The sequence below is a fragment of the Pseudomonas sp. AB6 genome, from assembly GCF_034314105.1.
Lineage (GTDB): Bacteria > Pseudomonadota > Gammaproteobacteria > Pseudomonadales > Pseudomonadaceae > Aquipseudomonas.
Map to the genome: position 1 here is coordinate 1,117,501 of NZ_JAVIWJ010000001.1, position 461,373 is coordinate 1,578,873.

General features: G+C 54.6%; 410 protein-coding genes, 7 tRNA genes, 2 rRNA genes, 13 pseudogenes and 1 riboswitch (2 of these 433 cut by a window edge). Of the genes and pseudogenes, 226 read left to right on the forward strand and 206 right to left on the reverse strand.

Annotation, left to right across the window (positions count from 1 at the left end):
- The 4 genes from RGW60_RS05485 to RGW60_RS05500 form a co-directional block, all read left to right on the forward strand.
- A 23S ribosomal RNA gene (locus tag RGW60_RS05485) occupies positions 1 to 1,450 on the forward strand; it begins 1,441 nt to the left of the window's first position.
- A gap of 144 nt (positions 1,451 to 1,594) precedes the next feature.
- Positions 1,595 to 1,710, forward strand: a 5S ribosomal RNA gene (gene rrf / locus RGW60_RS05490).
- Between the two features lie 242 nt (positions 1,711 to 1,952).
- Positions 1,953 to 3,248: a nodulation protein NfeD gene (locus tag RGW60_RS05495; protein ID WP_322202873.1), complete on the forward strand. Its 1,296-nt coding sequence runs from the start codon at positions 1,953 to 1,955 to the stop codon at positions 3,246 to 3,248.
- 2 nt (positions 3,249 to 3,250) lie between these two features.
- Positions 3,251 to 4,009: a slipin family protein gene (locus RGW60_RS05500; protein WP_407074114.1), complete on the forward strand. Its 759-nt coding sequence runs from the start codon at positions 3,251 to 3,253 to the stop codon at positions 4,007 to 4,009.
- Positions 4,010 to 4,015: 6 nt separating this feature from the next.
- Here RGW60_RS05500 and RGW60_RS05505 read toward each other — a convergent pair whose 3' ends face one another.
- The 4 genes from RGW60_RS05505 to RGW60_RS05520 are packed head-to-tail and all read right to left on the reverse strand — an operon-like array spanning position 4,016 to position 8,809.
- Positions 4,016 to 5,491: an efflux transporter outer membrane subunit gene (locus tag RGW60_RS05505; RefSeq protein ID WP_322202875.1), complete on the reverse strand. Its 1,476-nt coding sequence runs from the start codon at positions 5,489 to 5,491 to the stop codon at positions 4,016 to 4,018.
- Between the two features lie 48 nt (positions 5,492 to 5,539).
- The gene (locus tag RGW60_RS05510; RefSeq protein ID WP_322202877.1) at positions 5,540 to 7,132 is read right to left on the reverse strand and encodes a DHA2 family efflux MFS transporter permease subunit; all 1,593 of its coding nucleotides are present in this window, start codon (positions 7,130 to 7,132) and stop codon (positions 5,540 to 5,542) included.
- Positions 7,129 to 8,268 carry an HlyD family secretion protein gene (locus tag RGW60_RS05515; protein WP_322202879.1) on the reverse strand — a complete coding sequence of 380 codons (1,140 nt, stop codon included), beginning with the start codon at positions 8,266 to 8,268 and terminating at the stop codon, positions 7,129 to 7,131. The genes RGW60_RS05510 and RGW60_RS05515 overlap by 4 nt, the downstream gene beginning before the upstream one ends.
- A 7-nt stretch (positions 8,269 to 8,275) precedes the next feature.
- On the reverse strand, positions 8,276 to 8,809 hold the full coding sequence (locus RGW60_RS05520) for a helix-turn-helix domain-containing protein (protein ID WP_322202881.1): 534 nt from the start codon (positions 8,807 to 8,809) through the stop codon (positions 8,276 to 8,278).
- Positions 8,810 to 9,179: 370 nt separating this feature from the next.
- Here RGW60_RS05520 and RGW60_RS05525 point away from each other — a divergent pair, with 370 nt between their 5' ends.
- Positions 9,180 to 9,443 carry a DUF2790 domain-containing protein gene (locus RGW60_RS05525; protein WP_322202883.1) on the forward strand — a complete coding sequence of 88 codons (264 nt, stop codon included), beginning with the start codon at positions 9,180 to 9,182 and terminating at the stop codon, positions 9,441 to 9,443.
- Positions 9,444 to 9,559: 116 nt separating this feature from the next.
- On the opposite strand, the gene RGW60_RS05530 is transcribed toward RGW60_RS05525, so the two are convergent.
- The 9 genes from RGW60_RS05530 to RGW60_RS05570 form a co-directional block, all read right to left on the reverse strand.
- The gene (locus tag RGW60_RS05530) at positions 9,560 to 9,793 is read right to left on the reverse strand and encodes a hypothetical protein (protein WP_322202885.1); all 234 of its coding nucleotides are present in this window, start codon (positions 9,791 to 9,793) and stop codon (positions 9,560 to 9,562) included.
- A gap of 460 nt (positions 9,794 to 10,253) precedes the next feature.
- Positions 10,254 to 10,991: a histidine utilization repressor gene (hutC, locus tag RGW60_RS05535; protein WP_322202887.1), complete on the reverse strand. Its 738-nt coding sequence runs from the start codon at positions 10,989 to 10,991 to the stop codon at positions 10,254 to 10,256.
- A gap of 116 nt (positions 10,992 to 11,107) precedes the next feature.
- Positions 11,108 to 11,326: a hypothetical protein gene (locus RGW60_RS05540; protein WP_322202889.1), complete on the reverse strand. Its 219-nt coding sequence runs from the start codon at positions 11,324 to 11,326 to the stop codon at positions 11,108 to 11,110.
- The gene (locus RGW60_RS05545) at positions 11,323 to 12,162 is read right to left on the reverse strand and encodes an amino acid ABC transporter ATP-binding protein (protein ID WP_322202891.1); all 840 of its coding nucleotides are present in this window, start codon (positions 12,160 to 12,162) and stop codon (positions 11,323 to 11,325) included. Before RGW60_RS05545 ends, RGW60_RS05540 begins: the two co-directional genes overlap by 4 nt.
- A gap of 59 nt (positions 12,163 to 12,221) precedes the next feature.
- Positions 12,222 to 12,893, reverse strand: a complete 672-nt coding sequence (locus tag RGW60_RS05550; RefSeq protein WP_322202893.1) for an amino acid ABC transporter permease — start codon at positions 12,891 to 12,893, stop codon at positions 12,222 to 12,224.
- Positions 12,890 to 13,549 carry an amino acid ABC transporter permease gene (locus RGW60_RS05555; RefSeq protein WP_322202895.1) on the reverse strand — a complete coding sequence of 220 codons (660 nt, stop codon included), beginning with the start codon at positions 13,547 to 13,549 and terminating at the stop codon, positions 12,890 to 12,892. The genes RGW60_RS05550 and RGW60_RS05555 overlap by 4 nt, the downstream gene beginning before the upstream one ends.
- Before the next feature lie 68 nt (positions 13,550 to 13,617).
- A complete protein-coding gene (locus RGW60_RS05560; RefSeq protein WP_322202897.1) occupies positions 13,618 to 14,454 on the reverse strand; it encodes a transporter substrate-binding domain-containing protein in 837 nt (278 codons plus the stop codon).
- 124 nt (positions 14,455 to 14,578) lie between these two features.
- Entirely contained in the window at positions 14,579 to 15,955 is a 1,377-nt protein-coding gene (locus tag RGW60_RS05565; protein WP_322202899.1) for an FAD-binding oxidoreductase, read from the reverse strand.
- Between the two features lie 34 nt (positions 15,956 to 15,989).
- A complete protein-coding gene (locus RGW60_RS05570) occupies positions 15,990 to 16,334 on the reverse strand; it encodes a hypothetical protein (RefSeq protein ID WP_322202900.1) in 345 nt (114 codons plus the stop codon).
- A gap of 280 nt (positions 16,335 to 16,614) precedes the next feature.
- Here RGW60_RS05570 and RGW60_RS05575 point away from each other — a divergent pair, with 280 nt between their 5' ends.
- The gene (locus RGW60_RS05575; RefSeq protein ID WP_322202901.1) at positions 16,615 to 17,577 is read left to right on the forward strand and encodes an isopenicillin N synthase family dioxygenase; all 963 of its coding nucleotides are present in this window, start codon (positions 16,615 to 16,617) and stop codon (positions 17,575 to 17,577) included.
- A 79-nt stretch (positions 17,578 to 17,656) separates the two neighbouring features.
- On the opposite strand, the gene RGW60_RS05580 is transcribed toward RGW60_RS05575, so the two are convergent.
- Positions 17,657 to 18,850, reverse strand: a complete 1,194-nt coding sequence (locus tag RGW60_RS05580) for an amino acid aminotransferase (protein WP_322202903.1) — start codon at positions 18,848 to 18,850, stop codon at positions 17,657 to 17,659.
- A gap of 328 nt (positions 18,851 to 19,178) precedes the next feature.
- On the opposite strand from RGW60_RS05580, the gene uvrB reads away from it, so the two are divergent.
- Entirely contained in the window at positions 19,179 to 21,194 is a 2,016-nt protein-coding gene (gene uvrB / locus RGW60_RS05585; RefSeq protein WP_322202906.1) for an excinuclease ABC subunit UvrB, read from the forward strand.
- Positions 21,195 to 21,350: 156 nt separating this feature from the next.
- On the opposite strand, the gene RGW60_RS05590 is transcribed toward uvrB, so the two are convergent.
- The gene (locus RGW60_RS05590; RefSeq protein ID WP_322202908.1) at positions 21,351 to 22,409 is read right to left on the reverse strand and encodes a patatin-like phospholipase family protein; all 1,059 of its coding nucleotides are present in this window, start codon (positions 22,407 to 22,409) and stop codon (positions 21,351 to 21,353) included.
- A gap of 151 nt (positions 22,410 to 22,560) precedes the next feature.
- Here RGW60_RS05590 and RGW60_RS05595 point away from each other — a divergent pair, with 151 nt between their 5' ends.
- The 6 genes from RGW60_RS05595 to RGW60_RS05620 all read left to right on the forward strand — a co-directional run bounded on the left by RGW60_RS05595 (position 22,561) and on the right by RGW60_RS05620 (position 28,534).
- Positions 22,561 to 22,839 (forward strand): hypothetical protein, encoded by a 279-nt coding sequence (locus RGW60_RS05595; protein ID WP_322202910.1) that lies wholly within the window; start codon positions 22,561 to 22,563, stop codon positions 22,837 to 22,839.
- Positions 22,840 to 22,999: 160 nt separating this feature from the next.
- Positions 23,000 to 23,917, forward strand: coding sequence for an AAA family ATPase (locus RGW60_RS05600; RefSeq protein WP_322202911.1), 918 nt, complete (start codon positions 23,000 to 23,002; stop codon positions 23,915 to 23,917).
- Positions 23,917 to 24,870: a DUF58 domain-containing protein gene (locus RGW60_RS05605; RefSeq protein ID WP_407074113.1), complete on the forward strand. Its 954-nt coding sequence runs from the start codon at positions 23,917 to 23,919 to the stop codon at positions 24,868 to 24,870. Before RGW60_RS05600 ends, RGW60_RS05605 begins: the two co-directional genes overlap by 1 nt.
- Positions 24,867 to 26,861: a DUF3488 and transglutaminase-like domain-containing protein gene (locus tag RGW60_RS05610; RefSeq protein WP_322202915.1), complete on the forward strand. Its 1,995-nt coding sequence runs from the start codon at positions 24,867 to 24,869 to the stop codon at positions 26,859 to 26,861. The genes RGW60_RS05605 and RGW60_RS05610 overlap by 4 nt, the downstream gene beginning before the upstream one ends.
- Positions 26,862 to 27,629, forward strand: a complete 768-nt coding sequence (locus tag RGW60_RS05615) for a CHAD domain-containing protein (protein ID WP_322202917.1) — start codon at positions 26,862 to 26,864, stop codon at positions 27,627 to 27,629.
- Between the two features lie 107 nt (positions 27,630 to 27,736).
- Positions 27,737 to 28,534, forward strand: coding sequence for a thioesterase family protein (locus tag RGW60_RS05620; RefSeq protein ID WP_322202919.1), 798 nt, complete (start codon positions 27,737 to 27,739; stop codon positions 28,532 to 28,534).
- Here RGW60_RS05620 and RGW60_RS05625 read toward each other — a convergent pair.
- From RGW60_RS05625 to RGW60_RS05640, 4 genes are all read right to left on the reverse strand, one after another.
- Positions 28,503 to 28,709 (reverse strand): hypothetical protein, encoded by a 207-nt coding sequence (locus RGW60_RS05625; protein ID WP_322202921.1) that lies wholly within the window; start codon positions 28,707 to 28,709, stop codon positions 28,503 to 28,505. The genes RGW60_RS05620 and RGW60_RS05625 overlap by 32 nt on opposite strands.
- A 182-nt stretch (positions 28,710 to 28,891) precedes the next feature.
- Entirely contained in the window at positions 28,892 to 30,370 is a 1,479-nt protein-coding gene (locus tag RGW60_RS05630; RefSeq protein ID WP_322202923.1) for a methyl-accepting chemotaxis protein, read from the reverse strand.
- Between the two features lie 120 nt (positions 30,371 to 30,490).
- Positions 30,491 to 31,978, reverse strand: coding sequence for an MDR family MFS transporter (locus RGW60_RS05635; protein WP_322206851.1), 1,488 nt, complete (start codon positions 31,976 to 31,978; stop codon positions 30,491 to 30,493).
- A 52-nt stretch (positions 31,979 to 32,030) separates the two neighbouring features.
- On the reverse strand, positions 32,031 to 33,083 hold the full coding sequence (locus RGW60_RS05640; protein ID WP_322202925.1) for an HlyD family secretion protein: 1,053 nt from the start codon (positions 33,081 to 33,083) through the stop codon (positions 32,031 to 32,033).
- Between the two features lie 185 nt (positions 33,084 to 33,268).
- Here RGW60_RS05640 and gltX point away from each other — a divergent pair, with 185 nt between their 5' ends.
- From gltX to RGW60_RS05680, 8 genes are all read left to right on the forward strand, one after another.
- A complete protein-coding gene (gltX, locus tag RGW60_RS05645) occupies positions 33,269 to 34,750 on the forward strand; it encodes a glutamate--tRNA ligase (RefSeq protein WP_322202927.1) in 1,482 nt (493 codons plus the stop codon).
- A 197-nt stretch (positions 34,751 to 34,947) separates the two neighbouring features.
- Positions 34,948 to 35,023 (forward strand) — tRNA-Ala (locus RGW60_RS05650).
- An 80-nt stretch (positions 35,024 to 35,103) separates the two neighbouring features.
- Positions 35,104 to 35,179 (forward strand) — tRNA-Glu (locus RGW60_RS05655).
- A gap of 50 nt (positions 35,180 to 35,229) precedes the next feature.
- A tRNA-Ala gene (locus tag RGW60_RS05660) sits at positions 35,230 to 35,305 on the forward strand.
- Positions 35,306 to 35,384: 79 nt separating this feature from the next.
- Positions 35,385 to 35,460: transfer RNA gene (locus RGW60_RS05665), tRNA-Glu, on the forward strand.
- A gap of 180 nt (positions 35,461 to 35,640) precedes the next feature.
- Complete coding sequence (locus tag RGW60_RS05670) at positions 35,641 to 36,180, forward strand: TetR/AcrR family transcriptional regulator (RefSeq protein ID WP_322202929.1); 540 nt, start codon at positions 35,641 to 35,643, stop codon at positions 36,178 to 36,180.
- A gap of 82 nt (positions 36,181 to 36,262) precedes the next feature.
- Positions 36,263 to 36,703 (forward strand): thioesterase family protein, encoded by a 441-nt coding sequence (locus tag RGW60_RS05675; protein ID WP_322202931.1) that lies wholly within the window; start codon positions 36,263 to 36,265, stop codon positions 36,701 to 36,703.
- Between the two features lie 73 nt (positions 36,704 to 36,776).
- A complete protein-coding gene (locus tag RGW60_RS05680; protein WP_322202933.1) occupies positions 36,777 to 37,736 on the forward strand; it encodes a tRNA dihydrouridine synthase in 960 nt (319 codons plus the stop codon).
- A 21-nt stretch (positions 37,737 to 37,757) separates the two neighbouring features.
- Here the strand turns inward: RGW60_RS05680 and RGW60_RS05685 are convergent.
- Positions 37,758 to 40,592 (reverse strand): annotated as a pseudogene (locus RGW60_RS05685) (EAL domain-containing protein); the annotation flags it as partial.
- Positions 40,593 to 40,629: 37 nt separating this feature from the next.
- Positions 40,630 to 41,586, reverse strand: a complete 957-nt coding sequence (locus RGW60_RS05690) for a LysR family transcriptional regulator (RefSeq protein WP_322202937.1) — start codon at positions 41,584 to 41,586, stop codon at positions 40,630 to 40,632.
- Positions 41,587 to 41,749: 163 nt separating this feature from the next.
- Between RGW60_RS05690 and leuC the strand changes: the two genes are divergently transcribed.
- From leuC to asd, 4 genes are all read left to right on the forward strand, one after another.
- Positions 41,750 to 43,174 (forward strand): 3-isopropylmalate dehydratase large subunit, encoded by a 1,425-nt coding sequence (gene leuC / locus RGW60_RS05695; protein WP_322202939.1) that lies wholly within the window; start codon positions 41,750 to 41,752, stop codon positions 43,172 to 43,174.
- A gap of 10 nt (positions 43,175 to 43,184) precedes the next feature.
- Positions 43,185 to 43,826, forward strand: coding sequence for a 3-isopropylmalate dehydratase small subunit (gene leuD / locus RGW60_RS05700; protein WP_322202941.1), 642 nt, complete (start codon positions 43,185 to 43,187; stop codon positions 43,824 to 43,826).
- A gap of 83 nt (positions 43,827 to 43,909) precedes the next feature.
- Positions 43,910 to 44,992: a 3-isopropylmalate dehydrogenase gene (gene leuB, locus RGW60_RS05705; protein WP_322202943.1), complete on the forward strand. Its 1,083-nt coding sequence runs from the start codon at positions 43,910 to 43,912 to the stop codon at positions 44,990 to 44,992.
- 69 nt (positions 44,993 to 45,061) lie between these two features.
- Positions 45,062 to 46,174 (forward strand): aspartate-semialdehyde dehydrogenase, encoded by a 1,113-nt coding sequence (gene asd / locus RGW60_RS05710; RefSeq protein WP_322202945.1) that lies wholly within the window; start codon positions 45,062 to 45,064, stop codon positions 46,172 to 46,174.
- Positions 46,175 to 46,222: 48 nt separating this feature from the next.
- On the opposite strand, the gene RGW60_RS05715 is transcribed toward asd, so the two are convergent.
- Entirely contained in the window at positions 46,223 to 47,368 is a 1,146-nt protein-coding gene (locus tag RGW60_RS05715) for an acyltransferase (RefSeq protein WP_322202947.1), read from the reverse strand.
- 186 nt (positions 47,369 to 47,554) lie between these two features.
- On the opposite strand from RGW60_RS05715, the gene RGW60_RS05720 reads away from it, so the two are divergent.
- The 5 genes from RGW60_RS05720 (at position 47,555) to RGW60_RS05740 (ending at position 52,707) form a co-directional block, all read left to right on the forward strand.
- Complete coding sequence (locus RGW60_RS05720; RefSeq protein ID WP_322202949.1) at positions 47,555 to 48,556, forward strand: 2-dehydro-3-deoxygalactonokinase; 1,002 nt, start codon at positions 47,555 to 47,557, stop codon at positions 48,554 to 48,556.
- A gap of 1 nt (position 48,557) precedes the next feature.
- On the forward strand, positions 48,558 to 49,178 hold the full coding sequence (locus RGW60_RS05725; RefSeq protein ID WP_322202951.1) for a 2-dehydro-3-deoxy-6-phosphogalactonate aldolase: 621 nt from the start codon (positions 48,558 to 48,560) through the stop codon (positions 49,176 to 49,178).
- A 45-nt stretch (positions 49,179 to 49,223) separates the two neighbouring features.
- On the forward strand, positions 49,224 to 50,372 hold the full coding sequence (gene dgoD / locus RGW60_RS05730) for a galactonate dehydratase (protein ID WP_322202952.1): 1,149 nt from the start codon (positions 49,224 to 49,226) through the stop codon (positions 50,370 to 50,372).
- A 142-nt stretch (positions 50,373 to 50,514) separates the two neighbouring features.
- The gene (locus tag RGW60_RS05735; protein WP_322202953.1) at positions 50,515 to 51,825 is read left to right on the forward strand and encodes an MFS transporter; all 1,311 of its coding nucleotides are present in this window, start codon (positions 50,515 to 50,517) and stop codon (positions 51,823 to 51,825) included.
- 57 nt (positions 51,826 to 51,882) lie between these two features.
- The gene (locus tag RGW60_RS05740; RefSeq protein WP_322202954.1) at positions 51,883 to 52,707 is read left to right on the forward strand and encodes an IclR family transcriptional regulator; all 825 of its coding nucleotides are present in this window, start codon (positions 51,883 to 51,885) and stop codon (positions 52,705 to 52,707) included.
- On the opposite strand, the gene RGW60_RS05745 is transcribed toward RGW60_RS05740, so the two are convergent.
- Entirely contained in the window at positions 52,708 to 53,760 is a 1,053-nt protein-coding gene (locus RGW60_RS05745; RefSeq protein WP_322202955.1) for an NAD(P)-dependent alcohol dehydrogenase, read from the reverse strand.
- Between the two features lie 180 nt (positions 53,761 to 53,940).
- On the opposite strand from RGW60_RS05745, the gene RGW60_RS05750 reads away from it, so the two are divergent.
- Entirely contained in the window at positions 53,941 to 54,840 is a 900-nt protein-coding gene (locus tag RGW60_RS05750) for an AraC family transcriptional regulator (RefSeq protein ID WP_322206852.1), read from the forward strand.
- Positions 54,841 to 54,944: 104 nt separating this feature from the next.
- Here RGW60_RS05750 and RGW60_RS05755 read toward each other — a convergent pair whose 3' ends face one another.
- Entirely contained in the window at positions 54,945 to 56,606 is a 1,662-nt protein-coding gene (locus tag RGW60_RS05755) for an electron transfer flavoprotein-ubiquinone oxidoreductase (RefSeq protein ID WP_322202956.1), read from the reverse strand.
- Between the two features lie 153 nt (positions 56,607 to 56,759).
- Positions 56,760 to 56,930 carry a hypothetical protein gene (locus tag RGW60_RS05760; RefSeq protein WP_322202957.1) on the reverse strand — a complete coding sequence of 57 codons (171 nt, stop codon included), beginning with the start codon at positions 56,928 to 56,930 and terminating at the stop codon, positions 56,760 to 56,762.
- Between RGW60_RS05760 and RGW60_RS05765 the strand changes: the two genes are divergently transcribed.
- The 9 genes from RGW60_RS05765 (at position 56,929) to RGW60_RS05805 (ending at position 64,292) form a co-directional block, all read left to right on the forward strand.
- Complete coding sequence (locus RGW60_RS05765; RefSeq protein ID WP_322202958.1) at positions 56,929 to 57,678, forward strand: electron transfer flavoprotein subunit beta/FixA family protein; 750 nt, start codon at positions 56,929 to 56,931, stop codon at positions 57,676 to 57,678. The two genes, RGW60_RS05760 and RGW60_RS05765, sit on opposite strands and share 2 nt — an antisense overlap.
- Entirely contained in the window at positions 57,679 to 58,608 is a 930-nt protein-coding gene (locus RGW60_RS05770; protein WP_322202959.1) for an electron transfer flavoprotein subunit alpha/FixB family protein, read from the forward strand. It abuts the gene before it with no gap.
- A 139-nt stretch (positions 58,609 to 58,747) separates the two neighbouring features.
- Entirely contained in the window at positions 58,748 to 59,569 is an 822-nt protein-coding gene (locus RGW60_RS05775) for a substrate-binding periplasmic protein (RefSeq protein ID WP_322202960.1), read from the forward strand.
- Positions 59,570 to 59,579: 10 nt separating this feature from the next.
- Positions 59,580 to 59,945 carry a DUF4398 domain-containing protein gene (locus tag RGW60_RS05780; RefSeq protein WP_322202961.1) on the forward strand — a complete coding sequence of 122 codons (366 nt, stop codon included), beginning with the start codon at positions 59,580 to 59,582 and terminating at the stop codon, positions 59,943 to 59,945.
- Positions 59,942 to 60,757: an OmpA family protein gene (locus tag RGW60_RS05785; RefSeq protein ID WP_322202962.1), complete on the forward strand. Its 816-nt coding sequence runs from the start codon at positions 59,942 to 59,944 to the stop codon at positions 60,755 to 60,757. Before RGW60_RS05780 ends, RGW60_RS05785 begins: the two co-directional genes overlap by 4 nt.
- A gap of 238 nt (positions 60,758 to 60,995) precedes the next feature.
- Positions 60,996 to 62,435 (forward strand): PLP-dependent aminotransferase family protein, encoded by a 1,440-nt coding sequence (locus RGW60_RS05790; protein WP_322202963.1) that lies wholly within the window; start codon positions 60,996 to 60,998, stop codon positions 62,433 to 62,435.
- A gap of 130 nt (positions 62,436 to 62,565) precedes the next feature.
- Complete coding sequence (locus RGW60_RS05795; RefSeq protein WP_322202964.1) at positions 62,566 to 63,246, forward strand: translation initiation factor 2; 681 nt, start codon at positions 62,566 to 62,568, stop codon at positions 63,244 to 63,246.
- Positions 63,247 to 63,347: 101 nt separating this feature from the next.
- A complete protein-coding gene (locus RGW60_RS05800; protein ID WP_322202966.1) occupies positions 63,348 to 63,605 on the forward strand; it encodes a YkgJ family cysteine cluster protein in 258 nt (85 codons plus the stop codon).
- Positions 63,606 to 63,686: 81 nt separating this feature from the next.
- Positions 63,687 to 64,292 (forward strand): START domain-containing protein, encoded by a 606-nt coding sequence (locus tag RGW60_RS05805; RefSeq protein ID WP_322202967.1) that lies wholly within the window; start codon positions 63,687 to 63,689, stop codon positions 64,290 to 64,292.
- A gap of 72 nt (positions 64,293 to 64,364) precedes the next feature.
- Here the strand turns inward: RGW60_RS05805 and gltA are convergent, their stop codons facing one another.
- Complete coding sequence (gltA, locus tag RGW60_RS05810; protein WP_322202968.1) at positions 64,365 to 65,654, reverse strand: citrate synthase; 1,290 nt, start codon at positions 65,652 to 65,654, stop codon at positions 64,365 to 64,367.
- A 362-nt stretch (positions 65,655 to 66,016) separates the two neighbouring features.
- Here gltA and sdhC point away from each other — a divergent pair, with 362 nt between their 5' ends.
- The 10 genes from sdhC (at position 66,017) to brnQ (ending at position 79,096) form a co-directional block, all read left to right on the forward strand.
- Positions 66,017 to 66,391 (forward strand): succinate dehydrogenase, cytochrome b556 subunit, encoded by a 375-nt coding sequence (sdhC, locus tag RGW60_RS05815; RefSeq protein ID WP_322202969.1) that lies wholly within the window; start codon positions 66,017 to 66,019, stop codon positions 66,389 to 66,391.
- On the forward strand, positions 66,385 to 66,753 hold the full coding sequence (sdhD, locus tag RGW60_RS05820) for a succinate dehydrogenase, hydrophobic membrane anchor protein (protein ID WP_322202970.1): 369 nt from the start codon (positions 66,385 to 66,387) through the stop codon (positions 66,751 to 66,753). Before sdhC ends, sdhD begins: the two co-directional genes overlap by 7 nt.
- Positions 66,754 to 66,756: 3 nt before the next feature.
- The gene (gene sdhA / locus RGW60_RS05825; RefSeq protein WP_322202971.1) at positions 66,757 to 68,529 is read left to right on the forward strand and encodes a succinate dehydrogenase flavoprotein subunit; all 1,773 of its coding nucleotides are present in this window, start codon (positions 66,757 to 66,759) and stop codon (positions 68,527 to 68,529) included.
- An 11-nt stretch (positions 68,530 to 68,540) separates the two neighbouring features.
- On the forward strand, positions 68,541 to 69,245 hold the full coding sequence (locus tag RGW60_RS05830; protein WP_322202973.1) for a succinate dehydrogenase iron-sulfur subunit: 705 nt from the start codon (positions 68,541 to 68,543) through the stop codon (positions 69,243 to 69,245).
- A gap of 261 nt (positions 69,246 to 69,506) precedes the next feature.
- Positions 69,507 to 72,338 (forward strand): 2-oxoglutarate dehydrogenase E1 component, encoded by a 2,832-nt coding sequence (locus RGW60_RS05835; protein ID WP_322202974.1) that lies wholly within the window; start codon positions 69,507 to 69,509, stop codon positions 72,336 to 72,338.
- A 42-nt stretch (positions 72,339 to 72,380) separates the two neighbouring features.
- Positions 72,381 to 73,607, forward strand: coding sequence for a 2-oxoglutarate dehydrogenase complex dihydrolipoyllysine-residue succinyltransferase (gene odhB, locus RGW60_RS05840; protein ID WP_322202975.1), 1,227 nt, complete (start codon positions 72,381 to 72,383; stop codon positions 73,605 to 73,607).
- A gap of 169 nt (positions 73,608 to 73,776) precedes the next feature.
- Positions 73,777 to 75,213 (forward strand): dihydrolipoyl dehydrogenase, encoded by a 1,437-nt coding sequence (gene lpdA / locus RGW60_RS05845; protein WP_322202976.1) that lies wholly within the window; start codon positions 73,777 to 73,779, stop codon positions 75,211 to 75,213.
- A 212-nt stretch (positions 75,214 to 75,425) separates the two neighbouring features.
- Positions 75,426 to 76,592 carry an ADP-forming succinate--CoA ligase subunit beta gene (gene sucC, locus RGW60_RS05850; RefSeq protein WP_297837759.1) on the forward strand — a complete coding sequence of 389 codons (1,167 nt, stop codon included), beginning with the start codon at positions 75,426 to 75,428 and terminating at the stop codon, positions 76,590 to 76,592.
- Positions 76,592 to 77,473, forward strand: coding sequence for a succinate--CoA ligase subunit alpha (gene sucD / locus RGW60_RS05855; protein WP_322202978.1), 882 nt, complete (start codon positions 76,592 to 76,594; stop codon positions 77,471 to 77,473). The genes sucC and sucD overlap by 1 nt, the downstream gene beginning before the upstream one ends.
- A gap of 312 nt (positions 77,474 to 77,785) precedes the next feature.
- A complete protein-coding gene (gene brnQ, locus RGW60_RS05860) occupies positions 77,786 to 79,096 on the forward strand; it encodes a branched-chain amino acid transport system II carrier protein (RefSeq protein ID WP_322202980.1) in 1,311 nt (436 codons plus the stop codon).
- Positions 79,097 to 79,145: 49 nt separating this feature from the next.
- Here brnQ and RGW60_RS05865 read toward each other — a convergent pair whose 3' ends face one another.
- A complete protein-coding gene (locus RGW60_RS05865) occupies positions 79,146 to 79,403 on the reverse strand; it encodes a hypothetical protein (RefSeq protein WP_322202982.1) in 258 nt (85 codons plus the stop codon).
- Between the two features lie 151 nt (positions 79,404 to 79,554).
- Here RGW60_RS05865 and RGW60_RS05870 point away from each other — a divergent pair, with 151 nt between their 5' ends.
- The 4 genes from RGW60_RS05870 to RGW60_RS05885 all read left to right on the forward strand — a co-directional run bounded on the left by RGW60_RS05870 (position 79,555) and on the right by RGW60_RS05885 (position 83,265).
- Positions 79,555 to 80,022: a PaaI family thioesterase gene (locus RGW60_RS05870; RefSeq protein WP_322202983.1), complete on the forward strand. Its 468-nt coding sequence runs from the start codon at positions 79,555 to 79,557 to the stop codon at positions 80,020 to 80,022.
- A 4-nt stretch (positions 80,023 to 80,026) separates the two neighbouring features.
- The gene (locus RGW60_RS05875; RefSeq protein WP_322202984.1) at positions 80,027 to 80,470 is read left to right on the forward strand and encodes a PaaI family thioesterase; all 444 of its coding nucleotides are present in this window, start codon (positions 80,027 to 80,029) and stop codon (positions 80,468 to 80,470) included.
- A gap of 103 nt (positions 80,471 to 80,573) precedes the next feature.
- Entirely contained in the window at positions 80,574 to 82,478 is a 1,905-nt protein-coding gene (gene htpG / locus RGW60_RS05880; protein ID WP_322202985.1) for a molecular chaperone HtpG, read from the forward strand.
- A gap of 58 nt (positions 82,479 to 82,536) precedes the next feature.
- Complete coding sequence (locus RGW60_RS05885) at positions 82,537 to 83,265, forward strand: dienelactone hydrolase family protein (protein WP_322202986.1); 729 nt, start codon at positions 82,537 to 82,539, stop codon at positions 83,263 to 83,265.
- 76 nt (positions 83,266 to 83,341) lie between these two features.
- On the opposite strand, the gene RGW60_RS05890 is transcribed toward RGW60_RS05885, so the two are convergent.
- From RGW60_RS05890 to RGW60_RS05910, 5 genes are all read right to left on the reverse strand, one after another.
- Positions 83,342 to 86,356: an EAL domain-containing protein gene (locus RGW60_RS05890; protein WP_322202987.1), complete on the reverse strand. Its 3,015-nt coding sequence runs from the start codon at positions 86,354 to 86,356 to the stop codon at positions 83,342 to 83,344.
- The gene (locus tag RGW60_RS05895; protein WP_322202989.1) at positions 86,344 to 87,558 is read right to left on the reverse strand and encodes a substrate-binding domain-containing protein; all 1,215 of its coding nucleotides are present in this window, start codon (positions 87,556 to 87,558) and stop codon (positions 86,344 to 86,346) included. Before RGW60_RS05895 ends, RGW60_RS05890 begins: the two co-directional genes overlap by 13 nt.
- A 265-nt stretch (positions 87,559 to 87,823) precedes the next feature.
- On the reverse strand, positions 87,824 to 89,044 hold the full coding sequence (gene fabB / locus RGW60_RS05900) for a beta-ketoacyl-ACP synthase I (RefSeq protein ID WP_322202991.1): 1,221 nt from the start codon (positions 89,042 to 89,044) through the stop codon (positions 87,824 to 87,826).
- Between the two features lie 10 nt (positions 89,045 to 89,054).
- Positions 89,055 to 89,570 carry a 3-hydroxyacyl-[acyl-carrier-protein] dehydratase FabA gene (fabA, locus tag RGW60_RS05905; protein ID WP_322202992.1) on the reverse strand — a complete coding sequence of 172 codons (516 nt, stop codon included), beginning with the start codon at positions 89,568 to 89,570 and terminating at the stop codon, positions 89,055 to 89,057.
- A gap of 223 nt (positions 89,571 to 89,793) precedes the next feature.
- On the reverse strand, positions 89,794 to 91,716 hold the full coding sequence (locus RGW60_RS05910; RefSeq protein WP_322202993.1) for a response regulator: 1,923 nt from the start codon (positions 91,714 to 91,716) through the stop codon (positions 89,794 to 89,796).
- A 267-nt stretch (positions 91,717 to 91,983) separates the two neighbouring features.
- Between RGW60_RS05910 and RGW60_RS05915 the strand changes: the two genes are divergently transcribed.
- Genes RGW60_RS05915 through sixA form a run of 3 tightly spaced genes read left to right on the forward strand, consistent with a single transcriptional unit; the run spans position 91,984 to position 93,845 of the window.
- Positions 91,984 to 93,006, forward strand: a complete 1,023-nt coding sequence (locus RGW60_RS05915) for an NAD(P)H-dependent glycerol-3-phosphate dehydrogenase (protein ID WP_322202994.1) — start codon at positions 91,984 to 91,986, stop codon at positions 93,004 to 93,006.
- A gap of 42 nt (positions 93,007 to 93,048) precedes the next feature.
- Complete coding sequence (locus tag RGW60_RS05920; RefSeq protein WP_322202996.1) at positions 93,049 to 93,393, forward strand: DUF4389 domain-containing protein; 345 nt, start codon at positions 93,049 to 93,051, stop codon at positions 93,391 to 93,393.
- The gene (sixA, locus tag RGW60_RS05925) at positions 93,390 to 93,845 is read left to right on the forward strand and encodes a phosphohistidine phosphatase SixA (RefSeq protein ID WP_322202997.1); all 456 of its coding nucleotides are present in this window, start codon (positions 93,390 to 93,392) and stop codon (positions 93,843 to 93,845) included. The genes RGW60_RS05920 and sixA overlap by 4 nt, the downstream gene beginning before the upstream one ends.
- A gap of 25 nt (positions 93,846 to 93,870) precedes the next feature.
- Here sixA and RGW60_RS05930 read toward each other — a convergent pair whose 3' ends face one another.
- The 8 genes from RGW60_RS05930 to RGW60_RS05965 form a co-directional block, all read right to left on the reverse strand.
- Positions 93,871 to 95,016 (reverse strand): M14-type cytosolic carboxypeptidase, encoded by a 1,146-nt coding sequence (locus RGW60_RS05930; protein WP_407074077.1) that lies wholly within the window; start codon positions 95,014 to 95,016, stop codon positions 93,871 to 93,873.
- Positions 95,017 to 95,275: 259 nt separating this feature from the next.
- Positions 95,276 to 97,267 (reverse strand): acetyl/propionyl/methylcrotonyl-CoA carboxylase subunit alpha, encoded by a 1,992-nt coding sequence (locus RGW60_RS05935; protein WP_322202998.1) that lies wholly within the window; start codon positions 97,265 to 97,267, stop codon positions 95,276 to 95,278.
- Positions 97,264 to 98,079: a gamma-carboxygeranoyl-CoA hydratase gene (locus RGW60_RS05940; RefSeq protein ID WP_322202999.1), complete on the reverse strand. Its 816-nt coding sequence runs from the start codon at positions 98,077 to 98,079 to the stop codon at positions 97,264 to 97,266. Before RGW60_RS05940 ends, RGW60_RS05935 begins: the two co-directional genes overlap by 4 nt.
- A 24-nt stretch (positions 98,080 to 98,103) precedes the next feature.
- On the reverse strand, positions 98,104 to 99,711 hold the full coding sequence (locus RGW60_RS05945; RefSeq protein WP_322203000.1) for a carboxyl transferase domain-containing protein: 1,608 nt from the start codon (positions 99,709 to 99,711) through the stop codon (positions 98,104 to 98,106).
- A gap of 95 nt (positions 99,712 to 99,806) precedes the next feature.
- Positions 99,807 to 100,970 (reverse strand): isovaleryl-CoA dehydrogenase, encoded by a 1,164-nt coding sequence (locus tag RGW60_RS05950; RefSeq protein ID WP_322203001.1) that lies wholly within the window; start codon positions 100,968 to 100,970, stop codon positions 99,807 to 99,809.
- Positions 100,971 to 101,620: 650 nt separating this feature from the next.
- Positions 101,621 to 102,520, reverse strand: coding sequence for a hydroxymethylglutaryl-CoA lyase (locus RGW60_RS05955; protein WP_322203002.1), 900 nt, complete (start codon positions 102,518 to 102,520; stop codon positions 101,621 to 101,623).
- 26 nt (positions 102,521 to 102,546) lie between these two features.
- Positions 102,547 to 102,948: a MerR family DNA-binding transcriptional regulator gene (locus RGW60_RS05960; protein WP_322203003.1), complete on the reverse strand. Its 402-nt coding sequence runs from the start codon at positions 102,946 to 102,948 to the stop codon at positions 102,547 to 102,549.
- A 166-nt stretch (positions 102,949 to 103,114) separates the two neighbouring features.
- Complete coding sequence (locus tag RGW60_RS05965; protein WP_322203004.1) at positions 103,115 to 104,062, reverse strand: LysR family transcriptional regulator; 948 nt, start codon at positions 104,060 to 104,062, stop codon at positions 103,115 to 103,117.
- 161 nt (positions 104,063 to 104,223) lie between these two features.
- On the opposite strand from RGW60_RS05965, the gene RGW60_RS05970 reads away from it, so the two are divergent.
- Entirely contained in the window at positions 104,224 to 105,459 is a 1,236-nt protein-coding gene (locus RGW60_RS05970) for an acyl-CoA dehydrogenase (protein ID WP_322203005.1), read from the forward strand.
- Between the two features lie 135 nt (positions 105,460 to 105,594).
- Here the strand turns inward: RGW60_RS05970 and RGW60_RS05975 are convergent, their stop codons facing one another.
- Both RGW60_RS05975 and xthA read right to left on the reverse strand, forming a co-directional pair.
- On the reverse strand, positions 105,595 to 106,968 hold the full coding sequence (locus RGW60_RS05975; protein WP_322203006.1) for a phosphate ABC transporter substrate-binding/OmpA family protein: 1,374 nt from the start codon (positions 106,966 to 106,968) through the stop codon (positions 105,595 to 105,597).
- 98 nt (positions 106,969 to 107,066) lie between these two features.
- Positions 107,067 to 107,879, reverse strand: coding sequence for an exodeoxyribonuclease III (gene xthA / locus RGW60_RS05980; RefSeq protein WP_322203007.1), 813 nt, complete (start codon positions 107,877 to 107,879; stop codon positions 107,067 to 107,069).
- 200 nt (positions 107,880 to 108,079) lie between these two features.
- Between xthA and RGW60_RS05985 the strand changes: the two genes are divergently transcribed.
- The 3 genes from RGW60_RS05985 (at position 108,080) to RGW60_RS05995 (ending at position 114,232) form a co-directional block, all read left to right on the forward strand.
- Complete coding sequence (locus RGW60_RS05985; RefSeq protein WP_322203008.1) at positions 108,080 to 108,730, forward strand: GNAT family N-acetyltransferase; 651 nt, start codon at positions 108,080 to 108,082, stop codon at positions 108,728 to 108,730.
- A 67-nt stretch (positions 108,731 to 108,797) separates the two neighbouring features.
- On the forward strand, positions 108,798 to 110,543 hold the full coding sequence (locus RGW60_RS05990) for an autotransporter assembly complex family protein (RefSeq protein ID WP_322203009.1): 1,746 nt from the start codon (positions 108,798 to 108,800) through the stop codon (positions 110,541 to 110,543).
- The gene (locus RGW60_RS05995) at positions 110,540 to 114,232 is read left to right on the forward strand and encodes a translocation/assembly module TamB domain-containing protein (RefSeq protein ID WP_322203010.1); all 3,693 of its coding nucleotides are present in this window, start codon (positions 110,540 to 110,542) and stop codon (positions 114,230 to 114,232) included. Before RGW60_RS05990 ends, RGW60_RS05995 begins: the two co-directional genes overlap by 4 nt.
- A gap of 166 nt (positions 114,233 to 114,398) precedes the next feature.
- Here RGW60_RS05995 and RGW60_RS06000 read toward each other — a convergent pair whose 3' ends face one another.
- A complete protein-coding gene (locus RGW60_RS06000) occupies positions 114,399 to 115,394 on the reverse strand; it encodes an aldo/keto reductase (RefSeq protein ID WP_322203011.1) in 996 nt (331 codons plus the stop codon).
- Positions 115,395 to 115,525: 131 nt separating this feature from the next.
- Here RGW60_RS06000 and RGW60_RS06005 point away from each other — a divergent pair, with 131 nt between their 5' ends.
- The 7 genes from RGW60_RS06005 to RGW60_RS06035 all read left to right on the forward strand — a co-directional run bounded on the left by RGW60_RS06005 (position 115,526) and on the right by RGW60_RS06035 (position 128,472).
- A complete protein-coding gene (locus RGW60_RS06005) occupies positions 115,526 to 116,449 on the forward strand; it encodes a LysR family transcriptional regulator (protein ID WP_322203012.1) in 924 nt (307 codons plus the stop codon).
- Between the two features lie 63 nt (positions 116,450 to 116,512).
- A complete protein-coding gene (gene tpx, locus RGW60_RS06010) occupies positions 116,513 to 117,013 on the forward strand; it encodes a thiol peroxidase (RefSeq protein WP_322203013.1) in 501 nt (166 codons plus the stop codon).
- Between the two features lie 176 nt (positions 117,014 to 117,189).
- Positions 117,190 to 118,521 (forward strand): MdtA/MuxA family multidrug efflux RND transporter periplasmic adaptor subunit, encoded by a 1,332-nt coding sequence (locus tag RGW60_RS06015; protein WP_322203015.1) that lies wholly within the window; start codon positions 117,190 to 117,192, stop codon positions 118,519 to 118,521.
- The gene (locus RGW60_RS06020; RefSeq protein ID WP_322203017.1) at positions 118,518 to 121,628 is read left to right on the forward strand and encodes an MdtB/MuxB family multidrug efflux RND transporter permease subunit; all 3,111 of its coding nucleotides are present in this window, start codon (positions 118,518 to 118,520) and stop codon (positions 121,626 to 121,628) included. The genes RGW60_RS06015 and RGW60_RS06020 overlap by 4 nt, the downstream gene beginning before the upstream one ends.
- Positions 121,625 to 124,732 (forward strand): efflux RND transporter permease subunit, encoded by a 3,108-nt coding sequence (locus RGW60_RS06025; protein WP_322203019.1) that lies wholly within the window; start codon positions 121,625 to 121,627, stop codon positions 124,730 to 124,732. Before RGW60_RS06020 ends, RGW60_RS06025 begins: the two co-directional genes overlap by 4 nt.
- Positions 124,729 to 126,195: an efflux transporter outer membrane subunit gene (locus RGW60_RS06030; protein WP_322203021.1), complete on the forward strand. Its 1,467-nt coding sequence runs from the start codon at positions 124,729 to 124,731 to the stop codon at positions 126,193 to 126,195. The genes RGW60_RS06025 and RGW60_RS06030 overlap by 4 nt, the downstream gene beginning before the upstream one ends.
- A 171-nt stretch (positions 126,196 to 126,366) precedes the next feature.
- Positions 126,367 to 128,472 (forward strand): putative bifunctional diguanylate cyclase/phosphodiesterase, encoded by a 2,106-nt coding sequence (locus RGW60_RS06035; protein ID WP_322203022.1) that lies wholly within the window; start codon positions 126,367 to 126,369, stop codon positions 128,470 to 128,472.
- Positions 128,473 to 128,558: 86 nt separating this feature from the next.
- Here the strand turns inward: RGW60_RS06035 and mapR are convergent, their stop codons facing one another.
- The 4 genes from mapR to RGW60_RS06055 all read right to left on the reverse strand — a co-directional run bounded on the left by mapR (position 128,559) and on the right by RGW60_RS06055 (position 132,159).
- The gene (gene mapR, locus RGW60_RS06040; RefSeq protein WP_322206854.1) at positions 128,559 to 129,968 is read right to left on the reverse strand and encodes a GntR family transcriptional regulator MpaR; all 1,410 of its coding nucleotides are present in this window, start codon (positions 129,966 to 129,968) and stop codon (positions 128,559 to 128,561) included.
- Between the two features lie 56 nt (positions 129,969 to 130,024).
- Positions 130,025 to 131,437, reverse strand: a complete 1,413-nt coding sequence (ccoG, locus tag RGW60_RS06045; protein ID WP_322203024.1) for a cytochrome c oxidase accessory protein CcoG — start codon at positions 131,435 to 131,437, stop codon at positions 130,025 to 130,027.
- A 231-nt stretch (positions 131,438 to 131,668) separates the two neighbouring features.
- Complete coding sequence (locus RGW60_RS06050; RefSeq protein WP_322203026.1) at positions 131,669 to 131,890, reverse strand: DUF3203 family protein; 222 nt, start codon at positions 131,888 to 131,890, stop codon at positions 131,669 to 131,671.
- Between the two features lie 98 nt (positions 131,891 to 131,988).
- Complete coding sequence (locus RGW60_RS06055; protein WP_322203028.1) at positions 131,989 to 132,159, reverse strand: hypothetical protein; 171 nt, start codon at positions 132,157 to 132,159, stop codon at positions 131,989 to 131,991.
- A 268-nt stretch (positions 132,160 to 132,427) separates the two neighbouring features.
- On the opposite strand from RGW60_RS06055, the gene RGW60_RS06060 reads away from it, so the two are divergent.
- The 3 genes from RGW60_RS06060 to glgB are packed head-to-tail and all read left to right on the forward strand — an operon-like array spanning position 132,428 to position 140,030.
- Complete coding sequence (locus RGW60_RS06060; protein WP_322203030.1) at positions 132,428 to 134,458, forward strand: alpha-1,4-glucan--maltose-1-phosphate maltosyltransferase; 2,031 nt, start codon at positions 132,428 to 132,430, stop codon at positions 134,456 to 134,458.
- Between the two features lie 20 nt (positions 134,459 to 134,478).
- Positions 134,479 to 137,805 carry a maltose alpha-D-glucosyltransferase gene (treS, locus tag RGW60_RS06065; protein ID WP_322203032.1) on the forward strand — a complete coding sequence of 1,109 codons (3,327 nt, stop codon included), beginning with the start codon at positions 134,479 to 134,481 and terminating at the stop codon, positions 137,803 to 137,805.
- Positions 137,802 to 140,030, forward strand: a complete 2,229-nt coding sequence (glgB, locus tag RGW60_RS06070) for a 1,4-alpha-glucan branching protein GlgB (RefSeq protein WP_322203034.1) — start codon at positions 137,802 to 137,804, stop codon at positions 140,028 to 140,030. The genes treS and glgB overlap by 4 nt, the downstream gene beginning before the upstream one ends.
- A gap of 62 nt (positions 140,031 to 140,092) precedes the next feature.
- On the opposite strand, the gene RGW60_RS06075 is transcribed toward glgB, so the two are convergent.
- Together RGW60_RS06075 and RGW60_RS06080 are read right to left on the reverse strand one after the other, a co-directional pair.
- Positions 140,093 to 141,295, reverse strand: a complete 1,203-nt coding sequence (locus RGW60_RS06075; protein WP_322206855.1) for an MFS transporter — start codon at positions 141,293 to 141,295, stop codon at positions 140,093 to 140,095.
- Positions 141,296 to 141,517: 222 nt separating this feature from the next.
- Entirely contained in the window at positions 141,518 to 143,107 is a 1,590-nt protein-coding gene (locus RGW60_RS06080; protein ID WP_322169417.1) for an ABC-F family ATPase, read from the reverse strand.
- A 365-nt stretch (positions 143,108 to 143,472) separates the two neighbouring features.
- Here RGW60_RS06080 and RGW60_RS06085 point away from each other — a divergent pair, with 365 nt between their 5' ends.
- The 14 genes from RGW60_RS06085 (at position 143,473) to RGW60_RS06150 (ending at position 157,435) form a co-directional block, all read left to right on the forward strand.
- On the forward strand, positions 143,473 to 144,174 hold the full coding sequence (locus RGW60_RS06085; protein ID WP_322203036.1) for a glutathione S-transferase family protein: 702 nt from the start codon (positions 143,473 to 143,475) through the stop codon (positions 144,172 to 144,174).
- A gap of 133 nt (positions 144,175 to 144,307) precedes the next feature.
- On the forward strand, positions 144,308 to 144,871 hold the full coding sequence (locus tag RGW60_RS06090) for a TetR/AcrR family transcriptional regulator (protein WP_322203038.1): 564 nt from the start codon (positions 144,308 to 144,310) through the stop codon (positions 144,869 to 144,871).
- 737 nt (positions 144,872 to 145,608) lie between these two features.
- Positions 145,609 to 145,935, forward strand: coding sequence for a hypothetical protein (locus tag RGW60_RS06095; RefSeq protein WP_322203040.1), 327 nt, complete (start codon positions 145,609 to 145,611; stop codon positions 145,933 to 145,935).
- A 488-nt stretch (positions 145,936 to 146,423) separates the two neighbouring features.
- Complete coding sequence (locus RGW60_RS06100) at positions 146,424 to 147,275, forward strand: transporter substrate-binding domain-containing protein (protein ID WP_322203042.1); 852 nt, start codon at positions 146,424 to 146,426, stop codon at positions 147,273 to 147,275.
- Between the two features lie 53 nt (positions 147,276 to 147,328).
- A complete protein-coding gene (locus tag RGW60_RS06105) occupies positions 147,329 to 147,991 on the forward strand; it encodes an amino acid ABC transporter permease (protein ID WP_322203044.1) in 663 nt (220 codons plus the stop codon).
- A 10-nt stretch (positions 147,992 to 148,001) separates the two neighbouring features.
- Complete coding sequence (locus RGW60_RS06110; RefSeq protein WP_322169466.1) at positions 148,002 to 148,664, forward strand: amino acid ABC transporter permease; 663 nt, start codon at positions 148,002 to 148,004, stop codon at positions 148,662 to 148,664.
- The gene (locus RGW60_RS06115) at positions 148,661 to 149,449 is read left to right on the forward strand and encodes an amino acid ABC transporter ATP-binding protein (protein ID WP_322203046.1); all 789 of its coding nucleotides are present in this window, start codon (positions 148,661 to 148,663) and stop codon (positions 149,447 to 149,449) included. The genes RGW60_RS06110 and RGW60_RS06115 overlap by 4 nt, the downstream gene beginning before the upstream one ends.
- Positions 149,450 to 149,502: 53 nt before the next feature.
- Positions 149,503 to 149,895 carry a RidA family protein gene (locus RGW60_RS06120; RefSeq protein ID WP_322203048.1) on the forward strand — a complete coding sequence of 131 codons (393 nt, stop codon included), beginning with the start codon at positions 149,503 to 149,505 and terminating at the stop codon, positions 149,893 to 149,895.
- 102 nt (positions 149,896 to 149,997) lie between these two features.
- On the forward strand, positions 149,998 to 150,762 hold the full coding sequence (locus tag RGW60_RS06125; protein ID WP_322203050.1) for an IclR family transcriptional regulator: 765 nt from the start codon (positions 149,998 to 150,000) through the stop codon (positions 150,760 to 150,762).
- A gap of 34 nt (positions 150,763 to 150,796) precedes the next feature.
- Positions 150,797 to 152,023 carry an amino acid deaminase gene (locus RGW60_RS06130; RefSeq protein WP_322203052.1) on the forward strand — a complete coding sequence of 409 codons (1,227 nt, stop codon included), beginning with the start codon at positions 150,797 to 150,799 and terminating at the stop codon, positions 152,021 to 152,023.
- A gap of 21 nt (positions 152,024 to 152,044) precedes the next feature.
- Entirely contained in the window at positions 152,045 to 153,004 is a 960-nt protein-coding gene (locus tag RGW60_RS06135) for a sugar kinase (RefSeq protein ID WP_322203054.1), read from the forward strand.
- Between the two features lie 202 nt (positions 153,005 to 153,206).
- Positions 153,207 to 154,124 (forward strand): DUF4123 domain-containing protein, encoded by a 918-nt coding sequence (locus RGW60_RS06140; protein WP_322203056.1) that lies wholly within the window; start codon positions 153,207 to 153,209, stop codon positions 154,122 to 154,124.
- Between the two features lie 308 nt (positions 154,125 to 154,432).
- Entirely contained in the window at positions 154,433 to 155,269 is an 837-nt protein-coding gene (locus RGW60_RS06145; protein WP_322203058.1) for a hypothetical protein, read from the forward strand.
- Between the two features lie 30 nt (positions 155,270 to 155,299).
- Positions 155,300 to 157,435 (forward strand): lipase family protein, encoded by a 2,136-nt coding sequence (locus tag RGW60_RS06150; protein ID WP_322203060.1) that lies wholly within the window; start codon positions 155,300 to 155,302, stop codon positions 157,433 to 157,435.
- Positions 157,436 to 157,743: 308 nt separating this feature from the next.
- Here RGW60_RS06150 and RGW60_RS06155 read toward each other — a convergent pair whose 3' ends face one another.
- Complete coding sequence (locus RGW60_RS06155; protein WP_322169494.1) at positions 157,744 to 158,019, reverse strand: peptidylprolyl isomerase; 276 nt, start codon at positions 158,017 to 158,019, stop codon at positions 157,744 to 157,746.
- A gap of 204 nt (positions 158,020 to 158,223) precedes the next feature.
- On the opposite strand from RGW60_RS06155, the gene RGW60_RS06160 reads away from it, so the two are divergent.
- On the forward strand, positions 158,224 to 159,396 hold the full coding sequence (locus RGW60_RS06160) for a PilT/PilU family type 4a pilus ATPase (RefSeq protein WP_322203062.1): 1,173 nt from the start codon (positions 158,224 to 158,226) through the stop codon (positions 159,394 to 159,396).
- 10 nt (positions 159,397 to 159,406) lie between these two features.
- Here RGW60_RS06160 and RGW60_RS06165 read toward each other — a convergent pair whose 3' ends face one another.
- From RGW60_RS06165 to RGW60_RS06215, 11 genes are all read right to left on the reverse strand, one after another.
- Positions 159,407 to 161,362 (reverse strand): acetoacetate--CoA ligase, encoded by a 1,956-nt coding sequence (locus RGW60_RS06165; protein WP_322203064.1) that lies wholly within the window; start codon positions 161,360 to 161,362, stop codon positions 159,407 to 159,409.
- 12 nt (positions 161,363 to 161,374) lie between these two features.
- The gene (locus RGW60_RS06170) at positions 161,375 to 162,157 is read right to left on the reverse strand and encodes a 3-hydroxybutyrate dehydrogenase (RefSeq protein WP_322203066.1); all 783 of its coding nucleotides are present in this window, start codon (positions 162,155 to 162,157) and stop codon (positions 161,375 to 161,377) included.
- A gap of 10 nt (positions 162,158 to 162,167) precedes the next feature.
- Positions 162,168 to 163,559: a GntP family permease gene (locus RGW60_RS06175; RefSeq protein ID WP_322203068.1), complete on the reverse strand. Its 1,392-nt coding sequence runs from the start codon at positions 163,557 to 163,559 to the stop codon at positions 162,168 to 162,170.
- 330 nt (positions 163,560 to 163,889) lie between these two features.
- Positions 163,890 to 165,302 carry a sigma-54 interaction domain-containing protein gene (locus tag RGW60_RS06180; RefSeq protein ID WP_322203070.1) on the reverse strand — a complete coding sequence of 471 codons (1,413 nt, stop codon included), beginning with the start codon at positions 165,300 to 165,302 and terminating at the stop codon, positions 163,890 to 163,892.
- Positions 165,303 to 165,380: 78 nt separating this feature from the next.
- Positions 165,381 to 166,964, reverse strand: a complete 1,584-nt coding sequence (locus tag RGW60_RS06185; RefSeq protein ID WP_322203072.1) for an ABC transporter ATP-binding protein — start codon at positions 166,962 to 166,964, stop codon at positions 165,381 to 165,383.
- Between the two features lies 1 nt (position 166,965).
- Entirely contained in the window at positions 166,966 to 167,988 is a 1,023-nt protein-coding gene (locus RGW60_RS06190) for an ABC transporter permease (protein ID WP_322203074.1), read from the reverse strand.
- Positions 167,988 to 169,058 carry a microcin C ABC transporter permease YejB gene (locus tag RGW60_RS06195; RefSeq protein ID WP_322203076.1) on the reverse strand — a complete coding sequence of 357 codons (1,071 nt, stop codon included), beginning with the start codon at positions 169,056 to 169,058 and terminating at the stop codon, positions 167,988 to 167,990. Before RGW60_RS06195 ends, RGW60_RS06190 begins: the two co-directional genes overlap by 1 nt.
- Positions 169,059 to 170,927, reverse strand: a complete 1,869-nt coding sequence (locus tag RGW60_RS06200; protein WP_322203078.1) for an extracellular solute-binding protein — start codon at positions 170,925 to 170,927, stop codon at positions 169,059 to 169,061. It lies immediately after the preceding gene.
- Between the two features lie 282 nt (positions 170,928 to 171,209).
- Positions 171,210 to 171,491, reverse strand: a complete 282-nt coding sequence (locus RGW60_RS06205; protein WP_322203080.1) for a peptidylprolyl isomerase — start codon at positions 171,489 to 171,491, stop codon at positions 171,210 to 171,212.
- Positions 171,492 to 171,600: 109 nt separating this feature from the next.
- Complete coding sequence (locus RGW60_RS06210; protein ID WP_322203082.1) at positions 171,601 to 172,689, reverse strand: 3-deoxy-7-phosphoheptulonate synthase; 1,089 nt, start codon at positions 172,687 to 172,689, stop codon at positions 171,601 to 171,603.
- A gap of 44 nt (positions 172,690 to 172,733) precedes the next feature.
- Positions 172,734 to 172,886, reverse strand: coding sequence for a hypothetical protein (locus tag RGW60_RS06215; protein ID WP_322203084.1), 153 nt, complete (start codon positions 172,884 to 172,886; stop codon positions 172,734 to 172,736).
- A 471-nt stretch (positions 172,887 to 173,357) separates the two neighbouring features.
- Between RGW60_RS06215 and RGW60_RS06220 the strand changes: the two genes are divergently transcribed.
- Positions 173,358 to 174,113, forward strand: a complete 756-nt coding sequence (locus RGW60_RS06220) for a carbon-nitrogen hydrolase family protein (protein WP_322203086.1) — start codon at positions 173,358 to 173,360, stop codon at positions 174,111 to 174,113.
- Between the two features lie 21 nt (positions 174,114 to 174,134).
- On the forward strand, positions 174,135 to 174,569 hold the full coding sequence (locus tag RGW60_RS06225; RefSeq protein WP_322203087.1) for a GNAT family N-acetyltransferase: 435 nt from the start codon (positions 174,135 to 174,137) through the stop codon (positions 174,567 to 174,569).
- A 161-nt stretch (positions 174,570 to 174,730) separates the two neighbouring features.
- On the opposite strand, the gene RGW60_RS06230 is transcribed toward RGW60_RS06225, so the two are convergent.
- Positions 174,731 to 174,964: a DNA-binding protein gene (locus RGW60_RS06230; RefSeq protein WP_322203089.1), complete on the reverse strand. Its 234-nt coding sequence runs from the start codon at positions 174,962 to 174,964 to the stop codon at positions 174,731 to 174,733.
- Positions 174,965 to 175,045: 81 nt separating this feature from the next.
- On the opposite strand from RGW60_RS06230, the gene RGW60_RS06235 reads away from it, so the two are divergent.
- The 5 genes from RGW60_RS06235 (at position 175,046) to RGW60_RS06255 (ending at position 178,798) form a co-directional block, all read left to right on the forward strand.
- Positions 175,046 to 175,399, forward strand: coding sequence for a helix-turn-helix domain-containing protein (locus RGW60_RS06235; protein ID WP_322203091.1), 354 nt, complete (start codon positions 175,046 to 175,048; stop codon positions 175,397 to 175,399).
- A 196-nt stretch (positions 175,400 to 175,595) separates the two neighbouring features.
- Complete coding sequence (gene uvrY / locus RGW60_RS06240; RefSeq protein WP_322183950.1) at positions 175,596 to 176,240, forward strand: UvrY/SirA/GacA family response regulator transcription factor; 645 nt, start codon at positions 175,596 to 175,598, stop codon at positions 176,238 to 176,240.
- Between the two features lies 1 nt (position 176,241).
- A complete protein-coding gene (gene uvrC, locus RGW60_RS06245; protein WP_322206856.1) occupies positions 176,242 to 178,065 on the forward strand; it encodes an excinuclease ABC subunit UvrC in 1,824 nt (607 codons plus the stop codon).
- Positions 178,066 to 178,097: 32 nt separating this feature from the next.
- A complete protein-coding gene (gene pgsA / locus RGW60_RS06250; protein WP_322203093.1) occupies positions 178,098 to 178,658 on the forward strand; it encodes a CDP-diacylglycerol--glycerol-3-phosphate 3-phosphatidyltransferase in 561 nt (186 codons plus the stop codon).
- Positions 178,659 to 178,722: 64 nt separating this feature from the next.
- A tRNA-Gly gene (locus tag RGW60_RS06255) sits at positions 178,723 to 178,798 on the forward strand.
- 83 nt (positions 178,799 to 178,881) lie between these two features.
- Here RGW60_RS06255 and RGW60_RS06260 read toward each other — a convergent pair.
- Both RGW60_RS06260 and RGW60_RS06265 read right to left on the reverse strand, forming a co-directional pair.
- Entirely contained in the window at positions 178,882 to 179,496 is a 615-nt protein-coding gene (locus tag RGW60_RS06260; RefSeq protein WP_322203095.1) for an MFS transporter, read from the reverse strand.
- Positions 179,493 to 180,191 carry an MFS transporter gene (locus RGW60_RS06265; RefSeq protein ID WP_322203098.1) on the reverse strand — a complete coding sequence of 233 codons (699 nt, stop codon included), beginning with the start codon at positions 180,189 to 180,191 and terminating at the stop codon, positions 179,493 to 179,495. Before RGW60_RS06265 ends, RGW60_RS06260 begins: the two co-directional genes overlap by 4 nt.
- 288 nt (positions 180,192 to 180,479) lie before the next feature.
- On the opposite strand from RGW60_RS06265, the gene RGW60_RS06270 reads away from it, so the two are divergent.
- Positions 180,480 to 181,607: an MFS transporter gene (locus RGW60_RS06270; protein ID WP_322206857.1), complete on the forward strand. Its 1,128-nt coding sequence runs from the start codon at positions 180,480 to 180,482 to the stop codon at positions 181,605 to 181,607.
- Positions 181,608 to 181,666: 59 nt separating this feature from the next.
- On the forward strand, positions 181,667 to 182,761 hold the full coding sequence (locus RGW60_RS06275; RefSeq protein WP_322203100.1) for a LacI family DNA-binding transcriptional regulator: 1,095 nt from the start codon (positions 181,667 to 181,669) through the stop codon (positions 182,759 to 182,761).
- A gap of 67 nt (positions 182,762 to 182,828) precedes the next feature.
- Here RGW60_RS06275 and RGW60_RS06280 read toward each other — a convergent pair whose 3' ends face one another.
- Genes RGW60_RS06280 through RGW60_RS06290 form a run of 3 tightly spaced genes read right to left on the reverse strand, consistent with a single transcriptional unit; the run spans position 182,829 to position 186,966 of the window.
- The gene (locus RGW60_RS06280; protein WP_322203102.1) at positions 182,829 to 184,439 is read right to left on the reverse strand and encodes a GMC family oxidoreductase; all 1,611 of its coding nucleotides are present in this window, start codon (positions 184,437 to 184,439) and stop codon (positions 182,829 to 182,831) included.
- A gap of 17 nt (positions 184,440 to 184,456) precedes the next feature.
- Positions 184,457 to 186,244 carry a thiamine pyrophosphate-binding protein gene (locus RGW60_RS06285; protein WP_322203104.1) on the reverse strand — a complete coding sequence of 596 codons (1,788 nt, stop codon included), beginning with the start codon at positions 186,242 to 186,244 and terminating at the stop codon, positions 184,457 to 184,459.
- On the reverse strand, positions 186,241 to 186,966 hold the full coding sequence (locus tag RGW60_RS06290; RefSeq protein WP_322203106.1) for a ThuA domain-containing protein: 726 nt from the start codon (positions 186,964 to 186,966) through the stop codon (positions 186,241 to 186,243). Before RGW60_RS06290 ends, RGW60_RS06285 begins: the two co-directional genes overlap by 4 nt.
- A 398-nt stretch (positions 186,967 to 187,364) precedes the next feature.
- Here RGW60_RS06290 and hisD point away from each other — a divergent pair, with 398 nt between their 5' ends.
- On the forward strand, positions 187,365 to 188,648 hold the full coding sequence (gene hisD / locus RGW60_RS06295; RefSeq protein ID WP_322203108.1) for a histidinol dehydrogenase: 1,284 nt from the start codon (positions 187,365 to 187,367) through the stop codon (positions 188,646 to 188,648).
- A 233-nt stretch (positions 188,649 to 188,881) separates the two neighbouring features.
- Positions 188,882 to 189,030, forward strand: a pseudogene (locus RGW60_RS06300) (hypothetical protein); the annotation flags it as partial.
- Positions 189,031 to 189,147: 117 nt separating this feature from the next.
- On the opposite strand, the gene RGW60_RS06305 reads toward RGW60_RS06300, so the two are convergent.
- A protein-coding gene (locus tag RGW60_RS06305) for an IS3 family transposase (RefSeq protein ID WP_416194835.1) occupies positions 189,148 to 190,514 on the reverse strand; the annotation gives its coding sequence in 2 pieces (ribosomal slippage) (positions 189,148 to 190,035 and positions 190,038 to 190,514; 1,365 coding nt in all).
- 68 nt (positions 190,515 to 190,582) lie between these two features.
- Here RGW60_RS06305 and RGW60_RS06310 point away from each other — a divergent pair.
- Entirely contained in the window at positions 190,583 to 191,467 is an 885-nt protein-coding gene (locus RGW60_RS06310; protein ID WP_322203110.1) for a sugar phosphate isomerase/epimerase family protein, read from the forward strand.
- A 67-nt stretch (positions 191,468 to 191,534) separates the two neighbouring features.
- A complete protein-coding gene (locus tag RGW60_RS06315) occupies positions 191,535 to 193,145 on the forward strand; it encodes a GMC family oxidoreductase (protein WP_322203112.1) in 1,611 nt (536 codons plus the stop codon).
- Between the two features lie 177 nt (positions 193,146 to 193,322).
- On the opposite strand, the gene RGW60_RS23715 is transcribed toward RGW60_RS06315, so the two are convergent.
- The 7 genes and pseudogenes from RGW60_RS23715 to yegQ all read right to left on the reverse strand — a co-directional run bounded on the left by RGW60_RS23715 (position 193,323) and on the right by yegQ (position 198,958).
- Positions 193,323 to 193,868, reverse strand: coding sequence for a CZB domain-containing protein (locus RGW60_RS23715; protein ID WP_407074044.1), 546 nt, complete (start codon positions 193,866 to 193,868; stop codon positions 193,323 to 193,325).
- Positions 193,848 to 194,507 (reverse strand): annotated as a pseudogene (locus RGW60_RS23720) (methyl-accepting chemotaxis protein); the annotation flags it as partial. The gene RGW60_RS23715 and the pseudogene RGW60_RS23720, both read right to left, overlap by 21 nt.
- A gap of 15 nt (positions 194,508 to 194,522) precedes the next feature.
- On the reverse strand, positions 194,523 to 194,783 hold the full coding sequence (locus RGW60_RS06325) for a hypothetical protein (RefSeq protein ID WP_322203115.1): 261 nt from the start codon (positions 194,781 to 194,783) through the stop codon (positions 194,523 to 194,525).
- A 100-nt stretch (positions 194,784 to 194,883) separates the two neighbouring features.
- The gene (locus tag RGW60_RS06330; protein WP_322203117.1) at positions 194,884 to 195,324 is read right to left on the reverse strand and encodes a cupin domain-containing protein; all 441 of its coding nucleotides are present in this window, start codon (positions 195,322 to 195,324) and stop codon (positions 194,884 to 194,886) included.
- An 11-nt stretch (positions 195,325 to 195,335) separates the two neighbouring features.
- Complete coding sequence (locus tag RGW60_RS06335; RefSeq protein WP_322203119.1) at positions 195,336 to 195,773, reverse strand: carboxymuconolactone decarboxylase family protein; 438 nt, start codon at positions 195,771 to 195,773, stop codon at positions 195,336 to 195,338.
- A gap of 188 nt (positions 195,774 to 195,961) precedes the next feature.
- Positions 195,962 to 197,380: a PLP-dependent aminotransferase family protein gene (locus tag RGW60_RS06340; RefSeq protein WP_322203121.1), complete on the reverse strand. Its 1,419-nt coding sequence runs from the start codon at positions 197,378 to 197,380 to the stop codon at positions 195,962 to 195,964.
- Between the two features lie 252 nt (positions 197,381 to 197,632).
- Positions 197,633 to 198,958 (reverse strand): tRNA 5-hydroxyuridine modification protein YegQ, encoded by a 1,326-nt coding sequence (gene yegQ, locus RGW60_RS06345; protein ID WP_322203123.1) that lies wholly within the window; start codon positions 198,956 to 198,958, stop codon positions 197,633 to 197,635.
- Between the two features lie 137 nt (positions 198,959 to 199,095).
- Here yegQ and RGW60_RS06350 point away from each other — a divergent pair, with 137 nt between their 5' ends.
- From RGW60_RS06350 to RGW60_RS06360, 3 genes are all read left to right on the forward strand, one after another.
- On the forward strand, positions 199,096 to 199,995 hold the full coding sequence (locus RGW60_RS06350; protein WP_322203125.1) for a polysaccharide deacetylase family protein: 900 nt from the start codon (positions 199,096 to 199,098) through the stop codon (positions 199,993 to 199,995).
- A 308-nt stretch (positions 199,996 to 200,303) separates the two neighbouring features.
- Positions 200,304 to 200,377 (forward strand) — tRNA-Cys (locus RGW60_RS06355).
- A gap of 139 nt (positions 200,378 to 200,516) precedes the next feature.
- A tRNA-Leu gene (locus RGW60_RS06360) sits at positions 200,517 to 200,603 on the forward strand.
- A gap of 80 nt (positions 200,604 to 200,683) precedes the next feature.
- Here RGW60_RS06360 and RGW60_RS06365 read toward each other — a convergent pair.
- The 15 genes from RGW60_RS06365 to RGW60_RS06435 form a co-directional block, all read right to left on the reverse strand.
- Positions 200,684 to 201,718 carry a site-specific integrase gene (locus RGW60_RS06365; RefSeq protein WP_322203127.1) on the reverse strand — a complete coding sequence of 345 codons (1,035 nt, stop codon included), beginning with the start codon at positions 201,716 to 201,718 and terminating at the stop codon, positions 200,684 to 200,686.
- Positions 201,719 to 201,928 (reverse strand): DUF4224 domain-containing protein, encoded by a 210-nt coding sequence (locus RGW60_RS06370; protein ID WP_322203129.1) that lies wholly within the window; start codon positions 201,926 to 201,928, stop codon positions 201,719 to 201,721.
- 239 nt (positions 201,929 to 202,167) lie between these two features.
- The gene (locus tag RGW60_RS06375) at positions 202,168 to 202,938 is read right to left on the reverse strand and encodes a hypothetical protein (RefSeq protein WP_322203131.1); all 771 of its coding nucleotides are present in this window, start codon (positions 202,936 to 202,938) and stop codon (positions 202,168 to 202,170) included.
- Complete coding sequence (locus RGW60_RS06380) at positions 202,938 to 203,183, reverse strand: hypothetical protein (RefSeq protein WP_322203133.1); 246 nt, start codon at positions 203,181 to 203,183, stop codon at positions 202,938 to 202,940. Before RGW60_RS06380 ends, RGW60_RS06375 begins: the two co-directional genes overlap by 1 nt.
- Entirely contained in the window at positions 203,173 to 203,676 is a 504-nt protein-coding gene (locus RGW60_RS06385) for an HNH endonuclease signature motif containing protein (protein WP_322203135.1), read from the reverse strand. The genes RGW60_RS06380 and RGW60_RS06385 overlap by 11 nt, the downstream gene beginning before the upstream one ends.
- Positions 203,677 to 203,717: 41 nt before the next feature.
- Complete coding sequence (locus RGW60_RS06390) at positions 203,718 to 204,305, reverse strand: hypothetical protein (RefSeq protein WP_322203137.1); 588 nt, start codon at positions 204,303 to 204,305, stop codon at positions 203,718 to 203,720.
- Positions 204,302 to 204,460, reverse strand: a complete 159-nt coding sequence (locus tag RGW60_RS06395) for a hypothetical protein (protein ID WP_322203138.1) — start codon at positions 204,458 to 204,460, stop codon at positions 204,302 to 204,304. Before RGW60_RS06395 ends, RGW60_RS06390 begins: the two co-directional genes overlap by 4 nt.
- The gene (locus RGW60_RS06400; protein WP_322203140.1) at positions 204,457 to 204,774 is read right to left on the reverse strand and encodes a hypothetical protein; all 318 of its coding nucleotides are present in this window, start codon (positions 204,772 to 204,774) and stop codon (positions 204,457 to 204,459) included. Before RGW60_RS06400 ends, RGW60_RS06395 begins: the two co-directional genes overlap by 4 nt.
- Complete coding sequence (locus tag RGW60_RS06405; protein ID WP_322203142.1) at positions 204,771 to 205,511, reverse strand: metallophosphoesterase; 741 nt, start codon at positions 205,509 to 205,511, stop codon at positions 204,771 to 204,773. The genes RGW60_RS06400 and RGW60_RS06405 overlap by 4 nt, the downstream gene beginning before the upstream one ends.
- Positions 205,508 to 206,224, reverse strand: a complete 717-nt coding sequence (locus tag RGW60_RS06410) for a hypothetical protein (RefSeq protein ID WP_322203144.1) — start codon at positions 206,222 to 206,224, stop codon at positions 205,508 to 205,510. Before RGW60_RS06410 ends, RGW60_RS06405 begins: the two co-directional genes overlap by 4 nt.
- A complete protein-coding gene (locus tag RGW60_RS06415) occupies positions 206,221 to 206,922 on the reverse strand; it encodes a hypothetical protein (protein WP_322203146.1) in 702 nt (233 codons plus the stop codon). The genes RGW60_RS06410 and RGW60_RS06415 overlap by 4 nt, the downstream gene beginning before the upstream one ends.
- Positions 206,909 to 207,103, reverse strand: a complete 195-nt coding sequence (locus tag RGW60_RS06420; protein ID WP_322203148.1) for a carbon storage regulator — start codon at positions 207,101 to 207,103, stop codon at positions 206,909 to 206,911. Before RGW60_RS06420 ends, RGW60_RS06415 begins: the two co-directional genes overlap by 14 nt.
- Positions 207,104 to 207,188: 85 nt before the next feature.
- Complete coding sequence (locus RGW60_RS06425) at positions 207,189 to 207,974, reverse strand: Bro-N domain-containing protein (RefSeq protein WP_322203150.1); 786 nt, start codon at positions 207,972 to 207,974, stop codon at positions 207,189 to 207,191.
- Between the two features lie 99 nt (positions 207,975 to 208,073).
- Positions 208,074 to 208,385 (reverse strand): helix-turn-helix domain-containing protein, encoded by a 312-nt coding sequence (locus RGW60_RS06430; RefSeq protein ID WP_322203152.1) that lies wholly within the window; start codon positions 208,383 to 208,385, stop codon positions 208,074 to 208,076.
- A 123-nt stretch (positions 208,386 to 208,508) separates the two neighbouring features.
- Positions 208,509 to 209,255 carry an XRE family transcriptional regulator gene (locus RGW60_RS06435; protein ID WP_322203153.1) on the reverse strand — a complete coding sequence of 249 codons (747 nt, stop codon included), beginning with the start codon at positions 209,253 to 209,255 and terminating at the stop codon, positions 208,509 to 208,511.
- Between the two features lie 119 nt (positions 209,256 to 209,374).
- Between RGW60_RS06435 and RGW60_RS06440 the strand changes: the two genes are divergently transcribed.
- From RGW60_RS06440 to RGW60_RS06510, 15 genes are all read left to right on the forward strand, one after another.
- The gene (locus tag RGW60_RS06440) at positions 209,375 to 209,656 is read left to right on the forward strand and encodes a transcriptional regulator (protein ID WP_322206858.1); all 282 of its coding nucleotides are present in this window, start codon (positions 209,375 to 209,377) and stop codon (positions 209,654 to 209,656) included.
- A 261-nt stretch (positions 209,657 to 209,917) separates the two neighbouring features.
- Entirely contained in the window at positions 209,918 to 210,214 is a 297-nt protein-coding gene (locus RGW60_RS06445; protein ID WP_322203156.1) for a hypothetical protein, read from the forward strand.
- A complete protein-coding gene (locus tag RGW60_RS06450; RefSeq protein WP_322203158.1) occupies positions 210,211 to 210,510 on the forward strand; it encodes a hypothetical protein in 300 nt (99 codons plus the stop codon). The genes RGW60_RS06445 and RGW60_RS06450 overlap by 4 nt, the downstream gene beginning before the upstream one ends.
- A complete protein-coding gene (locus tag RGW60_RS06455; protein WP_322203159.1) occupies positions 210,507 to 210,740 on the forward strand; it encodes a hypothetical protein in 234 nt (77 codons plus the stop codon). Before RGW60_RS06450 ends, RGW60_RS06455 begins: the two co-directional genes overlap by 4 nt.
- Positions 210,737 to 211,057 carry a hypothetical protein gene (locus tag RGW60_RS06460; protein WP_322203161.1) on the forward strand — a complete coding sequence of 107 codons (321 nt, stop codon included), beginning with the start codon at positions 210,737 to 210,739 and terminating at the stop codon, positions 211,055 to 211,057. The genes RGW60_RS06455 and RGW60_RS06460 overlap by 4 nt, the downstream gene beginning before the upstream one ends.
- On the forward strand, positions 211,054 to 211,788 hold the full coding sequence (locus RGW60_RS06465) for a Rha family transcriptional regulator (protein WP_322203162.1): 735 nt from the start codon (positions 211,054 to 211,056) through the stop codon (positions 211,786 to 211,788). Before RGW60_RS06460 ends, RGW60_RS06465 begins: the two co-directional genes overlap by 4 nt.
- Complete coding sequence (locus RGW60_RS06470) at positions 211,785 to 212,186, forward strand: hypothetical protein (protein WP_322203164.1); 402 nt, start codon at positions 211,785 to 211,787, stop codon at positions 212,184 to 212,186. The genes RGW60_RS06465 and RGW60_RS06470 overlap by 4 nt, the downstream gene beginning before the upstream one ends.
- Positions 212,183 to 212,506, forward strand: a complete 324-nt coding sequence (locus RGW60_RS06475) for a hypothetical protein (protein WP_322203166.1) — start codon at positions 212,183 to 212,185, stop codon at positions 212,504 to 212,506. Before RGW60_RS06470 ends, RGW60_RS06475 begins: the two co-directional genes overlap by 4 nt.
- Complete coding sequence (locus tag RGW60_RS06480) at positions 212,503 to 213,276, forward strand: hypothetical protein (RefSeq protein ID WP_322203168.1); 774 nt, start codon at positions 212,503 to 212,505, stop codon at positions 213,274 to 213,276. Before RGW60_RS06475 ends, RGW60_RS06480 begins: the two co-directional genes overlap by 4 nt.
- On the forward strand, positions 213,257 to 214,060 hold the full coding sequence (locus RGW60_RS06485) for an ATP-binding protein (protein ID WP_322203170.1): 804 nt from the start codon (positions 213,257 to 213,259) through the stop codon (positions 214,058 to 214,060). Before RGW60_RS06480 ends, RGW60_RS06485 begins: the two co-directional genes overlap by 20 nt.
- Positions 214,057 to 215,424, forward strand: a complete 1,368-nt coding sequence (locus tag RGW60_RS06490; RefSeq protein ID WP_322203172.1) for a replicative DNA helicase — start codon at positions 214,057 to 214,059, stop codon at positions 215,422 to 215,424. The genes RGW60_RS06485 and RGW60_RS06490 overlap by 4 nt, the downstream gene beginning before the upstream one ends.
- Positions 215,421 to 215,720 (forward strand): hypothetical protein, encoded by a 300-nt coding sequence (locus tag RGW60_RS06495; protein WP_322203174.1) that lies wholly within the window; start codon positions 215,421 to 215,423, stop codon positions 215,718 to 215,720. The genes RGW60_RS06490 and RGW60_RS06495 overlap by 4 nt, the downstream gene beginning before the upstream one ends.
- Positions 215,720 to 216,268, forward strand: coding sequence for a hypothetical protein (locus RGW60_RS06500; RefSeq protein WP_322203176.1), 549 nt, complete (start codon positions 215,720 to 215,722; stop codon positions 216,266 to 216,268). Before RGW60_RS06495 ends, RGW60_RS06500 begins: the two co-directional genes overlap by 1 nt.
- Positions 216,269 to 216,525: 257 nt before the next feature.
- Positions 216,526 to 216,933 carry a hypothetical protein gene (locus RGW60_RS06505; protein ID WP_322203178.1) on the forward strand — a complete coding sequence of 136 codons (408 nt, stop codon included), beginning with the start codon at positions 216,526 to 216,528 and terminating at the stop codon, positions 216,931 to 216,933.
- A gap of 135 nt (positions 216,934 to 217,068) precedes the next feature.
- Complete coding sequence (locus tag RGW60_RS06510) at positions 217,069 to 217,251, forward strand: hypothetical protein (protein WP_322203180.1); 183 nt, start codon at positions 217,069 to 217,071, stop codon at positions 217,249 to 217,251.
- 223 nt (positions 217,252 to 217,474) lie between these two features.
- Here the strand turns inward: RGW60_RS06510 and RGW60_RS23725 are convergent, their stop codons facing one another.
- The 3 genes from RGW60_RS23725 to RGW60_RS06525 are packed head-to-tail and all read right to left on the reverse strand — an operon-like array spanning position 217,475 to position 218,362.
- On the reverse strand, positions 217,475 to 217,663 hold the full coding sequence (locus RGW60_RS23725; RefSeq protein ID WP_416194834.1) for an ECs_2282 family putative zinc-binding protein: 189 nt from the start codon (positions 217,661 to 217,663) through the stop codon (positions 217,475 to 217,477).
- A 38-nt stretch (positions 217,664 to 217,701) separates the two neighbouring features.
- Entirely contained in the window at positions 217,702 to 218,127 is a 426-nt protein-coding gene (locus RGW60_RS06520) for a type II toxin-antitoxin system HicB family antitoxin (protein ID WP_322203184.1), read from the reverse strand.
- Between the two features lie 49 nt (positions 218,128 to 218,176).
- Positions 218,177 to 218,362 carry a type II toxin-antitoxin system HicA family toxin gene (locus tag RGW60_RS06525; RefSeq protein WP_322203186.1) on the reverse strand — a complete coding sequence of 62 codons (186 nt, stop codon included), beginning with the start codon at positions 218,360 to 218,362 and terminating at the stop codon, positions 218,177 to 218,179.
- Positions 218,363 to 218,445: 83 nt separating this feature from the next.
- Between RGW60_RS06525 and RGW60_RS06530 the strand changes: the two genes are divergently transcribed.
- The 22 genes from RGW60_RS06530 to RGW60_RS06635 all read left to right on the forward strand — a co-directional run bounded on the left by RGW60_RS06530 (position 218,446) and on the right by RGW60_RS06635 (position 235,628).
- Positions 218,446 to 218,763 carry a peptidase M48, Ste24p gene (locus tag RGW60_RS06530; protein ID WP_322203188.1) on the forward strand — a complete coding sequence of 106 codons (318 nt, stop codon included), beginning with the start codon at positions 218,446 to 218,448 and terminating at the stop codon, positions 218,761 to 218,763.
- The gene (locus RGW60_RS06535; RefSeq protein WP_322203190.1) at positions 218,760 to 219,020 is read left to right on the forward strand and encodes a hypothetical protein; all 261 of its coding nucleotides are present in this window, start codon (positions 218,760 to 218,762) and stop codon (positions 219,018 to 219,020) included. The genes RGW60_RS06530 and RGW60_RS06535 overlap by 4 nt, the downstream gene beginning before the upstream one ends.
- A gap of 62 nt (positions 219,021 to 219,082) precedes the next feature.
- Positions 219,083 to 219,382 carry a hypothetical protein gene (locus tag RGW60_RS06540; protein WP_322203192.1) on the forward strand — a complete coding sequence of 100 codons (300 nt, stop codon included), beginning with the start codon at positions 219,083 to 219,085 and terminating at the stop codon, positions 219,380 to 219,382.
- Positions 219,383 to 219,460: 78 nt separating this feature from the next.
- Positions 219,461 to 219,667, forward strand: coding sequence for a terminase gpA endonuclease subunit (locus RGW60_RS06545; RefSeq protein WP_322203194.1), 207 nt, complete (start codon positions 219,461 to 219,463; stop codon positions 219,665 to 219,667).
- 11 nt (positions 219,668 to 219,678) lie between these two features.
- Positions 219,679 to 220,332: a hypothetical protein gene (locus RGW60_RS06550; protein WP_322203196.1), complete on the forward strand. Its 654-nt coding sequence runs from the start codon at positions 219,679 to 219,681 to the stop codon at positions 220,330 to 220,332.
- A 154-nt stretch (positions 220,333 to 220,486) separates the two neighbouring features.
- A complete protein-coding gene (locus tag RGW60_RS06555; RefSeq protein WP_322203198.1) occupies positions 220,487 to 221,065 on the forward strand; it encodes a hypothetical protein in 579 nt (192 codons plus the stop codon).
- Positions 221,049 to 223,034, forward strand: a complete 1,986-nt coding sequence (locus tag RGW60_RS06560; RefSeq protein WP_322206859.1) for a phage terminase large subunit family protein — start codon at positions 221,049 to 221,051, stop codon at positions 223,032 to 223,034. The genes RGW60_RS06555 and RGW60_RS06560 overlap by 17 nt, the downstream gene beginning before the upstream one ends.
- A gap of 20 nt (positions 223,035 to 223,054) precedes the next feature.
- Positions 223,055 to 223,324 carry a gpW family head-tail joining protein gene (gpW, locus tag RGW60_RS06565; RefSeq protein ID WP_322203200.1) on the forward strand — a complete coding sequence of 90 codons (270 nt, stop codon included), beginning with the start codon at positions 223,055 to 223,057 and terminating at the stop codon, positions 223,322 to 223,324.
- The gene (locus tag RGW60_RS06570) at positions 223,324 to 224,976 is read left to right on the forward strand and encodes a phage portal protein (RefSeq protein WP_322203202.1); all 1,653 of its coding nucleotides are present in this window, start codon (positions 223,324 to 223,326) and stop codon (positions 224,974 to 224,976) included. Before gpW ends, RGW60_RS06570 begins: the two co-directional genes overlap by 1 nt.
- Entirely contained in the window at positions 224,976 to 225,854 is an 879-nt protein-coding gene (locus RGW60_RS06575; protein WP_322203204.1) for a S49 family peptidase, read from the forward strand. Before RGW60_RS06570 ends, RGW60_RS06575 begins: the two co-directional genes overlap by 1 nt.
- Before the next feature lie 24 nt (positions 225,855 to 225,878).
- A complete protein-coding gene (locus RGW60_RS06580; RefSeq protein WP_322203206.1) occupies positions 225,879 to 226,487 on the forward strand; it encodes a hypothetical protein in 609 nt (202 codons plus the stop codon).
- A 36-nt stretch (positions 226,488 to 226,523) separates the two neighbouring features.
- Positions 226,524 to 227,219, forward strand: a complete 696-nt coding sequence (locus tag RGW60_RS06585; protein ID WP_322203208.1) for a head decoration protein — start codon at positions 226,524 to 226,526, stop codon at positions 227,217 to 227,219.
- 83 nt (positions 227,220 to 227,302) lie between these two features.
- Positions 227,303 to 228,379: a major capsid protein gene (locus tag RGW60_RS06590; RefSeq protein WP_322203210.1), complete on the forward strand. Its 1,077-nt coding sequence runs from the start codon at positions 227,303 to 227,305 to the stop codon at positions 228,377 to 228,379.
- A complete protein-coding gene (locus tag RGW60_RS06595; protein ID WP_322203213.1) occupies positions 228,379 to 228,615 on the forward strand; it encodes a hypothetical protein in 237 nt (78 codons plus the stop codon). Before RGW60_RS06590 ends, RGW60_RS06595 begins: the two co-directional genes overlap by 1 nt.
- Positions 228,612 to 228,947 carry a hypothetical protein gene (locus RGW60_RS06600; protein ID WP_322203215.1) on the forward strand — a complete coding sequence of 112 codons (336 nt, stop codon included), beginning with the start codon at positions 228,612 to 228,614 and terminating at the stop codon, positions 228,945 to 228,947. Before RGW60_RS06595 ends, RGW60_RS06600 begins: the two co-directional genes overlap by 4 nt.
- Positions 228,947 to 229,633: a phage tail protein gene (locus RGW60_RS06605; protein WP_322203217.1), complete on the forward strand. Its 687-nt coding sequence runs from the start codon at positions 228,947 to 228,949 to the stop codon at positions 229,631 to 229,633. The genes RGW60_RS06600 and RGW60_RS06605 overlap by 1 nt, the downstream gene beginning before the upstream one ends.
- Positions 229,634 to 229,641: 8 nt before the next feature.
- Entirely contained in the window at positions 229,642 to 229,863 is a 222-nt protein-coding gene (locus tag RGW60_RS06610; RefSeq protein ID WP_322203219.1) for a DUF2635 domain-containing protein, read from the forward strand.
- Positions 229,863 to 231,341 carry a phage tail sheath subtilisin-like domain-containing protein gene (locus tag RGW60_RS06615; protein WP_322203221.1) on the forward strand — a complete coding sequence of 493 codons (1,479 nt, stop codon included), beginning with the start codon at positions 229,863 to 229,865 and terminating at the stop codon, positions 231,339 to 231,341. Before RGW60_RS06610 ends, RGW60_RS06615 begins: the two co-directional genes overlap by 1 nt.
- Positions 231,342 to 231,398: 57 nt before the next feature.
- Positions 231,399 to 231,764: a phage tail tube protein gene (locus RGW60_RS06620; protein WP_322203223.1), complete on the forward strand. Its 366-nt coding sequence runs from the start codon at positions 231,399 to 231,401 to the stop codon at positions 231,762 to 231,764.
- 3 nt (positions 231,765 to 231,767) lie between these two features.
- On the forward strand, positions 231,768 to 232,055 hold the full coding sequence (locus RGW60_RS06625) for a phage tail assembly protein (protein WP_322203225.1): 288 nt from the start codon (positions 231,768 to 231,770) through the stop codon (positions 232,053 to 232,055).
- A gap of 112 nt (positions 232,056 to 232,167) precedes the next feature.
- A complete protein-coding gene (locus tag RGW60_RS06630; RefSeq protein WP_322203227.1) occupies positions 232,168 to 234,201 on the forward strand; it encodes a phage tail tip lysozyme in 2,034 nt (677 codons plus the stop codon).
- Positions 234,198 to 235,628, forward strand: a complete 1,431-nt coding sequence (locus RGW60_RS06635; protein WP_322203229.1) for a DNA circularization protein — start codon at positions 234,198 to 234,200, stop codon at positions 235,626 to 235,628. The genes RGW60_RS06630 and RGW60_RS06635 overlap by 4 nt, the downstream gene beginning before the upstream one ends.
- Positions 235,629 to 235,640: 12 nt before the next feature.
- Here RGW60_RS06635 and RGW60_RS06640 read toward each other — a convergent pair whose 3' ends face one another.
- Positions 235,641 to 236,024, reverse strand: a complete 384-nt coding sequence (locus RGW60_RS06640) for a hypothetical protein (protein ID WP_322203231.1) — start codon at positions 236,022 to 236,024, stop codon at positions 235,641 to 235,643.
- A 23-nt stretch (positions 236,025 to 236,047) separates the two neighbouring features.
- Between RGW60_RS06640 and RGW60_RS06645 the strand changes: the two genes are divergently transcribed.
- The 3 genes from RGW60_RS06645 to RGW60_RS06655 are packed head-to-tail and all read left to right on the forward strand — an operon-like array spanning position 236,048 to position 238,145.
- Complete coding sequence (locus RGW60_RS06645) at positions 236,048 to 237,142, forward strand: phage baseplate assembly protein (RefSeq protein ID WP_322203233.1); 1,095 nt, start codon at positions 236,048 to 236,050, stop codon at positions 237,140 to 237,142.
- Entirely contained in the window at positions 237,139 to 237,711 is a 573-nt protein-coding gene (locus RGW60_RS06650) for a phage baseplate assembly protein V (protein WP_322203235.1), read from the forward strand. The genes RGW60_RS06645 and RGW60_RS06650 overlap by 4 nt, the downstream gene beginning before the upstream one ends.
- A complete protein-coding gene (locus RGW60_RS06655; RefSeq protein ID WP_322203237.1) occupies positions 237,708 to 238,145 on the forward strand; it encodes a phage GP46 family protein in 438 nt (145 codons plus the stop codon). Before RGW60_RS06650 ends, RGW60_RS06655 begins: the two co-directional genes overlap by 4 nt.
- Here the strand turns inward: RGW60_RS06655 and RGW60_RS06660 are convergent.
- On the reverse strand, positions 238,142 to 239,152 hold the full coding sequence (locus tag RGW60_RS06660; protein ID WP_322203238.1) for a hypothetical protein: 1,011 nt from the start codon (positions 239,150 to 239,152) through the stop codon (positions 238,142 to 238,144). The two genes, RGW60_RS06655 and RGW60_RS06660, sit on opposite strands and share 4 nt — an antisense overlap.
- Before the next feature lie 186 nt (positions 239,153 to 239,338).
- Between RGW60_RS06660 and RGW60_RS06665 the strand changes: the two genes are divergently transcribed.
- From RGW60_RS06665 to RGW60_RS06695, 7 genes are read left to right on the forward strand one after another with little or no spacing between them, the layout of a single operon-like run.
- Positions 239,339 to 240,466, forward strand: coding sequence for a baseplate J/gp47 family protein (locus tag RGW60_RS06665; protein ID WP_322203240.1), 1,128 nt, complete (start codon positions 239,339 to 239,341; stop codon positions 240,464 to 240,466).
- A 7-nt stretch (positions 240,467 to 240,473) separates the two neighbouring features.
- Positions 240,474 to 241,070, forward strand: a complete 597-nt coding sequence (locus RGW60_RS06670; RefSeq protein WP_322203242.1) for a YmfQ family protein — start codon at positions 240,474 to 240,476, stop codon at positions 241,068 to 241,070.
- 9 nt (positions 241,071 to 241,079) lie between these two features.
- Positions 241,080 to 242,429: a gp53-like domain-containing protein gene (locus RGW60_RS06675; RefSeq protein ID WP_322203244.1), complete on the forward strand. Its 1,350-nt coding sequence runs from the start codon at positions 241,080 to 241,082 to the stop codon at positions 242,427 to 242,429.
- Positions 242,430 to 242,439: 10 nt separating this feature from the next.
- Positions 242,440 to 242,964 (forward strand): DUF4376 domain-containing protein, encoded by a 525-nt coding sequence (locus RGW60_RS06680; protein WP_322203246.1) that lies wholly within the window; start codon positions 242,440 to 242,442, stop codon positions 242,962 to 242,964.
- Entirely contained in the window at positions 242,961 to 243,332 is a 372-nt protein-coding gene (locus RGW60_RS06685; RefSeq protein WP_322203248.1) for a DUF1353 domain-containing protein, read from the forward strand. Before RGW60_RS06680 ends, RGW60_RS06685 begins: the two co-directional genes overlap by 4 nt.
- A complete protein-coding gene (locus RGW60_RS06690) occupies positions 243,333 to 243,944 on the forward strand; it encodes a glycoside hydrolase family 19 protein (RefSeq protein WP_322203250.1) in 612 nt (203 codons plus the stop codon). It abuts the gene before it with no gap.
- Positions 243,941 to 244,480, forward strand: coding sequence for a DUF2514 domain-containing protein (locus tag RGW60_RS06695; RefSeq protein WP_322203252.1), 540 nt, complete (start codon positions 243,941 to 243,943; stop codon positions 244,478 to 244,480). Before RGW60_RS06690 ends, RGW60_RS06695 begins: the two co-directional genes overlap by 4 nt.
- A gap of 972 nt (positions 244,481 to 245,452) precedes the next feature.
- Here RGW60_RS06695 and RGW60_RS06700 read toward each other — a convergent pair.
- The 3 genes from RGW60_RS06700 to RGW60_RS06710 form a co-directional block, all read right to left on the reverse strand.
- Complete coding sequence (locus tag RGW60_RS06700; protein ID WP_407074045.1) at positions 245,453 to 245,701, reverse strand: helix-turn-helix domain-containing protein; 249 nt, start codon at positions 245,699 to 245,701, stop codon at positions 245,453 to 245,455.
- Between the two features lie 164 nt (positions 245,702 to 245,865).
- A complete protein-coding gene (locus RGW60_RS06705) occupies positions 245,866 to 246,294 on the reverse strand; it encodes a potassium channel family protein (protein ID WP_322203256.1) in 429 nt (142 codons plus the stop codon).
- A gap of 511 nt (positions 246,295 to 246,805) precedes the next feature.
- Positions 246,806 to 247,177: a helix-turn-helix transcriptional regulator gene (locus RGW60_RS06710; RefSeq protein ID WP_322203258.1), complete on the reverse strand. Its 372-nt coding sequence runs from the start codon at positions 247,175 to 247,177 to the stop codon at positions 246,806 to 246,808.
- A gap of 768 nt (positions 247,178 to 247,945) precedes the next feature.
- Here RGW60_RS06710 and RGW60_RS06715 point away from each other — a divergent pair.
- The gene (locus RGW60_RS06715; protein ID WP_322203260.1) at positions 247,946 to 248,161 is read left to right on the forward strand and encodes a hypothetical protein; all 216 of its coding nucleotides are present in this window, start codon (positions 247,946 to 247,948) and stop codon (positions 248,159 to 248,161) included.
- A 25-nt stretch (positions 248,162 to 248,186) separates the two neighbouring features.
- On the opposite strand, the gene RGW60_RS06720 is transcribed toward RGW60_RS06715, so the two are convergent.
- The 3 genes from RGW60_RS06720 to RGW60_RS06730 form a co-directional block, all read right to left on the reverse strand.
- A complete protein-coding gene (locus RGW60_RS06720; protein WP_322203262.1) occupies positions 248,187 to 248,426 on the reverse strand; it encodes a hypothetical protein in 240 nt (79 codons plus the stop codon).
- Positions 248,427 to 248,523: 97 nt separating this feature from the next.
- Positions 248,524 to 251,202, reverse strand: a complete 2,679-nt coding sequence (locus tag RGW60_RS06725; RefSeq protein ID WP_407074041.1) for an excinuclease ABC subunit A — start codon at positions 251,200 to 251,202, stop codon at positions 248,524 to 248,526.
- A gap of 45 nt (positions 251,203 to 251,247) precedes the next feature.
- Positions 251,248 to 251,958, reverse strand: coding sequence for a hypothetical protein (locus tag RGW60_RS06730; protein ID WP_322203264.1), 711 nt, complete (start codon positions 251,956 to 251,958; stop codon positions 251,248 to 251,250).
- Positions 251,959 to 252,257: 299 nt separating this feature from the next.
- Here RGW60_RS06730 and RGW60_RS06735 point away from each other — a divergent pair, with 299 nt between their 5' ends.
- A complete protein-coding gene (locus RGW60_RS06735; protein WP_322203266.1) occupies positions 252,258 to 252,650 on the forward strand; it encodes a helix-turn-helix transcriptional regulator in 393 nt (130 codons plus the stop codon).
- A 19-nt stretch (positions 252,651 to 252,669) separates the two neighbouring features.
- On the opposite strand, the gene RGW60_RS06740 is transcribed toward RGW60_RS06735, so the two are convergent.
- The 6 genes from RGW60_RS06740 to RGW60_RS06765 form a co-directional block, all read right to left on the reverse strand.
- Positions 252,670 to 253,722, reverse strand: a complete 1,053-nt coding sequence (locus RGW60_RS06740) for a DNA topoisomerase IB (RefSeq protein ID WP_322203268.1) — start codon at positions 253,720 to 253,722, stop codon at positions 252,670 to 252,672.
- A 72-nt stretch (positions 253,723 to 253,794) separates the two neighbouring features.
- The gene (gene modC, locus RGW60_RS06745) at positions 253,795 to 254,892 is read right to left on the reverse strand and encodes a molybdenum ABC transporter ATP-binding protein (RefSeq protein WP_322203270.1); all 1,098 of its coding nucleotides are present in this window, start codon (positions 254,890 to 254,892) and stop codon (positions 253,795 to 253,797) included.
- 3 nt (positions 254,893 to 254,895) lie between these two features.
- Positions 254,896 to 255,576: a molybdate ABC transporter permease subunit gene (gene modB, locus RGW60_RS06750; RefSeq protein WP_322203272.1), complete on the reverse strand. Its 681-nt coding sequence runs from the start codon at positions 255,574 to 255,576 to the stop codon at positions 254,896 to 254,898.
- The gene (modA, locus tag RGW60_RS06755; protein WP_322206861.1) at positions 255,576 to 256,298 is read right to left on the reverse strand and encodes a molybdate ABC transporter substrate-binding protein; all 723 of its coding nucleotides are present in this window, start codon (positions 256,296 to 256,298) and stop codon (positions 255,576 to 255,578) included. Before modA ends, modB begins: the two co-directional genes overlap by 1 nt.
- A gap of 193 nt (positions 256,299 to 256,491) precedes the next feature.
- Positions 256,492 to 257,568, reverse strand: a complete 1,077-nt coding sequence (locus RGW60_RS06760; RefSeq protein ID WP_322203274.1) for a nitronate monooxygenase — start codon at positions 257,566 to 257,568, stop codon at positions 256,492 to 256,494.
- 67 nt (positions 257,569 to 257,635) lie between these two features.
- Positions 257,636 to 258,526: an alpha/beta hydrolase gene (locus RGW60_RS06765; RefSeq protein ID WP_322203276.1), complete on the reverse strand. Its 891-nt coding sequence runs from the start codon at positions 258,524 to 258,526 to the stop codon at positions 257,636 to 257,638.
- A gap of 143 nt (positions 258,527 to 258,669) precedes the next feature.
- Between RGW60_RS06765 and RGW60_RS06770 the strand changes: the two genes are divergently transcribed.
- The 3 genes from RGW60_RS06770 to RGW60_RS06780 all read left to right on the forward strand — a co-directional run bounded on the left by RGW60_RS06770 (position 258,670) and on the right by RGW60_RS06780 (position 260,999).
- Positions 258,670 to 259,305: a TetR/AcrR family transcriptional regulator gene (locus RGW60_RS06770; RefSeq protein WP_322203278.1), complete on the forward strand. Its 636-nt coding sequence runs from the start codon at positions 258,670 to 258,672 to the stop codon at positions 259,303 to 259,305.
- A 44-nt stretch (positions 259,306 to 259,349) separates the two neighbouring features.
- A complete protein-coding gene (locus RGW60_RS06775; protein ID WP_322203280.1) occupies positions 259,350 to 260,333 on the forward strand; it encodes an MDR family oxidoreductase in 984 nt (327 codons plus the stop codon).
- 72 nt (positions 260,334 to 260,405) lie between these two features.
- On the forward strand, positions 260,406 to 260,999 hold the full coding sequence (locus RGW60_RS06780; protein ID WP_322203282.1) for a CGNR zinc finger domain-containing protein: 594 nt from the start codon (positions 260,406 to 260,408) through the stop codon (positions 260,997 to 260,999).
- Between the two features lie 18 nt (positions 261,000 to 261,017).
- Here the strand turns inward: RGW60_RS06780 and copD are convergent, their stop codons facing one another.
- From copD to RGW60_RS06795, 3 genes are all read right to left on the reverse strand, one after another.
- Positions 261,018 to 261,893: a copper homeostasis membrane protein CopD gene (gene copD / locus RGW60_RS06785; protein ID WP_322203284.1), complete on the reverse strand. Its 876-nt coding sequence runs from the start codon at positions 261,891 to 261,893 to the stop codon at positions 261,018 to 261,020.
- Positions 261,894 to 261,897: 4 nt separating this feature from the next.
- On the reverse strand, positions 261,898 to 262,275 hold the full coding sequence (gene copC / locus RGW60_RS06790; RefSeq protein ID WP_322203286.1) for a copper homeostasis periplasmic binding protein CopC: 378 nt from the start codon (positions 262,273 to 262,275) through the stop codon (positions 261,898 to 261,900).
- Between the two features lie 81 nt (positions 262,276 to 262,356).
- Positions 262,357 to 262,605 carry a hypothetical protein gene (locus RGW60_RS06795; protein WP_322203288.1) on the reverse strand — a complete coding sequence of 83 codons (249 nt, stop codon included), beginning with the start codon at positions 262,603 to 262,605 and terminating at the stop codon, positions 262,357 to 262,359.
- A 307-nt stretch (positions 262,606 to 262,912) separates the two neighbouring features.
- Between RGW60_RS06795 and RGW60_RS06800 the strand changes: the two genes are divergently transcribed.
- The gene (locus RGW60_RS06800; RefSeq protein ID WP_322203290.1) at positions 262,913 to 263,518 is read left to right on the forward strand and encodes an NADPH-dependent F420 reductase; all 606 of its coding nucleotides are present in this window, start codon (positions 262,913 to 262,915) and stop codon (positions 263,516 to 263,518) included.
- Between the two features lie 517 nt (positions 263,519 to 264,035).
- Positions 264,036 to 265,364 carry an OprD family porin gene (locus RGW60_RS06805; RefSeq protein WP_322203292.1) on the forward strand — a complete coding sequence of 443 codons (1,329 nt, stop codon included), beginning with the start codon at positions 264,036 to 264,038 and terminating at the stop codon, positions 265,362 to 265,364.
- A gap of 67 nt (positions 265,365 to 265,431) precedes the next feature.
- On the opposite strand, the gene RGW60_RS06810 is transcribed toward RGW60_RS06805, so the two are convergent.
- Complete coding sequence (locus RGW60_RS06810) at positions 265,432 to 266,256, reverse strand: AraC family transcriptional regulator (protein ID WP_322203294.1); 825 nt, start codon at positions 266,254 to 266,256, stop codon at positions 265,432 to 265,434.
- Positions 266,257 to 266,390: 134 nt separating this feature from the next.
- Here RGW60_RS06810 and RGW60_RS06815 point away from each other — a divergent pair, with 134 nt between their 5' ends.
- Positions 266,391 to 266,909, forward strand: a complete 519-nt coding sequence (locus RGW60_RS06815) for a peroxidase-related enzyme (RefSeq protein ID WP_322203296.1) — start codon at positions 266,391 to 266,393, stop codon at positions 266,907 to 266,909.
- A gap of 275 nt (positions 266,910 to 267,184) precedes the next feature.
- Positions 267,185 to 267,826, forward strand: coding sequence for a hypothetical protein (locus RGW60_RS06820; RefSeq protein WP_322203298.1), 642 nt, complete (start codon positions 267,185 to 267,187; stop codon positions 267,824 to 267,826).
- A 245-nt stretch (positions 267,827 to 268,071) separates the two neighbouring features.
- On the opposite strand, the gene RGW60_RS06825 is transcribed toward RGW60_RS06820, so the two are convergent.
- The 9 genes from RGW60_RS06825 to RGW60_RS06865 form a co-directional block, all read right to left on the reverse strand.
- Complete coding sequence (locus RGW60_RS06825; protein WP_322203300.1) at positions 268,072 to 268,578, reverse strand: DUF1993 domain-containing protein; 507 nt, start codon at positions 268,576 to 268,578, stop codon at positions 268,072 to 268,074.
- A 70-nt stretch (positions 268,579 to 268,648) separates the two neighbouring features.
- Positions 268,649 to 269,593: a carbohydrate kinase gene (locus RGW60_RS06830; RefSeq protein WP_322203302.1), complete on the reverse strand. Its 945-nt coding sequence runs from the start codon at positions 269,591 to 269,593 to the stop codon at positions 268,649 to 268,651.
- Between the two features lie 24 nt (positions 269,594 to 269,617).
- Positions 269,618 to 271,099, reverse strand: a complete 1,482-nt coding sequence (gene xylB / locus RGW60_RS06835; RefSeq protein ID WP_322203304.1) for a xylulokinase — start codon at positions 271,097 to 271,099, stop codon at positions 269,618 to 269,620.
- Positions 271,100 to 271,107: 8 nt separating this feature from the next.
- Positions 271,108 to 272,589: a mannitol dehydrogenase family protein gene (locus RGW60_RS06840; RefSeq protein ID WP_322203306.1), complete on the reverse strand. Its 1,482-nt coding sequence runs from the start codon at positions 272,587 to 272,589 to the stop codon at positions 271,108 to 271,110.
- 19 nt (positions 272,590 to 272,608) lie between these two features.
- On the reverse strand, positions 272,609 to 273,712 hold the full coding sequence (locus RGW60_RS06845; protein WP_322203308.1) for a sn-glycerol-3-phosphate ABC transporter ATP-binding protein UgpC: 1,104 nt from the start codon (positions 273,710 to 273,712) through the stop codon (positions 272,609 to 272,611).
- Positions 273,713 to 273,752: 40 nt separating this feature from the next.
- A complete protein-coding gene (locus RGW60_RS06850; RefSeq protein ID WP_322203310.1) occupies positions 273,753 to 274,586 on the reverse strand; it encodes a carbohydrate ABC transporter permease in 834 nt (277 codons plus the stop codon).
- Positions 274,587 to 274,596: 10 nt separating this feature from the next.
- The gene (locus RGW60_RS06855; protein ID WP_322203312.1) at positions 274,597 to 275,529 is read right to left on the reverse strand and encodes a sugar ABC transporter permease; all 933 of its coding nucleotides are present in this window, start codon (positions 275,527 to 275,529) and stop codon (positions 274,597 to 274,599) included.
- 77 nt (positions 275,530 to 275,606) lie between these two features.
- Complete coding sequence (locus RGW60_RS06860) at positions 275,607 to 276,917, reverse strand: sugar ABC transporter substrate-binding protein (RefSeq protein WP_322203314.1); 1,311 nt, start codon at positions 276,915 to 276,917, stop codon at positions 275,607 to 275,609.
- A gap of 241 nt (positions 276,918 to 277,158) precedes the next feature.
- A complete protein-coding gene (locus tag RGW60_RS06865; RefSeq protein ID WP_322203317.1) occupies positions 277,159 to 278,064 on the reverse strand; it encodes an AraC family transcriptional regulator in 906 nt (301 codons plus the stop codon).
- Between the two features lie 233 nt (positions 278,065 to 278,297).
- Here RGW60_RS06865 and cobF point away from each other — a divergent pair, with 233 nt between their 5' ends.
- Positions 278,298 to 279,056 carry a precorrin-6A synthase (deacetylating) gene (gene cobF, locus RGW60_RS06870; protein WP_322203319.1) on the forward strand — a complete coding sequence of 253 codons (759 nt, stop codon included), beginning with the start codon at positions 278,298 to 278,300 and terminating at the stop codon, positions 279,054 to 279,056.
- 368 nt (positions 279,057 to 279,424) lie between these two features.
- On the opposite strand, the gene RGW60_RS06875 is transcribed toward cobF, so the two are convergent.
- The 3 genes from RGW60_RS06875 to RGW60_RS06885 all read right to left on the reverse strand — a co-directional run bounded on the left by RGW60_RS06875 (position 279,425) and on the right by RGW60_RS06885 (position 282,031).
- Positions 279,425 to 280,729, reverse strand: coding sequence for a glycosyltransferase (locus RGW60_RS06875; RefSeq protein ID WP_322203320.1), 1,305 nt, complete (start codon positions 280,727 to 280,729; stop codon positions 279,425 to 279,427).
- Between the two features lie 123 nt (positions 280,730 to 280,852).
- The gene (locus RGW60_RS06880) at positions 280,853 to 281,371 is read right to left on the reverse strand and encodes an Hcp family type VI secretion system effector (protein ID WP_322203322.1); all 519 of its coding nucleotides are present in this window, start codon (positions 281,369 to 281,371) and stop codon (positions 280,853 to 280,855) included.
- Between the two features lie 291 nt (positions 281,372 to 281,662).
- Entirely contained in the window at positions 281,663 to 282,031 is a 369-nt protein-coding gene (locus RGW60_RS06885) for a response regulator (RefSeq protein WP_322203324.1), read from the reverse strand.
- A gap of 272 nt (positions 282,032 to 282,303) precedes the next feature.
- Here RGW60_RS06885 and RGW60_RS06890 point away from each other — a divergent pair, with 272 nt between their 5' ends.
- From RGW60_RS06890 to RGW60_RS06910, 5 genes are all read left to right on the forward strand, one after another.
- Positions 282,304 to 285,792 carry a response regulator gene (locus RGW60_RS06890; protein ID WP_322203326.1) on the forward strand — a complete coding sequence of 1,163 codons (3,489 nt, stop codon included), beginning with the start codon at positions 282,304 to 282,306 and terminating at the stop codon, positions 285,790 to 285,792.
- A 65-nt stretch (positions 285,793 to 285,857) separates the two neighbouring features.
- Positions 285,858 to 286,679: a protein-glutamate O-methyltransferase CheR gene (locus RGW60_RS06895; RefSeq protein ID WP_322203328.1), complete on the forward strand. Its 822-nt coding sequence runs from the start codon at positions 285,858 to 285,860 to the stop codon at positions 286,677 to 286,679.
- Positions 286,679 to 287,293: a chemotaxis protein CheB gene (locus RGW60_RS06900; protein ID WP_322206862.1), complete on the forward strand. Its 615-nt coding sequence runs from the start codon at positions 286,679 to 286,681 to the stop codon at positions 287,291 to 287,293. Before RGW60_RS06895 ends, RGW60_RS06900 begins: the two co-directional genes overlap by 1 nt.
- Positions 287,287 to 288,468: a hybrid sensor histidine kinase/response regulator gene (locus RGW60_RS06905; RefSeq protein ID WP_322203330.1), complete on the forward strand. Its 1,182-nt coding sequence runs from the start codon at positions 287,287 to 287,289 to the stop codon at positions 288,466 to 288,468. The genes RGW60_RS06900 and RGW60_RS06905 overlap by 7 nt, the downstream gene beginning before the upstream one ends.
- Positions 288,469 to 288,557: 89 nt before the next feature.
- Entirely contained in the window at positions 288,558 to 288,935 is a 378-nt protein-coding gene (locus RGW60_RS06910) for a response regulator (protein WP_322203332.1), read from the forward strand.
- A 20-nt stretch (positions 288,936 to 288,955) separates the two neighbouring features.
- On the opposite strand, the gene RGW60_RS06915 is transcribed toward RGW60_RS06910, so the two are convergent.
- On the reverse strand, positions 288,956 to 290,986 hold the full coding sequence (locus RGW60_RS06915) for a hybrid sensor histidine kinase/response regulator (protein WP_322203334.1): 2,031 nt from the start codon (positions 290,984 to 290,986) through the stop codon (positions 288,956 to 288,958).
- Between the two features lie 325 nt (positions 290,987 to 291,311).
- Here RGW60_RS06915 and RGW60_RS06920 point away from each other — a divergent pair, with 325 nt between their 5' ends.
- Together RGW60_RS06920 and nudC are read left to right on the forward strand one after the other, a co-directional pair.
- Positions 291,312 to 292,124, forward strand: coding sequence for a crotonase/enoyl-CoA hydratase family protein (locus RGW60_RS06920; RefSeq protein ID WP_322203336.1), 813 nt, complete (start codon positions 291,312 to 291,314; stop codon positions 292,122 to 292,124).
- A 60-nt stretch (positions 292,125 to 292,184) separates the two neighbouring features.
- Positions 292,185 to 293,012, forward strand: coding sequence for an NAD(+) diphosphatase (gene nudC, locus RGW60_RS06925; RefSeq protein WP_322203338.1), 828 nt, complete (start codon positions 292,185 to 292,187; stop codon positions 293,010 to 293,012).
- Here nudC and RGW60_RS06930 read toward each other — a convergent pair.
- From RGW60_RS06930 to RGW60_RS06955, 6 genes are all read right to left on the reverse strand, one after another.
- Positions 292,986 to 293,759, reverse strand: coding sequence for a TSUP family transporter (locus RGW60_RS06930; protein WP_322203340.1), 774 nt, complete (start codon positions 293,757 to 293,759; stop codon positions 292,986 to 292,988). The genes nudC and RGW60_RS06930 overlap by 27 nt on opposite strands.
- Before the next feature lie 164 nt (positions 293,760 to 293,923).
- Entirely contained in the window at positions 293,924 to 295,069 is a 1,146-nt protein-coding gene (locus tag RGW60_RS06935) for a Gfo/Idh/MocA family oxidoreductase (protein ID WP_322203342.1), read from the reverse strand.
- 124 nt (positions 295,070 to 295,193) lie between these two features.
- The gene (locus RGW60_RS06940) at positions 295,194 to 295,961 is read right to left on the reverse strand and encodes an SDR family oxidoreductase (RefSeq protein WP_322164589.1); all 768 of its coding nucleotides are present in this window, start codon (positions 295,959 to 295,961) and stop codon (positions 295,194 to 295,196) included.
- 24 nt (positions 295,962 to 295,985) lie between these two features.
- Positions 295,986 to 297,053 (reverse strand): phosphotransferase family protein, encoded by a 1,068-nt coding sequence (locus tag RGW60_RS06945; RefSeq protein WP_322203344.1) that lies wholly within the window; start codon positions 297,051 to 297,053, stop codon positions 295,986 to 295,988.
- A gap of 197 nt (positions 297,054 to 297,250) precedes the next feature.
- A complete protein-coding gene (locus tag RGW60_RS06950) occupies positions 297,251 to 297,565 on the reverse strand; it encodes an SCP2 sterol-binding domain-containing protein (RefSeq protein ID WP_322203347.1) in 315 nt (104 codons plus the stop codon).
- 77 nt (positions 297,566 to 297,642) lie between these two features.
- A complete protein-coding gene (locus tag RGW60_RS06955; protein WP_322203349.1) occupies positions 297,643 to 298,353 on the reverse strand; it encodes a histidine phosphatase family protein in 711 nt (236 codons plus the stop codon).
- 205 nt (positions 298,354 to 298,558) lie between these two features.
- Here RGW60_RS06955 and sohB point away from each other — a divergent pair, with 205 nt between their 5' ends.
- A complete protein-coding gene (sohB, locus tag RGW60_RS06960) occupies positions 298,559 to 299,581 on the forward strand; it encodes a protease SohB (protein WP_322203351.1) in 1,023 nt (340 codons plus the stop codon).
- Between the two features lie 105 nt (positions 299,582 to 299,686).
- Here sohB and RGW60_RS06965 read toward each other — a convergent pair whose 3' ends face one another.
- The 4 genes from RGW60_RS06965 to metH form a co-directional block, all read right to left on the reverse strand.
- Entirely contained in the window at positions 299,687 to 300,181 is a 495-nt protein-coding gene (locus RGW60_RS06965; RefSeq protein ID WP_322164583.1) for a DUF934 domain-containing protein, read from the reverse strand.
- Positions 300,165 to 301,823 (reverse strand): nitrite/sulfite reductase, encoded by a 1,659-nt coding sequence (locus RGW60_RS06970; protein WP_322203353.1) that lies wholly within the window; start codon positions 301,821 to 301,823, stop codon positions 300,165 to 300,167. The genes RGW60_RS06965 and RGW60_RS06970 overlap by 17 nt, the downstream gene beginning before the upstream one ends.
- A 454-nt stretch (positions 301,824 to 302,277) precedes the next feature.
- On the reverse strand, positions 302,278 to 302,505 hold the full coding sequence (locus tag RGW60_RS06975; protein WP_322203355.1) for a DUF2970 domain-containing protein: 228 nt from the start codon (positions 302,503 to 302,505) through the stop codon (positions 302,278 to 302,280).
- A 150-nt stretch (positions 302,506 to 302,655) separates the two neighbouring features.
- Positions 302,656 to 306,363, reverse strand: coding sequence for a methionine synthase (gene metH / locus RGW60_RS06980; protein WP_322203357.1), 3,708 nt, complete (start codon positions 306,361 to 306,363; stop codon positions 302,656 to 302,658).
- 372 nt (positions 306,364 to 306,735) lie between these two features.
- Here metH and RGW60_RS06985 point away from each other — a divergent pair, with 372 nt between their 5' ends.
- Positions 306,736 to 307,770: an acyltransferase gene (locus tag RGW60_RS06985; RefSeq protein WP_322203359.1), complete on the forward strand. Its 1,035-nt coding sequence runs from the start codon at positions 306,736 to 306,738 to the stop codon at positions 307,768 to 307,770.
- 58 nt (positions 307,771 to 307,828) lie between these two features.
- Positions 307,829 to 308,422, forward strand: a complete 594-nt coding sequence (gene nfuA / locus RGW60_RS06990) for a Fe-S biogenesis protein NfuA (protein ID WP_322164577.1) — start codon at positions 307,829 to 307,831, stop codon at positions 308,420 to 308,422.
- A gap of 90 nt (positions 308,423 to 308,512) precedes the next feature.
- Here the strand turns inward: nfuA and cobM are convergent, their stop codons facing one another.
- Together cobM and RGW60_RS07000 are read right to left on the reverse strand one after the other, a co-directional pair.
- Positions 308,513 to 309,259 (reverse strand): precorrin-4 C(11)-methyltransferase, encoded by a 747-nt coding sequence (cobM, locus tag RGW60_RS06995; RefSeq protein WP_322203361.1) that lies wholly within the window; start codon positions 309,257 to 309,259, stop codon positions 308,513 to 308,515.
- 48 nt (positions 309,260 to 309,307) lie between these two features.
- Positions 309,308 to 309,718, reverse strand: a complete 411-nt coding sequence (locus tag RGW60_RS07000; RefSeq protein ID WP_322203363.1) for a cobalamin biosynthesis protein — start codon at positions 309,716 to 309,718, stop codon at positions 309,308 to 309,310.
- Between the two features lie 111 nt (positions 309,719 to 309,829).
- Positions 309,830 to 310,048, forward strand: a riboswitch (cobalamin riboswitch).
- A 99-nt stretch (positions 310,049 to 310,147) separates the two neighbouring features.
- On the opposite strand from RGW60_RS07000, the gene cobW reads away from it, so the two are divergent.
- Genes cobW through RGW60_RS07020 form a run of 4 tightly spaced genes read left to right on the forward strand, consistent with a single transcriptional unit; the run spans position 310,148 to position 316,702 of the window.
- The gene (gene cobW / locus RGW60_RS07005) at positions 310,148 to 311,212 is read left to right on the forward strand and encodes a cobalamin biosynthesis protein CobW (RefSeq protein ID WP_322203365.1); all 1,065 of its coding nucleotides are present in this window, start codon (positions 310,148 to 310,150) and stop codon (positions 311,210 to 311,212) included.
- 3 nt (positions 311,213 to 311,215) lie between these two features.
- Complete coding sequence (gene cobN / locus RGW60_RS07010) at positions 311,216 to 314,980, forward strand: cobaltochelatase subunit CobN (RefSeq protein ID WP_322203367.1); 3,765 nt, start codon at positions 311,216 to 311,218, stop codon at positions 314,978 to 314,980.
- A 19-nt stretch (positions 314,981 to 314,999) separates the two neighbouring features.
- Positions 315,000 to 316,022, forward strand: a complete 1,023-nt coding sequence (locus tag RGW60_RS07015; protein ID WP_322203369.1) for an ATP-binding protein — start codon at positions 315,000 to 315,002, stop codon at positions 316,020 to 316,022.
- Positions 316,023 to 316,024: 2 nt separating this feature from the next.
- Positions 316,025 to 316,702 (forward strand): vWA domain-containing protein, encoded by a 678-nt coding sequence (locus RGW60_RS07020; protein WP_407074046.1) that lies wholly within the window; start codon positions 316,025 to 316,027, stop codon positions 316,700 to 316,702.
- A gap of 57 nt (positions 316,703 to 316,759) precedes the next feature.
- Here RGW60_RS07020 and RGW60_RS07025 read toward each other — a convergent pair whose 3' ends face one another.
- The gene (locus tag RGW60_RS07025; protein ID WP_322203373.1) at positions 316,760 to 317,026 is read right to left on the reverse strand and encodes a hypothetical protein; all 267 of its coding nucleotides are present in this window, start codon (positions 317,024 to 317,026) and stop codon (positions 316,760 to 316,762) included.
- A 347-nt stretch (positions 317,027 to 317,373) separates the two neighbouring features.
- On the opposite strand from RGW60_RS07025, the gene RGW60_RS07030 reads away from it, so the two are divergent.
- A complete protein-coding gene (locus RGW60_RS07030; RefSeq protein WP_322203375.1) occupies positions 317,374 to 318,699 on the forward strand; it encodes a sigma-54 dependent transcriptional regulator in 1,326 nt (441 codons plus the stop codon).
- Positions 318,700 to 318,756: 57 nt separating this feature from the next.
- Here RGW60_RS07030 and RGW60_RS07035 read toward each other — a convergent pair whose 3' ends face one another.
- The 10 genes and pseudogenes from RGW60_RS07035 to RGW60_RS23735 all read right to left on the reverse strand — a co-directional run.
- Positions 318,757 to 320,055, reverse strand: a complete 1,299-nt coding sequence (locus tag RGW60_RS07035) for a hypothetical protein (RefSeq protein WP_322203377.1) — start codon at positions 320,053 to 320,055, stop codon at positions 318,757 to 318,759.
- A 47-nt stretch (positions 320,056 to 320,102) separates the two neighbouring features.
- Entirely contained in the window at positions 320,103 to 320,849 is a 747-nt protein-coding gene (locus tag RGW60_RS07040; RefSeq protein WP_322203379.1) for a hypothetical protein, read from the reverse strand.
- 49 nt (positions 320,850 to 320,898) lie between these two features.
- Entirely contained in the window at positions 320,899 to 321,579 is a 681-nt protein-coding gene (locus tag RGW60_RS07045; protein WP_322203381.1) for a C39 family peptidase, read from the reverse strand.
- Positions 321,580 to 321,677: 98 nt separating this feature from the next.
- Complete coding sequence (locus tag RGW60_RS07050; protein WP_322203383.1) at positions 321,678 to 322,628, reverse strand: heme utilization protein; 951 nt, start codon at positions 322,626 to 322,628, stop codon at positions 321,678 to 321,680.
- A gap of 63 nt (positions 322,629 to 322,691) precedes the next feature.
- Positions 322,692 to 323,270: an adhesin gene (locus RGW60_RS07055; protein ID WP_322203385.1), complete on the reverse strand. Its 579-nt coding sequence runs from the start codon at positions 323,268 to 323,270 to the stop codon at positions 322,692 to 322,694.
- Positions 323,267 to 323,710, reverse strand: coding sequence for a hypothetical protein (locus RGW60_RS07060; RefSeq protein WP_322203387.1), 444 nt, complete (start codon positions 323,708 to 323,710; stop codon positions 323,267 to 323,269). Before RGW60_RS07060 ends, RGW60_RS07055 begins: the two co-directional genes overlap by 4 nt.
- 313 nt (positions 323,711 to 324,023) lie before the next feature.
- The gene (locus RGW60_RS07065; RefSeq protein ID WP_322203389.1) at positions 324,024 to 324,569 is read right to left on the reverse strand and encodes an AAA family ATPase; all 546 of its coding nucleotides are present in this window, start codon (positions 324,567 to 324,569) and stop codon (positions 324,024 to 324,026) included.
- On the reverse strand, positions 324,566 to 325,129 hold the full coding sequence (pnuC, locus tag RGW60_RS07070; RefSeq protein WP_322203391.1) for a nicotinamide riboside transporter PnuC: 564 nt from the start codon (positions 325,127 to 325,129) through the stop codon (positions 324,566 to 324,568). Before pnuC ends, RGW60_RS07065 begins: the two co-directional genes overlap by 4 nt.
- Positions 325,130 to 325,334: 205 nt before the next feature.
- The gene (locus tag RGW60_RS23730; RefSeq protein WP_407074047.1) at positions 325,335 to 326,069 is read right to left on the reverse strand and encodes a methyl-accepting chemotaxis protein; all 735 of its coding nucleotides are present in this window, start codon (positions 326,067 to 326,069) and stop codon (positions 325,335 to 325,337) included.
- Positions 326,070 to 326,195: 126 nt separating this feature from the next.
- Positions 326,196 to 326,984 (reverse strand): annotated as a pseudogene (locus RGW60_RS23735) (cache domain-containing protein); the annotation flags it as partial.
- A gap of 245 nt (positions 326,985 to 327,229) precedes the next feature.
- On the opposite strand from RGW60_RS23735, the gene RGW60_RS07080 reads away from it, so the two are divergent.
- Together RGW60_RS07080 and RGW60_RS07085 are read left to right on the forward strand one after the other, a co-directional pair.
- Positions 327,230 to 328,060: an undecaprenyl-diphosphate phosphatase gene (locus RGW60_RS07080; RefSeq protein WP_322203395.1), complete on the forward strand. Its 831-nt coding sequence runs from the start codon at positions 327,230 to 327,232 to the stop codon at positions 328,058 to 328,060.
- Between the two features lie 12 nt (positions 328,061 to 328,072).
- Positions 328,073 to 328,495, forward strand: a complete 423-nt coding sequence (locus tag RGW60_RS07085) for a DUF1294 domain-containing protein (protein ID WP_322203397.1) — start codon at positions 328,073 to 328,075, stop codon at positions 328,493 to 328,495.
- Here RGW60_RS07085 and RGW60_RS07090 read toward each other — a convergent pair.
- On the reverse strand, positions 328,489 to 328,839 hold the full coding sequence (locus RGW60_RS07090) for an MmcQ/YjbR family DNA-binding protein (protein ID WP_322203399.1): 351 nt from the start codon (positions 328,837 to 328,839) through the stop codon (positions 328,489 to 328,491). The genes RGW60_RS07085 and RGW60_RS07090 overlap by 7 nt on opposite strands.
- A complete protein-coding gene (locus tag RGW60_RS07095) occupies positions 328,839 to 329,777 on the reverse strand; it encodes a LysR substrate-binding domain-containing protein (RefSeq protein ID WP_322203401.1) in 939 nt (312 codons plus the stop codon). Before RGW60_RS07095 ends, RGW60_RS07090 begins: the two co-directional genes overlap by 1 nt.
- A 128-nt stretch (positions 329,778 to 329,905) precedes the next feature.
- On the opposite strand from RGW60_RS07095, the gene RGW60_RS07100 reads away from it, so the two are divergent.
- Entirely contained in the window at positions 329,906 to 330,517 is a 612-nt protein-coding gene (locus RGW60_RS07100; protein ID WP_322203403.1) for an FMN-dependent NADH-azoreductase, read from the forward strand.
- A gap of 364 nt (positions 330,518 to 330,881) precedes the next feature.
- Positions 330,882 to 331,916, forward strand: coding sequence for a dienelactone hydrolase (locus RGW60_RS07105; RefSeq protein WP_322203405.1), 1,035 nt, complete (start codon positions 330,882 to 330,884; stop codon positions 331,914 to 331,916).
- A 182-nt stretch (positions 331,917 to 332,098) separates the two neighbouring features.
- Here the strand turns inward: RGW60_RS07105 and RGW60_RS07110 are convergent, their stop codons facing one another.
- The 10 genes and pseudogenes from RGW60_RS07110 to glgA form a co-directional block, all read right to left on the reverse strand.
- Entirely contained in the window at positions 332,099 to 332,755 is a 657-nt protein-coding gene (locus RGW60_RS07110; protein WP_322203407.1) for a glycosyltransferase family A protein, read from the reverse strand.
- A complete protein-coding gene (locus RGW60_RS07115; RefSeq protein ID WP_322203409.1) occupies positions 332,752 to 333,351 on the reverse strand; it encodes a class I SAM-dependent methyltransferase in 600 nt (199 codons plus the stop codon). The genes RGW60_RS07110 and RGW60_RS07115 overlap by 4 nt, the downstream gene beginning before the upstream one ends.
- Positions 333,348 to 334,106: a PIG-L family deacetylase gene (locus tag RGW60_RS07120; protein WP_322203411.1), complete on the reverse strand. Its 759-nt coding sequence runs from the start codon at positions 334,104 to 334,106 to the stop codon at positions 333,348 to 333,350. Before RGW60_RS07120 ends, RGW60_RS07115 begins: the two co-directional genes overlap by 4 nt.
- Positions 334,103 to 335,179, reverse strand: coding sequence for an acyl-CoA dehydrogenase family protein (locus RGW60_RS07125; protein ID WP_322203414.1), 1,077 nt, complete (start codon positions 335,177 to 335,179; stop codon positions 334,103 to 334,105). The genes RGW60_RS07120 and RGW60_RS07125 overlap by 4 nt, the downstream gene beginning before the upstream one ends.
- Positions 335,176 to 337,374, reverse strand: coding sequence for a glycogen debranching protein GlgX (glgX, locus tag RGW60_RS07130; protein WP_322203416.1), 2,199 nt, complete (start codon positions 337,372 to 337,374; stop codon positions 335,176 to 335,178). The genes RGW60_RS07125 and glgX overlap by 4 nt, the downstream gene beginning before the upstream one ends.
- A gap of 166 nt (positions 337,375 to 337,540) precedes the next feature.
- Positions 337,541 to 337,852 (reverse strand): annotated as a pseudogene (locus RGW60_RS07135) (DUF2934 domain-containing protein); the annotation flags it as partial.
- 17 nt (positions 337,853 to 337,869) lie between these two features.
- Positions 337,870 to 340,665: a malto-oligosyltrehalose synthase gene (locus RGW60_RS07140; protein ID WP_322203420.1), complete on the reverse strand. Its 2,796-nt coding sequence runs from the start codon at positions 340,663 to 340,665 to the stop codon at positions 337,870 to 337,872.
- Complete coding sequence (gene malQ, locus RGW60_RS07145; RefSeq protein WP_322203422.1) at positions 340,662 to 342,740, reverse strand: 4-alpha-glucanotransferase; 2,079 nt, start codon at positions 342,738 to 342,740, stop codon at positions 340,662 to 340,664. Before malQ ends, RGW60_RS07140 begins: the two co-directional genes overlap by 4 nt.
- Positions 342,730 to 344,544 (reverse strand): malto-oligosyltrehalose trehalohydrolase, encoded by a 1,815-nt coding sequence (gene treZ, locus RGW60_RS07150; RefSeq protein WP_322203423.1) that lies wholly within the window; start codon positions 344,542 to 344,544, stop codon positions 342,730 to 342,732. The genes malQ and treZ overlap by 11 nt, the downstream gene beginning before the upstream one ends.
- Before the next feature lie 14 nt (positions 344,545 to 344,558).
- Complete coding sequence (glgA, locus tag RGW60_RS07155; protein WP_322203424.1) at positions 344,559 to 346,145, reverse strand: glycogen synthase GlgA; 1,587 nt, start codon at positions 346,143 to 346,145, stop codon at positions 344,559 to 344,561.
- Positions 346,146 to 346,940: 795 nt separating this feature from the next.
- On the opposite strand from glgA, the gene gnd reads away from it, so the two are divergent.
- From gnd to RGW60_RS07175, 4 genes are all read left to right on the forward strand, one after another.
- Positions 346,941 to 347,918: a phosphogluconate dehydrogenase (NAD(+)-dependent, decarboxylating) gene (gene gnd / locus RGW60_RS07160; protein ID WP_322203425.1), complete on the forward strand. Its 978-nt coding sequence runs from the start codon at positions 346,941 to 346,943 to the stop codon at positions 347,916 to 347,918.
- Positions 347,918 to 349,447, forward strand: a complete 1,530-nt coding sequence (gene zwf, locus RGW60_RS07165; RefSeq protein ID WP_322203426.1) for a glucose-6-phosphate dehydrogenase — start codon at positions 347,918 to 347,920, stop codon at positions 349,445 to 349,447. The genes gnd and zwf overlap by 1 nt, the downstream gene beginning before the upstream one ends.
- Positions 349,444 to 350,262: an HAD family hydrolase gene (locus RGW60_RS07170; protein ID WP_322203427.1), complete on the forward strand. Its 819-nt coding sequence runs from the start codon at positions 349,444 to 349,446 to the stop codon at positions 350,260 to 350,262. The genes zwf and RGW60_RS07170 overlap by 4 nt, the downstream gene beginning before the upstream one ends.
- 97 nt (positions 350,263 to 350,359) lie before the next feature.
- Positions 350,360 to 352,180, forward strand: coding sequence for a glycoside hydrolase family 15 protein (locus tag RGW60_RS07175; RefSeq protein ID WP_322203428.1), 1,821 nt, complete (start codon positions 350,360 to 350,362; stop codon positions 352,178 to 352,180).
- Positions 352,181 to 352,197: 17 nt separating this feature from the next.
- Here the strand turns inward: RGW60_RS07175 and alkB are convergent, their stop codons facing one another.
- The 3 genes from alkB to RGW60_RS07190 form a co-directional block, all read right to left on the reverse strand.
- Positions 352,198 to 352,878 (reverse strand): DNA oxidative demethylase AlkB, encoded by a 681-nt coding sequence (gene alkB / locus RGW60_RS07180; RefSeq protein ID WP_322203429.1) that lies wholly within the window; start codon positions 352,876 to 352,878, stop codon positions 352,198 to 352,200.
- 100 nt (positions 352,879 to 352,978) lie between these two features.
- The gene (locus RGW60_RS07185; protein WP_322203430.1) at positions 352,979 to 353,158 is read right to left on the reverse strand and encodes a hypothetical protein; all 180 of its coding nucleotides are present in this window, start codon (positions 353,156 to 353,158) and stop codon (positions 352,979 to 352,981) included.
- Positions 353,159 to 353,189: 31 nt separating this feature from the next.
- Positions 353,190 to 353,495 carry a DUF1883 domain-containing protein gene (locus RGW60_RS07190; protein WP_322203431.1) on the reverse strand — a complete coding sequence of 102 codons (306 nt, stop codon included), beginning with the start codon at positions 353,493 to 353,495 and terminating at the stop codon, positions 353,190 to 353,192.
- 164 nt (positions 353,496 to 353,659) lie between these two features.
- Between RGW60_RS07190 and RGW60_RS07195 the strand changes: the two genes are divergently transcribed.
- Entirely contained in the window at positions 353,660 to 354,013 is a 354-nt protein-coding gene (locus RGW60_RS07195; RefSeq protein ID WP_322203433.1) for a hypothetical protein, read from the forward strand.
- A gap of 33 nt (positions 354,014 to 354,046) precedes the next feature.
- Positions 354,047 to 354,277, forward strand: a complete 231-nt coding sequence (locus RGW60_RS07200; protein ID WP_322203435.1) for a hypothetical protein — start codon at positions 354,047 to 354,049, stop codon at positions 354,275 to 354,277.
- Positions 354,278 to 354,350: 73 nt separating this feature from the next.
- On the opposite strand, the gene RGW60_RS07205 is transcribed toward RGW60_RS07200, so the two are convergent.
- The gene (locus tag RGW60_RS07205) at positions 354,351 to 354,632 is read right to left on the reverse strand and encodes a hypothetical protein (RefSeq protein WP_322203437.1); all 282 of its coding nucleotides are present in this window, start codon (positions 354,630 to 354,632) and stop codon (positions 354,351 to 354,353) included.
- A gap of 110 nt (positions 354,633 to 354,742) precedes the next feature.
- Positions 354,743 to 354,934 (reverse strand): hypothetical protein, encoded by a 192-nt coding sequence (locus tag RGW60_RS07210; RefSeq protein WP_322203438.1) that lies wholly within the window; start codon positions 354,932 to 354,934, stop codon positions 354,743 to 354,745.
- 292 nt (positions 354,935 to 355,226) lie between these two features.
- Here RGW60_RS07210 and galU point away from each other — a divergent pair, with 292 nt between their 5' ends.
- The 3 genes from galU to RGW60_RS07225 all read left to right on the forward strand — a co-directional run bounded on the left by galU (position 355,227) and on the right by RGW60_RS07225 (position 361,250).
- A complete protein-coding gene (gene galU, locus RGW60_RS07215; RefSeq protein ID WP_322206863.1) occupies positions 355,227 to 356,066 on the forward strand; it encodes a UTP--glucose-1-phosphate uridylyltransferase GalU in 840 nt (279 codons plus the stop codon).
- A 119-nt stretch (positions 356,067 to 356,185) separates the two neighbouring features.
- Positions 356,186 to 357,544, forward strand: coding sequence for a glutathione-disulfide reductase (gene gorA / locus RGW60_RS07220; RefSeq protein WP_322203439.1), 1,359 nt, complete (start codon positions 356,186 to 356,188; stop codon positions 357,542 to 357,544).
- Positions 357,545 to 357,629: 85 nt separating this feature from the next.
- Positions 357,630 to 361,250, forward strand: coding sequence for a GAF domain-containing protein (locus RGW60_RS07225; RefSeq protein ID WP_322203441.1), 3,621 nt, complete (start codon positions 357,630 to 357,632; stop codon positions 361,248 to 361,250).
- Between the two features lie 37 nt (positions 361,251 to 361,287).
- Here RGW60_RS07225 and RGW60_RS07230 read toward each other — a convergent pair whose 3' ends face one another.
- Positions 361,288 to 362,262 carry a DNA-binding protein gene (locus RGW60_RS07230; protein WP_322203443.1) on the reverse strand — a complete coding sequence of 325 codons (975 nt, stop codon included), beginning with the start codon at positions 362,260 to 362,262 and terminating at the stop codon, positions 361,288 to 361,290.
- 175 nt (positions 362,263 to 362,437) lie between these two features.
- Between RGW60_RS07230 and RGW60_RS07235 the strand changes: the two genes are divergently transcribed.
- The 4 genes from RGW60_RS07235 (at position 362,438) to RGW60_RS07250 (ending at position 366,447) form a co-directional block, all read left to right on the forward strand.
- Entirely contained in the window at positions 362,438 to 363,397 is a 960-nt protein-coding gene (locus RGW60_RS07235) for a site-specific integrase (protein ID WP_322203445.1), read from the forward strand.
- A 100-nt stretch (positions 363,398 to 363,497) separates the two neighbouring features.
- Positions 363,498 to 364,061: an alkyl hydroperoxide reductase subunit C gene (gene ahpC, locus RGW60_RS07240; RefSeq protein ID WP_322203447.1), complete on the forward strand. Its 564-nt coding sequence runs from the start codon at positions 363,498 to 363,500 to the stop codon at positions 364,059 to 364,061.
- Between the two features lie 135 nt (positions 364,062 to 364,196).
- Positions 364,197 to 365,759 (forward strand): alkyl hydroperoxide reductase subunit F, encoded by a 1,563-nt coding sequence (gene ahpF / locus RGW60_RS07245; protein WP_322203449.1) that lies wholly within the window; start codon positions 364,197 to 364,199, stop codon positions 365,757 to 365,759.
- Between the two features lie 166 nt (positions 365,760 to 365,925).
- Positions 365,926 to 366,447: a DUF3833 domain-containing protein gene (locus RGW60_RS07250; protein WP_322203451.1), complete on the forward strand. Its 522-nt coding sequence runs from the start codon at positions 365,926 to 365,928 to the stop codon at positions 366,445 to 366,447.
- A gap of 76 nt (positions 366,448 to 366,523) precedes the next feature.
- On the opposite strand, the gene gloA is transcribed toward RGW60_RS07250, so the two are convergent.
- Positions 366,524 to 367,045, reverse strand: a complete 522-nt coding sequence (gene gloA, locus RGW60_RS07255; protein ID WP_322203453.1) for a lactoylglutathione lyase — start codon at positions 367,043 to 367,045, stop codon at positions 366,524 to 366,526.
- A gap of 166 nt (positions 367,046 to 367,211) precedes the next feature.
- Between gloA and RGW60_RS07260 the strand changes: the two genes are divergently transcribed.
- Complete coding sequence (locus tag RGW60_RS07260; RefSeq protein WP_322203455.1) at positions 367,212 to 367,763, forward strand: DUF4946 domain-containing protein; 552 nt, start codon at positions 367,212 to 367,214, stop codon at positions 367,761 to 367,763.
- A 542-nt stretch (positions 367,764 to 368,305) separates the two neighbouring features.
- On the opposite strand, the gene RGW60_RS07265 is transcribed toward RGW60_RS07260, so the two are convergent.
- From RGW60_RS07265 to RGW60_RS07290, 6 genes are all read right to left on the reverse strand, one after another.
- Positions 368,306 to 368,668, reverse strand: a complete 363-nt coding sequence (locus tag RGW60_RS07265; protein ID WP_322203457.1) for a histone-like nucleoid-structuring protein, MvaT/MvaU family — start codon at positions 368,666 to 368,668, stop codon at positions 368,306 to 368,308.
- A gap of 369 nt (positions 368,669 to 369,037) precedes the next feature.
- Complete coding sequence (locus tag RGW60_RS07270; protein WP_322203459.1) at positions 369,038 to 370,141, reverse strand: tetratricopeptide repeat protein; 1,104 nt, start codon at positions 370,139 to 370,141, stop codon at positions 369,038 to 369,040.
- A 150-nt stretch (positions 370,142 to 370,291) separates the two neighbouring features.
- A complete protein-coding gene (locus RGW60_RS07275) occupies positions 370,292 to 371,695 on the reverse strand; it encodes a TolC family protein (RefSeq protein WP_322203461.1) in 1,404 nt (467 codons plus the stop codon).
- Positions 371,692 to 374,883 carry an efflux RND transporter permease subunit gene (locus RGW60_RS07280; RefSeq protein WP_322203463.1) on the reverse strand — a complete coding sequence of 1,064 codons (3,192 nt, stop codon included), beginning with the start codon at positions 374,881 to 374,883 and terminating at the stop codon, positions 371,692 to 371,694. The genes RGW60_RS07275 and RGW60_RS07280 overlap by 4 nt, the downstream gene beginning before the upstream one ends.
- A 10-nt stretch (positions 374,884 to 374,893) precedes the next feature.
- A complete protein-coding gene (mexE, locus tag RGW60_RS07285; RefSeq protein ID WP_322203465.1) occupies positions 374,894 to 376,126 on the reverse strand; it encodes a multidrug efflux RND transporter periplasmic adaptor subunit MexE in 1,233 nt (410 codons plus the stop codon).
- A 120-nt stretch (positions 376,127 to 376,246) separates the two neighbouring features.
- Positions 376,247 to 377,164, reverse strand: a complete 918-nt coding sequence (locus RGW60_RS07290) for a LysR family transcriptional regulator (RefSeq protein WP_322203466.1) — start codon at positions 377,162 to 377,164, stop codon at positions 376,247 to 376,249.
- Positions 377,165 to 377,642: 478 nt separating this feature from the next.
- On the opposite strand from RGW60_RS07290, the gene RGW60_RS07295 reads away from it, so the two are divergent.
- From RGW60_RS07295 to pgm, 5 genes are all read left to right on the forward strand, one after another.
- On the forward strand, positions 377,643 to 378,665 hold the full coding sequence (locus RGW60_RS07295) for a zinc-dependent alcohol dehydrogenase family protein (protein WP_322203468.1): 1,023 nt from the start codon (positions 377,643 to 377,645) through the stop codon (positions 378,663 to 378,665).
- A gap of 487 nt (positions 378,666 to 379,152) precedes the next feature.
- On the forward strand, positions 379,153 to 380,649 hold the full coding sequence (locus RGW60_RS07300) for a hypothetical protein (protein WP_322203469.1): 1,497 nt from the start codon (positions 379,153 to 379,155) through the stop codon (positions 380,647 to 380,649).
- A gap of 65 nt (positions 380,650 to 380,714) precedes the next feature.
- Positions 380,715 to 382,103: a PLP-dependent aminotransferase family protein gene (locus tag RGW60_RS07305; RefSeq protein ID WP_322203470.1), complete on the forward strand. Its 1,389-nt coding sequence runs from the start codon at positions 380,715 to 380,717 to the stop codon at positions 382,101 to 382,103.
- A gap of 129 nt (positions 382,104 to 382,232) precedes the next feature.
- Positions 382,233 to 384,506 carry an ATP-dependent DNA helicase gene (locus RGW60_RS07310; protein ID WP_407074048.1) on the forward strand — a complete coding sequence of 758 codons (2,274 nt, stop codon included), beginning with the start codon at positions 382,233 to 382,235 and terminating at the stop codon, positions 384,504 to 384,506.
- 151 nt (positions 384,507 to 384,657) lie between these two features.
- Positions 384,658 to 386,301 carry a phosphoglucomutase (alpha-D-glucose-1,6-bisphosphate-dependent) gene (gene pgm, locus RGW60_RS07315; protein ID WP_322203474.1) on the forward strand — a complete coding sequence of 548 codons (1,644 nt, stop codon included), beginning with the start codon at positions 384,658 to 384,660 and terminating at the stop codon, positions 386,299 to 386,301.
- Between the two features lie 65 nt (positions 386,302 to 386,366).
- On the opposite strand, the gene RGW60_RS07320 is transcribed toward pgm, so the two are convergent.
- Positions 386,367 to 387,062, reverse strand: a complete 696-nt coding sequence (locus RGW60_RS07320) for a pirin family protein (protein ID WP_322203476.1) — start codon at positions 387,060 to 387,062, stop codon at positions 386,367 to 386,369.
- Between the two features lie 363 nt (positions 387,063 to 387,425).
- Between RGW60_RS07320 and RGW60_RS07325 the strand changes: the two genes are divergently transcribed.
- Entirely contained in the window at positions 387,426 to 389,822 is a 2,397-nt protein-coding gene (locus RGW60_RS07325) for a UvrD-helicase domain-containing protein (RefSeq protein ID WP_322206864.1), read from the forward strand.
- Positions 389,823 to 389,845: 23 nt separating this feature from the next.
- Here the strand turns inward: RGW60_RS07325 and RGW60_RS07330 are convergent, their stop codons facing one another.
- A complete protein-coding gene (locus tag RGW60_RS07330) occupies positions 389,846 to 390,103 on the reverse strand; it encodes a DUF1652 domain-containing protein (RefSeq protein ID WP_322203478.1) in 258 nt (85 codons plus the stop codon).
- Positions 390,104 to 390,772: 669 nt separating this feature from the next.
- Here RGW60_RS07330 and RGW60_RS23740 point away from each other — a divergent pair.
- The 6 genes and pseudogenes from RGW60_RS23740 to RGW60_RS07355 all read left to right on the forward strand — a co-directional run.
- Positions 390,773 to 391,252, forward strand: a pseudogene (locus tag RGW60_RS23740) (MCP four helix bundle domain-containing protein); the annotation flags it as partial.
- A 36-nt stretch (positions 391,253 to 391,288) separates the two neighbouring features.
- Complete coding sequence (locus RGW60_RS07335; protein ID WP_407074049.1) at positions 391,289 to 392,383, forward strand: methyl-accepting chemotaxis protein; 1,095 nt, start codon at positions 391,289 to 391,291, stop codon at positions 392,381 to 392,383.
- A 174-nt stretch (positions 392,384 to 392,557) separates the two neighbouring features.
- Positions 392,558 to 393,184: a transcriptional repressor LexA gene (lexA, locus tag RGW60_RS07340; protein WP_322203481.1), complete on the forward strand. Its 627-nt coding sequence runs from the start codon at positions 392,558 to 392,560 to the stop codon at positions 393,182 to 393,184.
- Positions 393,184 to 393,807: a translesion DNA synthesis-associated protein ImuA gene (imuA, locus tag RGW60_RS07345; RefSeq protein WP_322203483.1), complete on the forward strand. Its 624-nt coding sequence runs from the start codon at positions 393,184 to 393,186 to the stop codon at positions 393,805 to 393,807. The genes lexA and imuA overlap by 1 nt, the downstream gene beginning before the upstream one ends.
- A 7-nt stretch (positions 393,808 to 393,814) precedes the next feature.
- On the forward strand, positions 393,815 to 395,230 hold the full coding sequence (locus RGW60_RS07350) for a DNA polymerase Y family protein (protein ID WP_322203485.1): 1,416 nt from the start codon (positions 393,815 to 393,817) through the stop codon (positions 395,228 to 395,230).
- Positions 395,218 to 398,316, forward strand: coding sequence for an error-prone DNA polymerase (locus RGW60_RS07355; protein WP_322203486.1), 3,099 nt, complete (start codon positions 395,218 to 395,220; stop codon positions 398,314 to 398,316). Before RGW60_RS07350 ends, RGW60_RS07355 begins: the two co-directional genes overlap by 13 nt.
- Positions 398,317 to 398,474: 158 nt before the next feature.
- Here the strand turns inward: RGW60_RS07355 and RGW60_RS07360 are convergent, their stop codons facing one another.
- The 4 genes and pseudogenes from RGW60_RS07360 to RGW60_RS07375 form a co-directional block, all read right to left on the reverse strand.
- Positions 398,475 to 398,786, reverse strand: a complete 312-nt coding sequence (locus tag RGW60_RS07360; protein ID WP_322203487.1) for a pentapeptide MXKDX repeat protein — start codon at positions 398,784 to 398,786, stop codon at positions 398,475 to 398,477.
- A gap of 137 nt (positions 398,787 to 398,923) precedes the next feature.
- Positions 398,924 to 399,082 (reverse strand): annotated as a pseudogene (locus RGW60_RS07365) (hypothetical protein); the annotation flags it as partial.
- 94 nt (positions 399,083 to 399,176) lie between these two features.
- The gene (locus RGW60_RS07370) at positions 399,177 to 399,479 is read right to left on the reverse strand and encodes a hypothetical protein (protein WP_322203490.1); all 303 of its coding nucleotides are present in this window, start codon (positions 399,477 to 399,479) and stop codon (positions 399,177 to 399,179) included.
- A complete protein-coding gene (locus RGW60_RS07375; protein WP_322203492.1) occupies positions 399,470 to 399,685 on the reverse strand; it encodes a hypothetical protein in 216 nt (71 codons plus the stop codon). The genes RGW60_RS07370 and RGW60_RS07375 overlap by 10 nt, the downstream gene beginning before the upstream one ends.
- Positions 399,686 to 399,745: 60 nt before the next feature.
- On the opposite strand from RGW60_RS07375, the pseudogene RGW60_RS07380 reads away from it, so the two are divergent.
- Both RGW60_RS07380 and RGW60_RS07385 read left to right on the forward strand, forming a co-directional pair.
- A pseudogene (locus RGW60_RS07380) lies at positions 399,746 to 399,867 on the forward strand (lactoylglutathione lyase); the annotation flags it as partial.
- Between the two features lie 377 nt (positions 399,868 to 400,244).
- Positions 400,245 to 401,825, forward strand: coding sequence for a glycosyltransferase family 39 protein (locus RGW60_RS07385; protein WP_322203494.1), 1,581 nt, complete (start codon positions 400,245 to 400,247; stop codon positions 401,823 to 401,825).
- Between the two features lie 97 nt (positions 401,826 to 401,922).
- Here the strand turns inward: RGW60_RS07385 and RGW60_RS07390 are convergent, their stop codons facing one another.
- From RGW60_RS07390 to RGW60_RS07400, 3 genes are all read right to left on the reverse strand, one after another.
- On the reverse strand, positions 401,923 to 403,002 hold the full coding sequence (locus tag RGW60_RS07390; RefSeq protein WP_322203496.1) for an alkene reductase: 1,080 nt from the start codon (positions 403,000 to 403,002) through the stop codon (positions 401,923 to 401,925).
- 107 nt (positions 403,003 to 403,109) lie between these two features.
- A protein-coding gene (locus RGW60_RS07395; protein ID WP_416194835.1) for an IS3 family transposase occupies positions 403,110 to 404,476 on the reverse strand; the annotation gives its coding sequence in 2 pieces (ribosomal slippage) (positions 403,110 to 403,997 and positions 404,000 to 404,476; 1,365 coding nt in all).
- Between the two features lie 164 nt (positions 404,477 to 404,640).
- Positions 404,641 to 405,216, reverse strand: coding sequence for a GNAT family N-acetyltransferase (locus RGW60_RS07400; protein WP_322203497.1), 576 nt, complete (start codon positions 405,214 to 405,216; stop codon positions 404,641 to 404,643).
- Between the two features lie 141 nt (positions 405,217 to 405,357).
- Between RGW60_RS07400 and RGW60_RS07405 the strand changes: the two are divergent.
- The 4 genes and pseudogenes from RGW60_RS07405 to RGW60_RS07420 form a co-directional block, all read left to right on the forward strand.
- A pseudogene (locus RGW60_RS07405) lies at positions 405,358 to 405,594 on the forward strand (TonB-dependent copper receptor); the annotation flags it as partial.
- Between the two features lie 129 nt (positions 405,595 to 405,723).
- Positions 405,724 to 406,650, forward strand: a complete 927-nt coding sequence (locus RGW60_RS07410; protein ID WP_322203499.1) for a Gfo/Idh/MocA family oxidoreductase — start codon at positions 405,724 to 405,726, stop codon at positions 406,648 to 406,650.
- A gap of 650 nt (positions 406,651 to 407,300) precedes the next feature.
- A complete protein-coding gene (locus RGW60_RS07415; RefSeq protein ID WP_322203501.1) occupies positions 407,301 to 408,881 on the forward strand; it encodes a PAS domain-containing methyl-accepting chemotaxis protein in 1,581 nt (526 codons plus the stop codon).
- A gap of 45 nt (positions 408,882 to 408,926) precedes the next feature.
- Positions 408,927 to 410,543 carry a sensor domain-containing diguanylate cyclase gene (locus RGW60_RS07420; RefSeq protein WP_322203503.1) on the forward strand — a complete coding sequence of 539 codons (1,617 nt, stop codon included), beginning with the start codon at positions 408,927 to 408,929 and terminating at the stop codon, positions 410,541 to 410,543.
- Positions 410,544 to 410,615: 72 nt separating this feature from the next.
- Here the strand turns inward: RGW60_RS07420 and RGW60_RS07425 are convergent, their stop codons facing one another.
- Positions 410,616 to 411,860 (reverse strand): MFS transporter, encoded by a 1,245-nt coding sequence (locus RGW60_RS07425; RefSeq protein ID WP_322203504.1) that lies wholly within the window; start codon positions 411,858 to 411,860, stop codon positions 410,616 to 410,618.
- 139 nt (positions 411,861 to 411,999) lie between these two features.
- Here RGW60_RS07425 and RGW60_RS07430 point away from each other — a divergent pair, with 139 nt between their 5' ends.
- Positions 412,000 to 413,403 (forward strand): PLP-dependent aminotransferase family protein, encoded by a 1,404-nt coding sequence (locus RGW60_RS07430; RefSeq protein WP_322203505.1) that lies wholly within the window; start codon positions 412,000 to 412,002, stop codon positions 413,401 to 413,403.
- Between the two features lie 99 nt (positions 413,404 to 413,502).
- Here the strand turns inward: RGW60_RS07430 and RGW60_RS07435 are convergent, their stop codons facing one another.
- The 5 genes from RGW60_RS07435 to RGW60_RS07455 all read right to left on the reverse strand — a co-directional run bounded on the left by RGW60_RS07435 (position 413,503) and on the right by RGW60_RS07455 (position 417,742).
- On the reverse strand, positions 413,503 to 414,486 hold the full coding sequence (locus RGW60_RS07435; protein ID WP_322203506.1) for an aldo/keto reductase: 984 nt from the start codon (positions 414,484 to 414,486) through the stop codon (positions 413,503 to 413,505).
- A 164-nt stretch (positions 414,487 to 414,650) separates the two neighbouring features.
- The gene (locus RGW60_RS07440) at positions 414,651 to 416,192 is read right to left on the reverse strand and encodes a cryptochrome/photolyase family protein (protein ID WP_322203507.1); all 1,542 of its coding nucleotides are present in this window, start codon (positions 416,190 to 416,192) and stop codon (positions 414,651 to 414,653) included.
- Positions 416,189 to 416,494 carry a DUF6482 family protein gene (locus RGW60_RS07445; protein WP_322206865.1) on the reverse strand — a complete coding sequence of 102 codons (306 nt, stop codon included), beginning with the start codon at positions 416,492 to 416,494 and terminating at the stop codon, positions 416,189 to 416,191. The genes RGW60_RS07440 and RGW60_RS07445 overlap by 4 nt, the downstream gene beginning before the upstream one ends.
- A gap of 14 nt (positions 416,495 to 416,508) precedes the next feature.
- Positions 416,509 to 417,219 (reverse strand): SDR family NAD(P)-dependent oxidoreductase, encoded by a 711-nt coding sequence (locus RGW60_RS07450; RefSeq protein WP_322203508.1) that lies wholly within the window; start codon positions 417,217 to 417,219, stop codon positions 416,509 to 416,511.
- A gap of 58 nt (positions 417,220 to 417,277) precedes the next feature.
- Positions 417,278 to 417,742, reverse strand: a complete 465-nt coding sequence (locus RGW60_RS07455) for a DUF393 domain-containing protein (RefSeq protein WP_322203510.1) — start codon at positions 417,740 to 417,742, stop codon at positions 417,278 to 417,280.
- A 301-nt stretch (positions 417,743 to 418,043) separates the two neighbouring features.
- Here RGW60_RS07455 and RGW60_RS07460 point away from each other — a divergent pair, with 301 nt between their 5' ends.
- The gene (locus RGW60_RS07460; protein ID WP_322203512.1) at positions 418,044 to 418,370 is read left to right on the forward strand and encodes a hypothetical protein; all 327 of its coding nucleotides are present in this window, start codon (positions 418,044 to 418,046) and stop codon (positions 418,368 to 418,370) included.
- Positions 418,371 to 418,432: 62 nt separating this feature from the next.
- On the opposite strand, the gene RGW60_RS07465 is transcribed toward RGW60_RS07460, so the two are convergent.
- The 5 genes and pseudogenes from RGW60_RS07465 to RGW60_RS07485 all read right to left on the reverse strand — a co-directional run bounded on the left by RGW60_RS07465 (position 418,433) and on the right by RGW60_RS07485 (position 425,153).
- A complete protein-coding gene (locus RGW60_RS07465) occupies positions 418,433 to 419,776 on the reverse strand; it encodes an OprD family outer membrane porin (RefSeq protein WP_322203514.1) in 1,344 nt (447 codons plus the stop codon).
- Positions 419,777 to 420,993: 1,217 nt separating this feature from the next.
- Positions 420,994 to 421,173, reverse strand: a pseudogene (locus tag RGW60_RS07470) (IS4 family transposase); the annotation flags it as partial.
- 432 nt (positions 421,174 to 421,605) lie between these two features.
- On the reverse strand, positions 421,606 to 422,229 hold the full coding sequence (locus RGW60_RS07475; RefSeq protein WP_322203515.1) for a hypothetical protein: 624 nt from the start codon (positions 422,227 to 422,229) through the stop codon (positions 421,606 to 421,608).
- Positions 422,230 to 422,721: 492 nt separating this feature from the next.
- Positions 422,722 to 423,239, reverse strand: a pseudogene (locus tag RGW60_RS07480) (NYN domain-containing protein).
- Between the two features lie 1,704 nt (positions 423,240 to 424,943).
- Positions 424,944 to 425,153, reverse strand: coding sequence for a hypothetical protein (locus tag RGW60_RS07485; protein ID WP_322203516.1), 210 nt, complete (start codon positions 425,151 to 425,153; stop codon positions 424,944 to 424,946).
- Positions 425,154 to 425,635: 482 nt separating this feature from the next.
- Between RGW60_RS07485 and RGW60_RS07490 the strand changes: the two genes are divergently transcribed.
- Positions 425,636 to 426,028, forward strand: coding sequence for a DUF4280 domain-containing protein (locus RGW60_RS07490; protein WP_322203517.1), 393 nt, complete (start codon positions 425,636 to 425,638; stop codon positions 426,026 to 426,028).
- 15 nt (positions 426,029 to 426,043) lie between these two features.
- On the opposite strand, the gene RGW60_RS07495 is transcribed toward RGW60_RS07490, so the two are convergent.
- From RGW60_RS07495 to tssB, 10 genes are all read right to left on the reverse strand, one after another.
- Positions 426,044 to 426,589: a toxin-antitoxin system YwqK family antitoxin gene (locus tag RGW60_RS07495; RefSeq protein ID WP_322206866.1), complete on the reverse strand. Its 546-nt coding sequence runs from the start codon at positions 426,587 to 426,589 to the stop codon at positions 426,044 to 426,046.
- Between the two features lie 11 nt (positions 426,590 to 426,600).
- Positions 426,601 to 428,595 (reverse strand): type VI secretion system tip protein VgrG, encoded by a 1,995-nt coding sequence (tssI, locus tag RGW60_RS07500; RefSeq protein WP_322203518.1) that lies wholly within the window; start codon positions 428,593 to 428,595, stop codon positions 426,601 to 426,603.
- Between the two features lie 416 nt (positions 428,596 to 429,011).
- The gene (locus tag RGW60_RS07505) at positions 429,012 to 430,076 is read right to left on the reverse strand and encodes a nucleic acid/nucleotide deaminase domain-containing protein (RefSeq protein ID WP_322203519.1); all 1,065 of its coding nucleotides are present in this window, start codon (positions 430,074 to 430,076) and stop codon (positions 429,012 to 429,014) included.
- Between the two features lie 162 nt (positions 430,077 to 430,238).
- Positions 430,239 to 432,788 carry a type VI secretion system ATPase TssH gene (tssH, locus tag RGW60_RS07510; protein ID WP_322203521.1) on the reverse strand — a complete coding sequence of 850 codons (2,550 nt, stop codon included), beginning with the start codon at positions 432,786 to 432,788 and terminating at the stop codon, positions 430,239 to 430,241.
- Between the two features lie 2 nt (positions 432,789 to 432,790).
- Positions 432,791 to 433,810: a type VI secretion system baseplate subunit TssG gene (tssG, locus tag RGW60_RS07515; RefSeq protein ID WP_322203522.1), complete on the reverse strand. Its 1,020-nt coding sequence runs from the start codon at positions 433,808 to 433,810 to the stop codon at positions 432,791 to 432,793.
- A complete protein-coding gene (gene tssF, locus RGW60_RS07520; RefSeq protein ID WP_322203523.1) occupies positions 433,774 to 435,567 on the reverse strand; it encodes a type VI secretion system baseplate subunit TssF in 1,794 nt (597 codons plus the stop codon). The genes tssG and tssF overlap by 37 nt, the downstream gene beginning before the upstream one ends.
- Positions 435,551 to 436,000 (reverse strand): type VI secretion system baseplate subunit TssE, encoded by a 450-nt coding sequence (tssE, locus tag RGW60_RS07525; protein ID WP_322203524.1) that lies wholly within the window; start codon positions 435,998 to 436,000, stop codon positions 435,551 to 435,553. The genes tssF and tssE overlap by 17 nt, the downstream gene beginning before the upstream one ends.
- A gap of 15 nt (positions 436,001 to 436,015) precedes the next feature.
- Positions 436,016 to 436,513, reverse strand: a complete 498-nt coding sequence (locus RGW60_RS07530) for an Hcp family type VI secretion system effector (protein WP_322203525.1) — start codon at positions 436,511 to 436,513, stop codon at positions 436,016 to 436,018.
- Positions 436,514 to 436,588: 75 nt separating this feature from the next.
- Positions 436,589 to 438,076, reverse strand: a complete 1,488-nt coding sequence (gene tssC / locus RGW60_RS07535) for a type VI secretion system contractile sheath large subunit (protein ID WP_322203527.1) — start codon at positions 438,074 to 438,076, stop codon at positions 436,589 to 436,591.
- A gap of 28 nt (positions 438,077 to 438,104) precedes the next feature.
- Entirely contained in the window at positions 438,105 to 438,656 is a 552-nt protein-coding gene (gene tssB / locus RGW60_RS07540) for a type VI secretion system contractile sheath small subunit (protein ID WP_322203529.1), read from the reverse strand.
- A gap of 197 nt (positions 438,657 to 438,853) precedes the next feature.
- Here tssB and RGW60_RS07545 point away from each other — a divergent pair, with 197 nt between their 5' ends.
- The 6 genes from RGW60_RS07545 to RGW60_RS07570 all read left to right on the forward strand — a co-directional run bounded on the left by RGW60_RS07545 (position 438,854) and on the right by RGW60_RS07570 (position 448,739).
- Positions 438,854 to 439,324 (forward strand): type VI secretion protein, encoded by a 471-nt coding sequence (locus RGW60_RS07545; RefSeq protein ID WP_322203531.1) that lies wholly within the window; start codon positions 438,854 to 438,856, stop codon positions 439,322 to 439,324.
- Positions 439,325 to 439,381: 57 nt separating this feature from the next.
- Positions 439,382 to 440,716: a type VI secretion system baseplate subunit TssK gene (gene tssK / locus RGW60_RS07550; protein WP_322203532.1), complete on the forward strand. Its 1,335-nt coding sequence runs from the start codon at positions 439,382 to 439,384 to the stop codon at positions 440,714 to 440,716.
- A gap of 14 nt (positions 440,717 to 440,730) precedes the next feature.
- Positions 440,731 to 441,501: a DotU family type IV/VI secretion system protein gene (locus RGW60_RS07555; protein ID WP_322203533.1), complete on the forward strand. Its 771-nt coding sequence runs from the start codon at positions 440,731 to 440,733 to the stop codon at positions 441,499 to 441,501.
- On the forward strand, positions 441,498 to 445,319 hold the full coding sequence (locus RGW60_RS07560; protein ID WP_322203534.1) for a type VI secretion system protein: 3,822 nt from the start codon (positions 441,498 to 441,500) through the stop codon (positions 445,317 to 445,319). Before RGW60_RS07555 ends, RGW60_RS07560 begins: the two co-directional genes overlap by 4 nt.
- On the forward strand, positions 445,316 to 446,407 hold the full coding sequence (gene tssA / locus RGW60_RS07565; protein WP_322203535.1) for a type VI secretion system protein TssA: 1,092 nt from the start codon (positions 445,316 to 445,318) through the stop codon (positions 446,405 to 446,407). Before RGW60_RS07560 ends, tssA begins: the two co-directional genes overlap by 4 nt.
- 1,690 nt (positions 446,408 to 448,097) lie before the next feature.
- Entirely contained in the window at positions 448,098 to 448,739 is a 642-nt protein-coding gene (locus RGW60_RS07570) for a hypothetical protein (RefSeq protein WP_322203537.1), read from the forward strand.
- Here the strand turns inward: RGW60_RS07570 and RGW60_RS07575 are convergent.
- The 3 genes and pseudogenes from RGW60_RS07575 to RGW60_RS07585 form a co-directional block, all read right to left on the reverse strand.
- A pseudogene (locus tag RGW60_RS07575) lies at positions 448,736 to 449,015 on the reverse strand (IS630 family transposase); the annotation flags it as partial. The gene RGW60_RS07570 and the pseudogene RGW60_RS07575 sit on opposite strands and share 4 nt — an antisense overlap.
- A 539-nt stretch (positions 449,016 to 449,554) precedes the next feature.
- Positions 449,555 to 450,001: a hypothetical protein gene (locus tag RGW60_RS07580; protein WP_322203539.1), complete on the reverse strand. Its 447-nt coding sequence runs from the start codon at positions 449,999 to 450,001 to the stop codon at positions 449,555 to 449,557.
- Between the two features lie 29 nt (positions 450,002 to 450,030).
- Positions 450,031 to 451,197 (reverse strand): annotated as a pseudogene (locus RGW60_RS07585) (tyrosine-type recombinase/integrase).
- Between the two features lie 320 nt (positions 451,198 to 451,517).
- On the opposite strand from RGW60_RS07585, the gene RGW60_RS07595 reads away from it, so the two are divergent.
- The 6 genes from RGW60_RS07595 to RGW60_RS07620 all read left to right on the forward strand — a co-directional run bounded on the left by RGW60_RS07595 (position 451,518) and on the right by RGW60_RS07620 (position 459,330).
- Positions 451,518 to 452,150, forward strand: coding sequence for a hypothetical protein (locus RGW60_RS07595; RefSeq protein WP_322170344.1), 633 nt, complete (start codon positions 451,518 to 451,520; stop codon positions 452,148 to 452,150).
- 109 nt (positions 452,151 to 452,259) lie between these two features.
- On the forward strand, positions 452,260 to 454,086 hold the full coding sequence (locus RGW60_RS07600; RefSeq protein WP_322170341.1) for a Mu transposase C-terminal domain-containing protein: 1,827 nt from the start codon (positions 452,260 to 452,262) through the stop codon (positions 454,084 to 454,086).
- Between the two features lie 2 nt (positions 454,087 to 454,088).
- Positions 454,089 to 454,952 carry an ATP-binding protein gene (locus tag RGW60_RS07605; protein ID WP_322170338.1) on the forward strand — a complete coding sequence of 288 codons (864 nt, stop codon included), beginning with the start codon at positions 454,089 to 454,091 and terminating at the stop codon, positions 454,950 to 454,952.
- Positions 454,953 to 454,960: 8 nt separating this feature from the next.
- Positions 454,961 to 457,624: a TniQ family protein gene (locus RGW60_RS07610; protein WP_322170335.1), complete on the forward strand. Its 2,664-nt coding sequence runs from the start codon at positions 454,961 to 454,963 to the stop codon at positions 457,622 to 457,624.
- 910 nt (positions 457,625 to 458,534) lie between these two features.
- A complete protein-coding gene (locus tag RGW60_RS07615; RefSeq protein ID WP_322170332.1) occupies positions 458,535 to 458,822 on the forward strand; it encodes a hypothetical protein in 288 nt (95 codons plus the stop codon).
- A 124-nt stretch (positions 458,823 to 458,946) separates the two neighbouring features.
- The gene (locus tag RGW60_RS07620) at positions 458,947 to 459,330 is read left to right on the forward strand and encodes a histone-like nucleoid-structuring protein, MvaT/MvaU family (RefSeq protein WP_322170330.1); all 384 of its coding nucleotides are present in this window, start codon (positions 458,947 to 458,949) and stop codon (positions 459,328 to 459,330) included.
- A gap of 893 nt (positions 459,331 to 460,223) precedes the next feature.
- Here the strand turns inward: RGW60_RS07620 and RGW60_RS07625 are convergent.
- Entirely contained in the window at positions 460,224 to 460,487 is a 264-nt protein-coding gene (locus tag RGW60_RS07625; protein WP_322170327.1) for a type B 50S ribosomal protein L31, read from the reverse strand.
- A gap of 834 nt (positions 460,488 to 461,321) precedes the next feature.
- On the opposite strand from RGW60_RS07625, the gene RGW60_RS07630 reads away from it, so the two are divergent.
- On the forward strand, positions 461,322 to 461,373 hold the start of the coding sequence (locus RGW60_RS07630; RefSeq protein WP_322170324.1) for a hypothetical protein. 323 nt of this gene lie beyond the right edge of the window; only the first 52 of its 375 coding nucleotides appear in the window; its start codon is at positions 461,322 to 461,324; its stop codon lies beyond the right edge, outside the window.

The following is a 461,373-nucleotide window of genomic DNA, read 5'->3' on the forward strand; positions in this document are numbered from 1 at the left end:
TGGTAGTCCAAGTTTAAGGTGGTAGGCTGGAATCTTAGGTAAATCCGGGATTCTAAGGCCGAGAGCTGATGACGAGTGTGCTTAGGCACATGAAGTGGTTGATGCCATGCTTCCAAGAAAAGCTTCTAAGCTTCAGGTAACCAGGAACCGTACCCCAAACCGACACAGGTGGTTGGGTAGAGAATACCAAGGCGCTTGAGAGAACTCGGGTGAAGGAACTAGGCAAAATGGCACCGTAACTTCGGGAGAAGGTGCGCCGGTGAGGGTGAAGCATTTACTGCGTAAGCCCACGCCGGTCGAAGATACCAGGCCGCTGCGACTGTTTATTAAAAACACAGCACTCTGCAAACACGAAAGTGGACGTATAGGGTGTGACGCCTGCCCGGTGCCGGAAGGTTAATTGATGGGGTTAGCTAACGCGAAGCTCTTGATCGAAGCCCCGGTAAACGGCGGCCGTAACTATAACGGTCCTAAGGTAGCGAAATTCCTTGTCGGGTAAGTTCCGACCTGCACGAATGGCGTAACGATGGCGGCGCTGTCTCCACCCGAGACTCAGTGAAATTGAAATCGCTGTGAAGATGCAGTGTATCCGCGGCTAGACGGAAAGACCCCGTGAACCTTTACTATAGCTTTGCACTGGACTTTGAATTTGCTTGTGTAGGATAGGTGGGAGGCTTTGAAGCGTGGACGCCAGTCTGCGTGGAGCCAACCTTGAAATACCACCCTGGCAACTTTGAGGTTCTAACTCAGGTCCGTTATCCGGATCGAGGACAGTGTATGGTGGGTAGTTTGACTGGGGCGGTCTCCTCCTAAAGAGTAACGGAGGAGTACGAAGGTGCGCTCAGACCGGTCGGAAATCGGTCGTAGAGTATAAAGGCAAAAGCGCGCTTGACTGCGAGACAGACACGTCGAGCAGGTACGAAAGTAGGTCTTAGTGATCCGGTGGTTCTGTATGGAAGGGCCATCGCTCAACGGATAAAAGGTACTCCGGGGATAACAGGCTGATACCGCCCAAGAGTTCATATCGACGGCGGTGTTTGGCACCTCGATGTCGGCTCATCACATCCTGGGGCTGAAGCCGGTCCCAAGGGTATGGCTGTTCGCCATTTAAAGTGGTACGCGAGCTGGGTTTAGAACGTCGTGAGACAGTTCGGTCCCTATCTGCCGTGGACGTTTGAGATTTGAGAGGGGCTGCTCCTAGTACGAGAGGACCGGAGTGGACGAACCTCTGGTGTTCCGGTTGTCACGCCAGTGGCATTGCCGGGTAGCTATGTTCGGAATAGATAACCGCTGAAAGCATCTAAGCGGGAAACTAGCCTCAAGATGAGATCTCACTGGGACCTTGAGTCCCCTGAAGGGCCGTCGAAGACTACGACGTTGATAGGTGGGGTGTGTAAGTGCTGTGAGGCATTGAGCTAACCCATACTAATTGCCCGTGAGGCTTGACCATATAACACCCAAGCAATTTGCGATGAAGCAGATTGAGGTGTGTGAAGACGACACAACCGAAAATTGGCAAACCCACAGATCTATCACATCCCCATTCGCTGAACCGGGCGTCCTGAAAGGGATACGCGGGTCGGCTACCGAATTTCTTGACGACCATAGAGCATTGGAACCACCTGATCCCATCCCGAACTCAGTAGTGAAACGATGCATCGCCGATGGTAGTGTGGGGTTTCCCCATGTGAGAGTAGGTCATCGTCAAGATTAAATTCCAGAACCCCTGATCGCTTACGCGTTCAGGGGTTTTGTTTGTGCGCAGAAATAAACGGGGAGTCTATAAACTCTGATATGCCACGGGCTTCTGACGGGCAAATTAAAAACCGTGCAAGGCCTGACAGGCTTCGTAGATAGCTGGCGTCAGCTAAAATGTCTGGCAGCTGTCTATGAGATGTGTTTGGGAGGATCTTTTGAACGGTTGCAGATGGCGCAGATTTCTAGTTTTGATAATGCTACTTTGGTTGCCAGTGGGCGCTATCGCGGCAAACGATTCTGTAAGGGTGTTAACCCTGAACGATGCCATCGGCCCCGCCAGCGTTGAGTATGTGGTCGATGGCCTGACTCGCTCGGTGGATGAGCGCGCTCAACTGGTGGTTCTCATTATAGATACACCGGGCGGGCTTGAAAGCTCAATGCGGGTGATCGTCCAAGCGATTCTCGGCAGCCCCATTCCAGTGGTCAGCTATATCTCGCCCAGTGGTGCCCGGGCAGCGAGCGCGGGTACGTATATTCTGTACGCCAGTCATATTGCGGCCATGGCGCCAGGCACTCATCTTGGCGCCGCAACCCCGGTTCAACTGGGTACTCAACCCACGACTGCGGGCGCCGCCATCGACACCGTGGCCCGTAAGCAGGTCAGCGACGCCGCCGCTTTCATGCGCGGCTTAGCGCAGCTGCGTGGTCGCAACGCAGACTGGGCAGAACGGGCGGTCCGTGACGCTGCTAGCCTCACCGATTCCGAGGCGCTGAATTCAAAAGTCATTGAGTATCGGGCAAAGGACCTGAACGACCTGCTCGGACAACTCGACAATAAACGCATGACTATAAACGGTCACGAGGTCCAGTTGCACACGGCGAACGCCCTGATCGTCCGCGACGATCCCGACTGGCGTATTAGTCTTTTAACACTTATCACCAACCCCAACGTCACGCTGATCCTAATCGTCGTTGGGGTCTTCTGCTTATTGGTCGAGTTTTTTAATCCCGGCTCGGTGGCGGGCGGCGTGATCGGAAGTATCTGCTTGTTGTTAGCGCTGTATGCGCTGCAACTGCTCCCGGTCAACTATGCCGGGGTAAGTTTGATTATGCTCGGTGTGATGCTAATGGTGGCCGAGGCATTTTTGCCGAGTTTCGGAGCCATTGGCTTCGGTGGTGTAGCCTCGTTTATGGCCGGTGCCATGCTGTTAATGAGCACTGACGCCCCTGGATTCACGATTGGCTTGCCGCTGATCCTCAGTGTGTCGGTAATCAGTGCGGTGTGCCTGGTTGGCTTAGTAGGCGCGATGTTGAAAACGCGGCAACGCCAAGTCGTAAGCGGCGACGCGGGGTTGGTAGGTAGCAGCGTGACAATTATCGCATTGCAAACCGATAACCCACTGGGTGGCTGGGTGCAACTGCAAGGGGAACACTGGCAGGTGTTGAGTTCAGCACCGCTCAGAACCGGGCAACGGGTCCGGGTCGTGGCGCGTCGCGGAGTGATCTTAGAGGTCATGCCGGCGCCCGAAACACCTCAACGAGGAGACTGATCATGTTTGTGCAATTGGGCCTTGGCACATTGCTGCTGCTACTAATATTGGTGGCAATGTCGACGTTTCGCATCTTAAGGGAGTATGAGCGGGGGGTAGTATTCCAGCTCGGGCGGTTCTGGCAAGTGAAGGGTCCCGGCCTGATTTTGTTGATACCGGTAGTTCAACAAATGGTCCGGGTCGACCTGCGTACCATTGTTCTGGACATACCGCCGCAAGACGTGATTACCCGCGACAACGTTTCGGTGAAGGTAAACGCGGTGCTGTATTTCCGGGTGCTCGACCCTCAGCGGGCGATCATCCAGGTTGAAGATTTTTTGATGGCCACGAGCCAACTGGCCCAAACCACATTGCGGGCAGTACTGGGCAAACATGAGCTGGATGAGCTGCTTGCTGAGCGTGAAAGGCTCAACATAGACATTCAAAAGGTGCTTGATGCCCAAACCGACTCGTGGGGCATCAAGGTGGCGAACGTCGAGATCAAACACGTCGACCTCAACGAATCAATGATTCGCGCCATCGCTCGGCAAGCCGAAGCCGAGCGTGAACGTCGGGCCAAAGTGATCCACGCCGAAGGGGAATTGCAGGCGTCGCAAAAGCTGGCTGAAGCTGCTGAGATGCTCGGACGGGAACCCGGCGCCATGCAGTTGCGCTACATGCAGACGCTGGGCTCTATAGCTAACGACCGGACCTCCACCATCGTCTTTCCGATGCCCATTGAACTGCTACAGGGCATGGCAAATCTGTCACCAAAGCCTTAAGCCCATTCAGTTCTTGGCAGACAGCGTCTCCCGCGACCAACCACCGCCCAGCGCCCGGAAGGTTGCCACCGCTGCTCGTGCATCATTAGCGCGCAGCTGCGCCAGTTGATCGCGGGCGGTAAGCAGCAACCGGTCTTCGTCCAGCACTTCAACCAGGCTAATGACGCCGCCTTTGTAGGCATCCTGCGCGGCGCCCCGGGCGACTTTGTGCGCGGCGACTTCCTGATCAACTTCGACACGTTGTTGCTCCAACTCGATCAACGTCACAATGGCGTTCTCGACGTCCTCGGTGGCGCGCAACATAGATTGCCGGTATTGAGCCAGCGCTTCGGCATTGGCGCCTTTGGCTTGCGCAACTTCAGCATCGACCCGGCCGAAATCGAACAAACGCCAATGCAGACCAATCACGGCTTGCGGTTGAAACGAAGCGGCGGAGATCAGATCACCACTCTTCAAGCTTTCGAACCCGAGCAAGCCGGCCAGCGAAACTTTCGGGTAATACTCGGACACCGCTTCGCCGATGCGCGCGTTGGATGCGGCCAGATGGCGCTCGGCGGCAATCACGTCGGGACGTCTGCGCAACAGGCTTGCAGGGCTGCTGGTGTCGCTGATGGTCGGCACGCTAAATACCTGCGAACTGGCGACCAACTCTTGGGCGTAGGTCCCCGGCTGTGTCCCCATCAACACGTCCAGACGATTGAGCTGCAACGCCAGTTCGGTGCGCAATGGCGGCACCGTAGCGCGGGCTTGTAACACCAATGCCTGGGCTTGAGATTGCTCGCGGTTGGTCGCCAGGCCACTGGCCATGCGCGCCTGCACCAATGTCAAAAGGTTGTTTTCAGTGTTTATCTGGTCTTGAGCCAGTTCGATGCGTTGTTGAGCACCACGCACCCGAAAATACGCATCGGCGGCTTCGGCGGCGACTGAAATACGCACCCCGGCATGGCTCGCAGTGGCCGCCTGCGCTTGCGCAATGGCCGCTTCTTCGCCGCGTTGAAGACCGCCCGCAAGGTCGGTTTCCCAGCTGGCCCCGGCGCCAATGGTTTCGAGGGTCTGGTCGCGATCATAGTCGGGGAATACGCTGCCGATTTTGCCCAGCGCGCTGTTTGTAGATTGATGCTGACGTACCGCTTGGGCGTCAAAACTGCCTTGTGGCAAGCGATTGGCGCCGGATTCATGCGCAACGGCGCGGGCTTGATCGACCCTGGCCATGGACACCGCAAGGTCCAGATTCTGAGCCAATACCCGGTGAATAATCAGGGTCAGCTCTGGGTCATTGAAACCAGTCCACCAGGTGTCCAGCGACGGGGCTGGGGTTTCCCCGGCCCGTTGTTGCAACAGTGATGCGTTGTTGAATTCAGCGGTCAGCTCGTTCGCCGGTCTTTCATAGTCCGGGCCAACAGCACAGCCTGCCAGCGCAACAAACAGTGCGGTCAACGTAAACAACCGGCAGCCCGCAAAGCGAAACGCCAAAGCATTCATTGTCCGGTCCTCGAAGAGCAAATAGGGGAGTGCAGGTTCATGGTTGGCTCAATGGGCGTCAGGTGACGGCGCGGCTGGCGGCACCACTTTATGCATTAGCGGCACCATGGCGGCGGCGATGATGAAACACACCATGATCGCCAGAAATGCGTCGGAATAGGTCTGTGTCTGCGCTTCGCGGTAGGTCAATAGCCACAGCTGATGCAAGGCCGCCGTCGCGCCGTCGCTGCCGGTCTGACCGAGGGTGGCAAGGTTGCCGCCTACCTGCGCCAGCCATTGGTTCATGGCTTCGTTGCTGGTGTTCAGGTGTTCGGCCAAATGCGTGAAGTGCAGGTTGGTGCGGTCATTCAGAATCGTTGCGCAGGCAGCGATGCCGATCGCGCCGCCCAGGTTACGCATGAGGTTGAACAGCCCCGACGCTTGCTTTAGACGTGACATTGCCAGGCCGCCAAGGGTCAGTGTTACCGCAGGTGGCACTGCCAGTTGCTGGGCCATACCACGCAACGCTTGCGGCAGGATCAACTGGCGACCACCCCAATCGTGGGTGATCGGCGAGAAGTCCCACATCGAGAGGGCAAACAGCCCCAGGCCGAACATCATGATCCAGCGTAAATCGACGCGATTGGCCAGAAACCCATAAAGCGGAATCGCCATGATCTGAAATACACCGGTGGAAAACACGGCCAGGCCAATGTCCAGCGCGCTGTAACCGCGTACACGCCCGAGAAACAGTGGGGTCAGGTAAATCGTTGCAAACAGACCGATGCCGGTCACAAAGGAAAAGAAGCAACCCAGGGCAAAATTGCGCTCTTTAAGGGCCCGCAGGTCAACAATGGGATTGCTCACCATCAGCGTGCGGCTTATGAACACTAGCGCTGAGACCCCGGAGATCCACGCGGTGGTGAGGATGGTGCTGTCACTGAACCAATTCCAGCGTGGGCCTTCTTCCAGGGTGTATTCAAGGCAGCCGAGAAATAGCGCCATAAACACCATGCTTAGGTAATCCGCGCCTTTAAGCAGCGAGAAATCCGGCTCGTCGATCCGCACCAGCATCGGCACTGCAACGGCGACGAAAATACCCGGTATCAGGTTGATGTAGAACAGCCAGTGCCACGACGAAATATCGGTGATCCAACCGCCAATGACTGGGCCAAGTGTCGGCGCCAGCGAAGCGATTGCACCGATGGTGGAAGCTGCAATAACCTTTTGTTTACCGGTAAAGAACATGAAGGCGGAGGTGAAAACCAAGGGGATCATTGATCCACCGAGGAAGCCTTGCAGCGCACGAAAAGCAATCATGCTTTGAATGTTCCAGGCCGCACCGCACAACAGACTGGCCAAGGTGAAACCCACGGCTGAAGCGCAAAACAGCCAGCGGGTGGAGAACACTCGTGACAGCCAACCCGACAACGGGATAACCACGATCTCGGCGATCAAATAGCTGGTCTGCACCCACGCCGTTTCGTCCGTGCCGGCAGACAAACCGCCGCCGATATCCCGAAGCGAGGCCGACACAATTTGAATATCCAACAGCGCTATGAACATACCAATGCACATGCTGGCGAAGGCGAACACCTTGGTCGTGGTGGCCATAGACGCTGCGTCAAAGGGTTTGGCCGGTGCTGCGGTCGTGGCACTCATGGCGCACTGGCCTGATTCGGTGTCACTAGATGGGTAGGGTGGTTGGAATCTTCGCGTGTATCGACCTCAGCCGTTACTGACAAGCCTGGGCGCAGATGACCCAATACACCGTCGGCTTCATCAAGACGCACGCGGACCGGCACCCGTTGCACGATCTTGGTGAAATTACCGGTGGCGTTTTCCGGGGGTAAAACGCTGAATTGCGAGCCGGTTGCAGGCGCCAGGCTGTCTAAATGGCCTTGGAACTCGTGGCCGGGAAGCACGTCCGCATGAATCGTCACCACTTGCCCTGGCACCATGTGCGCCAGTTGGTCTTCCTTGAAATTCGCGTCGACCCACAAGCCGTTGGCGGGGACCACGGACAGCAACTGCGAACCGGCGGCGGCAAAGGCGCCCACCCGAGCCCGGCGGTTACCGATCATGCCGTCGACCGGAGAGCGTAATTCGGTGTAGCCCACGTTCAACTGCGCCATGTCGCGCTCGGCCTTGGCCTGCATCAGTGCGGCTCGGGCTTGTTGTTTCTGGGTAGAAATCACGGCGATTTGCCGTTGCGTTGCCAGCATCGAGGCCTGGGCCTTGGCGCCATTGGCCTGGGCGGTTTTGAACGTCGCGTCGGCACGTTGAGCGCTTTCAACCGACACCGCCTGCTGCCCCACCAGCTTTTGATAGCGCGCCTGGTCATCGCGAGAGCGAACGGTTTCGGCATTGGTCGCATCAATACTGGCTTTGGCCTGACCAATCACCGCGTATTGCAGTTGTTCGGTCGCGTCCAGGTTGGCCAGCAGCGCCTCTTGCGCAGCCACTGCGCCTTCAGTTTTGTGTAATGCCGCGACGTAATCTCGGTCATCAATCTTCACCAGCAAGTCACCGGCATGCACCTGTTGGTTGTCAGTGACCTTCAAATCAATGATGTAACCCGAGACCTTCGGTCCAATCACGGTGACATCGCCACCGATATAAGCATCATCGGTGGACTGGATAAAGCGCCCGACGGTCCACCAGCGCACACCAAAAACCACCAGCCCTATCAGCACTGCCGCCAATACCACCCACAGCAGTACCCGTTTGAGTGTCAGGCGTTTTTTCGTCGGGACGACCGCTGAGTCGATCGCACTCACGTCAGTTGAACTATTCATTACAAGGTCATCCGTTGGATGCAGGAGTAGAGGGTGGCTGGCGTTGTGCCAAGCGACGAATGCGTCCGTTTTCCAGGCGCTGGTAGACTTTTTCGCTGGCGGCTTCGCCGGCCCGAACGGCGTGTTCTTCACGATTTATTTTTTTGCCGGTGTTGGCATCAATCAGTGCCAGGTTCACCGGCTCGCCACTGGATTCGTCGGCCAAGAAAATGCTTTTGCCTTCTGGTGAAAAGTGGTTATTGCCCCATTCCATCAGCGTCAGCAGCACCGGGCGGAAGTCACGTCCGCGGGGAGTCAGCACATAGTCATAACGCGGAGGTTTTTCGCTGTAGAGGCGTCGTTCGAACAGTCCGCCTTCCACCAGATCATCGAGGCGGCGGCTCAACGTAGTCGGCGTGATGCCGAGACTTTTCTGGAATTCGTCGAAGCGGCTGAGGCCGTAATAAGCATCACGCAGAATCAGAATGTTCCACCACTCACCGACGTGCTCAAGGCTGCGAGCAATCGGACAGTGCATGGATTCAAAGCTTTTTCTCTTCATGGCCTACCTCGGTAGCAGGGTATTTCATTAAATTATAGTCATAATGTATACAAGAAACTCTCATCATGCAAGCCACCCGACAAACCCTCAGTCACATGACTAAAAAAACCGTATCAGCCTATCCCAGCATCTTGTTTAACGATCCCCGCCCTCATGCCTCCGCAGTTCCAGATATGTCCTTGACCCGCATTGTTATTAGAAAAGCAGATAGTCTTTGTCTAGAACGAGGCTATGTATATTCAGGCTGGCGTCCTATTATTCTCCTCGCCAACTAGCAAAACCCAAGCAAACAGGTGAACCACCCAAGCGTGCAAGAACCTTGTGATGAACCCGGCTGTTTGCAATTCCTGAACTAAAAAGGACTACAAAGATGAAAGCGTCACTGTTGTTGTTATTGATGTGTGCTTCTGCAGTAAGTATGGCCGATGAGAAAGCTGACGTAACCGCGCAGCAACAACCCGCCGTAGAGAAGTACACTTATTCAATGAACCTCGACGTCGCCAAAGTTATTTCTGTCAGTGAAGTGTCTTCAGGCTGTGAAGCTGCACCGGTTCGTATGAACTACCTGGATTCTGCTGGCAAACAACACGTTGTTGAATACCTGATGATGGGCACCGGTTGCTCGAATGGTTAATCGCCGCATAAGTTAGAGGTTTTAATTGCCGATACTTAAAATAGCGTCATTAAAAAGGCCCTGTCATGCAGCGCCTTTTTTTGTGTGTCTGTTAATTTTTAAAGCGACGGCAGCCGTTAAGCAGACAACTCAATCAGTCGCTGGCTGCACGCATCATCGTAAGCCACATACAGACGCTCTGCGATTTGACTCTTGATCGCTTTGCCACTTTCCAGGCCAAACACAAAACCTTCGGCTCTGCCGCCTGCACGGTTCAAGTCTTCAACCGTGTTTGCTTGAGTAATAGCGTCTAGCAGCTTCTCGGCATCTGGCCCAACGCCCTTTGGTAAAACGATCCCGTCGAGACTCATTGTCCGACCCCTTTGTGAGAATACTTGGTGCTGTCGAGGCGGTAAGACGGCATGCGGTGTTGGTCAATCATGGTCAATTCCTATAAGCGGAAGTCTCGGGCGTTGTGTAAAACCACAGGCCGCGATGATGGTAGGCCAGGCTCCGATGGTTTGCGAGCGGCAATGAGCGCCATCAAGGGTCGGTGTCAGGTCAAGCAGTGAAGGAAAAGCTTCGGGATAGAGTGCTCTTTGCGAGAGCTCGTAATCCAGAGCCAGTAACATGCGGCGCTTCGGATGAAGCTTGCAGTGTTCGGCTTTAACTCAAATGTTTGAACGGCGAGACGCGATAACAAACCGAATCGGTTAGGACGCACCGAACATAGGCAGCGGCAGCGATCCAATCAAGATTCAGAAAGTCTACGAGGATTATTGGCATGGACGTTCGATCCGTGGAGATACCGGTTGCCAGTTCTGAGGGTACCTAACTGTCACGGTGGGCGCCATTGACTGGCAGACGGCTGCCCAATCGGTAGCGCGATGACGGATGAACCAGGCGCACATAAGTAACAATTTTGGCGCCACTCCAAGTTCGACGCATCAGCACTAGACAAGGTTCGTTGGTGTCGATTTGCAGGTGTCGGCTTTCGTCGCTGCTGGGATGGCTGGCCTCGACAATGTGCTCCATTTCATCGGGGCGAATCACGTTCAACAAGTATCTGGCGGGCTGTAGCTGTTCCCCGAAAGACTGCTGCAGAAATTCCGGCACTAGCTCAGGATTAACATAACGGTCCTCCAGTTGAACCGGCACTCCCTCTTCAGAATGCACGCACAACAAATGAAATACTGACGTGCCGGTGGGCAGGGCAAGGGCTGCTGCTACCGCCATCGAAGCCGCTTCTCGACCCAGGTGCAGTACTTTGCAGGAATAACGATGACCCCGGGCGATGATTTCGTCAGCGATGGCGGTGATGCGCAGCAAATTGGACTGCGGTTTGCTCTTGGCGACGAAGGTGCCGACGCCAGACACGCGGACCAAGTGGCCTTCTTCTGTAAGTTCGCGCAACGCCCGGTTAACCGTCATGCGCGACATGCCCAACTCTTGTACCAGGCGGTTTTCCGAAGGAATGAGATCCCCCGGCGTCCATTCGCCGGAGCGAAGTTTGCTTTGGACAAAATCCTTCGCGCGCCGATATAGGGCTTGCGGTGCAGTTTTAATCATCAGGCGCTCGTTGTCTGTTGTTCGACGAGGGCATTGGCCAACGCGTTGAGAAACAGGTCGTTGTATTCACAGTTGCCCACGGACACCCGCAAATATTTGGTATACCCCGGCTCACGCTATGGCTTGAGAATCACGTCCTGGCGCTGCAGTGATTGATTCAGGGTTTCGGCGTTATACACCGTGCTGAAGAACAGAAAATTCGCCATGGACGGCACACACTCGATACCCAAAATCGTCGTGGTCGAGCGCGCCGCGTCCGAGCTGGGGCCCGCGTTGTATCTGGCCAGCTCACGTACTCCGGCACGAGCCAGCAGGTGCAGGTCGGAAATACTCATGCTGGGTCGACCTCTTTGGTGTCCTGCCAGAACGCGTTGCGGTCCAGGTAATTCTGTAAAAACTGCTGCAAACGCGGGTGTTCAGCGTTATGAAAAATCTCCCGTGGCGTACCTCGAGCCACCACTTCACCGTGATCGAGGAACACTACGCTATCCGCTACTTGTGCTGCGAAGCCCATTTCATGGGTCACCACCACCATGGTCATGCCTTCTTTGGCCAAGGTCTTCATGACTTGCAGGACCTCACCGACCAGTTCCGGGTCGAGGGCAGACGTTGGCTCATCGAACAGCATGATGTGTGGTTCCATGGCCAATGCCCGAGCAATCGCCACCCGCTGTTGTTGACCGCCAGAGAGCTGCGCCGGGTAAGAATCTCCTTTGTGCGCCAAGCCAACCTTGTCGAGCATAGCCATGGCGCGTGTGCGCGCTTCATCGCCTGATAACTTGCGCACCCGCAGCAGCGCTTCGCAAACATTGCCCATCGCCGTCATGTGCGGCCATAGATTGAACTGTTGAAACACCATGCCGACATTACGCCGCGCCAGATTGATCTGAGACTGCGCCGCGCGTTTACGACCCTTGCCTTTATCGGGCCCCCAGCCAAGCAGTTGCCCTTCAATATGAATCTCGCCCTCGTCGTACTCTTCCAGAAACGCCATGCTGCGCAGCAGGGTGCTTTTGCCTGAACCTGAAGGGCCGATCAGGCACACCACCTCGGAACGCCGCACCTGCAAATCGATACCTTTGAGCACACGCGATGTGCCGAAGCTTTTGCCAACACCCTGCAATTTCAATATCGGTTCGACGTTGCCGGAGAGTGCTTCGAGAGTCTTCATCGCTTCACCTGATTGCTTCGTTGCCGATAAATGCGCGGCAGTAGGATCTAAGAGGGTAATCATCGCGGTTGCTTGTGCATGAAACGGCCGACCCGTACTTCAAGAAACATACCCAGCCGCGAGCACATTTCCACCAACACCAAGTACCCGATGCACAGCACCAGCAGGGTCTCAACGAAGGCGAACGTTTCTGAACCGATGCCGGTGAGGACCATGGTCAGTTCGGGGATGGTGATGATCGACAGAACCGCAGTTTCCTTGCACAGCACGCTGACCATATTCACCAGCGCCGGAAGGATGATCACCAGCATTTGCGGAATCTGAATGCGCACGATGCACTGCATCTTGCTGATGCCCAGGCAGTCAGCAGCTTCCAGTTGCCCGTGCGCCACTGACTCAAAACCGCTGCGGAAGATCTCGGCGAAATACACGCTGCCGTAAATGCCCAGCCCAAGAATGCCGGCCGGGATCGGGTCAAGGTTGAGACCGAACGACGGTCCGCCGTAGTACACCAAAAACAGCTGCACCAGAAACGGTGTACTTCGAATCATTTCGATGAACACCCGCAACGGTGCACGAATCAGCTTGTTGCCAAACAATTGAGCAATCGCGATCAGCATGCCCAGCAGTACACCCAGCACGACACCGGCTGACCACGTACCAAGGGTGACCAGAAAACCGTCGCCGATCTCACTCAGGTGGTCAGTAATAATCCGGGGATCGAAAATCATGCGGTTCGCTCCTTCAGATGGCGTTCTAGCAGGCCGCCAAAGAACGCCAGCGGAATATTGATCAGGCAATAGAAGCCCGCAAGCATCAGGTAATCCTGAACAAACATGTAATCGCTGGCGGCAATGTTCTGCGCGGTGCGGGTCAAGTCAGCAAGACCGACCACCGACACCAGCGAGGACGCCTTGACCAGCAGAATCATTTCATTCACCAGGCCCGGCAGGGTCAGGCGAACCGCTTGGGGCACTTGAATCCGCACCAGCATTTGCGCCGAGCTCATGCCTAGCAGGCCTGCGGCTTCCAGTTGCCCAGCCGGAATTGCGAGAAAACCACCGCGCATAATTTCCGCGATATAGGCCCCCGCCGCCAGGGACAGGCCAATCACTGCCGCTGCGGTGGGCGACATGTTCGGCAGGCCGATACGTGGCAGGAAATAGTAGATAAACAGCAGTTGCACCAGCAGCGGAATGCCGCGGAACACGAAAATATAGGCGCCACCCAAGCGTCTTAGCAGGGGCACGGGCGAGAGTCGCAAGCTGCCGACAATCACGCCAATCACAAAACCGATGGCCAGTGCTGCCGTGGAGACTTCGAGCGTCACCAGCAAGCTGCTCAGCAACAGTGGAGCGTTTTGCAGCAGAAGCGGCCAATCGAACATCGTGTCACTCCAGCATCGTTAACCGCCGACCCATCCGGGTCAGCGATCCATCATCGTCCCTGCCCGAATTACCAGGAAGGGTTGAAATCAGCTTTCGGCACATCCATTTCAGCGCCTAGCCATTTTTTCTGCAGGGCAGCGAGGCGGCCATCGTCATGCATTTTCAGCATGGCTGCGTCGAGTGCGGCGATCAGGCTGTCAGCGTCAGCATCTTTGCGACCGAGGAACGCGAAGTAGGATTTCTTACCAAACGGAGGCATGACCACTTTGTAGAGTTTCGGTTTCTCGGCCGCGACGTAGGATACATTTGGCAACGAGTTGGCCACGGCGACGATACGTTTGGCGGCCAAGTCGGCGTAGGCCTGGTTATTGTCGACGTATTCACGAATCGTGACTTTTTCCGGCAGGGTCGCGGCGAAGGCTTTGAGTTCTTCGAGCTGAGCCGATCCTTTGCCCGCACCGACGGTTTTGCCAGCAATGTCCTCAGGCTTTTTAATGGTCTCGTCTTTAGCGCCGATCATCAGCGCGACGGTCGCTTCGGCGATAGGCATCACGAAGTGATAACGCTCTTTACGCGCCTTGGTCTCGATGATTGGGCCCGCAACCACGTCGAATTTCTTGGCTTCCAGGCCAGGCAATACGCTCGGCCATGGCAGGTCGAGGAACTTGACCTTAACCCCCAACTCCTTGCCCAGTTGCTCAAACAGCTCAGAGTTCATGCCTTTCTGCTTACCGTTCTCGGTGAAGTCAAACGGTGCGAACTGCAGTTCGGTGCCGACAACCAATTCACCGGCTTTTTTCACGTCAGCCAGTTGGTCGGCGTGGGCGGCGAGGGGAACGATGGCCAAGGCCACGGCAGCGCACAGGCGGCCAAATGTCTTGCTGAAAAGAGAATCGAGTTGCATTGGGTAACTCCTTCAGATGAACGCTGTTAGGTGTACGCGGATTCTTACTGAGCGGTAAGCATGGTGTGGCGCATTGAGACTGCAGTTAGCGTGCCATACTCGTATATACAACCAGCTATGACCTTCAGCTGAGTATTTTTCCCGGGTTGAGAATCCCACGTGGGTCGTAGCAATCCTTGAGCTGCTGCATCGCCTGGCGCACTTGGGCGTTCACCGAATGGTGAAGAAACTCGCGCTTGAGCAGGCCGATGCCATGTTCAGCCGACACCGATCCGCCCATTTCACCGACAGCGGTATAGACCAGGTCTTCAATCTCCAGAATGGGCGCCGGTTGTGGCAACGAATTACAGTCCACGGTCAGGTGCAGATTGCTGTCACCGATGTGGCCGAAATACACGCTGTGGTTACCGGGCCAGCGCTGTGCCAGCCGTTGACGACAGGTTTGGGCAAATTCGCCAATCTGGCCAATGGGCAAACTGACGTCGAAATTCAGCGGGGTCATGCGCAGTGGGAATTCGCCGGTGGCTTCGCGGATCTTCCACAACGCCCGGGCTTGAGCCTGGGAGCTCGCTAACACGGCATCGATGACCTCCCCGGCCTCAAACGCGGCTTCCAGTGTTTGCTCCAACAGCGCCAGTGGCCCGCCGGATTCGAACAACACGTACAGCGGATATTCCTGGGAAATTGGCGCCACGGGCTTTTCCAGCCATGACACGCTGAGGCGATAGAAGTCCTGCCACATTAATTCATAGGCCTGCGGGGTTCCGGCGCTGCGCTGCAAGCGACGGAGCAAATTCACCGCGCTGGCGTAATCGGGCAGGGCGCAAAGCAAGGTGGTGGTTTCACCCGGAAACGGCGCGAGCTTCAAGACGGCGCGGGTGATTACCCCAAGCGTGCCTTCGCTGCCGATAAAGCACTGTTTTAAGTCATAACCACAGTTGTTCTTGATCATCTTGTTCAGCAGGTTGAGCACCCGACCGTCGGCCAACACCACCTCCAGCCCAAGCACCAATTCCCGGGTCATGCCGTAGCGAATCACCGCATTACCCCCGGCGTTGGTCGCGATATTGCCGCCGATCTGGCATGAGCCGCGCGCGCCAAGATCCAGCGGAAACAAAAATCCTGCGTCAAGCGCTGCCTGCTGAATCTCCTGCAACCTGGTACCGGCCCATACAGTGACGGTGGCCGCCGCCGAGTCGATCTCCTCGATGCCACGCAGGCGCTCCAGCGACAGGGCGATGTCCGTTTCCCGTGGCACTGCGCCCCCGGCCAAACCGGTCATCCCACCTTGAGGCACCACCGGTTGGTGTGCCTCGTTGCAAATGCGCAGTGCATCGGCGACCTGCTGCGTACTGGTCGGTAACAACAGGGCTGCGGGGCAAGCGGGGGCGTGTCCGGTCCAGTCGCTGTAATGCCGTTGATTGATGGCCGCACCGGTAAGCACCGCCGCTTCGCCCAGTGCCTCGCGCAATTGATCAAGGGTTTGCTGCAGGTCGTTCATCGGTTCAGCTCACGGCAAAAGGGAAGAGTAGGCGTTAAGCGTAGGTCGTGACTGTCAAGTGGACGCACGTTTGACTTTTGCCCAGCAATGACAAGGCGAGACGCAATTCCTGCGCCAGTAAAGCCTGTCGATTTGCGCCGATTGACTGCGCACGGCTTGAATCCGAGGGTCGAACGGCACGTCCGAGCGCATTCAGGACATCGACGCTAAGACTGCCTGCCACCACAGCCGCACTGAACAGTTTTTCGGCGGCGAACAAGCCGCGCAAGTTCGGTGTAGGAGGAGCGGCTACGTAAGCCTGTATATACAGGTAAAGCAAGATGTAAGCCAACGCATCGGCAGGCTGCCTTGAACCGCACTCATATTGCTGTTTAGCCAATGCTTAATGCACGTATCGGCTGAGGTTTTTCCGCAATTGTCACTGAAAGTTGCACCTATTGAGGTCGCTGTGCACAGCGCTGGGCAAACAGAAGTCACACTAAGACGGGGTAAAGGCGTTCCCACCGCGGGATCGGCGAACGATTGGCTTTTGGCATGGGTTTTTTTGGCGGGGTCAGCAACAGGCGGCACAGTAAATGCTTGTACCTGTATATACCGGCTGTTTCTGATGCCGCGCTTTCTTTTATCAATTACGCCTGCGATATCTGACAGGAGAAAGTATGACCTCCAGCACTAATCTTCCTTTAATCGACATGTCCGGCGTTCGCGAGGGCGATCAAGCCAGCATCCAACGAGCCGGCGACGCGATTCGCCAGGCTTGCTGTGATACCGGGTTCTTTTACATCGTCAATCACGGCGTCCCGCAAGCAGTGATCGATCGCGCTATGGCAGCGGCTGCGCAGTTCTTCGCTTACTCTGCCGAGACCAAGCGCCAAGTGGCGGTCAACAAACGCCACCGTGGCTGGCATGCATTGGGCGGGGCGCTGATGTACGAAGCGACCAAGCCAGACCTCAAGGAGTTTTTCAGCATCGGTTTGGAGTTGCCCGAAGATGACCCGAGCGTATTAGCCGGTGAAGCCTTGCGCGGCCCCAATCAATGGCCGGCGTTCATGCCCGAACTGCAAGCAGCGCTGGGCGGGTATTACGTGGAAATCGGCAAAGCCGGAGCTGACCTGTTGGTAGCCGTGGCGGCTGGGCTGGGCATTGAAAGCGATTTTTTCAGTGGCAAATACCGCAAGCCGCTGCAACGCACACAAATGGTTTATTACCCACCGCATCCGCCCGTTGCCGAAACCGACCAATTCGGCGTTGCCCCGCACACCGATTACGGCTGCATCACGTTGCTGTATCAGGACAACAGCGGCGGTTTACAGGTGCGTGAATTGAGTAGTAATAGTTGGATCGACGCCACACCGATTCCCGGCAGCCTGGTGGTCAATGTCGGTGATTTGTTGGCGCGTTGGTCGAACAACCGCTTCAGTTCGACGCTCCACCGGGTGATCAACACATCCGGTCACGAGCGTTACTCCATCGCGACTTTTTTCGACCCGACCTACAGCGCCGTGGTCGATCCATGTGATTTGGGAATGGAGGCCGCCAGCAGTATGTATCCACCGGTCGCGGCGGGGGATTACATCCTTAAGCGCATAGATGACTCGATGGCGTATCGGAAGAAGGTTTGAACGGCAGAGGGTAATCAATTTTGGTGACGACCCGATCTGTCTGAGCAGCGCGGTGTTTCAGACACACCGCGCCACCGGCTTAAATCACCTGAACAATCGCCTTAATCACTGCATCGATGTTGTTGCGGTTCAACGCAGCCACGCAGATCCGTCCAGTGTCCAGCGCATAGATACCGAACTCGGTCCGCAAGCGGCCGACTTCGGCACTGGTCAGCCCCGAGTAGGAGAACATACCGCGTTGGCGACCGACGAAGCTGAAATCGTGGTCAGTCAATGCCGCCAGACCATCGACCATCGCTTGGCGCATGCCGCGAATTCGCAAGCGCATTTCGCCCAATTCTCTTTCCCACACCGCACGCAACTCAGGGCTGTTCAACACCGCCGCCACGATCGCTGCGCCGTGGGTCGGTGGGTTGGAGTAGTTGGTGCGGATCACTCGTTTGATCTGTGACAGCACGCGGGCTGTCTCGTCTTTCGAGTCGGTCACAATCGACAGCGCACCGACGCGTTCGCCATACAGCGAGAATGATTTCGAGAATGAGCTGGAGGCAAAGAACGTCAGGCCCGATTCCGCGAACAGGCGCACCGCCGCCGCGTCTTCATCGATACCGTCGCCGAAGCCTTGGTAGGCCATGTCCAGGAACGGTACGTGTTCCTTGGCTTTAAGCACTTCAAGGATTTTTTTCCAATCATCGGGAGCCAAATCGACGCCGGTCGGGTTGTGGCAGCAGGCGTGCAACACCACAATCGAACCGGACGGCAGGTTCTGCAAATCTTCCAGCATCCCGGAACGGTCTATGTCATGGCTGGTCGCATCATAGTAGCGATAGCTTTGTACTGGAAAAACGGCGGTTTCGAACAGTGCGCGGTGGTTTTCCCAGCTCGGGTCGCTAATGGCTACCACGGCGTCTGGTTTGAGCTGCTTGAGAAAGTCGGCACCGATTTTCAACGCCCCGGTACCGCCGACGGCCTGAACAGTAAGCACTCGACCGGCAGCCAATAATGGTGATTGAGCACCGAACAACAGTTTTTGTACCGCGAGGTCGTAAGCGGCGATGCCATCGATGGGCAAATATCCGCGCGCTGCGTGTTGAGCCACGCGAATAGCTTCAGCTTCGGCAACGGCACGCAGAAGTGGAACTCGCCCCTCTTCGTTGCAATACACGCCCACGCCAAGGTTCACTTTCTGCGCGCGGGTATCAGCATTGAATGCTTCGTTGAGGCCCAGGATTGGATCACGGGGTGCCATTTCAACAGCGGAGAACAGGCTCATTTTTGCGACGGCTCTGAATGGAGGAGTGAAGGGGTACAACGCTCCGGCCGATTGCACTAGAGCGGTGCACAAACGGGGAGCTAGTATAGAGGCCATCGTTCTGCGCGGCGACAGCTGGCAAGGCGTTTTTCGCGGTTTTTTAGTTTATTTTCAGTTTGTCGATAAAATGACAAGGACATTTGTTTAACCTCATGTGAGACCGGCCGCTTGAAAGATTAGGCTGCCGACACCATTTGTAGTGTCTTCGCGTATTCCCGGCGGCATCATCGCTCGCAGTTTCTCGTTGTTACCCGGCTGTTCCGTGCCGAAATGTACCCAGAGGTCACTTATGCCTGAGTTTCAGCTCGTAACCCGTTTCGAACCGGCCGGTGATCAGCCGCAAGCTATTCGCCTGATGGTTGAAGGGATCGAAGCCGGGCTGGCGCACCAGACACTGCTGGGCGTCACCGGCTCAGGCAAGACCTTCAGCATTGCCAACGTGATTGCGCAAGTGCAGCGCCCCACCTTGGTGTTGGCGCCGAATAAAACCTTGGCCGCCCAGTTGTACGGCGAGTTCAAAGCGTTTTTCCCAAATAATGCCGTGGAATACTTCGTTTCTTACTACGATTACTACCAGCCGGAAGCCTACGTGCCGTCGTCGGATACGTTCATCGAGAAAGATGCGTCGATCAACGACCACATCGAGCAAATGCGGCTGTCGGCGACCAAAGCGTTGCTGGAGCGCAAAGACGCAATTATTGTCACCACGGTGTCTTGCATTTACGGCCTCGGCAGCCCCGAGACCTACCTGAAAATGGTGCTGCACGTTGACCGTGGCGACAAACTCGACCAGCGCGCATTGCTTCGGCGTCTGGCGGATTTGCAGTACACCCGCAACGACATGGATTTTGCGAGGGCAACCTTTCGCGTGCGCGGTGACGTGATTGATATCTACCCGGCAGAGTCCGACCTCGAAGCAATTCGCATCGAGCTGTTCGACGATGAAGTGGAAAGCTTGTCAGCGTTCGATCCGTTGACCGGCGAGGTGATTCGCAAACTGCCGCGTTTCACGTTTTACCCAAAAAGCCACTACGTCACGCCGCGCGAAACCCTGGTTGATGCCATGGAACACATCAAAGTCGAGCTTCAGGAGCGCCTGGAGTACCTGCGCAGTAATAACAAACTGGTGGAAGCCCAGCGCCTTGAACAGCGCACCCGCTTTGATTTGGAAATGATTCTTGAACTGGGTTACTGCAACGGCATCGAAAACTATTCGCGTTATCTGTCCGGGCGTCCTTCCGGCGCGCCGCCACCGACGCTTTACGACTATTTGCCTGCCGATGCGTTGTTGGTGATCGACGAATCCCACGTCAGCGTGCCGCAAGTGGGCGCCATGTATAAAGGCGACCGATCACGTAAAGAAACCCTGGTTGAATATGGCTTTCGGTTGCCATCGGCACTGGATAATCGTCCGATGCGCTTTGACGAATGGGAGAGTGTTAGCCCGCAGACCATTTTTGTTTCCGCAACCCCCGGCAATTACGAAGCCGAACATGCCGGTCGGGTGATTGAGCAATTGGTGCGACCTACCGGTTTGGTTGACCCGCAAATCGAAATTCGTCCCGCACTGACCCAGGTGGATGATCTGCTTTCGGAAATCGGCAAGCGCGTTGCGTTGGGCGAAAGGGTTTTGGTTACAACCTTGACCAAACGGATGTCCGAAGACCTCACCGACTACCTCGCCGACCACGGCTGCCGCGTGCGCTATCTGCACTCGGACATCGACACCGTAGAGCGGGTCGAGATTATTCGTGACCTGCGCTTGGGCATATTCGACGTGTTGGTGGGGATCAACCTGCTGCGCGAGGGTTTGGACATGCCGGAGGTGTCGCTGGTGGCGATTCTCGATGCGGATAAAGAAGGCTTCCTGCGCTCAGAGCGCTCGCTGATCCAGACCATTGGCCGCGCGGCGCGTAACCTCAATGGCCGAGCGATTCTCTATGCCGACCGCATCACCGGTTCGATGGAGCGAGCGATTGGCGAAACAGATCGCCGTCGCGACAAACAGATCGCCTACAACCTCGAACATGGCATCATTCCCAAAGGCGTTATCAAGGATGTGGCCGACATCATGGAAGGCGCCACCGTGCCGGGTTCGCGCAGTAAAAAGCGCAAAGGCATGGCCAAAGCCGCCGAGGAAAACGCCAAGTACGAAGCTGAGCTGCGCACACCTGGCGAGATCACCAAGCGAATTCGTCAGTTGGAAGAGAAAATGTATCAACTGGCCCGCGACCTCGAATTCGAAGCCGCTGCGCAAATGCGCGATGAGATTGGTAAGTTGCGGGACCGGTTGTTGGTGGTTTGATCGGGGTAACGACGCGATGTGGCTGGGATATCGCGTCGTGATTCACGAATAAATTGCTCAAGCAGGGGGCTTCGTGTCATCGAAAAATCAGGGCATGCCCTCATCCGGTGAGAGCGAATTCATTGGCGAATGACTTCATGTCGCACTCAACAAAACTCAATGATTATGCTCCGCCTCATACCGGTCCAATGTGTCCCTGGCAATCTCGCGTCCCAGCGCGATCAATTCTGGCGCCTTGTAAAACTCGAAAAACCGGCACACGCGCTTGGGCACGTTTATCAATATATCCGGGGGATAACCGGCAATTTTGTACTGCGCCAGCGAGGTTTGCATCACCTCGAAGCTCTGGTTGATCAAGTCCAGCAACGACGCAGGTCCGACATTGTCGATGATGAACGAGCCGCTGGCTGAGCGCGGTGTGCCTTCACTCGAGGGGGCAGCGGACGGTTGTTGCGATTGGGGGTCTGCACCTTCGTTCAACCACGGATTGGCAATCGTTGCGCTGCTCGACTTGAGGCTGTCCTGCTCCAGACGCAATACCTCGATGTCGTTCGTGGGCTCCAATTTGCGGCGGAACGGCAGGTGGGAACCCAATGAATTGATCAAATTGTCGAAGCGTTTTTTCACCGCAGGCGCACGTTCAATCACCGGTAGCTGATAGTGCTTTTGATTGGTCGAGTTGAGGTTGACCGCAATGATCAAATCACAATGGCTGGACACCACCGGGACAATGGGAAGCGGGTTGAGTAGACCACCATCGACCAGCATTCGACTGCCTTGCATCACCGGTGTGAACAAACTTGGAATCGCCGCCGAAGCACGCATGGCCTGGTGCAAACAGCCTTCTTGAAACCAGATTTCCTGCTGATTGGTCAAGTCGGTTGCTACGGCAGTGTAAGGAATGCGCAGGTCCTCAATGTTGATTTCGCCAACAATTTCGCGGATCTGGCCGAAAACCTTTTCTCCACGAATAGCACCCAAACGGAAGCTGACATCGACCAGCCGCAGTACGTCGAGATAATCCAGGCTTTCAATCCACTCGCGGTATTCCCTGAGTTTCCCCGCTGCGTAAACGCCGCCGACCACTGCGCCCATTGAGCAGCCCGCGATGCAGGCGATGTCGTAGCCGCGACGCTCTAGCTCTTCAATAACGCCGATGTGCGCATAACCCCGCGCACCGCCTGAGCCTAGTACCAGTGCTATTCGTTTTTTCATGTTCTTTCCCTGATCGCAGTGCCCCACCATACGCGTGAAGCAGCCCCGCAGGAACTGAGTTACCCTTGACGATGCTAGGCCCATGGCACTTTTCAGTGCTGATATCGTCAAAGCCCCCGCATGACCACATTTTATTTTTGAGGGAACACCGATGAAAGCCTGGATCTGTTTGCCATTGATTGCGTTGGCTCTTGCAGGTTGCGCTGGTAAAACCGCGTACCGCGACACCTGTGCTACTGAACTTGATGCCGCTTGGCGCGAGCTGGACTTGGCAAAAGCCGAAGGCTTCACGGGCACAGTCAGCTACTCCAAAGCTCTGTCATTGTTGACCGGTGCTAAAACCCAGCAGCAGTTTGAAGCATATGAAGGGTGTTCGAGCAAGGCCGAAAAGGCTCGGTTCTACATTAAGGAATCCCGCGCAGGCCGTTAATGCACGTGTAATTTCCACGCTTTCATCCCAAGCCACCGAGCGCAGTCAGCACTCGGTGGCTTTTGTATTGATGGGGCTGGTTAAAGTCGCCGCACTGACCTTACAGTGGCTACTTATCTGGCCTCTATTGCCGTTATTCAGTCGTCTGGGGAGGCTTTTCATGAGCAGTAAACTCGACGCATGCCTTCGCGCCATTAATGACGTGGTGTTGGGAAAAGACGTGCAAGTGCGTTTGGCCTTGACGTGCCTGTTGGCGGGCGGGCATTTGCTGATCGAAGACTTGCCCGGCATGGGCAAGACCACCCTCAGCCATACCTTGGCTAAGGTTTTGGGGCTCAGCTTTCAAAGGATTCAATTCACCTCGGATCTTTTGCCCGGTGACATCTTGGGCACATCGGTGTTTGATCGAGACACCGGGCAATTCACCTTTCACCCTGGGCCGATCTTTGCCGAGCTTGTGCTTGCCGATGAGATAAACCGGGCGACGCCGAAAAGCCAAAGTGCGTTGCTTGAAGCCATGGAGGAGGGCCAAGTCACCATTGAGGGCGCCACGCGTGCACTGCCTGATCCATTTTTTGTGATTGCGACGCAAAACCCATTCAGTCAAGGCGGTACGTTTGCGTTACCCGAATCACAGCTGGACCGATTTCTAATGCGTTTGTCTCTAGGCTATCCAGCCAAAGCGGCGGAAAAGGCACTGTTGCAAGGCGAGCCCCGAAGAGATCTACTGCCGCGTGTGCAAGCCGTTCTCAACCATGCAGAATTAGCGGCATTGCGAACTTTGATCCAGCGCGTACGTGCCAGTGATGCACTGGTCGATTATGTTTTGCGCCTGGTAGATGCCACGCGTAGCCAGTCGCAGTTTGCCTGGGGACTGTCACCGCGGGCGAGCCTGGCGATCCTTGCCGCTGCCCGGGCCTGGGCATTCTTGGCGGATCGCGATTACGTGATCCCGGAAGACGTGCAAGCGGTCCTGCCTTCAGTCGTCAGCCACCGACTACGCGAACGGTCTGATCCTGTCGGACATGGCAGCGGGGTGTTAGTGCAATGGCTATTGCGCGAGGTTAGCGTGTTGTGATGGACCCGCTCAAACCGTTCTGGCAGTGCTGGCTGGCGCGGCGTATTCCGCCGGCGTCCCGCGTTGAATTGAATCACCGTCAAATTTTCATTATGCCCACCCGCATCGGTGCAACCTTCGCGTCGGTGCTAGTGCTCATGTTGTTGGTCGCGATTAACTACCAAAACAGTCTGGCGTACGGTTTGACCTTCCTGTTGATGTCGGTGGCGATCCTGACGATCCTGCACACCTTTCGCAATCTCAGTGGTTTAGTGCTCAGCGCGGGTTCCGTGCGCTCGGTTTTCGTCGGGGAGCCGCTGCTGTTGCGCCTGCGGCTGGAAAGCGCTAAACGGCCCCATCAAGCGATTGCGCTGGGCTGGGACGTGAAGCACCTGCAGGAGTTGGACGTGCCCAGCGCCGGGCTGACAGAAGTTAATATTGACTTGCCTGCGCTGGCCCGTGGTTGGCTACGGGCACCACGACTGCGGGTTGAGAGCGTTTTTCCCTTGAGTATCTTTCGAGCCTGGAGTTGGCTGGACTTGCAGCAATCGGTGCTGATCTACCCTCGACCAATAGTGGGCGCGATGCCGCTGTTGCAGGGCACGCAGCCCCATGCAGAAGATCAAGGGGCGGCGACCCCAGGTCCTGGCGTGGATGATTACCAAGGATTGAAACCCTATCAGTCGGGTGATTCTCGGCGCCGCTTGCACTGGAAGGCTTATTCCCGTGGGCAGGGCCTGCTTATCAAAGACTTTACCGATGTCAGCGGCCACGACTTGTGTTTGGATTTCATGGCGTTGGGTGGGGGCATCGAAGAGCGTTTGTCGCGGTTGTGCTATTGGGTACTTGAGCTGTCTCAGCGTCGGCAACCCTTCGCCTTGCGCCTGCCCGGTTACCTACGGGCATCGAGCAGTGGCAATGAGCACCGCGAGGCCTGCCTGCAAGCGCTGGCCCTATTCGGCGAGCAGCAATGAACTTGAGCCTGCCGATTCCCCGCGCCGGTCTGATTTGGCTTTTACTGGCGCAAGCGTTTGTTACGGTGCCTTTTCTGGCACATTTACCTTTTTGGATGATCGGCCTCTGGCTGGGCTGCACCGCTTGGCGGGTCCAAGTGCTGCGCATGCGCTCGGAATTTCCAGGCACGTTGCTCAAGACGGTGCTCTTCCTGGCAACTATCGCAGGGGTGTTTCTGTCCCGAGGCAGCTTGGTAGGGCTTGATGCCGGTGCGTCCCTGCTGCTGGGGGCTTTCATCTTGAAAACCCTGGAAATGCGCAACCGCCGCGACGCACTGGTATTGATCTTTCTTGGATTTTTCTGTGTCGCAGTGGGTTACCTCTTTGAGGACGGCTTGCTGTGGGGGTTTTACTCTTTATTGCCCGTGAGCATGCTGCTGGCGGGATTGGTAGGCATACAGCAGACGGCCTCAACACCTAAACCGTCTGTTGCATTGAAATTAGCCGCGAAACTGCTGCTGCAGGCTGTGCCCCTGATGCTGTTGTTGTTCGTGTTTTTTCCTCGATTGGAGCCGTTGTGGTCGCTGCCGCAGCCCAGCAATAGAGGTGTCACCGGACTGTCCGAGAACATGGCACCGGGTGATATTGCTGAATTGAGCCGTTCACCTGCATTGGTGTTTCGCGCCAGTTTCGACGGGCAGATACCTGCGCACAACACGCTGTATTGGCGCGCATTAACCCTTGAACAGTTCGACGGTCGGCGTTGGTCTCAATCTGGCAAAGCGATGCGTATTGAACGACCCGACTGGCAAAAACGGGGTAATGAGCAGCGTTATAGCATCATCATGGAACCCAGCGGTCGACCTTGGCTCCCGGCGCTGGATATAGCTGAAACCGCTTTAGCTGATGTGCGGCAGATGAATGACTTTCGTCTTCAGCGTCACCATCCGGTTGAGCAAACCCTTTTATACAGCGTTCACTCTTGGCCCGACGCCGTGCGCGAACCGCAGCTAAGCGAAGCGACGCAACGGCAAAACTTGCAACTGCCGGTCCATGGCAACCCCAAGGCGCGTGGGTGGGCGGCCGACCTTAATAGGCATTACCCACAGGTTGATGCGCTGGTCGGGGCCATGTTGGCGCACTTCAGCGACGAACCCTATCGCTACACACTCAAGCCCCCCGTGTTAGGCCCTGAATCCATTGACGACTTTCTCTTCAATAGCCGCAGCGGTTTCTGCGCCCACTATGCTGGCGCCATGACCTTCGTCTTGCGTGCGGCCGGGATCCCGGCCAGGGTCGTGGTGGGGTACCAAGGCGGTGAACTGAATCCGAAAGGGCACTACCTTAGCGTGCGTCAATTCGATGCTCACGCTTGGGTTGAATACTGGCGGCCTACGATCGGCTGGCAAAGCGTCGATCCCACTGCCGCCGTGGCTCCGCAGCGCATTGAACAGGGCTTGGAGCAAGCGTTGTCGCCAGACGAAGCGTTTCTTGCCGACTCGCCATTATTTGCCCTGCGATACCAAAACTTGCCCTGGCTCAATTCATTTCGCATGAGCTGGGATAACCTCAACTATGGTTGGCAGCGGTGGGTTCTCGGTTACCAAGGGCAGCAACAGGTGCAGGTGTTCAGCCGCTGGTTTGCCGGGTTTGAGGGGGCTGTGTTTTTTGGCGTAGGGGCGTTGCTCATTGGGCTGTTCTCGCTGTGGTTGTTCAAACCGTGGCAGCGAGAAAATGACCCGCAGCTGCGTGTGTTTAAGTCGTTTGAGCGGCTGCTATCGCGTCACGGCTTACAGCGTAGTGAGGCCGAGGGCGCCCAGGCATTTTCACAGCGAGCTGCGATTCGGTTTCCGGCCCATGCTGATTTGATTCTGGCATTTGCTACCGAATTTGAAGCACTGCGCTACGCTGACCAACGCCGTTCGCTGGCAGTGTTAAGGCGCCATTTGAGACGGCTTCGGCGAGGTCTGCCGTGGAGGTTTTCGACTATTAAGGTATTCGAGGAGGAATAAATGTCTGAATTGGTTGATCGTCTTGTCGGGCAACTGCTGAGTTTGGATGTGAAATTAATGGCCTGCCAGGCGCGGCTGTCCGCTGAAACGGACAGCGAAGCACTGCATGACTTGCGTATTACCGTCAGGCGACTGCGCAGCTTGCTACGACCGCTAAACGGCTTGCCCGGCGTCGAGCAGCTGGAAACGGCAGCCAAAGCAGTGGGTCAACTGACCACCCCATTGCGTGATCGCGAAGTGTTGGCCGCCTACTTGCAACAAAGGGGCATGGCCGAAGCGGCTCGTCAGCGCAATCACTCCTTAAGCGCGGCGTATAGGGGTGTTGCAACTTCAGCGCAGCTGAGACAGCTGTTCAGCGTGCTGGATGCCTTTCCACGTTTCCTTCGGGCCTCGCAGCATCAAGGCCTGTTGCACAATTTGAAAAAACGCATTGAAACGCGCCTGAGCAAGCAGTGGAAGAAACTTCACATAACGATGGAAGATCCCGCCCACGATCGTCATCGTTTGCGCCTGTTGATTAAGCGCGTACGTTACGCCGCCGAGGCTTATCCGGAGCTGGAAAAAACCAGCCAAGCTGCGCAAAAGCGGCTTAAAGATGCGCAAACGGCGCTAGGCGACTGGCATGATCATTTGCAATGGCTCACTCAAGCTAAAGAGCACACGGATCTGCTGCGCTGCGTGCCCGGCTGGGAAAAAGACATCAAGACTGCTGAAATGAATGCGGACCGGGCATTGGAACGTTTGAATAAGACGTGTTTCAAAAAATAAACCTTGTTCAGACGTCAGTTTGGCGTAAATGAACTCTGTGCATCGACCTCGTGCTGGTTAAGATTCCGGCAATGCTTTATCGCCGATTTACCAAACATGAGGTTTGCATGAGTTTTTCCGACCTGGTTAACGCTGTACGTGACAACCCTCTTTGTGTCGTTATCCCCGCTGAGTGGGCCCAAGGCCGAGCCTGTTTCGGTGGCCTCATGGCTGCGTTGCAGTTTGAAGCCATGCGCGCCAAGGTGCCAGCAGACCGGCCGGTTCGCTCGCTGGCCCTGACCTTTGTCGGTCCCGCCGCGCCGGGTGTCCCTATCAGTTTCGAGGTGGAGGTATTACGCGAGGGAAAAGCCGTCAGTCAGGTGCTGGGCCGGGCGATGCAGGGCGGTCAGGTCATGACCATTATTCAGGGCAGCTTCGGCGCGCCCAGGGTATCGGCGATTTCGGTTCAGGCCGATCCGGCGCCGACGCTGAAGCCAGTGGATGAATGTCAGGAGTTACCGTTTATCCCCGGCATCACCCCTGAATACTTGCGCTTCATGAGCATGCGTTGGGGTTTGGGGGGATTGCCGTTCAGCAATACGCCTTCAAGGGAAATCGGCGGCTACGTGCGTTTGCGTGGAGACGTCAAAAATGAGCGCCTGACCGAAGCCCACGTGCTGGCGTTGGTCGATACGTGGCCTCCAGCGCTGCTGCCACATTTGAGCAAGCCAGCGCCTGGAAGCTCGCTGACCTGGACCATTGAGTTCGTGCAACCGTTGCCGGAGTTGAATACCCATGACTGGTGCATGTACCGCGCAGTGATCGAACATGCCCGCGACGGTTACGGTCACACCGCCGCCGCGCTCTGGACCCCAAGCGGTGAATTGGTGGCGATCAGTCGTCAGACGGTAACGGTGTTTGGCTGAACGTCTTCGCTGCGACAAATGCAATGACACCAATGGCGATTGATGGAAAGCTCGACTCAAGCATTCCATCCACCAGCAGCAACCCGGCAACAATTGAGAGGATTAAGGCAAGGGCCGATGACGCGTTGTCGGCGTAAGCGCTGCAGTGTCCAAAAGTCTTTAGCAATCTGTTCATGGTGCGGGCCTCTTAAGCATTACTTCAATGCTTTAACAATAGGCCCGGGCGTGAAGGGGCGGCGAATCGATGTTGGCTATCGAGTTGATAGCGCTGGCGGATACATCAGCACGAGTGATGCTCAGCCCTGCGTGGGAACGAATTCACTTGCGAAGAAGGCCATGCAGATAAACCGCCAGTGATCACAACTTAAGCTGACCAATGGCACGACTTAGTTCACCGGCCAAGGTCGCCAGTTCACCGCTGGTGGTCGCTGATTCTACGGTTTGCTGCACGGTCTGTTCGGTGACGTCCCGGATACTGACCACGGCGCGGTTCATTTCTTCCGCGACTTGGCTTTGTTCTTGGGCGGCTTCGGCGATCAGGGTATTGCTTTCGCGCATTTGGGCCACTGCATCAGTAATCGCTGCCAGCGCTTCGCCGGCTTCTTTGGCGTGCTGCACGCAATCATCGGCCTTGAACGAGCTTTCCTGCATGAAATCCACTGCGTCTCGAGTTCCGGCTTGTAATGCCGCGACCATTTTAGTGATTTCGTCGGTGGAGCTTTGCACGCGTTTTGCCAAGTTGCGCACTTCGTCAGCTACCACGGCGAACCCGCGACCCATTTCACCGGCACGTGCCGCTTCAATGGCTGCGTTGAGCGCCAGCAGATTAGTCTGCTCGGCGATGCTGTGGATGACGTTAACCACCCCATTGATCTTTTGACTGTCTTCGGCCAATTGCCGGATCATTTCAGCCGTTTGTTGGACGCCGCTAGAGAGCCCTGCAATTGAAACCTGCACCCGCTGAACCACCTCCTTTCCAGAGCCCGCCAAGGAATCGGCCGTTTGGGATTGATCGCGGGTTGCCCCGGCGTGCTGGGCGATGTGGTAGACGGTAGAAGTCATTTCGTTGATAGCGGTGGCGACTTGGTCCGTTTCACTTTGTTGGCCTAGCATGCCGTGGCGCACTTCACTCATGCCTTGCGCCAGCTTGACCGCGCCTTCATCGAGGCGGGCAGCGGTTTTGGCAACGATGTTGACCACCCTCTGATAACCGGCCTGCATGGCATTGAACGCCTTGGCCATTTGCCCGACTTCATCGTCGCCCACCAGTGGCACACGAGCAGATAAGTCGCCGGTTTTTTCGACGTGAAGCATGACGTCCTTAAGCGTGTCGAGTTGGCTCAGCAAAAAGCGGATCAACAATTGTGACGCGGCCAGCATCACAATGGTCAGGATGCATACGGCGACGGCGTATTGCGCTAGGCGTTCGGCCAGAACCTGTATAAGGCTTGGGGCGAAGGCCAGTACAGCAACGCGTTGCCCATCAGGTCGGGCGATCACTTCGGCACCGATGAGGGTCTCGTCGCCTTGCTCCTGTGCGCTCAATCCCACCCAACCGCTGGCGTTAGCCAATTCAGTAAGCGACTGTCCATTGAGGCTGGGTGCTTGACCTTGGGCATAACTCAACAGGTTGCTCAGGGCGGGCAGGGGCTGAGTGCCCGGCCAACTGCCGAGCAAGCGCGCTTGTGCTTGCGCTGAGTCCTGCGCCGCATTGACTCGGGCGTGTTGCTCAAGCTGCAAGGCGTACAGTACAAGCGTCAAGGTGGTGAAAAAGGCGACCGCGTTGACGGCCCAGAATTTGTATTTCAGGGAAATATTGCTAAGCCAGGCGCCCATGAGAGGTCTTCTTTTGAGTAGCGAAACAGATAAAGGCAAGGTGCCATTATTGTGCCGTCAATGTTCTGAACGCCACTTGATATGGATCAAGGCAAACTGATTTTTTTGCCTTTGGCTCTGTCAATGCGCCGCGCCGCCTTTGACCCCGACCGGCAACGCCTTAGTCAACAATACCGCAACCATACTGACGGCCAACGCGATGCCGACAAAATGAAACGCGTCGTTATAAGCCATGATCGTCGCCTGCTGGTGAGCGATTTCACTAAGTTTGCCCAACGCAGCAGTTTCGTTGCCCAGCTTGTCGGTCAACAACGCAATGCGCTCGGCAACTTGGGGGTTGCTCGGCACAATGGCTTCGCGCAAATAATCAAAATATACCTTGGTTCGGGAATCGAGCAGGGTCGAAAGCAAGGCAATGCCGATCGCGCCACCGAGGTTGCGTAGGATGTTGAACAGGCTGGAGGCGGACCCCGCATCTTTCGGTTGGATGTACACGGTGGCAATCAGCGAAATGGTGACCATGATCATTGGTTGACCCAAGGCACGAATCAGTTGCACTTGATTGAATTGCGGACCTGAGAAGTCCAGGTTCAGCACCCCAGAAGCGAAGCTAGCGAAGCCGAACAACCCGAATCCCGCCGCGCAGAGCAGTTTGGGCGGCATGACTTTCATTAGTTGCGGCACCAACGGGATCAAAAAAAGCTGCGGAATCCCCATCCACATGATCACTTCGCCGATCTGCTGGGAGTTGTAGCCCTGGATCTGCGCGAGATACAGGGGCAGCAAATAAATCGAACCGTACAAGCCCACGCCCATGCCGACGCTAGAGATGCTCGACAGGCCAAAATTGCGTTCGCCCAGTATCCTCAAATTGATCAGCGGCGCCGCTTTGGACAATTGCACGATGATAAAGGTAAGCAGGCTAATCAGCGCAATGCTGCCCAGTCCCACGATTAGGTTCGATTCGAGCCAGTCTTCGCGGTGGCCTTCTTCAAGAAACACCTGCAAGCACCCCAGCCCCACGGCTAGCGTGGCAATGCCTAAGTAGTCGGTACTCTTTAACAGCTCCCAATGCGATGCTTTCTTTTCCAAACCGTAGAGCAGGCCGGCAATCATAAGCAGGCCGGGCGGAATGTTGATGTAGAAGATGTATTCCCATCCGTAGTTTTCCGTCAGCCAACCGCCCAGCGTCGGCCCGATTGACGGGGCGAAAGTTGCCGTCATCGCAAACAGCGCCATGCCTTTGGCACGATGGTGAACAGGCAGTTTGATCAGGGTCATGGTGAACGCCAGCGGAATCAACGCGCCGCCGGTGAAACCTTGAAGTGCGCGGAACACGATCATGCTGTTCAGGCTCCAAGCCATTGAGCAGAGCATCGACGCGATCAAGAAACCACACGACACCCACACCGCCAAGCGTCGTGCCGAGAGCAATTGCACCAGCCAAGCGGTGAGTGGAATCATGATGATCTCTGCCACCAGATACGAAGTGGAGATCCACGAGCCTTCTTCCAGAGTGGCCGATAGTGCGCCTTGAATGTCCTTGAGCGAAGAGTTGGTGATCTGGATGTCCAGCACCGCCATAAAAGCGCCGAGCATGACACTCATGACCGCTATCCAGTCTCGACGGCTCGGTTCGCCGACGGGACTGATCAGTTGATCACCGGCCACTGTCGGCGCCGTCGGTTTTAACTTTGACTTTAACCGTCACCGACATCCCGGGGCGGATTTTGCCATTCAGGGGATTGTCGGTGGCGAAGGTCAGCTTCACCGGAATGCGCTGTACGACTTTGGTGAAGTTGCCGGTGGCGTTATCGGGCGGCAGCAGGCTGAATTGCGCGCCGGAGGCGGCGAACAGGCTTTCGACTTTGCCTTGGATAGGCGTGTCCGGATACGCGTCAAACTTCAGTTCGGCGGGTTGACCGGGCTGCATGTGCCCGATCTGGGTTTCCTTGAAGTTGGCCTGCACCCAAATGTCGGTGTCCGGGACGATCGACAACAAATAAGCGCCGACCTGCACGTATTGTCCATTGCGCGCGCCACGTTGACCGATCATGCCGCTGAGGGGCGCGTGTATTTCACTGCGTTGCAGGTTGAGCTCGGCCTGGGCCAAGTCGGTTTTGGCGTTGGAAATTTGCGCGTCCAAGCGTTTGGTTTCCGCTCCCAAAGCGACCACTTGCTGACGCTGGCCTTGCACGTCGGCCTGGGCTTTAGTGACTTGGGAGCGAGCGATATGGCTGTCGGCGGAAAGCGTAGTCACCCGCTCTTCCGAAATATAACCGGGCTTGCGCAGGGTTTCGGCTCGGTTCAAATCAATTTGCGTGCGGCCAAAGGTCGCTTGGCTGGCGGCAACTTGAGCTTCAGCCGACGCGATCAGGCTACCTTGTTGGGTGAGTTTGCTCTGCGCTTGAATACGCTCGGCTTGGTGAGTGGCGAGCATGGCTTGCGCGCGGTCTACCGCCATGTGGAAGTCGGCGGCATCCAATCGGATCAATAACTGCCCTTTCTCGACGTGTTGGTTGTCTTGAACCAAGACCTCTTCAACCCTGGCGCCCAGTTGGCTGGAGATACGGGTTATTTCACCCTGAACATAGGCGTTATCAGTGGTTTCATAGAAGCGGCCTTTGAAGTACCACTGGGCAAAGAACCCGAGGGCAATTAGCAGGACAATCGTGAAAAACACGAGTAGGCGGCGTTTAAGTTGGGTGGGCATGGGCGTCTGAATTATTTGAAATGTAAGCGAATTTATCAGTGTTTATTTCGGGCTTACAGCCATGCGCTCAAATAATGGCTCACGTTGATGTTCAGGTATTCATTTAGTCCGTTATGCCCTGCGCTGGAGCCATGGGTGTACGCCTGTTAACATTCGCCGCTTGTTCGACCTATTCGAGATTTTCAATGACCACCGTCCGCACCCGAATCGCGCCATCGCCCACCGGCGACCCCCACGTTGGCACTGCCTACATTGCATTGTTCAACTATTGCTTTGCCAAGCAACATGGCGGCGAGTTCATCCTGCGTATTGAAGACACCGATCAACTGCGTTCGACCCGTGAGTCGGAACAGCAGATTTTCGATGCGCTGCGCTGGTTGGGCATCGAGTGGAGCGAAGGCCCGGACGTGGGCGGTCCGCATGGCCCGTATCGGCAGAGTGAGCGCGGCGAGATCTATCAGCAGTACGCCAAACAGCTGGTAGAGCTGGGTTACGCGTTCCCGTGTTTCTGCACCGCTGAAGAGCTGGATCAGATGCGCGCCGAGCAAATGGCCAAAGGCGAAACCCCGCGTTACGACGGTCGCGCACTGTTGCTTTCAAAAGAAGAAGTGCAGCGTCGTCTGGAGGCTGGCGAACCCCACGTCATTCGCATGAAAGTGCCGAGCGAAGGCATCTGCGTGGTGCCAGATATGTTGCGCGGCGATGTTGAGATTCCGTGGGATCGCATGGACATGCAAGTGCTGATGAAGACTGACGGCCTGCCGACGTACTTCCTGGCCAACGTGGTCGATGATCACTTGATGGGTATTACCCACGTGCTGCGCGGCGAAGAATGGCTGCCATCTGCACCGAAATTGATTCTGCTTTATGAATACTTCGGCTGGGAACAACCGCAACTGTGCTACATGCCGCTGCTGCGTAACCCAGACAAGAGCAAATTGTCCAAGCGCAAGAACCCGACCTCGGTGACGTTCTACGAGCGCATGGGGTTCATGCCCGAAGCGATGCTCAACTACCTGGGCCGTATGGGCTGGTCGATGCCGGACGAACGCGAGAAGTTCTCACTGCAGGAAATGGTCGATAACTTCGACCTTTCGCGTGTGTCGCTGGGCGGGCCGATTTTCGACATTGAGAAACTGTCTTGGCTTAACGGCCAATGGCTACGCGAGTTGCCAGTGGCAGAATTCGCCAGTCGCTTGCAGGCGTGGGCGCTTAACCCCGAGTACATGATGAAAATCGCGCCCCACGTTCAAGGGCGCGTTGAAACCTTCAGCCAGGTTGCGCCGTTAGCCAGTTTCTTCTTCGCGGGTGGTGTAGAACCGGACGCCAAGCTGTTTGAACACAAAAAATTGTCGCCCGATCAAGTGCGCCAGTTAATGCAATTGATCCTGTGGAAACTGGAAATCTTGCGCCAGTGGAACAAAGACGCGATCACCGCGAGCATTCAATCAGTGGTCGAACATCTAGAGCTGAAATTGCGCGATGCCATGCCGCTGATGTTTGCGTCGATTACGGGGCAGGCAAACTCGGTTTCAGTGACCGATGCTATGGAAATACTGGGTCCGGATCTGACGCGCTTTCGACTCAGACAGGCCATTGATTTGCTCGGCGGAGTTTCGAAGAAAGAAAATAAAGAGTGGGAAAAACTACTGGCAGTCATTGCTTAGCGACTCCTTTGGCGCCGACGGGGGACCGCGGATCATTGTGGCTGACTTGAGGATGGCGCACTGTGGCGAGCGTCCCTTGTGATTCCTGGGGGCAAAGTGGTAAGTGATTGTTATGCCGACGAAAACCATTAGAAATTGTTGAAAATAAATTTGACAGGGTGGTTGCTCGCGCTTAACATGCGCCCCGTCCACAACGTGGGGCTATAGCTCAGCTGGGAGAGCGCTTGCATGGCATGCAAGAGGTCAACGGTTCGATCCCGTTTAGCTCCACCAATTTGTACAGTTCAAGGTCTGGCCACACCGACCTTGAATCGATCAAGACTCAGTCGTGATCATGGTGCATAGAAGGTTAAGTCCCCTTCGTCTAGTGGCCTAGGACACCGCCCTTTCACGGCGGTAACAGGGGTTCGAGTCCCCTAGGGGACGCCAGTTTCAAGAAGCAGCTGTGAAGAGCTGCTCCGCCGCAGGGCGATAAATTCGGGGCTATAGCTCAGCTGGGAGAGCGCTTGCATGGCATGCAAGAGGTCAACGGTTCGATCCCGTTTAGCTCCACCAATTTGTACGGTTCGAGGTTTGGCCACACAAACCTTGAATCGACCAGCCTCAGGCTGGTCATGTGTATAGAAGGTTTTGCGTCCCCTTCGTCTAGTGGCCTAGGACACCGCCCTTTCACGGCGGTAACAGGGGTTCGAGTCCCCTAGGGGACGCCACGATTTTCCCGTTCTACGGGACCAAGGGTCATTCAATTATTGAATGACCCTTTTGTTTTTGTGCCGCGTTTTTTCTTCCTGGCCATTCCCTCGTTTACCGGTGTCTGATCCGCAGAGAAAAAGTCGGATTGCTACTATTATTATGTAAATAATATTCTCTACGTAGTGTCAGGAGGCCGCGTGAACGATAAGAAAGCTCACACCCGAGACCGAATTCTTCAGGCTGCCAGTTCTGCCTTGATCACCCGCGGCACGATCGAACCTAGCGTCAGCGAAGTAATGGGGGCGGCCGGTCTGACCGTCGGTGGTTTCTATGCACACTTTGAAAGCAAAGACGCCATGATGCTAGAGGTCTTTAGCCAGCTTCTGTCGCGCCGCCGTGAAGCGCTAGACGCTATCAGTGGCGATTTGCCGGGCCAACAGCGCCGGGCATTACTGGCTGCGTTCTATCTGTCTCGCCAACACCGAGACGCTTGCGAGCAGGCGTGCCCATTACCCGCCACCGTGGGCGAGCTGATGCGGTTGCCGGACGGTTTCCGTGAGGCGCTGATCGAGCACGTGGAGCTCATGACCGCGCAATTGTCCTCCAGTCCTGAAGAAGCCAACATCGCGCTTGCTGACCTGGCGTTGATGCTCGGTGGCTTGGCGCTGGCGCGTGCGCTAGGCCCCGGCGACCTGTCGGATCGGGTGCTGCGCGCCGCTAAATCTGCCGTCCTCTGACGGTCCCGCGCCCATTGACCCGACCTTCCGTTACACTGCTCGCCAGTGACTTGCCGCCAATGGTAAGCAGGAAGGAGCGAGCATGAGTTGGGATCTGGTTACGCCATTCGTCATCGACTTGAGAGTGACGTCCGACGATATCGATGGGCTGGGCCACGCCAATAACGCGGTGTACGTCACTTGGCTTGAGCGTTGCGCGTGGCGGCATTCGCAGCAACTTGGGCTGGACCTGGCCGAATACCGGCGAATCGACCGTGCAATGGCCGTGGTCCGCCACGAAATCGATTACCTGGCCAGCGCCTATGAAGATGACGAACTGCAACTGGCGACCTGGATTGTCAGCTCAGACCAGCGTCTGAAAATGACCCGCCGATTTCAGCTCAAGCGTCCCAGCGATGGCGTGACCTTGCTGCGCGCTCAGACCACGTTTGTCTGCATTGAGTTGTCCACCGGCAAGCCCAAGCGCATGCCTGCGGAGTTCATTGAGGGGTACGGGCCGGCGCTGATAAACCCTCCCGCATAAAGTCGGCAGCGCATAAACGTTTCCAATCCGGGAGCTGCCCCGTAAACTGCCGGACTTTTTTCGAGTGTGACCCATGCAAATTGCTTTGGCGCCCATGGAGGGTTTGGTCGACGACATCCTGCGCGATGTGCTGACCCAGGTCGGCGGCATCGACTGGTGCGTGACTGAGTTCATCCGCGTGTCCGAACGCTTGATGCCCGCTCACTACTTCTACAAATACGCTTCTGAGCTGCACAAGGGCGCGAAAACCGACGCTGGCGTACCGTTACGCCTGCAATTGCTCGGTTCCGACCCGGTATGCCTAGCCGAAAATGCCGCCTTCGCCTGCGAGCTTGGTGCGCCTGTCATGGACCTGAACTTTGGTTGCCCAGCCAAAACCGTCAATCGCTCCCGTGGCGGCGCCATCCTGCTTAAAGAGCCGGAGTTGCTGCACCGGATTGTCGAGCATGTAAGGCGGGCGGTGCCTGCGCACATCCCGGTGACCGCCAAAATGCGCCTCGGTTACGAAAGCCCCGAGGGTGCGCTGGATTGCGCACGGGCGTTGGCCGACGGCGGTGCCGAGCAAATCGTGGTGCATGCCCGGACCAAGGTCGACGGCTATAAACCGCCTGCTCATTGGGAATGGATCGCCCGCATTCAGGACGTGGTTAAAGTGCCAGTGGTTGCCAATGGCGAAATCTGGACCGTGGACGACTGGCGGCGTTGCCGGGAAATCTGTGGTGCCCGAGACATCATGATCGGCCGCGGGCTGGTGGCGCGCCCTGACCTGGCGCGGCAGATCGCAGCTGCCGAAGCGGGTGAAGAGGTGGTCGAGATGACGTGGTCAGAACTGCTGCCCATCGTGCACGTGTTCTGGCTGCACGCGCTGGAGAAAATGACCCCCATTCAAGCCCCCGGTCGTTTGAAGCAATGGTTAGCCCTGTTGACCAAAAGCTATCCCGAAGCCACCGAACTGTTCAATACCCTGCGCCGCGAAACCGATTGCCAGCGCATTGGGCAATTGATTGGGTTCAAGCGCCGCGAAGCGGCTTGAGCGCGTATCCGTGATCCGCGATCAAAACCCTTGATCTCCACTCAGCAACCCGACCAGTCCCTCTAGCGGCAACGGCTCGCTAAACAAGTACCCTTGATACAAATGACAGCCCAGTTGTTCCAGAAACCGCAACTGCTCGGGTTTTTCCACGCCTTCGGCAATCACGACCAAGTTCAAACTTTGCGCCATGGCGACAATGGCACGGATGATTTCGGCGTCGTTGGGGTCGGTCGTGGAGTCACGGACGAAGGACTGGTCAATCTTCAGCGCGTCTACCGGCAACCGCTTGAGGTAAGTCAGGGACGAATACCCGGTCCCGAAGTCGTCCATGGCAAAGGTGACGCCCATTTTTTTCAGGCGGCGCATCTTGGCGATAGTGTCTTCCACATTCTGGATCACGATGCCTTCGGTTATTTCCAACTTCAGCAGTCGTGCAGAAAAGTTGTGGATTCGCAAGCTGCGTTCTACGCGTTCGACGAAGTCGCTTTGACGAAACTGCCGTGGGCTGATGTTGACGCACATGCTGAAATTCGAATCGATCAGCGCTTTGTGCAATAACTCGCCGCCCACTTTACAGGCTTCGTCAAGAATCCAGCTGCCCACTTCAAGGATCATCCCGCTGTCTTCCAGCACCCGAATAAATTGCGTTGGTGACATGGAGCCCATTTGCGGGTGATGCCAGCGCAGCAATGCCTCCGCGCCAACGATGCGGTTGTCCCTGGCATCTACCTGCGGTTGATAGTGCAAGCTGAACTCACCACGAGCCAATGCTAGACGCAGGTCGTTTTCCAGGCGTAAACGTTCGCTGGCGGCTTTTTGCATGGTGCTATGAAACAGTTGCGTCGTATTACGGCCCGAGTCTTTGGCCCGATAAAGCGCAATGTCTGCACGTTTGAGCAGGTCGGCCGGTGTCGAGCCATGATCTGGGATCAGCGCAACGCCGATGCTCGGTGTGACCTGCAGGCGCTGGCCGTCGAGGAACATCGGTTCGGCGAGCAATTGGCGCAATTTATCGGCCAGACCACGCACTTGATCTGTGACCTCGGCCCGGGAGCCTTTCAAGCCGCCCAGCAGCACCACGAACTCATCGCCACCCAGTCGCGCAACGGTATCTTCCATGCGCACACTGGCTTCCAGTCGTGCGGTGATGATTTTCAATACGCTATCGCCCACGGGATGACCGAGGGAGTCGTTAATGTGCTTGAAGTGATCAAGGTCAAGAAACAGCAAGGCGCCGCGCAGATTTTGACGTTTGAGCACTTCGATTTGTTCGCTCAGGCGCTCCATCAGCAGCGCCCGATTAGGCAGGTCGGTGAGGGGGTCGTGATAAGCCAAGTGCTCAATCTGTGCTTGAGCATTCTTCAATTGACTGACGTCGCGGGTGGTCATGAGCAGGCACGGGATTTCATTGAGCGTGATCGGTTCCACCGACACCTCAACCGTCAACACCTCTCCTTTTTTATTGCGGGCGAGCATCTCCCGGTGATGCACCCGGCCGTGCTCGCGCAGATCATTGATGATTAAGCTGCGTTGCGCCTGGTCAGCCCAGATGCCAATTTCAAAGGCGGTACGGCCCACGACATAGTTACAGTCGTAGCCGGTGAGCCGATAGAAACCGTCATTAACCTCAAGGTAGCGACCTGAATCGCGCTCGGTGATGGTGATGGCGTCGGGACTTGAGTGAAATGCTTTGGCAAATTTCTCTTCGCTGGCCTTGAGGGCTGCCTCAGCTCGTTGCTGTTGGGTGACATTGCGCAAGGTGGTGACGATGCATTGTTGTTGCTCGACTACGATCAAGCGGCTAGAGATGACGCAGGTCAGCAATTCACCGTCTTTGTTTTTTAGCAATACTTCGAAGTTATCCAGGCCCTTGTCGCGCTTGATTTGATTGTTACGGTCAACGCGCTTTGATGGGTCCGCCCAGAAATGGATGTCCTCTACGTTTCGGCCAATAACTTCATTTGCGGTCCAACCGAACGTTTGAGTGAAGCTGGGGTTGATCTCAATGAACTGACCGGTATCGAATTGGGTGACACACACCGGATCGGGGCTGGCTTGAAACAGGCTGGCGAATTTTTCTTCAGAACTGATCAAGCGCTGTTCGCGCTCAACCTGCTCGGTGATATCGAGCAAGATGCCCGCCATGCGCAAAGGTTCACCTTGGGCATCGCGATGCAAGCGGGCGCGGCTTTCTAGGAAACGTGAGGAGCCGTCCTCCAACTGAATGCGGTAAGTGACCTGATAGCTGCCCGCAGGACCTTCACGTAAGCTGCGATACGCCTGACGCATGTTGTCGCGGTCTTCACCGGGAATGCCGTCAAAAAATGAGTCGAATAGTTCATGAAAGGGTTCGGCCGGCATGCCGTGCAACTCTGCTGAACGAGCCGATCCATATAGCATGCCTGAGGGGATGTGCCAGTCCCAAGTTCCCAGTTGCGCAGAGTTCAACGCCAGGTCCAGGCGCTCCTGACTTTCCTTGAGTGCCTGTTCAGCGCGCTTGTGTTCGGTAGTGTCGAGAAAGGTACTGAGGACATAAGCACAACCGTCCAGGTCGATTTTCTGGACGCAAAGCATGCCGTCGTGCACGCAGCCGTCACGAGCGTTGAATTGAACCTCAAGGCTGACAGGTTTGGGCTCGCCTTCGATCATGCGCAATATCTGCACACGCTGAGCAGGTTCGGTCCACAAACCGATGTCGACGGTGGTGCGGCCCAGAACAGACTTGATTGGCCATCCCAGCGAACTCTCGAAATAGCGATTGGCCTCGCAAATCAGGCCATCCTCCAAGCGCGTCAAAAGTACGACGTTGGGGCTGAGGTCGTATAGGGTCGCAAAGCGTCGTTCTGATCCGCTGAGCTCAGTCGATTGGTTGAGTGCAAGGAAGGGCAAGCTTTCAGCTGTCTTGGGCATCGTTCAACAAACCTTGAGGCGCTGCGAGCAAGTGGGCCCCTTCAGCCCGGTGGAGGCTGGCGGCAGGGGGAATGATTTGTGCGTCCAACAACGCCATGAATGCCCTGGCAGCGTTGGATAATGTTCGCTCGGTGTGCACGATATAGCCTAGCTGGCGCGTCAGTTGTATACCTGGTAAAGCAATACGCGCCACCTGATTGTCGAGCATGGTACGGGGCAGCACACTCCAGGCCAAACCGATGGAGACCATCATCTTGATGGTCTCCATATAGTTGGTGCTCATGGCAATATTCGGTTTCAATCCCTGAGCTTCGCACAACCGGCTGACAATGTGGTGGGTGAAGGTGTTTTCCCCCGGGAATACTGCCGGATAGCGCGCGACGTCGGTCAAACTGATAGGGCTATTGTTGACCAGCGGGTGCTCCGGGGCGGCCACGAAATCCAGTGGGTCATCCCAGACCAGTACAGCCTTTATCAACGCATGGGGCTGCGGCGCCAAGGTAATGACCGCCAGCTCAGCGCGGCCATGGAGGATTTCGTCATAGGCCACTTCCGAGTCGAGAAACTGGATGTCCAGCGCAACCTCGGGATAGCGGCGGGTGTATTCGCGCAATAGTGGCGGCAGACGGTGCAGTCCAATGTGGTGGCTGGTGGCTAATGTCAGGCGCCCGCTAACTTCACCGGTCAGGTTGGTCAACGCTCGGCGGGTATCGTCCAGCACGCTAAGAATTTGATAGGCCCTTGGCAGCAGCGCCCGGCCGGCCTCAGTCAAACTTACTTCCCGGCCTAATCGGTCGAACAGCCTGACGTTAAGTTGCTGCTCCAAGCCGGCAATGCGCTTGCTGATAGCGGGCTGGGTGAGGTGCAAGCGCTCGCCTGCCGAAGAGAAACCACCGGTCTCGGCAATCGCGATAAACGCATTAAGGTTGGCCAAATCCATGGATCTATTCCAGTAAGTTATCCAAAGCATAAAAAATATGAATTTGAGTTATTTAATCATACCTCATAGGATTCACCCCACAAGCCATAGGTCATTGTGTTGAGCGATTAAAAATCGGCGCGCGGTGATTGGCATAGATAGACCGCTGATGAGGAAACGTCTGATGGCCGGCAAAACGCTCTACGACAAGCTTTGGGAGTCGCACGTGGTTAAACAGCGCGATGATGGTTCCGCGCTGATTTATATCGACCGTCACATCATTCATGAGGTGACCTCGCCGCAAGCCTTTGAAGGGTTGCGACTGGCCAAGCGCGCACCTTGGCGGATCGACGCCAACATCGCCACCGTAGACCACAACGTGCCGACCACTCCGGACCGCTTGGGCGGGATCGAAGCCATCGTCGACCAAGTGTCGCGCCTGCAAGTCCAGACCCTGGATGACAACTGCGACGAATATGGCATTACCGAATTCAAGATGAATGATCCACGTCAGGGTATCGTTCATGTGATCGGTCCCGAGCAGGGTGCGACCTTGCCAGGCATGACCGTGGTCTGCGGCGATTCGCACACCTCCACGCACGGTGCGTTTGGAGCCTTGGCTCACGGTATTGGCACATCGGAGGTTGAGCACGTGCTCGCCACCCAATGCCTGGTCGCCAAGAAAATGAAAAATATGTTGGTCTCGGTCGAAGGCAAGCTGCCGTTTGGCGTCACGGCCAAAGACATCGTGCTGGCGATCATCGGCAAGATCGGCACCGCAGGCGGCAATGGCCATGCCATTGAATTTGCCGGTAGCGCCATCCGCGACTTGTCGGTTGAAGGCCGCATGACCATCTGCAACATGTCCATCGAAGCCGGCGCCCGGGTGGGCCTGGTCGCCGCCGATGAGAAAACGGTGGCTTACGTTAAAGGTCGTCCATTTGCCCCGAAAGGCGCGGAATGGGACATGGCGGTACATGCCTGGAAAGACTTGGTGTCCGACACGGATGCAACATTCGATACCGTGGTTAAACTTGACGCTACCCAGATCAAGCCACAAGTCAGCTGGGGCACATCCCCGGAAATGGTCTTGGCGGTGGATCAAAACGTGCCTGACCCGGCTCAAGAAGCTGATTTGGTCAAACGCGGCTCCATTGAGCGTGCTCTGAAATACATGGGTTTGAAAGCCAATCAGGCGATCACCGATATCCAATTGGATCGGGTGTTCATCGGTTCTTGCACCAACTCGCGAATCGAAGACTTGCGCGCGGCAGCCGACATCGCCAAGGGCAACAAAGTCGCCTCGACTATCAAGCAAGCGATCGTGGTGCCGGGTTCGGGTTTGGTCAAAGCGCAGGCTGAGAAAGAAGGGCTGGACAAGATCTTCATCGAAGCCGGTTTTGAGTGGCGTGAACCGGGCTGTTCCATGTGCCTGGCGATGAACCCGGACCGTTTGGAATCCGGCGAGCATTGCGCGTCCACCTCCAACCGTAACTTCGAAGGCCGTCAAGGCGCGGGCGGTCGTACTCACTTGGTCAGCCCGGCCATGGCGGCAGCGGCGGCTATTAACGGTCGATTTGTCGACGTTCGCAACTTGATCCAACACTGAGGAGCCCAGCATGAAAGCATTTACTCAGCACACCGGCCTTGTCGCTCCGCTGGATCGCGCCAACGTTGACACCGATCAGATCATTCCAAAGCAGTTTTTGAAGTCGATTAGGCGCACCGGTTTTGGCCCGAACCTGTTTGATGAATGGCGTTATCTGGACATCGGGCAGCCTTACCAAGACAACTCCAAGCGCCCGCTGAACAACGACTTCGTGCTCAACCACGAACGTTATCAAGGGGCGAGCGTATTGCTCGCCCGTGAAAATTTCGGCTGCGGCTCCAGCCGTGAGCACGCGCCGTGGGCGTTGGAAGAATATGGTTTTTGCAGCGTTATCGCGCCGAGCTATGCCGACATCTTCTTCAATAACAGCTTCAAGAATGGCTTGTTGCCCATCATCCTTAGCGATGCCGAAGTCGATGAGCTGTTCGAGCAAGTCGAAGCCAATCCGGGTTATCAGCTAAGCATTGATTTGGCAGCGCAGACGGTGACCCGTCCAGACGGTAAAGTGTTGCGCTTTGAAGTCGACGCGTTCCGCAAGCATTGCTTACTCAACGGTTTGGATGACATCGGCTTGACCTTGATGGACGCCGATGCGATTGCCAGTTTTGAAGGTAAGCACCGGGTTAGCCAGCCCTGGTTGTTTCGCGACTGAATTGACACATCCCCTGTAAGAGCTGCCTAAGGCAGCTTCTGCAGGAGGTCTGGTTCTATCTTATTTAAAGAATTGAGGAAACCATGAGCAAGCAGATTCTGATTCTTCCGGGTGATGGCATCGGTCCTGAAATAATGGCTGAAGCGGTCAAGGTGCTGGAACTGGCCAATGATAAATATCAGCTGGGATTTGAACTCAGTCACGATCTGATTGGTGGTTCGGCCATTGATAGGCATGGCGTGCCATTGGCTGATGAGACCCTGGCCCGTGCACAGGCGGCTGATGCCGTATTGCTTGGTGCTGTGGGTGGACCGAAATGGGACAAACTGGATCGTTCGATTCGCCCGGAAAAAGGCCTGTTGAAGATCCGGTCGGAACTGAAGCTGTTCGCTAACCTGCGTCCGGCCATTTTATACCCACAATTGGCTGATGCCTCGACCCTGAGGCCAGAAGTGGTGTCGGGGCTGAATATTCTCATCGTTCGCGAACTGACCGGTGGTATCTATTTCGGAGCCCCACGCGGCATCCGAACGCTCGATAATGGCGAGCGCGAAGGCTTCAACACGCTGCCATACAGCGAGAGCGAAATCCGTCGCATCGCCCGTGTCGGTTTTGACATGGCACGCTTGCGCAGTAAGAAACTGTGCTCGGTCGACAAAGCCAACGTACTTGAAGCCAGCCAGCTGTGGCGCGAAGTGGTCGAAGAGGTAGCGAAGGATTATCCGGACATAGAGTTAAGCCACATGTACGTCGATAACGCCGCCATGCAGTTGGTCAAGGCGCCGAAACAGTTTGATGTGATCGTCACCGAAAATATGTTTGGCGATATCTTGTCCGATCAGGCGTCAATGCTAACAGGCTCGATCGGCATGCTGCCCTCGGCGTCGCTGGACATCAACAATAAGGGTATGTATGAGCCATGCCACGGTTCGGCGCCAGACATCGCCGGGCAGGGCATTGCCAATCCATTGGCAACGATTTTGTCGGTATCGATGATGTTGCGATATAGCTTTAATCTGATCGAGGTGGCCGATGCCATCGAAAAGGCAGTGAGTCTGGTTTTGGATCAAGGTTTGCGTACCGGTGACATCTGGTCTGTGGGCAACGCCAAAGTCCGAACAGAGGAAATGGGCGATGCAGTAGTCGCCGCGCTGTGGAATCTGTAATCTCTCGGGCCCGCTGCCTCCGAAGTCGTTAGAGGTAGCGCCCCACTTTTTGTTAAGGGTGTAGTTGCGATGAAACGTGTAGGTCTGATCGGTTGGCGCGGTATGGTCGGTTCCGTGCTCATGCAGCGGATGCTGGAAGAGCAGGATTTTGATCTCATCGAGCCAGTGTTCTTTTCCACGTCCAACGTGGGTGGCCAAGGCCCGGCTGTAGGTAAGGATACTGCACCGCTGAAAGATGCTTACAGCATCGACGAACTCAAAACCCTTGATGTGGTTCTGACCTGTCAGGGTGGCGACTACACCAATGAAGTATTCCCCAAGCTGCGTGAAGCGGGCTGGAAGGGTTACTGGATTGATGCCGCGTCGAGCCTGCGTATGCAGGATGACGCAGTGATTGTGCTGGACCCGGTCAACCGCCGGGTTATTGATCAGCAGCTGGATGCAGGCACCAAGAATTACATCGGCGGTAATTGCACTGTCAGCTTGATGCTCATGGGCTTGGGTGGTTTGTTCGAAGCCGGTCTGGTTGAGTGGATGAACGTCATGACTTATCAGGCGGCCTCTGGGGCTGGCGCGCAGAACATGCGTGAACTGATCAAGCAAATGGGTGCTGCCCACGCCTCGGTGGCGGAAGAGCTCGCGAATCCTGCCAGCGCAATCCTCGACATCGACCGCAAGGTGGCTGAAGCCATGCGCAGCGAAGGATTCCCCACGGAAAACTTCGGTGTACCCTTGGCAGGCAGCTTAATCCCTTGGATTGACAAGGAATTGCCAAACGGTCAGAGCCGCGAAGAATGGAAAGGCCAGGCTGAGACCAACAAGATTCTGGGTCGCTTCAAGAGCCCAATTCCGGTGGATGGTATCTGCGTGCGCATCGGCGCCATGCGCTGCCACAGCCAGGCGCTAACCATCAAGCTGAACAAAGACGTACCGATTGCCGACATCGAAGGTATGATCAGCCAGCACAATCCATGGGTGAAACTGGTGCCAAACCACCGGGAGGCCAGTATTCAAGACCTGAGCCCTACGGCGGTAACCGGCACCATGAGCATTCCAGTAGGGCGTTTGCGCAAGCTGAACATGGGCTCGCAATACTTGGGCGCGTTTACTGTTGGCGATCAGTTGCTATGGGGTGCAGCCGAACCGCTGCGTCGCATGCTGCGGATTTTGCTGGAGCGTTGATTCAGAAGATTGAGCATGCCTGAAACGTCCGCGGCGGGCTTCCTGAATTCATTCGGGAAGCCGTTGGGTCACGCTGCTGTCATCGCCACCCACGCCACGCCATCGTTGTCCCAGCGCTATACCGGGCAGTTCGATATACCGATGGGTCAAGGTTGATATTCCCAACACTGCAATCAGCTCAACGACGATCATTACGTTATCCAGCAAGGCACTGCCGGTGCTGACGTACCGTGTCGTGGCGCCCGGTAGCTCAACCATTAACGCCAATCCTGTGATTTTAGCGACCATCATCACAAAGACAGTGGTCACGAAAATCACTGCAGCGTGGGTCATGTAGATCGAAAACCAGCGCTCTCCAAGCCATACCAATAGACGCCCGCGCAGCAGTAACGATATCGCACCTGCCTCAAACGCAAAGACCCCGACCGCCACACAGAACAGTATCGCCAGCGCGGCGTCCTGTGGTGTTTCGCTGCGCGTCATGACGGCATAGATGAGCCCAAGAATCATCACTTCCGACACGCTACCCGATAACAGACCCTGGCGCAGATGGCGCCAGTGCATGTAGATCCGATAAACGATCCCGCCCGCGAAGAAACAACCCACACCGCGTAACACGTTGTCCGCCAGCGGCGTATTGCCCAGATACAGGGCCGCTAAGGCCAACGCAGACAGCGCGCCAAAGGCCATGGTCGATCGTTGCCGCAGTATCAGCGCGGTCACGCCAAACAACAGATAAACGTAATACTCGACGCTGACTATCCATGAGGGATAGTTGAACGACAAGGCGTTGAACCCCGACCACCACGCTTGAATCAGCAGCAGGTTCGGCACTATCTCGCCCACGGACCGGTCCCCTGTAAAACTAAGGTTATTCAGGGTAATACCCCGGCGCTCAAGGATCAGTTTGAGGCATTCGAAACCGACAAAGACCAACAGCATAAACAGGTGGAGCGGATACACACGGCAGGTACGCGAAATCATGAACTGACGCAATTGCGGCGTCGAACCCAACGAATGGGCATAGCGCTGGTACAAGACAAAACCGCTCAACGCGAAAAAGAATTCGACGAGGTAATTGGCATGCTTGAAAAACGATTCTTCAGTGATGCTTTGCAACACATGTGAATGGTGAACAACCACGGCTAACGCAAACAGGCCACGAAGACTGTTCAATGCTTGAAATCGCTTCATTGCGCTCATCCCTGGAAGTAGCCTGACCGTTTAAGTAATGCCAGAGTAGAACAACTATCATCTTTACGTTTTTATCCCTATATATGGGATATGAATTTACATATTGAGATAGATGTTGATTCGGGCTTATAGTCAACCTCGCCACAAGAATGACTACTTCATATCCGAACAATAAAAGGTGAAGCGATGCTGGCGCAATTAATCGCGCTCGACTGGGGAACGACTTCCCTTCGTGCTTATAGACTTGGCGAATACGGCCAAGTTCTAGACCAGCGCTCTCTGAGCGCAGGCATTATGCAGTTGCCCACCACACCAAGATTGATCGCTGGCGTGATCTGTACCAATGGATTTGAATTAGCGTTCGACGAGGCGTGTGGCGACTGGCTCGACGCACAGCCGGGGATTCCGGTTATTGCCTGCGGCATGGTCGGTAGTGCTCAAGGTTGGCGCGAAGCGGTGTACCGCGAAACGCCAGCGGATCTCGCTGCCCTAAGCGCTGCACTGCAAACAGTGCGCAGCGTGCGCGGAGTTGACGTCCACATTGTCCCTGGCGTGTTGCAACGGTCGACGTTGCCCAACGTGATGCGCGGCGAAGAAACTCAAGTCCTAGGCGTTCTCGCCAGCTTGACCGCTGGCACCCCAGAGCATTCCTGGTTGATCGGCTTACCAGGCAGCCATTCCAAATGGGTTCAGGTGGCTGACGGTTGTATCGTGCACTTCGATACATTCATGACCGGTGAGGTATATGCCGCGCTCAGCGCCCACACCATCCTCGGTCGTACTATGCGTATCAGTGAAATTTTCGACGAGGCCGCATTTGATCGAGGCGTTGCGGTTGCGTTGTCAAAAGATGGCGCCGCTGGACCGCTGTCGACCATATTCAGTTGCCGAACCTTGGGGTTAACCGGTGAACTAAGTGCCGACGCTCAGCCGGACTACCTGTCCGGGCTGTTGATTGGTCATGAACTGGTCGCGCTGGCCGCCTTAAAGCAGCAACGCCAAGCTCCAGATAAACGTCTTCCCCCCATCATCCTGATCGGCAATGCCCAGCTCTGCGTGCGCTACTCTCGTGCGCTGGCTGCCTGCGGTTTCGCTCAGGTGACCTTGGCCGAACAGGCCACCGAACGCGGTTTGTGGCAGTTGGCGGTGCAGGCCAACTTGCTCAAATCCACTCTTGCAGAGGTCTGACATGCTTAAACAAGCATTGGTTAAAAACGGCTTGATCGCCATTCTTCGTGGCCTGCGTCCGGAAGAAGCAGCGGCCATTGGTGACGTCTTGTACAAGGCCGGTTTTCGGGTCATCGAAGTGCCGCTCAACTCGCCGGAACCCTACGACAGCATCCGTATATTGCGTCAATCGCTGCCTGCTGATTGCCTGATCGGCGCAGGCACGGTGTTAACCCCTGAACAAGTAGGCTTAGTCAAAGAGGCGGGCGGGCAGGTTATCGTTATGCCCCACAGCGACGCCAAGGTGCTACGTGCCGCCAAAGCTGCAGGATTGTTCCTTTCGCCGGGCGTTGCGACTCCGACAGAAGCATTTGCGGCGCTGGCTGAAGGCGCGGATGTGCTGAAACTGTTCCCGGCTGAACAAATGGGCCCGGCGGTAGTGAAGGCGTTCCTCGCGGTACTGCCCAAGGGCACCGCGTTGATTCCGGTGGGTGGCATCACGCCGGACAACATGCAGGTGTTCATCGACGCCGGTGTGTCGGGGTTTGGTCTAGGTTCCGGGTTGTTCAAACCGGGCATGAGCGCTGCTGACGTCGCTGAGCGGGCCAAGACATACGTGTCCGCCTGGAACCAATTGCATTGATCTGATCGACGCCCCGAGCGTCGAATTGAATAAGAGAGCGCACCCATGAAAATCATCAAACTCACGACGTTCATCGTCCCGCCGCGCTGGCTGTTTCTCAAGATAGAAACCGATGAAGGCGTCACTGGCTGGGGCGAGCCGGTAGTCGAAGGTCGCGCGCACACGGTGGCCGCAGCGGTAGAAGAATTGTCTGATTACTTGATTGGCAAAGACCCACGTAATATCGAAGATATCTGGACCGTGTTATATCGCGGTGGCTTCTACCGTGGCGGCGCGATCCACATGAGTGCGCTGGCCGGCATCGATCAGGCATTGTGGGACATCAAGGGCAAGGCGTTGGGTGTCTCGGTCAGTGATCTACTGGGTGGTCAGGTGCGCGACAAGATCCGCGTGTATTCATGGATCGGCGGCGATCGACCTGCAGAAACCGCGAAGGCGGCCAAAGATGCGGTGGAGCGCGGTTTTACTGCGGTGAAGATGAACGGCACCGAAGAGCTGCAATTTCTCGATTCCTTTGAAAAAGTTGAGCTGGCGCTGGCCAATGTCGCCGCTGTGCGTGATGCCGTAGGGCCTAACGTCGGCATCGGCGTTGACTTTCATGGCCGGGTGCACAAACCCATGGCCAAAGTGCTGATGAAGGAACTGGATCAGTTCAAGCTGATGTTCATCGAAGAGCCGGTGCTCAGCGAGAACTACGAAGCGCTCAAGGAACTGGCGCCGTTGACCAGCACGCCGATTGCCTTGGGTGAACGGTTGTTCTCGCGCTGGGATTTCAAGCGGATCTTGAGTGAGGGCTACGTCGACATCATTCAGCCGGATGCTTCCCACGCGGGCGGTATTACGGAAACCCGCAAAATTGCCAACATGGCCGAAGCCTACGACGTTGCGCTGGCGTTGCATTGTCCGTTGGGTCCGATTGCACTGGCAGCGTGTTTACAGCTGGATGCGGTCTGCTACAACGCATTCATCCAAGAGCAGAGCCTGGGCATCCACTACAACGAAAGCAACGACCTGCTGGATTACATCAAGAACCCGGAAGTCTTCGATTACGACAAAGGCATGGTGAAGATCCCTAACGGACCGGGCCTGGGCATCGAAATCAACGAGGAATACGTCATAGAGCGCGCAGCCATCGGCCACCGCTGGCGCAACCCGATCTGGCGCCACGCCGATGGCAGTTTTGCTGAGTGGTAAGACGGATTACGGTCCAGTGCTGTGGGAGCAGGCTTGCCTGCGAAGGCGGTTTACCTGACACACCTCGTTTCGCCTTTAGCAGCAAGCCTTCTCCCACAGGTTTTACAGCGCCCTCAAATAACCATAAAAAGAGGCACTCGCCATGCAACCTCAAGCCATCGCGGCCAAGACGTCGTTTGTAACGCCCAGCCGTAAGCGTTTCTTCATCATGGTGCTGCTGTTCATCACCGTGGTGATCAATTATCTCGACCGCAGCAATCTGTCGATTGCCGCTCCGGCCTTGACCACTGAGTTGGGCATCGATCCGATTCACGTCGGCCTGATTTTCTCCGCTTTCGGTTGGACCTACGCCGCCATGCAACTCCCCGGCGGCTGGTTGGTTGACCGCGTGCCGCCGCGAATCCTCTACACCGTCGCGCTGGTGTTGTGGTCACTGGCCACGATCTTGCTGGGATTCGCCGCCAGCTTTATCGCACTGTTCTTCCTGCGTCTGGCAGTGGGAGCGATGGAAGCACCGGCCTATCCGATCAACAGCCGGGTCGTTACCACTTGGTTTCCAGAGCGTGAACGGGCAACTGCTATCGGCTTTTATACATCCGGTCAATTCGTTGGCCTGGCCTTTCTGACCCCAGTGTTAGCGTGGCTACAAGCGCAATTCGGCTGGCACATGGTGTTCATCAGCACCGGTGTGGCCGGTATGATTTGGGCGTTGATCTGGTTTGCGGTGTATCGCGAACCGAGAGATTTCAAGGGCATCAATGAAGCGGAAATCGAGCTGATTCGCGACGGTGGCGGGTTGGTAGATATCCAGGCCACCACCGAGAAAGAGAAGCGTCGTTTCAGTTGGTTGGACTTGGGGATCGTACTGAGCAAACGCAAACTTTGGGGTATTTACCTCGGCCAGTTTTGCTTGAACTCCACGTTGTGGTTTTTTCTGACGTGGTTTCCGACTTATCTGGTGAAATACCGTGGCATGGACTTTATCAAGTCCGGGCTGCTGGCATCGCTGCCATTTCTCGCTGCGTTCGTAGGGGTGTTGTGCTCGGGATTCTTTTCCGATTGGCTAATTCGGCGGGGCACCAGTGTTGGGTTTGCCCGCAAGTTGCCGATTATCGGCGGGTTGCTGATTTCCACTTCGATCATTGGCGCTAACTACGTTGAATCGACACCGGTGGTGATTGCCTTTCTCGCTTTGGCGTTCTTCGGTAACGGCTTGGCGTCTATCACGTGGTCATTGGTGTCCACCTTGGCCCCGGCGCGGTTGCTGGGTCTGACTGGTGGTACGTTCAACTTCATAGGTAATCTGGCGGCCATCACCACGCCGATTGTGATCGGCTTTTTAGCAACCGGTGATTCCTTCGCGCCGGCCATTACCTACGTGGCTGCGTTGGCGTTGGTCGGTGCGCTGTCTTACATTTTGCTGGTGGGCAAGGTCGAACGCATTGAGTTGTAACCGCTGCAAGCGGGCGGCGATAATGTTGCCCGCTTTTTGAATGGATAAGGCGCTGATATGCAGCACGAATCAATCGTCTTGGCGAACAACGGCGCGGTCAAGGACAAGGACGCAGCACCCACCGGCACGCAAACCTTGTTGCGAGGCCTTGGCGTGGTCCAAGCGGTCGCCAATGGTGCCCGCGACCTCAAAGAGATTGCGCGCATTATCGGTACCACGCGCAGCACGACTCACCGTCTGGCCAGTTGCCTGGTAGACGAACGCTATCTGCGCGTGATGCCGCACGTGGGTTATTTGTTGGGACCGAAGCTGATCGAACTGGGTTTTCAGGCTCGCGAAGAGGTGCCGCTGGCAGTACTGGCGCGCCCGTATTTGGATGAGCTGTCTTCGTTGACCGGCGACACCGTTCATCTGGCAGTTCGCGAAAGCGATGACGTGCTATACCTGCACAAAAATCCCGGCCGTAATGGCCCGGAAATGCGTTCGCGTGTAGGCCACCGCATGCCGTTGGCGCGCACTGGAATTGGTAAGGCATTGATGATTGATTGCGGGCCGGAAGAATGGCTGCGTTTATACCGAATCAGTCTGCCAACCGATGGTAGAACCACGACATGGCCGCAGCACCAGGAGCCATCTTGGGAGCAGTTTCAGCAGCGGATGCAGGAGTATGTCGCGGGGGGCTATGCGTTTGATCTGGAAGACAACGAACCGTCGATTCGCTGTGTGGCTGCGCCAGTGCGTGATGCCAGCAACTTGATTGTTGCCGGCATCAGCATCGCCAGTACCTTGCCCTATATGCCCTTGGAGAAAATGGCCGAGTTGATTCCGCTGATCAAAAACACCGCAGCGCGACTCTCGGCCGAGTTAGGGGCAAGGCCCTGATCAGGCTTTCAACGTTTTCATGTCGATCACGAAGCGATATTTCACGTCGCCTTTGACGACACGCTCAAAGGCTTCATTGATATTTTTGATGTCGAGCATTTCGATGTCGCAGGTGATGCCGTGCTCAGCACAGAAATCCAGCACTTCCTGAGTTTCCGCTAAGCCGCCGATCATTGAGCCCGCGATGATGCGACGCTTGGCCACAAGGTTGAAGCCGTGCACAGGCGGATCAATCGGTTCGATCAAGCCGACCAGGATATGCACGCCGTCGAAACGCAGGGTTTGCAGGTACGGGTTGAGGTCGTGTTGCACCGGAATGGTGTCCAGCAAGAAGTTGAAACGCCCAGCGGCGTCTTTCATCTGGCCCTCGTTGGTGGAGACAATCACGTGATCCGCGCCCTGACGACGGCCTTCTTCGGCCTTGGCTTCCGAGCGGGTGAACAGGGTGACTTCAGCGCCCATGGCTTTGGCGAACTTAATGCCCATGTGGCCCAGACCGCCCATGCCGAGTACGCCGACCTTGTCGCCAGGCTTGACGCCAAAATGCTTCAGCGGCGAATAGGTCGTGATGCCGGCACACAGAATCGGTGCGGCGCTGGCCAGGTCCAGTTTTTCTGGGATACGCACCACGAAACGCTCACTGACTACCATGGCGTTTGAATAGCCACCCATGGTCAGGGTGCCATCGACGCGGTCGCGAGAGGCGTAAGTTTGAGTTGGGCCTTCGAGGCAATATTGCTCGAGATTAGCCTCACAGGCTTCGCACGTACGGCACGAGTCGACCAGGCAACCCACGCCAACGATGTCGCCGACTTTGTATTTGGTGACGTCTGTGCCGACAGAGGTGACTTTGCCGACAATTTCATGGCCGGGCATCAATGGGTAGCTGGCGAAGCCCCACTCGTTGCGTGCCTGGTGAATGTCGGAGTGGCACACGCCGCAGAACAGGACCTCAAGGGCCACATCATCGGCGCGTGGAGCGCGGCGTTCGAACGTCATGGGGGCTAGGGGTGCGGTCGCTGATTGAGCGGCGTAACCAATGGCTTTGAACATGTTGAACCTCGCAAAAGCGTTAACTGGAATGACACAGACCATTCTCCCCGTGCGTCGTTTTATCGGCTATGGCAATTCCTCCGCCTGTTATGCCTATTCCTCCGACATAACCTGTAATGGGTCGAATCCCGGGTTAGATCTGCGATGATGCAACCATCCACTCTTTATGAAGCATCGGCCATGTTATTGACGCGTCACCTCGAAGCTAACGCCACGCTGGTTTCCCTGCTACAGCCGCTCGCCCTGCGTACCGGCTTGGTATCGACGTTATTGCCTGAGGTAAACGTCTGGTCTGCAGACCGAAATGTCGCACGCTGCCCGCAGATCTATGAGCCTAGTCTGGTCATCATCGCCCAAGGCAGCAAAATCGCGTATTTGGGTGATCGAACCCTGGAATATGGTGCTGGCCATTACTTGATTCAGGCGTTGCCGGTGCCCTTCGAGTATGAAACCTACGCCTCGCCGGAGGCGCCTTTGCTGGGCGTCTCCATCGACATCGATCGGATAGTGCTGGGCGAGTTGGTATTGGCCATGGGGTTGATGCCGGGTTCTAGCGCTCAAGTACAAACCCCGGAGTCCATGACGTCGGTGGCGCTGGATACGGAAATGCGCGAGAGCGTTGAACGGTTATTGCGCTGTCTGCATGACCCATTGGAATGCCGGATCATGGGCCGCGCGCGGCTGCGGGAAGTGTTGTATGCCGCGTTGCGTGGGCCGCAAGCGGGCGTGTTGCGCGCCTTGGTCGAGCAACACGGGCAATTTGCCCGGGTGGCGGCTTCGTTGACTCACCTGCACACGCACTTTGCTGAGCCGCTCAGCGTTGACACCTTGGCCCGCTGCGCGAACATGAGCGCCTCGACCTTTCATGAGCATTTCAAACGCAGCACGTTGCTGTCGCCGGTTCAGTATTTGAAACGTTTGCGGCTGCTAAAGGCGCAACAGATCTTGGTCGCCGAAGGTCTTGGGGTAGCGCAAGTGGCGATGCGGGTCGGCTATCAAAGCACTTCGCAATTCAGTCGCGAATATAAGCGCTACTTTGAGCGAAACCCTGGGGAGGAGACGGTTGGCGTGCGGTTTTAAGGTCTAAAACACACACCGTCTGTAGGCGCCAACGTGTGGGCGAAGCAATTTGATGTACAGCACATCAGGACGCCTCGCCAACCAGTTGGCTTCTACCGTTGGGCTTACATATTCGGGTAAGTCGGGCCGCCGCTGCCTTCTGGCGCCACCCAGGTGATGTTCTGCGACGGGTCTTTGATGTCGCAGGTTTTACAGTGGACGCAGTTTTGCGCGTTGATCTGGAAGCGCTTCTCACCGTCTTCCTTGGTGATCACTTCGTACACGCCAGCCGGGCAGTAACGCTGCGCCGGTTCGTCATACAACGGCAGGTTGATGCTGATCGGAATGCTTGGGTCGGTCAGCTTCAGGTGGCACGGCTGCTCTTCTTCATGGTTGGTGCTGGAGAGGAAGACCGAGCTGAGCTTGTCGAAACTGAGTTTGCCGTCCGGTTTCGGGTAGGCAATCTTCGTCGAGTCGGCCGCCAGCTTCATGCACGCGTAGTCCGGCTGAGTGTCGTGCAGGGTGAACGGGATCTTGCCGCCAAACAGGTTCTGATCGACGAAGTTGAATGCGCCGCCCATGATCGGGCCGAACTTGTGCAGCGCCGGGCCGAAGTTGCGGCTGGCGAACAATTCCTCGTACAACCAACTGGCTTTGAACGCATCAACGTAGGTGGTCAGTTCATCGCCGCCTTCATTGCCAGCGAACAGCGCGTCAGCCACGGCGTCCGCTGCGAGCATGCCGGACTTCATGGCGGTGTGGCTGCCTTTGATTTTGGCGAAGTTCAGGGTGCCCAGTTCGCAACCGATCAGCGCGCCGCCGGGGAAAACCATCTTCGGCAGGGAATTCAGGCCGCCTTTGCAGATAGCCCGCGCGCCGTAACTGATGCGCTTGCCGCCTTCCAGGTATTGGCTGATGACCGGGTGGTGCTTGAGGCGCTGAAATTCGTCGAACGGCGACAAGAAGGCGTTGCTGTACGACAGATCAACGATCAATCCGACAACCACCTGATTGTTTTCCAGGTGATAAAGGAAAGAACCACCGGTGTTCTCGCTGCTCATCACGTCCAGCGGCCAGCCGGCAGTGTGAACCACCAGACCTTGTTCGTGCTTGGCTGGATCGACTTCCCAAATCTCTTTCAGGCCAATGCCGTAATGCTGGGTGTCGGCTTCGACGTCCAGGTTGAAGCGTTTGAGCAATTGTTTGCCAATGTGCCCACGGCAGCCTTCGGCGAACAGCGTGTATTTGCCGCGCAGCTCCATGCCGGGGGTGAAACTGTCTTTCGGGTGGCCTTGACGGTCGACGCCCAAATCGCCGGTAAGAATCCCGGTGACTGCGCCTTTGTCGTCGATCAGTGCTTCCTGGGCAGCAAAGCCAGGGTAGATTTCCACCCCGAGGTTTTCGGCCTGCTGAGCCAGCCAGCGGCACAGGTTACCCAGCGAGATAATGTAATTGCCTTCGTTGTGCATGGTTTTAGGCACAAGGAAGTTAGGCACTTTAGTGGCGGTGTCAGCGGTTCTAAGGACGAAAATATCGTCACGCTTGACCGGCGTATGCAGCGGGGCGCCCAGTTCTTTCCAGTTCGGAAACAGTTCGTTGAGCGCACGGGGCTCGAACACTGCCCCTGAGAGAATGTGAGCGCCCACTTCGGAGCCTTTTTCAACCACGCAGACGCTGATCTCCTTTCCGGCTTCGGTAGCCTTTTGTTTCAGGCGGCAAGCGGCGGAAAGGCCCGCGGGGCCGGCACCGACGATGACGACGTCGAATTCCATGTATTCGCGTTCCACAGGCTATCTCCTACTCAGGGCTCAACAGTATTTTTTATAAGTAATAAATGAAGTGCCGCGCACCTAACATTCTTACCGTCGCGCACGGTCAAAGGGGCGCATTATATCTACACCAACGCGCAGGTCCAATACAAACGTTTGTTTGAATTCTTTCTAACCCTGATAAATCAAAGTGGTGCGGCTTATAACTGGCCATTTTGGCGTATTGACCAGAAAAGGCGTTCCGGTCAAGATACGGGCGGTTTTGCGCTCGCCGTAGGCTGCACCCATCGCCAGGTCCGTCCAGGCGACTTTCTTTTCACCGGAGAGTAACGAGGAATCCATGAAGGTTCTTGTAGCTGTCAAACGAGTGGTCGACTACAACGTCAAGGTTCGCGTCAAAGCGGACAACTCCGGCGTTGACCTCGCTAACGTCAAAATGTCGATGAATCCTTTCTGCGAAATCGCTGTTGAAGAAGCGGTACGCCTGAAAGAAAAAGGCCTCGTCACTGAGATCGTCGTTGTTTCTGTCGGCCCGACCACCGCTCAGGAGCAACTGCGTACTGCATTGGCTCTGGGGGCTGATCGCGCAATTCTGGTTGAGTGCGTCGAAGATTTGAACTCGCTGGCAGTGGCTAAGCTTCTCAAGGCTGTCGTCGACAAAGAACAACCGCAGTTGGTGATCTTGGGTAAACAGGCCATCGACAGCGACAATAACCAGACCGGTCAGATGCTTGCTGCTTTGAGCGGTTACGCTCAAGGCACCTTTGCTTCCAAGATCGAAGTGTCTGGGGACAAAGTCAGCGTCACTCGCGAAGTCGATGCCGGCCTGCAGACTGTTTCTCTGAGTCTGCCAGTGATCGTGACCACAGACTTGCGTCTGAACGAGCCACGCTACGCGTCCTTGCCAAATATCATGAAAGCCAAGAAGAAGCCGCTTGAAGTGCTGACTCCTGAAGCTTTGGGCGTATCTACCGCCTCCACGACCAAAACCCTGAAAGTCGAAGCGCCGGCAACTCGCAGCGCAGGTATCAAGGTCAAGTCGGTGGCTGAACTGGTCGAGAAACTGAAAAACGAAGCGAAGGTAATCTAAATGACTATCTTGGTTATAGCTGAACACGAAAATGGTGTTGTTGCGCCAGCGACCTTGAATACCGTGGCTGCTGCGGTAAAAATCGGCGGTGACATTCACCTGCTGGTAGCCGGCACCAACGTCGGCGCAGTCGCTGAAACTGCTGCGAAAATTGCGGGCGTTTCGAAAGTGCTGGTCGCGGACAACGCTGCCTACGCACATCAACTGCCAGAAAACGTGGCACCGCTGATTGTCGAGCTGGCATCGGGCTACAGCCACGTTCTGGCAGCTGCTACGTCCAACGGTAAAAACATCCTGCCGCGTGTTGCTGCGCAACTGGATGTCGATCAGATCTCGGAAATCATCGCAGTTGAAAGCGCTGACACCTTCAAGCGTCCGATCTACGCCGGTAATGCCATCGCCACCGTACAATCTTCTGCGGCGATCAAAGTGATCACCGTGCGAGCGACGGGTTTTGACCCGGTTGCCGCTCAAGGCGGTTCCGCTTCAGTTGAGGCAGTTGTTGTTGTTCACGACGCTGGCACATCTTCCTTTGTCAGCGAAGAACTGGCCAAGTCGGATCGTCCAGAACTGACAGCGGCTAAAATCGTCGTTTCCGGCGGTCGCGGCATGCAGAATGGCGATAACTTCAAACACCTGTACGCCCTGGCTGATAAGCTTGGCGCCGCTGTAGGTGCATCTCGCGCCGCCGTTGATGCGGGTTTTGTGCCCAACGATATGCAGGTCGGTCAAACTGGCAAAATCGTTGCGCCACAGTTGTACATCGCCGTTGGTATCTCCGGTGCGATCCAGCATCTGGCCGGTATGAAAGACTCAAAAGTGATTGTTGCGATCAATAAAGACGAAGAAGCACCGATTTTTCAGGTAGCAGATTACGGCCTGGTTGCTGATTTGTTCGACGCAGTACCTGAGTTTGAGAAACTGGTTTAATCCAGGCTCTTCACTTATAAAGACAACCCGTTCGTTTCGGGGTTGAGTGAATAGCGGTAAGTCGGAAGTTCGACGCCCCGCACATTTCACGCAGCCCCAATGAGCGGGTTTTTTATTGGCTTTGATAAAGGGTTTACTCATGAACAAGGCTCGGCGGCTATCCTCAGCTGTTTTTTACGGCTTGTTCATGTTGCCTATGTGCGCTTTTGCTATCGGGAGATGCGAGCGCGTGATCGTAACTGGAAGCCCTGATGCCCCGCCTTACCTTTGGCGTGACTCCAAGGATCCAAAACACCTGATAGGCGCCAATGCGGATTTGTTTAAGCAGGCTGCGCAAGAAATGGGCCTGAAAGTTGAAATTTTGTATGCAGGAAAACGCCACGAGGCGCTGGACGAAGTGCGCAGCGGTCGCATGGATGCATTGATTGATGTGCCGCTGAAGATCGCTGAATTGGAAGCGTTGGATTACATTCATCCCGCCATCATCCAGAACGAAATTATGGTGTGGACTCGACGTGGTCACGCGCAACCGTTCAATGCTTTGGCCGATCTGCACGGTCGTGTCGGCGGGATGTCGGAAAAAATTCGTTTGAGCCCAGGGTTTGAAACAGCCGTCACCGAGCACCTTAGCGTTGCGCGTACGGTTAATTTGGCCCAAGCCTTTCAGAAACTATTGGATGGGCAGTTTGAATATGTTCTTGCCGGTCGTTACTCGGGGCTGGCCACGACCCAAACGCTTGGGGTTTCCTCCGATCTAATTGCCCAACCGCTACCCGTGGACAAAACCGGTCTGTATGTTGGCTTGTCATTCAACTCGGCGTGTAACGAGCCTTGGCTGCGCGGACAGTTGGCAAAAAAAATGACAGAATTGGCCGCCTCCGGCCTGTCTGCAGATGCAGTGACTCGTAATCTAGCGCTGTGGAAAGCGCAGTTACAAACGGCAAGTGTCCTCAATAAATAGGAAAGTTTTCGTGACTATTCGATCCTTATTCATCGCCGTGGCCATTGTCACTTTGGCGGGCTGTGCCAACGATCCGGCCCCTATTGCACAATTAAAGCTTACGGATCAGGCGGTTGAACAAGCCAAGGCGGTGGGTGCCACCGAGGACATACCTGAAATGCGTATGGCTCAGTCAAAACTTATTCAGGCTCACATCGACATGGGAAAAAATGCCTTCAAAGCTGCTCGAATGCAGGCTGAACAGTCAGAGCTGGATGCAAGATTGGCTGAAGCCCATGTATTGAACGAAAAAAGTGCAGAGCAGCTCGCGCAGCTCAATACCCGCCTTAATCGTTTGTACAAGCAAGTAGGGGCTGCAGAGAGAACCGCGCAATGAAACTGAATTCTCGTGGCCTGAGCGTGTTTATGGTGTTCGGCATAGCAAGCCTTTATGGGTGTGCCGGCCATCTAGGCAGCGATCAGGCGTTGCAGGAGGCCAGCGTCGATTTCCAGAAGGTCAAAGAAGACACAAACGTTCTGCGTGGCGCGCCCAAAGATGTCATCCGGGCTGGAGAGTTGTTAGCCCGTGCTGAACGACTGTCCACCTATTGGGGAAGTGGCGCGGACGTCATTCATTACGCGTATCTCAGTAGTCGCTATAGCGCAATCGCTCGCGAGCATACGCAATTGATGCTCAAGCAGGAGCAGCTCGCCATCTCTGATTTACAGCGCCAGCGTTTGCAGGTAGAACTGCGCGAAGCCAAATTGAGCAGTCTTCAGCAGCAAGGGATATGGCTGGAGTCGCAGATGGCCGCTCTGGTTACGACGCAAACGGATCGTGGTTTGATTATGACTTTAGGCGATGTGTTGTTTGATACGGGCAATACCGAGCTTAAACCTTCGGCCAACCACACGTTGCTGAAATTGGTGCAGTTTCTCCAGCTCAATCCGAAGCGAATCATTCGGATTGAGGGCTATACCGACAGTACCGGTTACGAGCAGGAAAATTTTCAGCTGTCGAAGGATCGCGCCCAGTCTGTAGCGGATGTGATTGCTGATATGGGCGTCGACGACGCTCGTATTCAGGTCGAGGGCTTCGGTGCTCAGTTTCCTGTCGATGTAAACGCATCGGAGCGGGGCAGGGCAAAGAATCGTAGGGTCGAGATCGTTTTTTCGGACGATAAAGGCGTATTAAGCGCTAAACGCTAGGCTATTTCCTTAAGAAGTCGACGCTGGACTTTTAGTAGTGTCGGATATCTTTGGGCACAAAATATTCCTTAATTTGGCGTGTATATCGTTAACTATATTTCCACAGCGCGATTAATCGCTATGGTTTATACAAACTGTTCCAGTACACTTCTGAACTGTTACGGTTGGCGACGTACTTAATGCCATATAAAAAAATGTCGTCAGCGAAATTGAGGGCCGTGAAATTGAGGGCCGTATTGTGACCAATCTTCTGCTCTATCAGCGCATTGCCCAGCAGTTGGCTGAAGATATTCGACGTGGCGTTTATCAGCCTGGGGAACGTGTACCTTCAGTTCGCAAAATGAGTTCGCAGCTCAACGTTAGTCATGCGACCGTTCTGCAGGCCTACGCAAACCTTGAAGATCAAGGTCTGATCCGTGCGCGGCCGCAATCCGGCTATTACGTGCACCAAACCCCGGCGCTAACCGCACAGACGCCTGATATCGCCCGTGTAGAGCGGCCTGGGTTGGTCACGCGCAGCAGCATTATTCAGCAGGTATTGGTCGAATCCCGGCGTGAGGGTGTATTTCCGTTAGGAGCAGCCACGCCCCATGTCGACTATTTGCCGGTGCGTGCCCTTCATCAACAAATTGCTAAAGTGACCCGCTTTCAAAGTCCACGTGCTTTCAGTTATATGTTCAGTCCTGGTTTTGAGCCATTGCGTCGGCAAGTCGCCATTCGCATGCGCGACGCTGGAGTGGTTGTAGACCCGTCCGAAGTTGTTATCACCCATGGATGTGTTGACGCGTTGCAGATGTCTTTACGCGTATTGACCCGTCCAGGTGATCTAATCGCAACCGAGTCGCCCACTTATTATGGCCTGCTGCAGTTGGCGGATCTTTTGGGGCTCAAGGTTATAGAAATTCCCAGCGACCCGGCCATCGGTATTAGCCTGGAAGCATTGCAGTTGGCGGCCAATCAATGGTCGATCAAGGCATTGGTAATGACCTCACGGCTGAGTAACCCGCTGGGCGGAACCGTTCCGGAGGAGCGCCAAAAACAGCTGTTGCGCTTAGCGTCAGACTTCGATATTCAAATTGTTGAAGATGACATTTATGGCGAATTAATGTTTGAGCTGGGGCGCACCAAGTCGCTAAAAGCGTTTGATCGGCTGGGGCATGTGATTTATTGCTCCAGTTTCTCCAAGACACTGTCCCCAGGCGTGCGTATTGGTTGGGTCATCGCCGGTAAGTACCAAGCCGAAATCCAGCGCTTGCAGACTTTTAGTACTCATTCCGCATGCAGCGTCACCCAAATGGGGGTTGCCGCTTATCTTGAAAATGGTGGTTATGACCGCCATCTACGCTTCATTCGACTTGAATATCGAAAAAATCTGAGTGCTTTCCAGCTGGCAGTGCAGCAGTACTTCCCGGAAGGGACGCAAATGAGTCGTCCAACGGGTGGATTTATCCTGTGGGTGAGTTTGCCCGGACGCGTTAATACTCAGGAACTGCATGTGCGCGCGCTTGAACAGGGGATTAGCATCGCTCCGGGCTTGATTTTCAGCAATACAGAGCAATTCAATCATTGCATTCGACTTAACTGTGGTGTTCCTTGGAACCGGGAGGCCGAGCGCGCAGTCATGACATTGGGCATGCTCGCGAAGCAATTGTGTCAGGAGGCGGCGTTGGCGTATTAGGGTTTTCAGTGTCTAAAACGATTCTTATCAACTGTTTTTTTTCTGTGGCTAGATGAGTCGGATGCTTGTCACAGATCGGCCAACAGGTGAGCATGTGTCCTCCGCCTCGGTGTTAACTTTCGCCTCTATTATGAATAATTTTTCTCGGTCTATTGGGTTACTGCTGATTACGCTGCTAAGCGCGTGTGATGCTGACAAATCGCCGACGCCTCATGCACCGACACCTAAGGTTTCGATCGAATCTCCTTCGGTTGAAACAAAAACCGCTGGGCAGTCTGACGTTAACTCGTCCCAGTCAGGGGTGAAGCCATCGGCGCCATTGATAGTTAATGCTCCCGCTAAGCCGTTTAAGCAGGTGGCGAGAGAGCCCGAGCATGTATTGGCACCTAATGTGGTGGTGGTGCCTGTGGTTGCTCATTCGTCGTCAGTTAAAAAGCCAGCTATCTTCAAAACGAACATCAGCGCAGCGTCGAGCAATTCCAAGTCTGAGGCCGCTGCCAAAGCGCGCGTACAGATCGCCGGCAAGACCAAGCCGTCCAGTAAGGTGGTACAGCAAACGCGTCTGGACAAACCGATTCTAGATTTGACACTCCCTAGCGAAATGGTCGACCAACTGCATCCTGTTGGGAAAGTTCAGCCCATCATTCATAAAGCGGTCTTGCCGCCGATGTTCAGCGAGAAGAAGTCCACTAAAGACAGTCCGTTTCAGCTAAACGGCCGTTTGCTGAGCAATCAAATGCAGTTGCAGCTTCGTGACGAGAGTCATCGGGAGGTCGAGGGTGCAGCCCTGGATTTCGAGTTCAAACAATAACGTGCGCAGGGGGCCATGAACGTCGTGTTTTCAAACGGTTGTTTTAGCGGGTACTATCACCTTCGATTAGACCACTGCTTTCCTGCGTGAGAATACCGGTTATGGACTGTCGTCCAAATTGTGGCGCGTGCTGCATCGCTCCCTCCATCAGTTCGCCTATTCCCGGCATGCCAAATGGCAAGGCCGCTGGAGAACGCTGCCTGCACCTTTCTGTCGAATCGTTGTGTGCTCTATTCGGCACGCCAGAGCGTCCGGCGGTTTGCATTTCTTTTTCGGCTGATGAGGAAGTCTGTGGCACCAGCCAGTCCGATGCGATTCGCCTGATTGACTGGTGGGAGCAAGCAACCTCGACCGCATAATCAGATGAGCATGTAGGGATAGTGGGCAACCAGATTTACCGCAACCGATTTACCAGAACTTTGCCAAAAAGGAATATAACAATGGGTTCGCTGTATCGGATGGCTGTTGTAGGTGGTTTGACTGCGTTGATGGCCGTTGCTGCTCAGGCTGATAATTGGAAGGTCGCCAAGGATGAGGGAGGTATAAAGGTCTCTCTGAGCGAGGTAGCAGGCTCGCAGTACAAGGCTTATCGCGGGGTCACCACGATCAAGGCGAGCGTGACACAGCTGCGCAAGCTACAGGAAGACGTGGTGGGCGCCTGCGCCTGGATCCATGAATGCAAGACGCAGAAAGTGCTGAAATTCGACGGTGGAAAGGTGTGGACTTACACCCAGTTCAATACGCCTTGGCCAGTGACCCCGCGTGATTCGGTGCTGATGGTTACCACGGAGGAGGGGGCTGACGGCTCGCTGACCCGCAAGCTCGAGGGCGTCCCGACCTACGTCCCGGAAGAAAAGGGATTTGTGCGGGTCGCACAAGTAGAGGGATTCTGGAAGTTCGTGCCCAAGGGCCCCGATCAGACTGAAGTGATCTATCAAGTTCACACCGAGCCAGGTGGTAGCGTGCCATCGTGGCTAGCAAACAAGTTTGTCGTCGATGCGCCGTTCAATACGTTAAAGGCGTTGAGGGAGCGGGCCGAGAAGTAATAGTCCCGCAATTTCAGCATAAAAAGGGCTGCCAATGGCAGCCCTTTTTTTCTTCGGGTTTAAGGCCGAAGCTTACTTGCGGTCTTCGAGTGGCACGATGTCGCGCGACACGTAACCGGTGTACAGCTGGCGAGGGCGGCCAATCTTGTACGGGCTTGAAAGCATTTCTTTCCAGTGCGAGATCCAGCCGACAGTCCGCGCCAAGGCGAAGATTACGGTGAACATGCTAGTCGGAATGCCAATCGCTTTGAGGATTATGCCCGAATAAAAGTCGACGTTCGGGTAAAGCGAGCGTTCGATGAAGTATGGGTCAGTCAGCGCAATTTCTTCGAGACGCATGGCCAGTTCCAGCTGTGGATCATTTGTGATGCCCAGCTCTCTCAGCACTTCGTCACAGGTTTGCTTCATCACGGTGGCGCGCGGATCGCGGTTTTTGTAAACGCGGTGACCGAAGCCCATCAGCTTGAACGGGTCGTTCTTATCCTTCGCCTTGGCAATGAAAGCGTCAATGTTTGATACATCGCCAATTTCATCCAGCATCGCTAGTACTGCTTCGTTCGCACCGCCGTGTGCCGGCCCCCAGAGTGCAGCGATACCTGCGGCAATACAGGCAAACGGATTCGCACCCGATGAGCCGGCCATGCGCACGGTTGAGGTCGATGCATTCTGCTCGTGATCCGCGTGCAGGATAAAGATCTTATCCATAGCCTTCGCCAGCACTGGGCTGATCGGCTTGATCTCGCACGGCGTGTTGAACATCATGTGTAAGAAGTTTTCAGCGTAGTTCAGGTCGTTACGCGGGTACATCATGGGTTGGCCCATGGAGTACTTGTAGACCATTGCTGCCAGGGTAGGCATCTTGGCAACCAGGCGAATCGCGGAAATTTCGCGATGCTGTGGGTTATTGATGTCCAGAGAGTCGTGATAAAACGCCGACAAGGCACCTACCACGCCGCACATCACCGCCATTGGGTGCGCGTCGCGACGGAAGCCGTTGAAGAACGTCTTCAGCTGTTCGTGCACCATCGTGTGGTTCTTGACGATGACGACGAATTGAGCTTTTTGCTCGGAAGTCGGCAGTTCGCCATTGAGCAGTAGGTAGCAGGTTTCCAGATAGTCCGATTGTTCGGCCAACTGTTCGATGGGATAGCCGCGGTGCAGCAGAATGCCGTTGTCGCCGTCGATATACGTGATCTTCGACTCGCAAGAGGCGGTCGACATGAAACCAGGGTCGAATGTGAAGCGGCCGGTGGCGGTCAGACCGCGTACGTCGATTACATCGGGACCAACGGTGCCGGTCAGAATCGGCAGCTCGACGGGGGCTGCGCCCTCGATGATCAACTGCGCTTTTTTGTCAGCCATGTGGCCTCCTATTTATGCTTCAAATCATCAGACAAACCCCCCACGCAGGGCCCGCACCACTATAGTGAGATAAATTCTAAAGTCAATTTGCCTAAAGTCTTGCAGCAGTGGGCTCTTAGCGTGACTGTTGGCTGCATTTTTCCACCGTTTACGCCTTTTATTTCATGGGCGCAATTGCCTATTAGAGGGAGGGTCTGCGCGTTGTCATTAGTGACCTAACTGTCTATACTCGACGTCCGACCGCCAGGGGCTTTTGGCCTTGTTTCAAGGGGTCGTCACTCCCTGGGCGTGGGTACCTGACCAGTGCACTTCCCAACAACTTTGCCCTGATTGTTAGGGGCTCTTCAGTGTGAAAAAAAGCCGTGAATAGCCAACGACCTGTAAACCTCGACCTAAGGACCATCAAACTCCCAGTCACTGCTTACACGTCCATTCTTCATCGTATCTCCGGAATCATCCTGTTTGTCGGCCTTGCCATCATGCTTTATGCATTAAGCAAGTCGCTCGGTTCCGAGGAAGGTTTCGGCGAAGTGAAGGCGTGTTTGACCAGCGTGCTAGCCAAGCTAGTGATTTGGGGTCTCTTGTCCGCCTTGCTGTATCACTTGGTGGCAGGTATTCGCCACTTGATCATGGACATGGGCATCGGTGAATCGCTGGAAGGCGGCAAACTGGGCTCGAAAATCGTTCTCGCCGTATCCGTGGTGTTGATCGTTCTGGCAGGAGTATGGATATGGTAACCAACGTCACTAACCTGTCGCGTTCGGGCCTCTACGACTGGATGGCGCAACGCGTATCTGCGGTCGTGCTCGCGGCTTATTTCATATTCCTGATCGGATACATCGTCGCACACCCAGGCCTGGGCTTTGCCCAATGGCATGAGCTGTTCGCGAACAGCTGGATGCGTATCTTCAGTCTGCTGGCGCTTGTCGCACTGGGCGCTCATGCCTGGGTTGGCATGTGGACCATCGCGACTGACTACCTGACGTCGATGGCGCTGGGCAAGTCTGCGACTGCAATACGTTTCCTTTTCCAAGCAGTATGCGGCATCGCCATGTTCGCTTACTTCGTCTGGGGTGTGCAGATTCTTTGGGGTATCTGATTCATGGCTAACATTAATACGCTTTCTTTTGACGCCATCATTATTGGTGGTGGCGGTGCCGGCATGCGCGCTGCGTTGCAGTTGGCCCAAGGTGGTCACAAGACTGCTGTAGTGACCAAGGTGTTTCCGACTCGCTCCCATACCGTTTCTGCACAGGGCGGCATCACTTGCGCCATCGCTTCGGCAGATCCAAACGATGACTGGCGCTGGCACATGTACGATACCGTCAAAGGCTCCGATTATATCGGTGACCAGGACGCTATCGAATACATGTGCTCCGTAGGCCCGGAAGCCGTGTTCGAACTCGAGCACATGGGTTTGCCGTTCTCCCGCACTGAGCAGGGCCGTATTTATCAGCGTCCCTTCGGTGGCCAGTCGAAAGACTTCGGCAAGGGCGGGCAGGCTGCACGTACTTGCGCAGCAGCCGACCGCACTGGTCACGCGCTGTTGCACACCTTGTACCAGGCCAACTTGAAGGCCGGTACCGTATTCCTCAACGAATACTATGGTGTTGATCTGGTGAAGAACCAGGATGGCGCTTTTGTCGGCATCATTGCCATCTGCATCGAAACCGGTGAAACCTCATATATCCGTGCGAACGCGACTGTATTGGCCACTGGCGGCGCGGGCCGTATCTATTCGTCGACTACCAATGCCTTGATCAATACCGGTGACGGTATCGGTATGGCGTTGCGAGCGGGCGTGCCGGTTCAAGATATTGAAATGTGGCAGTTCCATCCAACCGGTATCGCCGGTGCAGGTGTACTGGTTACTGAAGGCTGTCGTGGTGAAGGCGGTTACCTGATCAACAAGCATGGTGAGCGTTTCATGGAGCGTTACGCTCCGAACGCCAAAGACCTTGCGGGTCGTGATGTGGTAGCACGCTCAATGGTTAAGGAGATCATCGCCGGCAACGGTTGTGGTCCGGATGGCGACCACGTAATGCTCAAGCTTGATCACTTGGGTGAGGAAGTGCTGCACAGTCGTCTGCCAGGGATCATGGAGCTGTCCAAGACCTTCGCTCACGTCGATCCTGCGGTTGCTCCAATCCCGGTAGTGCCAACTTGCCACTATATGATGGGCGGCGTTCCGACCAACATTCATGGTCAGGCGATTACCCAGAATGCTGAAGGCGTGGATCAGATCATTCCCGGTCTGTTCGCAGTGGGCGAAGTGGCCTGCGTATCGGTCCACGGTGCTAACCGTCTGGGCGGCAACTCGTTGCTCGACCTGGTGGTCTTTGGTCGCGCTGCCGGTATCCACCTGGAACAAAGCCTGCGTGAAGGCGTTGACTACCGTCGCGCGTCTGAGACCGACATCGACTTCGCCCTCGAGCGCCTTGCTGGCTTGAACGAGCGTACCACCGGCGAAGATGTCGCTTCGCTGCGCAAAGAGCTGCAAAGCTGCATGCAGAACTACTTCGGTGTATTTCGTACCGGCGAATATATGCAGAAAGGTATTACTCAATTGGCGGATCTGCGTACGCGCATCGCCAACGTCAAGATCAACGACAAGAGCCAGGCGTTTAACACGGCCCGTATCGAAGCTCTGGAATTGCAAAACCTGCTGGAAGTGGCGGAAGCCACTGCGATCGCCGCAGAAGTGCGTAAAGAGTCACGCGGCGCTCATGCCCGTGAAGACTTTGAAGAGCGCGACGACGTGAATTGGCTATGCCACTCCCTGTTTTTCCCGAGCGACAAGCGCGTAACCAAACGTGCCGTAAACTTCTCGCCGAAAACCGTTCCGACTTTCGAACCCATGATCCGTACTTATTAAGGGTGGCCGATATGTTGCAAGTCAGTGTTTATCGCTACAACCCCGATCAGGACGCAGCTCCGTTCATGCAGGAATTTCAGGTCAATACTAACGGTAAAGACTTGATGGTTCTGGATGTGTTGGCGCTGGTCAAAGAGCAGGACGAAGGATTCTCTTATCGTCGCTCTTGCCGTGAAGGTGTATGTGGTTCCGACGGTATGAATATCAACGGCAAAAACGGCTTGGCGTGCATCACGCCACTGTCTGCCGTGGTCAAGGGCAATAAGTTGGTGGTACGTCCACTACCTGGTTTGCCGGTTATTCGTGACCTCGTCGTTGATATGAGCATCTTCTACAAGCAATACGAGAAGGTGAAACCGTACCTGCTCAACGATTCGCCGGCTCCGGCCATCGAGCGCCTGCAGACACCAGAAGAACGTGAAAAGATTGATGGCCTGTACGAGTGCATCCTGTGCGCTTGCTGCTCGACTTCCTGCCCGTCCTTCTGGTGGAACCCAGACAAGTTCCTCGGTCCAGCGGCACTGCTGCAAGCCTATCGTTTCTTGGCTGACAGCCGTGACACTCACACCCAGGAACGTCTGGCTTCGCTGGATGACCCGTTCAGCGTATTCCGCTGCCGCGGGATCATGAACTGCGTGAACGTGTGTCCGAAGGGCCTGAACCCTACCAAGGCTATCGGCCACATTCGCAGCATGCTGCTACAAAGCGGCGTTTAATTTGTAACGTTGTACCTGTAACTGCTTTACCCGTACTAGCTGCGGCGCAGGCTTCAACCGGCGCCGTAGTTTTAACCTGAGCAGTAGCTCATGAAGCTGCGGCTCTTATTTTGAAGAAATGAGACCAGCAGGGGCATCCGGGCTGGTACCCGGACTATCTGCGTGGACCTCGGTGGCTTGTTTTAGTCGCGACACATGGGCTTTTTCAAGCGGGCTGTAGTGTCTTCGCCGGTGGTGTCCCCTTACCGAGGGTGACCAAGCATGCAAGAAAGCGTGATGCAGCGCATGTGGAACAGTGCCCACCTTTCCGGTGGTAACGCTGCCTATGTGGAAGAGCTCTACGAGCTCTACCTGCACGACCCTAACGCTGTGCCAGAAGAATGGCGCACCTACTTTCAGAAGTTGCCCGCTGACGGCAGCACTGCCACCGATGTATCGCACTCGACGATTCGCGATCACTTCGTGTTGCTGGCTAAAAACCAGCGCCGCGCCCAACCGGTATCTGCCGGCAGCGTGAGCAGCGAACACGAGAAAAAGCAGGTTGAAGTGTTGCGGCTTATCCAGGCGTATCGGATGCGGGGCCATCAAGGCGCTCAGCTCGATCCGTTGGGTTTGTGGCAACGTCCAGCGCCCGCTGACCTGTCGATCAATCATTACGGTTTGACCAACGCTGATCTTGATACCACTTTCCGCGCCGGTGATTTGTACATCGGCAAAGAGGAGGCGAGCCTACGCGAAATTCTCGATGCCTTGCAGCAGACATATTGCCGCACCATCGGTTCCGAGTTTACGCACATCGTCGATTCCGAGCAGCGTAACTGGTTCATGCAGCGCCTCGAAAGCGTGCGCGGACGTCCGGTGTTTTCCGCTGACATCCAAAGCCACCTGCTTGAGCGCGTAACGGCAGCCGAAGGCCTGGAAAAATACCTGGGCACTAAGTACCCGGGCACCAAGCGATTCGGTCTGGAAGGCGGCGAAAGCCTGATTCCAATGCTCGATGAATTGATCCAGCGTTCGGGTTCATATGGCACCAAGGAAATCGTGATCGGCATGGCCCACCGTGGTCGCCTGAACGTCCTGGTCAACACCTTTGGCAAGAACCCACGCGACTTGTTCGACGAGTTCGAGGGCAAAAAGAAGGTTGAACTCGGTTCCGGTGACGTCAAGTACCACCAGGGGTTTTCGTCCAACGTGATGACCGCGGGCGGCGAAGTTCACCTTGCGATGGCGTTCAACCCATCTCACCTGGAGATCGTTTCTCCGGTGGTAGAAGGGTCGGTTCGTGCTCGTCAGGATCGTCGTAACGATCCGACCGGTGACAAGGTTCTGCCTATATCCATCCACGGTGACGCTGCGTTTGCAGGTCAAGGCGTGGTCTTGGAAACCTTCCAGATGTCGCAGACTCGCGGCTTCAAGACGGGCGGCACAATCCACATCGTCATCAACAACCAGGTTGGTTTCACCATCAGCAACCCGGAAGACGCGCGCTCCACGGAGTATGCGACCGACGTTGCCAAGATGATCCAGGCACCGATTCTCCATGTAAATGGCGATGATCCTGAAGCTGTCGTGTTCGTGACACAGTTGGCCATCGATTACCGCATGCAGTTCAAGCGTGACATTGTGATTGATCTTGTCTGCTATCGCCGTCGCGGTCACAACGAAGCGGACGAGCCAAGTGGCACTCAGCCGTTGATGTACCAGCAGATCGCCAAACAGCGGACTACGCGTGAGCTGTACGCCGAAAGCCTGACCAAGGCCGGTGTCGTCGATGACGCCCGTGTACAAGCAAAAATCGACGACTATCGCAACGCGCTGGACGCCGGTCTGCACGTGGTGAAAAGCCTGGTCAAAGAGCCGAATAAAGAGTTGTTCGTCGATTGGCGTCCGTATTTGGGTCATGCCTGGACCGCTCGTCACGACACCCGTTTCGACTTGAAGACCTTGCAAGAACTGTCTGCAAAAATGATGGAGCTGCCAGAAGGCTTCGTGGTTCAGCGTCAGGTATCGAAGATCTACGAAGACCGTCAGAAGATGCAGGCCGGTGGCTTGCCGATCAACTGGGGTTACGCTGAAACCATGGCGTACGCGACTTTGGCATTCGAAGGTCACCCCGTTCGAATCACTGGGCAGGACGTAGGTCGCGGTACTTTCTCGCACCGCCACGCAGCGCTGCATAACCAGAAAGACGGTGCTACTTACATCCCATTGCAGAATCTGTACAAAGGTCAGCCGCGTTTCGACCTGTACGATTCCTTGCTGTCGGAAGAAGCGGTATTGGCGTTTGAGTACGGTTACTCGACTACCGAGCCTAATGCGTTGGTCATCTGGGAAGCTCAGTTCGGTGATTTTGCCAACGGTGCTCAAGTAGTTATTGACCAGTTCATCACCAGCGGTGAGCACAAGTGGGGCCGTCTGTGCGGTCTGACCATGTTGCTGCCTCACGGTTATGAAGGCCAGGGTCCAGAGCACTCGTCTGCGCGTCTGGAGCGTTACCTGCAATTGTGTGCCGAGCACAACATTCAGGTTTGCGTACCAACCACGCCGGCTCAGATCTACCACCTGTTGCGTCGTCAAGTCATCCGTCCGCTGCGCAAGCCGCTGATCGTGCTGACGCCGAAGTCGCTGCTGCGCCATAAGTTGGCGGTTTCGACGCTGGAAGATCTGGCCGAAGGCTCGTTCCAGACCGTTATTCCAGAAGTGGATGCGCAGGACCCGGCCAATGTAGGTCGCGTCGTACTGTGTAGCGGCAAGGTTTACTACGACCTGCTGGAAAAACGCCGTGCCGAAGGTCGTGATGACATCGCCATCGTACGTCTTGAGCAGCTGTACCCGTTCCCGGAAGACGACTTGATCGAAGTCCTGGGTCCGTACAAAAACCTTAAGCACATCGTCTGGTGTCAGGAAGAGCCGATGAACCAGGGCGCCTGGTACGGCAGCCAGCATCACATGCGTCGCATCATCAGTGGTCACAACAAGGCATTGGTCCTTGAGTACGCTGGTCGTGACGCCTCTGCGGCTCCGGCTTGTGGTTATGCCTCGATGCATGCCGAACAGCAGGCAAAACTGCTCAAAGATGCATTCACCGTTTAACGCCTTCGTGCATCAGAAACCGAATTTAAGGAACCACAGATAATGGCTATCGAAATCAAAGCCCCCACTTTCCCGGAATCGGTTGCCGACGGTACCGTTGCTACCTGGCATAAAAAGCCTGGGGACGCCGTCAAGCGTGACGATCTGGTCGTCGACATCGAAACCGACAAGGTGGTGCTTGAAGTTCTGGCTACCGCTGACGGCGTCATGGGCTCAATCGTTAAAAACGAAGGCGACACCGTTCTGTCCGATGAACTACTAGGTACATTGGAAGCTGTTGGCGCTGCTGTTGCGTCGGCGCCTGCTGCTGCCACTCCGACCCAGGCTGCTTCTGCTCCTGCAACAGCACCTGGCGCTGGTGACGAAGATGCAATCGCAGCACCGGCCGCGCGCAAGCTGGCTGAAGAAAATGGCATCAATCTGGCCAGCGTCAAAGGTACCGGTAAAGACGGTCGCGTTACAAAGGAAGACGTCGTTGCTGCTGTAGACGCTAAGAAATCCGCGCCAGCCGCTGCTCCTGCACCAGTTAAAGCGGCTGCGGCCGCGCCTGTTTTCGCGGCTGGTGATCGCGTTGAAAAACGTGTTCCGATGACGCGTCTGCGTGCCAAGGTTGCAGAGCGCCTAGTTGAAGCTCAGTCGAACATGGCAATGCTGACCACGTTTAACGAAGTCAACATGAAGCCGATCATGGAGCTACGTTCGAAGTACAAGGATCTATTCGAGAAGTCGCATAACGGTGTACGTCTTGGCTTCATGTCGTTCTTCGTAAAAGCGGCCACCGAGGCGCTGAAACGCTATCCGGCGGTCAATGCTTCCATTGACGGTACCGATATCGTCTACCACGGCTATTCAGACGTCGGCGTTGCCGTGTCGAGTGATCGCGGTTTGGTGGTTCCGGTTCTGCGTAACGCTGAGCTGATGAGCCTGGCTGAAATCGAAGGCGGCATTGCTGCTTTCGGCAAAAAAGCCAAAGACGGCAAGCTGACCATGGATGACATGACCGGCGGTTCCTTCACCATCTCCAACGGTGGTACCTTCGGTTCGCTGTTGTCGACGCCAATCGTCAATCCGCCACAAGCGGCTATCCTGGGCATGCACAAAATCCAGGAACGTCCAATGGCGGTCAAAGGTGAAGTCGTGATACTGCCAATGATGTATCTGGCACTTTCGTACGATCACCGCTTGATCGATGGCAAAGAAGCAGTGACCTTCCTGGTTACCATCAAGGACTTGCTGGAAGACCCGGCACGTCTGTTGTTGGATATCTGACGGGGTAGCTAAAGCGGTTAGCGTCAAGCGGCTAGTAAAAGAGCTTGACGATAGTGCGTTAGCTGACGGAAATATTTAAATGAACAGGCTGCATGCTTGTCTGTAATACATCACAGATCGGCTTGCGGCTTGTAGCTTGAAGCTTGCAGCTAAAGAGGAACTCTTTTTTATGTCCCAGAAATTTGACGTAGTAGTGATTGGCGCGGGCCCTGGCGGCTATGTTGCTGCTATCAAGGCTGCGCAACTTGGTCTTAAGACGGCTTGCATCGAGAAGTATCAGGACAAGGAGGGCAAGTTAGCCCTCGGCGGTACCTGCCTGAACGTTGGCTGCATTCCATCCAAGGCACTGCTGGACAGCTCCTGGAAGTTCTACGAAGCCAAAAACGGCTTCAAAATTCACGGTATTTCGACGTCTGAAGTGACCATGGATGTTGCTGCAATGATCGGCCGCAAAGCTACCATCGTTAAGGGCCTGACAGGCGGCGTAGCCAGCCTGTTTAAAGCCAATGGTGTAACTTCCCTGCAAGGCCATGGCAAGTTGCTGGCCGGTAAGAAAGTTGAATTGACCAAGCCTGATGGTACGGTTGAAGTGATCGAAGCGGACCACGTGATTCTGGCCTCTGGCTCACGTCCGATCGACATTCCACCGGCTCCGGTTGATAACAACGTGATCGTTGATTCCACTGGCGCGCTTGAATTCCAGCAAGTTCCAAAGCGCCTCGGCGTGATCGGCGCTGGCGTGATTGGCCTGGAGTTGGGTTCGGTTTGGGCGCGTCTTGGCGCACAGGTTACGGTTCTTGAAGCACTGGAAAAATTCATTCCAGCCGCTGATGAAGCCGTTTCCAAAGAGGCGTTGAAAACGTTCACCAAGCAGGGCCTGGACATCAAGCTCGGCGCACGGGTGACCGGTTCCAAGGTCAACGGCGAAGAAGTCGTTGTGACCTACACTGATTCGACCGGCGAGCAAACCATCACGTTTGACCGTTTGATCGTTTCCGTGGGCCGTCGTCCGGTGACCACCGAACTGTTGGCTTCCGACAGTGGCGTGAACCTTGACGAACGTGGTTTCATCTACGTCAATGATCAGTGTGAAACCAGCGTTCCGGGTGTTTACGCCATTGGTGACGTGGTTCGTGGTCTGATGCTGGCGCACAAAGCCTCGGAAGAGGGCATCATGGTTGTCGAACGCATCAAGGGTCACAAAACCCAGATGAACTACGACCTGGTTCCGTCGGTTATCTACACTCACCCTGAAATCGCATGGGTCGGTAAAACCGAGCAGACCTTGAAGGCTGAAGGCGTTGAAGTTAATGTCGGCGTCTTCCCGTTCGCTGCCAGTGGCCGTGCCATGGCTGCCAACGACACCGGTGGTTTCGTCAAAGTTATCGCTGATGCCAAGACTGACCGCGTTTTAGGCGTTCACGTCATTGGTCCAGGCGCTGCAGAGCTTGTGCAGCAAGGCGCAATCGGCATGGAATTTGGCACCAGTGCCGAAGATATCGGGATGATGGTTTTCTCTCACCCGACGCTGTCCGAAGCTTTGCATGAAGCCGCATTGGCTGTGAATGGCCACGCCATCCATATCCAGAACAAGAAAAAACGTTAAAACGAAACCACGGCGGGCCGCCCGTCGTGGGTCTTGCGAGCAAGATTCACCGCGGAATGTCCGCCGGACCAGACCTCCGAGGCGAATTCAGGAACGTACAGAACTCTCACGTTCGGCACATTCCTGAGGTCACCTGGAGTCAGTCACAGGTGGTGCGTCACTTTTATAAGTGCAGCACCGAATGCGCAGTACTAACGAAGACGGTAATAAGCATGAATCTCCACGAGTATCAGGGTAAGCAGCTGTTCGCTGAATACGGCCTGCCAGTATCAAAAGGCTACGCAGTAGACACCCCGGAAGCTGCAGCAGAAGCTTGCGATAAAATTGGCGGTACCGAATGGGTCGTCAAAGCCCAGGTTCACGCCGGTGGTCGCGGTAAAGCGGGCGGCGTAAAGCTGGTTCGCAGCAAAGAAGACGCCGCAGCTTTCGCTCAACAGTGGTTGGGCAAGCGTCTTGTGACTTACCAAACCGATGCCAATGGTCAGCCAGTCACCAAGATCCTGGTTGAATCCTGCACCGACATCGCTAAAGAGCTGTACCTCGGCGCTGTAGTGGATCGTTCGAGCCGTCGTATTGTGTTCATGGCTTCCACCGAAGGTGGCGTGGACATCGAGAAAATCGCTCACGACACGCCTGAGAAAATTCTCAAAGCCACGATCGATCCATTGGTTGGCGCTCAGCCATTCCAGGGTCGCGAATTGGCTTTCCAGTTGGGTCTGGAAGGCAAGCAAGTCACTCAGTTCGCGAAGATCTTCGTTGGCCTTGCAAAACTGTTCAAGGATCACGATCTGGCTTTGCTGGAAGTGAACCCGTTGGTCATCAAAGCTGACGGCGATCTGCACTGCCTTGATGCCAAGCTGAACATCGACGCTAACGCAATGTACCGTCAGCCTAAGCTGAAAACTTTCCACGATCCGTCGCAAGATGATCCGCGCGAAGCGCACGCCGCCAAGTTCGAACTGAACTACGTAGCGCTGGAAGGCAACATCGGTTGCATGGTCAACGGTGCTGGCTTGGCCATGGGTACCATGGACATCGTCAATCTGCATGGCGGCAAACCAGCCAACTTCCTCGACGTGGGCGGCGGTGCTACCAAAGAACGCGTTACTGAAGCATTCAAAATCATTCTGTCCGACACTAACGTCGCTGCAGTATTGGTTAACATCTTCGGCGGCATTGTTCGTTGCGACATGATTGCTGAAGGCATCATCGGTGCAGTGAAAGAAGTTGGCGTGAAAATCCCGGTTGTTGTTCGCCTTGAAGGTAACAACGCTGAACTGGGCGCTAAAGTACTGGCAGAAAGCGGCTTGAACATCATCGCTGCTACCAGCCTGACCGACGCTGCTCAACAAGTTGTCAAAGCTGCGGAGGGCAAATAATGAGCGTCCTGATCAATAAAGACACCAAAGTTATCTGCCAGGGTATTACCGGTTCGCAAGGTAGCTTCCACACCCAGCAAGCGATCGAATACGGCACCAAGATGGTGGGTGGCGTAACTCCGGGCAAAGGCGGCACCGAGCACTTGGGTCTGCCAGTGTTCAACACCGTGAAAGAAGCTGTAGAGCAAACTGGCGCTACCGCCAGCGTTATCTACGTTCCAGCTCCTTTCTGCAAGGACTCGATCCTTGAAGCGGCGTTCGGCGGCATCAAGCTGATCGTGTGCATCACCGAAGGCATTCCTACACTGGACATGCTGGATGCCAAGGTCAAGTGTGACGAACTGGGCGTGATTCTGATTGGGCCTAACTGCCCAGGCGTGATCACTCCGGGCGAATGCAAGATCGGTATCATGCCTGGTCACATCCACTTGCCAGGCAAGGTCGGTATCGTGTCGCGTTCCGGCACCCTGACTTACGAAGCAGTCAAGCAGACGACTGACGCCGGTTTCGGTCAGTCGACCTGTGTAGGTATCGGCGGTGACCCGATCCCAGGCTCGAACTTCATCGACATCCTGAAACTGTTCCAGGAAGACCCTAAGACTGAAGCGATCGTTATGATCGGTGAGATCGGCGGTTCGGCTGAAGAAGAAGCGGCTGCCTATATCAAGGCGCACGTGACAAAGCCGGTTGTTTCCTACATCGCTGGTGTGACTGCCCCTGCGGGCAAGCGCATGGGCCATGCTGGCGCAATCATCTCCGGCGGCAAAGGTACTGCAGACGAGAAATTCGCTGCACTGGAAGACGCTGGCGTGAAAACCGTGCGTTCTCTGGCAGATATCGGCAAGGCCTTGGCTGAGCTGACTGGTTGGGCTGTGAAGTAAGCTTTTGCTTACCTGACGCAACAACCAACAAAGGCCACCTTCGGGTGGCCTTTGTGCGTCTGGGTTTTAACCCCACAGACTGCCGGTCCTCTGTAAGGTTTAACGTGTTGGCGATAATCGCAGAAACACCGCGCCTAATTTCAGTGTGTCTGCTTTTCCTTCATTCAATTAATTTTTGCGGAATATCCAAAATACGACACTATCTGTCGTTAATGGGACTTTACGCACCTTAATAGTGCGCTTAGTAGCCTAATTCGTTAGGCTAGCCGCCGTTTTGCGTCGCCCCGATTCAGCAATGTGGTGTTCTCCGTAATGAAAGTGTTGAAAGGTCAGGACATCCTGGCACTCGGCTTTATGACGTTCGCCCTGTTTGTCGGGGCCGGCAATATTATCTTCCCGCCTATGGTCGGACTTCAGGCCGGACCGCACGTATGGCAGGCAGCGGTAGGTTTTTTGATCACGGCAGTAGGTCTTCCGGTTATTACCGTCGTTGCGCTGGCTAAAGTCGGCGGCGCTATGGATGCTTTGAGCAGCCCAATCGGTAAAGTTGCCGGCGGTATTCTCGCGGCAGTCTGCTATTTGGCTGTAGGCCCACTTTTTGCCACGCCGCGCACTGCCAGTGTGTCGTTCGAAGTCGGTTTTGCACCGCTGACCGGGGACGGTCCGTTGGCGTTGTTTCTGTACAGTCTGGTGTATTTCATCTTGGTGTTCTGGGTATCGCTGTATCCCGGTCGGCTGCTCGACACGGTGGGTCGTTTTCTGGCGCCGATGAAAATTTTTGCACTGGCAATGTTGGGTATTGCGGCCTTTGCTTTGCCGGCGGGAGATGTGGGTATTGCAGAGCCCGCGTATGTGGTCGCCCCGTTTTCTCAGGGCTTCATCAACGGTTACCTGACCATGGACACCTTGGGCGCCCTGGTATTTGGCATTGTCATCGTCAATGCCATTCGCTCGCGCGGGGTCACTTCGCCACAGTTGATCACTCGCTACGCCATTATTGCCGGTCTGATTGCCGGGGTAGGGCTGGCACTGGTCTACATAAGCTTGTTTCGTCTGGGCTCCGGCAGTCACGTCATTGCTGCGGGGGCGGGCAATGGCGCGGTGGTGCTTCACGCCTACGTGCAACACACCTTTGGCTCATTGGGCAGCGGCTTCCTTGCGGTGCTGATTTCACTGGCGTGTTTGGTCACCGCAGTCGGTCTGACCTGCGCATGTGCCGAATACTTCAGCGCAATATTACCGTTGTCTTATAAAAACCTCGTGCTCATGCTGGCAGTATTTTCGTTGTTAGTATCAAACTTGGGCCTGACCAAGTTGATTCAGTTTTCAATTCCGGTACTGACTGCGATCTACCCGCCTTGCATCGTGCTTGTGGGGCTGAGCTTTTGTAAAAATTTCTGGTATTCGCAGCGTCTGATTGTGGCACCGGTGATGTTGGTGTCGCTTGTGTTTGGCATTATTGATGCCCTAAAAGGTGCCGGGCTTAGCGATGGACTACCTAGCCAATTGATCCATTTGCCGTTGAGTGACCAAGGGCTGGCATGGCTAGTGCCGACGATGATCACATTGATAGGCGCAGTTGCGTTCGACCGTCTACTGGGAAAGCGCCCTGCGCTAGCCTAACGAATAAAGCCCGCACATGGCGGGCTTTAAGATGTTAAGAACGACTGATTTATTTAGTGGTAGTGGGAGCCGGAGTTTGGGAGTTGGCTTCTTTAGCGCGCTCTTGGGCGGCTTCGGCATTTTTCTGAGCGGCCATTTGACTCTCTTTGGCGGCATCGTTGACTTTATCTTGGGCTTTGCTCATCGAATCTTGAGACTGCTGAGCGGCTTTATTGGCCTCTTGTTGTTTGTTCTCGCTGGATTTATCGCAAGCGGCCAAACCAAGGGTGGCAGAGAGCATCAGGACAACGAATAAAGATTTACGCATGGGTTGTTTCTCCTTATTGAACATATCTACTGGCCTTTCGAGCGTGACTCAGTGAGTTAAGTTCAACATCCCTATAGATATCTATGAGTTGCTGTGTCAACCGCTTTGCGCTGCGGCTATGCTGGGCCTACCAAAAACAAGAGTTTAACTGATGAGCGAAAATTCGATTTTCGACATTGCAGTGCAATTTGTTTCGGTGCTTAGGCATTGTCAGGTACTGGGAATGCGCGTCCATACCGCGAACGCCGACGGTATGACCCTAATCCTTCCCTACAGTGAACAAATCGTCGGAAACCCCGAAACGGGAGCCATTCACGGCGGTGCGTTAACGTCGCTGATGGACAGTACCTGCGCAATAGCCATCCTTTGCGTATTGCCCAAGTTTGAAGTCTGTCCAACCCTCGACCTGCGCATCGACTACATGCATTCGGCGCAACCGCACAAAGACGTTTACGGATTCGCCCAGTGTTATCGAGTTACCAGTGATGTAATTTTCACCCGTGGATTTGCCTATCAGGACGACCCCCAACGCCCCATTGCCCATGTAGTCGGAACCTTTATGCGCATGGGCAAAAGCGTCAATGGCGCCATCCAGTTAAGCGATCCACAGAGGGCTTAGCGCTATGACCATCGATTTTAAGGCGCAAGTTCGTTTGGCTCATCAGCACAATAGCTATGAATCCTTATTCGAAATGATTCCCTACGCCCGCCTGATCGGTATCGAATGTACCCGGCGGGGCGGCGTTTTGATTTTTCGTCTGCCCGCTAACGGCGACAACATTGGTAACCCGCTGTTGCCGGCCATTCACGGCGGTGTCATCGCGGGCTTCATGGAGCTTGCCGCGGCCATGCACTTACTGATCGCTACTGATTCGGGAGCGGTGCCGAAAATCATCGATTTTTCGGTTGACTACCTTCGCGCCGGATATTTTCGCGATACTTACGCGCAATGTCAGGTTTGGCGTCAAGGGCGGCGGGTTGCAAACGTTGCTGTTACTGCCTGGCAAACTCTTTCTACCGAACCGATTGCCACTGCGCGGGCTCATTTCAAAATTGAAGAATCGTAGATCAAACAACTCAAGCTCTTGAAATCTGATACCCAGCCCCCACCTTGATGACATCCCGCCGCTGTGTACGCGGCTTTTGCCATCTGATTGGAGTTTGATGACCATGAGTGTGGAAACTCAAAAGGAAACCCTGGGCTTCCAGACCGAGGTGAAGCAGCTGCTGCACCTCATGATCCATTCGCTGTATTCCAACAAGGAAATTTTCCTTCGCGAATTGATCTCGAACGCCTCTGACGCCGTTGATAAATTACGCTTCGAGGCCTTGTCCAAACCGGACCTGCTCGAAGGCGGTGCTGAGTTAAAAATCCGTGTGAGCTTCGACAAAGACGCGAAAACCGTCACCCTCGAAGACAACGGCATCGGCATGAGCCGTGAAGACGCGATTACTCACTTGGGCACCATCGCCAAGTCGGGCACTGCGGACTTCATGAAGAATCTGTCTGGTGACCAGAAAAAAGATTCACACCTTATCGGCCAGTTTGGTGTTGGCTTCTACTCGGCGTTCATTGTTGCCGACAAGGTTGAAGTGTTCAGCCGTCGTGCTGGCATTCCTGCAAGCGAAGGCGTGCATTGGTCTTCAAAAGGCGAGGGCGAATTTGAAATCGCTACCGTCGAAAAGGCTGATCGTGGTACGCGCATCGTTTTGCACCTGAAAAGCGCTGAAGATGAATTCGCCGACGGTTACCGTCTGCGCAACATCATCAAGAAATATTCTGACCACATCGCGTTGCCCATTGAGCTGCCAAAAGAACAGGCCGCTGCCGAAGGTGAAGCCACGCCTGAAGTGGAGTGGGAAACCGTTAACCGCGCCAGTGCGCTCTGGACCCGTCCTCGCACCGAGGTGAAGGACGAGGAATACCAGGAGTTTTACAAGCACATAGCCCATGACTTCGAAAACCCGCTGAGCTGGAGCCATAACAAGGTTGAAGGCAAGCTGGAATACAGCTCGTTGCTCTATGTGCCAGCCCGTGCTCCGTTCGATCTTTATCAGCGTGAAGCACCCCGCGGTCTGAAACTGTACGTGCAGCGCGTTTTCGTGATGGATCAAGCTGAGTCGTTCTTGCCGCTGTACCTGCGCTTCATCAAGGGCGTGGTCGATTCCAATGACCTGTCGTTGAACGTCTCGCGGGAAATTCTGCAGAAAGACCCGATCATCGATTCGATGAAATCGGCGCTGACCAAGCGTGTCTTGGACATGCTGGAAAAACTGGCGAAAAACGAGCCTGATCAATACAAAGGCTTCTGGAAAAACTTCGGCCAGGTCATGAAGGAAGGCCCGGCAGAAGATTTCTCCAACAAGGAAAAAATCGCTGGCTTGCTGCGTTTCGCATCGACCCACGAAGACGGTGGCGAACAAGTCGTCGCACTGACCGAGTACTTGGCCCGCGCCAAGGAAGGTCAGGACAAGATCTATTACCTGACCGGCGAAACCTACGCTCAGGTTAAAAACAGCCCGCATCTGGAAGTCTTCCGCAAGAAAGGCATTGAAGTGCTGCTGTTGACTGACCGCATCGACGAATGGTTGATGAGCTACCTCAGCGATTTCGACGGCAAAGGGTTTGTCGACGTAGCGCGTGGTGACTTGGATCTTGGCAAATTGGACTCCGAAGAGGACAAGAAAGCCCAAGAAGAAGTCGCCAAGGATAAAGAAGGTCTGATCGAGCGTCTGAAAGCCGCGCTAGGCGAGGCTGTCAGCGAAGTGCGGGTTTCCCACCGTTTGACCGACTCGCCGGCGATTCTGGCAATCGGCGAACAAGATCTGGGCCTGCAAATGCGCCAGATCCTTGAAGCCAGCGGTCAGAAGGTTCCGGATTCCAAGCCGATCTTTGAATTCAACCCCGCTCACCCGCTGATTGCCAAGCTCGATGCTGAGCAAAGTGAAGAGCGATTTGATGACCTATCACATATTTTGTTCGACCAAGCGGCATTGGCTGCAGGCGATAGCCTGAAGGACCCCGCCGCTTATGTTCGTCGACTAAACAAGTTACTGGTAGAGTTGTCGGTTTAAACACCAGCGAAAAGCCCGCTTCGGCGGGTTTTTTTATTGTTTTTTTTGAGGGCTGCAAATGAGTAACGTCACCGTTCATTCCGTGGTTTACCAAGTTGACGGCCAATCCTACGAAAGCCGTCTGGCGTTTGATTCCAGTGATACATCCTCACGTCCGGGCCTGGTCATGGCTCCGAACTGGATGGGCGTCAGCGAAGGTGCAGAGAAGATTGCGCAATCGGTAGCCGAACAAGGTTACGTAGTTCTACTTGCTGATCTCTATGGACAGGGAATACGTCCGCAGAACGGCGATGAAGCAGGCGCTGCCATGATGCCGTTGAAGAATGATCGGGCGTTGGTACGTAAGCGTATGTTGGCGGCTCTCGATGCACTTAAATCGCACGCGAATGCCCCAGTCGACAACAACAAGCTGGGAACTTTTGGTTTTTGCTTCGGTGGTTGCTGCTCCTTGGAGCTGGCGCGCAGCGGTGCTGATCTGAAAGCCACCGTCACGTTCCACGCGACATTGGATACGCCTAATCCGGCCGATGCTAACAACATCAAAGGCTCGGTATTGGTTTTGCACGGCGCTTCTGACCCCTTGGTGGCGAAAGAACAGCTCCCAGCGTTTGAAGAAGAAATGAATGCGGCGGGCGTGGATTGGCAATTGCTGAGTTACGGCGGCGCAGTACATTCGTTTACTGACCCGCATGCTAACGTAGCGGGCAAGATGATGTACGACGCCAAGACTGCAAAACGCGCCTTTGCGTCAATGCATAATTTGCTAGATGAAGTGTTCAAAGGATGATATTGGCGGCTCTTGTGTAGAGGCCGTCTTGACCTTCATCGCTCCTCAAGGCTTAAGTTCGAAGTACATATCGTGGTTAGCCACGGTGGGCTTCGGCGCTTAGGTTTTTCGGTTTGAACAGCTGCTCGATTTCTCGAGCAAGAACAGGTTTGCTGAATAAATATCCTTGCATTTCATCGCAACCGTTCTCCCGTAGAAACACCTGCTGTGCCTCGGTTTCGACCCCTTCGGCGATGACTTTGAGGTTAAGCTTATGCCCCAGTGATATGACTGCCGTTGCGATAGCCTTGTCATTTTCGTTATCGGGAAGGTCTCGGATGAATGATTGATCGATTTTCAAGCGCACGATAGGGAAGCTTTTCAGCGCTGCAAGGCTCGAATAGCCAGTGCCGAAGTCATCTATAGAAAGCCGCACCCCCATAGCCTGTAGCTTCTCCATTTTGCTGATGGCTTGCTGCAGATCTTGCATGATCAAGCTTTCTGTCAGTTCTAGCTCCAAGTACATTGGCTCCAAATTGCTCTCCAGCAAGGCGTGCTCGACTCGGTGGATCAAATCCCTTTCGATAAACTGACGGGCGGAGATATTGACTGACATGGTAATAGGAGGCAGCCCAGCATCTTGCCAAGCTTTAGCCTGAAGGCACGCACTGTGGATCACCCAGTCACCAATAGGAACAATCAACCCTGTCTCTTCGGCTTGAGAGATGAACTTGATGGGAGAAACAATTCCCAGGTCCGGGTGTTGCCAGCGAATCAACGCTTCCACACCAATAATTTGACCAGTATGCAAGTCTATTTGAGGCTGATAGAGCAACAAGAACTCTTCGTTTTCGATAGCGTTACGCAGCCCGTCTTGCAGGGCAAGTTTGCCTTGGTGTCTGGTGTTCATCTCGTGGGTGTAAAACTGGTAGCCGTTGCGTCCCATCTCTTTTGAACGATACATGGCGGCGTCTGCGTTCCTAAGCAGCGTGTCGGTGTCGATACCATCAGCGGGGTAGGTTGCCAAGCCCATACTGCACGTGACGTGGAGCGTGTGCCCGCTGAGGTGAATCGGTTGCAGGATGGATTCTTGAATATTCTGCAGGACTGACGTGATGTCCTCGGCGTCCGAAGGCTGGTCAAACAGGATAATAACGAATTCATCTCCCCCCAGCCTGACAACGGTGTCGGTGCGTCTTACTGACTTGACCATCCGGCTGGCTACGGTTTTCAAGAGCTCGTCGCCAGCGCTATGGCCCAGGCTGTCGTTTACCAGTTTGAATTTGTCCAGATCAATAAACGCCACGGTGACTAAACGGCCGAAACGCTGAGCATAAATGATGGCTTGTTTAAGCCGGTCTTCCAGCAGTAGGCGGTTTGGCAGACCGGTTAACGCGTCATGATCGCCCATGTAGCGGATACGATTTTCCGTGTGCTTGCGTTCGATGGCGATGCCAGCGAGCTGCGTGGCGCCGTCTAGCAATTGTATTTCGGTTGCCAATGGGCTGCGCACGGTCTTTGAGTATAAGGCGAACGTGCCAAGCACCTCGCGCTCGCGGGATAAAATCGGCGTTGACCAGCACGCTCTGATACCGTGCGTAATAGCAAGTTCGCGATAGTCGGTCCACAAGGGATCTTGTTCGATGTCCGAGACAATGACGGGTTCCCTTCGATACACGGCGGTGCCACACGAACCCACGCGGGGGCCAATGGCGACGCCATTGATTGCCTGAACATAGTCATGCGGCAAGCTGGGGGCTGCACCGTGTAGCAGGTGCTCGCCATCTTCGTCCAATAGCAGAATGGACACCATCATTCCCTCCAGCTGGGATTCAATCACCCGAGCCAGAGAGTCCAAAACTGCCTCTAATTCAGTGCTGGTTGCTATCAGCTCAAGCACATGGCTTTGCCCGGTACGGGTGACGACCTCTTGTTGCAACTGAGTATTCTGTAGGGCGAGCCGCTCTTGAGCAGCGCTCAGCTGTGCAGTGCGGTTCTCCAATTGCTGACGGTCGCTGAGAAACTGACTCACGGCACCGGCCATGGCGCCGATTTCATCCCTTTCATTCACGCCCAGGGAATACTGGTGTTCGTCAATCCGGCCTTGACGTAATTGGCGGCTAATTTCATTCAAACGCACCAATACCCGTCTACCCATGAAGACACGTGCTACAAACCCTGCAATTAACAAACTGCCCGCCAGGATGACCAGAATCCAGCGTTGGCTGCGAGTGGACGCGTCGACCAATTGCTGAACGGCGAGGCGATATTCCTGGGTAAATACGCCAGATTGCACCTGTGCTGCATGCACCAATGCGCGCGCTTGATTTTGCAGTTCGTCACGAAACCGTTGCAGGGCCTGACGTTGGTTGATCAATTTCAGACGCAAAGAAAATAGATCGTGCGCGCCAGCATCAACGTTACCCGGTGGTTGCAAGTCCAGGGCGATCAGGTCGTCACGGATCAGTTCAGGCAATGATCCAGTGGTTTCACCTTTTTTGATGAACGACGCGCGCAAGTCGCGCACGACGTCTGGATCATTTGCTGACGGCAGGCTGTAGAGCAGCACTGCCAGCTCCAGGCTATTGGCGGTGCGGGTGTGCTTAAGAAGTGCGGTTCGATCGTCGAGCGCCATATCGAAAGCTACTTCAGTCTGCAGCACGCCCTCGCGCAATTGCGCAACGATGTTGGCGGTATTGCGAAACAGCTGGCTGGACTGGTGCAGATCAAGCACCGCGAGCCCGTTGCTAGTGTCTGACAGTTGCAGCATTGAGTAGTCGACGGCCTCAAGCTGTTCAATCATTTTTGCGTAGGTCGAACGTAAGGTTTCAAACGAAGTGGTGGTCAACAACTGGTCGGTCTGGCGCTCGATCAGTAATGTGTTTTGCAGCATGTCCTGCCCTGCCTGCATGTGCATTAGCCGTTCTTGCGTCAATTGGTGGGTTGCATTGTTTGCACTGCGCAGGGCATAGACCGCCGTTGCGCCACCCGCCAGGATTAGCAGCGCCAGCGCCAGCAGGGCAAGGGAAAACTGGGCGCGCAGTGATTGCGGTATCAACCGCTGATAAGCAGTGTTAACTCGCAGCGCCGGTGCCATTGTCAGGGATTCCATATTTTTCGGTACCTGTCCCTGTAGCCATTTTCGGGGTCATATTGAAAATTTCTGCTACCGGCTGCGCCAGTGCTATCGACATTCACCAGATGGATCGGCGCCACGAAACCGCTGACTACTTGACCGACAATCAAGCGGTTCAACTCATCCATCACCTGCCAGCCCTGTTGGTTCAGCGGCTCTGCGACCGTGGCGGTTTGGTAGGTCTTTGCTTGAATGCGTAGAAAGGCGGACGCGCTACCATCGCCAGCTGAAATCAAGCTGAGTCCGTCGGCAGGTATCCCCGCAGCGGTCAACGCAGTGATGGCGTAGTCGAAGTACAGGTCGTTGATTGCTAGGGTATGTGTCCAGCGTTTGCCATATTGCCGCAGTAACTGATTAGTTATGGCAGGCATACGTTCGCTGCTGTCCGCGAGCGCTACGTCACGCACTTCCAGCAACGTGCAGTCTTTGCAAGCGCGTATGATTTCTTCCATGGCCTTGGCCTTGGCCGTCGCGATACTGTATTTACTGTCCGTCAGGATCACCACGCCTGCGTGTCCGTCGGATTGAGCCACTGCCGCGAGAGCTGCGAGTTGGGCGACTTTTATGGGTTCGCTGGTGACGTTCATTGCCAATGGCGTGCCGGCGACAGGGCCGGATTGCGCAGCGGTGTGCCAGCCAACAACCGGGCTGCCCAACCCCGCAAAAGCAGCCAATGCCGAGTTGTTTTCAACGGCGTCAGAACCGCATAGCACGAGGCCGTCTGGTTTAATCGCCAGTGCATCACCTAGCGCTTTGGTACGTCCGCTTGACGTCCCTCCGCCGTCGAATACCTTTAGCGTCCACCCCATTGCAATCGCTGCTTCGCGTGCGCCTTGGGCAACGCCAATAATCCCGCCGTTGCGAAGGTCTTCCGTCACCAAAGCAATGACCTTGCCCTTGGGTGCTGGCGGACCTGTCGAAGGGCCATTCCATTGAACTGTTTCCCGGGTAGCCTTTGCAACGATCTGTTTGGCTTCGACGACAAAGGCGTGGTTGTCTTCGGCGTCTACCCGTGAAGATGATCTCGGTAACTCCTGGGCATAACTCGGAAATGAAGAGAGAAAAAAAACCGCTGAAATTAACAATAACCTAGGCGTGCTTGACCGTATTAATCGACCCACGCGTTTATTGCGCATGACGTGGGCGATCAAGTCGCCATTAAGGTTGGTTGCTTCCATGACATCCCTTTTAGATGAAAAGCCAGTGCCACTGGAATCCGCTAGGATGCACCAGAGTTCTGTCATCAGGCCCCCGAAGGGACAGAGTGCAGGTGTTTCGTTTCCTTTATCTGGGTTCTTGCACTGTAAGCAGAGCAGGGTGCCATAGGATCGAAGTTCGTTTATATCCTTTACTACAATTCACGCTTTTACAAGGCGACCAACGTGTACAAATCACCGGCAGAAAAACGGCACCCGAAGGTGCCGTGTTCAATGCAGGAGAATGTTACTTGCCCTGCCAGCGTTTCAGTACCAGCGTCGCGTTTGTGCCACCAAAACCGAAGCTGTTGCTCATAACCTGGTCGATCTTTGCGTTCTCCCGGGTCTTGGTTAGGATCGGCATGTCGGCTACTACCGGGTCCAGCTCGTCGATGTTGGCGGAGCCGGCAATGAAGTTGCCTTCCATCATGAGTAGGCAGTAGATTGCTTCGTGCACGCCAGCGGCGCCCAGCGAGTGACCCGACAGGCTTTTGGTCGAGCTGATCGCGGGTGCGTTGGTACCGAAGACTTCACGCACGCCTTCCATTTCTTTAGCGTCGCCTACCGGGGTAGAGGTACCGTGGGTATTGATGTAATCAATCGGTCCTTCAATGGTAGACATCGCCATCTGCATGCAGCGGATCGCGCCTTCACCGCTCGGTGCGACCATGTCGTAGCCATCGGACGTAGCGCCGTAGCCAACGATCTCGGCGTAAATTTTCGCGCCTCGCGCAAGAGCGTGCTCCAGCTCTTCAACTACAACCATGCCGCCGCCACCTGCAATGACGAAACCATCACGCTTGGCGTCGTATGCACGGGAGGCTTTTTCTGGGGTTTCGTTGTATTGAGTAGACAACGCGCCCATGGCGTCGAACAGGAACGATTGGCTCCAATGTTCTTCTTCACCTCCGCCGGCGAAAACGATGTCTTGCTTACCCATCTGAATCTGCTCCATGGCTGTGCCGATGCAGTGAGCACTGGTTGCACAGGCGGAAGAGATTGAGTAGTTCAGACCCTTGATCTTGAACGGGGTTGCCAGACAGGCAGAAACGGTGCTGCCCATGGTCCGAGTGACGCGGTATGGACCAACGCGCTTGACGCCTTTTTCGCGCAATATATCTAGCGCTTCCATCTGGTTCAGCGTCGAAGCACCGCCACTGCCTGCAACGAGGCCGGTACGCGGGTTGGATACTTGATCTTCGCTTAGGCCTGAATCAGCGATGGCATCTTTCATGGCCAGATAGGCGTAAGCCGCAGCATGGCCGACGAAGCGATAGATTTTGCGATCAATCATCTCTTCAAGGTTAAGGTCGATGGAGCCGGAAACTTGGCTGCGCAGACCCATTTCGGCATATTCCGGATTAAAACGGATGCCAGGGCGGCTTGCACGCAAGTTGGCGGAAACGGTGTCTTTGTCATTGCCCAAGCAGGAAACAATGCCCAGACCAGTGATAACGACGCGGCGCATGCGGATACCCTTAAAAGTTGTCAGTGGAAGTGAACAGGCCGACACGTAGGCTTTCGGCGCTGTAAATTTCGCGGCCATCGACGCTCACGGTGCCATCGGCAATCGCCAGGACCAGTTTGCCGCGCATGGTGCGTTTGATTTGAATGTTGTAAGTGATTTTTTTTGCAGTCGGTAGCACTTGGCCGAAAAACTTGACTTCGCCTGAACCCAAGGCGCGTCCGCGGCCAGGGTTGCCTTGCCAGCCAAGGTAAAAGCCAACCAGTTGCCACATGGCATCAAGGCCCAGGCAACCTGGCATTACAGGGTCGCCTTCAAAGTGACAGGCAAAAAACCACAGGTCGGGATTAATATCCAACTCGGCGACCAATTCACCTTTGCCATACTTGCCACCCTCTTTGTTGATGAGGGTGATGCGGTCCACCATCAGCATGTTAGGGGCGGGCAGTTGCGCATTACCTGGGCCAAACAGCTCGCCGCGACTGCAGCGCAGCAGGTCTTCCCGGGTATAGGCGTTTTGTTGGGTCATGCGAGCTCCTCAATAATCTTGTGCGGCAGGTGGGGGCATAAAGTGCCCCAATAACAAGTCCTGGCCGGATGACGCGCCAGATCTCAGCCGTCAGCCTACTCATAGACTATTGCGTTGTAGTGAAAGTCACAGCACAAGCGGAATGAAAGCACACTTGTGCACTGAACTCATAATCCAACCAGCTTTTACTCGCTGAATTGGCGAACAAGACTGCCGCAATTTATCATTTATCGCCAGTCGCAGATGCTGGAAAGGGTAGCCAATGCTGAAGAATATGCTGGAGATCAGCTCGTTTGAATGGCTTAGCCAAATAATCGTTCATCCCCGCCTGTAAACAGAGCTCGCGGTCGCCGTGAAGGGCATTAGCGGTCAGGGCGATGATCGGCACGTCGGCGCCCCTCGGCAATTGCCGGATCTGTCGTGTGGCTTCGTAGCCATCGATCACGGGTAAGCGGCAATCCATCAAAATCACGGCAAAATAGTTTGACTCGACAATCTTCACTGCTTGCGCGCCGTCATTTGCCACGCTGACCTTGAAGCCCAGACTGCGCAGCATTGCCTCAATGACTGTCTGATTAACAGGGTTGTCTTCGACTAGCAGAACCTGTTGATTATTACCGTCATCCTTACCAATAAAGGCCGGGATGATTTTTTCGATTTTTTGATGGTGGTACAACGTTAGCGGAATCTCTAGGGTAAAGACCGACCCCATTCCTTCTTCACTCTTCGCGCGTAATGTTCCGCCCATGCGTTCGGCCAGTGTCCGAGCGATCGGCAGACCCAATCCGGTGCCTCCATAGCGCCGGGAAATGGAACTGTCTGCTTGCTGGAAGGCGTTAAACATTAGCTCAAGACGTTCGGCAGAAATACCGATGCCACTGTCGCGGACGATGCAGGTAAACCATATCAATTCGTGGTCTAGCAGCTCCCAATGGGTTTCCACTTGAACGCTGCCCAACTCGGTGAACTTCATCGCATTGCCGATCAGGTTAACCAGAATTTGGCGAATCCGCGTCGGATCGCCCAAGACTTCCAGCACGTCCAAGCCTGGCGGCGTTTTTAATTCCAGGGACAGGCCGCGTTGGTGAGCGTTGTGATGGAATGCCTGGGCTGAAGTGCTGATCAAATCTGCCAGGTTGAACGGGATACGCTCCAGCTCAAGGGCGTCACGCTCGAAGCGCGAGAAGTCAAGAATGTCGTTGATAACCCTTAGTAAATGCTCGGTGGACTCGGTGGCTAGCGCAGAGTATTCGGCTTGTTCTTCGGTCATCCGAGTGGTCTCCATTAGCTGCAACATCCCCAGCACGCCGTTCATGGGAGTGCGAATCTCATGACTCATCATCGCCAGAAAATCGGATTTGGCGCTGTTGGCGCGCTCCGCTTCTTCTCGGGTCTGGATCAACTGCGCGATGGCTCGCTGCTGTTCGCCGCTTGCCTCCTCAAGGCCGAAAGCCAAATGGTTGATGTGGCGTGCTAAATCGCCCAGCTCTCCGTCGTCGGGTACGGGCAGCGGCGTACTGTAGTCGCCTTGTTGAATAGCTTTTACCGCTTCGACCATGTCACTAATCGGTTGCGACAAGCTCAGTGCCAAACGTCGTGCCAGAATATAGGTGAACAGCAGGGCAAAAAGGGCAAGGATCGCCGCTTTAAGCAAAATCTCCTGCTGGCGCTGGCTGAATGCATCGTTGGACATGCCCACCAGTACTCGGCCGATATAATCTTCAGGATGGGACCGGGGTGTAGAGCCGCGCTGGGAGTCCGCTTCCAGTCTGATACTTTGCAAGCGGATTGGCGCTTGAAACATTTCAACCTGAGTCGGTCGCGCACCGTTTAGGTCCGGTTGTTCGACGTACACCAGCACGTGATTGGCGTTGTCCTGAACTTCCACAAAGCGCACATGGGGTGTAGCCAGGGTTGCCCGCATCAGGCCCTGCAGAACTTCATAGTTACCAACGATAACGCCGTATTCCGAAGCCGGTGCCAGTTGGTTGGCAATGAGTTGGCCGGTGTAGTTCAGCTCCTGGCGTAAATCCTGAATGCGCACGAAGGTAAAAAAACTGATCAACAATAGCGTCAGCAGCAGCGCCGGGCCCAAGCTGATGATCTGCGTGCGAGTATTGATGCCCCAGCTATTTCGGAACGTCATTGGCCTATTTCCCTCTCAGGCGGCGCTTATTGGCTGGGTTTCCCGTAAAGGGTCTGCATTGTCGGGAGATCGTTATCATCGAAAAACAAATTTTCGGCATCTGATGAGCACTGTCTGCGCGAGCATGGTAACCGAGGTGGAAGCAAACTCCATGTAACTTGCTCGGTATTGATCCTGCTCAATTGAACTGTCGTCAGGGCTGGTCGCGCCAGCACGGCCCCGTATAATATCGAGACCGCCAAACTTATGGCTCTAGATGGATTGGTTATGACTCAACAGCGACCTATCGCGGTTCTTGGAGGCGGCAGCTTCGGTACTGCAGTGGCGAACCTGCTGGCAGAGAACGGCTATCCAGTCAGGCAGTGGATGCGCGATCCCGCCCAGGCCGATGCCATAAGGGTGAACCGCGAAAATCCGCGTTATCTAAAAGGTATCAAAGTGCACCCGACGGTGGAGCCGTTGACGGACTTGGTGACTACGCTGAACGACAGCGAACTCATTTTTGTAGCTTTGCCTTCAAGTGCGCTGCGTGCAGTGTTGGCGGAACACGCGCCACGTTTGAGCGGGAAGATGCTGGTCAGCCTGACCAAGGGCATTGAGGCGCACACGTTCAAGCTGATGAGTGAGATCCTGGAAGAAATCGCTCCGCAGGCACGCATCGGTGTGCTATCGGGGCCGAATCTGGCGCGTGAAATTGCTGAACATGCGCTGACCGCCACCGTAGTCGCCAGTGCAGACGAGGACCTTTGCCAGCAAGTTCAGGAAGTCCTACATGGGCGGACCTTTCGGGTCTACGCCAGTTCTGACCGGTTTGGTGTGGAATTAGGCGGCGCTTTGAAAAATGTCTACGCGATCATTGCCGGGATGGCCGTCGCGCTGGGCATGGGTGAAAACACCAAAAGCATGTTGATAACTCGTGCCTTGGCCGAGATGACTCGCTTCGCCGTGAGTCAGGGCGCCAACCCGATGACTTTTCTCGGCCTGGCCGGTGTGGGCGATCTTATCGTGACGTGCTCATCGCCCAAAAGCCGCAACTATCAGGTGGGTTTTGCTCTTGGTCAGGGGTTAAACCTAGAAGAGGCCGTAACTCGTTTGGGCGAAGTAGCGGAAGGGGTGAACACTCTGAAGGTGCTTAAGGTCAAATCTGATGAGCTACAGGTCTATATGCCGCTAGTGGCAGGCTTGCATGCAATTCTCTTCGAGGGCCGTACGCTCAATCAGGTTATTGAGGTATTAATGCGTGCCGAACCAAAAACCGATGTCGATTTCATTTCGACCAGTGGGTTTTAAATGTGCCACTGATTACTGAACCCACAGAAAGCAGGTGAAGTTTTGAACGAGTCCAAACTCAAGCAGCATGAATCAGTTTTGCTGCGCGTTATGTGGATGCTGCTATTCGTGCTCATTTGGCAACTGGCCGAAGTAGTGCTCGGTTGCGTAGTCCTGGTGCAACTGGGCTATCGATTGGCTTATGGCGCACCGAGCGGCAGTCTGATGAATTTCGGTGACAGCGTCAGTCAATACCTAGCTCAAATTGGACGGTTCGGGACCTTTCACAGCGATGAAAAACCGTGGCCTTTCACTGACTGGCCAGCGGCTCGCTCCCCGGCAGGTGAAGTGCCACATCGCGTACCGCCCGCAGCACATCCGGCCCGTGATGAGGAACCGAAGCTATGAAGTTGTGGATATTGCGCCATGGCGAAGCTCATTCTCAGGCGCGCAGTGATGCCGAGCGGGAGTTAACGCCCCATGGCAGAGGCCAAGTACTGAGCAGTGCGGCGCACCTGTTAGGTAAACCGCTTACCCGAATCATCGCCAGCCCTTATGTAAGGGCGCAACAGAGCGCTGAGTTAGTGCATCAGGTCTTGGGTTTCAGCGAACCAATCCTGACGGTACCTTGGCTGACACCAGACAGCGACTCGCGAATGGTACTCAACCAGTTGGATAAATACTCGACCGAAGACGTGCTGTTGGTCAGCCACCAACCGTTGGTGGGCTCGTTGGTAGGCGTGTTGGTTCACGGCCATTACCGCCAGGCACAACCTATGAATACTGCAAGCCTAGCCGAGTTAGAAGGAGATTTCCCTTTGGCGGGCCTCATGGAGTTGCGCACCGTTCGTCACGTTTGACCACTAGCGATCTTCGGTCACTGTTTCAACGCAAGACTGGAATCATCTCTGCAATTGTCGTCAACACATCCTTGGCCAGTTGTTTGGAGCGCCTACCCGACCAACCTGTCACCGCATCCGGTGCATCGTCGTTGTCTTTGAACGGCATTTCCAAGGTCAGTGCCAAGCACTTATAGCGCTCGCCGGTGCTGTTGCAAGCCAAGTTCATGTTGGCTTGGCCAGGCCGCGCACGGGGATAGCCATAACGCGATTGGAAGTCCCGTGTGATTTCGCTCAAGCGGCGGCGGAAATGCTCTTCCAGTTGCTGCTGATGTGGCGTGTAGCCAGGGTTGCCCTCGCAGGCGGCGGTGAATATGTAAGGAATCTCCTCATCACCGTGTACATCAAGGAACAGATCGACACCGTACTGCTCCATCTGCTGACGAACGAAAAACACTTCCGGGCTCAGCGCCTCGGTGGAATCTTGCCACGCACGGTTAAGGTCTTTACCCATGGCGTTGGTGCGCAAATGGCCATGGAATGAGCCGTCCGGATTCATGTGCGGCACCAGATATAGATTGGCCATCGACAGCAATTGCGCCATTACCGGGTCAGCGGCGTCCTGCAACCGCTCGATCAATCCCTCCATGAACCATTCGGCCATGTGCTCGCCGGGGTGCTGCTGGGCAATGATCCAGATATTGCGCTTGCCCACCGAACCATCACCTTTGCGCAGCAACTGAACGTCACGGCCTTCGATGCTCTTGCCGGTCGCGATCAGTTCTAGGCCGGCTTTATTGATGGCCTGCTCGATCAACCCGTCGTGACGCACCCGGCTATAAGGTTCGAAGTAGGCGAAATAGATCTGCGAATCACTTGGATCGATGCTGAAATCAAGGGAGGAGCCGTCATAGGTGGTCGGTACGCGGAACCAGTTTTCATGGTCATAAGACGCCACGACGTTGTAGCCGCTCCAGGCGCGGCTATAGCTGGATTTACCCGCATTGCCGAGGCTAAATGCATGCGTATGACCTATTTGCAGGTTCTCAACTTTGAAGTGAAACCACTGAAAGTGCGGGCTAAGCGTGTCTGGGCGAATTGCCAGTAAGGTGTGCGATGGGTTGCTGGCGTCGATCACTTCGATGTTGCCGCTGTCGAAATCAGCGCTGATTTTGAGAGAGGTCTGAGTCACGATTGTTTCCTGAGTACGGCAGTGCCAAATAAGCCCGGTACTCTACACCATAGAAACGAATGCAAAAAAAAGACCCGGCAAAAAATGCCGGGTCAAACCGTGATTAGCCTGATGAGGAGATAACCCGAGAGCCGACCTAAGGCTCTTGAATTACCAGACTGATCTTGCGATCAGTTGCCGCAATACTAATCGTTATCATTCGTAAGTAAAGGCTTTTTTCTCTCTACTTAAGAAATATTCTCAATGGCGAGCGGCGGGCTTATAGCGTCAACGGGCTTTCCAGCTCCACCAACGTCGCCCCTTCACTGACCATCTCGCCCTCAACGCAATAAATCGCTTTGACCACACCGGCATGGGGGGCCCGAATGCTGTGTTCCATTTTCATGGCTTCCAATACCACCAGCTGGGTGCCGATATCGACGCTTTGCCCGACCTCAATCATCACCCGCACGATGCTGCCGTTCATGGGCGCGGTCAGGCCACCCTGTTGAGTATGACGGGCCTCAACCTCGGCAATTGGATCAAGGCGTTTGATCGTATGCAGTTCACCGCGCCAATTGAGATACAAGGTGTCGCCACGACGGATTGCAAGATATTGCCGTCGCACGCCGTCGAGCTCGATGACCAGTTGTTCGCCAAGCAATCGCGCTCTACTTGGGCTGCTGTAGCGTAGTTGAATCACCTGCTTCTGGTTGTTACAGCTCAAATGCAGATCGATCTCGGCCGGTACGCCAGCGCGTAAGCCTTGGTTACTGGACCAGGGCGAATGCAGATCATCCTGACGGACAGGGTTCGCTTGGCTTTGGCTGAAGGCTTCGCCAGCTGCCTGCCAAAACTCAGCCGACAGTTCACCGGCTGGCTGCAGCAATTGCGCCTGATAATGCGGAATGAAATCGGTATCCAGCTCCGCCGCAGCAAACGCCGGGTGGGCAATGATACGCCGCAGAAACGCCAGGTTCGTTTTCAGGCCGCCAATGACAAATTCGTCCAGCATCGCCAGCAAGCGCAACCGCGCTTGTTCGCGGGTTTCACCCCAGGCAATCAGTTTGCCGAGCATCGGGTCATAGAAGGACGAAACGCTGTCGCCTTCAGCCACGCCGCTGTCCACCCGGCGACCAGGGCCGGCCGCAGATTCACGGTAGAGCGCCAATGTGCCGGTGGCTGGCAGGAAGTCGTTGGACGGGTCTTCCGCGTAAAGCCGAACTTCGATGGCATGCCCGATCAGCGGCACTTGCGCTTGAGTAATGGGTAGCGGCTCGCCTTGCGCCACGCGAATCTGCCACGCCACCAGATCAAGCCCGGTGATGGCTTCAGTGACCGGGTGCTCGACCTGCAGGCGCGTGTTCATCTCCATAAAGAAAAACTCGCCGCGTGAGTCGAGCAAAAACTCTACGGTACCAGCCCCTACATAGCCGATGGTCTGGGCCGCACGCACGGCGGCTTCGCCCATGGCTTGACGCAGTTTAGGGCTAAGACCGGGAGCCGGAGCCTCCTCAACGACTTTTTGATGGCGACGCTGAATCGAGCAGTCGCGCTCGTTGAGGTACAAACAGTTGCCATGTTGATCGGCAAACACCTGGATTTCCACGTGGCGCGGCTTGAGCAGGTATTTCTCTACCAACATCCGCGATTCACCGAACGACGACTGTGCTTCCCGCTGAGCCGAAGCCAGCGCTTCGGCCAGATCACTGACCTGTTCGACAACCTTCATGCCTTTGCCGCCGCCGCCCGCGGTGGCTTTGAGTAATACGGGGTAACCGATGCGCTCAGCGGCTTCGCTAAAGGTTTCAAGATCTTGTGCGGCACCGTGATAACCCGGCACCAAGGGTACGCCAGCGTCTTCCATCAACGCTTTGGCGGCGGACTTGCTGCCCATGGCGTCAATGGCCGAGGCGGGCGGGCCTAGAAAGATCAGCCCGGCACTTTCGATGGCTCGGGCGAATCCGGCGTTTTCCGATAAAAAGCCATAACCGGGATGGATTGCCTGGGCGCCGCTGGCGTTAGCGGCAGCGATCAATTTGTCGATCAGTAAATAGCTGTCCGCTGCTTTTGTGCCACCCAAGTCGACACAGATATCGGCCTCACGAACATGCCGCGCCTCGCGATCTGTGGCGCTGTGCACGGCAACGGTGGTCAGCCCCAGCGCTTTAGCGGTGCGCATGATACGGCAGGCAATTTCGCCCCGATTGGCCACCAGAATCCGCGTCAGCAGCGGGGCAGCGTTCAAGGGAGGCTTTGGCGATGCGCTCATGGGCGCGGTTCCTTGCTGAGTTCAGGTTGCCACGTGGGTGGGCGCTTTTCCAGGAAGGCGCGCAAGCCTTCCTGGCCTTCCGGGCTGACGCGAATCCGCGCGATGGCATTTTCGCAGTAACGGCGCAGGGCAGGGGTCAACGCACCGTTACCCACTTCTCGTAATAAGTCTTTGCTGGCTCGCATTGCTTGCGGACTGTTAAGCAGCAGGTTGTCGATCCATTGATCGACCCGCTGTTCAAATCCGGCGACTGGATAGCTCTCGGCCAGCAAGCCGATCTCCCGAGCGCGAACCCCACTGAAACGCTCGGCGGTCAAGGCATAGCGTCGGGCGGCGCGTTCGCCAATCGCTTGCACCACAAACGGACTGATAACGGCCGGGGCCAAGCCGATGCGTACTTCCGACAGGCAAAATTGCGCATCGTCGGTGCCTATGGCTATGTCACAACAACTGATTAGTCCCAGCGCACCGCCGTAAGCTGCACCCTGGACGATAGCTACGGTAGGGATTTTCACTTTGGCCAAGTTGTACATCAGCTCAGCCAATTCCCGGGCGTCGTCCAGATTGGTGTTGTAATCCAGCTTCGCCGATTCCTGCATCCAGGCCAAATCGGCGCCGGCGCTGAAGTGCTTGCCGCGGCCTCGAATTAACATGAAGCGCAGGCTGGCATCACTTTGAACGTCATCAAGCGCCAAGATCAGCTCGCGGATCATCTGCGCGTTAAAGGCGTTGTTCTTGTCCGGGCGGTTCAACCACAGGGTGGCAAAACCTCGTGGGTCGGTGTGCAGTTCCAAGGTATGGAAGTCGTTCATGTTCACTCCTTTGGCGAGGCCCGGTTACATCCGGAACACGCCGAATGTGCTCGGCTCTATGGGTGCGTTCAGCGACGCGGACAGTGCCAGCGCGAGAATGTCGCGGGTTTGCGCGGGGTCAATTACACCGTCGTCCCACAAGCGGGCACTGGAATAATACGGATGGCCCTGATGTTCGTATTGATCGAGAATCGGTCGTTTAATCTCGGCTTCTTGCTCGGCACTGAATACCTGACCGCTGCGCTCGGCCTGTTCGCGCTTGACCTGCACGAGAACGCCGGCCGCCTGTTCGCCGCCCATCACGGCGATCCTTGCGTTGGGCCACATCCACAGGAATCGTGGGTCGTAAGCGCGGCCACACATGCCGTAATTACCGGCGCCAAAGCTGCCGCCAATGATGACTGTGAATTTCGGCACCTTGGCGCAGGCCACTGCGGTGACCAGCTTGGCACCGTGTTTGGCAATGCCTCCTGCTTCGTATTTCTGACCGACCATAAAACCGGTGATGTTTTGCAGGAATAGCAACGGGATGCCGCGTTGGCAGGCCAACTCAATGAAATGCGCGCCTTTCTGCGCGGATTCGGCAAACAGCACGCCGTTATTGGCCAGGATCGCAATCGGGTAGCCGTGCAAATGGCCAAAACCGCACACCAGCGTGGTGCCAAACAAGGCTTTGAACTCATCGAATACTGAACCGTCCACCAACCGCGTGATCACCTCACGCACATCGAACGGCTGCTTGGCGTCAGCTGGGACTACCCCATACAGTTCTTCGCTGTCGTATAACGGAGCAATCGGGGCGAGGGTGTTCAGCGCACCTTGTTTGCGCCAGTTAAGGTTGGCTATGCTGCGGCGCGCGATGGCCAGAGCGTGCTCATCGCTGTCGGCGTAGTGGTCGGCGACGCCGGAAATCTTGCAGTGCACATCGGCACCGCCAAGGTCTTCGGCGCTGACGACTTCACCGGTGGCGGCTTTTACCAAAGGTGGGCCTGCGAGAAATATCGTTGCCTGTTGCCGGACCATAATTGCTTCGTCGGCCATGGCTGGGACGTAGGCACCGCCAGCGGTGCACGACCCCATGACCACCGCGATCTGCGGGATGCCCACTGCGCTCATATTGGCTTGGTTAAAGAAAATTCGACCGAAATGTTCCCGGTCTGGAAAAACCTCGTCCTGCCGGGGCAGGTTGGCACCTCCGGAGTCCACCAAGTAGATGCACGGCAAACGGTTTTCCCGGGCAATGGTTTGCGCCCGCAGGTGCTTTTTCACCGTTAGGGGGTAATACGAGCCGCCTTTTACCGTCGCGTCATTGGCGACGATCATGCATTCGACTCCTTCAACGCGGCCGATGCCGACAATCAACCCGGCCGCAGGGACGTCCTCCCCATACACCTCATACGCCGTTAGTTGTCCGATTTCGAGGAAGGGCGAGCCGATATCGAGCAAACGATTGATGCGCTCACGAGGCAGTAATTTGCCGCGGGAAGTGTGACGTTCCTGAGCCTTCGGCCCACCGCCTTGATGAACTTTAGTGAGCAACTGACGCAAACTTTTAACGTTTTTCAGCATTGCGGCGCCATTGAGTGCGAACTCAGGCGAGCGGGTATTGATCTGAGTGTGCAGGATGGTCATGGGCAACTCCGTATAAGTTGCAAGCTTGAAGCTGCAAGCTGCAAGGATCGACCGGAGCCACCTGCTGCTTGTTGCTTATAGCTTGCCGCTATCCGTTATTTTGTTTCATTGAACAGTTCGCGACCGATCAACATGCGGCGAATCTCGCTGGTGCCAGCGCCGATTTCGTACAGCTTGGCGTCACGCAGCAGCCGACCGGCCGGAAATTCATTGATGTAGCCGTTTCCACCCAAAATCTGGATAGCGTCCAGCGCCATCTGCGTGGCGCGTTCGGCGCTGTACAGAATCACCCCGGCGGCGTCTTTACGTGTGGTTTCGCCGCGTTCGCAGGCTTGGGCCACGGCATACAGGTAGGCGCGGCTGGCGTTGAGCTGGGTGTACATGTCGGCGACTTTGCCCTGAATCAGTTGAAACTCACCAATGCTTTGTCCGAACTGCTTGCGATCGTGGATGTACGGCACCACCACGTCCATGCAAGCTTGCATGATCCCGGTCGGACCGCCGGAGAGCACAACGCGCTCGTAATCAAGGCCGCTCATCAGCACCTTGACGCCGCTATTGAGTACGCCGAGCAGGTTTTCTTCTGGCACTTCAACGTCATCGAAGAACAGTTCGCAAGTATTGGAGCCGCGCATTCCGAGCTTGTCGAACTTGGGGCCGCGGGAAAAGCCCTTCCAGTCGCGCTCGACAATGAAAGCACTGATACCGTGAGCACCTTTTTCCAAGTCGGTCTTGGCATAAATCACGTATGTGCTGGCGTCGGGACCGTTGGTGATCCACGTTTTGCCGCCGTTAAGCACATAGCAATCGCCGCGTTTGTCGGCGCGAAGTTTCATCGACACCACGTCGGAACCGGCATTCGGTTCGCTCATGGCCAGTGCCCCGACATGCTCGCCACTGATCAGCTTGGGCAAGTACTTGGCTTTCTGTGCGGGGGTACCGTTGCGGTTGATCTGGTTCACGCACAGGTTTGAATGCGCGCCATAGGAAAGGGCGACCGACGCCGAACCACGGCTGATTTCTTCCATGGCGACCACGTGGGCCAGGTAACCCATGCCTGCGCCGCCGTATTCTTCGTCGACGGTAATGCCCAGCAGACCCATGTCACCGAACTTGCGCCACAGGTCAGCCGGGAACAAGTTGTCTTTGTCGATCTGCGCGGCGCGGGGGGAGATTTCAGCGGCGACGAAGGATTGAACTTGATCGCGCAACATGTCGATGGTTTCGCCCAAGGCGAAGTTAAGGCTCGGGTAGCTCATGGATGTGCCTTTTCTATTATTGTTTGAAGTGTGATGTTCACCTTTACGTTAACGTAAGCCCGAGAGGGTTTGTGTGTCAACGGGAGACTGGAGGGAGTGAGGTTTTTCAACGGATGGGCATAAGCCAGACAGCACGAAGGGGAGCCCAGGCTCCCCTTCAAGGTTTTTTGTATGCTCTTTTTATTATTCGAGGGCGGCCTGTTTTTGTTTTTGGCGACCAGTCCCTTTCACTGCTTTTTTAATCGATCCCCATTCAGGATCAAGAGCAAACGTATTTTTTTGAGCGCTGATACTGCTTTTATCAATATCGATCCAACCAGTGCTGGAGCTACCTGAAGTAGTTTTATTATTCTCTGTCCGGTTGCGGGACCGAAATCCCTGAAAAACCATCCACTCCAAAAAGATCTGTTAGCTGCGTCTCTGTCCGTGTTGTTTTTGTTATGTCAGAGCCGATACGTATTGTTTTTATTGGGTACTGCTTCGTTTTCTTATTTTTGTTGTACAAGAGACATAGCAGGAGCCGTGCCAATTTTGTAAATACTTAAAAATCAATGGCTTAAATGAATACCGTTTATTCGGCTCTTGAGGTGTGAATAGAATATGTTTCCGTGTTACCCGTTTCCGGTAACCGCTCATCGTTGGGGTAACACTCAGATTGCCAGTCGTGCCTTTGCCACTCTTGAGCCGCTAGGACGCCCTAACACGTCGCATATCCGTTGGCCGGCATCGATCAATAGGTCGAGATCCACTCCGGTGTCGATGTCCAAGCCGTTGAGCATGTACAGCACATCCTCGGTGGCGACATTGCCGCTAGCGCCCTTGGCGTAAGGACAACCACCCAGCCCGGCGACAGAGCTGTCGAACACTTGAATGCCTTCAAGCAGGCTGGCGTAGATATTGGCCAGCGCCTGTCCATAGGTATCGTGGAAATGCCCCGCCAGTTTTCCCCTGGGAATTTTCCCGGCCACGGTATCGAACAGTGTGCGTGTTGCGCTTGGCGTGCCGGTGCCAATGGTGTCGCCCAAGGAAATCTCATAGCAGCCCATGGCGAACAGCTCATTGGCAACAGACGCCACTTGTTCCGGGGTTATTTTGCCTTCGTATGGACAACCCAGTACGCACGAAACGTAACCACGTACCGGCATGCCATGCAGGCGTGCGGCTTCCATGACCGAAGCAAATCGCTCCAGGCTTTCGCTGATTGAGCAATTGATATTGCGTTGTGAGAAAGACTCGGACGCGGCGGCGAATATCGCTATCTCAGTCGCGCCTGCAGCCAAAGCGTCTTCGAATCCTCTCAGATTCGGCGCGAGTGCCGCGTAGGCGACGCCATCCTTGCGCTGGATTTGAGCAAAAACGTCCGCGGAGCCCGCCATCTGCGGCACCCATTTGGGCGAGACAAAACTGCCTACTTCGATGTAACTCAAACCTGCGGCGCTGAGGTCATCGACCAAACGTACTTTCGCGGCCACGCTGACTGGCTGAGCTTCATTCTGCAAACCGTCACGAGGGCCGACCTCTACAAGGCGTACACGTTGAGGCAGGGGCATGGCATCACCTTATAAGTATTTGAGATTTACTCAGTAACATTATGATTTTTAATGGAACGCTCCAGCGCAGACAAGCAGCGCTCTTCGGCGGTATCCAGTTCAAGCTGCATTTGCTGAATGTCGAGCAACTGCTGTTCCAACTGAGTACGGCGTTCACCGATCTTGCCTAGCATGGTGTGCAGTTGCTTTTGATTGTCCCCGCGAGGATCGTACAACTGGATCAATTCGCGGCATTCGGCTAGAGAAAAGCCAATGCGTTTTCCGCGCAGGATGAGTTTCAAACTGACTTTGTCGCGGGTCGAGTAAATCCGCTCAAGGCCACGCCGCTCGGGGGCGAGCAGACCTTGTTCTTCGTAGAATCGAATTGCGCGGGTGGTGATGTCGAGCTCGCGGGCGAGGTCGGAAATGCTGTAAGTCTGGCTGCTCATGGACGCGCTCGGGGTTAACGTGGGGTTAACCTAAAGTGTGCTTGACGTATACGTCAAGCACTGAGCTGCGCAGTCATCTGCCTTACTCAGTAGTAATCGCTAAAACGCGCGCACTTATTGGGTTAGAAACGACATTAACTTGCAGATAAAAATTATTATTAATTAATCAGTTAGCAGAAGTATCTAAAGCTTTATCGAGTTTTTTATCGTGCGCCGTCACTTGCTGGCACAGTTCGATCATTTGTTCACGCATCCAGCGGTTGGCCGGATCCTGATCGGTGCTTTCGTGCCAATAAAGGTGAGTTTCCACCTGTGGCACGTCGTTGACTGGCAAGTTGAAATAATGAAGTTCATGTCGTCGAGCGAAGCGCTCCGGGACCGTCATCACCATGTCAGTCTGTTGTAGCACTTGCGACGCCATCAGATAGTGCTGCGAACGCAACGCGATCTTGCGTTGAATACCCATTTTGCCCAATGCCAGGTCGACATGGCCCAAGCCACTGCGGCGGCTGGAAATATGGATGTGCGTGAGGGACAGGTAGTCGTCGAGTACAAACTTTTCTTTGGTTGCCAGCGGATGGCCTTTGCGCATGGCGCACACATATTTGTCACCCATTAGCTTGACATGACGCACCTGGGGATCGGTATTGAGCGGTGCGTCTACGGCGAAATCCAACCGTCCAGCAGCGAGTTCTTTAGTGGTTTCCCGGCGCTTGGACAAGAAGCTTTCGATGATCACCGCAGGGGCCAGCCGACGCAGGCGTTGAAACAGTGCTGGCAAGATCACCGCTTCAGTCAAGTCGGTCATGCTGATGCGATAGGTCTTGTTGGCCTGTAGCGGGTTGAAAATACGGCTTTCTTGCACCGACACTCGTAGCAGTGATAACGCATTGCGTACCGGCCCGATAATGTTCTGCGCCATTGGCGTAGGGACCATGCCCTGAGCCGTGCGCACGAACAACGGGTCGTTGAAGGTCTCGCGCAAACGAGCCAGGGCGTTAGACACCGCAGGCTGAGTGATGCCGACTATTTGCCCTGCGCGAGTCAGATTTGCTTCGGTATAGATAGCATCAAACACAATAAAGAGGTTTAGGTCGACTTTGCTCAGATTCATTCCATTGTGCTCTCATGTTGTTTTTGTTGTGACTTGCCTAGCTCGATCATATATCGGTTATGAATGTTTATACACGCTGAGAATAGGTTAGATAAATGCTCCTTGCTGATCTAGCATCGAATTCATGTTTTCACTCACCTCATTTCAGAAGGTAGTTGCCCATGGATTTCGCTTATTCCCCTAAGGTTCAGGAGCTGCGTGAGCGTGTTATTGCGTTCATGGACGCCTATGTTTATCCGGCTGAACCCGTGTTTGAACGTCAGGTTTCTGAGGGTGATCGCTGGCTGCCCACTGCGATCATGGAAGAACTCAAGCTCAAGGCCAAAGCTGAGGGGTTGTGGAATTTGTTCTTGCCTGAATCGGAGCGGGGGGCCGGCCTGACCAATCTGGAATACGCGCCACTTGCTGAAATCATGGGTCGTTCGTTGCTCGGGCCAGAACCATTCAACTGCTCGGCACCCGACACCGGCAACATGGAGGTGCTGGTGCGCTACGCCAACGAAGCACAAAAGGTGCAATGGCTAGAGCCGCTGTTGCGCGGCGAAATTCGTTCTGCGTTCGCTATGACCGAGCCAGATGTAGCGTCCTCCGACGCGACTAACATGTCCGCTCGTGCGGAGCGGGTCGGTGACGAGTGGATAATTAACGGCCGTAAATGGTGGACCTCGGGTGCTTGTGACCCGCGCTGCAAAATCATGGTGTTCATGGGTTTGAGCAATCCTGATGGCCCACGTCACCAGCAACATTCGATGATTCTAGTTCCCACCGACACGCCGGGCGTGACCATCGTCCGTTCGTTACCGGTATTCGGATATGACGACGCGCCCCATGGCCACGCCGAAGTGCTGTTCGAAAACGTCCGGGTGCCCTACGAGAACGTATTGCTGGGTGAAGGTCGCGGTTTTGAAATCGCTCAAGGTCGCCTCGGGCCTGGCCGAATTCACCACTGCATGCGCTCCATTGGTATGGCAGAGCGGGCGTTGGAATTGATGTGCAAACGAGCAATCAACCGTACGGCATTTGGTAAACCGTTGGCGCGGCTGGGTGGCAACATCGACCTCATCGCCGACTCGCGAATGGAAATCGACATGGCGAGGCTGCTGACGCTGAAGGCCGCATACATGATGGACACCGTGGGCAATAAAGTGGCAAAAAGTGAAATTGCCCAGATCAAAGTGGTCGCGCCAAACGTAGCGCTGCGAGTTATTGATCGTGCAATCCAGATCCATGGGGGCGCCGGGGTTTCCAACGATTTCCCGCTGGCCTACATGTACGCCATGCAGCGCACACTACGCTTGGCTGACGGTCCTGACGAAGTACACCGCGCCGCCATCGGTAAGTTTGAGATTGGTAAATACGTACCCAAAGACATGTTGCGTGGTGAACGTCAGGGATAAATAACCCGTTTACGTCCGGTGTAGGACCAATGTGGAGAACCTGTGGGTGCGAAGAAATAACGCGGTGGTCCAGGCACACCGCGTAGCCTTCTTCGACAATCACAATTCGCGCCTACAAAACCTTACCCTAGCGCGTCAGTACACCCACACCTCCACCCTGCGATTCTTGATCCGACCTTCGTCGACATTGTTAGCCGCTACGGGCATTTCATCTCCGAAACCACGGATGTCGCGAAAATTCACACCACTCTTGACCAGTTCTCTACGTACGGCCATGGCGCGGAGCTTGGACAATAATGCTGCACGAGTAGGGTCACTCTTTGGGTCGCCAAAACCCACAAGCGTAACCTCGCCGCTTAGCTTGTCGTGGGCCTTCAAGTAAGCCAGAACCCGCCTCAGATCGCGCTGCGCTTTGTTGTCCAGGAGTGCGCTGCCTTGAGCGAAACGAAAATTTACTGACAATCGTTGCGCTTTTTTAACGATGGCTTGGTAATCAGCGGGCATTTCGGCGGAGACCTGTACCTTAACGGCCTGCACAGTCTGAGAAACAAATCCGCTGTTGGCGACGATCGCCTGACCTTTCGTGCTTTGCGCGAACTGCACCAGCGCTTTAGCCCAGGGCTGGTCGCTTAAAGGCGGCAAGTAGAAGTAAAGCCGCCTCGACAGCGGGTAGTCTTCGGTCGCTATCAGACTGATCGTTGGCAGCATCGGTTTAGAACCGCCGTCGACAATCGCAACTGCCTGTGACTTTCGTACGTAAGGCAGCCCAATAAAACCGATACCGCCCCGGTCTTGGCTGACCTCATCGGATAATTGCTCGCTGGACTCGAAACGCTTCGCGTTACGCGCAAGAATTTTACCGTTCTTGACCAATACCAATTCGTTGAACGTATCGAAAGTGCCGGACTGATCATCGCGAGCGTACAGGTGGATTGCACCGCCCGTTCCCCCCAATTCTTCCCAACTGTGAACCTCGCCCGAAAAAATGCGCGCCAATTGTTCAGTGTTCAACTGATGCAGGGGATTAGCTGGATGCAAAATGACGGCTACGCCGTCGATGGCGATAACTTGTTCAGCATTTGAGCTTTTCAGATCGCCCAGCAGTGCCAAATCACTTAGCTCACTTTGTTTAATAGAACGAGAAGAAGCCGCCAAGTCTGCGGATCCAGTCTTCAGCGCGCTAAAGCCGGTGCTGGAACCGTGGGCTGCAACCTCAATCAACACCCGATGGCCGTCGACTGTTAGCCCCGTCACCCGCTGTTCATTTTCATGCGTCCCGGGTTCGATATGTACATCATGAATACCTTGCGCCTGATAAAGACCCTCAACCAATGCCGGACCCAACTTGGCGCCAATGGTGTTTGAGCCTTGAATACGCAAAGCGGCTAGACCATCAGCAGGCAAAGGCAGTGCAGCAAAGACCGGACCGGGCAGGGCAACGCTCAGCAGACCGAGGAGTATTTTCGTAGCGCGTTTGCGAGATTGACTGGCGAACAGAGCGCACTGCATGTGCGGCACCTTATTTAAACAGAAAGTGTCGGCAGATTAAGTCTGAATGATTGCTAAAATATGACAATACGGCTGCATTGTCATATTTCGTTGCCTGTTTAATTCAATTCCAGCCAGATGGGAGCGTGGTCTGACGGTTTCTCCATAGCTCGAAGGTCATAATCAACTCCGGCATTCTTAATTCTTGACCGCAAACCTTGAGAAGTCATGATCAAGTCAATACGCAATCCGCGTTTAGGCTGGTCTTCAAACCCACGACTGCGGTAGTCGAACCAACTGAAACGGTCAGTTACGTCCGGGTTCAAGTGCCGAAAGCTGTCCACTAGTCCCCAGTTTTTCAAGCGCATCAACCATTCACGCTCTTCGGGCAAGAAGCTGCACTTGCCGGTTTTCAACCAGCGCTTGACGTTGTCTGGACCGATACCGATGTCGCTGTCTTCCGGGGAAATATTAATATCACCCATCACTACCACCGGCTGATGATTTTGAAACTGAGTTTCCAACAGCAGCTGTAAATCATTGTAAAAGCGGGCTTTGGCCGGAAATTTAGTCGGGTGGTCACGACTTTCGCCTTGCGGAAAGTAGCCGTTCATAATGGTCACAGGTTCACCTTTGGCGTCGGCGAACGTACCCCAGATAAAACGTTTCTGAGCCTCATCATCATCGGAATGGAAACCCTTGTGCAGGGTCAACGGCGCTTGACGCGAGAGCAAAGCGACACCGTAGTGACCTTTCTGTCCATGGAAGTGCACGTGATAGCCCAACGCCTCAATCTCGGCGTGAGGGAATTGCTCATCAGATACTTTGGTTTCCTGCAAACCGATGACATCTGGCTGATGTTTTTCAATCAGTGCCGCCAACTGATGAGGCCTCGCGCGCAGGCCGTTAATATTGAATGAAACGATTTTCATGGGCGGGCAATCCTGACAAAACAAAAAAACGATGCTAGCCGACCTATCGGGTCTCGGCCAGCGTGGCGGTTTATCGGATCGACTGCTAGGGTCCGATAATGGAATGAAAATATTGTATGAACGGCTATCCAGTGGTTTACCCCAAATCTGTGTATAGAACGCTGCCGTTCCAATTGCGCTGTATCTACGAGGTTTATTAAATGCCTGACACCTTAACGGCTGTGGCCGAGGTACGTTCGCTAGACAGCGGTTATTCACGCGAAGCGCGTTCACTGCTTTATCACGCCTATCGGCACGAACCAAGCTTTGGCTATCTGTTTGAATCAGAGCGCCCAGGCTATGAGCACCGAGTTAGGGCTACCGTTCGGGAATTGGTTAAACAGCATTTCTTCCAAGAGTTGCCCGCGCTCGGATTGTTTGTCGAGGATCGGCTGATCGGCATTGCCCTAATTGCACCTCCGCAACGACGTTTGGGCATCACCGAGAGCTGGGCATGGCGCCTGCGTATGGTGCTTAGTACCGGTTTTCGTTGCACTCAGCGTTATTTGGCGTATCACCAGGCTGTTTTAGCGTGTTTGCCTTCCGAAGCAGTCCACGTACTACCGTTGCTCGGTATTCACCCACAATTTCAAGGCCGGCATTTCGGCGAGCAGTTGCTTGAGGCACTGCACCAGTGGTGCGCTGTGGATGAAACGTCTGAAGGGGTCGTCCTCGACACCGGAAATCCTCGTTATTTAGAGTTCTATAAGCGACAGGGTTATGAGGAAATCGGAGAGATTGCAGTAGGACCGATCCGCGAGCATGTTTTTTTTCACCCTAGCCCACATACTTTGCTCAATGCTCCGGCGTAACAGCTTGAAACTTGTTTGGTCCGGCGCGTTCTAGTGGCTTTCGCAGCTCGTGATAGCATTCGCACCTATGAAGTTTCACGGAAGATTTACTCGCGGCTTATTTCTGTTATGTACTGTCCAGCTCAGCAGTTTTGCGGCGCTCGCCCAAACGCAATTGGATGTCAGGATCAAGCCCTCCAATGCCGAACTCAAAGCCAACGTCGAAGGGTATGTGGGCAGCCTCGGCGAGCGCGATATAGAAGCGCTAAGGCGTTTTAGCGTAGGTGCCGAGGAGCAGGCACTGAAAGCCGCACAAGCCTTGGGTTATTACCAAGCTCACATCGACAGTGAAGTAGAACCCGGGAAAGACAAAGACCTGCGGCTTGTTATCAACATTGAGTCCGGTGAGCCTGTGCGTTTGCGCACGGTTACGGTACGCGTAGACGGCCCGGCGTCAACGCTTAAAGAGTTTCGCATCCCATCAAGCGACGTTCTGAAACCCGGCGCAGTGCTCAACCACGGCCATTATGAAGACGCCAAGCGACTGATTCAAAATCAGGCCTCGCGTTATGGGTTTTTCAGTGGGCATTTCACCCAACAGCGTTTGGCCATCGACCCAAAAGCAGGGATTGCTGATATCGAATTGGTTTTCGACAGCGGGCCACGCTATGACTTGGGTAAGGTTAGCTTCACCGGCGATGCACCGTTCGACGACGATTTGATGCAACGGATGGTGCCCTTTAAAGCCGACAGCCCTTATGACTCAGAACTAATCGCCGAACTTAACCAAAACCTGCAGTCCAGCGGATACTTTGAAGGCGTGCGCGTCGACGCCGCACCCACGGCCGCGGTGGCCCAAGTGATTCCGGTTTCGGTCCAGTTGGAGACACGCAAACCCCGCACGGTGGGCTTGGGTATTGGTTACTCCACCGATGTCGGTGTGCGTGGCAAGGCTAATTGGACAAGGCATTGGGTTAACTCCCAAGGTGACAGCTACGGTGCCGACATGGAACTGTCTGCGCCCAAGCAAAACGTCGGTCTGTGGTACGACATCCCCCTAGACCCGCCACTGACGGACAAGCTTCGTTTTGCTGGCGGGTATCAGTATGAGGAGATCGCTGGCAGCGACAGCCTCAGTAAGCTGCTCACAATCGGGCCGGAATGGCACAGTAAATTGCCCAGCGGTTGGGAGCGGGTGCTTTCATTGAAGTGGCAGCGCGAGGATTACCGTCTGGGCGACGACGCGGGCCTAAGCACGTTACTCATGCCCGGTGTTAGTTATTCATTTTTGCGCAGCGATAACCGGATTGATCCTCACAATGGCTATCGTCTGCAATTAGATGCTCAAGTTGCTAAAGAAGGGCTCGGGTCCGATACCAACCTGTTTCATGGCAACGTTTTACTTAAGGGCCTTACCACTGTGTTTCAAAATCATCGCTTTTTAGGCCGTATTCAATTGGGCGGTAATGTCACCAACGGTTATAAGTCGATTCCGCCGTCCCTAAGGTTCTTCGCCGGTGGCGATCAAAGCGTGCGGGGTTACGATTATCAGACCCTTTCGCCTACCAACTCCAACGGCGATCGGGTAGGGGGCCGGTACATGGTGGCAGGCAGCGTTGAGTACCAGTATTCCATTGCTGAAAAGTGGCGAATTGCGACGTTTATCGATCAGGGTAATGCGATCAACTCTTTGCAACTTCCCAGCTTGAAAACGGGTATTGGCGTTGGCATTCGGTGGGTGTCCCCGGTAGGGCCTTTGCGCCTTGATCTCGCCCACGCTCTGGATGATAACGGCGGGATTCGTTTGCACTTTTCCATGGGGCCCGAGCTGTGAAACGGGCAACGAAGATTGCCGTTATCAGCCTGACCGGTTTTTTTACTGTATTAGCCATTCTGGTTCTCGGGCTGTATGCGATTCTCGCTACCGATGCTGGCAGTCGTTGGGCGCTTGGGCAGGTTCCCGGATTGCAGGTCGACAACTTCAATGGGCGCCTGGCTGGAGAATGGCGGGCTGATCGGCTGCGCTGGGTTCAGGGTGATAACCAGGTTGAAGTCGACTCTGCGGTATTTGTTTGGTCGCCGTCGTGCCTAATGACCATGACCCTCTGTCTCGATCAAGTGTGGGCTCATCGAATCAGTTTGCAGTTTCCGCCTGTGCCTGAACAGAACAGTGGTCCAATAACGCTACCTACCATAAAACTACCGTTGGCGATTCGGTTGGGCGATGTGCGAATTGATAGCCTGTCGCTCAACGGCAGCGAGCAATTGAAAGACCTGCAATTGACGGCGCAATGGACATCCCTGGGCGTGCAGATCGGTACTGCGCATTTGCAACGAGACGATCTTGTTCTGGATCTTTCTGGTGTGTTGCAACCGAACGGCGACTGGCCATTGACCGCCCTAGGTCAATTGAAATTGCCGGCTCCTGGCAATGTGCCGTGGACCCTGGCCTTGAACATTCAGGGCGATTTACTGAAGACTCTCCACTTTAACGCCGACAGTGCAGGCTATCTCCAAGGTGAATTGGCCGGGCGACTGCAACCGTTGGTAGAAAACCTGCCCGCACAGGTGAAGATTACTGCTGAAAGTTTCAAGGCGGCTGCCGATCTGCCCGACACGCTGCAACTCAACCAGCTTGTGCTAATTGCCGGAGGTAATCTGAAAGACGGTTATCAAGTCACTGGCAATGCCAGCCTGCCTGCGGAAAAAAGCCCGGTCGCGCTGATGGTTAAAGGGCGCGTCGACGCTCAGGGTGCTGATATTGCGGCTATCGACCTGACGGCCGGCTCCGATCAATCAATGAGGCTCAGTGGCAGGCTCGCCTGGCAGCAAGGTTTAAGCGCCGATGCGAAAATCGAATGGCTGAGTTTCCCCTGGCACCGTCTTTACCCAGCCGTTGCTGAACCTCAAGTGTCGGTGCGTACCTTTGCAGGTGAAGTGTCTTACAGTGATGGCAGGTACTTGGGGAATTTCAACTCGACGCTCGACGGTCCAGCGGGGGCCTTCACCTTGAGCAGTCCGTTCAGTGGTGATCTCAAACAGGTGTTTTTGCCGCAGCTTGAATTGAGTGCAGGTCAGGGTAAGGCCAGCGGTCATTTGACTCTGCAATTCGCAGACGGTATTGGCTGGGACACTGCGTTGGACTTAAGCGCAATCAACCCGGCGTATTGGTTGGCAGAGCTTCCAGGCAACCTGGCCGGACCTCTGCGCAGTGAAGGCGAGTTCAGAAACCAAAAACTGACCCTAACTGCCGACCTGGATTTGAAAGGTAAGCTAAGAGGCCAGCCGGCTGTTCTTCAAGCCAAAGCAGACGGCGCAGGAGATAAGTGGACCGTCAGCGCGTTGGATATCCGCCTCGGTGATAATCGAGTTCAGGGTAACGGCAGCGTGCAACAGAAGTTGCTCGGTCACCTAAACATTAATCTGCCGCATCTGTCCCAACTTTGGCCGCAATTGCAGGGGCAACTCAAGGGGAGTGTGAATCTGGCTGGCAGCTTGCAATCACCCCAAGGCCAGATATCGTTGACGGGTGGGCAGTTGGTGATGGGCAATAACCACTTAAAAACATTGACCCTTGACGCGAAACTGGACAGCACACAGCGCGGGTTTCTAGATTCGAATGTCGCCGGAATTCGGTTTGGCGATACCCAGCTGGGGACCTTGATCGTCACTGGCCAGGGCGATATCAAGCGTCAAAATATGCAGGTCAGCCTGAAAGGTCCGTTGCTGAAATTGGCCTTGGTTAGCGATGGTAGCCTGGATAAAGGTAACTGGCGCGGCCGCTTGGCCAGTGGCGAGGTTCAGACCGGTGGCCAGGACTGGCGCTTGCAGCAACCCGCCAAGCTTGAACGTCTGGCGGACGGCAAAATCAATTTCGGTGCACATTGCTGGATATCAGGTGCTGCGAGCCTGTGCGGTGAAGATCAGCGGTTGATGCCGGAGCCACGGCTTCGTTATCACCTCAAGCAGTTTCCTCTCGACAGCCTGGCCCAATGGTTTCCCAAGGATTTTGCCTGGGAAGGCTCGTTGAACGCCGACGTGCAAATTGATTTGCCTGCGTCCGGTCCTAACGGAAAAATCTCGGTGGACGCCAACGGCGGTAGGCTACGTCTCCTGGAAAAAGACCAATGGCTGGATTTTCCCTATGAAAGTCTCAAGCTCTCAAGCACTTTAACTCCCAAGCGCATCGACTCACGGTTGGACTTTCGTGGCGGCAAATTGGGTACGTTATCGATGACGGCACAGATTGATCCGCTGGCGAAAAGCAGACCCATAACGGGCAACTTCGACCTCCGTGGGCTTGATATTTCTATCGCCCGCCCGTTCGTGCCAATGGTCGAAAAGCTAACCGGTCGTCTTAACGGAAGCGGGCATGTATCGGGTAGTCTATTGGCGCCCCAGGTGAGCGGCGAGATCACCCTTAGCGACGGCCAAGCCTCAGGCCCGGAGTTGCCGCTTACTGTGCAGGACTTAAAAATCCAAGCGTTGATCTCAGGAGAAAGTGTGCGCTTGAACGGCAGTTGGAGCAGCGGCAACACTGGGCGGGGCAGCTTGAACGGACAGGTCGCATGGGGCGAGGCGCTGGCGGTGGACGTCAATCTCAAGGGCACGCACTTGCCAGTAACGGTAGAGCCGTATGCCGAACTTGACGTGGCGCCGGACCTGCATATTTCAATGAAGGGGGACAAGCTAGCGATCTCCGGCAAAGTGCTGATTCCCAAAGGCTCGATCACTGTCCGGGAATTACCACCATCGACGGTCAAACTTTCGGGTGATGTGGTCATCATAGGCCAACAAGCGATTGATTCCACTCAGCCGAAGCAGCCATCTTTGGCGATGGCTATGGATATCGACGTAACAGTCGGCGAGGAAATGCTCAGCTTTACCGGATTCGGGCTAACCGCCAATCTGGCAGGGCATGTCCACATAGGCGACAACCTCGACACCCGTGGTGAACTCAATCTCAACGATGGCCGTTATCGGGCTTATGGGCAGCGCTTGATTATTCGTAAGGCCCGGCTGTTGTTCGCTGGGCCTATCGATCAGCCTTATCTGGACATCGAAGCGGTCCGTCAGATCGATGACGTGATTGCGGGCATTCGCTTGACGGGGAGTGCAGAACAGCCGACTACCGTGGTTTTCTCAGAACCGGCCATGACTCAAGAACAGGCTCTTTCTTACCTGGTTCTGGGTCACCCGCTTACCACCACTGGTGCAGACAGCAATATGATGGCCCAGGCAGCGCTGGCATTGGGGTTGGCGGGAAGTTCTTCCACAACCGGCGCATTGGCTAAAAATTTGGGCATCAAGAATTTTGAACTGGACACTGCCGGCAGTGGTACCACTACCAGCGTGGTCGCCAGCGGCAAAATCACTGACAAAATAAGCCTGCGTTATGGGGTTGGCGTATTCGATCCGGCCAACACTATTGCGCTACGTTATACATTAAGTAAGAAGGTATACCTTGAAGCCGCCAGTGGCATTGCCAGTTCGCTGGATATCTTCTACAAGCGTGATTTCTAGGCGGCGTTGCACCGAGTGGTTGCATTCGCTGGCAAGCCTGCTCCCAAAGGATCTTTGTCAATGGGGAGTTGGCTTGCCAACGAAATAGTGGGGACTAGCAGCATAAATTTCAGATCAACCACGACCCGGAAGCGCCAAATTCATTCGCGAAGCGATGCACGCAATATCACTGATTCACCAGCTTCAAGGACGTATCTGTGTACCGTTTGCCGGCAATGGCCTCGACCGGAAACAAATCCTTGAGCGCTTGCAGCTCCCCTGAACTTAGTTTGATGTCCAGCGCCGCGACATTTTCTTCCAGGTATCGTCGTTGCTTGGTGCCCGGAATCGGGATTACATCATTGCCCTGCGCCAGCACCCACGCCAACGCCAGTTGTCCCGCTGTCACGCCCTTGTCTGACGCCAACTTCTGAACCTTCTCGACTAATAGCAGATTTTTGCCGAAGTTTTCGCCTAAAAAGCGAGGGCTGGAACGACGGTAGTCATCGGCTGCGAAGTCGTTCGGACTTTTCAATGTGCCTGTCAGAAAACCACGTCCTAACGGGCTGTAGGGTACAAAGGCAATACCCAGACGGCGGCAGGCTTCGAGGCTGCCGTTTTCTTCAGGGTCGCGGCTCCACAACGAATACTCAGTCTGTAACGCGCTGATTGGATGCAACTTGTGCGCGCGCTCCAGGGTACTGGCGCTGGCTTCACTCAACCCTAGGAAACGCACCTTGCCGGCTTTGACCAAATCGGCCATGGCACCAACGGATTCTTCAACCGAGATTTGTGGGTCGATTCGATGTTGGTAGTACAAATCCAGTGTTTCGATGCCCAAGCGCTTTAGCGTCCCATCGATAGCGCTACGGATGTATTCAGGGCTACCGTTCACGCCCCTGGCAGTAGGGTCCCCTAAGTCTCGAACAAAACCGAACTTGCTGGCGATGAACACTTGGTCGCGTTTGCCACGTATCGCTTTACCGATCAGCTCTTCATTGGTGAACGGACCATACATGTCCGCCGTGTCCAGCAGATTAATTCCTAACTCCAGGGCCCTGTGTAGTGTCGCCAGGGCTTCTTTAGAATCGGTGCCGGTGGTGTAAAAATCGGTCATGCCCATGCAGCCGAGGCCGATGGCAGAAACGTGAGGACCGTTTGTTCCGAGTTGACGAGTTTGCATTGATCACTCCTGCTCGTTAAAAGATAGCCCTATTGTTACCCTCGACAGAGCAGGGATAAACCGGCTAAAAATGCTTTCACTGTTTAGAAAAACTAAATAATGAATCATCAATCAATCAGTAGGCTGTACGAATGGACCGATTTAACGCGATGCGCGTTTTTACCCGTATCGTCGAGCTAGGCGGTTTTGCCAAGGCGGCCGACAGCTTGCATATACCCCGCGCGTCGGCAACGATTTTGGTCAAGCAGCTGGAAGCGCATTTGGGCGTTCAATTGCTCCAACGCACGACACGCCAAGTCAAACCGACCCTGGACGGAGAGGCTTATTACCAGCGCTGCACGAGTTTGCTCACAGATCTTGAGGACACCGAAGCGATATTTGCGTCCAATCAGGTCGAGCCTAAAGGCACGCTACGTATTGATATCCCGGTAGGCTTCGGCCGCTTGATTATTTTGCCCGCACTGCCCAAATTTACTGCCCGCTACCCTCAACTTGAGCTGGAAATCGGAATGAGTGACCGTCCGGTCAAGCTAATTAGGGAAGGGGTGGATTGTGTGGTGCGTATCGGACCATCCCTTGACGACTCATTGGTTGCTCGATTGTTGGCCCATATTCCGCAAATCACTTGCGCCAGTCGGGAGTATTTAGCGCGCGTGGGCATGCCAAAAAGCTTGGAAGATCTTCAGGGGCATCAAGTCATCGAGTACTTTTCTGCCAATTCCGGCAAACGCTACGGACTGGAATTTCAACTGGGGAGTGAGGTCCATGAAGTAAGCCTGCCCCGGGCACTTTCAATCAACAGTGCGGACGGCTACCTTGCTGCCTGCGAAGCCGGATACGGTTTAATGCAGACGCCGCACTATCACATTGTTGAGCAACTGCGCAGTGGGGCATTGCTGGAGGTGCTTGGCGCATATCGGCCTCCCACCATGGCGCTGATGGCCTTGTACCCGCCGCATCAGCAAATGTCACGGCGGGTGCGCGTGTTCATTGACTGGCTGGTGGAGCTTTGTGCTCAGCATAATCTGTCAAACAAAAAGCATTCATCCCAATAGGTCGCTAAGCACTTTCGTGTTTAACTTCTGGCTCTTCCAAAACCGTTCAAAAGGACTCAGTTCATGGCTCAAGTGACTCATAGAGGCAACCCTATCCAGGTCAGAGGCGAACTACCAGCCGTCGGAAGCGCAGCTCCTGCGTTCTCGCTGGTTGCGGGTAACCTGGCTGACGTGACCTTGGCTACCTTCGCCGGCAAGCGCAAAATACTGAATATTTTTCCAAGCATCGACACTCCGACCTGCGCCACTTCCGTACGCAAATTCAACGCGCAAGCCAATGAGCTGACTAACGCTGTTGTCCTGTGTATTTCTGCCGACCTGCCGTTCGCTCAAGCCCGTTTCTGTGGCGCTGAGGGTCTCGAAAATGTGCAAAATCTTTCGACTATGCGCGGTCGTGAATTCATCGAGAACTACGGTGTGGCGATAGCCGAAGGTCCCTTGTCCGGTCTGACGGCACGGGCAGTGGTCGTACTCGACGAAAATGACAAAGTGCTGCACAGCGAGCTGGTCCCGGAAATTGGCCAAGAGCCGAATTACGATGCCGCCTTAGCTGTACTGAAGTAACAAGTTGTAAAACATTAACGGCCTGGACTAGTTCGGGCCGTTTTTTATTTATGCTTCAGGGCCTTATAGAAAGTAAGTGCTAAGTAAATAGCCGGTAAAGGCCCTTTGCTTCTCATCCCACAATGCTTATTGTTCTGCCTCTCAATGAAGCCGCCGCGCACAATGGTTGATTATTCATGCAATCGTCTGGCCCCCGCAGTTCCCGTCGTTGGCTGATTAGCCTGTTAGTCCTATTGGTCATCATCGGCCTGTGCTGGAAATTCTGGCCGTCTAACGGATTGCAGCGAGGTGGCGATGATAAAGGTACTTCTACTGCAACCCGCCAAAAAGGCGGAGGCGGTGGGACTAAGAGCGGGGCGCCGAGGCCGGGTTTTGGTGGAGCAACCGGACCGGTTCCTGTCCGGGTGGCAGCGGCAACTTATGGCGATTTCCCTATCCTCTATAAAGCATTGGGCACCGTGACGGCAATGAACACCGTCAACGTGCGTAGTCGCGTGGCAGGAGCATTGGTCAAGATCAACTTTCAAGAAGGACAGATGGTCAAGGCCGGAGACTTGTTGGCTGAAATAGACCCCCGCAGTTATCAAATCCTTTTGGAGCAGGCTCAAGGCACGTTACTGACCAACCAGGCGTTGTTAAAAAATGCGCAGGTTGATCTTGAGCGCTATCGAGACCTGTACGCCGAAGACAGCATTGCCAAGCAGACGCTGGATACTGCTGCATCTCTTGTCAATCAATATGTGGGCACGATAAAGACGAATCAGGCCGCTGTAGGCGACGCTAAACTCAATCTTGAATTCACCAGAATCCGAGCGCCAATCAACGGCCGGGTGGGCTTGAAGCAATTAGACGTCGGCAACCTTGTTGCTGCCAACGACACCACGGCGTTGCTGATTATTACCCAGACCAAACCGATCACGGTGGTTTTTACCCTGCCGGAGAAAGACCTTTCAGCGGTAATCAGCCGCTATCACAGTGGTGACAAATTGCCTGTAGAGGCGTGGGATCGGGGCGACGTGAAGCTGCAAGCCAGCGGTGTATTGGCCAGCCTGGACAACCAGATCGACGTCGCCACTGGCACGCTGAAATTCAAGGCGCGCTTTGAAAACCAGGACGAGGCGCTGTTCCCGAATCAATTCGTTAATGTGCGTTTGCATGCCGACACGCTTAAACATGCGGTCCTGGTGCCTTCAGCAGCCGTTCAATTTGGCACGAATGGCACCTTCGTCTACGTGATGGACGGCGACAAAAAGGTCAAGGTTCGTCAGCTTGTAGCTGGCGCCAGCGATGAGTCTTCCACAGTTATCACCAGCGGTTTGGTCGCAGGCGAGCGTGTAGTGCTGGAGGGCACTGACCGCTTGCGTGATGGTAGTGACGTTGAAGTGGTGAACGATAGCAAAGACGTGCCCGCCACTACAGACCAGAATCTACGGGGCAAACCGCCCCAGGACTCCAGTGAGTCTACCAAGGCTGGCGAGGCTGCCAAGGCGGGCAAAGGCAGCGTATGAACATCTCACGGTTGTTCATCCTGCGTCCGGTAACAACCACCCTGAGCATGTTGGCTATTGTGTTAGCCGGTTTGATTGCTTATACCCTGATGCCGGTCTCAGCATTGCCACAAGTGGATTACCCGACGATTCGGGTCTTGACGCTATATCCCGGCGCGAGCCCTGAAGTCATGACCAGTGCCGTCACTGCACCGTTGGAGCGGCAGTTCGGACAAATGCCCGGCCTCACGCAGATGGCCTCCACCAGTTCGGGGGGAGCTTCGGTTATAACTCTACGGTTTAGCCTGGACCTGAACATGGACGTCGCCGAGCAGGAAGTGCAGGCAGCCATCAACGGCGCCACCAACTTACTGCCAACTGATTTGCCCGCTCCTCCTGTTTACAACAAGGTAAACCCGGCCGATACGCCAGTGCTAACGTTGGCCATTACTTCGAAAACAATGCCCCTGCCCAAGCTTAACGATCTTGTTGATACACGCATGGCGCAAAAAATCTCGCAGATCAGTGGCGTGGGTCTGGTCAGCATCGCTGGCGGCCAACGTCAGGCAGTACGAATCAAGGTCAATCCCGACGCGTTGGCCGCTAATGGATTGAACTTGGCCGATGTGCGCACGCTGATCACTGCGTCTAACGTCAACCAGCCTAAAGGAAGCTTCGACGGCCCGACTCGGGTTTCTACACTTGATGCCAACGACCAGTTGAAGTCAGCTCAGGAATACGCTGACCTGATTCTGGCCTACAAAAACGGCGCACCCTTGCGTCTCAAGGATGTAGCCGAAATCGTCGACGGTGCGGAAAATGATCGGCTGGCTGCGTGGGCCAACGAAAACCAGGCGGTGCTGCTGAATATTCAACGCCAGCCCGGTGCGAACGTGATTCAGGTGGTTGATCGGATTAAGGCGCTGCTGCCGAGCATCACCGATAATTTGCCTGCCGGATTAGACGTTACCGTACTTACCGACCGCACCCAGACGATTCGCGCCTCGGTAAACGATGTGCAGCATGAATTGCTGATCTCAATCATCCTTGTGGTACTGGTAACCTTCCTTTTCCTGCGCAGACTCAGCGCCACGATTATCCCGTCGATTGCAGTCCCACTCTCGCTGGTTGGGACCTTTGGTGTGATGTACCTAGCAGGTTTCTCGGTCAACAACCTGACATTGATGGCGATGACCATCGCCACTGGTTTTGTGGTGGATGATGCCATTGTTATGTTGGAGAACATCTCGCGGCATATTGAAGAGGGCGATACACCGTTTCAAGCGGCGCTCAAAGGTGCGCGGCAAATTGGTTTTACTCTGGTGTCGCTGACCATTTCGCTAATAGCAGTGTTAATTCCATTGCTGTTCATGGCTGATGTGGTTGGGCGATTGTTCCGTGAGTTTGCGATCACCTTGGCCGTCGCGATTCTGATTTCGCTGTTCGTTTCGCTGACGCTGACACCAATGATGTGCGCGCGATTGCTCAAGCGTGAACCAAAATTAGAGGATCAGGGGCGTTTCTACCGGGCCAGCGGTGTCTGGATCGATTGGCTGATAGCTGCGTATGGACGCAAGTTGCGCTGGGTACTAAAACATCAACCACTGACATTACTGGTGGCCGTCGCCACATTAGGGCTAACAGTGTTTCTGTACATGATCGTGCCCAAGGGCTTCTTTCCAGTGCAGGACACCGGGGTCATTCAGGGTATTTCTGAAGCGCCGCAGTCGGTATCGTTTGCTGCCATGAGTGAGCGTCAACAGTCGCTGGCGACCATCGTTTTGCAAGATCCGGCGGTGGAGAGCCTCTCGTCTTACATCGGTGTCGACGGCGACAACGCCACCTTAAACAGCGGGCGCATGCTGATCAATTTAAAGCCGCATAGCGAACGCAGCGTGAGCGCGACGCAAATCATTCGGCGTTTACAACCCGAGCTTGAAAAAATATCTGATATCCGACTGTTCCTTCAGCCGGTGCAAGACTTGACGGTTGAAGACCGGGTCAGTCGCACACAATATCAATTCAGCATGTCGTCACCTGACGCGGCCCTGTTATCGCTGTGGAGCGGCAAGCTGGTGGATGCCTTGATTCAACGTCCGGAATTAAAGGATGTCGCCAGTGACTTGCAGGATAAAGGGTTGCAGGTATATCTGGTCATCGATCGCGATGCAGCCAGTCGAGTCGGTGTCAGCGTAGCCAACATCACCGATGCGCTGTACGACGCGTTCGGTCAGCGACAGATTTCTACCATCTACACTCAGGCCAGCCAGTACCGTGTGGTACTGCAGGCGGCAGTAGGGGTTGACCTTGGTCCTCTGGCGCTGGAGCAGGTTCATGTCAAAACCGCGGCGGGTACTCAGATCAAACTATCGAGTCTGGCGCGGATTGAGCAGCGGCAGGGGCAGCTGGCTATCGCCCACATTGGTCAGTTTCCGGCCGTCATGATGTCTTTCAATTTGGCGCCGGGGGTAGCGCTGGGCAAAGCGGTTGAAGTGATCAACCAGGTCCAGAAGGACATTGGCATGCCGATAGGTGTGCAAACCGAATTCCAAGGCGCAGCACAGGCGTTTGAGGCCTCACTGTCGAGTACGTTGCTGCTGATATTGGCGGCGGTGGTGACCATGTACATCGTACTGGGCGTGCTATACGAAAGTTATATCCACCCGATTACCATTCTTTCAACCTTGCCGTCTGCGGCGGTCGGTGCGTTGTTGGCCTTGTTGATCAGCGGCAATGATTTAGGGATGATCGCGATCATCGGGATTATTCTATTGATTGGCATCGTAAAGAAAAACGCCATCATGATGATTGACTTTGCGCTCGACGCTGAACGTAATCGTGGCATTGCTCCGGAAACCGCGATATACGAAGCGGCGCTGTTGCGTTTTCGGCCCATTTTGATGACGACATTGGCGGCGTTGTTCGGTGCGGTGCCATTGATGCTGGCGAGCGGCTCTGGCGCAGAGCTGCGTCAGCCGTTGGGTCTGGTGATGGTCGGCGGGTTGATGGTGAGTCAAGTATTGACGCTGTTTACGACGCCAGTTATTTATCTATACTTCGACCGGTTAGGTCGGCGCTGGAACCATAAACCGGACACCGCGGCCGACTTGGAACAAGCCAAGGTATGAACCTGTCGGGGCCGTTCATTCGTCGACCGGTGGCGACCATGCTACTGAGCTTGGCGATCATCCTGCTGGGCAGCGTTGCGTTTAATCTACTGCCTGTGTCGTCATTGCCGAACATGGACTTCCCGGTAATCGTCGTCTCGGCCAACTTGCCGGGTGCCAGCCCAGAAGTCATGGCCTCGACCGTGGCCACGCCGTTAGAACGTTCGCTGGGTACTATCCCCGGCATCGCCACCATGAGCAGTCGTTCAAGTCTAGGCTCCACACGGGTGATTTTGCAGTTTGACTTGGACCGCGACATCAATGGCGCGGCGCGGGAAGTTCAAGCCGCTATCAACGCAGCGCGCAACCTGCTGCCCAGCGGTATGCGCAGTATGCCGACCTATAAAAAGATCAATCCTTCCCAAGCGCCGGTCATGGTCTTGTCGTTGACGTCGGATGTGCTGGAAAAGGGCGAACTGTACGATTTGGCGTCGACCATCCTCTCGCAGAGCCTGTCGCAAGTGACCGGCGTCGGTGAGGTGCAAATTGGTGGCAGTTCTTTGCCAGCGGTTCGCATTGAGTTAGAGCCACAGTTACTCAGTCAATATGGCGTGTCGCTGGACGATGTACGCACCACCATCGCCGCTGCCAATGTCCGTAAACCCAAAGGATCAATAGAAGACGCCGACCACAATTGGCAGATTCAGGCCAATGATCAACTAGAGAAAGCCAAAGATTACGCACCGCTTATCATCCGCTACCAGAACGGTGCGGCGTTGCGTCTGAGCCATGTCGCTAAAGTCACCGACGCAGTGGAGGACCGTTACAACAGTGGGTTTTTCAATGACAAACAAGCGGTTTTGCTGGTCATCAATCGCCAGGCGGGCGCCAACATCATCGAGACTGTAGCGCGAATAAAGGCGCAGCTTCCGGCTTTGCAAGCGGTGCTTCCGGCCAGCGTCAAACTGGACTTGGCCATGGATCGCTCGCCCGTGATCAAGGCAACGCTGCATGAAGCCGAAACCACGCTATTGATCGCGGTAGTATTAGTGATTCTAGTGGTGTTCTTTTTTCTCGGAAACTTCCGCGCTTCACTCATTCCAACCTTGGCGGTACCGGTGTCCTTGGTGGGTACCTTCGCCATCATGTATTTGTATGGTTTCTCGCTAAACAACCTGTCGCTGATGGCGCTGATTCTCGCCACAGGGCTGGTGGTGGATGACGCTATTGTGGTGTTGGAAAACATCTCCCGGCACATCGACCGAGGCATACGGCCGATGGAGGCAGCGTACCTCGGCGCCAAAGAGGTCGGTTTTACATTGCTGTCGATGAACGTGTCGTTGGTGGCGGTTTTCCTTTCCATCCTGTTCATGGGTGGAATCATTGCCAGCCTGTTCCGCGAATTTTCCATCACCTTGGCGGCGTCAATCATCGTTTCGCTGTTGGTGTCTTTAACCCTGACGCCGATGCTGTGCGCACGCTGGCTAAAGCCGCACAACCCGGCAACAGAAAACGCCTTGCAGCGCTGGAGTCGTGGGCTAAATGACCGGATGATCGTGGGTTACGATCGCTCCCTTGGCTGGGTATTACGGCATCCCCGGCTGACGCTGTTGAGCTTGTTTGTCACTATCGGTGTCAACTTCGCGCTCTACGTCGTGGTGCCCAAAACCTTCATGCCTCAACAGGACACGGGTCAATTGATCGGTTTCATACGAGGCGATGACGGCCTGTCGTTCGCGGTGATGCAGCCGAAAATGGAAATTTTCCGGCGCGCCGTGCTCGCTGATCCAGCTGTCGACAGCGTAGCGGGGTTTGTCGGTGGCAACGGAGGCACCAGCAACGCCACGATTATCGTGCGCCTCAAGCCAATCGCGGAGCGCAAGTTGGCCGCTGATAAGGTCATCGATCGTTTGCGCAAGAATATGCCGCTGGTGCCTGGAGGAAGGTTATTCCTTCAAGCCGACCAGGATCTGCAGTTTGGTGGCGGCCGTGAGCAAACTACCTCGCAATATCAATACCTCCTGCAGAGCGGTGACCTGGCTAGCCTGCGCTTGTGGTATCCGAAGGTGCTCGAAGCACTCAAGTCGGTGCCAGAACTTACCGCGATCGACGGTCGCGAAGGCCGGGGGGCGCAACAAGTAACGCTGCAGATTGACCGCGACACTGCCAAGCGCTTGGGCATTGATATGAAGATGGTGACGGCGGTGTTGAATAACGCTTACAGCCAGCGGCAAATCTCCACTATTTACGACAGCCTCAACCAGTACGAAGTGGTCATGGAGGTCAACCCTAAATTCGCTCAAGACCCAATAACGCTAGATCAAGTGCAGGTGATTACCGCCTCGGGCGCCCGAGTTCCGTTGTCGAGCATTGCTCACTACGAACGCAGCTTGGCGGACTCCCGAGTGACGCACGACGGGCAGTTCGCTTCTGAGGATATATCCTTTGATCTGGCAGACGGTGCCACCCTTACCCAAGCCTCCGCAGCCGTTGAGCGGGCCGTGGCCAAAATTGGCTTGCCGACCGACGTTATCGCGAAAATGGCGGGTACCGCAGACGCTTTCGCCGCTGCCCAAAAAACTCAACCGTTCATGATTCTGGGCGCGTTAGCGGTGGTGTATCTGGTGCTGGGCATTCTCTATGAAAGCTATATTCACCCCCTGACTATTCTTTCGACCCTGCCGTCAGCCGGAGTGGGTGCCTTGCTTACCATCTACATGGTGGGCGGCCAATTCAGCCTGATCTCGTTGCTGGGCCTGTTTTTGTTGATCGGCGTGGTGAAGAAAAACGCCATTCTGATGATCGATTTGGCGCTGCAACTGGAGCGTGACCAAGGCATGAGCCCGATGGACTCGATCCGCAGCGCTTGCTTGCAACGGCTGCGACCGATATTGATGACTACGTTAGCGGCGATTCTCGGGGCAGTGCCTTTATTGCTGAGCAGCGCTGAAGGAGCAGAAATGCGTCATCCATTGGGCCTGACCATTATCGGTGGCCTGATCTTCAGTCAGATACTGACCCTCTACACCACCCCGGTGGTTTACCTTTATCTCGACCGTCTTCGCCATCGCGTCAATAAATGGCGTGGCGTGCGTACTGATGCCGCATTGGAAACTCCGTTATGAACGACCGCCTGCACATCTCTTCCGTTTTTCAGCGGCCCGTGCACTGGCTCGGTACCGGCCTTTGCGTGCTGCTGCTTAGTGCCTGCGCGGTCGGGCCGGACTATAAAAAACCGACTGTGACCACGCCCGTCCAATTCAAGCAGGCGCTGGGCTGGCGTCAAGCAACGCCTAACGACGCGTTGAAGCGGGGTGCATGGTGGGAGGTTTATGGCGATGAGCAACTCAACGGGTTGGTGGAAAAGCTCAATACTTCCAACCAGACTGTCGCGCAATATGACGCTCAATATCGACAAGCCCAAGCGTTGGTCCGTAGCGCCCGCGGTGCTTTTTTTCCGACACTTGGTCTGACCACTACTAAAAACCGCTCTAGTCAGGGAATTGGCAGCAGCAGCTCAAGCCTGAGCAGTTCGAGCAGTGGCATCCGGGACACTTATAACGCTCAGTTGAATGTCAGTTGGGAAGCCGATATCTGGGGAAAATTACGCCGCATAAGGGAAGCCGACCAGGCCAGTGCTCAGGCCAGTCTGGCTGATCTGGCATCTATGCGTCTGAGCCTGCAATCGCAACTGGTGCAGAATTATTTGCAGTTACGGGTAATCGATGAGCAGAAACGCTTGCTTGAGGCCACGGTAGAGGCTTACCAGCGTTCATTGACGACTACGCAAAACCAATACCGTCATGGTGTTTCTGGGAAGGATGCGGTCGCGCAGGCGCAGACCCAGCTTAAAAGTACCCAAGCAGACTTGATTGACCTGATTTGGCAGCGCGCGCAGTTCGAGAATGCCATTGCGGTATTGATGGGACAAGCTCCGGCAGACTTCAGCCTGGCCGCCATCACCTCAGTTCCGGCACTGCCGGAGATACCGCTGCAAGTGCCTTCCCGGTTGCTTGAACGACGCCCCGACATCGCGGCGGCGGAACGGTCAGTGATGGCCGCTAACGCTAATATTGGCGTAGCAATAGCTGCTTACTATCCCGACTTGAGCTTGAGCATGAACGGCGGTTATAGCAGCTCCACATTCGCCAACTGGATCAGTCTGCCGAACCGCTTCTGGTCGGTCGGACCCCAGCTGGCGACCACATTGTTTGACGGTGGGCAACGTTCGGCTGAAGTCGATCGCACTGAGGCAGTCTACGATCAGACCGTGGCTCAATACCGACAAACCGTGCTGAACGGTTTTCAGGAAGTCGAAAACTATCTGGTCAAGCTCAAGGTCTATCAAGACGAAGCGGTGGTGCGCGCCGAAGCGTTAGACGCGGCGCGTGAGTCACTTCGCTTGACCAATAACCAGTACAAGGCTGGGTTGATCGCCTACCTGGACGTGGTAACGGTGCAAACCACGGCGTTAAGTAATGAAAGAAGCGTGCTGACCCTCCTGCAAAGTCGACTTATTGCTAGTGTTCAATTAATCGCCGCGTTGGGCGGTGGCTGGGATGCGGAAAATGGATTGACCCTCCGATAATCAATCTTACGGTCAGGAATATTGCCCTTGCGGCTGGTATGCCTTAGTTATTTACTGAATCAACGCTTCGGATTCAACTAAACAGTCCGCGACTTCTTGTACAAGTTGAGTACACTATTAAGCTTTTATTTGGGCAAAATATTGTTATCCGCCCGGATCACGAGAAGCCGCATGCTCATTGGTAACTACACACCATCGTTGGTCTTGATCTCCGTATTTGTGGCGATATTGGCCTCTTATACCGCGCTGGATCTGACCGGTCGGATTGCAACGGCAAAAGGGCGTGCCGCCTACATGTGGATAGGCGGTGGTGCATTGGCTATGGGCACCGGCGTGTGGTCGATGCATTTCATCGGGATGCTCGCGTTTCACCTGCCCATCGAATTAGGTTTTGATATACCAATTACCCTGTTGTCGTTGTTAATTGCCATTCTCGCTTCCGGGTTCGCCCTTTGGCTGGTCAGTCAACCGCAGCTACCCTTACTGCAACTGGGTTTTGGCGCATTGATTATGGGTGCCGGGATCAGTGGCATGCATTATTGCGGGATGGCCGCATTGCGCATGCAGCCCGGTATTGATTACGACCCTTTTCGTGTAACCCTTTCACTGCTTATTGCTTTTAGTGCGTCGGCGGCGGCGCTGTGGACCGCTTTTCGTCTGCGTCAGCAGGCTCCCTATGTGCGCTTGATCCGCGCCGGAGCGGCAGTGTTTATGGGGGCGGCGATTGTCGGCATGCATTACACCGGCATGGCTGCGGCCACCTTTGCAGAGGGTAGTTTCTGTGGCGCAGTGGGCACCGGCTTACGCTTCAACGGGCTGGACATGTTAGTCCTGATCACCAGCCTGGCGGTGCTGAGCATCGCCCTGCTTACGTCGGTTCTCGATGCGCGGCTGGAAGCGCGCACCACTGTATTGTCCGATTCGCTCAGCATGGCCAATCAAGAGCTGACGCATTTGGCGTTGCATGACACGCTGACTGGTTTGCCAAATCGCGTTTTGCTGGCCGAACGTGTTGAACAGGCCATGCGCAAAGCTGATGAACATGGCGGCAGCTTCGCACTCATGTTTATGGACCTTGATGGCTTCAAACCTATAAATGATGCCTTTGGCCACTATCTTGGTGACCAGCTGTTGCGCCAGGTCGCATTACGGCTGCGCAAGGAACTCACTAGCCAAAATACCTTAGCGCGTATCGGCGGTGATGAGTTCGTGTTGCTGGTCGACTTAGGCGAGCGCGCTGACGTCACGGCATTCGCTTCCCGCCAGGTTGCCTTGATGAGCCAACCGTTTATTGTTGCCGAAAACACAGTGCAAATTTCTGCGAGCATTGGCATTGCTTTATATACCGGGAGCGGTGAGACGCAGCATGAGTTGCTGATGAATGCCGATGCCGCGATGTACCACGCTAAAGCGGCAGGAAAAAACGGCTTCAGCTATTTCGACGTTTCAATGAACACCAACGCGCGCAATCAATTGCAGTTGCTGCAGGACTTGCGTACCGGACTTAAAGAGCAACAGTTTTGCCTGTATTACCAGCCTAAATTCGATGCGCTGACGGGCCTGCCGATAGGGGCTGAAGCGCTATTGCGCTGGCAACATCCACAACAAGGGTTACTGTTGCCTGACAAGTTTATTGGCTTGGCAGAAAAAACCGGTTTGATCATCCCTATCGGCGACTGGGTACTTAACGAAGCCTGTCGCCAGATGCGTGTCTGGTACCAGCAGGGCTACACCCATTGGCGGATCGCGGTCAACCTCTCTGCGCTGCAGTTTTGCCATGCAGGTTTAGTCAGTAGCGTTGCCACGGCGCTAGAACTGCATCAGTTGCCCGCCAATAGCCTGACATTGGAAATCACTGAAAGCACGGCCATGAGTGACGCCGATGCGAGCATGACGGTGCTTCGACAGTTGGCGGGAATGGGCGTTGACTTGTCCATTGATGACTTCGGCACCGGCTATTCCAGCTTGATGTATCTTAAGCGTCTGCCAGCCAATGAAATCAAGATCGACCGTGGCTTCGTTCGTGATTTGGAACATGACAGCGATGACGCCGCTATTGTCTCGGCCATCGTCTCCGTGGGTCAGGCGCTGGGCCTTCGCATCGTTGCCGAGGGGGTTGAAACCAACGTCCAGCAAAATTTTTTGACTCGTCTAGGCTGCGATTCACTGCAAGGTTTTCTGCTGGGGCATCCGCTTCCCGCCGAAGAATTCATGGCGGATATCCATGCCGCAGAAGCGCAGTCAGGTGAGCAGTCGCAAGTTATACCTGAGATGTGAAGTTCGTGGTTTTTCTTCGAAAATACCTGGATAGGTGGCAAAAAAACTGCGGTTAGGCTCCGCCAGGGGATACGTTATCTTTTCGCTCAGAACGAACGAATAATTCGCCCCAGGGTTTCCATGGCTTTCTCTGCTGTCTCGTTCCAAGGACTGCCGTAGTTAAGGCGGATACAGTTATTAAAGCGTTGGGTCGGTGAAAATATCGGCCCGGGGGCAATGCTGATGCCTTGGGCCAGGGCCATCTGAAACAACTTCAACGAATCCATTTGCTCGGGCAGTTCCAGCCACAGAAAGTAGCCGCCTGCGGGCTGGCTGACCCGGGTTTGTGCCGGGAAGTAGCGGACGATGGCGCTGAGCATGGCGGCTTGTTGCTCCTCCAGCGCGTAGCGCAGTTTACGCAGATGGCGGTCATAGCCGCCGTGTTGCAGGTAGTCGGCAATGGCTGCTTGGGCGGGCATTGACGCGCAGAGCGAGGTCATCAATTTGAGCCGCTCGACTTTTTGCGCGTAGCGTCCTGCGGCGACCCAGCCAATCCGATAGCCAGGCGCTAGGCTTTTGGCAAACGAGCCGCAGTGCATCACCAAACCATCGGTGTCGAACGCTTTAGCAGGTTTTGGCGCTTGGGAGCTGTAATACAATTCGGCATACACATCGTCTTCGATCAGGGGCACTTGATGTTGACGCAACAACTCCATCAATTGCCGCTTCTTGGCTTCGGGCATGGTTGCCCCCATAGGGTTCTGAAAACTGGTCATGCACCAACAGGCTTTGATCGGGTGGCGATCCAAGGTCTGGGCCAGTACCTCAAGATCGATACCATCACGAGGGTGAACCGGAATTTCAATCGCTTTGAGCTTGAGGCGCTCTAATACCTGCAAGCAGGCGTAAAACGCAGGGGCTTCGATGGCGACCAGATCGCCGGGCTCAGTCACAGCTTGTAGGCACAAGTTCAGCGCTTCAAGCGCGCCATTAGTGATGATTAATTCTTCCATGGGTAGCATCAAGCCGCAGACCATGTAGCGCAGAGCGATTTGCCGCCGTAGCTGGGGATGGCCGGGCGACATGTCAGTGACAACCATGCGCGGGTCCATGTCGCGCGCTGCACTGGCCAGCGAACGGGCCAACCGCTGCAAGGGAAACAACATAGGACTCGGAAATGCTGAACCAAACGGCACGGTTTGCGGGTCTTTAATTGAATCAAGCACCGAGAACACCAACTCGCTGACATCCACCTCGGTGGACTCGCTGACCTGATGACTGATCACTGGTTCAGAAAACTGCCTAGGCGCGTTGTTAGTGACGAAATAGCCGGAGCGAGGCCTTGCCCTGATCAGCCCGCGACGCTCCAGCAAATAGTAAGCCTGGAACACCGTCGAAGGGCTGACGCCGTAAGACTGGCTTGCGTAACGCACCGAAGGTACTCGCTCGCCGGGCCCCAGCACCCCAGAGCGGATCAGTTCAGCGATGTCTTCGGCAAACTTTTCATAGCGTTTCATCGGTGCTCGCTGGCTGACAATCGGTGGAAAATAGTGCATGAACCGTTCCGAGATAATCACCGATTGAGCGGCGCAACAAACCGGCTTTGTGCCAAGCTGCGGACACTGGAATCAGCATCGTCTACCACCTCAAAACTGATGCTCTGGGAACTGCTGGTCGGGTGGTCGGCGATCATCGCCACCGATACCGGAATGTCGATGATTTCCCCCGCCGCGAGACTGATTTGAGCCTTGCCGTGATACTCCAAGCCTGCACCCTCGACCAGCGCCAGATGATACTGCTGTGGCTGCTGAGTTTTGTTGATGATTTTCAGGCTATAGATATTTTCGATCTGGCCTTGGCTATTTTCGCGGAACATACCTCGGTCCTTGCTGACGTCCAACGAGACCATCGGCCGCTCGACCAGCGACAACACCAGCGCGCCGATCATCAATGCCAACACCGCGCAATAGCCGATCAAGCGTGGCCGAAGCAGGTGGGTATGACCGCCTTCGAGGGTGCGTTCGGAGGTATATCTGACCAAGCCGCGTTCATAGCCCATTTTGTCCATGATCGAGTCGCAGGCGTCGATGCACGCTGCGCAGCCGATGCATTCCATCTGCAAACCGTCGCGGATGTCGATGCCGGTGGGGCAGACCTGCACGCACACTTGGCAATCTATGCAATCACCTAGCCCGACCGAGGAGGGCTCGACGTCACGTTTACGCGGGCCGCGATTTTCGCCACGTGCCGCGTCATAGGAAACGGTGAGGGTGTCTTTGTCGAACATCACGCTTTGAAACCGCGCATATGGGCACATGTGCATGCATACCGCTTCGCGCAGCCAGCCGGCATTGATATACGTCGCCGCCGCGAAGAACAGCACCCAGAACAAGCTGACACCGCTTAATTGCAGGGTCAGCATTTCTATGGCCAGTGGCCGAATCGGGGTGAAGTAGCCCACAAAGGTCAGGCCGGTCAAAACGCTGATCACCAGCCATAAGCCGTGCTTGGCGGATCGTCTCAGTAGTTTATTCACTCCCCACGGCGCGGCTTGTAGCTTGATCCGCTGATTGCGTTCGCCTTCGGTAAGTTTTTCGCACCACATGAAGATCCAGGTCCAGGAACTTTGTGGGCAGGTATAACCGCACCACACGCGCCCGGCGAATACCGTGATAGCGAACAAACCAAAGGCGCAGATGATCAGCAGCGCAGACAACAGAATGAAATCCTGCGGCCAAAACGTCGCGCCAAAGATATGGAATTTGCTATCAGCCAGATCCCAGAGCACCGCTTGGCGGCCGCTCCAGTCCAACCATACCGTGCCGAAAAAAAGCAGGAACAGAAGTCCCGTCCCGCTCAAGCGCACAGTGCGGAACAGGCCGGTGAAACTGCGGGTGTGGATCAGTGTGTCGTTGGACCTGGCCTTTGATCTTGCACGGGAAGGTTCAACCAATTCAATGATCTGGACGGGGATGCGCTCGCTCATAGTAAGTACTCATCAGCCTCGATCAGGCCAATGAACTATGGGCGCGCAACTGGTTGCATAACAGACTCAGGTATTTGAATAAAAAGCAGATCAGATAGGCCATTTGTCCTAGGGATTTGCTAGGTTTTAAAGCATTTAGATGCCGGTAGGTCCGAACCTTTTGGTGAGAATTGCCGCTGGGTACGCCTGACACACCGCCTCCGTCGGCAAGCCAATTGCAACAGAACTCCTTCAATCCACCACGGTATGGTGCCGTTTATCCAGAGCGCCTAACACCGTCAATGAATCCGCCTCGTCTTCGGTAATGGACACGCTTTGGCCGTCGATTTGGGCTTCAGACATGTGCGTGGCGTCATTGGTAATGATCACTACCTCGATAATGGGGCTTTCATAGCGCACCTCTTCAATGACGGCGGAGCAGTGCTCGCGGGTGTTGTCAAATTGCAATGGCATGGTTGTTTTCCTCTCAGTGCTTCACTAGCGTCTGCCCTCGCTATACGACAAACCTCGCGACTGAAGGCCTAAGGTTTGGTCGCACTTAAGGGCATTAGTCATAAAAACGCTTTGCCAAGAATTGCCGGCGATTGCTCGGGAGGTGGATCACCTTTGGGCGGCTCCATCACGGGTGGCATTGTCGGGGGTTCCTTCCCGGGCGGTGGCGTCGGCAAAGCAGGGTCGTCGATCATTGGGTCAGGCGTTTCGGGCGGGATAGGGATGTTCATTGGGCTACCTCCTCATTGCTATGTGTCAAGGTTTAACAGGTGAACGGTTCGACCACATCCAATGGGTAAATGATGCTCGCATCCGACGAAGAGCCGTCTACGCTCACCCTCGCACCCAAACCCTTTTGAACTTTTTCCGCCCGTCCACGTTCGGAAACTATGCGGCCCCGTGAGGTGGAACAGCGCAGGATGGGCTCGCTCTTTCTTTTTAATTGTGTGATTTTTTGCCGGAGAGCGTCTTTTATAAGGGCGTGAGGAGTGATGCTCGATGAATGTGACCGCAGATCAGCCCTACGGCCCGGATTCTTTGGCCCGCGATGTACCGCATCAAACTCAACCGTTGACCCTGACCCAAGCGCTGCAATTGCCGCGCATCGTAATTGAAGACACGATGCCGGCGATCGAGGGCGGGCTGTTTGCGGTCAAGGCGATCGTCGGCCAGCCGATTGTGGTGACCAGTAAGGTATTCGCTGACGGTCACGACAAGCTGGCGGTGGTGATTCGTTGGCGGGCTGCCGATGAGGAACAGTGGCACAGCGCGCCGATGCAGGAACTGGTTAACGACAGTTGGGTCGGTGAGTTCGTCCCGTCGTCAGTTAGCCGCAACGTGTTTCGTCTTGAAGCCTGGATTGATCAATTCGCCAGTTACCGCTATGAGTTGCAGAAAAAACATGCGGCCGGCGTGCCTATTGATTTGGAGTTGGAAGAGGGCCGTATTCATCTTAGCCAGGCGATGGAGCGCAATGAAGGCGAACTACACGATCGCCTGGCCGCTGTGATTGAGCAGTTTGCGAGCTGCGATCTGGAAGGCAAAGTCGCACTGTTGCAGAACCGTGAAACGACTTCGCTGATGGCTAAAGCTGAAAATCATGCGTATTTGAGCCGCAGCGTCGAGTTTCCGGTGGACGTAGAGCGGGAGCTGGCCCAGTTCGCCAGTTGGTATGAGCTGTTTCCGCGCTCGATCACTGACGACCCTGCACGGCATGGCACCTTCAATGATGTGCTTGGTCGGTTGCCGATGATTCACGACATGGGTTTTGACGTGTTGTATTTCCCGCCGATCCATCCCATTGGCCGTGCGCATCGCAAGGGCCCGAACAATTCGCTAGAAGCCGGACCCGACGATCCGGGCAGCCCTTATGCCATTGGCAGTGTCGAAGGCGGCCACGACGCGATTCACCCGCAATTGGGTACCCGTGTTGATTTTCGCAATCTGGTCAAAGCTGCTGCTGAACACGGCCTGGAAATCGCTCTCGATTTTGCTATTCAGTGCTCCCAGGATCACCCGTGGCTCAAGGAGCATCCGGGTTGGTTTTCGTGGCGTCCCGATGGTTCGATTCGGTATGCGGAAAACCCGCCGAAAAAATATCAGGATATCGTCAACGTCGACTTCTACGCGCCGGATTCGATTCCCAGTTTGTGGCTGGAGCTGCGGGACGTGGTGTCGGGTTGGGTCGAAGAGGGCGTGAAGATTTTTCGGGTCGATAATCCGCACACCAAACCGCTACCGTTCTGGCAATGGATGATTGCCGACATTCGCCATGAACACCCGGACGTGATGTTCCTCGCAGAAGCATTTACCAAGCCGGCGATGATGGCGCGTCTGGGTAAAGTCGGGTACTCCCAGAGCTACACCTATTTCACTTGGCGCAACAGCAAGGCCGAGCTGTCGGAATACTTTGCTCAACTCAATGAATCGCCATGGCGCGACTGTTATCGACCCAATTTTTTCGTTAACACGCCAGACATAAACCCAGGCTTTCTGCATGAGTCGGGGCGTGCCGGGTTTCTGATTCGGGCGGCGCTGGCGACGATGGGGTCGGGCTTGTGGGGCATGTATTCAGGGTTCGAGCTGTGCGAGTCGGCGCCGATACCCGGCAAGGAAGAGTACCTGGACTCAGAGAAATATCAGCTGCGGCCGCGGGATTACACCGCACCGGGCAATATCATCGCCGAAATTGCTCAACTCAACCGCATTCGTCGCCAGAACCCTGCGTTGCAGACCCATTTGGGCCTGAAGCTCTATAACGCGTGGAACGACAATATTTTGTATTTTGGCAAACGCAGTGCCGACGGCAGCAACTTTATTTTGATCGCGGTCAGCCTTGATCCGGTTAACGCTCAGGAGGCGAGCTTTGAATTGCCGTTGTGGGAAATGGGCCTGCCCGACGATGCCGCAACATCGGGTGAGGACTTGATGACCGGCCACCGCTGGACCTGGTACGGCAAGTACCAATGGATGCGCATCGACCCTACTTATCAGCCATTTGGCATTTGGCGTATCCAGACCACGAATTAAGCATTAACAAGGAACTAAAGATGGCGAAGAAACCGAGGAGTGCGGCCTTCATCGATGACCCTCTGTGGTACAAGGACGCGGTCATTTATCAGGTTCATGTGAAATCTTTTTTTGATTCGAATAACGATGGGATAGGTGACTTCCCCGGCCTTATCGCCAAGCTCGATTACATCGCCGATCTGGGGGTTAATACGATCTGGCTGCTGCCGTTTTATCCTTCTCCACGCCGCGATGACGGCTATGACATTGCTGACTATCGTGGCGTCCACAGCGACTACGGCACCATGGCCGATGCCAAGAAGTTCATCGCTGAGGCCCATGGGCGCGGGTTACGGGTTATCACTGAACTGGTCATTAACCACACCTCTGACCAGCACCCCTGGTTTCAGAAAGCTCGTGCTTCCAAGCGTGGCTCCAAAGCGCGGGATTTTTATGTGTGGTCAGACAGCGACCAGAAATACGACGGGACGCGAATCATTTTTCTCGACACCGAAAAATCCAACTGGACGTGGGACCCGGTTGCAGATCAGTACTTCTGGCACCGTTTTTATTCACACCAGCCGGACTTAAACTTCGATAACCCGGCAGTGATGGACGCTGTACTGGAAGTGATGCGTTATTGGCTAGACATGGGCATCGACGGTCTGCGTCTCGACGCAATCCCATATTTGATTGAGCGCGACGGGACCAATAACGAAAACCTGCCTGAAACACATCAGGTGTTGAAGAAGATTCGTGCCGAGATCGACGCCAATTACCCTGATCGCATGCTGTTGGCCGAGGCTAATCAATGGCCTGAAGACACGCAGATGTACTTCGGCGACACCAAAGGCAAAGACGGTGACGAGTGCCATATGGCGTTCCACTTTCCGCTGATGCCGCGCATGTACATGGCGGTGGCGCAGGAAGACCGTTTTCCGATCACCGATATTTTGCGTCAGACCCCGGAAATTCCGGAAAACTGTCAGTGGGCGATTTTCCTGCGCAACCACGATGAATTGACCTTGGAAATGGTCACCGATCGTGAGCGCGACTACTTGTGGAATTACTACGCCGCTGACCGCCGTGCTCGGATCAACCTGGGTATTCGTCGTCGGTTGGCGCCGTTGGTCCAGCGTGATCGGCGGCGTGTTGAACTGCTCATCAGCATGTTGCTGTCGATGCCCGGTACGCCGACGTTGTACTACGGCGACGAGATCGGCATGGGCGACAACATTTACCTCGGTGACCGCGACGGGGTACGAACGCCGATGCAATGGTCCATCGACCGCAATGGCGGTTTTTCCCGTGCCGACCCGGCGAGCCTGGTGCTTCCACCGATCATGGACCCGCTTTACGGCTACCAATCGGTGAACGTCGAAACTCAGAATAATGATCCGCATTCCTTACTGAATTGGAATCGTCGGATGTTATCGGTGCGTAAACAGCAGAAAGCTTTCGGGCGTGGCACGTTGAAAATGCTCTCGCCGACCAACCGCCGAATTTTGGCCTATACCCGGGAATACACCGGTCCCGACGGCAAGACTGAAATCATTCTGTGTGTGGCCAACGTGTCCGCTGCCGCTCAGGCGGCGGAGCTGGAGCTGTCACCGTTTACCGGGATGGTGCCGGTGGAAATGCTCGGCGGCAGTGCGTTTCCGCCTATCGGTCAACTGACGTACCTGCTGACGTTGCCACCTTATGGTTATTACTGGTTCTTGCTGGCGGCGGAAAATCAAATGCCCAGTTGGCATGTCGAGCCGGCGCAGAGCATGCCGGACTTCCCGACGATGGTGTTGAAAAAGCGTCTCGAAGAACTGCTCGACGAGCCGTTACGTAGCGTGATGGAGAAGACCTCTCTGGCGGTGTATCTGCCCAAGCGCCGTTGGTTTGCAGGCAAGGACAAAGCCATTGATCAAGTCAAAATTGCCTATGCCGTGCGTTTTGGCGATGTTCAGCATCCGGTGCTGTTGAGCGAGCTGGAAGTGACGGCCGGCGACCATCAAGGTCGCTACCAATTGCCGTTCGGTCTATTGGCGGAGGATGAAGTCAGCAGCGCGTTGCCACAGCAATTGGCGTTGGCGCGGGTTCGACGCGGGCGTCAGGTTGGCTTCATCACCGATGCGTTTACCCTGGAAACCTTCATCCGCGCTGTGGTTCAGGGTATGCAAGCTGAAACCGTACTGCCCTGCAGCGAAGGCGAAATACGGTTTGAGCAGACGCCGGAAATGACCCATCTGGGCCTGACCAACGAATCCGAAGTGCGTTACTTATCGGCGGAGCAGTCCAACAGCTCGGTAGTAGTGGGCGGCAGTCTGGTGCTGAAAATGATTCGTCGCGTCAGTGCCGGTACTCACCCGGAATTGGAAATGGGCGCATACCTGACAGCGGCGGGATTCAAATACATTTCACCGTTACTGGGTTCAGTGGTGCGGGTCGACAATGATGGGCAGGACAATTTGTTAATGATCGCTCAGGGCTACTTGAGCAATCAGGGCGATGCGTGGGAATGGACTCAAAACAACCTTGAACGCGCTGTGCGTGACGAGTTGGCTCGCGGGCGCTCGGACTTGGATCAGCACTTCAATGCGCTGCTGGAACTTTCGGACTTCTCTGCCTTGTTGGGGCAGCGACTGGGCGAGATGCACCAAATATTGGCAGCGCCGACCGACGATCCCGACTTTGTTGCGCAGCTTACCAGCGCAAAAGACAGTGAAGCGTCGGGCCAAAGTGTCGTGGCGCAAATGGAGCATGCGCTGGAGTTGCTTGAGCTACACCGCAGCAAGTTGGAAGCTGACGACCAAGCCTTGGTCTCGGAGTTATTGAGTCAACGCAAACAGGTGCTGGCCCATATCAAAGACCTGGCCAAGCGTTCAGTGGGCGGGTTGCGGCTGAGGGTGCATGGTGATTTACACCTTGGCCAGGTGTTGGTGGTCAAGGGTGACGCTTACCTGATCGACTTTGAAGGTGAGCCAGCACGTGCGCTTATCGAACGCAGGGCCAAGTACAGTCCGTTTAAAGACGTCAGTGGCGTATTGCGTTCGTTCGACTATGCAGCAGCGATGGCCGTGCGCAATGCCCAAGCCGTCGATAGCTCCGTAGAAGCTAAAACCGCACGTCAAACGGTGGCCGATACGTACTTGTCCCAAGCCCGCCAAGCGTTTATTGAAAGTTATCGAACGGCTACCACGGGCATGGCCCACGCCTGGAAAGACAGTAATGGCGAAGCTGCGGCGTTGGAATTGTTTACCTTGGAAAAAACCGCATATGAAGTTGTTTACGAAGCTGAGCATCGTCCCAACTGGTTGGCCGTGCCCTTGCAAGGCTTACGTGGACTGCTGACTTTGTCTGATGGAGAACGAACATGAGTGCACATAAGGAACACGGCAGAGGCACAGTGCAAATGCTGCCCGGTGCGGCCGACATGGACGCGTTGATTCGCGCCGAACACCATGACCCGTTTTCGATGCTTGGCCCTCATGACGATGGCAAGGGCGGTCAGTACGTCCGCGCTTACCTGCCTGACGCACTGAGCGTAAAGGTTCTGGCGCGAGACGGTGAGCACGAACTGATCACCCTGGAAATGAGTTCGACGCCGGGTTTTTTTGCAGGGCACCTCGCACATTCCCAACCCTATTTGTTGAAAGTCAGTTGGGCGGGTGGTGAGCAAATTACTGAAGACCCTTATAGCTTCGGTCAGCTACTGGGCGAAATGGATCTGTACCTGTTTGCGGAAGGTAATCACCGGGACCTGAGCAGTTGCCTGGGCGCACAGGTGATGAATGTCGATGGTGTTGACGGGGTTCGCTTCGCGGTTTGGGCGCCTAACGCTAAACGCGTCTCGGTGGTGGGCTCGTTCAACAATTGGGACGGACGTCGTCACCCGATGCGGGCACGGTATCCGTCTGGCGTATGGGAGGTGTTCATTCCTCGTCTGAAGCCAGGTGAAGCCTATAAATATGAAATTCTTGGGGCCGACGGGATTCTCCCGCTCAAGGCGGACCCGGTGGCGCTCGCGACCCAGATGCCACCAGAAACAGCGTCGGTGGTTGCAACGCCGTTGAATCACGACTGGCAAGACAGCAATTGGATGCAATCGCGTGGTGGACGTCATTCACCGAAAGCGCCGCTGTCGATTTACGAGTTGCACGCCGGCTCGTGGCAGCTTGATCACAGCGACGAGTTCGTGGTGCGCCAGTACAACTGGCAAGAACTGGGCGATCGCTTGATTCCCTACATCAAGGAATTGGGCTTTACCCATATCGAACTCATGCCGATCATGGAGCATCCGTTTGGTGGTTCATGGGGGTATCAGCCGCTGTCACAATTCGCCCCGACGGCTCGCTACGGTTCGCCGCAAGACTTTGCCGAATTCGTCGATGCCTGTCACCGTGCAGAAATTGGCGTGATCCTCGATTGGGTGCCGGCGCATTTTCCGACCGATACCCACGGTTTGGCCCAGTTCGATGGCACCGCGTTGTACGAATACGGCAATCCTCAAGAAGGTTTCCACCAGGATTGGGACACGCTGATCTATAACTTGGGCCGCACTGAGGTCCACGGTTTCATGCTGGCGTCGGCGTTGCATTGGCTCAAGCATTTCCACATCGACGGCTTGCGGGTCGATGCCGTTGCCTCAATGCTCTACCGCGATTATTCGCGCAAAGCCGGGGAGTGGGTGCCCAATCGCCACGGTGGTCGGGAGAACCTCGAAGCCATCGATTTCCTGCGCCACCTCAACGACGTTGTCGCGTTGGAAGCACCGGGTTCGATGGTGATTGCCGAAGAATCCACGGCGTGGCCCGGCGTTAGCCAATCGACGCAACAGGGCGGATTGGGCTTCCAGTACAAATGGAATATGGGATGGATGCACGACACCCTGCACTACATGGAGCAGGACCCGATCCATCGCGCTCACCACCACAGTGAGTTGAGTTTCGGTCTGGTGTATGCCTGGTCGGAGAAATTTGTTTTGCCGATCTCCCACGACGAAGTGGTTCACGGTAAACACTCACTGATCGACAAGATGCCGGGTGATCGCTGGCAGAAGTTCGCTAACTTGCGTGCCTACTTGACCTTCATGTGGACCCATCCCGGCAAAAAACTTCTATTCATGGGTTGCGAGTTCGGCCAGTGGCGCGAGTGGAACCATGACGAGCAGCTGGATTGGTATTTGCTGCAATACGCCGAGCACATCGGTGTTAAGACGCTGGTCAGTGACCTTAACCGCCTCTATCGCCAGGAACCTGCGTTGCATGATCGCGATTGCGAGCCGATGGGCTTTCAGTGGGTGATTGGCGATGATGCCACCAACAGCGTGTTCGCTTACATGCGCTGGAGCGCCGAGGGCGAACCGGTGCTGATCGTGGCGAACCTAACCCCAGTGCCGCGCGAGGCTTACCGTGTTGGCGTACCGTTCGAAGGGCCGTGGATTGAACTGCTAAACAGTGACGCTGACACCTACGCCGGTTCTAACGTCGGTAATGGTGGGGAAGTCAAGTCGGTGGAAAGTAAAAGCCATGGTCAGCCGTTTTCTCTGCAATTGAACTTGCCGCCGTTGGCTGTCTTGATTTTGAAGCCCAAACCCGAGTGACAGTACCTGCGCCGCGGCTTATGGCTGCGGCGCATTAAGCGGGTTTTTCGCGCCCAGACCGATCAATACCGGGGGCGGCGGGACAAACCGATGGTTAGCGCCAACCCGGCCACCGAGAGCAGTGCTGCAGCGAAAAATATCATTGAATATCCAAACCCCAGGGCGATGCTGCCCATCACTGGGCCGGCAATGGCCAGCGCCAGATCGAAAAACACCGCATAGGCACTCAAACCTGCGCCACGACTGGAGTTTGGCACCTGTTTAATCGCCTCGACGCCCAATGCCGGATACACCAGCGATAGGCCGAAACCGGTCATGCCTGCGCCAATCAATGCGAACTCGGTGCTGGGCGAGACCCACAACATGACCAATCCAGCGGTTTCGATGAGCATGCAGGCGATGGCTGCGTTGAAGCCGCCAAAGCGCTTGATGGCGTTGATGAAAATCAACCGCGACAGGATAAAGCAGATGCCGAAGACCGTCAGGCAGTAAGCAGCGCCTTGCCAGCCTCTGCTCAGATAAAACAGGGTGATGAAGGTGGTCAGGGTGCCGTAGCCGATGGACGCCAGGGTCAGGCTCACGCCAAACGGAGCGACGCGGCCGAACACCGCCCAAAACGGCATCCGTTCGCCTCTGATAACGGGCACTGAAGGCTTGTTACGAATCAACACCAACGCCAGTAACGAGATAATCAGCAGCGCAACGCCGAGGCTGACGAAGCCCAGTATGCCGACCATGACCACCCCGATCGGGGCGCCAATGGCGATGGCACCATAGGACGCAATGCCGTTCCAGGAAATCGCTCGGGCAGTGTGCTCGGTGCCGACTTGGCCAATGCACCAACTGATGGTGCCAACGCCGATCAATCCTTGGGCTACACCGAGAAACACGCGCGCGATGATAAGAATCGTCAGGCTTAGGTCGGGCAGGCTTTCAAGCAGCATGGCAGCCAGGGTCATTACGCCGCTGATGACGATCCCGATCAGGCCATAAATGATCGCGCGCTTGGTGCCAATGCTGTCTGCCACACGACCCGCAAGCGGGCGACTTAGCAACGTCGCCAAATATTGCGAGCCCACGGCCAGGCCCGCAATGACTGCACTGAAACCCAGCTGGTCGTGAACGTACCCCGGAATCACGGCAATCGGTAAGCCGATGCACAGAAAGGCAACGAAGGTATAAAACACAATGGAGACGATCTGCAGGGTGATCGCCACGGAACTTGGGGGTGTGACCGAGGAGGGTGCAGGTTGTGCAGCAGACATGTGGCTCATTCGCTGGCAGGCGGTTGGAGTCGGCATGATGGCGTGCGCCGAGGATAAAAGGAAGCTGGCTAACGATTGTTTTGCTTGCCCACTTCCTGCAGGAGGACCGCCACGTAGAGACCCTCCGGCAGCTCCTAAAGAGCACTATCAGATCAAAAAACCCCAAAAAGTCAGGACGGGTGTCCAACTTTTGGGGTGCAGTTCATTCACGCGGGCTTTAAATCAGAACACAACGCCTTGGCTACGCAGGTAGTCATCGTAAGTGCCGCTGAAGTCGACTACGCCGCTTGGGCTTAGCTCGATGATGCGGGTGGCCAGTGACGAGACAAACTCGCGGTCATGGCTGACGAAAATCAACGTGCCTGGATAGTTTTCCAATGCGAGGTTTAACGCCTCGATGGATTCCATGTCCAAGTGATTGGTTGGCTCGTCCATGATCAACACGTTCGGCCGTTGCAAAATCAGCTTGCCGAACAGCATGCGACCTTGTTCACCGCCGGAGATCACTTTGACCGATTTGAGGATTTCGTCGTTGGAGAACAGCATACGGCCCAAGGTGCCACGAACGATCTGCTCGCCGCCCTGAGTCCAACGGCCCATCCAGTCAAACAGGTTGGATTCGTCTTCGAAATCAGATGCGTGATCCTGAGCGTAGTAGCCCAGTTCAGCCGCGTCGGTCCACTTCACTGTGCCGGCGTCCGGCGACAGCTCGTTGACCAGGGTGCGCAACAGTGTTGTTTTACCGATACCGTTCGGGCCGATAATTGCTACGCGTTCGCCTGCTTCAACCACGAAGCTGAAATCCTTGAACAATGGCTTGCCATCGAAACCTTTAGCCATACGCTCGACGATGACCGCCTGGCGGTGCAGCTTTTTATTTTGCTCAAAGCGAATGAATGGGCTGACTCGACTTGACGGCTTGACCTCGGCCAAGTGGATCTTGTCGATTTGCTTGGCGCGGGAGCTGGCCTGCTTGGATTTCGAAGCGTTGGCCGAGAAGCGGCTGACGAACGATTGCAGTTCGTTGATCTGCGCTTTCTTCTTGGCGTTGTCCGATAGCAATTGCTCGCGGGACTGCGTCGCCACGGTCATGTATTCGTCGTAGTTGCCAGGGAACAGGCGCAATTCGCCGTAATCAAGGTCAGCCATGTGCGTACAAACGCTGTTCAGGAAGTGCCTATCGTGGGAAATGATGACCATGGTGCTGTTGCGCTGGGTCAGGATGTTTTCCAGCCAGCGAATGGTGTTGATGTCCAAGTGGTTGGTCGGTTCGTCGAGCAACAGCACTTCTGGATTGGAGAACAACGCCTGCGCCAGCAATACGCGCAGCTTCCAACCCGGCGAGACTTCGCTCATCGGGCCGAAGTGTTGGTCGATGCCAATACCCAAGCCCAACAGCAGTTCACCGGCTCGGGATTCGGCGGTGTAGCCGTCCATTTCGGCGAACTCGGTTTCGAGCTCGGCAACGGCCATGCCGTCAGCTTCGGTCATGTCCGGCAGCGAATAAATGCGATCGCGCTCGGCCTTGACCTTCCACAGTTCTTCGTGACCCATGATCACAGTATCGATCACGGTGAATTCTTCGTAAGCGAACTGGTCCTGGCGCAATTTACCCAGACGTACGTTCGGCTCCAGCATCACCTGCCCGCCCGAAGGCTCCAGGTCGCCACCCATGATTTTCATGAAAGTGGACTTGCCGCAGCCATTAGCGCCGATAAGGCCATAACGGTTGCCGCCGCCAAACTTGACCGAGACGTTCTCGAACAAGGGTTTAGCGCCGAATTGCATGGTGATGTTAGCTGTGGAGATCAAAAGTGTGTCCTGCAAGGAAGCAAAGGCGTAAAGGCTCGAGGGCCCGGCACAATGGCGTTGGGGGCGAACCCAAAACAGCCAAAAAGCGCACGGCCAAAGCAGGTTGAACGCAGAACGCGCAACCCAAAATCAGTCAGTGCGGCTTTAAAGGGGCGTAATAGTAACACTTGGCGCACGGAAGGGCAGCCGGAGACTACGGATCTGAATTTGGGCGTGGCTGCGCGACGTGGTGAAGCAAACACTGCATTCTGATAGAACTGTATCTAACAAACGTTAGATAGGGATTGACTCGAAACTATCTGCTCGTTAATGTCTGGCTACCTAACGGTCGTTAGATAGCCAGCCCTCCAACTCCAGGATCGACCATGACTTCTAAACTTCAACTCTTTACCTCCCCTTCAGCCTTTCCCAACCCGCAGCGTTTGCGGCTATTCATGCATGAAAAGGGCATCGCTGATCAGTTTGACGAGACTGTTTATGATATGGCCCCAGGGGGCGAGCAGCGTGGGTGGCGTCACTTAAACATGAATCCATGGGGCGAGACGCCCACGCTCCAACTGGCGGATGGAAGTTTCATTTCCGAAACGGCTGCCATCGTTCGTTACCTCGACCAGTCCTATCCCGGTCGCAAGATCATGGGGGAGACCGCGCTGGAACAGGGGCTTGATAACATGTGGGATAACCGGGTATGGGTGCACATCCTGTACCGGATCGTGACGTCGTTTCATGTGCTACACACCGGGCTCGGATTCAAACTTGAACTTACCAAGAATGAGGCGTGGGGCGAGCACTGCCGTAAAGAGGCATTGGCCCATGCGGCACTGGTCGATCGCCATCTGTCCGACGGTCGCGAATGGCTGCTGGGCGGCAATGCTCCGACCTTCGCGGACATAACGCTGGCAACCGCCATCGCGTTCTCTAAGTTCCCGGTCAACGCTACGCCGCTGGACGAACGTTTTGAGTTCTTGGCCGCCTACTGGATGCGTTGGCAGAAGCGCCCTAGCTTCCGTGCTGCTTACGCCGATCGCAGCAGTGGCATTCCTGAGCTGGACTCTCTAGCCGAATAACGGTTCTGGCGGGCAGCCCCGGAACCGTCGGGGTCGCCCATTCCGCTTCGGGAAATCGACCTAACAAGCGATAGGTTTCTGATATAGGATGCCGCGCACCTCTGCTACTTCATCCTTTGGACACAGCATCATAATGATTACCAACGCCCGAGAGGCCATCCTGTTGGCCGCCACGAAAATTGCCCAATCACGGGGCTACAATGGATTAAATTTTCGCGACCTTGCCCAAGAGGTAGGGATCAAAGCGGCGAGCATTTACTACCACTTTCCTAGCAAAGCCGATCTTGGCGTTGCTGTTGCCAAGCGATACTGGGAGGACGGCGTAGCAGCGCTTGAAACAATCTACGAACAAAACCCGAACCCGATTGAAGCTCTGCGTCGCTTTCCGGAAATTTTCCGTCGATCACTTGAAGCTGATAATCGCCTTTGCCTGGGCAGTTTCGTGGGTGCCGAAACAGATAGTTTGCCAAGCGAAATGACCAAGGAGATCCAAGCTTTTGCTGATGTGAACATTGCGTGGTTAAGCAAGCTTCTTTTGGCCGCAAAAGTTTGCACGCCGCAGGACAGTGAGGTACGGGCCAGCGCGATTTTTGCAGCTGTTGCTGGCGCTCAGCTCCTCGCAAGAAGCCGGTCGGATATCTCACTTTTCGACGCGTTGATTGATGCTTACCGCGCCTTCGGTCCTCTGCCCGTGTAGATAAAATGAAGGCGGTTTTCTGGGGCGAGAGTGCAGCGGCGTCTGAGATTGACCTATCCAAAATGCGGTTGGAGCTGACGACGGGATGGGCCAGTGACAATAGGCGACAGGTTTTTCAAATTGTCTACGTAAAATCAGAGGACGAAATTTTCACGTCAGCCTGACGTATTGTGAACATTTGGCCCTCTAGTCTATTTTCCATCCAATCCATGCCTCGGGGCGTTTTTGAGATCCTGTCGCATTCCCGTAATAAGGAGCAACAGATGGCAATCGGCGTTATTTCATCATCAATTCCTGTGAACGTTGGCGTAACCGCCGAACATCAAGCCAAATTCAGAGTGACGACCCATTCAGCGTCATCACCCTCGGACCACGCCGTAGCATCAGATTTGAAGAGTATCGCTGGAGCCGCTGCTGATACTGAACAAGAGGGTGGCCCTGACGATCTCCGTGCTCAGGCCATAAATGTCAAGGTTTAGCCATTGCCCTCTTTCCTGTAGTAGTCCCCGGCGTCGGGGACTGGCTGCATTTTTTTAACGTGGTCTGCACTTACTCATTTATTTCGCGCTAACGCTCTTGAACCTGTCTGATTTATTTTCTGACTCTTAAATACGACGGAATTTTCACTTATTACCGACGCAAACAAAACGCTTGCGGCCCTACGCTCTGATTTCGTTCAATCCCTCGCGCTAGGGCCTTTGATGCCTTTGCGTATTTAGCAAAATCAGGAGTTACCGATGTCCATTGGCGCAATCTCAGCTTCTATCTCTGTAAACGGTGGGGTTACTAGCCCCGTTACTGACAAAACGAAAGCGACTGCCGTTACGACTGGAACTTCAGCCACCAGCACCACCGTCAGCGTCGCTGCGGCGGCTTTGAAGGAAGCAACTGAAACATCTGCCGAAACTGCAAAAGAGGCGGGTCTTGGCGATCGTGTGGCTCAACGTCTGATCGACAAGCAGCACTTGGCTTCCGCATCGAACTCTCCAGTGCAAACGCCAGCCAAAGGTACTGTGAACGGTTCAGGACAGATTACGGGCGAGACCATTAATACCAAGGCCTGATTATTACATCAGATGAAACTAGCGACAGTCCTCATGCGCTGAGGACTGTTTATAGTTTCTGAACACGCGAATGTTTCTTCGCTAAACCATTTCAAACCAAGATCCTCTCAGGTAGATAACCTACGTTGACTTCGCCCCGTCACCCTCTGCGTTGGCTCAAACGGGTTCTTACCTGCAAAGCTTCGCTGCTTTAGTTCACTGCCCCCCAAATACGGTGTTGACGAACGCAACTACGCATAAATCGGTCGGACTTAGCGCGTTTGCCCCACTTTGGGGTCTGGCTACACACGTTGTAGCAAACGGTAGCGAGTCATCACATCAAAACCGTCACGTACCCAACGCGTTTACTTGAGTTAGCGCATTGATCTAAAAGCCTTTTTTTACGCGTTTTTTTTGGCCCTGTTCTGTGGCACACTTTCTGCTGTCTATTCCGTTGTTACATACCTTGTTCCGCTATAGCGGAATTTAACCACGGCGGAGTTCATCACATGCATCGCGGACCTTCCTTTTTGAAAGCTTGTGCGTTTGTTCTTGCGGCCACGGCCACGCTTATCAGTTCGGTGCAGGCGGCGGACGCCAGCAAACTCGACAGCGTATTGCAGCGCGGCCATCTGGTGGTGGGTACCGGCAGCACCAACGCGCCTTGGCATTTCCAGGGTGCGGACGGCAAGCTCCAAGGCTTCGATATCGACATCGCGCGGATGATCGCCAAAGGGCTGTTCAACGACCCCAGCAAAGTCGAGTTCGTGGTGCAGTCGTCCGACGCACGGATCCCCAACTTGCTGACTGACAAAGTCGACATTAGCTGCCAGTTCATTACCGTCACTGCCAGCCGCGCCCAACAAGTTGCGTTTACCCTGCCTTACTACCGTGAGGGTGTGGCGCTGTTGCTGCCGATCCAGAGTAAGTACAAGCAAATCGATGACCTGAAAGCTGCCGGTGACGGCGTAACCGTGGCCGTGCTGCAGAACGTCTACGCCGAAGAGTTGGTGCACCAGGCCCTGCCCAAAGCCAAAGTCGATCAGTACGACAGCGTTGACCTGATGTATCAGGCCGTCAATTCCGGCCGTGCCGATGCAGCTGCTACCGATCAGTCCTCGGTGAAATACCTGATCGTGCAGAACCCAGGCCGCTATCGCACCCCCAACTTCGCCTGGAGCCCACAGACCTACGCCTGCGCTGTCAAACGTGGTGATCAGGACTGGCTGAACTTCGTTAACACTGCGTTGCACGAAGCGATGACCGGAGTTGAATTTCCGGCCTATGCGGCCTCTTTCAAACAGTGGTTCGGTGTCGATCTACCGACTCCGGAAATCGGTTTCCCTGTCGAATTCAAATGACTCGGTGAGAACAGGGCAACGCGTCGATTGCCCCGTTCCAGGTACTGCTGACCATGAACTATCAGTTGAATTTTGCCGCCGTCTGGCGTGATTTTCCCAGCTTGCTGTCCGGCCTGGGATTGGGGTTGGAACTGGCGTTGATCTCAATTGCCATTGGCTGCGTCATTGGCCTGATGGCGGCGTTCGCACTGCTGTCGAAGCACCGGATTTTGCGCATCATCTCCTCGGTGTACGTTACGGTGATCCGTAATACGCCGATTTTGGTACTGATCCTGCTGATCTACTTTGCGCTGCCGAGTTTGGGCATCCGCATGGACAAGCTGCCGTCGTTCATCGTCACCCTGTCGCTGTACGCCGGGGCGTATTTGACCGAAGTGTTTCGTGCGGGGCTGTTGAGTATTCACAAGGGCCAGCGCGAAGCCGGGCTGGCAATTGGCCTGAGCGAATGGCAAGTGCGCGCCTATGTGATCATCCCGGTGATGCTGCGCAACGTGTTGCCGGCGCTGTCGAACAACTTCATCTCGTTGTTCAAGGACACCTCGTTGGCGGCGGCGATTGCCGTGCCGGAGCTGACCTACTACGCCCGCAAGATCAACGTTGAAAGCTATCGGGTCATCGAAACCTGGATGGTGACCACAGCGTTGTACGTGGCGGCCTGTTACCTCATCGCCATGGTCTTGCGCTACTTAGAGCAACGCTTGGCGATCCGTCGCTAGGAGGTCTGGTATGTACGAAGCTCATAGTTGGCTGCAAGAACTGTGGATCGCCCGGGAAGCGTTGTTGGCGGGTTTTTTGACCACCATTCAATGTTCAGTCATTGCGATTATCTGCGGCACGGTGATCGGCCTGTTTGCCGGGTTGGTGCTGACCTACGGCAAGCTCTGGAGTCGCCTACCGTTTCGGCTCTATGTCGATCTGATTCGCGGCACTCCGGTGTTTGTGCTGGTGTTAGCCTGCTTCTATATGGCCCCAGCGTTGGGCTGGCAGGTCAGCGCATTTCAAGCCGGTGCGCTGGGACTGACGCTATTTTGTGGTTCCCACGTCGCGGAAATCGTGCGCGGCGCCTTGCAAGCGATTCCTCGTGGACAGCTTGAAGCGGGGAAGGCCATTGGCCTGACCTTTAAGCAGTCACTGGCTTATGTGTTGCTGCCCCAGGCGCTGCGGCAAATCTTGCCGACGTGGGTGAATTCCTCCACCGAGATCGTCAAGGCCTCGACCCTGTTGTCGGTGATTGGCGTTGCTGAATTACTCCTCAGCACCCAACAGGTCATCGCCCGAACGTTCATGACCCTGGAGTTTTACCTGTTCGCCGGATTTCTCTTTTTCATCATCAACTACGCCATCGAGCTTCTTGGACGGCAAATCGAAAAAAGGGTGGCCTTGCCATGACACCGACACACACCGCTACCACCCCAGCGTTGCTGAGCATCGAAGGGCTGCACAAATCCTACGGGCCGGTTGAGGTGCTCAAAGGCGTTGACCTGCACATGCAGCGCGGCAACGTCGTGACCCTGATTGGCTCCAGCGGTTCGGGCAAGACCACCTTGCTGCGCTGCGTCAATTTGCTCGAAGAATTTCAAGGTGGCCATATCCGTCTGGATGGCCAGGACATCGGCTATAGCGATGTCGATGGAAAACGCGTCCGTCATCCTGAAAAAGTCATTGCTCAGCACCGGTCCATGACTGGCATGGCGTTCCAGCAATTTAATCTGTTCCCGCACCTCAGCGCCCTGCAGAACGTTACCTTGGGCTTGCTCAAAGTCAAAAAACTGCCCAAGGACGAAGCCGTGGCGTTGGCTGAAAAATGGCTGGAGCGGGTGGGTCTGCTGGATCGTCGCAATCACTTTCCGGGGCAACTCTCCGGTGGGCAGCAACAGCGCGTGGCAATTGCCCGAGCAATTGCGATGAACCCGAGCCTGATGCTGTTTGATGAGGTCACCTCGGCACTCGATCCAGAGCTGGTCGGCGAAGTGCTAAGCGTGATCAAAGGCCTGGCCGAGGAGGGCATGACCATGTTGCTGGTCACCCATGAGATGCGTTTTGCCTACGAAGTGTCGGACCACATCGTCTTCATGAATCAAGGCCGCATCGAGGAGCAGGGGCCGCCCAAGGCGTTATTCGAACAACCCAAGTCGGCGCGCTTGAGTGAGTTCCTCAAGAACATCCGTTTTTAATCGGCCAGCCGATTGAGCATTAACCCTTTTAGATAAAACAGCAGGAGACGTTCATGAGCATTACTCGTTATGGCACCGGCAGTACCGCCGGCGGTGGCCAACCCCGTCCTTTCGCCCGTGCCGTTGAAGCCGATGGTTGGCTGTACGTGTCCGGCCAAGTGCCTGCGCAAAACGGCGAGATCATCAATGGAGGGATCGTTGAACAGACTCACCAAACCATGAAGAACCTGATCGCCATCCTTGCCGAAGCCGGGTATGGCCTGGAAGACGTGGTGCGCACCGGCGTCTGGCTCGAAGACCCACGGGACTTCTGGAGCTTCAACAAGGTGTTTTCCGAATATTTCACCAGCGAACATGCACCGGCCCGGGCCTGTGTTCAGGCCAATATGATGGTGGATTGCAAAGTCGAGATTGACTGCGTGGCGTACAAGAAGCCAAAGGTCTGACACCCTGCGCACTGATTGTTCCTGCCTGAGCGTGGGAACCTTCAGTGGGCAGCGTTAAACTGCTCGGCATTCTTACCGACCGCTTAATGGGTAGTGCGCACAATGACCGAAGACACCATCAAACGCCGGGCCAGAGGGCTGGATCGGGCGTTCGATATCCTCGACTTTCTCAAAGAGAAAGGCACGCCGCTACGCCCGAATGAAATCGCGACCGGTATTGGCAGTCCAAAATCTACAGTCTATGAACTGGTCAGCTCGCTGCTTGAGCGGCGGATTCTGGAGACCGTGGGCAGAGACGGGCATGTCTACCTGGGGCGTCAGTTGTACTTTCTCGGGCAAGCGCATTTGCGGCATTTCGACTTCACCCGTGAGGCGGAGGTGTCATTGGCCGAAATCGTCAGCCAAACCCGTGAAACCGCTCAGATGTGTTTGCTCAATGGGCGCAAATACACGGTTGCATTGATGAAGGAAGGTGAGCGGCATTTTCGCATCTCGTCAGACATCGGCGAAAACGCGCCGATTCCCTGGACCGCTTCCGGGCGCTTGCTGCTCAGTCATTTAAGCGATCAGGAAATCAACGACCTCATCGACCCCGAAGACTACGTACTGCCCAGCGGCGAGCTGCTGCCCATTGAAACCTTTCTGCGGGAGATTCGTAAGGCAGGTGAAGACGGGTTTTTTTCCTTCGACAGCGTGGCCGATACCTTCACCCATTGCTTCGCCGCGCCGGTCAAGGACGAACGGGGCGTTTGCGTCGCCACCTTGTGCATCGTCGCCCCCCGTGCGGATGCCAAAAACAATTACAGCGATTACCGTCGGGTGCTGATCGACAGCGCCAACGGTCTTGCGCGCCGAGTCAACGAATAGCGCGGCTCGCGTCGCGCTGATCAGGAGAACAGTCATGAGTTTTGCAACGGCCGACTTGAACGCTACCGCAGTAGAAAAGGGCGCTGCCGCGCCGGGCGACAGCCTGGTTCGCGACGTCAGCCTGCCCGCGTTGGTGATTCATCAGCAGGCGCTGGAACATAACATTCGCTGGATGCAGGCCTTCGTCAGCAACAGCGGTGCCGAGTTGGCACCCCATGGCAAAACCAGCATGGTCCCGGCGCTGTTTCGCCGCCAACTGGAAGAGGGCGCCTGGGGCATAACCCTGGCCACCGCCGTGCAGACCCGCGCCGCCTATGCCCATGGCGTGCGTCGGGTGTTGATGGCCAATCAACTGGTCGGGACGCCGAACATGGCGTTGATCGCGGATTTGCTCGATGACTCGATGTTTGATTTTCACTGCATGGTCGATCACCCAGACAATGTTGCAGCGTTGGGCGAATACTTCGGCGGACGCGGCCTGCGCCTGAACGTAATGATCGAATACGGCGTGCATGGCGGCCGTTGTGGCTGCCGCACCGAGCAAGAAGTGTTGGCGCTGGCTGAATCCATCGCCGTCCAACCGGCGCTGGCGTTGACCGGAATCGAAGGCTACGAAGGCGTGATTCATGGTGACCAGGCCATTGCCGGCATCAAAGCCTTTGCCGCCTCATTAGTGCGGTTGGCGGTAGAGCTGCAAGACAAAGGCGCCTTTGCCTTGACCCGGCCCATCGTCACTGCCTCCGGTTCGGCCTGGTATGACCTGATCGCCGAAGCCTTCGACGCCCAAGCGGTTCGCGAGCGTTTTCTCAGCGTGCTGCGTCCCGGCAGCTATGTGGTGCATGACCACGGCATTTATAAAGACGCGCAATGCTGCGTGCTGGACCGTCGCAGCGAACTGAGCGAGGCATTACGCCCCGCGCTGGAAGTCTGGGCCCACGTGCAATCAATGCCGGAACCGGGTTTTGCGGTGATCGCCATGGGCAAGCGCGACGTGGCCTTCGACGCTGGGTTGCCAAACCCTTTGCTGCGCTACCGCCCCGGCGTATTACCTGCAAAAGGGGATGATGTCAGCGCCTGCACCGTGACAGCGGTCATGGACCAGCATGCATTCATGACCATCGCGCCCGGTTGCGAACTGAAGATTGGCGACATCATTTCCTTTGGCACCTCCCATCCTTGCCTGACCTTTGATAAATGGCGCTCAGGCTGCCTGGTGGATGAAAACCTGAACGTAATCGAAACGCTGAACACCTGTTTCTAGACCGAGGAGCTTGCACGTCCGATGAGCGCATTGATCAGTCACCATCACCCGCGCATCGCCTTGATCGGCGAATGCATGATCGAGCTGCAACAGCACGCCAACGGCACCCTGCAACAGAGTTTTGGTGGCGACACCTTAAACACAGCGGTGTACGTGGCGCGCATGCTCGGCGGCACGTCCCAAGTGGATTACGTCACCGCATTGGGCGACGACAGCTTCAGCGATGCCATGTGCCAAGTCTGGGCTGACGAACAAATCGGCCTGAGCCGGGTTCAACGTCTACCGGGGCGATTGCCAGGGCTCTATTGCATCCAAACCGATGCCAATGGCGAGCGGCGGTTTTTGTATTGGCGCAACGAAGCCGCAGTGCGCGATTGTTTTACCACGCCAGCAGCCGAGCCGATTCTGGCGGCGCTGGTGGAGTATGACGTGCTGTATTTCAGCGGCATCACCCTGGCGGTACTGGGCGAGCAGGGTCGGGCGCGATTGTTGTCGGTGTTGATCGACGCCCGAGCCCGCGGCGCCCGCGTAGCTTTCGACAACAACTACCGCCCGCGACTCTGGGCCAGCGTCGAACAGGCGCGCGAGGCCTATCGGGCGGTATTGCCGCAGGTGGATTTGGCATTGTTGACCGAAGACGACGAGCAGGCCTTGTTTGGCTATACCGACTCGGAACAACTGCTGGCGGTGTATCGGGACTTAGGCATCAGCGAAGTAGTGGTCAAGCGCGGGGCCAACAGCTGCTTGGTGGAATCCCAAGGCGAACGCTTCGAGATCCCTGCGCACGCAGTGACTCGGGTAGTAGACACCACCGCAGCCGGCGACTCATTCAGCGCCGCGTATTTGGCCCAACGGCTCAAAGGCGGCAGCCCGGAACAAGCCGCGCACGCGGGGCATCGGCTGGCGAGTTTAGTAATTCAACATCCGGGGGCACTGATCCCCAAAAGCGTGATGCCGGTGCCATTACGTATTGAGTCGTAAGGGTAGGAGTGAACGCGTTCGCGATGGAGCGCGAAGCGGTCCCAATCGCTGGCAAGCGGGCTATTACAATGGATCGGTGGTCCTGAATCTAGGTTTTCGCTGAATTTAAAGAAGTTTCCTACACGCAACATTGAATTGGATGGCATTTTTTTTTGGCGTCATCGCCCAGAGTCAGTCCTTACGTTGAAACAAGGAGTGACGAATGTCTTATCTGGCAGATACCCAAAAAAACGCCACAAATTTAACGGGGGACCAACAAAATAATCTTTTAAAACTCTCGTTCCCCAATCAATGGATCTCCGAGCAGACTCGACTCGCGCGCCCGACGTATTTGATTCTTAACTCAGATGGTGAACAGGAAAATCTCCAAGCGCTACTGACCCAGCAACCCACACCAGAGCACATTAATGTCTACAGTCAAACACCCATAAGCAGCATGGCGGCAGGACCGTTCATCTTCAAAATCAGCAGCACCATTAGGCCGCTGCTCACTTCATTGCTCGCAACCCCCGAGTGCAACTGGGGCTGGCTGGTCAGCTGCAAAGGCGACCAGATTGCGGCCATGGCCGACCATTGGCGCGCACGCATTATCATCGGCCAACGGCCTGAGCAATCGCTGTACCGATTCCACGACAACCGCGTGATCGCGCGGGCATTGAACCATCTTGAACTTGAATCACTGCCCCAATACCTCGGACCAATCGCTGGCCTTTGCTATTGGAATGGACAGGACTGGGCTGCGGCGGAAAATCCGAGTCCTGGTATCTACCCGGTGCCGGCAAATCCGGCTTGGCTGACGGTTCCGGTGCCGGCAAAGAGTTTGAGGGCAGTCCTGCGTCACAATATTGAACTCTATCTTCGTGGGAAACATGCTCTAGAGACATACGAACTGGAACAAAGTATGCCTGTCAGTGATTGGTTAGATATACAACTAGACATGGCAGAGCAGTGGGGGTGGGTTGCGCCGGAGAAGTTGCTGTTTTTAATAACGCAACGCCTCAAAGAAGAGAAAGGAAAGATTATTCAAGACTGGCTCCCACTACAGGGCGAGGCGCCGCAGTTACATTTCGATCGGCTTTATAAAGAAGCGGAATATTGGTCCGATGAGAAATTGCAGTAATGCTAGTCAGGATTAATGACGGCGAATGGAGTGGTTTAGTTTAACGAAAATACAGACGTTTATCGTGGCGCTGTGTATATTTCTGAATCCGGTGACCTTGAGTATTGGCGGGCTAGCTTGGTTTGGAAATGCTTTAAGTAATAGACCATGTCCCTATGGTGGCTCGCAGGTTATATTGAAGTACATCATCCAACCGAAAAGCCTGCTGGACTCCTATGGTTTGAGCATTCCGTTGGAATAAGCGCACTTCCGACGGTGATTATTTTGGATATGTTAACGCTTCCAAAAGACTCTCACGGCTGCGCTCCATGGCACGAGGCTATATTTTGAAAAAGCGTGGAAGTTTTATAACTGTAGATAAAGCTAAAAATTGCTTCAAGCACGTTGCAGGTGTTTGTACTCTCCTGCTTGTAAGCGGTTGTAGCGACACGGGTAAGGATCAGTTTACGTTAAAAACGGAAATGCCTGCCAATTTTAAACTTCAAGCGGATGCCCACTATGTGCCGGCTACTGGGGAGGTGTGTACTGCGCGGCGTCGAAAAAATGGACGTCTCATAGACAAGAAACGCTTCATAAGCGAAGTGCAGGATTCTCAATATACGGCGGTTTTCAATATTCCTTTGGCGATAGTGGAGAATAATTGTCCGTTGGTATTGGATGGGTTGAAGCTGGATGTTGAGGGTCGATGGGGGCCAGGCCGGTGGGACCTCGATGGAGATATCGCAGGCATCTCATTTCGTGACGGAGCCCCTGTCGATAACGTGAAATCTGGCAGTATAGAAAACACACTTTATAATGGCGAATGTCAGTGGTTTTTTAGGACTGCGGGACCTGAGCGCTACATTATAAAAGTTCTGAGATGCCGAGCTATTGATAGTAACGGTGAGGTCCTAAAGCATTCTGCGGGGGGTATTCTTCGTCGCGATACATTAGGTGGAAAAACAATAAGCATGGGTTTTAAAGTGGCCGATAGTGAAAAGCCTTATTTTAATAAATATTGGTTTAAAACTGTGGCCGGCTGGAAGCCCTGCGACGGACATTGGGGCCGTGCTATGGAGGAGGTGTGCTTATCCCCACCTCAATTTAAAAACTTCAAGATGCCTGATGGCCGTGATTGCAGCGTGTATCCAAATTGCACTGAATAAGGAGTATTAATGTGAACGGTCGAGATCAATATGTTCCGTTTTTTGAAAGTAAAAAGACTTGCCTGTCCATTGCGTGGGCAGCGAATAAGCTTTCAGCTGGTGGACGAAGTTGGAAGCGGGAAAACCTACGGCGGACTAGCTTATAAGATAATCGACAGCGTAGGTCAGAACTACGATGGTATTTTAGATGCGCAAGGATCTGCTGTTCTGGATGGTTGCTATCTAGGAATGGTTATTTTAACGCTAAATGAGGTCTGCACGGAAGTTGAAGGTTATTATAAAGATCTGACGGCCCGTGAATATTATCCACTTCCTATTACTGAGCTCCAAGTGCGGGCTGAAGAATCCCGGTTCATTAATAACGACGGTTCACGTGTCGAAAATAATCCAGCGCAAGTAAACGCTGATGAGTTTTTTCACGTTGAGGTCAGAGATTTAGTCGAGCAAGCAGCTCACCTACCGCCTTTGGTAACGCGTGCCCGCGTTCCGCGGTTAGCTCATTTGAGATGGCCGGAAGCGGCCAACGGGAAAGAACAAGAGCGATGGGGCGTTATTCTGATGCCTAACAAACATACGGTTCTGGAGGTTCGACCATTGCGGGCTTTGCGGCCAATCCTTTCAACCGATAACGAATTCTGCGCCCTGAATCTCTACCAACTGGCACTGATGTCCACCTTGACTTACGTCGGCTTTGGGCAGAATCCTTCGGAGAAACCCGTAGAACGGGTTAGCTTCCCGTTTAGTCCGACTCCGGGCAATTTTTTCGGAGACGCCCTCGCCAGTTACAAAGAAATCTGGCGTGTAAACGACGATCAAACGGACGCGTATTATCCGTTGTACGAAGACGTGCCTTACTCAAAACGGTTTGAAGTCTTGCCGTTCAATCCAAGGCTCTATGAGCAAAATCTTCCCGAGAAAGGGGATAAGCAAGAGCACCCGGCTAACCAGCATTTTTTTGATGACACTGACCTTGAAGAAGATACCGATACTCAGGCCTATATAACCCATCACGATGAAATTATCGTTATCGCAGTGAGGGGTACTCAGGAGGCAGCTGACATGTTCAGGGATGCCGATGCGTTGCAAGTTCCATTTGAAGGTGGCGATGAGCGAGTACACCGGGGGTTTTATGGTGCTTACCTTGCGCTCCGCAATTTTGTAAACCGTTATCTGTCTCGATTTCACTTCGGACAGAAAGTGATTATCTGTGGACACAGCTTGGGTGGTGCAATTGCTACTTTGTTGGCGGAAGCGTTACGCCGTTCAAAAAAATACGACGTTCTCCTCTACACCTACGGCGCACCTCGAGTCGGAGACACCGCATTTGTCGATAGCGCCTCAGAGCTCGTCCATCACCGCATCGTCAACCACAACGACCCTGTTCCAAGCGTGCCTTTGCCATGGATGAATGTAAGAACGGAGGAATTAATAGGCTTGGCGGTTATACCGTCCGGCTGGGTGGGGATACCTACTGCGATGGTGCGAACCAGCGGTGACCCTTATGAGCACCATGGCAAGCAGCAGCATTTCATGCCGATAAAGCTAAATGACGGTGAGAAGTCGTCGGTGCTATGGGATCCCGGCTGTGACTCCATTGAGGGCGCAGCGATTTGCACGTATTTGCAGAGCCAGCAAACCCGTCAGTACGACGGTGGTGATATGCCAAAGCGAGACGGGCTTATCCAGCAATTACTAGAGAGTAGCGATCACCGGATGGTCGTGAGCTATATACCGTTTACCTGGGCTACTTTACGTCGCTGGCAAGAGACGCAGTTGGCCGGTCAAACGGTTGTCACCGACAGAGAATACCGCGTAATCGAAAAGGCTATAACGCAGCTGGGAGATGCGCTCAAACAAAAAGAAACTCATTCCTATGACTTGCCTCGCGGTTTGCGCTCAATGGCAGAAATTGCCAGCCTGAGGGACGAGATTTACCGTTTGAACACGACCCTTGAGCGTTTGAAAAAATTGAATGCGTCCAAGCTCAAACTAGCCGATGTGTACGGAAGTGCGGCGCAGTCGGAAAATATTGAAGGCAGTTTAAAGCGCTGGACTGCTCATAAAGAAAACGTCGCACGCGTGCAGTTGGCAATGATCCCTTCACGACCTGACGATGTATATATCGCCGGGGTTTATCAGGATCGTGATTTAGATTCGAGGGGGTAGGGTCATCTGTGAAAGACAATTCATAAACAGCCTGTAGAAGCTGCCGAAGGCTGCGAAGCCGCTACGACTCTAAGATTCAATTGACAGGGATGATAGCAAGCAGCCGTAGATGCCGTGGGAGCAGGCTTGCCTGCGAAGAGGCCGGTCATCGCGCCGCTGATGTCGACCCAAAATGTGGGTCGCCTGCATTGGCACTTTCGTTGGCAAGCCAACTCCCACAGAGACTTCGGTAGACACGACAGGGTCGGTGCCGAAGACGTGGCGGACCCTCCTACAAAACCGCGTGTTTGCTGCGCCACAGACGACGTTCAATCCCGATAAAACACTTGAACCAAGTGATACCCGAACTTGCTCTTAATCGGCCCATGTATCACCCGAACCGGTTTTTTGAATATCACCGAATCAATCGCGCCGACCAGTTGCCCTGGCCGAACTTCGCCCAGGTCGCCGCCGCGTTTGCCTGAGGGGCAGGTGGAGTATTTTTTGGCTAATACGTCGAACGCCTCGCCCTTGGCAATACGTTGCTTGAGCTGTTCGGCCTCTTCGGCGGTTTTCACCAGGATGTGGCGGGCGAGTGCTTTCATGGTGCGGACGGTCCTGAAAAAAACGGTGGCTATTATGCCTGTGCTCGGGACGGATTGATTGTTTCTGCCGACAGGTGTGCAAGAACTGCAATATCGGTTTGCGCCCGGCCCTTTATCCATCCAAGCTACAGGCTTTCGTCGGCGATCTAATCCTCATCTACTGCTGACGCTTTATTATTTTTCTTTTTCGTGTGGATGTTGCTCATGGATTTCCAAGCGCTGTTGAAAATTCTGGCCAACCAGGACGGATCGGACCTTTTCCTGTCTACCGGTGCGCCACCCTGCGCCAAGTTTAATGGCGTACTTAAGCCGCTGAGTACCGAGGCCTTGAAGCCTGGCGACGTGGCCAGCGTTGCCGACAGCATCATGGATGCCGAGCAGCGGCTTGAGTTTGAGCGCGAGTTGGAGATGAACCTTGCGGTGTCACTGGCGGGCATCGGTCGATTTCGGATCAATATTTTTAAGCAGCGCAACGAAGTGTCGATCGTGGCGCGCAACATCAAGCTGGAGATTCCGCATTTCGAAGATTTGAAATTACCGCCAGTGTTGCTCGAAGTGGTCATGGAAAAACGCGGGCTGGTGCTGGTCATAGGCGCCACCGGTTCGGGTAAGTCGACGTCGCTGGCGGCGATGATTGATTATCGAAATCGCAACAGTGGCGGCCATATCATCACCATTGAAGACCCGGTGGAGTATATCCATCGGCACAAGAAGTCGATCATTAATCAACGTGAAGTGGGCGTAGACACCCGCAGTTTTCACGCGGCGTTGAAGAACACGTTGCGGCAGGCGCCGGACGTTATTTTGATTGGCGAGATCCGTGACCGCGAAACCATGGAGCATGCGCTGGCGTTTGCCGACACCGGCCACTTGGCTATCTCAACGTTGCACGCGAACAACGCCAACCAGGCACTGGACCGTATCATCAATTTTTTCCCGGAAGATCGTCGCCAGCAGTTGCTGCATGATTTGGGCAATAACCTGAAGGCATTCGTGTCCCAGCGACTGGTCAAAACCCTGGACGGCAAACGCCGTGCGGCGGTGGAAGTCATGCTGGGCACGCCAACCATTCTTGATTTTATTCAGCGCAATGAACTGACTGAACTCAAGGGCATCATGGAGAAGTCCACCAACCTGGGGATGCAGACGTTTGACGGTGCGCTGTTTGACTTGGTGGCCGAGGGCGCGATCAGTGAGGAAGAAGCACTGAAAAACGCCGACTCCAAAAACAACGTACGTCTGCGTCTTAAACTGTTCCGTGAGAAAGGTGCGCCCACCCAGATCACCTCGGCACCCGCCGCCCCCGAGCCCGCCTTAGAATCGACCATGGCGAACTGGGGGCTGGTGGATGAAGAAGGCGGTGCGTTCAAGCCGTAAGTACAGTGGCTTAGTTCGCCAGTTCTTCCCGGTCACGAAACTGCTCTAAGGCAACCGGATTGGCCAGGGCGTCGGTATTTTTTACCGGTTGCCCGTGGACCACATTACGTACAGCCAGCTCTACAATTTTTCCGCTGATGGTGCGAGGAATGTCCGAAACCACGACAATCTTGGCCGGCACATGCCGTGGCGTGGTATTGGCGCGAATCACGTCACGAATGCGCTGCTCCAGCTGCGGGGTCAGTGTCAGCTCATCCTGTAAGCGAACGAAGAGCACCACGCGCACGTCATCTTTCCAGTGTTGGCCAATGGCGACGCTTTCCATCACTTCGGCAACCTTGTCCACTTGGCGATAGATCTCCGCCGTGCCGATTCGCACGCCACCAGGGTTAAGCACTGCGTCTGATCGGCCGTGGATGATCAGGCTGCCACGGGCGGTTTCTTCGGCGTAGTCACCCTGAGCCCAAACTCCCGGAAACTGCGTGAAATACGCAGCCTTGAGCCGTTTTTGTTGGGGGTCATTCCAGAAACCGATGGGAATCGCCGGAAAGTGCCGAGTACAGACCAGTTCTCCTTTTTCTGCAATTACCGGTTGGCCTTGGTCGTTCCAGACTTCGACAGCCATGCCCAGGCCCTTGGACTGCATTTCGCCTCGGTACACCGGCAATAACGGGTTGCCGACGGCAAAGCAGGACACGATGTCGGTGCCCCCGGAAATCGACGACAGGCACAGCTCGCTCTTGATCTCGCGGTACACGTAGTCATAGCTGCTTTGTGCCAGCGGCGAGCCGGTGGACAGCATGGCCTTGAGGCGAGTGAAGTGGTGATTCAGCCGAGGTTTGATCGAATGTCTTTCCAGTTCGGCGAGGTATTTGGCGCTGGTGCCAAACACACTGATACCTTCCTCGTCGATCATGTCCATCAAGCGCTGAGTATGTGGAAAGAAAGGGGAGCCGTCGTACAACACCACGGTCGCGCCGAGCGCCAGCCCTGATACTAGCCAATTCCACATCATCCAACCGCAGGTGGTGTAGTAGAACAGACAATCCTCAGGCCCCAGATCAGAATGCAGACCCAGTTCTTTGACGTGTTGCAGCAACACGCCGCCGGTGCTGTGAATGATGCATTTCGGCACGCCGGTGGTGCCGCTGGAATACAGGATGTACAGCGGATGGGCGAACGGCACGGCGACAAAGGTCGGTTCGCCGCCTGCGGTATAAAAATCGTCCCACAACGTGACCTTGGCCGAGGTCTGAAAGTCTTCGGCACGGGCTTGTGGCCGGGAGAAGGGAACAATGATCAGTTGCTGCAAACCTGGCAAGCGTTCAAGAATCTCGTTGACCTTGGCAGTCTTGTCGATGAGTTTTCCGGCGTAACGGTAACCGGCACAGGTCAGCAGTATTTTGGGTTCGATTTGGCCAAAACGGTCGATGACGCCTTGGGTGCCGAAGTCCGGTGACGAGCAGGACCAAATTGCCCCGAGACTGGTGGTGGCGAGCATGGCCACCAGTGTTTGCCAGGTATTGGGCATGCACGCCGCGACGCGATCACCCACGCCGATCCCTGCGTTGCGCAAGCTTTGCTGCAAGCCGGCCACCTGCTCGGCTAGCTCGGCGTAGGTCAATTGGGTGCGCTGGCGATCTTCGCTGATGGAAATAATCGCTGGGTAATCGTCGCGACGGCGCAACAGGTGTTCGGCAAAATTCACTGTCGCGCCCGGAAACCATTGGGCGCTGGGCATCTGTGGACCTTCGATGAGCACGCTGTCGGGTGGCGCATGGAACCTGATATCGAAGGTGTCAACGATGGCCTGCCAGAAATCCTCGCGTTGGTCGATGCTCCACTGATGCAGTGACGGGTAGTCGGTCAGCTGCAGGCCATGGCGTTGATTGACCCGACGCCGAAAGTCGTCCATACGACTCGCTTTTATGCGTTGCGCGCTGGGGGTCCAAAGTATTGCAGTCATGACCCACTCCGTTTATTGCGCCAACCAACCGCCATCGATATTCCAAGCAGCTCCGCGTACCTGGCTGCCGGCTTCGCTGCACAGAAACAGCACCAACTCGCCCAACTGCGGGGGGGTGACGAACTCCAGCGAGGGCTGTTTCTCGGCCAGCAAGTCGTGCTTGGCTTTTTCCAGGTTGCCATCTGCCGCGCCTCGGGTGTCGATCTGTTGCTGCACCAGCGGGGTCAGCACCCAGCCGGGGCAAATGGCGTTACACGTGACATTGCTGGTGGCGGTTTCCAGTCCCACCACTTTGGTCAACCCGATCACGCCGTGCTTGGCTGCGACATACGCGGCCTTGCCGGTAGAACCAACCAGGCCGTGGACCGAAGCGATGTTGACGATTCGGCCCCAGCCCTTGGTGCGCATGCCAGGCAGGCACAGGCGAGTGCTGTGAAAGACCGAGGACAGGTTGATGGCGATGATCGAATCCCAGCGCTCCACCGGGAATTCCTCTACTGGCGAGACGTGCTGAATGCCCGCGTTGTTGACTAGAATGTCGATGCCGCCGAATTCGCGATCGCCGTAGGCGACCATGTCGGCGATCTGTATCGGGTCACTGACATCGGCGGGGTGGTGGCCGACTTTACCGCCGTCCTTGCCTGCTGCCGCAACCACATCAGCCATTACCGCCGAAGCGTCGCCGAAGCCATTGAGAATCACGTTGGCGCCAGACTTGGCCAGGCTCAGGGCAATACCCAGGCCGATGCCACTGGTGGAACCCGTAACCAGTGCGGTTTTACCTTGCAGACTCATACCCAACTCCTCAAACGATGCCGGTGGCGTAGAACGTGCCGATCACAACAAAGACCGCCAGCGTTTTGATAATGGTGATGCTGAATATATCCTTGTAGGCCTCTCGGTGGGTCAAACCGGTGACGGCCAACAACGTGATCACAGCGCCGTTGTGCGGAAGGGTGTCCATGCCGCCGCTGGCCATGGCGGCGACTCGGTGCAGCACTTCCATTGGAATGTTGGCCGCATGGGCCGCCGCGATGAAGCTGTCAGACATGGCTGCCAGCGCAATGCTCATGCCGCCTGACGCCGAACCGGTGATACCAGCAAGCAAGGTGACGGTGATGGATTCATTGACCAACGGATTGGGAATGGTTTTTAGCGCATCGGCCAACACCAGAAATCCCGGCAGCGAGGCGATCACCGCACCGAAGCCGTACTCCGATGCCGTATTCATTGCCGCCAGCAATGCGCCGCTCACCGCGCTTTTGCTGCCTTCGGCCAGCTTGCCACGCACCGCACTGAAGCCGAACACCAGCACCGTCAAAATGCCGATCAGCAGTGCTGCTTCCACGGCCCAGATAGCCGTTAACTTGGCGATTTCAGTTTGTACCGGGGTTGCCATGCCTGGCAGGCTCAAGATGTTGGTCTTGCCGTACCACTGCGGAATCCAATGGGTGAACAGCAAGTTCATGATGCCAACCAGCAGCAGCGGTGACAGGGCAATCCAGGCGTTGGGCAGTTTGATATTTTCGGCGGTTTCAGGTTCGTTGCGCAGCTCTGTGCCGTAACCTTCGCCGGCCCGCTGGGCTTTATTGCGTTGACGTTGCAGGTACAGCATGCCGGTGCAAAACACGAATAAAGTACCGATCAACCCCAACCATGGCGCTGCCCATGCGGTGGTGTTGAAGAATGTCGCGGGAATGATGTTCTGGATTTGCGGAGTGCCGGGTAGCGCGTCCATGGTGAAGGAAAACGCACCCAGGGCAATGGTGGCTGGAATCAGTCGCTTGGGGATATCGCTCTGGCGGAACATCTCGGCGGCGAACGGGTAAACCGCGAACACCACCACAAACAGTGAAACCCCGCCGTAGGTGAGCACGGCACATACCAACACGATCACCAGCATTGCCTGACGCGTGCCGAGCAGACGAATGGCTGCCGCAACGATGGCGCGGGAGAAACCGGACAGCTCGATCAGCTTGCCAAATACGGCGCCGAGCAGAAATACGGGGAAGTAGAGTTTGACGAAGCCGACCATCTTTTCCATGAACACGCCGCTAAACGCAGGGGCGACGGCTGAAGGGTCGGTCAACAATACCGCGCCGAGGGCGGCAATGGGGGCGAACAGAATGACGCTATAGCCACGGTACGCAGCGAGCATCAGTAGCCCAAGGGCCGCTAACGCGATGATTACACTCATGGAGTGTCTCCTGGATAGTTATTATTTTTTTTGCGGTCGGGCCGCGTGTGAAACATTGCGGGTTTCGTGCCATTTACTTAACTTGTTGAATTTAATGATTATTTATAAAAAACGGATACGAGGGCTGTCTCTATTTAGAGATTTTCCTAGCCATGACACCACTCGGTCACGCAGCAAGCGCCGGATGTGTACTATCTGCCGAAGGCTGTCAGAAGGGCGGTAGGACCTTCGGCGGATGAAGAGTGCGACCGGTTTTTGATCGAATTCCAGCCTGCGGTAGCTCCTGAAAAGGTCAATGAGGAAAGTCTTGTAATTGAGATTTGAGTCTCTTTAATGAGACTCAGCTATGCCCAGTGCCGCCATTTTTTTGTACAGCGTAGAGCGTCCCAACCCAAGGTGCTTGGCCGTTTCGATAACGTTTCCGTTACAGCTGGCTAAGGTTGACTCAATTAGTTGCCTATCAAATCGCGCACGCGCGGCGCTGAAGGTTTCGGTTTTGGTCGTTGGCAGAGCTATCGCCGATGTGCTGAACGGAATCAGCGTACCGATGGCTGAGCGAATCTCCCCGGTATCCAGCAGCAGATTGTCACTGAGCAATGCGGCGCGCTCCAGCACATTACGCAGTTCCCGGATGTTGCCCGGCCAGGCGTGTTGGCCCAGTAAGGCAAGGGCGCCGTGGTCCAGTTCGTGCTGGCTGCATAGCTCTTCAAGAATGGCGTCGCACAAGGCAGGTAGATCGTCCAATCGCTCTCGTAACGGCGGCACCTGGATTGGCAGCACGTTGAGGCGGTAATACAGGTCGGCGCGAAATTCGCCGCGCTTAATCGCTGCCTCAAGGTCGGTGGACGTAGCGGCGATCAGGCGGACATCGCTTTGAATCACTTCGTTGGAGCCGACCGGTTCGTACTCTTTCTCCTGCAACACCCGAAGCAATTTGCTTTGCAACGGCAGCGGCATGTCACCGATTTCGTCCAGAAACAGTGTGCCACCTTGGGCAATCTTCAGTTTGCCGGGGCGGCCCTTGCGGTCGGCGCCGGTGAATGCACCCGGCGCCGTGCCAAAAAACTCGGCTTCGAGCAGCGCTTCCGGGATCGCCGCACTGTTGATGCTGACAAAAGCTTTGTGCGCCCGTGGCGAGGCGTTGTGGATGGCATGGGCCAGTAACTCTTTGCCGGTGCCGGTTTCCCCGAGCAATAGTACCGGGGAGTCGGCACCCGCGCTGCGCCGCGCGCGGCGTTTAACCTCAAGGCTTGCAAAGCTGGTGCCGATAAAGTGCGCGAAGCTGTATTTGGCTTGACGAGCGCGCAGCAGAGATCGAGTCGAGGCCAGCTCTTCTTGCATACTCAGGTAGCGTTTAAGCAACGGCGACAGTGCGTGCAGCTCATCGAATAAAGCGAAACCGATAGCGCCGATCACGGAGCCAGCGTCGTCGTTGATCGGCAACCGCATGACCACCAATGGGTCTTTAGCGGTGTCCATCATGTCCAGCAAAATCGGTCGACCGCTGTTCACCACGTCCCGCAGCAAACTGCCGGGAATCACGCTTTCACAGGGTTGCCCTACGGCCACACTAGCGTCGTCCAACCCGAAGCGGCGCGCGTAACGCTCGTTAATCCAAACAATGCGAGCGTCTTTGTCGACGATCACCGTGCCTTCGCTGGACTGCTCGATGATTTCGAACAACGAGCGGATCGCCAGGCGCCGGACGCGCCGATAATCCTTGAGGCTGTCGCTGTCTTTCATGATGGCCTCAATATGTTCACAAACCGGGGCAACGCCCACATTGTTCGTCCATCCGTTATTCAGATGCCTACAACCGAATCAAGCAAACCCCGGATGCGCCGCCGCCAGGAGTTCTTTGGTATATGGATGCTGCGGAGAATCGAACACATCGTGGCTGGCGCCGCGTTCAACCACTTTCCCGTCCTTGACCACGATCAGGTCATGGGCCAATGCCTTGACCACGGCCAGGTCATGGCTGATAAACAGATAGGTCAGACCGTGTTTTTCCTGAAGCTGGCGGAGGAGGGCAACCACTTGCTTTTGCACGGTACGGTCTAGCGCCGAGGTCGGTTCATCGAGCAGTATTAGCGCTGGCTTAAGCACCAGCGCTCGGGCAATGGCGATACGTTGGCGCTGTCCTCCGGAAAATTCATGGGGGTAACGATGCCGACTGGCCGGGTCTAGGCCAACCTCTTGCAGCACGCGAATCACTTCGATTTCACACTGTGCGGGTGTGAGATCACTGTGGACCTCCAAGCCCTCGCTGATGATTTGCTCCACTGACATTCGCGGGCTGAGGCTGCCATAAGGGTCTTGAAAAACCACTTGCATTTGTTTACGCCACGGCCGCATTTCTTTCTGACTCAAGCAATCCAGTGGCTGGCCTTGAAATTTAATGCTGCCGCGAGACTCTACCAAGCGCAGGATCGCCTGACCCAAGGTTGACTTGCCTGAACCCGACTCACCGACGATGCCTAACGTCTTGCCACGCTCGATGCTTAGGCTGATGTCGTCCACGGCCTTGAGGTATTCGTGATGCTGACGAAAAATTCCGCCGCCCATGGAAAACCACACGTGCAGGTTTTCAACTTCCAACACCTTTTCGCGGCTGTCACGGGGCAGCGGTTCTCCCACAGGTTCAGCGTCCAGCAGCAAGCGGCTGTAGGGGTGCTGGGGGTGCTTGAATAGCAGGTGACAATTGGACTGCTCGACGATTTCACCGGCGCGCATCACGCACACTCGTTGAGCGATGCTGTGCACCAGATTCAGGTCATGACTGATCAACAACAGCGACATATTCAAGCGTTGTTGCAGCTCTTTGAGCAGCAGCAGAATCTTGCGTTGTACGGTGACGTCAAGCGCTGTGGTGGGTTCGTCGGCGATCAACAAGTCGGGTTCGCAGGCCAAGGCCATAGCGATCATCACCCGTTGCCGCTGACCACCAGACAGTTGATGCGGATATGCCTTGAGACGCTTGTGCGGGTTATGAATGCCCACCAGTTCCAGCAATTCGACAATCCGCTTTTGCGCGGCTTTGCCACTTAAGCCGCGATGCACCAGCAAGGTCTCGCCGATTTGTTTGGCCAAGGTGTGCAACGGGTTGAGCGAGGTCATCGGTTCCTGAAAGATCATCGCGATACGGTTGCCGCGAATCTCGCGCAGTGTCGAGCCTCGGGCGTCGACCAATTGCTGGCCTCGGTAACGAATACTGCCGGTGGTCAGCGTGCCTGCCTTGGGCAGCAGTTGCAGGATCGAATGCGCGGTCACCGATTTGCCGGAGCCGGATTCGCCGACTAACGCCAAGCATTCGCCAGCCGGTATGTCAAAGCTCACGCTGTTGACTACCTTGTGCCCGCTGAAGGCAACCGACAGGTCGCGAATTTCAATCAGGTTTTCGGACATATCAAGACCTCGGGTCGAAAGCATCGCGCAGCGCCTCACCAATGAATACCAGCAGCGACAGGATCAGTGCCAAGGTAAAAAACGCAGTCAGGCCCAGCCAGGGTGCCTGTAGGTTCTGCTTGCCTTGGCCGATCAGTTCACCCAGCGAGGCGCTGCCTGCGGGCATACCGAAACCAAGAAAGTCCAAGGCTGTCAGGGTAGAAATGGCGCCAGTCAAAATGAACGGCAAGTAACTCAAGGTTGCGTTCATGGCGTTGGGCAAAATGTGCCGCATGATCACCTTGCGGTCACTGAGGCCCAATGCTCGGGCGGCTTTGACGTATTCCAGGTTACGCCCGCGCAGGAACTCGGCGCGTACCACGTCTACCAGCGCGAGCCATGAAAACAGCGCCATGATCCCCAATAGCCACCAAAAATTAGGCTCGACAAACCCCGACAGGATTATCAGCAAATACAGCACCGGCAACCCGGACCAAACTTCCAGCACACGCTGGCCGATCAGGTCGACCCATCCTCCGTAATAGCCTTGCAGCGCGCCCGCTGCGATACCGATCAAAGCACTAATGAGCGTGAGGGCCAACGCAAATAAAATCGATACTCGCGCGCCAAAAATTACCCGTGCCAGCACATCGCGGGCCTGGTCATCGGTGCCGAGCCAGTTGGTCGTGGTGGGAGGGCTTGGTGAGGGCTTTGCCAAATCATAGTTAGGTGTGTCGTCGCTGAACGGAATCGGTGGAAATAGCATCCAGCCGCCGTCATTGCTAATCAACTGACGTACGTAATCGCTGCGGTAGTCGGGCTGAAAAGGGAGTTGTCCGCCGAACTCCTGCTCGGTATAGCGCTTGAACGCCGGAAAATACAACGAATGCTGATAACTCAGGATCAACGGTTTGTCGTTAGCAATCAGCTCGCCGCCCAAGCTTAACGAAAACAGGGCACAAAACAGCCACAGCGACCACCAACCACGACGGTTATCACGGAAGCGCTCGAAACGCCGACGACCTAACGGAGAAAGTCTGAACATCAGGCGTTCCTCGCGCTGAAATCAATTCGCGGATCAACCAGGGTGTAGCACACATCCCCGACCAGCTTCATCAACAAGCCAAACAGCGTGAAGATGAACAGCGAACCAAAGACCACAGGATAGTCGCGTGAAACTGCCGCTTCGTAGCTCATTCGACCCAGGCCATCAAGGGAAAAAATCACTTCGATCAGCAGCGAGCCGGCAAAGAACACGCTGATAAACGCCTGTGGAATCCCCGCTACAACCAGCAACATGGCATTTCGAAACACATGGCCGTATAGCACGCGTTTTTCGCTGACGCCTTTAGCTCTGGCCGTCACCACATACTGGCGGGTGATTTCATTGAGAAATGAGTTTTTTGTCAGGATGGTCAAAGTCGCGAAGCCACCGATCACCAATGACAGTACGGGCAGTACCAAGTGCCAGAAGTAGTCGGTAATTTTGCCGACGGTCGACAGTTGTTCAAAGTTCTCTGACACCAGCCCGCGCACCGGAAACCAGTTCAACGACGTGCCGCCAGCAAACACCACCACCAGCAACATCGCGAACAGAAAGGCCGGCATGGCATAACCGATGATGATCGCCGTGCTGCTCCAGATATCGAAATGGCTGCCATGTTTGACGGCTTTGCGAATCCCCAACGGAATTGACACCAGGTAGGTGATCAGTGTCGCCCACAGGCCTAGGGAGATGGAAACCGGCATTTTTTGCAGAATCAAATCGGTGACTTTTGCACCGCGAAAGAAGCTTTTTCCGAAATCCAGTCGCGCATAATTTTTCAGCATCAGCCAGAGGCGCTCATGCAGCGGTTTATCGAAGCCATATTGGTGTTCGATTTCCTTGATGAGCTTTGGGTCGAGGCCGCGGCTGGCGCGCGAAACGGTGCTGCCGCTGTGCGATTCAGTGGGCGATCCGCCGACGGTATTGGCTGAACCGACGCCCTGCAGACGGGCGATCGCTTGTTCAACCGGTCCACCTGGCGCGGCTTGCACGATAAAGAAGTTAACTAACAGGATGCAAATCAGCGTGGGAATAATCAGCAGCAGTCTTCGCAGTAAATAGCCGAGCATTTAATGGACCTCTGCGGGATTGGCCGATGCACCGCGTTTTTTCGCGAATTGCTCATTAGTCAATGGGGTTGGGCTTATCTCCCACCAGGTTTCAATGGCGTCACCATTAGCTGCCTGAAGCTTCGGAATACCGAAGCGATTCCACCAAACCGTGGACGAACCAGGTGGGTAAAAATTTGGAATCCAGTAGTAGCCCCATTGCAAGACCCGGTCTAGCGCGTGGGCGTAGTTAACCATGGTCGCCTTATCGCCGGCTTTGACCAACCCAGTGATCAGGCTATCGACGGCGGGATTTTGCAACACCATGTAGTTGTTCGAGCCGGGGTCTTTGGCGCTTTTAGCACCAAAGCAGTTGTAAAGCTCCAAGCCCGGCGACGTTGAAACGGGGTAGCCGGCGACAATCATGTCGTAATCGCGCGCCATCACCCGATTAAGGTATTGGGCGGCATCTATCCGACGAATGTCGAACGTGATACCGATCTGCGCCAGGTTACGTTTGTACGGCAACAACAAACGCTCAATGCCTGCTTGAGCATTGAGGAACGTGAAGGTGAACGGTTCACCTGCTGCGTTAACCAAATGATCGCCTTTGGGCATCCAACCGGCTTCTTCAAGCAAGTGCAGAGCCTTGAGTTGCTTATCGCGAATGAATCCGGAGCCATCGGTTTTGGGTGTATGGAACACTTGGGTGAACACCTGCGGCGGAACTTGCCCGCGCAGCGGTTCGAGAATTTCCAGCTCGTCTTCGGTGGGCATGTGGTCGGCAGCCAGTGCGCTATTGGAGAAATAACTGTTTTGGCGCACATATACGTTGTGCATCATCTGCCGGTTGCTCCACTCGAAGTCCCAGAGCATCGCCAGCGCTTCACGGACGCGCCGGTCCCGGAACATCGGGCGATCAAGGTTAAATATGTAGCCTTGCGAACTCTGAACAGCGCCCTGGGCCAGTTGCGCTTTCTGCAAGCGTCCGTCGGTCAGGGCCGGGCTTTCATAGCCAATGGAGTAGCTGGTTGCGGAGAACTCCCGGTTGTAGTCATACGCACCACCGCGCAGGACCTGGCGAGCGACGTCGGTGTCACCAAAATACTCGACGCTGAAGTGATCGAAATTGTAGAACCCTCGACTCACTGGGAGGTCTTTTCCCCACCAATCGGGATCGCGCTCGAACGTGATGCTGCGTCCGGCATCGACCTTACTCACTTTGTAGGGGCCGCTGCCCAATGGAATCTCGAATCCACCGCCGTTAGCAAAGTCGCGGGTTTTCCACCAATGCTCAGGAAATACCGGCAGCGATGCCAGGTCTAGCGCAAGGGTGCGATTCTCGTTATTTTTGAAATCAAAGCGAATCTGAGTCGGCGACTCAACCTCAACATGGGTCACGTCTTCGAATTCCGTTCGATATTGCAAGCTGCCCTGGGTCATCAATAGGTCATAGGTGTATCGCACATCCTCGGCGGTGATGGGTACGCCGTCGGCAAACCGTGCTTTAGGGTTTAGAAAAAAACGCAGCGACAGCCCGTCTTTGCTGCGCTCCATGGTTTGTGCGACCAGACCGTAAACCGTGAACGGCTCATCCAGCGAGCGAACGGCGAGGGGTGAATACAAGAGGCCGTTGAGTTGTGCGACACCCGTGCCTTTGTCGATGTACGGCAGCATATGATCGAACTGGCCAATCTCCAACGCCGAGCGCCGCAGGCTGCCACCTTTGGGGGCATCGGGATTGACGTAATCGAAGTGGGTAAAGTTGGCAGGGTATTTAGGTGCCTCACCGTAAACAGTCAGAGCATGTCCTGGGGCGGCGGACAAGGGCTGAAAGCTAGAAACCAAGGCTAGCGTTGCGACAATCAACGATGAAAAAACGAAACGCATTGCTCGAATCCTGACTGACGTCCGCGAGCGAATATCAGGGTTAAGGGTAAAAAACCAAGACTGTGCAGAAGCCTGCCGGATCATAAGCTGCTTCGTGGCGATATAACGAGCGCGTAAGCAACGGGCCTAACCATGCATCGACACATGCAGTTGCACAATCGGTTTTTGTGTTCAGAGGCATGAATGGCCTTAATGCCACGACTCAGGAGGGCTTTACGAGTGAACAGCACAAACGAAAACGGCTCGTCAGAGAGACGGGCCGTTTGGCAGTCCGCGTGACAGTTAGTCTTGGCGGCTGGTCACTTCCAGCAAGTGATAACCGAACTGAGTTTTTACCGGGCCTTGCACCGCGTTAATCGGTGCGCTGAAGACTACGCTGTCAAACTCCTTGACCATTTGGCCTGGGCCAAAGGAACCCAGGTCACCGCCCTGACGGCTAGATGGGCAGCTAGAGTTCGCTTTGGCGATTTCTGCGAAATCAGCGCCGCCTTCAATTTGGATTTTCAGTTTGATGCATTTCTCTTCGCTGGCCACAAGGATGTGGCGCGCAGTGGCTTTAGCCATGGTCATTACTCCTGTCAAAAAAGGGAAAGCCTACCGGATTAAGGGCGGCTATTCTCGCGAAAGTTCCGAATGAAGCCCAGATTGCCGCCCAAGGGCAGAGGGCTGGCGATCATTGTCGCAGGCGCAATGTGCTTGCGGCCTCTTGCAACAACTGTTCGCTGGCATCCCAGCCCAGGCAACCGTCTGTCACTGAAACGCCGTATTCAAGCGTATTGCTCAGGGTCTGACAGCCTTCAAACAGGTGGCTTTCAAGCATCATGCCTACCAGCGAGTGATCGCCCCGCAAACGTTGCTCAAGCACGTCGTTAAACACGACGGGCTGACGTAAAGGATCCTTACCACTGTTGGCATGGCTGCAATCGACCATGATCCGTGGGGTGATGCCTACTTTTTGCAGCCCAGAGCGGACAGCAGCCACGCTCTGGCGGTCATAGTTCGGACCGCCGTGGCCGCCGCGCAGCACAACGTGAGTGTCCGGGTTGCCTTGGGTTTCGATGATTGCCGGATGGCCGTGTCGGTCAATACCGAAGTGTCGATGAGGGTGGGCCGCCGAGCGCATTGCATCGGTCGCAACAGAGACGCCGCCGTCAGTGCCGTTCTTGAAACCGACCGGTATGCCCAAACCGCTGGCCATTTCCCGATGAATCTGCGACTCAGTGGTTCTAGCGCCTATCGCCACCCAGCTCAGCACATCATCGAAATAGCCTGCTGCTATGGGTTGCAAGATCTCGGTGGCAATGGGTAAACCCATGCAGAGCATTTCGCGCATCAGTTCGCGGGACAGGGTCAGACCGCCAGCCATGTCGTCGCTGCCGTCGAGCTGTGGGTCGTATGCCAGGCCTTTCCAGCCGATTGTCGTGCGGGGTTTTTCGACATAGGCACGCATTACCAACAATAACTGGTCGCTGACATCTGCAGCGAGCGCCGCCAAGCGTTCGGCGTATTCGAGGGCGGAGCGTGGGTCGTGAATTGAGCAAGGGCCAACGACGATCAGCAAGCGGGAGTCTTCACCGTTGAGAATGGCGCGTACTGCGTGGCGGTGGTCGGCAACTTGTTTGCTGAGCGCTGTGTCGAGTGGCACGAGCTGTTTGAGCTGCAGGCTACTGGGTAGGCGCTGTAGGACTGGGGCGCTGTCGGTCAACGTCACCGCGTGTGCCATCATTTCGGACAGGTTTTTTACCGCAACGGATGAGTTCATGTGCTGGCTTCCTGGGCGGGCGCGGGTTTATCGCGCTCGACGCCCTATTGGGGTGTTCGACAATTGGCCGTGTCGGCCTTCAGTGTTGGCGTGCCACCCGAAAACGACCGGTCGGAGGCGGCAAGCTGTCCCGAGCGCAGGTTGCTAAATCGCCAGGCGAGGTGAATGTCGTTGCGGTAACCAGTGGCGTAGTTCATGTCGGTGTTCCTCGAGTCAATTCAGTGCAATTCAAAAGTTGTCGGGCCTGAAAAACAAAACCCCCGATCAGGTTGCCGACCGGGGGTAGAGAATTCTCTGGTTGGCGTCCCTGTGAGTGTGGGCGCCGTTTGGGTATCAGGCGCGCCAGCGGCTAAACCAATACCCAAAATAAAAGTAAGTCGCGGCTGTGACCACATTCATTTCGTTCAACGCAGTCAAGACCTCTACCAAGCGGCGAGCGCTGGAAGTTTGGTGTGATTGTGATGGCGATGAATGCAACATGGTCTATCTCCGTTTGATGGACCCGAGCTTACTGCAGGTGCAAGCCGCTGTTCAATTAGAAAATTACATGGTTGCGATTGAGGGTGTTGGATGCTGGTCGCACTGGCGAATTGCACCACAGCGTTCGTCGTGGTGTCATCCAGCACAGGTCTTTACAAACCCGAAGACGTTAATCAAGGAACGGCATTGTGGGAGTGCGTGTCATTGCGGCAGCTCAATCAGTCTCTGTACCAGGGGATATCGACGCCAACATCCAGCGTCATTTGGTTTTTATGCGGGCTGCGATAGAGCAGGGGGTGGAATTTCTGTTGTTTCCCGAATTGTCGCTGACCGGTTATGAGCGCGGCTTGGCCTGTGAACTGGCCATCGATCCCGCTGATGCGCGCTTGCAGCCTCTGCATGAACTCGCACACAGCGGTGGAATGGTAACGGTGATCGGTGCGCCGATTCGCCGCGCGGGGAGTGTTGATGTGTTGATAGCGGCGCTGGTGCTGGGCGTGGCGGTTGAAGTGGGTGTTTACAGCAAGCAGCATCTGCACGCAGGCGAGGAGTTGGTGTTTAAGCCTGGAGAGGGCGGTGACGGTGTGCAGATCGACACTGACTACCTCGTCTTGGCAGTGTGTGCAGACTTCACCCACGCCAGCCATGCGAATGCGGCTGCGCAGTCGGGTGCCACGGTGTATGCCGCCAGCGTGTTGATCTCCGCCGACGGCTACGTTGCGGATACTCGGCTGCTGGCTAGTTATGCTGCCGAACACGGTATGGCTGTGCTGATGGCTAACCATGGTAGCGCGACGGGCGGCTGGATATCGGCGGGCCGAAGTGCCTTTTGGTCAGGGGACGGGATAGGGTTTGGTGCCGCCGACGGTTCGGGTGATCTGCTGTTGATCGCGAGCCGTGACGGAGATAGATGGGTAACCAGAATTGTTCCGATAATGGTTTGATGACCTGAGGTTTACGCAGATATGGACCTGAGGCTGCGCCCGGCGACTCTTGCCGACCTGGATTTCGCCAGCGAATTGACCCGCGTGAATATGCGCCGCTATTACGCGGAGTATGGGCGCGTGTGGCAGGGACAATTGTTCAGTGCTGAGTGGGCGTTACGGCACAGCTTCGTTATCGTCAAGGCGGACAAGCAAATTGGGTTTTTTAGCATCAGTCCCGAGGCTGGCTATTTGTATTTGCGGGATGTGCAGCTGTTAGAGCCCTATCGAGGCGAGGGGGTGGGCACTTGGGTTATGGATCAGATTGAATCGATGGCCGAGGAACAAGGCTACAGAAGCATCCGATTGAAGGTGTTTAAAAGTAATCCGGCGATGCAGTTATACCTACGACACGGATTCGCGGTGATTTGTGAAGGGGATGCGTTGTTCGGGATGGAGCACGTTATCGAGCACTGACTCTGTATTGGTAAGAACCAGCGACACGGGTCAGTGGCGATTGCCTGAGGACTTACGAAATCACCGTTTCTGATTATCGATTCCGCTGCACACCTTGACGCAACCCAGCGATAGCTATTTAGACAGAGCGTCCGTTGCACGACCAGCCCACGCGAAAAACTTCATTCCGCTGACGGTGCAATGTCCGAGCCTTTCTCGGCCGGAATGCTGCCAATTTTCATCCCCAGTAAAACGGCCACTTTGTGTGATTCGCCACGTTTTCCTTTTTTGCGTCCTGCCAGGACTTGATAGGTCGTTGCCGGGTCGATGCTGTGTTCCCTGGCAAACTCTTGGACCGATTTTCCTTGTTGTTCCAACCAAGCCTTAGCTTGTGCAGCAGTACGTATTCCGGGCATAGTTCAAAACCGTTCAAATCAGTTTAATTTTCATGGATTCTACCCCTCGTACAGATAGGATCAACAGGATTATGCATTCAAATGAATGGAATTGGTTCAAGATTGCGAAAAGAACGAGAGCGCCTAGGTCTCTCGCAGCGAGCATTTGGTGAAATTGGTGGTGTAGAAGCTAATGCTCAGGGGAAATACGAAAGCGGCGATCGTGCCCCAAAAGCAGATTATCTTGCAGCTGTTGCAGCTAGGGGCGTGGACGTCTTATTTGTACTCACAGGCACTGCTACGCCGATTCCTGTCGATAATCTCAGTCATTCTGAGGAGAAAGTGCTCGGCAGTTTCCGGACGTTGCATAAAGAGGATCAAGACGCGATCAGACGCTTGACGACGACTATGGCTGAATTATCAGCCTCGTATTTGACTAATAACAAACCGACGTGAACGGCACGTTTAGGTAACTATCCTGTCTTTGGACTGCACAAAAAAATCCCAAATATATGAAGACGTTAGTGGTAGCGTGTCACTAACGCCGTTTTTGCATCGGCTTCGCACCAATATCGAGCTTGTAGCTAGGTCTGGCTCGCTGTTTTTGCTAAGGTGGGCCGCATTCGTCATGACCGCTTTGTGAGGTGTCTGCTTGATTAGGGTGCTAGTTGTTGATGACCATGATCTTGTTCGAACAGGCATTACACGGATGTTGGCCGATATCGATGGTCTCCAGGTTGTAGGTCAGGCTGAATCAGGTGAAGAGTCCCTGAAGAAAGCCCGCGAGCTCAAACCCGATGTGGTATTGATGGACGTCAAGATGCCTGGCATCGGCGGTTTGGAAGCGACTCGCAAATTGATACGCAGTCATCCAGACATCAAGGTCGTGGCGGTGACAGTGTGCGAAGAAGATCCATTTCCGACGCGTCTTCTGCAAGCAGGTGCCGCCGGCTATTTGACCAAGGGCGCTGGTCTGCCTGAGATGGTACAAGCCATTCGTCTGGTATTTGCCGGGCAACGTTACATCAGTCCGCAGATCGCTCAACAATTGGCGCTAAAATCTTTCCAGCCGCAGAGCAGTAACTCACCATTTGATTTGTTGTCTGAGCGTGAAATTCAGATTGCGCTGATGATCGTCGGCTGCCAAAAAGTTCAGACCATCTCTGACAAATTGTGCTTGTCGCCCAAAACCGTTAACACCTACCGTTATCGTATTTTTGAAAAGCTTTCGATCGGCAGTGATGTCGAGTTAGCGTTATTGGCCGTTCGCCACGGCATGGTTGATGCCAGTCTCTGAAATGACCCAAACGTTCGATCCAAGCGCCTTCCTTTCCACCTGCAGTGGCCGCCCCGGTGTGTATCGGATGTTCGATACCGAGTCGCGGCTGTTGTACGTGGGTAAAGCAAAAAATCTCAAGAGTCGACTGGCCAGTTATTTTCGCAAGACTGGACATGCGCCAAAGACCAGCGCCCTGGTTGCACGTATTGCACATATTGAAACCACCATCACCGCCAACGAGACCGAGGCCCTGCTGCTGGAGCAGACGCTCATCAAAGAGTGGCGGCCGCCTTACAATATTTTGTTGCGCGATGATAAGTCCTACCCTTACGTGTACCTTTCGGACGGTGATTATCCCCGTCTCAGCATCCATCGTGGCGCCAAAAAAGGTAAAGGTCGTTATTTTGGGCCTTACCCAAGCGCTGGTGCGATTCGTGAAAGTTTGAGTCTGCTGCAAAAAGCATTTCTAGTGCGGCAGTGCGAAGACAGCTATTTCAAGAACCGTGCGCGGCCGTGCCTGCAATACCAGATCAAGCGGTGCAAAGGTCCCTGTGTCGGCTTGGTCGAGCCCGAGGTCTATGCCCAAGACGTCCGACATTCCGTCATGTTCCTTGAAGGCCGCAGCAATGCGTTATCGAACGAGTTGAATGCGGCGATGGAAGAGGCTTCAGTGAACCTTGAGTTCGAGCGCGCGGCGGAGTTGCGCGACCAGATTGCCTTGTTGCGACGGGTTCAAGATCAGCAAAGTATGGACGGCGGTACCGGCGACGTAGATGTGGTGGCTGCGTTCATCAACCCGGGCGGCGCCTGCGTTCACTTGATCAGTGTGCGTGGCGGGCGCGTATTGGGCAGCAAGAGTTTCTTCCCTCAGGTGGGTATCGAGGAGGAAGTGGGTGAGGTGATGTCGGCCTTCCTTTCACAGTATTTCCTTAGCGATCACGACCGCGAATTGCCCAGCGAAGTCATCGTCAACGTCGTCCATGAAGACTTCCCGACGCTGATTGATGCGATTGAAGAAATTCGTGGCCATGAAATGACTATCAGCCACCGGGTGCGTGGTACCCGGGCGCGCTGGCAGCAGTTGGCGGTGACCAACGCTGAGCAAGCGCTCTCTGCGCGTTTGGCTAATCGCCAACACGTTACGGCGCGTTTTGAAGCGTTGGCTAAAGTGTTGAATCTTGACGAGCCACCGCAGCGATTGGAATGCTACGACATCAGCCACTCCAGCGGCGAAGCCACCGTGGCATCCTGCGTAGTCTTTGGTCCCGAGGGGCCGATCAAGTCGGATTACCGGCGTTACAACATCGAAGGCATTACGGGTGGCGATGATTACGCAGCCATGCACCAGGCCTTGATGCGGCGTTTCAGCAAGATCAAGGACGGCGAGGGCAAATTGCCCGATATCTTGCTGGTCGACGGGGGTAAGGGCCAGCTGTCTATGGCCCGCGATGTGATGAACGAACTGGCCATACCAGACATTATTTTGTTGGGCGTGGCAAAAGGTGCAACCCGCAAAGCGGGGTTTGAAACGTTGTACCTGAACGACGCCGCCCACGAATTTACGTTGAAAGGCGACGATCCGGCGTTGCACCTGATTCAGCAAATTCGCGACGAGGCCCACCGTTTTGCCATCACCGGACACCGAGCGCGACGGGGTAAAACCCGTCGTACATCGACGTTGGAAGGGGTCGCAGGAGTAGGGCCGACCCGTCGCCGAGACCTGCTTAAACACTTTGGTGGATTGCAGGAATTGTCTCGCGCCAGCATCGAAGAAATCGCTAAAGCGCCGGGAATTAGTAAAAAGCTCGCAGAGTCGATTTATGCCAGCCTGCACAGCGAGTAGAATGCCCGCTCACCTCGTAGCCAGTTGTGCCGATGAATATCCCTAATCTGATCACCGTAATACGTGTCCTGCTGATACCAATCTTCATTCTGCTGTTTTATTTGCCCTATTACTGGAGCTATACCGCAGCCAGTACGGTCTTCGCCATTGCGGCAGCAACGGATTGGCTTGATGGTTACCTGGCGCGTCGGCTTGAACAAAGCACACCGTTTGGTGCGTTTCTCGATCCGGTGGCCGACAAATTGATGGTCGCAGTAGCCTTGGTGTTATTGGTACAGGCACACGCTAATCTGTGGCTGACATTGCCAGCAGCGGTGATCATCGGCCGTGAGATTGTTATTTCGGCATTGCGCGAGTGGATGGCTGAAATTGGCGCTCGGGCTCACGTTGCCGTATCCAGCCTGGGTAAATGGAAAACTGCCGCGCAGATGATCGCACTGATTATTTTGCTCGCGAACCCGCCTGGGTTTACGTTCTGGGTGGTGCTGGGTTACGTGCTGTTGTTGGTCGCTGCAGGTCTGACATTGTGGTCAATGGTTCAATACTTGCGTGCCGCCTGGCCGCACCTCAGAACTACCACTGAGAAAAAATAAGTTTTTGAATCAATGGCTTGACTAAGCTAGTTGAATCTATACAATAGCGCCTCGTTACCAAAGTGCGGGAATAGCTCAGTTGGTAGAGCACGACCTTGCCAAGGTCGGGGTCGCGAGTTCGAGTCTCGTTTCCCGCTCCAAATATTGCGCCACAGAGTTCCATTGAACTCTGTAAGCGATTTGAAATCAGGACCTTCGGGTCCTTTTTTCGTTCCGGCGGATACTACCGAAGTTCAGCACTATCCAGTCTCTGGACAGCGGCGTCGGTTCTGCACATATCAGGTTGTTTTTCGGTCGTAACGATTTTAGGTGTGCGCATTAGCAATGGGCCGAATGTCGCCAGAAAGCCGAGCATGATCAATGGGAAAAACATCAGCTTGCTCAAGCCGAAATTGCTGACGATCACGGTGATAGCGATGGGCCCTACGAGCATTCCGGAGAAGCCGATGCAGTTGACGATGCCGATGTTACGACCTGCATGCTTGGGGTCTCTGCGTCCCGCAGCGGAAATCATCAGGGGGGCAATGCAGGACAGGCCAAGGCCGAACAGTGCAAAGCCGACGGTGCCGGTCACCGCCGAGCCACCGACGATGGTGATGGTCATGCCGAGGACGCACAAGGTACCGCATCCGAAAACCACGTGTGCATTGCCAAACGCCGCAGCCAGTCGGTCACCGAAAAGCCGCCCGACGAAGGCTGCGCCGACAAAGATGGAAACTGCCATGCCGGCCATCGAGGTCGTCGTCGAGAACTCGCGGTGAATGTATTCCTGACCCCAGTCGGCAATCGCATTTTCCCCCATCATGCTCCCCAGCAGCAGCACGCCCAGCGCAATCATGACCAGCGTTTTTGCTGATGGATTTTTTCCGACTTCATCAGGCGCCTGCGCGCCTGCGCGCCTGTTTGCCAGTCGCTGGAAGACGGCTGCGGAACATCATGTTTACCCAGCAACCATCGGCTGAAAAAACATCCCACGATAAACAGCGCCACACCAAGCACGGTGTATGGCACTTGCACACTGTCGGTGTAGAAGCCGGTCAGCCAGCTACACACCATCCCCAAAAGAAAGCCGCCCAGTGAATAGAACGCGTGGAAGCCAGACATGATCGAACGCTGATAGAAGCGTTCGACTTGAACGCCATGGGCATTCAATGCGGTGTCTAGCGCCCCTCGCAGGAGTCCGAGCACAACGCCGAAGCTCAGCGCGAACCAGAAACCGCTGACCAGCCCCAGCGCAATGATTGACAGCGGATAGGCGAGTGCACACACGGTAATGACCGGCTTTGCCCCGAAGTTATCCAGCAGACGGCCTACCCAAAGCGCACCGGTCGCGGAACCCACACCAACCCCGAGTGCAATCAAGCCGAAGTTTGCATCCCCCGACTCACCGGTAAAACCCAGTTGCGCTCGGAAGACACTCACGCCGGTCGACCAGATATACATCATGGCGCCGATCATCATGAAACCCAGGAAAGTCGCGATACGCGCTTTGCGAATGCGGGCAGGTACTTGCGGTTGTTGAAGAGTGTTCATTGCGCTGCATCGTCTCTTTTGTTGTTTTTGGGGTGTTAATGCAATTGGAAGGTGAAGCGTTATCAGTTATACGTATAACTTATTAAAACTTACATTATTAATGAGTTGGCTATCAGCTTATTTCAGGTTCTCGGCTTTTACCGCTTTCTTGCTCTGTAAAGCCGTCCTGATTTCGAAGACACATTGGCCTAAAAAATTATTTTAAGTTATACGTATAACTTTAATGGTTCGAATTTAGAGGTTTTCGTGTCTTCTCAAGAATCGGTATTGCCGTGGGCCGCCCCGGATATGGTGGCTTATCGGCTGACGTTCCTCATGTCAGGCCTGTGCATGGGCGCATGGGCTCCGCTGGTTCCCTATGCGCGCAGTCGGGCGGGGGTCGACGACGGAGCGTTGGGCCTGCTTTTACTTTGCCTTGGCCTAGGCTCGCTGGTGATGATGCCGCTCGCAGGCATCCTGAACGCAAGGAAGGGTTGCCGATTTACCATGCATATCGGTATCGCGCTGGTATTGCTGACCTTACCGATGCTCGCGACGGCTCGTTCATTCGCCGGTTTGTTGATCGCCCTGAGCATATTCGGCGCAGGGTGTGGGGCGGTGGACGTGACGATGAACGTACAGGGGGTGATGGTTGAGCGTGCGACCAGTCGGTCGCTCATGTCGGGTTTCCACGGCTTGTTCAGCCTGGGGACGATTGTCAGTGCCGCAGGTATGACCGCACTGTTATGGCTCGGCGCCTCGCCTTTGTGGGCAAGCAGTGGGGTGATCGCGGTACTGATGGCTTTTGTCTTGACCTACGGACAGCAGATGCTTGGGCGTAGCGGTGATGAGGGCAGTCCGATATTTGTCAAACCGACTCGAAAGGTTCTGCTGCTGGGCTTGCTCTGTCTGTTTGCCTTTCTCTCTGAAGGCGCCATTCTCGATTGGAGCGCGGTGTTTCTTGCTGACGTACGAGGCGTTCAGCATTCCATTGCCGGCCTGGGCTACGCAGCCTTTGCCGTGATGATGGCGTTGGGACGATTGAGTGGTGACCGGATTCTGCTGAAGCTGGGCGCGCGTAGAGTGCTCATCGGCGGTGGGCTTATCGTCATAGTGGGCTTCGTGCTGGTGGTGTTTGCCAAGGACTGGCTGTTGAACCTGGTCGGCTTCGCGGTGATTGGCACAGGCTTGGCGAACATTGCGCCGGTTTACCTATCGCTGGCTGGGTCTCAAAAGACCATGCCAGGCGAGTTGGCCATTGCGGCGGCAACTAGTCTCGGTTACCTCGGGATCTTGATGGGCCCGGCGGCTATCGGCTTGGTTGCCCAGGCGACCAATCTGTCGTCAGCGCTGCTTGCGGTTGCCGCGCTGATGATCGCAATCATTTTTAGCGCCACCCGACTGGTTCCGAACGTTTCGCCTCAGCGGTTACACTGAGGCATGGTTTTTATTTAACAGACCTCCTGTGAGGTTTCAAAAAGATCGGGAAGCAAGCGATGGCATCCGTTTCAATGAAAGATGTAGCACTGGCAGCCGGGGTGTCTCAGCCTGCGGTGTCCTACGCTTACAATCGCCCCACCAAGCTGTCCCAAGCCCAGCGCGAGCATATCCTTAAAATCGCCGCGTCGTTGGGCTATCCGGGGCCGAATGTCCTTGGGCGAAGCTTGCGTTCGGGCAAGATCGGGGCGATCGGCTTGATGATGATGGACAAATTGTCCCTGGCGTTCGCCGACCCTTGCACGATTGCCTTGTTACGCGGGATCAGCGAAGTGGGTGAGCTGGAGAACGTCGCGTTGACGTTGTTCCCGCTCAATAACAACCGGCTCGTCGGTCGTACGCAAGCGGCCGATCACGGCAGTCTGGCGCTGCGTGGATTGGTGGATGGCTTGATTATCTCGACCCTGCCCGACGACCATCCGGCCGTATTGGCAGTGGTGAAACAGAACATTCCGTTTGTGGTTATCGATTCGCCATTGGTGGAAAACTCTTTCTTTGTCGGCATCGATGATCGAGGCGCCGCCCGCACGCAGATGGAGCACCTGCTTGGCCTTGGGCATCGCAAGATTGGGATCATCATTGACCGCCTCAACCCTGACGGTTATCGCGGCCCGATTGATCAGCCGCGTTTCAGAAGCGCCAGTGAGCGCATTGTCAGGGAGCGGCTTACCGGATACGTGGAGGCTGCGAACGCAGCCGGTTTGGCATTCGAGGACCTGAGTATTATCGAAGCCGGTGGGCTTGATTCTACCTCTGGGCAAACGGCAGCTTTCACGCTGCTGACGTCCAGCGATGTCACCGCCGTGGTGGCCTGCTCGGACGTCATGGCGATCGCTTGCATGAAGACGGCTCACGCGCTCAATCGCAACGTCCCACAAGCGCTATCGGTGATTGGTTTCGACGATATACCTGAAGCGGTGCAGCTTGGCTTGACCACTATTGGGCAGCCGATGGTGGAGAAAGGCGTGTACGCCGCACGGCTGCTGACCGAGCAGTTGAATGCACCGGTCGGCACTCGGCTAGAACCTGAGCAGAAAATTTTCGCCACGAAACTTATCGTGCGGACTTCGACGCTCAAACTGCAGGACGTTTAACGGTGTTCATGGCTCAAGGCTGCGGAGTAAGAACTACTCTGCAGCCTTGAGGTTCACCTTGTACCGTTCAAGGCACTGGACGCATGAAATTCGCCGCAACCCGCAGGGCATTGGCAGCGATGGTGAGGGCCGGATTGACCGCGGCCGAAGACGGAAAGAATGAGCTGTCGACCACCCAGACGTTATCCAGGTCGTGCATCTTGCAGTTCAGGTCCAGCACGCTTGAGGCTCGGTCCGTGCCCATGACGGCAGTGCCACATTGATGCGAATTCGTGGCAATCCCCATGCGTGCTTTCAGGATCACGGGGTAGCCAGCCTCGCGCATAACTTTACTGGTCTTGCCCACCAAACCTTCATGGGCCTTCAGGTTGTTTGGTGTCCAGTAAACCTTGATCGCGCCACGTTGCTTGTCATACGTGACCCGATTGTCTTGCGTGGGTAAATCCTCTGAGGTCAGGTACAAGTCGACGCTGTGGTCGGTGATGTATCGCGACGCAAACTTTGGAAGCCAGGGGCGCATGGCACTGATCATCGGTTCGCGGATTTTTCCCAGCATCTGCACGTTACCCAGGGGGAATGAATTATGCGGGCCGGCGCGGTACCAGTCGTTGATGGCGAGGGTCTTCTGGAAGATCACCTTGTTCTTGCGCCGCGGGTCTACAGCGAGCATGAACGTGCTGTTGTGGACCATGTAGTTGCGGCCCACTTGCCCCGAGCTGTTGCCCAAGCCTTCAGGGTGATGTTCGTTCGCTGACTTGAACAGCAGGGCTGCGCTGTTCACCGCGCCGCATGCCAGGACGAATCGTTTCGCTCGAAGTGTCACGTTGCGACCATCAATGAGGCCATGGGCCTCGGTCACCGTCTTGCCGTCCGTGCCGGTCTTCAGTTGTTTGATCGTGGTGCGGGTCAACAGCCTGATATTGGCGCTGCGCAGGGCCGGTCTCAAGGCGCTGACTTCAGCATCAGCCTTGGCGTCGACGAGACAAGGATAACCATCGCAGGTGGAACACAATACGCAGTCACCGCCGTCGCCATAATCCACCGCAGCAGGCATCACGAAGGGCTTGAGCCCGGAGCGGCGCATGCTCTGTTCCAGCGGTGCCAACGCGGGGTCATGTTTGAGCGCCGGCTGCGGAAAAGGCCCCGAGCGCCAAGGCTCGCTGGGATCAATGCCCGCCAGGCCATGCACCCGGTAAAGCTTCTCGGCTTCGGCGTACCAGGGCTCCAGGTCTGCGTAGCTAATAGGCCATGCGGGGGAGATGCCCTCGGCGTGTTTGATTTCGGCAAAGTCCTCTTCGCGAAACCGTGGAAGCATTGCGCCGTAGAACTTGGTGTTGCCGCCGACGTAATAGAAAACCCCCGGCGAAAACGGTTTATTGGATTCATCCAGCCACTGCTCGGCATTTCGATAGCGGCCTTCGGCGAACACCGATTCGGCGCTCCAGTTCTGTATTTCACGGGGCAGAAAATCCCCCCGTTCGACGATCACGATGTCCAGCCCGCTATCGCGTAACGCATGGGCAAAGGTCGAACCGCCCATGCCCGAGCCGATAATCACGACATCACAGTTGATATTGCCATCTGCATCAGGTGTCACCACGTCGAGGGCGCGCTGCTCGCGCGGCACCCCCGGTTGTGGATTCAGCTCTGCATGATGCGAAATCAATGCATCACTCATTTGAGCCGCTCCAATTCTTATAGGTGCTGTTCGGAATTGCGCAGTTCTTGGTATTCGTCCTGACGTTCATCCGTGATGTAGGCAGGAATCGGGAAGTCCCACCAGCCCGGCACCCAAGGGCCCGCAGCGTCGCGATCGGTCGGGATTTCGATCAGTACCGAGACGTTCAGGTCCAGGGCTTCCTGCAGGATGGGCTCGAGGTCTTCCGGGCGCTCCACACGGTAAGATTTCAGGCCGAAGGCTTCGCCGACCGCTTTGAAGTCCGGGCTGTAGGGCGTGCCGTCCGGATGGTTGAACTCGGTGCCGATATGGCGGCTGGTTTGCTTGCGCTGGCCACCGCGAATCGACATGTACCCGGCGTTGTTCTGAATCATGAACACAACCGGAATGTTGTTGGTTACGCAGATTGCAATTTCCTGGGAAGTCATCAGGAAATCGCCATCGCCAAGGATGCACACCACCGGTTGGTTCGGCGCCGCCAGTTTGGCACCGATGGCTGCTGGCACAGCCCAACCCATTGAGGAGAATCCGCCAGACGTCAGGTGCGTACGGGGGGTGTAAACCGGGAAGGTCTGTTTGACCGCACCTTGGGTGTTGCCAGACCCGACCACCACGATGGTGTCACGCGGAAAAATCTTGCGCAGCGCACCTAGCGGACGTTGCGAGGTAAACGGGAAGCGATCGGAGTCACGACGGCCGGCCAGTTTGGTTTCCCACTCGTCCTGATAGCCGCGCAGGTCGCTCATGTATTCTTCGCGATCAACCGTCTGGCCTTTCAAGCCTTCGACGATATGGGCCAGTGCGTACTTGGCATCGGCACAAATACCCACGGTCACCGGGTAATTCTTGCCGATCTCGTGCGGGTCGATGTCGATATGGATCAGCTTCGACGGCGGAATGGCAAAGGTCACCCCCTTGGCATAACTGGACGATGACCAGTCGGTGAAGCGACAGCCCACGGCGATAATCACATCGGCGGTGGAGGCCACTTTATTGCCGCACATCGTGCCGGTTTGACCGACACTGCCAGCGAACAGTGGGTGGTCTTCCGGGAAGCCGCTTTTGCCGTTCCAGGTAGTAACTACTGGAATTTTCCAGGCCTCGGCCAGGGCGAGCACTTCGGCGCTTGCCTCACCGGTAATGACGCCGCCGCCGATCACCAGCACCGGGCGTTTGCAACCTTTAAGCTCTTCAACCGCACGGGCGGTAGCCGCAGGGTCCGGGAAGCATTTGCCGATGGGGGTGCGTTCTTCCAAGGCATGAAGGGTGACTTCAGCCGCTTCAGCCTGAACGTCCATCGGGATTTCAATGTGGACCGGGCCTGGGCGGCCAGTGACCATCGCGCTCCACGCTCGATGCATCATGAACGGCAGTTCTTCAACGCGGGTGGCGACCCAGTGACGCTTGGTGACGGCTTCGGCGATTTTAGGGAAGTCGTTGTCGGTGTAGCGTTCGAGTTCCTGCAGCAAGCCGTGGCCGCGCATGTGCGTGGGTGGCCCGCCGGTGATCAGCATCAGGCTGGTAGAGTCGGTGAAGGCCGTGGCCATGCCGATCACCGTGTTGGTTGCACCGGCACCGATAGAGGTGACGGCGGCCATCGGCTTGCCGGACACCCGGTAGTAACCATCCGCCAAGTGAACCGCACTCTGCTCATGAAAAACCTGAATGAATTTGAGTTTCGAGTCTTCTTCGAGGAAGGCGTCGGTGAGTGTCCAGATCCCGTGACCGGGGATGCCGGCGACATATTCAACGCCGTAGTTTTTCAGGGTTTGAGCCACGATCTGGCTGCCGGTCAATTTAGTCATGACAGGATTCCTTGGGTTGATGAAAGTGCGGTGGATACGGCGGACTTCCCGGTGCTTGCTGCGCGCCCGCGGGTCGCCCAGTTCAAACCCTGCTTGGTCAAGCGCCGGATGTTCGGGTCGGCCAGGTTGCTGGTGTCGTGGCCGATCGAGTGATAGAACACTCGTCCCTCGCCCCATTGCCGAACCCAAGCGACCGGGCTGCGATGGCCTTTGATCCACGGGAACGGGTTGCCATCGAAAGTGGTTTCGGCCAGCACATGAATGTTCGGGTCAACCTGCATGTAGTACTGCTCGGACCGAACATCGAAATCCTCGACGCCTTGAGTGACTTCATGGGTGTGATCGATAACGTTGACCTGGTAAGGATGGGGAAAGCCTTCCCCCGTTGGGTGCTCAAGAAATGAGCCGCCCAGTACCCAGTGATACTTGAGGCTGGCGCGAAACGCTGCGCCCGCACCGTGCCAACCCACCAGCCCGGTGCCGCTTTCTATGGCTTCCAGCAGGCGGTTTTCCTGTGAGGCTGTCAGCGTTTCAGTGGTGACCGCATTGTTCCAGCCGATCACGATCAGGTCGTAACCGGTCAAGTCCCTGTCCAATGTGAAGATGTCGGTTGACTCTTCAACGTCGAAATCCAGTTCCTGAAAAACGGTCCGAGCCCATGCAGCAATTTCATAGGGGTAATGGCCGGGCCAGCCACCGTACAGATACAAGACTTGACTCACGGTTGGTCACCTCTTTAAGTTGGGTGTGATCATTAAGTTATACGTATAACCGTTTATTTAAGCTATCACTCCAAACCAGAGTGTCAATGCCTATATCGTGTTTTTAATGATTACGACCAATGGTCTATGAGTGTTTGCGGGCGAGAAAGAGATTTAAAAGGTACGCGAACAGATTCGGTCGATTCAGCATTTTATAACTTAAGGTTATACGAATAACACGATTGCTCGTGCTAGAGCGGTCAGCGCTGCCGCAACTGCTTCAGCATTGCGTCTGTGCTGCGTCAGATCGCGTCATCAATAAGGAAGCTGCGAAGTTGCCTGGGGTAGGGGCGTGAGAAAAGATGGTTGCCAGTGCTGAGCGCATGCCGCGTGCACCAAGAACCGTCTGGAGCCATTTGATGATCCGTTATCTGAAAAAAACTAAGCCCGTCGAAGCTCAAGCCGAGATCGCCGCCCAAGTCCGCGATACGGTTGAGCAAATCATCGCCAATGTTGCCAAGAACGGGGACGCCGCCGTTCGGGAATACTCGAAGAAATTTGATAAATGGGAACCCGCATCCTTCCGTCTGACCGACGAAGAAATTGCCGCGTGTGTCGCCAGTCTGTCGGAGCAGGAAATCGGCGATATCACTTTTGCCCAAGCGCAAGTACGCCGCTTCGCCGAAGTGCAAAAAGCCTCAATGCACGATGTCGAAGTCGAAACCCTGCCGGGGGTGATCCTGGGGCATCGCAACATTCCGGTGAACTCCGTGGCCTGCTACATCCCCGGTGGGAAATATCCGTTGCTGGCTTCAGCCCACATGAGCGTGCTCACCGCTAAAGTGGCCGGAGTGAAACGCGTGGTCGCGGCGGCGCCACCGTTTGATGGCAAGCCTCATCCGGCCATCGTGACCGCCATGTTCCTGGCCGGTGCTGACGAGATCTATTGCGTCGGCGGCGTACAAGCGATTGCCGCTTTCGCGCTGGGGACAGAGGAATTCAAACCGGTCGACATGATCGTCGGGCCAGGCAATGCATTTGTTGCCGAAGCCAAACGCCAACTGTTCGGCAAGATCGGCATCGATTTGATCGCCGGGCCGACCGAAACCCTAGTGATCGCCGATGACAGCTCCGATGTGGAAATCATCGCCGCCGACTTGCTCGGCCAAGCTGAACATGGCGTCAACTCACCTGCGGTGTTTTTGACCAACAGCGCGGAACTGGCAGAAACCTTGCCGGCGGAAATTGAGCGCCAGTTGGCCATTCTGTCGACCGCGGCAGTCGCTTCGGTCGCTTGGCGTGACTACGGCGAAATCATCCTCTGCGACACCGTGGACGAACTGGTCCAGGAAGCCGACCGGATCGCTTCCGAACACGTGCAAGTCATGACCTGTGACCCGCTCTATTTCCTTGAGCACATGACCAACTACGGTGCGCTGTTCCTCGGCGAGCGGACCAACGTCTCCTACGGCGACAAGGTGATCGGCACCAACCATACGCTGCCGACCACTGGCACGGCGCGTTACACCGGAGGCCTCTGGGTCGGCAAGTTCATCAAGACGTGCACCTATCAACGCATTCTTACGGATGAAGCGTCTGTGCTGGTCGGTGAGTACTGCTCACGCTTGTGCGGCATGGAAGGTTTTGCCGGGCACAAGGAACAGGCCGATATCCGGATTCGCCGGTATAAGAAGCCAGTCTGATTGCTGCTGTTTATAGAGTCGGCTAGCGTCGGTGCCAAGCGTCCTCTGTCGAACTCCGAACTAGCGGATCTCACCAGGGCCGTTGGTTAGTTGCTGCACTTGGCAAGCGAGTAGCGAGAGAAAGAGTCGTTTCTCGGTACTGCTAGTCACTCTACCGTTCAGCCAAGTGCATTCAGGCTCCCCATTTTGGGGAGCTTTTTTTTGAACGGTCGAAAAAACTTGTTGTTCCAGGCTTGTCCGAAGAGGTGAACCGTAACGTTTCGGCGATCAGGGATGAGACCGGTGCATTGGTCGAGCAGGCCGACCAATCCGCCCGGATCAGCCAATCCTTGAATGACCTTGCGAACAGCAACAGCTGCTGATGAACAACTTCAAGGTCTAACCCTTGTGGGAGCGAACCAGCCCACTCCCACGGGGGACTTGAGTCGCACACGAATATTGCGCCTGGCAAAGATCCAAACTGAACTGCGCCCCAAATGTTGGACAGTGATTGAATAAGCTACGCGGCCTGAGTTCTGTATGCCACTGGACTCAAGCCGTTGAGCTTCATTTTGATACGTTCGTGGTTGTAGTAATGGATGTATTCATCCAGTCCAGCCTCTAACTGAGCAACGCTGTCGAAGCGCTCCCGGTAGAAAAACTCTGATTTCAGTGTGCCGAAAAAGCTCTCCATCGTGGCATTGTCATGGCAGTTACCCTTGCGCGACATACTCTGTTCCAAGCTCATTTCTTCCAGACGATTTCGGTAGATGTGGTAGCGGTACTGCCAGCCCTGATCCGAGTGCACCATCGGTTTGGCGCCCTCTGGCAAGCGCTTCAACGCCTTTTCCAGCATGTTGCCCACCAAGGCGTAGCGAGGGCTGGTGTCTGTCTGGTACGCCACGATCTCTCCGTTGTACAAGTCCAGTATCGGCGACAGGTAGAGCTTTTCACCGGCTACCTTGAACTCGGTAACGTCGGTCACCCATTTCTCATTCGGCTGGTCGGCCTCGAATTGCCGAGCCAACGTGTTAGGTGCTACCTGCCCCTCAGGGCCTTTGTACGATTTATACTTCTTGGCTCGCACCGTGCACTTGAGGTTTAGTTCGGCCATCAGCCTGCGTACCGTTTTGCTGTTCACTATCCACCCGCCCTTGAGCAGCGTGGCGGTCATCCGGCGATAGCCATAGCGGCCCTTATGCTGGTCCTGGATAGTCTGAATAGAGGCTTTCAGCGGAGCAAATTTATCCCCGGCAGCCAGTACCTTGACCTGATAGTAGTAAGTACTGCGTGCCAAGCCGACCAGCTTGAGCAGGGCGTCGATTGGAAAATCGCTCCTCAGCTCAGTGACTACCCAGGCTTTTTCTTCGCTTCTTTGTCCCGCCTCATCGCCTCCTCGCCTAACACCTTTAACTTTTTTAGGTAGGCGTTCTCCATGCGCAGGTACTGAAGTTCGTCGAGCAACTCTTTGTGGGCGCGCTCTTCGTCGGTGAGCACTGCCGGTTTGCGGGGCTTGGCGGGGGGCTTTGGCATAACGTTACGTGGGCCTTTTTTCCCTGACGTCAGGGCTTCGATGCCGCCACTGTAATATTGCTGCTGCCATCTGCCTATCTGCGTTGAATTGCCCAGATTGAAAATCGCAGCCGTTTGCCGAAATGACAACTTCTCACGCTCCATGTGCTGGACAACGGACAGTTTGAACTCGGGACCATGTTCCTTCATACGCCCCTGCAGGCTGGCTTCCCCGTGCAGCTCGTAGGCCGCCACCCAACGACGGAGCAACGTAGGGTCCATCTGAAATTGAGCGGCTATGTGACGAAAACCTTGACCGCGCTCAAGGAAAGCATTGATGGCGGACCGCTTGAACTGCGTTGAATATTTACCCATGAAAAACACCCCGGTAGTTGGATGGGTGTCCAACATTTGGGGCGCAGTTCAAACGGTGGGAGCCTGATATGAACACTCAAAACAACATCCTGGCCTTGCATTCCACAGTCGCGAAACATTCGACGCTGGCGATGGATATCGACATTGCGAAGTCTGTAGGTTTCGACGCACTGGAAATTTACAGCGGCAAACTTGAAGATTATTTGCGGGCCGGTTATTCCGAGCCGGACCTGAAAGCGTTATTGAAGAATGTTCATGTCACCGGGATCGGTTACTTGAGGGACATCGAGCGCCAAGGCACTGAACGCGCTGATCTGCTGAACGAAGCGGAGCGGCTTTTTCAACTGGCCAATGTGGCAGGTGCCAAGGGTGTTCAAGTGCTCACCGGGCCGATCAACGTTCAAGCGGTAATCGATTATCAAAAGTGCGGCAAGAGTGCGCATTACTCCGGTTTGTTGGGGCTGGATGAAGCCGCGCAATATGCGCTGACCGCAAAAAACCTTGCATTGCTGGCTGACCTGGCCAAGCAATACGACATTCTTCTGTACCTGGAAGCGTTGTCATGGACACCGTTAAATACACTGGAGCACCAACTGCAGCTTATTGATCGCACCGAACGCGACAACGTGAAAATGGTAATTGACTACTGGCATTGTTTTACCTCCGGCGTTAAGCCCGAAGACATTGCGCGCATGAACAAGAACGTTATCTACGGTGTGCATGTGTGTGACTCACTGCCGTTCGAAGGCGGTATTCCCAATGAGGAAATACTCCGCGATGTACCTACTGGGAGGGGGATATTGAACCTTGCCGAGTGGACGGCTGCGGTGAAGGCAACCGGTTACGACGGATGGTGGAGCTGTGAGTTGTTTTGTAAAAAACAGCAGCAACAAAACAGCTATGAGGTCGCGAAAGATCTGAAGACGCTTCTAAGCAGCCTCGTTGGACGTTGAAGCGCCTTTCACCCGGATTAAGACGTCCGTTTCTACAATGCGATCTCATAAAAGGTATTAAGTCGTCATGGTGGATTTCATCGTAATTGGAGGCGGCTCGACAGGCTGCACGGTCGCATCAAGGCTTAGCGAAGATACTTCTGCATCCGTTGTCCTTTTTGAAGAGGGACCGCGCGACCGCAACCCCTACATCCATATTCCCGGCGCCTACTACAAGACCGCGCAAGGCCCTCTACTCAAACGTTATGCGTGGGAGCCGACCGAGGACCAGCACAGGAAGGAAACGCCAACCATGGTTCAGGCCAGCGTTCTGGGTGGCGGCAGTTCGGTCAATGCAATGATTTACATCCGCGGCGTACCCGCCGACTACGATGGTTGGGAGCAGCAGGGGGCAATCGGCTGGTCCTACAACGATGTATTGCCCTACTTCAAAAAAGCGGAAGACAATGAGCGCTTTTGTAACGACGTTCATGGCGTGGGCGGGCCGCTGGGAGTTTCGGATCCGATCAATGTTCATCCGCTGACCAAAGTTTGGCTGCGTGCTTGCCAGCAGTACGGCTTGCCGTACAACGAGGATTTCAACTCGGGCAAACCTGAAGGCTGTGGGCTGTATCAAATCACCGCTAAAAATGGCTTTCGAAGCAGTGCGGCAGTTGCCTATCTGGCGCCCGCCAAGTCACGCAAGAACTTGAAGGTGAAGACTGGTTGTCGCGTCCTCCGTATTTTGACCCAAGGCAACAAAGCCATTGGCGTTGAATACATCGAGAACGGCGTCCGCCGCATCATGCACGCCGAAAAAGAAATTGTTTTATCCGCTGGCGCCATCAATTCACCCCGATTGTTGATGTTGTCGGGTATTGGTCCTGCCGCGCAGCTTGAGAAACATGGCATCAAAGTAATCAAGGATTTGCCAGGAGTGGGGCAGAATCTTCAAGACCATATTGAAGTGTCGCTGGTTTATGAGCTGACCGGGCCCTATAGCTACGACAAGTATAAAAAGTGGCATTGGAAAATTATGGCTTGCTTGCAATACGGCCTCTTCAGACAGGGCCCGGCGGCGTCCAACTTGATTGAAGGCGGTGCTTTCTGGTGGGGAGACAAAGCTGCAACCAATCCTGATATCCAGTATTTCATGGTCGTGGGCGCGGGCATCGAAGAGGGCGTGGATTCTGTTCCAGGGGGCAATGGTTGTACTTTGAATCTGGGCCAGATCAGTCCTAGGTCCAAGGGGTACGTCGAACTGTATTCAGCAGATCCTATGTCGCCTCCGCGTATTGTGCCCAACTATTTTTCTGACCCTTATGACATTGAAAGCCTGGTTGATGGTTGCTTGGTGGGTGAGGAGATCATGTCCCAGGCGGCTTTCAAACCCTACCTCGCAAGGCGTCACGTGCCGGATGCAACTGTAAAGTCTAGGGAAGCCATGAAAAAATTCTGCCGCGAAAAGGCCCACGCGGCGCTGCATCCATCCGGTACCTGCCGCATGGGTTTGGATGAGCAATCGGTTGTTGCTCCGGATCTCAAGGTGCATGGCATAGACGGGCTGCGTGTTGCCGACGCATCGATCATGCCTACCCTGATTTCAGGTAACCCTAACTCGGTGTGCATCATGATCGGAGAGAAGGCCTCCGACATGATCAAACGTGGTCAGACAGCGCTGGCCACCCAGATCGTATAGTGGGCGTGTCTCGCATTCGCCAACGTGCCAATCTTCCGCTCACTACCGGGGTGCAGTTTGCTCCGGTGCATAAGCGATGCCCAACCCACGAGCAGCGGCGGCGGCCATGATTTCTACGTGATATCTCACCTGCAACCCGCTGAAGGTGGCAAAAACGATGTTGGAGGTTGCTAACGTTCACCCAGCGCCGAAACCTTTGTGCTTGACCTGTTGGCCGACTTCAAAGTGCGTAGCGGGTGAGCGTACGGTGCTTAAACACAAACGATCTCCCACGGCGCTGGCAGAACTCAACAACTGTTGCAGCCCGAGCATTACTTGCATGTTGGCGTCCTCCATACGCGCCGCTGCGACGAATGCTTCATCAAGTCGACCCTTGTGATACAGCTCCACCGCCAGCGCTGCGAACTCATGCACCTGGCTGTGCGGTTCATCCAGTTCTGCATAACCAGACACCCGCGAAAAACGTTGGCGAATTTCATCCGTGGCATACCACTGACCAAGGGCGCAAGTGTGGTGATCGGGTAGCTCTGCTGCGGTCATTTTCGAGATGCCCATCAACACTTTGTACACCTCGAGTTTGAGCGTGATCTCTTCCATATTGGCCATCTCGACGCGTCCAAGTCCGGCCGACTCAATCAGGCCAGAGTTCATATGGCCTATTGACGCCAATATAAGGTCCATCCCCTGGGTTGCTGCGACGGATCGTTCGAGGGTCAGGCTCATTAGGCGGGCGTTGGTGGATACGTTTTGCCAAGCATCGTCGGTATCTAGACGTACCTCATCCATCACTGCATTGATCTGGGCAGTGGCCGTAGAGGTACGCTCGGCCAGTTTGCGTACCTCGTCGGCTACGACAGCAAAACCACGGCCAGCTGTGCCGGCGCGTGCGGCCTCGATGGCAGCATTTAGCGCCAGGAGATCAGTTTGCTTAGCGATAGCGCTAATTAATTGCACCATCTGGCCAATGCGGTCGCTGTGATTGTTAAGCCGGCCAATGGCAGCACCAGTTTCGGCACTCTTGGCACTAACATCGTTCAGCGTGTCGGTCATCTGTAAAAAGTGTTCACGATAGTCGAGGGACAAGTGGGTTAGTTGCTTCGCCTCCTCGCGTTCGCTGGCGAGTATATTGGCCAGCCGACGTTGTGACTGCCCGGTGGTGCTGAGCGAATCGCCAAAGCGGGCCAGGCCGCTAAACAATCGGGGCATACGAGATAGCTGCAATTTCAGTCGGTCAATCTGCGCTTGTTGCTCCGAAAACTGCTGGTTCCGTTGATCAAGTTGAGCTTGTAACACCAGAATATGCGCATCGCGCGCTTTGGTTTCAGTCACTGCGGCAATGTAACGGCGAGTAGAAGTCAGCATGGCAGCTCTCTTGGTTCAGGATTTGGGCGAGCCGACCGGAATGACAAACACCGGCGGCTGCCTAACGGCGTAAAACAACCAGATAAGCGTGCGTATAAACAACCAGCCAATGAACAGGTTGGCAATCACAAACAGAGGTAACGTCAATAGCCGCGCCGGGCCAATGTTTAGTAGGCTCAGCTTGATGCTGGCCGTAGTGACCGAAGCCAAACCAAAGGTCCAACTCCACCAAGTGGGTGCAAAGCGCTCATTTAGCGACCATCTAGCAGTGCGCACGCCACGCCGAACCCAACCCGCATAGCCCCAATACAACACTAAAAAAGGAAGCTGAAATCAAGACGCGTTCATAGCGGCGTTTCCAGATGGACGCTCAAGCTTAGTGGGCTGGCATAGGCTGTTTAATAGGGTTCGCGCCATCCACAATTGCAAACACCAACAGTTTGGCGCTCTCAGTGTCGCTGGCATTTCGCGATACCGTATGATGCGTTCCAGGCGCCTCATACCAACTCTCGCCGGGGCCGTAGGTTTTGAGCGGACCGTCGCCTAGTTGCGAGGTAACACGTCCTACTAGCACATAGGCAAATATCGGCCCGATGTGCAAATGGGCTTTTGATGTCTGACCCGGTGCGTAATTCACCGTGGCCAGTAATATATGATCACCCGCGTTTTTAGGGATATCCTGTTTCATCACCGGAGTAACCGTTTCCTCGCCTGTGTCGTGCGCATATGCAACAGGCAGGACGAACGTCAGAGTGACTGCGAATGTCGCAGCCAATAATCGACTTAGAGATAACGTTGCGTGTTTGACATTGAGCATGATCATGCTCCTCAAGCTGGGATCTTACGGAAACCGATGGCCATGCGATTCCAACCATTGATCGCAATTACCAGCAACGTGAGATCCACTATTTCTTCATCACTGAAGTAGGGGCGCACGGCCGTCCATACGGAGTCTGGTACATGGTCTACAGACACCAGAGTCAAGGCCTCTGTCCATTCAAGCGCAGCGCGCTCGCGGTCAGTAAAAAATGGAGTTTCACGCCAAACCACAGTGGTGGCTAGGCGGCGTTCGGTTTCGCCACCTTTGCGGGCATCGCTAGAGTGCATATCAACGCAAAATGCGCAGCCATTGATTTGCGAAGCGCGCAGACGCACCAGCTCTACCAAGGATTTTTCCAACGCGGATTTTCCAATGCGCTCTTCCAGGCCAAGCATGGCTTTGATGGCGTGGCCATTGGCTTTGTAGAAGTCGAGACGTTGCTCCATGATCTTGCTCCAGTCAGGGTAAGGCGCACTAAAACTGCGCTGACAGAAGCAAGGTTAGTCTCGGAACCAGTAGACAGAAATGGCCATTTCTACGTATTTTCAGGTAACCACTAGTGCTACTTTAAAATGTGAACTGCGCAAAAAAAACCTCCGCAGTGGTCAGTTACCGCTCTAGGTAATGACACACCCTAACGCAGGGCTAGCAGCAACTTTCCTAACGCGATGTCAATTTCTTCTGCACTGATCCCGCCATAGCCAAACAGCAAACCTGGCCGAGGCGTTGTATCGGCATAAAAATTAGAAATACCGTATAGGCCCACCCCAACATCACGGGCGGCATTCACTACATCCGCTTCATTAAAACCAGCCTTCAACAACGCAGTGAGGTGAATACCTGCAGCTGGCACAATCGGCTCAAACCACGGAGCGAGCGGTCCACGCAAATGCCGCAGCAGCGCTTCGCGCCGGGCTTCGTACTGTTTGTGGATCCGTCGCAAATGCTTGGCGAAATCGCCGTCGAGCATAAAGCGCGCCAACGCTGCCTGAGTGAGCGTTGCAGTGTGCCAGTCTACAATTTGTTTGGCCTTGAGCAGGGCCGCTACCAATGTAGAAGGCGGCACCATATAGCCTACACGCAGCTCAGGGAAAATGGTTTTTGAAAAGGTGCCGACATAGGCCACAAGCCCGGTGCGGTCCAAGCTCTTGAGTGAATCTAGCGGACGGCCTTCAAAGCGAAACTCACCGTCGTAGTCGTCTTCGACGATTACTGCGCCAGCACTTTGTGCCCATTCAAGCAAAGCAACGCGGCGATCCAGACTTAATGGCATGCCCAGTGGAAACTGGTGCGATGGCGTTACATAAATAAGCCGAGCACCCTGTGGTAGCTCGCTTATTAGCATGCCCTCGGCATCGACCGGCACGCTTACTACCTTAGCGCCCATAGCGGTGAAGCAAGCCCGGGCCGGGGGGTAACCTGGTTCTTCCATGGCCACAATATCGCCAGGGTTCAACAACACTCGCGCCAGTAAATCCAGAGCTTGCTGTGCCCCATGAGTAACGATTATGTCTTGCCAGTTGCTCACCACGGCGCGACTAAATGCTAAATAGCGCGAGATACCCAAGCGCAGTTCTTGTTCACCGGCCGGATCATGGTAGGCACCACGCTCGCGGGCTTGCAGTCGCATGGCGTGGTTTAGACAACGTCGCCATGGCTCAAACGGAAACCGCGTTTTGTCGGTTACCCCGCCCATGAAATCAAGCGGCTGAGTGATGCCGGGGCGGGGCATGGACAGCGCCGCGGGCAACGCTTCCCACCGAGCCGTTGGGCGCGCTTGCTGGATGATAGGGTGACTGACTGGTACGCGTTGCAAGCCGTCTGCCACAAACGTGCCATTGCCGAGCCGGGATTGCAAAAGGCCCTCCGACAGTAGTCGTTCAAATACATCCAGCGTGGTTTTGCGCGATACGCCCAGCTGCCCGGCCAAATCGCGGGTGGAGGGCAAGCGCTCGCCCGCAGCCAGGCGGCCGTCGATAACGCCAGCACGCAATTGGCGATAAATTTGGCCAGATAAATCGGTCTGGCCTTGCAAGGTAATGTGTATTTCCATAACACGGCATTCTGCCATAAACGGGCGCAAGTTTTGGCTTGCTCCCGTTCATATGCGTCTCAGTACTCACACCGCAGCCATCCTGCAGCTTCGGCCGCTACCAACGGTCCAACGATATTTATCGGATTACTTTCTGGATTGCGCATAACCTTCCAAGCAAGTTCAGCACAATTCAACTACAACCGAACTACGGCGCGTTGGCTAAAAATAACCATCTCTAATTTGAAAGGTGGCGGTTCCAGTGGATGATGCTCAGCCGCCAGTGACATCTCTCATCAACAACCCAAACCTCAAGTCCACATTATCCGGTATCGGCAAATACACCGTATGCCCGTCCCCTGGTGCGACGCTGATGTGTTCGCCTTTGATGTTCTGCAATTGGTCCAGATCAAAGTGGAAATTTCCGTCGGGGGTCATCAGTTCCATGTGATCACCTCGACCGAAGCGGTTCTTGACTTTGACTTCAGCCAACCGATCACGCCGCTCCCCGGTCAATTCACCAACGAACTGCTGACGCTCCGAAACTGAACTGCCGTTCAGGTAGTTTTGGTACTCATCATGCACATGCCGACGTAGGAAACCTTCGGTGTAGCCGCGCTGCGCAAGGGATTCCAGATTTGTCATCAAGTCGCGGTCAAACGCGCGACCGGCCACGGCATCGTCGATGGCTTGGCGGTAAACCTGAGTGGTCCGTGCGCAATAGAAGTGGGATTTGGTCCGACCTTCGATCTTCAACGAGTGCACGCCCATGTTGGTCAGGCGCTCGACATGCTGCACAGCGCGCAAATCCTTGGCATTCATGATGTAGGTGCCGTGCTCGTCCTCGAAGGCCGGCATCAGCTCATTCGGCCGATTGGCTTCCTGTAGCAGGAACACCTGATCGATCGGCGCACCGATGCCCAAAGTGGGTTCGGGCTGGAAGGTCTGCACGATCTCGCCAAGTTGATTTTCAGTGGCTTCTTGGGCCGAGTATTTCCAGCGGCAGGCATTGGTGCAACTGCCTTGGTTGGCGTCGCGCTTATTCATGTAGCCCGACAGCAAGCAGCGGCCGGAATAAGCCATGCATAGCGCGCCATGGACGAACACCTCCAGCTCCATGTCAGGCACGTGCTCACGGATCTGCTCAATTTCCTCCAGAGAAAGTTCCCGGGACAGGATGATCCGGCTCACGCCTTGTTGTTGCCAGAACTCGACGCTGGCCCAGTTCACTGTATTGGCCTGCACCGACAGGTGAATTGGCATCTCGGGGAAATGCCTACGTACTAGCATGATCAGGCCAGGGTCAGACATTATCAGCGCATCCGGGCCCATGACAATCACCGGCTCCAGGTCTTTGAGGAATGTCTTGAGCTTGGCGTTGTGCGGCGCGATGTTCACTACCACATAGAACAGCTTGCCCTGAGCATGGGCCTCGGCAATCCCAACGGCCAGGTTGGCATGATCGAATTCGTTGTTGCGCACCCGCAAGCTGTAGCGCGGCTGGCCGGCGTACACCGCATCGGCGCCATAGGCGAAGGCATACCGCATGTTTTTTAAGGTGCCCGCGGGGGCGAGCAATTCTGGGGCAGGGAGGGTCATGGCAGTGTCAGTCGCAAAACCGCCGAGGGTAGACGGCTTACTCGCAGCGTTTATTGATTTGGATCTACGCTGCATGGATGAGCGGCCGCTGAATCAAACCTTTATGATGCCGAGCACCTTTGAACTCAGGCATTTACATGAAGCTGTCTGCAACCGTTTTATTTGCGCTGGTTATAGCCGTTAGCCTGAGTGGCTGTATCGGCCCACCAATCGAAATAACCCCGCAAACGGCACAGCGCCTGCAAGCGCAAGCCCCTATCCGTTTTCTCCTGACATTTGACGATGGCCCAAGCGCTTCTAGCTTTTTTAACCCGACGCTCATGGTGCTGGATAGCCTCGCTCATAACTCACTGGAACCTGGGATAAAAGCTGTGTTTTTCGTGCAGACTCGTGCGCCGCGCTCAGGCGGTAGCGAAATCGGCCACACGGTCATGCAGCGAGAGCATGCTGAAGGTCATGTGCTGGGCTTTCATACCGCTACGCCATGGCACACCAATCATCGCTCTTTAAACCCACAAGAACTGGAGCAATCGCTAAGCAACGGCAGCGCGGACATCGAATTGATCACCGGCGGCCCGCCGAATTTAGTAAGGCCACCGTTTTGGAATTACGATAAGCGTACCTTCGCCGGGTATCAGCGGCATGGCATGCACATTTTGCTGACGGACCTTAGCGCCAATGACGGCAAGATCTGGGGCTACAACCTGAGCCTGCGCAGACGCGCTCACATGCTTCGAGCCTTGTCCGAACTGCGTGAGAAAATCGCCGCTGGAGAATTGCCGACCGCCGACGGTGTAATTCCTGTGGTGGTGACCTTTCACGACATCAATCGCTACACCGCCCGACATGCAGATGAATACTTACAAATTCTCATCGACAGTGCGCGTCAAACGGGCATGAAAACTGCCGCTAAGCCGTTTTACGACAACCAAGCCGAGTTACAGCGGGCAGCAATGGCGCGCACCATTAATACCAATACTGAACCGGTCACCTTGCCCGGTTTTTGGAACTGGTGGTGGGACAGTGACTCGCATTAATCGTAGGCTGCGCATACCGCGGTTTGGGTTGACAGCAAATATGCCGGGCTTTCGTTCGGGGGCTTGGTCAAATAACCATCAGGTCATGGGAATAGATCTTCCCAAATTAGGCTACCCGGTCACGATAGGAATTATTTGCCCCCAGTTATTGACATGCCAGCTAAACAAGTCCAGAATTGCGTCCATTCCTGATGTAGGAATGTAGAAAAACCTTTAGAATTCAACGGGTTGGCAGATAGATTAATGTCTGTTTATCAACTCAAAGTTGTATGCGTTCGGTGTCGGTAGTATTGATGCTTGACGTTTGGGGCCGAGTAGCAAAATGGTTATGCAGCGGATTGCAAATCCGCCTACGCCGGTTCGATTCCGACCTCGGCCTCCATCATAAATAAGCTCCGTAGATCCATGATTTACGGAGCTTTTTATTAGGCTACATCAGCAAGACTTTGTCGCATCTTGCTGACCCGGTAAGCTTGCTTCACCGAGAAGGGATGTATATATTCCCTGCTCTTGGCGCTACCGCCCGAATGGCGAAATTGGTAGACGCAAGGGACTTAAAATCCCTCGTTCGTAAGGACGTGCCGGTTCGACCCCGGCTTCGGGCACCATATAAATCAAGGGCTTACGTGCGTTTTCGCAGGTAGGCCCTTGTTGGTTTGCACCGCAATATTTTAGGCTGCACCGCAATTCACTTTGTCGGCGTTACTTTTTTACCGATCCTTTTGCGGATGTACTGCTCTGTCATCACGACAGTTGTATGTCCGAGCTGATCTCTCGCTTGCAGAATATCCCCGCTCGATTCCGCCTTGTCAGTACCGGCCTTTGCCCGAAGGTCGCGCATCTGGAAGTCTGCCTTTTCAACTCCGGCCAACTCGCGCGCCGCATCAAACCTCCCTCTGAGCATGCTGCTGGTCATCGGCTGACCGGTAGTCATCACGATGAGCCTGGTAGATCGGATGTTGTATCCCTCTTTCCTGGCGCTTATTCGGTCCATCACCAGCTTCAACTCCCCAACAATCTCAATCCTACGTTTTGCTTTCGTCTTGTTTTGCTGGACGGTCAGCTGTCCGTCTCTAATATCGCGCTCATCCATTTTTAAAGTGTCGGTGATCCGCTGGCCCGTCAGGTAGAAGAGGTCAAGCGCATCCTTGAGCGGCTGATCTGCAAAAGAGTACACGCGGGCCAGCAGGTCATCTTCGATGTACGTGTCGCGACCGCTTTCTTTGTGTCCCTTCACGCCCGCGCAGGGGTTGGCCAGTGCGGTATATCCGGACTGCCTGGCGAAATTCCAGATTGCGCTGAGCAACGATTTCTCTCGATTCGCTCTTACTGGCGCTGTCTTTCCACGCTTGCGCAAATACTGAACAACATGATGCGGTTCGATTGCCTCAAGCGGCGCAGGCGGGTCGTTGAAGAAAAGCAGTAGTTGTTTAAGTTCGCGAATGTTGTCTTTCTGTGAAGCTGGCGCTTTAGTCGGTACTACTTCATCCATATATAGTTCGGCAACGTAGGCAAACGTTAGAACAGACTGGGCAATTGCTGATGACGCACGGCTCTTTTCAAGCTTCGCGTATTCAACTATTGCCAGACCGTAGTCACCCCCAAGTGCTATTTCCTTTCTTGGACTTCCGCCTAGGTCGTAATAGTAAAAAAGTTTTCCGCTGCGTTGTTTCCGTTTTCGAAGTCTGACTACGCTGTCAGGATTCGTCGGTCGGCGCCCCATCTATACTGCCTTGCGTGGTTGCCACGTTGGCTTCTGGATTGGAGAGACGGGCTCACCGGTCAAGGCGGAAGCGATTACGCACGGCCAGCCGCTGCGCTTAATGGTGTGACGGATGCCGTTACGCTTTAGGATCATTATCTGGCCAGCCTTTGTCCCGGCCCCAGTCAGCGTCTTTACTTCTTCCATGCTTAAAAAATAAATATCGTTCATGGGATTCCTCTCCATATCTTTGCCAGCTCGCTTGCTACTAGATGGCTACATTGCGGGCTTGTCGATAGTGCTCGCGTACCGGGGCGTACCTGGTGAGCGTCCAGCACGTCACCCTTTCGTAGTTCCCACGTTGTGTTCATGTATCCAACTATTCAGTCGTGACTAGGTGGCGTGACATGACCCGGTTTTGGGGTATCTGTTGCCGACACGTTTTCGTTATTCGCAAAACGTGGCGCGGACTAACCGATCAGGTTGCGGCAAATCTTTACGAGTTCGTCATGATCAACGCCCTCGGCAACCTCTGCATAAGCAAGAGTTCGCAATGATTCCTCGCGGCTTCGCGGTTTAATTTTGGCCAGCAAACCTTCCACGAACCACTCGCGCACAATTGCCTCATTCTGTCCGTCGCCGCATTCCCCGGTAGCGCTTCTGAGGCCTGATAACTCACGCCAGTAGGCTATTTCATGAAGGCAGTCATCGAGTGTGAGAGGCATCAGATCGGCATGCTTGCGGAAACGCTTGTGGGCGGCTTCCTTGTCACAGTCAATGTAGTTCTTGAACCCTTTACAGCGCTTTAACGCCATTTCACAGAACTGCTCTGCCGGCGTGTCATCCCAGATCGTTTCGCCACCGAAGCGCGCTTCCGCCTCGACGATCAGGCGAAGCGTCTCAATTGATCTGGTAGCCAACCCTTCGAGATTGCCAAACCCAATAGACGCAAAGGTCGCGAAGAAGTGGCCCGGTTGTGCGGCGCGCAAATAGTCGCTATACCGCTCCTCTAGAGCCTTCATCGGTGTGGCGATCTTCTTTGCTGCCTCCAAGGCCACCGCGATAGGTCCGGGCTGGCCGGTGCTGATTACATCGCGGAGCCAAAGCACGGCGTCGACCTCTTTGTCGCCCGTGACGATCTGCTGTGACGGCAATGTTTGAACCGACGGCATTGTCTCGGTACTGATTCGGATCGGCGGAAGGGTGAACAATGCACGGTGTGCCAGGTTGTCGTTATTCATCAACGACGATCCTTTGCTGGCGGGAGTTCTGGCTTCGATTCAATGAAGCCGCTCGCGCTGTTCTCGCCACCGATGTGACGGAAGTATTCGATCTCCACCTTGGCGCTCTCGATCAGCACGCGACTGATGTTCGATACCGACTGAGCCCGCTGCACTTCCTTGGGTAAATCGTCTTCACTTGCGTCGCGCACAGCTTCAAGCTGGGCAAACAAATGGTCTCGCAAATCCGAAAGTTTATTTTTCATGTTTAGTTCTCTTCTTGATGGTTTTCTTGATTTCGTTTTGTAAATGCAGGATGTCGACAATTTCTTCGGGAAGATGGCGGTAGTTCGGGCAGCATCGAATAACGTGCTCACTAAAAGTACGCAAGCAAAGGTTCTTTATATCTGCGTTCTTTCGATTTCCATCCTTGGCGACTACGATAAAGCCTTCGGGAATAGGGCCGTTCGCTTGTTCCCATATGTAGGTGTGTAACGGCTTCCAAACATCCGGGCGTCCAACTTTTATAAGTGTTCTCGATCCGGTGTTGCGAGTTGATCCTATCGGCTTTTCCCAGTGCTCCTGTCCGAAACGGTTAAAACCAATCTCCATATTGGCGCAGCCTAAATCGTGCATGTACTGCTTACTTTTTTTAACGCCAAGTAGAAACGCACGGGTAGCGATTGAGTTATAAGATCGGTCAGGTAGAAGTTCCGCCATACGGCTTGGGGCGCTTTCCGCGTAGAGCTGCTGGATCAAGACATCCTCAGCGGCAGTCCAACGCCTGTTGCGCCTGGCCATTAGGTTTTGGCCTCATGGATGACCACAGACAGAGCGTAATCAATCAAGTCACCCGGCACGCCTGGCAGAAGCTCCCTCATCCGCCATCGGGCAGCCTCCTTGTCGATTACTGTGCGCGCACGCAATCCTTCGCACTCAGCTTTAAGTGCCGAAAAATCATCAACCACCGTCTTTACACATGGCGGCAGGTCGTGAAAGCTGTGGCTCGAAAGTTGTTTAGCTGGTCCTTTGACGGCCAATGCAACACCGCGCAGTAACGCAGCCAGCCGGTCGCAAAGATCAGTAGCCTCCTGCTCATCGATCTTCAGCCGTTCAATCTCGGCGGTCAGCATCAACACTGCCTTCGGATTTGCTCCAGCGATGAACGCGGCATTGGCCTGGCACTGCTCATCAGTCTTGACCAGGCAATTAGCGAAGGTGTTGGCGATGCGACCGCCAGTCTTGCGCCCGCTGGCGATATAGCTGTACAGCACGTAGCCGTGCTCATTGACGTAATCACCATCGATGACCCATGGGCCGGGCGTTGCGGCCTTGGCCAAACTTGCGAGTTCGGCGGCGAGCTTCTGTGCTGCGCTTTGCTTGCTCATGACCGCGCTCCAAAGTGATCAGCCAGCAACCGGCGCGGATCGATCCCGCACGCCGAGGCCATTTCCTCGATCCGGACGAATGTGGTCTCCCTGATCTGCAGGGCGTTGAACAACTCAATTAGGCGCTGGCCAACCGGTCCGTTACGGAATTTCATAGCTGAAACCTCGTTTCGAGGGTGGTGGGTAATTGCCCTTTTTTGCGCACCAAACTGGATGGAGAAGCCCGCGCCGCCTCGCTTGAGGGGGTGGCGGTGGTGGTGTGCTTGAGCGAATTATCTGGCAAGCAACTAATCGCCCGGTAGTTGAGAATCCAGCAAGTCGCCCCGTGGACGCTGTCGTGCTGAATGTCGATGATCTGCTGGGGCTGATCGGCATAGGCGAGGCTGTCCAAGGCGAGCAATGCAAGGGTCACAACAAGGGTTGGCGCAATCTTCACGGCCTTTGCGAGTAGAGAAACTGCCTTGCTCATGGCCGATCCTCCCAGTCCCAACTTAGCTTCGGATTGATCGGCGGGAAGCATTGCAACGTGGCCAAGTCGATCAGCGTGAAGTGCCTGCCCATCCATCCACCGGTATCGATGTGATAGACGTTGCCCAGCACTGCCGGCTGTTGCACGACTGAGTGCCCAACTATCACAGCGCGAATATCGCTAACACCTGCTTGGTTTTCGGATGAAATGCGGTTTCGGGACCACTGACATGCGGCCTCAACATTGCGGAAGCCGATACCTATGTCGGTCAGCGCTTCTCGCAAGTTGTCCCAGCTTGAGAATGGACAGTCCGCGTGGACGATTCCGACAAGGCCGGCCAATGTCATCACTTCAATAGCCATGGGCAGGCTGGCCAGCAGGTCAACTAGGTGATTGATTTCAGTCGTTAACCGTCCGTAGAGCCACGAGCCGCCGTTCTCCATGTGCAGCATCTGGATATTACCGTTGCTCTTCAGATCCGATCCGTGAGCCTCAATCGCCATCTGCTCATGGTTACCACGAACGGAGTGAAACCAAGGCTTGGCCAGCCACGTATCGACATGATCAGACTCAGGCCCGCGGTCAATTAGATCGCCAACACTGAACAGGCGGTCGACGGCAGGATCGAAATTAACTGCGTCCAGCGCGGCTTGCAGTTTGGTGAAGTGTCCATGGATATCGCCGACGGCAAAGTCTCGACCGGTAGTGTTAATTTCAAAGCGCTTGAGCTGGTTCATGCCTGGCTCCCGAGCGTAGCCAATGCGGCTATGAGCTCGTCTGTGCGTCCGTAAAAACGGCCGGTGTCTTCGTTCACGAACCGCTCCAGTACTTCGGCCAAGGCCACGCTTGAGGCGAGCCCTGACAGGTCCAGCGCGGGCGGCGCATCTGAATACGGCTGGTGAATGAATGTGGCTTCCTTGATGACCAGCGTCTTGACTGGGCGAACTGTTTTGATGTCCTTCCCCCAGTTCGTGCGTGGTGTGCACCACGGATGCATGGTTAGGTTCCAAGCAGATCCGCAGTTATTCGCGGTGCTGGACCAGAAACCGTGCGTATCGGCGAAAGATTGTTCCGCCTGGCTCCGATGGCGGCTGTCCCATGCATCCAGCTGCAGAAGGGTGGAGCGCATCGCCTCGAGCTGGCGAATAGATGGGATGTGCCAGCACCCGGTACCACGAATCACCATCCGGAGAACCTTTTGCGCGATTGCGCTACCCGCCTCAGCCATTGCGTGCGTGTTCATCAGGCCATCTTCAAATGACATCGCAGCCTTGATGCTTGGGCGCGGGCCTAAGCGGTCCCACCACTGGGCATCACACTGAAATTCGCGGCCAGCATCAATTAGGGCGTGCTCGCGACCATCAAAGAAAACACGACCAGCGTAGAAGCCACCGTCGAGCGGGTGTCCAATGGCGGGAAGGGCGGCAGCGGAAATTGAGCGGCGCTTCATACTGGCTCACCGTTAATTTCCAGCAGGCGAGCCAGACGTAAACCATTGTCGACTTCTGCATCCAGCTCGGTGCCGAAGTAACATTGCTCTTCGCGTGCTACGCAAAGGTCGGTGTCCATGTCATCGATGCGGCCTTTATCGCGCAGCCACTCATAGCGCTGGGCGTTCTTCAATGTCTTGAGCCATTCGTCAATGTTGGTGACGCGCACCTGGGCGTATGGCGTTTCAGCAACTATGGGATTTTCCGTAATTAAACTACCCGGGTTTTGGGTAGCTAACAGATCGGGCTCCAGCAGCTTTTCCAGCTTTTGCTTAAAGATAACCAACGCTCGCAGCGCCTGGCCGGCTTTGTCTTCGGCTTCCGACTCGTCGTCACCTTCGTTTAGTGCCTGCTGCTTAATCTCGTCAGCGACTTGAAGGTACAGCGTCGGAACGTGTTCGATGACCCGGCGAAGGGCGGGGTGGTGGTCGTCACCGGTAGGGGTGGTTGCTCGCTTCAGCGCTGCTTCGGCCAGCACTAGCTGACAGCGCAACAAATCAGCTTGCTCGATCTGATCGCCAGCATAGTGAGCGGTAACCAGTGCGCCGAAGCGGCCCACCTGAACCGTTGCGCCAATTGAAAGGAATGGCGCCAAGCCGGCCAAGCTCTCGCCTTTGCGAGCTTTCAGCGCAATGGTGATGTGATTAGCCGTGTACATGCATCACCTCGGCGCGCGGGTTGGAGATCTTGCGTTCGCGGATCTCGGAGCGGTCAACGGCGACATTGGCTGGCGCTTCGATGCCGAGCCGGACCTGCCCATCACGGGCACTGATAACCGTGACTTTGATGCCGTCACCGATAACAATCGATTCGCCGAAGCGGCGGGATAAACAAAGCATGGACGTACTCCTTGTTGAATTTCAGGCAAACCATTGGCGTGCTGATTAACTTGGCAATCTTTAAAATGGGCTAGTTGTTTGTTGCTTAATTCAGCTCTGGCATATTCAGAACTTCAAGCAGCGCATCGAGCTTGCTCTCGTAAATGTGCGGCTGAACTTCCAACTGATTCGCTGGATTAGTTGCGTTCTTGCCATAGGTTTTGCCGGTGTCTGTCAGCGCCCAATACTCTTTGACGCCCCTGCTCTTGCTGGGCCGCTGCTTGCGCTCAACCAGTCCAGCAGCTTGCATCGCCAAGTAAACTTTGCGGGACGTTGTCGGCAGTTTAAACTTCGTGATGAGCGTACCAATAGCAGCAGTCGTGTGGCTGCTGTCGTCACCGTCCGGTGCATCAATTGCGTAAACCGGTAGCAAGTCAGCTTGGCCGATCTTCGCTGCATATTTTTGATACATTCCCAAAGTTGCGGACGGCGGTAAATTCAGGGTGCGGGACATTGACTCAATCAGGATAGTTGCATCGTTAGCGCTGGGTGTTGGCGCTTGAATAACGGTGTAAGTCCCGGTGCGACGAAGCGTCGGCAGCAGATCGTCGAACACCCACGATTCAAACTCTTGCGCGGCAGGCAGGGTGCTGTTAATGATCAGCCTCAGCGTGTCGCCCTCCGAAAGAACTCGTGCCTCTTGGCTGCGACCTATGCTGTCGAGGATGGGGTAGCGTTTCGCGACCCCACGACAATGACGACCCATCGCGTCACTTTGGTTTGCATAACCAAGAACATCGCAAACATCTTTACCAACAAACCATGGCGTGCCGTCGTCTTCAGTGACGACGCGCACCTGGGCCTTACGAAAATTGAAAAGCGATACGTTCATTCATTTACTCCGCTGATGGAATCGTGATGTTCGCGACTCCATGTCGCTTGCTGGGCGTAAGCACCGGACAGTCCAACCACCGAATGGACTCGCCGCTGATCACGCAACGAAAACACCGTCGTGTTGATCTTGCTGGTGTTGCGGGTCTGGAGATGCTGGGTTGGCGAACTGGATCAGGCCGAGCGCGAATGCTTTGGCAACGAGTGCCGCACGGCGAGTGACGCCGAGTTTTGTGCTTAGGCAAAACAGGCGCTTTTTCACGGAGTCTTCGGTGATACCAAGTGAACGAGCGGCCTCTTTGCCGGTCGCGCCATTAGCCACAGCCAGCAAACATTCCAATTCGCGAGCAGCTGCGCCGCGACCTAGGACGCCGACAAGTCCGTGAGCCGTAATTGAGGTGGTCATGTTCATCAGAGAAGCTCCGTAGTGATTTCGATGAGCCCAAATTACAGTCTGAAAACTTCAATTGCAAATATAATTTGTAATTATGTGCAAAAAAAAGACCGGCCACCCGATCAAGATCACCAGAGGAGATCACCAGAACAATGATGACCAGAACACCTTTCCTAAAATTTTGATCTTCTGCTCGCTGACCTCTCCCTGATCAAATTCCTCATCCAAAAAATCTTCACGATTGAAGCACCTTAGGCGTAAACCACCTCCAGGGAGACGGAAAACAATCCGGAGACGTAGCTGCCCTGCGTGATCTAAGGCATAAACCAGCCCATCCGCTACCGCTACATCCTTCGTATCTATACAAGCAACGCTACCATCCTGCAGCAGTGGTTTCATGCTATTGCCTTTAACGTCGATGCATCGAGCATAACGCGGTAGAACCCCGGCTTTATCGAGGGCTGCCCTGCTGAAGGTGAAGGTTCTCCAATCAATATCTTCTACCGATGTTTCTCCTGTGGTCTCGTTTTTGACTACTTCTTGGAGATACCTCAATGCCACAGCGTCACGATCAAAAGTCTGCTTTCCGATGGTTTCATTGTACCTGTCGAGTTCTGCAAGTTCATCGACCGGGACGTTGCTAGACGGCGTCAGAAAACCTGTGTCCCCGAACGGTTCAAGCAAAACTGAATCTATAAGGAAGCGAGAGTCAATCTGAAGAACTTCCGCTATTTTCTGGAAGATCTTCGGCCTGGGCTTAGCGCGCCCCGATTCCCAAGCCTGAACCGATTGAGGTGTGATGCCCAGCTGGCGCGCCAACTCCGATTGGTTGAATCCAGCAGCTCGCCTGCTTTGCGAAATTATTTCAGCGATAGTTTTCATAGCCATAGATTACAGCCTCTTATTGTAATCAACATTGCAAAATACATTTGTAAAATGAAGTCTTCGACTGTAGCCTAGCTTTCAATGTCATCAATCCGCAGGTTTCCACCATGAGCACTGAAGCTATGGCGTCGGTCGTTAAAGTAATGGGTAGTCAGACTGCTATATCTAAGGTTTTGGGTTGCACACCTCAAAATGTTCAGAAAATGTGCGCTACGGGCCACGTCCCAGCTAAGCACGTATTACGGATTGAGGCGGCTTCCGGAGTTTCTAGAACTGAAATTAGGCCAGACCTATACCCGGCAGCTCCGCCGACCTTGAACACAAATCTACGCTCAATCTCAACCACTCATCAGTCCACTGATGGTGCTGGTTTTTTGTCCAGTACCGCTCAGGCGTCTCAATGAAGTCGGTAGTAATTACATCTACTTCGGGTGCGCCTAGTCGTCTAGTTCCCCATCGTCTTCAAAAGCAGGGCCTGAGCCTGGCCTTCCGAACGTTGGCGTTTGCCGATTTGATGAGCATCGAAAATGAATAAGCGCCAATCCCAGTTTTTGTTGTCCGGCTAAACCGCAGGCAACAAAAAGGCCCGCAGTCGCGAGCCTTCTTTAACCACTCCCTTGCAGGGGAGCTTTTTAAAACTTCTTCGTTCTGTGGAGGACGAATCAATGCACCCGAAAAATACCACCGGACATAACCGGATGCAACATTTAAGCGAAACGCAACCCATAAACTTCAATGATGCATTTATGGACTGTAAGCCACCGTGTGTATCTCGAGCGCTTACTGAGTCGAGCACTTTGCTCTCATCCGGCATTGCGCTGATCACCCAGCTTAGTGCCGTGGGACCAGTTGATGAAGACGCGGCGTTCGGCATTATCTTCATAATAACTGGAGCCAAAGCCCTGCTTGATTCCACCGAAGTTGCTATCCGGCAGGCCAGCGAGCAAGGCGGTGCCCAATGACTCGCGCAACTAGTACTAATGCCTGCTTGGGCAATGCTGCCGCAACGATGGAAGCGACGGGGCAGTTTGTGTGGGCTGTCGGCAGCTTGCTTCAGCGTTTGGCCGACTCCGGCGACGAGGAGGGAATCATGTCCCAGTCTGTAATCGCTGGCTTGGGGCATGGCCTCAGACTCGTTAGCGTTCGCCTTCAGGAAGATGCAGAGCATTACCTTGAGCGCGCTCAAAGCGCCGCCAAACCCGCGACACAAAACGCTGAATCCGAAAACGTGTCGGCAAACGCGGCGGTGGCGAAATGAATCGTGCCCGAGAACTGTGCAATAAAATTGAAGCACGTCTTCGTGTAATTCGCGGACTCGCTGACATCCTGATGGAAAACGATGTTTTCAAAACTGGCGCCGCTGGTGATGGCCCTGCTCAGCTTGAGGCTGATCATGAGCTGATCGTCCACGGAGCGGTTCACCTCTTATCGGATCAAGCGCAAGACGAGATGATCGAGCTGATGGACGCGATGGAGGTGCCGGTATGAAGGCTTCAATCCCCAAATCGAAGCGTCCGGTTCCAAGCTCACCTTTGCGCCTGTATGGCTCGTTTAACACGGGCGCGCAGAATAAATACGGGCTTGATGTGGTTGAAGAATTTCTGCGGCGTGCAGAGCTAACTGTCGACCCTCAGCAGAAACTAATGCAGGCGCAGCGGGTAATTGGTGCGCTGATGGCGCTGCATGCATTCGACGCCCCCAAAATCAGCGACACGGAACTTCACCGCGCAGTGTTTGCTCGTCTTTCGGTCCTTACCGGCGAGACGCCTGACGCGCTCGTCATCATGGCAGGGGTGGCGATATGAACCTGATCACCTCCAACGCCTTGACCATGTCGTCGCAGGAAATCGCCGACCTTGTCGAGGCTCGCCACGACAGCGTGAAGCGAACTATCGAGCGGCTGGCAGAGAAGGGCACTATTCAACTCCCACCATTGGTGGAAGTTAAGAATCACCTCGGGCAGACCGTTGAGCAATACGTGTTTTCTGATGAGAAGGGGAAGCGCGACTCAATTGTGGTCGTCGCCCAGCTCTCTCCGGAGTTCACGGCAGCACTCGTTGATCGTTGGCAGGCACTCGAAGACAAAGCGTCTCGGCCAATGACCCAAGCCGAAATCACTGCCGCCAACGCAAACCACCTGGTGTCCGTCGAACGGCAACAGTTGCAGCAGCAGGCGGCAATCGAGCGCATCGAGCGCAGGGTTGAAATCATCGCAGAGCAGCGAGTTTGGGATCACTGTCCGCAAAACTGCGCCCCTCTTGGCCGCATCAAACAATCCATGAGCAAGCGTTTCGGCCTTTCCGGGCCGACGGTAGCGTTCGTACTGCAACAGTGGCCACACCTCCCGAAACAGGCGGGCATGGTCCGCAATGGACATGAAGAGGCGAAGGGAAGTCAATACGTCGTGTGGCACAAAACCGACGTGCTGGCAGCGTTCAATCGCTTTGTAAGCGAGTCGCAAATGGTTACGGCCACCCAGGCAACCAACCCCTATTTCGAGGGCCGGTTTCGTCTGGTCCAGCAGGCACAGTCATGAAGCGTAAATACACAAAGAACGAACTCAAGGCACTGATCGTCGAGCTGTCGATTGACCATCACCGCGCACAACTCGCCGTGAGTCGCCGCCGCGTTGAGCTGAACGACCAGTACCGGCACTACTTCCATGTCTATGGCGATCCAGAGCCAAACCATAGAGGAATTCGTTGGGATGATCCGCGTTACGACGGCGTTATCAAATACACCAACGACGCTTACGACGTCTTGCGGAAAGCCAAGCAGAGTCGGTACAGCGCCAAGCGTCGTCTGGACATCGCTATTCGCCGTTTAATGCTGCTTACGAATGTGTCGTTCGCTGTGCCGGCTGGCGTGCCGGTTAAGCGTCAGGCGTTGACGCTGGTGCGACGCGCGACCCTTTCAGGGGAGTCAGTCCATTGAGCATTCGAAGAAGTGCATCTGTTCAACGGGCATCCGGCCTCGGTAGTGCTGTCCTTGACGCTGGTCTGAGCTTTCGAGCTATTGGCCTGCTGGCATACATCCTTTCTAAACCGGTCGACTGGGAATGCTCTGTCGTTGATTTGGTTGATTTCTCTGCGAAGAGCGCCCGCCCAGAAGGCCGCGACAGCGTGTATGCGACGATCAAGGAGCTCACCAAAGCTGGATATATCGTTCGTCGTCAGCTGCGTGATGAGGAGGGGCAAATGGACGGCGTCGAACACGAAGTCTACGCATTGCCTCAACGCGGGGTGCAGGTATGAGCCTCCTATTCAACTTCCGTCCCTTGGTGATCAACCCTCAGCTCGCCGAGCGTATCGGCTTGAACGAGGCGATCGTTCTTCAGCAGCTCAAGTATTGGCTGAACGAAACAGAGTCTGGCGTCGAGCATGACGGCCGTCGCTGGGTTTATAACACCGTCGAGCAGTGGCAGAAACAGTTCCCATTCTGGTCACCGGACACTGTAAAGCGAGCGCTCAAGTCGTTGCAAAGTCAGGGTTTGGTATCGGCTGAGCAGTTGGCCAAGGCCAAGCACGATCACACCAATCATTACTCCATCAATTACCGTTCGGGTGCCCTGATCGATCAGGGCAATTTGCCCCAATCAGAAGAGGGCAATTTGCCCCAATCGAACGGTTCAGATTGCCCCGATCTTCTTACAGAGATTACAACAAAGACTACTACAGAGAATTCTTCGTCCAATTTGACTGACCCAATGGAAGGGTTTGATCAGTTCTACAAGTTGTACCCGAAGAAAGTCGGACACAAAGCCGCTAGAACTGCATGGCTGAAATTGAGCCCCGGCGCGGACCTGCGTGCAACCTTGATGACCTCTCTTGGCAAGCAATGCGTCTCGGAAGAATGGATCAAGGAGAAGGCTCGCTACGCGCCAAACCCTGCTACTTGGCTGAATGGGGAGCGCTGGACCGACGTCCTTCCCGCAGCCATCAAATCCGCGTCCAACTACCGCGACCTTCCAGACCACACCGACGCTATGTATTCGGGGGTTGCCAATGGCAAACCAGCATTCTAATTTCCGCCGTCAACCAGCCTCTCGCCCTATCATCGGTCATTGCCATCTGCACGACGGCTTTGAAAGTGCCGAGGTTGAGCAGTTCGATGGCCCCGCTCTGGTACGCACCTGCCAGTTCTGCCGCTGGGAAGCGCTGAACAAGGCGCCACTCGACAGCAAGGAGCGAAACACGGCATTGGCTCAGGTCAGAGCTGAACGCCTCAACAGCGCGCTCGTAGGGTCTGGTATCACGCCACGTTTCGTTGACAGTTCATTCGATAACTATCGCGTCGATGACAACTCAATGGCTGCCAAAGCTCTGGAGACCTGCCAGTCCTACGTCAACCAGTTCGAAGAAAACTACCGACTGGGGCGCTCACTGATTCTGGCGGGCAAAGTCGGCTGCGGGAAATCCCACTTGGCCAGCAGCATCGTTCAGGGCGTGATTCGATCCCATTGTGCACAGGCGCTTATCGTCTCGGTTGCCGAGATCATCCGCATTTCAAAAGGCGTCATGGTCAAAGGCGCGGACTACACCGACATCGATGTGATTCGGGAACTGGCTGAAGTCGACTTGCTGGTCATCGATGAGCTTGGCGCGCAAAAGGGTTCGGATTACGAGCTGGGTGTTCTGCATGAAGTCCTCGACCGGCGCTATCAACTGGTCCGGCCCACGGTGGTGGTCAGTAATTTGCTCATTGCCGACCTACCAACTTTCCTCGGCCACCGGGCATTGGATCGCCTGCGGCAGAACGGCGGACTCATTGCTGGCTTCACTTGGGAATCGGCGAGGGCAACCGTATGAGCCGCGATCTATTCAGCATTCCGTCCGAACACGGCCTATTGGGCGCCATCTTTGTTGATCCAACGTTGCTTGATGAGATCAGCGGTAAGGTCAATATCGCCGACTTCCACGAACTGGAGAACGCTGCGCTGTATCGGGCCATTCTTGACTGTCATGCCGCTGGCGATCCCGTGGACATCATCACGGTCAGCAATCACCACCCAACACTGCCATGCGGATCAAGCATGCTGGCCCATGCCGCCGAGGTCCATTCGAAGGCGCAGGGCACGTCGAGCTGGAAGACCTACGCACGGGTAATCAGAGAGCGGTCGGTGTTGCGCCAAGTGGTTTTGGTGGCCGAGTCCATTACCGAGTCAGCCAGCGAAGACAAGTCGGTTGCCGAAATCATTGCCCTTGGCCAGCAGGCGCTCGTAGACCTGCGCGACCTTGATGACGGCGAGCAGGATTACTACCGGGCGAACGAGATTCTGCCGGGAGTGATCGATACGATCGATGCCAAGTACAACAAGACCGCCCCCAAGGGCCTGACGACCGGGTTGCCGGACCTCGACAAGCTCATCAGAGGATTGCGAGCGGGGAACCTGATTACCATTGGCGGGCTCACGGGTTCAGGGAAAACAATCCTTGGCGTGCAGATCGCTCAGCACGTTACTTGCTCACTTGGCCATTCCGGTCTCATTTTCAGCATGGAAATGACTCGGGAGGAACTGATCACTCGGGGCATCGCCTCAATGGGGGGCGTTAGCCTGACGCGCCTAGATGAAGGTGAAAGTCTTGATGATGACGATTGGCCGCGCATCACTGGAGCGGTCAGAAAGCTCGACGAGGCGCGACTTTACGTCAACGATCAGGCTGGAATGACTGTGGCGCGCATCCGCTCCATTGCTCGCCAATGTCAAAGACGGGAAGGGCTGGACGTGCTCGTCGTCGACTACATCCAACTGATCGCCACGGCGGGCAACGGGCAAAACCGCACGCTTGAAATCGGCAAGATATCCATAGCGCTGAAGAACCTGGCCAAGGAACTGAAGGTGCCCGTCATTGTGCTGGCACAGCTCAACCGCGGCCCAACCAATCGTCCTGACAAACGACCGCGACCAAGCGACATACGCGACTCAGGGCAGATTGAGCAAGACTCCGATGTTGTGATCCTGGTTCACAAGGACATGGAAACCGAAGCCGGCCGTAACGGCATCACCGAGTTAATCGTGGGCAAGTGCCGCCATGCTCAGGTTGGTTCATGCAATGTTCAGCAGGAAGGCAAGTTCGTTCGATTCGTCAGCTTTGGGGGTAAGCCTCCGAGTAACGAAGAGGTTGAAATGGGCCGCTCGTATGCCAGCAGATCTAAGGGGAGAAATTCATGAGCAGGGTATCTGCGGCACTGCCGCGCAAAAGCATGAATGAACTTGAGCGAAAGTTCCTCAAGATCGCTGGCGAAGAGTTGGCCAAGGTAAAAATCGGCGGACCAACTGCCTTGGCTTACCTGCTTGACATGATCGCCAGTTGGCATGGGCTACGGCTGGAAATCGGCTTTCACGATTACGGACAACGCTGGCTGATTGAAGGTAACGCGCGTCAGAAGGCTGCGGACCAGTTACTGCGGTCACTGTTCGGCATCGACGATGAGCCAGCACCACGTCGCATTCGGAGGGCAGCCTAATGAGTGTCTATCGTGATGCTGAGCACGCCATTACGCGGGCAATGAACGTCGACTCGATATCCCTTCACAAGGGTGCTGGCTGGCAGAACAAGTACCAACCCGAAGGGTGGGTAGCGCCGAAGGCAGATAACCCTTGTCCGCTGGATAAGTTCGATCAACTGACGCAGGACAGCATGACTCGGGCGATCCTGCATCGGGTTTTATCGCCTCTTCACTGGGCGGTGCTGGTAGCGCATTTTATGGTCGACCTTGACGGCTCGACTGAGCAGCAACGCACCCTCGCAATATCGCACCTGACACGGACGGCACCGGGAAAGGCTCACTACCTCTTCCGACTCAGATGTGCGACGGCCTGGGCTTCTCCTCGCGTTACCGAAGCTTTCATGGTGCTGCACACATGGGATAACGCGGAGCCAAAAACGCCAGAGAAAACACTGTATCGGTGGCGCGCAGATATGCGCAAGTGGATGGAGAAGGAACGTGACGAAGCAGTGGCGTCAGCGTGGGTTGTTCTCGACGAGGCGAGGCTGATAGCAGAAGCTGCTTGATGCTTTGAGAAAATGAGAATATAGTTTTCCACATTGCGGTTCTGCGTTTTTAAGATGCGCCGCACAGAGACAAATTTAAGCTCGGCCGCAGAGATGCGATGTCCGGGCTTTTTTGTGGGCGCCATATGTCTGGTGTTGAAGCAGGCAACGATATTGGGTCATGTCTCGCGCCATTCGACGTTAGTGATGCCTAAAGCCTCTGCCTGTGGCTTAGAAAGCTTAGGTCCTCTAGATCCCTTACATTTAGGGATAATTTGATGGAAAAAAATTCAGTTTTTGGCGGATTTCAGCAACAGTTAGTGAAAAATGCAGTCAAAGGCTACTTTCTTTCGTCCACCGGTCAAGTTCTCGGCACTCATCGCGCATTGTTGTCTCTCAGGTTGTGCATGGATAACCCGTGCGTGAAGAGGAGATCCGTCATGGACATCAATGAGAAAGCGCCTGGGAATGTATCCCAAGGTGGCGTATCGAGTGGAACAGACAACGAAACTGGCTTTGATCTGCGGGATAAAGCCCAACGGGCGCTGGACGACGAAGACACCGCTGACGATGATGTCGGCGAAGGACTGACGGATGATGAAAGGGTCAGCCGAGAAGACGATGACGCAGAAGGTGGCGCACGTGTAACGCCAGGCCCGGCAGATGAAGAGCGGCTGCCTAAGTGACTTCGGAAATATCACTGCGCGCCGTCAAGTTCGACTTGTCCCATGCCCGCTCATCAGCTTATTGGCACTTCAGAATACTGCCGTCTATCTCAACTCCATGTGCAGGTGTTCTGCACCACAGACCGGAGACAGAACATGGTAATCGACGACAACGGGCCGGAAAGCGCTTATCCCGGGCCAGCTGAACCCGGTAGCGGGGAGGATGTTTACCCCGAAGACGAACAGGATCAGGAAGGCAATCAAAGTGATGTTCCTGATATATCGGAGAGTCTTCCGGTTGACGAAGCTGAAGAGCCGTCGGCAGTTAATAGCATCTGATTGTAGAGGATAAATATACCCCGCCACGTGCGGGGTTTTTTGCGTCTCCGTTTTCCCCAATCCCTCGGAACCTCTGATCGTCACGTTCAGCGAGGGCCCTATTCAAAACTCATGCCTCAAGGCAAGAGTTTGAAGCTCTGGAGCGCGCATGGACAATTTCATCATGGAGGCGGGCGGGCACGAACTTGACGAGTCGTTTCGCCCCCTGATTGAGATCATGCAGTCACTTAAAGAGCTTCCCGAATTCCCGTTTGATGTCTTCTACAGCCTTATCACCGACGGCCTTGATGACCTTGCCATAAGTCTCGACAGCACCGCACTTTCTACAGGTGATCTTCGAGCTGTCGTTAGGCCTGGCCGGCGCATCGAACTGATCACTACCGCACTTCTTGCACTTAAGCTTTACCTGCATCGTTGATGCTCCACGGTTAAATTATGCAAAACGGCGAGTTACGCCGCTTCGACCGATACAGCCAGGCGCTTGCCAAGCAAAGCTAATGCCGCCTCGACCTGTTCCATCTTCGAGGTGTGCAGGAAATCGACAAGTCGATCACCTTGCACCTGGTGCACGCCAAGAAGACGGCACAGATCAGCTTTACGCATATCTCGCTCCATCATGGTGTTCCACAGAACAATCTTCGCCACGGTCACGGCCGGCAGGCGAACAACGTACTGTCCCGGATCTGGCTTCGACGCCTGAGGAATTGGTCGGCGCTGATCAACGTAGATGGATAGGGCAGTTTCGATACCGTCCACAGACTCACGCATTGCATCGGCAATGTCATCGCCAGCACTGTTGAACTCAGGCAGGTCCGGCGCCATAACCGCGACCCCAGGGTTTTCGTCTTCGAGAATGATCACAGGGTAATCGTACATTTTGCAGCCCTCTATTTCGGGAAGGTGATGGAAGCGAGTGAGCTGGGGCTCAGTCCTTGAGCCCCAGCTGTTTGATGATTGCTTTGCTGGTCGGCTCTTTCATTTCCTTGGAGCCGTGGTCCGCAAAGACCGTTTGCTTATCCTCGTAGTAGACCTTGAAGTGGCTTGTTCCTTTGCCCGCTTCGAACCTGACTCCTTTGGACTTAAGCCATCGTCTGAACTCGCTGTACTTCATCACCTCCCCTCGTTGTGTTGATGAGCCTATTCTACAACACTTTTGTGTTATTACAACATATTTGTTTTATATGGAGTTGACCGATGGCCGAGCCCGCAAGCACCGCCGTAGCGGGGGTTCTTCTGGTGAAGTACGGCGTTGCAATCGCTGGGTTCGCCGGTGCAATCCTCTCGTTGACATTCCTGCGCGGACTGACTCGCGGCCAAGCGGCCTCGGCATTCTTCACCGGATTTGCTTCTGCAATCTTCACTACTCCACTTGCCGTCAGTTTTTTCCACATCACTCCAGATGGCGGACCGCAATACGGGGTGGCGTTTCTGATCGGCCTACTGGCAATGAACATTATCCCCGGCCTAAAAGCCTTGGCGGCTAAGTTCGGCGCCCAAGGAAGTATCGGATGAATATCTTTCTTCGACCCCTCGACGTCGCGCTGTGCGTGCTTGTCATGTTCGCCGCTGCCGAGTATCTGCGACGCGTAAGGCCGATTGAGCAACCGCTGCTGAGCGCTTCCTTCTACTTGGTCGCCATCGCTGCGTTCGGCGGGTTCGTGATGGAATTGCAGGGCGATCCCGTGAGCCCGTTCACCGTAGCGTTGCACCTGGGTGTCGTGTTGTATGCCTGGGCTCGACGCGGGTACTTATTCGAGATGGCGCACTAATGGGCCTCTTCAAATCCTTCATCGCATGGATTGCGAAACCCCTATCTGCCGAGGCAAAGAACATGACTGACGTGATCATTCAATCCGGTGCATCTGATACTTCTGCTCTTGCGTCTTTAGTAGACGCCTCGACCGTACAGCCATTACCGGCTGACACTATGGATCAGGGCAAGACAGCCGGTGCTGTAACGCTGCTGACCGGTAATGTAATGGCTGGCATGGCTTATAGCGGTGACCCGTTGGAATCCGCGATTCATAGCGTTGCGCACTTGATTAGCGATCTCCCTGCCTTGGCTGATCGCCTAACCGATCACCTGGAAAAGCTGCTCGCCGGCCAATTGGCCAAACTCGGCGTTGCCTGATTGCCACTCCGCCTTTCGATACGTCAGAGATCGCCATGCTCTCTGTTACAGCAGCAGTCGCAGAATAGGATGTAAGAGATGACAGCGCCCACCTCGCTTGCCTCGGAAATCAGTCGTGCCGTGGCAGCTCTTCCAGCAAATGTGTGCGACGGTGGTGAAGTTCTGACGGTTGGTGTTGATATCGCGCAAAACCGTGTTGAGTTTGAGATTTTCGCATGGGGTCTTGAAAGCCGATTGGCGTTCAAGTCTCCATCTGTTCGAGTGGCCTGTGGCGATAAGTCGTAATGGCGAGCCCAATGGATATTTCCGTTCGCGCCAATGTGAAGGATCTTCAGAAGACGCTCACGGCGCTGGCAAATAAACAGATCAAGTTCGCAACAGCACTGGCACTGACCACTATTGCCAAGGAAGTCCAGGCGGATGAGATCCACAACATCTCTCTGGTGTTCAAAAAGCCTAAGCCGTTCACGCAGAAGTCTGTAGGTGTGAAGGGCGCCCGCAAAGACAACCTCACAGCTATCGTATTCGTTCGGCCCATTGCAGCGAAGTACTTGGAGCCATACGAAGTCGGTGGACTGCACGTGCTGTCCGGTCGAGCACTGCTCAACCCCAAAGACATCAAGCTCAACGCTTACGGTCAGTTGCCACGCAATGTGCTGGAACGACTCAAGGCTCGCAAAGACATCTTCATTGGCCCAGTTAAAACCAAGTCTGGATCGGTGAATGGAGTCTGGCAACGGATACCACCGAAGGAAGGACAGAAGGCAAGGCGTGGACGAGCAGCATCAGTCGCACAGCCAGGCCATTTGAAACTAATCATTCGCTTCGGTGACCCGATCATTGTGAACAAGCGGTTGAACTACCGAAGTCGCGCTCAGGCTATCGTCAATCGTCGCTTCAATGCGGTGTTCGGTGACGCCATGGCCAAGGCTCTGGCGACCGCGAAATGACAGGGTTTCGCACTAAGATGGTGCCGGCGGGAGGAGGGTACCCCCCCCATACCTGGGTCCTTCCTCGCCCTTCTGACATCAAGGGCATTGCGCGCCTCGGTGCACAACGAGCTACGAATTTTTTCAATTTGGGTAACAGGTAACAAAATATCCCATGAATCAAAGCGAATTTGCGGCACTCCACGGCGTCAGTCGAAAGACCGTGACTAAGTGGAAGGACCGTGGCTGGCTTGTGTTTGAGGGCAAAGAGCTTAACGTTGATGCTTCAAATTTGCTGATTGCAAAGTATCGTCGCGACGGCATTGAAGTTGTTACCCAAGCTGATTTGGGTAACAACTCAAACACCGGTCCGGCGCCTGTTACCCGCGCATCCGCCAGGGTAACAGTCAAGGAAGGCGAAACGGTCGAGCAGGCTACGACGCGCATCTTGATTGCGATTGGCGCGGATATGAATGTCGACGAGGCAAAGCGGGTTAAGGAAAACTATCTAGCTCTGCGTGAGCAACTGGAATATGACCGCGAAGCTCGCTTAGTTGTCGCTGTCGAGGACGTGATCCGGGCGGTGGGTGTGGAATACGCCAGGGTGCGCAGTCGCCTGTTGTCTATTCCATCGGAGCACGCTCCTCGTATCCACCGCCTGAAGACCGTATTGGAGATACAAGACGCGCTGCACGGAATTATTGTCGAAGCGCTTGAGGAGTTGACCCGTGATCGAGATGGGATCAGCACCTGAAGGACGTCGGTACGCCGAGGGCTACACTGCTCTGCAAGCTGGTTTGTTTGATGCGCGTCGTCGAAATATTCAGCCGCCGCCTAAGTTAAGCCTCAGTCAGTGGGCTGATCGCCACGCGATGCTTTCCCCGGAAACAAGCGCGCAGACCGGACGTTTCCATGCGTTCCCTTATCAAAACGGGATCATGGATGCAATCACAGACCCAACCGTAGAAATGGTTTCTGTTCAGAAGTCGGCACGGGTTGGATACACCAAAATCATGGACCACGTCGCCGGGTTTCACATTCACCAGGATCCGGCCCCTATCCTTGTGGTTCAGCCACGGGTAGAGGATGCCGAGGACTATAGCGTTACCGAAATTGAGCCGATGTTGCGCGACACGCCTGTGCTTGCCGAAATCACAGGCGACCTGAAACGGAAGGACTCGCGGCAAAAGATCGCCAAGCGAATCTTCCGTAACGGCGCCTCGATTTCATTCGTGGGCGCAAACAGCCCAGGCGGGTTTCGTCGGATAACTGCTCGCGTGGTGCTGTTCGATGAAGTCGACGGCTATCCGATAATGGGCGCCGGTAAGGAAGGCGACCAAATCAAGCTGGGCATCAAGCGCACCGAGTCGTTCTGGAATCGAAAGATCATCTTGGGCAGTACGCCCACGGTGAAGGGCGAGAGCCGAATTGAAAAAAGCTACGCCAACAGTGACCAGCGAAGATATTACGTGCCCTGCCCACATTGCGGCGAGTACCAGGTTCTTGAGTGGGGCGGTCCTGACACGCCTTACGGGATGAAGTGGGATAAAGACGAAAACGGGATTGGCATTCCGGAAAGCGTGTTCTACGTGTGCCGGGCTACCGCCTGCATGATCTTCGAAACCGATAAAGAAGAAATGATTGGTCGCGGAGAGTGGCGAGCCGCCAAGCCGTTCAAGGGGCATGCGGGATTTCACATTTGGGCGGCTTATAGCCTGTTTGTGAACGCTGCCTGGCGAAACCTGGTTGCCGAGTGGCTAGAGGTCAAAGACGACCCACTCATGCGCCAGACCTTCGTCAACCTGGTGCTTGGCGAAACCTATGAGGATCGGGGTGATCGCGCCTTACAGGAAAGCAAGCTCACCGAGCGATGCGAGGTGTGGGGCTCAGAGGTACCCGACGGAGTCGCAGTGATAACGGTGGGAGTAGATACCCAGGATGATCGCTTTGAATGCGAAGTGGTCGGCTGGGGCACCAACGAGGAAAGCTGGTCCATAGATTTCGAGGTTATCCATGGCGACATGGAAACCCCTGATATCTGGAATCGGCTGGATGCTTACCTGAAAAGAATCTGGTACCGGGCAGATGGTCGCGGCTTTGAAATCATGGCGGTGTGTCATGACTCTGGCGGCCACCACTCGCAAAAAGTCTATGACTTTTCCAAAGCGCGAATCGGTCGTCGGATATGGGCGATCAGGGGTGAGTCGGCGGTGGGCGGTAAGCGCTCACCGGTATGGCCAACCAAGACACCCAGCCGCCGTAATAAATCAGCGTTCAGGCCCGTGATAATTGGCGTGAACGCCGCGAAAGATTCGGTTAGGTCGCGGCTCCACCAGGTCGAACACGGTCCGGGCTATATGCACTTCCCGACCGAAAGAGACATTAACTATTTCGCGCAACTTACCTCTGAGCGGTCCGTACGCAAGACGTCTGGCGGACAGACCTACCGAGTGTGGGAATTGCCACCGGGCCGGGCAAACGAGGCGCTCGACTGTCGCGTTTATGCCTATGCAGCGCTTTGCGGTCTTTTGCACGCGGGCCTGAAGCTGAACAAGCGTGCCGAAGAAGTTAACGCCTCGATTGGTATCCCCGTCTTCCGGCCGCCACTGACTGATGAGGTCGATGCGCAACCTGTTGCGGCTCAAAAACCCGAAAAGACCGGACCATCGATCACACAGCCCGACGCGCCTGTACGCAACAAGCCTAAACGCCGCCTGGCTTAACCCATTCACGGAGTACGACCATGGCCCGATTCAATCCATCCAGTAGTTTGCTGGCGGGCATGCCTCGCAACCAATTGCAGGTATCGCTGCAAAACGCTCAACAGGCCTATCTACAACTCTCATCTGGCGGGAAGGTTGAAAGCGCGTCTTACACGCAAGGCGATGGCGCTAAAAGTGTGACCTACCGCCAGTCCAACATTGCCGAACTTGCCAATGTTATTCAGATGCTCCAACAACAGTTGGGTCTTGTCGCTCGGCCGCGTCGTCCAATCACGTTCAGGTTCCAATAATGAATAAGCCCGTATCGATTGTTGGGCTGGACGGTTTACCAATACAGCCGTTACGCGCAGGCCGGTCGAAAATGCTGGCGCCGGGCGGTAATGCGCCCTATGACGCCGCCGATATCCACGGTGAGCACGTCGTAGGATGGCGCCCGTACCTGGGTTCGCCAGATGGCGAAATCAACATGTACCGGGACCGCATCGTGTCCCGCGTCCGGGATCTGGTCCGCAACGATGGCTGGGCCTCGGGCGCAGTTACACGAATTCTCGACAATGCAATTGGTGGCCACTTCCGTCCACTGATCAAGCCGGACTGGCGCGCACTTGCGGCGTACACCGGTAAAAAAGCATTCGACGCGACCTGGGCGCATGAGTTTGCCCAGGTCGCCAGCGCAAACTATCGCTCTTGGTCACTTGATCAAGGCCGCTACTGCGATGCTCAGCGTGCGCTGACGATCACCCAGATGATGCGCCTGGCCTTTCGGCACAAGCTGATCGATGGCGACTCGTTGATGCAGGTCTGTTACATCCCCGAGCGCATTGGTCACGGGCGCGCCAGGTATGCAACAGCTATTCAGCTGATTGATCCGGACCGATTGAGCAACCCACAGCAACAGTTCGATTCGAACTCGTCACGCGGTGGCGTAGTTGTTGATGAGTTTGGGGCGGCCCAGGCGTACTGGATTCGCAAGGCCCACCAAGGGGATTGGTGGGCGGCTGCCGACAGCCTTACTTGGGAGAAAATCCCACGGGAAACGGAGTGGGGGCGGCCGATGATCATTCACGACTACGACCATGATCGCGCCTCTCAGCACCGCGGCGGTACCGGTATTTTCGCGCCGATTCTGCAGCGAATGAAGATGCTGGCCAAATACGACGCGGTTGAGTTGGATGCCGCAGTAATCAACTCGATATTCGGTGCTTATATCGAAAGCCCGTTTGACCACGGATTGGTATCTGAAGCGCTTGGCGATAGTGCCGATTTTTCTGGGTATCAGGATCAGCGAGCGGATTTTCACGATGAGCGCAAAACTATGCTCGGCGAATCTCGGTTGCCGATTCTGTTCCCTGGCGAAAAGATCAATGCCGTAACCGCGACTCGCCCTAACGCGAACTTCGCCGGTTTCGAGAAATCGTTTTTGCGCAACTTTGCCGCCCAGACCGGTCTGTCCGCGCAGCAGATGTCGCACGACTGGTCGGATACAAACTACAGCTCTGCACGTGGTGCCTTGCTTGAGGCTTTCAAAACCCTGAACCGTCGGCGCGGAGATTTCTCCGCGAACACTGCCCAGCCGGTGCTTGGCTGTTTCATGGAGGAATCCATGGAGGTCGACGATTACCCGATGCCGCTTGGTGCGCCTCCTTTCATGGAGTGCCGGGCGATGTATTCCCGCGCCGAATGGATGGGACCGGCGCGCGGCTGGATTGATCCGGTGGCAGAAAAGCAAGGCGCGGTTCTCGGTATGGATGCCGGGCTCTCCACTTTGCAGATGGAATGCATGGAGCAGGGGCTCGACTACGAAGAAGTGCTCGAGCAGCGCAAGCGCGAAATCGACAAGTTCGCGGAGCTGGGCATCCCGGCGCCGACGTGGGCCGGCATGCAAATACCTGGCGGATACACAACGGCAGATGAGTCCATTCAAAAACCGAGGCCTGAATAATGCATTTTGGACATCTTGCTCAGCGGCTCTTTAATGTGCCCGTGGCCATCCGCCCTGAAAAGGCCGAAGTCATCATGGCCGCGCTTGCCGAGCGCATGGGCATCGGTCGAATGATGAGGGTCGGCGGTGACGCCATCGATATGACCCCGATGGCCATGGAAGGCGAGGGCTACAGCTACGCGGATCGCGAGTCCCGAGACACTGGTTACGACCTGGTGGGAAATATCGCAATTATTCCGATCCACGGCACGCTAGTGCAGAAAACCGGATGTCTTCGCCCGTGGAGCGGGATGACCGGTTACGACGGTATCCGCCAGGCATTCTTGACCGCGATGTACGACCCAAACGTCGCCGCCGTCGTGCTGGATGTTGATTCGCCTGGTGGCGAGGTCTCCGGCTGCTTCGACCTGGTTGACATGATTTACGAAGCTCGAGGCAGTAAGCCGATCTGGTCAATTCTCAACGAGTCAGCCTATTCAGCCGCTTACGCAATCGCCAGTGCTGCGGATCGCATCTACGTACCTCGCACGGGCGGTACAGGCTCTATTGGTGTTATCTGCATGCATGTGGATTTCTCCAAAGCGCTGACCGAGGCGGGTATCCAGGTGACGTTTATCACCTATGGCGACCGCAAGGCTGATGGTCACTCAGAGATTGCGTTGAGCTCTGAGGCGCTGGGTCGCTTCCAGACCGACATCAACACCATGGGTGAGCTGTTCGTTGAAACAGTTGCCCGCAACCGAAACATCGCAACCAGCAAGGTGCGCGATACGCAAGCCGGTACTTATCTCGGCGCCGCCGGGGTGTCCGCCGGTCTTGCCGATGCTGTCGCGGCGCCTGATGCCGCTTTCCGGGCGCTGCTTTCTAAGCTGGCCTAGCACCTACCTTTCGAGGAAACACCGATGAACATGCGTACCAAATTGAGTGCGGCGATGCCGTTTGCCCATTTTTTCGGACTGACGTCGAGCGCCGAAGAAAAGGACGATGATGAGGACAAAAAAGCCAAACGCGCCAAGCGCGCCGATGCAGATGAAAAGGACGATGAGAAGGACAAGGAAGGCAATGCGCGAGGGGCTAAGGCCGAAGACGACGATGACGACGAACTTGAGGACGATGACGACGATAAAAAGGCTCGCAAAGCCAAGCGCCGTGGCGCTGACGGCGATGACGACATGGAGGACGGCGATGACGACGACAAGCCGAAGGGCAATCGCGCCACCGTTGCGGGCGAACGTGCTCGCTGTGCCCAGATCGTTGCTCATGGCATCAAGTCCGGCAATGTCGAGCAAGCATGCGTGTTCGCTTTCGACACAAGCATGTCCGCCGCTTCTGCAGTTAATGCGTTAACTGCCGCCGGCGCCTTGAGCGGTCAACGTGGCGGGTTGCGTGATCGCATGGCTACGGTCACCACGACTCATGTGGGCGCCGAAGGCGGTGGTCAGGCTCCAGCTGGCATGTCGCCAATGGCACAAAAAATCATTGCGGCGGCTGAGCGAGCTCAGGCCCGCTAATTCCCGTCAGTCGATCAAATTACGGAGATTTCCGGCATGTCGCTCACCCCCAGCTCTATTCGTGACAACCCTCAACAGCCCGGCGTTCAGGCTCAGGTGTATATCCCTGATCAACTGATCGCCGATGCTCGAAACCTGGTAACTCAGCCGATCTTGCTCGGCGCCGGCGTCTTGCAGCGCGGTACCGTGCTGGGCCAGCAGACCGTTAACCCCTTCCAAGCTACCGCGTCCTCGAGCAACACTGGCAACGGTACGCTGGGTGGTATCAGCGTCGGTACGGCTGTAGAGATCGGCGGCTACGTGTTGCTAGCCACCAGTGCAACGACCTTCAGTGTCACGGACCCTGAAGGCGTATTGGTCGGAAACGCAACAGTTGGTACCGCGTTCACCAATATTGAAATCAACTTCACGCTGACGGCGGGTGGCACCGCATTCGCGGTGGGCGATACCTTCACCATCAACGTGTTTGATGTCGTCGGTACCTACATCCAGTGTGTCCGCACTGCATCTGATGGCAGCCAGCTACCGGTGGCTGTGTTGGTCGACTATGCCGATGCATCTGCTGGCGCGGTCACTACCGGCGCTTACCTGGCTGGCGAACTTAATGTCGCTGCGCTGATTTACGACGCAAGTTGGAGTCTGCCTGGACTGGTTTCAGCAATGCGTCCATACGGCCTGTTCGCCAAGACTTCGGTCTCGGCAGCACCGCCGTCGAACAACCCGGCGCCGTAATCGGGCCAATCCCAGATATCCCATAGCCCGCTAATCGCGGGTTTTTTTATGGTTGAATTTGTAATTCCTTTTTGGAGAGGCTAATGACCGCCGCCAGTTCTTTTCCCTATAGCACTACCGACCTGATCCAGGTCGTGCCCACGCTCAAGCGTTCGCAAAAATTTCTGCTCGATAAGTTTTTCCCGAACATTCAGGCTTCAGAAACCGAGTTCGTGGCGATTGATATCGACGTCGGCCTACGCCGCATGGCTCCGTTCGTCAGCCCGCTGGTACAAGGCAAGCTGGTTGAGCAACGTCGCTACCAAACCAACACGTACAAACCGGCCTACATCAAGGACAAGCGTGCGCCAGATCTGCGCAAGCCGATCATGCGCCAAATTGGTGAGCGCATCGGTGGCGGCGAGATGTCCGGCGCTGACCGTGAAATGGCAAACATCGCTTTCGAAATGGCCGACCAGATCGACATGCTCGACCGTCGCCTGGAATGGATGGCCGCATCTGCACTGCGCACCGGCAAAGTGATCATTGCAGGTGAAGGCTTCCCCACCGAGGTCGTAGACTTCGGGCGTGATGGGAAATTGACTGTCGCCCTGACCGGCAACAATCAGTGGGGCATCAAAGGGAACTTCAACGCTGCTGGCCGCGATACTGTGCCAGCTGACACGATCGAAACCTGGCAAACCCTGGTCCTGCAGTTGTCCGGGGCTCAGGTGACCGACATTGTGTTCACCACTTCGGCCTGGAAGGCTTTTTCCAACGACGAAAAAGTGTTCGGTGCTGTGTTCTTTCCGAAAGAATCAAGCGCTGGCGAAGTCAAAATTGCCCCAGAAATCGCACCGGGTGCGGTATCGAAAGGTCGCTGGGGTCAGTACAGCTTATGGCTGTACAACGATTGGTACATCGATGACAACGGCGTTGAGCAGCCGATGTTGCCCGACGGCACCATCTTGATGTCCGGCCCTGCGCTGATGGGCACCCGCGCATTCGGTTCGATTCTGGACCCGGCGTTTAATTACAAGGCCATGCCCTACGCGCCGAAGACTTGGGTCGAGAACGATCCTGCTCAGCGAATCATGCTGATGCAGAGCTCGCCAATTGTTATCCCGAGCCGCGTTAACGCCTCCTTTTGCGCGACCGTCTGCGCTCCGGCGGCCAGCTAATGGCCGCGCCACAGGCGGGACAGGGTGGAACGGTCGACGCTGTGGTGGCGCACGGACGGACCGTCGTCGATGTGACAGGGAAGCACATCGCGGCGGGCGAGACCGCGAAGGTGCTTAGCAAGGATGTCGAACGCCTTAAAGAGCTCGGCTTTCTTAGCGACGGCGTAGTCCAGGATGTGCGCCGCGAAGGTCCGCACATCTCGGTTACGGAAGGCCCGACCGTGAGGCTGGCGTGATTGATTGGGATTCGCTGGTGCTGGCGCCATTGGCGGATATCTTCGGCGAGGGCAACCTGCCTGATAGCCAAATCATGTTCTACCCCGACGGCGGTACGGCTTACGCAATCGATGGCGTCTTTGATGCTGCTTATCGGGACATCCATCTGATTGACACCATGGTCGATGCGAACACCGTCCAGCCCGTGCTGGGCGTCCGTCTCGCCATCTTCGCCGCTCCGCCAATTCCCGATGATCAGGTATTTATCCCGAGTACCGGGAACACGTACCTGATCAAAGAGGTGCGGCCCGATAGTCATGGCTGGGCAAAACTGATGCTGGGGAAAATGTAATGACGACTACCTCAGATTTGCGGCTGTTGTCTGCGGAGGGGCTTAAGGGCAAGACCCTCGCCGGAAACAATGTGTTTTTGGCAAGGACTTGGGCCACCTGGGACGGTAGCTACCCGATTCTGTACCTGCATTCGCCCGGCGAGGATATGCAATCACTCGGGGACGTCAGCGCGCCACAGTTCACCGTCACGGCAACCATTCGGGTCAGCGCTCGCGTCGAGGTGAGGAATTTGCCGAGGAATGGCGGTGCGGCAGCAGCACTGGCGGAGCTGGAAGTGATCCAGCAGCAAATAAAAATGGCACTGATCAACTTTCCGCCACTGATGAAAAGGCTGCAACAGTACCCGTTCGTTCGATCTGAAATCCGTGAGAGCGGCGAAGGTGATTCCGAACTGGCGGAACTGGTGATGGATATCGGTATGGAGTTCTACCAAGGCCCTGAAGATTTCTACCCCTTGGCAGCGGAGATTCCCGGACCGCCTCTTGATCCAGCAGCAGAAGTGGCCGCAATAAAGCCGATCATGCCGCTGGAACAGGTTTACATCACCAACGACCTCACCAACGTCGTCGATATGTTGGGCACCTACGACAACCCGCCATTTCCACTCGCTGTCAATCCAGCGCCCCGTTCAGTCGGCCCAGACGGTCGCTCTGAGGGCACGCTAGATATCCACCTCACGCAATAGGAGCACCCATGTACGTTTATGCCTCTCAAGGGTTGCTAGTTCGCGACCCTGTGAAACAAGATTTTTTGCCCGTCGAAGGCCGCGAGGTTCCCGACAGCGCTTTTTACTGGATTCGGCGCCTGGGTTGCGGTGATGTAACGCTGACCCCGCCCGCAACCTCGGCACCCGCCGCGATTGTGCTCGATTCGCGCGTCACGAAAACCACCCCAACTGATGGGAGCGATAGCTAATGCCCGTTCCATTCAATAACATCCCGACGAACAACCGGGTTCCGCTTTTTTATGCGGAGGTCGATAACTCCCAGGCCAACAGCGGGGCGCAGACTCAGAAAACGTTGATCATTGGTCAGATAACCGCAGCCGGTAACGGCATAGTCAACGTTCCAGTGCTTGGGCAGGGCGTTACTGACGCCCAAGCTAAAGGTGGACAGGGTTCCATGCTTGCGCTGATGACTGCGACCTACGTTGCCAATGACAGTTTCGGCGAGATCTGGTTTTTGCCTCTGGCAGACGCAGCGGGTGGGGTCGCAGCTACCGGCACGCTGCTTGTTGCCGGACTGCCCACTGCCACAGGCGTTATTTCGCTGTACATCGCCGGGCAACTCGTCAGCCTGGTCGTAACGGCAGCCGAAGCCCCGAGTGCTATCGCCACAGCTTTGGCGGCACTCGTCAATGCGACTCCAGATTTGCCGGTTACTGCGACTGCGACCACGGCAACAGTGACGTTCACCGCCAAGAACAAGGGTATGACGGGTAACGACATCGATATCCGGTTGAATTATCTCGGAACGGTGAATGGGCAGGCGATCCCTGTTGGCTTGACGCTGACAATTACCGCAATGACGGCTGGCGCAACCAACCCCGTGCTGGACACGGCGCTCAGCAACCTGGCCGACCAGGCATTTGACTTCATCGTTAGCCCCTACACCGATACAGCTTCGCTGGATTCGCTCAAAGCGTTGCTCAACGACAAAACGGGGCGGTGGGGTTATATCTCGCAGATCTATGGCCACGTGTTCTCGTCGTTGCGCGGCACGCTATCAACGTTGGCGACTGCGGGCAACGCCCGTAACAACCAGCATGAAACTGTACTGGGTGTTTATGATTCCCCGTCTCCACCCTGGTCATGGGCGGCAGGTTCGGCTGGCGCAGCGGCAGTTGCATTGCGTGCCGATCCGGGCCGCCCGCTGCAAACTTTGGTCGTGAGCGGCGTACTCGCACCACCGCTTATTTCGCAATTTGACGTGGGCGAGCGCAATACCTTGCTTTGGGATGGTATTTCCACGTTCACCGTTGCGAATGACGGCACGGTCGCGATTGAAAACATGATTACGACTTACCAAAAGAACAGTTTTGGTTCCCCCGATGACAGTTATCTGCAAGTCGAAACGCTGTTTCTGCTGATGTTCGTGCTGCGCGCTCAGCGGGCCTTGGTAACTTCGAAGTACGCACGGGTCAAGTTAGCGGCTAACGGCACTCGCTTCGCGCCTGGCAGTGCAATCGTTACTCCGAACATCATTCGGGCCGATCTAATTGCTCAGTACCTGACGATGGAATTCAACGGGTACGTCCAGGATTCGGCTGCCTTTGCCAAAGCCTTGATTGTCGAAAAGAACAGCCTAAATCCGAACCGGGTCGATGTTCTCTCGCCAGCCACGCTGATCAACCAGTTGCGCATTTTTGCGCTGCTCGAACAATTCCGCCTGTAGTCCAGGCACCACGTCAACGGCCGCCATTGAGCGGTTTTTTTATGCCTGGAGAAACATATGGCTAATCCCAACCGCCTCGCCGGGGTCTGCTACCTGTCCGTCGATGGCGTCAGTTACATGATGTCCGGGGATTTCTCTTACAAGGTTTCTGGGGTATCCCGTGAAACCTTGAAGGGCCCCGACGGCGTTCATGGCTACGCCGAAAAGATCGAACAAGGCTATATCGGCGCCACACTCCGTGACTCCGCGAGCCTGAGCCTGTCCGACCTCAACGCCATGAGCAATGTCACGGTTGTGGCCGAGCTCGCCAATGGCAAAACCGTAATCGGTAGCGCCATGTGGACTACCGATTTGCCCGAATCCAAAGCAGCTGACGCCACTATCGAAATGAAGTGGGAAAGCGCATCCGTCACGGAGAGTTGATCCATGTTTGAAGAAGAAACCACCATTGAGCTTTCAAAACCGGTAGTCATCGGCACTGGCGACACTGCGCAGACCTACACCGAACTCAAGCTTCGAGAGCCCACCGCTGGCGAAATCGAGAAAGCTTCACGGGCAGATACGGGCCCCGGCTCGGCCATCACCCTGATCAGTTTGATTACTAAAATCCCACGCGGGGCAATCGAAAAAATCAGCAAGCGTGACCTGATGGCTGCGGACAAGTACCTCCAGGGTTTTTCGGACGCTGGGCCCTCGGCGGCTGGCCAGAGCTGATTGCTCAGCTGACGAAGTTCTACAGTTGGGGGCCGCATGACGCGCGATCACTGACTTTGGGCGAGCTGATCCAGTGGAACGAGCAAGCCATTAAAATGAAGGAGTAGTCACTGTGGCCAACAGCTTCACGATCACGATCAACGCCGTGGATAAAGCTACGGCGACCGTGCGCAAGGTCAACGACGCTATCGGCCGCATGACCCGCCCATTCGAAAACGTGGGCAACTCCTTTAAGAGTCTGGGTCGCGAACTGGGTTTTGAGAAGATCGGCAAGAACCTGGGCAACATTGGTATGCAAGCGGGCAGTGCCGCTCGCAGCATCGGCAACATCGTTGCTCCCATGGCCGCCATTACGGGCCTAGGGTCGGTGGCGGGCGTTGCTGCACTTGCCGACAGCTGGGCCCACCTCGGCCGATCCATCGACAACAGCTCTCGCGGTATCGGCGTCTCGGCGGGACAGCTTCAGGGTTTCCAGGGGGCGGCAAAGCTTCTTGGCATAGATGCCTCGACGACGACCTCGAGCCTCGACGGTTTGGCGACCACGATGCAGGATGCTCAGTGGGGCCGAAATCAAGGCGCGATGGTTATGTTTAGCCAGCTCGGCATAGGTTTAAAGAAAACCAAGGATGGTGCAAAAGACGTGATTGGCGAATTCAAGGCGATTGCTGACGCCATTTCCAAGAAAACCGACCCCCAAGTGCAGGCGCTTATTGCGAACACTTTAGGATTAGGTGCGATGTTGCCGTTTCTGCGGGAGGGATCGGCAGGGATCGAACGCTACGAAGGCATGGTTAAAAGTCTTGGCTATGTGATGGGCGATGACGCGGTAAAGCGCGGCAAAGAATTCTCAATGAGTCTTGCGGGGCTGGGCATCGCTGTCGACGGGGTTAAAAATTCCATCGGCGATGCGTTGATTCCCGCGATGAAGCCGCTGATCGACCAGTTCAGCGTTTGGCTGGCGACCAATCGCGAGTTGATCGCGACCGACGTTGGTGAGTGGGCGAAAGGATTTGCGACTTGGATCAACAGTATCAACTGGACGAAGGTCGGCGAGGGCATCGTTAAGTTTGGCGAAGGCATCGGCAAGGTCGTTGACTGGATGGGTGGGTGGCAGAACGCCGCTCTCCTGGTAGCTGGCGTAATGAACGCTGGACTGATTGTCAGCGTAGCTTCACTCGGTGGAAGCTTGTTGACGGCGGGCATCGGAATTGTGGCTTTCACCGGTCTTTTGAGCGGCTGGAAGGTCGCCGCTCTTGAGGCGGGCGCCGCTACCGACGCTGCCGCAGTATCAGGCGGCGGCCTGCTGGGCGCCATCGGTGCGGGTATTTCTACTATCGCAGCCGGACTCTTATCGCTGCTTTACTCCCCCTCGCTGAACACGGGGGAGGATAAAGAAATTGCGCGTATTCGACAGGCTCAAGGTTTGCCGCCAGCGGTCCCACAAACAGCTGACCAAGCTTCCCACGAAACAGCTGTATCCGGTGCTTGGAAAAAGCTGCAGGGCACTGACAAAGATCAATCGACCCTTGCGATGGATTATTTCAAGTCTGTAGGGTGGACGCCGCAACAAGCGGCGGGAATCGTCGGCAACGGCATAGCCGAAAGCAACCTTGATCCAAAAGCAACGGGTGATTGGAAAGTAACCGGGCCAGAGGCCAGAGGCATCTTTCAGTTGCACGCCGATCGGCAAAAGGATTTTAAGGACTGGGCCGGTTTCAAAATCACTGATGATCGAGCAGATAGTCTGAAGCAGTATGAGTTTGCCAACTACGAGTTAACCAAAGGTAAGGAAGCTAAGGCGGGGAGGGCCCTGAGAAGAACTGCCGACGCAGAATCGGCAGGCGAAGTAGGTTCGCGAAAATGGTTGAGGCCGGGGCTTTTAGAAGAAGATAAGGCCCGCGAGGCTATTTCACGCGGGGCGCTGGCCAATCAGTTAGATTTACCGCCGCTCTCGGCCGCGCCAGCCGGGCCATATACCAAGCCTGCCGATGCTGGTGAGCAAGGTAGCGGCGGCAGCAACGGCACCGTGAAAGTCGAAATTGAACACAAGAACATGCCGGAAGGAACAAAGGTCAACGTTAAAACTGAAGGCAACGTTCAGGCGTCTAGCCGTATTGCATATTCTGGAGTGGGGTCTATCGCATGAGTTTGTTATCGGATCTTATTCAAATTGCCGGTGACTCCAATCGCACTTGGGCCCAATCACTAAATCAGGCGTCGTTCCGTGGTGTTCCATTTGCGGTGTATGGCGGCGAGGCCCGATTCGGGCGCCGCCAGGCCGTGCATGAATACCCTGGAGCGGACAAGCCCTATATAGAAGACATGGGCCGCTCGACGCGCCGCATTCGTATGACCGGGTTTCTGGTAACAGACAGTGCTATCTACGGGGGCGGCAATGTGCTGGCGCAACGTGACGCATTAGTTGCGGCAGCGGAAAAACAGGGGCCTGGCGCTTTAATGCACCCGACGCTTGGCGCACTTAAAGTCAGCCTCATGGACCAGGGGCTGTCAGTAATCGAGCGCTGGGACATGGGGCGCTACTTCGAAATCAGTTTCATATTCATTGAATCGGGCAATCGTTATTTCCCCAGCATCAAAACGTCTACCGGCAGCCTGCTAGATAAGTTGGCTGCTGCCCTGGGCCTGTCCTCGGTATTGGACTTCGCACGCAAGGTGATTGGAGGCGTAACGGCCGTACTGAATGTTGTCGAGGGCGTCATAAAGTTCGGCAAAGCTATTGTTAGCATGGTGTTTGGCGTGATTGGTGCTTTCAAAGCGCTGGTTGGCCGTATCACCCGCGACGTACGCAGCATCACCAGCTTGGGCGGTCTTTTAACTGGGAATTACGGTCGATATGCGAATGGAAACGTAAGCAGCGCGCTAATAGCGAGTAAAACAGCACGGAACAGCAGCGCAACTATGGCTGACTTGATCGCGAAGAACACAGCTAATCGCGCCGCCGTCGATAGCGCGATGAGCACTCTGGTTAATGCCGCATCAAATCTCGATGTGAGTAGCGCGGCGACTTTTACCAGTGCGGTCCAAGCGGTTATGAGTGCACTCGCTGCGGGTATCGCTGACCCTGGTGACGCCATTGTTTTACTCGGCCCCTTGGCGACTTTTTCTCCGGCAGCATTTACCGGGGGCGGGGCTATTGGCGCAGCGTCAGCAATCGCTCAAAACGCAACGGCAGCATTACTGCGCAGAACAGCATTAGCGGAAATTGGAAAAGTAGTGGCTGCCTATGTACCCACCTCATACGACCAAGCTATCAGCACAATGACGGCCGTTACGGCTTTCATTGATGCCGAGATATTGGTTGCGGGCGATGCCGGTGATGACGATAGCTACAGTGCGTTGATTGCATTGCGACAAGGCATTGTAAGCGCCCTGACCACAACCGGCGCCACGCTGCCAAATCTTGAAACGTTCACCTTCAATGCGCCGATATCGGCGCTGGTGATGGCGAACAGGCTTTACCAAGACCCAAGTCGAGCAGATGAGTTAATTCAGCAGGCAAACCCGGTTCATCCAGCATTTATGCCGACTTCGTTGAAGGCCTTGGCAACTTAATACTCGCCAAGGTCATTTGGCCGGCACAACGTCTGACTGCATCATCCATTCAATATCGTGAGGCATGGACGGGTTGTTGATCATCGGGATTGACACCTGAACAAGTTGTTGGGGACCTGCTGGAATTTGCCAAGTGTACCGCTTGATAACATCAAACTTCACGGTCGGAGAAATTGGCGAGCAACCACCCTGAGTCATGATTTTTAACAGATTGGGGTTGGCGGGGTCGTGGAGTATGTAGTCGGACGCTTCGGGCACTGCCGCCATATCTGAACAAGCAAGCGCCTCGCTACTTTTGGAATGATACAGCCCCGTTTCTTGCCCGCTATTGGCGTGGGCGCTCACAGCTACGGCAAATAAAATCCCTGCACAGCTAAAAGATATTAATAATTTCATCTTTATCCTCGGTGGTGTGGTGTATGTCTGAAGATCTAACCGTAACTATTGGAACAACGGCGATTACGGGCTGGACAGATATTCGTGTCACTCGCGGAATTGAGCGAGTGCCAAGTGATTTTAGTATTGGCATGACAGAATTACATCCTGGTGAGCTAGCAGAAATCGGTATCGAGCCAGGATCTGCGTGCGCAGTTAAGCTCGGGGATAATCTGGTTGTCACGGGTTATATAGATCACTTCATCCCAAGCTTTGGTCCCAGCGATCATTCCATTCGGTTGTCGGGTCGCTCAAAGTGTGCAGATCTGGTGGATTGTGCTGCGGAGTGGCCGGGCGGCCAGATCAGCAACTCCAATGTTCTCGGAATCGCCCAGAAACTAGCCTCGGTTTATGGCCCTCTTGTCGATGGAAAGGCAGACGGGATTCAAGTCACTGCCAGCTTGAGCTACGACAAGTTGCCGATACTCCCGCAGATCAACGTCATGCTCGGAGAATCTGCTTTCGAGATTATTGACCGCGTAGCCAGGAGCTCAGCCGTCTTAGCGTATGACTTGCCAGATGGCGGTCTATTTTTATCTGAGGTGGGCGTCGAAACCGCAGCCAGTGGCTTCGCCGAGGGCGTGAACGTTCAAAGTGCTTATATTGATTACTCGGCAAATCTTAGATATTCGGAATACGACGCCTATATTCAATCCGTACAAGCTTTTATGGATTTGGGCGACGGCGGCAATCTTATTGCTTCGGTATCCGACCCTAACTGTAAGCGGCACCGGAAAATGGTGATTATTTCCGAGGGCGGAGGCATGGGGAACGAAACCGCTGCTCTGCGCGCACACTGGGAAGCCGCCCGCAGAGCGGGAAGATCGTTGGTAGTGCGGCTCGTTACAGACGGTTGGCGAGATCAGTCGGACGCCTTATGGGAGCCCAACACATTGGTTCCGGTCTCATTGCCGAGACTTAACCTGAATAGTGTGCACTTGCTGATCACGGAAGTTACATTTTTGCGGTCTCCGGGAAGGGGTACTACAGCGGAAATAACACTGATGCCGCCCGAGGCGTTCAAACCACAACCTATAAATTTGACGCCGTTTTTTGGCGACGTCCAAGGGCATCCATGAATGACGCTCAAGGAATTATGGAACGGCTATGGCGACGTGTTCAGTTAATGTCTAGCTGGGGTCGAGTGACATTTAGTGACGACTCTAAGTCGGCACAAATACTCCAGATAAAACTAAATAATTCTGAAACCCGCGACGACACGCCGCGCATCGCTGAGTTCGGCCTTACTTCGGTGCCGCCGAACGGCTCCGATGTACTAGTGGCATTTCTCGGTGGCGATCGATCAAAAGGTGTCGTGATCGCAACCGGGCATCAGGCAAGCCGTCCGCTGGGATTAGCCGCTGGCGAAACCATGCTGTATGACCTTCAAGGTAAAAGCGTCTACCTCACCGCAGCTCATGGCATTGTCATTGAGGCGAGGGGCGCACCGGTCACGGTCAACAATGCGACCACTGTAACCATCAATGCTGCTAATTCGGTGGTGATGAATACCCCGCTGCTTCATGTCACCGGCGACATCCATGCCGATGGCAATGTCAGCGACAACGTTCGCAGCATGGCTGGCGACCGAACGATTTATAACGGCCATATCCACGGGAGCGGCCCAGTGCCGACACAACAACAATGAGCGATATCAGTACCGTTTGGAACGTCGATACCGGGATGGGCGACTGGTCCGTTAGCGGTGGCGCGCTTGCAAGCGGCGATGATCTGGAGACGGCCGTGTTGATCAGCGTATTTTCTGATCGATTAGCCGGTGACGATGATGTCCTGCCAGACGGCAGCACAGATCGACGCGGTTTCTGGGGCGATGACGATGTTCCGCTCGGGTCGAAGCTCTGGTTGCTTGATCGCTCTCGCCTCACTACAGATGTCGCCAACACTGCCAAAATTTATATTGAAGAATCTTTGAAGTGGATTATTGACGACGGAGTTGCCAGCAGCGTGAAAGTAACCATGTCCATAGCGCCGCCCAGGACTTTGGGGGCGCTGGTCGTCATTACGCGCGGTGATGGAACTGTAGTCAGTCTCAGCTTTAGCAGGCTATGGCAGCAAAGTTAACTTGCTTTATAGCTTGTCAAGTCGGTCTCCATAATGTGGAAGTATCCAGAAAGTATATAATCTGACCCATCTTCTGCCTTTACGTGTATTTCTAATAAGGCTTCTTGTTGCTGCCCGGCAGGGACGACAAATGATTCATGGCCAACGACTACTATGCTACTCGCCTGTTTTTTATCTAAAATGTCAATGCATTCATTCTCTAGTGATAATTTAAAGGCGTAATCTGGGTAATGCCTGATGGAATCATTTATTTCCGCTGTTACAAGCCTGTCCGTGCATGCCCACTTTCCTGATAGTGCGCGCTTTTCAATGTCGCTTTTTGTAGAGGTCGATTTTATTTTAGTAGATGGGTCGGTTATTAAATTGCTCTGATCAAATGCATCAGAGTCGCTAGAAGCCACCGGGGAGTACATTGCTGCAACTGGTGGGCTTTTACTATTAGGCTCATACATTTGAGAGAGATGTATTCCATAGGTTGGGCCATAGAGAGACCCATACTTGGATACGCTGCCCTCTTGATACAGTGGGCCGCCTAAGCCCTTTAATATTTTTGAAAACTCGCCGCTAAAATAAACCGGATCACCTTCCTTGAAATTCGCCACCTCTTTAAAAATTACAGAGGTCGAAGGGATGTTATCTTGCTTGTAAGTAACGCCTTTAGTTGATTCTAATTCGATACTTACGAAGTCGCCACTTGATGAGGCCATGATACGCACGACTTTCCCGTGCCAGCCATCAATCTTGAAACCGAATGATTTCCAAAATGAACTCTGCTGCTCGTTAGCATCGTTGAATATCTTGTTTTGAATTAATTCATTCTTTGCGTTTTTGTATTCATCTGATTTACCAGATCGAATTGATTCGAATTGGTATTGATTTGCTGGCTCGTCGATTACTACCTGATCCGCTTCTGATCCGTGATGGAAAAAAGCATAAATGGTTAATGCTACGACAATTGCTATTAGCCCCTGAACAGAACCTTTTCCTGTTTGCGTATCGCGCTTCATTTCTTCTTCCTGAAAAAACCGCCAGTGTAGATGAGCTGGTGGTTTGAGTGCTAAAGCTATTTCACTGCTTGCGTCTCGATTGGACAGGGCGGCTATTTAGATCAGGTCCGCTACATAGATGCGCCGCTAAAAACTCAACCAGACCTCGCGTTTGCGGGGTTTTTTATTGTTCGGAGTTTACCCACCATGCCATTTCCAAGGCCCAAGCTCTCGGACCTGCGGGCACAGGTCGCCGCTGATATCACCTCGGGGCTGCCATCTGCCGACGGGCTCCTTCGGTTTTCCAACCTGCAAATCACGGGTAAAGCTGTGGCCGGAATGGCCCACCTAAATTTCGGATATCTAGACTGGATCGCGAAACAAGGGGTGCCATTCACGTCGTCCGGTGAGTTTTTGTTTGCGTGGGCAGCGATGAAAAAGATTTTTCAAAATCCCGCTCAGGCTGCGGTCTTGACGGTGTCTCTCCCTGGCACCCCAGGCACCCCGCTCAATATCAACACCTCGCTTTCACGTAGCGATTCGACCACTTACACCGTTCTTGCAACAGTGACGGTTGGCGTAAGCGGATTCGCAGTCGTCCAGGCGCGAGCAGATGTGCCGGGTACTGCGGGAAATGCGGCCCCAGGTACGTTGATGAGCTTGGGAATATCAATTCCAGGCATTCAATCGAGCGGTACTGTAACCGGAACTGTCACCACCGGTGATGATCAGGAGACCGAGAAATCTGTTTTCAACCGAATGATGGCGGCTTATCAAAGCACGCCGAACGGCGGATCGTTCAACGACTATGTGAACTGGGCGCTTGCGGTTCCGGGCGTTACGCGGGCGTGGTGCACACCCAATGGATTCGGCACGGGCACGGTCGTGGTGTTCGTGATGCTCGACAATGCCAATGCGCCCTATCAGGGATTTCCGCAAGGGACGAACGGAATTTCAGTAAGCGACAACCGCGCCACATCCGGAAATCTCGCGACCGGTGATCAGCTTGTAGTGGCCAACAGTATTTTTCCACTGCAGCCCGTGACCGCTATGGTCTATATCTGCGCAGCACTGCCTAATCCGACTAATTTCACCATTACCGGGCTCACTAACGCATCTACGATAACGCGGGCAGCCATCGCCGCTGCAATCACCGAGATTTTTGTAGAGCAGGGCGTGCCGAAATCGGACGGCTCGATTTCCGCGCTATCCGATATAGATTCCGCAATTGCAGCAATCGCGTCGACTAGCGGATTTGTAATCACCTCCCCGGTGGCAAACATCCCCAACATAGCTGGCTACTTACCCACACTGGGCGTGATTACTTTCCCGTGAGGTTGCAATGTCGAAATATGCATTTTCTAGTGCTGACTTTGCCTCGGCGCTGCTGGGCTTGTTGCCTCGCGGCCGCGCATGGTCAAAAGAACTAACGAGCGTTCAAGCTCAAGCTGTTTCCTGCTACGCGCCAACGTTTCAAAGGCTTAGCACGGCCGCAGTAAGTCTGCTCACGGATATGTTTCCCTTAACTACCGTTAACTTTCTGACTGAGTGGGAAACGACACTTGGTTTGCCAGATCCCTGCGCAGGGGTCGCCCCCACATTTCAGGGTCGACGCAACCAGGTAGTAGCGCGATTCACTAACTCGGGAGGGCAGTCTATTGCCTTCTTCTTGGCCTACGCGCTTGGCCTGGGCTACGCCGTGACTGTCACGCAGTACGCGCCTTTCCGGTGCGGGCAAAGTGCTTGCGGCCAACAGCTGGGCAATGTCGACTGGTTTTTCACCTGGGCAATTAACTGCCGACTTAACACCGTTAATTATTTTCGCGCCGGGCAATCGGCCGCCGGCGAGCCTCTGTCGTCGTGGGGGAACAAGGTGCTCGAGTGCGAATTATCTGAAGCCAAACCGGCACACACCATTTTGCAGTTCCATTATTCGTGAGGCTTTTAGATGTATCAAATTGATAATACGTCGGCTATACCGACAATCCCTGCGAGTACTGCGGCGGGCACTGCCGGATTCTTCACGGACGGTAATCCGGCCACGGGAATTCTTGCGACCATTGTTCCTGCCGAATACATGAACATGCTGATGCTCGAAATGCTCGGCGTGCTCAGTGCGGCTGGCATGACCCCGTCGAAAACGAACTTCACTCAGCTTGCTACTGCAATTCGCGCTGTAAACAAGCAGGCAACAATCCTGACTGATACTGGCACGGCCGGCGCGTATTCGGCGATCAACACGCCCGCACTTACCGCTCCTCCATCAACTGGCTATGTCCAGTGGATAAACATTGCCCACCTCAATCCCGGCGCCTCGACGTATTCGCCGGACGGCTTGGCCCCGAAGCCTATTTATGGCGTCGGACTTCAAGCGCTTCAAGGTAACGAGTTGCCCGTAGGCTTGGCCTGTCTTCGCTATCTGGTGCAGGCAAGCGTCAATGGCGGCAACGGCGCCTGGATTGTGACCGAGGCGTTCGGTGGCGGTCTTCAAATCGCACCGGGTGTCAATTCGGCGCATGCGGCGACCGTGGCCCAGCTGCAAGCGGGCTATGGCTCGTTTGCACTGGATACCGGTGTGGCAAATGCCTATGTCTGCAATTTTTTGCCGGCGCTGACGGCACGCCTCGAAGGTGTTCCGCTGCGCTTCAAGGCCAAGACCACTAACACCACGGCCTGTACCGTCAATGACGGTATTGGTGTGACGCCGCTGGTAGGAGGCGCTCACGTCGGGCTTCAAGGCGGAGAAATTGTTGCCAATGGCGACGGCTGGATGGCGTGGAATTCATCGGTTGGGGGCGGCTCCTACGTTCTCCTGCTTTGCACTGGCGCTCCGGAGCAAGTAGCAAATGGGACAAAAAGCCAGCAGGCCGTCGCTGTTGGCCAGGTTCCTACGGAAACAATCGGCGGTGCCGCGCTGATCGCAACGCAGGCACTGACCAATGCTGGCGTTGATGATGCAACCGTGGTTACCCCGAAAAAGCTTCGTGCCGGGTTTTCTATGTTGCTCGCCGTAAATGGCTACATCGCACTTCCAAGCTGGATGGGCGGTGTTATTTTCCAATGGGGACTTTCCGCCGCTATCGGAGAAACAAGCCTCGCGATCACATTGCCCCTAACGTTTCCGAACGCCCACCTCGCTGCGATCTGCTCAATCAACAGCACGACCGTTACTGCTCAGGGCAGCTATTCGGCTTACTGCCAGCCAACCTCGACTTCGGTTATTACCGTAGCAAACGACATAAACGTGACATCTGGCGCAGTCAGTCAAACGATTCGCTGGTTCTCTGTGGGATATTGAAGGGAAAAATATGAGCATCAAATATTTATTGTTCGGGTCGGACGGTCAGATCGCTCAGCGCCTGGTCGACTCAATCAACGAAATCCCGAAAGGCGCCATCAAGGTTACGGATGACGTGTGGCTGGCAACGGCAAATGAAACAGATGGCATTTGGATGCTTGGTGCTGATGGCACGATCTCGAAGTCTCCTCGCCCGGTGGACGCTCCCGACTATCCAGCGCTGTTCGCCTCCGAGCGATTTACGCACGAAACAGCAGGTATAACCGTCAACGGCATGGCGGTCTACACCGACCGCACTACTCAAAACAAGCTGACAGGCGCTGCGGTGCGTGCGGGCCGGGAGGCAAACTACACTGTTAACTGGAAGCTTTCGGACAATACCTTCGTGAACCTGACGTCCACCCAGTTGATTGCGATTGCTAATGCTGTCGGTGATCACGTTCAAGCCTGTTACGACCGTGAGGCTGCTTTGCTCGCCGCCGTGGCCGACAAGTCGTACACCGAAGCGATGCTTCAAGAAGGCTGGCCGACATGAGCAAGTTCCTTACTACGCTCAAGACTGAGCAGGTGGGCAAGTGGAATCACACTCTGCTCGCCGATTTAACGCTGATGGACGACGTGGAAGGACCAATTCTCGCGGAGACCGGCTTCTCGACAAACTTCGCCAGTATCGCTGTTCTGCACAACGTCTTCCTGTTCGTGTTCTTCGCGCTAGTCGCGGGATACGGCAACTACTCGGCAACGATTCACGACAAGCTCTACACGGATGCAAAGCTGTCCCGCAAGCGTTGCGATGACGTGCTGTACCGGGCACTGCGTGCTGAAGGCGTAGCGAAGTGGCGGGCATGGTTGTTCTGGGCTGGCGTACGTCTTGGCGGTGCCAGCCATTACGGAGTCAAATAGATGCCGATTACACAGCAGCAGTTGCTGCATATCCTCCCGAACGCCGGCCCAGTTGCCGGCGTTTTTGTATCTGCATTAAACACGGCGATGGGTAAGTACCAGATCATCACGCCGTTACGGATCGCGGCGTTTCTCGCGCAGGCCGGGCATGAGTCGGGACAGCTTCTCCATCTAGTGGAAAACCTGAACTACGGGGCGCCGGGGTTGGTTGCGACGTGGCCAACGCGGTTCACCCCTTCGCTTGCTGCTCAAGTCGAGCGTCAGCCGGAGCAGATCGCGAACATCGTGTATGCGTCGCGCATGGGTAATGGCCCGACCGCAAGCGGTGATGGTTGGCGATTTAAGGGTCGAGGGCTGTTCCAGGTAACCGGCTGGACGAATTACCAATCGTGCGGCTCGGCGCTGGCGCTGGACCTGCTTACTCACCCCGAGTTGCTTGAACAGCCAATCTATGCGGCGCTATCGGCGGCGTGGTACTGGGCGAGCAATGGCCTGAACACGCTGGCAGATGCCGAACAGTTCACGCAGATTACGCAAAAAATCAACGGCGGCCAGGTCGGTGCCGCTGACCGGGTTGCTCTCTATAACACTGCGATGGGGGTTCTTGCATGACATCAATCTACGCAAAGATTGGCGGCTACGTGCTGGCCATCATTTTGGTGTTTGGTGCGCTGTATGGCGCCTATCGCCACGGCGAAACCCTCGCAAACTCTGAATGGCAGGCTAAGTGGGATGCCGAGGTCGCCACGCAGGCGCTGGCCAAGGCGAAAGCCGAAGAAGACGCTCGCGCTATCGAGCTCAGTCGAATCAACAATAACCAGCAGGTGCAAGCTCATGCGATTCAATCAAACGTTGCTGAAAAAACTGATCATGCTGCCAATGTTAGCGTTGTTGGCAGCGTGCAGCTCGCAACCACAAAACTGGCAGCCGACCCAAGTAGCTGCACCGGCCATCCCGCCGCTGCCGCTAGAAGCCCGACAACCAATCATGCCGCAATGGTGCTCTCCGACCTGCTCACGCGCGCTGACAAGCGAGCAGCAGAGTTGGCTTCCTTTGCTGACCGTTCCCGAATAGCGGGTCTGGCTTGCGAGGCGTCTTATGAAGGGCTGACGGTGAATCAGGGCTCACCTCAAAAAGCACAAAATTGAGGTGAAAATCCGTTTAACGAATAATGGCGCCGACAGCGCCTACATTCGTGGTCGTAAAAATTAACATGCCCTCGTTTTATGTAGAAAAAACAGAATAGGCACGCTACTCGGAGCGTTCTCCGCAATCTGGATTTCGCGGCGAATCTCTCCGTTATTGCTGATTCGGGTTGCCGGTTGACAAATCTGGTGAAAATAGGAATTTGGTTGACATGACCTTTGTCAACCAGTTGCTGCTAATCCAAGGATTTGTCAACCAAAGGTCGCTGCTGATTCGCCGATCTGTCAACCTGCCAAAACTGTCAACCTGCGCAAAATCGCAGGTTTGTGGTCTGACGACAAAATCGGCGCGGAATATTCCGGAAATTATTCCGGGCGCTACTGAGGGATTATGTTCGTTCGGCAGACGCTGGGAAGGGCTTTTTCTGCACCGCAATCGATCTGGACCCCTTATAAACAAAGGGCTGCAAGCTAGGTGGATTTAATCGATTGGGTTGCAGAAAAAAGCATAAGCTATTGATACGCAAGATAAAGTTAACGGACTTAAAATCCCTCGTTCGTAAGGACGTGCCGGTTCGACCCCGGCTTCGGGCACCATATAAATCAAGGGCTTGCATGAATAATCTCATGCAGGCCCTTGTTGTTTTTGTTCCGCAATTATTGAAAGTGCCGCAATCGTTCATTTCGTCGGAGCGACTTTCGGTCCTCTTGCGCGAATGCCTAGTTGCCTGCGGCTTTATAGCGAGCCAGCAAAAGTCTGATTTGAGCATGGATATTCTTTGCCATGTTCGAAGAGGAGTTGGTCACAGGCCGATACTAACTCCAGCACCCATTACCAATGGTTAGGCGGGTAAAAGAATGTTGGCTAGCGCATAACACCCCTGATTAAATTGAACCCGCTTATCAACCAAACACCCGCGGAAAACGCATGGTGATGTTAGCTGTTGAGGGAAAGCATTGCTAATAGACTGCAAGTCATGGCACATAGCGGAACACATCAGGACGCAAGGATGCGATGTGCAGCAAAGACCTGGCAGCACCAGAAGGGGAGCGACGGCCTTGTTCCCATTCCTGAAGTGTCCGCACAGAGACGCCCAAAAGCTCAGCAAACCTAGGCTGTGAAAGCCCTGTCTTGCTACGAGTTTCAGCAGCCTCGGTAACCGTCACCCAGTGAACCTGTTGATTCATTTTTTTCACGATTTTGCGCAGGATACGCGCTGGGATGTTTTCGGTAGCACGCTCTCTTCGGGTAAATAGGCAGGGCACAGCTTCTTAAAAATGGTGACTCAATAATCGTATGCATGTGCCCGGATGTACGTCTTTAAGGTATCGCCTACAAAGCTAGTACGTAGAAGATAAAGCTCGCAGCCTTTATCATTCCGACCCATTCAGCGCTCCGGCTTCCAATATTTTTGCATCTCCAGAAACAAAAATGACGCTGTCCAAGTAATCAACATGAGCCCCGTCAAAGCTTCCAGCCCGGTGAGAAATTTCATATGACCCACGGGATGAATGTCGCCGAAGCCAATGGTGGTGAACGTGGTGAAAGAAAAGTATGCACAATCGAGTAGGCTGCCGTCGAATTGACCCTGCAGACCACCCCAATCGCCAAATTGAATGATCAGATAATAAGTTAGTGCAAAGCACCAAACTTCCAGGGCATGGGCCATCATAGCGCCGAGAACACCCAATACGATTCGAAAACGATGGCGTCCGGTGAGCGTCGATAACAGTAAGTTCATCCGCAACAGGCATTCATAATGGATCATCACAGCCGTGATGATTACAACCAAATTGACCAGGGTTACCGCAATCATACAGTGCACATCCTCAGCTAACTGCGCGCTGGCCCCCAGCCACATAGGGCTCACACGCTTTCTATAAATAAACGCTCGGTGTTGCCAATAATTGAACAGCTGCAGCAAAAACTGAGGCAATGGATACGAACAACGAGCCAGTGTAGGTGTAATCATACTTTATGCATGGGGGCCCGCCCACTAAGGGTCGATGTATAAGCTACCGCGGCCAACCCAATGAAATGCTGCTAAAAAGCCTAATCCCAAGATGCCGGGAATACCAAGGGTGATGAATTTGCAAGATTCGGCGGCAGAGAGGGTATCGGGCTTTTTCCTTGATCAGCACCCCGCATATAGGCACCTCGCCAAGAGTCAGCATAGTTCGAACCGTCTTCTGTTCAAGTCAAACCAACGCCAATTTGTCTGACTCAGCTGATACAAACCTGCGTTGCGTTTGCCTGGTAATCAATCAGTACCCAAGCAAGTGTCGGTTCCTTTCTTGGCGGAGCCTGTCAGGCGAACTAATAGGTAATCACTCCCTCACACTCGGTTGTGATTTAGGAGATGATGTCAAAAATCCCGCGATGGTGGTTGTTAAATGACTGAGAGCGTCTTGATCTTGGCGCTGAAGCAATCTAAAACCAATGAGTACTGACTCTTCTTCCTGGCTCAGATCATAGGAGCAGGGCGGGGTGACTTTGCCCGTTAGAACGAACAGTATGTCGACACCCGTCCCGGCAACCGCTACGAAATACTCGGATTTTGGATAGCGAGTCTCGTTTTCGTAGTTACTTTGTGCGTTAGTCGCGACGCCTCCGAGCTTCCCGAATACTTTTTGTGAAAACCCTAAACGCACACGCTCATTTCTAAGCCGCAGGCCAATCCCCCTTTTCTCGCTATTCATTAGGCATCCCCGGCTCTTTCTGTTCCCGAAGCACATTTTTCTTCTGGGGTGGGTGGGCAGTCCATATTTCTATGTGTCTATTAACTGTAGTCATCCCAAGCAAGCCTGTTATCAGATATTACGCATATCCTCTACATGGATCTGGTTCATGTACAGCTTTTTATTGTTTATGTATAAGTTTTAAATATGTGCATCCGTATGGGTGTTTTATCTTAATAAAATCATCTGTATGGATATTGTTCCGCCTCGAAAATTGTTGCCGGTACATGATCTAAAGCAATACGCTCACCGAGATTCAAGGCATCGCAACTCATCAAAAGAAAGAAAACTGCAATAAAATATATAGATGAATATCGAATCAAATAGGAGTCGTTGCAAACGAATTCGTCTGAGTAGAAATGGCATGTGATTACATTGTTTGGGAAGGCTATAGTATCAACGGACCTCTGGATCACGTGTGTAGTTTTAAGGGTAGCGATCAATTATTTGTTGACGATTTAAAATCGGAACGCGTACCTCAAATATGGTCGCATTCACGGAATATCGCTCAGGAAGACGGTGTCATAAATTGAGTTATAGGCGCCGAGGAGTACTGGGATTTCGAGCCCACTGCAGCGGATGCAGTAGAGCTCCAGTGGCAGGTTGCAATATTTATGTTTGCCTAAGCGCGGAATCGCCCGGTAAGCGTTGCGCGCTGAATCGAACCAACAGATCATTAGCCCTCTAAGTTCCAGGATATTTACTTCAATAATCCTTTGTGAGGTGTATATGGATATCGGTCCGAAATCCAAAGATAAGGCTCCGTCTCACGCGCCGTCAGTTTCGGCGCCAGACCCGGATGTAGTTGATGCGATTATCGATAAACCAGATCGGGCGATCGATACTTTTATTGATGATGAAACTCCTCCCCCGCAGGACTGGAAACATCCCGATGATGGCAAAAGCCTTTCTGATCAGGATGTCGAGTGGCCACTTAAGCCCTGAGGCAAGCCCTGAGGCGTAGTTCCTGCTATTTCTTCCGGGCGGCGGCTTCTGCGGCCAAACATTCCAAGGCGAATTGCTCGGGGTAAGTCATCTCGATTGGAGTAGTCACGCCTTTCACAGTGCGCGAGCCGTCAAGGATATAGCGAATTCGACGATCGGTAACGCCGATGCGTTTTGCGATCCAGCCGGGTGTCTGACCGATGCGCGTGACGAGCTTGTCGGCGTAGTCGGTTGAAGGGTTATAAAGCTCTGCGTTAGGGGTCATAGGACTACCAGATAAAAGTTAAGCTGAGTTGCAGTGAAGAACGGGCGACACAGTGCGGGAATCATCGAACAGTGTCGCCTAATTTTTTAAAGCAGCATTACTGCCCCGACAATACCTTGGCTAAAAACGGTGCGGTGCGGCTGGCTTTGACGTCTGCAACTGTTTCTGGTGTACCACAGGCAACCAATTTGCCACCTTGATCGCCCGCTCCGGGGCCGATGTCGATGACCCAGTCGCTTTGCGCAACGACCCGCATCTCATGCTCGACAACAATGACCGTATGGCCCAAATCAACCAGACTGTTGAGTTGGCTGAGCAAGCGGTCAACGTCGCACGGGTGCAGGCCAGTGGTCGGTTCATCGAGAACATAAAGCGTGGCCCCACGTGGAACTCGTTGCAGTTCGGTCGCCAGTTTAATCCGTTGCGCTTCGCCGCCGGAAAGTTCTGTGGCCGGTTGGCCGAGCCTCAAATAGCCCAGGCCAATGTCACGCAGTGCCGTCAGCGAACGCAGTACGCTCTGGTGTTTGGCAAAAACCGTCACCGCTTCCTCCACGGTTAACTGCAGCACTTGCGCGATATTCAATCCCTGCCATGTAATTTGCAGGGTGTCCTGGTTGTAGCGGGCGCCATGACAGGTCGGGCAGGGCGCATAGACGCTTGCCATAAACAACAATTCCACACTGACAAGCCCTTCCCCCTCGCACGCTGGGCAGCGCCCTTTGGCGACGTTAAAAGAAAACTGTCCCGCGTCGTAGTGTTTGTCTTTTGCTTCGGGTGTTGCCGCGTACAGCTTGCGGACACTATCAAACAGCCCGGTATAGGTCGCCAGGTTCGAGCGTGGGGTGCGGCCGATTGGTTTTTGATCGACCTGAACCAGTCGCCGGATGTTTTGCGCCCCGGCCGTCACCTGGCCGCTGCAGATTTGCGCAGTGTCGTCTTCCAGGCTGGGTTCCTCCTGTTCTACATCGGCTATGGTGCGGCCCAGATGAGTGCCCATCAATTCAAGCAATGCGAGACTGACCAAACTCGATTTGCCAGAACCGGAAATCCCGGTGACGGCGGTGAAGCAACCCAAGGGAAACGCTGCCGAGAGATGGCTCAAGTTATTTCGAGTTATGCCCTCAAGTCGAAGCCAGCCTTTGGCTTGGCGGCGGAGCTGATGCAGGGGCGCATGTTTTGCAAACACGTGTGGACGCGTCTGCGATGCTTGGACATGGGCCAGCCCGGCGGGCGGTCCACTGTAGAGTACTTGGCCTCCGTGTTCTCCTGCTGCGGGGCCGACGTCCACCAGCCAGTCGGCGCGGCGCATGGTCTCGATGTCATGTTCGACCACAAACAACGAGTTGCCGGCTGCTTTTAGCCGCTGTAACGCGCCGAATAAAGCTTCACCGTCAGCCGGGTGCAAACCGGCTGAGGGTTCATCCAGCACGTAGATGACCCCAAACAGCTGAGAGCTTAGCTGTGTCGCCAAGCGTAAACGTTGAAGCTCGCCGGACGAAAGGGTTGGGGTACTACGCTCCAGCGCCAGATAGCCAAGGCCCAGGTCGGTCAGGGTGCCAACCCTTATGAGTAAGTCTTGGGCGATACGCTGTGCTGCCAAGCGCTTTTCCACGGAAAGATTGGGTGTGTGCCGAACATCTGGCGCGGCCTCGTGCGCCGAACCGCCGCTGCCCACACGTTGTTTGCGTGCAGCCTGGGTCTGAGCTTTGCTCAATATATTGTTGTCAAAATGATCTTGAGCGAAGGTGTTAGCCGCCACCGGGCGTAAGATATCGGCCAAGCGCAGCAAGGGCATCTGCGACAGTTCGCCTATGTCATAGCCTGCAAACGTGACCGACAACGCTTCGCGGGTCAGGCGCTTGCCGGAACACAGCAGGCATTGGCTGCCGATCATGAAACGCGCCACCCGTTTTTTCATCAGCGCACTTTGTGAGTGGCTAAACGTGTGTAGCACGTGGCGCCGAGCACCGGTGAACGTCCCTTGATAACTCGGTTCGAGTTTGCGTTTCAAGGCCTGTTGGGTCGCTGATGGCGAGAGCCCGGCATACACCGGAACGGTGGGGGTCTGCTCGGTAAATAAAATCCAGTCGCGCTGCTTTTTCGGCAAGTCGCGCCAAGGGACATCAACGTCATAACCAAGCGTGACCAAGATGTCGCGCAAGTTTTGCCCTTGCCATGCAGTCGGCCAGGCCGCTACCGCGCGCTGGCGAATGGTCAGCGTATCGTCCGGCACCATGGTCTGCTCAGTGACCTCATACACCCGGCCCAAACCATGGCATTCGGGACAGGCGCCTTGGGGCGTGTTCGGCGAAAAGTCTTCGGCGTAGAGCATCGGCTGCCCATTCGGATAACTGCCAGCTCGGGAATAAAGCATCCGTACCAAACTCGACAGGGTAGTCACGCTGCCCACCGACGAGCGTGTGCTGGGCGTACCCCGTTGTTGTTGAAGTGCGACAGCAGGGGGCAAGCCTTCGATAGAATCCACATCGGGTACGCCAACTTGATCAATCAAGCGTCGCGCATAAGGTGCCACCGACTCGAAATAACGCCGCTGGGCCTCGGCATATAAAGTGGAAAACGCCAGGGATGATTTGCCTGAGCCCGAGACCCCGGTAAATACCACCAGCGCATTGCGCGGGATATCCACATCCACGTTCTTTAGGTTATGTTCCCGCGCACCACGTACCCGGACGAAGCCTGAGTTATTGAGTGACGCACTGTCTAAAGCCATGGCTGAGAAGGTTTGATCGTCAGTGGGGTCACGCTGAGAAGTCATGATCGAGCCTTAAACAAATGATGTAAGTACTTAAAGGCGACGAATCTATGACGTTATGCGCCGAAAGCCAACTACCCAGACCCATGGATTCTCCTCCCAGGACTCCGCTCCGTTAAGGCTCTGCCAAAAAACCGCAAACGCGATCACAGGAGTCGTACTAATTCCTGCATTGGGCGGCGGTAAATGATTGGCGAAGTAACCATGCGTGCCGTTGTGCAGCGCCGTAAAACCTTCAGCGATAGCCTGTTCGTCGGTAATGTCCCGCAGCCGCTCCTTGTGCACATAAGTGATCTCAAGTGATATACGCGAGGCCCGGCGCGGCATGAACACGTTGGATCGCCGCCACCAACCCGGACGCGGGTCGGATCTCGACGTTTTGAGGTAATCAGCAGGTTGGGCGTATTGGTAGTTCATCCCGCTGCTCAAAGTAGTGTCGAGAAAACGCCATTCTTCCCGATTAACACCTCGATTAAACCTAGCCTCCCATCGACCGTACGCGTAAAACGTTTCCTTTAACCAAAGCACATCGCCTTGCCGCCCGTAGGGGCACCTTTCTGTGGAATGTAAAAGGCGTGCAGGCAACGACTCGATAGTTGCTTCGGCCATTTCAGCGCCTAGGCTAAGTGTCGGCTGGGTAGAGCGCGGTGATACTGATGAGGCCGACTCAACTTGTTTGACGATTCGGCGCGTTACTGTCTTTTTGCCGTGAAGTATCGCAGTCACCATAGGGGCGCTGAAAATAATGGGTCGTTCCATCGATGGAGTTCCTCAACAGTTATTAAGTGTTCCTGATGCACGGTCGATTGATCCCCTCATTGAAGAAATGTTCAATAAGTCTGATGGCCGTAGTTGAAAGTGTGGGCGGGCGCGGCATGTTCGAATTGGATTCATTTTGCAAATATGTCAACCATCAAATGAATAGAGGTGGCGCATATCGTCGGTGAAAAGAGCCCGCGCTCCGACCAACAGTCGATTTTATGAAGCTGAGGACGTTTAAATTGTGAGTTTTTTTTGAGAGACTTTGGCGGTCAATGACCGTTTAGGTAGTCAGAGAAATGAACGAGATAGGTGCAAGACTCAGGCAGGAGCGCAAGCGGCTGGGGTATTCACAACGAGAAATGGGTTTTCTTGGTGGTGTTGCGGCTAACGCGCAGGGCAAATATGAAAGCGGTGAGCGGGTTCCGAAGGCGGATTACCTGGCAGCGCTGGCGAGCGAAGGATTGGATGTTCTTTATGTATTAACCGATCAGCGAAGTGCCGTGAGTACTGTTGATAACCTGCTGAAACAGGTGGCCCGAGTTGATGAGCCCGATGCAGTATTTAAAGAAGTTAAACATGCGGTGCGTCATCTACTGCTGCGGATCGAAGAACTCTCTAGTACCTACGTTCAGCCTGAAGCACCTGTCCGTGCGTTGCATGATCGTGCGGTTGAGAGGGTGAGTGAGTAGTTACGCTTTGCCCCTGTATTTAATCAGCATCTTTAGCCACTGCGGCCGCCTTCGTGGCTAGCGCCTGGAGGAAAGTTGCCAGTGCGACTTCTTCCTGTCGCAGACCTTTGCGTTGTCGAGAGCGAGGCAGTTTCGCCAGATCACCTAGCAGGAAACCTTCAAGTACTGCGGGATGGATGTAGCAACGCCGACAAACCGCCGGGGTGTTGCCCAACTGCCGTGCAACTTCCTTGACCATGTCGACTATGTGTTTTTTCGCATTCGCTTCTGACTCCCATTTCAGCTTACGCAACGTGGTCAGTGCCAAGGCGCTACCGGCCCAGGTTCGGTAATCCTTAGCGGTAAAATCGGCACCTGTGAGGCTTTGCAGATAAGTATTAATGTCCGATGAGCTCACCGAATGGCGTTCGCCGTCGTCATCAAGGTACTGAAACAAATTCTGCCCTGGCAATTCCATACAGCGTTTAATGATGCGCGCCAAACGCCGATCCCTGATGCTGATTTGGTGCTCGACACCACTTTTGCCGCGAAATTGAAAAAGAATTGCACTGCCTTTGATTTCCACATGCTTATTACGCAGCGTCGTTAAACCGTAAGACCGATTGTCTCGAGCGTACTGGCTATTGCCAATGCGAATCAGCGTAGCGTCAAGTAATGAAATAACAGTCGCCATTACCTTGTCTCGGCCCATACCTGGGGCATTGAGTTGCGCTTCCAGCTGCTTGCGGACCTTGGGCAGAGCCATTCCGAACTCGATCATCCTAGAGTATTTGTTCTCGTCGCGGATCTCTCGCCAGCGCGGATGATAGCGGTACTGTTTCCGGCCCCGTGCGTCACGTCCGGTTGCTTGCAAGTGTCCTTGGGGATCGGCGCAAATCCATACATCGGTGTAGGCCGGAGGGATCACCAGCGCATTGATCCGTTTGATTTCTGATTCATTCCGGATGCGCTCACCGCCGGTGTCGAAGTATGTAAATTTTCCGCGCAAAATTTTTCGACTGAACCCGACTTGAGTATCGTCGACATAGTGCAAGTCACAAGGCAGTTGGGTGATGTCGGTCGAGGCAGGCATGGCGAACTCCTTCGAACAGGTATCACCATTGACCACTGAAGTACGCAGGGGTGCCTTTTGTGTTATCTCGGTTTATGCCAGCACGGCCACTGACTTGATTTGTGCCCACAATTGTCGGCCGGGATAGAGTTGCAGCCGGTCGCGGGAGTATCGAGTGATACGTGCTAGCAGCGGTACTCCCGCAGCATCGAGACGGATCAACACGTGGGCCGTGTTGTCGGCGGGGACTTCACCGGCCACGGTCACTGGCAAGCGGTTTAGGATGCTGCTCTGATCGTCGGGCTGCAGAGTCAGACTTACATCCCTGGCCTGTACGGTAAAACGTAAGCGTTTGCCCATGTCCATGGCCGCATGGGTTACGCGTACGGTTAAATCGCTGCCTGGCAGTCGCAGTGTCAGTAACTGGTACTTGAGGTCGTATGCGCTGACGATGCCCTCAATCACCACTCCGCCGCCCTCACTGGTTGCCATCGGCAAGTCGAGCCGAGCCAGGGTCTCACTGATAGGACCGCTGGCCAATGCTTTGCCATCACTCAACAGCACAATGTGGTCAGCCAGCCGTGCGACTTCATCTTGGGAATGACTGACGTACAGCATCGGAATATCCAGCTCCTCGTGCAGGCGTTCGAGATATGGCAGGATCTCGCTTTTGCGTTTGGCGTCTAGTGCCGCCAACGGTTCGTCCAGTAACAGCAAGCGCGGGCTGGTCAACAAGGCGCGTGCTATCCCGACGCGTTGACGCTCGCCGCCGGACAATTTGTCTGGGCGTCGATCAAGCAGGTGATCGATACCGAGCAACGCAGTGGCTTGCGTTAGCTGGACTTTGCGCTGATGACGTGCAATGCGCTGCAACCCGAACTCCAGGTTGCCGCGTACCGAAAGATGCGGGAAAAGGCTGGCTTCCTGAAAAACGTAGCCCAACGCACGTTTATGCGGGGCAAGGAAAATGTCGTTGTCGCTGTCTTGCCAGACTTCGCCGTTGACCTGGATGAGCCCTTGCTGAGCTTTTTCCAGCCCGGCAATACACCTCAGGCAAGTAGTTTTGCCCGAGCCGGAGTCGCCGTAGAGGGCTGTTACTCCGCGTCCGGGAAGCCTGAGGTCGACGTCCATGGCAAAACTTGGGTAGGCCAGTTGCAGCTGAACTTGAATCTGAGCGAGCGGCACCGTCATGGTTTAACTCCAGCCCGCTTTGGTTTTTCCGCTGGAATACAGCACCAACAGCACCAGAAAAGAAAACACCACCATGGCCCCGGCCAGCCAATGCGCTTGCAAGTATTCCATGGACTCAACGTGGTCATAGAGTTGCACCGATACCACGCGGGTCTTGCCGGGTATATTGCCGCCAATCATTAGTACCACGCCAAATTCGCCAACGGTGTGGGCAAAACCAAGGATTGCACCGGTAATGAAACCAGGCTTGGCCAGCGGTAGGACGACGCTGAAAAACGTGTCCCACGGATTTGCCCTCAGTGTGGCAGCAACCTCCAGTGGGCGGATACCAATTGCAGTAAAGGCATTCTGCAAGGGTTGCACGACGAAGGGCATTGAATAGAGAACCGAGCCGATGACCAAGCCAGTGAAGCTAAACGTCAGCGTCCCTAGCCCAATGCTTTGGGTAAAGTGACCGACAAAACCGTTTGGCCCCATGATTAGCAGCAGGTAAAAGCCGATCACAGTGGGCGGCAGCACCAGAGGCAGCGCAACCACCGCACCCACCGGGCCTTTAAGCCACGACCGAGTGTGTGCCAGCCATAACGCGATGGGCGTACCGATCAGCAGCAGAATGATGGTGGTCAATGACGCCAGTTTCAGCGTCAGCCAAATCGCTTCCAGGTCTTCGCCATCTAGTGGCATTAGAGCTCATAGCCGTAGGATTTGATGATCGCAGCGACCTTTGGCCCTCTCAAATACTCCATTAGCGCTTTAGCCGCGGGGTTTCCCTTGCCCTTGGACAAGATGACCGCGTCCTGTTTGATCGATGTATGCAGATTGGCTGGAACTAGCCATGCCGAGCCACTGATGATTTTGCCATCCTTATAAATTTGCGACAGCGCAACGAAGCCTAGTTCAGCGTTACCGGTGGAGACGAATTGATAGGCTTGGGTGATGTTTTGGCCGGTGACAATTTTATCTTTTGTCACGTCGGTCAGACCAAGGTGGGCCAAGACTTGAGTTGCCGCCAAGCCGTATGGCGCCGCTTTTGGGTCGGCGATAGACAGGTGCTGATAGTGGTTAGCCTTTAGTACGGCGCCTTTATCATCTACGTAACCTTCTTTGGCCGACCACAACGCCAATTTACCAACGGCGTAAGTGAAGCGCGAATCTGGAACAGTTTCACCTTCTTTTTCCAGCTTGGCAGGGGTGGTGTCATCGGCGGACAGGAACACATCAAACGGTGCACCGTTTTTGATCTGCGTATAGAACTGCCCGGTGGCGCCATACGCTGCAATCAGTTTATGCCCGGTGTCTATCTCAAACTCTTTAGCAATGGCTTGGATCGGCGCGGCGAAGTTGGCGGCGACGGCCACTTGTACGTCATCGGCGAATGCGGTGCTCATTCCAAGCGAAACCAACATGACAACAAAGGCGTTAAGAGTGATGAGTGATGGACCCATTTGCATGAAGACTTTCCATAAATGTGTGGAAGATATCGGGTTGGCCAGACCGCCGTAAGCAACCGTCATATAGCGAAATATATAGGGGCAAATGCGCACGTGGAAGCAATGGCCCCATATATGTCGGTGATCAATATTACCCGACGACGTTATTTCAATGGCTAAGGCATTTTTCCAGCGCTTGGACACCCAGTTGCCGTGTCAGCGCTTCAGCGGACATTTCGTGCTTCAGGCCTACCGCCTGACCAGCCCACAAGTTAAGGAAGTCACCGCTGCCGTTGGGCTCGGACAACGCGCGTAACGGAATCAGCGCGCCACCGGCCAGAGGAAACGCCGGCGTGATGGCGCTGATCGGGCCTTGCTCGCGCATTACCCGGTTAACGATGCCGCGTGCGGGCCTGCCGGTGAAGAGGTTGGTCAGCGCGGTGTCACTGCCTCTGGCGTTACGCAGTGCTTGGTAATGGGGTGCGCTGACCTTGGCTTCAGGACAAAACAAATAAGCCGTGCCCAGTTGTACCGCCGAAGCGCCCAGCGCGAACGCAGCAACGATGCCCCGGGCATCGCCAATTCCGCCTGCGGCAATTACTGGAACACGAACGGCATCTACCACTTGTGGCACTAACGCTAACGTGCCGATTTGGGAGGAAAGTTCATCACTTAGAAACAGGCCGCGATGGCCACCGGCTTCGTAACCCATGGCAATAATCGCGTCACAACCGTGATGCTCCAGCCAGATCGCTTCGTCAACCGTGGTGGCCGACGAAATGACCTTTGCACCTGTGGCTTTTACCCTATGTAACAGCGCGGGGGCAGGCAGGCCAAAATGAAAGCTGACCACCTCAGGCTTTAACTCTTCCACCAAGGTGCATGTTGCGTCATCGAACGGTGCGCGAGCAGACACCGGGGTCGGCGCCTCGAAATCAGCACCCAGTTCGATGTAATAGTCTTTGAGCGATTCTTTCCAACGCGCCTCGCGCGCCGGGTCCGCAGCAGGCGGTTGGTGGCAGAAAAAATTTAAATTCAACGGGCCGCGACTCTGGCTGCGAATCTGGGCTACCTCTTTACGAATCTGCTCCAGACTCAGCGCGGCGCAGGGCAAAGACCCGAGACCGCCCGCAGTCGCAACCCCAATTGCCATGGCTGAACCGCTGGAACCGGCCATGGGTGCTTGTAAAATCGGCAGTTCAATACCGAAAAGATCGAGTATGCGGCGGTCGGACCATGTACTCACGGTGGAATTCTCCTAGATAGAGCCAAACAGTTAGGTCACCGTTGAGCGGGCAAAGTAGCCTGGGATTTCAGCGAATAGCGTTTCCCAACACCTCAAAGATGCGTTGGGCAATGTAGTCCACATGCGTTTCCAGTGCAAAGTGACCGGTGTCGAGCATCTCGACCACGGCGTTGGCGTTATCGCGTTTATACGCTTGGGCGCCGGGGGGAATGAAAAACGGATCGTGTTTGCCCCAAATCACCAGCGTGGGCACTTGAGTCCGTTTAAAAAATGCCTGAAATACAGGGTATCGCGTGAGGTTGTTGGCGTAGTCGAGGAAAAGGTCTAACTGAATATCTTCATTACCCGGACGCTGCATCAGCAGCACATCAAGGGTGTACGACTCCGGCGCGATCAATTCCGGGTGAGTGACACCGTGCACGTATTGATAGCGTATCCCGTCGAGATTAAGCACCGCCTCGCGAATGATTTGTCGGTTGGTCGCGCTCGGATTTCGCCAGTAGTTACGAATCGGCTCCCACGCATCGCCCAGGCCTTCCAGGTAGGCGTTGCCATTCTGAGAAATCAGTGCGGTGACACGTTCAGGGTGTGCAACAGCCAGGCGCAGTCCGACCGGTGCGCCGTAATCGAACACATACAATGCGTAGCGGCTCAAGCCCAGCACTTGAACAAAGCCCTCGAGCGTTTTCGCCAGGTTGTCGAAGTTGTAATGGTAGTTCCGCTCAGCGGGCACTTGAGTGAAGCCGAAACCAGGCAGGTCCGGCGCTATCACGCGATAGCGAGTGGCCAGGTGCGGAATCAAGTCGCGGTACATATGCGACGAGCTCGGGAAACCGTGCAGGAGTAAAATCACCGGGGCGTCAGCTTCGCCCGCTTCGCGGTAGAAAATCTTTACGCCGTCGGCATCGACATGTTGATAGCGCACAGTGCTGGAGGAGTGGGCGGGATATGTGGCCATGGCAAGGGTTCTCAATAAGCGACTAGTGAAGGGGTCGATTATTCTTTCTTCGTTTTTGTAACCTGTCAAATACTATTATGGAGGTTACATTTTCTATTTGTCAGCCGATTGACATTAAAATCTATCGGTCTAATATTCAGCGCATGACAATACTCAGCGCTAAACCCCGTCGTCCAGGCCGTCCACCCAAGGTTGATAGAGACAACCTGGAAACCCGCGACGCATTAATTCGTTGCGGTACTGAGGTGCTGACCGAGCAAGGCTTCACGGCGACCGGCATTGACAGCATCCTCAAGCTGATCGGCGTGCCAAAGGGTTCGTTCTACCATTACTTCGATAGCAAAGAAGCTTTTGGCCGAGCGGTGCTGGACAATTACGCGGCGTTTTTCGCCCGCAAGCTGGATCGCTGGCTGCTGGACGAATCACTTTCACCGTTGGAGCGTCTGGCAGGTTTTGCCCAAGACGCTAACCTTGGGATGGCCCGTTATGACTACCGGCGCGGGTGTATGGTCGGCAATATGGGTCAAGAAGTCTGCGTGCTGCCGGAAGGGTTTCGGGCCGCGCTTGAAAGCATATTTCTCGATTGGCAAGCGCGGCTGACGTTATGTTTAAAGGCGGCTCAATCGGCGGGGGAGTTGTCGGTCAATGCCGACTGTGCAGAGTTGGCTGCGTTCTTTTGGATCGGCTGGGAGGGCGCAGTGCTGCGGGCACGACTGGTTCAAAGTGGCACTCCATTGAATACGTTCATTGCTGGCTTCCTGCGGGGTTTGCCACAGTGATTTTCGATCTATTTCTAGACGATCGGTCTATATCGGAGGCATGCATGTTTAAGGGCATTTTGATTGAGAAAGACGAGTCGGGTTATCGCGCAGGCTTGAGCGATATTAGCGAAGACCGGCTTCCACCCGGCGACGTCACGCTGCGGGTGTCTTACAGCACGCTGAACTACAAAGACGGTTTGGCGATTACCGGTAGTGGCCCTGTGGTGCGTAAGTTTCCGATGATTCCGGGCGTTGATTTGGTCGGAACGGTAGAGCACAGCAGTGACGCCGAATTCAAAGTCGGAGACGAGGTATTACTGAACGGTTGGGGGGTGGGCGAATCCCATTGGGGTGGCCTGGCTGAAAAAGCCCGGGTTGAGGGCAAATGGCTGATTCCACTGCCCAAGGGGTTTACAGCAGCACAGGCCATGGCTATCGGAACGGCCGGATACACCGCAATGCTAGCGGTGATTGCCCTGGAAGAGCACGGTCTACGTCCGGATAAGGGCGACGTGCTGGTAACCGGAGCCAACGGCGGCGTCGGCAGCTTCGCGGTGGCTATTTTGGCGAAGCTTGGTTATCGAGTCGTGGCGTCCACTGGTCGCGTGGCTGAAAGTGCTTATCTAGAGCAACTGGGTGCCGCCGAAATCATTGATCGTGGCACCTTGTCTGAGCCGGGTAAACCGTTAGCCAAAGAGCGTTGGGCGGCTGCCATTGACTCCGTCGGCAGCCATACATTGGCGAACGTGTGCGCCGGCATCAAATATCGAGGAACCGTGGCGGCCTGCGGCCTGGCACAGGGCATGGAATTTCCGGGAACGGTGATGCCGTTTATTCTGCGCGGCGTGACGTTGGCGGGCATCGACAGCGTCAATCGGCCACGGGCTGACCGGATCGTCGCCTGGGAACGTCTAGCCAAAGACTTCGATGTGTCGTTGCTTCCGCTGATCAGTCACGAGATTGCGCTCAGTGACGTGGTGGAGGTTTCGGCTCAGTTGATTGCCGGGAAAGTGCGCGGCCGAGTGGTAGTGGACGTCAACCGCTAAGCGCTCGATAGTTGGTAACTGTTCATGTCGTTTTATAGGGGTTACGATGGCCGTCTAATTCAAGGAGGCACCATGGCTATCGTCACCCCTGATGTGCTATCGAATGAACCGGTTCTCGTGGCCGATGATCCGATTCTGGATATGCTCAACACCCGAGCCAGCATTAATGGAATCTTGGTTGATTTCTGGCACCACGACGCCGATGTGGCGCGCTGGCTGGAGCGCGCTGGCTGGTTTGACGCCGAGGAAGTTCCAATATTTACCGGAGGCACCTTACTGACGGCTGCCCTTGAGCTGCGCGAGATTATTCGTGTGGGAATTGAGCAACGTAAAACAGGGGTTCAGAGCAATTTAACGGCGTTAAATGCCTACTTGCGCAAAGCGCTGAGCCATCCCCAGCTTATCTGGGTAGCTCCGGACACGCTGCGTCTTGAACGGGTCCGCGAACAGCAAACCGCTGAACAGTTTCTTGCACCGTTGGCTGAAGCTGGCGCCCAATTGCTGGTGGACGGTGACTTTGCGCTGATTCGCACCTGCGAACATGCGGACTGCGTGTTGTGGTTCTATGACCGAACCAAGTCGCACAAACGCCGTTGGTGCAGCATGGCGCAGTGCGGCAATCGCCACAAAGTGGCTGAGTTTCGCAAGCGCAAACTCCACGTCTGAATCGTTTTCGCCGTATTGTCAGATCGCCAGCATGGGGGGCAACGTACCCAGCAACGAGACAGCCGCCACGGCCAGCACACCGAATAAGCACTCTAGCGCAACGCTCGTGCGTAGAACGTTGAATCGATGAGCGTGATGATTGAGTAACACGCGATTGAACAGCGCCAGCAACAGCATGCACAGCACCAGACAAACCTTGATCAGCAATATCAACCCAAATCCGGACAAGGCGGGTTCAGGCCATAACGCGCCGCTCATCACCCGGACGTTAATCAGGCCGGTTGTGACAATCAGCCCCACCAGGCTATAGCCGATGCCGCTGAACCGTAGTAATAGTGGTACAGCGTTGGCCGGCGCTTGGGTTGCCATCAGTAATGACAGCAACAACAATCCGCCCAACCACGCACCTACGCCGCTTAAGTGAACTAGTTGATTGAACATCATCAACCCGCCGAGCAAGCCATCGAACATCGCGCCATGACCCACCGGCGCGAGTGTTGCCAGCAGCAGTGTCGTCAGAATCATGCGCAGAGTAGGGCAGGGACGTCGATCTGAAACCACGTTGGTTAACAGCGCGACGTTCAGCAGCAGATGAGCGCACCAGACCTTGCCAAAAAAGGTTTGATCCACGACAAGTGACAGGGTGTTTAGATCTAACCCGTCTTGCCAACTGCCTGCCATGCTCGCGGCGGTAAACATCAGCACCAACACGCCGCTGACAAGGGCCAAAAGGATCAATGCGCGTGATATCCACGTCAGACTGACGTCCAGCGTTGCAGTGTCCGCGCGCTCCAGCCGTGCGCGAAATAACCAGGTTCGGAACAGGTCGCTACCAAACAGAAACAGCACCGCAGCAAAGTGTACGAATCGACATAGGATAAGCGCATTTTGCATGAAATTAAGGGCTTACTTTGAATGCGTATGAGCCATCGCTTTTATGGGTATCAACTGAAACAGCGTGCCATTCGACATGGTACTGGCCAGCAACGAGCGGCGTGGCAGGAGTTACAACCAGGGTTTTCTTATCGCCTACTGCAGTAGCAATACTTTTCACGCTAACGGTTTTACCGGTGTTGGTTGTGAGAACGACTTTGGTGAATTTTTCCTCAATGCCTTCAGAAAAGTTTAGGCGCAGTTCTGTAGGAGGGGTCACGGTGCTGTCGGCTGCGGGCGTCTGGCTTTGCAAGTGAGCATGGGCGATCACCAATGTGGAGGTAGCGAACGATACGAGCAGGACGAGCGAGCTTATGACTTTTTTACAACGCTGGGCAGACATTCAATTACCTCAATAGGGTGGCGGTTCAGGGTGCAGTCTTTAAACGACGTGCGGCCGCATCAACTTCGTTTCGATTGCGTTTTACAATAGGTAAGCATAATACGTTTCGTTAACGTAGCGATTTAGGCTGCTTTGCTGAATTGTGCAGGACTTGGTTTTGGGGTTGTAGACCTTGCCCTTAGGGCAATTAAGTTTTATTGAATTATCCGATTCATTGGCCCCGTCGCCCGAGGCCTGAACCTGTGCGCTTAAAAGGGTAGCGGCCAAGCAGCCCGCGAGGAGCCAAACGGAAGGACGACGAACAGGCTTTGCGGTGAGGTCGATGTTCATGAGCTGCTCCGATTAATAAAAGTTTTCAAATATTTTATAGGCGTGAGTGTATTGGCCATGTCTGCGTACCTGATTCAACGTGTAAAGACCCTCGCTGCAAAGGTATTCCTGCACTCTGTGAGGTAATGTGAAGTAAACACCTAAGAAGGCAGGTTTACTCAGCCGCCTTACATTTATTTTTTAAACCTTGGTTCATCGGGTCGCTCCCTCGGCTTACTCATTCGCCCGTCCAGAAGCACGGCTATAATTTTTTGAGCTTGGATCAGTAGGTCATGCCCATTTCTTCGTATAGCAATGAGGGGGAACCATGAATATTGGAATTATCGGTGCGGCGGCTGTCGGCGAAACCCTGGCGGCAGAATGCATACGCGCTGGCCATGAGCTGTTGATCAGTAGTCGTAGGGGACCAGCCAGCTTGACGTCGCTGATTCATAGGTTAGGCCACAAAGCTAAAGCGGGCACCCTAGAGCAGGCTGCCGCGTGCGAACTGGTGATATTGGCGATTCCGTGGATAAGCGTGGCGCAAGCATTGCCTGCTTTACCCAAGTGGGAAGGGCGCATCCTGATCGATGCGACCAATACTTTCCTCAATTATTTGCCCGATTACAAAGTAGCCGACTTGGGTGAGGACAGTGGCAGTGAAATAGTTGCCCGACTTGCACCGGACGCTAGAGTGATCAAGGCGTTCAACACCTTGCCCATCGCAGGTTTCTTTAATCTTGCGCCTGACGGCTTCAAACGCGTGGCGTTTCTAGCTGGAGACGATGCCGGCGCCAAAGCAGCGGTTACCGATTTGATCAAGTCCATAGGTCTGGCGCCCATAGATCTGGGCCCCTTGGCCACTGGCGGACGGTTGATGCAGCTGGGTGGAGTGTTCAACGGGGCAGAGCTACTGAAGGCTAACGAACGCTGAGGGAAACAATTCTTTTTGGGTCAACCGAGACCGGTTTTAGCCTAGGTGACGGCGTTTCACCTTAACGATTATCCCTTCATAAAAAAAGCCACCGCACAGAGGTGAGGTGGCTAAAAATTTGTAACCAAAGGAATGATGAAGTGGAGCAGCCAAATCGGTGCTTCCTGATGCGGAGTCAGGACGCGGTCGAGGCGTGGTCGGTCATCGAAGCGAACTCTAACATCGTCATGAATATAGAACTATTACGTTAGTCGATAATGACTATCATGAAAATAGACATAAACGTTGGGAACTTCGATGTTAAAAGTTGTACGGCATGGGGAGCAACCCTGCGCTTTGACGATAAGAAAAGGGTTGAATGGCCCGTAGTTCACCGTGATTTCATTACACGGTCTTTATGTTTCAACCATCTGCCAACACTTTACTATCGTTATATTATGCGCCTGAATACTGGGGAGGATTCCCGTTTCCAGGTGTTTGATGGCGATGGCGTATCAGGATTAGGGGATCGTCAAAAATGATGTCTGTTAAGTGGAATCTGGTGACCCTTGCGGTCTCTATTGGCATCAGCCAGTTAGCAACGGCTGCTGTCGTTAGCGATCAAGCCGACGCGAAAGGGTTTGTTGAAGACAGTAGTCTTAACGTCCACCTTAAAAACTATTATTTCAATCGCGATTCAAAAAACGGCAGCGCCGACCGTAAGGATTGGACGCAAGGTGTTCTGACGAACTACAGCTCAGGTTTTACCCAAGGCACTGTCGGATTTGGTGTAGAAGCTTTCGGCAACTGGGCTTTTAAGCTTGATGGCGGCGCGGGCACTACGGGGACAGGTAACTTGCCGGTGCAAAGTAACGGTGAACCGGTAGATGAATACAGTCGAGCGGGTGGTGCGCTGAAAATGCGGATATCTAAAACCGAACTGCTTTGGGGCAATCTGCAGCCAATTGCGCCGGTATTTGCTGCTGGCGGATCGCGGCTTTTCCCACAAACGGGTACCGGTTTCAATTTGTTGAGCAGCGAGATTAAAGGCCTTGAATTGGATGCTGGACATTTTACCGGCGGTAACGGTCCGGTCACGACCAATAGCGAGCACGACTTGTTTGCCTCCTACGCTAATGTTACTGCTAATAGCATTAGCTATGCGGGCGGTAAATACGCGGTGTCCGATGCTCTTTCGCTTAGTGTTTATGGGTCAAAGCTCGAAGATGTATGGCGTCAATACTATGCCAACGCTAACTACACGTTGCCAATCTCTGAACTGCAATCGTTAAACTTAGATTTCAATATTTACCGCACCAACGACGACGGTTCCGCGAAGGCAGGCGCCATTAGTAACACTGCGTACTCCCTGGCGGCCGCTTATACTTTCCTGACGGCACACACGGTCACCTTCGCCTATCAGAAAGTTCACGGCGATACTCCGTTCGACTACGTGGCGTTTGGCAAAAATGGTCCGGGTGATATTTCAGACTCGATAAACTTGGCTAACTCTATTCAGTACTCGGACTTCAACGGTCCTGGAGAGAAGTCGCTGCAAGCGCGTTATGATCTGAATTTGGCAAGTCTTGGTATTCCTGGTCTGGCTTTCATGGTTCGTTATATTCACGGTGATAATATCGACGGGACTCGTATGGCAGCCAATAGTCCTTATCGTGCCTACGGTTATGGCGAAAACGGTAAACACCACGAAACCAACCTTGAAGCTAAATACACAGTGCAAAGCGGACCGGTCAAGGACTTATCCTTGCGTATGCGTCAAGCGTGGCATCGTGGCAATGCCGATCAAGCCGAAGGCAATGTCAACGAGTTTCGTTTAATCGCGGATTACCCTATCTCGATTTTCTGATGCACCGGTTTTAGCTCGCAGCCAAAAGAACTCCGACGACGCCCCAGGCGATGTCGGACTTTTTTATTTATGACATCTGACTTCGCAGCCAGTCGCGCGGACTGGTTCCGGTCTTGCGTCGAAAGGCGCGGGCGAGGGCAGAAGGACTTTCATAGCCCACTTCATCGGCAATAAGTGCAATGGGTTTGCCGTCTCGTAAGCGTTTTTGCGCCAGACTGATGCGCCAGCTCATTAAATAATCCGCGGGCGGTTGCCCTAGCACCGTATGGAAATGCGCAGCGAAACTCGCCCGAGACATGTTGGCTGCAGTGGCGAGTTCCGCCACCGTCCAAGCTTGTTGAGGATTGGCATGCATCTGATTCAACGCGCGCGACAAACGCGGGTCAGCAAGTCCCGCCATCATTCCGCTTTCCATCCCATGTGTTGTAAGCAAATACCGTAACAGCTGAATAACCAAAAGCTCGAACAAGCGGTCCATCGTAGCGTCACGCCCGCAGTCGTCGCCGCAGGCTTCGCGAAACAGCCACTCCAGCGTAATCCCAAGCATTGCCACGTCTGCCAGCGGTAACAGCAAATAGTCAGGCAGTGCGGACGATAGTGGGTTGTTCACTCCGCCGTTAAAGCTCAGCGATGCACAGACCAGCTGTGCACCATCCGCCTCGGTGGAGCTGAGCCTGTGCTGGTAAGGCCGAGGAAAAAAAATCAGAGTGGGTTCAGTAATCAAATGCTCGCGGCTGTCGCTTAAGCGGAGTTTGACTTGCCCCGCTTTTAGCAAATGGATATGGCCGCGTGGCTCTTGGTCGTCGAAAGCCGCTATCCCGCAAAAGTCACCGCTGTGGAACGTTCCGGCACTTACACCAAAGTGCGTCAAGAGGGCAGATAAACGATCCATAGTGACTTCCGTGGTAACTATTTTTTAGACGATATGTCGCATAATGGCGACGATTTGAATCCGACGGTACAGGAATTATCCATAGCATAGCCTTCATCGGCCCGCACAGTGTCCGAACTTTCTGGAGAACCACCATGTCACGCATCCCTGCTCTCAGCCTCGAACACGCACCTGCGGCATCGCTGCCCCTTTTGGAAGGGGTGAAAAAAAGTTTCGGCATCGTGCCAAACGTTTTCAAAACCTTGGCTCATTCGCCTGCTGCGCTGGGGGCCTATTTGCAATTTTCCTATGCCTTCGGCAAAAACTCGCTAAGCGGAGTCGAGCGTGAATCAATCGCACTGGCCACTTCCCAAGTCAATGGCTGCGAATATTGCCTGGCCGCGCATACTTTATTTGGTGGCAAGGCGGGGTTGTCAGCCGAAGCGATCCGCAGCGCCCGTGATGGTGTTCTCAGCCCTTACACAGTGTTTGCCCGTGAAGTGGTGACCACCAAAGGACGCGTGAGCGATGAGTCCCTCGCTGCTGTCCGTGCTGCGGGCCTGACCGACGCTAAAATCATCGAAGTTGTCACTCAGGTCGCGCTGTTAACTCTGACTAACTACCTTAACAATGTGGCGGCCACCGAAGTCGATTTTCCGGCAGTGGAGTTCTAACAGGGCCTCAACTAAGTTGTAAGCGTGGACTCGCTCGCGATGGATCGCGCAGCGGTCCCCCATAATCTGACTTGATTCCAACCGAAGATCGAGTCGCGGCGCGGCAACCGTTTGCCGACGGCGGCCATCTGCTGCCCTTATTGAGTAAGCGTCTAAACACGACTGGCTGCTGATTGGGTAAAGCGCCTCAGTATCAGAGCGGTTGCCTATTTGGCACGTGCTTTGCTGCGACACTGAAGGTGTGTTTTTAAACTGTACTTATTGGAGTAACTGAAATGAGTTTTATCAGTGGCCTCGGTAGGACGGACTATTCAATTCCGGTAGTACGCTCCTCCACTCAGTCGCCCGAAGCCGATTTTCTCAGTCTAAGCGACTCGACAGTTCAACCGATTGCTTTAGGTAGCAGTAGCAGCGCGTCGGCTCAGTCAAGCGCGTCGAGTCAGCAAGAACAAAACCGTCAAGAAGCGTTTGCAAAAATGATGGTTACCTTGCAGAACTCGATAGGCCAAGTGAATACGACAAACAGCAGCGGCAGCAGCAACGATCTTGCACAGGTTTCCACAGCGGGCGGTGTGACCGGCACCACGGGTACGAAAAGCGCGGCTGATGACTTCAAGGACTACATGGCGATGACGCCTGCGCAGAAAATGCGTTACGGCGCGTTGAAAAGCATGGGGCTGACTGAGGCTGACCTTAAGGCCTTGTCCCCTGATGCAGCGGCGAAAGTAGAAACAAAACTCGCCGGCATCATCAAGAAACAAACGGAAATGCAGGTTGCTGCTGCCTCAGGCAGTGGTGCCTTAGGCTCTGCCACTAGCGCAAGCATCGGCGATAAAGGCAATTCATTTCTGAATAGCGCGTTGGTGAAATTGACCCAGGCAGCGAATGAAACCACTACCAAACTGAGTATCGCTTAAGCCGTAAACTGAAGCTCCGGCATTTGCGCGGGCTATTCGTTTGCTTCGGTGAACCGAGCGCAGTTGACTAAGGTGCGCAGTCGGAGCCTAAGCGGCCAGGCTGTACCTTATCGCCCAACCCTCCAGACGGCGGTGAGCCGGTATAGCTAGTTACCAAATCAGGGCCGGGCAGCCCGTTACGCTATCTGGATATCGCCCGGCTATCGCCTGATTGGGTTACGTTTCATATTACCGTCATCACCGCACTAAATCCCGCCAAGGAAATCCATCTTGCCGATAGGCACGCCTTTATGGCGCAGAATGCCGAAGGCGGTGGTTAGGTGGAAGTAGAAGTTCGCCAGGGCAAAGTTCAATAGGTAATCCTGCTGGCTAAAGGTTATTTCTTGGCTTGGGGTTTTCAGCGTTACGGTATTACCTTCGTTGGCTTCGTATTGCTCGGGCGTTACGCTGCGGATAAATGCTTGAGTGTTGGTGATGCGCTCACGTAACTGCTCAAGAGTGGTTTCGGTATCTGGAAAGCTTGGTGGGGTCACACCGGCCAGGCGGGCAGAGCAGAGTTTAGAGGCGTCGCTCGCAGATTGGATTTGGCCCGTCAGGGTATACATGTCCGGTGCAAGACGCGATTCCAATAGTTCGTCGATAGGCATGCCATTGGCTGCAGCGTGTTCAACGGCTTTATCCAGCCATTTGGATAAGTTATCTAGCCCGCGCAGGAATACCGGCACAGACAGTTGGTAGTAAGACAGGCTCATGTTGATTCCTCAAACAATCGATCAGCGAGTGGATGGTGCTTCAGGTTTGATTTTTTTTCGAGCACTCGGCTTATATCCCCGTCAGCTGATCCCGATACGGCAAGTCTGGTCCTAGCTTTGTGCAGGTCAATGCTGCTGCTGCCACTGCAAACTGCATCATCTCGGTGATCTGTTGGCGGGTCAGTGTCTCTAGGCCCAATGGGCTGTCCAGCTGATGCTCGGTGAGGTAGGTGATCAACGCCGCCTGGAAAGTATCGCCTGCACCGACGGTATCGGCGGTGACGACTTTGCGAGCCGCAATCGACCAGGTTCCATGTTGGCGGGTGAACACGCTGACGCCTTGGGCGCCACGGGTCAAGAATACCAACTGGCAGCGTTGGCTGAGCCAGCCTTCGGCAACGGTCTGTGGGTCCAGGTCCGGGTACAGCAAAGATAGGTCTTCGTCGCTGACTTTTATCAGGTGCGCGTGCTCAGCGAAGGCGTTGATCTGCTCACGCCAACGTTGAATGTCTGGCTCGGGGTTAAGACGAACATTTGGGTCCAGGCTGATCAACCGTTGCGTGCTCTCACGCCTGACCAACGCCAGCAACGTATCGGCAACTGGGCGTACCACCAATGAAAAAGAGCCAACGTGAATCCCCCGCACGTGCGCGCCTAGTACTGGCAAATGCTCAAGCTCCAACTGACGGTCGGCGCAGCCTTCACCGCGAAAACTGTAGTGCGGCGAGCCGTCAGCACCCACGGCGACCATTGCCAGTGTGGTCGGGGCATCGAAATCAATCAGGTAATCGGGGCGCACGCCTTCTTCGTCAAGTACCGTTCGCAGACGTCGGCCCAAATAATCATTTGAAACGCCGGCAAACAACGCCGTAGTGATACCAAGTCGGCTAAGCCCGACTGAAACATTGAATGGTGAGCCGCCAGCAACGGCTTGAAATCCGATTCTACTGCTGTGCCCGCCGCTGTCCGGTTGGCTGAAAAAATCGAACAGTGCTTCGCCACACACTAAAAACATAAACGCTCCAAAACATAAATGACTTCAAAGTTCCTGTAAGCACGCCCGGTAACGGTCATAAACCTGCTGATAAGCCGCGACATTTGCCGCCAGTGGTTGAGTTTCGCTGCTTGCATCAAGGCTGACGCAACGACGACACAAAGAGTCTAGCCCGAGATTTTGCCCTTGCTCTTCGTACCAGCACCACGCGGCCTGAATCGCCGCGCCTAACGCTGCCGCTTCGCTGTGCTGGGTACCGATGACGGGGGTGTCCATGATGTCAGCGACAATCTGCCGCCAAATGGCGCTTTTAGCGCCGCCGCCGATCAGCCGGATCGCCTGGCTTTTGATGCCGCTGGCCCGCAACAAGTCCAAGCCGTAGCGCAAGCCAAAGGTCGTGCCCTCGACCACGGCTCGGCACAGATTCGCCTGGTTCAGGTTGGTACTGTCGAGACCCAAAATACTACCGGTGGCATTGGGCAGGGCAGGGACGCGTTCGCCGTTGAGAAACGGCAGCATCAACACGCCGTGCGCACCGATGGGCGCCTCGGCAATGGCTCGATTGAATTGCTCGATGTCCAGCGCAAACAATTCGCGGACAGCGCTGGTGGCGTTGGTCAGGTTCATGGTGCAAATCAATGGCAGCCAACCGCCGGAAGACGAACAGAACGTTGCCACCGACGCTTGATCGCTGACCTGCGCTTCGTCTGCGTACGCGTAAACCGTGCCTGACGAACCCAGGCTCATGGTGATTGAGCCCGGTTCGATATTGCCAGTGCCGATGGCGCCCATCATGTTGTCGCCGCCGCCACTGGAAACAATCGCCTCAGGGTTGAGCCCCAACCGTTGAGCAATTTCGGGAAGAATCGTGCCCACGCATTGCTGGGCGTCGAGCAACTGCGGCAAGGCCCGGTGTAACCGACCGCTGGGGTCGATGTGTTCCAGAATGGCCGAGTCCCAATGGCGGGTGCGGACGTTGAAATAGCCGGTGCCAGAGGCATCACCAAACTCGCTGCAGCAGCGGCCGGTGAGCCAATAATTCAAATAATCGTGAGGCAAAAGAATCTTATCGATGCGTTCGAACACATCCGGGTGCTGCTCCTTGGTCCACAGCAGCTTGGACACGGTGTAACCCGGCGCGATGGCAACACCCAAGCGCGCCAATGAACCCGCCTCACCGCCGAGGTACTCCAAGAGCCGATCATTTTCCGGTGTGGTTTCGGTGTCGCACCACAGCTTGGCCGGGCGTAACACGTCGCCCTGTTGATCGAGCAACACCAATCCGTGTTGTTGACCTGAGACGCCAATGGCCTGAATCAGCGAACCGCTGATGCCCGCTTGCGCCAGCGCTTGGCGGGTCGCTTGCTCGAAAGCGGTCAGCCACTGCGAGACCTCTTGCTCGCGCCGGCCATTGGCTGCGCTGATCAAGGTGTGCGGCGCGGAGCCTTGGCCGAGCACCTTACCGCTCTTGGCCTCGAGCACAATCGCTTTGGTGCCTTGGGTACCGCAGTCAATACCGAGAAACATGGTTCACCTCAGACGCTTTTGGCCAACAGATTTTCCAGGGTTTTCTTCACGCCCAGCTCGCGCAGACTGTTGAAATTGTGCTCGAATGACGCAATGAACTCAGCCGATTGCGCAATGGCTGCGCCAAAAATCTCCTCCACTGCAAGCAGCCGCTGGGTAACCAACACATCATCGGCTACCAGCGCCTGACAGAACTCGGCGCGCGGGTCGGGAATCTGGAACGTCACGCCGTTCTCGTCTTTGCCCTTCAGGTACACCGCCCAGGCTGCGACCACCAGCGATGCACGGTCCAGGTTGCCCTTATCGAGAATCAGCCGATTGATGGTGGGCACCGTAAACTTGGGAAACTTTGAAGAACCGTCCGAGCACACCCGCTCCAGTTGGTCGGCGATGGCCTGGTTGGAGAAGCGCTGAATCAGCGTGTCTTTGTAGGTTTCCAGATCAATGCCGGGCACCGAGGCCAATTGCGGCGTCACGTCCAGGTCCATGTAGGTGCGGATGTAGCGCACGAACAGTGGATCGTTCATGGTTTCGTGGACGAAGCGGTAGCCCTGCAAAAAGCCCAAATACGTTAATGCCAAATGGCTGCCATTAAGTAACTTGATTTTCATATCTTCGTAAGGCGTTACATCGTCAGTGAACTGCACACCGACTTTTTCCCAGGCCGGACGTCCGTTGACGAACTTGTCTTCCAACACCCATTGCACGAAAGGTTCACAGACCACCGGCCAGGCATCGTCGATACCTTTTTCGTCATGCAACTGCAAGCGGTGAGCGGTGCTGGTCATGGGGGTGATGCGATCAACCATGGCGTTCGGAAAGCTGACGTTGGAGGCGATCCAGTCGTGCAGATCGGCGTCGCGCAAGGTGGCGAACGCCAGCAACGCTTTGCGGGCCACGGCACCGTTATGCGGCAGGTTATCGCAAGACATCAGGGTAAATGCTGGCGTGCCGTTCAGGCGGCGCTTGGCCAAGGCTGCGCACAGCAAACCAAACACAGTGGTAGGTGCTGCCGGGTGCGCGAGGTCGTGCTGAATCTGTGGCAGGTGCGCCATGAATTCGCCGTTGCTGTCGTCGATGCAATAGCCGCCTTCGGTGATGGTCAGCGAAACAATGCGAATCTGCGGGCTGGCGAGCTTGTCGATCAGCGCCTGGATACCGTCGACAGCCAGCAGCATGCCGCTGATGGAGCCTATGATGCGAGTCTCGGTGTCGTCGGTGTCACCCAGTTCGTACAGCGTGTACAGATAGTCCTGACCTTGTAACGCATCGCGCACGCCGAGATCTTCCGGTCGTAAGCCGATGCCGCAGATGCTCCAGTCATGGCCTTCGCCGGTGTTCATCAGTGCATCGGTGTAAAACGCCTGATGTGCACGGTGGAAACCACCGACGCCAATGTGTGCGATGCCTTGACGGATTTCACTCGGCGCGTAGGCTGGGCGGGCAACATGCGGATCCAATTGCGACAGGTTTTGCTTGTTGAGCTTCATGTTCAGAACTCTCGAATGCTTAAGCGGCGACCTGTAAGGCGTGGGTGATGACCAAACCTTGGGCGTCGAACAAATGGCAGTGGGCGCTATCCAGATGCAAGTTCAGCGTTTCGCCGTACTTACTGGCAAGATCGCCGCGGATGCGCATGGTCAAGGCTTCGCCGGACGCGGTACGCACGTGGCAAAACGTGTCGCTGCCCAGTCGCTCGCTGACATCAGCGATCACTTGTATCTGACAGTCGCCGACGTTGGCGATGTTCAAGTGTTCTGGACGAATGCCCAAGGTTACCGAACTGCCAACCGTCAGGCTGGTGCCGCTCAACGGCAGGCTGACAATGGCACCGGCATCAAGGGACACATCACAGCCCGTGCTGTCGCTGCGGGTGATCTTGCCTTTGAGGAAGCCCATTTTTGGCGTGCCGAGAAAGCCGGCGACAAACAGATTGGCCGGGTGGTGATAGAGCTCCAAGGGCGTACCGACCTGTTCGACTTTACCGCCATTTAGGACCACCACTTTGTCGGCCAGGGTCATGGCTTCGACCTGGTCGTGGGTCACATAGATCATGGTTGCTTTCAGTTCTTTGTGCAGCCGCGACAGTTCTAGCCGGGTCTGTACTCGCAGGGCGGCGTCGAGGTTGGATAACGGTTCGTCGAACAGGAAGACTTTTGGATTACGCACGATGGCACGCCCGATGGCGACCCGCTGGCGCTGGCCGCCGGACAGCTGTTTCGGTTTGCGCTCCAGCAGCGGTTCCAGTTGCAAAATACGCGCGGCTTCGGCGACTTTGCGGTCGACCTCGGCTTTATCACCGCCTGCCAGGTCGAGGGCGAAGGACATGTTTTTACGCACCGTCATGTGGGGGTACAGCGCATAGGTTTGAAACACCATGGCCAGGTCACGCTTGGCCGGGGACACTTCGGTAATGTCACGTCCATCAAGCTCGATGGTGCCGCCACTGACGTCTTCAAGCCCGGCGATACACCGCAGCAGGGTTGATTTGCCACAGCCCGAGGGTCCTACAAAGACCACGAACTCACGGTCGCGAACGTCCAGGTCAATACCTTTGAGAATCTCGTGGCCGTCGAAGCCTTTTTGTAAATTTCTAATGCTCAGGTTAGCCATATGGCCTCCGTTCTGCTCTCGTTAAAGAGGCTGAAACTATCTATTTGACGGCGCCGAAAGACAGGCCGCGAACCAGTTGTTTTTGGCTGATCCAGCCGAAGATCAAGATTGGCGCACAGGCTAGGGTCGAGACCGCAGAAAGCTTGGCCCAGAACAGCCCTTCAGGGCTGGAGTAGGAGGCGATCAGGGCCGTCAACGGCGCCGCGTTTGATGAGGTCAGGTTCAATGACCAGAACGCTTCGTTCCAACATAGAATCAATGACAGCAGCGCCGTGGACGCCAGTCCGCCTTTGCAGATAGGAACGAGAACGCGGAATATTTCTTGGGCGGTGGTAGCACCATCCAAGCGCGCAGCCTCAAGAATATCCGGCGGAATATCCTTGAAATAGGTGTAAATCATCCAAACCACAATCGGCAGGTTGATCAGGGTGTAGATGGCGATCAGCGCAAAGCGTGTGTCCAGCAGGCCGAAGGTCTTGGCCAGTAAGTAGATCGGCATCAGCACACCCACGGGCGGCAGCATTTTGGTCGAGAGCATCCACAGCAGCGTGCCTTTAGTGCGCTTGGTCTCAAAAAAAGCCATGGAATAAGCCGCTGGAACAGCAACCAGCAAACAAATGAGGGTGGCGCTGAAAGAAATGACGATCGAATTCCAGGCGAAGTGGAAGTAATCACTGCGTTCCTGGATATGGATGTAGTTTTCCAGCGTCGGGGTGAAGAAGAACTGCGGCGGCGTGGCGAAAGCATCAATCTCGGTTTTGAAACTGGTCAATACCATCCAAAAAATCGGGAAAAAGATCAGTGCTGCAATCGCCCAGGACAGGGCGCCCAGCAGCACGCTTTGCAGGCGGCGGGATTGTTTGAGCGTCATCATGGCAGGGCCCTCATGACTTGTCGGTGAGGTTTTTACCGATCATCCGAATCAGGATAATCGCGGCAATGTTGGCGATGACTACGGCAATCAAGCCGCCGGCCGAAGCCATACCGACGTCGAACTGCAGCAGAGCCTGGTTGTAGATCAGATAGGCAAGGTTAGTCGACGCATAGCCCGGCCCGCCGTTGGTGGTGGTGAAGATTTCGGCAAATACCGAGAGCAGGAAGATCGTCTCGATCATGATTACAACGGCAATCGGTCGCGCCAGATGCGGCAACGTCAGGTGCCAAAAGATCGCGATAGGACCGGCGCCATCCAAGCGCGCAGCTTCTTTCTGCTCCTGATCCAGCGATTGCATCGCGGTCATCAGGATCAAAATGGCGAACGGCAGCCATTGCCAAGACACAATGATGATGATCGACAGCAGCGGGAAGTGAGCCAGCCAGTCCACCGGCTGCGCGCCCAAGACCCTCCAGAGCGCTGCGAGAATTCCCGACACGGGGTGGAAAATCAGATTTTTCCAGATCAGGGCGCTGACCGTCGGCATGATGAAAAACGGCGAAATCAACATCACACGTACGATGCCGCGACCGAAAAATTCGCTGGCCTCCAATAAAGCGGAAATCAATACGCCGAGAACGACACTGATCGCCAGCACGCTGCCCACCAGCAACAAGGTGTTGGTGGCGCCAGGGATAAACCCGCTGTCGGTAATGAAATACGTAAAGTTTTCCAGCCCGACAAATTCATGGTCGCCAGGCGACAATAAGTTGTACCGAATTGTGGAGAAATAAACGGTCATGCCCAATGGCACGATCATCCACACCAACAACATCAACACAGAGGGGCTGACCAGATACCAGCCCGGTTTAGTCAGACGGCGTTTTGCTTTGGGGGGCGGGCTGGATGTATCCAGACGAGGATTGATGGCAGAAGTATTCATGGTGACTCCGAAACTCGGTGCAGCCTGGACAAGGTGCCGAGCAGCGCAACGCTGCTCGGCACTGGCAACATTTGTGACTATTTCTTCGGATAGCCCGCGCGCTTCATGTCTCGCTCGGTAGTGGTCTGTGCCGAAGCCAGAGCAGCATCCACCGTGCTGGAGCCGACTAACGCTGCCGAGAACTGTTGCCCAACGGAGGTACCGATCGCCTGAAACTCTGGGATGGTCACCAACTGAATGCCAACGTAAGGCACCGGCTTAAGCGTCGGTGTTTTTGGTGTGACCGCTTTCAGCGATTCCAGGGTTATTTTGGCGAAGGGTGCCGCTGCCATGTACGCATCGCTATAGGTCGATGCACGAGTGCCAGGTGGAACGTTGGCGACGCCGTCAGTCTTGGCCACTAACGCTGCGTATTCCTTGGAGGTTGCCCACTCGCTGAAGGCTTTGGCGTCCGTCTGGTTTTTTGCGCTGGTCGGGATCGCCAGTGCCCAGGAGTACAACCACGCCGATCCTTTGTCGGTGACCTCGTGCGGTGCGTAGGTGAAACCTACATTGTCAGCGACTTTGCTTTGGGTCTTGTCGGTCACGAACGAACCGGCAACGGTGGCATCAACCCAAATAGCGCACTTGCCGCTGTTGAACAGCGCCAGGTTTTCGTTGAAACCGTTGCTGGAAGCGCCTGGAGGGCCCGAATCCTTCATGGTTTTAACATAGAAATTCAGCGCATTTTTCCACTCAGGTTGGTCGAACTGCGGTTTCCATTGCTCGTCGAACCAGCGTGCGCCATACGAGTTGGCAATGGTGCTGATCAGCGCCATGTTTTCGCCCCAGCCTGCTTTACCTCTCAAACATATGCCGTACTGCTCTTTGGTTTTATCCGTAAGCTTGGCTGCGAACCCGGCAATTTGAGTCCAGGTTGGGCGCTCAGGCATGGTCAAACCTGCAGCCTTGAACAAATCGGTGCGGTAATAAGTCATCGAGCTTTCAGCGTAAAACGGCAGGGCAAAAAGTTTGCCATCGACCGACAGACCATCACGTACTGATGGGAACACATCATCCAGCGCGTAACTGGCTGGCAAGTCTTTCATTTCTTCGAGCCAACCTTTTTGGCCCCAGAGTGAGGCTTCGTACATGCCGATAGTCAGCACGTCGAATTGTCCGCCCTTGGTAGCGATGTCAGTTGTAAGTCGCTGGCGTAGAACGTTTTCTTCCAGCACAACCCAATTTAATTTAATGTCTGGGTGTTCTTGCTCGAAGGTTTTCGAGAGGCGCTGCATACGAATCATGTCACTGTTGTTGACCGTAGCGATGGTCACAGTGCCAGCAGAAGCGATGCCGCTGAGTGCCAGGCAGGTGCTTGCAAGTAATAGCTTTGCGGGGGTTTTCATCGATTAATCCTCATCCGCGCCCAGTAGGCTACAGAGGGTCAGTTATTGTTTTTGTAGCCTCCAGAGGTAAGGAAGGCTGTCTACTAATTACAACGGTCTCGGCGTGCAATGACAAATCCTGCGCAGCACTCAAACTAATACTATTTTGCACTGAGTGTGTAACTGTAAAAGCACCGAAGTCCCGTCGCTGCATAGCATAGAGCGGTTTTGAAATTTTTGACGAGAGATGAAGAGGGGTGATTCAGTATCGGTTTTGTTCCGTTAGGCGTTGCACGGCTAATCGACGATAGTGCGAGGGAGTCATGCCTTTGAGCTGCTGGAAGCGGCGATTGAAGTTCGAAATATTATTAAATCCAGACTCGAAACAGACGTCGGTCACGGGCTTGTCGCCTACTGCCAGCAGCTCGCAGGATTTGCTGATACGCAACCGGTTTACGAATTCCACAAAGCAACGGCCTGTGGCTTGCTTGAACACTCGTGAAAAATACGTTGGTTTCATACCTAGGTATTCGGCCACTTCTTCAAGTGGTAACTCGCGTGCGTAATGGGCAAATATATAGTCGACGGCCCGGTTAGTTCGGTCGACGCTGTGTTCATCTGGCAATTGTGGCGATTTGGTGCCCGACAGCAATTGAATATCATCGCTGGCCGCCAGCAACTCCAATAAAATGAAAAAATGCCCCAAGCGGCTGATACCTTTGCTGTCGGCAATTTTTTGCATCAGCTTCATGGCCAGACGGATGGTTCGCTTACAGCGGAATTCGATCCCATACTGGGCCCGCTCCAGCAGAGGAGCCAGGGTTTTGAGTTCGGCAAATACCAGGTTGCCGCTTTCAAATAATTCATCGGTAAAATTCACCAGCATGTCGCGCTTGGGTACGACTTCGTCCTCGTCGACCTGGCTGATCCAGTTATGCGGCAGGTTAGGACCTGTCAAAAACAAGCTTTCAGGGTAGAAATTGCCTATGTAATCGCCCACAAAAACTTTCCCTGAGCTGGCGACGATCAGATGCAGCTCATATTCCTTGTGAAAATGCCAACGCACCAGCGGGCATGGGAAACCATGTTCGCGATAGATGATCGACAGGCCGTTATGGTCGTCCATGAGCTCATAGGATGGGTCGGTAATTCTTGTTGTTCTTATCATGTGTAGTTCGTCGCAGTGATGTATCCGTCAGGCAAGTATTACTTCAGCCCGTCCCTCGCGCCAGGAATGCGGTGCGACTTTGACGACAATTTGTACGTCTTGACCCAAACGTGCAAGGCAGTCGATCATTTTTGATTCGTCAATGCCGCAAAATTTGCCCCTGTTTGCTTGCCCCGCAACGGGTGTTCACTGTCTATAGGCTTAAAGCACGCGTCATTTGGAGTGGTTACTTAATGAAAAAAATCCTGCTGATTGGTATTGGTGCCGGGCACCCGGAACAGATCACGATTCAGGCGGTGAACGCGATGAACCAGACGAATGTGTTCTTCGTGCTCGATAAGGGTTATGAAAATGACGATCTTTTGCGTTTGAGGATGGATATATGCGAGCGCTACATCGCTCACGATAATTACAGGATTGTGCAAGTGCAGGACCCAGTGCGGCTGGAAAATCTGGGGTCTTATGAAGCGGGCATTGAAGTCTGGCATGAGCAGCGAGCGGTGCTGTTCGGGCAACTCATCGCCGATGAAGTGGGCGAGGGTGAGGTGGGTGGTTTTTTGGTGTGGGGCGATCCATCACTCTACGACAGCACCCTGCGAATCCTTGACCGGGTCTTGGCACGCGGTGCTCAGCCATTCGATTATCAAGTCATTCCCGGGATTACCAGTGTGCAGGCACTGGTTGCTCAGCATCGTGTGCCGCTGAATCGTATTGGCGAGCCAATTCACATCACCACCGGACGCCGATTAACGCAGCAAGACGCCCACAGCATCGAAAATGTGGTGGTGATGCTCGACGCCCATTGTGCCTTTGATCGCCTGACCGACAGCAATTTGCACATTTATTGGGGGGCGTACCTGGGCACGCCGGATGAAATCCTGATCTCGGGACCGCTTAATGACGTCAGCGCTGACATCAAACGCGTCCGTGAAACGGCCAGACGCGAAAAAGGCTGGATCATGGATACGTATTTACTGCGCAAACCTTGCTGAGCGCGCTCCTGGCCGTGATGGCAGTACCTGTGGCACCGTAATTGAAATTTCCAAAATCTTCGTAGCTTCGGGATATCTGCTTGTAATCCCATGGCCCCCGATTCGGACCTGTGTAGAACCAAGAGTATAAAAAAGCTGCTCCATTAGGAAAATAGCTTCTCTGGCGAGCGGCTGTGTAAATATCGGAGTCCACTGATTCGGTTGGAGGGGAAGCTGGCATCGGCATGGGTATCTATCCTTGGATTGAAAACCTCAAAACTTTATCAAGCCAAGATATTCGAGACTGCACTTCACCTGAGTTTAGGAATACTCCTACATTTGAAGCTGCGATTTCGCACGTAAGTCAGCCTCAAACACCGCCATCAAATTCAATGAGCGTTCCGATTCTTCGCCTCAATCCACTGCGCCATGTACTGGGTACTTTTGTGAAGGTGATGACGGAGCATGGCGCCGGTAAAGTTCTCTGAGCGCTGTTGTTGCAGGTTTTTTCGACACTCTTCGATGCGGGTTATCAAACTAGCGCAGTGTTGCTGATGGCGATAACGCGCAGCCACCAATGCCCAACCTTTTGCCTGCGCTACGTTCCATAGAGTTTCATCGCGATACAGTTCGACGGCGGCAGCGGCAATCTCGTTGGCGCTGCTGGCGACTGCGCCGGGCCATGGCAGTTCGCCGTGCATGGCCTCGGCGCCAATGGGCGTGGTGACGCTAGGCGTGCCGCAGAGCATGGCGTCGAGGAGTTTGCCCTTGATGCCGGCGCCAAAGCGCAGGGGTGCCAGGCAGATGCGGGCGCCGGACATGACTTCCAGCGCATCCTCGGCCCAGTTCATCACATGAAAACCCTGCGCAGCATTGTGCAGGGCGGTGGCTTTGGGTGGGGTGTAGGCGCCGTAGATATGCAGTTGCGCAGACGGCAGCTGTTGGCGAATCAATGGCCAAATTGCAGTTTTCAGCCACAGCACCGCGTCCCAGTTAGGCGCATGCCGGAAGTTGCCGATAGTGAGGAAGTGCGCACGTTCATCGAACGCTGGCCCTTGGCTGGGAATGTCAGCCAGCATGAACGGGCACCAGTGCAGCAATGATTGTGGAACATTTAAGTGATCTGTAAGCAGGTCGATTTCTACGTCGGAGATGATCAGGTTGAGGTCAGAGCGATAAAGCGAGGCGATTTCCCGTTTAGCGACGTCACTGTCCGCCATCGGTTGCAGAATGCCGTGGGAAAGAGATCCGAAAAATTCAGTTAAATCATCAGGCTCTGAGTTGTTCTTGAGGTGATCTTTGAGCAGCTGATGACGTGCGTCGCGTAGGCATTGCAAGTCGGCGGTCTCTAAAATCCGCAGTGCATTCGGACAGTGCTTCTCAACGCGCCAGCCGAATTGCTCCTCCATCATGAAGCGATCAAACAATACGATGTCAGGATTAAGCTCGGTGATAAATGTATCGAAGCTGCTGTTGTTGAGCTCGATCGTGATTTCACAAATGCCCAGCGCCGAAAGATCAGCTTTGTGCTCACCTGCAGCAGCAGGACTGGTGAAGGTGATCTGCCAGCCTTGCTCCAAAAAACAGTCGATGATTTGCATCATGTGCCCACTGGCTGCCGAGGAACGCGGTTCGGGCCAGACATAACCGATGATGAGCACGTGCGTGGGAGTGCTCGGCTGGTACAGGCTCATGTGGAAGACTTCTTTTGATCAGAAGGGGCAATTAAACCACAGGGCGCCAGGCGCATAGGAAGAACCGCGTGACAGTAAACAACGGCCAGGGAAGCCTGCCCGTTGTTTATTACGCTAGAGAGGTTAGCCCGCGACGGGGATGCGCCAATCATCTGAACCTGAAGTGCCGCTGACTTCGTGTGTCCAGATAATTTTGCGGTAGGTGAAGTAAACGTCTTCAAGGTGGGTGAAATGCGACTGGCTTGGGTCTTGGCAGTTCGGCATCCGCGAGTTGACGTCAACAATCAGAGCGTCTTCCAGCTCGATAGTGAAGTAGTGCTCCTGGGCGCCGGACGCTGAGGTGCGAAACCACTCCAGACGGCATTTGGTCAGCATTTCGCCAGTAGTCAATGCAGTAAAAATCAAAGGCGAGGATTTGTCGAATACCTTGGTGATCATCAGCGGTTTATGTACACGCTGGCCAGTGGGTTGGCCGGACTGAGGGTCGCGCGGGATAATAATTTGATGGGCGAAGGCTTGTACCAGGATTTGGTCTTCATGACCTTCTTGGTAGATGTTGCCAACCGAGGGGGCCGTGAAAGTACCTTCGGTGATCAGACCTTGCTTGGTGCCTACGATGGTTAAATAAGCGGGTGTTGGCATGAAACTCTCCTGGTTTATAAATATGCAGTTCACATCGACACATACACATGCGTCGCGGAACTGGTCTTCATCAAGAGTCATGCCATAAATAAAATATCGAACAAAAACAATAGGCTATGCGATTTAACTCATGTGTATTCAAAATAAATAGCGGTTAGTGCTTACCTGCTGTGCAGGTCATTGCGCACTTGAGCGCTTGATTTTGCGCAGCATCCCAAGGTCTTGGTCAGCTGGAAACAACTCATTTTTAATGAATGGGGCGCAATCCCGCGTTGTGCAACACGTTGCGCATCAATGGGTAGGGCTCAGAATTTTCCTGACCTTATCGCGCAGTTGGTCAATCGAAAAAGGTTTGCCGATCATGTGCATGCCTTTGGGCACGTCAATGTTCTCCGAATAACCACTGGCGAACAAGACCGGCAACGCCGGGCGCAATGCCAAAGCAGCGTTGGCAAGGTCAACGCCCTTCATGTCTGGCAGACCCTGATCGGTCATAAGTAAATCAAAGGTTTTTTCAGGATCACTCAGCTGCTCAAGAGCAGATTCAGCGTCAGCTGCTTCGAATACGGTGTATTTCAGCTCCTCCAGCACATCTACAATCAACATGCGCACAATGTGATCGTCTTCCACTACAAGGATGGTGCTGGCGCCTGTGGACATGAAGTACTCCTTGGAATGAAAGCGGGAAAGATGGCTGATTGTCTCTGTACAGCCTGATCATCAGTGAGTAAAAAGTGACGACAAGTTCAATATTTGCCAAAAATCTATTCAAACGAGTGTTTTTTTGAGCCTATTCTAATCACAACGGCGAATCAACACTGCATGTGCCCGCTATGTACCTGAATTTTTTTATTTTTTATCTAAGATATCGGGTCTTTTCGTGATGTTTGCGGCAGAATCTGCGGTTTCGATGAATTCGCCCGGGCCTCCTGATGAACCATCCGTCTTCGATTGACGAGCAACACTTTCGCAAAATGTTAACCCGAAATATCAGTTTACCTTTAGGCGTAGGGGTCCTGAGCGCCGTATTTTTTATCGTTTTAATTACGTATTTATTGTCAACAATTCAATGGGTTGAACATACCGATAGGGTTATCAACAACGCTAACCGCTCTTTAAAGCTGTCGGTGGACATGGAGACCGGGATGCGCGGTTTCCTGTTGACCGGCGATGAGCATTTTCTAGATCCCTATGAGGTCGCTAAGCCTGCAATAAGCAATGAGCTTAAAGGGCTTGAGGAACTTGTCGCCGATAACCCTCCTCAAGTTGATCGTTTCAGGCGCCTGTCTGCTCTGCAGAACGACTGGAATGATTTTGCCCAGGAAATGATCAATCTACGCCGCCAAAACGGAGACTATCAAAGCGCCATCCGAGCTGGGCGCGGCAAGCGGTTGTCCGACGAAATTCGTACTGAATATGAAGTTGCGGTGCAGATGGAGCAACAGTTACGTACGTCTCGCAATGAAGATGTCACTCGCACGACGATCCTGACTGTCAGCCTTTACCTGATATTTGTCTTGTCCATCAGCGGACTCGTAGCCTTCGTCGGTCGACGCGACATGCTTATGTTATCGGGGAGTTATAGCGATAATTTGAAACTGCAAGAAGACCACGCCTTACGTTTGCAGCATGTTGCTTGGTTGCGCAACGGTCAGAGCGAGTTGGCTGAGCAGGTGCTCGGCCAACTAACGCTAAATCTTTTGGGTCGAAACGTGCTGCAGTTTTTCGCTCAGTTTCTGGGAACAGCCGTCGCAGCGATGTATGTTCGTCAGGAGAACGGAGGGTTTCGACGCATCGCTTCTTATGGTTTTTCCCGCGAACAAGAACAGCATGAACAGTCTATCTACAGCGGCGAAGGTGTGATCGGTCAAGCGGCCCAGCAGGATAAGATCATCACGCTGGACGAGGTACCACAAGACTACTTTAAGGTCAGTTCCGGGTTGGGCGAAGGTTCGCCACGTAGCGTCATTGTTGTTCCGACCAGCAACGATGATGAGGTCAATGGGGTAATAGAACTCGGTTTCTTGCGTCCGCTAACCGAGCGTGACGTCGAATTTATGCAGGTGATTTCCGATAATATTGGCACCTCTATTGAAGCTGCGAGGTATCGGCAGCGGTTGCAGGAAGTGCTCGCGCAAACCCAGCAGTTGAATGAAGAATTGCAAGTGCAGCAAGAAGAGCTGAAAACCGCCAATGAAGAACTTGAAGAGCAGTCAAGGATTCTTAAGGAGTCCCAAGTTCATTTAGAGACCCAACAGGCAGAGCTGGAGCAAACCAACGAACAGTTGGCCGAGCAAGCCCAAGCCATGGCGGATCAGCGCGATGCGCTAGATCGCAATAACGAAAAACTGAACAATGCTCAAGTTGAACTCGAAGCACGTGCCCATGAGCTGCAACGTTCCAGCAAATACAAATCAGAATTTCTCGCCAACATGTCCCACGAGTTGCGTACGCCGCTGAACAGTTCGTTGATTTTGGCAAAGTTGCTGGCGGAAAACCCCACGGAAAACTTGACTGCGGAGCAGGTTAAATTCGCCGAGTCTATCTATTCGGCTGGCAACGATTTGCTGAATTTGATTAACGATATTCTCGATATTTCAAAAGTCGAAGCCGGCAAGCTGGACATGCGTCCGGAAAACACTAGCGTGGCGCGTTTGGTTGAAGGTCTGCGGGGGATGTTTCAGCCTCTGGCTAATGACAAAAAGCTCGATTTCCAGGTTGAATTGCAGGCGGGGGCGCCAACGATGCTATTCACCGACCGCCAGCGCCTGGAGCAAGTTCTGAAAAACTTGTTATCGAACGCGGTCAAATTCACCGAACGCGGAAGCGTCAGCTTGATCGTTTCGCGCCAGCCTGGTGAGGGCATTACGTTTACGGTGCGCGATTCGGGGATCGGTATTGCTGAGGAGCATCAAGAGAGTATTTTCGAGGCCTTCCGTCAGGCTGACGGCACCACGAATCGACGTTATGGCGGCACGGGCCTGGGGCTATCGATTTCGCGCGACCTTGCCGGTCTATTGGGTGGATCAATTACTGTCACCAGCGCTCCCGAGCAAGGCAGCATTTTCACATTGGTGCTGCCAGAGCAGTATGTCGAGCAGGTCCAGCTACAATACGGCGAGCAGCCAGCGGTGATTCCAGTGCCCCCCTTGCTGCCGGTGATCGTTCCGGCGACCGCTCTCGTTCAAGAGCCGGTAGCGCTGTTTGCCGATGATCGACATAACGCCCCTTTCAAATCTCGATGCATTTTGGTCATCGAGGACGAGGTCCGTTTTGCGCAGATCCTGTTCGACTTAGCGCACGAACTGGGATACCAGTGCCTAGTGGCTCATGCCGCCGATGACGGTTTTAACTTGGCGGTGCAATTTGTCCCCGATGCGATTTTGCTGGATATGCGCTTGCCCGATCACTCAGGTCTCACGGTCTTGCAGCGTTTGAAAGAGCTGGCGCCTACCCGACACATACCGGTGCACGTGATATCGGTCGAAGATCGGCAAGAGGCGGCCATGCACATGGGGGCGATCGGGTATGCGGTTAAACCGACAACCCGCGAGGAGCTTAAAGACGTTTTTGCCAAGCTCGAAGCCAAGTTAACCCAGAAGGTCAAACGTATCCTGTTGGTTGAAGACGATGCCTTGCAGCGAGACAGTATTGCCCGCCTGATTGGGGATGATGACATCGAAATAACGGCCGTTGGCTTTGCTCAGGATGCGTTGTCACTGCTTCGCGACAACATCTACGACTGTATGATCATCGACCTCAAGCTCCCGGACATGCTGGGCAATGATTTGCTCAAGCGTATGTCAACCGAAGACATCTGCGCATTTCCACCCGTCATCGTCTATACCGGCCGAAACCTGACCCGAGATGAAGAAGCCGAGCTGCTCAAGTATTCACGCTCAATCATTATCAAGGGCGCTCGTTCGCCCGAACGCTTGCTGGATGAAGTGACGTTGTTTCTGCACAAAGTGGAATCTAAACTCTCCAACGAACGCCAGAAGATGCTCAAGACCGCGCGCAGCCGCGACAAGGTGTTCGAGGGGCGAAAAATTTTGGTCGTCGACGACGACGTGCGCAATATCTTCGCACTGACCAGCGCCTTGGAGCATAAAGGCGCCGTGGTTGAAATGGCGCGTAACGGTTTCGAGGCCATCAAAAAACTGGGCGAAGTGGACGATATCGACTTAGTGCTGATGGACGTGATGATGCCGGAAATGGATGGCTACGAAGCCACGATTGAAATTCGCAAAAACCCACGCTGGCGAAAACTGCCAATCATTGCGGTCACCGCCAAGGCGATGAAAGACGATCAGGAGCGCTGCCTGCAGGCCGGTTCCAATGATTATCTGGCCAAGCCTATCGACCTTGATCGACTCTTTTCGTTAATTAGGGTGTGGCTGCCGAAAATGGAACGTTTCTGAACGGAACGTCTGCGATTTTGAGACCACTAAGTTGACTCTCAGACTTGAGTATCCGGATTTGCGCCATGCCTCATGAACGGAATGCTGAAATTGAATTGCGTCTACTGATTGAGGCCATTTACCTCAAATATAGCTATGACTTTCGCGATTATTCCGGTGCTTCAGTCAAGCGACGGGTCAACCATGCATTGATCCAGTTCGGCTGCAAAACCATTTCGGCGTTACAAGAAAGGGTGCTGCATGATCCGACCGCATTTCTGCAATTGCTGCAGTATCTGACGATTCCTGTTAGCGAAATGTTTCGCGACCCGGCGCATTTTTTAGCCATTCGCCAGGAAGTCGTGCCGCTACTAAAAACCTATCCGTCTATTAAAATCTGGATTGCGGGCTGCAGCACTGGCGAAGAGGTTTACTCCATGGCCATTTTGCTGCGTGAGGAAGGCTTGCTTGAACGAACCATAATCTATGCCACTGACATTAATCCCCGCTCGTTGGAAAAGGCCAAACAAGGCATTTTCGCTTTAGAAAATATTCGGGCGTACACCGAGAACTATCGAAAGGCCGGCGGCGAGCAGATGTTTTCCGATTACTACACGGCGGCGTATGATTACGCGATTTTCGACAAGACCTTGCGGGAGAACGTGACGTTTGCTGACCACAGCTTGGCCACTGACAGCGTATTTTCAGAAACTCAGTTGATTTCCTGTCGGAACGTACTGATCTATTTCAATAAAAAATTGCAGGACCGGGCGTTCGGGTTGTTCCATGATTCGCTGTGTCATCGCGGGTTTCTAGTGCTGGGAAGTAAAGAGACGCTCGACTTTTCGGGGTATAGCAAAAGCTTCGAGGCCTTAGTCAAACAGGAACGGATCTACCGTAAATCATGATGATCCATGAGAACGCTCTATCGGTTTCAGGCGGACCGCTGCCCATTGTTGATGCGATTGTCATCGGTGCATCGGCAGGTGGAGTTGAAGCCTTGCTAAAAATTTTTTCTGCGTTGGCACCCGGTTATGGTTTGCCGATCATCGTGGTATTACACCTACCCGATGAGCGCCGTAGCCGCCTGGTTGCGGTGTTTCAACAGCACCTAGAGATGGAGGTTAAAGAGGTCGCTGATAAGGAACTTATCGCGTCCGGCACGCTGTATTTCGCCACTCCCGGTTATCACGTGTCAGTGGAACGTGATCTCAGTTTTTCGCTGAGCCTTGAAGATCGTGTCCATTATTCTCGCCCCAGTATCGACATTCTTTTTGAGTCAGCCGCCGACGCGTATGGACAACGCCTGGCCGGGATGTTGCTCACCGGGGCTAACGCTGATGGGGCTCGCGGGCTGGCACAGATTAAACAAAGAGGGGGTTTTACGGTGGTTCAAGACCCTAAAACCGCGCAGGCGTCCGTTATGCCCAATTCCGCCCTGGCGCTGAGCGTGCCGGATCGCATTCTCTGTTTGAGTGATATCGGTCAACTGTTGGTCGAGCTGGAAAGAATCGCATGCTAAGTGAAGTACAAGCCAAACTGCTGATCGTTGATGATCTGCCAGAAAACCTGTTGGCCCTTGAAGCGCTGATCAAGCGCGAAGACCGAGCGGTCTATAAAGCCTTGTCTGCCGATGAGGCGCTGTCATTGCTGCTACAACATGAATTTGCGTTAGCCATTCTTGATGTCCAAATGCCGGGAATGAACGGTTTTGAACTGGCAGAACTGATGCGTGGCACCGAAAAAACGAAAAACATTCCGATCGTCTTCGTTAGCGCCGCCGGCCGTGAGCTGAACTATGCATTCAAAGGCTACGAAAGTGGAGCTGTAGATTTTTTGCACAAGCCGCTGGATATTCACGCAGTGAAAAGCAAGGTCAATGTATTCGTTGACCTCTTTCGGCAACGTAAAGCCATGAAACAACAGGTCGACGCTCTAGAACAAAGCCGCCAGGAACAAGAGGCTTTGCTCACAGAACTCCAGACCACGCAGAATGAGTTGAAGCATGCTGTACGAATGCGCGATGACTTCATGTCGATTGTTTCTCATGAGGTGCGTACGCCGCTGAACGGATTGATTCTGGAAACCCAGCTGCGCAAGTTGCACTTGGCTAAAGACAACACTGCAGCGTTTACCCTGGATAAGCTGCGGGCGATGGTCGACCGGGATGAGCGGCAGATTCAAAGCCTGATCAGGCTCATTGAAGACATGCTTGATGTCTCGCGTATCCGTACCGGAAAACTATCGATTCGTCCTAGTCGATTTGATCTGGTGCAACTGGTCACCAAACTGCTTGAGAATTTTTCTGCCCAAATTGCCGCTGCTGAATCCATCGTGTCACTGACGGCGGGTTCACCCGTCGTAGGTACATGGGATGAATTTCGTATCGAGCAAGTGGTTGCTAACCTGCTGACTAACGCATTGCGCTACGGAGCGAGAAAACCCATCAGCGTTAGCGTTTATAGCCAGGACGGGCAAGCGAGGGTAGAGGTTCTGGATCAGGGTATTGGGGTCAGTGCAGAAAATCAGAAGCGGATTTTTCAGCAATTCGAACGCGTATCGGCTAAACACGCTATAGCCGGTTTGGGTTTGGGGTTGTTCATCTCAGAACAGATTGTCACCGCACACGCGGGCACAATTACTGTTGAGAGTGAGGAGGGCGCTGGAGCTTTGTTTCGGGTCAGTCTACCGCTGTGATCAACGGTGAGAATTGTCCGACGGACAACGCAACCTCTGTCGTACTCTAGGGTCGTAATGGCAGCTAACCAAAGGCTTAAGGCATACCCATGAGTTCTGATGCAGAAAATGTCGTACTTATTGTCGAAGACGAGCCGCTGATTTTAATGCTGCTCGCCGACTACCTATCTGGGGAAGGTTATAAAGTTTTGCAAGCTGAAAATGGGGAGCAAGCGTTCGAAATTCTGGCGACTAAACCTCATTTGGACTTGATGATTACCGATTACCGCTTACCGGGCGGTATATCCGGTGTGATGATCGCCGAACCTGCGGTCAAGCTGCGACCTGAACTCAAAGTTATATTCATCAGTGGTTACCCTGCTGAGATTACTGAGTCTGGAAGCCCCATTGCTTTACGAGCACCGATCCTGACCAAGCCCTTTACTATGGAACGGCTGCATAGCCAGATTAAAAGTTTGTTGATTTAAGTTGAGCGATTTCCGGGCATTTACGCTTCGATCATCTCCCTTACCTTTGCTGTTAGGTGATCGAAGGCAAATGGCTTGGTAATCATCTGCATTCCTGAATCAAGAAATCCGGCACGCACGACGGCGCTTTCGGCGTAACCGCTGATGAACAGAACTTTTAAGGAAGGACGTAATTGGCGACCCACGTTGGCCAGTTGTCTTCCATTCATGCCTGGTAGGCCGACATCGCTGATCATTAAATCAATACGCTGGCCCGACTCAAGGATGGGCATTGCCGCGTCGGCACTTCCCGCGCATACATAGGCGTAACCTAAATCGCTGAGCACTTCGCCCACCAGTACTCGTACAGCGGGATCGTCCTCGACGATAAGAATGGTTTCACCGGCCTTGGCGTACGGTAAATTACTTTGGTAAATGATTTCATCATTTTCATCTTCGCCACGAAAACGCGGCAGGTAGAGGCGTACCGTAGTGCCTTCACCCACTTCGCTCTCAATAGCGACGTGGCCACGAGACTGTTTGCTGAACCCATAAATCATCGAAAGGCCTAAGCCAGTTCCTTGGCCAATAGGCTTAGTGGTGAAGAACGGATCAAATGCCCGGTTGATAATACTTTGTGGCATACCGCAGCCTGTGTCGCTGACACTTAATACTACATATTCCCCTGGTTGCAAATTTTGATGGGCATAGGTAAAGGCTGCGTCCAGACGCTGATTATAGGTGCTGACGATAAGCTGTCCGCCCTCAGGCATCGCATCGCGAGCATTCAAAACAAGGTTCAGCAGGGCGTTTTCCAATTGGTTTGGGTCGACCTCGGCGGTCCATAAGTGTGCGTCCAGCTGCATGTTCAGACAGATTGTCTTGCCCGAACTGCGGTGTATCAACTCGCTCATGGAGTTAACCAACTGATTTATGTGCACCGGCTTTGAATCAAGATACTGCCGACGGGAAAAGGCCAATAGGCGATGTGTCAACGCCGCAGCCCGGTTGGCGGAGGTCACCCCTAAGTCAATCAAGCTGTCCAAGTCTTGGGTCTGACCACGAGAAAGTCTTCTGCGCAGAAGTTCCAAGCTGCCAATGATTCCAGTAAGCATATTGTTGAAGTCGTGGGCAATACCGCCTGTAAGTTGGCCCACGGCTTCCATCTTTTGGGATTGACGCAGGGCTTCTTCATTGTGCCGAAGTTGTGCTGTGCGCTCCTCAACTTGCTGTTCAAGGGATTCATTAAGGCGGCGCAGTTGCTCCTCGGCACGTTTGCGCTCGCTGATATCCGACGTCACGCCAACAAACGAGTATATTTTGCCATCCTCTCGGCGAATCGCTCTGGCCCGGGCATCCACCCAATTCACCGAGCCGTCGGGCCAGACATTGCGGTATTGCGCAATGTAATCGTCCCCCGATCGCAGGCTGCTGTGCAGGGCCATCTGCATCGTCGACTGGTCTTCGACCAGCACCGAGCTTAGCCAGTCGTCAAATGTGAAGGCATCGTCCTCGTTTCGACCATGATGTGATTTGCTAATTTGCGAACAGTGAAATGTAAGGTCGTTAAGGTCCAATTGCCAGGAGCCCAAACGCCCCGCCTCAAGTGCATTTTGGAGACGCTGTTCACTGTCCAAAAGATCATCTATACGTGCTCGCGCTTGGTATTGCCGACGACGACCACGCAATGCGGTGCTCACCAGGCTTACTAGAGTGGCTGGGTAGAAAGGACGTTCAAGAAAAGTGACATTGCCCAAATGAGCACCGAGTAGGATCGAAGGATTGTGCTCCGGCCCGCCAGCGTGAGTCAGCAGCACAATAGGCAGGTCGGACCAAGACGGTTGTTGGTCCATCAGTGCGAGCAGCGCGTGTATGTTGACTCCGTAGAGCGCCTCATCTGCAATAATCGCTACACCGGCGCCAGCTGCTAATTCGCCAATCAAATTTGCCAGGTCAGCGGCAATGGTTACAGTAAAACCTGCCTGTTCAAGTAGCGTCAGCGCGAAATCGCTTTCCTGGTCTGTAGGAGCCAAAATGATCGCGCGCTCGGATAACGGCCCCTGACTAGTCACTCGCTGTCATCCTGTATTGATGCATTTAACGTATTCAAATCGCCCTCTCACGCCTTTGAAAAGATGCGCTCAGCTGGACTGAGCTTTCTTGGCTAGTTGCAATAGATGACATGGCATCCGAAGCTTTCACACGCTGGCTTAACTCTGGACCTCCCCCAAACACTGCCGTTCCAGCGTATGGACGATTTTTCATAAAAATACATTCAACTGGGTGTGTTCTGTCGTCTTGCAAATGGCGTAATCGCAACCTTACGATGGGTGGGGAAGGCTTGTTATAGTCAGACCACTGTTTAACTTCACATTGCTGTTTCCAAGGAGGACTGCCGTGTCCGATTACCAAGCGTTTCACGTCGAACTGATCGATAACATTGCTCATGTGCAAATCAATCGGCCGGAAAAAATCAATGCGATGAACGCTGCGTTTTGGGCAGAGATTATTGAAATTTTTCAATGGGTCGATGACACGGATGAGGTGCGCGTGGTGGTACTCAGCGGCGCAGGTAAACATTTCTCGTCCGGTATTGATCTGATGCTGCTGGCATCGGTGGCTTCAGAACTGGGCAAAGACGTTGGCCGTAATGCGCGCATGCTGCGGCGCAAAATTCTGCAAATGCAGGCCTCGTTTACCGCCGTTGATAACTGCCGTAAGCCAGTGCTGGCAGCTGTTCAAGGCTATTGCATCGGTGGAGCTATCGATTTGATTTCGGCCTGCGACATGCGTTACGCCGCCGAGGACGCGCAGTTCTCGATCAAGGAAATTGACATGGGCATGGCTGCTGATGTTGGCACCTTGCAGCGACTGCCGCGAATCATCGGCGACGGTATGTTGCGCGAATTGGCCTACACCGGGCGTATTATTGGCGCAGCAGAAGCGTGCCGCATCGGCTTGGTCAACCGTACCTTCGTTGACACGCCGAGCTTACTTGAGGGTGTACTGTCCATCGCTACGGAGATTGCCGGAAAATCACCAATCGCTGTCGCTGGTACCAAGGAGATGATTAGCTATATGCGTGACCATCGGATTGATGACGGTCTTGAGTACGTCGCGACGTGGAACGCCGCCATGCTGCAATCAGCAGACCTGCGCGTGGCGCTGGCGGCACACATGAGTAAGCAAAAAGCAGCCTTCGATAATTAGCCTTGATATATAGCCCTTGATAAGTTGCCTTCGATGAATAGTAAGGGCCTGGAGATTTTCATGACACGTTGGACAACTGCCGTCCTGGATACCCAACTCAGTGGCGGTTGGGCCGTGGTCCACAGCCCAGAAGGTTTCCTGCGCGATGATAACGGCGCGATGTTTCCTCGGGAATGGCTCAAGCGGCAGGATCTTGCGGTGCTAAGTGAACATGGTATTGGTCATTTTGACGGTGAGCCGGTGTACCTGCTGGTGCTAAAAAGCTCCAACGACATTGTCGGCTGCACGTGGCTTGGGCTTCGTCAATTCATGCTCGAAGGTGACGTAGACGTTTATAAAAAACTGGGTTATGCAGCCCAGATCAGCACGTGGGCGCGGGAACACCGTTTTTGCGGCGGCTGCGGGTTGCCCATGCAGCAGGTGCAGGGTGAGCGCGCAATGTATTGCGAGCACTGTAACTTGCGCCATTATCCGCGCATCTCACCGAGCATGATCGTGTTGATCACCCGGGGTGATGAGATACTGCTAGCACGCTCACCGCGCTTTGTGACGGGGGTCTATAGCACGCTGGCAGGGTTTGCCGAGCCGGGTGAGTCGGTCGAGGATTGTGTGCGTCGCGAGGTCATGGAAGAAGTGCAACTTAAGATCAAGAACATCCAGTACATGGGCAGCCAATGCTGGCCGTTCCCGCATTCGATGATGCTTGGCTTCCATGCCGAATACGCCAGTGGCGACATCGTCGCGCAGGTCGATGAGATTGAGGATGCGCGCTGGTTTCACATTAACGATTTGCCACCGTTGCCGGCCAACCGCTCCATCGCGCGATACCTGATCGACTTATATCTTGCGCGTCGCACAGGTTCAGCTGAACCAGTGTTGCCAGGCTAGGCGCACGGTCAGTCCGAGTACTACAACTATGAACACTGGGCGGATAAATTTTGCACCGCCCTGAATCGCGGTTCGCGCACCGAAGAAGGCTCCGACCATCAATGACGAGCCCATGCACAGGCCGATCAACCAATCCACCTGACCTGAAAACATGAACACTGACAGGGCTGCGGCGTTGCTGACGAAATTCATACTCCTCGCTACACCGCTGGCTTTTACCAGGTCCAGCGGATAGAGCAGCAAGGAGCTGACGGTCCAGAATGCACCGGTCCCCGGCCCAGCAACACCGTCATAAAAGCCAAGACCCAAGCCTTGAGGCAGTTGCCATTTCTTTTTGATGGGTGCGTTGCTGTCCAGTGGCGCATTGGGAACTCCCCCGAACAACAGGTATAGGCCACAGCCAAAGACGATCACCGGCAGCATCTGATTGATCCATTCGGCTGGTAGGTAATGCGCGACGCCAGCGCCGATCAATGCCCCGACCGCCGTGCCCACCAGCGCGTGAATCCATTGTTTTGGATCAAACAGTTTGCGGCGAAAAAAAGTGTAGCTGGCCATGGCTGAGCCAAAGGTCGAGCTGAGCTTGTTAGTGCCTAACACTAAATGTGGTGGCAAGCCTGCGGTCATCAGTGCGGGCGTGGTCAGCAGACCGCCACCGCCTGCGATGGCATCAATGAAGCCTGCAACAAATGCAACGGCGGTAAGAACAGCGAGGGTGGTCAGGTCAACACTGAGAGCAAAAGGCATGGGAGTTCGGCTTATACGGCAGTTGGGCAGAATGGCTGCGCCAGAAGGCAGCCATCTTACCCTGAGAGTGAAGCGCGTTGGTGAGGCAAACCTACAGATGAATGCTTTTGAGGCGGTTTGCTACCGGATTTCGAATCGCAACACATTCTCCGGACCTGATCAGCCTACACCTCAGCAATCCTGACCCAACGCTCCTCCCGCGCTGCCAATCGAATTGCCGCTGCCAAACGCTCCACTTGCCAGGCTTCTTCAAAGTCCGGGCCTTCAGTGCCTCCATTGCAAACCGCTTGTATCAGTGCATGTACTTCGAGAGTTTTAAGTTCGTTGTAACCCAGTTGATGCCCAGGCGCGGGAGAAAACGCGGCGTAGCCAGGTAGCGAAGGTCCGGCAAGCACCCGTTGAAATCCGTCACTGCCTGAGCGACATACTTGCAATTCATTAAGTCGCTCCTGATCGAACGCGAGGGTGCCGCGGGTGCCGCTGATTTCGAACGCCAAATGGTTTTTGTAGCCATGCTTGAGCCAACTGCTGCTGAACGTACCACGTGCACCGTTGGCAAAGCGCAGCAACGCGTGAGTTTGATCATCTACCGCAATGAGACGTTTTTCTTGGCTACCGCTAGCCGCCGGGCGCTGGGTATGAACGGTCTGCGCGTCGGCGCACACCGCGTCGATATCGCCCAACAAATGGCGAGCCAATGCGAGCAGATGACTGCCCAAGTCGGCCAGTGCACCGCCTGCGTGAGCTGCTTCACAACGCCAAGACCAGGGGTTTACCGAATCGCCCATGAAGTCTTCGCTAAACTCGCCCTGGAAGCTGATGATGTCCCCCAGCTCGCCACTCTCAATCATCTGCCGGGCCAAGCCAATAATAGGATTGTGTTGGTAGTTGTAACCGACCCGCGTGACAACCCCAGCTTTCTTGGCTGCACGGCGCATGTCGTCAGCTTGGGTGAGGCTGATCGCCAGTGGCTTTTCGCAGTACACCGTTTTACCCGCCTCAAGCGCTGCCATCGCCATGGGGTAGTGCAGATGATTGGGCGTAGTAATCGCGACAAGGTGTACGTCAGGGTCATTGATTAGCTGTTGCCAGTCATTGTGCGCTTGGTAGAAGCCCCAATCATCGGCGCACTGTCCGGCACGTACGGCATCGGCATCAGCCAGTGCCGCCAAGCGAATTTTAACGGGCAGCGAGAATGCGGCGCTAACGTTACGGAAAGCCATGGCATGGGCGCGCCCCATAAACCCGGTGCCGATCAATCCGATACCCAACACCGGCAGCGCTATTGGAGGTTGAGAAAGCTGACGCATGGCGATGGCCTCTGAGTTATTATGCGGAAAATATATTCTTTAATAACTAAATATGGAATATATATTCGTTATCTGGCTCAAAAAAAACAGCCCGAAGGCTGTTTTTTCCGCTCTGACGAGCACCTCAGGAAAGGAAACCACCGTCCACGTTCAGTGAAACGCCGGTGGTGTAGCTGGACGCATCGCTGGCCAGGTAAAGCACTGCGCCCGCCATCTCACTGGGAGCCGCGACACGCTTGAGTGGGATCTGGGCCAAGGCCATGTTGAGGATGGCGTCGTTTTTTACCAGCGCCGATGCAAACTTGGTGTCGGTCAGTCCCGGCAGCAGTGCGTTGCAACGGATACCGAAGGCCGCGCATTCTTTTGCGAACACCTTGGTCATGTTGATCACTGCGGCCTTGGTCACCGAATAGATGCCTTGGAACACGCCGGGAGAAATACCATTGATGGAGGCCACGTTGATGATGCTGCCACCACCGTTTTCTCGCATCAATTTGCCGGCTTCCACTGACATGAAAAAGTAGCCGCGAATGTTCACGTCCACGGTTTTCTGGAAGGCGCTAAGGTCGGTGTCCAAGACGTTGCAGAATTGCGGGTTGGTGGCAGCGTTGTTGACCAAAATGTCCAAGCGCCCGAACTGTTCACGGATCTGCGCAAACACGCTCTGGATCTGTTCCATCTCGCCAATGTGGCAGGCAATCGCCGTCGCCTTGCCGCCGTCTGCAATAATCGCGTCGGCCACGTGCTGGCAACCGTCGATTTTGCGGCTGGAGACGATCACGTGGGCACCTTGCTGGGCCAATAGTTTGGCGATGGCTTCACCAATGCCACGGCTGGCACCGGAAACGAAAGCGATCTTGCCATCGAGGTCGAACAAGTGGGTCTTGGACATGTTTTCTTCCTTATTGTATCGCTATCAAAGGCTGGATTTATCGATGACTTGCAGGCTCATGTGCTCCAACAGCGTGTTCGTATGAATGAACTGGGCGAAGCGTTTGTCTTGGGTCTGCCCATGAAAAAAGCGGTAGTAAATCTGCTGCACAATGCCCGCCAGACGAAACAGGCCATAGGTGTAGTAGAAGTCGAAATTATCGATCTGGATGCCTGATCGCTCGGCGTAATAATCGACAAACTCCCGTCGGGTCAACATCCCCGGCGCGTGGCTCGGCTGACGGCGCATTAACTGCACGGGCGCAGGGTCATTGGCTTCGATCCAATAGGCGAGGGTATTGCCCAAGTCCATAAGCGGATCACCGATGGTGGTCAGTTCCCAATCCAGTACGCCGATGATCTGCATCGGCTGGTCCGGATCTAGAATCACGTTATCGAAGCGATAGTCGTTGTGGACGATGCTGGAGACTGGGCTATTGGCCGGCATTTTTTCCTTGAGCCAGCTTCTGACGCTTTCCCAGCTCGGCGCATCGGGGGTCCGCGCTTTCTCATAGCGATCACTCCAACCGCTGATTTGCCGCTCGACATAACCCTGCGGCTTGCCAAGATCCGCCAGCCCGCATGCGGCGTAATCGACCTGATGCAATTCGACCAATTTATCGATGAAGTTTTTGCACAGCGCAGTGGTTTGCTGGGTATCGAAATTCAATTCCGGCGGCAGCTCGGAGCGAAGAATGATGCCCTTGACCCGCTCCATGACATAGAACTCCGAACCAATCAGCGTCTCGTCGGTGCAGTGGGCATAAGCCTTGGGGCAATACGGAAAGCCATCACTAAGCTGATTCAGGATGCGGTATTCGCGACCCATGTCGTGGGCTGATTTCGCCTTGCTGCCAAAGGGCGGGCGGCGCAGCACGAATTCCTGTTCCGGGTAGCGAATCAGGTAGGTCAGGTTTGAAGCGCCACCGGGAAACTGGCTGATTTCAGGCGAACCACTCAAGCCGGGGATATGGGCTTTGAGGTAAGGGTCGATGAGGCTGGCGTCGAGTTCTTCGCCAACGCGAATCTTGGTGGACTGATCAGTGAGCGCCATGCTTATCCCTTCTGCTTATTATTAGGGGCAGAGATTATTGACTAATCTAATGCGCCGTCCATTTGCTCACAAGGCTAAAACGGCCTTATAGGCCAGCGTGTTGCAGGCAAATCATTGGCTTTGATTACCGAGAAACGACATCTATCAGGCGAAAAAAAACCGAAGCCCGCAAGCTTCGGTTTTTCCGAAAAGAACCCTTACGAAGGGAACAGTTCGCTGAGCTTCATCGCCAACATCATGTCGCCTTCAGCGCGCAGCTTACCGCCCATGAACGCTTGCATGCCGTCGGTTTCGCCACTGACGATGCCGTCTAACGTTTCGCCGTCCATGACCAAGGTCACTTGCGCGTCAGGGTTTACGCCTTCTTTCAGTTCGCAGGTGCCGTCTTTGACAACCAATGAGAAATTCTTGTCTTCGTCGATACGAAAGCCAAAAACCAGGTCCAGGCCCGCAGCGGCACTTGGGTTGAACTTGGCTTTCATTGCTTGAACGGCGTCGGCTACGGAGGTCATTGTGTTTATCCTTTTTTGTGGGTCTGGCGAAACTTGGGGTTTGGGCCCAGCGAACTCAAGCTTTTGATTGCGCTGGGTTAGCGGTAGGTGATGAGCTCCGGGTTCTTCGACAACTGCAAATGCGTGTGGCTGTTGAACGACGCCAGAGCGACCTCACGACCACGAAACTTAAGCTGGTTGAGCGAGGTGTTGACGATTTGCCAATTGAGTTCAAAGGCCTGATGGACAGGTATTTGGGTGATCAAGTGGAGCAGGGCGGTAATAGTGCCGCCTGAAGTGAAAATCGCAATGCTGTCTTTGTTACCCGCGTTGTCCAGGACCCGGTTCAGACCCGACCGAGCCTGCTCAGCGAAACCGAGCCAGCTCTGCAGTCCTGGCGTGTCGTAGTTGCCGCTGTGCCAGCGACCCATGATCAAGGCAAATAAACGTTGGAATTCTGCGCGGTTTTGCGCAGCGTTTCGCAACACGTGCAGGGCTTCCGGTTCATCAGGCAACATGGCCGGTAACAAGGCGCGTATCACCGCATCGGCATCGAACTCATTAAAGGCCGAATCAATCTCCAGCGTTGGCGGGTTTTGCCCAGCCGCAGCCATTTGCGCCACGGCTGTTTGAGCTGTGTGTTGCTGTCGACGCAAGTCTCCGGACAGACAACGGTCAAAGCGCACGCCAAGCTGAGCCAGATGCGCGCCGAGGATTTCTGCCTGGTGAATACCGGTGGACGAAAGAACGTCGTAGTCGTCCGCACCAAAGGAGGCCTGGCCATGTCGAATAAGATAGATGCTGCCCACGTCCGCGTCTTCCCGGTGCGCTGAGGTTTGGCGAGGTTAGGAGGATGCTCAAAGACTGTCAATAAAAAAACATACGCTTGTTTGAATGAGATTCACGAGCCGCTGTTTGCCCCCTCAGAGACTGGTCGTCTGCGAAGCGCGCCGGTATGCTTGGACAATTGGTAGCCTCTGATTTTAAGGGGCGCAACGTTCTTGAGGAGAAACTGTGGATTTTCTAGCTGAATACGCGAGCTTTTTAGCGAAGACGGTGACCTTGGTGGTCGCCATTTTGATCGTGTTGGCGGCATTCGCCTCAGTGCGGAGCAAAGGCCGTCGTAAATCGGCTGGTCAGTTGCAGGTCAGTAAGCTCAATGACTTCTATAAAGCCTTGCGCGAGCGGCTCGAGCAGTCGCTTCTAGACAAGGACCGGCTCAAGGTTTTGCGCAAGGAGCAGGCCAAGGGCCTGAAGAAGCAGAAGAAGGTCGTTGAACCGAAACCACGGGTATACGTGCTGGACTTCGACGGAGACATCAAGGCCTCCGCTACTGAAAGTATGCGCCATGAAATCACCGCACTGCTGACCCTAGCCACCCCTAAGGATGAAGTGGTACTGCGCTTGGAAAGTGGCGGCGGCATGGTCCACAGCTACGGCTTGGCGTCGTCGCAGTTGGCGCGTATTCGTCAGGCGGGGATTCCGCTGACGATTTGCATCGATAAAGTGGCGGCCAGTGGCGGTTACATGATGGCGTGCATTGGCGACAAGATCATCAGCGCGCCCTTTGCCATCCTTGGATCGATTGGTGTTGTCGCGCAGTTGCCTAACGTCAATCGTCTGTTGAAGAAGCACGATATCGACTTCGAAGTGCTGACCGCCGGTGAATACAAGCGCACGCTGACAGTGTTTGGCGAAAACACCGAGAAGGGCCGTGAGAAGTTTCAAGAAGAGCTGGACATCACCCACGAGCTGTTCAAGAACTTTGTTGCCCGCTACCGCCCGCAGTTGGCCATTGATGATGTGGCAACGGGAGAAGTCTGGCTCGGGATGGCTGCTATTGAGAAACAATTGGTGGACGAACTGAAGACCAGCGATGAGTACCTGTCAGAGCGCGCCAAAATCGCTGACGTGTTTCATCTTCATTATTCCGAGCGTAAGAGTCTTCAAGAACGGGTAGGGCTGGCGGCCAGTGCTTCAGTGGATCGTGTATTGACAACGTGGTGGAGCCGATTGACCCAGCAACGCTTCTGGTAACCATTGCCTGTGCCGACTCTGTGGGACCGAATTTATTCGGGAAGGCGTCGTATCAGACGCCGACGCGGTTGGATTTGAAATCCCATAGAGTGCCGCTATGATCGATCAGCGGCGCCGAAACAACGGCAATGGCTCATCAGTTGCCGCTTGGTAAGTCACCGAGAAATCCTTCAAACCCTCAAGGGCTTCGTACGGGTCTTTATCCGGGCGAATGGCAAAGGCATCAAAACCACAGCGGCGCATGTAGAACAACTGGTCGCGCAGCACGTCGCCAATGGCCCTCAACTCACCCTTGTAACCATAACGGTCACGCAGCAGACGGGCGTTGGAGAAGCTACGGCCGTCGGTAAACGCCGGGAAGTTCAGGGCAATGACCTGGAACTGATTGACGTCGTCACCTATGTGTTCGGCTTCTTCGTCGCTGTCCAGCCATACGCCAAGACCACCGTCGCGCGCTTTTAGGGCGTGACCGTGATCGAGCCATAAAGCCAAGGGCACGATCAGGTCGTCGCAATTGGACAACTCGTCCAACGTCGCGTCCTTGGGCAGCAGGTGCCAGGTCTCGTCGATGACTTCGTTGTTCTTAATGATTCGCTGCATAGACGCGCTCCTTGAAAGGGTCAATGCCAATACGCTGGAAGGTGTCGATGAAGCGCTCATCTTCGGTGCGTTTCTCAATGTAGACATCGATTAACTTCTCGATCACATCAGGCATGACTTCCTGAGCGAACGACGGGCCGAGGATCTTGCCCAGGTTCGCGTCACGGTTGCTGCTGCCACCGAGGGATACCTGGTAGAACTCTGCGCCTTTCTTGTCGACACCCAGGATGCCGATATGGCCGACATGGTGGTGACCACAGGCGTTCATGCAGCCTGAAATGTTCAGGTCCAACTCGCCGATGTCGAACAGGTAATCCAGATCGTCGAAACGGCGCTGGATGGATTCGGCAATCGGGATCGATTTGGCATTGGCCAGGGAGCAGAAATCGCCACCCGGGCAGCAAATGATGTCGGTCAGCAAGCCGATGTTCGGCGTCGCGAAACCTTGCTCGCGCAACTCACCCCACATGGCGAACAGTTGGCTTTGCTCAACGTCCGCCAGAATGATGTTTTGCTCATGGGACGTGCGCAGTTCACCGAAGCTGTAACGGTCAGCCAGGTCGGCAATGCCGTCGAGCTGTTTGTCGGTGATATCGCCTGGCGCGACGCCGGTAGGCTTAAGTGACAAGGTCACCGCAGCGTAGCCGGGCTTTTTATGCGCCTGAATGTTGCGTGAGCGCCAGCGTGCAAAACCTGGGTGATCAAGATCAAGCTGTGCCAGTTCGGCGGTTTGATCACTCAGCGCCTTGTACTCGGGGTCGATAAAATGTTTGGCGACGCGTTGCACTTCAGCTTCTGTCAGCGTGGTTTGGCCACCCTTAAGGTGGACCATCTCGGCGTCGACTCTTTCAGCGAAAACTTCCGGGGTCAGGGCTTTGACCAGGATCTTGATCCGCGCCTTGTATTTGTTATCACGACGACCATAGCGGTTGTACACCCGCAAGATAGCGTCGAGGTAGCTCAACAGGTCTTGCCATGGCAGGAACTCATTGATGAATGCACCCACCACTGGGGTACGGCCAAGGCCGCCGCCGACGAGAACTCGGAAACCCAATTCGCCTTCAGCGTTAAGCAACGGCTCAAGGCCAATGTCATGCACTTCAATCGCTACGCGATCACTGCGCGAGCCATTTAGGGCAATCTTGAATTTACGCGGCAGATAAGCGAATTCGGGGTGGAATGTAGTCCATTGCCTAATGATCTCGCACCAAGGGCGCGGATCCACCAGTTCATCGGCGGCGACACCCGCGAACTGGTCGGTGGTGACGTTTCGCAGGCAGTTGCCACTGGTCTGAATCGCGTGCATTTGCACGGTCGCGAGTTCAGCCAGAATTTCTGGCACGTCTTCCAGAGCTGGCCAGTTGAACTGAATGTTCTGCCGGGTACTGACGTGGGCATAACCCTTGTCATAGTCACGGGCAATTTTTGCCATCATTCGCATCTGGCGCGAAGTCAGCTGGCCATAAGGCACAGCGACCCGCAGCATCGGCGCGAAACGTTGAACGTAGAGGCCGTTCTGTAGGCGTAGCGGGCGAAACTCTTCTTCGCTCAGCTCTCCGGCCAGGTAGCGTCGGGTCTGATCCCGGAACTGCTTGACGCGGTCCTCGATGATCCGCTGATCGTACTCGTCATATACGTACATATAGGTCCTGTTCTCAGCTGCTTGCAGCAAATCCGCGCGCACGGCCGCGCACTCCAAACGGAGCCGGGGAAAGATAACAGTTTGCAGTTATGCGCAAAAGTGAAGTTTGAGTATATGCAAAGAACTAAACGAACTAATGAGCGATATATGTTTGGATAACCCTACTTGAGCGATCGCCAATGCTCGGCTTTACTGTGGGGGTGATCCCCGCGTTCTGATGGCAGAGTGCAGGTCACGCTTCATGCAATCACCCATAAAATTGAAAAGAGGCGATGCAATGAGCAACCGTGTCCGAATCGCAAAACCAGATAGCAAAGTAGATGCTTGGGCCATTCTCTTCATTATCATCCTGGTCGTTTCGACGGCCGTGTTTTGGGTGAGCCACCAGTAACTGCCAACCTGCGGCTGTCCGGCACGGGTGCCGGACAGTGCGTCATTTAGGCGTCGCAGACGTCTATCCCACTGCGAAGTGCAACACCAACTGCACGATGCCAAACAGCGTCAGCGCAAACACCCCTGTAAACAAAATCCCCAGCAGGACAAAATGGCTCGGCTTTCCATGGGTAAAGTCCCGTTCGCGATTTTTGCCACTTTGTACGCCAAAGGCGGCTGCCGTGACGCTCTGCAGCATTTGCCAGAGCGTCGGTGGTTTGCCCTTGGAGTGGTCTGGTGAGTCGTTCATACGTCCTCGCAGATTTGCTTGTCTAACCCAGTCCCTGTAGGCGCCAACACGTTGGCTCCTACGGTCGATTAAAGGGTAGGTAAGTGATGAGCGTAGGCCACAAATGAAAAACGACCCCGAAGGGCCGTTTTTATTCAGGCAAAAATACAATCAATTGTCATAACCCAGGTTCGGCGAAAGCCAGCGCTCAGTCATGCTCAAGTCCTGGCCTTTGCGCGCGGTATAGCTTTCGATCTGGTCCTTGTCGATTTTGCCGACCGCGAAGTATTGCGCTTGAGGGTGGGCGAAATACCAGCCGCTGACTGAAGCCGCAGGGAACATCGCGTAGCTTTCGGTCAGGAACACGCCGCTCAGCCCGGTCCGGCCATCGTCGCCACGGTCGAGCAAATCAAACAGCGTGCCTTTTTCAGTGTGGTCCGGGCACGCGGGGTAGCCTGGTGCGGGGCGAATGCCGACGTATTGCTCTTTGATGAGGTCTTCATTGGCCAGTTGCTCGTCCTTGGCGTAACCCCAATGGTTTTTCCGCACCTGCTGGTGCAGCCACTCGGCGCAGGCTTCGGCCAACCGGTCGGCCAAGGCCTTGACCATGATCGCGTTGTAGTCGTCGCCGGCATCCTGGTAAGCCTTGGAGACCTCTTCAGCGCCGATGCCGGCGGTGGTGATAAACCCACCGACATAATCGGTCACACCGCTGTCCTTGGGCGCGACAAAGTCGGCCAGGGAGAAGTTAGGCTTGCCGTCGGTCTTGATGATCTGTTGCCGCAGATGGTGCAGCTTGACCCGAGGCACGCCGTCATCGCCGTACAGCTCCAAATCATCGTCATCCACCTGATTAGCAGGCCAGAAGCCAAACACGGCCCGGGCGCTGATCAGCTTTTCGTCGATCAGTTTGCTCAGTAACTCTTTAGCATCGGCAAACAATGACGTCGCGGCTTCACCCACCACTTCGTCAGTGAGGATGCGCGGGTATTTGCCCGCAAGGTCCCATGAGATGAAGAACGGCGTCCAGTCGATGTACTCAGCCAGCACGTTGAGGTCTATATTTTCCAGTACCTTGATACCGGTGAACGTTGGTTTCACTGGTTGATAGGTTGACCAATCAAACTTCGGCTTCTTCGCCAGCGCTGCGCCATAGCTCAAGCGCTCAGTGCGCGAGCTGCGGGCGGCGGTGCGTTCCCGAACGTCAATGTACTCAAGCCGGGTTTTCTCGATGAAGGCTGGTTTCAGCTCCTTGGACAGCAACTGCGTGGCCACACCCACGGCGCGGGAGGCGTCGGTGACGTAGATCACGGCGTCGTTGCTGTATTTGGGCTCGATCTTCACCGCTGTGTGCGCTTTGGAGGTGGTCGCGCCGCCGATCATCAGTGGCAGGAAGAAGTTCTGCCGCTGCATTTCCCGCGCAACGTGAACCATTTCATCCAAGGACGGGGTGATCAGGCCTGACAAGCCGATGATGTCGCACTTGTGTTCTTTGGCGGCCAACAGAATTTTTTCGGCAGGCACCATTACCCCGAGGTCGACGATGTCGTAGCCATTGCAACCGAGGACCACGCCGACAATATTCTTGCCGATGTCATGTACGTCGCCCTTGACCGTGGCCATAAGAATTTTGCCCTTGGCCACCGGTTTGTCGCCTTTTTCCAGTTCAATAAACGGGATCAAGTGCGCAACGGCTTGTTTCATTACCCGCGCCGATTTCACCACCTGTGGCAGAAACATCTTCCCCGAGCCAAACAGATCGCCAACGATGTTCATTCCGGACATCAACGGGCCTTCGATCACTTCGATCGGGCGCTTGAACGACTGCCGCGACTCTTCTGTGTCTTCAACGATGTGCGTGGTGATGCCCTTGACCAGCGCATGCTCCAGGCGTTTGTTCACCGGCCAGCTGCGCCACTCTTCGGTTTCCGCTTCCTTGACACTGCCGTCGCCCCGGTACTTGTCGGCAATCGCGACCAGCGCGTCGGTGCCGTGAGGGGTGCGGTTGAGGACGACGTCTTCGACGATATCGCGCAGTTCGGTAGGGATCTGGTCGTAAATTTCCAGCTGCCCGGCGTTGACGATGCCCATGCTCAAGCCGTTGCGGATCGCGTACAGCAGGAACACCGAGTGAATCGCCTCACGCACTGGGTTGTTGCCCCGGAACGAGAATGACACGTTGGACACGCCGCCCGAGGTCAGGGCGTGGGGCAGGTGGTCGCGAATGTAAGCACAGGCGTTGATGAAATCGACGGCGTAGTTGTTGTGCTCTTCAATGCCGGTCGCGATGGCAAAGATGTTCGGGTCGAAAATAATGTCTTCCGGCGGGAAGCCCACGTCGTTGACCAGAATGTCGTAAGAACGCTTACAGATTTCTTTTTTGCGTTTCTCGGTATCGGCCTGGCCGTTCTCATCGAACGCCATGACGACCACGGCGGCGCCATAACGCTTGCACAGCTTGGCATGATGAATGAACTGCTCGACGCCTTCCTTCATGCTGATGGAGTTGACGATGCCCTTGCCCTGAATGCATTTCAGGCCGGCTTCGATCACTTCCCATTTTGAGGAGTCGATCATGATCGGGACGCGGGAGATGTCTGGCTCCCCGGCAATCAGATTGAGGAAGGTCACCATGGCCTTCTTCGAGTCGAGCATGCCCTCGTCCATGTTGATGTCGATCACCTGAGCGCCGGACTCAACCTGTTGCAACGCCACTTCCAGGGCTTCGGTGTAGTTATCTTCACGAATCAGTCGGGCAAAACGTGCGGAACCGGTGATATTGGTGCGTTCCCCGACGTTGATGAACAACGAGCTGCGATCAATGGTGAACGGTTCGAGCCCTGACAATCGACACGCTTTTGGGATGTCGGGAATAGGGCGTGGCGGATAATTGCTCACCGCATTGGCGATGGCCTTGATATGCGCGGGGGTAGTACCGCAACAGCCGCCAACAATGTTGAGAAAACCGCTCTGGGCAAACTCTTCGATAATCGCAGCGGTCTGGTTCGGCTCTTCATCGTACTCACCAAATGCATTAGGCAAACCTGCGTTTGGGTGAGCAGACACATACGTACCAGCCTTGTTCGATAGTTCTTCCAGATAGGGCCGCAAATCAGCGGCACCCAGCGCGCAGTTCAAGCCCACGGAGATGGGTTTGGCGTGGGCCACGGAGTTCCAGAATGCTTCAGTCGTTTGCCCGGACAAGGTACGGCCCGAGGCGTCGGTGATGGTTCCGGAAATCATGATCGGTAATTCAAAGCCGACGTCCTCGAACACACCCTGTACCGCGAAAATCGCCGCTTTGGCGTTCAGCGTGTCGAAAATCGTCTCGATCAAAATCAGGTCGGCGCCGCCTTCGATCAGCCCGAGGGTGGCTTCGGTGTAGTTTTCCACCAGTTCATCGAAGGTAACGTTGCGATAGCCTGGGTTATTGACGTCTGGCGACAGCGAGCAGGTGCGACTGGTCGGGCCTAGAACGCCGGCGACGAAACGAGGTTTATCCGGCGTCTCCAGGGTTTTTGCGTCAGCCACCTTGCGGGCGAGGCGGGCGCCTTCTACGTTCAACTCATAGACCAGCGCTTCCATGCCGTAGTCGGCTTGGGACACTTGGGTCGCGTTAAACGTGTTGGTTTCAAGGATGTCCGCCCCTGCGTCAAGGTACGCTTTTTCAATAGCGCCAATCACGTCCGGACGACTGAGAATTAACAGGTCGTTGTTGCCTTTTACATCGCTCGGCCAATCGGCAAAGCGCTTGCCGCGGTAGTCTTCTTCTTCAAGCCGATAGCTTTGAATCATGGTGCCCATGCCGCCGTCGAGAATCAGAATGCGCTCTTTGAGGGCTTTTTGGAGAGCTGAAAGGCGAACGCTGCGATCGGACATAGGACTACCTGAAATAGGCTGATACAGAAGGTCGGGGATAATAGCAAACTTGCGCGCTTTTAGTGAGAGTCGCGGTTTTGCATGAATATTTCTCATGTTGAAATCGCCGGTTTGCAGAAAATAGTCCAATGAAATGCTTCAGTGACTCATACGGCGCCGGTGAAGTGCTGGTCACTAGGTGGCTGTACGATCCCTTGTTTCTCACATGCCAAGCGACCGGCCGATCTATCGGTCAATACTCGCCGCCCCACCTACCGGTCATCAAACCGTCGCAACCTTTTCGACTATTACGCGGTCGGAACTACGAACACGACCTGGGGCAGCCGCTGTTCCAGGTTCTTGGTCGCGATTGAAAAACAGGGTGAGTTGCAGATGTTGATTTCGGTTCAAGCCTTGCGGGCACTCGCCGCGTGGGTCGTTGTATGCCACCACTTCATGCAGATTTTCTTTGATTTTCATGCGTCTGGTCCGATAGGGCGATTCTTCACTGATCGGGGGGCGGTTGGGGTCGATATCTTTTTTGTGATCAGCGGCTTGGTGATTTACCTTTCAACGCAAAGCAAAGACATGCCGGTCGGTCGTTTCATGGTCAATCGCATCATCCGCATTGTGCCTGCCTATTGGGTTTATACCGCCGCCATGGGCTTGTTAATCGTGTTCGCCAGGCCGTTACTGCCGCATGCAGTTGTCGATTGGCAGCATTTCATGCTGTCGCTGCTATTTATTCCCTCGGAAAACCCTGGCGGCTACGGCATGTACCCAACGCTCAATGTGGGCTGGACGCTGAATTACGAGATGCTCTTCTATTTATTGTTCTCGACGGTATTCTTGGTTCAGCAACGCCATCGGCCCCTGTTAGTAGCGACAGCATTATTTGCCGTGAGTGGCGTACTGGCGCGCTATGGCTTGATTAGCCATTTTTATGGCAATGACATCGTTTACGAATTTCTCCTCGGGATCGGAATCGGTGTGATCTACCGTCGCGGTTGGGTCGGCAACGGTTTGTGGCTGCCCTTGTTAGCGATTACGGGCGCGTTGATGACTATTTATCACTTGCCTGCAGATGATCGATTTATCAACTGGGGCCTGCCGAGCGCTTTGATTGTTATCGCCTGCATCTCAATGGAACCCTATTTTGAGGGCAACCAATTGCTCAAGGCGCTGGGGGATTGCTCTTACTCGGTCTATTTGCTGCATGTGTTGGTGCTCTATAGCGGGTGGTTAGTTGCCGAGCGTTTTGGGCTGAATCCATACGCGGTGTTTGCGGTTTGCGTGCCGGTAATAGGACTGGGTGCCTGGGGCAGTTACCAATGGATTGAGAAAGGACTGTACCGCCGCCTTAAGGGCTGGTTGGACCAGCACCGAATCGAAAAGACCAAAACGGCCCTTTCCCGACAAAATTACTAGGACTTTGTGCGGCGCGTTTGATTGGCGTAAACTCTGCCTACGTCTGCGAGGAATTTTCATGACCGCTATTACTATTACCGATGCTGCCCACGATTATCTGGCCGATCTGCTTGAAAAGCAGAACACTCCGGGCATCGGCATCCGCGTGTTTATTACCCAGCCTGGCACCCAATATGCTGAAACCTGCATTGCTTATTGCAAGCCGGGCGAAGAAAAACCTGAAGACAACGCCATTGGCCTGAAAAGCTTCACTGCCTGGATTGATAATTTCAGCGAAGCCTTTCTTGACGATGCCGTTGTCGACTACGCCACTGATCGCATGGGCGGCCAACTGACCATCAAGGCGCCAAACGCCAAAGTACCTATGGTCAATGCCGACAGCCCAATCAACGAGCGCATCAATTACTACTTGCAAACCGAAATCAACCCTGGTCTGGCCAGTCATGGCGGCCAGGTGACGTTGATTGATGTGGTCGAAGAAAACGACGAAAACATCGCGGTCCTGCAATTCGGCGGCGGCTGCCAAGGCTGTGGCCAAGCTGACGTTACCTTGAGAGAAGGGATAGAGCGTACGTTGCTCGAACGCATTCCCGAACTCAAAGGCGTCCGCGATGTGACCGATCACTCGCAAAAAGAGCACGCTTACTACTAAGGCTGCTGTTTGACCTGAACAAAAAAAACACCCCGCGGGTTCGGGGTGTTTTTTTGTCGCCGATTTGAGTCGTGCAAAAAGTCACAAAAATTAACGCCGATACACATGGGCATGCCCGGCACGGTATAGCGATGAGTCGGCAAAACTGTTGTTGCCCAGCACCCGGCCAACCAATATCAAAGCCGTACGGCGAAAGCCTTTGGCCCGCACTTTTTCTTCTATATCTGTCAAGTTTCCTACTACCCAATCCTGATCCGGCCAGCTGGCACGATGGACCACTGCAATCGGGCAATCAGCGCCGTAGTGCGGCATTAGTTCGGCCACTATCTTGTGCAGATTGTTCACCCCTAGATGAATGGCCATGGTCGCCCGATGTTGCGCCAGGCTCGCCAGCTCCTCGCCTGCCGGCATCGAGGTTTTGTCCGCGTAACGGGTCAGAATCACGCTCTGGGAAATGTCCGGCAGGGTCAGTTCCACGCCTAACAGCGCTGCGCACGCGGCGGTGGCGGTGACGCCCGGGATGATCTCAAAAGCTATATTCAGTTCGCGCAAGTGACGAATTTGCTCACCAATGGCGCCATAAAGGCTCGGATCGCCGGAATGAACCCTGGCGACGTCTTGGCCTTGTTCATGAGCAGACTTCATCAGCTCAATGATCTGCTCCAAGTGCAACTCTGCGCTATTGATCACCTGCAAAGCGTTATGGCCTGCCAGGACCGCCGTCGGCACCAACGATCCAGCGTAGATAATCACCGGGCAACTGCGAATCAAGCGTTGACCTTTGACCGTGATCAGCTCCGGGTCGCCGGGGCCTGCGCCGATGAAAAAGACGGTCATGGAATCTCCTGAAGCTACAAAGGGCTGGATGAGTGAGCGGAGTGCGGATTATCGAGGATTCGGTACATCACCTGCCAAGGCAAATGTCGCGTGTCGATTTTTGCTGCGGTTGATCAGCAATACGCTGGGGCGTCCGCTGAGCTGTTCCGCCAAGGCCAGGGCTGCGCTTTCTGCCACGCCATGGCAACCGGTATGGGCAAAGGCCAGCGCCGATCGATAGCTCAGCTGTGCGTCGAAGCTTGCCAATTGCGCGGCACTGAAAAACGCCACCGGCAGATCAAGCAGCGCAGCCAGCGCTAGCAGGCCCGGTTCAGTGCTTTTCTGATCAATGGACGCCAAGGCGGTAATCGCGTCGATCCGCAGGCCATGGGCGGCCAGGCTTTGTTCGATCAGTTCGAGCAGCAGGCTTGCAGGGCAGCCGCGCTGGCAGCCAAGCCCCACCACCAGCGTCGTCGACATCCGCTTGCTCCGCTATCGGTAAAGCGTGGCAGGAAACCATGACCGGGCGCGAAACGTCAATCGCGCGACCTGTCGCGAGGCGCTGGTGATTGACCTGCCCAAGGTCACTGCGTAGCCTTGCATCCTTGAGGTTCTCCGGCGCAGGCCGGGGCTAAGAAGGGAACGCGGTCAATGCCGCGGCTGCCCCCGCAACTGTAAACGGTTATGTTCATTGCACAGCCACTGCGCCTGACGCGGGAAGGCGCAATGAACGCGTGCTCGGCGTCTCGCGATGAGGCAGTCGACATGCCACCGTAAGCCAGGAGACCTGCCTCGACATCAGAATTCTCACTACAACCGGGCGGGGTGATCCGGTGGCGAATTGATCCGCGTGCATATGCTGCGCGGTTCTCGTCCTGTTTTGCCCGCCGCTTTGCCAAAGGGCACCCAATGAAAACGCTGGCCAAACTTCCTGTCACCATCGTCACCGGCTTCCTCGGTTCGGGCAAAACCACTTTGCTACGGCACATGCTCGACAACGCTGACGGTCGGCGAATTGCAGTGATCGTCAATGAGTTCGGCGAACTGGGGATTGACGGCGACCTGCTCAAACAATGCAGCATTGGCTGCACCGAAGAAGAAGCCAACGGCCGGGTTTATGAGCTGGCCAACGGCTGCTTGTGCTGCACCGTTCAGGAAGAGTTTTTCCCGGTCATGCGCGAGCTGGTCGCCCGCCGTGGCGATCTGGACCACATCCTGATTGAAACCTCGGGCCTGGCGTTACCCAAACCTTTGGTCCAAGCCTTTCAGTGGCCGGAAATTCGCAACGCCTGTACGGTTGACGCGGTGATCACCGTCGTCGATAGCCCTGCGGTGCTGGCCGGCACCTTCGCGGCGTTCCCGGATCAAGTCGATGCCCAGCGTAAGATGGATCCGAACCTGGACCACGAATCACCGCTGCACGAGTTGTTCGCCGATCAGCTGTCCAGCGCTGATCTGGTAATCCTCAACAAGGCTGACAAGATGGACGCTGCCGGCCTCGCCGCAGTCCGTGCTGAAGTCTCGGAGGAGCTGCCGCCAGCGGTCAAAGTGATTGAGGCCAGCAATGGTCGCTTGCCGATCAGCGTGTTGTTAGGCCTGGGCGCCGAGTCCGAACTGCATATCGACGGTCGCCATAGCCATCACGATTCCCATGAAGGCGCAGACCCTGCTGATCATGACCATGATGCGTTTGACTCAATTTCAATCACCTTGCCGCAGGCTGACGAAAGCTTGTTATTCGATGCCTTGAACCAATTGGTGGTGCAGCACGGTATTTTGCGGGTCAAAGGCTTTGCCGCGATTCCGGGCAAACCGATGCGTTTGCTGATTCAGGGTGTCGGTACCCGTTTCGACAAACATTTCGACCGCGCGTGGCGTGCCGACGAAGAGCGAGTAACCCATTTGGTGTTGATCGGTCAGAAGCTCGACGCCGGGGTGCTTGAAGCCCAGTTGCACGCAGCGGTTGCTGGCTGACCCATGCATTTACTGAGAACCCAGCCCGGCGGATTCGTCCCCGACGACAGCATCGCCGATTTGGGGCAAACCCCGGCCGAGCTGGTGATTCTCTGTAGCGGCGATTCCCACTTGGCGCTGCTCGCGGAAGCGGCGCAACAGTTGCCCGACGATTACCCCAGCGTGCGCCTGGCCAATCCGATGCAGGTGCAGAATCATGCATCGGTGGACCTCTACGTCGATCAAGTGCTGCAACACGCCAAGGTCATTCTTATTTCCCTGCACGGCGGTATCGGTTATTGGCGCTATGGTGTTGAGCGCCTGGTGCAGCTGGCTGAGCGTGGTGTGAAGCTGATTCTGGTGCCCGGCGATGACCGGCCTGACCCGGAGCTTAGCGGCTTAAGCAACGTGACGGCGGAAGAGGGCGAGCGGCTTTGGCATTTTTTGCGTCAGGGTGGCATGCACAATGCGCTGGAGTTGTACCGGTGCTTGGCCAGTCGTTTTCTAGCGCGGGATTATCCGTGGGCTGAACCCGAAACCCTGCCACGCACCGCGATTTATCACCCGCACAAAGCCAACGCTAGCCTGAGCGATTGGCAAGCCCAATGGCAGCCGTCGCAACCGGTGGTAGGGCTGCTGTTTTATCGCTCCCATCTGCAAGCGGCCAACACCGGATTTATCGACGTGTTTTGCGCCCGTTTGCAGGCTCAGGGCCTGAATCCACTGCCCATTGCAGTCGCCAGCTTGAAAGAAGCGGGTTGTCTGGCGGTGGTGGAGGACCTGTTCGATCAGGTCCGGGCTGAGCTGATCCTCAATACCACCGGCTTTGCCCAATCCAGCCCCGAAGCCCCTCATCTGCGACCGTTTCGGCGCAACGTGCCGGTCATTCAAGCTATTTGTGCGCAGGACAACGAGCCCGCTTGGCAGGCCAGTGAACAAGGCTTGGGCGCGCGGGACTTGGCAATGCACATCGCGTTGCCGGAGCTGGACGGGCGGATTATCAGTCGGCCGATCAGTTTCAAGGACTTGGCGTGGCACAGCGAGCGCAGCCAGTCGGACGTGGTGTGTTATCGCGCCCAGCCCGAGCGCATGGATTTTGTCGCGCAGTTGGCGCGGCGCTGGATTGATCTGGCACGGCTACCGAACGAGCAAAAGCACATCGCGTTGATATTGGCCAATTACCCGACCCGAGATGGTCGGATCGGCAACGGGGTGGGGTTGGACACGCCAGCGGCGGCGCTGAATATTTTGCGCGCTATGCAGGCGCAAGGTTATCCGATGGCGCCGTTGCCTGAGAGCGGCACGGCCCTGATTCATGCACTGCTCGGCGGCGTGACCAATGATCTGGACACGATCGACCAGCGTCCCTGTCAGCAAAGCATGGCGCTTGATGACTACCTTGCCGCGTTCAGCCAATTGCCACTGGCCAATCAGCATGCGGTGACTGCACGCTGGGGCGCGCCGCAGGCCGATCCCATGTTTCGCGCTGAGCGAATGATGGTCGCCGGGCTGCGTTTTGGAATGACCTTCGTTGGTATTCAGCCGGCACGGGGTTATCAAGTAGATGCCAGTGCGGTCTATCACGACCCGGATTTGGTGCCGCCCCACGGATACCTCGCGTTCTATTTCTGGTTGCGCAAGGCCTATGGCGCCCATGCGGTGATCCATGTTGGCAAACACGGCAATCTTGAATGGTTGCCGGGCAAAGGCGTGGGGTTGTCGCAGACCTGCTGGCCGGACGCGGTATTGGGCGCGATGCCGAACATCTATCCGTTCATCGTCAACGATCCGGGCGAGGGGGCTCAAGCAAAACGCCGTACCCAAGCCGTGATCATCGACCACTTGATGCCGCCGTTGACCCGAGCCGAAACCTACGGCCCGTTGCGTGACCTGGAAGTGCTGGCCGACGAGTTCTACGAAGCGCAATTGCTCGACCCGCGCCGGGCACGGGAACTGCAACGCGACATTCTTAAGCTGGTCCGGGAAACCCACATCGACCGCGAGCTGCAACTGGGCGAGCAGCTCGACAGCGACGCCGATGCGGGGGTCTGGCTGCCGCGTCTGGACACCTATTTGTGCGACCTCAAGGAATCGCAGATTCGCGACGGTTTGCACATCTTCGGCGAATCGCCCAGCGGTCGGTTGCGCATCGACACCTTGCTGGCCCTATTACGCATCCCCCGAGGCGACGGCCGTGGCGCTCAATCGAGCTTGCTACGGGCCCTGAGCAAAGCTTTCGAGTTGGGTTTTGACCCGTTGAACTGTGAGTTATCCGAGCCTTGGAACGGCCCTCGGCCCGATGTGTTGCTCAGCGTCAGCCAAGACCCTTGGCGAACGGCTGGCGACGTTCGAGAGCGGTTGGAATTGTATGCGGCGCAGCTGATTGAGCAAGTGCTGCACGGGTTACCAATCGACGAATTATCTGAAAACAATGACTTAAAACTTATTCTTCATTCATTGCGCGAAGTGGTTGCGCCGCGCCTTGATGCCTGTGGCCTGGCTGAAATGCAAGGGTTGCTCGATGCACTGAGCGGTCGATTTGTCCCGGCAGGCCCCAGCGGCGCACCGAGCCGTGGTCGCCTCGACGTACTGCCCACCGGGCGCAATTTTTTCTCAGTAGACGTGCGAAATCTGCCGACCACTACCGCTTGGCGAATTGGATTCCAATCGGCCAACCTGCTGCTTGAGCGTCATTTGCAGGACCATGGTGATCACTTGCGTCAGTTGGGTTTGTCGGTGTGGGGCACCGCAACCATGCGCACCGGTGGCGACGACATCGCTCAGGCTATGGCGCTGATGGGCGTGCGTCCGGTCTGGGCTACTGGCAGTCAGCGGGTCGATGATTTTGAAATATTGCCATTGAGCTTGCTGGATCGTCCTCGGGTCGACGTGACACTGCGGGTTTCCGGGTTTTTTCGCGATGCGTTCTCCAACCTGATCCGGCTTTTCGATGCGGCAGTGCAGGCGGTCGCCGCGCTGGATGAACCGGATGAGCTAAACCCGCTGGCGGCCAAGGTCCGTGAAGAGCGGCTTAGGTTTGAAAGCGAGGGATTGCCTGTCGAGGACGCAGCGCGCCAAGCGGGCTGGCGTATTTTTGGTGCTAAACCCGGCGCTTACGGCGCAGGCGTGCAAGGCGCTATCGATGGGCGCCTCTGGCAAACCCGCCAGGATCTTGCGGAGGTTTACCTCAATTGGGGCGGTTATGCGTACGGCGTGGCTGATGAAGGCACGCCCGCACGAGAGCGTTTCGCGCAACGCTTGGGCCAAGTGCAAGCGGTTCTGCAAAATCAGGACAACCGCGAACACGATTTGCTCGATTCCAATGACTATTACCAGTTCCAAGGCGGCATGCTGGCTGCGGTGGAAAGTCTCAGTGGCCAAGCTGCCGCCAGCTATCACGGCGACCACAGTCAGCCGGATTTACCGAAAATTCGAACCCTTAAAGAAGAGCTGAATCGGGTGGTGCGATCGCGGGCGGCCAATCCAAAATGGATCGAAGGGGTCAAACGCCACGGCTACAAAGGCGCGTTTGAAATGGCAGCAACCGTAGACTTCTTATTCGCCTTCGACGCCACGACTCAGTTGATCGACGATCATCAATACGCACTGTTGGCTGATGCTTATCTACTTGATCCTTCGACCCGGGAGTTTATTCAGCAGCACAATCCCGATGCGTTGCGCGACATGACCGAACGCCTGCTCGAAGCTCAGCAACGTGGGTTGTGGCAAGAGCCCGGCGAATACCGCGAGGCGTTGGAAAACCTGCTGCTGGACATTGAAGAAAATTAATCACTTTTGAGAGTTGCACATGAGCGATATCCCGCATTTTCCCTTGGCCGCAGTGGTTGGCGCCGACGAACTCAAGTTAGCCCTGTGCCTCACGGCCATTGACCCGAAGATCGGCGGTGTGCTGATCGAAGGCCCTCGCGGCATGGCCAAGTCAACCCTCGCCCGCGGGTTGGCCGATTTGCTGGCCAGCGGACAGTTCGTCACGTTACCGCTGGGTGCGACGGAGGAACGATTGGTCGGCACATTGGACCTGGACGCGGCACTGAGTGAAGGTCGGGCGCAGTTTTCACCAGGGGTACTGGCCAAGGCGGACGGCGGGGTGTTGTACGTCGACGAAGTCAATCTGCTGCCTGACCCGCTGGTTGACCTGCTGCTGGACGTCGCGGCGAGTGGCGTTAACGTCGTGGAGCGGGACGGGATCTCCCACCGTCATTCGGCGCGGTTCGTGTTGATCGGCACTATGAACCCGGAAGAAGGCGAATTACGCCCACAATTACTGGATCGCTTTGGCTTGAACGTGGCACTCAGTGGGCACACTGCACCGGCTGAGCGCGGGCAGATTATTCGTCGTCGACTGGATTTCGATAACGATCCTCTGGCCTTTTGTGCTGCGTGGTCGATCCAGCAAGAAGCGCTGAAACAGCAGTGCGAGCAGGCGCGGGCGCTGCTGCCGACTATTGCGCTGGATGACCTTTCCTTGGCAAAAATTACTGAGCGGTGTTTCGAGGCGGGTGTCGATGGTTTGCGGGCCGACCTGGTCTGGTTGAGGTCAGCACGAGCCCACGCGGCGTGGCGTGGCGCATGGAAAATTGCCGACGAAGATATCGATGCGGTAGCGGAATTTGCTCTGCGTCACCGCCGTCGTAACCCACCACTATCGCCACCGCCGAGCGAGGCCGCTGTGCCGCCCATTGCGGGCCAGTCTCCCAATGAGCAGCCTGACGATGCGGCTGATGGGCAGGGCAATTGGGGCGCGTTACCTGCGCAAGCCGTTCCAATTGGCCAGCGCCGCGACATACCGAGCTGGCCAAAAAAGTCCTAGGCATCCGCCCTCGATTACACGCGGGGGCGGATGCCACCCCCCGGCCCGGCAGGCTTCATGGCGGCAACCGAGGCGCTGCGCGGAAGGGCGCCGACGGCGCAGTTCGATGGGTGTCTACACTGTTACGGGGTCGCCCGCGCACCCGAAAAGACCTGATTCGCATGCCGCGTAGCAGTGAGCCTCAGGAGTTATGGCTGGTGATCGTCGACGCCTCGGCTTCGACTCGCCGTCATCATTCGCTGAGTCGTGCCAAAGGCTTACTAAGCCAACTGTTTGATGACGCTTACAGACGTCGCGTGCGCTTGGCGTTGTTGACCGCTAGTGGTCACTCTCCCAGCTGGAAGCATCAAGGTCTTAAAGCCTGCGCCAGTTTGAACCCTTGGCTTGACCAGTTGGGGGCCGGTGGCGGAACGCCGCTCTTTGCTGCGCTGCAATTGGCTATTCACTGGCTGGCCATACGGGAACAACAACGCCCCAACGAGCAACAGCGGGTTCTAATGCTGACCGATGGCCGTGTAAAAGATATGCCAATAATGGCCAAACTCCAATGCCCTAGTGTGTTGATTGATATTGAGTCCGGGCCAATACGCTTGGGAAGGGCGATGCAATTAGCATCCGTTTTAGGCGCGGATTACTGCCATATTGATGCATTCTCGATAAACAGCGAACTCGCGCTGTAATCGTCAATGGCCTCTCCCTCTCGCCAACTTGTTGGCGAGGCGTGGACCTGAAGCGCATCAAATAGGCATCGTCCACGGTTTCAAGCTGTATCCACCTTGACTGATTTCTGCTCGCACCTGTTCCAGCAGGTGTTCCAGTTGTGCAGGGTCGCAATAAGCGCTGCTGGGAATTCGCTTTCGGCCAATGCTGTTATTCGTGCGATCAATGACCGTCAAATTAAGTTCGCCGTTGCCATCTTGCGGGGCCCAAGCAACGCATTGAAAAGGCTCGAATGCATGACCCGCGATCAAAAGTGCTTCATTAAAGCGCAGTGGGGTGTTCATGGGGTATTCCTCTGTGTGCCGCATAAGTTCTAGCGCTGTTGGTAGGCTTACCGTTCAGCTGGTTCCTTTACTGATGACCACAGGGTCGTGTTAAGTCACAACGGCCTGTTAAAAACCTAATAACTCTGTGTTTCACCGGTAAGCGCCTGAAGCAGTAGATCTGCGGGCGGTGCGCGATATAAAACAGACCGCCTATTGGCACTGCAGTCCTTAACCGTTAGTTGTTTTTCGTAGTCATATATAGCCAATCGGTATATGTAAGCGTCAATGTTTTGCTAATGTTACAACCGGCCTAGCCAACTTACTGTTTATAAAAGAGTTATAAAATTTGGCGTCAAGGAATCTCTATGCATGAATCGGCTCCACTGCGTCGCCTGTTGGTTGTTGATCCCTGCGACGACTGTCATCGATTGATCCCAGCACTACGGGATGCTGGTTGGGGTGTAGACAGCAGCACTTTGGAATTGGCGGTCGACCGTACCTGTGATCTGGGTTTGCTTCGGCTTCTGCCTTATCACGTTGAACACCCCGAGGCGGTTAAGGATTTAATCACCCGCAGTCATACCGAGTGGATCGCCGTGGTCAGTCCTGAAGACCTACGTCGACAACAGTTTGGTGATTTTGTCTGTGAGTGGTTTTTTGATTTTCATACCCTGCCGTTTGACGTTTCTAGAGTCTTGGTAACCCTTGGGCGTGCTTACGGCATGGCACGTTTGCGTGGCCAAGGAGCGGTTCAAGTTCGGGAGCTGGAACATGAGCTTTTGGGGGAAAGCCGGCCCATTCGTGAATTGCGTAAGTTACTGGGCAAACTGGCGCCCACTGAATCGCCAGTATTGATCCGTGGAGAAAGTGGCACCGGCAAGGAGTTGGTGGCGCGTACTTTGCACCAAAAGTCCCACCGAAAAGGTAAGCCTTTTGTGGCTATCAATTGCGGGGCAATTCCTGAACACCTTATTCAGTCCGAGTTGTTCGGTCACGAAAAAGGTGCATTCACCGGGGCCCACCAACGCAAGATAGGACGTATAGAAGCAGCCAATGGAGGTACGTTGTTTCTCGATGAGATTGGTGACTTGCCGTTGGAGTTACAAGCCAACCTGTTGCGATTCCTTCAGGAAAAACATATTGAACGGGTGGGCGGCCGCGAACCTATTCCAGTTGACGTCCGCGTGTTGGCAGCGACCCATGTCGACCTTGAAGCGGCCATTGCTCTAGGCCGATTTCGCGAGGATTTGTACTACCGGTTGAACGTCCTGCAAGTAAGCACTGCACCGTTGCGTGAACGCCACGGCGATCTAGCGATGCTAGCCAATCATTTTGCACATTTCTATAGTCAGGAAACGGGACGTCGCCCTCGTAATTTCAGTCAAGACGCACTGGTGTCCATGGGTAAACATGCCTGGCCGGGTAACGTTCGGGAATTGGCAAATCGAGTCCGACGTGGTCTGGTATTAGCGGAAGGGCGGCAAATCGAAGCAGTGGATTTGGGGTTGGTGGGGCAGCATGAAGTAATTAGCACCATGGGCACGCTAGACGATTATAAGTCGCGGGCCGAGCGCCAAGCACTGTGTGACGTGCTGACTCGGCATAGCGATAACCTCAGCGTGGCCGCTAAAGTATTGGGGGTGTCGAGGCCGACGTTTTATCGGTTGCTGCATAAACATCAAATTCGCTGAAGGCGCTAGGTTAGTCATTAAACCCGCGATGTTCGCGGGCTTTTAATGTAAGCCTTCTCAGAAGTAATAAGGGAGTTTAACGCTAAAGGTAAAATCCGGTGCATCGGCCGTCAGTCCGATCGAGAGATTAGGAACAATGGTCAGTTTATCCGATACCGCCAAGGTCATGCCAACGTTGAAATACCCAGCATTGGCGTCGCTGTTACTAATGGTTTGCCAGCCTGCACCCTCTTGATTGACCTTACTTTTCATAGCGATCAAGTCAGATACCGAGAACGACATGCTCATTTTTTCGTTCAAGGCGAACGCGATACCGGCGCCGATCTGGAAGGTATCGCCAAGTTTCACTCTGCCCGGCACTTTGATGCCTTCGGTAGGGCTGATATCGCTGAACGAATCCTGCATGTTGTAAGTGTAAGCGATGCTGCCAAACAGTACCGCCGGGTCGATGGTTTTAACCAGCGAGAGGCCCGGCGTCACCGACCATACGCCATTACCGGTCGGCAGACTTTCAGGTGTAGAAAGATTATCGTTTTGGCTGGAGCGTTGTAGTTTGATGCCATAAGGGTTTTTGCCTGTCGGTGCTTTGATGCGGAAGGTAAAGATCGCATCGGGCCGGTTGGCAGTTTCATCAAGAAATTTATAAGCGACCCCAAAGTTGATATCTCCTACCGTCGGGTCGCGCTTGACGTCGACCTCGGAAATCCCGGTGCTGGAGTTGCCTGCCCCCGCCGAAGAGTAGGCGGTGTCTCGATAAATAACGGGTACGTTCAGGTCGAATTGCCAACGTTGGTCAAAGTTATAGCGCCCGGTCAAATCCAGTGTCCAGTTATCGGCCTTGACGTGGTCGACACCGATACTGCCGAGAAATATTGAATCAAGCGCCAGAAAGCCATTGAGGATTAGCTGGTGAGTGTCGTAGTGAGTATAGGTAAGGCCGGTCTCCAAACTGAAAGTGCCGCCTCCAAAAAATCCGCTGGCCTCGTTATACAAGTTGGTCACGCTCTGCGCTGGCTCGGAATCATCTTTTAGCGATTGGCCGTAAGAGCTGCTGGAGGTTGATGAACCCGAAGCATGGCCGCCGATGCTGGCGGAGGACGCGGTGCTGCCGTTGACAGAACTGGCGGGTGAACGTACCAGCCTTTTGGGTTGAGGGATCGCCGGTTGGTCCTCAACCTGGCGCACGCGTTGTTCAAGCACCATTAACGATTTTTGCTGAACATCGTAACGTTGTTTCAGTTCTAGAAGTTCCTGTTTCAGTGTCTCGACATCTGCGTCGCTTGCCGCCTGAACAAAGGCCGTTGGCAACAACGCACTTAAACAAATAACCGCGTGAAACGAGAACGATCGGTGCATAATTTTCTTGCCTTCCGTTATTGTATTTTTTATAGGCACAGCGTAGTTCAATAACCGAGGGACCGAAGCCCCTTTAACTGCTCCAGGCTATTATTTAACGAACCCGCGGAAGGGAGTTCGTTTCTTAGCACAATATTGAGTTGTGTCAAGTTTTGAACTTGGTTGCCAGAGCCAATCAGGTTGACCGCCTGTGACACTCCGCCGGCCGCAATGCGCTGTAAGGCGTCTCCTTGATTATTACTGCCTTGAATGGCTAATTGCACGCCGCCATTGACTGCTGATACCGACAACGCCCCTGCGCCATTGGCGGTGCTGATGGTTGCGCCGCTGTTCAAAAGTTGGCCCTGATTGGTTACAGTCGGGGGAACTTGTCCGTTTTGCTGAATGCTTATATCGACATTATTGCTGGAATTGTTGCTGTCACCGGCCGTGCGAGTGCTTTGTGCTACGCCCTGAATCGTGTTCAAGCCAGCACCACCGGTGATAGAACCAGTGCCATTAATCGGCGTAGCCCCGTTACCCTTTTGATTAACAAGCGATACATAAAATTGTGGTTTAATAATGTTTTGTTGAACGTCCAATGTCGTTTTTGCTCCCAAGACTTCACCGGCAGCATTTTGCCACGTGCTGGTCATAGTCAATCCGAAATAAACGATACGGTCGGGCATGACATAACGACCGCGAAGTTGAGCCAATTCCTGATCTTTGAGTTCAATTGGTTGAAATGATGTAGAAGCGTGCGTGGAAAAACTAACGGCCAGGCCAGCAGCAGCTAACCACTGATAACTGTTCATGTGCGGCTCCGTGTGCCCTTGTTATTATTAGGTAATTACTAAATAACCCTTAGAAAAAATCGCTTTTCATAAAGCCGAATTCCAACAACTCAGCATCTCGGACAGGTTTGAAGGCATCCACTCCACCCTTGGCAGTAACGGGCAGCGGCGGGTCCAATAGGGCATTGCTCTTGTCATACCCTGGGCCAATAACAGCAAAAATGATGCCGTTCCAACCTTTTGCGAAGTCTTCACGCGTATAACGTTTATGACCCAATACCGGATCACCGATGTACACCCAGTCCTTCTGTGCTTTTTGCATCACTACAAAATGCTTGTAACCGCGAATATCCATCAGCACTACCACTGGAATAGTGAGGCGGTCCAGGTTGTCTGCTGGGATGCGATAGCCTCTGGCGCGCATTCCGATGCTTTCTACGTAGCGTTTCATGTCGAGCATGGAAAAACCCTGAGTGCGAACCATGCTCGGATCTGCGGTGACGAGCATCCCCTCGATCAATTGATTTTCCGTGACATCCAGCCAGTAGGCTTGGCGCAATACAGTGGCCAGTGCGGCAGCGCCACAGCTGAAGTCAGTTTTCTGTTCTACTAAATCGCTGAACCGGCGCTCGCGAATACTTTGAATATGCTTATATACCAAGTTCGAACCTGGTAACCCTGGCACCGCCATTTGGCCAGCCTGAGTCAGCCCTGCGAGTAACAACAAGCAGAAAAGAGCTGTACTGCGCATGGTTAAACCCTCTGCGATTACGGCGACATCAGATCACTAATCTTCAAGTTTGACTTGAAGAAAGGGGCTCTCTAGGAGAACCCCATTTACCATTTGCTTTACATGCAGGCTTTGCAGCCAGCCGCAATGGACAGCGAGTTGCTTTGTTGGTTGCCAATGCCCGCAGATACGTTAGCGCCGACGTTGCCGGAGACGTTGTTCAACGAATTGCTCAATGATGCGCTGTTGGTTACAGGGTTTGCCCAACCGCTTGGAGTCAATACCTGATAAGTCGCAACGCCGCTCAGCTCAACGGTCCCACTTTCGGTGAAGGACAGCTTGTCTTTATTGCTGCGTTCGCTACCCCAGCCACGGTTTTCGTTATTCGCCACGGTGCCTTCGCCTGTGCCCTTATAAGAACCTTTAACATCGACAGTATCTTTAAGAGTTACTTTGTCGTAGGTCTGAGTAGCGTAGTTGCCGACGGAGGAGCCGCTGGACGTCTGGTTGGCGGAGGCTGATGCGGAGGCGACACGACCGCCAGACACGGCAATAGCCAAGTTGTTTTTCTGTTGGTTGAAGTCGCCAGAAGCCACGTTTACCCCTACGTTGCCTGAGCTGCCATTGGCCGAGTTGCTGAGCGAGGCGTTGTTGCGTGAAGAGTAGTTACCCACTGTGTTATTGGTATTGGTTTGGGTCGCACTGGTGGCCGATATAGCGCTGCCGAAAATGAAGCTTTCGTCAGCGGTGGCGATGGCTGCAGCATTGTCCTGTTGGTTCGCGTCGCCGCCCGCGACGTTGATTCCCAAGTTGCCATTGGCATTAGAGCCAGAACCTTCGACAGTCGCGTTGTTTTGCGTGCCTTGGTTGAGAATCTTGTTGTTATGGCTGCTTTGTGAATCCATGACAGTGGCTGCGGAACCGGCATTGATTAAAAGGCTCAGCAGAGGGCTGGAATCATCATTGTTCCCGCGATGGTCGTTGCTGCCATGTTCAGCCGCTTGAGCGGCTACAGCCATGATTGCGGCGAGTGCCAAGACCAAAGGCTTGATTGCAATTGTAGGTTTCATGGTGTTTCTCCATTCTTATTAGGTAGGTAAGTGTTGGAACATTTGTTGCTGTCTACCGCCGGGTCAGTTCGATACCCGGACGCTTAGGGTGTTCACCGATTGGTTTCCCACCCCAGCGCTCTGATTCAACTGAACAACTCCACGACTACCGGTGAAGGCCTGATCGCTAGTAGCGACCTGGCGGTTGCCGGGAGAATGTTCGGGTGAACCGGACCCTTGCAACAGCGCCACGTTTTGCTGTGACAGAGCGCTGTCGTCGATGCTTTGCGGCTGAACACTGACGCTCAGGCGCACAGCGTTAATTTGTTGGTTGTTGGCGCCTGATGACTGGTTTACGCCAAGAATTCCGTCGCCGTTGCTGAAGGCATTGCCTTCGATGGTCGATCGCGCGTCCCGTGCGGGGTCGGCACGAGTGCTGAGTTGCTGACGATATTGGCCGCTTGTCCGCGCTTGGGTGCCAATAGCGATAACGCGTCCATTGACTTGTTGCGTTTGATCGCCTGCGGCTTGGTTAACTGAGAAGTTACCCTGATAACTCTGCCCACTACTGTTGAGCAGGGCTTGATCTAATACCGAACTGGTTGAGTCGGCGTGCGCTACGCAGGAACAGAGCATTGCCACCAGCAATACCGAGCGGCTCACTTCATATCTCCTGTCATCATTCGCAGCGGTGCCAGGCCTTGTTGAACGGCGCTGGTTACTTGTCCGGCGACTCCATTGGTGCTTGCGCCCGAATGGCCCGAGCTTAACCCTGGCAACCCGCGGTCAATCGCGTTGATGCCGCGCAAACTGCCGCCCTGCATCAATACATGGCTGATCGTTGCACCACTGCTGACGCTAGCAAAATCACGGTCAGACAATTCGGAGCTGCGAACGGCCCCAAGAATTTGACCCGACGGGTTGGAATTGACAGTGGTGGGATGTGGATCGGGGCGCATTAATGGGCTAGTCGCCACGTGCGGTTGAACCGTACGTTCAAGAACAATTACACCATCACCCGCAAACGCTGGTAAGTGTATGAACATACTGCCGGCGCAACTGAACGTTAGCAGGCTAAACAATCCTTTTTTGAAACGCCCCATGACACTCCTCCTTTTTAGATGCGCTGGCCCTAATCAGCGATGCAGGAAAGAGAGCAGGAGATGTGCCACTTCAAAAATCTTATATAAAATCAATATATTGCGAACGAACGCAGGTATATTTAATTGAGGTCGTAACTTATTTGATACACATCCAATTGGATAGACCCGAGTTTGTGCCGCGTTGTACCCCCAATGAGTGCAGCAATTGGAGTGTGTCATTTATGTAACACATGAAGGCGTTTTGATGGCGATGTGTCTAATGCAGCGGCTGGAACGCTTCAGCTGTATCAAAAACGGACAGTAGTCTGATTTTTTAGCAATCAGAGCGTGTTTGTACCTTCGTTAAAAGTTGGTTGACGGTAATGGATGCTTGTTTCTCTCTGGAGTTCCAATCGCCGCCGATTACTTGGTACGGTCGTGAATGGGTCTTCAGCCACTGCTGACCAGCATTGAAAAATGCTTGGCGATCGCTTAAGTAAAGCTGGCAGCGTTGGCCGTCACCGACCCATCCGACACCTTCTGGAGCCAGCAATAGGTGCAGGTCGTAGTGCCGATTCAATAATTGCAGCTCGAGCCAAGCTGGACATTTGCCAAATAGTGTTTGGCTCCACAGTATGTTGCTCAACAGGTGGGTATCGAGAATCAACAATTCCGGCATTTCAGCTCGTGCGGCATCTTCCCAGGCCAGTTGACCTTGGGCGATAGCGTTAATGTCTTCATAACAGGTGTCGCGCGAATGTTTTTCAATGAAATGGCGCACGTATTCGCCGACCAACAGGCCACCGAAACGCGCTTGAATACGGGAAGCCAACTCACTTTTACCGCTGGACTCAGGACCGGCCAACACCAGTACTTTCATCGTAAAAGCACCAGATCGTTGCGCCATTCGCGCCAGCCCTCAACAGCAATCAAGGTAAACAGCGCGTACAGACCGGCAGTGAGGTAAAGGTCTTTGTAGATGAACAGTCCGACAAAAATGACATCCAGCAGAATCCATAACGGCCAGCACTGCACACGCTTTTGCGCCATCCACACTTGAGCAACCAGGCTGAATCCCGTCAACGTTGCATCCAGCCAAGGTTGAGCGGCATCGGTGAAGTGCGCCATGACGGTGCCCAAGGCTAGGCTGACTAACGCGCCCATAGCCAAACTCATCAGCAGTGAGCTCATATCCAGATAACTGACCTGCCGCGCCGGGTGTGCCGGGTTGCGACGTGTCCATTGCCACCAACCGTACACTTGCAACAGGGCGTACACCACTTGCAGCAGCATGTCGGAATACAGCTTCACGTCGAAAAATACCCACGTATACATCAGCACCATGACCAGGCCTATGGGCCAACACCAGCGGTTCTGTTTCACCGTCAGCCACACAGCAGTGACGCCCAGTGCGGCAGCGAATAGTTCAAGCCCGGACATGACAACTCCTTGCACTGCGGGGAAAAATCCGCGTGGGATTGTAAGCGGGTTAAGAATGGCGGGGAAGTTGGGGTGTATGAGAAAGGGGCGTTTTAGATATCGGACTTGTTGGCGAGGTTTTCTCCGCGGGTGCGCCAGGTGAGTGGCTCGCCAACAAGTGGTTTTCTACAGCGGATCGGGTTTTGCCTTTGGATTAGCTGCAAGCCTATACCCGAAACTGCCCCAACAACGTGTTCAACCGATCACTCAGCGTACGCAGTTGCACGCTGGCGGTGCTGGAGTGTTCTGCGGCGTAGGCAGCATCTTGTGACAGGCTTGCCGCGTGGGTGACGTTTTGATTGATGTCTTCGACCACATGCGCCTGCTCCAAGGTGGCGCTGGCAATCGAGGCATTCAAACCGTTGAGGTTGCGCAAGGCTTGGGTGATTAAGGTCAGGCTTGCACCGGCTTGATTGGCTTGGTCTATAGTCAATTGCGACGCGTGGCTGCTGTCGCCGATTACTTTGACTGCCGCATTGGAATGGCCCTGAAGACGTTCAATCATTGTCTGGATTTCAGCCGTTGATTTTTGTGTGCGTTGTGCCAACAGGCGGACTTCATCCGCCACCACTGCAAAGCCGCGACCTTGCTCTCCAGCCCGGGCTGCTTCAATAGCCGCGTTTAACGCCAGCAAGTTGGTTTGATCAGCGATGGAGCGAATGACCTCCAGCACGCTGCCAATCTGCGTGCTTTCAGCCGCCAGGGTCTGGATGACGGCTACTGCCTGGGTAATGGTATTGGACAACAGATCGATCTGTCGCAAGCTGCTGTCGATGTTGACCTGACCTTGTTTGGCCTGATTTTCCGCATCGCGCATTTCACTGGCCGCCTGCTCGGCGTTCTTGGCGACGTCTTGAACGCCGTAAGTCACTTCATTGATGGCGGTCGCCACAAGTTCCATTTGCTGCGATTGTTGTTGGCTATGGACCTGCGCTTGGGTGGCGCTACTTCCCAGCTCGGTTGACGCCAACCCGAGCGCCGCCGCCGCGTCCAGCAGTTGCTCCACGACCAGCTTCAACTTGGTGGTGAACGCGTTGAAATGAGTCGCAAGTTGCGTCACCTCGTCTCGTCCATGGGTATCCAGGCTTAAAGTCAAGTCACTTTCGCCGCTAGAGATATTAGCCATAGCATCAACGGCGTCCTGTAATGGCCGCACGATACTTCTGGAAATCATTACCACCAGCAACGCCATAAGCAACGCAATGCTGAATCCTGCAAAAGATGCTTTCCAGACCTGCGCATAAAATTCTTCCTGCAGGTCGTTGATGTAAACCCCCGAACCGACTACCCAGCCCCACGGTTCGAATAATTGAACGAAGGAAGTCTTTTCTACCGCAGTGCTAGCGCCCGGTTTGGGCCAGCGGTAATTCAGCGCGCCCGAGCCTTTAGTTTTTGCGATAGCGACCATTTCATTGAAGATAAATATGCCATCGGCGTCTTTGATCGCTGACAGGTCTTGGCCTTCGAGTTTTTGGTTGGCCGGATGCATGATCATCACAGGGCGCAAATCGTTTATCCAGAAGTACTCGTTCTGGTTGTAGCGAAGCCCGCGTACAATTGCCTGCGCTTGTTGTTGCGCTTGATCGCGACTGAGTTTGCCCGCGACTTCCTGATCATGAAAGTAAGTCAGGATGCCGCTGACGGTTTCTACAAGATGGTGGGTTTTTTCGGCTTTTCCGGCGTACAGGTCAGCGTGAATTTGCTTGAGCATCAATACGCCAAGCATAAACAGCATAACTGCCGAGACCACTAGAATCAGCCAAAGACGGCGGCTGATCGACATACTGCGCAAACTGTTCATGAGGTTCCACTCCATAACGTTTTATTCTTTTTTTACTGTCATGCAACCGCATAGAGCAGGCACCACACTGTTCACTGTACAACGTTAATAACGTGTGTCTGTCAGCATTTCGGCGCGTTATGCATAAACATGAGGGTCTCACACCTTTTTCACGTATCAATGGCCACACTGTCACCCCGATAGATATCGGACGTCGCGAACGCACTTCAATTAGACATACTAATAAGGCATGCCGAGAGCAGCGCCTCATGGGGGGAATGATGGATCTTTGGACCGCCGCACAAGCGACGATACTTGGGGTTGTTGAAGGGTTGACGGAGTTTTTGCCGATTTCCAGCACGGGACATCAGATCATCGTCGCTGATTTGATTGGCTTCGGCGGCGAACGGGCAATGGCGTTTAATATCATCATCCAGCTCGGGGCAATTCTGGCGGTGGTTTGGGAGTTTCGGCGCAAGATTTTCGACGTTATCGTCGGGCTGCCCAAACAGCGCGAAGCTCAGCGTTTTACGTTGAACCTGATCATTGCTGTTTTACCAGCGGTGGTTTTGGGGATCATGTTTGCCGACTTGATTCACCAATACCTGTTCAACCCAATCACAGTCGCCACCGCGTTAGTAATCGGTGGGGTAGTCATGTTGTGGGCTGAGCGTCGCCAGCATGTGGTACATGCCGAAACGGTGGAAGAGATGACCTGGGGCGACGCCTTGAAGGTCGGTTGCGCGCAGTGCCTTGCGATGATACCCGGCACCTCGCGTTCGGGTGCAACGATTATCAGCGGTTTGTTGTTCGGTCTGTCACGCAAGACCGCAACCGAATTTTCGTTCTTCTTAGCCATGCCGACAATGGTCGGTGCCGCCATTTATTCGGGCTTTAAATATCGCCATCTGTTCCAGCCGGACGACTTTCCAGTCATTGCGATTGGTTTTGTAGTGTCGTTCATTTTTGCCATGATCGCGGTACGCGCGCTGTTGAAGTTCATCTCCAGCCACAGCTATGCAGCATTTGCCTGGTATCGCATTGTCTTTGGCTTGCTGATTCTTGCCACCTGGAAGTTCGGGTGGATCGACTGGTCGTCGGTAACGGCGTAAGAGACCTGACCAATGGACCAGAGCGCTCACTCTCGTGTGAGGAAACAGACTGTGCAGCATCTTCGGCTCAAGCTGTTTCTTCTGTTGGGGCTGTGGGCGTTGCCGGTTTTCGGCGCATTGTCGATGCTGATCGGCCATGTCTCAGCGGTTCCGGCATTGTTATATAGCGTAATGAGCGTGCTCACCTTCTTTCTTTACTGGCGAGATAAGTTCCAGGCGCAAAATGCGCAGTGGCGCATGCCGGAGAAAGTCCTGCACGGTGCCGAACTGTTGGGTGGTTGGCCGGGAGGTTTAATCGCGCAGCAAATTTTTCGACATAAAACGCGGAAACTGTCTTACCAAATCATCTTTTGGCTCATCGTTTTATTGCATCAGCTGTTTTGGTTTGATCGTTTGCTGCTAGGCGGGCGTTTTCTAGCGCGGCATCTTTACTGATCGAGCCTTAACCCAATCTGACGAATCTTTGGCAACTTACTTACTACCTGCTGATGCGAGCGGGTGAGTAATTCACATAGCTCATTGTCGCTGAGCGGGTAAGGCGGGGCGATGCTGACCCAAAAAGCTCGAGCCAAATAAGGCGCCGGACGGATGCCAGCGCGGTCGACATAGCCAAGAAATAGCTCAGGCCCAATCTTGAACGACAAACCCATTCCTGCCAAATCAAGCACGGCAAACATTTTGTTTTGCACCACTGAAAATACTCGGGTACCCCCCCATTTGTAATCTTCTCTGGCGCCCGGAAGCGTCAGGCAAAACTGTGCAACCTGTTCTGGGGTCATCATGGGATCCTTGCTAATTGCCGTTGAAAGCAGCCGTGATCCCCTGTGTCGTGGGTAAAGGCTGCACTGATGTGATCAATCCAAGCACGCACCGCCGGCAGTGTACCGCGTCGTTGGGTATAGGCCGCTTGCAGATGGCCACCGGGCAATGACCAGTCGGGTAGCAGTTGTACCAGGCGCCCATCGGCCAGTTCTTCACGACAGTTCATCAGGGGCAGCATGCTAAAACCCAAGCCTCTTAACGCGGCGGTTTTTCGGATGGGGAAGTCGTCAATGGCCAGCCGTGCGTCCATGGACATCTCGCAACGCGTACCGTTGCGGTGAACCAATTGATAATGAACCTTGCGATCCGCCTCGATGGCGCCCAATACCGGGAGGCTGGCCAGGTCTTGGGGCGTGCTAATGATCCGGTCGAGCAGCAACACGGGCGCCGCAACCAGTACGGCCATTGTTGGAGCCAAGTTCCGCACAATCAGGCTTGGGTCTTCGTCCCCGATATCTCGCACCCGTAACGCGACGTCGATGCCTTCGTTAACCAAGTCCACTCGGCGGTTGACCAGCAGCATTTCCAGCTGAACCTGGGGAAAGTTGGCGACAAAATCACTGACCACATTAGACAGTTCCCAATGGATCAACCCGACCGGACAGGACACTCTAAGCCGACCCCGAGGTTCGGCCGACAGCGAAGCCACGGCTTCATCTGCCATGTCCGCCTCAAGCAGCATGGCCTGGCAATGTTGAAGGTAACGCTCGCCCACGGCGGTCAGCGCCAATTTACGCGTGGTGCGTTGCAGTAAGCTGGCATTGAGCCGGGTTTCCAACTCAGCAATTCGCCGTGACAGGCGAGACTTGGGAATCCCCAATACACGTCCGGCCGCAGCGAAACCGCCTGCTTCTACCACTTTTGCGAAGTAATACAGATCGTTAAGATCCTGCATGGGAAAACCTGACTGTTCTATGTGTGGGACGAACTATCGCATTTATGCTGACTAATCAGCTATTAGTTTGCACTGTAGGATGATCCGTACTTGATTGCCCTTGCGGCAATTCCTACTTGGAGAGCTTCATGAAACTTCTGCATCTCGATTCCAGCATTCTTGGCGATCACTCTGCCTCCCGTCAGCTCAGCAGCAGCGTTGTTCAGGCATGGAAAGCGGTCGAGACCGGCGGCCAAGTGACTTACCGTGACTTGGCTCAAAGCCCGCTGGACCATTTCTCAGCTGCCACGCTCGCCGCAGGTGGCACGCCTAGTGAGGCACGCAGCCCGGCGCAACAGGCCGAAGTCGATACCAATGAAGCGATTCTGCAAGAGTTTCTATTGGCAGACTTGGTGGTGATTGGCGCGCCGATGTATAACTTCACCTTGCCGACTCAACTGAAAGCCTGGATCGACCGTATCTCCGTAACCGGTCGAACCTTTGCCTACGATGAGAATGGTCCAAAAGGCCTATGCGCCGGCAAAAAAATCATTATCGTCTCCACCTCTGGCGGGCTGCATGTTGGCCAACCGTCTAGCGTTGGTCACGAAGACTATCTTAGGCTCCTGTTTGGCTTTCTCGGCATCACCGATATCCAATTCGTCTTCGCTCACGGTTTAGCCTACGGTGATGAACCTCGCGCCAACGCGATGATTGCCGCACAAAAGCAGATCAGTGAAACGTTGTTTGCCGCTGCTTAAGCGTTTCATTACCTGACAACACTGTTGTTATCAAACTCCGTAGCCCCGCATTGTCATGCCAGGGCTATGGAGTTTTTTCGTTTAGCGTCATTTATCGCTCTTTTTACGACCGATCATCAATCTTGACGGAGAACTGACAGGTAACCCAATGTCGTTAGCAGTAATATTGATGCATCAACGCTGACGCTAAAAATGCTTGGTGACTTTAAACAGATATTTGAGGGCTTGGCCCGGCTTATGCACTGTTCGTCGGGTAGCTACTCTTATTTCATCAGCGCTGTCAGCGTTAGATGGTGCAGAGCGCGGAAACTCGCAGTGAGCTGCACACCTAAATTATATGGATCTACAAAGGTGGGGCCTGACGATGGTACGTCTTTGTGCGGTGTTAGTGATTTGCTTGTTCACAAGCCTGATTTCGGTGCAAGTCGAAGCAGCGGGACGCTGGAGTGCGGGCTATCATCGCCTGACCTTCCTTGATCCCCTAGATCTTCAGCCTATGCACGCGATTGCCTTTTATCCGTCCATCGGCGAAAAAAAGACCAGCCGGGTCGATGGGTACTTGATAGAGGCCAGTGAAGACGCTGACATTGCAATGGGTCGATTCCCATTACTAATGCTGTCTCACGGGAATACGGGGACGCCACTGGCCCTGCATGATCTTGCTACCTCCCTTGCCCGAAAAGGTTTTGTTGTAGTTGCAGTGATCCATCCCGGGGATAACTACCTTGATCACAGCCGGTTGGGCAGTCTTAGCAATCTCTATGGGCGACCGTTGCAGATTTCAGAAGCAATCAGCGCTGCGCTTGCCGATCCAATGTTGTCGCCTTACGTCGATGCTCAGCAAGTGGGCGTGATTGGTTATTCAGCCGGTGGCGAGACTGCATTAATTTTGGCCGGGGCTCAGCCTGATCTCCAGCGCCTGCGCAAATATTGCGTGGAGCGCCCTGAAGACAAAGATGCGTGCAAGACTCAAGGCGAATTACTTGCCGACCGGGACGACCTTCGGCCAGAAGCCGATCCAAGGGTGGGTGCTTTAATGTTGATGGCACCCCTGACTTTGATGTTCGGCCGCCACGCGCTGGCGGATGTGCATGTGCCGGTTTTGATGTACAGCGGCGACGGCGACCAGTTGCTAGCACTGGACAAAAACGCCCAAGCACTGGCGCGCAAGCTACCCCAGGCACCGGAGTTCAAATTGTTGCCAGGCGCTGGGCACTTTGTGTTTCTTGCACCCTGCTCTGACGAACAGCAAGCGACCCAGGCGATTTTGTGTACCGATGCCGAGGGCGTAAACAGGGTAGACATTCATCGCAATTTGACTGCCGACGCTGCGCGATTTTTTAGTGAAACCATAGGTCAGTCGAGCCGGTCAGGAATGCAGACGGCGCATCAAGAATAGACGGCAAACGTTCGTTTAACGTGGTTGATGCCGGGAGGACAGATTTCCCGGGCAGCCAACTATTAGACGCTATTGAGTTTGTAACGAGTCGGCTACCGACCAAGGCGGGGAGGCGGACACAGCGTAATTGTGGACTTGGCGAATGAGTTTTATCTCGAAGAGAATCTAGTTTTCACTTCGGTTCAAGCATTTACCAGCGATCTCAGATAATCCCCAAACCCACCCGCGGCGCGACAATCAAGTCGGGTGCTGGTCGTTACTCTGGGGCCGCAACTCCACGCGATTCGCGCGCCGCATAACTCTAGTTGTTGAACAAGTGTTACGTCTTCATGGCAGGCCAAGGGCGGAAATCCTCCGGCACGGACGTAAGCAGTCGCGCTAACGCCAAGGTTGGCTCCATGGATATGACGATGCCCGTCGCCATTTTGATATGCCTGCAAGTAGCGAGTTTGTACTTCAAGCGGAATCTCTGCGTGCCATTGACCGGGTATTACTGTGCCGCATACCGCATCGGCTTCTAGCGCTAACTGCTGCACCAACCAATCTTCGGCGACAGTGCTGTCGGCATCGGTGCAGGCGATCCAGCGCACTCCTTGCTCTAGCAACACTCTGGCGCCGGCAGCGCGGGCCAAACCAACGTTACGCACGGTCAACTCCAAGGTTAATACTCCGAGGCCCTGCGCGATATTCGCCGAACTGTCGGTACAACTGTCTAGCACTACCAGCACCAACACTGCTTCGCTATTCAGCGCTGGGTGCTGAGCGGCTATTAGGACGGTCTGAAGGCACAAGCTCAATAGCTGCTCTTCGTTATGAACGGGAATCAGTATTCCGATCATCGCAACCCCTCCCTTTGAGCCACAGACATCGGATCTCTGCTCCAGAGGTCCAGCAAAAAATCCTCCTCCTGATGGGCAAATAATCGGCGCATTGAGAGTCGCTCTCGCAGGCGCTTATGGACTTGGTCTGCGGTTTGCGGACAGCCCTCAATGGTCGAGCGCCAATGGCAGGCGAGTATCTCGCCGTTTGATGCCAACGAGGCGAGAGCTCGGTCGATCCATTGGTCCAGATCAAGCGGGTCTAGGTAGTAACCCAATTCACTGAAAACGATCAGATCAAAGGTTTCGTCGGGCCAATCATTCGGTAAACGGGCGTGAAGCACCCTAACGTGATCAAACCCTCGTAGTCGCTGCTTGGCGAGATCGACTGCAATTTTAGACGTGTCGCAGCACAGCAACCGATCACCACGAAGCGCTAACTCCGCGCTTAGCTCTCCGTTGGCGCAGCCCGGTTCGAAAATTGCGGTGTAATGGTCACGTGTCAGAGCCGCTAAAGTCAGGGCTCTTTTACGTCGTTCATACCATCGCTGTTTAAACGCCCAAGGGTCGTCGCAGTGTTCAAAAAGCTGCTGGAAGTAATGGTCGCCGACGCTCATAGGAACACCACTTCAAACGGTTGCAGCAGTCGCTCTAGTACATGGGCGGTCAGCACCGGTGGCAGGCCTATTTCGGGATCACCTTGCAGCTGGCTGGCAAAGGCGTGGGCCGCATAACGTTTGCGTGCGATGGTCATGGGATCAAGCAGAATTTTTCGCGCGCGTGGCCAAGGAATCACTGGATCTTCGGGCTGCGCCCAATGCCATGCCCATATAGGCACCTGATGACACTGCGCACCCACGTTTTCGGCGGCACGCAGGGTCGCTCTTCCGGCGGCATCGTGGTCGCTATGACCGTCATGATCCCAAGTAACGAAAACGACGTCGGTGGCGCGCAGGTAGCGTTCTATGAATCCGCACAGACCATGTTCATCTTGGGCGACGGCACTGTCTCGGAAACCGCCACGAATCCATTGCAAACGATGCAAAGGCAAGTCAAGACGGCGCAACGCTTCTGCGGATTCCTGGGGCCGAATAACTGCCAGCCTTTCGATCGGCCATGTGCTCGAGCCCGGATGGCTGGCGCTGCCGTCAGTCACCGAAATTAGCTGCATGGCCCGACCCAGCTGTGCCAGCTGTTGCATTAGGCCGCCGAAGCCCAGCACCTCATCATCGGGGTGAGGTGCCACAATCACCGCCCGAGAACCAACGGGTACGAGTAGTTCAGCGCTCATGACGGGAAGTTGCGCCAAGCTTTTGGAGTGATTCCAGGTTTGTAGCGACGTGCCCTCGCCAACTATCAAATTTACGCTCATAGCCCCCACATCCTTGTCGGCTGACGGCCAACGTCTGGCTCACTGTCGAGTGAGTGGTTGGTAAATGAATTACTGGTGAGTTGCCCAAGCGCGGCGAGGTCTCGTTCGGCATGGCTTTGGCGCAGAAAAACAGGCAAATCAGCGCTCAGACGTGCGAAGTGCGAATCCTTGCAATAGGGTCCGGCGCCCAATGCTCGGCCGACGTGCTGGATCACGAGTTCGACAGAGGCTTCAACCACCGCTCGACTGCGCCGCGCTATGTGCTCGGCATTGATAGTCGGTTGATCATCAATGTATTGAGCGCTGCTGCGCAATACGCTTGCTGCGCTGTGCAACGCGGTATCGACCGCCCCTAAATGCGCCAGCGCATGGGGTTCTCCGTGTTTGTTAGCCTGCACTAACAAGCGGCTTGCGAGGGAATTAGCCGCCCCATACCAGCAGGCGGCAATACCGATTCCGCCATGCCAAAACCCGAACCGCGACAGGTATTGTTCTGGGAAGCCGACTTGATAGCCCTGCGCCCGTTCAAAGTGCACTTCCACGCTCCCAGTGGCGGCCATGCCCACCGCACGCCATCCCTGCGTGGTGACCCTAACGCCAGGTTGATTTAGGGAAACCGCCACCAATTGCTGCTGATTTTCATCGTCCCACGCGGTTACTAATGCGTGACTGAGGACGGCCGCGCCTGAGCACCAAGCCTTGCGGCCATCTAAACGAACAGCTTGTGCATCGCCGTTTTTAGTCACGCCACCATCTATGCTGATAGAAACTCTGGCATGGGGCGGTTCAGCTGCCCACATACCCCAGGTGCTGCCGACTGGGGGAGGCGGGGCGACCAATTCGGCCATGATCGCTAGTGCGTCGGTGTGCCCTTCATACAACTTGCACAGTCCCAAATCATGACCGGCTATACAAGCTAAGCCCCGCCAGCGGGCGAGGGTCTGACCATTGGCGGGTAGGGGAAGCTGATCAAGCCCCTCATATACAAGTGCTTGCAAGCATTCGCCCAGCGCTTTCGTATCGGCATAACCGTGCTTGCGCCAACCCAGAAATTCGCCGAGCGCCTGACTCATGCCTGTTCTTCGTGATGCAGTTCGAACAGCAGCAGGGATCGCGGTGTGACGGCGTATTGCGTTTCAAAAGGCAGCTGATCATTACCTCGGATATCCGGCTCGTTGGTATCGACCAAACGGGTCCAATAAACGCCTTCCGGAACTTCGGGCAACGTGAAGCTGACCACCTCGTGGTGTGAATTAACTACTAACATCAACGTTGCGTCTGCACCGGGGCGTCGGATCCCGGTTACTTGCGCACGGCCATCCATCAACATGCCCAAGCAGCGGCCATTAGTGTCTTCCCACTGCTCAATGGTCATTTCACTGCCGGTTGGCGCGAGCCACGTCACGTCCTTGACACCGATTTCTTCGTTGTAGTCGCCCACCAGAAAACGCCCACGTCGCAGGATCGGATAGCTTTGGCGCAGCTTGATCAAACGGCGGACAAATTTAAGTAACGATTTGCCGTCTTCGTCCAGGTTCCAATTGACCCAGCCAATCTCGCTGTCTTGGCAGTAGGCGTTGTTATTGCCGTGTTGAGTGCGGGCAAATTCATCACCTGCTACCACCATGGGTGTGCCTTGCGCGAACAGCAGCGTGGCGAAAAAATTGCGCATCTGCCGTAAACGCAGGGCATTTATTTCAGGGTCATCCGAGGGGCCCTCTACACCATGGTTCCAAGAGAGGTTGTTGTTGCTGCCGTCTTGGTTGTTTTCATCATTATCTTCGTTGTGCTTGTCGTTGTAGGACACCAGGTCGTGCAACGTAAATCCGTCATGGGCGGTTATGAAGTTGACCGAGGCAAAAGTACTGCGCCCTCGTTGATTGAACATCTGCCCAGATGCGGTCATGCGCGCAGCAAAGTCCGACAATTGAGCTTCGTCGCCTTTCCAAAAGGCGCGCACTGTGTCCCGAAACTTGTCGTTCCATTCCATCCAGCCCGGTGGAAATCCGCCGACCTGATAGCCGCCAGGGCCGCAATCCCAGGGTTCGGCAATCATTTTCATTTGGCGCAGCACCGGGTCTTGACGGCAGGCCACCAAGAAGCTGTGGCGTTCGTCAAACCCGTCGTGATAACGGCCAAGAATGGTAGCGAGGTCGAAACGAAAACCGTCGACGTGCATTTCTGTGGCCCAATAGCGCAGCGAGTCTGTGACCATCTGCAATACGCATGGATGGCTGAGGTCCAGCGTGTTTCCAGTGCCGGAGTCGTTAATATAGAAACGCTTGTCGTCCGGCATTAGGCGGTAATACGAGGCGTTATCAATCCCGCGCATGGACAACGTCGGGCCTAGCTCATTGCCCTCGGCGGTGTGGTTGTAAACCACGTCAAGTATCACCTCCAGACCCGCATCGTGAAGGTGCGCAATCATCTCCTTGAACTCGGCGATCTTACCGTGAGCAAGGTAGCGGGGGTCCGGGGCAAAAAAGGCGATGCTGTTATAGCCCCAGTAGTTGGTCATGCCTTTTTGCAACAAATGCTGGTCATTGACAAACGCATGGATCGGTAGCAATTCGACCGAGGTGACTCCCAGCTTACGGATGTGCTCGATGACCTCGTCGTTCCTTAATCCGGAGAAGGTGCCACGCAGGTCTTCAGGGACAGCCGGATGCCGCATGGTGAAACCGCGCACATGAGTTTCATAAATGATGGTTTTATCCCACGGCACATTGACTCGTTGATCGCGGCCCCATGTATAGGCGGGGTCAATGACTTTGCTTTTAGGGACAAAAGGCGCGCTATCGCGCTCATCGAAACTTAAGTCACCGTCTTCATGGCCAATGGTATAGCCGAACAAGGCCTCAGACCATTTGAGCTGGCCGACCAGTTGTTTCGCATAGGGATCGATCAGCAATTTGTTGTGATTGAAACGATGGCCTTTTTGCGGATCGTAAGGACCGTACACCCGATAGCCGTAGATCAAGCCCGGGTGGGCATCGGGCAAGTAGCCATGAAAAATCTCATCGGTGTATTCAGGCAACTCAATACGTTCCAACTCCACTTCACCACTGGAGTCGAACAGGCAAAGCTCAACTTTGGTGGCGTGGGCGGAGAACAGCGCGAAGTTGACGCCCAGGCCGTCCCAATTGGCACCCAGCGGAAAGGGAAGCCCCTCACGGATTCGTGAAGTTACTTGCTCACTACTGTCTTTTGATGAAGGTGTTTGTTCCTCACCCAGATCCTTTGATGCTTTAGTGTGTGACGTACTCATAAACATTCCCTGCGGTTTGATGCTTTCTGGTACGCGGCCGAAGTCTTCACCGCGGGCGTCAGAAGCCCTAATGTGGGTGGTTAGTTCAATCGGAACTGCCGCAGGTATCGGAGGTTAAACCCATCCCTACGGCCTTACACTTCGCGAGATTATTAGGTCAGGTCGCGGAGGGTTTACGGGGTGTGCCTGGCTTCTTTGCAGACGCTGCTACCGGAGCCGCTGCCGCTCTGGAAGTCGGTTTGGAGGCCGCTTTTGCGACGGGCTTGGACGCTACCGGCTGAGTGTCAGCTACGCCGTCAACCTTGGGCAGCTTGGGCTTGGCCGTCTTGCGCACATCCTTTTTATCGGGTGCCAACGCTTCAGCTTCGGCCAGTTTGCGGGCCATTTCCCAATGGCGCTCACCCTGGCCTTCAGGTTGCCCTTCTGACTCCCAGATTTGGTACGCAAATTCCCGAATACGTTTCTCGTCGGCACTCATCTTGGCACTCCCAGGTATTACACAGTTTGGATAATCAGGTTTACAGGAAACATTCCGAGTGCCGCACTAAGCAGCAGCTCCTCGCCCATCGAAACTGCCGCCTCGGAAAAGAGCCCCTTCCAACGATGGCTGGTCTCAGCAAATGGCAACACCACTCGTGTGTCGCCCCAACTATCTGCATTGACTAATGGAGTTTGCGCGGTGCCCAATAGTTCAGTGATTAATCGCGGCACGATTACGACCGCATGGTGTCCGTCGCTCTCTCGCGCAAACGCCAGAACGTGATCGGCATATGTACCCAGCACGCGCAAGGGAATGTAACGACCTCGGCTGAACAACCGAGAATGTTGAGCACGCAGGTTAAGTGCACGATAGATCAACGCCTGCTTGATCCTGCCATCCTGCCAGTGCTCAATCAGCGCCTCAGGGCTCAGCGCTTGCGTGAGTGCCTCGACTCTAGCGGGATAGTCCACTGGACGACGGTTGTCTGGATCTACAAGACTAAAATCCCAAAATTCGGTGCCCTGATACAGATCAGGAACCCCTGGGGCGGTGATTCGCAACAATGCTTGAGTAAGGCTGTTTAGAGCACCAGCGACGGCAATACGATTCGCCGTAGCACCCAATGATTGGCGTAAGGCCAGGCCCTCAGGCGCCAACAGCAGCCCATTGAGGAAGTCTCGGCAAGCGTGTTCATACGGCTCATTCGGCGTGCTCCAGCTGCTTAATAACTTGGCCTCCCGAAGGGCTTTTTCTTGCCACTTAACTACCCGGTCTGCGAACGACTCGAACGCAGCCTCACCATCCATATTCAGCGGCCAACTACCGAGTAACGCCTGATAAAGCATGAGTTCGTCACCGGCGCTGATGCTGACCTCGCCTACTTTTAACGGGCCTGCCAATTGTCGCCAGTGCTCGACTTGCTCGGCATACCAACCCGCGTATTCACTTAATACTGCCAGCCGTGTGCGGGAGTCTTCGCCGCGCTTGTGATCATGGGTTGCGGTGGCCAATAGGTTGTCCGGAAAAAACTCGGCGCGACGTTGGCAGGCTGCATGAAAATGTTCGGGTGTTGCGCTGAAATGCTGAGGGTGAAAGCCAACGTCATTGCGCGAGAGCAGCACTGCTGAGCGGTAAAACGAGGTGTCCTCAACGGATTTGGCGGCGACCGGTGACGTTAGTTGCTGGAAGCGCACGCAAGCATTGCGGTGGAGCTTACGCAAGCGACCCAGTGGCAATTCACGCCAAGGTTGTCCGCCGAGCCAGCGCTGCAAATACTCCAGCACTGGCCAGTCAGCTTCGCTGAGGCTAAGTCGAGCGCCTTCGAGGGCCTGTTGAAAAAAACGGTCATCTTCGGCCGAGCGCCCACCTGCACTGATGTAGGTTCGGTAGATTGGAAAGTTAACCACAAGCGCCAGAAGCGCCCGGCGAATTGCGCCAAAGGTCAAATCACGGCTCATGAGATCGCTGCGGGCTACTTGCAATAACGCCTGAGCGACGCTTTCAAAGTCACCGGCCAACGTGCCGTGCAACACCAAATTCCGAGCTTCCAGCACCTCCTGGTTGAAATCGGCGGTACGCCCGCTAAGCCGGCTCCATAGTTCGCCAAGGGGTGCTTCGCCGTTAGGGTCGTGCTGCAGCAACGACACCTGATTCATGAATTCATAACCGGTGGTGCCATCGACACCCCAGTTCAACGGCAATTGTTCGTCAGGCCCGAGGATTTTTTCGACAAAAATGGGTATGTGACTGATTTGACTCGCAACGGGGCGTTGCCAGAGCAGCCCCTGAACTCGTCGGCGCAGCTTTCGGCAGTAAGCACGTGGGTCCGCGAGGCCATCGATGTGATCAACGCGTAAGCCGTCCACTAGGCCCTCGCTGATCATTTCGAAAATTTTACCGTGGGTCGCTTCGAACACTATCGGTCGTTCGACCCGCAAACCGCCAAGTTCATTGATATCGAAAAATCGTCGCCAATTGATGTCATCGCCCGCGGTACGCCAACTGGCCAAACGATAATGCTGCCGTTCCAGAAGTTGATGAAGTCGCTCAAAGCCTTGGGTTTCACTGGCGTCAAATTGCTTCAGACCACGCTCAATAGCCTTGAAGACATCCGGCTGCTGCGAGAGCTCAACCAATTCAGCACGGGCCTGTCGGGCGCGCTCATAGGCTTGCGGATAGTGTTCAAGTGCGGCAAAACGTTGGCTCAACCCAATGAGCTTCGGGTGTTGTGCCGCATCGAGCAGCGGGGCGTAGGTGCCGGGGTTGATGGGGAAGCGGTGCTGATAATGCTCAATGTAAAACCCACCAACAGTTGCATCGAATCGCAACGGAATTTCTCCCGCTTGCAGTACGGTGCCGTAGTCACTGCTCAGGAACGGCAGCAGTAATTGACCTTCAAGCAATGGATCAGGCGAGTGCCATTGAATGTCGAAAAAGTCGGCGTATGGGCTGCGACGGCCCCACTCCAGCAGGTCCAACCACCATGGATTGTCCGAACCACCAACCGCCATGTGATTTGAAACGATGTCGAGGATCAGGCCCATGCCGTGTTTGCGCAACGCACTGACCAGCCGACGCAACGCAGGTTCGCCACCCAGTTCAGGATTGATCACCCGCGGATCGACCACGTCATAGCCATGCATTGACCCGGCCCGGGCCTTGAGCAACGGCGAGGCGTACACGTGGCTGATTCCCAAGCGGGCGAAGTAGGGCACCAGCGGCACGGCGTCGTCTAGGGTAAACCCCTTATGAAATTGCAGCCGCTGAGTGGCGCGTAAAGGTTGTAACGATGGGTTAGGAGGGATATTCATTGATCACGCTCCGCAGCTTGTAGCCGTGCTTGCGATAGCAATTCAAGACGGCGGGCAGCAGTTTCATCATCAAGCAACGTTGCACTGTCCCCAGGAAGTCGTCGGCGCCAGTTGGGATGGCTATCGATGGTGCCTGGCAAATTTGATTGCTCTTCAACGCCAAGTGCGTCCTCCATTGGCAGCAGCACCAGCGGCGCACGGGTATGACCTAGATAGCGGACACTGGCATCCACAATCTGCGCGGTTTCATTGAGAGAGTCGCGAAAGTTTGCCCAGTCTTGGCTCAATGCTTGACGCAGTCCTTCGCGCTCGCGCTGTCGGTTATCTCGCGCTTGGCACTCAGTGTCTTCATCGATCAGGCCCAGGCCCCGACTCCAATCGATATCCAGTTCATTCCACCAACCGGTAAGCGTTGGCAAATCGTGGGTGCTGGTGGTGGCCAACGCTTCGCCGGACCATTTCAGAATCGGTTTGAAATGGGCGTTGTCTTGTTCAAACAATAGGACGCGCATGCCGAGAATTGCTCTGGCTGACAGCTTGTCGTGCATGCCTTCGGGAACGGTGCCGAGGTCTTCGCCGAGCACCACTGCTTCGTGACGCAAGGATTCCAGGGCGAGCAAACGTAGCATGTCGTCCAACGGGTAGTTGAGATAGGCGCCCTCGCTGGGCGACGAGCCAACCGGCACCACCCACAGGCGTTGCAAGCCCATGACATGGTCAATACGCAAGCCGCCGGCGTGAGCAAAATTAGCTCGGAGCATCTCGATAAACGCCCGGAAACCGTTTCGTTTCAAGCCATTGGGTGAAAACGCTGAAATTCCCCAACTCTGCCCTGAGCGATTGAGGATGTCTGGCGGGGCGCCCACGGTCAGTGCTGACAGCAACTCATCCTGCCGGCTCCAGGCCTGGCTGCCCGCGCCGTCTGCGCCGACGGCCAGGTCGGCAATCAGGCCCACGCGCATGCCGCTGCTGCGTGCTGCGACTTGCGCACGCTGCAGCCCTTGTGCAATCAACCATTGGGCGAAGGCATGGAAACGAATTTCGTCGCGGTATTCGTCCGCGAAGTCAGCTACAGCTGTGCTTTGCGGGTTTTTAAATTCTTCTGGCCATTCACGCCAATCCTGGCTCATGCCACGGGAAAGGCATTGCGCCTGCAGCGCTTCAAAGCGGCAGTGATTTTCTAGCGCTTCGCCGCCCTTACTACAAAAGCTGACAAAATCTTCATTCAGCGGATGCGTGCCATTGCTGAAGCTCGCATACAGAGCGTGTAGCAGCTTCCATTTGGCCGCCGCTGCTGCTGGCCAATCGATCAGCGGCAGCCCTTCAAGACGCTCGAATTCATCGTCTAGCTCGGTATTTTCAAGCGCCACGCGCAAGTCGCGCTCACCGAGGATGGTGCCTGGGGAGGCATACAAGCTATTAAGGAATAAACGGCTAGAGGGTGAGTAGGGGCTGTAACGATGGGGGTCGCTGGCAAACATTGCGTGCATCGGGCTGATCGCAACTGCGTCGGCGCCGCGTTCTCCGGCAGCGCGAACGAAAGACTCTAAGGCCTGGATGTCACCAAATCCACCGTCACCTTGGCGCCGCAAGGAATACAGCTGCACGGTCAAACCCCATACCCGTGGGGTGGGTGTCTCGATTGCCATGGCCATGCTGAAGCAGGTTTTCGGTGCTACCGCTATCGTCAGGGACTGGCCGTCGATCAGCAACCGGTGGTAGCCGACAACCCCCGGCGTCGGCAGCTGCACGGTTTCAGTCAGTTCGCCGTTGAGGGTGACGCCTTCTTCAAGCTCCAGCACAAAAGGAGTATGGGGTGCGAACCAGCTCGAAAGATCCAGCGTATGACCGTCATCCACCGTCAGCAGGGGCGGCGCGCTGTGTTGTATATCCGACTCGCTCAAACGTTGCAGGCTGATTTCAATATCGTGAGTGCTATAGGCGGGGTATCCGAGGCCTTCCAGCACTCTGCACAATACGTCTGGGGCGACGGTTTGTGGCCGTCCGTTAGCGTCGACCCAGTGGACCGACAGCCCCGCGCGAATTGCCAATCCATGGAGTTGCTCATTGCTCATCCTGTTCCTCCAAAACATCGATCGCTGTCAGGCTGACAATTGCCGTGTAGGGGTTGAGGGTGCCGTGCCGAGAAAGTTCTGCTGCATGCGGCGGAGTTTCAAAAAGTACGGTGCCGCGTTCACAGGGGAATACATCAACCGCACGTTCGCCCAAGTTCAAGTCCATGCGTAAAACGCTACCATCGCCCATGCGCCAGCGTGCAATCAGGGCTCCGCGGCCCAGCACATTGGCCTCCAGAGGTTCGGCTCCAACAAGGCGCGGCATGATGTATTGGTGACGCAAAGAAAGCAGTTGCTTGTACAGTGCGAGCCACTGCTGGTGATCGGTCCCTTGATCGGTTTCTAAAAACACTACGTCAAAGGCCGGACGCGACTTCTCGAAGGTGCTTCGGGCATTTGGGTCAGGAATACTCTCGCGTGTTTTCTCGTCGGAGAACGCCGGAAAATCAGCAAATTCGCTACGACGACCTTCACGTACTGCTTTGGCCAACTCGCCGTGGTGACTGGTGAAAAACAGAAACGGTTCGCTAGCAGCCCAGTCATCACCCATGAACATCAATGGGATCATCGGCGACAGCAGCAACAACACGGTGGCGGTGCGCAGAGCGGCACCTGGGGTTAACAGCGGAAGACGTTCGCCGTACGCCCGATTACCTATCTGGTCGTGATTTTGCAAAAACAACACGAATGAACTAGGCGGCAAATGCCCACTCGGTTCGCCCCGTTGGTGGCCATGACGATTGTCTTCGCCCTGGAAAACGAAGCCTTCGCTTAGGCAACGGGCCAGTTTTTGTGTGGGGTCGTTGGCAAAGTCAGCGTAGTAAGCGTCGCTTTCGTCGGTTAGCAATACGTGCAGCGCGTTGTGCCCGTCGTCGTTCCACTGAGCATCAAAGCCTTCTTCCAGCAAACTGGCCGCGTTGTGCTCATTTTCCAAATTCAGCCAAACCACTCTGGGCGCATCAATGCGCTGACGTACTTGCGCTGCAAATTCTTTAAGAAACGTAGGGTCTTTGATCTGGTGCACTGCATCCAGTCGCAAACCATCGAAGCGATAGTCCAATAACCACATCAGTGCATTGTCGATAAAAAAATCGCGGACTTCGCGGCGACGAAAATCGATAGCAGCGCCCCAAGGCGTTTTAATATCTTCGCGGAAAAACCCCTTGGCGTAATTGCCCAAGTAGTTGCCGTCTGGCCCAAAATGGTTGTAGACCACGTCCAAAATAACCATCAAGCCGTGCCCGTGAGCGGCGTCGATCAAGGCTTTTAGCTGGTCGGGGGTACCGTAGGAAGATTGTGGCGCATAGGGCAGGACTCCGTCATAGCCCCAGTTGCGATCACCGGGAAATTGCGCCAAAGGCATTAGCTCGATGGCGGTGATGCCTAGTCCTGCAAGGCGCGGCAGCAGTTTTTCGACCTCGGCAAAACCGCCAAGCACACCAACATGCAGCTCATAGATAACCGCTTCATGCCACGGACGTCCTGCCCATTCAGGGTGTTTCCACGGATAAGTAGAGTGATTGATTACTCGGCTTGAAGAATGCACATCGCCAGATTGAGCCCGTGAGGCTGGATCGGGCACTTCCAGATCATCGTCGATCTTATAGCGATACAAAGTTCCGGCAGGGCAATAGGTCTCCAGCACGAACCAGCCATTGGTCTGCGACAACATCATTGCTGACGGCTGGTCGTCAAACTCGACACTTACGGATTGGGCGTCCGGCGCCCATAGGGCAAACCGGGTATGTTCTACATCCAACATGACAGCGCCGTGGCGCCAGTTTTTATCCGTGCGCATAGGCATTCGTTCAACCCCTTTTAATTGTGGACAGTTGCACCCACATTCTTTTTCAGAAGCTCCTGGTACAGCTCTGCGTAAGGTTCAACCGCTTGATGCCAGTTGAAGGGTGCGGCCATTGCGCGGCAACGCATTGCATTGAGAAGCTCGGGATTTGCGAACACTTTGATCGCCCTGGTTAGTGCCTCCGCGTAGCTTTCTATGGTGGCGTCTTCAAACAAGAAACCGGTGACACCATCCTCAATGGTGTCAGCCAGGCCACCGGTATTACGCGCTACCGGCAATGAACCGAAACGCTGAGCGTACATTTGGCTCAAGCCGCAGGGTTCGTAGCGCGAAGGCATCAATAGAAAGTCGCTGCCTGCGAACATTCGGCGGGCATCGGTTTCATTGAACCCGACGCGAACGCTGACCTGACCGGGAAAGCGCAGCGCTAAAGCACGCATCGCGTCTTCTTCCTCTGGTTCGCCGCGGCCGATAATCGCGATTTGACCGCCCGAATTGACTATGTGCTCAGCTACACCAATGGTCAGGTCCAGCCCTTTTTGGAACACCAACCGTGAAACAACTGCAAAGAGCGGCCCCTTCGACGGTTTAAGCTCAAACAGTTCACGCACATAGTCGGCGTTGATTTCCTTGCGCTGCCATTCATTGGGCTCAAACCGGCAAATCAAGTGTTCATCCGTAGCGGCATCCCAACTGGCATCGATGCCGTTTGGAATGCCGCTCAGTAGGCCTTGCTCGGCTTTGCTTTGTAAAAACCCCTCAAGCCCGCAACCGAACGCCGGGGTGGTGATTTCCTTGGCGTAGGTCGCGCTGACGGTGGTGATGTGACTGGCGTACGCCATGCCAGCCTTGATAAACGAAAGCTTGCCGTAGAACTCCATGCCTTCGGCACCAAGGGCCTGATCGGGAATACCCAACTCACGATTACAACCGGTACTGACCGTCCCTTGATACGCAAGATTATGAATCGTAAAAATGCTCGGGGTACTCTGCCCACGCCACTTCATGTAGGCAGGTGCCAGGCCGGCAGGCCAGTCGTGGGCATGAACCAACTCGGGGCACCATTGGGTTTTTACCGCACCTGCAGCAAAATCAGCGGCGGCAAGGCCCAATCGAGCAAAGCGAATATGGTTGTCCGACCAGTCACGGCCGTTGTTGTCACCATAAGGCGTACCTTCGCGCTCGTATAACTCGGGGCAGATCAGGACATAAATGACCAGACCGTCTTTCATATCCATCCGGCCAATTTTGCACGGCGGTAGAGCGGCATAACCGCTTAACTCACTAATAACGTGAATCGGATTTCCGCTATTTAATACTTGTGGATAGCCAGGAATCAGCACTCGGACATCGTGCAGGTGACGCATGGCTCGCGGCAGTGCAGCAGATACATCGCCAAGCCCTCCGGTTTTCACCAGATCAGCTAACTCCGACGTCACGAATAGGATCTTTCTTCTATTCGTCAGGGTCGTAACCGTCGGCTGTGAGGTCGGCAGCATCAGTGGAGCGCTCGTCGATGCGAAGACCGGCAGATGGGTCGGCTCGCTGGCCGGCTGATGAAAACTCTCTCCCTTCTGGGTTTTGACAGCGGCGCTAATCATCTTTTTCTCCCGTTATAAATACAGTGTTGGTGCAGCTCTCGACTTGTTATTAGCCATTCCATACGGCTGAGCACACAAGCGCTACGCAAGAACGGTACCCATTTACCGGATGCGTGATAGCAGAAAAGGGGGCAGAGCCCTAACTCGGGTTACGCCAATAGCTTAGGCTCTCTTTCATGATGACCCACCGATGTATCAGAAAGTTTCGATTATTTTTTCAAAGTGGCGTGGCGTGGGGGTCTGGGTCCAATAGGCCGGGTTCCAATGAAATATTACAAGCCATTTATTAGCTGAAACGCACTTTTTTGAGGTATGTCAAGTAGAGCGCTGAGACCAAGACCATTGGTCGGATTGTTCGACAATGACCTGTAACGTCGGCCTTCTGAAATAAATCCGCTTAATAACTCGCCTGCAATCACTAGTGAACCTTAAGCAGCGCCATTTTCCAGTGCGTACTTTTCGTATTTAAGGAAAAATTTGGCTAATTTGTGTGCACAAAAAAAACGCCTCGTACTGACTCGGTTGGATTGGGGTAAAAAGAGGGCAACATTGATAGCCGGAGCGGCAAGATGCAGCGCATCAGGGACCAGACCCACAGCGGAACGTTAACAGGCGTATCTGGTCCGAACACTCGTGACCCACGCCTGCGCACCTTCTGAAAAATATTGAAACAGGCAGGCTCACCCAGGCCCCCTGCCTTCGACATATTCTGGTACGAATGCTGCGCACTACTGGTTACGTACCGCTGGGCTATAAGGTGAGGCACCCCTTTCTTCGTATTAAGGAGCACGCCACATGCAACTTGGGATTATTGGACTGGGCCGCATGGGCGGCAATATCGCAAGACGGTTGATGCTTAATGGCCATACAACGGTTGTGTTTGATCGCGATGAAAGCGCTCGCGTCGTGCTAGCTAAAGAGGGCGCTACCGCTGCGGTTGACCTCAATGAACTGGTTGCCCGGTTAGAAAAACCGCGTGCGGTGTGGGTCATGCTTCCGGCGGGCGCTCCTACCGAAGACACGATTAATACCCTAAGTGAAATGTTGGAACCCGGCGATGTAATCATCGACGGGGGCAACAGCTTCTACAAAGACGATATGCGTCGTGCCCAGATGCTGACTAAGAAGCAACTGCATTATGTTGATGTCGGTACGTCAGGAGGAGTGTGGGGTCTGGAACGCGGCTACTGCATGATGATCGGTGGGGACTCCGCCGTAGTTGAGCATCTGGATCCGCTATTCGATAGCCTTGCTCCCGGTTACGGTTCTATTGAGCGAACCAAGGATCGTAACGCCACCGATGACCGTGCCGAGCGCGGTTATATTCATGCTGGCCCGGCTGGTTCCGGACATTTCGTAAAAATGATTCACAACGGCATCGAGTACGGAATGATGCAGGCGTTCGCCGAAGGGTTCGACATTCTCAAGATGAAGAACTCGGAAAACTTGCCGTCTGAGCAACGCTTCGATCTCAATGTTGCCGATATCGCTGAAGTTTGGCGTCGGGGCAGCGTGGTTTCTTCTTGGCTGCTGGACCTAACCGCTGATGCGCTGGCCACTGATCCTCAGCTCAATGCTTACTCCGGCAATGTGGCCGACAGTGGCGAAGGTCGCTGGACCATTGATGCGGCGATGGAGCAATCAGTGCCAGTGCCAGTGCTCTCCAGCGCATTGTTTGCTCGATTCCGCTCGCGGCAGGAAAGCACCTATGGCGATAAAATGCTCTCAGCCATGCGGTTCGGTTTTGGCGGCCATAAAGAAGGACCAAAATAATGGGACTGTCGCGTACAAAGTCCAATCAAGCGCCTAACGTTGCCCCGCCAGCCACACTGTTTCTGTTCGGTGCTCACGGTGATTTGGTCAAGCGGTTGCTGATGCCGGCGCTGTACAACCTCAGTCGTGATGGTCTGCTGGGCCACGGCGTCCACATTGTTGGCGTTGACCATAATGCGATCAGCGATGCCGATTTCGCGAAGAAGCTCGAAGATTTTATTCGCCAAGAGGCGGCAAACAAAGTCGCCGAAGGCGCAGCCGAGCCGCTGGACCCCGAATTGTGGAGCGATCTGGCTAGCCGCATCAGCTATGTGCAGGGTGACTTCCTAGACGATTCGACCTACAGCGACATCGGCGAGAAAATTAAAGCTACCGGCACCGGCAGTGCTATTTTTTATCTGGCCACCGCACCGCGTTTTTTCAGCGAAGTCGCCAAGCGATTGGGTTCGTCGGGATTGCTGGTCGAGACCGATGACTGCTTCCGACGCGTAGTGATCGAGAAGCCGTTTGGTTCCGATTTACCCAGCGCGGTGGCCCTTAATGCCTGTCTGCTAAAGGTGATGGCCGAGAAACAGATCTACCGGATCGACCATTACCTAGGCAAAGAAACCGTCCAGAATATTATGGTCAGCCGTTTCTCCAACGGATTGTTCGAATCGTTCTGGAATAACCATTACATCGACCACATTCAAATCACCGCCGCCGAAACCGTAGGTGTTGAGACTCGAGGCAGCTTTTACGAGCATACCGGTGCGTTGCGCGACATGGTGCCCAACCACTTGTTCCAGCTGCTGGCGATGGTTGCTATGGAGCCACCAGCCGCTTTCGGTGCCGATGCGGTACGCGGCGAAAAAGCCAAGGTCATTGGCGCTATTCGCCCTTGGAATGAGGAAGAGGCGCTGGCCAACTCGGTACGCGGACAGTACGCAGAAAGCACGGTGGACGACAACAGCATTGCCGGTTATCGGGAAGAGCCCAATGTAGCTTCGGACAGCACCACTGAGACATACGTAGCACTGAAGGTGATGATCGACAACTGGCGCTGGGTGGGTGTGCCGTTTTACCTGCGCACCGGCAAGCGCTTGAGTGCCCGCGACACTGAAATTGCGATCTGCTTCAAACCCGCGCCGTATGCTCAATTTCGCGATACCGACGTTGAGCAGCCAAAGCCCAACTACCTGAAGATTCAGATTCAGCCTAACGAGGGCATGTCGTTCGACCTACAGGCAAAGCGCCCAGGGCCAACGCTGGACATCGTAGACATCGAATTAGGGTTCGCTTACAAGGACTTCTTCGAGATGTTGCCGTCAACCGGCTATGAAACCTTGATTTACGACTGCTTGGCTGGCGATCAAACCTTGTTCCAACGCGCGGATAACATTGAAAACGGTTGGCGCGCCGTGCAGCCATTCCTGGATGCCTGGGCCAAGCATCCTCAAGTCGAGCAGTACAAAGCGGGTGAAGAGGGGCCTGCTGCTGCCGATGAGCTGTTGAAACGTGACGGCTTCGAATGGCGCTGCATCGGATGAGTGCCCCCGCGCAACCCCTCATCCAGTTTTTGCTTTCCGACATCGACGGCACGTTGTTAGGTCCTGACCACAGTCTGAGCCAGACCAATGTCGACGCGATCAATCAACTGCGTGCTGCCGGGATCCACTTTACGTTGGCTAGCAGTCGACCCCCCAGGGCCATGCTCCAGCAGATCGAAGCGTTGGGCATCGATCTGCCTACTGTGGCATTCAATGGTGGCCTGATCACCCACCCCGATGGCCGAGTGTTGTCCGCCCACCGTATTCCAAGTGCGGCGGCCAGAGCAAGCCTGGCGATGTTTACCGGCCAGGATTGCTCGGTGTGGGTCTTCGCCGATGATCAATGGCTATTGCGCGATCTCAACGGCGCGTTAGTTGATCATGAACGCAAGACATTGGGTTACGACCCAGTGCTGGTCTCCAGTTTTGAGCCGTATCTGGATCGAATCGACAAAATCGTTGCCGCCAGCGCCGATCATCAACTTTTGAAAAATCTGGAAGCACGGCTCAATCCGCAGATCGACGGCCTGGCGTTTGCATCAAGGTCGCAGCTGTATTACTTGGACGTGAATGCTGTTGAGGCTAACAAAGGCAACGCCTTGGTGACCCTTGCCGAATTTTTGGGAGTGCCGCTGACCCAGACTGCCGCCATTGGTGACGGCAGCAATGACGTGGCGATGTTCCATGTGGCCGGGCTGTCAATTGCCATGGGCCAAGGCGAGGAGAGTGTTCGCAGTCAGGCAGATCACGTCACTGGCAGTAATCTGGAGGACGGTGTGGCGACAGCCATACGGCGTTACATTTTGCCCGGCTAAACGACTTGATTGCTCAAAACAAGGCTTCATCCTGCAGGCCCCATGGGAGCGGGGGCCTGTCGAAAAATCACTCACTGACCTTTTCGGATATCTATCTATGGCCGCATTGATTGAAGACTATGCATTGCTAGGCAATTGCAAAACTGCCGCGCTAGTCGCCAAGGATGGTTCACTGGATTGGTTATGCTTCCCCCGATTTGATTCCCCTGCGTGTTTCGCAGCGTTGCTGGGCGATAGCAACAATGGTCGCTGGAAAATCGCTCCCTCAGATCCCATCACGTGCACTGAAAGGCATTACCGCGAAGGTACGTTGATTCTCGAAACTCTGTTTGAGACTGACAGCGGGCGCGCCATGCTGGTTGATTTCATGCCCACCGAAACGGGCAGTAGCGTGGTTCGAATCGTGGTCGGTCTGGAGGGCCACGTCGAGTTCGACATGGACCTGGCCATACGTTTCGATTACGGAAGCAGCGTACCGTGGGTTGAAATGAAAGATCCGCGCACACTCACAGCCATTGCCGGTCCGGAAATGCTAATTCTGCATACACCGGTTGAACTCTATGCTCTCGACCATCACACCGGCAGTCACTTTGCTGTCGAGACCGGCCAGCGTCAGGTGTTCGTGCTTAGCCATCAGGTGTCGAATCATCCCGTGCATTCCGGAATCGACGGCGAAGTGGCGCTGAAGAAAACCGAGCACTTTTGGCTGAAATTTTCCAGCCGCTGTCCAGAAGTGGGGCAGTGGTCAGCACAGGTCAAACGTTCGCTGATTACCCTCAAAGCGCTGACCTATGAGCCCACTGGCGGGATCGTTGCGGCGGTCACCACATCGCTGCCGGAACAGCTGGGCGGTGAGCGCAACTGGGATTACCGATTCTGTTGGCTGCGTGACGCTACCATGACCTTATTGGCGCTCATGAACCTTGGTTACTACGAAGAGGCCGATGCCTGGCGCAGCTGGCTGTTACGCGCAGTGGCGGGCAACCCAGAGCAGATCCAGATCATGTACGGCCTGGGTGGTGAACGACGACTGCCAGAGTACGAGCTGCCATGGCTGGCGGGCTACGAAAACTCGGCTCCAGTACGTATCGGCAATGCGGCGGCCACACAAGTGCAGCTGGATGTCTTTGGCGAAGTGGCCGACGCCATGGTCCAGGCCTCGAAAGGTGGTCTGCCCAGGCCGCCGCGCAGCGCTGCGATCATCAAGGTGATCATGCCGTTTCTGGAGACTGTCTGGCACCGTCCGGATAAAGGGATTTGGGAGATGCGTGCTGAGCCTCGGCATTTTACCCACTCCAAAGTCATGGCCTGGGTCGCCTTCGACCGAAATTCACACCTTGCTGAACAGTCTGCTGAAAACGATGAAGACCGTGCCCTGGCAGTCCATTACCGGGCCATCGCTGACGAGATTCATGCTGATGTGTGCCTTAACGGTTTCGATACCCAGCTAGGCAGCTTCGTGCAAACCTATGGTTCAACGTCATTGGACGCGAGCCTGTTGCAGATTGCCTTGACGGGTTTTTTGCCCGCCAACGATCCCAGAGTCTTGGGTACAGTGGCCGCCATCGAGAAGGCCCTGTTGCAGGAGGGTTTATTGCTGCGCTATGACGCTGATCGCACCGTGGATGGAGTGTCGGGCCACGAAGGGACATTCCTCGTGTGTTCGTTCTGGCTGGCCGACGTTTATGTACTTCTGGGCCGCTACGAAGACGCTGTTGCGTTGTTCGAGCGGCTATGCGGACTATGCAACGATGTGGGCCTGCTCGCCGAGCAATATGATCCGCGAGGAAAACGGATGCTGGGCAATTTTCCCCAAGCGTTCAGCCATATTGGCATCATCAATACCGCGCTGAATTTGCATCGCTCAGCGTGTCCGGCGGTGTCGAGGGCCAATGGTCGTAGCGAAACTGCAGCCTGATAGCCAGTAGCGATTAATTACTCGGCTTTACGAAAGGTAAAGTTGATGCGTTGATCGCCTAGCAAGGGGTGGTGGGCTAATTTAAGCGGTAGCACACCGTGATAGCGCAGCCGGTCTTCGCCCCCCCACACAACAACGTCGCCATGGAATAGAGAAATTCGCTGGGCTTTGGCGCTCCGCTCCGGTCCACCGAATAGAAAGGTCGCTGCAATACCCAATGAAACCGAAACGACTGGCCACTGGTAGCTGCGTTCGTTTTTATCTTGATGCAAAGACATTTTCGCGCCGGGCACATAGCGATTGACTAAACAAGCATCGGGGGTGAATCCGGCAAAGCCACATTCCGTCGCTGCAGCCTGAGCCAATTGCATGAATACTTCAGGTAGTGCTGGCCAAGGATTGCCAGTTTCTGGATCGGTTCGGGTATACCGATAACCGTTGCGATCGGTGACCCAGCCAACGTCGCCGCAGTTGCTCAACGCGACCGACATGGTAAAACCACCGGGGGTCGTCATGTGCCTAAAAGGGCATTGCTCGACAACGTGCTGCAACGCCGTTAGCAGTTGGTCTATCAACGGAAGCGCAAAGCCTCTCAGCACAAATGACCGTGGACCAATAGGCTCCGTGCGGGGAGATTGAGCGACATCTTCGGCAAACAGACTTAATGTATGGGGTTCTGAATCGATGCGCTTGAGCATTTCTATCCCCCCCCTGCGAAGCATCCAATACACAGCCCTGATGGCCGCATGTGTCGACAGTGATCGATAAACGCCCCAAGCCTGTGATCGAATCCAGCGCCTAAAGCGCTTTGCTGACTTTTACATCGGTAACCTTATCGTCGCTACCGCTGTGCATCTTTTCAAGGGTGGCGGTGGCTTCTTGCGCAGAAGCTGATTGCAATTGGGCAAACTCAAAACGGCGTTCACCGTTGAGTTTGTAGCTGATGGCATATTTAGTGGTAGGCGTAGGTTTGCTCACTAGCAGTTCCTTTCAGACGGCATTTAACCTGTCAACTCAACCGCGTAGCCGAGCGACGAACGATTTTGATGGTGTGAGTAAACTCGGGCTTGCGTCCGCCACCGGAGTCGGCTTTGCGGCCAGCAGTGTCAATTGTGATATTCCAAAAGCCGGTGCTCGGTGCTGCTATTTTTGCTGGAAATCGGTCAAAAGCGCCGCCGTGATAGGTGTGACGACCGCCGTTTTTAAAACTGCGAAAATTGGCGTCGTTCATTAAGCGGATGTTACAGAGCTGGGAGCACTCGATAACGACAATGTCGTCTTCGTTCAAGTGCTCGCGCTGATGTACAAATTTCATGGTGTCTCCGAAAAGGCTTTTTCTACAAAATCAAAAAGATAGCATGGGAGCGGCGGCATTTATCGGTCGTGAGTGGTTTTATTACGGTTATACCCGATAAAAGTGCCTAAATAGGGATCTATTCGGTCATAAGCGTGTCGTAGATCTTTTAGTGGAGTGATTTTATGAAAATAGCGGTGGCGATTTTGGCACTTGCAATGACAGGCTGCGCAACGGTTGCAGACCTTGAGCATTCCCTCCCGACCTTGAGTGTTATTTCCGGCAAAAGCCCCCAGGCTTATGCCGACTGCGTAGCTCACAAGCTAATCGACAGCCGTAAACCGCCTTTGGTTGAACCTCATCATGACGGTTTGCGTATGATTATCGCGCAGAAGTTCAGCTCTGACCCTGCTGCGGTGTTATTGATTGAGAGCCGCAGCAACAATGGCAGCTCCATCAAGCTCTATGAGCACTTTTCTAACGTGCCAATACGGCCAAAAGATGTCCAAAACGCCGCTACTGCCTGCATTTCCGGTTGATGGTCAGCAAACACCCAAATTGATGGAGCGGTAATGAAGCGCGAAGAAGTAAAGCAGCACCATACCGAAGGCCATATTTCGGCTACACACATCATTCAAAACCCAGCAGTAGTCGGCGAGTGGATCGTTTTTTTCAAGAAGAGCGAAGGCAGAAGTTTTTTTTTGGTGGATGACAGTGATGAGGTCGAATCTTTCAGCCAGTTGGACGACCTGGTATTAATCGTTCGTGGATTGGGAATCAAGTTTGCAGAGATCCACCTCTAGCAGTGTGTGCCACTACACAACGCGGCTTGTGAACTTCATAAGCTCGCCCTATTCAGCGCGCCGCCAGTATTAGTTATTTACACAGCACCACCAAGCTACGGCTTTTATAGTTGCCGACGTCTACCCAAAGGGTCTTATCGCTTTCTTTGGGTTGTGGGGTGCCGTCAGTTGCAACAATGTTATAGCCTTTGTCAGGGCAAGAAATGTCGGCTTTTTGGTAGCAACTGTCCCATGACATCGCTTCACCCGAGCAGTCAATACTGACGCCTTGTTGGCCGTTATTTAGGTAGGTATTTGAGGCTGTAGCGCAACCGGCGATTCCCAATACTGCGACAACCCACAAAATTTTATTCATGATTTCTGTGCTTCGCAGTTAAGATGCCGGTGAGTGAGAGGAAACTCAGTAGGGATGGTTCGATCATCCAATGATGTGATCGTTGTTCCTCGCCACAGAGGGTTTTGTCTTTAGGATTTCGGACCTGAGCGACGACGAGTGTGAGCCTTGGGCTGGTCTTGCAATACAGCCGCCACTTCGATTGCAGCGCTTTCAGAATCGAACGGCCCGGCGATTGCTTCGCCGGTGGCGTCCGATACCCACCACTGACCATCTTGAAGTTTATTGATCAGGTACCCGTTTACATTCTTGACTTCAGACATCGTTAAATCCCGCTCATTGGTTCAAACGGCACATAATAGGGCGCATGCCGATACGCTGCACATAATTCCCACGGAGTCGTTGGTGCTCAGCTAGGCTTGGCCGAGCTAATACCATCCATCCGGGCTGCTGTCGGTCAAGGGCTGTCTACCGCGCAATGGAACTATCGTGCCCTAAATCTCTCTATCTACGCAGAGGACGGCCAGTAAGGCATTGTAAGGTGCTCTGTGCCTGATTAGACTGCGCCGCAATCAGCTACAGCCTTTTTTATTAGGGAATTATATGAGCCAGAATGTGATCAAGAAATGCTTGTTCCCAGCAGCCGGATACGGCACGCGCTTTTTGCCAGCGACAAAAGCCATGCCCAAGGAAATGCTGCCAGTGGTTAACAAGCCGCTGATCCAGTACGGCGTTGAAGAGGCACTTGATGCTGGCTTGAAAGAGATATCCATCGTTACCGGTCGTGGCAAGCGTGCTTTAGAAGACCACTTCGATATTAGCTATGAGCTTGAGCATCAGATCAAAGGTACCGACAAAGAAAAATATTTAGTCGGTATTCGTCGAATTTTAGATGAGTGCAGTTTTTCCTACACTCGCCAAACCGAAATGAAAGGTCTTGGCCACGCGATCCTCAGCGGTCGCCCTTTGATTGGTGACGAACCGTTCGCCGTAGTATTGGCAGATGACCTTTGTGTAAACCTTAACGGTGATGGTGTTTTGACCCAAATGGTCAAGCTCTACAACAAATACCGTTGCTGCATCGTTGCCATCCAAGAAGTACCGGCTGATGAAACTCAGAAGTACGGAGTTATCGCGGGGGAAGAAATTCACCCGGGCCTTTACCGTGTCAGCCACATGGTTGAAAAACCAAAGCCTGAAGACGCTCCTTCAAATCTGGCCATTATCGGGCGTTACATCCTGACTCCTGACATCTTCAAAATGATCGAAGACACCCCGCCTGGTAAAGGCGGCGAAATCCAGATCACTGACGCGCTGATGAAGATGGCGGAAGAGGGCAACGTACTGGCTTACAAATTCAAAGGTCAGCGTTTTGACTGTGGCGGCGCCGAAGGCTATATCGACGCGACTAATTTCTGTTTTGAAAATTTCTACAAAACCGGCAAAGCCTACTGAGTTTTTGCCTTATTTTTTGTAGGACAAAGCCACCGCTAGGTGGCTTTGTCGTTTATGGCTGTTGGCGCTGACCCAACTCGCCGAAGCGGTTATGCTGTGTGCCTGATAAGGAGACAGCAATGGCCTACGACTTCGACCTTTTTGTAATTGGTGCCGGTTCCGGCGGTGTAAGGGCTGCACGTTTTGCTGCGGGTTATGGTGCACGAGTGGCGATTGCTGAGAGCCGCTACTTGGGAGGCACGTGTGTCAACGTCGGTTGCGTGCCGAAAAAATTTCTAGTTTACGGGGCGCATTTCTCCGAGGACTTCGAACACGCCAAAAGTTACGGCTGGTCTGCCGGTGAGGCTGAATTCGATTGGTCAACCCTGATCAGCAACAAAGATCGTGAGATTCACCGTCTCAATGAAATTTATCGAAGTCTGTTGACCAACAGCGGCGTTACCTTGTACGAAGGACACGCCAAACTAGTCGATCCACACCGGGTCGAGATCAACGGTCAAACGTATAGTGCTGAACATATTTTGATTGCGACCGGCGGCTGGCCGCAGGTGCCGGAATTTCCTGGTAGCGATTTGGCAATTACATCCCAGGATGCGTTTTTTCTCAACAAACTCCCTAAACGTATTGTGGTCGTCGGTGGCGGCTACATTGCTGTGGAGTTTGCGTCGATCTTCCATGGCTTGGGGGCTGACGTGACCCAGTTGTATCGCGGCGAACTGTTCTTGCGCGGTTTTGATGGCGCTGTTCGCGTTCATCTGAAAGAGGAGCTGGTGAAGCGCGGTATTGATCTGCAATTCAATTCTGATATTGAGCGTATCGACCAAAATGAAGATGGCGCTTTGCGCGTCACGCTTAAAGACGGACGCCTGCTGACTACCGACTGCGTGTTCTACGCGACAGGTCGTCGTCCGATGCTGGATAACCTTGGCCTCGAAAACGTCAAGGTAAAACTGAACAAAGCTGGGTACATCGAGGTTGATGAGCTTTATCAGACCAGCGAACCCTCTATCTTGGCGCTTGGTGACATCATCGGCGGTGTGCAACTGACTCCCGTGGCACTGGCTGAAGGCACCGCGTTGGCGCGTCGACTGTTTAAGCCTGAGCAGTATCGCCCGGTAGACTACCGTCATATCCCAACGGCAGTTTTCAGCCTGCCGAACATAGGTACTGTGGGGTTGACCGAAGAAGACGCTAAGAAAGCTGGTCACACGGTGGTGGTATTCGAAAGCCGCTTCCGCCCCATGAAGTTGTCGCTTACCCAGGATCAAGAGCGCACGCTGATGAAGTTGGTGGTCGATGCTGATACAGATCGGGTGCTCGGTTGTCACATGGTCGGGCCCGAGGCGGGGGAAATCATCCAAGGATTGGCCATTGCGTTGAAAGCGGGTGCAACCAAGCAGATTTTCGACGACACCATTGGCGTGCACCCAACTGCAGCCGAGGAATTTGTCACGCTACGTACACCTGTAGGCGGCTGACCTTCAGTGACCAGCAGGGCGTCACTTGATCGCCAGGGAAGGGGTCGAGGTATATCCAGAAATTTTCAGGACGCGGACACATTTCTTGAACAATCACAACGTTTCGACGTCAACGCCCTGGTGCGAGCAGGATCGGCTTGCCGCCCTTGCTCGACTGGACATACTTGACACTCCCCCAGAGCTGACGTTTGAAGAGCTTGCCAGCCTCGCCGCGTATCTATGTGACGCACCTATGGCGCAAATCAACCTGATCGACATTGATCGGCAATGGTCCCTTGCGCAGTTTGGTTTGGCCGAGGGTGATCAACCCCTTGAATATTCGTTGTGTGCCCATGCCATACGGCAGCCTGATGGGATGATCATTGATGATTTGGCGGCCGACCCACGGTTCGCCACTCATCCGCAGGTTGTTGGAGGTGCTCGGTTACGATTTTATGCCAGCGCGTTGTTGATGTCGCTCGACGGTCCTTTGGGCGCGTTGTGCGTGCTTGATGTGCATCCTCGGCACCTGTCCAAGCGCCAGGTAGCCGCATTGGCAACTTTAGCGAACCAGGTCGTCAGTCAGCTAGAGTTGCGTCGTGCATTGGTGGCTCAGCGCGAAAGCGAGGCTCGGCACCGCCAGCAACAGGCGCGTCAGGCGTTTTTACTGCAACTTAGCGACCGACTGCACGACGCAGTTCGCGCTGAGGACGTCGTATTTAATCTTGGGGATAGTCTGGGGTCTACTCTTGAAATTCAGCGCATAGGCCATGGCCGTTTCGACGCACATGGCGTGTTGACCATCCAAAGCGAGTGGTTGGGAAGCCCTGCACGCAGCAGTCGTGGCGTTCATCAAATCGACGAATATGGCAAAGATTTGTTGGGGCGCTTGACTCAAGGTGAGTTGATCGCTGTCGAGGACGTGACTACTGATCCCCATACATCCGGCTCCTCTCAGCGATACGCCGACTATAACGTACGCAGTATTTTGATTGCGCCCCTGAGCGACGATCAGGGTTTCAATGCACTGCTGTATATAAGCTCCGAGGCACCTAGACGGTGGTCAAGCGAAGACATCGCGCTGGTTCGCGAGGTGGTGGAGCGCACTCAGGCGGCGGATGAAAGCGCTAAAGCGCGTAACGCACTTCTAGAGGCCGAACAGCGCGTCAAGTTAGCCAACTCCATCGCTGCCGTAGGTGTCTGGGAGTACACCATTAGCCGTAATCAATTGCATTTTGATAGCCAGACACGATTGATTGCCGAGATGTCGCCCGAGCAACTTAATCCAACCGTCGAGGATTTTCTTGTCGCCGTCCAGGCCGAAGATAGAAGCGTATTGGTTCAGGCGGTAGCGCAAGCGTTGAGCGATCGCTCAACCGGTGAGATCAGCCTGGACTTTCGGGTCCGTCCACGTGTCAGCGGCCTACCAAGCTGGCTAACCATACGGGGGCGCCGGATGCAGGAGCGCGATGGTACGGTCCGTTTGATTGGCACTGCACGGGACATAACGCTTGAACGCAACGGTGAAGAGAATCTGCGTCGAATCAACGCGGTGCTGGAAAGCCAGATCGTTGAGCGCGCACGTGCCGAGCGCTTCCAGGCAGCTTTATTGATCTTGGGTGATCAGCTGCGAGAAAAAACCGGCTGTACAGAGATTAGACAAGCAGCCGCCAGAGTTCTAGGTATGACTTTGGGAATTGAACGAGTTGCATTTGCCACTGTGAGCCTTGAGCAAGAAAGCATCGTAATCAAGCGCGATTGGGTACTGGATGAAATTCCAAGCCTCGTTGGCGTATACAGCCTCAACAATTTTGGTCCGCTATTTCAGACGCTGCGCCGGGGTGAAGGCCTGGTCATCAACGATACTTTACTTGATGCGCGCACGGCCCTGGGCGGTAGCGAGTTGCAGGCCAGAGGCATGCGAACGCTGATCAATATTCCGCTACTCGAACAGGGCGTAATCACCACTCTGTTGATGCTGCAGGGTCTAAAACCAAGGATATGGAGCGACGAAGAAGTCAGCTTTGTTCGCGATGTCGCTGAGCGAAGTTGGATCGCCATGGAACGATCACGTGCCGAGCGGGCGCTGCGCGAAAGCGAGCTACAATTTCGTACCTTGGCCGACAATATGAGCCAGCTGGCCTGGACAGCTGAGCCTTGCGGAAAAATATATTGGTACAACAAACGTTGGTATGACTACACCGGCATGTCGCTGGAAGCCATGCTGGCTTTGGGATGGCGTTCGGTTCTTGATCCTGCACACTTCGACCGAATTACTGCACGGGCCAAGCATTGTTTCGCGACCGGTTCGGTTTGGGACGATACGTTTTCATTGCGTGGTAAAGACGGAAACTACAGCTGGTTTCTATCCCGTGCCTTACCCATCCGCGATGGCTTGGGTAACGTCACCCATTGGCTGGGCACTCACACTGACATCACCGCACAGGTCAATGCTGAAGAGGCTCTGCGTGAGCTGAACGACAGCCTTGAGCGACGGGTAGCAGAGCGAACCCGCGAAATGGTTACGATCAACGAGCTGCTGCAAGTGGAAATGTCCGAGCGTGAAAGCGCGGAGGAGGCGTTGCGTCATGCGCAAAAAATGGACGCCATCGGCCAGCTCACGGGCGGAATTGCGCATGACTTCAATAACATGCTCACCGGTGTGCTCGGCGCGCTGGATTTGATTCAGCGGCGCGTCGCAGCAGGGCGCGTCGCAGAGGTGGACCGATATATCAATGCCGCGATGACCTCAGCTAATCGCGCCGCCTCATTGACACACCGCTTGCTCGCCTTTGCCAGGCGCCAGTCGCTTAACCCTCAAGCGGTGGACGTGAACGAGATGGTGATGTCCATGGAGGAGTTGTTGCGCCGCACGTTAGGCGAGAGCATCGAGTTGTGCATTGATCTTCAGCCGCGCTTGTGGCAAGCCAATACTGATGAGCATCAGTTGGAAAGCGCGTTGTTGAACCTGGTGATCAATGCCCGTGACGCTATGCCCGAGGGAGGCCGTCTGATGGTCAGCTCTGCGGTCGTTCACGTTGACACTCAACGAGAAGCCATGGCTCCAGGTGAGTATGTACTGCTCAGCGTCGAAGACAGCGGTTTTGGCATGTCGGCAGAGGTGATCCGGCGTGCGTTTGATCCTTTCTTCACCACCAAGCCGATTGGGCAAGGCACGGGCCTGGGGCTTTCAATGGTCTACGGATTCGTTAAGCAGACCGGCGGCCATGTCCAGATCGATAGCGTGGTTCAGCAGGGTACTCGGATTCAGCTGTATCTTCCGCGCCACCATGAGCAGGCAGCGGATCCTATCGCTGAGCCCGAGAGTCTCGGCGCTCCTAGGGCAGTGAAGGGGGAGCAGGTGCTGGTAGTGGAAGACGAGGTTGCGGTGCGCCTGCTTGTGATCGACGTGCTGCGCGAGCTCGGCTATTCGACATTAGAAGCTGGTGACAGCAAGACTGCGCTGCCAGTGCTACAAAGCTCAGAGCGTATCGATCTGCTCATTAGCGATGTAGGCTTACCCGGGTTAAACGGTCGTCAATTGGCAGAGATCGCCCGGCAATTCCGTCCAGATCTGCCAGTGCTGTTCATGACTGGTTACGCGCGAAACGCTGAAGTGAGAGCTGAGTTTCTCGACCCCGGAATGGATATGCTGACCAAACCTTTTAACGTTGATGAACTGGCGCTGAAGGTGCGCTTGATGATCGGAGATGGACAACCGGAGTGACCTTGTGGGCGCCGGCTCAGGCCGATTTCAGTCTTTTCTATGTTTTTATGGTTGACGAGGCCTCAAAGGCCAGCTGGGTTTTGATCAACTCCAGGCGCAGTATTTGCTGACTCTGTGCATGTTCCTCCAGCGTTTGCTTAAGGGCAGCGCTTTCGCTCTGCGCCGAACTCAAGCGCTCTTGCAGCAACGCGCACTGGGTGTGGGCGAGTTGATATCTTTCGTCGAGTCCAATCGCGTCGTGAGTCATTTTTTTTAGCTGTTGCTGGTGCGTTTTCAGCTCACGCAAGCTGCTGCGGCTTTCGCTCAATAAGCGCTCATTGTCTCGATTGAGCTGAGTAAGTTCTTCCTGCCGTACGATCGCGACCTGCTGTGCTTGGCGTAACTCCATCTGCACTTGCTGCAGCTGTCCTTCGTGGCGCCGCTGCTCCTGTTCGCGCTGTTCCTTTATTGAATTGCGGTAGTGCTCAAGTGCATCGCGGGCATGGATATGCTTGTCTTCTAACGAGCGAATTTGTCCGTCTTTGTCTTGCAAACGTACATTTAGATCTTGCTGCGCCTGCTCCAAGCGAGCGTTTGATGTTTGCTGGGCCTGCAAAGCACCGCGAGTGGCGTCTACCACAAGTTTTTTTGCCGCCAGATCAGTATTCAGCACGTCGAGTTGTTGCTGCTGTGCGCTTGCATGCAACTGAGTCCTTGCCAATTCCTCTGACAAGGTTTGCAATTTTTCGTCAAAGGCCGTCTGCGCGAGATCGATACGATCCTGAGCGTGTTCCTGAAGTCGCTGAGCGAGGCGGCTCACCAGTTCCGTCAATTCAGTGCCAATCTCGGCAGCGGGTACAGCATTTCTGAATTCGTGCTCCTCCAATTCCTTTAAGCACCGGTGAATCGTGGTTTTCGAGCCGGTGTTGCCCATCTCGATACGCACGGCGTCGATGCTCGGATTTTCCCCGCGAGCCAGTAACGCTAGGCGCGCCGTTTGAACTAGCGCTTTATTGACCCCACCCCTTGCCATGCCGTACTCCTACTATTTCATACCGTGGTACGTACACTGTAATTACATACTAAAATATTAACAATGGTTTCCATTAATAAGAGGAAATACACATGGGATATTGGGGTATTATCCCGTGTCATTAATTAAAATAGTGTTTCAGCTTGGGTTCAGTACACAAAAGGGTGAGTTCGGCATGAATGAACTGGATCGCTACTTAGCCGCTGCCACACGCGACAACACACGGCGTAGCTACCGAGCGGCTGTTGAGCATTTTGAAGTGACCTGGGGAGGGTTTCTGCCTGCGACCAGCGACAGCGTTGCTCGTTACTTGGTCGCCTTCGCGGGAGTGCTTTCGATCAATACGTTGAAACTGCGCTTGTCAGCGCTCGCGCAATGGCACAGCAGTCAAGGATTTCCGGACCCGACCAAAGCGCCAATGGTGCGCAAAGTATTGAAAGGCATCCGGGCCCTGCATCCCGCACAGGAAAAACAAGCTGAGCCTTTGCAGTTGCAGCATTTAGAGCAAGTGATCGCCAGACTTGATCTGGAGGGTGTGCAGGCGGAGTCAAAGGGCGATCAGCCTACGTCATTGCGCTGCCGTCGTGATGCGGCATTAATTCTGTTGGGTTTTTGGCGGGGCTTTCGCAGTGATGAGCTGTGCCGCCTAGACATCGACAACGTTCAAGCTATCGCAGGGTCGGGCATTACCCTGTACTTGCCTCGCAGTAAAAGTGATCGCGAAAACCTCGGTAAAACCTATCAAACGCCTGCGCTCCTGCGCCTCTGTCCGGTTCAAGCGTATATCGAATGGATAAAATGCTCGGCGCTGGTGCATGGGCCTGTGTTCAGAGCTGTTGATCGCTGGGGTAATCTTGGAAGAGAAGGCTTGCACGCGAATAGCATTATCCCGCTGCTGCGTCAGGCGCTGGAGCGAGCAGGACTTCCTGCCGAACAATTTACCAGTCATTCACTGCGCAGGGGCTTCGCCACTTGGGCCCACCAAAGCGGCTGGGACTTAAAATCGTTGATGGCGTATGTCGGTTGGAAGGATATGAAATCAGCATTGCGCTACATCGAAGCCGCCCCGTTTTCGGCAATGAATGAAACCCTACATCTGTCACAGATTTCTTCTATTAATACAGATCTCTTATAGTGAAAGGTAATCAGCAGCATGAGCTTTGCCAATGAGCTCATCTCGCTGTTTAGCGTAAGATCCGCCCATTAGTTTTTCCCAACCCTCCGGAGATTTATCGATGCCTATCATCAACAGCCACGTCAAACCATTTAAAGCCACGGCGTTCGCAAACAACGAGTTCGTTGAAGTCTCGGAAGCCAACCTCAAAGGCAAATGGTCTGTCGTTTTCTTCTACCCGGCTGACTTCACCTTCGTTTGCCCTACCGAACTGGGCGACCTGGCTGACAACTACGCTGAGTTCAAGAAATTGGGCGTTGAAATTTATGGTGTGTCTACCGACACCCACTTTGCTCACAAAGCCTGGCACGACACCTCCGACGTGATCGGTAAAGTTAAGTTTCCACTGATTGGTGACCCGACTCACGTGATTTCCCGCAACTTCGACGTGTTGATTGAAGAAGCAGGTCTAGCTGACCGTGGCACTTTCGTAATCAACCCAGAAGGTCAGATTAAAATTGTTGAATTGAATGATGGCGGCGTTGGCCGTGACGCTTCTGAGCTTTTGCGTAAAGTTAAAGCCGCTCAATACGTCGCTGCCCACCCAGGCGAAGTGTGCCCAGCTAAATGGAAAGAAGGCGAAGCCACTCTGGCCCCGTCTCTGGACCTGGTTGGCAAGATCTAAGTCGATATGCGTCGGCTGGGGGCCATGGGCTCTGCTTCCAAGCATTAAGTAATCCGCATCGCCCCCAAAAAACGCCCGGGCGACCATCGCTCGGGCGTTGTTTTTTCTACCGAATGAAGAAAAGGAAATCGCGCCATGTTGGACGCCAATCTTAATACCCAGTTGAAATCGTACCTGGAGCGGGTGACCCGTCCAATCGAGATCGTTGCGTCCCTTGATGACGGCGCGAAATCCCAAGAAATGCTGGAGCTACTTAAAGAAGTAGCCAGCCTTTCGAGCTTTATTACGCTTAAAGACGACGGCTCTGATGTGCGCACCCCATCGTTCTCGTTAGACAGCCCGGGACAAAATATCAGCCTGCGTTTCGCCGGCATCCCCATGGGTCACGAATTTACATCTTTGGTGCTGGCGCTACTGCAAGTGGGTGGCTACCCCTCTAAGGCCAGCGCGGACGCCATTGAACAGGCGAAATTGCTTAAGGGTGATTTCACCTTTGAAACTTACTTTTCTCAGTCCTGCCAGAACTGCCCAGACGTCGTTCAGGCAATAAACCTGATGGCAGTGCTCAACCCGGGCATCAAGCATGTCGCCATCGACGGCGCGCTATTTCAGGCTGAAGTGACTGACCGTCAGATCATGTCAGTGCCTAGCGTCTACCTCAACGGCGAGCTGTTCGGCCAAGGCCGCATGGGTCTGGAAGAAATTCTGGCCAAAATAGACACCAGTGCCGGTGATCGCCAGGCAGAAAAGCTCAACGCTAAAGAAGCATTTGATGTGCTGGTAGTCGGCGGCGGCCCGGCAGGTTCGGCCGCTGCGATTTACGCGGCACGTAAAGGTATTCGCACCGGCGTCGCGGCAGAGCGTTTTGGTGGTCAAGTGCTCGACACCATGGCCATCGAAAACTTCATCTCTGTTCAGCACACCGAAGGCCCTCAACTGGCCGTAGCACTTGAAGAACACGTCAAACAATACGAAGTCGATATCATGAATCTGCAGCGCGCAGACCAATTGATTCCAGGCAAGGCGGGCGAGCTACACGAAGTGAAATTCGCCAACGGAGCCTCACTCAAAGCCCGTACAGTGATCATTGCCACCGGTGCACGATGGCGCGAAATGAACGTGCCGGGCGAGCAGCAATACCGGAACAAGGGTGTTGCGTATTGCCCGCATTGCGACGGTCCGTTGTTCAAGGGCAAGCGCGTTGCTGTCATCGGTGGCGGCAACTCTGGCGTTGAAGCAGCGATCGACTTGGCCGGTATCGTCAAACACGTAACCTTGCTGGAATTCGACGTGCAACTGCGCGCCGATGCGGTATTGCAGCGTAAATTGTTGAGCCTGCCCAACGTGACGGTAATCACCAATGCGCTAACTACTGAAGCGCTGGGCGATGGCCAGAAAATTAACGGCTTGCGTTACAAGAATCGCTTGAACGACGAAGAAGTTTCCGTCGATCTGGAAGGCATCTTTGTGCAAATCGGCTTGCTACCCAATACCGATTGGCTCAAAGGCACCATTGAGTTATCACCGCGAGGCGAAATTATTGTGGATTCCCGTGGCGAGACCTCGATCCCCGGCATCTTCGCCGCTGGTGACGCCACCACCGTTCCGTTCAAGCAGATCATTATTGCCTTGGGCGAGGGTGCAAAAGCGTCCCTTAGTGCGTTTGATCACCTGATCCGTACGTCAGCGCCAGCGTAAGCCAGGGTTACAACTGAGAGACATAAAAGCCGGGATCTGATTCAGATTCCGGCTTTTTTTGGTCTCTTGTAACTATCAGAGCATCGATTTGCTAAACCTGAGGTCGAAATTTGGTTGCACCCGAAACCTTGTGCGTTTAACGGGGCAGCTTTCACGAGGAAATCACATGTTGAAATCAATTGTATTGGCGTTGTCTCTTGGGCTGGCCGGTTGTGGTGGCGTTCAAGTGTCTCAATATAGCCAGCAGACGCCGAAGCTCGACTTGCGCGATTATTTTTCGGGGCAGGTGCTAGCGTCAGGTATTTTTCAAAAACGCTCCGGTGAGGTGATCAAGCGCTTTCATGTGGTAATAGATAGCCACAGCGAAGGTGACGCGCTCATCATGCATGAGACTTTCAATTACAGCGACGGCACAAAACAGACCCGTGTCTGGACCTTGCGCCCGGATGGTCCAGGACACTGGCGTGGCACCGCAAGTGATGTGGTCGGCGAAGCATTCGGTGAGGTTTCGGGCAATACGTTCCATTGGAACTACGTGCTAAACCTGCCAGTGGACGGCAAAACCTATGAAGTTCGTTTCGATGATTGGATGTACATGCTCGATAATAAAACCTTGGCCAACCGTTCCTACATGAGCAAGCTGGGTGTCGAGCTGGGGCAGGTGACGCTGTTCTTTACCAAGCAATAACGACTCGAACAGCGCTTCTACAATTTAAATACCTATGAGTCGGTAGGCGCTGTGCTGCTGGACGCGGGGAGGCCTATCACAGCGGCGTGGGTTGAATGATTTCAACCCAGTAGCCGTCTGGGTCTTTGATGAATGCGAGGCTGTTCATACGTCCGTCGGCCAGACGTTTTTGAAAAGGCACACCAAGGTTTTCAAAACGTTCGCAGGCTACGTGGACATCGGGGACCGAGATGCAGATGTGCCCAAAGCCGCGTGGATCGGCGTTACCGTTGTGATAGACGACGGCCGGATCGCTCTCGGTCCCGTGGTTATGGGTCAGTTCCAGAATCCCGGGGATAGATTTCATCCACTGGTTACGCACGGTGCTGTCGGCGGGAATCAATGCTTTATCGACCAATGCCAGAAAGTACAAGCTGAATTCGGCTTCTAGAAAATCTCGCTTTTCCACCAGGCTAAAACCTAGCACTCGAGTATAGAAGTCCAATGAGGCGGTGATGTCCTTGACCCTCAGCATGGTGTGGTTGAACACAAAACCTTGTGTCACGGCTTCCGGTACGGCGGTAACGCCGGCAAAGGTGTTCAATTCGTGCAAGCTCATGGGAATCTCCGATTTAAATGGTCGTGCAACTACTAAAGAATAATGGTCAGAACAATCAGCGCCAACCCTAAAGGCGAGAAGCGTTGATTAAATCGGAACCAAAGCCTTGTTCCGAAAGGAGGACAGGCTCAAACTTTCCGGTTCAATCGTTCTGGTGATACCAATCATGATCTACCCGCAATGCAAGTCATCGTTGATAAGCCTGAGCCTGCTGCTAGCCGTCAGCAGCGCTCACGCGGCAGATGCGATGGTGACTTGGCCTGCTGACTGGAAAGTTGAGCCACTGCCCGCGACAACCGCAGCCGAAGGACAGCCATCGGTTCAAATGAGACAGCGAGCGGTGAAGAATGATCAAAATGGAAATCCGATCATGGTTATGGAGCTCACCCAAACTCGACTTCAGCCTGGACATGAAGTGAATATTCAGAGCGTATTGATGGAAATGCGTAAAGCGATACAGATTAACTTCGCTCGTGATGGCTTCCAAAGCGTGTGCAGCAAAGTCCATGAAGGCACCCTTAGCGCACTGCCTACGCTAGAGACTACCTGCAGCATTACCCAGAACGGCGGTCATGTCATGACTCAGACATTGGTCGCGACGGCAACCAGGGACACCGCGTGGTCGTTATCATATGCGGGGTCTGCCGACGGCTATGCGTCTACCAAAGAGGAGGTGCAGCACATTCGTGACAGCCTTCGATTAGTAGTTAAGCAATAAGCTTGTAGTGATGAGGGCGGGGTAAGTGTTTAAGGGCTACGCCAAACAATAGGCAAAAATACGCCCGCCGAAGCGGGCATTGGGGCGCTAATCCTTTAGCAGCCTTTATCCTGAAAGAATCGATGTGAAAAATATGTGAAGAAATAGTGTTCCCGACTAATGGAAACGCTGCGAGTAGAGACTGCATTCATATGAGTTGAAAAATCCCGTATCTGCCTTCCGGCAAATTATACTGAATGCAACCTGCTAACATTGAAACGCCACTAGTTTGGCTCAGATTGAGTATCTAAGCAGCCCATTCATCTGAAGCCACTGTTTTACCTTCTTGATCGTGGAAACATGATGAGATGTTAACTATTATAATTACGGAATAGTCTCGATTGCCTGTAAGAAATTTCACCCTTGCAAGATCATGACTGTTTTTTTAATCTAGCGATTCTTTTCTGTCAGAACGCTGAACGGATTAGTTAATAGTGCGCGAGTAACATTGACAGGCATTAAAAAGCCCTGCCAGGCAGGGCTTTTTAAGTACCGCTGATTGATCAGGCTCGAAGCCATGAATCTACAGCGTCAACGCCGTATTGCTCTTTCCAGGACTTCAAGCCGCGGTGATTACCACCTTTAGTTTCGATCAGTTCACCGGTGTGCGGGTTCTGATAAACCTTTACGACTCGAGCCCTGCGGCGTTTGATTCCCGCTGGAGCGGCCTGTGGAAGCGAGCTCTTCGGGTCGAGAATGGCGACGATGTCGCGCAGGCTCTTGCTGTAGGTGCTCATCAAACCCTGAAGCTTTTGTTCGAATTCAATCTCCTTCTTTAGTCCGGCGTCATTCTTCAAAGTCTCCAGCTGAGCAAGCTGTTCTTGAAGGGCTTTTTCTGCTGCGCGAAACTCGGCAAGTCTGGACAAATATGTTTACTCCGGCAGTGTAGTTGGCTGATTTTAGCCTGACAAAGCGATAAGAAAAAACGTCTAGCCGATTCGATCCTTCAGTTCTCTACCCACCCCCCAAAGCGTTTTTGTCGGGGGACGAAACTAACGATTTGCTGTCAATTACGTTTGGTGAAAGGGGAAGTTGGTACCAGCGACGGACAAATGATGCACTTTTTTTTCGAGTTAGAAAATAGTCTTATGCAATTGATTAGAGTAAAGGGAAATTTACATTAAACCGGCGGTCGCGATTTCTGTGATATTTGGAGAAGCAGGTTGTAAGTAATTTCCGCGATTAGACTTTCAGTAGAAACCATAAGTGCCCCCTGCAGGCACCTATTTAGAGCTTTAGAGGCCTTGCTGCAAGACGGGGTCGTCGGGATTCTGTTGCTCAAGTTCTGCGAGCAACACCTGGACCTTTTGCAGTTGACCGCTTTCTTGCCAGTAATGAATCAGGAGCACTCGGCTGCGCCGGTTGGCAGGCTGACGTTGCAAAATGTCCTCAAGTTGCTTCTGCGCAGGCTCCAATTGTTCCAAGCCGTGCAGTGCAACTGCCAAGTCATATCGAAAATCATTGTTTTCTGGGTCAAGCTCAATCGCCTTTGTCAGGCTCAGCAGTGCATATTCGCTTTGCCCATGATCGAGCAACCACATGCCCAACGCGTGTTGCAGCATCGACGACGCGGGATTGTGTTCTAGCAGTTGTCCCAGTAGATGCCTGGCCTTTTCCGCTTGCCCATGCTTGTCAAAAAAACCGATCTGAGCCAGCGCGGCGTCGAGGTTATTGGAATCTAGCGCCAGGGACTGCTCCAATGCCTTGCCTGCCAGCGCTTGATCATCGGTGTGAAGGTACAGCTTGGCCAGCTGCAACTGGTCTTGACTGGTCGTCGGCGTTTCGGCGTTAAGCGCCGTTTTATATTCTTCGACTACCTGTTCCAGCGGGGTGAAGTACAATCCTACTTCGTCCGGTGTGAGACCAAGTAACGCTTTCGCCGCTCTGAATCTGGCCTCCGGTGTTTTTTCATCGAGCAAAGGGCCCAGCAATACGCTGCGCTGGCTTCCAGATACGAGCTTGACGATTGCGTCTATTGCCGCTTGCTGAACGATGGTTTCCTCGCTGTACAACGATGCGTCCACCCACTTCAGTGCCTGTGGGCCAGGAAAATTTGACAGTTCAACTAGCAATCTGGCGCGCCGAACTCCTGATAAATCGGTTCGGGCGAATTGTTGATAGAGCACGCGGGCGGCACCGGGTTTACCGTTGTGAGCCTGCGCCAACGCGCGACCGTAGCTAATAGTGTGGACAGCCGGGGGCGGTACCGAGGGACTACTTTGGAACCAAAGTAAACCCATACCTAAAGCGATAGCCATTGCTGCAATGAAATAGCCAAGAGGCCATCGATGACGCGGTTTCGGCTCGGCGGACGAGCCGCTCAAAGGTGGTTTTGGCATACCAGTTTCCATTTCATAACGGCCTGCAGCTTCTGCGAGTGATTGGCAGCTGTCAAACGGCGATCGCGCAGCTTGGTCTTTAACGTGCCCATATTGTGTTCAAAAAAACGCCTCCTATTAAGGAGGCGGTTTAATGGCGTGATCGAGGCCTTAAGACTGGGGTTGCCAGCCGCCGCCCAATGCCTTGTAAATGGCAACAATCCCACGATAGGTATCGATCTCGCCCAAGGCCTGAGAATCTTCGGCCGCCAGGCGCTCACGTTCGGCATCCAGTAGCACGAGGAAGTCAGCAGTGCCTTCGCGGTACTGAATTGAGGCCAACTCCGCTGCTTTGCGGCTCGATTCACTTTGACGAATTAACGAGATCAGGCGCTCTTGACGCTTGTTGTAGTCGCTGAAAGCATTCTCCGATTCTTCCAACGCCAGCAGCACGTGCTGCTCGTAGTTGGCCAGCGCACCTTCAGCATCGGCGTTAGCGCCTCGAATTCTTGCCTGTACGGTGCGCAAGTCCAGCGCTGGCCAAGTGATACTTGGACCCAGCGACCATGCGCTGGCAGCGGATGAGCCAATCTGCGAACCTCGAGCGGCGGTATAACCGAGAAAGCCGGTTAGGCTGACCCGTGGAAACAGGTCCGCGGTGTTCACGCCGATCTGCGCCGTGGCCGAGGCCAATTGACGCTCAGCTGCACGTACGTCGGGGCGATTGCGCAGTAGTTCGGTGGGGTCACCAATCGGTAAAGCCTTGGCAATCGCTGGCAACTTCGCCGGACTCAAATCGACAGTCATTGACTCCGGGCGCTCCCCGAGCAAGGTGGCAATGCGGTTTTTCTCTCGCACTTGCTCGGCTTGTAGCTGCGGCACCGTTGCTTCAACCGCCGCCAGACGTGCATCGGCGCGCACGACGTCGAGCTCGTTGCCGACCCCGGCGTCACGCAGGCTGACTGTCACAGCACGTGACTCTTGCTGGTTTTTAAGGTTGTCCCGGGCAATCCGCTCACGCAGTTGCGCGCCGCGCAATTGGCCGTAGGCATCCACCAGTTCAGCAGTGATGCTGACCTGAAGCTGGAACAGGTCGGCTTCGCTGGCTTGCTGATCGGCATTAGCCGACTCTATCTGACGCTGAATATGACCAAACAGGTCAATCTCCCAGGCCATATCCAGGCCAGCATCATAGCGCTCTGTGTTGACCCGCTGGGTAGTGGTGCCAGGCCGTTGGCCTTTACCTAATTGGCTACTGACGCCGCTAGTGATAATTGGCATCTGGGCATACGCGACTTGATCACGGATCGCACGGGAAGCTTGCAAGCGAGCAAACGACACGCGCAAATCCCGGTTACCGGTCATTGACTGACTGACCAGTTGATTAAGGATTGGGTCTTCGAACTGCGCCCACCAGACCGACTCAGTGTGAGCCCGGTCATAGTTGCCTTGCGCTACCGAAAGAACTTTGGCAGCAGGCGTCACCGGTGCCTTGTAGTCAGGGCCGACGGCGCACGCCGCCAGCGCGATAACTAAAAGGCTTGGGATAAAAAACTTCACTGTCTTGACGCTCATTGTTGCGTCTCCAACTTCAGGGCTTTGTCAGCTTCGCGAGCCTGTTTACGGGCTGCTTTACGACCTACATAGTTACGAATCAGCACGTAGAACACCGGCGTCAGTAACAAACCAAAGAAGGTCACCCCAAGCATCCCGGAGAACACCGCCACGCCCATGGCATGACGCATTTCAGCACCGGCACCGCTGGAAAGAACCAATGGCACAACACCCATAATGAAAGCGAAAGACGTCATCAGGATCGGGCGCAGACGCAAGCGGCAGGCCTCCAGAACAGCCTCCAACGGCGTTTTGCCTTTCTCTTGCTCGTCTTTGGCGAACTCGACGATAAGGATCGCGTTCTTACACGCCAAGCCCACCAGCACGATCAAACCGATCTGGGTGAAGATGTTGTTGTCGCTACCGGCAATAATTACCCCGGCAATGGCTGAGAGCAGGGTCATCGGTACGATCAGGATTACCGCCAGTGGCAGGCTCCAGCTTTCGTACAAGGCAGCCAACACCAGGAACGCCAGCAGTACGCAGAGTGGGAAGACCAACAGCGCAGTGTTACCCGATAAAATCTGCTGATAGGTCAGGTCGGTCCACTCATAGGTCATGCCGTTAGGCAGTTCTTCTTTCAACAGTTTCTCAATGGCTTCTTGGGCTTGGCCTGAGCTATAGCCCGGTGCAGCGGCGCCGTTGATTTCTGCGGTGATGAAACCGTTGTAGTGTTGAACGCGGTCGGGGCCCGAGGTGTTGCTGACCTTGATAAAGGTCGACAGCGGGATCATTTCACCAAGGTTGTTACGCACTTTCAATTGACCGATCTGCTCACCTTCCTGACGGAACTGTTGCTCGGCCTGGACGTTGACCTGATAAGTACGGCCGAAGCGGTTGAAGTCGTTGGCGTATAGCGAACCCAAGTAGATCTGTAAGGTGTCAAAAATGTCATTGATGGCAACGCCATGGGTCTTGGCTTTTTCACGGTCGATGGCAGCATCGACCTGTGGCACGTTTACCGTGTAGCTGGTAAACAGGGCAGCCAATCCTGGCGTCGTGCGGCTCTTGGTGATGATGTTCTGAGTTTCTTTGTAGAGCGCGTCATAACCCAGATTGCCACGGTCTTCGATCTGCACCCGGAAGCCGCCGATGGTGCCCAAGCCTTGTACCGGTGGTGGTGGGAAGATCGCCATGTAGGCTTCTTGGATCGAACCAAACTTGGCGTTCAGCGCACCGGCAATCGCGCCGGCCGATTCGCTGGCGTCCTTACGTTCGTCAAACGGCTTGAGTGTTACGAACACGATGCCAGCGTTCGGGCTGTTGGTGAAACCGTTGATCGACAGGCCGGGGAACGCCACTGCACTGTCCACGCCTGGCTGCTTGAGCGCAATGTCCGACATGCGTTTAATCACGTCTTCAGTACGGTCAAGACTGGAAGCATCCGGCAATTGCGCGAAGGCCACCAGGTACTGCTTATCCTGGGTAGGTACGAAACCGGTCGGGGTGTTGGCGAAACCGAACCAAGTCAGCACGATCAGGCCGGCATACAGAAACAACGCGATGCCGCTGCTGCGGATGACTCTGCCAACGGTGCCCACATAACCATGGCTGGCTTTGTCGAAGAAGCGGTTGAATGGACGGAACAACCAACTGCCCAACAGCTTGTCGAGCAAGCGAGAGAAGCCATCTTTCGGTGCGTCATGCGCTCTGAGCAATACCGCCGACAGGGCAGGGGATAACGTCAGGGAGTTGAACGCCGAAATCACGGTGGAGATAGCGATGGTCAGGGCGAACTGCTTATAAAACTGACCTGTCAGGCCTGAGATAAAGGCTGCCGGGATAAACACCGCACACAATACCAGCGCGGTGGCGATGATCGGGCCAGTGACTTCACTCATGGCTTTTTTGGTGGCTTCGATCGGACTGAGTCCTAACTCGATATTTCGCTCGACGTTCTCCACCACCACAATCGCGTCATCCACCACGATCCCGATGGCTAGCACCAATCCAAACAGTGACAGTGCGTTGAGCGAGAAGCCAAACAGGTGCATCACGGCAAACGTACCGATCAATGACACCGGTACCGCCACCAATGGAATGATCGACGCACGCCAGGTTTGCAAGAATAGGATAACGACCAGTACCACCAGAATCAGGGCTTCAAACAGGGTATGAACCACTGCTTCGATGGAACCACGGACGAAAATGGTTGGGTCGTAGACGATGGAGAAGTCCATGCCTTCGGGAAAGCTCTTCTTCAGTTCAGCCATTTTTGCCCGAACTTCGTTAGAGATTTCGATGGCGTTGGAGCCAGGGCGCTGAAAGATTGGAATCGCTACTGCGGGTTGATTATTCAGCAGCGAGCGCAGTGCGTATTGGCTGGAGCCGAGTTCTATTCGCGCGATGTCCTTGAGTCGCGTGATTTCACCATTAGGGCCCGCACGGACGATGATGTTCTCGAACTCTTCCTCGGTGACCAAACGGCCTTGGGTGTTAACCGACATCTGGAAGCTGGTGGCATCCGGCGAAGGCGGTGAGCCCAGAGAACCGGCTGCAACTTGACGGTTCTGTTCGCGAATCGCGTTTACTACATCGATGGCAGTCAGATTGCGTGAAGCCGTCTTGTTTGGATCAAGCCATACCCGCAGCGAGTAATCACCCATGCCGAACAGTTGTACGTCACCGACGCCACCCAGTCGCGCCAGTTCATCCTTGATATTGAGGATGGCGTAGTTGGACAGGTAGAGCATGTCGTAACGTTTGTCCGGGGAGGTCAAGTGGACCACCATCGTCAAATCGGGTGAGGCCTTGTCTACGGTGATACCTATGCGCGTCACTTCTACTGGAAGCTTGGGCTCGGTGCGGGTCACACGGTTTTGAACTTGTACCTGTGCGTTATCCAGGTTAGTGCCCAGCGCAAAGGTGATCGTCAACGTGATCTTGCCATCAGCGGTGGACTGCGAGGACATGTACAGCATGTTCTCGACCCCGGTAATAGCTTGTTCCAGAGGAGCAGCAACGGTTTCGCCGATCACTTTGGGGTTAGCGCCAGGGAAGTTGGCACGTACAACCACGGTTGGCGGTACAACTTCCGGATATTCACTGATCGGTAGCTGAAACAGTGAAATGGCCCCTGCGATCAGGATCATCAGCGACAGCACCGCAGCGAAGATCGGTCGCGATATGAAGAATTGAGAGAAATTCATGAGTTATCCCTTAACCGCGTGGGGAAGCGTTGCTTGCCAGTTTGGCTGCTGCTTGCTGGACATTGCTGGCTTCAAGCGCCTCGCGCTGTTTAGCAAGAGCAGCAAGGGTCTCGGCGCTGGCCATCTGAGTGACTTCAGGGTCTACCAGGGTGCCCGGGCGAACGCGCTGCAAGCCCTTGACTACGATGGTGTCGTCTTTGGTCAATCCGCTACGAACGATACGTAAACCTTCGAGTTTTGGACCCAGTTCGACGCTGCGATAAGCCGGCTTGTTATCAGCACCCACCACCAGTACGAATTTTTTACCCAAATCAGTACCAACAGCTTCATCGCTGATCAGCACAGCCGAGTAAGTACCGCTTCCCACTAGTTTGAGGCGGGCGTAGAGCCCCGGCGTAAACTGGCCATCGGCGTTATCAAACACTGCGCGGCCACGGATGGTGCCGGTTTTCGGATTAACCTGGTTGTCGACGAAATTCATCGTGCCTTGGTGGGTGTTGCCTTCCTCATTGGACAGACCAAGGAATACTGGGGTGGCCTGACCGCGCTTACCTTTGCGTGCCAGCTCTTTGTATTTCAGAAAAACACGCTCGTCCGCGTCGAAGTAGGCGTATACCTTGTCGGTGGAAACCACACTGGTCAGCGCTGTTACGTCGGCGGTCACAATGTTGCCGGCGGTTATCTCCGCACGGCTGACGCGGCCACTGATCGGCGACGTCACGCGGGTGAAGCTCAGGTTGAGGCGAGCCAGATCCAGTTGAGCCTGGATGGCATCGACACCGGCTTTAGCTTCTTGAGCGGAGGTATTACGAGTGTCGGCCAGTTCTGCAGAGATAGCGTTACTGCTCAACAGGCGCTGGCCACGTTGCGCTTCATTTCCGGTACGGATCAACGTAGCGCGTGCTTGCGCCAATTGGGCTTCTAGACGATGAACTTCGGAGAGGAATGGGCGAGGATCGATCTGATACAACGTCTCGCCTTTCTTAACCAAAGCACCGTCAGTGAACGAGACCTGATCAATCTGGCCAGAAACCCGTGGGCGGATTTCAACGGTTTCCGGTGCCTCCAAGCGGCCGGTAAATTCGTCCCATTCGTTGACGGGTTGTTCCAGTACCTTGGCAACGGTCACTTTCGCGGCAGCGGGTGCCGCCGCTGCTGCGGGACCGTGTTGACCACACGCGCTGATCATGACCAAGGCCAGTGCAGCAATGGGGTAGCGCAAGTGATTGAATGACTGTGCCATGGGAAAAATCCGCCAATATTCGTTAAGTTGGCGGATTCTGTTCTGGCAGCTGGTATTGCACGAATCGAATGAACCGAAGGTTAATATCATTGAGAATGATGTATAAGTCCCTCCCAGGCTCTAGATCAAGCTATCAGGGTCACCGAAGAACATTTGTATGCGAGAACGTAACCAGCGTTCACCGGGGTCGTTGTCCTGGGAACCACGCCACGCCATGTGCAGCTCAAAAGTACGGGTTTCGATAGGAACATCTTCAGAGCGCACGCCTCCCGCAGCTGTTAGCACTTCAGCCGCATAGTCGGGAACCGTTGCGACGATATCGGTGCCCGCGATCAATGTCGCAAGGCCATTGAATTGCGGCACAGCTAAAACGACATGGCGCTTACGGCCCACTTTCTCCAAATATTCATCGATAAACCCACCCAAGTCGCCGGCAAACGATACCAAAGCATGGGGACGTGCACAGAAATCATCCAGACTCAAGGGTCCGGGTACGGTGTCAGCCCGTAATAACTTGGCTTTACTGCGGCGCAGTACCTTGCGTTTGGCGTTGGCGGGTAGGTCAGTGGTGTAGCTGACTCCGATGGAAATTTCACCTGATGCCAACAGCGCCGGCATCAGAATGTAGTTCACACGACGCACCACTACCACGATACCGGGCGCCTCAGAACGTAAACGTTTGAGCAGTGAGGGCAGTAATGCAAACTCCGCGTCATCGGACAATCCAATGCGAAACACCGTAGTGCTGGTCGCCGGATCAAATTCCGAGGCCCGACTGACAGCCGTCGAGATGGAATCAAGTGCCGGGGAAAGCAGCGCAAATATCTCAACCGCGCGTGCAGTAGGTTCCATGCTGCGGCCGGTGCGCACAAAAAGCGGATCATCGAATAACCCACGCAACCGAGACAGCGCGGCGCTGATTGCCGGTTGTCCGAGGAAAAGCTTTTCTGCGGCACGAGTGACACTTCGCTCATGCATGAGGGTTTCAAACACAATTAGCAAGTTGAGGTCGACGCGACGCAGGTCGTTGCGATTCATAAACAGATGATCTCGGGCCGTTTGTCGATGCGATGGTCTATGCCAACACGGGGCTTGCGATCTTTCTGCTCAGGCCCGCGGCCTGGGTGAGAAATCGCCGAACTGAATAATACGAGGAATCCGTTACTGGGGCATCGAAAAGTTGAACACTGCCGGATTTATCATCATCACCAGTGATAGTTGCCTATAAAAACCCTACCGTTAGGCGTTTGCCCGGAACGCTCTGCGCTGGATATACACCAATCAGAAATGCCGCTGGCTGAGCGAATTTTGCAGGCGGGTTGCATTGTCGCGCCGACATGCTATTCAATGCCCTCAGAAATGGCAGGATTCCAGCGGTTATTTGCCGATGGTTTTGTTGACCTAAAAAAGCTCCAGAATCAATGACAGACATGTCGACTATTAACATCCACTTGTAGTCTTCCCGGATAACCCCGGATAAAGTCATGGCATTAAGGTTCATTAGACGAGGTTCGAAATGTCCCGCACGATCCGTTTTCATCAGTTTGGTCCGGCAGAGGTTCTCAAAATTGAGGAGCACCCTGTCGAGCAACCGGCATCCGGTGAGGTGCAAGTGCGCGTGGAAGCGATCGGCATAAGTTGGTATGACGTTCTATGGCGACAGAATCTAGCGCCCTCGCAGGCTTGTTTGCCCGCCGGGCTTGGTCAGGAAATGGCCGGGGTTGTTTGCGCACTAGGCGACGGCGTCACTGACTTGGCAGTGGGTGACAAAGTGGCGAGTTTTCCAGCAGCCACCGCCAACAAACACCCGGTTTATGGCGAATTGATCGTACTGCCTCGATCAGCGCTGACTCGCTACCCAGAACTGTTGACACCGGTTGAAGCCTGCGTCCATTACACACCGTTCTTGATTGCCTATTTTGCATACGTTGATCTGGCGCGCGTAAAACCGGGACAAACTGCACTTATCACTGATGCAAGCCATTGTGCTGGCCCTGCTTTCGTTCAATTGGGCAAGGCATTAGGTGTCAAAGTAATCGCAGCAGCCAAGACTTCCGCGCAACGTGAATACTTACTGGCCCTTGGGGCTGACAAAGTGATTGTTACTGAAGAACAAGATTTGCTGATCGCCATTAACAAATACACGGATAACCGTGGTGTAGATGTGGTTTTTGATGGTTTGGGCGGTCCGCAGATGTCGATTTTAGGTGATGTTTTGGCTCCACGCGGCAGTTTGATTCTGTATGGATTGCAGGGGGGTAATCAAACCCCCTTTCCGGCCTGCGCTGCATTTCAAAAAAACATCCAGTTTTTTGTCCATTGTCTGGGCAACTTCACCGGAAAACCAGAATTGGGTATTACTCAAGACGAAGCTGCTTTGCAACGTGCGTTGCGTGAAATAAATCAACTGACGGCTGATAGGGTATTACTTCCTCAGGTAACACGATCTTTTGCATTTGATGATGTTATTGCGGCCCACCGCTACATGGACCAATGCCCAACCACCGGGCGAGCGGTATTAGTGATTGGTCCAGCTTAATATTGTGATTTGTGCGGCACCGTCGTTCAGGTGCCGCCAATGACCAAGCCATTACGCTGCAATGCAGCTTTATCTAATTGAAATCTTGTCGTCATTCGACAGAATTCTTTTAGTCTCTACGGTGTAAGAAAATCTGGAAATCACCCCATCCTGTTTGCGCAAGGAGCAGGGGTTATAAAAATAAACAAAAACAGCGGCGCTCCGATTAATAAACGCTTTCCGTATAAACAATAAACACGGGGCGAATAATCGAAAGTTTAATAGTCACTGACCTGCTTTTTCTGAGTTTTCTGTACCTTGTAATCTTTGTGCAAATACCGATAATACTCCGGTAATTATTGCTCAAGGAATGAGTCATGGTCCAACAACAATACCCTTCCAGTCCGTCATCCCGCCCCCAACTTCTCTCCTCTAACATGCGCCGTGGGTGCAGGACGGGCACTCTCTATAGCTTGAAAACTGGTTATTATTGCAACGGTATTGCGCTATGAGTTCTATTCATGAACAGGCAATGAATTACGTTTATCAACAAGTATTGCAGCGGTTGACCAGTTACTTCTCCCGCGCCGAGCGAACAGCTCTGCAATTGTTTATCCAACGTTTAATCGTGTCCGCTGGCGGTGTTGAACGTATCGGCACTTATAAAGTAATGGTTGCATTCAGCGGTGGAAAGGACAGCGCCTACACCGTGGCATTTTTACGTGCCGCTCAATTGAGTATCGCCAACCGGTCGCCAACTACCTTCTCCCTTCGGGTTGCAACCCTGCGCCACGCTGGCATGACGTCGGCGGTGATTGAAAATATTCACCGCAGTTATTCGGCCCTGTTTCTTTATGACGACCCACGTGTCGAAGTGCTGATGGTGGACCAACAACTCGTCAGGCCCTTTAATGTCGAGACCTCATTTTCTGCAGCGGGCCGCGAGCGTAACCGTGCGGATATGTTACTAACCGGCCACATGACGGCTGGCGATGGCCGCGCAACCTTCTGCAATAGTTGTTACCTGGGGCTGGCGGATTTTTTTGGGCGCGCTGCCTGCTGGGGAACCGGCATCGATTCGTTGGTCAGCGGCGATTCTCGCAAGGAGCAAAAACAATACATGGCCTGGGTCATGCGCTTGGCTGAGGGGCTTGAACTTCCTGCCTCGGATTGGCGCAACCAAAGTTTCAACGGCGTGCTTAAAACCGTTAGCGCAGTAGGGCAAGCTTATTATCAAGAGCTCTACGGCGAGGGCGATGAGGCCGGTAGTCGAACTTGGGCTTACCCCAATAAGGCCATTGTTCCCGCGTTCCTCACCCTGTTTGATCTGGTGAGCTGTAATGCCGAGGATCACTGGCCGTTATTGACTGAGTTTCTGAACTTCCGGTTTGACGATCTCTCATTTAATTTCAGTGAGTCAGATTGCGCTAACCCGATGCTGATGGCGCATATGCGCGGCCTGCAGGCCCAGTATGTGAGTGATCTCACTTACCAAGAAGGCGTCAAGCAATACCTGATAATTGCGAAAGCCATGATGCGCAGCAAAAGAATGCCCGAGCAGTTAATTGACCAAGCGATGGCCGCTTATGACAACTCTGCAAAAATTGAGGCGCGGCGGGTGCTTTCAGCGTCCCATGCTTTAGATGCATTTGGCCTGAACGAAGCTCAGCTGGTATGCCTGCTATTCGCCCCCTTTGTCGATTCGGGTTTTTCCCTTGAAGCCTTTCTACGTCGTTGCCATCCCGGGATGCTTGTTGCTTTGCCCGACCTGCACAAAGCCCTCATGGGGTTGCCTGTACCGGAGCACGTTACTCAATGGCTGATCGACATCAGCGGCTTGAGCAAGGTCGGCTTGCAATCGCTGTATGGCAAATCGCGGGTGAATTTTAGTGATTCATCCTCGTTGATTGCGAGGGTTCGTGCAGGCGATCCGGACAAGCGTCGACTCATTACGGTGGATGCCGAAACGGGTGAGCTACTGGCTGAAACAGTGTCCGGGCGCTGAGTGGAATTGATTTCCATAAAGGCCACCCGCCCCCGGTCACCCGCTATCGAGGAGATCTTTTGATCGTGAAAACCGTGCCTCACTTTGCGTATCAGGCGGTGTACCAATACCTCAATCGCCTGATCGACAATGTGCAGTGCGGCACTACGGCCAAATTGCCCTCGTTGCGGCACCTTTCCGGACGCCTGAAAGTTTCAGTTTCCACGGTTCAGTATGCTTACTGCCTGCTAGAAAAGGAGGGCCGGGTGTGCTCGGTACCCAAATCCGGGTATTTCACGCTGCCGCGCGTTGATCGTCACGTCCTCCACAATGGCGGGGATCTGCTGGAGACGTTGTATGCCTATTCCCGGAGCCCTGGCATGCTTGTGCTGAGCCATGACGCCCCGACAGTGCTGTCGTCATTGGAGAATCCGCTGCTGATGGTTGAGCGTGAGTTGATTCGGCATTACCCACGCCGCACCAATCCGTTGTTTCAGCCTTTTGGTGAAATTGAGCTGCGTACTGCGCTGGCGGACCGTTACACCAACTGCGCGGCGCATTTCTGGTGCTCAGAAGATGTCTATGTTGGTGCGGATATGAGCGCGATACTAAAAATGGTCCTCAGCGTATTGGCACTTCGCGGCGGGGTGGTGTTGGTGGAATCACCATGCTCATGGACTATTTTGCGCGTGCTGCAGTCATTCAACATCCGCGTAATCGAGATGCCTCTTGACCGTAACAGCTGCGTCGATCTGGACTGGTTTAAGACCCTTCTCAGTAACAATACTATTGGTTTGGCATTGCTGCCATCACGTGTCAGCACGCTAACCGGGCTGACTGCGGTGGAGAATCGTCGACAACTGGCCGACCTATTGAATCAGTACGGCATATGGGTGCTGGAGAATGATAGTCATGGCGAACTCTGCTTCGATCCATCAGCGAGCCGATTGCGCGATTGGATCAATCCCCAAAAATTGATGGTGTTTTCAGCCTTCGAAAAGATCATCGGGCCGGAAGCACCCTATGGATATTTATTATGTAAATACCTTGGAGCTGAATTACAGCGGCACTTTCTTATTCGCTCATTTCGGCTGTCGCCTATTCGTCAAAAGGCCATCGCCCGACTGTACAGTACCGGTCGTATTGACCCGCACATTACGGGGCTGAAGCGCCTATTGGAGGATCGGATGATGATGATGGCAACGCTACTCAAAGAGCACGTTGGTGGCAACTTGCGATTTAACTTGCCCGCAGGTGGGGCAGGTATCTGGGCCGAAAGCGTTCAGCCGGTGGATATGCGCCAAGTGTTTGATCGTCTTCTCAAACAGCGGATCTCTATTGCGCCCGGCGAAATCTTCAGTCTCCAAGGGTTGCATCAACAAAACCTAAGAATAAGCTTCGCCTTCGACTGGACCGAAGACATCGCTATGGCGTTGGATACGTTAAATCATGCGCTGCGTGTTGAGCGTCTATAGAAAGCAGGTCAAACGAGTCGGGGCATGCCTACGGCCGCCATCGATCCAAATTTATTTGCCAGCATCGGGCGTTAACTGTTATCTGTACGCCTATCCAGTATTGGCAGCAATGGCCGTCTTTCTCCAGTGATCATCAATCCTACCGACGACACTCGCTATACAGTCGCTGTTCGTACCTTGTGCGAGTTCACGGCTAAGGTAGGCGACCTCGACTTGCGCTTTACACCAGCGCCGACGGCTCTGGAAGGTATGGCTGGCCACCGTACGGTCGTGGCGAGACGCGGCGATGGTTATGAATCGGAAATTGCTCTCAGTGGCGAGTACCTGCACCTCAAGGTCCGGGGTAGGGCAGACGGCTATAACCCCGCGTTGAATCAGCTTGAAGAAATCAAGACTTACCGCGGTGACTTGAGTGCCATGCGCGCTAACCATCGGCAATTGCATTGGGCCCAGGCAAAGATGTATGGCTGGCTGCTCTGCCAACAGCTTGAGCTCAATGAAGTCCGCGTCGCACTGGTTTACTTCAACGTCGTCAGCGAGGAAGAAACCACATTTCGCGAACAGCACACGGCGCTTTCACTGCAAACGTTTTTCAACGAGCAGTGCGCAGTGTTTCTGCGTTGGGCGCGTCAGGAAATGGCGCACACTCAGGCGCGCAATGAGTTACTGGGAACGATGGCGTTTCCTCATCCGACGTTTCGGACTGGGCAACGGGCATTGGCCGAATCGGTTTACAAGGCCGTCAGCACCGGGCGCTGCCTGATGGCGCAAGCGCCGACGGGCATTGGTAAGACCGTAGGCACGTTGTTCCCGATGCTCAAAGCTGCCCCCGGACAGAAGCTCGACAAAATATTCTTCCTCACCGCCAAAACCCCAGGCCGCAAGTTGGCGCTGGACGCCTTGAAAGTCATTCGCCACAGCGCACCAGAACTGACCTTGCGCGTGCTGGAAATGGTGGCGCGTGACAAAGCGTGTGAGCACCCGGACAAAGCGTGCAATGGCGATTCCTGCCCGTTGGCCAAAGGTTTTTACGATCGATTACCGGCAGCTCGAAGCGCGGCGTTGACTAACCCTTGGCTCGATCAGGCCGGATTACGTGACGTTGCGCTACAGCATCAAGTCTGCCCGTATTACCTGAGTCAGGAGATGGCACGTTGGGCCGACGTGGTCATCGCCGACTACAACTATTATTTCGACCTCAGCGCCTTGTTGTTCGGGCTCTGCCAGCTCAATCAATGGCAAGTGGCAGTGCTGGTCGACGAAGCGCACAACATGGTTGAACGCTCAAGGCAGATGTACAGCGCCAGCCTCGACCAGCAGAGCCTGAACGCCATTCGACCCAGCGCCCCCACATCGGTGGGAAAAACTCTGGAGCGACTCGACCGCGATTGGAGTGCCCTACATAAAGAGCAGGACTCAGGCTATCAAGCCTACCCGGACACGCCGGGCAGATTTCTGCAAAGCCTAAGCCTGTGCATCGCAGCCATCGGCGATTACTTCAATGAGCACCCGCATGCGGTCGACGGGGTTTTACAGAGCTTCTACTTCGAAGCGATCCAGTTTTCGCGAATCGCCGAGCTGTTTGATGACCACTTCGTCTTCGACATCAATAAACGTGAGCTGAAGGACACCCGCAGCCTGTCGCAATTGAACTTGCGTAACGTAGTGCCGGCGGCGTTTATCCGTCCTCGTCTCACCACCGCGCGCAGTACGGTGTTGTTCTCGGCAACCTTGAGTCCGCGGCATTACTACGCCGACCTGTTAGGGCTGCCACCGAGTACCGCGTGGGTCGATGTCGAGTCACCGTTCTCCCGTGAGCAGTTGGACGTGCGCATCATCAATCAAATTTCAACCCGTTTTGTCCATCGCAAGGCGTCCCTCGCGCCCATCGTCGAATTGATCGCCGAGCAGTTTCTCAAACAACCTGGAAATTACCTGGCGTTCTTCAGCAGCTTCGAATATTTGCAGCAAGTTGCCGACTTAATGCGCGAACGCCATCCACACCTGACCCTATGGCTGCAATCGCGAGGCATGGCGGAAGCTGAACGACAGGCCTTTCTCGATAAATTCACCGTGAGCAGCCAAGGCATTGGTTTCGCCGTATTGGGCGGGGCCTTTGGTGAAGGCATTGACCTGCCGGGCACTCGCTTGATTGGGGCGTTTATCGCGACCTTGGGTCTGGCCCAACTGAACCCGGTCAATGAACAACTTAAGCAGCGCATGTCGGTGCTATTCGGCGCGGGTTACGATTACACCTACCTTTATCCCGGTCTGCAAAAAGTTGTGCAGGCCGCCGGCCGAGTAATTCGAGGGATAGAGGATCGCGGCGTCGTGATGCTAATAGATGACCGATTTGCCGAGCGCAAGGTGCAGAAACTACTCCCCGCATGGTGGCAGTTGTAAATCCCCTCAAGAGCTTGCGGATAGATAGCTAAGCATTGCGGTCAAACTGCCAGTAAACTGCCGCGCCACGACCTGTTTCGTCATTTGTTTATGCGGATTGCGTTTAGCAGGCCCACTCATTTTGTAATGGTTTCATCCATGGAGGTTTCGTATGAGTCTCAGTCCATTTGCCGGCAAACCAGCGCCCGCAGAACTGTTGGTCGATCTTCCACGATTGGTGACGGCCTATTACACCGGCCAGCCTGACGCATCGGTTTCCACCCAGCGCGTTTCTTTCGGTACGTCTGGCCATCGCGGCAGCTCGTTTGAATTGAGCTTCAACGAATGGCATGTGTTGGCAATCAGTCAGGCGATCTGTCTGTACCGACAGGCAAACGGCATTGACGGTCCATTGTTCCTCGGCTTCGACACCCACGCGTTGTCGACCCCGGCCAGCGTCACGGCACTAGAGGTGTTGGCTGCCAATGGCGTGCAGGTCATGATCGCCGAAAACGACGAATACACTCCCACACCAGCGATATCCCACGCCATCATTTGCTACAACCGTGGCCGCACCCATGGGCTTGCGGACGGCATCGTGATCACTCCTTCACACAACCCGCCTGAAAGTGGCGGTTTTAAGTACAACCCGCCCAATGGCGGCCCGGCTGACACTCACATCACTAAGTGGATCGAGGCCAAGGCTAACGAGCTGTTGGCTGAGAAAGTGCTGGGCGTTACGCGGATGACCTATGAAAAAGCCCTCCTCGCTGACACCACTCACCGCCACGATTACCTGAATACCTACGTCGCTGACTTGAAAAATGTGATCGACATGGACGCTATTCGCGGTGCCAACCTGCGTTTGGGTGTTGACCCTCTGGGCGGCGCCGGCGTGCATTACTGGTCGGCCATCGGCGAGCACTACAACCTGAACCTGGAAGTGGTGAATAAAGAAGTCGATCCGACGTTCCGCTTTATGTGTGTCGATTGGGACGGTCGTATTCGGATGGACCCGTCGTCGAGTTTTGCCATGCAAGGCTTGATCGGTCTTAAAGATCGTTTCCAGGTGGCTTTCGCCTGCGACCCGGACCATGACCGCCACGGCATCGTGACTCCGACCGGGGGCTTGCTGGCGCCGAACAACTACCTGGCTGTCAGCATCGATTACCTGTTTCAGAACCGTCCGCAATGGCGCGCCGATGCAGCCATCGGCAAAACCGTGGTCAGCAGCGGCATGATTGATCGCGTGGCCAAACGTTTAGGCCGCCGCTTGTATGAAGTGCCGGTGGGCTTTAAATGGTTTGCTGACGGTTTGTTCGATGGCTCTCTCGGCTTTGGCGGAGAAGAAAGTGCCGGAGCATCGTTCTTGCGCAAAGACGGCAGTGTTTGGACGACGGATAAAGATGGCCTGATCCCAGCGCTGTTGGCCGCAGAAATAACCGCGCGCAAAGGCCGTGACCCGAGCGAAATTTACCATGCGTTGACTGAAGAGCTGGGCGACCCGTTTTCGACCCGGGTCGAAGCCAAGGCTAGTCCGGAGCAAAAAGCATTGCTGGGTAAACTGTCTCCTGGTCAGGTGAAATCTACGGAGCTGGCTGGTGAAACCATTCAGAGCATCCTCAGCCACGCACCAGGGAACGATCAAGCTATTGGCGGTTTGAAAGTTATGACCGAAAACGGCTGGTTTGCGGCACGCCCCTCGGGCACCGAAGATATTTACAAAATCTACGCGGAAAGCTTTCTCGGTGAAGACCACCTCAAACGCTTGGTGGCCGAAGCTCAAGTGCTGGTGGACGCAGCCATCGCGGTTTAAGCGACACGAGCTAGCGCGGATGAAAAGGGACGGCGGATGCCGTCCCTTTTTGCGTTTACACACGATTACGCCACATCCACCAGGATCACTTCGCTGTCCTCAATGGCCGTTACGGTCAAAATACGTTCATGTTCTACCGCCACGCCGTCCCGTGCCACCGCCCGCAGTCCATTGACTTCAACAACACCGGTCGCTGGCACCAAATACGCACGACGGCCTGCATCCAAGCTGTATTCAGCGGTCTCACCCGCCTTCAGGTTGGCCGCTACCAATCGAGCGTCAGCACGAATACGCAAGCTTTGGTCATCGCCAACCTTACCGCTGGCCAGCGTCACGAAACCTTCACGGTCGCCCTTGGGAAAAGGTTTGGCACCCCAGGACGGCGCTGAGCCGGTCTCGTCGGGCACGATCCATATCTGAAAGATCCGGGTCTCTGTGGACTCCTTGTTGTACTCGCTGTGGGCAATTCCGGTGCCTGCGCTCATCACCTGAACATCGCCGGCTTCGGTGCGGCCTTTATTACCAAGGCTGTCTTCGTGGGTGATCGCACCTTCACGCACATAAGTGATGATCTCCATGTCGCGGTGCGGGTGTTTTGGAAACCCGGTGCCTGCCGCAATCACGTCATCATTCCACACCCGCAATTGACCCCAGTTCATGCGTTTAGGGTCGTAATACTCAGCAAACGAGAAATGGTGATGGGCGTTCAGCCAGCCGTGGTCGGCGCCGCCCAAAGTGTTGAAAGGTCTTAATTCGAGCATGGTTATGGCCTCCACAGCAGAACCGGGCTATTGGCATCAGTGCTGCTGAACGTTGGTGTGGATGATGGCAAGCATCATCTATCAACTTACGGTCGTTAAACAGCGTGAATTTCGCACCAAAACAATCTATTAATTCGATTAAATGAATAGGGACTATTGACCTCATCTCTCGACTTTACCTATGGTTGATCCGCTAACGCGCTGATCACAAAGCATTTCACTAGAAGTCGCCGCTAAATGGGACCACCATAGCCGCTCATTAGCTCACAACTGACACCTGGAGCCCGCGTGCCGCATCAATTGCCTGCTGATCTTTCTCCTCCCGATAAACTTCCCTGGACCAAACGCCTGCTGGCGCGACTCATGGGCCGCAGCCTGAGTCAGCTGAGCGCGCAACACGTGCCGTCCTGGTCACAAGGGCATGCCGATGGCTACCTCAACGGCCATGCTCAAGGCATGACTGAAGGTTACGCGGAGGGCCGGCTGGATGGCGAGGAAGAAGGGCGGCAGGTTTTGCTGATCCGCGACACTCGGCCCACCGAACACCGTGGGCCGCGCATTGATGATCACCTGTTTTATGACTGGCGCCTGGCCCTGACGCCGGAGCTGAAAAAACGCATCAAAGCCGATGTGGTGCTGAAGCTTCCACATCAAGTTCAGCCCAGTGCCGCGCAATGGAAGATGATCTTCAGCGATACGCCGTCCACCTATGTAATTGCCGGTGCCGGCGCGGGGAAATCAACGTCGTTGGTATTGCGCATCCTGCTATTGAGCCACTACCTGGGCTTTGAACTCAGTTCGATGACGGTGGTGACCTTCACCCGTGAGTCGCGCAAAGACTTCATTAATAAGCTGATCGAGATTATGGGACTCTGGGGTCACACCCTCAGCGTGAAAGAAGGCCGGGACCTGGTGCGGACTTTTCACTCCCGGATTTTGCCGCTGGTGCGCAGCATGCCGGGTTTCAGTCAATTGCGGGCTTTCGAGAATCTCAGTAACCAAGCGGTGTCGGCAGGCCAGGAAGAAGGCGCAGACAGCAACCCCTTCGATTTGCGAATCAATGACGCCCAACGCCAGCAATTGAACCTGTGCTATCGAGATCTGTACGCGATTAACGAACGGTTTCGGGAGGTCATGGCACAGCTGCTTCGCCACGCCCTGCAACTCAAGGAACTCGACCGTGAGCATCCCGACGTGCAAAAACGCGTCGTTGTGACCGAACTCTCCGCGAAGCGCGACGAAGCGCTGTGCGACACCATTGAAGACCTGTGGATCCACGCCAACGCATGGCCTATAAACGGCATTGAGCCTATGCGTCAAACCGTTGAAATAAATGGCTTTTCGTTTCATTTCCATGGCTACATTGCCGAACTTGACGCCTGGGTGGTGCTCGGGTTTGACCCGTCTGAAAACCAGCAGATGAAGCGGTCGTCGGCAAAGTTGCCGATCTGGGCTGAATGGCTGATCAAGCGCACACTGTTTCAAGCTTTCTGTCGCAAGCCTGTGATATGGCTAGAGAATTACGATGCCGCCACACGCGTTTTACAGTCATTGGCGGGGGCGGCAGTGGCCGGCCCGGGTTTCGACTACAAGGTGAAAGGTGAATTGAGCGCGGCCCCCGTGCTGGATGGATTTGTCGCCGCTGCCAGCTTTATTGAGAACCTGGGCCTGGATGTACCCGCCGCCGTGGCACAGATGAGCTTTGCCGCCAATGACCCGGATCGGTATTTCTTTGAAGCCCTGAGTCTGTTTTGGAAAGCATTCGAAGGGCACCTGCTGGCGCAAACACCACCGGTCATGACCTACAACAGAATGTTTGCCTTGTTCGGCGAGACGTCACCGGAGAATCTCAAACAGATTAGCGATGAGCTGCTGCGGCCGCTGTCGCACTTAATGATCGATGAGTTCCAAGACGTTTCGCCACAAATCGTTTCCTGGATTCGTGCCAGCCTGCGGGAGATACGCAGTCGTGGTCCGGCGCTGCACGTGGGCCGGGTGGCGCAACGTTCGTCGTTACTCTGTGTAGGCGATGATTGGCAGTCGATTTACGGATGGCGCGGCAGTTCTCCAAAATACTTCATGGAGTTCGCCAAGGAGTTCGCATCGCCTGCCACGACAAAGGTGATGCTCATTGATAACTTCCGCAGTCATCAGCACATTATTGACGCCGCTGAGCACATCGTCCGTAGCGCTCCAGCAATTGCCGGCAAAAAAGCCAAGGCGGGTGGCGTGGTTCAAGAACTGTTGCCAGTCACAGTGCTGGACCGTGATGACGACGAACTTACCGAACGTTTGATCCAACATTACAACGACGGGGACTCTATTTTGTTGCTGTACCGGAAAAGTAATGAAAAAGCCAAGTTCTCCGACGCCTTACAGTCGCTGGTTAATTACGATTCTGGGTTACCGGCTGCGTCGCGACGCTTCAAACAATTGACCTATCACAGCTCCAAAGGCTTGCAGGCTGACGCTGTATTTTTACTCGGAGATTGCCAGCATTTGACGCAATCACCGTTCAAAAACCAAGCCTATCGCTTGGCGGGATTGGGTAAGGAGGGCGATGCAGATCCTTTCGATTCCGCCCAGAAGGACGAAATACTGCGACTTGCATACGTTGCCATTACCCGCGCCGTGAGACATTGCTATTGGTATATCGAAAAGAACAGCAGCGCGGGCGCCGCAGACAAAGCGATGATTCCCAAAGCGTCCGACAAAATTACGGGTAACAAGCCTTTTTTCGACGACAGGAGAGAAGGTTAATCTTCAGAAAGCGTGAAGCCGCTTCAGGACACTTTTAACGTCTGAGGGGGTACGAAGAATTCAAGTTCGTACTCAATGGCCTCGATCATGCGCTCGACCTCAGTAACGTCCATGACGGTTGCGCAGGGAATGGCAGCGATCGCAATGATCGTTTCACCTGTGGCGCGATGAAATAGGCGGGCGACCATGCTGCTGGGTGAGTCCATGCTGGCTTCAAACCCGACGGGGTGAAAGTGCCAGCGCATCAGTTGACAGGCATTAGGGAACGTTACTTTGTTCATACGGCCCACCTATTCAATCGAGCAAGTCTCTAGCCCAATGCAAAGGCTACGCATCCGCTGCGCCGATCCGTCAGGTCACTAAAAATAGCACTCCGATAAGCTGGCCGAAACGATTTTTTTGCAGGACTGAAATTACTTTTTCGATTCTATGACGCGGGTCAAATCTCTGACGTTTTCTCATGAGTATTCTTCACTGCAAGCGTCAATAAAAACATTGGCTGTCATTCATATGGGTTGAATTATATTTCTAAGGTTTGTTTTGGCATTCAAATGACTGCTTCTGGCCGCTGGATATTCGTTATGAAAGCACTCCCAATCGATTCGCTCTCCCGGTTAGACCCTTGCGCGGGGTGGCTTAGAACACCTCGGGACGCTCAGGTTTAAGGGCGGAATATAAATCGGTGGCGCGACTCGATAAAAGTCGCTACAAGTAATGTTGTTGGAAAGCTTGAAGTCCGCCGCTCACTGCTTTTTCGTTGTATTTATATCAGCGTGCGCAACACTCATCACGCGATAAACCGTTAGGTTTATGCGGATACATTCAAACGAATAGTCCGCAAGCAATAGAGAGTTAAAAACAACTAGAACGGAACGGGCTCATTAATGACCCGTGCATAAAACGTTTCTGATTTCTTACCTTATCGAGAACTGCCCGTGACAATAAGAAATATGAACATCGCACCACGCGCGTTTCTCGGATTTGCTTTTATAGCTGTATTGCTCATAGGTCTCGGAGTGTTTGCGCTGAACCGCATGACCGTGATTCGCCAGGCGGCCACCGAAATGCAATTCAACATTCTGCCCAGCGTTACGTTGCTCGGTGATGTGACGGAGAACGTACTCCGCCTGCGCGTTACTTCCTTTCGAATGCTGCTCAATCGCGAACCGGCTATGTTACAAGAAAGCACCGGTCGCATTGACGATCTGGTGCGTAAACTGCAACGGTCTAAAACCGACTACGCCGCCTTGCCGATGACTTCCGAGGAGGCTGCTTTATATAAAGCTTTTAGCGCCACGTTAGACAGCTATCTCCATGCCCAAACTCAAATGATAGAACTGTCGCGTGCTGAAAAACTTGAAGAAGCGCGCAGCGTTATCAACTCGCGGATGAAAGCCGATTCAGATTTAATTGGCGATCAACTCAAACAGTTGATCGGCATGAATAAAAACTCGTCGAAGCAAACTATGGAAACCGCAACGGCTGAGTACAATAATGCGAATATCATGGTGATTGTCGTAGCGGTCGGCGCCGCGCTGTTAACCGTTTTACTGGCGTTGTTGTTGACCCGTAGCATTGTCGTCCCGTTGACGCGGGCATTGCAGGTGGCTGAAGACATTGCGGGCGGTAACCTGACCAAGACCGTACTCATCGACGGCCACGACGAACCAGCCCGTCTACTGACTGCATTGCAAGTCATGCAGCAGAACCTGCGTAAAACCATTCAGCACATTTCCGGCTCTGCGACCCAACTAGCTTCGGCTGCCGAGGAACTAAGTGTGGTCACGGACGAGGCCTCCCGTGGCTTGCAACAGCAGAACAACGAAATCGAGCAGGCGGCCACTGCGGTTAATGAAATGACTGCCGCAGTTGAAGAGGTTGCACGCAACGCAGTCTCCACGTCTGAAGCCTCGCAGCAATCCAATCAGACCGCTTGCGTAGGCCGCGATCGTGTAGTGGAAACGGTCTCGGCGATACAAGCTATGACCCAGGACGTGCAAACCACGACGTTGTTGGTCGAAGGCTTGGCGGTGCAAGGGCGCGATATTGGCAAGGTGCTTGACGTCATTCGTTCAATTGCCGAGCAAACCAATTTACTGGCTTTGAACGCGGCCATCGAAGCGGCGCGTGCTGGTGAAGCGGGTAGGGGATTTGCGGTGGTGGCTGACGAAGTACGCGCATTGGCTCATCGGACTGCGCAGTCGACCCAGGAAATTGAGCAGATGGTCGCCGGGATTCAAAACGGTACCACTGAAGCCGTGCAATCGATGCTGGTAAATACCGATCGCACCCAGTCAACGTTAGAGCTGGCTCGTGCTGCTGGCGTGGCGCTGGAACAGATTACGGTTGCAATATCGCACATTAATGAACGCAACCTTGTTATCGCCAGCGCCTCCGAAGAACAGGCTCAAGTCTCGCGTGAAGTTGACCGCAATTTGGTGAACATCCGTGATCTCGCCACCCAATCCGCTGCCGGTGCTCACCAGACCAGCGCAGCCAGCAACGAATTGTCCCGATTGGCGCTTGACCTGAACGGGATGGTGGCGAAGTTTGTGATTTGATGCCGTCGTTAAACTCTGTGTGTATCGGGCATGTGGGGTTGCTGATTTGCGCCATGCTGCAATGGATTGGAGTAAATTTTGGCTAAGGCTTGAACAACAGGTCGCCGATTTGCCCGGTCTGAATGGTCGTCACCGATAAGAGGTGCTAGCAAGAAAATCACGAAAGGAGTACAAATGTACTCCATGAACTTATCCCCCCGACGCACCGCCATTCTGACCTTTATCCGCGAGCGTATCGTGCAGCAAGGTCAGTCCCCGAGCCTGGCTGAAATCGCCGAAGCCTTTGGCTTTGCCTCACGTAGCGTAGCGCGCAAACATATTGTGGCCCTGACTGAAGCCGGTTTGATTGAGGTTGCCCCTAATCAAGCTCGCGGTATTCGGCTGGTCTTACATCACGCGGGCACTCGCCAACGCCCCGAGATGATCGAAATTCCAGTGTTGGGCCGGGTGGCGGCGGGTGCGCCAATAGGGCCGGACATCGGCCTGCATGACACGTTGGTGCTGGAGCGCGGGACATTTCAGCGGGTGCCGGACTATCTGTTGCGGGTGCAGGGTGATTCGATGATCGAAGACGGCATTCTCGACGGTGATCTGGTGGGTGTTCTACGCAGTGCTGAGGCCAAGGATGGGCAAATCGTCGTTGCTCGGCTGGACGGAGAAGTGACCATCAAGCGCCTGGAAACCCGTGCCGGGACGTTTCGTTTGCTACCGCGCAACCCCGCATATCAACCCATTGTGGTTTCGCCGACCCAGGACTTCGCCATCGAAGGCGTTTACTGCGGTCTGGTCAGGCGCGAATGATGGGCGCAGTGGTCAGTCTCGATGCGCTGCTGGACGACCGTCGGGTCTGGAAAGGCCGGTCCATCACGCCTCCCATCAGCTCACAACCCACCGGGCACGCTGCACTGGATGCAGCGCTTCCAACTGGCGGCTGGCCAGCTTCGGCCCTGAGCGAAATTCTGGTAGTCGCCGACGGCAGCGGCGAATTGCAACTACTGTGGCCAACCCTCAAGCGGTTGGCGGACAAAGGCGAACGCATTGTGTTGATAGCGCCGCCCTATGTGCCATATCCCCATGCCTGGCAAGCGGCGGGTATTGATTTGCGTTGGCTGACGATGGTCGATACCAGTCCTCGCGATGCGTTGTGGGCGACCGAGCAATGTTTGCGTTCCGGCAGCTGTGGCGCTGTGGTGTGCTGGCCGCCGCAAAAGCAGGCGGATGATCGTGCATTGCGTCGACTGCAAGTCGCTGCTGAAACCGGCCAGACACTGGCTTTCGCATGTCGACCTGCTCACGCAGCATTAAACCCGTCCCCGGCGGCGTTACGAGTTGCCATAGATGTGCGACCTCGGCAGTTGCGCGTTCTCAAATGCCGGGGCGGACTAACGCCAACGTCACCCATCCCGTTCTCCATCGATTATTGAGGTTCATATGCTCTGGGCCTGTGTCTTGCTGCCACAGTTGGCGCTCGACGGCGTGATGCGCCGTCGCGCCGATCCTGACCAACCGTTGGCGCTGCTGACCGGTAGCCCCCAACGTCGCATGTTGCAGACCGTCAATCCGTCTGCGCGGGCGTTGGGCCTGCGTGCCGGACAATCGTTGGCGGCCGCGCAGGCATTGGTCCGCGATTTTGCGACGGTGGAATATGAGCCGGCCGATATCGACCGTTGGCAACGGTTATTGGCGGCCTGGGCCTACCGGTTCAGTTCCCAGGTCAGCTTGAAATACCCTCGGGTATTGATGATGGAAATCGAATCCAGTCTGGGCCTGTTTGGACCGTGGACGGTGTTCGAAAAGCGTCTGCGGGACGAGTTGAATGCCCTGGGTTTTCATCATCGAATCGTGGTCGCACCCAACCCAGCGGCGGCGCGGATGTTGACCAATGTGCATGATGGTCTTGCCGTGACCACCCGCGAATCGCTGTACGAAGCCTTGGCGCCGATGCCGATCGACCGCGTTGGCCTCAGTCGGGAAGTGTCCACCGCTTTTTCGCGCATGGGTTTGCGCACACTGCAGAGCGTGCTGGCCTTGCCTCGTAATACCTTGGCGCGGCGCTTCCCGGTTCAGGTGTTACAGCATCTGGACACTCTGCTGGGCGAGCGAGCCTTGACGCTGGAGTGTTACCGGCCACCCGATTTTTTTGATACCCGTATCGAGCTGAATTTCGATGTCGAATCCCATCAGGCACTGTTGTTCCCGCTAAAGCGTCTGATTTCTGATCTTGCGGTGTTCCTTGCCGGACGTGACAGCGGCGTTCAGCGCTTTGCGATTCATCTTGAGCACGTTGAGGGTCAAGACACGGTGGTGCCGGTCGGGTTGCTCAGCGCCGAGCGTGATACCGCAATGCTGTTTGAGTTGGCCCGGGAGCGGCTAGAGCGAATACAAGTCCCATCACCCGTACGTGCGGTGCGTTTACTGGCCCGTGATCTACCGGGCTTTATACCGGCACGCCGTGAGCTATTCGATGAGCGTGCTCAGCAGGCAATGCCTTGGGAGCAACTGCGCGAACGGTTGCGAGCGCGATTGGGTGATGAAGCGGTCAACGGTTTGCGTGCCCATGCCGATCACCGTCCCGAATGCGCTTGGCAACCGAGCATTGAAACCAAATCCTCTGGACCGCTGCTGATGGCTCTGCGTCCGGGTTGGTTATTGCGTGAGCCGGTGCCGCTGAGCGAGTCGGACGTGCGTATTCTCGCGGGCCCCGAGCGTATCGAGTCCGGTTGGTGGGATGGTGGCGATGTACGGCGCGATTATTTTCTGGTGGAAACCCGCTCCGGTCAGCGTGCCTGGGTCTATCAAACGGTAGGGGAAAACGGCACCTTGCAATTACAGGGATGGTTTGCATGACGACCGTGACCACTGAATATGTCGAGCTGCATTGCCTGAGTAACTTCAGTTTTCAACGTGGAGCTTCCAGCGCCAAGGAATTGTTCGAACGTGCCCAGCGCCACAGTTACCAAGCGCTGGCGATTACCGACGAATGCACGTTGGCCGGTATTGTCCGCGCCTGGCAAGCGTCGCGGAAAACCGGTTTGCCAATGATCATCGGTAGCGAAATGCGCGTCGAAAATGGCCCCGCAGTGGTGCTGCTGGTAGAAAACCTCAGCGGCTATCAGGCCCTTTGCCGGTTGATCACTGTCGGTCGGCGTCGCGCCAAGAAGGGCGAGTATCGCCTGTTGCGTGAAGATTTCTACGAGCCGTTAAAGGGCTTATTGGCGCTCTGGCTACCGGATTTACTCAGTGAAACCTGTCTAGAGCATGGTCATTGGCTGAACAGCGTGTTTCCCGAGCGGTTATGGCTCGCCGTTGAATTGCATCGCGGCCCTGATGATGCTCAGCGCCTGAACGATCTCTTGGCATTAGCCGAGTTAATGAACATTCCAGCTGTGGCCAGTGGCGATGTCCACATGCACGCTCGTGGTCGACGCGCCCTGCAAGACACCATGACGGCGATTCGTCATCACACCACCGTGGCTGAAGCCGGGCATCGCTTATTTCCCAACGGCGAACGGCATTTACGTTCACTACCGCAATTGGCAGAGCTGTACCCGGCGCAATTGTTGGCAGAAACAACGCGCATTGCCCAGCGCTGCAACTTCGATCTGGGCCAGCTGCATTATGAATACCCTCATGAACTAGTGCCCAAAGACCATACTGCGGCCACTTGGCTACGGCAGATGACAGAAGAGGGTGTGCTTCGCCGCTGGCCCGGCGGTATGCCCGAAAAAGCGCGCACGCTCATCGAGCGCGAATTGAGCCTGATCAGTGAAATGGGTTACGAAAGCTACTTCCTGACCGTGCACGATATCGTCCGCTTCGCCCGTAGCCAATCCATTCTGTGTCAGGGCCGGGGTTCAGCCGCTAATTCAGCCGTGTGTTTTGCCTTAGGCATCACCGAGTTAAACCCATCGGTGAGCCACATGCTGTTCGAGCGCTTTATGTCCAAAGAGCGCAACGAACCGCCGGATATCGATGTCGATTTTGAGCACGAGCGTCGCGAAGAAGTCTTGCAGTATGTGTTTCAACGCTATGGCCGAGGCAGAGCAGCGCTGACTGCCGTGGCCAGCACCTATCACGGTTCCGGGGCAGTTCGAGATGTAGCCAAAGTACTGGGTTTGCCACCCGACCAGATTAATGCACTGGCTGATTGTTTTGGCCGTTGGAGCGATAACCTGCCGCCGCCCGAACGCCTGCGTGAATGTGGTTTCGAGCCCGACAGCCCGATCCTGCGCCGGGTCTTGGCTCTGACCGGAGAATTGATCGGTTTTCCTCGGCATTTGTCCCAGCATCCGGGCGGTTTCGTCATTTCCGAACACCCGTTAGAAACCCTGGTGCCCGTGGAAAACGCAGCCATGGCTGACCGCACTATTATTCAGTGGGACAAGGATGATCTGGATTTGGTTGGGCTACTAAAAATCGACATTTTGGCACTGGGCATGCTCAGCGCCTTGCGACGAACGTTCGATCTAGTGCGCCGCTACCGGGGTTATGACTTGACATTGGCGACCATTGAACAAGACGACGTCGCCACCTACGACATGATCAGCCGTGCTGACACGGTGGGCGTGTTCCAGATCGAATCTCGGGCGCAAATGGCCATGCTGCCACGCTTGAAACCCAAAAAATTCTACGATTTGGTTATCGAAGTGGCCATCGTTCGACCGGGACCGATTCAGGGAAACATGGTGCATCCGTACTTGCGGCGGCGTAATAAAGAAGAACCAATCACCTATCCCTCTGAACAACTGAAAGCGGTGTTCGAACGCACCCTTGGCGTGCCGCTGTTTCAGGAGCAGGTGATGGAATTGGCGGTGGTCGCTGCCGATTACACGCCGGGGGAGGCGGACCAATTGCGCCGTTCCATGGCTGCCTGGAAACGCCACGGCGGGCTTGAACCGCATCAAAAGCGCTTGACCGAAGGCATGCTCAAGAATGGCTACACCCTGGAATTCGCCAACCATATCTTCGAGCAGATCAAAGGCTTTGGCAGCTATGGTTTTCCGGAGTCCCATGCCGCTAGTTTTGCCTTGCTGACGTACGCCAGTTGCTGGCTCAAGTGCCATGAACCAGCGGCCTTTGCCTGCGCCCTGATCAACAGTTGGCCCATGGGTTTCTACAGCCCCGATCAAATATTGCAGGACGCACGTCGTCATCAAATTGAAATACGGCCGGTGGATGTGCGTTACAGCGAATGGGATTGTTCACTTGAACCCTGCACAGGGGACTTGGCAATTCGCCTTGGCCTGCGCATGGTTCGAGGATTTCGTGAGGAAGACGCGCAGCGTATCCAACACACTCGAACACAGCGGGCGTTTGTCGATGCCAGCGACCTGTGCGGACGCGCCCGTTTAGACCTTCATGCCCGAGAATTATTGGCCGACTCCGGGGCGTTACGCGGTTTGCTCGGTCATCGGCATCGGGCGCGCTGGGAGGTGGCTGGTGTGGAAGCGCAACGACCACTGTTCGCCGAGCAAGCGGCCACCGAAGAACCTCAGGTGCTGTTGCCGTTACCCACCGTGGGCGAAGACCTTTACGCCGATTACAATACGCTCGGAACCACACTCGGCCCGCATCCATTGGCTTTGCTGCGGATTCAACTCACTACTAGACGATGCCGCAGCTCAAGAGAGCTGATCAGTATTGAGCACGGCTGCAGCATCAATGCCGCAGGACTGGTGACGGGTCGACAGCGTCCTCAAACCGCCAGCGGGGTGATTTTTGTCACTCTTGAAGATGAACACGGGATGATCAACGTGGTGGTCTGGCACGACCTTGCCGAACGCCAACGTCGTGTGTTGGTGAACTCACGCTTGTTGCAGGTCTATGGTCGCCTGGAAACCAAAGACGGTGTTCGTCACTTGATCGCCCAACGCTTGCAGGATCTGACACCGCTATTAACTGGGCTGGAGGTGCGTAGTCGGGATTTCAAATAACGCTAAATTCTAATACTGAGTACCGTGTTGCCCTGTACAAAAAGGAGTTGATGTCCACTGTGCAATCACATTTATTTGCAGGAACCAACTTAATCTAGGGGAGGCTCACTGAACCTGATTAAGCCTGCTCCCCAACACGTTGGCTCCTGCATAACAAATCAGTGGGACATTGGGTCTTTGGCTTCGTCCTTGCTCATGTTGTCTTTCTTCATGGCGTCTTTGGACATGCTGTCTTTGCTCATGTTGTCTTTTTTCATAGCGTCTTTGGACATGCTGTCCTTGCTCATGTTGTCTTTTTTCATAGCGTCTTTGGACATGCTGTCCTTGCTCATGTTGTCTTTTTTCATGGCGTCTTTGGACATACTGTCCTTGCTCATCGCATCGCCGCTGGTGGTATCGGCTGCGAAGGCGCTACCAACAGCACCTAAAGCCATGCACATGGACAATACGACTACGGATAATTTTTTCATGAGAACTTCCTTTCGAACGTTGGGTTTGAGCAGCGTACAACGTGGGTTGCACGCCGTTAGTTATTCGCTAACTGGTCTCCATTGTTGAGCGCTCGCCGTAACGAAGTCCTCACGCATTCTTAAATTAAACGTGATAACTAAGTACGCCCCAACGCCATTAGATCCGCCGCCTTGTATACCGCTTCGCCGTGGGTGAACGCATGCTCGCGCATGGCCAGATCATTCGGGTGATCGTCGTAATGGACATTGGCCACCGGCATGCCGAACTGGTCTTTGGATTGGTCATTAACGGTGACACGGTTGCTGGCATGGCATTACCTGCCACTGCAACCACCCGTGCTTTTTGCCGATGCAGTTGACCTTTGGCGTCGGCGTAGACCACCGCGCTGGCTAAGCCCTTGTCGTCTTGCTCAATGCGTAGCACTTGGGCCTGGGTACGCATTCAAGTTTGTCGGTGGCTTCAGCGGCGGGGATTTCGGTGTAAAGCGTTGACCACTTCGCGCCCATTTTGCAGCCCTGGAAGCAGAAGCCCAACTGCTGGCATGAGGCTCGACCGGCCCGAGGTGCGTTGTTGATCGCCATGTGCCCAGTGGAACATTCGGTGTAGCAGAGTTTTTTCGCACCGTTGTACAGCACTTTGAAATTGTTGTTGCCAGGCAAACCCGGAACGTCGTTGGTGCGTGTCACGCCCATCTTGTCTTCGGCGCGGCGTAATAGGATTCAAGCTCGGCCAACGTGACAGGCCAATCCAGCAGGTCGGCATCTTTGACAGCGCCATAAGTCTGCAAAGCGGGGAATTCATAGTCACGAAAACGCAAACTGGCCCCGGCCCAATGTGTCGTGGTGCCACCTACGGTCTTACAGATCCAGGCCGGCAGGTTCGGGAAGTCTTTCGCCACCCGCCAAGTACCGGAAGTGGTGCGTTTAGCTGACCATGCGAGTTGAGCGAACGAGGGCCATTCGTTAAACGTCTGGACAAAGGCATGAAAAACATGTGGCTTTCATCAGCGATCCTGATAATTACTGGATCGAGATAGTTCAGGCGGATTTGCTCAACAATCTCGGTAAAAGCTCAAAGTAGACCAAGCGTTTCACTTCCTGGTAGCGAACCGGACATTTCTGCGCTACCTCACGTTAGGCGGACCGGCTCGATAAAGGTACCTACGCTTAGTCGGACTGGAAATAAGCTTGTTTACGTATGGGATCGCGCATGTTCGATGGATTTGCTCGGAACTTGTTCCGAAATTAAGCCTCAATAGCGCATTACGTGTGACCTGGACGGGTTAAATCTATTCTCAGTTGGACGTTGGAATAACTGCGCAGGTACCATCGCGGCAAAGCCAGCAGAGACGTTGTCGGTGACGATTACCTGCGCATTTGCTATGCGCAGCGCCGTGCCTTGAATCCTTGATATGGCGAGTATGGCAGTACCATTTTGATGGCTTGGGTGGAGGGCGGATGAAGCTACAACGAAATTATGAGCTAGGGGAGGCCCTCTATAGCCATCAGCTAGAAGGAACCAGACGCTCGTCACTATCGACCCATAGCCTGTGGATACATGCGTTATGGCTCGTCCCGATTTTGGCATTGGCATCTATCGCGCGCTTTTACGGTTTAATCCAGACGGCTATCTGGTGTGACGAAGGCTCCAGCCTGCTAATGAGTCAGTACTCACCTGCGCAGACTTGGTATCACAGCGCGCACGACGTTCACCCTCCTTTGTATTACTTGATACTCCATGCCTGGATGAATATCTTCGGCAACGGTATTTTTTCGATTCGCGCCATGAGCGCTTTACCCGGTATCGCCACCGTAGGACTCGCGGTCTGGTTGATGCGCTTAATCACAACCCCCAGGGCGGCGGTGCTAGGTGGAATGTTATTGGCCTTGATGCCCATTGCCGTGCGCTACAGCCAAGAAGTGCGGATGTACTCTCTGATGGGTTTCTGGTTGATGGGCGCGACCGTGGCCTTGGTTTATTGGGTCAAAAATCCCAATCGGCACCGTTATTTGGTCATCTATGCGCTGCTGATGACTGCCAGCTTCTATACGCATTACTTTACCTGCCTATGCGTACTGGCCCACTGGTTCTATCTGTTAGCACTGCGCTGTAAGTCTGAGGACAAACTCAAGTTGATCTCGCGGCCAGCATGGTGGGTGACAAACATCGCAATTGTGGTGTTGTATGCGCCGTGGATTCCTAGTTTGCTCGGGCAGTTGACTCACCTCGATCAGTTGCGCGTAGGCGGCGATGTAGGCTGGATTCCGCCTGTCACCTTGGACTCTTTACCGTCTGCAATCTGGCAATTTCTGACGTTAAAGGACGGTACTGACGTTTGGTTTGCGCTTTATGTATTAGTGCCGCTGGCAATCGCGGCAATCGCCATCATGGTTGTCGTGCAAGACCGCAGTCACTACCGGTTTAACGGGTTACTGGTGGCGTATACCTTTCTACCGCTGCTAGTGATTTTTGCGGTGTCTTTCGTTACACCACTGCTGGTCGAGCGCTACTTAATGTTTTCTGCTATTGGCTTACCTTTGGTGCTGGCGGTTGCTATTGATCAGCTCGAACGACGCTTTCGCTTTCTGGCGATTGGCCTGTTGGTCGCGGTATTGGGCATTGAAATGGTCGGCCTAAAGAACGATTACAGCGTAGACAACGATCAGTTCGACGTTCTGGTCAGCTATGTCAATCAAAACTTCGTTGCGGGGGACCGCATTGTGGTTAGCGATCTGTTCTGGTATTTCGGCTACGTTTATTACAACAAGACCGGCGTACAGCCCTTGCTCTATACGCCTTCGCTGCCGGACGGTACTTCAGGACGTCCAAATGCCTACGGCTTCGGTACATTGGTCGACGAGCACGCGGATAAAATCTACGTTGATCGCCTGCAGGTTATGCCCAAGGGTACGGGGCGAGTATGGCTGGTCAGTGGAAGCTACCAACCCGATGAATTTCGCTCGATCCCAAGCGACTGGAGCAAAGAACAAGAATTAAAGGTAGGTGATACCGAGGTTCGCTTGTACTCGATTCAATGAGTTCTATCGACGGCGTGTGGGGTGCAATACAAAATTCACAGGCAAAAAAGCGAGCGGTTTAAGACAGCACGGCTCGCTTTTTCTTACTGCGACTGGCTCAATCTTCGGCTGTAGGATAGTCGACGTAGCCTTCAGGCCCTTGGCTATACCAGGTCTGCATGACGTCAGCATTCAGTGGCAAGCCGTTGGCGAACCGATACGGCAAGTCAGGGTTGGCAAGAAACGGACGTCCGAAAGCAATGCCATCGGCTTCGCCTGCTGCCAGCGCAGCCTGGGCGCGTTCAAAGCTGTAATCAGAGTTCAAAAACAGCGCGCGGCTAAAGGCTTTGCGAATCACCGGATGAATAGGTGGTTGATCAGCTTTGCCAAAGGTGCCATTGAATGGCGGCTCGCGCAGCTCTAGATAAGCGATACCAATTTTGTCGAGGGCAGACGCTGCGGCACCAAACAGGGCTTGCGGATTGCTGTCATTGACACCCTGGGAGTCCCCGTTGGGCGACAACCGCACTCCAGTGCGCTCGGCGCCAATTGTGTCGGCGACTCGCTGAGTAACTTCAACCAAAAGACGAATGCGGTTCTCTATCGACCCGCCGTATTCATCCTCTCGAAAATTAGTGTTATCACGTAGAAATTGGTCAATCAGGTAGCCATTAGCAGCGTGCACTTGCACACCATCAAACCCTGCCGCCATAGCATTTTTAGCAGCCTGGGCGTAGTCATCAAGTAAGCGGTTGATTTCCTCAATACTCAACGGCCGGGCCAATGCGTAGGGTTGTTTGCCGTTATAGGTATGTGCGCTGCCCGGCGCCGTTGTAGCCGACGATGAAACTGGCTGAGCACCGTCGAGAAAGCTTGGATGGACGATGCGACCCATGTGCCACAATTGCAGATCAATATGCCCGCCCGCCTGATGAACAGCGTCTGTAACTTGCTTCCAAGCATGAACCTGCTCGTCGTTCCAGATTCCTGGCGCATACGGCCAGCCTAAACCTTCCTGACTGATGCCAGTTGCTTCGGTGATGATTAAACCGGCGCTGGCTCGCTGGGAGTAATACTCAATCATCAATTCGGTGGGTACGTGCTCACGGGTCGCACGACCACGAGTTAGCGGTGCCATCAATATGCGATTTGGCGCGCAGACGGTGCCGATGTTTAACGGATCAAAAAGAGATGGCATTGGATTTCCTTATAAAAAAATTTTAGAAGGCGGTCGTCGAGACAAGAATGGGGCAACTGAATAGGACTCTGAACTGCGCCCCAAATGTTGGACAGTGATTGAATAAGCTACGCGGCCTGAGTTCTGTATGCCACTGGACTCAAGCCGTTGAGCTTCATTTTGATACGTTCGTGGTTGTAGTAATGGATGTATTCATCCAGTCCAGCCTCTAACTGAGCAACGCTGTCGAAGCGCTCCCGGTAGAAAAACTCTGATTTCAGTGTGCCGAAAAAGCTCTCCATCGTGGCATTGTCATGGCAGTTACCCTTGCGCGACATACTCTGTTCCAAGCTCATTTCTTCCAGACGATTTCGGTAGATGTGGTAGCGGTACTGCCAGCCCTGATCCGAGTGCACCATCGGTTTGGCGCCCTCTGGCAAGCGCTTCAACGCCTTTTCCAGCATGTTGCCCACCAAGGCGTAGCGAGGGCTGGTGTCTGTCTGGTACGCCACGATCTCTCCGTTGTACAAGTCCAGTATCGGCGACAGGTAGAGCTTTTCACCGGCTACCTTGAACTCGGTAACGTCGGTCACCCATTTCTCATTCGGCTGGTCGGCCTCGAATTGCCGAGCCAACGTGTTAGGTGCTACCTGCCCCTCAGGGCCTTTGTACGATTTATACTTCTTGGCTCGCACCGTGCACTTGAGGTTTAGTTCGGCCATCAGCCTGCGTACCGTTTTGCTGTTCACTATCCACCCGCCCTTGAGCAGCGTGGCGGTCATCCGGCGATAGCCATAGCGGCCCTTATGCTGGTCCTGGATAGTCTGAATAGAGGCTTTCAGCGGAGCAAATTTATCCCCGGCAGCCAGTACCTTGACCTGATAGTAGTAAGTACTGCGTGCCAAGCCGACCAGCTTGAGCAGGGCGTCGATTGGAAAATCGCTCCTCAGCTCAGTGACTACCCAGGCTTTTTCTTCGCTTCTTTGTCCCGCCTCATCGCCTCCTCGCCTAACACCTTTAACTTTTTTAGGTAGGCGTTCTCCATGCGCAGGTACTGAAGTTCGTCGAGCAACTCTTTGTGGGCGCGCTCTTCGTCGGTGAGCACTGCCGGTTTGCGGGGCTTGGCGGGGGGCTTTGGCATAACGTTACGTGGGCCTTTTTTCCCTGACGTCAGGGCTTCGATGCCGCCACTGTAATATTGCTGCTGCCATCTGCCTATCTGCGTTGAATTGCCCAGATTGAAAATCGCAGCCGTTTGCCGAAATGACAACTTCTCACGCTCCATGTGCTGGACAACGGACAGTTTGAACTCGGGACCATGTTCCTTCATACGCCCCTGCAGGCTGGCTTCCCCGTGCAGCTCGTAGGCCGCCACCCAACGACGGAGCAACGTAGGGTCCATCTGAAATTGAGCGGCTATGTGACGAAAACCTTGACCGCGCTCAAGGAAAGCATTGATGGCGGACCGCTTGAACTGCGTTGAATATTTACCCATGAAAAACACCCCGGTAGTTGGATGGGTGTCCAACATTTGGGGCGCAGTTCACTCTGTGGGAGCCGACTTGTTCGCTAAGAAATACGTCTGGGTATCTTAAGCTAAACCGCTCGGCCTTTTAGCCAACACATACTCGACTACCGATCGCGGATCAGCCATTGCAACTAACCCCGGCGCGGGCGCGAAACGACGGATTCAATGTTCTTGCGACCGATTAACCTGGCCTGTTCCGGGAAAGATTTTTTTACAGGGTTCGCGAGCCATTTGAACATCACCAGACAATCTACCAGCCCCAACTGCTTATGCCGATAGGCGCGGGGTATGCGTCCGACTGTCTCAAATCCAAGCGAGTGCCATAGCGCAACGGCCACTTCGTTGCTGACCACCACCGAGTTGAATTGCATGGCCGAAAAGCCGCTTTCACGCGCCAATTGCTGTGAGTGTTCGCACATCTGTCGAGCGACTCCACGCCCACGGGCTACCTCGCTGACCATATAGCCGCAATTGCTGACATGACTGCCCGGGCCTGCAGCGTTGGCTTTGAGGTAATAACTGCCGAGCAATACACCGTCCTCTTCGGCTACTAAAGTGTGTAGCGGGGTGTGAAACCACAACTGTAGTGCCTGCTCTTGGGTTGTCGCAGGTTCATAGGCATAGGTCTGCTGGGCAGAGACGATTGCTTGAAAGGTCGGCCAAAAGCCCTCGAAGTCGGAGGCGGTCATGGGGCGGATATGAATCATGGGATGCTCTGTACGTTTAACGAAAAGGCTGGCGGCTAATCAGTCTGGCAGCCTTCCTGCCTTCCCGGCAAACTTAAAAAATACGCTGAATGCCAAGGCATGCGCCGTTATGTCGCATATGGCTGAATACCCCTTCATACAGGCAATGTGGTGGGGCAGGATTTTGGCAAGAGCGCAGGATTTGGCGTGGTCTCACTTAACAGCAGCTATCGGCTCAGTAACCAGCTGAAGATCAGCACCAGCGTCGATAACGTGCTGGGCAAAGATTACACCGAGCATCTGAACCTTGCGGGCAACGCGGGCTTTGGTTATCCGGGTGGCAAGGCTGTCAACGAGCCAGGCCGAACCCTGTGGACCAAAGTCGACTTTAGCTTCTGAGCGTTTCAGGTCGAAAAAGGCGATATCTACTGGCATTGGAATGAATATCGTCACGTCCGCCAGTTGTTTAGCCGATGATTTGCGTCTAGGTTGCTGCATCGACCATAAATACAAAAACAGGAGTCAACGATGCAACCGATTCGTCTCGGTTTGGTGGGCTACGGCAAGATTGCTCAGGATCGACACGTACCAGCGATTCTCGCTAACTCTGCATTTCAACTGCTTGCAGTCGCAACCCTGGGGCAAGCATGCCCAGGAGTTGCGAACTTCAGTTCGTTGGAGGAAATGCTCAAGCAATTGCCATCGCTAGATGCCATCGCTTTTTGTACGCCGCCTCAAGGCCGTTACGCGCTAGTGCGTGCCGCCTTGGCTGCGGGAAAACACGTTTTGGTTGAAAAACCGCCCTGTGCCACCCTGGGGGAGGCAATGGCATTGGTGGAACAAGTTCGTGACCTGGGCGTAAGCGGTTTGTTTGCTTGGCACTCGCGTTTTGCCCCGGGCGTTGAAGCGGCACGCGAATGGCTATCGAGCCGTACTCTCCAGTCTGTACAAATCGATTGGAAAGAAGATGTGCGCAAATGGCACCCCGGCCAAGCATGGATCTGGCAACCAGGCGGCTTGGGTGTGTTTGATCCGGGTATTAATGCGTTATCCATTGTTACTCATTTATTACCATTGCCCCTGTTCGTTGAGTCGGCAGAGTTGAGAGTGCCCAGCAACTGCCAGTCGCCAATTGCTGCGTTGTTGCGTTTGTCAGACTCAAATCATCTGGACATTAAGGCCGAGTTTGATTTCGACCACGGGCATGGTGAGCTCTGGAGTATTGAGATTCGCTGTATCGAAGGCACACTGCGGCTGTACAACGGCGGGGCGTCTCTGACCATTGATGGAGTGGCTCAATCGGTAGCTGACGAAGGAGAGTACGAGGCCGTGTACAGACACTTCGAGCAATTGATTCAACGGAAAACCAGCGACCTTGACCTTCAGCCTTTACGACTGGTGGCCGACAGCTTTTTTATAGGCAGTCGAAAATCGGTGGAGCCGTTTTATGATTAACCCGTCGAAAACCCCTCTAATTCGTCGATCAACATACAGTTGATGTAGATTCTGTGAAAGCGAACGTGTTCGCGGGGCGCAGTGCCTCGCGCAAGATAGGGGCCATGGCTTACACGTTAGCTCACTTGGATTTCTAAGCCGGGCCACAGCAGGTCAGGTGAGCCAGATTAAAAAAACTTTTTCCTAACGATAATCGCGCATGGTCCCGGCTGATATTTGCAAATTTTTTTGCCTCCAGTAATTTACACCTTGTACATAGTTACACGTTATTGTACGGTCTCGTCCAAGCATCGACGTATTGGCTATGGGTTCCCTTGGTTGCCCGATACTTTAAAACTTTATACTAATCACTCTGCCCTCATGACAGGCAGCTACGTCATAGCGACTTTTTAGGTGAGGCCATAGTTATATAGTTAGCTAAGCAATTAACTGCCGACCCGCCATATTTATACGACAACGTTCTGACGGCAGTAATAAGTCAGTAAACAAAAATCTATAAAATCATGCGTTGCGGTGCCTTACTAAAGAGCACTACAAAATTATATTTGCTGTCTGACAATGGAACACTGCATTGCTAATTATCAGCAGTATCTTTGCTACGCATTCACTGCCCTGCGGTCGCTACGCGGCATTGATGACAAGGGTTTTTCATGAGAAATAATTTACCAGTAACTGGCCGTGCAATTAAACTTCCAGACGATGCAAATATTCTCTCAACCACCGATGGCGCCAGCCTAATCACGTATGTGAACCCCGACTTTATTAAGTTTAGTGGCTACAGCGAAGCGGAACTGCTAGGCCAACCCCATAATATCGTTAGGCATCCGGACATGCCCACGTTAGCGTTTAAGCACATGTGGGCGACATTGAATGCTGGACACTCCTGGATGGGACTGGTTAAGAATCGTTGTAAGAACGGCGATCATTACTGGGTCAGTGCATACGTCACACCTATTCGAAAGAATGGCAAAACGGTTGAATTCCAATCAGTGCGCACAGCACCTACCACGGCGCAAATCGAAGCAGCAGAAAAACTTTATGTACGTTTGCGTAATGGCCGAGGCTCGATCAGCCGTTGGTTGCGTTTAGGATTGGGCGCAAAAATCTCTTTGCTGGTATGTAGCTTGATTGCCCTTGGCACCTTTGGTCTCGACAGCATGTTGTCCATTCCGCCGTATGTTTCATTCATGCAAGCCGCGCTCAATTGTGCATTGAGCTATATCGCAATAGCCTTCGTACTCGGTCCCCTCCGGAGTTTGGCGCGCCAGACACGGGAGTTGGCGGATAACCCGGTGAGCCAGATTCTTTACACGGGACGAACGGACGAGATCGGTCAGATTCAGTTTGCGTTGTTGACCGCTCAGGCGGAAACCGGTGCTGTTATCGGTCGTATTGCCGACGCCTCTGATCGGTTGGGAGGTTGTGCAAAAAACCTGCTTGACGAGATCCATGCAAGTAACCGATTGACTGTCGAGCAGCAGGTCGAAACTGATCAAATCGCCACCGCGATCACTCAAATGGCGGCCAGCATCCAAGACGTCGCGCGCAATGCTCAGAGTGCTGCCAGCGCGGCGGAAAAAGCCGGCAATGAGACTCGCTTCGGACAGCAATTGGTAAGCGATACGAGCCGCATGATTACCGCTCTGGAAATTGAAATCCATCAGGCCACTCACGTGATTTATGCGCTTGAAAACCACAGCAATGATATTTCCCATGTCTTGGACGTGATTGGGGATATCACTGCGCAAATAAATATGTTGGCTCTCAATGCCGCCATCGAGGCTGCACGTGCAGGGGATCAAGGACGCGGTTTTGCAGTGGTCGCCGATGAGGTGCGCAGTTTGGCTGCGCGGACCCAGCAGTCAACCGCCGATATTCAGCAAATGATCAGCGCGCTGCAAGATGGCACACGCGCTGCGGTAAGTGTCATGGAGCAAAGCCGTGACCACGCACAATTAAGCGTTAGCCAAGCCCGCCAGGCAAGGGAGTCCCTTGGGGGCATCGGCCGTGGTGTCCATGAAATTACGGAAATGAACATGCAGATTGCGGCGGCGGTAGAAGAGCAGGGTGCAGTGAGCGAAGGTATTAACCGCAGTGTTTCTAACATTAGAGACGCTGCTGATCTGAGCGTCAGCACCAGCCAAAATAATCATGACAACGCAAGTGAAGCTTTACGGTTGACATCTGCACTGCATGAATTGACCAAGCAGTTTTGGGCGAAGTTGCATTAGCGACTTGATCCTGACGACATAGAAAAAACCGTCGCAAGATCAAGGATGACTCACCGGATAGCCTGCATACCACCCCAACATTTATTTAGCATCAATTTGCGCCGCCTTATTATTACTCTGGCACTTTTAAGTGCGGCGCTTACCTTGGTCAACAGCCTTTACGCCAGTTACCGTGTCCAACGTCAATTATTGATCGACAACACATTGGAGGCAAACCGTACCTACGCCACCAAGTTGGCTAACAGCACAGACGTATTTCTCATCGCGGCCAGGCAGCAACTGGCCTACAGTGCGGCGCTGTTAAGTGACCAGCTTGAAAACAAACAGCTAGTGCAATCGGAAGTACGGCGATTGCAATTACAGACGAACAGCTTTAATTCAGTCGTGATCGTGAATGAGCAGGGCTGGATAGTGGCGCTCTCGCCTGATTTATTTGCTGGAAAGCAAAAAATGACGAAGACACCCGGCGCTGCTGAAGCATTGGCCAAACAGCTACCCCTCATCAGTCAGCCCTACATCTCGGTCGCAGGAAATTTACTGGTATTTATTTCTCATCCCATTGTCGATCAGACGGGCCACTATTTCGGCTATATCGGCGGTACGCTGTACCTCAAGAAAAAAAGCATTCTCAACGATCTTTTAGGCGAACAGTATTACCACGATGGTTCTTACCTGTACGTGGTGGATCAGAACCGCCGCCTGTTGTATCACCCGGACCCTTCAAGGGTGGGTCAGATAGTGCACGGTAACCCCGTGGTCGACGCGGTGATTCGCGGCGAGAACGGCAAGAAGCGGCTGATTAACAGTCAGGGCATCAGTATGTTGGCTGGCTATGCCAATGTGCCGTCAGCGCATTGGGGAATTGTGGCGCAAAAGCAAACTCAAGCGACGCTGGCAGCACTCAATAATCTGATGCTTGATGTGCTGCGTAACACGCTCCCGTTGGGAATTCTCGGTTTTATCATTGTGTGGTGGCTAGCACGCCTAATTTCACGTCCACTGCTTCAATTAGCTGAAAGCGCTCAAGAAATGCAAATGCCCGGAGCGGCAGGGCGGATTGAACGCGTAAAGCCTTGGTACTACGAGGCGGCGCAACTTAAGCGCGTTATGCTGGTGGGGGTTCGTTTACTGCATGCAAAAATTGGTCTACTCACAAGCGAAGCCCAAACGGACTCCCTCACCGGTTTATACAATCGTCGTGTTTTGGAAAGCTCTTTAGAGCGACTGGAAACTGAAAAGACTCCATTTGCGGCGGTGGCTGTAGACATAGATCACTTCAAGCGAGTGAACGATAACTTCGGGCACGGTGTGGGCGATCAAGTGCTCAAGCGGCTTGGCGAGTTGATGCGGGTCAATACACGAGACAACGATGTTTTATGCCGAGTTGGGGGTGAAGAGTTTTTAATTCTTTTACCTAATAGTTCACCGGAGGTGGCCCTACGAGTTTCTGAACGTTTGCGTCAACACGTAGAGAGCTCGATGTTCGTGAGCGCGGGTCACATCACTATTTCGTTGGGAATCGCTCATTGGCCGCACAGTTCATCCAATGTCAATGAAGTCCTGAAGCTGGCAGACATTATGCTCTATACCGCTAAGCAATCCGGCCGAAATCAAGTCGTTTCAGCTCCTGCAAATCCGAGTAATAGAAACCTGGTTTCTTAGCTGGGTAACGAATCACACAATGAATCTCGTCGGCCAGGTTATTGGACTCTTGACCGGTCGGTATTTAGGCGGTCATTTCGGTATGCGAAGGGTGTTTATCGGCACGTTTGTCATGATGGCGGCCTGCGCGGCGGTCATGGCGGTACTTCGTCCGTTACCACAGCCTTTGGCGACATAGGCTTTATCTCGAATAATGATGATTCCTACCGTGGTCGCGCCCAGTAATAGAAACAGCCCAAACACCAGCAGCGCAATGTGGGCACCGAAGTAATCGGCCATTAAACCGGTGAGAATGACTGGAATACTGAATCCCACATACGCCAATAGAAAAAAACCGGCATTGGCGCGAACTTTGTTTGCACCGGCCATCGTCGTGACCGCCGAGAGGCCGCCCAAGTATATAAATCCGTAACACGAGCTGCTGGCGGCCAATGCGCCAATCAATACCGCGACCAAAGAGCCGCTGAGAGCGCCCCATGCCAACAATGCGTAGCTCAAGGGTAATACCAAAAGTCCCAACCCCGTGGCGTTAGCAGGTTGCATGCGCCTGACCAAGGGCTGAAAAAGTATCCCCCCGCTAATCACCGTGAAAGTAGACAGGCCCGACCAGCGCTCCAGATCATGGGTTGCAAGCACCGAAGGCAATAGGGCGATAACCACCCCTACTGTCGCCCACGCCAACAAAATAGAGAAACCGTAGGGGAGACTACCGGCGGGAAATGTAGGCAGGCGCAATAACGGTGTTTTTTTGATCTTCACAATAGAGTCCGGCAGTCGCACAACCACGACGATCGCCAAGCAGGCTAAAGCCAACTGCAGCCAAAAACTACCCGGCCTGACGCTATCGTGCGAGAGCAGAAACAGGCTGGTCAACGCCGCCCCCAATCCGAAGCCTAAGGACGTACTGGCCGTGACCCAGTGGGCTGGCGCGCGCGCGTCCCCGGTTGCCATTAATTCTGTCATGTAGGCAGTGCCGGTAGCCGAGGCGAGCCCTGTTCCTACGCCCAGCAACAGTCGCGCCAAACTCAGTGCCATCAAGTTTGGCCATAGCAACATGATGATTGTCGCCGTTATTGATAAACTCAGTGCCGTTAGTATTAACGGTTTGCGTCCCACCCGGTCAGCCAGCCCTCCGAGGGCAAGTAAAACCGGCAACACTCCCAGCACATAACCAGAAAAAGCCACCGCAGTAGCGCCCGCCCCATAGCCAGACAACTGCGCGTAGGTCGTATACAGGGGTGCCTGAAGGTTTACCGCGAGGGTTATCAAGCAAAGAGCAAAAGCCAGGCCCCACGTATGTCGATGCTGTAAGTTCAAGGGTGTTCCTCAATAGCAGGGGTTTTCAGTGTCCTTATAAAGCCCACTGACTATCCGTTCCAGGCATGACGCAAACAAGGAACAGACCGCTACCTTTTATGCTTAACTGTTTGCTCAAAAGTTGAGAACAGTACTCGCCGTGGACTTGAACATTGATCGTAACGCTGCATCGGGTGTCGCTCAGCAGCTCGTGAATAATGTTGTTAATTGGATAGGCCTACATCGCATTCGCCCCGGCGCTCGATTGCCGTCAATCCGACAACTGGCGCAGGAAAATGGCGTAAGCCTTTCCAGCGTTATAAACGCCTATGATCAACTGGTGGCCATCGGCGTACTGGAGTCTCGTCACGGATCGGGCTTCTTCGTGGCGCAGACGCGGCCTCAGTCCATAGGGACTAAACTTGAGGAGGACAACGGGGCATGGGAGCTGTTCGACAGTGAGTCAACGGAGCTAAAACTGGGTTGTGGCTGGCTGCCCGAGTCGTGGCGAGAGGGCGCTGACCTAGGTTTGGCAATCCGTCAGGTGGTGCGCAGCGACCCCCGATCGTTATTCAACTACAGCTCCCCGCTGGGCTCTGCTCACTTACGGCAGCATATTCAGAAACGTCTAAGCCTGATCGATCTTCACGTTGAACCGAACCAGATTATTACCACTCAGGGTGCCAGCCATGGCCTCGATTTATTGGTGCGTACCTTGCTCAAGCCGGGTGACTTGGTGTTGGTGGAAAGTCCTGGCTATTACAATCTATTCAACCTGTTGAAGTTCCACGGGATCAAAACCCTGGCTGTACCTAGAACCCAGCAGGGGCCGGATATCGCCAGTCTTGAGGCAATCCTCTGCCAATATTTCCCTTCTTATTTTTTCATCAATAGCATGTACCAAAACCCCACCGGCACCAGCCTCGCCCCGAGTGTTGCTTACCGATTATTGCAATTGGCAACGCAACATAATTTACGAATCATCGAAGACGATATCTACGCTGACTTTCAGAACGGCGCGACATCTCGTCTAGCAACCCTGGATGCCTTGGATCGTGTAATTTACCTCGCCAGTTTTTCCAAAACGCTGACCAGTTCATTACGAGTAGGCTATGTCGTTGCCCAGCCAGACCTCATCAATCAGTTAGCCGAGGTCAAGATGATTACCGGTTTAGGTTGTCCACTATTCGCTGAAAACGTGGTTGCCACATTGCTGGCCAATGGGTCTTATCGCAAAGTGGTTCAGCGCTTGCGCCAACGTCTAAACAAGCAAATGGCGAGTACACTTCGGCAACTTCACGAGGTTCATTGGGAGGTATTTTGCGAGCCCACTGGAGGTATGTTCGTATGGGTGCGCCCCCGGCATTTAAACACCCGCAAGGTCAATCAAATTGCCAAGGAGCTGCATGTTCAACTGTCGCTGGGGTCAGCGTTTATGCCAGAGGGTGAGGCGTACGGCTGGCTACGTCTGAATGTGGCCTACACCCAGGACATTCGCGCGCAGACATTCTTTCAGCGGATAGAGAAAGAATCGAAAGCGGCGGCAATACGAATCACGTCGTAATCGCAAAAAAAATAAATTATCAAAGGTCGCTATCTTCCTTTAATACAGATGAACCGCCCATGCTCGTATACGAGCGTAGGCGGTTCAACGGGAACGACATCAGCGGTCGACGCGCTGTTGCAAGTGGGCAGGGTAGCGATCTCCCGCCACCTTAATAAGCGCCAGTGCCGATTCGATGGTGGCCAAGTCAGTCGGGCTTAACTCGATGGTCGCAGCCCCCATATTTTCCTCAAGACGTTGTAGTTTAGTGGTGCCCGGAATAGGCACTATCCAAGGTTTTTGACTCAGCAGCCAAGCAAGTGCGATTTGAGCGCGCGTTGCGCCTTTTCCGTCGGCTATATGGCCTAGCGCCTCGACCAATTGCGCATTGGCCCTGCGGTTTTCCTCGTTAAAGCGCGGAACCGTATTACGGAAGTCGTCTTTTGCGAATGTGGTGGTGGCGTCGATGGCTCCGGTCAAGAACCCTCTGCCCAAAGGGCTGAACGGCACGAAGCCAATGCCTAGCTCCTCCAACACGGGAAAAATATCTTTTTCCGGCTCTCGCCACCACATCGAATACTCGCTTTGCAGCGCGGCGACCGGTTGCACTGCATGGGCTCGCCGGATTGATTGTACGCCGGCTTCCGACAGGCCGAAGTGTTTAACTTTGCCTTGCTCAATCAACTGTTTAACCGCGCCCGCGACATCTTCGATGGGAACATTTGTATCGACGCGATGCTGATATAAAAGATCGATACGGTCCGTTTTCAGACGCTTGAGGGAGGCTTCGACCACTGCTCGAATGGTTTCAGGACGGCTGTCTAGACCTTGGGCGACATCTGCATTTTTGAAGCCGAATTTTGTAGCGATTACGACTTCTTCGCGAAATGGGGCTAACGCCTCGCCCAGCAAGGCTTCGTTTACGTACGGTCCATAAACCTCAGCGGTGTCAAAAAGCGTGACACCTGCGTCAAAGGCACTCCGAATCAGCGATATAGCAGCTGACTTCTCCATCGCTGGACCATAGGCGAAACTCAAGCCCATACATCCCAAGCCTATGGCTGAGACTTCAAGGCGGCTGTTACCTAATGTGCGCTTGTGCATCATTCATCTCCTATTGAATAACTCATTGGAATTGAAATTATCGGTAGGTGCGAACGTGTTATTTAACAGACGAGCCCTGACGAAGTTTTTGGAGTTCTTCGCCAGTAAGTCGGCTTCCAATACAGCCTGAAAAAATCGGTTGATCAGCAGGGCCTCAATTATTTTCACAGAGATTCGCCAAGGTCTAATTTTGTAAGCAGCTCTTCGCCTTTCAACCAGATCGCCTCTCGTCGAGCTTGATCCATGCCCTGCAAATTGTGATACACCATAGCCAATCGGGGGTTACTCTCCAACAGGTCTTTATGGCGTATCAGAAAGTGCCAGTACAGCGAATTGAATGGGCAAGCCTGGGGGCCGACTGATTCGTCCACCCGGTATACGCATCCACCGCAATAGTCAGACATCCGTTGAATATAGCGACCGCTGGCACAATAAGGCTTGGAGCCAAGATAGCCTCCGTCCGCGTGCATCACCATGCCTAGGGTGTTGGGTAGCTCAACCCAATCGAATGCGTCCAAGTAAACAGCCAAATACCAGTCACATATTGCCTTGGGCAAGATGCCGGCAAGCAGTGCGAAATTACCAGTGATCATCAGCCGCTGTATGTGATGTGCGTAGCCAAACTCCATGGTTTGCCCGATCACCTGAGACATACAGCGCATATTGGTGGAGCCGGTCCAATAAAACTCGGGTAGCACCCGGCTGTTGCCGAAAGTGTTTAGACCAGCATATTCCGGCATGCGTAGCCAATAGATGCCGCGAACATATTCTCGCCAGCCGATCAGTTGTCTGATAAACCCTTCAGCAGCATTAAGCGGCACCCGACCTTGGCGATATTCGCTCTCCACTTCGGCGCAGAGTTGGCGTACATCGAGCAAGCCAATGTTGAGGGCTGCGCTGATTCGCGCATGGAACAGAAAAGGCTCTCCCTCAGCCATTGCATCCTGGTAGTTGCCAAAAGCCGCTAAAGAAAAATCGAGGAAATGCCGCCACAGCTCTTGGGCTTCTGCGTGGGTCACCGGGTAATCGAAACGATCCAGGCTGCCGTAATGATCCTTGAAGCGGTCGCGAACCGTTTCCATTACTTCGCGGGTAATGTCATCTGCCGCGAAACGCGCATGGAAAGGACCGCGCAAACCCTTCGGCAGTTTTTTTCGATTTTCCGTGTCAAGGTTCCAGACACCACCCACTGGGCTGCCATCTGGTTCGAGAAGCAGTTGAGTACGCTTGCGCATCCGACGGTAGAACACTTCCATTCGCAAATGAGCACGTGCCCCTGACCACTGTGCAAAATCTTCTCGGGAGCAGAGAAAGCGCCGGTCGGCATGCCAGATGATTGGCAGACTACACCCTCGTAATTCCTGTTCCAAACGCCATTCCCCGCATTCAGTCATGTGAACCTGATCTGCGGTCAACTCTTCAGCCCAACGACGTAATTCTCCAGCCAAAGTGCCGCAATTGCCGACATCATTGATTTGGACATAAATGACGTTCCACCCCCGCTCGCGCAAGGCCTGCGCAAAATGACGCATGGCGCTGAAGATAAGAACGATCTTCTGAGGATGGTGGGGGACGTAGTTGGCCTCGGCGATAACCTCTGCCATCAGTATGGTGTCGTGATCTGCATCCAATACGTCGAACAGACTTAGATCGAAAGACAGCTGATCACCCAGCACCAGTCCCAGATTTCGACCCTGCGATCTCAACGAGGCGTCGCCAGCGAAAAGGGAATTCTCATCGACTCGATGGGGCCTTCACGTCGGCCGCACATTTCATCGTGAACACACTGCTGCACAAGCACGCACGGAAATGGCGGAACCTGTTGCAGCAGATCGCGCAGATGAGTGATGGAGCGAAGGTGCATAGGCTTTGCCAAATCGTTCAGCAAGGTAAGATGGCCGCTATCCAGTCGGACGCTCGCTATATAGAAACCTCCCTCCAGCGAGAGCAGTTCCAGCTCACGTATTTCGCCGTTCGCGGCCAGTTCAGTCAACTTTTTCAGATTCAACATTCACTCCCTGCCTACCACGGTAGGCGCTCTCCGTCGTAAGCAAAGAAATTACCGCTGTCGGCAGGCTCCAAGCGGTCAATCAGCGATAGAAGCTCTTGCGCAGCGAGACTTGCCGGTCTTGCCGCTGCGGCGCCACGAAAGGGTTGGGACAGGTCCGAAATAACCGTACCAGGATGGAGACTGAGCAAGCGCGACTGGGGGCGGGTTCGTGCCAGTTCGATTGCGGCCGTTTTAATCAGCATATTCAACGCCGCCTTTGACGCGCGATAGGCGTACCAACCGCCCAAGCGGTTATCGCTGATGCTCCCGACCTTTGCAGACAGCAGCGCCATTGCTCCATGAGGGTCAAGCAATGGCAAGAAGTGGCGTAACACCAGAGCGGGGCCAAACGTATTCACTTGAAATACGGCCTTGAACGCATCGTCTTCAATAGCGCCATAACTTTTCTCAGGTTTGATTTCCCCACGATGGAGCAAACCTGCGGCATGCAAGATCAACTGATACGGCGCCTCTTTGGCCAATTCAGCTGCAGCCTTGGCGATACTCTCAGGTTCCTCCAGGTCCAACCGCGGAGAACTTTTGCGTCCCAACTCTCGAACCCCTGAGCAACGTGGATCCTGATTGAGCAATTCACAAAAGGCCGAACCAAGTGCTCCGCTGGCGCCTATCACCAAGACTCGATAGTCATCGCCAAGGGAATTCATCCGCAAGAATTCTGTCATTTTTTCTGTCTCTCCCGCAGACCGACGCTGGAAAGCAACGTCACCTGTAACATCTGGACTAGGTCTGTTTTCGTTTTACATCAGATGGGGCGCTTGGCGCGGAATTTAGCTCCGGTATCGTGCACCGGGCGTCGAGACAGCGACGGCCGCCATCAGGGTGAGGCAGCCATGCCAAATGAGGGCGTAGGCGGCAGAACAGGCTGTAGCCGAGTTCAAACAACGGTCGCAACGCAAGCCATGTCAGTGGGGTGGCCCAGATGCCCAACCCGGCTGCTCGCCAGCTCCATAGGGTAGCGTCCAGACCCGTAACCCATCTGCCATCGGCAAAGCTGGCATGAAGTGAGGACTGCATTTGCTCGAAAGTGAACCCCAGCGCGCTGGCATTGAAGTCCTCGCTGCTGATGTCAATCAACAGCAGTCGAGCCTCTATGGCACGTCGGCGCAGGAGCTTTATTTCTCGAGCGCAGAGCGGGCATTCACCATCAAAGTAGAGTGTCAGTGGCCATTGCTCGGCGTTATACATTGATACATACCTTGTATAGGTTTTGTACAAGGTATGCCGAATAAAACCGACTTGCAATGGCTGCTCTGTTTTCGTGTGATGTCCGCCATCGTGCCCGTACAGCATCGATGCGCGCGGGTGTGGCAGCGGCACGCTCCTTGATGTCATTGGCGGCAAATGAGCGCCGAGCCATTTCTACCTTCATGGGTGCCGCGCCGTGGGTGCTAGCTTGAGCAACGGACCTGAGATCAGGTTGGAGAAAGGGATTATCAACGTTAAGCTTCGTAGTCTTCAGCTCTCCGATAGATGACAGGTTCTTAGATTGGACGATGGTCTGATCGTTGCACCGGATCAGGTCCAGCGTCCTCAACAACTGGAAATTGGCGCTGAATCCTATATCCATATTTTCGCATCGACGTGCTCCGAAAGGCGCATTAGTCAGGAGTTAACCTTGAGCACCCTCGCGGAAATGGCAGCCGACTTCTTTAAATTTAAACTGCGGGCTGAAACACCTCTTTTGAACACGGTCAAGCAAAATTTATTGGCGGGGGAGGAGCGACGAGCATTTTTGAACGTGGCTGAAGGCCAGGACCCTCAGCCACACTTGATTTCGAATGATTTAATAGATCGGGTCGGAGAAAAGGCGTGATGCCAAAAACTTGACCATAACGTTTTGGTGAGTTGCCTGCTAATGGTTGACCCTGTGTTGAATCAGAAGAAATTGTACGTGTAGTTGAAGAACAATCGGGTCTGATCCAGGTTAGCAGCCCCAGTGGTTCCTGCATGGTAAGTACCGTGGCGCAGGGTAGTGCCAAAGCCTTTCAAAGGGCCGTTTTGCACAACATAGTCGACGCGCGTGTCGATTTCCGACTCGTGTTGATCGGTCCCCTGGCCGTCGACTGCTTTGATATTTTCGCCTCGCAGATAGCTGATTGACGCCTTCAGGCCGGAGATGCCAAGACTGGCAAAGTTATAGCTGTACTGGCCGAAGTTGGTGTGCTCACCCGCTCGGACGAAACTACCGACGGTAGCGTCGTTGAACAGATAAAAACTATAGCCGCCTTCACCTTCGTTATTACCGTACTTGTTAGTCTCGGTGGCGTCGTTGTTCCAGACGAAACCGCCGTTGTCAGAGACCTGAGTTCGACCCAGCATCAGCGATTGGTTGCCCAAGGAGTAGGTGAACATCGTGCTCCAGGTGTTGTTGTCCACCTTGCCATTGTTCTTCGCGTAGCCACCGTTGTTATTGAACTTGTAGCCTGCGTCACCGTTGAGTCCGTCCGAGGTGCTTTTGAAGTAGCGCAGATCAGTCTTGAACGAAGAGTCGTCGGTGATGGGTAGCACATGCACCAGTCCCAAGAAGTTCTGCGAGTAGAAGTTCTCCATATTGGCGAAGTAATACTGCAGGGTCAGGTCACTGCTGACCTTCCAGTCGCCTCCGGCAAAACGGAATTTATTACTGCCGTGGGTTGCGCCGGACACTGATAAACCGGTGGTGTTGGTCGAGGCGCGGCCTTTGACGCCTTCGATCTGGCCACCGGTCAGCGTCAGGTTATCGATTTCCTTGGAGGTGATCATGCCCCCCTCGAAGGTCTGCAACTGCAGGCGCCCATCGTTGGCCATCAGGATCGGCAGGGCCGGGGTCAGCGTGTTGCCATAGCGAATTTCAGTCTTGGAGACGCGCGCCTTGGCCGTAGCACCAGCACTGGCCCAGGTGGATTGCGCCGAACCGTCACTTTTACTCGGAGTAAAGGTATTTATCGCCGGGTGCATGCCTTTGCCGCCATCAAGGTGCAGACCGAGCATACCTTCAACGTCCAAGCCAAAACCGACAGTGCCTTCAGTAAACCCTGAGATATAGTCGAGCTTGAACCCCTGCGCCCATTCTTTTTGATCTGCACCACCGGAGTGGTTATCAGAGTTGAAAAAAAAGTTACGCATACCCAGCGATAATTTACTGTCTTGGACAAAATCTGCACGTGCGGTTGCGGTTAATCCAAGACCCACGATTAAGCTTGTCAGCACCAACGTGGCTGACAGTGATTTGCTGTGCATAGTTGCCCCAAAGCGTATTTATTATGAATGATTAACAAGCGTGACGCGCCAACGTTACCTGTCGGTAGTTATCGATTGGAGTTTGGTCTGGAAGTTACAGCCGCCTTTGCAAGGGCTCGGATCTTAAGGAAGTGATGTAACACTGAGTAGGCAGATTTGCGATAAACACTGTTTCCTGAACATGGGGTAATTGGTTTTTTTGAGGCGCTGGTGGCACATGGCTAATCCCTCAGGGTCGACGTACTCCGCTGGCCTGATTTCCCCATTCGATCGCACCCTTCAGAATTGAACCAACGTGGTATCGAGCGCGGTCGTTCTGCTTAGGGACGATGGCGAAACTGTTAGTGGGGCCGCAGCACGAGTGACGTTTGGTTCGCACGCCACCGTAAGCGGCGCCACCAAGCTATTCAAATCAATTCGGGACTGGCCATTTTTAGGCAAGTCGCCCGGGCAACGTGTCTTCGACCGAGCAGGTACAAAATCCCGCCAGTTGACAGCGCACGCCCGCAACGTGAACGAAGGCAGAGGAGGGCGTTAATTTCTCTAATCTCTATGGCTTCGAGTTAAGATTGTCACCGTTGACTAGTTAATGTTTCTAAACCCAACAATTTTACCGGCAGCAGTCAACGCTAAATAGTCTTTAGGTGGCAAAGTCTCGATTGTGTAATTCTTGATTGGAATGACCTTAGCTTTGGTATTTACGTACACACGCCGATCAAGGTAAACCTGCCTGTAAACCAGTCCGGTAAGGTAGAACGCTGCATAGCAAATCGATGCGAGAATCGGGACCGCAACGAGAGAGCCAATGCGGGCCGCTAATGCAACGATAGGCTTTTCGATAACCAATGGTTTTTCTTAGACAACGTCCATGTGAGTCTCTTTAGGCAACGTGGATTGAGAAGCTATATGGCTTATAAGAATGGCCAAATGGCCGGGAAGCATAAGCACCGTCGAATCCACAAGCAACAGCATTTACTACGTTATTTAACAAGGGGGCGATGCTCGTTGTTCACATATATTCCTGTGCATGAGGATGGATTGGAGGCAGCAAGAAGAGACGGTTGAACTTGTCCAATTTCTTGACCCAGGCATCTGAGGGTAGCGCCGTCCGCTCGATCTGCTCAAGCATCCAGCGATCCTCAACAGCGATACGCAATTTCCGATGCAGACTGGGAGTTGGTCTCGGAGATCCTCAACGCGACCGGGCGCCCGGGAGCCATGGACAGCGTTTCAGTCGGAGGAAACAGGCGCTCCCGATATTCTGGCAGTGCAGACTCGACGCGCTGTAGCAGCTCGGGAGCAGTGAGAAGATTGAAAAAAGCATAGGCATCACAGTTCGAAGCGTGCCGATGAAGGCGTTGCTGTTGATGCTGGAGAGTTTGACGTCTACGATTCATTGGGGCTGTGTCCTTGGTCGTCGGCGTGTGTTCGCAACTATCACCGCAGGCCAAGACCAGTCCCTCTTCGTTTTTCGCTTTCAGCTCAAGGGGTTAGCTGTTAAGTAAGTGCCATTCATGTCTGGGCCCATTTATATCGTTACGCTGTCCTTTTGACGACAACGGTTGGCTCGCCTTTGTATACCGTCGATTCAACGTTGCTGATTAGAGCGAGACCTATCATGACCTCTGCGAAGCTGGTTATCTGGGTCGCGGCACGGTAAAGCTTCGAAATCAGGCATTAACATGGGGCACTTCCCGAGGGTGATCGCATAGCAGCGTAACAACGCAAGACTCTCAAGCCAATGTCTTTCCATGGCCAAGGGGCTCTTGCAGCGGGTTGCTCTGCCATGCGATCCAAGTGCGCATCCGGTTGATATGTGAGTTGGCCGGTCAGGCACCTACAGGACAGGGGTTAAAACCCTCCCATATTTCTTCCTGAAAGTGCCAAGCAATGGATGTACCAGCCACTATCCCTCCCACTGTCCGCTTCCTGTCTGTATTGCGAACGAATGCACCGTCTGCGCCCTTGAATTCGGGTTGTCCTCGACTCATCAGATAGTTGAAGAACTTGATTTTTGCGGGGACGTTCAATCGACCACCGGGGGTGATAGGTGCAAGGGTGACTCCAAAATTTTGAGTAAACACCGTGAATAGTTCTTCAGCATCACCACCAAGCACGGTTTTCGCGCAATTGACCTGTTCAGTAGTGACGCGTCCTATCTCTTTGTAGGTTTTATTCTTATAGACGCTCAAAATTAGTCCTTTATTGGTCAAAACTCCTAAGCCTTGCGTCATTTTGCACACGGGCTCGGTACCGTAGCCTAGCGCGCACCAATTGGTCTCTGACACGGCTTGAATATCACCTGGATTCAGCTTCAAATCTCGCTGAATATTATTTCTAGCCTCGGGTGTTTCATAGGGAATCATCACACATCCAGCCGTAACGAAGAGGGTGACAGAGCAAAGAAGTGCAGCGACTCTTTGCAAAATGACAGTCGGGGTATAACGCATCATTGGAGCTACATTCCGTGTTGTTTTTAAATGAAGTGAATAATTGGGGACTAAACAAACTTGCCCGAAATCAGTATCGGCGCGTCTGAGTAGGACTTGATCCTCATCATGTGAAATCAAAATCAAGATGGGCTATTTTATATCTGTCCTATCGAGAGGTCGGGCAGAGCTCCGGCATGGGTCTCATCTACAATCACTTGGCATACCTTCGCTGGCGATCTACTTGTGCTCTCATGAGTAGACCAGAGGGAGGCCATTAATGCGTGCCGGGTACTATAGAACCATCGTTCAATCGTGGTCGTCTTATCCACGACCGGAGGTGCGTTGGACACTGTGCGTCGTTTCACATAGAGGCACGCTTTGCCCCACAGAGACTCTGTCCACTGCCTCACCTCGGCCATGTCTGCCGCACGAATCAAGTGTTCAGCGAGTTCAGTGTTTCCAAGCAAGTGTGCATCTACCGCCGCATCCAGGTATTTAGCCGCTGCGAAAACCTCAGCAACAGGGGCTCGAAAACAAAGTTGAGGCGGATCCGACGATTCCTTGGTCAATGACGTTTTCTCCATTGTTTTTAATGGCAACTTTGATCAAGTCGCTGAGCTTTTTGTAGCCATGAGTTCGGGGGTAAACCCGGGGTTCAGTTTTGTGATGTGGGTACCTAACGCACTTAGGTGAGCCCAGCCATCCTCGTCGGCGATATCGTCCATGACCTTAGCAATAAAACTCACAGGAGCTTTGGGTTTTTTCTTGGCTCTACGGGTTGGCCAGGCTTAACTGCTTCGCTCGTCACGGTGTCGTGAGGAGGTTCCCCATTTATAGCTACGGAGACATCTTCGCGCAGCAGTTCGATATAGACGAATTTGTCGCATGCAGCAACAAACGGTCTGGGCGTTTTTTCTTCGCCACTTGGCGATTTCCTCGAACAGTCCTTCTACGATTGCAGCAGAAGCGTTGTCGGCATCGATTAGCACAGCGAGGTGCGTTTGCGTGAGAGTAGGTGTGTGCCTCGCCATGATCATCCTTAAGATAAAAAGACAACCATACTCGTTTACGAAATAACTATGTAGGGATGTCGCAACGTATCGTATGGCAAAAATATATTTCTCCCCACCCCTTGAAATCAAAAATTGAAAACGGAGTTGTTATATTTGAGAACAAAAGAAAAAGCAGGGATCTCCACAGGTTTACTCCTTACTGATTTTTTTGCATGCTTTTGAGCAATCGACTCGATTGCATGGATTTAAAGCTTCGTCTTTTTCGGTTTTCGGAAGTGGTTCTGATGCGTTATTTCGGTGGGGTTGGGCCACCGCCGCGCTTCAAGTCCGCAGGGCTTAGAAAGGCCGTTTATTTGCACCGCAGGCGAAGCTAGTTTTTGATTCCAACAAAAGTAAAAACAGATCAAAAATTGAACGGGATCACTCTTTTTTTGGATAGACCTAGACGGATTGTGCATGAAGTCATGGGATGCGCTATTGAGCGATAATTGGGGGACGCATCTTCAGCTCTAGACGGCTAGCGATCTAGATGGATAGGTTCTCTACCTCTGACCCGCCAAATATACTTTCAGATGCTTTCCTTATTCCGGCAATCATCCGTGAAAATACTGATAAGGTTCGTCGTGACGCACGACTTGAAGTGGCTCTGATTACGCGAACTTGAACACGTCAACTAGTTGTTTGAACGGTCAAGGGCTGCTCACAGCAGGCGCTCTGCATTTGATCTAGTTGCAAGGGATGGATCAGCAATTGCAGCAGCGGGTCAGCACATTGCTTCTTATGTGTTTGATAAACACACCTTCCGGAGCCCGAAGCCCAAAGCGAAGGTGTTTACCTAAACTGTGATTGCACCAAAGGTGCACATGTGCATGGGGGCCCACAAACGAATAGATGTGTGAGGTTTGGAAGTAAATGCAGCCTGAGGCGTACAGAGGGGGAAAAGACGTCGGGAATTTGAAGCAAACGGCGTTTAAGGCGTACTTCGTCCAGATTCGGCGGTTGGGAGGGAATCTATGGTTATTTTTACTTCAGAGCACTTTATGGTTTACGAGTACCGGTGACATTATGAACATTTCTAACATAGCATTTAATTTAACAAGTGGGCGATGTCAGATGTTCATGAGCAGCTACAGGACTGAGATTACTGCCTTAATGCTCTCGATATTAACGTAACTGTTCATAAATTGACGTTCATAGGCCTAGTTTTTCCCGCCGTCCTTAGCCTCGCCGCCCCAACCTGTAACGGTCCTAACTCAGGGGATCAGTGATGCTGGTTTTCAGAAAACACGCTTTGGAATCTGGATCGGAAATCGATGACGACGGGTTACTGAATGCAGCGTGTCCGCAGGCAATCCATCGATTGATTCGCTCCGCGCAGTGTAACCTTGGAGCGTGATACGCTCTGGCAACAGGAGTTTCGGTCGATGATTCGATGGCCTTTCCCTAGACTCGCATAGCCACCATTCAAGGCGATGTATTTCTTTTCTATTGTCCGGATCATACAATCGGAGGTCGCGGTAGGGACGGCAGTTACCTGCCGCCCCCGCACAGATCCGTATTCGCGGAACTACCGCATACGGCACCTGCCTTGGGTACGTGACGCGGAGCGACCCTCCGCTACGGGTGTGCATTTCTGGGTCTAGGTATGTAGAGGTCGGCAAGAGGTAAGTATCTTGGCCACTGAAGCCGTTTACGCTGGCTCTGTCGCTTGAGACCCTGGCGTCATAGAAGGCACACCGCTAAACGAAAACCGCCAAGACGTATCAAGCTTCCCGGCACCGCGTGGTAATTGAAATACCCGCTGACCACTTGGTTAAGCCATTGCGCTTGAACCCGGATGGATTCATGACTTCGGCGTTTCAGCTCGTCACGAATGACCGGCAGCGTTGCACGCATTCGATTCTTGACCGTCAGACGCAGTTTGAAAGTCACCGTTTCTGTTGGTCCGACAACAGTGTGTGAAGCCTAGGAACTCAAACGTCTCCGGTTTAACTAAGCCTCGATCGCTACGATTTCTCCCAGCAAAACGACCAAACTCAATCAGCCGTGTCTTCCAAGCATTGAGCGATAAACCGACTCTGGCCAGTCGTTCTCGTAATTGCTGCAAGAATTTCTGGGCCTGCGATTTCAAACTGTGTGATGGAGGTCTTTCAACAGATTTGGAACCCTTTTCAGAACTCCTTAGATTAGCCCCGGTGGCCAGACAGCGATCTGGTGACTCGTTACAACAAGATATATTTTGAAGCGCTAGTCGCCAATGTTGCTGAATGAACAGGGAACGAAAGCTGGATTAGCAGCCGCAGTTATACAATTTCGATGGTTTCAGTCACCCATAGGGTGCGAGAACCTTGATCAGGTCAAGTCAGTGAGTCTAAATTAACGCACTCCCATATCGTCATGCTCGAGACAACACAATGTCATGCCCCCAAGTCTGTTCAGGCGCCATCTTGCAATGCAGCTTCGGCGCCGCCCCGGCAGCGCTTAACGTGCTGCCGATCAACCGCGTTATAACCAGTAGCATGCCGGCGGCGAACATCATGGATCACATTCCCATGCTTAATATCCCGACCTTTGGCATGTGCATGAGCGCCGCCAATCCGATGGTTATTGCTGCAACCGCTGCGGCGTTGGGTGTTCTCACACCGATGCCGTGCATCCCCGTGACAGCCGCACCCTGGGTTCCGGGTGCGCCCACAGTGATGCTGGGGAAAATGCCGGCACTGGATGCCAACAGCATGTTGATGTGCACCTGGGCCGGGGTGATCAAGGTGGTGATGCCTGGGCAGGTGCAGATGCTCATCCCTTGAATTTCACATGACGCCTTAACCTTCTGCGGGCGAGGCCGTGTTCATCCACCACCAGCGCAGCCGTGAGATGGGCTTGCCTTTGCTATCAAGCGGTCGACCGTCTTGCGCGAATTGTTGCCCTAAGTCGAGCAGCAGGCCGTTAAAGTAACGCGCTTTTAACGCGATCGCGCCGTTGTTATGGAAACGTTCATACAAGCCATCCTTTACCCCGTCCCGATATTGTTCGCGCTCAGCCATTTGCCCGTCCGGGTAATGAATACTGGCCTCGCCATGCAGCAACCCCTTGCGATAACCTGCCTTACGCTGCAATTGCCCCTCGGCTGAATAATAGGTGGCCACGCCGTGTAGCTTGTCTGCCACATAAGGTAACTGCGCAGACACTCGGCCGTTGGGGTGATAGGTCTGGCTCATGCCCTGTAACTGCCCCTCGCTGTAACTGAGGTTTGCCAGCGGGCGGTTGTGTTCGTCGATACGCAACAGACCTTGCAACTGCCCCTCGCATAATTGACCCGTCAAGTGCGCATCGCCGCTGACCACGTCAACAACCTGGGTTTTCGCCACATTTATTGGCTTCAATTGACCATCACCATTCCGCCTTTGATGGTCAGCACGCCCCCGCCGTCCACCGTCTGCGAGGCGCCGCCTTTGTTGGTTAGGCTGATTCCGGCATCGTTGGTCATGCTAGTGCCTGCCTTGTTTTCCAGTGAAGTACCGGCCTGATTGCTCAATGAAGTCCCGGCTTTCTGGCTGATAGACGTGCTGGCCACGGAGGCCAGATCGGCACCACTTTTGATGCTAAAACTGCCGCCGCTCTGCAGGGTGAGGGTGCCGCTGACTTTGATGGTCAGGTTCCCGTCCACCGTCAGGCTGTAATTGCCCGTGACTTTGTCCGTGTAATTGCCGCCAGTGCTGTGGGTCTGGTCGCCTCCGACCGTGAGAGTACGGGTGTCTTTCACATCCAGCGTGTCGCTGCCGGTCTGAATCGTGACGCTGCGCTTGCCCTTTTCCAGGGTGACGGTTTCATCACCTTCTTTCACCGTGCGGGTGCGGGCGTTCTGTACCGTCAGTGTTTCATCGTGGCCGACGGTGACCGTGGTGTCGTTGAGTACGTTGGTTTTGAAGTCCTTCTGCGCTTGGATGAACAATTCCTCGGCGTCTTTTTTGTCCTCAAATCGCAACTCGTTGAAACCACCACCGCCCTTGGACGATTGAGTTTTGATCCCGGATTGGGTCTGATTCGCGGGCAGGGCATAGGGCAGGGCGTTGTCGCCGTTGTACACGCAGCCGGTCACCAGCGGTCGATCTGGATCGCCGTCGATAAAGGTCACGATTACTTCCTGGCCAATACGCGGCACGAACTGCATGCCGAAACCTTTACCGCTCCACGGCAGTACCACGCGGACCCAGCAGGAGCTGGTTTCGTCGTTCTTGCCGTCCCGATCCCAAGGGAATTGGATCTTGATCCGACCGTACTGGTCGGTCCATATTTCTTCGCCGGCCTTGCCGACCACAACCGCGGTTTGGGTGTGCATGCGCGGTTTCGGCGTCACACGTCCCGGTCGATATGTCGTGGCCTTGGGAATAGCTTCGAAGCGATTACGATAGTGGTCATGGCTGACTTCATAGGAAATCGAAGTAACCACCCAGTCGATGTTCAGCGTCGTATCGTCATGTCCCGCCAGAGTAAAATAGTGGCCCGGCACCAACCAGCGGCAATCGCTTTCACCTACGAAACGTTTCTCCTGACTGCGCAAGCCATCGACCCGTAGCTTGGTCAACGCATCACCTGTCGCCTTGACGATGTAACCGCCCGGATGCTCATACATCGACAACGGCCCAGCCATGGCGGCGGCCTGGCTGTAGAGCGAAGTGGCCGGCGTGGCAAACGCATAATCCGTCGCCGAGTACACTCCGGAAACGGCCTGTAACACCACCTGCCCGGAACGAATCCCGTGCAACTCCCGCTCACCGATTTTTTGGCCGAGGTACTTCACTGCCGGGCCGTTGGGGATCGCCGGAAATGCGTCGTTGCTGTCTGCCAGCACCAGCGTGTGTTTACCGTCCTCGTGGGTAAAAAACCAGAAAATCCCTTCTTCTTCCAGCAACCGCGAGACGAAGGAAAAATCGCTTTCGCCGTACTGCACGCAATATTCGCGGGGCGTGTAAGTGCCAGTGAGTGACAGCTTGTAATCACTAAAACCGTGCGCGATGAAAATTTTCGTGACGATGTCTGAGGTGACGAGGTTTTGGAAAACCCGGTTGTTGCTGGCGAGCGTTAACCACCACAGCCAAGGACGGAGCAGAACTTGATAGCGGTCGGCGGGCAGTTGGCGAATTTCGGCGACCAGGGTGTCGATAGGGCGGCGTTGGGCGTCGTTGTGTAGGGCCGTGGTGACGTGGGTGGCGATGGCAGTTGTCAGCGTCAACGAGGCGTCACACTGGCCGTGCAGAAGGTGATGGCTCAGCGCGTTGAGCGCTTCTTCCCCCGACAGTGACGTGGCGTGAAGCACCGAAAGCGAGGTCGCTGTGAGAGAGAGGTGCGTGTTGCGATCAGTGGTGCGGGGCATCTATTGCACTCAACTCTGAAATTGAAATATAGAATAATTATGGGAGCGGGAAAAAGAAATTCTTGCTCTATTATTTGGATGCTATTTGTTCTCGTTTGAGTTTACGGTCTGCCTATTTTAATAGTGCGTCGCTTGTATTTCTAATAAAAAATAAGGTTAGAGAGCTAACGTTTAACAGCGGAAGATGTATAAGGCAAGTGGCTGTCTCATATTATAACCGGTTATAAGGTTAAGAAAGCTTAAGACTGCGTGTGTTTATGGTCGGACCATTCAGTATCTACCTGTTGCGTTCGCAGTGACCAGAAAAAAAATAGTCAATTAGTCTCGGTAGTGGTAACTATCCATTAAATTTTGCACGCCCGTCAAAAGGTTAATTATATAATAGCGACCAAGGGTTAGATTACCAAAAGATACCGTCAATCATCTTCGGTGTCTGAAGCATCATGGGTCATTTGCGACTTTCCCGATTCTTGTGAAGTCCGTTCAAAAAACTTTAAAGCTATACCTAGGGTTCCGGTGAGTTCGCTAAGAGTATCTGGTAGCTCCCAGCCGCTGAGATCAAAAACGCCGTGACTGCCTCTGACAAATGGAAGATATTTACCATTCTTGCTCACTCGGTACTTAGCAATAAACGCAGAACATTTTCCGCAGCAACGAAGAGATACACCGATGTTAATGGGGGTCTTTTGAGGATTGCGCGCCTCGTTTTCTTTTTTTTCTTCTTCTTCTTCTAATCTTGGTGGGAGAACTTCATTGTTGGACTCCATCCACTCCAGAAGTCTCAACTCCGCATGCACGTTAGGTGAATCACCCTTAACGAGAAATATGTTGCTTGATGATTTTAGCTTGTTGTGTATCGCGCTACCATAAAAATTATCGATGTCATATATATAGCGCCAGTAACGTACTTCAGGATCCAGATCTGTCTCGCGTTTATTATATATTTTTCGATTTACATTATTTTCTTCCACTGATGGTTTTTCATCATTCAAAAGATTCGCCATGACGACAGAGATATTTTGCTCTGTAAATTTATATTCCACACGGTTAAAGGTGCTTGGATTGGATGTAACAAGTATTTTTAAAGGGTCGTGAGGAGATGCACAAACAGCGATACATTTTTCTTCAGGAAACTTTTTTAACAGAATTCTGGCTGCACGATCAAGGTCAGACAGCTCCCGGGGTGAATTTTTGTTGTCCCCCCACCGAGAAATACTAGATAAGTACAACTTGTTATAGTCGTTACTAAAGCTGTTAGTGGTTTCGTCAAAAACTTTTATCAGCTCAACACCTATTAGCTTAATCCTTTCATTACTGGGTTTTGGGTCCTTCCACGGGTTATTGCTCAAATTGTTGATTTTGGCCCAATATTCTGATGCTTGTACCACTTTCAAGTTGTTTATAATCATCCTCAATTCTACTGGTGCGGTGTTGTTAATCACTTCTCTAACGTTTGATTTATCTTCTTCTGTTAAGGCCATTTTATGCTCTCGATGAATGACAAATGTTATTATTAAAATATAGCAAGTATCTATACTATGACTTAGATTTTGCTAGCGTGAGTTCGCGGCAAGCCTGGTCAGTTTTGTTTATATTTGGAGGCCGTGTATGGTGTCCTCGTCGGCTAACAACCTCGATTAGTCTCACTCCAACACCCACTCAGCCAACTTCCCTGTCACCTGTTTCATTAACACACTCTCAATATCCCTAGCCCCAGCCCCGCTGCATTTAGCCAATACTGCCTTCACAACCCCATTATCAAAATCAAACTGCTTGCCAGTCGCAGCCTTATATCTACCGCGCAACGTCTCTAGCTTGGCCAATACAATCCCTTCCAGCGTCGCCTCATCCAGCGGGTGGTACGGGACCACGGTCATGCGTGCAAGGAAGGCGGGGCGAAACGCCTGTAACAGCGCTTTATGCAACGCCTCATTAAAAGCATCACCGTCCAATTCCGAAGCAGGTGTGTCGAGGATCAGTTCGGCCCCAACGTTGCTGGTGGCCAACATCACGGTGTTTTTAAAATCCACCACCAACCCTGTGCCATCTTCCATCACGCCTTTGTCGAATACGTTATAGAAAGCTTCCAGCACATCCGGATGCGCCTTTTCGATTTCATCCAGCAGCACCACCGAATACGGTTTGCGCCGCACCGCTTCCGTTAGTACGCCGCCGCTGCCGTAGCCGACATAGCCGGGTGGGGCGCCTTTAAGTTGGCTGACGGTGTGGGCTTCCTGGTATTCGGAAAGGTTGATGCTGATCAGGTTGCGTTCGCCGCCGTATAAGGCATCGGCCAATGCATAAGCGGTTTCGGTTTTGCCGACGCCGGTAGGGCCGAGCAGCAGGAACACGCCGACCGGTTTCTGTGGGTCGGTTAGGCCTGCGCGGTAGGCTTGCAGGCGCTGTGCGATGGTGCCCAATGCGGTTTTCTGGCCCATCACCCGCTGGCCCATGCGCTGACCGAGGGTGCGCACGGCGTGGGCTTCGTCGGCGAGCATTTTGCCGACGGGGATACCGGTCCAGCCGGCGATGACGGCAGCGACAGTTTTCGAGTCGACTTGCTCCGGCACCAACGGATCGTCTTGGCGAATGGCATCCAGTCCAGCTTCCAGACGCACCAGTTCAGAGGCCAAGTAGTCGATGCGGCTGTCGGTGCCTTCGTCCGGTTTGCCGCTGTCGGCGCTTTCGCTCAAAGCCAGCAGTTCGCGACGGGTATCCAGCAGTTCTCGCACGGCGACCCGCTCTTCGTTCCAGCGAATTTCCAGCTCGCGAATCGCCTGCACATTGGTGACGGATTCGCTTTCCAAGGTGGTGATGCGTTCGCGGTGATCAAGGCCGGTAGCCTGTTCCCGGCGCAGGCGTTCGACTTCTTCTTTGAGGCTTTGCTCACGATGACGCAGGCTTTCCAGTGGCGGCGGTACGTCGTGTTGGCCGAGGGCGACTCGGGCGCACGCGGTATCAAGAACGCTGATGGCCTTGTCCGGCAGTTGCCGACCGGAGATGTAACGATGAGAGAGTTTCACCGCGTCGTGAATAGCCGCATCGAGCACCTGCACACCGTGGTGCTGTTCAAGTTTGGTCGCCACGCCGCGAAGCATTTCCACGGCGGTGGCTTCGTCCGGTTCTTCAACCTGTACCAACTGGAAACGCCGGGCCAGGGCCGGGTCTTTCTCGAAGTATTTTTTGTATTCCATCCAGGTGGTGGCGGCCAAGGTTCGCAGCTCGCCACGGGCAAGGGCCGGCTTAAGCAGATTGGCCGCGTCGCTGCCGCCTTCCGCGCCGCCAGCACCGATCAGCGTGTGTGCCTCGTCGATGAACAAAATGATCGGTTTTTCCGCGCCGCGCACTGCATCGATTACGCCTTTAAGACGCTGTTCGAATTCGCCTTTGACTCCGGCACCGGCTTGCAACAAGCCAAGGTCTAGCACCCGCAAGCTGACGTCTTGCAATGACGGCGGTACGTCACCGGCAGCAATGCGTAACGCCAGACCTTCAACCACAGCAGTTTTACCGACGCCCGGTGCGCCCACCAGAATCGGGTTGTTCTGCCGACGACGCAGCAGGATGTCGATGCATTGGCGGATTTCGCCGTCACGCCCAACAATCGGATCGATGCGACCGGCATGGGCGTCGGCGGTGAGGTCTTGGGTGTACTGATCAAGGAATGCGTTAGGCGTCGTTTTCGCAGCCACTTTATCCGGCTGATTAGGGACCGCAATGGCAGCGTGCTCCCGCGAGGGTACCGTCCATTCCTGCAGATTGCTGCGCAAGGTGTCGCGAGGGATGCGCAATAGCGAAGAAGCGCTGTTGAGCAGCAGACTGCGGCGTTCATCGCGGTCCAGCAGGGCCAGCAGTAGCAAGCCGGAACGAATGCTTGGCAGTCCGAGCACGCTGGCTTGCACCACAGTGTCTTCCAATAAACTAATGGTGTGCGCAGACAGCGCCGGAGTGCGGGTGCTGCCGGACTTGAACAGCTCCAGCGCTCGGTTGATCTCCGCCGCCAGTGCATCGCGTTCCAGGCCGAAACGTGGCAACAAGCAGGCGAAGTCGCCGTCTTCGATGTCTAGCAGCTCAAGTAGCAAGTGCTCGATTTCAACGTAGTGGTGGCCGCGTTGCAGGCAGCGTTGTGCGGCACGTTCCAGCGCGCGGCGGCTTTCAGCATTGAGGCGGGCGATCAGGCTACCGAGCTCCATGTTCAAGCCATCTCCGTTTGGCGCAGCTGCGTGTCGATGCGCTGCACATCTTGATTGGGTTGAAACAGCAGGCCGCCGTTCCAATTCAACGTCGGCGGGTTGTCACGGTCGAGGACCATCGGTTCCGCGCCGGACACCAGCAAGGTCAAAGCACAGTCCAGGTCGGGACCGAAGTACAACGCGGCGAGACTGGCCAAAGACAAGTGCGCTTCGCCTTCAGGCAGCAGGCTTTTGGCTTGCTCCGCTTGCAACGGTCCGATGGTCAGGCGAATGCCTGCGTGTTCATCCCAGACCCAGGCGCCAGCGATGGCGCTGCTGCCCAATTTCAAGTTGCGCCCACCGCGTTTGAGAACACTGCAACTGGCGGCGGGAATACTACGCCAGGCGCCTTCGTACGCGCTGATCTGCACTGGCAGGCTGAAATGCTGGCGGACGATAGAGGCGAAACCGGCGATGGAGCGTCGGCTCCCAGCAAACAAAGCGCTACGGGCCAGGACAGCGGCATCCGGCATGGCTTGACGTTCTTGCAGGGCCTTGGGCAGCAGGCCGGTCAGCGCCCGCAGTTGTGCGTGCACCGGCGTTGCGGCGGGTGCTGCAAATCCAACCGCGACCCGGTGTTTGCGGAGCACCCGGTACAGCAAGCTGAGCAAACGGTGCTGGAACAGGTCGAGGAATTCAGCCGGCGCATGGTCTTTGGCCCGAGCGCGTTGTTGCAGCCATTCCTGGAATGCATAGGGTAACGGGCCATCGGGACCGCCGAGGCCGAACACCGGCGTGGTCAACACTGGTTTTTCCCCGTCCTCCTGGGTCAGGCTTTCGATCTGACTGGACGAGAACACAGGTGTCAGCGGTCCGCGCAGGCGAATGGCTTCGGCTTGCGGCGCAGTGCCGCTGCCCAATGGAATGGCTTGCGGGTGTTCGCGCTCAAGCACCAGCAGTGCTTGGAGTAACTCAAACGCCTGCGGGTTGCGCCGCAGGCGGTCGCTCAGAGGGACAGGGGCATGCCGGCTTGGGGTTTCCACGTCTTGACCTCCTTGTCTGAGTGAACCAGCACCGTGCGCACGAAGCGGTTGGCTGTGGCGTAGAGTGAGAAAAACTGCGCCAGTACGGCGCAAAAGAGTACCGCGCTGTTGCCGACAAAATGTTCAGGGTCCAGTTGCAGGCTGACCTCAAGCCCATTACGCCAGCCGCGCCAGGCGTCTTCGCCGATCTGCGCGACCACCCGCTCACAGTCCAATTGCAGTAAGCCGTCTATTTGCCGACGGGCGCTGGCCTCGTCGCGTAGGTTGTGCAGGCTGAGAATTTCCTTGAGCGCTTCGAGTGCCTTGGGACCTTCCACCAACGAGAGGTGGTTTAGGGTCAGTTGCGACACTAACTGCCAGCGCGATTCGCCCCCCAATTTGGGTGAGCTTTGTGAGCTAGGCGGGTTGATCAATGTGGCTCGGGCAATCGGTCCTGGCCGTTCGAAACTGAGCGCGGTTCCGGCACTCAAGCTCTGGGCCAAATGACGGTTGGTGCACAACAGTTCTGCGGTCAGGCTGTAATTCGGCGCGTCGGCCAGTGGGTTGAAACGGGTGTCCACCACACTGAGCAACATATCGCTGCCGAGGCGGTTGGGTGTTAGTCCGTTGATGCGCCGAGCATGCCAATACAGGTGGTTATCGCCAGCGTTGTGCTGACTGCCGTAATACGCGGGCACTTGTCGTACGCCTTGAGCGGAGGTGGCGCGCATCCCGCAGATACTATGAATCTCGACGCTGTTTTCCCGATGGCTGTCAGCGATCAGGCGGTATTCGCTCTGAGTGCCATCCGGGCGCAACGGCTCGGACGTACGCGGGAACAGGTTGATCGCTGGGGTGCAGCCCAAAGCGATGTCGCTGGCCTGAAGGTGCAGACGGCTCTGCGGGGCTTGGTCGAAAACGATGTACAAGTACAGCGCGTTACCGTCGATGTCCTCTGGGCTCAAGGCGATATCAAAGAAGCTGAATTTTTCCGGGAAGGCAAAATATTCAGCGATTAAACGCAGGCCCGGATGGACACCATCTTCCTCGGGAAGCAACGCTTCGTTGGCGGCAAAACCGACGATTTTCGGCACGTGCTGCTGAACCAGCGGCAAGCTGCCTGGCGCTCCAATCAAGACCTTTATGGCATGTGCGCCCAGCAGGTCGTAGAGCGCGGCATTCACCACTGGCGAGGCGTTCAAGTGCAGGCGTAGCTGGGCGATGCTCAGTTCGGACCACCGTGTTTCACCCAGACAATCCAAACGCAACCGCAGGGCCGAACGTGCCTGTGCGACGCCGGTCAAGGCTTGTGCTTCTTCAGCGTTTAGCACCAGGGCTTCGCTGATCTGAATCGGCCACAGGGTTACTTCGGCGCTGGTGCGAAAGTGAATGCTCTCGCCCTTGGTCGTGGTCACGAACAGCGGGGTATCACGCGGCAGTTGATAGCCAGCGGCAAGGTTGCCCTTGCTCGGGTCTGGTTCGAACTGAACAATGGAGCACGAGGGCAGCGGCCTGATGGCCAGTGGGTACAGCTGTTCAAGTAGGGCGTCGCTGAATTCGGCGTAATCGTCATCGAGACGGCGTTGCAAGCGTGCTGCAAGCAAGGCGAAACCTTCGAGCAGGCGTTCGACATGCGGGTCTTGGCTTTCTCCCGGAGAGAGTTCCAGGCGGCGGGCAACTTTAGGGTAGCGGTCGGCGAACACACTGCCGGCGTGGCGCAGCCAGGTCAGTTCGCGCTGGTAATAGTCGAGCAGTTGCGGATCAATCGAGTCGCTCATGATTCACCTCCACGCCTGCTGCGGATTTATCAAGAATGAACGCCACGGGCCATTGCTGCTTGTCATGGCGAATCGTACCGCTGAGCCGAATGCTCAGCCGTTGTGGTTGGTCAGGTACGCGCTGGACGTCAACATCCAGCAGGTGCAAGCGTGGTTCAAAATGAGTGACCGCCGCGCGGATTTCTCTGGTCATCCGGCGACGGTCATCACTGTTTTGTGCCTGCATGGCGGTCCAATCAGCGATGCCGTAATCCAGCAGCGTCGGCGGCGACGTCATGGGGCTCGCCGCGCGGCGGGTATTAAGCAATCGCAGCAATTCGTTGCGGACCGATTCTGCCAGTGCATATCGGTCGAGAAACCTTGGGCGCTGCGATTCCTCCTCGCTGAAAGCTAGGCGTTCGAACAACGGCGGACGAATGCCTGTACCGGGCATGATGGATTACCGGGCTTAAGCTGGAACTTTGTTGGCAGCCAAGTCCCAACTGGTGCCTGCAACGCCTTCTTTGGTGCCATCGTCTTTTTGCGCAGTCAGCTCCCATTTGATCTTGGTGAAGTTCAAGGAAATGGTCTCCACCGGTTTGCCGCCCGAACCGCCGCTGACGCTGACGTTTGACAGCACTACGTTGCTCAGGGTGTAGACAATGAACGGCATGATCTGGCCACTGCCTTCGGAGGCGTTACGGCCGATGGTGATCGTGGCTGTCGCGATGGGTTTACCGGCGCAGCAGTAGCTGTTCAGGTTGGGCGTGGAGCTGTCCACGAACTTGGTCAGGGTGAACTCGCCGATGTGCGGCTTGCCGGAGGTACGCTCGGAGTTGCTGACGTCGTTGGTAACTTGCATAGCGACGTTGTGGCTGTAAGACATGATCTCGATTTTATCGGTGAAGCCTTCCAGCATGCTGTCGCCTTTGATGTCATCGCCCAGATCAAGAATGATTGCATCCATCGCGTAGAACTCCTGCCATTAGAAAAAAGAAAGATTCACAAGAAGCCCCCGCAGGCCAGGCCTGCGGGGGATATATCAGGCTGCTGCCGGTGGCGGCAGATTAGCTACCAAGCGAATCGAGGCGGTCAGTTCTTCAAGCTGGAAGTGAGGACGCAGGAAGACCGTGGCCCGATAGGCGCCCGGCTTGCCAGCCACTTCGGTGATATCGACCCGTGCTTCACGCAAGGGGTACTGGGCCTTGATGTCTTGCGGGGCGTTGTCGTTGATCAGCACGTAATCCGCGATCCAGTTGTTCAGATAGGTCTGAACGTTGTCACGGGTCATGAAACTGCCGATCTTGTCGCGCATGATCACTTTCAGGTAATGCGCGAAACGCGATGCGGCCAGCACGTACGGCAGCATTGCCGAAATTCGAGCGTTGGCGTTGGCTTCGTTGGTGTTGTACGTCTTGGGCTTGTTGGTGGTCTGCCCGCCAAAGAACACCGCGACATCGGTATTTTTCTTGTGGCAAAGGGAGATGAAGCCCAAGTCGTTCAGTTCTTTCTCACGACGGTCAGTGATCGCCACTTCGGTCGGGCACTTGAGCGACAAATCACCCGAGCTGGTGCGGAATGTATGCGCGGGCAAACCTTCCACCGCGCCACCACCTTCAGCACCCCGAATCGCCGCGCACCAGCCGAACTTGGCGTAGGCCTCGGTGATGCGTTGGGACAGGGCCCAGGCTGCGTTGCCCCACAGGTATTTGCTGTGGTCGGTGCCGTTGACGTCTTCTACGAAGTTCATGCCTTCAACAGGATTGGTATCCGGGCCGTAGGGCAGCCGAAGCAGGTAGTTGGGCAGAACCAGTGACACGTAGCGCGAGTCTTCGCTTTCACGGAACGAACGCCACTTGATCAATTCCTGGCTCTCGAAAATCTTCGCCAAATCACGCGGCACGGCCATTTCCATGTAGCTGCTCATGTCGAACAGACGCGGGCTGGCAGCAGCAATGAATGGCGCATGAGCGGCGGCCGCGACGTTGGACAGTTTCTCCAGCAGACCGATGTCCTGCGGATGGCGGCCGAACGTATAGTCGCCCACCAGCACGCTGAACGGATGACCGCCGAAGGTGCCGTACTCTTCTTCGTAGATTTTCTTGAACAGCGCGCTCTGGTCGAATTCGACGGCCTTTTCAAGGTCACTCTGCAGATCTTTCTGCGACACATTGAGCAAACGCAGTTTCAATCGGGTACTGGTTTCGGTGTTCTGAACCAGTTGATGCAGGCCACGCCACGAAGCTTCGAGCTTTTGCAGGTCCGGGTGATGAAGGATCTGGTTGAGCTGGTTGCTGATCAATGAATCGATCTGGCTGATGCGGTCGTTGATCATGGCAACGGTGTCTTTATTGACCACCATGCCTTCATCGAGCACCTGAGTGGCGAACTCGGCCAGCATGTCCCGTGCGTAATCTTGCTGACTGTCATCATGGGCCATGCGCCCTTCGGCGATGATCCGGTCGAGCAGTGTCAACGTTTGAGTGGTGGTTGTGCTGGTTTGACTCTCAGCACTGGATGACTCAGGCATGGTTAATCCTCCGCGAATGGGTTGGCTATCAGGCTTGCGGTTCGGCCGGTGCCAAAGCATCGGCGTCGGGGGCCGCTACCGGTGCGCTTTCCGGATGTGCTGATTTGATCTCTTGCAAGCCTTCGGTGTTAGCCACGACATCGCGCAGAAGCTTGTCCAAATCGTCGTTGCCATCGAGCTTGGTGAGCAGGTCGCGAAGGTGTTGGCGGGCTTTGAACAGTCGACTCAGAGGCGCCACATGCTTGACCACATTGATGGGGTCGAAGTCGTCGATGTGCTCAAATTTCAATTCAACGTTGAGCTTGCTGCCGTCACCAGTGAGGGTGTTATCGACCTGAAGCGTGGTGCGCGGACCGATTGATTTGAGGACGTCGTTGAAGTTGTCACGATCGATCTCGATAAAGCGCCGATCAATCAACTTAGGCAGGGGGCTTACAGGGTTCCCAGACAGATCGGCGAGGATACCGACCACTAAAGGCAACTCTTTTTTCTCGATGGCGTTACCGATTTCTACGTCGTATGTGATCTGAACACGAGGAGGGCGAACCCTGTCTAGCTTGTGCTGAGTACTCTCGGCCATGGTGGCTGACTCCGTTGCAGAAGGCGGGCGCTAGGCAACGGTTTCCCACTGATCGCATTCCCTTGCCAGAGCGTAGGAACCGCCAACCCGAGGGCGGCTTTTTCTACGATCCATTCAATTCCTCGTGGTGGCGAATTGCCTTGGATGCTATAACAGGATCGCTGAAAAGCAAGATAAAAAATTTGCCTTGGATAAATATGAACGAAAAACAGTTCAATTTTTTTAAATGCTCTGCAGTGCTGCTGACAATAATCGTGATCTCGGGGTGCTCCTTTTTTGCGCCCAAAGTAAACGTTGATGGCCTTGTTCTGGACGTGGCGTTGCAGGCCAACGACGACTCGCCTGTCGCTGTGGATTTTATCGCGGTCAACGATGTGGAGTTGCTCAAGCAGTTGTCAGGTTTGACTGCAAAACAATGGTTTGCTGAGCGCAATCAGTTCCAGCGCGACTTCCGTCAGCACATCTCCGTATGGGGCCTGGAGTTGGTGCCAGGGCAGTTGATCGAGTCAGGAATTTTTCCTCTGGACGGCAAACCGGCCGTGGGCCTTTTGGTGTTTGCCAACTACAACAATCCCGGTCCTCATCGGCTGCGATTGGAAGGAGAACGCAAGATTTGGCTGAAGTTCGATAGCCGGGACATGACACTACTCGACGAAAACGCGCACTGAATTTTAGGTCTCAATTCAGAGACCAGACAGGCGCATCACCGGATGTGAAGGGAATCTATGAGATTGCTACCTGATGCGGTTTGCTGGCACGAAGGCATGCAGTTGCTGCCCCAGCATTTTCAGTTGCAGGGTTTGCGCGCCGAGGCCATGGCCGCTCATCTCGCCCTCGCGGCCAACCCTTGGTATTGGGGCGTTTCGTCCGTTGAATTTGATCCCTCGGCGTTATTTACCGGGCAGGTTCGGGTTCTCGCGTTGGACGCTACATTGCCCGATGGCCTGGTATTGAATATTCGTGCGGGTGTCGGGCCAATGGTCGAGCTGGATATTGTGGAGGATGTCGCAGTCTCACCAACGTTGACCGTGACGGTGTACCTGGCGATCAGTCCTTTATGGCGGGCCGGGCAATTGCTGCCGCTCAAAGGCCGGTTGCAATCGGCGCTTGGCGATGCGATCCCCGACCTTGCCAGTGGCGAACATCCTGAATCGATCAGTGTATGGCGTCCCAATCCGCGGCTGGTTACTGAAGCCAACCGCGCTGACTCTATCTGCTTGCCGTTACTGCGGTTGCGCAAAGAAGGCGGCGGTTTCGTTCAGTTGCCTTTTGTGGCGCCAACGCCGCGCATTCTGCCTGAATCCCTATTGGGTCGCAGAGTCGCAGCCCTGTGTGTGCAAACCAGGGAAAAATGCATGTTTCTTGCCGGTCGCTTGCGGCAGGCGCAACAGGCGGGCAACCAGGACGATGCGGCAGAAGTTCGCCGTCAGTCGGCCGCGCTGTGGGCCAGGTTACCGGAGGTGGAAGGTGCGCTCAACAGTCGTATCGCGGTGCCTCAAGCGCTGCACGGTCTGTTGCTTGGCATGGCTGGCTGCTGGTCGGCGCTGGACCCGATTGCGGGTGTCCCGGCCTACGCGCCACTGGACTTTCTCGATCTGAATCGCGGTTATGACGAAGTACTGACATGGCTGGAACGCACGCTGGAGCAGGTGCGGGTCGGCTTTCGCAGCCTGCCTTTCGAACAGGCAGAGCAGGTTTTTTCCATTCAACTGCCGGATCTGCAACCTCGCCAGCGCCTGGTCATCGGCCTGCGCATGCCGGCCGGTGTTCTGGAACAGGCTGCGGTTGAGTGGCTGGGGAGGGCAATTATCGCGTCTGGTGTGCATATCCCGGTGTTGGCGCGTCAACGCATGAGTGGCCTGGCGCATCAGGCCATGAGCCGCCAAGAACAAGTGGCTTACAGCGTCGGCGACGACACCCGGTTATTTGTCATTCAGGCAATCGGCCAATGGTTCGATCCGGCGCAGCCGTTGCACATCGTTTCGCCGGTCGCCGGTGGTGCGGTTAGCCCTTGGCAAGTTGTTCTGTTAATCGACAATACCCATCAAGTCGCTGAGTAGGATAAGGAAGTTGTATGCCTGAAGGGAATGCCGTCTCGCGGTTACGCGCGATGCAGGAAGCACCATTGAGTAGCGCTTTTCGTCAGGCTTGGCAGGAGTGGTTGAACGCCTGGAAAGAGCTGGACAAAACCGTTGAAGACACCGCAAAACTGGTGGACAGCGTCGTCGAACTCTCGACGCGGATCACCCGTCGATTGTGGCGCAACGCATTTGCCAGCGTCGGTGATTCCGCCACGTTGCAACTTAAGGCGATGGTCTACGCTTTTGTCGCGCTGGTGGATGAAACCCTGCTGTACGCTGACTGGCCCGGGCAGACGGTCTGGCAAGAAAAACCGCTCGAATCGCGGCTGTATTCCAGCCGACAGGCCGGGCAGCGGCTGCCGCTGGAAATCAAGCGCTTGCTCGACGAGCAGGCGCCGACTAGCCGCGATCTGGGTAACGTCTATTTGCTGTGCCTGATCATGGGATTTCATGGGCGCTTGCGCGACGAGCGCGGTCAGGCGCTGCATGAAAAATGGCGTCACGCGCTGTTCATCTTCACCCGTCATCGTGACCCCGGCTATGCCAACGTCAGCCGGCTGTTGTCTGAGCCCGCCGACGTCACGCCACGCCAATTGGCGGTGCGCAGATCTTTGCCGGATGGCTGGCGGCTTGGCTTGGTGATTCTGGCATTTTCGTTGTTGCTGGTCGGCGTCGGTCATCTGTTTTGGCGTGACATCAACCAAGAACTGGAGCCAGTGCTCGACCTGGCGATTCCGTTCGTGGCCGAGGATCAGGGCGTATGACGGTCTCCATGCTGGGCTGGGTGGTCGGCGTCATTCTGGTGTTGCTGATATTGCTGTTGTGCATCTGGTGGCTGCGCAATCGCAGCGGTGCGGCGATTCGCAGTTTTTATTTTGCCGTGCGCCAAATGGAGCAGGAGCAGGGTGTGCGCGACCACTATCAGACCCCTTGGCTGATGATGGTCGGCGATGAGCCTCAAGGCTCGCAGTTGTGCACCAGTTGGAGTCTTTCACCGGCGGGCAAGCCCGCCTGGTTCGGCCGTTGGTGGTCGGATCCTGAAGGCGCGGTGTTGGTTGTGCCGCAGTCAGTGTTCTTGCCCGACGAAGGCATGAAGCTACAGGGTAGCGGCTGGTGGAGTCTGCTCGGCCTGTTCCTGCGTATACGTTCGCGCCGACCGTTGGATGCGGTGATTTGGAATGTGTCTGCCGCCGATCTGCTGGACACGGATCGGGCTGCGGCATTGGGATTATCCGCACGGCGGCGCTTCGTTGATCTTTTGCAGCGTCTGGGCTTAAGCCTGCCGGTGTATGTGGTGGTCAACGGCATGAACGAAGTCCCTGGGTTTCAGGACTTGGTCGCTGCGTTACCTGAGGATGCCCAGCAACAGATGCTCGGTTGGTCCTCGCCATATTCTCCTGATGCTGTGTGGGAATCGCAGTGGAGCGATATCGCCCTTGATCAGGTGATTCAAGCTCTGTCGGAGGCCTCGATTCAGATCGGCGCACTGTCGGGACATTTGACGGATGACCTGAGTTTCCTGCCGGAGGGTTTCGAGGGCCTGCGGCGCAATCTGCAAATGCTGTTGGAACCGGTTTTTCAGGGCAACTCCCAAGGTGAGGCCGCCGTATTTCGCGGGCTGTATTTCACCGGTACCTCAGGCCAGACGGCAGCGGGGGATGATGCACTTTCGGCCTTCGATGCACCCGCTATGCACAGCGTGTTTACGCAGCAACTTTGGCGCCTCCGGATAAACGCCGAGCGCGGCCTGGGACGACCTGTTCCGCGCCTGCTGCAACTGCGCCAGCGCTGGCAGCGTATTGCCGGCGTGGTAGTGGTGATCGTTGGCGTGCTATGGACGTTAGTCATGCTGTGGGTATGGCGCCATTCGGTGGCGGACGCCGATCAGCTGTCCCGGTTGCTACAGGATTCCCAGCGAGATTATGGCGTGGTCAGCGATGAGACCGACCGCCTTGATGTGACCCGACGCAATGTGCAGAGCTTTTGGTCCGTCCTGGAAAACGCCCCGCGCTGGCATTTCACAGCTGTGGTCTATCCGACGTCGTGGTTTTCATCGTTGGACGATCGTCTGGATCTGGTCTTGCAACACACTTTTATGAGCCACATGCGACAACCGCTGCATGATTTGCTAAAGGCTGAACTGAGGGACCTGCTGGCGATTACCGAAGCCCGGCGGCTTTCCGGTAAAGATGGTGACGATCCCGCTCAATGGCACAGCTACCTGCGGGCAGAGGAGATAGTGGCACGGTCGATACATCTGGAACACCTAAGCCAGCTATACACTCAGGCGATGACCAACCAGAGGACGCCGTTGGACGATTTAGTGCCGTTAAGCAACAGCGCGCTAGGCTTGAACCTCAATGTGGGCACCTTGCATCGTGTGGCATTTTATAACCGTCTGTTAGTCGAAAAAAGTTTGTCGCCGTTAGAACCAATGGGCACCCCCGCCGACCGCAAACTGATTGCCATGCATTTCACCAAACTCTTGGAAAGGTGGTTGGGGCATTACTTCCGAGTGGATAACTTCGAAAAGTCGGCCGAGTCTCTCAAGCTGAATTTGCAACACTTGGAGTCGAATTCGGAAAACAGCCTTCAAGAGCTGGAAAGCCTAAATACGCTGATTGACGATTTACAGGCAGCGGTCGACCTGACCAACTCGACGTGGAGTCGCGGCAAGGGTCAGGAATTGGTGCCGGGATATGTTGAGTTGATAGAACGCGCCAAGCAAAGCAAACTTCTTGGCCCGCTGGTGGCGGAAGAAATAGAAAGCCAGGCTGCGGAGATGCAGCACAGCTTCAAAGTTCAGTTTATCGCGCAGGGGGCAGCCGGCAGCAACCTCTTGGTGCAGGGCGGCGGGGGGCAGTTGGCGTTGCAGGATCGCATTACCGAACTGCACACCGCGGTCGCTCTACTGCTTAAACGCAACTTCGTGGCGCGGGCCTTACGCAGACGGGGCCCTGCTGAATCCGAGCAGATCCAGCAAGTGGATAACGAAAGCTTGAGCGTCGCCTTAGGCTATTACGACAGCTACAAGCTTTATGCTCACGAAGCCTTGTCGAGCATTCCGCCCATTTACCGACAGGCAATGCTCGGCGCCGCCGAGCAGACGGCAGCCGAGTCCATGGTGCTTAGCCTGCGAAGTCGTGTGGTCCAGCCCGACCAGGAAAACGTTCCGGTGTTCGATGTCAGAACCGATCAGGCGCTGGCGCTGCACGCAGCATTCATTGAGCTACGTCGTCCTGATCTTGCCATCAGCCTGCAGAATTACCTTAACCGGGTTGCGCTTGCGGATGTGACGATGGCGGATAATTCGATCATGGAGCAGCCGTTATTCAGCAACCGGGCCGATATCAGTGAGTGGGACGGGTCGAAGAATTTTGGTCTGCTATTGTTCCGCGCCACCGACGCTCAGGATCTCAAGCGCAGTCTGGATCAACAGTTCACGGTTATCTCTGCCATTACCGAACAGCACGGACCGGCACTGCAATGGCTTCAGACTCAGACGCACAACCTCCCGTTAGGAGAGGTTGAAATGGTCAATCACTTTGGTTCCATGAACGAAGAAATGATCAAATACAAGGCGCAGAACCCAACCAGTTCTCCGGCGCTAATTACCCAGTTGCTCAGCCGCGACTTCAATGACATGGATGACAGCAGCTGTATGAGCATCTTGTTGTCGGCGTCTGCGCCGACGGCGGCAGGGCAATTGACCCAGCGCTGGCTTGGCCTGCAACAAGGCGCCCTCCAACGCTGCAAAGCGTTGCAGCAACAACAAGCCTCGGCTGCCTGGAACGCCTTGGCCGGTTACTTCAATCAATACCTTGCGGGACGCTTTCCGTTCTCCACCGACCTGCGGGCCAAAGACGCCGATCCCGCTCGGGTTCAGCATTTCCTGAGCTTGATCGACGCCCATTTATCGCAGGCACAGGACGGACTCAAAAGCAGTGCTCCTCATGATCGACTGGCGGCCAACGAGTTTCTCGAACGCCTGAAGCAGGCTCGTCCGTGGCTGGGAGCGATGTTGCTGCGTGACAAGGCTGGCCTGGTGGGGATAGATATGGAGGTCCGCTGGCGCACCGATCGAGACAGTGAACATGGCGCCGACCAAGTGATTGCCTGGACTTTGGGCGCCGGCAATCAGGGTATTGGCTACCCCGGCGAAGAGCAGCAAGTGTTGCATTGGAACGTGGGTCAGCCGATCAGCCTGATGCTGCGTTGGGCTAAAAGCGGGACCCAACAACCGGTTAACGATCCGCTTCAGGCTGACCTTCGTGTAAGCGGACTCGAAGCTGAATGGCAATACCAGGGGCCATGGTCTTTGTTGCGCTTAATGGGGGCGCACGTATCGACACAACGCCAACCGAATATGGACTACACCGATTTCCCGCTGAGTTTGGAAGTGCCCGTGCATGCGCCGCAGAATGAAGAGAACCAGACGTTGATGTTCGTGCGCCTATCGCTCATGAGCCAGGGAGGCAAAGCCCCACTGTCTATCCAGCCGTTACCGGTTCAAGCTCCGCGTTCGCCCTACGGGTACGCTCCGCGGGCCATTGTTGATGCTGGTACAGGGAGCAATCCATGAGCAGTATTTTGCTGCCTTGCACCGATCGGGTCAGCGAACTGCTCGAACCGTTGACTGCGGATTTACCCTGTGGCAAGAGCCTGCGTTATGAACCCGACTTGGACCGGCTGCGGGATCTGCGACGTGAGGACGACACCAGTTTGCCGACGGGGGTGTGGAAGTCGGATATCAAGCGCGCGGACTGGAGTGGCGTAGAAGCACTCGCCACCACGTTGTTGCTGGAGCGCAGCAAAGACTTGATGGTCGCTGTATGGCTGGGCGAGGCTTGGCTGCATAAGGACGCACTGCTGGGGATCACCGATGCACTCGCGTTGGTCAGCCAGCTATGCGCGCGTTATCCGCAAGATTTGCACCCTCAAGCGGAGGACGGCGACCAGTCATGGCGCGTCACTCCGCTGGACTGGTTGGCTCGACGTTACGGGGAGTTGCTGCACACTCAACTTCCGTTGCTCGGTGACAGAGAAGGTGATTTCGCCGGGTTCAGCCTCTTCGATTGGCAGCAGATGCAGCGCAAGCAAGTGGCTGTGAACGATACCAAGGCAGCCAAGGTTGCCGCTGGGCTCGCGTTAAGCCAACAAAACAAATTTAACGAGCAAGTGCGCAGCACGCCACTTGTGTGGTGGTTACGCAGCCTAGCCGCGATACAACTGGCGACTAAACAATTGGCGGTGCTGGAAAGCTGGAGCGACCTTCAACTACAGGAACTTGCACCTACTTATGTCTTGCTGCAGAAAATTCTGCAGTCGTTGACGGTACTTTTCAAGGAGTTCATTGCAATGCACCCGCCTCAGATCGTGGTGGCTGACCTTCCAGACTCAGCATCGCAGGCAATCGTGAATAACACCAGTGAGCAAACGGTTGTGGAAACTACCGCAGTCTTCACTGAACCACGCAGTCGTGAGGAAGCCTATCGCCAATTACTGCTTATAGCCGATTATCTGGGCAGAACGGAGCCTCACAGCCCGGTGCCATACTTGATCAAACGGGGAGTGGAGTGGGGTAACAAACCCCTAAAGGAATTACTTTCGGAATTGATCTCGGCGGATCCAGAAGCTAGGCGGTTATGGACTTTACTCGGGGTTTTGTAATTGCTTCGATGCCCTTTACTGGCTATATCGGTCTATTTGGGGGTGATATTAATTAACCGCAGTTCGATGCGGAGCGCTGGTGTCCAAGCGATTGTGTGTTTTTTGACGGGTTAGATCTCATCGAGGTAGGGGCAAGCCAGTTTTGCTCACGACTCATTTTTTATGCAGAGCCAGCGCTACGACTATGAGGCTCGATCGGTCAAAAATGCAGCAAAATATTCAGAGCTTGATCACAACGTAGCCGGTGCATCCGTCCAGCCAATTCAAATCAAATCAAACGCGGACACGATTGGGCCAATGAAGAAACCAACCACAAAAATGGGACGAAGCCACAATTAGAAACATAGTACTAGGACACTGGAAAGTTCAGCATTTCGGAAAAGGATTCCGCGATTCTAAAGTGATCAGGATTGAACCGTACTATTGCGGCCCTGAAATGGCAGACCTAGTGTTTAAACCGCACGTGGTCAAATAAACGTTGTCTGCTGCCGATGCTTTGGATATGTCGCCTTGGGATTGGGGTGATTTGCAGCCGAGCCAGACAGATCATTTCACTTTGCGTCGTACAGTGTATATCGCGCACCGCGGACGCCGACTTCAACTAAGTTCGACAGTTTCTATTACTTGCCGCATGACAAAAGGGAAGCATTACGCGTGTAGTGACAGTTTTAGATTCCCGTTGGACATGTCAAGAGGCACACGCTGTGACAATATCTACTCGTTAGAATCGTGAATTGGATTTAGATAGTATAACAGTCGCTGCGGAAGCAAGGATAACTCGGCTCCGAGCCAGCGTTGGAAGAACTGCATTCGTCGTTACCTACATGCCTCGTTCTTTTCATGTGTGCTAAGCGGTGCAACTCTATTGTTTTCGGCTGAGTCACCATTTGTAGTGGGTAATCCGACCATTCGGTGAATCGCTCAAATACCATAGAACGGAGAGGATTGTTGATCGCAGTGAGTGGGCGAAGCATATCCATTATACCGGCCTGTTCGGTTTTTCTCTTGGCTGGGGTCAACGTCAGAAAGTAACTCGTCCTTGCAATGGATTTTTCATTAACGCTATTTCCACATAATTAAGCGAGCATGAGCACTGACTGGTAAATTTGCTCGCTCGCAGGGGCAGCATCGCATTGAGGCCATCCAGCACTGTACTTTACCAACTGGTAAATTACCGCTTTGTCATTTCTCGTCACGGTCAGGATGAAGGCAAGACCTTCTCCTAATAAGCCCATCTGGACAATCATGTTGGTCAAATGTAGTCGAATCCATAGATAGGGGTTGGGTCGTCTGCGTACCACTTCCTGGTGCCTTTGTGTCGCATGCCGTCGAATGTGTGCCGAACTTAATAGGCTAGGCCTGACAGTAGTGGGTCTTCAATCTTGAGTAGGGTGCTTTCATCAATGACACAGTGGGTGAACGTTCATAGCGCTTTGGGTTCGTAAGTGTCTCGACAGAGCACAAGCCCTAGGTTATTTTTCCTATGGCATGCTGCATCATGATCGACCCTGATGATTGGCATTGCTACAGAAAAGGCGGACAGAGGCAACATGTCGCGCTCCCAGATTGGGCCGCTGGTGGTGTGGGCGCGTAGACGGTCAACTATTCTGCCTGCTTTGACGGCCACCTAATTCGGTGCTAGTTTGTGCTTCACTCGGAATCTAGTTGATTTAACATGGAGATTACCTAATTGAACGTCCCGCAAGATTGGGTAAAAGCTTTAGAGGCATTGGGCTCTACCAAGACTGGTGGAGCAATGTTGGCTGACCCTGTTTTGGCAGCAGTTGTAGTGCGTGAAGATTTGACTTTGAAGGCTTATGGGCAGGCGATTAGTGGCAACCTCCTCTTGGTCGGCGCGCATGGGCTATCTGTCCCTCAAAAGGCGTGTGTACTGGCACACGAATTAACTCACTGCCATGACTTGGCGACAGCCAACATGAGTTCCGTGGAATACGCGAACGAACATAAAATAGCGCGCACTGAATTAAACGCTCATACAAATCAAGGCGCAGTACTTCGTGAGCTTATGGAAAATGAAGCATACAAGGCTGACATCGATCTTTTCATTAACGGGACTACGACTTTTGCAAGTTCTATCAGATGGACTAATCGAGATGCTGTTAAACAGGACCTAATAAGTAACCCTCAGTATTCATCCGCAATGCACGCCCACACATTGGATTACAGCTCCTTCTTTGAATACGAGCCATTCTTTTGTTCTCCCACCAGAAACTTTCAATGCGACGCAAATTGGCTGGTGAAGATGAGATGGCAGGAAGTTAGACGCTATGTTTTTGGCAGGAAGAGCGTTGCTCACCCCAGAAATAGCTAGTCTGCCGTTCTCGAAATAATGTATTTGTTGGATGCAGCTTCAAGTGCCTCACGCGCGCGTTGGATTTTGTTCAAAATCTCCTCTCCCTTTGCGATCCAAACGTACCGGGTCGGCTGAGCATTGCGTAATGCCATGAACGTTGTAATGGGCTTTCTAACTTGCGCACCGAGGGAAGGTGCCGTCGCGCAAGTACACCGTGATGTCTCGATAGAAGCGCTCAACCATGTTCATCCATGAGCTGGAGGTTAACGTGAAATGAATATGAAAGCGCGGATGCTACATTTATTCTGACCATGTCGGCCTTTCATCGGCCGTCGCAACCGCCGGGACCGGCGGGATTGTGGTTCATCGAAAAACTCAAGGCGCTGTGGCACGGGGAGTTGGCACCGGGCGGACTATCCTCTTGACCGGGCAGGCTAGCAATGTGGTGTCATACCTAAGGTTGTCAGTAAGGCCCTTTTTTGTTCCAATGAACACTCATTTTGTGTGGGTTCTGTATACATGCGTCAGTAAGGGAGGGCTGCAGCGGGTACTTTGACCAGTACATGGAAAGATCCTGTCAGATAGACAAAACGTTTAGATGGGCGGGTCAGGTCATTTCGCTTGCTTAAAGGCTTTGAGAAGTTTATCCGGAACAAAATAGAGCGAGCCTCGCGCGCGCGAACACGCGACATAAGAGTTAGATAAAACCTCTCGTTCGATGCGTTTGAGCAACCGAACTTGCTCATCAAGGTCTAAACCAGACTGCGAGAGAAAAATTCGCGCATACGGGTCAATCCGTACTGACTTTGTATCTTTGATCGTTAGGTAAGTATTTAGATCAAAACCTTTAATCCCTCTATCAACTCCCCAGGGATAAAGCCTGCGGAACCAATGAGATTATGCCGGGAGCGTTTGAACCCTTCTAATTGGGCGATTAAATCTTGACGATCCCAAGGAAAGCGGCGGGCGAGACTGGCACTTGATAAATAAACAAAAGTTCTTGCAAACATGAACGCTGTATGGGGAGCATACTTCTCTAATGCATATGCCATAAAGCCTTTGGCGATTTCATTAAACTCTGGAGTTAAGTCAAGTTCGGCCCAATCAATTTTCAGTGCAACTCCACCGTCGTACCATGTCCACACATTCAATCGAGTATCGACGTACCTTGGCTGGTCATTAGTGCGAGTTCGAATAGCAACCTGAGCCGGACCCTTGAATACGTAAGCCGGCAAAGAGGAGGAGGGTGACGCGTGTTCTTGATCGGCTGATTTGGTCACGGCGAACCTCCTTAACTTTAAAGTCGGCTCTAGGCTGCCGAGGCACCCTGGGCATTGTGGAGGTTGGCCGACTTGGCTAGATAACGACTTGCATAACAGCGTGGCATCGTCGAAGTGTCAGACCAGCCGCAGACTCGTCGGAGTTCGTCCGTGGCCCGCTCCAGGTCACGCCCACGCTTCTCCACCAGGTAAGCCAAAAAGCGGTCGGCAAAAGTGTGGCGAAAGTCATGAGCAAAAAGTGTAGGCAATAGTCTCGGATGAGCCAGTTCAATGGTCAGAAACAGCCGATCAAGGACGTTAGACAACGCGCGGATCGACAGCGGACGGCCTCGGTCAGAGATGAACAAATAGCGGTACAGCATTTTCATTGGTCTGCCGTTACGTATGGGGCGCCGATCGCACTGGATATAGCGCTCATAGACCTCATACAACTGCGCGGAAATACCTACCGTCCGCCCGTGTGTTTTCAACGCGGGCTCTTCAGCGCGCGGGTCGCCTGGGTCATGTTCGCGATCATTGATGCTGACATAGGCATGCTGAGAACCCTGGTTGATATCCGTGGTGTAGAGCTTCAGAAGCTCTCCGCGACGGATACCGGTCTCCAGCAGCAATTCAATCATTAGCCAATTGCGCAACTGCAGTCGTTCCGGAAACGGATTCTCTGCGTCGCCCGGGCGAATCAGTGTGTGAATGATCTGGAGTTGCGTATCTGTCAGGCTGCGGTAACGACTGCGGTCCGGCCGAGCATTGATGATATGGCTCTCAAAGCGCCGTTCAGTGACGTCGGCGACATCTGTAAATATAACCTCGATGTTAGCCAAGTTAGTTGAGTTCTGACGGACGCGCGGGATGTAACAGGTGACACATCAGGACAGGTACTGCTTCAGCAGCCGCAGGTACTGGTCACGGGTGCGCGGATCGATCTGCGGAAAAGGTGCGGTTTCAGCTTTGCCGATTCGGGCGACTAGGTTGTCGGCTCGACGGCCGCTTTGGAGCCAAATGGCGTAACCGTCCAGTAAAGCCAGAATCGATTCGAATTGGCAGGCCAAGATGGCGTCATCAATATTGAGGTCACGGCTTTTGGCATAAGTGTAGAAAGCCTGGATCGCACGCAAATTTGCCGCAGCAGTATTGTAAGCGCTGTGACCAGCCGCTAAAAACCGATCCCCTCGCAACCCTCGCGTTTCCTCCCTCACGCCCTCTGCAGGGTTAAAAAAAATAAAATCCACCCTGGATTTTCTTCATTTCAGTTTTTTGACAGCGTAAAGATTTTACATTCAACCTATTGAACTAATTGAACTAATTAAAAAAACAAATTTATAGAATTTGACGTAGTCGGTTTGCCTGCTAGACCTCAAACAAGGCAGTGTTGTTTTGAAAATTTATGGCTTAACGCCATTAATGGTCATGCATACACAACCTACTCAGGAAGTGTTGCCTAAGTCGAAAAGTGTCGGATGCCAAGTAGGCAGAACCTTCTTCACGTGCTAGCAGAACTTACTAAGCGAGGCTCTTCATGGCTCATGCTAAATCACCCAAGTTAAGGCTCATCAAAACCGGTGCTATCCCGACCACGTACAGCCCTCGCACTTTGATTCAAGGCAATGGGTTTTTCCCGGCAATACCGGGATCGTGTCAGTTGCTGCCTAAGCTCCGATTCATGAGAGCCGATGCTTCACTGATGCTTTGCGTTCAGCATCCAGGAAAGCATGAGTTCAAACCGGTGTCGTTCACTCACCTTCCTGCGAAGGTGATTATCGCGCCTGCGGCAGTGAAACTTCCTATGGGTGCTGATGAGTTTAAGGCCAGCGAAAGTTGGCCTCATAAAAGTCCGTTCGACCCTCAGTCCCTTGACGCCCGGTCGCTGCGCGGAATCGCAGAACTGGCGCAAGAGCCGTCAGCGCTTCCTGCGAGAACTGCAGAGATCGTCGAGCATGCTATCCGAGCCGGGTGGCTCGACGCATGCAGCACTAAGCGAGCTGTGTGGAACGACGTCAGGGCCAGGTGCCAAGAAGCGGGCATCAAGTCGCCATCCTACAAGACGGTGGCTACAGAAATTGATCGACTGTTTTCTCATGAGGTGCTGCGCTTCCACCCGCTGAATCGCGAGGCGTTTACGGAAAAGCCAGGGGGCTACCCTTCGGAATAGCCCAAAACTTATATCCTTGGAAGCGCCGGTATCATCGGTGTCTCAAGGACTATTGACCAGCGCGGTGCTTGCGCCTCAGCGGCGCCGGCTGGTCGCGTGGAGGTGTGCCATGGGCACATACACCAATCCAGACGGCAGCAAACAGCTTGTAAATTTTGAAGGGGATATCTGGGTCGTCGAGGGCATCGACGAGACCACCCGAAAGCTGCATCTTAAAAGCATCCGTAACGACACACTGCGTCTTGTGAGCTCCGCCCAGGTAGAGTCCGTCGATCACGAGACGTTACTTCAGGCGGCTGTTGCGAAGATTGCAGACAAAACCGCGAAGCGAGCCTTAATCCTGGGTGATGATTTCACACCAGAGCAGAAAGAGCAGGCGCGCCATCGCTTTGAAATCATAGAAAAGCAGTTTGCCGATAACTTGTCAGTCGATGAAGCCGCCAAGGAATGCGGTTTGAGTGTCCAGCGCTACTACGAAGTGCGTAAGCGTTTTAATATTGAAGTAGGCCCTATCAGCTTGCTCGGTAAAAAGCGCGGGCGCAAGAAAGGAACTAAGGCCATCTCCCCTGAAGTCGAAAAGATCATCGCTGAGCATGTATGGCTTTTTCGGGGGGAGGGTGCATCTTATCGGACAGTTTGGAAGGGCGTCCAAGCAGCCTGCTTTGAATTGAAAATCGACAACGTGCCCTCGTATGAAACTGTATGCGATCGGATGAATAACCTGCCTGAGCACATGAAAGATCGTCAGGTAAACGGGAAGAATCATGCTGACGACGCTTTCAAGCTTCGGGACGGCTTCCGCGAGCTCAGTCGCGCGCTCGAACAGGTACAAATGGATCACACCATAGCCGACGTTTTCCTCGCGAGTCGGTATGACCGAAAAGACCCTGTTGGGCGCCCCTGGATCACAATAGCCGTTTGCGCGAAAACGAAAGTCATCCTCGGCTTCTATATCAGCTTTCGGTATCCCAGCTTGGCCAGTGTTGCTCACACCTTGAAGCATGCAGTGATGAGTAAAGAAACGTTCATGAAGAGCGTTGGCCTGAAGGATCATGAGTACGAGTTCTACGGCGTGTTCGATGAACTGTTAACCGACAATGCTCGTGAGTTCCGTTCGGGCAACCTCGTCGCTGCCTGCGCCTTGGAGGGGATCAAGCTACGACATCGCCACCAGAAGCAAGACGGGGGTATCTGCGAGCGCGTCCTCGGTACCTTGAACGTTGGGTTTGTCCATATGCTTCCCGGAGGAACAGGATCGCGGCCGCGCAAGGATCGCGATTTCAATCCGCAAAAGCACGCTGTAATGACGCTGGAAGAGTTCACCCGGTACTTCACCTTGGCCGTGTGTGAATACCACGACACCGCTGGAGAGGATGGCAAGACTCCACGTGATCGCTGGCGGGAAGCGCTTCGGGATGCGAAAGGCCGTCCTTTGGCGCCTCGTCGCGTGCACGATGTGAAGAATTTCATCATCGAGGTGCTGCCAGAGAAGCACCCTAAGATGTCGAAAACCGGCCTCAAGGTGAACGGCTTCCGCTACTCAAACGATGTGCTTCGCCACATGATCGGGAAGCCAATTCGAGTGAAATATGATTCGGCCAACCTGTCGATGGTGTTGGCTCGGTTCGAAGGGCAGTGGATTGAAGTACCTTGCTGCGAGAAAACCACCGGTACGCTCACCGCGAAGGCGATCCTGCAGAAGTACCTCAAACGCGCTGGCAAGCTGGGTGAGCGCGCCGTAAAGGCGTTCCTCGCCCGCGCAGATCAGCTTCGCCAGTCGATCCTGCTTGATACTCCCGCCATGCGTAAGCAGCTTGAGATCAATGACGCTGATAAGGAAGTTGGGCTGGTGACCCATCACCAGCGGCCTGGCAAAAAAAGCAAGCAGGCTACCCGCAACTTTGCTCTTGATGTCGAACCTTTCGAGGGGGAATAGCTATGGACTTTCCGCATCTCGCTCAGAAGCTTCAGCAGGTAGCAATGCTCGATGGCCCTGAGCGCATCATGTATTGCGATAACCCGCTCTGGATCAAGACTAACACTAGCGAAACATTCATCACGGGGATCGAGCGAATGATCCACGCGACGCGAATTGGTAGCCGATCCTGTATGGGGCTCATAGGCATCAGTGGTATCGGAAAGACGAAAATGATTGAGCATGCTGTAACGCGGCTCAATACTCCCGACGCCACATCGATTCTCACCATCGATCTGTCTGACTACGGCCGGCACATTGACTTGCAGCAGGTTTTCCTCAGCCATCTGGGGTTCACGCAGTCGGTAAAATCCCTTTGCACCGCGTCCGGCATCAAACGCATTTCCGAGCGTATCAAAGAGATGAAGCTGGCTGTCTGCATTCTCGATGAAGGCAATGCGCTCGCTGGCGTGAAAAGCATGCTGATCCAGCCCAATTACACATACCTGCGTGCGATGGCGAATCGTGATTTTGGGGTCAGCTTAGTGGTTGCGGGTACAGAAGATTTGAAGGTCTTCTTGGGCATTGATTCTCAACTGCGATCGCGTTTCGGCGTGTGGGAAATCCGCCAGTGGCATGCAGCTGGGGAAGACTTGTCTCGCTTCCTGAAGGCGTTCGTTCGGTTCATGCCGTTGCGCAAGCCATCAACCCTGGATACCTGTGAAATCCAAGAAAGCCTGGTATCGAACTGCCGTGGTAGCACTCGCGATATCGTTTGGGTCTTGATCACCTCCGCCAAGCTGGCCATCGAGACCGGGCATGAATGCATCGACGAAGCGCTGCTGGATGCCTGTTTTGAGGCCCGGCTTCCAGCTTTCCTGGAGTAGCCTTCAACATGGGGCGGCGCTGGATTGGGAGCTCTGCAAACCAAGCGCCGCTTGAAAGCGTACTTGAGTCGATCGGCGAGTATGGAGGGAATACTCATGGCAAGCTGATTATCGTTAGAGGAGAGGCTGGAGCGGGAGCTAGCGCTTTCGCTTCACGTCTCCATTCAATGCTGTTGCGCAAAAACATCCGAGCCGTTTTCGTCCCCCGAGCCCCCTTTAACGCAGACTTTGTTTTTTCTTCCCACTTCTTGAAGTCACTGGGCTTACCCAGCTCTTCTGTTGACATGATCTCAGGCCAGAAAGTCAGGCTGCATTACGAGGCAGCAATCCATCTGCGTCGTTATCAGGCTGTTATCTGCGAAGATGCTCACGATTTTTTTCATAAGCGCCAGATGAAAGTCCAAAACATCTATGGATCCATCCAGCAACTGACCCAACCACCTTACGGCCACTGCGTTGTGCTTTGTGGACTACGCGATCCATTGACTGAAGTGGGGCACGTTGCGCAAGCGATGAAGATTGATGTCGAGTACGTCGATCTGGAGCCAATGCCTTGCGACCCGCACTACCTGGACTTCGTCCGTGACATTGCGACGGTCATGCGGATGGGCAATCCCGGCAACCGTGTTAACACATTCCTACTCTCTCTCAGAGCGAAGGGACGGGCGCTCTTACCGCTACCAGCCAGCGAGCCACGGGAGGTGCTGGTTCGACAATCTACGCTGGCCTCCGTCGGAGCAGATTCCGATCTCGCGACTGAGCAGACTCACCTGGGTGCGTCATCCTTTCTAGCGCTTTATCCTTGCCCCTTGACCTTCTGTGGGCTCGACGTTGGCATTCTGCACGCACACACAAAGGGGTTGGTCGGGAACACCGTGACGGTGGTCAGGGGGCTTATGGCAGCCTCAGTGGCAACTAAGGCTTCCACCTACTTTGACACGTTTGACTCCTACCCGCTGCCACCAAATGATGCGTTTCCGAGCTCACCTGCCCGCTTTGAACGAGCGAAACAGCAGAAGGTGGCACAGGAAACAAAAGGAGCAGAAGGCACTGAAGAAACCAAACAAGCTAAAGAAGCAGAGGCCGCCATTTCATCAATCGGCTCAATCGCCGACGAACTCAGTCACTCAAGCGACGCAGCACTTGATCAACCAGCAGGATCAGAAGATCTTTTAAGCCCTGAAAGCGAACTTGGGTGCGATGACTTATTTAGGCGCCAACCCGACGCATCTGACACTCTACGCGGCATGCAAATCCTACTGCCTTTCGTATTGGGCGAGGATCGGCAGATAGAGGTACAGTTGGAGCTTAACCTTGTCATCCCTATCACACGGACAGATCGGCCAGTCGCTGCGCCGTTTGTCGCTCCTGGAGGAGCTACAGAAAAAGGTCTTTCATTGAGTACTGTGTCGGGCAGCTCAAGCTGTCTTTATAACCAGCGCTCAGCTTCAATCGATTCGCTTACTAGCGGCAGCCGCAAGCAACGCGGGGCATTCTCAGGTTACTTGACGCCACTTCATGACGAAACCTTGGGCTCATGGTTATCACGGAATGCGGCGTCGAGCGCGGTCACTGTCATTCACGATGGATTTCTGGAATGGTGCACCGCGCTGCTGCAGCCTACGGCCACCCCGTTTGCGCTAGCTACCGCTCACGATCTCAGTCAGCTCTCCAGCACCAAGAATGCTGCGGAGCAGGTCGACTATGCAGATGAACACAAACCCTGGAATCCGGAGGTGCTGCTTGGCAGCCCTCGCTCCCAAGATCATGGCCAGGATGCGAGAGACCTTGAGTGCGATGACCTCTACAGGTCTGAGGTCTTCCTGAAGGCGTTCCCTGACCCGACAAGCACCCATGTGACGGAGCGCTTTCGTCTGCCGATCAATGCAGTGGATCAAAATGATAACCGCCGCTTCTGCGCCCAATGCCTAGAGGAAGATGTGGCCGCGATGAGAGCTCCTGCGTTGCGGCGTGCATGGCGTAACAGAGGCTCAGCTCTCTGTGCCGCACATCGCCAGCCAGTATTGCTACAGCAGTTGGAAAAAGGGCACCTGAGCAACTTCACGGGAGGCTGGCAAGCGTATATGCAGCAAACAACGCGAGGGTACTTCGATCATGGGGTAGGGCTGGTTTCTCGCGACCGTTGGGGATACCAAACTGCATCAGCCGAAACTAGAATTTGTCGAATAGTTTTGCGGATTCAGGTTTGGGTGGAATATGCGCCTGTGGTACCTGCGTATATGCGCCCATCCAAATATTCGCTGTACTTCTTGCTTGGCATCTTCTTGTACCAGGGTAACCTTGTTAGCGATGGCGGCGCCGCCCGTTGGTTCCTGGTAGCTGCCCGAGGTTCGAAGTTAAATTCGCATGAGTATGACAAACCAACCGTTGCGCAGATGGTTAAAAATATCGAGTCGGCCCCGCCACGCTCGTTAGCGATTGCTTACTTACTTCTGGGTTCGGCATTTGATCTTATCTCCAAAGAAGAGGTGTGGTTTATACGCCAAACTTTAATATTCACTGCCAGTTCTTTTCCGGTGACGCGCGACGAGCTTAAATTACTAACACGGTGCTTCCAGTCTTATCACCTCGATGCCATCTGGAGCAGCGCACTTCAGAATCTACCCATCGACGATCTCGTTCGACTGGCTTGGTTGCTAAGGGATCGTTAATGACTCTAAATATGAACAAGCGGCGGAGAAAATCTGTTACCTTCAAAAATTATGGAACATCGAAGTGCAGCAGTGGCTCGTTAGAAAGGTAGATCTTCTGATAGTGGTCAAGGTACCCAAGTTGGTACTACTTAGAATCCAAAAACAAACAGCTACCTGACCATGCAAGCGCGTTCAATCCTCACGGAGGCAGTGTAGGCGTGAGGAGCTAGGCGATGGGATACACCCATAGGTTGCACCGTTCCCACGGAGACATGGAAGCACGGAGGGTTAAAGGACGCCGAGCGCCGATCGGGTTGAGTCGCTATTTCCCTCTTTGTCACCGTAAAATTTAGCGTGATCGTGCACATCCGCCGTCCAAGAATGCACGACCCAACTGTCAATATATGAGAAAATGTCTATATTCGAGAAGCTCTGACACCACCGAGATAGAGCATTTATGCTTCGGGGAGCGACGGAACAGGGGGCTAGGCGCTGCTATCGAAAAAAACCGCAAGGCCGATATTCTCAAAAATGTTAAATTTAGCGCTCGCTTTAAGCGTCTTTAAGCATAAATTGATAATATGCCATTCACGCATAGCTGGCCCGGCTATGATGGCACTGTATTTCTCATCGGAAAACGGTTCGATCGATTGTTACGGTTTGGTGATGCAATCGCTTTAACTATCTGTTTTAGAAAGATAAATTTAGATGGGCGTCTATGATCATCTGTTGTGGGATGGCCAATGAATAGCAAAACGTCCGTCCGTCGCGTCAGGAAGTCTTTGGTCTTTCCACGGGAAAAGTTAATTACTTGATTATACAGGCTTTTATGTTTTGCGACACGCATGCTAAACGCTACTGTCGGCTTTGAGCGGTGCATTTCATGCGCTACACTCAAGTCAAGTCAAGTCCGAGCGGGCAGGCAGCTATGAATCGACCCCATACGTTTGTAAGGCACCTACAAATTAAGAGTTTGCTGGCACGAATTGACAGCGACATGCATGCGCTTGAGACCAGCGATGTCAACTATCAACTGGATCGGGCATTCAGTGCCGAGCTTGATGAGCTAATAAGCCGATACGGGTACACGGATCAGGAAGTAGTGGAGCTGGTAGAGCTCGTTGAGGCTCATGAAACTCACGGCAGTGATGGTATAAAAGTGCTGATAGATCGCATCTCTCCGGGCATTGACACTAGCGCAGGTGATGAGGCGTGAGGTATGTAACTCTCAATGGCACGCCTGCCGTCCTGTCAGGTTTCGCAGTTGCCACTTGTGGGCTATACGATCGCGCGGGCGAGGATAATCAACGAGTCGGTGTTTATTATAGGGGGGATAGGTGATGACTGCGATCATGGATTACTTAGCGCTTATGGGGAAGCTAAAGAAAATCGAAGATGACACTTCTCTAGATAGGGACGCCCGATTCTATCAGGAATTTGTAGCGTTGAAAGCCCGATACAGTTTTAGTGCTACAGATGTTCTCAGATTATTGAGGCCAGCGGCGTCGGTCTCTGCGCCCTCACTGGTTGAAGATCTGTTCGAAGCACTCTTATCAGAAGAGAAGTTGAAGGCCGCTGCGAATTCAACTACAAAACCGTTGCGCCGGTATCGAAACCCTCACACCGGAGAAGTCGTGGAAACCCGGGGCTCAAATCATGGCCGCCTTAAAGAGTGGAAAACGCAATATGGTGCAGATGTGCTGCCTAGTTGGAGAGAGTTATAATTGTCCAAGTAGAGTCTCCTCTAGTCACCCTTCGCGTCATAGCACCCCGGCTGGGCTTCTCCTATGGTTCATATTTGCTGATCTTTAAACCAGCTTTATGGCCCGAAGCGCCGCTGAGGCTCTACATAACGTCACGTATTGCCTTCTCGACGTTCTCCTCAATACGGGCCCCTCTACCGAGGGGGCGGCCTACCTACACGGCTAATAAGATGGCCCGGCGGTCAGGGCGGGCTTTTTGCAACGGCTAGAATCTTCCCTGTGTAGATGGGATGCGAAGCAGTTTTCGACATCTGGCATTACTCCCCGATAGGTTCTACGTGCCAGAGTCGGAAGCTGATGCGGATGCGGATGCCGCACAGTTCGGCATCGACCATAAGACAACGAGGGAGGGCTCCAAGACTGCATTGCTGTTTAACCAGAAGCTCCGCCAATCACGGCTGACGATCTTCGAACTCAACCAGCCCAAACCCGGCATGGCTCTTTTGAAAGCAAAAATATTCAGATGTGTTTCTGGACACTGGAGCACGGTTACGTGACCGCAGTCGTAGAGCGAAGCGAGTTGGATAGATATGGGCGCGATTGACCGGCAATATAACGGCGGAAGGAACCGGTTGAATGATGGCTCGTACAGCATTCTGGCAGGGGCTGATGAAGGGGGCGATGGCGTAGACGATAAGACGGACGAGAGTAGGGCAGGCGTCGCCTCACTTATGTTTCCTGGAATCAATCACAAAACCCAAAGCAATTTGGATCTGTCCAGGCACGGCCCGCACCTCTGTGATGCAACAACGAATCTAGACCACTTGTTTGCGACCAAACGAAAGCAGCCCCTTGGGTTAAGGGGCTGCTCGGGGTCGCTGGTTTGGGAAGCGGATGAGCTAGTAGATAATGAATCACAGCTGGTCGCGCGAGCTAAATCCAGCGAAGCGTTGGTTGAAACCAGCAATGCGGCCTTCATGGGTAGCCGTACGCTGCTGACCTGTGTAGATGGGATGCGAGGCGCTCGATACATCCAACGCAACGTAGGGGTAGGTATTCCCGTCACTGTGCTTTTGCACCCTGTTGGTGTTGGCGGTAGAGCCGATAAGAAAGAAGGCATCGGCAGCAGTATCGTGAAACAGCACTTCTCGATAATTCGAATTCGTATTGGATTTCATGATGCTCTCCGTTTTCCAGATAACTATGTCAATTCGATGCCGGTATCAGCGCCGCAATTGAAAGCGTCCGTTGACTGCTTGATTCAAATCATCGTGCATCTCTGGCGTCATGTAGAATCGATTCAGATGATGGAGATAATCTCAAGGGGCAATATGCGGGTTAGCTCAAAGTCTTAATAAGGGACAGTTCGGCTTGCTTGAGTAAAGAAGGCCAAAGCTGGTGACTAATTTATCTAGGGGCGCCGGCGGATGGCCTCCTGTGCATGATGGATTGGTGTCTAGCAGACGGAACGCCGCTGGAGCTAGGCAAGTTGCCTGGCCATACATTCGGCAAGTCGTGAGATAAAATGGATTTTGAGCAGCTTCAGGATCTAGCACGCGGTTTGTTTTGGCAACGTGTCGAGCCTGCGGCGCAATCACGTTTTTTAAAAATCGACAGTAGAGGCCTAAGCTTGCTGCCGCAGCCAATCTGTTGGTGGCGATGCGGGGCGAATCAGCCCTGTGGCTGTCGCGGTATCGATCAGAGCTGCGCCGGGTTGGCCGGGCGATTAGAGTGCGGGTCTTCGGGGGAGCGGGCACGACACTGGCCTAGGTGATGGAAAAATCAGGGAGGCCAGCATTGGTTCGAGTGGTCGATTTTTGGCTATTTGAAGATCAGCGGATCATTCTGCCTTGCTCAACAACGGTGCTGTTGGTGCGGCTCCACATTGCTTTCCATGGATCCCGTCATATTTTTTGACCAGATCCAAGCTGGCGTTGTATGCCGACGTCATCAAGTCAGCGTTGGTTGCGGCTTCGGCGTCATAGCAGTACAGGTATCGATCGCACTGACGAATGCAAGCCGTGCATGTCTGTATTTATCCCGGTGAGGTACGTCAACCCCTGG

Coding starts and splice junctions, on each gene's coding strand:
- malQ (WP_322203422.1), bottom strand. CDS start 342,740: ATGAGCAATGAGCAACTCCATGGATTGGCAATTCGCGCGGGGCTGTCG.
- RGW60_RS06125 (WP_322203050.1), top strand. CDS start 149,998: ATGACCGAAGACACCATCAAACGCCGGGCCAGAGGGCTGGATCGGGCG.
- RGW60_RS06265 (WP_322203098.1), bottom strand. CDS start 180,191: ATGAACACTCTTCAACAACCGCAAGTACCTGCCCGCATTCGCAAAGCG.
- RGW60_RS06950 (WP_322203347.1), bottom strand. CDS start 297,565: ATGACCTCCGTAGCCGACGCCGTTCAAGCAATGAAAGCCAAGTTCAAC.
- RGW60_RS07325 (WP_322206864.1), top strand. CDS start 387,426: ATGGGCCGCAGCCTGAGTCAGCTGAGCGCGCAACACGTGCCGTCCTGG.
- RGW60_RS06160 (WP_322203062.1), top strand. CDS start 158,224: ATGGATTTCCAAGCGCTGTTGAAAATTCTGGCCAACCAGGACGGATCG.
- RGW60_RS06730 (WP_322203264.1), bottom strand. CDS start 251,958: ATGGAACGACCCATTATTTTCAGCGCCCCTATGGTGACTGCGATACTT.
- RGW60_RS05610 (WP_322202915.1), top strand. CDS start 24,867: ATGAACTTGAGCCTGCCGATTCCCCGCGCCGGTCTGATTTGGCTTTTA.
- RGW60_RS06410 (WP_322203144.1), bottom strand. CDS start 206,224: ATGAAGCGCCGCTCAATTTCCGCTGCCGCCCTTCCCGCCATTGGACAC.
- RGW60_RS07355 (WP_322203486.1), top strand. CDS start 395,218: ATGGTTTGCATGACGACCGTGACCACTGAATATGTCGAGCTGCATTGC.
- RGW60_RS07000 (WP_322203363.1), bottom strand. CDS start 309,718: ATGTCGACGACGCTGGTGGTGGGGCTTGGCTGCCAGCGCGGCTGCCCT.
- htpG (WP_322202985.1), top strand. CDS start 80,574: ATGAGTGTGGAAACTCAAAAGGAAACCCTGGGCTTCCAGACCGAGGTG.
- RGW60_RS06210 (WP_322203082.1), bottom strand. CDS start 172,689: ATGAACTCATCCGTTGCGGTAAAAAACCTGTCCGAAATGATGGCACAC.
- RGW60_RS05770 (WP_322202959.1), top strand. CDS start 57,679: ATGACTATCTTGGTTATAGCTGAACACGAAAATGGTGTTGTTGCGCCA.
- RGW60_RS06120 (WP_322203048.1), top strand. CDS start 149,503: ATGAGCATTACTCGTTATGGCACCGGCAGTACCGCCGGCGGTGGCCAA.
- RGW60_RS06270 (WP_322206857.1), top strand. CDS start 180,480: ATGGTGGCTTATCGGCTGACGTTCCTCATGTCAGGCCTGTGCATGGGC.
- RGW60_RS06180 (WP_322203070.1), bottom strand. CDS start 165,302: ATGAAAGACAGCGACAGCCTCAAGGATTATCGGCGCGTCCGGCGCCTG.
- RGW60_RS05495 (WP_322202873.1), top strand. CDS start 1,953: ATGCTACTTTGGTTGCCAGTGGGCGCTATCGCGGCAAACGATTCTGTA.
- RGW60_RS07210 (WP_322203438.1), bottom strand. CDS start 354,934: ATGTCTGAAGTCAAGAATGTAAACGGGTACCTGATCAATAAACTTCAA.
- RGW60_RS06460 (WP_322203161.1), top strand. CDS start 210,737: ATGAAGGCTTCAATCCCCAAATCGAAGCGTCCGGTTCCAAGCTCACCT.
- RGW60_RS06570 (WP_322203202.1), top strand. CDS start 223,324: ATGAATAAGCCCGTATCGATTGTTGGGCTGGACGGTTTACCAATACAG.
- RGW60_RS06795 (WP_322203288.1), bottom strand. CDS start 262,605: ATGAACATCGACCTCACCGCAAAGCCTGTTCGTCGTCCTTCCGTTTGG.
- RGW60_RS05680 (WP_322202933.1), top strand. CDS start 36,777: ATGCAAATTGCTTTGGCGCCCATGGAGGGTTTGGTCGACGACATCCTG.
- RGW60_RS06230 (WP_322203089.1), bottom strand. CDS start 174,964: ATGCCCGGAATACGTACTGCTGCACAAGCTAAGGCTTGGTTGGAACAA.
- RGW60_RS07390 (WP_322203496.1), bottom strand. CDS start 403,002: ATGCCATCTCTTTTTGATCCGTTAAACATCGGCACCGTCTGCGCGCCA.
- RGW60_RS06680 (WP_322203246.1), top strand. CDS start 242,440: ATGAGCATCAAATATTTATTGTTCGGGTCGGACGGTCAGATCGCTCAG.
- treZ (WP_322203423.1), bottom strand. CDS start 344,544: ATGCCTATGCGCACGGATAAAAACTGGCGCCACGGCGCTGTCATGTTG.
- RGW60_RS05500 (WP_407074114.1), top strand. CDS start 3,251: ATGTTTGTGCAATTGGGCCTTGGCACATTGCTGCTGCTACTAATATTG.
- RGW60_RS06150 (WP_322203060.1), top strand. CDS start 155,300: ATGTTCCGTTTTTTGAAAGTAAAAAGACTTGCCTGTCCATTGCGTGGG.
- tssB (WP_322203529.1), bottom strand. CDS start 438,656: ATGGCCGAGAGTACTCAGCACAAGCTAGACAGGGTTCGCCCTCCTCGT.
- nudC (WP_322203338.1), top strand. CDS start 292,185: ATGACACGTTGGACAACTGCCGTCCTGGATACCCAACTCAGTGGCGGT.
- RGW60_RS06685 (WP_322203248.1), top strand. CDS start 242,961: ATGAGCAAGTTCCTTACTACGCTCAAGACTGAGCAGGTGGGCAAGTGG.
- RGW60_RS07360 (WP_322203487.1), bottom strand. CDS start 398,786: ATGAAAAAATTATCCGTAGTCGTATTGTCCATGTGCATGGCTTTAGGT.
- RGW60_RS06720 (WP_322203262.1), bottom strand. CDS start 248,426: ATGACCCCTAACGCAGAGCTTTATAACCCTTCAACCGACTACGCCGAC.
- tssF (WP_322203523.1), bottom strand. CDS start 435,567: ATGAGCGACTCGATTGATCCGCAACTGCTCGACTATTACCAGCGCGAA.
- RGW60_RS05915 (WP_322202994.1), top strand. CDS start 91,984: ATGACTCAACAGCGACCTATCGCGGTTCTTGGAGGCGGCAGCTTCGGT.
- fabA (WP_322202992.1), bottom strand. CDS start 89,570: ATGACCCAACAAAACGCCTATACCCGGGAAGACCTGCTGCGCTGCAGT.
- RGW60_RS07115 (WP_322203409.1), bottom strand. CDS start 333,351: ATGAGCGTCGGCGACCATTACTTCCAGCAGCTTTTTGAACACTGCGAC.
- RGW60_RS23730 (WP_407074047.1), bottom strand. CDS start 326,069: ATGGAACTTGTGGCGACCGCCATCAATGAAGTGACTTACGGCGTTCAA.
- RGW60_RS06655 (WP_322203237.1), top strand. CDS start 237,708: ATGAGCGATATCAGTACCGTTTGGAACGTCGATACCGGGATGGGCGAC.
- RGW60_RS07080 (WP_322203395.1), top strand. CDS start 327,230: ATGGATCTTTGGACCGCCGCACAAGCGACGATACTTGGGGTTGTTGAA.
- RGW60_RS06000 (WP_322203011.1), bottom strand. CDS start 115,394: ATGCAAACTCGTCAACTCGGAACAAACGGTCCTCACGTTTCTGCCATC.
- RGW60_RS07050 (WP_322203383.1), bottom strand. CDS start 322,628: ATGAAACCTACAATTGCAATCAAGCCTTTGGTCTTGGCACTCGCCGCA.
- RGW60_RS06735 (WP_322203266.1), top strand. CDS start 252,258: ATGAACGAGATAGGTGCAAGACTCAGGCAGGAGCGCAAGCGGCTGGGG.
- RGW60_RS07435 (WP_322203506.1), bottom strand. CDS start 414,486: ATGCACAAGCGCACATTAGGTAACAGCCGCCTTGAAGTCTCAGCCATA.
- RGW60_RS06540 (WP_322203192.1), top strand. CDS start 219,083: ATGACTGACGTGATCATTCAATCCGGTGCATCTGATACTTCTGCTCTT.
- gpW (WP_322203200.1), top strand. CDS start 223,055: ATGGCCCGATTCAATCCATCCAGTAGTTTGCTGGCGGGCATGCCTCGC.
- RGW60_RS07620 (WP_322170330.1), top strand. CDS start 458,947: ATGACTGCGATCATGGATTACTTAGCGCTTATGGGGAAGCTAAAGAAA.
- sdhA (WP_322202971.1), top strand. CDS start 66,757: ATGGCTAACATTAATACGCTTTCTTTTGACGCCATCATTATTGGTGGT.
- RGW60_RS07125 (WP_322203414.1), bottom strand. CDS start 335,179: ATGAGTCAGGCGCTCGGCGAATTTCTGGGTTGGCGCAAGCACGGTTAT.
- RGW60_RS05630 (WP_322202923.1), bottom strand. CDS start 30,370: ATGGGCGCCTGGCTTAGCAATATTTCCCTGAAATACAAATTCTGGGCC.
- RGW60_RS06020 (WP_322203017.1), top strand. CDS start 118,518: ATGAACATCTCACGGTTGTTCATCCTGCGTCCGGTAACAACCACCCTG.
- RGW60_RS07555 (WP_322203533.1), top strand. CDS start 440,731: ATGCCTGAAGGGAATGCCGTCTCGCGGTTACGCGCGATGCAGGAAGCA.
- RGW60_RS06315 (WP_322203112.1), top strand. CDS start 191,535: ATGGTGGATTTCATCGTAATTGGAGGCGGCTCGACAGGCTGCACGGTC.
- RGW60_RS06890 (WP_322203326.1), top strand. CDS start 282,304: ATGAACCATCCGTCTTCGATTGACGAGCAACACTTTCGCAAAATGTTA.
- RGW60_RS05545 (WP_322202891.1), bottom strand. CDS start 12,162: ATGAAGACTCTCGAAGCACTCTCCGGCAACGTCGAACCGATATTGAAA.
- RGW60_RS06710 (WP_322203258.1), bottom strand. CDS start 247,177: ATGAATAGCGAGAAAAGGGGGATTGGCCTGCGGCTTAGAAATGAGCGT.
- RGW60_RS06660 (WP_322203238.1), bottom strand. CDS start 239,152: ATGAAGCGCGATACGCAAACAGGAAAAGGTTCTGTTCAGGGGCTAATA.
- RGW60_RS06805 (WP_322203292.1), top strand. CDS start 264,036: ATGATGTCTGTTAAGTGGAATCTGGTGACCCTTGCGGTCTCTATTGGC.
- RGW60_RS06965 (WP_322164583.1), bottom strand. CDS start 300,181: ATGCAGCGAATCATTAAGAACAACGAAGTCATCGACGAGACCTGGCAC.
- gorA (WP_322203439.1), top strand. CDS start 356,186: ATGGCCTACGACTTCGACCTTTTTGTAATTGGTGCCGGTTCCGGCGGT.
- uvrC (WP_322206856.1), top strand. CDS start 176,242: ATGACCCAAACGTTCGATCCAAGCGCCTTCCTTTCCACCTGCAGTGGC.
- RGW60_RS06450 (WP_322203158.1), top strand. CDS start 210,211: ATGACTCGCGCAACTAGTACTAATGCCTGCTTGGGCAATGCTGCCGCA.
- RGW60_RS06510 (WP_322203180.1), top strand. CDS start 217,069: ATGGTAATCGACGACAACGGGCCGGAAAGCGCTTATCCCGGGCCAGCT.
- RGW60_RS06095 (WP_322203040.1), top strand. CDS start 145,609: ATGTCCATTGGCGCAATCTCAGCTTCTATCTCTGTAAACGGTGGGGTT.
- RGW60_RS05945 (WP_322203000.1), bottom strand. CDS start 99,711: ATGACCATCCTGCACACTCAGATCAATACCCGCTCGCCTGAGTTCGCA.
- RGW60_RS07530 (WP_322203525.1), bottom strand. CDS start 436,513: ATGGATGCAATCATTCTTGATCTGGGCGATGACATCAAAGGCGACAGC.
- xthA (WP_322203007.1), bottom strand. CDS start 107,879: ATGAAAATCGTTTCATTCAATATTAACGGCCTGCGCGCGAGGCCTCAT.
- RGW60_RS05575 (WP_322202901.1), top strand. CDS start 16,615: ATGACCTCCAGCACTAATCTTCCTTTAATCGACATGTCCGGCGTTCGC.
- RGW60_RS06440 (WP_322206858.1), top strand. CDS start 209,375: ATGGCGTCGGTCGTTAAAGTAATGGGTAGTCAGACTGCTATATCTAAG.
- RGW60_RS06375 (WP_322203131.1), bottom strand. CDS start 202,938: ATGAATAACGACAACCTGGCACACCGTGCATTGTTCACCCTTCCGCCG.
- RGW60_RS07465 (WP_322203514.1), bottom strand. CDS start 419,776: ATGCACAGCAAATCACTGTCAGCCACGTTGGTGCTGACAAGCTTAATC.
- RGW60_RS06815 (WP_322203296.1), top strand. CDS start 266,391: ATGTCACGCATCCCTGCTCTCAGCCTCGAACACGCACCTGCGGCATCG.
- leuD (WP_322202941.1), top strand. CDS start 43,185: ATGAAAGCATTTACTCAGCACACCGGCCTTGTCGCTCCGCTGGATCGC.
- RGW60_RS06435 (WP_322203153.1), bottom strand. CDS start 209,255: ATGGCTATGAAAACTATCGCTGAAATAATTTCGCAAAGCAGGCGAGCT.
- leuC (WP_322202939.1), top strand. CDS start 41,750: ATGGCCGGCAAAACGCTCTACGACAAGCTTTGGGAGTCGCACGTGGTT.
- leuB (WP_322202943.1), top strand. CDS start 43,910: ATGAGCAAGCAGATTCTGATTCTTCCGGGTGATGGCATCGGTCCTGAA.
- RGW60_RS06640 (WP_322203231.1), bottom strand. CDS start 236,024: ATGAAATTATTAATATCTTTTAGCTGTGCAGGGATTTTATTTGCCGTA.
- RGW60_RS07235 (WP_322203445.1), top strand. CDS start 362,438: ATGAATGAACTGGATCGCTACTTAGCCGCTGCCACACGCGACAACACA.
- RGW60_RS06165 (WP_322203064.1), bottom strand. CDS start 161,362: ATGACTGCAATACTTTGGACCCCCAGCGCGCAACGCATAAAAGCGAGT.
- RGW60_RS23725 (WP_416194834.1), bottom strand. CDS start 217,663: ATGCAGGTAAAGCTTAAGTGCAAGAAGTGCGGTAGTGATCAGTTCGAT.
- RGW60_RS07175 (WP_322203428.1), top strand. CDS start 350,360: ATGGCCGCATTGATTGAAGACTATGCATTGCTAGGCAATTGCAAAACT.
- RGW60_RS06340 (WP_322203121.1), bottom strand. CDS start 197,380: ATGGAAATACACATTACCTTGCAAGGCCAGACCGATTTATCTGGCCAA.
- cobM (WP_322203361.1), bottom strand. CDS start 309,259: ATGACCGTCTTTTTCATCGGCGCAGGCCCCGGCGACCCGGAGCTGATC.
- RGW60_RS05565 (WP_322202899.1), bottom strand. CDS start 15,955: ATGAACGACCTGCAGCAAACCCTTGATCAATTGCGCGAGGCACTGGGC.
- RGW60_RS06060 (WP_322203030.1), top strand. CDS start 132,428: ATGAATGTGACCGCAGATCAGCCCTACGGCCCGGATTCTTTGGCCCGC.
- alkB (WP_322203429.1), bottom strand. CDS start 352,878: ATGCTCAAGCGCATCGATTCAGAACCCCATACATTAAGTCTGTTTGCC.
- RGW60_RS06855 (WP_322203312.1), bottom strand. CDS start 275,529: ATGAATACTTCTGCCATCAATCCTCGTCTGGATACATCCAGCCCGCCC.
- RGW60_RS05890 (WP_322202987.1), bottom strand. CDS start 86,356: ATGGAATCCCTGACAATGGCACCGGCGCTGCGAGTTAACACTGCTTAT.
- RGW60_RS05895 (WP_322202989.1), bottom strand. CDS start 87,558: ATGGAAGCAACCAACCTTAATGGCGACTTGATCGCCCACGTCATGCGC.
- RGW60_RS05765 (WP_322202958.1), top strand. CDS start 56,929: ATGAAGGTTCTTGTAGCTGTCAAACGAGTGGTCGACTACAACGTCAAG.
- RGW60_RS06090 (WP_322203038.1), top strand. CDS start 144,308: ATGATTACCAACGCCCGAGAGGCCATCCTGTTGGCCGCCACGAAAATT.
- RGW60_RS05955 (WP_322203002.1), bottom strand. CDS start 102,520: ATGCCCCTGCCTCAACGTGTACGCCTTGTAGAGGTCGGCCCTCGTGAC.
- RGW60_RS07350 (WP_322203485.1), top strand. CDS start 393,815: ATGCTCTGGGCCTGTGTCTTGCTGCCACAGTTGGCGCTCGACGGCGTG.
- RGW60_RS07200 (WP_322203435.1), top strand. CDS start 354,047: ATGAAGCGCGAAGAAGTAAAGCAGCACCATACCGAAGGCCATATTTCG.
- RGW60_RS05635 (WP_322206851.1), bottom strand. CDS start 31,978: ATGAGTGTCATGCTCGGCGCTTTTATGGCGGTGCTGGACATCCAGATC.
- RGW60_RS06620 (WP_322203223.1), top strand. CDS start 231,399: ATGGCTAATCCCAACCGCCTCGCCGGGGTCTGCTACCTGTCCGTCGAT.
- RGW60_RS05745 (WP_322202955.1), bottom strand. CDS start 53,760: ATGTTCAAAGCCATTGGTTACGCCGCTCAATCAGCGACCGCACCCCTA.
- RGW60_RS06865 (WP_322203317.1), bottom strand. CDS start 278,064: ATGATAAGAACAACAAGAATTACCGACCCATCCTATGAGCTCATGGAC.
- RGW60_RS06905 (WP_322203330.1), top strand. CDS start 287,287: ATGCTAAGTGAAGTACAAGCCAAACTGCTGATCGTTGATGATCTGCCA.
- RGW60_RS06650 (WP_322203235.1), top strand. CDS start 237,139: ATGAATGACGCTCAAGGAATTATGGAACGGCTATGGCGACGTGTTCAG.
- RGW60_RS06975 (WP_322203355.1), bottom strand. CDS start 302,505: ATGAACGACTCACCAGACCACTCCAAGGGCAAACCACCGACGCTCTGG.
- treS (WP_322203032.1), top strand. CDS start 134,479: ATGGCGAAGAAACCGAGGAGTGCGGCCTTCATCGATGACCCTCTGTGG.
- RGW60_RS06820 (WP_322203298.1), top strand. CDS start 267,185: ATGAGTTTTATCAGTGGCCTCGGTAGGACGGACTATTCAATTCCGGTA.
- RGW60_RS06705 (WP_322203256.1), bottom strand. CDS start 246,294: ATGATTGCGGTAACCCTGGTCAATTTGGTTGTAATCATCACGGCTGTG.
- RGW60_RS06860 (WP_322203314.1), bottom strand. CDS start 276,917: ATGAAAACCCCCGCAAAGCTATTACTTGCAAGCACCTGCCTGGCACTC.
- RGW60_RS06035 (WP_322203022.1), top strand. CDS start 126,367: ATGCTCATTGGTAACTACACACCATCGTTGGTCTTGATCTCCGTATTT.
- RGW60_RS06625 (WP_322203225.1), top strand. CDS start 231,768: ATGTTTGAAGAAGAAACCACCATTGAGCTTTCAAAACCGGTAGTCATC.
- RGW60_RS06895 (WP_322203328.1), top strand. CDS start 285,858: ATGCCTCATGAACGGAATGCTGAAATTGAATTGCGTCTACTGATTGAG.
- RGW60_RS07600 (WP_322170341.1), top strand. CDS start 452,260: ATGGGCACATACACCAATCCAGACGGCAGCAAACAGCTTGTAAATTTT.
- RGW60_RS05505 (WP_322202875.1), bottom strand. CDS start 5,491: ATGAATGCTTTGGCGTTTCGCTTTGCGGGCTGCCGGTTGTTTACGTTG.
- RGW60_RS06155 (WP_322169494.1), bottom strand. CDS start 158,019: ATGAAAGCACTCGCCCGCCACATCCTGGTGAAAACCGCCGAAGAGGCC.
- tssC (WP_322203527.1), bottom strand. CDS start 438,076: ATGCCTGAGTCATCCAGTGCTGAGAGTCAAACCAGCACAACCACCACT.
- RGW60_RS07035 (WP_322203377.1), bottom strand. CDS start 320,055: ATGCACCGATCGTTCTCGTTTCACGCGGTTATTTGTTTAAGTGCGTTG.
- RGW60_RS06195 (WP_322203076.1), bottom strand. CDS start 169,058: ATGCTCGGCTATTTACTGCGAAGACTGCTGCTGATTATTCCCACGCTG.
- RGW60_RS07060 (WP_322203387.1), bottom strand. CDS start 323,710: ATGGGGCGTTTCAAAAAAGGATTGTTTAGCCTGCTAACGTTCAGTTGC.
- RGW60_RS06875 (WP_322203320.1), bottom strand. CDS start 280,729: ATGAGCCTGTACCAGCCGAGCACTCCCACGCACGTGCTCATCATCGGT.
- RGW60_RS06610 (WP_322203219.1), top strand. CDS start 229,642: ATGTACGTTTATGCCTCTCAAGGGTTGCTAGTTCGCGACCCTGTGAAA.
- RGW60_RS06400 (WP_322203140.1), bottom strand. CDS start 204,774: ATGAGCAAGGCAGTTTCTCTACTCGCAAAGGCCGTGAAGATTGCGCCA.
- RGW60_RS06130 (WP_322203052.1), top strand. CDS start 150,797: ATGAGTTTTGCAACGGCCGACTTGAACGCTACCGCAGTAGAAAAGGGC.
- RGW60_RS06310 (WP_322203110.1), top strand. CDS start 190,583: ATGAACACTCAAAACAACATCCTGGCCTTGCATTCCACAGTCGCGAAA.
- RGW60_RS07300 (WP_322203469.1), top strand. CDS start 379,153: ATGAGTTCTATTCATGAACAGGCAATGAATTACGTTTATCAACAAGTA.
- RGW60_RS06715 (WP_322203260.1), top strand. CDS start 247,946: ATGGATATCGGTCCGAAATCCAAAGATAAGGCTCCGTCTCACGCGCCG.
- pgm (WP_322203474.1), top strand. CDS start 384,658: ATGAGTCTCAGTCCATTTGCCGGCAAACCAGCGCCCGCAGAACTGTTG.
- RGW60_RS06370 (WP_322203129.1), bottom strand. CDS start 201,928: ATGAACGATATTTATTTTTTAAGCATGGAAGAAGTAAAGACGCTGACT.
- RGW60_RS05600 (WP_322202911.1), top strand. CDS start 23,000: ATGAGCAGTAAACTCGACGCATGCCTTCGCGCCATTAATGACGTGGTG.
- RGW60_RS07110 (WP_322203407.1), bottom strand. CDS start 332,755: ATGATCGGAATACTGATTCCCGTTCATAACGAAGAGCAGCTATTGAGC.
- RGW60_RS07615 (WP_322170332.1), top strand. CDS start 458,535: ATGAATCGACCCCATACGTTTGTAAGGCACCTACAAATTAAGAGTTTG.
- modA (WP_322206861.1), bottom strand. CDS start 256,298: ATGTTGGTTTCGCTTGGAATGAGCACCGCATTCGCCGATGACGTACAA.
- RGW60_RS07100 (WP_322203403.1), top strand. CDS start 329,906: ATGAAACTTCTGCATCTCGATTCCAGCATTCTTGGCGATCACTCTGCC.
- RGW60_RS05675 (WP_322202931.1), top strand. CDS start 36,263: ATGAGTTGGGATCTGGTTACGCCATTCGTCATCGACTTGAGAGTGACG.
- yegQ (WP_322203123.1), bottom strand. CDS start 198,958: ATGACCCTCCCTGCCCCAGAATTGCTCGCCCCCGCGGGCACCTTAAAA.
- RGW60_RS06350 (WP_322203125.1), top strand. CDS start 199,096: ATGAAGCTGTCTGCAACCGTTTTATTTGCGCTGGTTATAGCCGTTAGC.
- RGW60_RS07205 (WP_322203437.1), bottom strand. CDS start 354,632: ATGAATAAAATTTTGTGGGTTGTCGCAGTATTGGGAATCGCCGGTTGC.
- RGW60_RS07560 (WP_322203534.1), top strand. CDS start 441,498: ATGACGGTCTCCATGCTGGGCTGGGTGGTCGGCGTCATTCTGGTGTTG.
- RGW60_RS05940 (WP_322202999.1), bottom strand. CDS start 98,079: ATGAACGACTTCCATACCTTGGAACTGCACACCGACCCACGAGGTTTT.
- RGW60_RS05555 (WP_322202895.1), bottom strand. CDS start 13,549: ATGTTCGATTGGCCGCTTCTGCTGCAAAACGCTCCACTGTTGCTGAGC.
- RGW60_RS07275 (WP_322203461.1), bottom strand. CDS start 371,695: ATGAGCGTCAAGACAGTGAAGTTTTTTATCCCAAGCCTTTTAGTTATC.
- RGW60_RS07400 (WP_322203497.1), bottom strand. CDS start 405,216: ATGATTCATATCCGCCCCATGACCGCCTCCGACTTCGAGGGCTTTTGG.
- RGW60_RS05990 (WP_322203009.1), top strand. CDS start 108,798: ATGAAGTTTCACGGAAGATTTACTCGCGGCTTATTTCTGTTATGTACT.
- RGW60_RS06940 (WP_322164589.1), bottom strand. CDS start 295,961: ATGTCCAAGACCCACTTGTTCGACCTCGATGGCAAGATCGCTTTCGTT.
- RGW60_RS07335 (WP_407074049.1), top strand. CDS start 391,289: ATGGAAACCGCAACGGCTGAGTACAATAATGCGAATATCATGGTGATT.
- RGW60_RS07140 (WP_322203420.1), bottom strand. CDS start 340,665: ATGAATATCCCTCCTAACCCATCGTTACAACCTTTACGCGCCACTCAG.
- sixA (WP_322202997.1), top strand. CDS start 93,390: ATGAAGTTGTGGATATTGCGCCATGGCGAAGCTCATTCTCAGGCGCGC.
- gnd (WP_322203425.1), top strand. CDS start 346,941: ATGCAACTTGGGATTATTGGACTGGGCCGCATGGGCGGCAATATCGCA.
- ccoG (WP_322203024.1), bottom strand. CDS start 131,437: ATGAGCGAGCGCATCCCCGTCCAGATCATTGAATTGGTTGAACCTTCC.
- RGW60_RS06470 (WP_322203164.1), top strand. CDS start 211,785: ATGAAGCGTAAATACACAAAGAACGAACTCAAGGCACTGATCGTCGAG.
- RGW60_RS05970 (WP_322203005.1), top strand. CDS start 104,224: ATGGATTTCGCTTATTCCCCTAAGGTTCAGGAGCTGCGTGAGCGTGTT.
- RGW60_RS07280 (WP_322203463.1), bottom strand. CDS start 374,883: ATGAATTTCTCTCAATTCTTCATATCGCGACCGATCTTCGCTGCGGTG.
- imuA (WP_322203483.1), top strand. CDS start 393,184: ATGGGCGCAGTGGTCAGTCTCGATGCGCTGCTGGACGACCGTCGGGTC.
- modB (WP_322203272.1), bottom strand. CDS start 255,576: ATGCCACTAGATGGCGAAGACCTGGAAGCGATTTGGCTGACGCTGAAA.
- modC (WP_322203270.1), bottom strand. CDS start 254,892: ATGACGGTGCCGCTCGCTCAGATTCAAGTTCAGCTGCAACTGGCCTAC.
- RGW60_RS05950 (WP_322203001.1), bottom strand. CDS start 100,970: ATGAGCTACCCGAGCCTTAACTTCGCCTTGGGCGAAACCATCGACATG.
- mapR (WP_322206854.1), bottom strand. CDS start 129,968: ATGAAACGCTATGAAAAGTTTGCCGAAGACATCGCTGAACTGATCCGC.
- tssA (WP_322203535.1), top strand. CDS start 445,316: ATGAGCAGTATTTTGCTGCCTTGCACCGATCGGGTCAGCGAACTGCTC.
- RGW60_RS06670 (WP_322203242.1), top strand. CDS start 240,474: ATGTCGAAATATGCATTTTCTAGTGCTGACTTTGCCTCGGCGCTGCTG.
- RGW60_RS06810 (WP_322203294.1), bottom strand. CDS start 266,256: ATGGATCGTTTATCTGCCCTCTTGACGCACTTTGGTGTAAGTGCCGGA.
- RGW60_RS05715 (WP_322202947.1), bottom strand. CDS start 47,368: ATGAAGCGATTTCAAGCATTGAACAGTCTTCGTGGCCTGTTTGCGTTA.
- RGW60_RS06695 (WP_322203252.1), top strand. CDS start 243,941: ATGACATCAATCTACGCAAAGATTGGCGGCTACGTGCTGGCCATCATT.
- RGW60_RS07295 (WP_322203468.1), top strand. CDS start 377,643: ATGTCCCGCACGATCCGTTTTCATCAGTTTGGTCCGGCAGAGGTTCTC.
- glgB (WP_322203034.1), top strand. CDS start 137,802: ATGAGTGCACATAAGGAACACGGCAGAGGCACAGTGCAAATGCTGCCC.
- RGW60_RS06935 (WP_322203342.1), bottom strand. CDS start 295,069: ATGCGTCAGCTTTCTCAACCTCCAATAGCGCTGCCGGTGTTGGGTATC.
- RGW60_RS07040 (WP_322203379.1), bottom strand. CDS start 320,849: ATGAACAGTTATCAGTGGTTAGCTGCTGCTGGCCTGGCCGTTAGTTTT.
- RGW60_RS05560 (WP_322202897.1), bottom strand. CDS start 14,454: ATGCAACTCGATTCTCTTTTCAGCAAGACATTTGGCCGCCTGTGCGCT.
- RGW60_RS06225 (WP_322203087.1), top strand. CDS start 174,135: ATGGACCTGAGGCTGCGCCCGGCGACTCTTGCCGACCTGGATTTCGCC.
- RGW60_RS06910 (WP_322203332.1), top strand. CDS start 288,558: ATGAGTTCTGATGCAGAAAATGTCGTACTTATTGTCGAAGACGAGCCG.
- RGW60_RS05935 (WP_322202998.1), bottom strand. CDS start 97,267: ATGAGCGCATCGCCAAAGCCTCCCTTGAACGCTGCCCCGCTGCTGACG.
- sdhD (WP_322202970.1), top strand. CDS start 66,385: ATGGTAACCAACGTCACTAACCTGTCGCGTTCGGGCCTCTACGACTGG.
- RGW60_RS06445 (WP_322203156.1), top strand. CDS start 209,918: ATGCACCCGAAAAATACCACCGGACATAACCGGATGCAACATTTAAGC.
- RGW60_RS06390 (WP_322203137.1), bottom strand. CDS start 204,305: ATGAGCAAGCAAAGCGCAGCACAGAAGCTCGCCGCCGAACTCGCAAGT.
- RGW60_RS06030 (WP_322203021.1), top strand. CDS start 124,729: ATGAACGACCGCCTGCACATCTCTTCCGTTTTTCAGCGGCCCGTGCAC.
- fabB (WP_322202991.1), bottom strand. CDS start 89,044: ATGCGCCGCGTCGTTATCACTGGTCTGGGCATTGTTTCCTGCTTGGGC.
- RGW60_RS07095 (WP_322203401.1), bottom strand. CDS start 329,777: ATGCAGGATCTTAACGATCTGTATTACTTCGCAAAAGTGGTAGAAGCA.
- RGW60_RS05800 (WP_322202966.1), top strand. CDS start 63,348: ATGGACTGTCGTCCAAATTGTGGCGCGTGCTGCATCGCTCCCTCCATC.
- RGW60_RS06335 (WP_322203119.1), bottom strand. CDS start 195,773: ATGGAGCAACGTCTCGACTTCTACAAAGCCAATGGCCACGCCATCAAA.
- RGW60_RS06280 (WP_322203102.1), bottom strand. CDS start 184,439: ATGAGTGATGCATTGATTTCGCATCATGCAGAGCTGAATCCACAACCG.
- RGW60_RS07330 (WP_322203478.1), bottom strand. CDS start 390,103: ATGAACAAAGTAACGTTCCCTAATGCCTGTCAACTGATGCGCTGGCAC.
- RGW60_RS06900 (WP_322206862.1), top strand. CDS start 286,679: ATGATCCATGAGAACGCTCTATCGGTTTCAGGCGGACCGCTGCCCATT.
- RGW60_RS05960 (WP_322203003.1), bottom strand. CDS start 102,948: ATGAGCAGCCAGACTTACAGCATTTCCGACCTCGCCCGCGAGCTCGAC.
- RGW60_RS06535 (WP_322203190.1), top strand. CDS start 218,760: ATGAATATCTTTCTTCGACCCCTCGACGTCGCGCTGTGCGTGCTTGTC.
- RGW60_RS07385 (WP_322203494.1), top strand. CDS start 400,245: ATGAAGCTACAACGAAATTATGAGCTAGGGGAGGCCCTCTATAGCCAT.
- RGW60_RS07610 (WP_322170335.1), top strand. CDS start 454,961: ATGGGGCGGCGCTGGATTGGGAGCTCTGCAAACCAAGCGCCGCTTGAA.
- glgA (WP_322203424.1), bottom strand. CDS start 346,145: ATGATTAGCGCCGCTGTCAAAACCCAGAAGGGAGAGAGTTTTCATCAG.
- nfuA (WP_322164577.1), top strand. CDS start 307,829: ATGACCGCTATTACTATTACCGATGCTGCCCACGATTATCTGGCCGAT.
- RGW60_RS06985 (WP_322203359.1), top strand. CDS start 306,736: ATGTTGATTTCGGTTCAAGCCTTGCGGGCACTCGCCGCGTGGGTCGTT.
- RGW60_RS05615 (WP_322202917.1), top strand. CDS start 26,862: ATGTCTGAATTGGTTGATCGTCTTGTCGGGCAACTGCTGAGTTTGGAT.
- RGW60_RS06005 (WP_322203012.1), top strand. CDS start 115,526: ATGGACCGATTTAACGCGATGCGCGTTTTTACCCGTATCGTCGAGCTA.
- RGW60_RS06135 (WP_322203054.1), top strand. CDS start 152,045: ATGAGCGCATTGATCAGTCACCATCACCCGCGCATCGCCTTGATCGGC.
- RGW60_RS06105 (WP_322203044.1), top strand. CDS start 147,329: ATGAACTATCAGTTGAATTTTGCCGCCGTCTGGCGTGATTTTCCCAGC.
- RGW60_RS05725 (WP_322202951.1), top strand. CDS start 48,558: ATGCTTAAACAAGCATTGGTTAAAAACGGCTTGATCGCCATTCTTCGT.
- RGW60_RS05805 (WP_322202967.1), top strand. CDS start 63,687: ATGGGTTCGCTGTATCGGATGGCTGTTGTAGGTGGTTTGACTGCGTTG.
- RGW60_RS06845 (WP_322203308.1), bottom strand. CDS start 273,712: ATGGCTAACCTGAGCATTAGAAATTTACAAAAAGGCTTCGACGGCCAC.
- RGW60_RS05775 (WP_322202960.1), top strand. CDS start 58,748: ATGAACAAGGCTCGGCGGCTATCCTCAGCTGTTTTTTACGGCTTGTTC.
- RGW60_RS07595 (WP_322170344.1), top strand. CDS start 451,518: ATGGCTCATGCTAAATCACCCAAGTTAAGGCTCATCAAAACCGGTGCT.
- RGW60_RS05975 (WP_322203006.1), bottom strand. CDS start 106,968: ATGCAGTGCGCTCTGTTCGCCAGTCAATCTCGCAAACGCGCTACGAAA.
- RGW60_RS06055 (WP_322203028.1), bottom strand. CDS start 132,159: ATGAACATCCCTATCCCGCCCGAAACGCCTGACCCAATGATCGACGAC.
- tssE (WP_322203524.1), bottom strand. CDS start 436,000: ATGCCCGGTACAGGCATTCGTCCGCCGTTGTTCGAACGCCTAGCTTTC.
- RGW60_RS06520 (WP_322203184.1), bottom strand. CDS start 218,127: ATGTACGATTACCCTGTGATCATTCTCGAAGACGAAAACCCTGGGGTC.
- brnQ (WP_322202980.1), top strand. CDS start 77,786: ATGAAAGTGTTGAAAGGTCAGGACATCCTGGCACTCGGCTTTATGACG.
- RGW60_RS05595 (WP_322202910.1), top strand. CDS start 22,561: ATGAAAGCCTGGATCTGTTTGCCATTGATTGCGTTGGCTCTTGCAGGT.
- RGW60_RS07025 (WP_322203373.1), bottom strand. CDS start 317,026: ATGAACACCCCACTGCGCTTTAATGAAGCACTTTTGATCGCGGGTCAT.
- cobW (WP_322203365.1), top strand. CDS start 310,148: ATGAAAACGCTGGCCAAACTTCCTGTCACCATCGTCACCGGCTTCCTC.
- RGW60_RS07090 (WP_322203399.1), bottom strand. CDS start 328,839: ATGACCCCAGAACAGGTTGCACAGTTTTGCCTGACGCTTCCGGGCGCC.
- RGW60_RS06550 (WP_322203196.1), top strand. CDS start 219,679: ATGGATATTTCCGTTCGCGCCAATGTGAAGGATCTTCAGAAGACGCTC.
- RGW60_RS06480 (WP_322203168.1), top strand. CDS start 212,503: ATGAGCCTCCTATTCAACTTCCGTCCCTTGGTGATCAACCCTCAGCTC.
- RGW60_RS06200 (WP_322203078.1), bottom strand. CDS start 170,927: ATGCGTTTCGTTTTTTCATCGTTGATTGTCGCAACGCTAGCCTTGGTT.
- RGW60_RS06525 (WP_322203186.1), bottom strand. CDS start 218,362: ATGAAGTACAGCGAGTTCAGACGATGGCTTAAGTCCAAAGGAGTCAGG.
- RGW60_RS05785 (WP_322202962.1), top strand. CDS start 59,942: ATGAAACTGAATTCTCGTGGCCTGAGCGTGTTTATGGTGTTCGGCATA.
- gltA (WP_322202968.1), bottom strand. CDS start 65,654: ATGGCTGACAAAAAAGCGCAGTTGATCATCGAGGGCGCAGCCCCCGTC.
- RGW60_RS07545 (WP_322203531.1), top strand. CDS start 438,854: ATGAACGAAAAACAGTTCAATTTTTTTAAATGCTCTGCAGTGCTGCTG.
- cobF (WP_322203319.1), top strand. CDS start 278,298: ATGAAAAAAATCCTGCTGATTGGTATTGGTGCCGGGCACCCGGAACAG.
- RGW60_RS07045 (WP_322203381.1), bottom strand. CDS start 321,579: ATGCGCAGTACAGCTCTTTTCTGCTTGTTGTTACTCGCAGGGCTGACT.
- RGW60_RS05965 (WP_322203004.1), bottom strand. CDS start 104,062: ATGAATCTGAGCAAAGTCGACCTAAACCTCTTTATTGTGTTTGATGCT.
- RGW60_RS07370 (WP_322203490.1), bottom strand. CDS start 399,479: ATGGGCGTGACACGCACCAACGACGTTCCGGGTTTGCCTGGCAACAAC.
- ahpC (WP_322203447.1), top strand. CDS start 363,498: ATGCCTATCATCAACAGCCACGTCAAACCATTTAAAGCCACGGCGTTC.
- RGW60_RS06595 (WP_322203213.1), top strand. CDS start 228,379: ATGGCCGCGCCACAGGCGGGACAGGGTGGAACGGTCGACGCTGTGGTG.
- RGW60_RS05620 (WP_322202919.1), top strand. CDS start 27,737: ATGAGTTTTTCCGACCTGGTTAACGCTGTACGTGACAACCCTCTTTGT.
- sucD (WP_322202978.1), top strand. CDS start 76,592: ATGAGCGTCCTGATCAATAAAGACACCAAAGTTATCTGCCAGGGTATT.
- hutC (WP_322202887.1), bottom strand. CDS start 10,991: ATGATTAAAACTGCACCGCAAGCCCTATATCGGCGCGCGAAGGATTTT.
- RGW60_RS06635 (WP_322203229.1), top strand. CDS start 234,198: ATGAGTTTGTTATCGGATCTTATTCAAATTGCCGGTGACTCCAATCGC.
- RGW60_RS05870 (WP_322202983.1), top strand. CDS start 79,555: ATGAGCGAAAATTCGATTTTCGACATTGCAGTGCAATTTGTTTCGGTG.
- pnuC (WP_322203391.1), bottom strand. CDS start 325,129: ATGTCCGGGCTTGAACTATTCGCTGCCGCACTGGGCGTCACTGCTGTG.
- RGW60_RS07420 (WP_322203503.1), top strand. CDS start 408,927: ATGACTCACCGGATAGCCTGCATACCACCCCAACATTTATTTAGCATC.
- copD (WP_322203284.1), bottom strand. CDS start 261,893: ATGCAAAATGCGCTTATCCTATGTCGATTCGTACACTTTGCTGCGGTG.
- RGW60_RS06365 (WP_322203127.1), bottom strand. CDS start 201,718: ATGGGGCGCCGACCGACGAATCCTGACAGCGTAGTCAGACTTCGAAAA.
- RGW60_RS06405 (WP_322203142.1), bottom strand. CDS start 205,511: ATGAACCAGCTCAAGCGCTTTGAAATTAACACTACCGGTCGAGACTTT.
- metH (WP_322203357.1), bottom strand. CDS start 306,363: ATGTCCGATCGCAGCGTTCGCCTTTCAGCTCTCCAAAAAGCCCTCAAA.
- RGW60_RS06740 (WP_322203268.1), bottom strand. CDS start 253,722: ATGCCTGCCTCGACCGACATCACCCAACTGCCTTGTGACTTGCACTAT.
- RGW60_RS06330 (WP_322203117.1), bottom strand. CDS start 195,324: ATGCTCAATGTCAAACACGCAACGTTATCTCTAAGTCGATTATTGGCT.
- RGW60_RS07250 (WP_322203451.1), top strand. CDS start 365,926: ATGTTGAAATCAATTGTATTGGCGTTGTCTCTTGGGCTGGCCGGTTGT.
- RGW60_RS06850 (WP_322203310.1), bottom strand. CDS start 274,586: ATGATGACGCTCAAACAATCCCGCCGCCTGCAAAGCGTGCTGCTGGGC.
- RGW60_RS06775 (WP_322203280.1), top strand. CDS start 259,350: ATGTTTAAGGGCATTTTGATTGAGAAAGACGAGTCGGGTTATCGCGCA.
- RGW60_RS06380 (WP_322203133.1), bottom strand. CDS start 203,183: ATGAAAAATAAACTTTCGGATTTGCGAGACCATTTGTTTGCCCAGCTT.
- RGW60_RS07120 (WP_322203411.1), bottom strand. CDS start 334,106: ATGAGCGTAAATTTGATAGTTGGCGAGGGCACGTCGCTACAAACCTGG.
- RGW60_RS07290 (WP_322203466.1), bottom strand. CDS start 377,164: ATGAATCGCAACGACCTGCGTCGCGTCGACCTCAACTTGCTAATTGTG.
- RGW60_RS06215 (WP_322203084.1), bottom strand. CDS start 172,886: ATGAACTACGCCACTGGTTACCGCAACGACATTCACCTCGCCTGGCGA.
- RGW60_RS06425 (WP_322203150.1), bottom strand. CDS start 207,974: ATGAACGTATCGCTTTTCAATTTTCGTAAGGCCCAGGTGCGCGTCGTC.
- tssI (WP_322203518.1), bottom strand. CDS start 428,595: ATGCCCCGCACCACTGATCGCAACACGCACCTCTCTCTCACAGCGACC.
- RGW60_RS05875 (WP_322202984.1), top strand. CDS start 80,027: ATGACCATCGATTTTAAGGCGCAAGTTCGTTTGGCTCATCAGCACAAT.
- RGW60_RS06430 (WP_322203152.1), bottom strand. CDS start 208,385: ATGAACATGACCACCTCAATTACGGCTCACGGACTTGTCGGCGTCCTA.
- RGW60_RS06590 (WP_322203210.1), top strand. CDS start 227,303: ATGACCGCCGCCAGTTCTTTTCCCTATAGCACTACCGACCTGATCCAG.
- RGW60_RS06110 (WP_322169466.1), top strand. CDS start 148,002: ATGTACGAAGCTCATAGTTGGCTGCAAGAACTGTGGATCGCCCGGGAA.
- RGW60_RS07190 (WP_322203431.1), bottom strand. CDS start 353,495: ATGAAATTTGTACATCAGCGCGAGCACTTGAACGAAGACGACATTGTC.
- RGW60_RS07320 (WP_322203476.1), bottom strand. CDS start 387,062: ATGCTCGAATTAAGACCTTTCAACACTTTGGGCGGCGCCGACCACGGC.
- RGW60_RS06260 (WP_322203095.1), bottom strand. CDS start 179,496: ATGATTGCGCTGGGCGTGCTGCTGCTGGGGAGCATGATGGGGGAAAAT.
- RGW60_RS07450 (WP_322203508.1), bottom strand. CDS start 417,219: ATGACAGAATTCTTGCGGATGAATTCCCTTGGCGATGACTATCGAGTC.
- RGW60_RS07475 (WP_322203515.1), bottom strand. CDS start 422,229: ATGATGCGTTATACCCCGACTGTCATTTTGCAAAGAGTCGCTGCACTT.
- RGW60_RS06465 (WP_322203162.1), top strand. CDS start 211,054: ATGAACCTGATCACCTCCAACGCCTTGACCATGTCGTCGCAGGAAATC.
- RGW60_RS06015 (WP_322203015.1), top strand. CDS start 117,190: ATGCAATCGTCTGGCCCCCGCAGTTCCCGTCGTTGGCTGATTAGCCTG.
- tpx (WP_322203013.1), top strand. CDS start 116,513: ATGGCTCAAGTGACTCATAGAGGCAACCCTATCCAGGTCAGAGGCGAA.
- pgsA (WP_322203093.1), top strand. CDS start 178,098: ATGAATATCCCTAATCTGATCACCGTAATACGTGTCCTGCTGATACCA.
- copC (WP_322203286.1), bottom strand. CDS start 262,275: ATGTCTGCCCAGCGTTGTAAAAAAGTCATAAGCTCGCTCGTCCTGCTC.
- RGW60_RS07030 (WP_322203375.1), top strand. CDS start 317,374: ATGCATGAATCGGCTCCACTGCGTCGCCTGTTGGTTGTTGATCCCTGC.
- RGW60_RS06495 (WP_322203174.1), top strand. CDS start 215,421: ATGAGCAGGGTATCTGCGGCACTGCCGCGCAAAAGCATGAATGAACTT.
- RGW60_RS06170 (WP_322203066.1), bottom strand. CDS start 162,157: ATGAGTCTGCAAGGTAAAACCGCACTGGTTACGGGTTCCACCAGTGGC.
- RGW60_RS05865 (WP_322202982.1), bottom strand. CDS start 79,403: ATGCGTAAATCTTTATTCGTTGTCCTGATGCTCTCTGCCACCCTTGGT.
- RGW60_RS06725 (WP_407074041.1), bottom strand. CDS start 251,202: ATGACTTCTCAGCGTGACCCCACTGACGATCAAACCTTCTCAGCCATG.
- RGW60_RS07230 (WP_322203443.1), bottom strand. CDS start 362,262: ATGGCAAGGGGTGGGGTCAATAAAGCGCTAGTTCAAACGGCGCGCCTA.
- dgoD (WP_322202952.1), top strand. CDS start 49,224: ATGAAAATCATCAAACTCACGACGTTCATCGTCCCGCCGCGCTGGCTG.
- RGW60_RS05885 (WP_322202986.1), top strand. CDS start 82,537: ATGAGTAACGTCACCGTTCATTCCGTGGTTTACCAAGTTGACGGCCAA.
- RGW60_RS06580 (WP_322203206.1), top strand. CDS start 225,879: ATGAACATGCGTACCAAATTGAGTGCGGCGATGCCGTTTGCCCATTTT.
- lpdA (WP_322202976.1), top strand. CDS start 73,777: ATGTCCCAGAAATTTGACGTAGTAGTGATTGGCGCGGGCCCTGGCGGC.
- RGW60_RS06185 (WP_322203072.1), bottom strand. CDS start 166,964: ATGTCCGAAAACCTGATTGAAATTCGCGACCTGTCGGTTGCCTTCAGC.
- RGW60_RS07260 (WP_322203455.1), top strand. CDS start 367,212: ATGATCTACCCGCAATGCAAGTCATCGTTGATAAGCCTGAGCCTGCTG.
- RGW60_RS05910 (WP_322202993.1), bottom strand. CDS start 91,716: ATGACGTTCCGAAATAGCTGGGGCATCAATACTCGCACGCAGATCATC.
- lexA (WP_322203481.1), top strand. CDS start 392,558: ATGTACTCCATGAACTTATCCCCCCGACGCACCGCCATTCTGACCTTT.
- RGW60_RS07455 (WP_322203510.1), bottom strand. CDS start 417,742: ATGTATAACGCCGAGCAATGGCCACTGACACTCTACTTTGATGGTGAA.
- RGW60_RS06830 (WP_322203302.1), bottom strand. CDS start 269,593: ATGTTTTTAGTGTGTGGCGAAGCACTGTTCGATTTTTTCAGCCAACCG.
- RGW60_RS06615 (WP_322203221.1), top strand. CDS start 229,863: ATGCCCGTTCCATTCAATAACATCCCGACGAACAACCGGGTTCCGCTT.
- RGW60_RS05525 (WP_322202883.1), top strand. CDS start 9,180: ATGAAAGCGTCACTGTTGTTGTTATTGATGTGTGCTTCTGCAGTAAGT.
- RGW60_RS05690 (WP_322202937.1), bottom strand. CDS start 41,586: ATGGATTTGGCCAACCTTAATGCGTTTATCGCGATTGCCGAGACCGGT.
- RGW60_RS05760 (WP_322202957.1), bottom strand. CDS start 56,930: ATGGATTCCTCGTTACTCTCCGGTGAAAAGAAAGTCGCCTGGACGGAC.
- RGW60_RS07605 (WP_322170338.1), top strand. CDS start 454,089: ATGGACTTTCCGCATCTCGCTCAGAAGCTTCAGCAGGTAGCAATGCTC.
- RGW60_RS07270 (WP_322203459.1), bottom strand. CDS start 370,141: ATGCCAAAACCACCTTTGAGCGGCTCGTCCGCCGAGCCGAAACCGCGT.
- RGW60_RS06140 (WP_322203056.1), top strand. CDS start 153,207: ATGTCTTATCTGGCAGATACCCAAAAAAACGCCACAAATTTAACGGGG.
- sucC (WP_297837759.1), top strand. CDS start 75,426: ATGAATCTCCACGAGTATCAGGGTAAGCAGCTGTTCGCTGAATACGGC.
- RGW60_RS06560 (WP_322206859.1), top strand. CDS start 221,049: ATGGGATCAGCACCTGAAGGACGTCGGTACGCCGAGGGCTACACTGCT.
- RGW60_RS05720 (WP_322202949.1), top strand. CDS start 47,555: ATGCTGGCGCAATTAATCGCGCTCGACTGGGGAACGACTTCCCTTCGT.
- RGW60_RS06500 (WP_322203176.1), top strand. CDS start 215,720: ATGAGTGTCTATCGTGATGCTGAGCACGCCATTACGCGGGCAATGAAC.
- RGW60_RS05605 (WP_407074113.1), top strand. CDS start 23,917: ATGGACCCGCTCAAACCGTTCTGGCAGTGCTGGCTGGCGCGGCGTATT.
- RGW60_RS06420 (WP_322203148.1), bottom strand. CDS start 207,103: ATGCTTTGTTTATCCCGCCGCTTCGGCGAATCGATTGTTATCGGTGAC.
- RGW60_RS06235 (WP_322203091.1), top strand. CDS start 175,046: ATGAATGGAATTGGTTCAAGATTGCGAAAAGAACGAGAGCGCCTAGGT.
- RGW60_RS06575 (WP_322203204.1), top strand. CDS start 224,976: ATGCATTTTGGACATCTTGCTCAGCGGCTCTTTAATGTGCCCGTGGCC.
- RGW60_RS07410 (WP_322203499.1), top strand. CDS start 405,724: ATGCAACCGATTCGTCTCGGTTTGGTGGGCTACGGCAAGATTGCTCAG.
- RGW60_RS07065 (WP_322203389.1), bottom strand. CDS start 324,569: ATGAAAGTACTGGTGTTGGCCGGTCCTGAGTCCAGCGGTAAAAGTGAG.
- tssK (WP_322203532.1), top strand. CDS start 439,382: ATGAGATTGCTACCTGATGCGGTTTGCTGGCACGAAGGCATGCAGTTG.
- hisD (WP_322203108.1), top strand. CDS start 187,365: ATGATCCGTTATCTGAAAAAAACTAAGCCCGTCGAAGCTCAAGCCGAG.
- RGW60_RS06675 (WP_322203244.1), top strand. CDS start 241,080: ATGTATCAAATTGATAATACGTCGGCTATACCGACAATCCCTGCGAGT.
- gloA (WP_322203453.1), bottom strand. CDS start 367,045: ATGAGCTTGCACGAATTGAACACCTTTGCCGGCGTTACCGCCGTACCG.
- RGW60_RS06115 (WP_322203046.1), top strand. CDS start 148,661: ATGACACCGACACACACCGCTACCACCCCAGCGTTGCTGAGCATCGAA.
- RGW60_RS06765 (WP_322203276.1), bottom strand. CDS start 258,526: ATGGCCACATATCCCGCCCACTCCTCCAGCACTGTGCGCTATCAACAT.
- RGW60_RS05985 (WP_322203008.1), top strand. CDS start 108,080: ATGCCTGACACCTTAACGGCTGTGGCCGAGGTACGTTCGCTAGACAGC.
- RGW60_RS07415 (WP_322203501.1), top strand. CDS start 407,301: ATGAGAAATAATTTACCAGTAACTGGCCGTGCAATTAAACTTCCAGAC.
- RGW60_RS05625 (WP_322202921.1), bottom strand. CDS start 28,709: ATGAACAGATTGCTAAAGACTTTTGGACACTGCAGCGCTTACGCCGAC.
- RGW60_RS05520 (WP_322202881.1), bottom strand. CDS start 8,809: ATGAAGAGAAAAAGCTTTGAATCCATGCACTGTCCGATTGCTCGCAGC.
- tssH (WP_322203521.1), bottom strand. CDS start 432,788: ATGGAGCTCGGTAGCCTGATCGCCCGCCTCAATGCTGAAAGCCGCCGC.
- RGW60_RS06075 (WP_322206855.1), bottom strand. CDS start 141,295: ATGTCTGCTGCACAACCTGCACCCTCCTCGGTCACACCCCCAAGTTCC.
- RGW60_RS07105 (WP_322203405.1), top strand. CDS start 330,882: ATGGTACGTCTTTGTGCGGTGTTAGTGATTTGCTTGTTCACAAGCCTG.
- RGW60_RS06100 (WP_322203042.1), top strand. CDS start 146,424: ATGCATCGCGGACCTTCCTTTTTGAAAGCTTGTGCGTTTGTTCTTGCG.
- RGW60_RS06930 (WP_322203340.1), bottom strand. CDS start 293,759: ATGCCTTTTGCTCTCAGTGTTGACCTGACCACCCTCGCTGTTCTTACC.
- RGW60_RS06770 (WP_322203278.1), top strand. CDS start 258,670: ATGACAATACTCAGCGCTAAACCCCGTCGTCCAGGCCGTCCACCCAAG.
- mexE (WP_322203465.1), bottom strand. CDS start 376,126: ATGGCACAGTCATTCAATCACTTGCGCTACCCCATTGCTGCACTGGCC.
- RGW60_RS06585 (WP_322203208.1), top strand. CDS start 226,524: ATGTCGCTCACCCCCAGCTCTATTCGTGACAACCCTCAACAGCCCGGC.
- RGW60_RS06285 (WP_322203104.1), bottom strand. CDS start 186,244: ATGACTAAATTGACCGGCAGCCAGATCGTGGCTCAAACCCTGAAAAAC.
- cobN (WP_322203367.1), top strand. CDS start 311,216: ATGCATTTACTGAGAACCCAGCCCGGCGGATTCGTCCCCGACGACAGC.
- RGW60_RS07195 (WP_322203433.1), top strand. CDS start 353,660: ATGAAAATAGCGGTGGCGATTTTGGCACTTGCAATGACAGGCTGCGCA.
- RGW60_RS07490 (WP_322203517.1), top strand. CDS start 425,636: ATGTCATGCCCCCAAGTCTGTTCAGGCGCCATCTTGCAATGCAGCTTC.
- RGW60_RS06275 (WP_322203100.1), top strand. CDS start 181,667: ATGGCATCCGTTTCAATGAAAGATGTAGCACTGGCAGCCGGGGTGTCT.
- RGW60_RS05510 (WP_322202877.1), bottom strand. CDS start 7,132: ATGAGTGCCACGACCGCAGCACCGGCCAAACCCTTTGACGCAGCGTCT.
- RGW60_RS06690 (WP_322203250.1), top strand. CDS start 243,333: ATGCCGATTACACAGCAGCAGTTGCTGCATATCCTCCCGAACGCCGGC.
- RGW60_RS05580 (WP_322202903.1), bottom strand. CDS start 18,850: ATGAGCCTGTTCTCCGCTGTTGAAATGGCACCCCGTGATCCAATCCTG.
- glgX (WP_322203416.1), bottom strand. CDS start 337,374: ATGAGTACGTCACACACTAAAGCATCAAAGGATCTGGGTGAGGAACAA.
- RGW60_RS06530 (WP_322203188.1), top strand. CDS start 218,446: ATGGCCGAGCCCGCAAGCACCGCCGTAGCGGGGGTTCTTCTGGTGAAG.
- RGW60_RS06085 (WP_322203036.1), top strand. CDS start 143,473: ATGACTTCTAAACTTCAACTCTTTACCTCCCCTTCAGCCTTTCCCAAC.
- RGW60_RS05640 (WP_322202925.1), bottom strand. CDS start 33,083: ATGCCCACCCAACTTAAACGCCGCCTACTCGTGTTTTTCACGATTGTC.
- RGW60_RS06455 (WP_322203159.1), top strand. CDS start 210,507: ATGAATCGTGCCCGAGAACTGTGCAATAAAATTGAAGCACGTCTTCGT.
- RGW60_RS05740 (WP_322202954.1), top strand. CDS start 51,883: ATGCAGCACGAATCAATCGTCTTGGCGAACAACGGCGCGGTCAAGGAC.
- RGW60_RS05515 (WP_322202879.1), bottom strand. CDS start 8,268: ATGAATAGTTCAACTGACGTGAGTGCGATCGACTCAGCGGTCGTCCCG.
- RGW60_RS06945 (WP_322203344.1), bottom strand. CDS start 297,053: ATGGCGCTCACTGATCAGTCCACCAAGATTCGCGTTGGCGAAGAACTC.
- RGW60_RS05590 (WP_322202908.1), bottom strand. CDS start 22,409: ATGAAAAAACGAATAGCACTGGTACTAGGCTCAGGCGGTGCGCGGGGT.
- RGW60_RS06825 (WP_322203300.1), bottom strand. CDS start 268,578: ATGAGCCTGTCTTACTACCAACTGTCTGTGCCGGTATTCCTGCGCGGG.
- RGW60_RS06175 (WP_322203068.1), bottom strand. CDS start 163,559: ATGAGTGTAATCATCGCGTTAGCGGCCCTTGGGCTACTGATGCTCGCT.
- RGW60_RS06025 (WP_322203019.1), top strand. CDS start 121,625: ATGAACCTGTCGGGGCCGTTCATTCGTCGACCGGTGGCGACCATGCTA.
- uvrB (WP_322202906.1), top strand. CDS start 19,179: ATGCCTGAGTTTCAGCTCGTAACCCGTTTCGAACCGGCCGGTGATCAG.
- RGW60_RS05550 (WP_322202893.1), bottom strand. CDS start 12,893: ATGATTTTCGATCCCCGGATTATTACTGACCACCTGAGTGAGATCGGC.
- RGW60_RS07015 (WP_322203369.1), top strand. CDS start 315,000: ATGAGCGATATCCCGCATTTTCCCTTGGCCGCAGTGGTTGGCGCCGAC.
- RGW60_RS06490 (WP_322203172.1), top strand. CDS start 214,057: ATGAGCCGCGATCTATTCAGCATTCCGTCCGAACACGGCCTATTGGGC.
- RGW60_RS06145 (WP_322203058.1), top strand. CDS start 154,433: ATGGCACGAGGCTATATTTTGAAAAAGCGTGGAAGTTTTATAACTGTA.
- RGW60_RS05530 (WP_322202885.1), bottom strand. CDS start 9,793: ATGAGTCTCGACGGGATCGTTTTACCAAAGGGCGTTGGGCCAGATGCC.
- RGW60_RS06545 (WP_322203194.1), top strand. CDS start 219,461: ATGACAGCGCCCACCTCGCTTGCCTCGGAAATCAGTCGTGCCGTGGCA.
- asd (WP_322202945.1), top strand. CDS start 45,062: ATGAAACGTGTAGGTCTGATCGGTTGGCGCGGTATGGTCGGTTCCGTG.
- RGW60_RS06645 (WP_322203233.1), top strand. CDS start 236,048: ATGTCTGAAGATCTAACCGTAACTATTGGAACAACGGCGATTACGGGC.
- RGW60_RS06665 (WP_322203240.1), top strand. CDS start 239,339: ATGCCATTTCCAAGGCCCAAGCTCTCGGACCTGCGGGCACAGGTCGCC.
- RGW60_RS06415 (WP_322203146.1), bottom strand. CDS start 206,922: ATGTACACGGCTAATCACATCACCATTGCGCTGAAAGCTCGCAAAGGC.
- gltX (WP_322202927.1), top strand. CDS start 33,269: ATGACCACCGTCCGCACCCGAATCGCGCCATCGCCCACCGGCGACCCC.
- RGW60_RS06555 (WP_322203198.1), top strand. CDS start 220,487: ATGAATCAAAGCGAATTTGCGGCACTCCACGGCGTCAGTCGAAAGACC.
- RGW60_RS06970 (WP_322203353.1), bottom strand. CDS start 301,823: ATGTACGTATATGACGAGTACGATCAGCGGATCATCGAGGACCGCGTC.
- RGW60_RS06880 (WP_322203322.1), bottom strand. CDS start 281,371: ATGCCAACACCCGCTTATTTAACCATCGTAGGCACCAAGCAAGGTCTG.
- RGW60_RS05750 (WP_322206852.1), top strand. CDS start 53,941: ATGTTATTGACGCGTCACCTCGAAGCTAACGCCACGCTGGTTTCCCTG.
- RGW60_RS06840 (WP_322203306.1), bottom strand. CDS start 272,589: ATGAAGCTCAACAAGCAAAACCTGTCGCAATTGGATCCGCATGTTGCC.
- RGW60_RS06485 (WP_322203170.1), top strand. CDS start 213,257: ATGGCAAACCAGCATTCTAATTTCCGCCGTCAACCAGCCTCTCGCCCT.
- RGW60_RS06395 (WP_322203138.1), bottom strand. CDS start 204,460: ATGAAATTCCGTAACGGACCGGTTGGCCAGCGCCTAATTGAGTTGTTC.
- RGW60_RS06190 (WP_322203074.1), bottom strand. CDS start 167,988: ATGTTCAGACTTTCTCCGTTAGGTCGTCGGCGTTTCGAGCGCTTCCGT.
- RGW60_RS05830 (WP_322202973.1), top strand. CDS start 68,541: ATGTTGCAAGTCAGTGTTTATCGCTACAACCCCGATCAGGACGCAGCT.
- RGW60_RS06505 (WP_322203178.1), top strand. CDS start 216,526: ATGGAAAAAAATTCAGTTTTTGGCGGATTTCAGCAACAGTTAGTGAAA.
- RGW60_RS07625 (WP_322170327.1), bottom strand. CDS start 460,487: ATGAAATCCAATACGAATTCGAATTATCGAGAAGTGCTGTTTCACGAT.
- RGW60_RS05795 (WP_322202964.1), top strand. CDS start 62,566: ATGAATAATTTTTCTCGGTCTATTGGGTTACTGCTGATTACGCTGCTA.
- RGW60_RS06800 (WP_322203290.1), top strand. CDS start 262,913: ATGAATATTGGAATTATCGGTGCGGCGGCTGTCGGCGAAACCCTGGCG.
- odhB (WP_322202975.1), top strand. CDS start 72,381: ATGGCTATCGAAATCAAAGCCCCCACTTTCCCGGAATCGGTTGCCGAC.
- RGW60_RS07085 (WP_322203397.1), top strand. CDS start 328,073: ATGGACCAGAGCGCTCACTCTCGTGTGAGGAAACAGACTGTGCAGCAT.
- RGW60_RS06780 (WP_322203282.1), top strand. CDS start 260,406: ATGGCTATCGTCACCCCTGATGTGCTATCGAATGAACCGGTTCTCGTG.
- zwf (WP_322203426.1), top strand. CDS start 347,918: ATGGGACTGTCGCGTACAAAGTCCAATCAAGCGCCTAACGTTGCCCCG.
- RGW60_RS05735 (WP_322202953.1), top strand. CDS start 50,515: ATGCAACCTCAAGCCATCGCGGCCAAGACGTCGTTTGTAACGCCCAGC.
- xylB (WP_322203304.1), bottom strand. CDS start 271,099: ATGTTTCTCGGTATTGACTGCGGTACCCAAGGCACCAAAGCGATTGTG.
- RGW60_RS07505 (WP_322203519.1), bottom strand. CDS start 430,076: ATGGCCTTAACAGAAGAAGATAAATCAAACGTTAGAGAAGTGATTAAC.
- RGW60_RS06605 (WP_322203217.1), top strand. CDS start 228,947: ATGACGACTACCTCAGATTTGCGGCTGTTGTCTGCGGAGGGGCTTAAG.
- RGW60_RS05540 (WP_322202889.1), bottom strand. CDS start 11,326: ATGAGTATTTCCGACCTGCACCTGCTGGCTCGTGCCGGAGTACGTGAG.
- RGW60_RS06885 (WP_322203324.1), bottom strand. CDS start 282,031: ATGTCCACAGGCGCCAGCACCATCCTTGTAGTGGAAGACGATCACATT.
- RGW60_RS06205 (WP_322203080.1), bottom strand. CDS start 171,491: ATGGCTAAAGCCACTGCGCGCCACATCCTTGTGGCCAGCGAAGAGAAA.
- RGW60_RS06050 (WP_322203026.1), bottom strand. CDS start 131,890: ATGCCATTGCAATTTGACAACACCCGCGAGCACTGCTCCGCCGTCATT.
- ahpF (WP_322203449.1), top strand. CDS start 364,197: ATGTTGGACGCCAATCTTAATACCCAGTTGAAATCGTACCTGGAGCGG.
- RGW60_RS07170 (WP_322203427.1), top strand. CDS start 349,444: ATGAGTGCCCCCGCGCAACCCCTCATCCAGTTTTTGCTTTCCGACATC.
- RGW60_RS05835 (WP_322202974.1), top strand. CDS start 69,507: ATGCAAGAAAGCGTGATGCAGCGCATGTGGAACAGTGCCCACCTTTCC.
- RGW60_RS23715 (WP_407074044.1), bottom strand. CDS start 193,868: ATGAGCCTGACCCTCGAACGATCCGTCGCAGCAACCCAGGGGATGGAC.